This window comes from Enterococcus sp. DIV1682a (genome assembly GCF_051711005.1).
Taxonomy (GTDB): Bacteria; Bacillota; Bacilli; order Lactobacillales; family Enterococcaceae; genus Enterococcus_B; species Enterococcus_B hirae.
Genome location: NZ_JBIOLT010000001.1, coordinates 1744730 through 2206102, shown reverse-complemented (window position 1 = coordinate 2206102; position 461373 = coordinate 1744730). Strand labels below are relative to the sequence as shown.

General features: G+C 36.2%; 432 protein-coding genes, 5 tRNA genes, 1 other RNA gene, 10 pseudogenes, 2 riboswitches and 3 other annotated features (2 of these 453 only partly in view). Of the genes and pseudogenes, 371 read left to right on the top strand and 77 right to left on the bottom strand.

The features are described from left to right. The 4 genes from IGJ23_RS10090 to IGJ23_RS10075 all read left to right on the top strand — a co-directional run. On the top strand, positions 1 to 291 hold the final stretch of the coding sequence (locus IGJ23_RS10090) for an ABC transporter ATP-binding protein (protein WP_010718656.1). 381 nt of this gene lie to the left of the window's left edge; 291 of the gene's 672 nt are visible here — the last part of the coding sequence; its start codon lies off the left edge, out of view; its stop codon occupies positions 289 to 291. A 21-nt stretch (positions 292 to 312) separates the two neighbouring features. Then, complete coding sequence (locus IGJ23_RS10085; protein WP_010738025.1) at positions 313 to 885, top strand: TetR/AcrR family transcriptional regulator; 573 nt, start codon at positions 313 to 315, stop codon at positions 883 to 885. A gap of 281 nt (positions 886 to 1166) precedes the next feature. Then, positions 1167 to 3812 (top strand): hypothetical protein, encoded by a 2646-nt coding sequence (locus IGJ23_RS10080; RefSeq protein ID WP_438774923.1) that lies wholly within the window; start codon positions 1167 to 1169, stop codon positions 3810 to 3812. Between the two features lie 445 nt (positions 3813 to 4257). Next, a complete protein-coding gene (locus tag IGJ23_RS10075) occupies positions 4258 to 6564 on the top strand; it encodes a glycosyl hydrolase family 18 protein (RefSeq protein WP_438774922.1) in 2307 nt (768 codons plus the stop codon). A 266-nt stretch (positions 6565 to 6830) separates the two neighbouring features. Here IGJ23_RS10075 and rnhC read toward each other — a convergent pair whose 3' ends face one another. Beyond that, on the bottom strand, positions 6831 to 7745 hold the full coding sequence (gene rnhC, locus IGJ23_RS10070; RefSeq protein WP_438774921.1) for a ribonuclease HIII: 915 nt from the start codon (positions 7743 to 7745) through the stop codon (positions 6831 to 6833). A 221-nt stretch (positions 7746 to 7966) separates the two neighbouring features. Between rnhC and zapA the strand changes: the two genes are divergently transcribed. The 7 genes from zapA to IGJ23_RS10035 all read left to right on the top strand — a co-directional run bounded on the left by zapA (position 7967) and on the right by IGJ23_RS10035 (position 16329). After that, on the top strand, positions 7967 to 8404 hold the full coding sequence (gene zapA, locus IGJ23_RS10065) for a cell division protein ZapA (protein WP_010718651.1): 438 nt from the start codon (positions 7967 to 7969) through the stop codon (positions 8402 to 8404). 21 nt (positions 8405 to 8425) lie between these two features. Beyond that, on the top strand, positions 8426 to 8974 hold the full coding sequence (locus IGJ23_RS10060; protein WP_010718650.1) for a CvpA family protein: 549 nt from the start codon (positions 8426 to 8428) through the stop codon (positions 8972 to 8974). 129 nt (positions 8975 to 9103) lie between these two features. Next, entirely contained in the window at positions 9104 to 11464 is a 2361-nt protein-coding gene (locus IGJ23_RS10055; protein WP_438774920.1) for an endonuclease MutS2, read from the top strand. 85 nt (positions 11465 to 11549) lie between these two features. Next, positions 11550 to 11864, top strand: a complete 315-nt coding sequence (trxA, locus tag IGJ23_RS10050; RefSeq protein ID WP_010718648.1) for a thioredoxin — start codon at positions 11550 to 11552, stop codon at positions 11862 to 11864. A gap of 195 nt (positions 11865 to 12059) precedes the next feature. Then, the gene (gene uvrC / locus IGJ23_RS10045) at positions 12060 to 13838 is read left to right on the top strand and encodes an excinuclease ABC subunit UvrC (protein ID WP_053765715.1); all 1779 of its coding nucleotides are present in this window, start codon (positions 12060 to 12062) and stop codon (positions 13836 to 13838) included. A 336-nt stretch (positions 13839 to 14174) separates the two neighbouring features. Continuing rightward, a complete protein-coding gene (locus IGJ23_RS10040) occupies positions 14175 to 15074 on the top strand; it encodes an ABC transporter ATP-binding protein (RefSeq protein ID WP_342081862.1) in 900 nt (299 codons plus the stop codon). Then, positions 15067 to 16329, top strand: a complete 1263-nt coding sequence (locus IGJ23_RS10035; protein ID WP_010738019.1) for an ABC transporter permease — start codon at positions 15067 to 15069, stop codon at positions 16327 to 16329. The genes IGJ23_RS10040 and IGJ23_RS10035 overlap by 8 nt, the downstream gene beginning before the upstream one ends. Positions 16330 to 16475: 146 nt before the next feature. On the opposite strand, the gene IGJ23_RS10030 is transcribed toward IGJ23_RS10035, so the two are convergent. Beyond that, a complete protein-coding gene (locus tag IGJ23_RS10030; RefSeq protein WP_438774918.1) occupies positions 16476 to 17195 on the bottom strand; it encodes a gamma-glutamyl-gamma-aminobutyrate hydrolase family protein in 720 nt (239 codons plus the stop codon). A gap of 215 nt (positions 17196 to 17410) precedes the next feature. Further along, positions 17411 to 17459 (top strand) — a sequence feature (sodium ion sensor (DUF1646 type); this cis-regulatory element may regulate processes involved in with the transportation of sodium ions). Between the two features lie 107 nt (positions 17460 to 17566). On the opposite strand from IGJ23_RS10030, the gene IGJ23_RS10025 reads away from it, so the two are divergent. The 10 genes from IGJ23_RS10025 to IGJ23_RS09980 all read left to right on the top strand — a co-directional run bounded on the left by IGJ23_RS10025 (position 17567) and on the right by IGJ23_RS09980 (position 28021). Beyond that, on the top strand, positions 17567 to 17920 hold the full coding sequence (locus tag IGJ23_RS10025) for an ATPase V (RefSeq protein ID WP_205943385.1): 354 nt from the start codon (positions 17567 to 17569) through the stop codon (positions 17918 to 17920). Further along, on the top strand, positions 17907 to 19901 hold the full coding sequence (locus IGJ23_RS10020; RefSeq protein WP_438774917.1) for a V-type ATP synthase subunit I: 1995 nt from the start codon (positions 17907 to 17909) through the stop codon (positions 19899 to 19901). Before IGJ23_RS10025 ends, IGJ23_RS10020 begins: the two co-directional genes overlap by 14 nt. Before the next feature lie 23 nt (positions 19902 to 19924). After that, on the top strand, positions 19925 to 20395 hold the full coding sequence (locus IGJ23_RS10015; protein ID WP_010738015.1) for a V-type ATP synthase subunit K: 471 nt from the start codon (positions 19925 to 19927) through the stop codon (positions 20393 to 20395). Between the two features lie 27 nt (positions 20396 to 20422). Then, on the top strand, positions 20423 to 21007 hold the full coding sequence (gene ntpE / locus IGJ23_RS10010; RefSeq protein ID WP_063627423.1) for a V-type sodium ATPase subunit E: 585 nt from the start codon (positions 20423 to 20425) through the stop codon (positions 21005 to 21007). A 14-nt stretch (positions 21008 to 21021) separates the two neighbouring features. Beyond that, a complete protein-coding gene (locus tag IGJ23_RS10005; protein ID WP_438774916.1) occupies positions 21022 to 22008 on the top strand; it encodes a V-type ATPase subunit in 987 nt (328 codons plus the stop codon). Continuing rightward, on the top strand, positions 21998 to 22309 hold the full coding sequence (locus tag IGJ23_RS10000; protein ID WP_010718638.1) for a V-type ATP synthase subunit F: 312 nt from the start codon (positions 21998 to 22000) through the stop codon (positions 22307 to 22309). The genes IGJ23_RS10005 and IGJ23_RS10000 overlap by 11 nt, the downstream gene beginning before the upstream one ends. A 20-nt stretch (positions 22310 to 22329) precedes the next feature. Further along, complete coding sequence (locus IGJ23_RS09995) at positions 22330 to 24111, top strand: V-type ATP synthase subunit A (RefSeq protein ID WP_010718637.1); 1782 nt, start codon at positions 22330 to 22332, stop codon at positions 24109 to 24111. Beyond that, positions 24104 to 25480 carry a V-type ATP synthase subunit B gene (locus IGJ23_RS09990; RefSeq protein ID WP_010718636.1) on the top strand — a complete coding sequence of 459 codons (1377 nt, stop codon included), beginning with the start codon at positions 24104 to 24106 and terminating at the stop codon, positions 25478 to 25480. The genes IGJ23_RS09995 and IGJ23_RS09990 overlap by 8 nt, the downstream gene beginning before the upstream one ends. Before the next feature lie 7 nt (positions 25481 to 25487). Next, a complete protein-coding gene (locus IGJ23_RS09985; RefSeq protein WP_438774915.1) occupies positions 25488 to 26120 on the top strand; it encodes a V-type ATP synthase subunit D in 633 nt (210 codons plus the stop codon). Positions 26121 to 26674: 554 nt separating this feature from the next. Then, positions 26675 to 28021, top strand: coding sequence for a TrkH family potassium uptake protein (locus tag IGJ23_RS09980; RefSeq protein ID WP_207494910.1), 1347 nt, complete (start codon positions 26675 to 26677; stop codon positions 28019 to 28021). 88 nt (positions 28022 to 28109) lie between these two features. On the opposite strand, the gene gloA is transcribed toward IGJ23_RS09980, so the two are convergent. Then, positions 28110 to 28481 carry a lactoylglutathione lyase gene (gloA, locus tag IGJ23_RS09975; RefSeq protein WP_010718633.1) on the bottom strand — a complete coding sequence of 124 codons (372 nt, stop codon included), beginning with the start codon at positions 28479 to 28481 and terminating at the stop codon, positions 28110 to 28112. A gap of 128 nt (positions 28482 to 28609) precedes the next feature. Here gloA and IGJ23_RS09970 point away from each other — a divergent pair, with 128 nt between their 5' ends. Further along, positions 28610 to 29047, top strand: coding sequence for an NUDIX hydrolase (locus IGJ23_RS09970; protein WP_034699102.1), 438 nt, complete (start codon positions 28610 to 28612; stop codon positions 29045 to 29047). Positions 29048 to 29128: 81 nt separating this feature from the next. Here the strand turns inward: IGJ23_RS09970 and yidA are convergent, their stop codons facing one another. Genes yidA through IGJ23_RS09955 form a run of 3 tightly spaced genes read right to left on the bottom strand, consistent with a single transcriptional unit; the run spans position 29129 to position 32150 of the window. Further along, positions 29129 to 29941, bottom strand: a complete 813-nt coding sequence (yidA, locus tag IGJ23_RS09965) for a sugar-phosphatase (protein ID WP_010718630.1) — start codon at positions 29939 to 29941, stop codon at positions 29129 to 29131. Between the two features lie 24 nt (positions 29942 to 29965). Beyond that, on the bottom strand, positions 29966 to 31336 hold the full coding sequence (locus tag IGJ23_RS09960; protein WP_053765708.1) for an HD domain-containing protein: 1371 nt from the start codon (positions 31334 to 31336) through the stop codon (positions 29966 to 29968). Beyond that, positions 31320 to 32150, bottom strand: a complete 831-nt coding sequence (locus IGJ23_RS09955; RefSeq protein ID WP_438774914.1) for a lipoate--protein ligase family protein — start codon at positions 32148 to 32150, stop codon at positions 31320 to 31322. The genes IGJ23_RS09960 and IGJ23_RS09955 overlap by 17 nt, the downstream gene beginning before the upstream one ends. Positions 32151 to 32520: 370 nt before the next feature. Here IGJ23_RS09955 and IGJ23_RS09950 point away from each other — a divergent pair, with 370 nt between their 5' ends. The 15 genes from IGJ23_RS09950 (at position 32521) to IGJ23_RS09880 (ending at position 52451) form a co-directional block, all read left to right on the top strand. Continuing rightward, positions 32521 to 32958 carry a DUF1934 domain-containing protein gene (locus IGJ23_RS09950; protein ID WP_010718627.1) on the top strand — a complete coding sequence of 146 codons (438 nt, stop codon included), beginning with the start codon at positions 32521 to 32523 and terminating at the stop codon, positions 32956 to 32958. 75 nt (positions 32959 to 33033) lie between these two features. Next, positions 33034 to 33645 carry a DNA-directed RNA polymerase subunit delta gene (gene rpoE / locus IGJ23_RS09945; RefSeq protein ID WP_010718626.1) on the top strand — a complete coding sequence of 204 codons (612 nt, stop codon included), beginning with the start codon at positions 33034 to 33036 and terminating at the stop codon, positions 33643 to 33645. Between the two features lie 134 nt (positions 33646 to 33779). Beyond that, a complete protein-coding gene (locus IGJ23_RS09940) occupies positions 33780 to 34292 on the top strand; it encodes an RNA polymerase sigma factor (RefSeq protein ID WP_438774913.1) in 513 nt (170 codons plus the stop codon). A 27-nt stretch (positions 34293 to 34319) separates the two neighbouring features. Next, positions 34320 to 35213, top strand: a complete 894-nt coding sequence (locus IGJ23_RS09935; RefSeq protein ID WP_438774912.1) for an RsiV family protein — start codon at positions 34320 to 34322, stop codon at positions 35211 to 35213. A 481-nt stretch (positions 35214 to 35694) separates the two neighbouring features. After that, positions 35695 to 36168, top strand: coding sequence for a DUF4352 domain-containing protein (locus tag IGJ23_RS09930; RefSeq protein ID WP_438774910.1), 474 nt, complete (start codon positions 35695 to 35697; stop codon positions 36166 to 36168). 19 nt (positions 36169 to 36187) lie between these two features. Continuing rightward, entirely contained in the window at positions 36188 to 39673 is a 3486-nt protein-coding gene (locus IGJ23_RS09925) for an immunoglobulin-like domain-containing protein (RefSeq protein ID WP_438774909.1), read from the top strand. 225 nt (positions 39674 to 39898) lie between these two features. After that, the gene (locus tag IGJ23_RS09920; RefSeq protein ID WP_438777560.1) at positions 39899 to 44170 is read left to right on the top strand and encodes an immunoglobulin-like domain-containing protein; all 4272 of its coding nucleotides are present in this window, start codon (positions 39899 to 39901) and stop codon (positions 44168 to 44170) included. Between the two features lie 293 nt (positions 44171 to 44463). Beyond that, complete coding sequence (locus IGJ23_RS09915; protein WP_438774907.1) at positions 44464 to 45456, top strand: acyltransferase family protein; 993 nt, start codon at positions 44464 to 44466, stop codon at positions 45454 to 45456. Positions 45457 to 46032: 576 nt separating this feature from the next. After that, a complete protein-coding gene (locus tag IGJ23_RS09910) occupies positions 46033 to 46758 on the top strand; it encodes a GntR family transcriptional regulator, LSA1692 subfamily (RefSeq protein WP_010738003.1) in 726 nt (241 codons plus the stop codon). A 19-nt stretch (positions 46759 to 46777) separates the two neighbouring features. After that, complete coding sequence (locus IGJ23_RS09905; protein ID WP_438775076.1) at positions 46778 to 48061, top strand: Sapep family Mn(2+)-dependent dipeptidase; 1284 nt, start codon at positions 46778 to 46780, stop codon at positions 48059 to 48061. Between the two features lie 144 nt (positions 48062 to 48205). Beyond that, the gene (locus IGJ23_RS09900) at positions 48206 to 49153 is read left to right on the top strand and encodes a N(4)-(beta-N-acetylglucosaminyl)-L-asparaginase (RefSeq protein ID WP_034699124.1); all 948 of its coding nucleotides are present in this window, start codon (positions 48206 to 48208) and stop codon (positions 49151 to 49153) included. Positions 49154 to 49214: 61 nt separating this feature from the next. Then, positions 49215 to 49544, top strand: coding sequence for a PTS sugar transporter subunit IIB (locus IGJ23_RS09895; RefSeq protein WP_010718620.1), 330 nt, complete (start codon positions 49215 to 49217; stop codon positions 49542 to 49544). A 52-nt stretch (positions 49545 to 49596) separates the two neighbouring features. Beyond that, the gene (celB, locus tag IGJ23_RS09890; protein ID WP_010738000.1) at positions 49597 to 50952 is read left to right on the top strand and encodes a PTS cellobiose transporter subunit IIC; all 1356 of its coding nucleotides are present in this window, start codon (positions 49597 to 49599) and stop codon (positions 50950 to 50952) included. 14 nt (positions 50953 to 50966) lie between these two features. After that, the gene (locus tag IGJ23_RS09885) at positions 50967 to 51485 is read left to right on the top strand and encodes a GrdB-related putative oxidoreductase (RefSeq protein WP_010718618.1); all 519 of its coding nucleotides are present in this window, start codon (positions 50967 to 50969) and stop codon (positions 51483 to 51485) included. Between the two features lie 354 nt (positions 51486 to 51839). Continuing rightward, the gene (locus IGJ23_RS09880; protein ID WP_438774906.1) at positions 51840 to 52451 is read left to right on the top strand and encodes a hypothetical protein; all 612 of its coding nucleotides are present in this window, start codon (positions 51840 to 51842) and stop codon (positions 52449 to 52451) included. A gap of 214 nt (positions 52452 to 52665) precedes the next feature. Here IGJ23_RS09880 and IGJ23_RS09875 read toward each other — a convergent pair. Then, a tRNA-Arg gene (locus IGJ23_RS09875) sits at positions 52666 to 52737 on the bottom strand. Between the two features lie 59 nt (positions 52738 to 52796). Between IGJ23_RS09875 and rpoN the strand changes: the two genes are divergently transcribed. The 8 genes from rpoN (at position 52797) to IGJ23_RS09835 (ending at position 62634) form a co-directional block, all read left to right on the top strand. Continuing rightward, entirely contained in the window at positions 52797 to 54128 is a 1332-nt protein-coding gene (rpoN, locus tag IGJ23_RS09870; protein ID WP_438774905.1) for an RNA polymerase factor sigma-54, read from the top strand. Positions 54129 to 54280: 152 nt separating this feature from the next. Beyond that, the gene (locus IGJ23_RS09865; protein ID WP_172595671.1) at positions 54281 to 55372 is read left to right on the top strand and encodes a sugar-binding transcriptional regulator; all 1092 of its coding nucleotides are present in this window, start codon (positions 54281 to 54283) and stop codon (positions 55370 to 55372) included. Between the two features lie 40 nt (positions 55373 to 55412). Then, positions 55413 to 56414, top strand: a complete 1002-nt coding sequence (gap, locus tag IGJ23_RS09860; RefSeq protein ID WP_010718614.1) for a type I glyceraldehyde-3-phosphate dehydrogenase — start codon at positions 55413 to 55415, stop codon at positions 56412 to 56414. 110 nt (positions 56415 to 56524) lie between these two features. Then, complete coding sequence (locus IGJ23_RS09855) at positions 56525 to 57715, top strand: phosphoglycerate kinase (RefSeq protein WP_010718613.1); 1191 nt, start codon at positions 56525 to 56527, stop codon at positions 57713 to 57715. A 155-nt stretch (positions 57716 to 57870) separates the two neighbouring features. Then, the gene (gene tpiA / locus IGJ23_RS09850; protein WP_010718612.1) at positions 57871 to 58626 is read left to right on the top strand and encodes a triose-phosphate isomerase; all 756 of its coding nucleotides are present in this window, start codon (positions 57871 to 57873) and stop codon (positions 58624 to 58626) included. A 115-nt stretch (positions 58627 to 58741) separates the two neighbouring features. Continuing rightward, the gene (gene eno, locus IGJ23_RS09845) at positions 58742 to 60040 is read left to right on the top strand and encodes a phosphopyruvate hydratase (protein ID WP_010718611.1); all 1299 of its coding nucleotides are present in this window, start codon (positions 58742 to 58744) and stop codon (positions 60038 to 60040) included. A gap of 259 nt (positions 60041 to 60299) precedes the next feature. After that, on the top strand, positions 60300 to 61325 hold the full coding sequence (locus IGJ23_RS09840; protein WP_438774904.1) for an alpha/beta hydrolase: 1026 nt from the start codon (positions 60300 to 60302) through the stop codon (positions 61323 to 61325). Between the two features lie 172 nt (positions 61326 to 61497). Then, positions 61498 to 62634, top strand: a complete 1137-nt coding sequence (locus IGJ23_RS09835) for an ArgE/DapE family deacylase (protein ID WP_438774903.1) — start codon at positions 61498 to 61500, stop codon at positions 62632 to 62634. A gap of 155 nt (positions 62635 to 62789) precedes the next feature. On the opposite strand, the gene IGJ23_RS09830 is transcribed toward IGJ23_RS09835, so the two are convergent. Both IGJ23_RS09830 and IGJ23_RS09825 read right to left on the bottom strand, forming a co-directional pair. Next, the gene (locus IGJ23_RS09830; RefSeq protein WP_438774902.1) at positions 62790 to 63356 is read right to left on the bottom strand and encodes an ECF transporter S component; all 567 of its coding nucleotides are present in this window, start codon (positions 63354 to 63356) and stop codon (positions 62790 to 62792) included. A gap of 5 nt (positions 63357 to 63361) precedes the next feature. Further along, positions 63362 to 64336 (bottom strand): nucleoside hydrolase, encoded by a 975-nt coding sequence (locus IGJ23_RS09825; protein WP_438774900.1) that lies wholly within the window; start codon positions 64334 to 64336, stop codon positions 63362 to 63364. Between the two features lie 23 nt (positions 64337 to 64359). Beyond that, positions 64360 to 64404: riboswitch (PreQ1 riboswitch) on the bottom strand. A 222-nt stretch (positions 64405 to 64626) separates the two neighbouring features. Between IGJ23_RS09825 and IGJ23_RS09820 the strand changes: the two genes are divergently transcribed. The 27 genes from IGJ23_RS09820 to IGJ23_RS09690 all read left to right on the top strand — a co-directional run bounded on the left by IGJ23_RS09820 (position 64627) and on the right by IGJ23_RS09690 (position 85948). Continuing rightward, positions 64627 to 65613, top strand: a complete 987-nt coding sequence (locus tag IGJ23_RS09820) for an alpha/beta hydrolase (protein ID WP_218033812.1) — start codon at positions 64627 to 64629, stop codon at positions 65611 to 65613. A gap of 71 nt (positions 65614 to 65684) precedes the next feature. Then, on the top strand, positions 65685 to 65960 hold the full coding sequence (locus IGJ23_RS09815; RefSeq protein ID WP_010718605.1) for a GNAT family N-acetyltransferase: 276 nt from the start codon (positions 65685 to 65687) through the stop codon (positions 65958 to 65960). A gap of 279 nt (positions 65961 to 66239) precedes the next feature. Next, positions 66240 to 66476 (top strand): preprotein translocase subunit SecG, encoded by a 237-nt coding sequence (secG, locus tag IGJ23_RS09810; protein ID WP_010718604.1) that lies wholly within the window; start codon positions 66240 to 66242, stop codon positions 66474 to 66476. 220 nt (positions 66477 to 66696) lie between these two features. Beyond that, the gene (locus IGJ23_RS09805) at positions 66697 to 67446 is read left to right on the top strand and encodes an alpha/beta hydrolase (RefSeq protein ID WP_438774899.1); all 750 of its coding nucleotides are present in this window, start codon (positions 66697 to 66699) and stop codon (positions 67444 to 67446) included. A gap of 2 nt (positions 67447 to 67448) precedes the next feature. Beyond that, on the top strand, positions 67449 to 69815 hold the full coding sequence (gene rnr, locus IGJ23_RS09800; RefSeq protein ID WP_438774898.1) for a ribonuclease R: 2367 nt from the start codon (positions 67449 to 67451) through the stop codon (positions 69813 to 69815). 39 nt (positions 69816 to 69854) lie between these two features. Next, positions 69855 to 70319, top strand: a complete 465-nt coding sequence (gene smpB, locus IGJ23_RS09795) for an SsrA-binding protein SmpB (RefSeq protein WP_010718601.1) — start codon at positions 69855 to 69857, stop codon at positions 70317 to 70319. Positions 70320 to 70619: 300 nt separating this feature from the next. Beyond that, entirely contained in the window at positions 70620 to 71339 is a 720-nt protein-coding gene (atpB, locus tag IGJ23_RS09790; protein WP_010718600.1) for a F0F1 ATP synthase subunit A, read from the top strand. A gap of 50 nt (positions 71340 to 71389) precedes the next feature. Next, the gene (gene atpE, locus IGJ23_RS09785) at positions 71390 to 71605 is read left to right on the top strand and encodes an ATP synthase F0 subunit C (protein WP_010718599.1); all 216 of its coding nucleotides are present in this window, start codon (positions 71390 to 71392) and stop codon (positions 71603 to 71605) included. Positions 71606 to 71814: 209 nt separating this feature from the next. Further along, positions 71815 to 72339, top strand: a complete 525-nt coding sequence (atpF, locus tag IGJ23_RS09780; protein WP_010718598.1) for a F0F1 ATP synthase subunit B — start codon at positions 71815 to 71817, stop codon at positions 72337 to 72339. After that, positions 72326 to 72868, top strand: a complete 543-nt coding sequence (gene atpH / locus IGJ23_RS09775) for an ATP synthase F1 subunit delta (RefSeq protein ID WP_034699144.1) — start codon at positions 72326 to 72328, stop codon at positions 72866 to 72868. The genes atpF and atpH overlap by 14 nt, the downstream gene beginning before the upstream one ends. A gap of 22 nt (positions 72869 to 72890) precedes the next feature. Further along, entirely contained in the window at positions 72891 to 74447 is a 1557-nt protein-coding gene (gene atpA / locus IGJ23_RS09770; protein WP_010718596.1) for a F0F1 ATP synthase subunit alpha, read from the top strand. A gap of 13 nt (positions 74448 to 74460) precedes the next feature. Next, positions 74461 to 75363, top strand: coding sequence for a F0F1 ATP synthase subunit gamma (locus IGJ23_RS09765; protein ID WP_010737986.1), 903 nt, complete (start codon positions 74461 to 74463; stop codon positions 75361 to 75363). A gap of 22 nt (positions 75364 to 75385) precedes the next feature. After that, positions 75386 to 76792: a F0F1 ATP synthase subunit beta gene (atpD, locus tag IGJ23_RS09760; RefSeq protein ID WP_010718594.1), complete on the top strand. Its 1407-nt coding sequence runs from the start codon at positions 75386 to 75388 to the stop codon at positions 76790 to 76792. A gap of 13 nt (positions 76793 to 76805) precedes the next feature. Next, entirely contained in the window at positions 76806 to 77228 is a 423-nt protein-coding gene (locus IGJ23_RS09755; protein ID WP_010718593.1) for a F0F1 ATP synthase subunit epsilon, read from the top strand. Positions 77229 to 77446: 218 nt separating this feature from the next. Further along, positions 77447 to 78955, top strand: coding sequence for a hypothetical protein (locus IGJ23_RS09750; RefSeq protein ID WP_256736321.1), 1509 nt, complete (start codon positions 77447 to 77449; stop codon positions 78953 to 78955). A 144-nt stretch (positions 78956 to 79099) separates the two neighbouring features. Further along, entirely contained in the window at positions 79100 to 79951 is an 852-nt protein-coding gene (locus IGJ23_RS09745; RefSeq protein ID WP_242697129.1) for a hypothetical protein, read from the top strand. Between the two features lie 448 nt (positions 79952 to 80399). Further along, on the top strand, positions 80400 to 80633 hold the full coding sequence (locus IGJ23_RS09740) for a DUF1146 family protein (protein ID WP_010718588.1): 234 nt from the start codon (positions 80400 to 80402) through the stop codon (positions 80631 to 80633). Between the two features lie 104 nt (positions 80634 to 80737). Beyond that, complete coding sequence (gene murA / locus IGJ23_RS09735; RefSeq protein ID WP_010718587.1) at positions 80738 to 82039, top strand: UDP-N-acetylglucosamine 1-carboxyvinyltransferase; 1302 nt, start codon at positions 80738 to 80740, stop codon at positions 82037 to 82039. A 12-nt stretch (positions 82040 to 82051) separates the two neighbouring features. Next, positions 82052 to 82228: a DNA-directed RNA polymerase subunit beta gene (locus IGJ23_RS09730; RefSeq protein WP_010718586.1), complete on the top strand. Its 177-nt coding sequence runs from the start codon at positions 82052 to 82054 to the stop codon at positions 82226 to 82228. Between the two features lie 180 nt (positions 82229 to 82408). Next, positions 82409 to 82678, top strand: coding sequence for a membrane protein insertion efficiency factor YidD (gene yidD / locus IGJ23_RS09725; RefSeq protein WP_010718585.1), 270 nt, complete (start codon positions 82409 to 82411; stop codon positions 82676 to 82678). Then, positions 82665 to 83162: a GNAT family N-acetyltransferase gene (locus tag IGJ23_RS09720; RefSeq protein ID WP_178285810.1), complete on the top strand. Its 498-nt coding sequence runs from the start codon at positions 82665 to 82667 to the stop codon at positions 83160 to 83162. Before yidD ends, IGJ23_RS09720 begins: the two co-directional genes overlap by 14 nt. Positions 83163 to 83242: 80 nt before the next feature. Next, the gene (locus IGJ23_RS09715) at positions 83243 to 84130 is read left to right on the top strand and encodes an ROK family protein (RefSeq protein ID WP_438775075.1); all 888 of its coding nucleotides are present in this window, start codon (positions 83243 to 83245) and stop codon (positions 84128 to 84130) included. 83 nt (positions 84131 to 84213) lie between these two features. Continuing rightward, on the top strand, positions 84214 to 84447 hold the full coding sequence (locus IGJ23_RS09710) for a DUF2969 domain-containing protein (RefSeq protein ID WP_010718582.1): 234 nt from the start codon (positions 84214 to 84216) through the stop codon (positions 84445 to 84447). 87 nt (positions 84448 to 84534) lie between these two features. Further along, positions 84535 to 84615: transfer RNA gene (locus tag IGJ23_RS09705), tRNA-Tyr, on the top strand. A gap of 6 nt (positions 84616 to 84621) precedes the next feature. Next, positions 84622 to 84693 (top strand) — tRNA-Gln (locus IGJ23_RS09700). 120 nt (positions 84694 to 84813) lie between these two features. Next, on the top strand, positions 84814 to 84984 hold the full coding sequence (locus IGJ23_RS09695) for a hypothetical protein (protein WP_010718581.1): 171 nt from the start codon (positions 84814 to 84816) through the stop codon (positions 84982 to 84984). 256 nt (positions 84985 to 85240) lie between these two features. Continuing rightward, positions 85241 to 85948: a GntR family transcriptional regulator gene (locus IGJ23_RS09690; protein ID WP_010718580.1), complete on the top strand. Its 708-nt coding sequence runs from the start codon at positions 85241 to 85243 to the stop codon at positions 85946 to 85948. Between the two features lie 97 nt (positions 85949 to 86045). On the opposite strand, the gene IGJ23_RS09685 is transcribed toward IGJ23_RS09690, so the two are convergent. Further along, on the bottom strand, positions 86046 to 86693 hold the full coding sequence (locus IGJ23_RS09685) for a YigZ family protein (protein ID WP_370566450.1): 648 nt from the start codon (positions 86691 to 86693) through the stop codon (positions 86046 to 86048). 128 nt (positions 86694 to 86821) lie between these two features. On the opposite strand from IGJ23_RS09685, the gene IGJ23_RS09680 reads away from it, so the two are divergent. The 27 genes from IGJ23_RS09680 to IGJ23_RS09550 all read left to right on the top strand — a co-directional run bounded on the left by IGJ23_RS09680 (position 86822) and on the right by IGJ23_RS09550 (position 113284). Then, on the top strand, positions 86822 to 87109 hold the full coding sequence (locus IGJ23_RS09680; RefSeq protein WP_010718578.1) for a DUF7662 domain-containing protein: 288 nt from the start codon (positions 86822 to 86824) through the stop codon (positions 87107 to 87109). Between the two features lie 95 nt (positions 87110 to 87204). Then, on the top strand, positions 87205 to 87528 hold the full coding sequence (locus IGJ23_RS09675; protein WP_010718577.1) for a PTS sugar transporter subunit IIB: 324 nt from the start codon (positions 87205 to 87207) through the stop codon (positions 87526 to 87528). 176 nt (positions 87529 to 87704) lie between these two features. Further along, positions 87705 to 89081 carry a DEAD/DEAH box helicase gene (locus tag IGJ23_RS09670; protein ID WP_438774897.1) on the top strand — a complete coding sequence of 459 codons (1377 nt, stop codon included), beginning with the start codon at positions 87705 to 87707 and terminating at the stop codon, positions 89079 to 89081. After that, positions 89068 to 89757, top strand: coding sequence for a ComF family protein (locus IGJ23_RS09665; RefSeq protein WP_010718573.1), 690 nt, complete (start codon positions 89068 to 89070; stop codon positions 89755 to 89757). Before IGJ23_RS09670 ends, IGJ23_RS09665 begins: the two co-directional genes overlap by 14 nt. A 133-nt stretch (positions 89758 to 89890) precedes the next feature. Beyond that, complete coding sequence (hpf, locus tag IGJ23_RS09660) at positions 89891 to 90451, top strand: ribosome hibernation-promoting factor, HPF/YfiA family (protein ID WP_010718572.1); 561 nt, start codon at positions 89891 to 89893, stop codon at positions 90449 to 90451. 215 nt (positions 90452 to 90666) lie between these two features. Then, positions 90667 to 93201: a preprotein translocase subunit SecA gene (gene secA / locus IGJ23_RS09655; RefSeq protein ID WP_063627396.1), complete on the top strand. Its 2535-nt coding sequence runs from the start codon at positions 90667 to 90669 to the stop codon at positions 93199 to 93201. A 145-nt stretch (positions 93202 to 93346) separates the two neighbouring features. Beyond that, positions 93347 to 94445, top strand: a protein-coding gene (gene prfB / locus IGJ23_RS09650; protein WP_178243920.1) for a peptide chain release factor 2 whose coding sequence is annotated in 2 segments (ribosomal slippage) — positions 93347 to 93418 and positions 93420 to 94445 — 1098 coding nt in all. Because the reading frame shifts where the segments join, the coding sequence is not laid out codon by codon here. Between the two features lie 104 nt (positions 94446 to 94549). After that, entirely contained in the window at positions 94550 to 95236 is a 687-nt protein-coding gene (ftsE, locus tag IGJ23_RS09645; RefSeq protein ID WP_010718569.1) for a cell division ATP-binding protein FtsE, read from the top strand. Then, positions 95229 to 96113, top strand: coding sequence for a permease-like cell division protein FtsX (gene ftsX, locus IGJ23_RS09640; protein ID WP_278250225.1), 885 nt, complete (start codon positions 95229 to 95231; stop codon positions 96111 to 96113). Before ftsE ends, ftsX begins: the two co-directional genes overlap by 8 nt. Before the next feature lie 625 nt (positions 96114 to 96738). Beyond that, positions 96739 to 97584, top strand: coding sequence for an acyltransferase domain-containing protein (locus IGJ23_RS09635; protein WP_438774896.1), 846 nt, complete (start codon positions 96739 to 96741; stop codon positions 97582 to 97584). An 85-nt stretch (positions 97585 to 97669) separates the two neighbouring features. Next, positions 97670 to 99118, top strand: coding sequence for a cardiolipin synthase (gene cls, locus IGJ23_RS09630; protein WP_010718567.1), 1449 nt, complete (start codon positions 97670 to 97672; stop codon positions 99116 to 99118). Positions 99119 to 99467: 349 nt separating this feature from the next. Further along, entirely contained in the window at positions 99468 to 100322 is an 855-nt protein-coding gene (locus IGJ23_RS09625) for a phosphate ABC transporter substrate-binding protein PstS (RefSeq protein ID WP_240274205.1), read from the top strand. A gap of 117 nt (positions 100323 to 100439) precedes the next feature. Continuing rightward, complete coding sequence (pstC, locus tag IGJ23_RS09620) at positions 100440 to 101360, top strand: phosphate ABC transporter permease subunit PstC (RefSeq protein ID WP_010718565.1); 921 nt, start codon at positions 100440 to 100442, stop codon at positions 101358 to 101360. Then, positions 101360 to 102244, top strand: a complete 885-nt coding sequence (pstA, locus tag IGJ23_RS09615; protein ID WP_010718564.1) for a phosphate ABC transporter permease PstA — start codon at positions 101360 to 101362, stop codon at positions 102242 to 102244. Before pstC ends, pstA begins: the two co-directional genes overlap by 1 nt. 14 nt (positions 102245 to 102258) lie before the next feature. Next, entirely contained in the window at positions 102259 to 103065 is an 807-nt protein-coding gene (pstB, locus tag IGJ23_RS09610; protein WP_010718563.1) for a phosphate ABC transporter ATP-binding protein PstB, read from the top strand. Between the two features lie 15 nt (positions 103066 to 103080). Continuing rightward, positions 103081 to 103839 (top strand): phosphate ABC transporter ATP-binding protein PstB, encoded by a 759-nt coding sequence (pstB, locus tag IGJ23_RS09605; RefSeq protein ID WP_010718562.1) that lies wholly within the window; start codon positions 103081 to 103083, stop codon positions 103837 to 103839. A gap of 12 nt (positions 103840 to 103851) precedes the next feature. Further along, positions 103852 to 104529: a phosphate signaling complex protein PhoU gene (gene phoU / locus IGJ23_RS09600; RefSeq protein WP_010718561.1), complete on the top strand. Its 678-nt coding sequence runs from the start codon at positions 103852 to 103854 to the stop codon at positions 104527 to 104529. A gap of 256 nt (positions 104530 to 104785) precedes the next feature. After that, the gene (locus IGJ23_RS09595) at positions 104786 to 105430 is read left to right on the top strand and encodes a hypothetical protein (RefSeq protein ID WP_034699165.1); all 645 of its coding nucleotides are present in this window, start codon (positions 104786 to 104788) and stop codon (positions 105428 to 105430) included. 241 nt (positions 105431 to 105671) lie between these two features. Next, positions 105672 to 107243, top strand: coding sequence for a daptomycin-sensing surface protein LiaX (gene liaX / locus IGJ23_RS09590; protein WP_010737970.1), 1572 nt, complete (start codon positions 105672 to 105674; stop codon positions 107241 to 107243). 216 nt (positions 107244 to 107459) lie between these two features. Then, entirely contained in the window at positions 107460 to 107768 is a 309-nt protein-coding gene (locus tag IGJ23_RS09585; RefSeq protein ID WP_010718558.1) for a PspC domain-containing protein, read from the top strand. Next, complete coding sequence (locus IGJ23_RS09580; protein WP_010737969.1) at positions 107768 to 108118, top strand: phage holin family protein; 351 nt, start codon at positions 107768 to 107770, stop codon at positions 108116 to 108118. The genes IGJ23_RS09585 and IGJ23_RS09580 overlap by 1 nt, the downstream gene beginning before the upstream one ends. A 191-nt stretch (positions 108119 to 108309) precedes the next feature. After that, entirely contained in the window at positions 108310 to 109248 is a 939-nt protein-coding gene (hprK, locus tag IGJ23_RS09575; protein WP_010718556.1) for an HPr(Ser) kinase/phosphatase, read from the top strand. A 14-nt stretch (positions 109249 to 109262) separates the two neighbouring features. After that, complete coding sequence (lgt, locus tag IGJ23_RS09570; protein ID WP_010718555.1) at positions 109263 to 110093, top strand: prolipoprotein diacylglyceryl transferase; 831 nt, start codon at positions 109263 to 109265, stop codon at positions 110091 to 110093. A gap of 43 nt (positions 110094 to 110136) precedes the next feature. After that, positions 110137 to 111162, top strand: coding sequence for an NAD(P)H-dependent glycerol-3-phosphate dehydrogenase (locus IGJ23_RS09565; RefSeq protein ID WP_438774895.1), 1026 nt, complete (start codon positions 110137 to 110139; stop codon positions 111160 to 111162). Between the two features lie 14 nt (positions 111163 to 111176). Continuing rightward, positions 111177 to 112115 (top strand): UTP--glucose-1-phosphate uridylyltransferase GalU, encoded by a 939-nt coding sequence (galU, locus tag IGJ23_RS09560; protein WP_010718553.1) that lies wholly within the window; start codon positions 111177 to 111179, stop codon positions 112113 to 112115. Positions 112116 to 112244: 129 nt separating this feature from the next. Then, on the top strand, positions 112245 to 112685 hold the full coding sequence (locus IGJ23_RS09555; protein ID WP_010718552.1) for a DUF948 domain-containing protein: 441 nt from the start codon (positions 112245 to 112247) through the stop codon (positions 112683 to 112685). A gap of 2 nt (positions 112686 to 112687) precedes the next feature. Beyond that, a complete protein-coding gene (locus tag IGJ23_RS09550; protein WP_438774894.1) occupies positions 112688 to 113284 on the top strand; it encodes a YtxH domain-containing protein in 597 nt (198 codons plus the stop codon). 482 nt (positions 113285 to 113766) lie between these two features. Here IGJ23_RS09550 and IGJ23_RS09545 read toward each other — a convergent pair whose 3' ends face one another. Continuing rightward, entirely contained in the window at positions 113767 to 114870 is a 1104-nt protein-coding gene (locus IGJ23_RS09545) for a M24 family metallopeptidase (RefSeq protein WP_010737965.1), read from the bottom strand. Between the two features lie 207 nt (positions 114871 to 115077). On the opposite strand from IGJ23_RS09545, the gene ccpA reads away from it, so the two are divergent. From ccpA to IGJ23_RS09530, 3 genes are all read left to right on the top strand, one after another. After that, positions 115078 to 116079 carry a catabolite control protein A gene (gene ccpA, locus IGJ23_RS09540; protein WP_010718548.1) on the top strand — a complete coding sequence of 334 codons (1002 nt, stop codon included), beginning with the start codon at positions 115078 to 115080 and terminating at the stop codon, positions 116077 to 116079. 224 nt (positions 116080 to 116303) lie between these two features. After that, positions 116304 to 118706 (top strand): hypothetical protein, encoded by a 2403-nt coding sequence (locus IGJ23_RS09535; RefSeq protein WP_438774893.1) that lies wholly within the window; start codon positions 116304 to 116306, stop codon positions 118704 to 118706. Between the two features lie 554 nt (positions 118707 to 119260). Next, the gene (locus IGJ23_RS09530) at positions 119261 to 121432 is read left to right on the top strand and encodes a hypothetical protein (RefSeq protein ID WP_438774892.1); all 2172 of its coding nucleotides are present in this window, start codon (positions 119261 to 119263) and stop codon (positions 121430 to 121432) included. Positions 121433 to 121732: 300 nt separating this feature from the next. Here the strand turns inward: IGJ23_RS09530 and IGJ23_RS09525 are convergent, their stop codons facing one another. Further along, complete coding sequence (locus IGJ23_RS09525; RefSeq protein ID WP_063627391.1) at positions 121733 to 124078, bottom strand: transglycosylase domain-containing protein; 2346 nt, start codon at positions 124076 to 124078, stop codon at positions 121733 to 121735. Positions 124079 to 124370: 292 nt separating this feature from the next. On the opposite strand from IGJ23_RS09525, the gene IGJ23_RS09520 reads away from it, so the two are divergent. Beyond that, entirely contained in the window at positions 124371 to 125270 is a 900-nt protein-coding gene (locus IGJ23_RS09520; RefSeq protein WP_438774891.1) for a deoxyribonuclease IV, read from the top strand. A 256-nt stretch (positions 125271 to 125526) separates the two neighbouring features. On the opposite strand, the gene IGJ23_RS09515 is transcribed toward IGJ23_RS09520, so the two are convergent. Next, positions 125527 to 127104, bottom strand: a complete 1578-nt coding sequence (locus IGJ23_RS09515; RefSeq protein ID WP_010718543.1) for an Nramp family divalent metal transporter — start codon at positions 127102 to 127104, stop codon at positions 125527 to 125529. 238 nt (positions 127105 to 127342) lie between these two features. Between IGJ23_RS09515 and IGJ23_RS09510 the strand changes: the two genes are divergently transcribed. From IGJ23_RS09510 to IGJ23_RS09495, 4 genes are all read left to right on the top strand, one after another. Continuing rightward, entirely contained in the window at positions 127343 to 127567 is a 225-nt protein-coding gene (locus IGJ23_RS09510) for a YneF family protein (protein WP_063627389.1), read from the top strand. 174 nt (positions 127568 to 127741) lie between these two features. Next, positions 127742 to 129502 (top strand): ABC transporter ATP-binding protein, encoded by a 1761-nt coding sequence (locus IGJ23_RS09505; RefSeq protein WP_438774890.1) that lies wholly within the window; start codon positions 127742 to 127744, stop codon positions 129500 to 129502. Beyond that, complete coding sequence (locus tag IGJ23_RS09500) at positions 129492 to 131270, top strand: ABC transporter ATP-binding protein (protein WP_010718540.1); 1779 nt, start codon at positions 129492 to 129494, stop codon at positions 131268 to 131270. The genes IGJ23_RS09505 and IGJ23_RS09500 overlap by 11 nt, the downstream gene beginning before the upstream one ends. A gap of 232 nt (positions 131271 to 131502) precedes the next feature. Beyond that, complete coding sequence (locus IGJ23_RS09495; protein WP_438774889.1) at positions 131503 to 131712, top strand: hypothetical protein; 210 nt, start codon at positions 131503 to 131505, stop codon at positions 131710 to 131712. A 132-nt stretch (positions 131713 to 131844) separates the two neighbouring features. On the opposite strand, the gene IGJ23_RS09490 is transcribed toward IGJ23_RS09495, so the two are convergent. Beyond that, positions 131845 to 132735 carry a MurR/RpiR family transcriptional regulator gene (locus IGJ23_RS09490; RefSeq protein WP_207427140.1) on the bottom strand — a complete coding sequence of 297 codons (891 nt, stop codon included), beginning with the start codon at positions 132733 to 132735 and terminating at the stop codon, positions 131845 to 131847. 220 nt (positions 132736 to 132955) lie between these two features. Between IGJ23_RS09490 and IGJ23_RS09485 the strand changes: the two genes are divergently transcribed. The 6 genes from IGJ23_RS09485 to IGJ23_RS09460 all read left to right on the top strand — a co-directional run bounded on the left by IGJ23_RS09485 (position 132956) and on the right by IGJ23_RS09460 (position 140423). Beyond that, the gene (locus tag IGJ23_RS09485; RefSeq protein WP_010718538.1) at positions 132956 to 134350 is read left to right on the top strand and encodes a 6-phospho-beta-glucosidase; all 1395 of its coding nucleotides are present in this window, start codon (positions 132956 to 132958) and stop codon (positions 134348 to 134350) included. A gap of 13 nt (positions 134351 to 134363) precedes the next feature. Beyond that, positions 134364 to 135797, top strand: a complete 1434-nt coding sequence (locus IGJ23_RS09480) for a 6-phospho-beta-glucosidase (protein ID WP_438774887.1) — start codon at positions 134364 to 134366, stop codon at positions 135795 to 135797. Between the two features lie 146 nt (positions 135798 to 135943). Continuing rightward, positions 135944 to 136873 (top strand): thioredoxin-disulfide reductase, encoded by a 930-nt coding sequence (gene trxB / locus IGJ23_RS09475; protein ID WP_010737956.1) that lies wholly within the window; start codon positions 135944 to 135946, stop codon positions 136871 to 136873. Between the two features lie 466 nt (positions 136874 to 137339). After that, a complete protein-coding gene (locus IGJ23_RS09470) occupies positions 137340 to 138206 on the top strand; it encodes a hypothetical protein (RefSeq protein ID WP_438774886.1) in 867 nt (288 codons plus the stop codon). 128 nt (positions 138207 to 138334) lie between these two features. Beyond that, positions 138335 to 140062, top strand: coding sequence for a phospho-sugar mutase (locus IGJ23_RS09465; protein ID WP_178285840.1), 1728 nt, complete (start codon positions 138335 to 138337; stop codon positions 140060 to 140062). Between the two features lie 67 nt (positions 140063 to 140129). Further along, the gene (locus IGJ23_RS09460; RefSeq protein WP_010718533.1) at positions 140130 to 140423 is read left to right on the top strand and encodes an ArsR/SmtB family transcription factor; all 294 of its coding nucleotides are present in this window, start codon (positions 140130 to 140132) and stop codon (positions 140421 to 140423) included. 153 nt (positions 140424 to 140576) lie between these two features. Here the strand turns inward: IGJ23_RS09460 and IGJ23_RS09455 are convergent, their stop codons facing one another. After that, positions 140577 to 141434, bottom strand: coding sequence for a pyruvate, water dikinase regulatory protein (locus IGJ23_RS09455; RefSeq protein ID WP_010718532.1), 858 nt, complete (start codon positions 141432 to 141434; stop codon positions 140577 to 140579). 92 nt (positions 141435 to 141526) lie between these two features. Here IGJ23_RS09455 and IGJ23_RS09450 point away from each other — a divergent pair, with 92 nt between their 5' ends. The 21 genes from IGJ23_RS09450 (at position 141527) to IGJ23_RS09350 (ending at position 164003) form a co-directional block, all read left to right on the top strand. Then, positions 141527 to 141955: a Fur family transcriptional regulator gene (locus IGJ23_RS09450; protein WP_010718531.1), complete on the top strand. Its 429-nt coding sequence runs from the start codon at positions 141527 to 141529 to the stop codon at positions 141953 to 141955. Between the two features lie 165 nt (positions 141956 to 142120). Beyond that, complete coding sequence (gene rpsU, locus IGJ23_RS09445; RefSeq protein WP_010718530.1) at positions 142121 to 142318, top strand: 30S ribosomal protein S21; 198 nt, start codon at positions 142121 to 142123, stop codon at positions 142316 to 142318. A 26-nt stretch (positions 142319 to 142344) separates the two neighbouring features. After that, a complete protein-coding gene (locus tag IGJ23_RS09440) occupies positions 142345 to 142791 on the top strand; it encodes a GatB/YqeY domain-containing protein (RefSeq protein WP_010718529.1) in 447 nt (148 codons plus the stop codon). Positions 142792 to 143253: 462 nt separating this feature from the next. After that, the gene (locus IGJ23_RS09435; RefSeq protein ID WP_010718528.1) at positions 143254 to 144225 is read left to right on the top strand and encodes a PhoH family protein; all 972 of its coding nucleotides are present in this window, start codon (positions 143254 to 143256) and stop codon (positions 144223 to 144225) included. Positions 144226 to 144244: 19 nt separating this feature from the next. Beyond that, on the top strand, positions 144245 to 146440 hold the full coding sequence (locus IGJ23_RS09430) for an HD family phosphohydrolase (protein WP_010718527.1): 2196 nt from the start codon (positions 144245 to 144247) through the stop codon (positions 146438 to 146440). A gap of 41 nt (positions 146441 to 146481) precedes the next feature. After that, positions 146482 to 146958 carry an rRNA maturation RNase YbeY gene (ybeY, locus tag IGJ23_RS09425; protein ID WP_025480127.1) on the top strand — a complete coding sequence of 159 codons (477 nt, stop codon included), beginning with the start codon at positions 146482 to 146484 and terminating at the stop codon, positions 146956 to 146958. Next, a complete protein-coding gene (locus IGJ23_RS09420) occupies positions 146936 to 147349 on the top strand; it encodes a diacylglycerol kinase family protein (RefSeq protein ID WP_034700929.1) in 414 nt (137 codons plus the stop codon). The genes ybeY and IGJ23_RS09420 overlap by 23 nt, the downstream gene beginning before the upstream one ends. Positions 147350 to 147361: 12 nt before the next feature. Further along, entirely contained in the window at positions 147362 to 148261 is a 900-nt protein-coding gene (era, locus tag IGJ23_RS09415) for a GTPase Era (protein WP_010718524.1), read from the top strand. 161 nt (positions 148262 to 148422) lie between these two features. Then, entirely contained in the window at positions 148423 to 149235 is an 813-nt protein-coding gene (recO, locus tag IGJ23_RS09410) for a DNA repair protein RecO (protein ID WP_010718523.1), read from the top strand. 355 nt (positions 149236 to 149590) lie between these two features. Beyond that, positions 149591 to 150508, top strand: a complete 918-nt coding sequence (gene glyQ / locus IGJ23_RS09405) for a glycine--tRNA ligase subunit alpha (RefSeq protein ID WP_010718522.1) — start codon at positions 149591 to 149593, stop codon at positions 150506 to 150508. 1 nt (position 150509) lies between these two features. Then, complete coding sequence (gene glyS / locus IGJ23_RS09400; protein WP_438774885.1) at positions 150510 to 152585, top strand: glycine--tRNA ligase subunit beta; 2076 nt, start codon at positions 150510 to 150512, stop codon at positions 152583 to 152585. A gap of 844 nt (positions 152586 to 153429) precedes the next feature. Then, positions 153430 to 154209: a YveK family protein gene (locus tag IGJ23_RS09395; protein ID WP_010737948.1), complete on the top strand. Its 780-nt coding sequence runs from the start codon at positions 153430 to 153432 to the stop codon at positions 154207 to 154209. 10 nt (positions 154210 to 154219) lie between these two features. Beyond that, positions 154220 to 154915, top strand: a complete 696-nt coding sequence (locus tag IGJ23_RS09390; protein WP_367010463.1) for a CpsD/CapB family tyrosine-protein kinase — start codon at positions 154220 to 154222, stop codon at positions 154913 to 154915. Between the two features lie 19 nt (positions 154916 to 154934). Beyond that, the gene (locus tag IGJ23_RS09385) at positions 154935 to 155699 is read left to right on the top strand and encodes a tyrosine-protein phosphatase (protein WP_010737946.1); all 765 of its coding nucleotides are present in this window, start codon (positions 154935 to 154937) and stop codon (positions 155697 to 155699) included. Between the two features lie 11 nt (positions 155700 to 155710). Continuing rightward, positions 155711 to 157528, top strand: a complete 1818-nt coding sequence (locus IGJ23_RS09380) for a polysaccharide biosynthesis protein (RefSeq protein WP_438774884.1) — start codon at positions 155711 to 155713, stop codon at positions 157526 to 157528. A 168-nt stretch (positions 157529 to 157696) separates the two neighbouring features. Then, entirely contained in the window at positions 157697 to 158326 is a 630-nt protein-coding gene (locus IGJ23_RS09375) for an acetyltransferase (RefSeq protein ID WP_010718516.1), read from the top strand. A 1-nt stretch (position 158327) separates the two neighbouring features. Next, positions 158328 to 159446 (top strand): DegT/DnrJ/EryC1/StrS family aminotransferase, encoded by a 1119-nt coding sequence (locus IGJ23_RS09370; protein ID WP_053766592.1) that lies wholly within the window; start codon positions 158328 to 158330, stop codon positions 159444 to 159446. Then, positions 159439 to 160065: a sugar transferase gene (locus IGJ23_RS09365; RefSeq protein WP_160231545.1), complete on the top strand. Its 627-nt coding sequence runs from the start codon at positions 159439 to 159441 to the stop codon at positions 160063 to 160065. Before IGJ23_RS09370 ends, IGJ23_RS09365 begins: the two co-directional genes overlap by 8 nt. An 11-nt stretch (positions 160066 to 160076) precedes the next feature. Further along, a complete protein-coding gene (locus tag IGJ23_RS09360) occupies positions 160077 to 161168 on the top strand; it encodes a glycosyltransferase family 4 protein (RefSeq protein ID WP_438774883.1) in 1092 nt (363 codons plus the stop codon). Between the two features lie 243 nt (positions 161169 to 161411). Next, positions 161412 to 162581 carry a nucleotide sugar dehydrogenase gene (locus IGJ23_RS09355; protein ID WP_094940348.1) on the top strand — a complete coding sequence of 390 codons (1170 nt, stop codon included), beginning with the start codon at positions 161412 to 161414 and terminating at the stop codon, positions 162579 to 162581. Further along, positions 162582 to 164003 (top strand): oligosaccharide flippase family protein, encoded by a 1422-nt coding sequence (locus IGJ23_RS09350; protein ID WP_438774882.1) that lies wholly within the window; start codon positions 162582 to 162584, stop codon positions 164001 to 164003. A 209-nt stretch (positions 164004 to 164212) separates the two neighbouring features. Here IGJ23_RS09350 and yidC read toward each other — a convergent pair whose 3' ends face one another. Together yidC and IGJ23_RS09340 are read right to left on the bottom strand one after the other, a co-directional pair. Beyond that, positions 164213 to 165145 carry a membrane protein insertase YidC gene (yidC, locus tag IGJ23_RS09345; RefSeq protein ID WP_010718510.1) on the bottom strand — a complete coding sequence of 311 codons (933 nt, stop codon included), beginning with the start codon at positions 165143 to 165145 and terminating at the stop codon, positions 164213 to 164215. A gap of 338 nt (positions 165146 to 165483) precedes the next feature. After that, the gene (locus IGJ23_RS09340) at positions 165484 to 165759 is read right to left on the bottom strand and encodes an acylphosphatase (protein WP_010718509.1); all 276 of its coding nucleotides are present in this window, start codon (positions 165757 to 165759) and stop codon (positions 165484 to 165486) included. 107 nt (positions 165760 to 165866) lie between these two features. On the opposite strand from IGJ23_RS09340, the gene IGJ23_RS09335 reads away from it, so the two are divergent. The 4 genes from IGJ23_RS09335 (at position 165867) to IGJ23_RS09320 (ending at position 169607) form a co-directional block, all read left to right on the top strand. Next, the gene (locus IGJ23_RS09335; RefSeq protein WP_034700883.1) at positions 165867 to 166631 is read left to right on the top strand and encodes a TrmH family RNA methyltransferase; all 765 of its coding nucleotides are present in this window, start codon (positions 165867 to 165869) and stop codon (positions 166629 to 166631) included. A 124-nt stretch (positions 166632 to 166755) separates the two neighbouring features. Next, entirely contained in the window at positions 166756 to 167259 is a 504-nt protein-coding gene (locus IGJ23_RS09330) for an HD domain-containing protein (protein ID WP_010737939.1), read from the top strand. Between the two features lie 248 nt (positions 167260 to 167507). Then, positions 167508 to 168155: a FusB/FusC family EF-G-binding protein gene (locus tag IGJ23_RS09325; protein WP_367010450.1), complete on the top strand. Its 648-nt coding sequence runs from the start codon at positions 167508 to 167510 to the stop codon at positions 168153 to 168155. Positions 168156 to 168197: 42 nt separating this feature from the next. Continuing rightward, positions 168198 to 168265: riboswitch (Fluoride riboswitch) on the top strand. Between the two features lie 49 nt (positions 168266 to 168314). Beyond that, positions 168315 to 169607, top strand: coding sequence for a voltage-gated chloride channel family protein (locus IGJ23_RS09320; protein WP_438774881.1), 1293 nt, complete (start codon positions 168315 to 168317; stop codon positions 169605 to 169607). A gap of 62 nt (positions 169608 to 169669) precedes the next feature. Here IGJ23_RS09320 and IGJ23_RS09315 read toward each other — a convergent pair whose 3' ends face one another. The 3 genes from IGJ23_RS09315 to IGJ23_RS09305 form a co-directional block, all read right to left on the bottom strand. Next, positions 169670 to 170869, bottom strand: coding sequence for a YdcF family protein (locus IGJ23_RS09315; RefSeq protein ID WP_010718504.1), 1200 nt, complete (start codon positions 170867 to 170869; stop codon positions 169670 to 169672). 301 nt (positions 170870 to 171170) lie between these two features. Further along, the gene (locus IGJ23_RS09310; RefSeq protein WP_063627372.1) at positions 171171 to 172478 is read right to left on the bottom strand and encodes a serine hydrolase; all 1308 of its coding nucleotides are present in this window, start codon (positions 172476 to 172478) and stop codon (positions 171171 to 171173) included. A gap of 124 nt (positions 172479 to 172602) precedes the next feature. After that, entirely contained in the window at positions 172603 to 172725 is a 123-nt protein-coding gene (locus tag IGJ23_RS09305) for a hypothetical protein (protein WP_010718502.1), read from the bottom strand. A 232-nt stretch (positions 172726 to 172957) separates the two neighbouring features. On the opposite strand from IGJ23_RS09305, the gene IGJ23_RS09300 reads away from it, so the two are divergent. From IGJ23_RS09300 to asnS, 6 genes are all read left to right on the top strand, one after another. Continuing rightward, complete coding sequence (locus IGJ23_RS09300) at positions 172958 to 174064, top strand: baeRF6 domain-containing protein (RefSeq protein ID WP_010737935.1); 1107 nt, start codon at positions 172958 to 172960, stop codon at positions 174062 to 174064. Positions 174065 to 174509: 445 nt separating this feature from the next. Then, positions 174510 to 174710: a cold-shock protein gene (locus IGJ23_RS09295; protein ID WP_005875554.1), complete on the top strand. Its 201-nt coding sequence runs from the start codon at positions 174510 to 174512 to the stop codon at positions 174708 to 174710. 283 nt (positions 174711 to 174993) lie between these two features. Further along, a complete protein-coding gene (locus tag IGJ23_RS09290; RefSeq protein ID WP_197725882.1) occupies positions 174994 to 177774 on the top strand; it encodes a helicase C-terminal domain-containing protein in 2781 nt (926 codons plus the stop codon). Between the two features lie 77 nt (positions 177775 to 177851). Then, the gene (locus IGJ23_RS09285; RefSeq protein ID WP_010718499.1) at positions 177852 to 178373 is read left to right on the top strand and encodes a cell wall elongation regulator TseB-like domain-containing protein; all 522 of its coding nucleotides are present in this window, start codon (positions 177852 to 177854) and stop codon (positions 178371 to 178373) included. A gap of 19 nt (positions 178374 to 178392) precedes the next feature. Next, positions 178393 to 179583, top strand: a complete 1191-nt coding sequence (locus IGJ23_RS09280) for a pyridoxal phosphate-dependent aminotransferase (RefSeq protein WP_034700871.1) — start codon at positions 178393 to 178395, stop codon at positions 179581 to 179583. Between the two features lie 36 nt (positions 179584 to 179619). Next, positions 179620 to 180918 (top strand): asparagine--tRNA ligase, encoded by a 1299-nt coding sequence (gene asnS / locus IGJ23_RS09275; RefSeq protein WP_207413637.1) that lies wholly within the window; start codon positions 179620 to 179622, stop codon positions 180916 to 180918. Positions 180919 to 180999: 81 nt separating this feature from the next. Here the strand turns inward: asnS and IGJ23_RS09270 are convergent, their stop codons facing one another. After that, complete coding sequence (locus tag IGJ23_RS09270) at positions 181000 to 182469, bottom strand: helix-turn-helix domain-containing protein (RefSeq protein ID WP_438774880.1); 1470 nt, start codon at positions 182467 to 182469, stop codon at positions 181000 to 181002. A gap of 315 nt (positions 182470 to 182784) precedes the next feature. Here IGJ23_RS09270 and IGJ23_RS09265 point away from each other — a divergent pair, with 315 nt between their 5' ends. From IGJ23_RS09265 to IGJ23_RS09220, 10 genes are all read left to right on the top strand, one after another. Then, positions 182785 to 183963 (top strand): carbohydrate binding domain-containing protein, encoded by a 1179-nt coding sequence (locus IGJ23_RS09265; RefSeq protein ID WP_207433527.1) that lies wholly within the window; start codon positions 182785 to 182787, stop codon positions 183961 to 183963. A gap of 385 nt (positions 183964 to 184348) precedes the next feature. Continuing rightward, positions 184349 to 186409 (top strand): heavy metal translocating P-type ATPase, encoded by a 2061-nt coding sequence (locus IGJ23_RS09260; protein WP_178285863.1) that lies wholly within the window; start codon positions 184349 to 184351, stop codon positions 186407 to 186409. Positions 186410 to 186940: 531 nt separating this feature from the next. Beyond that, positions 186941 to 188401 (top strand): APC family permease, encoded by a 1461-nt coding sequence (locus tag IGJ23_RS09255; RefSeq protein WP_010718493.1) that lies wholly within the window; start codon positions 186941 to 186943, stop codon positions 188399 to 188401. Between the two features lie 94 nt (positions 188402 to 188495). Further along, positions 188496 to 189035 carry a topology modulation protein gene (locus IGJ23_RS09250; RefSeq protein WP_088745559.1) on the top strand — a complete coding sequence of 180 codons (540 nt, stop codon included), beginning with the start codon at positions 188496 to 188498 and terminating at the stop codon, positions 189033 to 189035. A gap of 73 nt (positions 189036 to 189108) precedes the next feature. After that, positions 189109 to 189546: a CopY/TcrY family copper transport repressor gene (locus tag IGJ23_RS09245; RefSeq protein ID WP_010718491.1), complete on the top strand. Its 438-nt coding sequence runs from the start codon at positions 189109 to 189111 to the stop codon at positions 189544 to 189546. A 16-nt stretch (positions 189547 to 189562) separates the two neighbouring features. Next, positions 189563 to 189772: a copper chaperone CopZ gene (copZ, locus tag IGJ23_RS09240; protein WP_207433525.1), complete on the top strand. Its 210-nt coding sequence runs from the start codon at positions 189563 to 189565 to the stop codon at positions 189770 to 189772. Then, positions 189772 to 191955: a copper-translocating P-type ATPase CopA gene (gene copA / locus IGJ23_RS09235; RefSeq protein ID WP_207433523.1), complete on the top strand. Its 2184-nt coding sequence runs from the start codon at positions 189772 to 189774 to the stop codon at positions 191953 to 191955. The genes copZ and copA overlap by 1 nt, the downstream gene beginning before the upstream one ends. A 28-nt stretch (positions 191956 to 191983) precedes the next feature. After that, positions 191984 to 194227: a copper/silver-translocating P-type ATPase CopB gene (copB, locus tag IGJ23_RS09230; RefSeq protein ID WP_207433521.1), complete on the top strand. Its 2244-nt coding sequence runs from the start codon at positions 191984 to 191986 to the stop codon at positions 194225 to 194227. A 457-nt stretch (positions 194228 to 194684) separates the two neighbouring features. Beyond that, positions 194685 to 195977: a helix-turn-helix domain-containing protein gene (locus IGJ23_RS09225; protein ID WP_010737923.1), complete on the top strand. Its 1293-nt coding sequence runs from the start codon at positions 194685 to 194687 to the stop codon at positions 195975 to 195977. A 59-nt stretch (positions 195978 to 196036) separates the two neighbouring features. Then, positions 196037 to 196615 carry a hypothetical protein gene (locus IGJ23_RS09220; RefSeq protein ID WP_063627365.1) on the top strand — a complete coding sequence of 193 codons (579 nt, stop codon included), beginning with the start codon at positions 196037 to 196039 and terminating at the stop codon, positions 196613 to 196615. Between the two features lie 150 nt (positions 196616 to 196765). Here IGJ23_RS09220 and IGJ23_RS09215 read toward each other — a convergent pair whose 3' ends face one another. Continuing rightward, positions 196766 to 197110, bottom strand: a complete 345-nt coding sequence (locus IGJ23_RS09215) for a hypothetical protein (protein ID WP_014834534.1) — start codon at positions 197108 to 197110, stop codon at positions 196766 to 196768. A gap of 206 nt (positions 197111 to 197316) precedes the next feature. Here IGJ23_RS09215 and IGJ23_RS09210 point away from each other — a divergent pair, with 206 nt between their 5' ends. The 5 genes from IGJ23_RS09210 (at position 197317) to IGJ23_RS09190 (ending at position 202643) form a co-directional block, all read left to right on the top strand. Continuing rightward, positions 197317 to 197793: a hypothetical protein gene (locus IGJ23_RS09210; RefSeq protein ID WP_010718484.1), complete on the top strand. Its 477-nt coding sequence runs from the start codon at positions 197317 to 197319 to the stop codon at positions 197791 to 197793. Between the two features lie 140 nt (positions 197794 to 197933). Beyond that, the gene (locus IGJ23_RS09205; RefSeq protein WP_207433517.1) at positions 197934 to 198098 is read left to right on the top strand and encodes a hypothetical protein; all 165 of its coding nucleotides are present in this window, start codon (positions 197934 to 197936) and stop codon (positions 198096 to 198098) included. A gap of 221 nt (positions 198099 to 198319) precedes the next feature. Beyond that, positions 198320 to 198529: a hypothetical protein gene (locus IGJ23_RS09200; RefSeq protein WP_207433515.1), complete on the top strand. Its 210-nt coding sequence runs from the start codon at positions 198320 to 198322 to the stop codon at positions 198527 to 198529. Between the two features lie 575 nt (positions 198530 to 199104). Further along, positions 199105 to 199995, top strand: a complete 891-nt coding sequence (locus tag IGJ23_RS09195) for a phosphate ABC transporter substrate-binding protein (protein WP_010737921.1) — start codon at positions 199105 to 199107, stop codon at positions 199993 to 199995. 182 nt (positions 199996 to 200177) lie between these two features. Next, the gene (locus tag IGJ23_RS09190) at positions 200178 to 202643 is read left to right on the top strand and encodes a cation-translocating P-type ATPase (protein WP_094940362.1); all 2466 of its coding nucleotides are present in this window, start codon (positions 200178 to 200180) and stop codon (positions 202641 to 202643) included. A gap of 99 nt (positions 202644 to 202742) precedes the next feature. On the opposite strand, the gene IGJ23_RS09185 is transcribed toward IGJ23_RS09190, so the two are convergent. Together IGJ23_RS09185 and IGJ23_RS09180 are read right to left on the bottom strand one after the other, a co-directional pair. Next, a complete protein-coding gene (locus IGJ23_RS09185) occupies positions 202743 to 204476 on the bottom strand; it encodes a sensor histidine kinase (protein WP_034700840.1) in 1734 nt (577 codons plus the stop codon). Then, complete coding sequence (locus tag IGJ23_RS09180) at positions 204473 to 205177, bottom strand: response regulator transcription factor (protein WP_010718479.1); 705 nt, start codon at positions 205175 to 205177, stop codon at positions 204473 to 204475. Before IGJ23_RS09180 ends, IGJ23_RS09185 begins: the two co-directional genes overlap by 4 nt. Positions 205178 to 205372: 195 nt before the next feature. Between IGJ23_RS09180 and IGJ23_RS09175 the strand changes: the two genes are divergently transcribed. The 5 genes from IGJ23_RS09175 to IGJ23_RS09155 all read left to right on the top strand — a co-directional run bounded on the left by IGJ23_RS09175 (position 205373) and on the right by IGJ23_RS09155 (position 208941). Next, a complete protein-coding gene (locus IGJ23_RS09175) occupies positions 205373 to 205876 on the top strand; it encodes a DUF523 domain-containing protein (protein WP_010718478.1) in 504 nt (167 codons plus the stop codon). Beyond that, on the top strand, positions 205836 to 206174 hold the full coding sequence (locus IGJ23_RS09170; protein ID WP_010718477.1) for a putative DNA-binding protein: 339 nt from the start codon (positions 205836 to 205838) through the stop codon (positions 206172 to 206174). The genes IGJ23_RS09175 and IGJ23_RS09170 overlap by 41 nt, the downstream gene beginning before the upstream one ends. 15 nt (positions 206175 to 206189) lie before the next feature. Continuing rightward, the gene (gene ffh, locus IGJ23_RS09165) at positions 206190 to 207608 is read left to right on the top strand and encodes a signal recognition particle protein (protein ID WP_010718476.1); all 1419 of its coding nucleotides are present in this window, start codon (positions 206190 to 206192) and stop codon (positions 207606 to 207608) included. Between the two features lie 215 nt (positions 207609 to 207823). Continuing rightward, positions 207824 to 208405 carry a DNA-3-methyladenine glycosylase I gene (locus IGJ23_RS09160; protein WP_207433511.1) on the top strand — a complete coding sequence of 194 codons (582 nt, stop codon included), beginning with the start codon at positions 207824 to 207826 and terminating at the stop codon, positions 208403 to 208405. Between the two features lie 5 nt (positions 208406 to 208410). Then, a complete protein-coding gene (locus IGJ23_RS09155; RefSeq protein ID WP_207433555.1) occupies positions 208411 to 208941 on the top strand; it encodes a dihydrofolate reductase family protein in 531 nt (176 codons plus the stop codon). Positions 208942 to 209058: 117 nt separating this feature from the next. Here the strand turns inward: IGJ23_RS09155 and IGJ23_RS09150 are convergent, their stop codons facing one another. Next, positions 209059 to 209280, bottom strand: a complete 222-nt coding sequence (locus IGJ23_RS09150) for a helix-turn-helix domain-containing protein (RefSeq protein ID WP_228196763.1) — start codon at positions 209278 to 209280, stop codon at positions 209059 to 209061. Positions 209281 to 209567: 287 nt separating this feature from the next. Between IGJ23_RS09150 and IGJ23_RS09145 the strand changes: the two genes are divergently transcribed. Further along, positions 209568 to 210287 (top strand): thioredoxin family protein, encoded by a 720-nt coding sequence (locus tag IGJ23_RS09145; protein ID WP_053766610.1) that lies wholly within the window; start codon positions 209568 to 209570, stop codon positions 210285 to 210287. Positions 210288 to 210503: 216 nt separating this feature from the next. On the opposite strand, the gene IGJ23_RS09140 is transcribed toward IGJ23_RS09145, so the two are convergent. Then, complete coding sequence (locus IGJ23_RS09140; RefSeq protein ID WP_010718468.1) at positions 210504 to 211058, bottom strand: NADPH-dependent FMN reductase; 555 nt, start codon at positions 211056 to 211058, stop codon at positions 210504 to 210506. Between the two features lie 338 nt (positions 211059 to 211396). On the opposite strand from IGJ23_RS09140, the gene IGJ23_RS09135 reads away from it, so the two are divergent. The 9 genes from IGJ23_RS09135 (at position 211397) to rplS (ending at position 216748) form a co-directional block, all read left to right on the top strand. Beyond that, positions 211397 to 211597 carry a PLDc N-terminal domain-containing protein gene (locus IGJ23_RS09135; RefSeq protein WP_010737914.1) on the top strand — a complete coding sequence of 67 codons (201 nt, stop codon included), beginning with the start codon at positions 211397 to 211399 and terminating at the stop codon, positions 211595 to 211597. After that, a complete protein-coding gene (locus tag IGJ23_RS09130; RefSeq protein ID WP_010737913.1) occupies positions 211597 to 212496 on the top strand; it encodes an ABC transporter ATP-binding protein in 900 nt (299 codons plus the stop codon). Before IGJ23_RS09135 ends, IGJ23_RS09130 begins: the two co-directional genes overlap by 1 nt. Next, positions 212493 to 213263, top strand: a complete 771-nt coding sequence (locus tag IGJ23_RS09125) for an ABC transporter permease subunit (RefSeq protein WP_010718465.1) — start codon at positions 212493 to 212495, stop codon at positions 213261 to 213263. The genes IGJ23_RS09130 and IGJ23_RS09125 overlap by 4 nt, the downstream gene beginning before the upstream one ends. Positions 213264 to 213363: 100 nt before the next feature. Continuing rightward, positions 213364 to 213639: a 30S ribosomal protein S16 gene (gene rpsP, locus IGJ23_RS09120; RefSeq protein WP_010718464.1), complete on the top strand. Its 276-nt coding sequence runs from the start codon at positions 213364 to 213366 to the stop codon at positions 213637 to 213639. A gap of 11 nt (positions 213640 to 213650) precedes the next feature. Continuing rightward, entirely contained in the window at positions 213651 to 213899 is a 249-nt protein-coding gene (locus IGJ23_RS09115; protein WP_010718463.1) for a KH domain-containing protein, read from the top strand. A gap of 107 nt (positions 213900 to 214006) precedes the next feature. After that, positions 214007 to 214849 carry a hypothetical protein gene (locus IGJ23_RS09110; protein WP_010737912.1) on the top strand — a complete coding sequence of 281 codons (843 nt, stop codon included), beginning with the start codon at positions 214007 to 214009 and terminating at the stop codon, positions 214847 to 214849. Positions 214850 to 214999: 150 nt separating this feature from the next. Beyond that, a complete protein-coding gene (rimM, locus tag IGJ23_RS09105; RefSeq protein WP_010718461.1) occupies positions 215000 to 215524 on the top strand; it encodes a ribosome maturation factor RimM in 525 nt (174 codons plus the stop codon). Then, positions 215514 to 216263, top strand: coding sequence for a tRNA (guanosine(37)-N1)-methyltransferase TrmD (gene trmD, locus IGJ23_RS09100; RefSeq protein WP_094940995.1), 750 nt, complete (start codon positions 215514 to 215516; stop codon positions 216261 to 216263). The genes rimM and trmD overlap by 11 nt, the downstream gene beginning before the upstream one ends. A gap of 137 nt (positions 216264 to 216400) precedes the next feature. Then, a complete protein-coding gene (gene rplS / locus IGJ23_RS09095; RefSeq protein ID WP_002286913.1) occupies positions 216401 to 216748 on the top strand; it encodes a 50S ribosomal protein L19 in 348 nt (115 codons plus the stop codon). Between the two features lie 562 nt (positions 216749 to 217310). Here the strand turns inward: rplS and IGJ23_RS09090 are convergent. Together IGJ23_RS09090 and IGJ23_RS09085 are read right to left on the bottom strand one after the other, a co-directional pair. Next, positions 217311 to 218657: a PTS sugar transporter subunit IIC gene (locus IGJ23_RS09090; RefSeq protein WP_207433505.1), complete on the bottom strand. Its 1347-nt coding sequence runs from the start codon at positions 218655 to 218657 to the stop codon at positions 217311 to 217313. Positions 218658 to 218804: 147 nt separating this feature from the next. Further along, complete coding sequence (locus IGJ23_RS09085; protein WP_010718458.1) at positions 218805 to 219518, bottom strand: GntR family transcriptional regulator; 714 nt, start codon at positions 219516 to 219518, stop codon at positions 218805 to 218807. A gap of 194 nt (positions 219519 to 219712) precedes the next feature. Here IGJ23_RS09085 and IGJ23_RS09080 point away from each other — a divergent pair, with 194 nt between their 5' ends. From IGJ23_RS09080 to IGJ23_RS09070, 3 genes are all read left to right on the top strand, one after another. Next, positions 219713 to 221131: a glycoside hydrolase family 1 protein gene (locus IGJ23_RS09080; protein ID WP_034700827.1), complete on the top strand. Its 1419-nt coding sequence runs from the start codon at positions 219713 to 219715 to the stop codon at positions 221129 to 221131. 1452 nt (positions 221132 to 222583) lie between these two features. Then, on the top strand, positions 222584 to 223441 hold the full coding sequence (locus IGJ23_RS09075; RefSeq protein ID WP_034700825.1) for a hypothetical protein: 858 nt from the start codon (positions 222584 to 222586) through the stop codon (positions 223439 to 223441). Continuing rightward, complete coding sequence (locus IGJ23_RS09070) at positions 223442 to 224401, top strand: transketolase family protein (protein ID WP_034700823.1); 960 nt, start codon at positions 223442 to 223444, stop codon at positions 224399 to 224401. 227 nt (positions 224402 to 224628) lie between these two features. Here IGJ23_RS09070 and IGJ23_RS09065 read toward each other — a convergent pair whose 3' ends face one another. Next, the gene (locus IGJ23_RS09065) at positions 224629 to 225387 is read right to left on the bottom strand and encodes a DeoR/GlpR family DNA-binding transcription regulator (protein ID WP_034700821.1); all 759 of its coding nucleotides are present in this window, start codon (positions 225385 to 225387) and stop codon (positions 224629 to 224631) included. A 219-nt stretch (positions 225388 to 225606) separates the two neighbouring features. On the opposite strand from IGJ23_RS09065, the gene IGJ23_RS09060 reads away from it, so the two are divergent. The 11 genes from IGJ23_RS09060 to IGJ23_RS09010 all read left to right on the top strand — a co-directional run bounded on the left by IGJ23_RS09060 (position 225607) and on the right by IGJ23_RS09010 (position 238935). Further along, entirely contained in the window at positions 225607 to 225918 is a 312-nt protein-coding gene (locus IGJ23_RS09060; RefSeq protein ID WP_034700819.1) for a PTS lactose/cellobiose transporter subunit IIA, read from the top strand. A 12-nt stretch (positions 225919 to 225930) separates the two neighbouring features. Then, positions 225931 to 227589, top strand: coding sequence for a PTS transporter subunit EIIC (locus IGJ23_RS09055; RefSeq protein WP_034700817.1), 1659 nt, complete (start codon positions 225931 to 225933; stop codon positions 227587 to 227589). A gap of 13 nt (positions 227590 to 227602) precedes the next feature. Then, the gene (gene lacG, locus IGJ23_RS09050; RefSeq protein ID WP_096710138.1) at positions 227603 to 229036 is read left to right on the top strand and encodes a 6-phospho-beta-galactosidase; all 1434 of its coding nucleotides are present in this window, start codon (positions 227603 to 227605) and stop codon (positions 229034 to 229036) included. 27 nt (positions 229037 to 229063) lie between these two features. Beyond that, entirely contained in the window at positions 229064 to 229492 is a 429-nt protein-coding gene (gene lacA, locus IGJ23_RS09045) for a galactose-6-phosphate isomerase subunit LacA (RefSeq protein ID WP_063627352.1), read from the top strand. 14 nt (positions 229493 to 229506) lie between these two features. Further along, a complete protein-coding gene (gene lacB, locus IGJ23_RS09040; protein WP_063627351.1) occupies positions 229507 to 230022 on the top strand; it encodes a galactose-6-phosphate isomerase subunit LacB in 516 nt (171 codons plus the stop codon). A gap of 33 nt (positions 230023 to 230055) precedes the next feature. Then, entirely contained in the window at positions 230056 to 231009 is a 954-nt protein-coding gene (lacD, locus tag IGJ23_RS09035) for a tagatose-bisphosphate aldolase (RefSeq protein ID WP_438774879.1), read from the top strand. A 298-nt stretch (positions 231010 to 231307) separates the two neighbouring features. Next, positions 231308 to 232984: a potassium-transporting ATPase subunit KdpA gene (gene kdpA, locus IGJ23_RS09030; RefSeq protein WP_438774878.1), complete on the top strand. Its 1677-nt coding sequence runs from the start codon at positions 231308 to 231310 to the stop codon at positions 232982 to 232984. A gap of 9 nt (positions 232985 to 232993) precedes the next feature. Then, a complete protein-coding gene (kdpB, locus tag IGJ23_RS09025; protein ID WP_438774877.1) occupies positions 232994 to 235024 on the top strand; it encodes a potassium-transporting ATPase subunit KdpB in 2031 nt (676 codons plus the stop codon). A gap of 12 nt (positions 235025 to 235036) precedes the next feature. After that, positions 235037 to 235570, top strand: a complete 534-nt coding sequence (locus IGJ23_RS09020) for a potassium-transporting ATPase subunit C (protein ID WP_207427099.1) — start codon at positions 235037 to 235039, stop codon at positions 235568 to 235570. 85 nt (positions 235571 to 235655) lie between these two features. Further along, positions 235656 to 238238, top strand: a complete 2583-nt coding sequence (locus IGJ23_RS09015) for a DUF4118 domain-containing protein (protein WP_438774876.1) — start codon at positions 235656 to 235658, stop codon at positions 238236 to 238238. 10 nt (positions 238239 to 238248) lie between these two features. Continuing rightward, entirely contained in the window at positions 238249 to 238935 is a 687-nt protein-coding gene (locus tag IGJ23_RS09010) for a response regulator transcription factor (protein WP_010718443.1), read from the top strand. Between the two features lie 176 nt (positions 238936 to 239111). Here the strand turns inward: IGJ23_RS09010 and IGJ23_RS09005 are convergent, their stop codons facing one another. Then, entirely contained in the window at positions 239112 to 239669 is a 558-nt protein-coding gene (locus tag IGJ23_RS09005; RefSeq protein ID WP_256736357.1) for a pentapeptide repeat-containing protein, read from the bottom strand. A gap of 260 nt (positions 239670 to 239929) precedes the next feature. On the opposite strand from IGJ23_RS09005, the gene IGJ23_RS09000 reads away from it, so the two are divergent. The 3 genes from IGJ23_RS09000 to IGJ23_RS08990 all read left to right on the top strand — a co-directional run bounded on the left by IGJ23_RS09000 (position 239930) and on the right by IGJ23_RS08990 (position 242734). Further along, positions 239930 to 240691, top strand: coding sequence for a DeoR/GlpR family DNA-binding transcription regulator (locus IGJ23_RS09000; RefSeq protein WP_034700802.1), 762 nt, complete (start codon positions 239930 to 239932; stop codon positions 240689 to 240691). A gap of 10 nt (positions 240692 to 240701) precedes the next feature. Further along, positions 240702 to 242108, top strand: coding sequence for a M24 family metallopeptidase (locus IGJ23_RS08995; RefSeq protein ID WP_438774875.1), 1407 nt, complete (start codon positions 240702 to 240704; stop codon positions 242106 to 242108). A gap of 266 nt (positions 242109 to 242374) precedes the next feature. After that, a complete protein-coding gene (locus IGJ23_RS08990; RefSeq protein ID WP_010718439.1) occupies positions 242375 to 242734 on the top strand; it encodes a MerR family transcriptional regulator in 360 nt (119 codons plus the stop codon). A 237-nt stretch (positions 242735 to 242971) separates the two neighbouring features. Here the strand turns inward: IGJ23_RS08990 and IGJ23_RS08985 are convergent, their stop codons facing one another. Then, a complete protein-coding gene (locus IGJ23_RS08985; RefSeq protein ID WP_034700797.1) occupies positions 242972 to 244111 on the bottom strand; it encodes a trans-sulfuration enzyme family protein in 1140 nt (379 codons plus the stop codon). 265 nt (positions 244112 to 244376) lie between these two features. Here IGJ23_RS08985 and IGJ23_RS08980 point away from each other — a divergent pair, with 265 nt between their 5' ends. The 3 genes from IGJ23_RS08980 to IGJ23_RS08970 are packed head-to-tail and all read left to right on the top strand — an operon-like array spanning position 244377 to position 247509. Next, the gene (locus IGJ23_RS08980) at positions 244377 to 244730 is read left to right on the top strand and encodes a RidA family protein (protein WP_178285898.1); all 354 of its coding nucleotides are present in this window, start codon (positions 244377 to 244379) and stop codon (positions 244728 to 244730) included. A gap of 17 nt (positions 244731 to 244747) precedes the next feature. Continuing rightward, positions 244748 to 246076 (top strand): CoA-disulfide reductase, encoded by a 1329-nt coding sequence (locus IGJ23_RS08975; protein WP_438774873.1) that lies wholly within the window; start codon positions 244748 to 244750, stop codon positions 246074 to 246076. A gap of 14 nt (positions 246077 to 246090) precedes the next feature. Further along, positions 246091 to 247509 (top strand): cation:dicarboxylate symporter family transporter, encoded by a 1419-nt coding sequence (locus tag IGJ23_RS08970; RefSeq protein ID WP_207431889.1) that lies wholly within the window; start codon positions 246091 to 246093, stop codon positions 247507 to 247509. A 255-nt stretch (positions 247510 to 247764) separates the two neighbouring features. On the opposite strand, the gene IGJ23_RS08965 is transcribed toward IGJ23_RS08970, so the two are convergent. Beyond that, complete coding sequence (locus IGJ23_RS08965; RefSeq protein WP_010737898.1) at positions 247765 to 248430, bottom strand: helix-turn-helix transcriptional regulator; 666 nt, start codon at positions 248428 to 248430, stop codon at positions 247765 to 247767. A gap of 203 nt (positions 248431 to 248633) precedes the next feature. On the opposite strand from IGJ23_RS08965, the gene IGJ23_RS08960 reads away from it, so the two are divergent. From IGJ23_RS08960 to IGJ23_RS08875, 18 genes and pseudogenes are all read left to right on the top strand, one after another. Then, positions 248634 to 248747 (top strand): putative metal homeostasis protein, encoded by a 114-nt coding sequence (locus IGJ23_RS08960; RefSeq protein WP_010718433.1) that lies wholly within the window; start codon positions 248634 to 248636, stop codon positions 248745 to 248747. A gap of 116 nt (positions 248748 to 248863) precedes the next feature. Beyond that, on the top strand, positions 248864 to 249358 hold the full coding sequence (locus IGJ23_RS08955) for a GNAT family N-acetyltransferase (RefSeq protein ID WP_367010407.1): 495 nt from the start codon (positions 248864 to 248866) through the stop codon (positions 249356 to 249358). 170 nt (positions 249359 to 249528) lie between these two features. After that, a complete protein-coding gene (gene alsS, locus IGJ23_RS08950; RefSeq protein ID WP_438774872.1) occupies positions 249529 to 251193 on the top strand; it encodes an acetolactate synthase AlsS in 1665 nt (554 codons plus the stop codon). Between the two features lie 12 nt (positions 251194 to 251205). Continuing rightward, positions 251206 to 251916 (top strand): acetolactate decarboxylase, encoded by a 711-nt coding sequence (budA, locus tag IGJ23_RS08945; RefSeq protein WP_438774871.1) that lies wholly within the window; start codon positions 251206 to 251208, stop codon positions 251914 to 251916. A gap of 162 nt (positions 251917 to 252078) precedes the next feature. Beyond that, the gene (locus IGJ23_RS08940) at positions 252079 to 252564 is read left to right on the top strand and encodes a GAF domain-containing protein (RefSeq protein ID WP_025480112.1); all 486 of its coding nucleotides are present in this window, start codon (positions 252079 to 252081) and stop codon (positions 252562 to 252564) included. 158 nt (positions 252565 to 252722) lie between these two features. Further along, positions 252723 to 252986, top strand: a complete 264-nt coding sequence (locus IGJ23_RS08935; protein WP_010737894.1) for a hypothetical protein — start codon at positions 252723 to 252725, stop codon at positions 252984 to 252986. A 150-nt stretch (positions 252987 to 253136) separates the two neighbouring features. After that, positions 253137 to 253676: pseudogene (locus IGJ23_RS08930) on the top strand (DNA cytosine methyltransferase); the annotation flags it as partial. Between the two features lie 108 nt (positions 253677 to 253784). After that, positions 253785 to 253923, top strand: a pseudogene (locus IGJ23_RS08925) (putative holin-like toxin). A gap of 589 nt (positions 253924 to 254512) precedes the next feature. Then, positions 254513 to 255115 carry a recombinase family protein gene (locus IGJ23_RS08920; protein ID WP_438774870.1) on the top strand — a complete coding sequence of 201 codons (603 nt, stop codon included), beginning with the start codon at positions 254513 to 254515 and terminating at the stop codon, positions 255113 to 255115. A gap of 65 nt (positions 255116 to 255180) precedes the next feature. After that, positions 255181 to 255975, top strand: a complete 795-nt coding sequence (locus tag IGJ23_RS08915; protein ID WP_438774869.1) for a DUF5677 domain-containing protein — start codon at positions 255181 to 255183, stop codon at positions 255973 to 255975. 136 nt (positions 255976 to 256111) lie between these two features. Beyond that, a complete protein-coding gene (locus IGJ23_RS08910; RefSeq protein WP_438774868.1) occupies positions 256112 to 256666 on the top strand; it encodes a hypothetical protein in 555 nt (184 codons plus the stop codon). Positions 256667 to 257100: 434 nt separating this feature from the next. Then, a complete protein-coding gene (locus IGJ23_RS08905; protein WP_438774867.1) occupies positions 257101 to 257532 on the top strand; it encodes a helix-turn-helix domain-containing protein in 432 nt (143 codons plus the stop codon). Positions 257533 to 258093: 561 nt separating this feature from the next. Beyond that, positions 258094 to 261579: an immunoglobulin-like domain-containing protein gene (locus IGJ23_RS08900; RefSeq protein ID WP_438774866.1), complete on the top strand. Its 3486-nt coding sequence runs from the start codon at positions 258094 to 258096 to the stop codon at positions 261577 to 261579. Positions 261580 to 261700: 121 nt separating this feature from the next. After that, a pseudogene (locus IGJ23_RS08895) lies at positions 261701 to 261844 on the top strand (WXG100 family type VII secretion target); the annotation flags it as partial. Between the two features lie 199 nt (positions 261845 to 262043). Beyond that, entirely contained in the window at positions 262044 to 262265 is a 222-nt protein-coding gene (locus IGJ23_RS08890) for a hypothetical protein (RefSeq protein WP_438774865.1), read from the top strand. Further along, a pseudogene (locus IGJ23_RS08885) lies at positions 262187 to 263114 on the top strand (hypothetical protein); the annotation flags it as partial. The gene IGJ23_RS08890 and the pseudogene IGJ23_RS08885, both read left to right, overlap by 79 nt. Before the next feature lie 5 nt (positions 263115 to 263119). Beyond that, the gene (locus tag IGJ23_RS08880) at positions 263120 to 263986 is read left to right on the top strand and encodes a DUF4176 domain-containing protein (RefSeq protein ID WP_438774864.1); all 867 of its coding nucleotides are present in this window, start codon (positions 263120 to 263122) and stop codon (positions 263984 to 263986) included. After that, positions 263976 to 264311, top strand: a complete 336-nt coding sequence (locus IGJ23_RS08875; RefSeq protein WP_438774863.1) for a DUF4176 domain-containing protein — start codon at positions 263976 to 263978, stop codon at positions 264309 to 264311. The genes IGJ23_RS08880 and IGJ23_RS08875 overlap by 11 nt, the downstream gene beginning before the upstream one ends. Before the next feature lie 185 nt (positions 264312 to 264496). Here IGJ23_RS08875 and IGJ23_RS08870 read toward each other — a convergent pair. After that, positions 264497 to 265121 (bottom strand): annotated as a pseudogene (locus tag IGJ23_RS08870) (transposase); the annotation flags it as partial. Between the two features lie 440 nt (positions 265122 to 265561). Between IGJ23_RS08870 and IGJ23_RS08865 the strand changes: the two are divergent. The 4 genes from IGJ23_RS08865 (at position 265562) to IGJ23_RS08850 (ending at position 269310) form a co-directional block, all read left to right on the top strand. After that, on the top strand, positions 265562 to 265966 hold the full coding sequence (locus IGJ23_RS08865) for a MarR family winged helix-turn-helix transcriptional regulator (RefSeq protein WP_010737892.1): 405 nt from the start codon (positions 265562 to 265564) through the stop codon (positions 265964 to 265966). Positions 265967 to 265993: 27 nt separating this feature from the next. Then, positions 265994 to 266632 (top strand): nitroreductase family protein, encoded by a 639-nt coding sequence (locus IGJ23_RS08860; protein ID WP_010718426.1) that lies wholly within the window; start codon positions 265994 to 265996, stop codon positions 266630 to 266632. 15 nt (positions 266633 to 266647) lie between these two features. After that, the gene (locus tag IGJ23_RS08855) at positions 266648 to 266935 is read left to right on the top strand and encodes a putative quinol monooxygenase (RefSeq protein ID WP_063627329.1); all 288 of its coding nucleotides are present in this window, start codon (positions 266648 to 266650) and stop codon (positions 266933 to 266935) included. 455 nt (positions 266936 to 267390) lie between these two features. Further along, the gene (locus tag IGJ23_RS08850; RefSeq protein WP_207431897.1) at positions 267391 to 269310 is read left to right on the top strand and encodes a MucBP domain-containing protein; all 1920 of its coding nucleotides are present in this window, start codon (positions 267391 to 267393) and stop codon (positions 269308 to 269310) included. A gap of 346 nt (positions 269311 to 269656) precedes the next feature. Here IGJ23_RS08850 and IGJ23_RS08845 read toward each other — a convergent pair whose 3' ends face one another. Then, positions 269657 to 270145 carry a hypothetical protein gene (locus IGJ23_RS08845; protein ID WP_207431899.1) on the bottom strand — a complete coding sequence of 163 codons (489 nt, stop codon included), beginning with the start codon at positions 270143 to 270145 and terminating at the stop codon, positions 269657 to 269659. Positions 270146 to 270760: 615 nt separating this feature from the next. Here IGJ23_RS08845 and IGJ23_RS08840 point away from each other — a divergent pair. Both IGJ23_RS08840 and IGJ23_RS08835 read left to right on the top strand, forming a co-directional pair. After that, the gene (locus IGJ23_RS08840) at positions 270761 to 270982 is read left to right on the top strand and encodes a hypothetical protein (RefSeq protein ID WP_053766632.1); all 222 of its coding nucleotides are present in this window, start codon (positions 270761 to 270763) and stop codon (positions 270980 to 270982) included. Positions 270983 to 271829: 847 nt separating this feature from the next. Continuing rightward, positions 271830 to 273179 (top strand): DUF3329 domain-containing protein, encoded by a 1350-nt coding sequence (locus IGJ23_RS08835; RefSeq protein WP_034700773.1) that lies wholly within the window; start codon positions 271830 to 271832, stop codon positions 273177 to 273179. A 259-nt stretch (positions 273180 to 273438) separates the two neighbouring features. Here IGJ23_RS08835 and ssrA read toward each other — a convergent pair. Together ssrA and IGJ23_RS08825 are read right to left on the bottom strand one after the other, a co-directional pair. Further along, positions 273439 to 273806, bottom strand: a transfer-messenger RNA (tmRNA) gene (gene ssrA / locus IGJ23_RS08830). A gap of 281 nt (positions 273807 to 274087) precedes the next feature. Further along, positions 274088 to 274861: a Cof-type HAD-IIB family hydrolase gene (locus IGJ23_RS08825; protein WP_010737850.1), complete on the bottom strand. Its 774-nt coding sequence runs from the start codon at positions 274859 to 274861 to the stop codon at positions 274088 to 274090. A 142-nt stretch (positions 274862 to 275003) separates the two neighbouring features. Here IGJ23_RS08825 and IGJ23_RS08820 point away from each other — a divergent pair. The 3 genes and pseudogenes from IGJ23_RS08820 to IGJ23_RS08810 all read left to right on the top strand — a co-directional run bounded on the left by IGJ23_RS08820 (position 275004) and on the right by IGJ23_RS08810 (position 277494). Next, a pseudogene (locus IGJ23_RS08820) lies at positions 275004 to 275361 on the top strand (SdpI family protein). Next, a complete protein-coding gene (locus IGJ23_RS08815) occupies positions 275336 to 276052 on the top strand; it encodes a response regulator transcription factor (protein WP_010718417.1) in 717 nt (238 codons plus the stop codon). The pseudogene IGJ23_RS08820 and the gene IGJ23_RS08815 overlap by 26 nt, the downstream one beginning before the upstream one ends. Beyond that, a complete protein-coding gene (locus IGJ23_RS08810) occupies positions 276052 to 277494 on the top strand; it encodes a sensor histidine kinase (RefSeq protein ID WP_010718416.1) in 1443 nt (480 codons plus the stop codon). Before IGJ23_RS08815 ends, IGJ23_RS08810 begins: the two co-directional genes overlap by 1 nt. 216 nt (positions 277495 to 277710) lie before the next feature. On the opposite strand, the gene IGJ23_RS08805 is transcribed toward IGJ23_RS08810, so the two are convergent. The 3 genes from IGJ23_RS08805 to IGJ23_RS08795 all read right to left on the bottom strand — a co-directional run bounded on the left by IGJ23_RS08805 (position 277711) and on the right by IGJ23_RS08795 (position 281402). Beyond that, the gene (locus IGJ23_RS08805) at positions 277711 to 278217 is read right to left on the bottom strand and encodes a hypothetical protein (RefSeq protein WP_178285912.1); all 507 of its coding nucleotides are present in this window, start codon (positions 278215 to 278217) and stop codon (positions 277711 to 277713) included. Next, positions 278204 to 278932, bottom strand: a complete 729-nt coding sequence (locus tag IGJ23_RS08800) for a hypothetical protein (RefSeq protein ID WP_178285914.1) — start codon at positions 278930 to 278932, stop codon at positions 278204 to 278206. Before IGJ23_RS08800 ends, IGJ23_RS08805 begins: the two co-directional genes overlap by 14 nt. 328 nt (positions 278933 to 279260) lie before the next feature. Next, the gene (locus IGJ23_RS08795; protein WP_010718413.1) at positions 279261 to 281402 is read right to left on the bottom strand and encodes an LTA synthase family protein; all 2142 of its coding nucleotides are present in this window, start codon (positions 281400 to 281402) and stop codon (positions 279261 to 279263) included. 229 nt (positions 281403 to 281631) lie between these two features. On the opposite strand from IGJ23_RS08795, the gene IGJ23_RS08790 reads away from it, so the two are divergent. The 3 genes from IGJ23_RS08790 to ybaK are packed head-to-tail and all read left to right on the top strand — an operon-like array spanning position 281632 to position 284079. Further along, a complete protein-coding gene (locus IGJ23_RS08790) occupies positions 281632 to 282804 on the top strand; it encodes a class I SAM-dependent rRNA methyltransferase (protein ID WP_010737846.1) in 1173 nt (390 codons plus the stop codon). Between the two features lie 13 nt (positions 282805 to 282817). Continuing rightward, a complete protein-coding gene (gene aroD, locus IGJ23_RS08785) occupies positions 282818 to 283567 on the top strand; it encodes a type I 3-dehydroquinate dehydratase (protein WP_053766634.1) in 750 nt (249 codons plus the stop codon). Between the two features lie 26 nt (positions 283568 to 283593). Then, the gene (gene ybaK / locus IGJ23_RS08780) at positions 283594 to 284079 is read left to right on the top strand and encodes a Cys-tRNA(Pro) deacylase (RefSeq protein WP_025480513.1); all 486 of its coding nucleotides are present in this window, start codon (positions 283594 to 283596) and stop codon (positions 284077 to 284079) included. A 99-nt stretch (positions 284080 to 284178) separates the two neighbouring features. Here the strand turns inward: ybaK and IGJ23_RS08775 are convergent, their stop codons facing one another. After that, a complete protein-coding gene (locus IGJ23_RS08775) occupies positions 284179 to 285432 on the bottom strand; it encodes an NAD(P)/FAD-dependent oxidoreductase (RefSeq protein ID WP_207431906.1) in 1254 nt (417 codons plus the stop codon). Positions 285433 to 285545: 113 nt separating this feature from the next. Between IGJ23_RS08775 and gdhA the strand changes: the two genes are divergently transcribed. Together gdhA and IGJ23_RS08765 are read left to right on the top strand one after the other, a co-directional pair. Next, positions 285546 to 286895, top strand: a complete 1350-nt coding sequence (gene gdhA / locus IGJ23_RS08770; protein ID WP_207431908.1) for an NADP-specific glutamate dehydrogenase — start codon at positions 285546 to 285548, stop codon at positions 286893 to 286895. A gap of 113 nt (positions 286896 to 287008) precedes the next feature. Next, positions 287009 to 288355 (top strand): glucose-6-phosphate isomerase, encoded by a 1347-nt coding sequence (locus tag IGJ23_RS08765; RefSeq protein ID WP_010718407.1) that lies wholly within the window; start codon positions 287009 to 287011, stop codon positions 288353 to 288355. 101 nt (positions 288356 to 288456) lie between these two features. Here IGJ23_RS08765 and IGJ23_RS08760 read toward each other — a convergent pair whose 3' ends face one another. The 4 genes from IGJ23_RS08760 to IGJ23_RS08745 form a co-directional block, all read right to left on the bottom strand. Beyond that, the gene (locus tag IGJ23_RS08760; protein ID WP_438743649.1) at positions 288457 to 289680 is read right to left on the bottom strand and encodes a tyrosine-type recombinase/integrase; all 1224 of its coding nucleotides are present in this window, start codon (positions 289678 to 289680) and stop codon (positions 288457 to 288459) included. A gap of 158 nt (positions 289681 to 289838) precedes the next feature. Next, positions 289839 to 290468 carry a hypothetical protein gene (locus IGJ23_RS08755; protein WP_034866873.1) on the bottom strand — a complete coding sequence of 210 codons (630 nt, stop codon included), beginning with the start codon at positions 290466 to 290468 and terminating at the stop codon, positions 289839 to 289841. Positions 290469 to 290530: 62 nt separating this feature from the next. Beyond that, positions 290531 to 290959 (bottom strand): ImmA/IrrE family metallo-endopeptidase, encoded by a 429-nt coding sequence (locus tag IGJ23_RS08750; protein WP_010737839.1) that lies wholly within the window; start codon positions 290957 to 290959, stop codon positions 290531 to 290533. A 6-nt stretch (positions 290960 to 290965) separates the two neighbouring features. Beyond that, a complete protein-coding gene (locus IGJ23_RS08745; protein WP_053766639.1) occupies positions 290966 to 291340 on the bottom strand; it encodes a helix-turn-helix domain-containing protein in 375 nt (124 codons plus the stop codon). Positions 291341 to 291499: 159 nt separating this feature from the next. Between IGJ23_RS08745 and IGJ23_RS08740 the strand changes: the two genes are divergently transcribed. From IGJ23_RS08740 to IGJ23_RS08675, 14 genes and pseudogenes are all read left to right on the top strand, one after another. After that, entirely contained in the window at positions 291500 to 291739 is a 240-nt protein-coding gene (locus IGJ23_RS08740) for a helix-turn-helix domain-containing protein (protein WP_053766640.1), read from the top strand. Between the two features lie 520 nt (positions 291740 to 292259). Continuing rightward, on the top strand, positions 292260 to 292814 hold the full coding sequence (locus IGJ23_RS08735; protein ID WP_063627301.1) for a hypothetical protein: 555 nt from the start codon (positions 292260 to 292262) through the stop codon (positions 292812 to 292814). Next, complete coding sequence (locus IGJ23_RS08730; RefSeq protein ID WP_251850071.1) at positions 292811 to 293041, top strand: DNA-binding protein; 231 nt, start codon at positions 292811 to 292813, stop codon at positions 293039 to 293041. Before IGJ23_RS08735 ends, IGJ23_RS08730 begins: the two co-directional genes overlap by 4 nt. 16 nt (positions 293042 to 293057) lie before the next feature. Continuing rightward, positions 293058 to 293243 carry a hypothetical protein gene (locus IGJ23_RS08725; RefSeq protein WP_010718398.1) on the top strand — a complete coding sequence of 62 codons (186 nt, stop codon included), beginning with the start codon at positions 293058 to 293060 and terminating at the stop codon, positions 293241 to 293243. A gap of 40 nt (positions 293244 to 293283) precedes the next feature. Beyond that, complete coding sequence (locus IGJ23_RS08720; protein ID WP_010718397.1) at positions 293284 to 293529, top strand: hypothetical protein; 246 nt, start codon at positions 293284 to 293286, stop codon at positions 293527 to 293529. Positions 293530 to 293594: 65 nt separating this feature from the next. Further along, on the top strand, positions 293595 to 294542 hold the full coding sequence (locus tag IGJ23_RS08715) for a YqaJ viral recombinase family protein (protein WP_228196783.1): 948 nt from the start codon (positions 293595 to 293597) through the stop codon (positions 294540 to 294542). A gap of 1 nt (position 294543) precedes the next feature. Then, positions 294544 to 295479, top strand: a complete 936-nt coding sequence (locus IGJ23_RS08710) for a recombinase RecT (RefSeq protein ID WP_228196784.1) — start codon at positions 294544 to 294546, stop codon at positions 295477 to 295479. Between the two features lie 39 nt (positions 295480 to 295518). After that, entirely contained in the window at positions 295519 to 296418 is a 900-nt protein-coding gene (locus IGJ23_RS08705; RefSeq protein WP_438774861.1) for a Lin1244/Lin1753 domain-containing protein, read from the top strand. A 15-nt stretch (positions 296419 to 296433) separates the two neighbouring features. Further along, entirely contained in the window at positions 296434 to 296763 is a 330-nt protein-coding gene (locus tag IGJ23_RS08700) for a hypothetical protein (protein WP_228196786.1), read from the top strand. Next, positions 296764 to 296958: a hypothetical protein gene (locus tag IGJ23_RS08695; protein ID WP_438774860.1), complete on the top strand. Its 195-nt coding sequence runs from the start codon at positions 296764 to 296766 to the stop codon at positions 296956 to 296958. Between the two features lie 17 nt (positions 296959 to 296975). Beyond that, positions 296976 to 297263: a hypothetical protein gene (locus IGJ23_RS08690; protein WP_052096345.1), complete on the top strand. Its 288-nt coding sequence runs from the start codon at positions 296976 to 296978 to the stop codon at positions 297261 to 297263. A gap of 92 nt (positions 297264 to 297355) precedes the next feature. After that, positions 297356 to 297556 (top strand): annotated as a pseudogene (locus tag IGJ23_RS08685) (hypothetical protein); the annotation flags it as partial. An 11-nt stretch (positions 297557 to 297567) separates the two neighbouring features. After that, positions 297568 to 297954, top strand: a complete 387-nt coding sequence (locus IGJ23_RS08680) for a YopX family protein (RefSeq protein WP_128435912.1) — start codon at positions 297568 to 297570, stop codon at positions 297952 to 297954. Next, positions 297955 to 298416: an SAM-dependent methyltransferase gene (locus tag IGJ23_RS08675; RefSeq protein ID WP_438774859.1), complete on the top strand. Its 462-nt coding sequence runs from the start codon at positions 297955 to 297957 to the stop codon at positions 298414 to 298416. A 21-nt stretch (positions 298417 to 298437) separates the two neighbouring features. Here IGJ23_RS08675 and IGJ23_RS08670 read toward each other — a convergent pair whose 3' ends face one another. After that, positions 298438 to 298815 carry a hypothetical protein gene (locus IGJ23_RS08670; RefSeq protein WP_010718394.1) on the bottom strand — a complete coding sequence of 126 codons (378 nt, stop codon included), beginning with the start codon at positions 298813 to 298815 and terminating at the stop codon, positions 298438 to 298440. Positions 298816 to 298937: 122 nt separating this feature from the next. On the opposite strand from IGJ23_RS08670, the gene IGJ23_RS08665 reads away from it, so the two are divergent. The 5 genes from IGJ23_RS08665 (at position 298938) to IGJ23_RS08645 (ending at position 301604) form a co-directional block, all read left to right on the top strand. Next, the gene (locus IGJ23_RS08665; RefSeq protein ID WP_240143997.1) at positions 298938 to 299132 is read left to right on the top strand and encodes a hypothetical protein; all 195 of its coding nucleotides are present in this window, start codon (positions 298938 to 298940) and stop codon (positions 299130 to 299132) included. A 355-nt stretch (positions 299133 to 299487) separates the two neighbouring features. Continuing rightward, the gene (locus tag IGJ23_RS08660; protein WP_155237686.1) at positions 299488 to 299625 is read left to right on the top strand and encodes a hypothetical protein; all 138 of its coding nucleotides are present in this window, start codon (positions 299488 to 299490) and stop codon (positions 299623 to 299625) included. Beyond that, positions 299622 to 299888, top strand: a complete 267-nt coding sequence (locus IGJ23_RS08655; RefSeq protein ID WP_010718391.1) for a hypothetical protein — start codon at positions 299622 to 299624, stop codon at positions 299886 to 299888. Before IGJ23_RS08660 ends, IGJ23_RS08655 begins: the two co-directional genes overlap by 4 nt. Positions 299889 to 300162: 274 nt before the next feature. Then, on the top strand, positions 300163 to 300576 hold the full coding sequence (locus IGJ23_RS08650) for an ArpU family phage packaging/lysis transcriptional regulator (protein WP_034866428.1): 414 nt from the start codon (positions 300163 to 300165) through the stop codon (positions 300574 to 300576). Positions 300577 to 301526: 950 nt separating this feature from the next. Then, the gene (locus IGJ23_RS08645) at positions 301527 to 301604 is read left to right on the top strand and encodes a putative holin-like toxin (RefSeq protein WP_223603558.1); all 78 of its coding nucleotides are present in this window, start codon (positions 301527 to 301529) and stop codon (positions 301602 to 301604) included. Between the two features lie 206 nt (positions 301605 to 301810). Here the strand turns inward: IGJ23_RS08645 and IGJ23_RS08640 are convergent, their stop codons facing one another. Further along, entirely contained in the window at positions 301811 to 302113 is a 303-nt protein-coding gene (locus IGJ23_RS08640; RefSeq protein ID WP_010737830.1) for a hypothetical protein, read from the bottom strand. A 107-nt stretch (positions 302114 to 302220) separates the two neighbouring features. On the opposite strand from IGJ23_RS08640, the gene IGJ23_RS08635 reads away from it, so the two are divergent. The 35 genes from IGJ23_RS08635 to IGJ23_RS08465 all read left to right on the top strand — a co-directional run bounded on the left by IGJ23_RS08635 (position 302221) and on the right by IGJ23_RS08465 (position 331650). Beyond that, complete coding sequence (locus tag IGJ23_RS08635) at positions 302221 to 302448, top strand: hypothetical protein (RefSeq protein ID WP_010718386.1); 228 nt, start codon at positions 302221 to 302223, stop codon at positions 302446 to 302448. Then, positions 302445 to 302753 (top strand): hypothetical protein, encoded by a 309-nt coding sequence (locus IGJ23_RS08630; RefSeq protein ID WP_010718385.1) that lies wholly within the window; start codon positions 302445 to 302447, stop codon positions 302751 to 302753. Before IGJ23_RS08635 ends, IGJ23_RS08630 begins: the two co-directional genes overlap by 4 nt. Continuing rightward, a complete protein-coding gene (locus IGJ23_RS08625; RefSeq protein WP_052096372.1) occupies positions 302740 to 303039 on the top strand; it encodes a hypothetical protein in 300 nt (99 codons plus the stop codon). The genes IGJ23_RS08630 and IGJ23_RS08625 overlap by 14 nt, the downstream gene beginning before the upstream one ends. After that, a complete protein-coding gene (locus IGJ23_RS08620) occupies positions 303040 to 303354 on the top strand; it encodes an HNH endonuclease (RefSeq protein ID WP_014834202.1) in 315 nt (104 codons plus the stop codon). A gap of 328 nt (positions 303355 to 303682) precedes the next feature. Further along, positions 303683 to 304204 carry a phage terminase small subunit P27 family gene (locus tag IGJ23_RS08615; RefSeq protein WP_010719498.1) on the top strand — a complete coding sequence of 174 codons (522 nt, stop codon included), beginning with the start codon at positions 303683 to 303685 and terminating at the stop codon, positions 304202 to 304204. Beyond that, positions 304195 to 305982 carry a terminase large subunit gene (locus IGJ23_RS08610; protein ID WP_034867889.1) on the top strand — a complete coding sequence of 596 codons (1788 nt, stop codon included), beginning with the start codon at positions 304195 to 304197 and terminating at the stop codon, positions 305980 to 305982. Before IGJ23_RS08615 ends, IGJ23_RS08610 begins: the two co-directional genes overlap by 10 nt. A gap of 3 nt (positions 305983 to 305985) precedes the next feature. Continuing rightward, positions 305986 to 307221 (top strand): phage portal protein, encoded by a 1236-nt coding sequence (locus IGJ23_RS08605; RefSeq protein WP_088762923.1) that lies wholly within the window; start codon positions 305986 to 305988, stop codon positions 307219 to 307221. Between the two features lie 34 nt (positions 307222 to 307255). Beyond that, on the top strand, positions 307256 to 307981 hold the full coding sequence (locus tag IGJ23_RS08600; RefSeq protein ID WP_034867895.1) for a head maturation protease, ClpP-related: 726 nt from the start codon (positions 307256 to 307258) through the stop codon (positions 307979 to 307981). 2 nt (positions 307982 to 307983) lie between these two features. Beyond that, entirely contained in the window at positions 307984 to 309123 is a 1140-nt protein-coding gene (locus tag IGJ23_RS08595; protein WP_034867897.1) for a phage major capsid protein, read from the top strand. A gap of 59 nt (positions 309124 to 309182) precedes the next feature. After that, a complete protein-coding gene (locus IGJ23_RS08590; protein WP_080292490.1) occupies positions 309183 to 309320 on the top strand; it encodes a HeH/LEM domain-containing protein in 138 nt (45 codons plus the stop codon). 46 nt (positions 309321 to 309366) lie between these two features. Continuing rightward, entirely contained in the window at positions 309367 to 309729 is a 363-nt protein-coding gene (locus IGJ23_RS08585; protein ID WP_010738226.1) for a head-tail connector protein, read from the top strand. Positions 309730 to 309739: 10 nt separating this feature from the next. After that, positions 309740 to 310066: a phage head-tail adapter protein gene (locus IGJ23_RS08580; protein ID WP_371126304.1), complete on the top strand. Its 327-nt coding sequence runs from the start codon at positions 309740 to 309742 to the stop codon at positions 310064 to 310066. Continuing rightward, complete coding sequence (locus IGJ23_RS08575; RefSeq protein ID WP_034867899.1) at positions 310059 to 310463, top strand: hypothetical protein; 405 nt, start codon at positions 310059 to 310061, stop codon at positions 310461 to 310463. Before IGJ23_RS08580 ends, IGJ23_RS08575 begins: the two co-directional genes overlap by 8 nt. Next, on the top strand, positions 310460 to 310870 hold the full coding sequence (locus tag IGJ23_RS08570; RefSeq protein ID WP_034867901.1) for a hypothetical protein: 411 nt from the start codon (positions 310460 to 310462) through the stop codon (positions 310868 to 310870). The genes IGJ23_RS08575 and IGJ23_RS08570 overlap by 4 nt, the downstream gene beginning before the upstream one ends. Positions 310871 to 310929: 59 nt before the next feature. After that, complete coding sequence (locus IGJ23_RS08565) at positions 310930 to 311514, top strand: major tail protein (protein WP_034867903.1); 585 nt, start codon at positions 310930 to 310932, stop codon at positions 311512 to 311514. A gap of 247 nt (positions 311515 to 311761) precedes the next feature. Continuing rightward, entirely contained in the window at positions 311762 to 312082 is a 321-nt protein-coding gene (gpG, locus tag IGJ23_RS08560; RefSeq protein ID WP_010718743.1) for a phage tail assembly chaperone G, read from the top strand. A gap of 193 nt (positions 312083 to 312275) precedes the next feature. Next, the gene (locus IGJ23_RS08555) at positions 312276 to 319109 is read left to right on the top strand and encodes a phage tail tape measure protein (RefSeq protein WP_438718847.1); all 6834 of its coding nucleotides are present in this window, start codon (positions 312276 to 312278) and stop codon (positions 319107 to 319109) included. Positions 319110 to 319112: 3 nt separating this feature from the next. Further along, positions 319113 to 319934 carry a phage tail domain-containing protein gene (locus tag IGJ23_RS08550; protein ID WP_034867907.1) on the top strand — a complete coding sequence of 274 codons (822 nt, stop codon included), beginning with the start codon at positions 319113 to 319115 and terminating at the stop codon, positions 319932 to 319934. A gap of 8 nt (positions 319935 to 319942) precedes the next feature. Next, positions 319943 to 320983, top strand: coding sequence for a phage tail protein (locus tag IGJ23_RS08545; protein WP_010718747.1), 1041 nt, complete (start codon positions 319943 to 319945; stop codon positions 320981 to 320983). Further along, positions 320983 to 322032: a hypothetical protein gene (locus IGJ23_RS08540; RefSeq protein ID WP_010718748.1), complete on the top strand. Its 1050-nt coding sequence runs from the start codon at positions 320983 to 320985 to the stop codon at positions 322030 to 322032. The genes IGJ23_RS08545 and IGJ23_RS08540 overlap by 1 nt, the downstream gene beginning before the upstream one ends. Then, positions 322032 to 324140, top strand: a complete 2109-nt coding sequence (locus IGJ23_RS08535) for a BppU family phage baseplate upper protein (protein WP_080292491.1) — start codon at positions 322032 to 322034, stop codon at positions 324138 to 324140. The genes IGJ23_RS08540 and IGJ23_RS08535 overlap by 1 nt, the downstream gene beginning before the upstream one ends. Before the next feature lie 15 nt (positions 324141 to 324155). Beyond that, positions 324156 to 324479 carry a hypothetical protein gene (locus IGJ23_RS08530; RefSeq protein ID WP_088764506.1) on the top strand — a complete coding sequence of 108 codons (324 nt, stop codon included), beginning with the start codon at positions 324156 to 324158 and terminating at the stop codon, positions 324477 to 324479. A gap of 31 nt (positions 324480 to 324510) precedes the next feature. Continuing rightward, positions 324511 to 324648 carry a CD1375 family protein gene (locus IGJ23_RS08525; protein WP_010720098.1) on the top strand — a complete coding sequence of 46 codons (138 nt, stop codon included), beginning with the start codon at positions 324511 to 324513 and terminating at the stop codon, positions 324646 to 324648. Between the two features lie 17 nt (positions 324649 to 324665). Further along, a complete protein-coding gene (locus tag IGJ23_RS08520; RefSeq protein WP_438718850.1) occupies positions 324666 to 324947 on the top strand; it encodes a hypothetical protein in 282 nt (93 codons plus the stop codon). A gap of 41 nt (positions 324948 to 324988) precedes the next feature. After that, on the top strand, positions 324989 to 325276 hold the full coding sequence (locus tag IGJ23_RS08515; protein WP_010720097.1) for a phage holin family protein: 288 nt from the start codon (positions 324989 to 324991) through the stop codon (positions 325274 to 325276). Further along, a complete protein-coding gene (locus tag IGJ23_RS08510) occupies positions 325260 to 326240 on the top strand; it encodes an N-acetylmuramoyl-L-alanine amidase (RefSeq protein ID WP_438718852.1) in 981 nt (326 codons plus the stop codon). The genes IGJ23_RS08515 and IGJ23_RS08510 overlap by 17 nt, the downstream gene beginning before the upstream one ends. A 214-nt stretch (positions 326241 to 326454) precedes the next feature. Next, a tRNA-Ile gene (locus IGJ23_RS08505) sits at positions 326455 to 326528 on the top strand. A gap of 33 nt (positions 326529 to 326561) precedes the next feature. Continuing rightward, on the top strand, positions 326562 to 326825 hold the full coding sequence (locus IGJ23_RS08500) for a hypothetical protein (RefSeq protein ID WP_010737825.1): 264 nt from the start codon (positions 326562 to 326564) through the stop codon (positions 326823 to 326825). 575 nt (positions 326826 to 327400) lie between these two features. After that, positions 327401 to 327550, top strand: a complete 150-nt coding sequence (locus IGJ23_RS08495; RefSeq protein ID WP_205222260.1) for a hypothetical protein — start codon at positions 327401 to 327403, stop codon at positions 327548 to 327550. A 344-nt stretch (positions 327551 to 327894) separates the two neighbouring features. Continuing rightward, positions 327895 to 328092 (top strand): cold-shock protein, encoded by a 198-nt coding sequence (locus tag IGJ23_RS08490; RefSeq protein ID WP_010718754.1) that lies wholly within the window; start codon positions 327895 to 327897, stop codon positions 328090 to 328092. 582 nt (positions 328093 to 328674) lie between these two features. Beyond that, positions 328675 to 329466: a glycerophosphodiester phosphodiesterase gene (locus tag IGJ23_RS08485; protein WP_174270247.1), complete on the top strand. Its 792-nt coding sequence runs from the start codon at positions 328675 to 328677 to the stop codon at positions 329464 to 329466. A 53-nt stretch (positions 329467 to 329519) separates the two neighbouring features. Continuing rightward, positions 329520 to 329744, top strand: a complete 225-nt coding sequence (locus IGJ23_RS08480) for a hypothetical protein (protein WP_010737823.1) — start codon at positions 329520 to 329522, stop codon at positions 329742 to 329744. A gap of 23 nt (positions 329745 to 329767) precedes the next feature. Next, positions 329768 to 329938, top strand: coding sequence for a phage holin (locus tag IGJ23_RS08475; RefSeq protein ID WP_225429081.1), 171 nt, complete (start codon positions 329768 to 329770; stop codon positions 329936 to 329938). A gap of 10 nt (positions 329939 to 329948) precedes the next feature. After that, positions 329949 to 330968, top strand: a complete 1020-nt coding sequence (locus IGJ23_RS08470; RefSeq protein ID WP_438774858.1) for a peptidoglycan recognition protein family protein — start codon at positions 329949 to 329951, stop codon at positions 330966 to 330968. A gap of 250 nt (positions 330969 to 331218) precedes the next feature. Next, entirely contained in the window at positions 331219 to 331650 is a 432-nt protein-coding gene (locus IGJ23_RS08465) for a DUF4231 domain-containing protein (protein ID WP_002308843.1), read from the top strand. 231 nt (positions 331651 to 331881) lie between these two features. Here IGJ23_RS08465 and IGJ23_RS08460 read toward each other — a convergent pair whose 3' ends face one another. Continuing rightward, positions 331882 to 332139 (bottom strand): hypothetical protein, encoded by a 258-nt coding sequence (locus tag IGJ23_RS08460; RefSeq protein ID WP_002295273.1) that lies wholly within the window; start codon positions 332137 to 332139, stop codon positions 331882 to 331884. Between the two features lie 162 nt (positions 332140 to 332301). On the opposite strand from IGJ23_RS08460, the gene bsh reads away from it, so the two are divergent. After that, positions 332302 to 333276, top strand: a complete 975-nt coding sequence (gene bsh / locus IGJ23_RS08455; protein WP_002287105.1) for a choloylglycine hydrolase — start codon at positions 332302 to 332304, stop codon at positions 333274 to 333276. 553 nt (positions 333277 to 333829) lie between these two features. Here the strand turns inward: bsh and IGJ23_RS08450 are convergent. Further along, a pseudogene (locus tag IGJ23_RS08450) lies at positions 333830 to 334026 on the bottom strand (DUF5960 family protein); the annotation flags it as partial. Positions 334027 to 334117: 91 nt separating this feature from the next. Between IGJ23_RS08450 and IGJ23_RS08445 the strand changes: the two are divergent. The 3 genes from IGJ23_RS08445 to IGJ23_RS08435 all read left to right on the top strand — a co-directional run bounded on the left by IGJ23_RS08445 (position 334118) and on the right by IGJ23_RS08435 (position 337456). After that, the gene (locus tag IGJ23_RS08445) at positions 334118 to 334450 is read left to right on the top strand and encodes a putative quinol monooxygenase (protein WP_317751243.1); all 333 of its coding nucleotides are present in this window, start codon (positions 334118 to 334120) and stop codon (positions 334448 to 334450) included. Positions 334451 to 334866: 416 nt separating this feature from the next. Beyond that, a complete protein-coding gene (locus IGJ23_RS08440; protein ID WP_010718760.1) occupies positions 334867 to 335559 on the top strand; it encodes a hypothetical protein in 693 nt (230 codons plus the stop codon). Positions 335560 to 337042: 1483 nt separating this feature from the next. Then, the gene (locus tag IGJ23_RS08435) at positions 337043 to 337456 is read left to right on the top strand and encodes a DUF4231 domain-containing protein (RefSeq protein ID WP_010718761.1); all 414 of its coding nucleotides are present in this window, start codon (positions 337043 to 337045) and stop codon (positions 337454 to 337456) included. Between the two features lie 213 nt (positions 337457 to 337669). On the opposite strand, the gene IGJ23_RS08430 is transcribed toward IGJ23_RS08435, so the two are convergent. Further along, positions 337670 to 337942, bottom strand: coding sequence for a hypothetical protein (locus IGJ23_RS08430; protein ID WP_010737819.1), 273 nt, complete (start codon positions 337940 to 337942; stop codon positions 337670 to 337672). A gap of 773 nt (positions 337943 to 338715) precedes the next feature. Continuing rightward, entirely contained in the window at positions 338716 to 339567 is an 852-nt protein-coding gene (locus IGJ23_RS08425) for a hypothetical protein (protein ID WP_438774857.1), read from the bottom strand. A 466-nt stretch (positions 339568 to 340033) separates the two neighbouring features. Between IGJ23_RS08425 and IGJ23_RS08420 the strand changes: the two genes are divergently transcribed. Continuing rightward, the gene (locus IGJ23_RS08420) at positions 340034 to 341818 is read left to right on the top strand and encodes a glucosyltransferase (RefSeq protein ID WP_438774856.1); all 1785 of its coding nucleotides are present in this window, start codon (positions 340034 to 340036) and stop codon (positions 341816 to 341818) included. A gap of 91 nt (positions 341819 to 341909) precedes the next feature. Here IGJ23_RS08420 and IGJ23_RS08415 read toward each other — a convergent pair whose 3' ends face one another. Next, a complete protein-coding gene (locus tag IGJ23_RS08415) occupies positions 341910 to 342059 on the bottom strand; it encodes a hypothetical protein (RefSeq protein WP_010718765.1) in 150 nt (49 codons plus the stop codon). Positions 342060 to 342515: 456 nt separating this feature from the next. Here IGJ23_RS08415 and IGJ23_RS08410 point away from each other — a divergent pair, with 456 nt between their 5' ends. Then, positions 342516 to 342734, top strand: coding sequence for a hypothetical protein (locus tag IGJ23_RS08410; RefSeq protein ID WP_010737815.1), 219 nt, complete (start codon positions 342516 to 342518; stop codon positions 342732 to 342734). A 224-nt stretch (positions 342735 to 342958) separates the two neighbouring features. Here IGJ23_RS08410 and IGJ23_RS08405 read toward each other — a convergent pair whose 3' ends face one another. The 4 genes from IGJ23_RS08405 to IGJ23_RS08390 form a co-directional block, all read right to left on the bottom strand. Next, positions 342959 to 344761 carry a glycerophosphoryl diester phosphodiesterase membrane domain-containing protein gene (locus tag IGJ23_RS08405; RefSeq protein ID WP_438774855.1) on the bottom strand — a complete coding sequence of 601 codons (1803 nt, stop codon included), beginning with the start codon at positions 344759 to 344761 and terminating at the stop codon, positions 342959 to 342961. A 92-nt stretch (positions 344762 to 344853) separates the two neighbouring features. Then, positions 344854 to 345450, bottom strand: coding sequence for a TVP38/TMEM64 family protein (locus tag IGJ23_RS08400; RefSeq protein WP_010737813.1), 597 nt, complete (start codon positions 345448 to 345450; stop codon positions 344854 to 344856). A gap of 413 nt (positions 345451 to 345863) precedes the next feature. Then, on the bottom strand, positions 345864 to 346199 hold the full coding sequence (locus IGJ23_RS08395; protein WP_025480148.1) for a hypothetical protein: 336 nt from the start codon (positions 346197 to 346199) through the stop codon (positions 345864 to 345866). Next, positions 346168 to 347496, bottom strand: coding sequence for a DUF1576 domain-containing protein (locus tag IGJ23_RS08390; RefSeq protein WP_438774854.1), 1329 nt, complete (start codon positions 347494 to 347496; stop codon positions 346168 to 346170). Before IGJ23_RS08390 ends, IGJ23_RS08395 begins: the two co-directional genes overlap by 32 nt. Positions 347497 to 347750: 254 nt before the next feature. On the opposite strand from IGJ23_RS08390, the gene IGJ23_RS08385 reads away from it, so the two are divergent. Further along, complete coding sequence (locus tag IGJ23_RS08385; RefSeq protein ID WP_025480149.1) at positions 347751 to 348317, top strand: TetR/AcrR family transcriptional regulator; 567 nt, start codon at positions 347751 to 347753, stop codon at positions 348315 to 348317. 196 nt (positions 348318 to 348513) lie between these two features. Further along, positions 348514 to 348601 (top strand) — tRNA-Ser (locus IGJ23_RS08380). A 96-nt stretch (positions 348602 to 348697) separates the two neighbouring features. On the opposite strand, the gene IGJ23_RS08375 is transcribed toward IGJ23_RS08380, so the two are convergent. The 9 genes and pseudogenes from IGJ23_RS08375 to IGJ23_RS08335 all read right to left on the bottom strand — a co-directional run bounded on the left by IGJ23_RS08375 (position 348698) and on the right by IGJ23_RS08335 (position 353493). Continuing rightward, on the bottom strand, positions 348698 to 349732 hold the full coding sequence (locus tag IGJ23_RS08375; RefSeq protein ID WP_438774853.1) for a site-specific integrase: 1035 nt from the start codon (positions 349730 to 349732) through the stop codon (positions 348698 to 348700). Continuing rightward, positions 349693 to 349857: a hypothetical protein gene (locus tag IGJ23_RS08370; protein WP_438774852.1), complete on the bottom strand. Its 165-nt coding sequence runs from the start codon at positions 349855 to 349857 to the stop codon at positions 349693 to 349695. Before IGJ23_RS08370 ends, IGJ23_RS08375 begins: the two co-directional genes overlap by 40 nt. A 162-nt stretch (positions 349858 to 350019) precedes the next feature. Beyond that, positions 350020 to 350886 (bottom strand): LysM peptidoglycan-binding domain-containing protein, encoded by an 867-nt coding sequence (locus IGJ23_RS08365; protein ID WP_438774851.1) that lies wholly within the window; start codon positions 350884 to 350886, stop codon positions 350020 to 350022. Between the two features lie 15 nt (positions 350887 to 350901). Next, the gene (locus tag IGJ23_RS08360; protein WP_438774850.1) at positions 350902 to 351102 is read right to left on the bottom strand and encodes a hypothetical protein; all 201 of its coding nucleotides are present in this window, start codon (positions 351100 to 351102) and stop codon (positions 350902 to 350904) included. Positions 351103 to 351205: 103 nt separating this feature from the next. Further along, a complete protein-coding gene (locus tag IGJ23_RS08355; protein WP_438774849.1) occupies positions 351206 to 351688 on the bottom strand; it encodes a toxin in 483 nt (160 codons plus the stop codon). A gap of 17 nt (positions 351689 to 351705) precedes the next feature. Next, positions 351706 to 352152 (bottom strand): annotated as a pseudogene (locus tag IGJ23_RS08350) (helix-turn-helix domain-containing protein); the annotation flags it as partial. Positions 352153 to 352221: 69 nt separating this feature from the next. Beyond that, positions 352222 to 352419 (bottom strand): annotated as a pseudogene (locus tag IGJ23_RS08345) (helix-turn-helix domain-containing protein); the annotation flags it as partial. A 108-nt stretch (positions 352420 to 352527) separates the two neighbouring features. Continuing rightward, on the bottom strand, positions 352528 to 352827 hold the full coding sequence (locus IGJ23_RS08340) for a helix-turn-helix domain-containing protein (RefSeq protein ID WP_438774847.1): 300 nt from the start codon (positions 352825 to 352827) through the stop codon (positions 352528 to 352530). A gap of 159 nt (positions 352828 to 352986) precedes the next feature. After that, positions 352987 to 353493, bottom strand: a complete 507-nt coding sequence (locus IGJ23_RS08335; RefSeq protein WP_196763497.1) for a helix-turn-helix domain-containing protein — start codon at positions 353491 to 353493, stop codon at positions 352987 to 352989. Positions 353494 to 353795: 302 nt separating this feature from the next. On the opposite strand from IGJ23_RS08335, the gene IGJ23_RS08330 reads away from it, so the two are divergent. Both IGJ23_RS08330 and IGJ23_RS08325 read left to right on the top strand, forming a co-directional pair. Then, positions 353796 to 353996, top strand: coding sequence for a hypothetical protein (locus IGJ23_RS08330; protein WP_063627263.1), 201 nt, complete (start codon positions 353796 to 353798; stop codon positions 353994 to 353996). Between the two features lie 284 nt (positions 353997 to 354280). Continuing rightward, a complete protein-coding gene (locus IGJ23_RS08325) occupies positions 354281 to 355645 on the top strand; it encodes a DUF6056 family protein (protein WP_178286036.1) in 1365 nt (454 codons plus the stop codon). 78 nt (positions 355646 to 355723) lie between these two features. On the opposite strand, the gene IGJ23_RS08320 is transcribed toward IGJ23_RS08325, so the two are convergent. Beyond that, positions 355724 to 356671 carry a glycosyltransferase family 2 protein gene (locus IGJ23_RS08320; protein ID WP_010718832.1) on the bottom strand — a complete coding sequence of 316 codons (948 nt, stop codon included), beginning with the start codon at positions 356669 to 356671 and terminating at the stop codon, positions 355724 to 355726. 589 nt (positions 356672 to 357260) lie between these two features. Here IGJ23_RS08320 and asnB point away from each other — a divergent pair. Continuing rightward, positions 357261 to 359156 (top strand): asparagine synthase (glutamine-hydrolyzing), encoded by a 1896-nt coding sequence (gene asnB, locus IGJ23_RS08315; RefSeq protein ID WP_053766724.1) that lies wholly within the window; start codon positions 357261 to 357263, stop codon positions 359154 to 359156. Positions 359157 to 359263: 107 nt separating this feature from the next. On the opposite strand, the gene IGJ23_RS08310 is transcribed toward asnB, so the two are convergent. Beyond that, complete coding sequence (locus IGJ23_RS08310) at positions 359264 to 359710, bottom strand: DUF2188 domain-containing protein (RefSeq protein WP_438774846.1); 447 nt, start codon at positions 359708 to 359710, stop codon at positions 359264 to 359266. 206 nt (positions 359711 to 359916) lie between these two features. Between IGJ23_RS08310 and rpmG the strand changes: the two genes are divergently transcribed. Both rpmG and IGJ23_RS08300 read left to right on the top strand, forming a co-directional pair. After that, complete coding sequence (gene rpmG, locus IGJ23_RS08305; RefSeq protein ID WP_002320810.1) at positions 359917 to 360081, top strand: 50S ribosomal protein L33; 165 nt, start codon at positions 359917 to 359919, stop codon at positions 360079 to 360081. 168 nt (positions 360082 to 360249) lie between these two features. Further along, positions 360250 to 360753 carry a dihydrofolate reductase gene (locus IGJ23_RS08300; RefSeq protein ID WP_438774845.1) on the top strand — a complete coding sequence of 168 codons (504 nt, stop codon included), beginning with the start codon at positions 360250 to 360252 and terminating at the stop codon, positions 360751 to 360753. 78 nt (positions 360754 to 360831) lie between these two features. Here the strand turns inward: IGJ23_RS08300 and IGJ23_RS08295 are convergent, their stop codons facing one another. Continuing rightward, on the bottom strand, positions 360832 to 361788 hold the full coding sequence (locus tag IGJ23_RS08295; RefSeq protein ID WP_438774844.1) for an ABC transporter substrate-binding protein: 957 nt from the start codon (positions 361786 to 361788) through the stop codon (positions 360832 to 360834). A gap of 142 nt (positions 361789 to 361930) precedes the next feature. Between IGJ23_RS08295 and IGJ23_RS08290 the strand changes: the two genes are divergently transcribed. The 11 genes from IGJ23_RS08290 to IGJ23_RS08240 all read left to right on the top strand — a co-directional run bounded on the left by IGJ23_RS08290 (position 361931) and on the right by IGJ23_RS08240 (position 371444). Continuing rightward, positions 361931 to 362764: an ABC transporter ATP-binding protein gene (locus IGJ23_RS08290; RefSeq protein WP_201763342.1), complete on the top strand. Its 834-nt coding sequence runs from the start codon at positions 361931 to 361933 to the stop codon at positions 362762 to 362764. Then, positions 362761 to 363750, top strand: a complete 990-nt coding sequence (locus IGJ23_RS08285; protein ID WP_438774843.1) for a FecCD family ABC transporter permease — start codon at positions 362761 to 362763, stop codon at positions 363748 to 363750. Before IGJ23_RS08290 ends, IGJ23_RS08285 begins: the two co-directional genes overlap by 4 nt. Beyond that, positions 363747 to 364742, top strand: coding sequence for a FecCD family ABC transporter permease (locus tag IGJ23_RS08280; protein ID WP_413138374.1), 996 nt, complete (start codon positions 363747 to 363749; stop codon positions 364740 to 364742). Before IGJ23_RS08285 ends, IGJ23_RS08280 begins: the two co-directional genes overlap by 4 nt. A 360-nt stretch (positions 364743 to 365102) precedes the next feature. After that, complete coding sequence (locus tag IGJ23_RS08275) at positions 365103 to 365648, top strand: 5-formyltetrahydrofolate cyclo-ligase (protein WP_010718840.1); 546 nt, start codon at positions 365103 to 365105, stop codon at positions 365646 to 365648. 13 nt (positions 365649 to 365661) lie between these two features. Next, the gene (locus tag IGJ23_RS08270) at positions 365662 to 366360 is read left to right on the top strand and encodes a rhomboid family intramembrane serine protease (protein ID WP_063627259.1); all 699 of its coding nucleotides are present in this window, start codon (positions 365662 to 365664) and stop codon (positions 366358 to 366360) included. Positions 366361 to 366380: 20 nt separating this feature from the next. Further along, complete coding sequence (locus tag IGJ23_RS08265; RefSeq protein WP_010718842.1) at positions 366381 to 366593, top strand: YqgQ family protein; 213 nt, start codon at positions 366381 to 366383, stop codon at positions 366591 to 366593. After that, on the top strand, positions 366593 to 367558 hold the full coding sequence (locus tag IGJ23_RS08260) for an ROK family glucokinase (protein ID WP_010718843.1): 966 nt from the start codon (positions 366593 to 366595) through the stop codon (positions 367556 to 367558). Before IGJ23_RS08265 ends, IGJ23_RS08260 begins: the two co-directional genes overlap by 1 nt. Before the next feature lie 14 nt (positions 367559 to 367572). Continuing rightward, positions 367573 to 367968 (top strand): rhodanese-like domain-containing protein, encoded by a 396-nt coding sequence (locus IGJ23_RS08255; protein ID WP_010737800.1) that lies wholly within the window; start codon positions 367573 to 367575, stop codon positions 367966 to 367968. A 435-nt stretch (positions 367969 to 368403) separates the two neighbouring features. Beyond that, complete coding sequence (locus IGJ23_RS08250; protein ID WP_438774842.1) at positions 368404 to 369114, top strand: hypothetical protein; 711 nt, start codon at positions 368404 to 368406, stop codon at positions 369112 to 369114. A 150-nt stretch (positions 369115 to 369264) separates the two neighbouring features. Continuing rightward, positions 369265 to 369630, top strand: a complete 366-nt coding sequence (locus IGJ23_RS08245) for a DUF488 domain-containing protein (protein WP_010737798.1) — start codon at positions 369265 to 369267, stop codon at positions 369628 to 369630. Next, the gene (locus tag IGJ23_RS08240) at positions 369627 to 371444 is read left to right on the top strand and encodes an FAD/NAD(P)-binding protein (protein WP_438774841.1); all 1818 of its coding nucleotides are present in this window, start codon (positions 369627 to 369629) and stop codon (positions 371442 to 371444) included. The genes IGJ23_RS08245 and IGJ23_RS08240 overlap by 4 nt, the downstream gene beginning before the upstream one ends. A gap of 126 nt (positions 371445 to 371570) precedes the next feature. On the opposite strand, the gene IGJ23_RS08235 is transcribed toward IGJ23_RS08240, so the two are convergent. Then, entirely contained in the window at positions 371571 to 371738 is a 168-nt protein-coding gene (locus tag IGJ23_RS08235; RefSeq protein WP_010718848.1) for a DUF3042 family protein, read from the bottom strand. Positions 371739 to 371971: 233 nt separating this feature from the next. Here IGJ23_RS08235 and galE point away from each other — a divergent pair, with 233 nt between their 5' ends. From galE to IGJ23_RS08160, 15 genes are all read left to right on the top strand, one after another. Further along, on the top strand, positions 371972 to 372961 hold the full coding sequence (galE, locus tag IGJ23_RS08230) for a UDP-glucose 4-epimerase GalE (protein WP_010737796.1): 990 nt from the start codon (positions 371972 to 371974) through the stop codon (positions 372959 to 372961). 7 nt (positions 372962 to 372968) lie between these two features. After that, positions 372969 to 374453 carry a UDP-glucose--hexose-1-phosphate uridylyltransferase gene (gene galT, locus IGJ23_RS08225; RefSeq protein WP_438774840.1) on the top strand — a complete coding sequence of 495 codons (1485 nt, stop codon included), beginning with the start codon at positions 372969 to 372971 and terminating at the stop codon, positions 374451 to 374453. 38 nt (positions 374454 to 374491) lie between these two features. Beyond that, the gene (locus IGJ23_RS08220) at positions 374492 to 375472 is read left to right on the top strand and encodes a LacI family DNA-binding transcriptional regulator (protein ID WP_178286048.1); all 981 of its coding nucleotides are present in this window, start codon (positions 374492 to 374494) and stop codon (positions 375470 to 375472) included. Between the two features lie 131 nt (positions 375473 to 375603). Beyond that, complete coding sequence (gene tsaB, locus IGJ23_RS08215; protein WP_010718852.1) at positions 375604 to 376326, top strand: tRNA (adenosine(37)-N6)-threonylcarbamoyltransferase complex dimerization subunit type 1 TsaB; 723 nt, start codon at positions 375604 to 375606, stop codon at positions 376324 to 376326. Further along, the gene (rimI, locus tag IGJ23_RS08210; RefSeq protein ID WP_010737793.1) at positions 376310 to 376849 is read left to right on the top strand and encodes a ribosomal protein S18-alanine N-acetyltransferase; all 540 of its coding nucleotides are present in this window, start codon (positions 376310 to 376312) and stop codon (positions 376847 to 376849) included. Before tsaB ends, rimI (IGJ23_RS08210) begins: the two co-directional genes overlap by 17 nt. A gap of 9 nt (positions 376850 to 376858) precedes the next feature. Further along, complete coding sequence (gene rimI / locus IGJ23_RS08205; RefSeq protein ID WP_063627253.1) at positions 376859 to 377326, top strand: ribosomal protein S18-alanine N-acetyltransferase; 468 nt, start codon at positions 376859 to 376861, stop codon at positions 377324 to 377326. Continuing rightward, on the top strand, positions 377323 to 378351 hold the full coding sequence (gene tsaD / locus IGJ23_RS08200) for a tRNA (adenosine(37)-N6)-threonylcarbamoyltransferase complex transferase subunit TsaD (protein WP_094940616.1): 1029 nt from the start codon (positions 377323 to 377325) through the stop codon (positions 378349 to 378351). Before rimI (IGJ23_RS08205) ends, tsaD begins: the two co-directional genes overlap by 4 nt. 493 nt (positions 378352 to 378844) lie before the next feature. After that, entirely contained in the window at positions 378845 to 379426 is a 582-nt protein-coding gene (locus IGJ23_RS08195) for a hypothetical protein (protein WP_010718856.1), read from the top strand. A gap of 31 nt (positions 379427 to 379457) precedes the next feature. Beyond that, a complete protein-coding gene (locus IGJ23_RS08190; RefSeq protein ID WP_088744932.1) occupies positions 379458 to 380126 on the top strand; it encodes a class D sortase in 669 nt (222 codons plus the stop codon). Between the two features lie 212 nt (positions 380127 to 380338). Next, positions 380339 to 381193, top strand: coding sequence for a hypothetical protein (locus IGJ23_RS08185; protein WP_051641758.1), 855 nt, complete (start codon positions 380339 to 380341; stop codon positions 381191 to 381193). A gap of 19 nt (positions 381194 to 381212) precedes the next feature. Then, positions 381213 to 382010: a YveK family protein gene (locus tag IGJ23_RS08180; RefSeq protein ID WP_207430114.1), complete on the top strand. Its 798-nt coding sequence runs from the start codon at positions 381213 to 381215 to the stop codon at positions 382008 to 382010. 28 nt (positions 382011 to 382038) lie between these two features. Continuing rightward, positions 382039 to 382707, top strand: coding sequence for a CpsD/CapB family tyrosine-protein kinase (locus IGJ23_RS08175; protein WP_025480509.1), 669 nt, complete (start codon positions 382039 to 382041; stop codon positions 382705 to 382707). 81 nt (positions 382708 to 382788) lie between these two features. After that, entirely contained in the window at positions 382789 to 384618 is a 1830-nt protein-coding gene (locus IGJ23_RS08170) for a polysaccharide biosynthesis protein (protein WP_438774839.1), read from the top strand. 79 nt (positions 384619 to 384697) lie between these two features. Then, positions 384698 to 385978, top strand: coding sequence for an O-antigen ligase family protein (locus IGJ23_RS08165; protein ID WP_088744929.1), 1281 nt, complete (start codon positions 384698 to 384700; stop codon positions 385976 to 385978). Continuing rightward, positions 385971 to 386759: a glycosyltransferase family 2 protein gene (locus IGJ23_RS08160; protein ID WP_010718863.1), complete on the top strand. Its 789-nt coding sequence runs from the start codon at positions 385971 to 385973 to the stop codon at positions 386757 to 386759. The genes IGJ23_RS08165 and IGJ23_RS08160 overlap by 8 nt, the downstream gene beginning before the upstream one ends. A gap of 92 nt (positions 386760 to 386851) precedes the next feature. Here the strand turns inward: IGJ23_RS08160 and IGJ23_RS08155 are convergent, their stop codons facing one another. Beyond that, positions 386852 to 387553 carry a Crp/Fnr family transcriptional regulator gene (locus tag IGJ23_RS08155; RefSeq protein ID WP_010718864.1) on the bottom strand — a complete coding sequence of 234 codons (702 nt, stop codon included), beginning with the start codon at positions 387551 to 387553 and terminating at the stop codon, positions 386852 to 386854. A 474-nt stretch (positions 387554 to 388027) separates the two neighbouring features. Here IGJ23_RS08155 and arcA point away from each other — a divergent pair, with 474 nt between their 5' ends. The 4 genes from arcA to argS all read left to right on the top strand — a co-directional run bounded on the left by arcA (position 388028) and on the right by argS (position 393540). Next, positions 388028 to 389257: an arginine deiminase gene (arcA, locus tag IGJ23_RS08150; protein ID WP_010718865.1), complete on the top strand. Its 1230-nt coding sequence runs from the start codon at positions 388028 to 388030 to the stop codon at positions 389255 to 389257. Between the two features lie 88 nt (positions 389258 to 389345). Continuing rightward, a complete protein-coding gene (gene argF / locus IGJ23_RS08145) occupies positions 389346 to 390365 on the top strand; it encodes an ornithine carbamoyltransferase (protein WP_010718866.1) in 1020 nt (339 codons plus the stop codon). Between the two features lie 116 nt (positions 390366 to 390481). Then, positions 390482 to 391432, top strand: a complete 951-nt coding sequence (gene arcC, locus IGJ23_RS08140) for a carbamate kinase (protein WP_010718867.1) — start codon at positions 390482 to 390484, stop codon at positions 391430 to 391432. Positions 391433 to 391575: 143 nt separating this feature from the next. Next, positions 391576 to 391775: a binding site (T-box leader), on the top strand. Between the two features lie 73 nt (positions 391776 to 391848). Further along, positions 391849 to 393540: an arginine--tRNA ligase gene (gene argS / locus IGJ23_RS08135; RefSeq protein ID WP_034698338.1), complete on the top strand. Its 1692-nt coding sequence runs from the start codon at positions 391849 to 391851 to the stop codon at positions 393538 to 393540. A 150-nt stretch (positions 393541 to 393690) separates the two neighbouring features. Here the strand turns inward: argS and IGJ23_RS08130 are convergent, their stop codons facing one another. After that, positions 393691 to 394170 (bottom strand): arginine repressor, encoded by a 480-nt coding sequence (locus IGJ23_RS08130; protein WP_010718869.1) that lies wholly within the window; start codon positions 394168 to 394170, stop codon positions 393691 to 393693. Between the two features lie 387 nt (positions 394171 to 394557). Between IGJ23_RS08130 and rpsB the strand changes: the two genes are divergently transcribed. The 8 genes from rpsB (at position 394558) to IGJ23_RS08090 (ending at position 403085) form a co-directional block, all read left to right on the top strand. After that, entirely contained in the window at positions 394558 to 395340 is a 783-nt protein-coding gene (gene rpsB / locus IGJ23_RS08125; protein WP_010718870.1) for a 30S ribosomal protein S2, read from the top strand. A 96-nt stretch (positions 395341 to 395436) separates the two neighbouring features. Continuing rightward, complete coding sequence (gene tsf / locus IGJ23_RS08120) at positions 395437 to 396318, top strand: translation elongation factor Ts (protein WP_010718871.1); 882 nt, start codon at positions 395437 to 395439, stop codon at positions 396316 to 396318. A gap of 221 nt (positions 396319 to 396539) precedes the next feature. After that, complete coding sequence (gene pyrH, locus IGJ23_RS08115) at positions 396540 to 397262, top strand: UMP kinase (protein WP_010718872.1); 723 nt, start codon at positions 396540 to 396542, stop codon at positions 397260 to 397262. Positions 397263 to 397265: 3 nt separating this feature from the next. Then, positions 397266 to 397823 (top strand): ribosome recycling factor, encoded by a 558-nt coding sequence (frr, locus tag IGJ23_RS08110; protein ID WP_010718873.1) that lies wholly within the window; start codon positions 397266 to 397268, stop codon positions 397821 to 397823. Positions 397824 to 398052: 229 nt separating this feature from the next. Further along, entirely contained in the window at positions 398053 to 398862 is an 810-nt protein-coding gene (locus IGJ23_RS08105; protein ID WP_010718874.1) for an isoprenyl transferase, read from the top strand. Beyond that, the gene (locus IGJ23_RS08100) at positions 398859 to 399659 is read left to right on the top strand and encodes a phosphatidate cytidylyltransferase (protein ID WP_368016101.1); all 801 of its coding nucleotides are present in this window, start codon (positions 398859 to 398861) and stop codon (positions 399657 to 399659) included. Before IGJ23_RS08105 ends, IGJ23_RS08100 begins: the two co-directional genes overlap by 4 nt. Before the next feature lie 384 nt (positions 399660 to 400043). Continuing rightward, a complete protein-coding gene (gene rseP, locus IGJ23_RS08095; RefSeq protein ID WP_010718876.1) occupies positions 400044 to 401312 on the top strand; it encodes an RIP metalloprotease RseP in 1269 nt (422 codons plus the stop codon). Between the two features lie 69 nt (positions 401313 to 401381). Next, positions 401382 to 403085: a proline--tRNA ligase gene (locus tag IGJ23_RS08090; protein ID WP_010718877.1), complete on the top strand. Its 1704-nt coding sequence runs from the start codon at positions 401382 to 401384 to the stop codon at positions 403083 to 403085. Between the two features lie 196 nt (positions 403086 to 403281). Here the strand turns inward: IGJ23_RS08090 and IGJ23_RS08085 are convergent, their stop codons facing one another. Next, positions 403282 to 404076, bottom strand: a complete 795-nt coding sequence (locus IGJ23_RS08085) for an SDR family NAD(P)-dependent oxidoreductase (RefSeq protein ID WP_438774838.1) — start codon at positions 404074 to 404076, stop codon at positions 403282 to 403284. A gap of 16 nt (positions 404077 to 404092) precedes the next feature. Next, the gene (locus IGJ23_RS08080; RefSeq protein ID WP_438774837.1) at positions 404093 to 404935 is read right to left on the bottom strand and encodes an aldo/keto reductase; all 843 of its coding nucleotides are present in this window, start codon (positions 404933 to 404935) and stop codon (positions 404093 to 404095) included. Positions 404936 to 405066: 131 nt separating this feature from the next. On the opposite strand from IGJ23_RS08080, the gene IGJ23_RS08075 reads away from it, so the two are divergent. The 11 genes from IGJ23_RS08075 (at position 405067) to IGJ23_RS08025 (ending at position 418629) form a co-directional block, all read left to right on the top strand. After that, on the top strand, positions 405067 to 405432 hold the full coding sequence (locus IGJ23_RS08075; RefSeq protein ID WP_010737776.1) for a winged helix-turn-helix transcriptional regulator: 366 nt from the start codon (positions 405067 to 405069) through the stop codon (positions 405430 to 405432). Between the two features lie 150 nt (positions 405433 to 405582). Beyond that, positions 405583 to 409935, top strand: coding sequence for a PolC-type DNA polymerase III (locus tag IGJ23_RS08070; protein ID WP_034698557.1), 4353 nt, complete (start codon positions 405583 to 405585; stop codon positions 409933 to 409935). Positions 409936 to 410078: 143 nt separating this feature from the next. Beyond that, positions 410079 to 410552 (top strand): ribosome maturation factor RimP, encoded by a 474-nt coding sequence (rimP, locus tag IGJ23_RS08065; protein ID WP_010718882.1) that lies wholly within the window; start codon positions 410079 to 410081, stop codon positions 410550 to 410552. Positions 410553 to 410573: 21 nt separating this feature from the next. Then, positions 410574 to 411761 (top strand): transcription termination factor NusA, encoded by a 1188-nt coding sequence (nusA, locus tag IGJ23_RS08060; protein ID WP_096708951.1) that lies wholly within the window; start codon positions 410574 to 410576, stop codon positions 411759 to 411761. A 23-nt stretch (positions 411762 to 411784) separates the two neighbouring features. Further along, positions 411785 to 412078, top strand: a complete 294-nt coding sequence (gene rnpM / locus IGJ23_RS08055; RefSeq protein ID WP_010718884.1) for an RNase P modulator RnpM — start codon at positions 411785 to 411787, stop codon at positions 412076 to 412078. Further along, on the top strand, positions 412075 to 412386 hold the full coding sequence (locus IGJ23_RS08050) for a YlxQ-related RNA-binding protein (RefSeq protein ID WP_010718885.1): 312 nt from the start codon (positions 412075 to 412077) through the stop codon (positions 412384 to 412386). The genes rnpM and IGJ23_RS08050 overlap by 4 nt, the downstream gene beginning before the upstream one ends. A 12-nt stretch (positions 412387 to 412398) precedes the next feature. After that, positions 412399 to 414753 (top strand): translation initiation factor IF-2, encoded by a 2355-nt coding sequence (gene infB, locus IGJ23_RS08045; RefSeq protein ID WP_438774836.1) that lies wholly within the window; start codon positions 412399 to 412401, stop codon positions 414751 to 414753. Between the two features lie 19 nt (positions 414754 to 414772). Beyond that, positions 414773 to 415120, top strand: a complete 348-nt coding sequence (gene rbfA / locus IGJ23_RS08040; protein WP_010718887.1) for a 30S ribosome-binding factor RbfA — start codon at positions 414773 to 414775, stop codon at positions 415118 to 415120. Between the two features lie 662 nt (positions 415121 to 415782). Beyond that, a complete protein-coding gene (truB, locus tag IGJ23_RS08035) occupies positions 415783 to 416706 on the top strand; it encodes a tRNA pseudouridine(55) synthase TruB (RefSeq protein WP_010718888.1) in 924 nt (307 codons plus the stop codon). A gap of 2 nt (positions 416707 to 416708) precedes the next feature. After that, on the top strand, positions 416709 to 417644 hold the full coding sequence (ribF, locus tag IGJ23_RS08030) for a riboflavin biosynthesis protein RibF (protein ID WP_438774835.1): 936 nt from the start codon (positions 416709 to 416711) through the stop codon (positions 417642 to 417644). 199 nt (positions 417645 to 417843) lie between these two features. Beyond that, complete coding sequence (locus tag IGJ23_RS08025) at positions 417844 to 418629, top strand: glucose-1-dehydrogenase (RefSeq protein WP_034698325.1); 786 nt, start codon at positions 417844 to 417846, stop codon at positions 418627 to 418629. A gap of 359 nt (positions 418630 to 418988) precedes the next feature. On the opposite strand, the gene IGJ23_RS08020 is transcribed toward IGJ23_RS08025, so the two are convergent. After that, entirely contained in the window at positions 418989 to 419444 is a 456-nt protein-coding gene (locus IGJ23_RS08020; RefSeq protein WP_010718891.1) for a helix-turn-helix domain-containing protein, read from the bottom strand. 788 nt (positions 419445 to 420232) lie between these two features. Here IGJ23_RS08020 and IGJ23_RS08015 point away from each other — a divergent pair. Both IGJ23_RS08015 and IGJ23_RS08010 read left to right on the top strand, forming a co-directional pair. Next, the gene (locus IGJ23_RS08015) at positions 420233 to 421450 is read left to right on the top strand and encodes a radical SAM protein (RefSeq protein ID WP_438774834.1); all 1218 of its coding nucleotides are present in this window, start codon (positions 420233 to 420235) and stop codon (positions 421448 to 421450) included. 14 nt (positions 421451 to 421464) lie between these two features. Then, entirely contained in the window at positions 421465 to 421740 is a 276-nt protein-coding gene (locus IGJ23_RS08010; protein ID WP_010737768.1) for a hypothetical protein, read from the top strand. A gap of 135 nt (positions 421741 to 421875) precedes the next feature. Here IGJ23_RS08010 and brnQ read toward each other — a convergent pair whose 3' ends face one another. Next, positions 421876 to 423234, bottom strand: coding sequence for a branched-chain amino acid transport system II carrier protein (gene brnQ / locus IGJ23_RS08005; RefSeq protein ID WP_034698322.1), 1359 nt, complete (start codon positions 423232 to 423234; stop codon positions 421876 to 421878). Between the two features lie 133 nt (positions 423235 to 423367). Then, positions 423368 to 423605, bottom strand: a binding site (T-box leader). Between the two features lie 508 nt (positions 423606 to 424113). Here brnQ and IGJ23_RS08000 point away from each other — a divergent pair. The 6 genes from IGJ23_RS08000 (at position 424114) to IGJ23_RS07975 (ending at position 430387) form a co-directional block, all read left to right on the top strand. Further along, positions 424114 to 424455 (top strand): LPXTG cell wall anchor domain-containing protein, encoded by a 342-nt coding sequence (locus tag IGJ23_RS08000; protein ID WP_010737766.1) that lies wholly within the window; start codon positions 424114 to 424116, stop codon positions 424453 to 424455. Beyond that, positions 424421 to 425089 (top strand): WxL domain-containing protein, encoded by a 669-nt coding sequence (locus IGJ23_RS07995; RefSeq protein ID WP_010718897.1) that lies wholly within the window; start codon positions 424421 to 424423, stop codon positions 425087 to 425089. Before IGJ23_RS08000 ends, IGJ23_RS07995 begins: the two co-directional genes overlap by 35 nt. A gap of 17 nt (positions 425090 to 425106) precedes the next feature. Then, positions 425107 to 425817, top strand: a complete 711-nt coding sequence (locus IGJ23_RS07990) for a WxL domain-containing protein (RefSeq protein ID WP_438774833.1) — start codon at positions 425107 to 425109, stop codon at positions 425815 to 425817. After that, entirely contained in the window at positions 425814 to 426854 is a 1041-nt protein-coding gene (locus IGJ23_RS07985) for a DUF916 and DUF3324 domain-containing protein (protein ID WP_438774832.1), read from the top strand. Before IGJ23_RS07990 ends, IGJ23_RS07985 begins: the two co-directional genes overlap by 4 nt. 8 nt (positions 426855 to 426862) lie before the next feature. Continuing rightward, positions 426863 to 428620, top strand: coding sequence for a hypothetical protein (locus tag IGJ23_RS07980; RefSeq protein WP_438774831.1), 1758 nt, complete (start codon positions 426863 to 426865; stop codon positions 428618 to 428620). A gap of 504 nt (positions 428621 to 429124) precedes the next feature. Further along, positions 429125 to 430387: a sensor histidine kinase gene (locus IGJ23_RS07975; RefSeq protein ID WP_438774830.1), complete on the top strand. Its 1263-nt coding sequence runs from the start codon at positions 429125 to 429127 to the stop codon at positions 430385 to 430387. A gap of 58 nt (positions 430388 to 430445) precedes the next feature. Here the strand turns inward: IGJ23_RS07975 and IGJ23_RS07970 are convergent, their stop codons facing one another. Then, positions 430446 to 431210, bottom strand: coding sequence for a LytTR family transcriptional regulator DNA-binding domain-containing protein (locus IGJ23_RS07970; protein WP_438774829.1), 765 nt, complete (start codon positions 431208 to 431210; stop codon positions 430446 to 430448). A 409-nt stretch (positions 431211 to 431619) separates the two neighbouring features. Here IGJ23_RS07970 and IGJ23_RS07965 point away from each other — a divergent pair, with 409 nt between their 5' ends. The 10 genes from IGJ23_RS07965 (at position 431620) to IGJ23_RS07920 (ending at position 446888) form a co-directional block, all read left to right on the top strand. After that, complete coding sequence (locus tag IGJ23_RS07965) at positions 431620 to 432303, top strand: hypothetical protein (protein WP_438774828.1); 684 nt, start codon at positions 431620 to 431622, stop codon at positions 432301 to 432303. Further along, entirely contained in the window at positions 432296 to 434017 is a 1722-nt protein-coding gene (locus tag IGJ23_RS07960) for a sensor histidine kinase (RefSeq protein WP_339087201.1), read from the top strand. Before IGJ23_RS07965 ends, IGJ23_RS07960 begins: the two co-directional genes overlap by 8 nt. Then, the gene (locus IGJ23_RS07955; RefSeq protein WP_438774827.1) at positions 434014 to 435531 is read left to right on the top strand and encodes a response regulator transcription factor; all 1518 of its coding nucleotides are present in this window, start codon (positions 434014 to 434016) and stop codon (positions 435529 to 435531) included. Before IGJ23_RS07960 ends, IGJ23_RS07955 begins: the two co-directional genes overlap by 4 nt. Positions 435532 to 435757: 226 nt before the next feature. Beyond that, positions 435758 to 436726 (top strand): ABC transporter permease, encoded by a 969-nt coding sequence (locus tag IGJ23_RS07950; protein ID WP_010718906.1) that lies wholly within the window; start codon positions 435758 to 435760, stop codon positions 436724 to 436726. A gap of 14 nt (positions 436727 to 436740) precedes the next feature. Continuing rightward, the gene (locus IGJ23_RS07945) at positions 436741 to 437658 is read left to right on the top strand and encodes a carbohydrate ABC transporter permease (protein WP_438774826.1); all 918 of its coding nucleotides are present in this window, start codon (positions 436741 to 436743) and stop codon (positions 437656 to 437658) included. Positions 437659 to 437674: 16 nt separating this feature from the next. Then, the gene (locus IGJ23_RS07940) at positions 437675 to 439114 is read left to right on the top strand and encodes an ABC transporter substrate-binding protein (protein WP_010718908.1); all 1440 of its coding nucleotides are present in this window, start codon (positions 437675 to 437677) and stop codon (positions 439112 to 439114) included. Between the two features lie 72 nt (positions 439115 to 439186). Next, complete coding sequence (locus IGJ23_RS07935; protein WP_438774825.1) at positions 439187 to 442261, top strand: alpha-mannosidase; 3075 nt, start codon at positions 439187 to 439189, stop codon at positions 442259 to 442261. Then, positions 442254 to 444491: a glycoside hydrolase family 3 N-terminal domain-containing protein gene (locus IGJ23_RS07930; RefSeq protein WP_438774824.1), complete on the top strand. Its 2238-nt coding sequence runs from the start codon at positions 442254 to 442256 to the stop codon at positions 444489 to 444491. The genes IGJ23_RS07935 and IGJ23_RS07930 overlap by 8 nt, the downstream gene beginning before the upstream one ends. Next, positions 444460 to 445812, top strand: a complete 1353-nt coding sequence (locus tag IGJ23_RS07925) for an alpha-L-fucosidase (RefSeq protein ID WP_438774823.1) — start codon at positions 444460 to 444462, stop codon at positions 445810 to 445812. The genes IGJ23_RS07930 and IGJ23_RS07925 overlap by 32 nt, the downstream gene beginning before the upstream one ends. A 17-nt stretch (positions 445813 to 445829) precedes the next feature. Beyond that, a complete protein-coding gene (locus tag IGJ23_RS07920) occupies positions 445830 to 446888 on the top strand; it encodes a family 20 glycosylhydrolase (RefSeq protein ID WP_438774822.1) in 1059 nt (352 codons plus the stop codon). A 175-nt stretch (positions 446889 to 447063) separates the two neighbouring features. Here the strand turns inward: IGJ23_RS07920 and IGJ23_RS07915 are convergent, their stop codons facing one another. Beyond that, complete coding sequence (locus tag IGJ23_RS07915) at positions 447064 to 447441, bottom strand: YccF domain-containing protein (RefSeq protein ID WP_438774821.1); 378 nt, start codon at positions 447439 to 447441, stop codon at positions 447064 to 447066. A gap of 274 nt (positions 447442 to 447715) precedes the next feature. Here IGJ23_RS07915 and IGJ23_RS07910 point away from each other — a divergent pair, with 274 nt between their 5' ends. The 5 genes from IGJ23_RS07910 to IGJ23_RS07890 all read left to right on the top strand — a co-directional run bounded on the left by IGJ23_RS07910 (position 447716) and on the right by IGJ23_RS07890 (position 452892). Further along, positions 447716 to 448246 (top strand): PadR family transcriptional regulator, encoded by a 531-nt coding sequence (locus tag IGJ23_RS07910; RefSeq protein WP_010737750.1) that lies wholly within the window; start codon positions 447716 to 447718, stop codon positions 448244 to 448246. A gap of 169 nt (positions 448247 to 448415) precedes the next feature. Beyond that, positions 448416 to 449786: an MFS transporter gene (locus IGJ23_RS07905; protein WP_096709013.1), complete on the top strand. Its 1371-nt coding sequence runs from the start codon at positions 448416 to 448418 to the stop codon at positions 449784 to 449786. 643 nt (positions 449787 to 450429) lie between these two features. Further along, positions 450430 to 451182, top strand: a complete 753-nt coding sequence (locus tag IGJ23_RS07900; RefSeq protein ID WP_010718916.1) for a restriction endonuclease — start codon at positions 450430 to 450432, stop codon at positions 451180 to 451182. 227 nt (positions 451183 to 451409) lie between these two features. Further along, on the top strand, positions 451410 to 452105 hold the full coding sequence (locus IGJ23_RS07895; RefSeq protein ID WP_237558412.1) for a hypothetical protein: 696 nt from the start codon (positions 451410 to 451412) through the stop codon (positions 452103 to 452105). 595 nt (positions 452106 to 452700) lie between these two features. Then, positions 452701 to 452892, top strand: a complete 192-nt coding sequence (locus IGJ23_RS07890; protein WP_010718919.1) for a hypothetical protein — start codon at positions 452701 to 452703, stop codon at positions 452890 to 452892. A gap of 236 nt (positions 452893 to 453128) precedes the next feature. Here IGJ23_RS07890 and IGJ23_RS07885 read toward each other — a convergent pair whose 3' ends face one another. Continuing rightward, positions 453129 to 453275 carry a putative holin-like toxin gene (locus IGJ23_RS07885; RefSeq protein ID WP_438774820.1) on the bottom strand — a complete coding sequence of 49 codons (147 nt, stop codon included), beginning with the start codon at positions 453273 to 453275 and terminating at the stop codon, positions 453129 to 453131. 2129 nt (positions 453276 to 455404) lie between these two features. Here IGJ23_RS07885 and IGJ23_RS07880 point away from each other — a divergent pair. From IGJ23_RS07880 to IGJ23_RS07855, 6 genes are all read left to right on the top strand, one after another. Beyond that, positions 455405 to 456898, top strand: a complete 1494-nt coding sequence (locus tag IGJ23_RS07880; protein WP_438774819.1) for a hypothetical protein — start codon at positions 455405 to 455407, stop codon at positions 456896 to 456898. A gap of 770 nt (positions 456899 to 457668) precedes the next feature. Continuing rightward, positions 457669 to 458196 (top strand): hypothetical protein, encoded by a 528-nt coding sequence (locus tag IGJ23_RS07875; protein ID WP_230471061.1) that lies wholly within the window; start codon positions 457669 to 457671, stop codon positions 458194 to 458196. 244 nt (positions 458197 to 458440) lie between these two features. After that, positions 458441 to 458599, top strand: a complete 159-nt coding sequence (locus IGJ23_RS07870) for a hypothetical protein (protein WP_010718936.1) — start codon at positions 458441 to 458443, stop codon at positions 458597 to 458599. Between the two features lie 168 nt (positions 458600 to 458767). Then, the gene (locus tag IGJ23_RS07865) at positions 458768 to 458902 is read left to right on the top strand and encodes a hypothetical protein (RefSeq protein WP_010718937.1); all 135 of its coding nucleotides are present in this window, start codon (positions 458768 to 458770) and stop codon (positions 458900 to 458902) included. Positions 458903 to 459986: 1084 nt separating this feature from the next. Beyond that, the gene (locus tag IGJ23_RS07860) at positions 459987 to 460757 is read left to right on the top strand and encodes a DUF6414 family protein (protein WP_438774818.1); all 771 of its coding nucleotides are present in this window, start codon (positions 459987 to 459989) and stop codon (positions 460755 to 460757) included. Next, on the top strand, positions 460750 to 461373 hold the 5' portion of the coding sequence (locus tag IGJ23_RS07855; protein WP_438774817.1) for an AAA family ATPase. The gene runs 486 nt beyond the window's last position; only the first 624 of its 1110 coding nucleotides appear in the window; it begins with the start codon at positions 460750 to 460752; its stop codon lies off the right edge, out of view. Before IGJ23_RS07860 ends, IGJ23_RS07855 begins: the two co-directional genes overlap by 8 nt.

The window sequence follows — 461373 nt, the reverse complement described above, 5'->3', positions numbered from 1 at the left end:
TTAGGTGTTGCCGAATTGGTCAATAAATATCCAGAAGAATTATCAGGAGGAGAACGGCAAAGAGTCGCCATTGCTAGAGCGCTTTACAACGATCCGTCCATTATTTTAGCAGATGAACCAACAGCCAGTTTAGATTCAGAAAAAGCAAGAGAAGTCGTAGATATTTTAGCGAAAGAATCGAAAGAAAAAAATAAAGCCATCATTATGGTCACCCATGATACACGCCTGATTGACAAATGTGATAAAGTGTTTATGATGGAAGACGGTGTTTTTCAAGAAAAAACAGAATAAGCATAAAAAGAAGGTGTGTATGTGGTTCATCGCTATAACAAAGACACGCAAAAAAAGATTTTACATGAAGCCAATCATTTGTTTATGTCAAAAGGCTATCTCGGCACGTCTACTCGTGAAATTGCTAAGAACGCCGGGATTACCCAACCCAATCTTTATCATTACTTTAGTGACAAAGAAAAACTTTACCAGGCAGTTCTGGAACAACATTTGAAAACAGTAGGGGACGATTTGAGGAAGATCGCCGCAACGGGTGCCGATGATTTTCAACAAACGTTGACTAAGATGGCTGAATATCTTATCGAAACCCATCTCATTGATTTGTTTATGATGCTGCATGATTTGAAGCTCAATCTTTCAGCTGAAACAAGAAATCATTTGTTTTGTTTATGGAAAAAGAATTATCGGGAACCTTTTGAAAAGATTTTTGCCAATCATCAACAACTATTACGAAAAAACGTCACACAGGAACTGGCAGCGAAACATTTTTTCCTTTTGCTAGCCCCTTATATTACTGAATCTGGTCATTCAGAGGAACAGCCTTTTGATGTGGCGACTTTGATCGATCTATACTTAAATGGGGTTATTGTTTAGCTTGAGACGAATAACGGTTGTGTAAGCTCCGTTCGATTGGATGGATCTGATGCTTTGGAGACACTATTTGCTGTCTCCAAAACATCAGATCCATTTCAAAGAACGAACACTTGCACACCGTTTTTTTGTGTTGATGTTGCGGATGGGATTCATTCGTTAGTTGAAGCGGCTTTTCTATTAGGGGATTTCAATAAATTTTTTTTTTTGAAAAAAAAGGAACATTTCTCCCTATTTTCCACTTTATACTTAAGCTCAATGAATAAACGAGAAGGGAAAGAGAAATGAAAAGAACTTTGTTCTATTTAGATAGGGATAGTTATGTTTGCTATTTATTAGAGAAAATCAAAGAGATAGATGAAAAACGAAGTATCGAACACCATTTATTAGTGGAAGGTGCAAATCGAAAGTCTATAGATACAGTCAGTCAAATCAAGAAGATGGATTTCTTACCAATATTTAAGGATAAAACCCAGCAAGAGATAGTTAACGAAGCCACTCAATACTGTCAATCGCTGCTAAATGTTTTTAATAGTGCGATAGGAAAAAAAGCTATTACAAATTATCTTGTGCTACATGACCTGAGTCCAGAATTGACTAAAGAAATTGTTGAAGGACTAGTTTTTAAGGGAACTGTGAACAAACATGGATTTTTTAAAAAGATAGAAAAGAAAAAACAATTACATAAAAAGTTCAATGAAACATTGGTCAAATATGGCACAAATGAAGGGATAAAAGCAATTGAAAATCAACTCATTTTAAATGAACTTCCTCGATCTGAATACAACAAAATAAGTGCAACAATTGGAGAATTTTTGTTTCCTACATGGGAGAATTCCAGATACTCTAAACAAATTACTTTGACGGCCAAAAGATGTAATGTTTTTTTAGAGGATTTCGGTGAGACAGAAGGATTATTAGCTGTTCAATATTATTTATTGTTGCAAAATACAACAGCAGACAGAGCGAAGGATATACTTAATGAAGTTCAATTACCCAAGACAATCAATCAAAAAGAGTATAAAGACCTTCTCGTTACAACGCTCTATTATAATAATATGGGGGCAACAGAAGTAGAAAATCGGCTAGTTCTACAAGGAGTAGATCGTAAATTTTTCAATCGGATAGGAGAAATTTTAAACATCAATTTATTGCCTTCCTTGAAAGATGAACCTTTATCAAAGGAGGAGAAAATAACTAAAGCAGTCAAATATTGCCAAAGTTTTTTAAATTACTGGTATCCAAACAAAGTAAATGGAGTTAAATCAGTCAATAATTACCTTATGTTGGAAGATTTCCCTCCTGCAATCAATATCGAAGTCATAGAGCGAATAAAAGATTCTATGAATGATGAGGACCGAAAAAATTTCCATTTTTGTTTAACTAGATATATAAAATATAGCCAATTTGTTCGAGAATTAGGATCAGAAATGGGCAGAAAAAAATTCGAGAATTATTTTATTTTAACTTATCCTAGTTTACAACAGCTTCATCAAATGAATGAATACATCGATCAATCAATATTCCCAATGATAGATATGACTAAAAGAGGGGCAATTAGCACATTAGTTGATCGGTGCAATTCTTTTTTAGAAGACTTAGGACCAAAAATAGGCTTTGTAGCGATTCAAAAATACTTATTGTTACAAAATACAGCGCCCAAGTATATTGATAAAATTTTTAGAGATCTAAGGTTTCCTAAAACTATCAATAAATTTTATTTACAGAAACAATTCGAGGAAGTGTACAAGTGCCAATCGATGTTGATAGGATCTGAGGGAACTGTTGGAAAGAAAAAATGTGAGGAATATCTTGTTTTACGAGGAATGAATCGAACGCAGATCGATCAATTGAGTAAGATACTAAATGTCACCTTGCTTCCTTCTTTGAAGATGAAGTCGTCTCAAAAACTCATTGACGAAGTAGTCCAACGTTGTGAACATTTTGAGCCATTGGCAACACGGAATTATCTTGTGCTTCAAGAGCTGCCTCCAGATATTCTTGAGGAAATTTTTACAAAAATCCCTTCAAAAGTAAATGTTGTTCTTGATAATAGTTATTTGACTATCAAAGAAGAAGTAAGACTTGTTAAGGAGTGCCAAGCATCATTTAATAAATTAGGGCTCATTGAGTGGAAAAAATCAAGTGAAAATGCCCTTGCCTTAAGGGGAGCGAATCAAGAATTAGTCACGTTGATCAATAACCATGTAAATGAAGAGTTATTCCCCAAAGCTGGACGTTTATCTGGACAGTTGAATCGTTGTCACTCGTTTTTAAAGGATTTAGGTAATGAAAAAGGAATGAAGGCTATTGTTCATTTTCTATTATTTACAGAGAGACCACTAAAGGAAACACTCCATGTGATTGATGGGTTTGATTTTCCTTTGCCCGTTTCTTCAGAGGAATTAAAGGTGAGCGCTATTGAGAAGTATTGTGATCATATCGTACAAAAAAAGGATGATTGGATCTGGCAAAGGAAAGAAATAGAAAATACATTGATTTCCATAGGTGCAAGTAGAAGAATCAGTAATCGATTAAGTGATCGTTATGAGATTCCATTATTTCAACCGATTTTTGATGGTAAACTCTCAGCAGATGAGATCAACAAAGGGAAAAGGGACATAAGGAAACGTTGTGATGAGTTAATCAAAGAGAACCGATCCAAGGGGGGGCATATACATGCGCTGGTCAATTACTTTTTCTTACAAAAAATGCCAGTCAAAATTGCAAAAGAAACTATCAAAAAGCTAAAATTAGAGACCATCACTAAAGACGAGGTAAAAAGAGTCGTGTTAGCTAATTATTATACTTATCTTGGAGAAAAAAAACCACTAGCTGAACATTTAAAATCGGTTAAACGATACTTACGTATATTAAATTGTTTTAGAGAGCAGGAATCGCAGATTAAATATGATCGTCAATTTCGTTGAAAAAGTTTTCAGTTAAATGTTAATGATGAAACGAAAAGAATCAGGAAGATCCAACTCTAAGAGGATACATTCAAAAATGAACAAATCATACATAAAGAGATTCGCAGCATTTTGTCCAATTTATTTTGGCGAAATGCTTTTTTTGTTCTTTTATAAATATAAAAATAAAAAATAATAGTTATTTTAAATAAAGCAGTAAAAAAAGATGAAAAAGAGAAAAGAGAAAAGAGAATATGGATATTTATTAGTTATTTTAGATAACTATAAATATATAAATGTTAATATGCAATACAAAAATATCAAATCATTTGATGCTTTGATAAGATAATGTTAACCTTGTTTTGTAAGGGTTATCATTTTTTGTTTTTTAGGAGGTTGGTTTATTAAAAATAACTGATAGTTTTATTAGGGGAGTTCGTATAGAAAAAGAGGGGAAGGGTTAAAAATGAAAAAGTTTAAAAAAATTAGTTTGGCAGCGATGTTATTTTCTTCTGTTATTTCTCTGACAACGCCATTATTCAGCCGCAAAGAACATGTGCATGCTGAAGAAGCACAGGAAATTACAAAAAAAGCGTCTTATCGTAATGTGATGTATTATGGTGATTGGTCGATTTGGGGAGGAGAACAAGAATTTTATCCTAAAGATATTGCCGCAGACCAATTGACGCATTTAAATTATGCCTTTTTGGATTTTGATAGTAATGGTGAGTTGAAATTTACAGATAAAGAAGCCGCTGTAGGCGTGCCAGCAGGTGAAGCAGAAGTCGGATGGGGAAATGCTGCTTCTGGTTTGTTGAATGCGCTTCAAAATTTGCGTGGACAAAATAAAAACTTAAAAATTGGCGTGTCATTAGGTGGTTGGTCAAAATCGGGTGATTTTTCTGAAGTTGCAGCTAGTCCTGCGAAACGAAAAAAATTAGTGGAAAACATTACTAAATTCTTAAAATATACCAACATGGATTTCGTTGATATTGATTGGGAATATCCAGCAGATGTTCGTGAGCCTGATCGTGTCGACAACAAAAATGATGAAGGAACACCTAACGCAAAACCAGAGGATAAAGAAAATTATATTTTACTATTAAAAGATATTCGAGCGGCGATCGATAAACAAGGAGTGGAATTAGGTAAGACTTATGAACTTTCCGTAGCATTACCTGCGTCCCAAGGAATGTTGGACAAGGGAATTGACATCAAACAACTATTTGAAGTAGTTGACTTTGCGAATATGATGACTTATGACATGAATGGTGCTTGGAGTGCAACAAGTGGTCATCATACTGCACTTTATGGTAATCCTAACGACCCGAACTATGCAAATGGGTTGTCCGTTGATCAGACCGTTCGCTTTTTGAAAGAACAAGGGGCTCCTTCAGAAAAAATCGTTATCGGCGCAGCTTTCTATACTCGTGGGTGGAATGAAGTAGCTAAAGGGACAGACCCAAATACTCCTGGATTATTCCAACCTGCTGAAAAAAGCAATAAAGATGCAGACCAAACGCCGACATATGGTGCGGACAATGAACATTCTCTGGCACTTGGGGATGGTGGCCGAGCAGGTGGAGTTTGGTCCTACCGAAACATTGATGAATTAAAAACTAAAATCCCGACTCTAAAAGAATATTGGGATGATACAGCCAAAGCACCATTTTTATACAGCGAAGTTTCAAAAGAGTTCTTTACCTATGACAATGTAAAATCAATTAATTACAAAACGCAATATGTGAAAGAGCATGAATTAGGTGGTGTAATCTCTTGGATGCAATCGCAAGATAAGCCAACAACGAGTACGAAAAGAGATGAACTGACCAAAGCAATCAAAAATGGGTTGTTTGGTACAGAAAAACTTCCAGAGTATAAAATTGTATCAAGTGATCTAAATGTCGAGGTAGGGATTTCTACTTATTCTGAAAACAGTTCAAAAGGGTATGAATTAGTCATCAAAAATAAAGAAACACTAAATGAAAATTCGGACGTTTTATCAGCTATTGAATCTTCTCACAAGACAATTAAATTACCACGATACACTTTAGCGTTGAATTCAAATGAAATTCTTAGTAGTGGTGATTACAAAGCAGGCGAGGTTTCAACCTCAAATGGAATGGTGACGATCGATTTAAGTGGGGTTTATGAAGGAAAAGAGCTTAAACCAGGGGAGACATATGTGTTTAGATTAAAATCAAATGCAACTGATGTATCCGTTGATCATATTGCTTCTATAAATCTAGCACAAAGAATTACAAAAGCCGGTATAGATATCTCGCAACAAACGATTTATGGAGAGGATTCAACTAATCCAACGCCAACACCAGATCCAGAAGATAAAGAAGCACCATCTATTCCGACTGATCTGACAGCTTCAAATGTGACAGAGACAAGCGTGACGTTGAACTGGACCGCTTCGACGGATAATAAAGGAGTAGCAGGTTATTATGTTTATCGTGACGGACAACAAGTTGGTCAAACAGCTACTACCAATTATATTGACAAATATTTAATGGCTGGTTCAACGTACATTTATACTGTAAAAGCGTTTGATCATTCTGGTAATGTTTCAGAACACAGTCAACCTTTGAGTGTAACAACACTAGATAGCACATCTTCATCAAAATATGAAGCATGGAGTGCTACAAATATTTACAAAGCTGGTGATAAGGTGTCTCATAAAGGGCAAAACTATCAAGCTAAATGGTGGACAAGCGGGGAAGAACCAGGTACTGAACAATGGGGACCTTGGGAGTTGATTGATTAAATTGCTGGTTATTAATGGGTAAAACATACTAAGTTTTAACGTTTGGGACTAATTAATTGGCTCCCATCGCAGTGGAAAAAAGTTCTATTCTACTGTGATGGGAGTTTTTATGCTATCTAAAAGATCAGGCTATGCTCTTAAGGTCAAATGACCAATTGGATAGCCTGTTTTAAGAGGTCTTATGACCGTTGCTTCAACGCTTCATTCCTATAGAATGATTTCTGAAACAACGTTTATTATCTTTAGAATAAAGCGTTAAAGGGATATCATAAACTCATTTTTTTTGCTTTTTCAGTATTCGCAAAATGTAATTTTGCATAATTTGCTAACAAATCAACGCCACCTTGTTCAATGATTTTTGCAGCTATTCGATCCGACTTTGTTCCAGCGCCAGAAGGTAACTCTAGACCGATCTCTGCTGATTCTTTAGCTAATTCTTCTAGAAAACTTGCTCGGCTGATAATCGATGCCGCAGCTACCGCCAAGTGGTATTGTTCTCCTTTAGTCACAAAATAGAGTTTTTCTTGCACTTGATTTTTTTCCAAACGGACATACTTTTTATAATTGCTTTCTGGTGTAAACTGATCGATCAAGATTGCCTCTGGTTTGACAGGAGCAATTTTTTTCAGCAGTAGATGGATCGCTTGATTATGCAAAGCAACTTTCATACGCACAGCATTGTATTTCGGTTGGATTTCGTTATATTTTTTAGGCTCGAGTACTAAAAGTTGATAAGGGATCGTCTTCTTCAAGATACTAGCCAATTGAATGATTTGAGGATCTTTTAATTCTTTTGAATCACGAACGCCTAGTTTTTTTAGTTGTGTTAGTTGCTCCTTGGCCACGTAAGCAGCACAAACTGTCAATGGACCGAAGTAACTCCCATTTCCCACTTCATCACTTCCTAATACAGATAAAGATTCGATGTTCTTAGGCAAAGATGCAGCTGTTTTTCCAGCTTTGGGTTTTGCTGAAGCTGCTTCGCCCCATTGACTTGCTTCTTTTTGGGCATTTGCACCTTGGAACATGACTTTTCCTGAGGTGTAGGCAGTGATGGTCGTGCCATTTTTTTTAGCGGCAAATACGGTATAAGGAATTTTTTTAGGTAAAAGATAAGAAAGATAAGCTTGTTTCATTTTTTCCATTTGGGCAGTCGTTACTTTGATGATAATATTACTCATTATGTACCTCCAGTTTAGTTAAATTAATAAATTTAGATGCTTGTTAGATGAAAGATCCCTCAATAGTTCCTTGTCGTTCAGTTGGGGACGAGACATAGCATTTTTTCAAAGTTTATCATATAATGATAAGGTAAATATAAGAAAATTTGTGTACAACTGTTAAATCATTAATTTCATGGTACACTAGATAATAATTTTATCAATAGGGGGAAATGATTCGGATGGCGCACGAAAAAACACGCTATAAAGCAGTGATTGCCGACCAAACTTACACGATTATTGGACGTGAAACAAAGCACCATATGGATATCGTGACAAATTTGATCAATGAACAACTAAAAGAATTGAAGGATTTGTCTCCGCAAATCGATAATGAACAAGCAGCGATCTTAATGGCTGTCAATGCGCTCTCGGATCAATTGAAGAAGCAAGAAAGAAATCTCGAACTTGAAAAAGAAGTAGCAGATTTAAAGAAAAAAATGATCAAATTTGTGGAAATGGAAAATCGAATCAAAAGAATTGAAGCGATTGAAAACGAAGCACGAGAAGTGTTGAAAGAAAACGGACAGGCAGATCGAGAAATCAAGAATCATGTGGAAGCCCAACAAATTTTAAATGAAAAAAGAAAAGGTCAAATCAAACAAAAATCTTCAAATTGATGAAAGAGAAAGGAACAAGACATGTTAAGTCTTTTGATTTTATTTATCTTGCTGCTTGCATTTTTTTCAGGTGCGCGACGAGGATTCTCTATGCAGGTCGTTTATACGATCGGTTATATCTTGTCTTTTATGGCAGCACAGCACTTTTATAAGGATCTAGCAAGTCGTCTGGAATTATATATTCCTTATCCTGCGGTAACATCTAATTCCCAAATGGTCTTTTTTGATCAGACATTTTCTTTCAGATTAGATGAAGCTTTTTATGCAGGAGTCGCCTTTTTGCTGATTTTATTTATCGGAGGATTGCTTACTCGTTTTATCGGGATTTTTGTTCATAGCTTGACCTATATTCCGATTCTAAAACAAGTCGATTGGCTTGCGGGAGGCATCTTATCTTTAATCGTTGCCTATGTCACGATATTTTTGCTCTTGAGTTTATTGACTTTTGTGCCAGTAGATATCGTTCAAAAACAATTTAGTGGAAATAGTCTTGCCCGCTTTATCGTAGAGCAGACACCATTTCTAACCAATAAAATCCATGATTTATGGATAACGAATGTGATAAACTAATCAAAAATTTTTTGTAATAGTATAATAGTAAGTAGTGAAAGAAAAAAACGAAGTTGTGACAGGACAGCAAAGACCAATGAGTCAATGCGAAATGTGACAACTTCTTTTAGTGAAAGTTAGGGTGATAACGTGAATAATCGAATCCTAGAAACATTAGAATTTGAAAAAGTGAAACAGCTTATTCGTCAGTTTGTGGTAACCGCGCAAGGAACAGAAGAACTCGCAAAGTTAGTGCCAATCAACCAACAAGAGAAATTAACAGATTGGTTAGCAGAAACAGAAGATGGCTTAAAAGTTCAAAGGTTACGTGGGGGAATCCCTATTCCTAAGTTAGAAAACATTCGGCCGCATATGAAACGAATTGAGATCGGTGCTGATTTAAATGGACTCGAATTAGCGCAAGTTGCACGTGTTTTATCGACTACAAGTGAATTAAAACGATTCTTTGCCGATTTAGCAGATAGCGAAATTGAATTTTTACGTCTTTATTTCTGGGCAGAACAATTGGTGACGATCCCCGAATTGAATCGACGTTTAAAAGAGTCAATCGATGAAGATGGGCGAGTAACAGATGATGCTTCCCCTGAATTAAAAATCATTCGTCAAAATATTCGTCGAAGTGAACAAACGGTGAGAGAACAACTAGATGGCATTGTTCGGGGGAAAAACGCCAAATACTTAAGTGATACGATCATTACCATGCGAAATGATCGCTATGTGATTCCTGTCAAGCAAGAATACCGGGGTGTCTTTGGTGGGGTAGTCCATGATCAAAGTGCTTCTGGGCAAACATTATTTGTTGAACCAAAGCAGATCGTTGAATTAAATAATCGCTTGAGACAGTATCAAATTGCAGAGCGTAATGAGATCCAACGTATTTTAAGTGAACTTTCTGCTGAACTGGTTCCTCATCGACATGAAATCATTCATAACGCATACGTGATCGGTAAACTAGATTTGATGAAAGCCAAAGCACGTTTTGGGAAAGAACTGAAAGCCATCGTTCCTGCAATCAGTGTAGAAAATCATGTCATTTTAAAACAAGCAAGACATCCGTTGATTGATCAAGAAAAAGTGGTGGCTAATGATATCAGTATTGGGAAAGAGTACCAAGCGATCGTGATTACTGGTCCAAATACTGGAGGAAAGACGATCACTTTAAAAACTTTAGGATTGTTACAATTGATGGGGCAATCGGGTTTACCGATCCCTGTAGATGAAGAAAGTCAAATCGGTATTTTTGAGGAAGTATTTGCTGACATTGGTGATGAACAATCCATCGAGCAAAGTCTCTCAACATTTTCTTCCCATATGACAAACACCGTTGATATCTTAGCACATGTGAATGAAAAAAGTTTAGTCTTGTTTGATGAATTAGGTGCAGGAACAGATCCCCAAGAAGGGGCAGCTTTAGCGATTGCTATTTTAGACGATCTTGGGAAAAAATCGGCTTATGTGATGGCTACGACACACTATCCAGAACTAAAAGTTTATGGATACAATCGGGCGAATACAATCAATGCAAGTATGGAATTTGACGTTGATACACTTAGTCCAACGTATCGTCTGTTGATTGGTGTACCAGGGCGAAGTAACGCATTTGAAATCTCTAGCCGCTTAGGATTAGATCAATCAGTCATCAATGAAGCCAAACAATTAATGAATGACGAAAGCCAAGATTTAAATGAAATGATCGCTGATTTAGAAAATCGACGAAAAATGGCTGAAACGGAGTATTTAGAAATGCGCCACTACGTTGATGAAGCACAAGAGTTATATGAAAACTTAAAAGAGGCGTATCGCTATTTCTTTGAAGAACGAGAAAAAGAAATCGAAAAAGCCAAGAAAAAAGCCAATGAATTAGTTTCTGAAGCACAAGAAAATGCGGAAAAAATCATTGCAGATATTCGTAAAATGCAACAACAAGTAGGCCAAGGAAATGTAAAAGAGCACCAATTGATTGATGCGAAAACCAAATTGGCAAACTTACATCAAGAAGAACAACTGAAAAAAAATAAAGTGTTGAAAAAAGCCAAAGAACAAAAAACATTGAAACCAGGCGACGAAGTTTTAGTGACAACTTATGGTCAAAGAGGAACCTTGTTACGTAAAAACGGGGAGCAATGGCAAGTGGAAATCGGGATTTTAAAAATGAATGTTTCTGAAAGTGAATTAACGCCCGTTGCTCCACAAAAGGAACCAAAACAGCGGGTCATTCATGCTGTACGTTCTGAATCAGCTAGTCACGTGTCGAACCAACTAGATCTTCGTGGCAAACGCTATGAAGAAGCGTTGAGTGAGGTTGACCAATACCTTGATTCAGCGATCCTTGCTGGCTATCCCCAAGTAACGATCGTACATGGAAAAGGGACCGGAGCTTTGCGTCAAGGAATCACCGACTACTTGAAAAATCATCGAAGTGTCAAAAGTTTTGAATTTGCTCCTGCTAACCAAGGCGGTAATGGGGCGACGATCGTTAAATTTAAATAAAACTTACTAAATGTAAGCAGAAGGCTCGTCTCGAATCAAGAAAGGTGCTATAATGACTCTAGACTAAAAAATGGAGGTCTTTGATATGTCACAAGTAGTTACAGATACGACATTTAACGAAGAAACAGATAAAGGCTTAGTATTAATCGACTTTTGGGCAACTTGGTGTGGACCTTGTCGCATGCAAGCACCAATTTTAGATCAGCTGTCAGAAGAATACGATGAAGATGAATTCCGAATCGTAAAAATGGATGTAGATGAAAACCCACAAACGCCTCAACAATTTGGGATTATGAGTATTCCAACATTATTGTTGAAAAAAGATGGGCAAGTCGTTGAAAAAGCGGTTGGTGTACACTCGAAAGAGCAATTACGTCAAATGATCGATCAATATTTATAAACATCTGGAATGTTACTGAGATATCAATCAATGGATTGATATCTCGGTTTTTTTGTCCTTAGCATAAATTTCAGTAAAATCTTTCTCTAGTTTATCTAAACCCTCAAACAAGTCTAGGAAACAAATGAGCCGATTACGATTCTTTTTGACAGACATGTTATAATTAATTCAATGAAATTTGAAAGGAAGTATTTCATGAACGAACGTATCAAAAATAAATTAGCCTTACTTCCTGATCAACCTGGCTGCTACTTGATGAAAGATAAAAATGGCACCATCATCTATGTTGGGAAAGCAAAGATTCTCAAAAATAGAGTCCGTTCCTACTTTACAGGTAGTCATAATACCAAAACCGAACGATTAGTTAGTGAGATCGAAGACTTTGAATATATCGTTACAGAATCCAATATCGAAGCTTTACTTTTAGAAATCAATTTGATCAAGAAAAATGATCCCAAATACAATATCATGTTGAAAGATGATAAAACGTATCCTTTTTTGAAAATCACAAACGAAAAGTACCCACGCTTAGTCATTACACGTAAAGTGTTAAAAGACAAAGCAGTTTATTTTGGACCATATCCAGATGTTGGCGCAGCCAACGAGACCAAAAAAATCCTTGATCGGTTGTTTCCGTTACGCAAGTGTAAACCTAGCCAAACGAAAGAACCGTGTTTGTATTATCACTTAGGACAATGCCTTTGTCCTTATTATTTTGATGTTGATCCACAAGTTTACACGAAAATCGTTGATGAAGTTAAAAGCTTTTTAAATGGTGGCTATGAAAAAGTTGAATCAGAAATCCACCAAAAAATGGTTCAAGCTGCTGAAAAGATGGAATTTGAAAAAGCGGCAGAATACCGCGATCAGATACGAGCCATTGAAACGATTATGACTCGTCAAAAAATGACCAATACAGATCTGGTGGATCGAGATGTTTTTGGTTATGCCATTGACAAAGGCTGGATGTGTGTCCAAGTATTCTTTGTCAGACAGGGGAAATTGATTGAACGGGATGTGTCGATGTTTCCTTTTTATAATGAAGCAGAAGAGGATTTTCTGACTTATATCGGGCAGTTTTATCAAGAAAATGAACATTTTATTCCTAAAGAAGTCTTGATTCCTAACACGATCGATCAACCGAGTGTGGAGGCATTGTTGTCCACAAAAGTTTTACAACCCAAACGTGGTGAAAAGAAAAAATTAGTAGAACTTGCGAATAAAAATGCTACGGTTGCATTGAATGAACGATTTGATTTGATTGCTAGAAAGCAAGAACGAACGATTGGGGCAGTGGAACGTTTAGGGAATGCCATGAATATTCCTACACCTGTTCGGATTGAATCCTTCGATAATTCGAATATCATGGGAACCAATCCAGTAGCGGCAATGGTGGTATTCATCGATGGAAAGCCAGCAAAAAAAGAATACCGCAAATATAAAATCAAAACGGTCACAGGACCAGATGATTATGCTTCGATGCGAGAAGTGATTTATCGAAGATATTCTCGTGTCATTCGAGAAGGGCTTCCTTTACCTGATTTGATTTTGATCGATGGTGGGAAAGGGCAAGTGGATGTCGCCAAAGATGTTTTAGAAAATCAACTTGGGATCGACATACCAGTGGCTGGTATGGCTAAAAATGATAAGCATAAAACGAATGAACTCCTTTTTGGAAATGAACTTTCGGTGGTTCCATTGGAAAGAAATTCGCCCGAGTTCTTTTTACTTCAACGGGTCCAAGATGAGGTCCATCGGTTTGCGATCACATTCCATAGACAACTACGAAGTAAAAATAGTTTTGCTTCTAAGCTGGATGAAATTGAAGGATTAGGACCGAAAAGAAAAAAATTACTTCTAAAAGAATTTAAATCGTTGAAAAATGTTACGGCAGCGACGATGGAAGAACTCCAACAAATTGGGCTACCAAAAAATGTTGCTCAAAATGTTTTTGATAAATTGCATGAGAACTAGCATAGGACACTTTACAAACTACGTAAAGTGTCCTATGATTTTTTGTATAACAAATGATGTAGAATTCGTTTTAGTTCGACGAGGCGGGAAGCGCTATGATGACTATTGGAAATGATTATAGCCAACCTAGATTGAATAAATGTCAAAATGGTCGTTGTTTCAATGAAAAAGTGGGAAAGAATGGTTTTCTTTTTAAACTATTCATTTTTCAATAGACTTTGGACCTTTAATTGATAAAGAATCTCTGGACTATTTCATTTTTTGCATTTGTATGCGATTTAAGTTGTCTGAACTATCTGAATATGGTAGAAGAAATGGAGACGAAGGAGTGAGACGATGTTAGAAGTGAAAGATTTGGTTAAGACGTTTGGAGACTATACCGCTGTTGATCATGTGTCTTTTCAAATACCTGATGGAAAGATTATGGGGCTGATCGGACAAAACGGGGCAGGAAAAACCACAACTTTTCGATTGATCTTAGATTTTTTGACACAGGATCAAGGGGAAGTTTTATGGAATGGACAACCTTTGGGAGAAAAAGACTATGACATTATTGGCTATCTTCCTGAAGAACGTGGGTTGTATCCGAAAGTAACGATTCAAGAGCAATTGTTGTATTTTGCTGAATTGAGAGGCAAAAAAAGAAAAGAGATCGAACCAAAAATCGATTTTTGGATGGAAAAGTTCCAAGTAAAAGGAAAGAAAACCGATAAAGTAAAATCATTGTCTAAAGGAAATCAACAAAAAGTCCAATTGATTGCTACGTTGATCCATGAACCTAAATTGATCATATTGGATGAGCCGTTTAGTGGGCTTGACCCAGTCAATGCAGAATTGCTGAAAGACGGGATCATTGAGTTAAAAGAACATGGCTCATGTGTTATTTTCTCCAGTCACAATATGGATAATGTTGAAAAAATCTGTGATCATTTAATTATGTTACGTAATGGAAAAATGGTGTTAAGCGGGAAAGTCCATGAAATCAGAAATTCTTTTGGACGTACAAAGTTATTCTTAGAATCTGGCTTGTCCCAGGAGGAAGTTGCAATGATCGAAGGAGTCGAAAAAGTCGTCACTCATGAAGATCAAACGCTTGAAATCACTTTAAACGATCCTGATGTAGGAAAAGAAATCTTTACCCGAGCAACACAATTTGGCTATATTCCAATGTTCAATCAACAACCGCCTACCTTAGAAGAGATATTCAAAATGAAAGCAGGTGAGATTGATGCGTAAATTTTGGATCATTACAAAAGATGTCTATTTAAAAAATGTCAAATCCATCTCTTTCTTGATTATGATCTTAGTGCCATTCATTATGATAGGAATCGTTTATTTAGCAGGCAATTTTGCTCAGCAAAACAGTGAGATCAATAAAATTGGTGTATTGTCCGAAAATCAACAAGTAACGCAACAGCTTGAACAAGTAAAAACCGATGAGTTCAGCTTTCAAGCGGTTGATTCGCAAACACAAGCTCAAAAAGAATTAGCCGATGAAAAAATTGATGCCTATTTAGTCGTCACGGTCGAAAACGATCAGCTAAAAGGTCAACTTTACAGTGAAAATTCGTTAGGACAAAGTACACAATTGTTGATCCAACAGCAATTAACTGGGTTGCAATCACTATTGCGAGCTAGCCAACTGGGACTTTCCCCTGAAGAAGTAGCTAGTCTTAGTCAACCAGCAAGTTTGACTAGACAAAAAGTAAGTTTTGATAGTAATAACAAAATGAAAGTTGGAGAAGATAATTCTGGCGTACAATATGCGATTAGTTATGCAGCAACCATTATCTTATTTATCATTATCCTGACTTATTCACAAATCATCGCGCAAGAAATTGCTTCTGAAAAGGGAACTCGAATCATGGAAGTCATTTTATCAAGTACGACAGCTCAAAAACATTTTTATGGTAAATTGACTGGTGTCTTGTTAGTTGCTTTAACGCAGATGGCTCTATACGGTGTGATCTTGACTGTGGGATTCCAACAATTTAAACATATGGATTTTGTAAAAAGTATCATAGAGAATATTTCACTAGATAAGATCATCGGACCATTTTTATGGTACGCATTATTGTTTATGTTCTTTGGTATCTTGATCTTCTCCGTTTTAGCGGCATTATGTGGATCATTAGTCAACAAAGCAGAAGATACAGCAAAAGCGATTTTACCAGTTACTTATCTTTCTTTAGGTGGCTATATGCTTGGGTTGATCTTAGGCGCATCTGATCCAAACAATATCGTGATTCGGATCACGTCTTATATTCCGTTCCTTTCTTCTTATATTATGCCGATTCGTTTGGCGAATGAGACAGTTGGAATGACTAGTGTATTGATTTCACTTGTAGTGTTAATCATTGTCACATTCCTGCTAATGTTCTTCTCAGCGAATATGTATAAATCAAATGTTCTTGTTTATAGTGAAGGTGGCTTATGGAGTTCATTGAAACAGTCACTTTCAATTATGAGAAATGAACGTAAGAAATCCTAACCGACTGACTATTAAAAGCAGTATCGGCACAACAAAATGGTAAATGAAAAACTAAATGCTGGCGTTATTTCGGTTGATCTACGAAATAACGCCAGCATTTTTTAGGCTATTCTAAAGGGAAAAATCGTTGTTCAATCCCTTAAGGACTAAAATTCTTGAACAAAAAAATCAAATAATCCTTGATCAGTGGGATTGCTTGAATGTGTCAGCTCTGGATGCCATTGTACACCAAATAATCGAACATCCTTATCGAGACTTTCAATCCCTTCCACTAGACCATCAGGTGAAAAGACTGTGGCTTTTAATGAAGGTGCCAGCTCTTTCAACGCCTGATGATGATAAGAGTTTACCAAATAAGTATCAGGTAGTAGCTGATGTAATAGAGTGTCGGGTAAAATCTCTACTTCATGAGTAGCAAATTGTGGGGCGGTTGGATGCTGTTCATGTTTGACTGACCACTTAGGATAAGTGGTTAAATCTTGATACAAACTACCCCCAAGCACGACATTTAAGAGTTGCATTCCACGACAAACAGCAAAAATTGGTTTGTTTTGTTTGAGTGCCTCACTGATAAGTGCCGCTTCAAAGAGATCTCTTTGAAGGTTGGTTTCTAAAATTTTTGGATGGGGAGGTTCATGATACAGTTGTGGGGAAATATCCTGTCCACCGGCTAAAATCAGTTTATCGATTTGGTCAATATAAGCAGAAGCAGTCTTAGGAGATGAGATCGGTAAAACGATCGGTAAACCATCCGCCTGCTGTACAGCATTGACAAAGCCTTGGGGAGTATAGGTTACTTGATTTCCTTGAAAAGTATCTGTCGCTCGGATCAACTGATTTCCAGCAATTCCAATAATGGGTAACATAAACATTCCTCCAAATCGTCTATTCGTTCTATTCTATCAAGAATAAAAAAATTTTAAAACTATTTGAAATAGGTCTAGTTTGGGAATACATATGAAGAAAAAATTTTTTTCATGAGAATTTCTTATAAAAAAACAGAGTTACCGAGGAAAAATATGGTGTTCTTATTGAATTTTTTCGTCATTTTGGTACAATAGAATTAAATCACGAATAAAATGGTTGGGCATAATGCTTCAAGGATCGCGTTCTTCAAGGGGTGAGAAGAACATATTGAAGGGCTCAGCATCATTAGTCAACTAAAGGGCACATACTTTCAATGTAACGAGAGCATGTGTCCTTTTTTAATCGAAAGGGGGAAGTGATTGTGACAGAAATGGCGCGAATTTTGACAAGAATCAAAGAAGCAGAAGAGAATAATCAGAAAAAAGAAGAGCAGGTCAAAGCAGAACTTGCTCAATATGAACAATTAAAAAATAACGAATTAATCGATTTGAATAAAGAATTCCAAGAACGATTAACCAAGCTGATGAAAGAAAAAAGAAAAAATGAAGAGGAAGTAACTGAAGATGAACAGCACAAACTGGAATTGATTTTAGAACAATTTCGTCAAAAAGTTCTTGAAATAGAAAAAACATATTTAGAAAAAGAAGAAGAGGAAATAGCGAAGAAAAAGAACTTAACAAATGAGATTATTGAAAGGATGAAACAAAACAATGGCTGTCACTAAAATGGAAAAAGTGACTCTCATTTCAGATAAGAAAAATCGTGAAATCTTGTTGCAAGCAGTTCAAGGACTCCATGCAGTAGAAATCCGTGATCTGTTCCAAGAATCTGAAAACAATCAATGGGTAGAGACGTTTTTTCCTGAACCAGAGATGATCGATAAGGACAAGGAACTTGCGAAATTATCCTATAAATTAACGGATATTCGTACAGCTATCCAATTTATCGAACACCATGGCGAAAAAAGTCAGAAAAAACAACACTTAAAAAGGCGTGAACTTTCGTTAGATACCTTGGAAAAAAATTATTCAGAAGAAGTTTTTTCGAAAAAGCTGGAAGAAGTCTTACTTTTGAAAGAACAATGGGAGCAACTGGTAGACGAACGCCAACAATTGGAAGACCAAGAGAATTGGTTGCTCAATTGGCAAAATCTGGATCTGGCACCTAAAGCATTTGATAGTCAAATGACCAAGCTAGTCATTGGAACGGTCAATGCTAAAAATGCTGAATCTTTTAAAGCTGAAGTTGCTGAGATAAACGAAGCCTATTTAGAAGAAATCAACTCTTCACCAACAACGACTTACTTTGCCTACATTGTTTTACGAGCTGACGAGTCACGCATGGAAGAAATCGCCAGTCGTTATGGATTTGTTAAAGAAGACTATCTGTATGAGGGGACACCACAGCAACAGTTAGTTGCTACAAAACAAAGTTTACAGGAAATCAAGGACCAACAAAAGAAACTCTCTTCAGCCATTGGAGCTTGTAGTGGGTATATCAAAGATTTCGAATGGACGGAAGAAATCTTCTTGGCTCGCTCTGAACGAGAAGCAATCAAGGACCGGATCATTCATACTCCTTATCTGATTCTGATTCAAGGCTGGGTGGATCATGAAGAAAAACAAGAATTGATCCACATGCTACAAAATGTCTTAGCAAGTGAAGAAGTCTATTTGACCTTTGACGAGCCAACGGGCAATGAAATTGCTGAAGAAGTACCGACCAAACTAAAGAATCATCCAATCGTTGCTCCTTTTGAGATGTTAACGGAGATGTATAGTTTACCAAAGTATGAAGAAGTTGATCCAACGCCGTGGATGATGCCGTTTTACCTCGTCTTTTTTGGCATGATGGTGGCGGATATCGGGTATGGGTTACTGATGTTTTTAGGGGCATTTTTACTCCAAAAATTAGTGGTATTGCCACGGGGAATGCAACGTTTTGCGAAATTCTTTGAGATTCTAGCGATCCCTTCGATTATCTGGGGATTTATCTACAGCTCATTTTTTGGGGCGGCATTGCCTAAAGAAATTTTTGGTATTCATTTACCATTTCCGATTTTGTCTACTACAGATGATGTCAACACGATCTTGATTTTATCCGTAATTTTTGGGTTGATCCAAATTTTAGTCGGACTATTTATTGCTGCTAAGGAACATATCAAACGAAAAGCATATGTCGATGCCGTGAATGATGGGTTTGCTTGGCAAGGGATCTTGCTTGGTATCATTCTGATTTTATTGGGAACGATGATCCTTAAAAACAACGCCTTTGTTTATTTAGGCGGTGCATTAGCTGTTCTTTCAGCCGTATGTATTTTGATCATTCCTGTTTTCCAATCTTCATCAAAAGCCAAGGGGATCGCCAAAGGTGCGTATAATTTATATGGTCTAACTGGCTATATCGGAGACTTAGTCAGCTATACACGACTAATGGCACTGGGAATCTCTGGAGGAAGTATTGCCGCAGCTTTCAACATGTTAGTTGCTTTTATGCCTCCAGCTGCTCGTTTTAGTGTCGGAATTTTATTGATCATTGTCCTACAGGCTTTGAATATGTTCTTAACACTTTTGAGTGCCTATGTACATGGCGCAAGATTACAATATGTAGAATTTTTTGGAAAGTTTTACACTGGAGGAGGGCGTTCCTTCAAACCACTAAAAACGGTGGAGAAATACGTCAACATCAATCATAAGAAAAAATAGAAATATTGGAGGAATTTGATACAATGATGGATTATTTAATTACTCAAAATGGTGGAATGGTATTTGCAGTATTAGCGATGGCAACAGCAACGATTTTTTCAGGAATCGGGTCTGCTAAAGGCGTTGGAATGACTGGGGAAGCGGCAGCTGCATTGACGACCAGTCAACCAGAAAAATTTGGACAAGCGTTAATTTTACAATTACTTCCAGGTACCCAAGGATTATACGGTTTCGTTATCGCCTTCTTGATTTTTATCAACTTAGGCAGTGATATGTCTGTCGTTCAAGGATTGAACTTCTTAGGAGCTTCCTTACCGATTGCCTTTACTGGTTTATTCTCAGGGATCGCTCAAGGGAAGGTTGCAGCAGCTGGTATTCAAATTCTAGCGAAAAAACCTGAGCATGCAACGAAAGGGATCATTTTTGCTGCGATGGTTGAAACATATGCCATCTTAGGTTTCGTTATTTCTTTCTTACTGGTCTTAAATGCGTAATAGCCTAGCTTATAAGGAGGAATGACGGTGGATGCGATTGATAAAATCATCACTCAAATAAATGAAACAGCACAACTCGAACGTGCATCATTCGAAGAAATGAAGCGCAAAGAAATCGATCAAAAATTTGAAGTGAAAAAGTGGCAGATCGAAGCAGATTTTCAGAAAGAAAAAGCAAGTAAACTGGAAGAAATTGAACGAAGTTATCGCCAGTTGAGAAACAAGCAAAAAATGCAAGTGAAACAAGAAATCTTAAATGTGAAACAAGAAGTTTTACAGCGTTTATTCACGGAAGCAACGCTTCAGTTAGAAAATGAACCAAAAGAAGAACAACTTGCATTGATGAAGCAAATGATCCAAACATTACCGATCAATGGCACAGCTCGCTTGATCCCAGGAGAAAAATCAGCAGATATCTTAACACCTGCGGTCATCGCTGAATGGAATGAAGAACTTCCTTTTGAATTAATCCGGGAAGACTTTACTGAAAAAGCACAAGCAGGGTTGATCATTGATGATGCTGGTATCCAATATAACTTTTTATTTAGTCACTTGATCAAGGAAATTCAAGAGACGATGAGTGCTGAAATTGCCAAAGAATTATTTGACTAAGGAGGGATTGTTAAATGGAGTATCATGAATTAAATCCCTTGATACGTGGTAGAGAATTAGAGTTGATTTCAAAAGACACGTTTGAGCAAATGATCCAAACCGATTCGATCGATTCACTTGGAGAAATCTTACAATCCACGATCTATCAGCCGTATATCTATGACGGCTTTGATAAGGATTTTGAAGCCAATCTCTCTCAGGAACGCAGCAAATTATTCCAGTGGTTGAAAGAATCTGCACCAGAACCAGAAATCGTTTGGATCTATACGATGCGTTACACTTTCCATAATTTAAAAGTATTGACAAAGGCTGAGATCACAGGGCAAAACCTTGATCACCTTTACATCCATGATGGATTTTATTCGCTGGAAGTGTTGAAAGATGCGATTCACACGCAAGTATCGGTGGAATTGCCAGACAGTCTCATGGATTATATTCGAGAAGTTCATGAATACTGCGAAGAATCGACTATTTTACAAGGGATCGATGTGATTTATGACCGTTGTTTTCTAACCGAGCAACGTCGCTTAGGGGAACAGCTTGGTTACCCTGAACTATTAGAAGAGATCATTGCTTTTATCGATTTAACGAATATCACCACGACAGCAAGAGGGATCTTGCAGCATCGTTCTGCAGGTTTTATGACAACAGTTATTTCAAGTTCAGGAAGTATTCCGAAAGACACATTGCTTTCCTTTGTTCGTGGGAAAATGGCATCTTTTACTCAGTTTTTACTGACAACAGATTACAGTGAGCTATTAAAGCAAGTCATCCATGAAGAACAGATTGATTTAGTCAGTTTGGAACAATTGAAAGATGATTATTTAAGTTCTTTTTATCAAGTAGCACAGACACAAGCGTTTGGCCCGTTACCATTACTAGCTTTTTTGAACGCAAAAGAAGTCGAAAGTAAAAATCTGCGCCTTTTGATCATTGGCAAACGAAATCACTTTTCACTGGAACAACTAAAAGAAAGGATGAGACAGGTCTATGACTTATAAAATCGGAGTAGTAGGTGACAAGGATTCTGTCTCGCCTTTTCGATTATTTGGCTTTGATGTACAGCATGGTACGACAAAGACTGAAATAAGAAAAACAATCGATGAGATGGCTAAGAATGAATATGGTGTGATCTATATCACCGAACAATGTGCAAATCTGGTCCCTGAAACGATTGAGCGCTATAAAGGACAATTGACACCTGCGATCATTTTGATTCCTAGTCATCAAGGAACCCTTGGTATCGGTTTAGAAGAGATCCAAAATAGTGTGGAAAAAGCTGTTGGACAAAATATTTTATAATAGGAAAAGGAGATAGTCATTTGCAAATTGGAAAAATCATAAAAGTCTCCGGTCCTCTCGTTATGGCAGAAAATATGTCAGAAGCAAGTATTCAAGACATGTGTTTAGTGGGAGATTTAGGAGTCATCGGCGAAATCATTGAGATGCGTCAAGATGTGGCGTCTATTCAAGTATATGAAGAAACTTCAGGAATTGGTCCCGGAGAACCTGTTCGTTCAACTGGGGAAGCACTATCTGTTGAGCTAGGACCAGGAATCATTTCACAAATGTTTGACGGGATTCAAAGGCCACTGGATACATTTATGGAAGTGACTCAAAGTAACTTCTTAGGACGTGGGGTCCAATTACCAGCTTTAGATCATGAGAAACAATGGTGGTTTGAAGCGACAATCGAAGAAGGAACAGAAGTAAGTGCTGGAGACATCATTGGGTACGTGGATGAAACGAAGATCATTCAGCACAAAATCATGGTCCCTAATGGTATCAAAGGAACTGTACAAAAAATTGAATCTGGATCATTTACGATCGATGATCCGATTTGTGTGATCGAAACGGAACAAGGCTTAAAAGAGCTGACGATGATGCAAAAATGGCCAGTACGTCGTGGTCGACCAATCAAACAAAAATTAAATCCAGATGTACCGATGATCACCGGTCAAAGGGTCATTGACACGTTTTTCCCAGTAACTAAAGGAGGAGCGGCAGCCGTTCCAGGTCCGTTTGGTGCAGGGAAGACAGTTGTGCAACACCAGATTGCTAAGTGGTCGGACGTAGATCTAGTGGTTTACGTTGGTTGTGGGGAACGAGGAAATGAAATGACGGATGTCGTCAATGAATTTCCTGAACTGATCGATCCAAATACGGGCGAGTCTTTGATGGAACGAACTGTGTTGATCGCTAATACATCGAACATGCCAGTAGCTGCTCGAGAAGCTTCTATTTATACGGGAATCACGATTGCCGAGTACTTCCGTGACATGGGGTATGATGTAGCAATCATGGCAGATTCCACTTCTCGTTGGGCAGAAGCACTGCGTGAAATGAGCGGACGTTTAGAAGAAATGCCTGGTGATGAAGGTTATCCCGCCTATCTGGGCTCTCGTTTAGCTGAATACTATGAACGTTCAGGACGTGTCATTGCTCTAGGCTCTGACCAACGTGAGGGCAGTATCACTGCCATCAGTGCGGTTTCTCCTTCTGGTGGAGATATCTCTGAACCAGTGACTCAAAATACTTTACGAGTGGTGAAGGTTTTCTGGGGATTAGATTCTAGTCTTGCTCAAAAAAGACATTTTCCATCGATTAACTGGATCCAAAGTTACTCATTATATTCAACGGAAGTTGGCAGATATATGGATCAAATCTTACAACAGGATTGGTCTGATATGGTAACTGAAGGCATGCGGATCTTGCAAGAAGAAGAACAATTAAATGAAATCGTGCGCTTGGTAGGGATCGATTCGCTTTCTGATAACGATCGCTTGACCCTTGAAGTAGCAAAATCGATTCGAGAAGACTATTTACAACAAAATGCTTTTGATGATGTAGATACGTTTACTTCAAGAGAAAAACAATTCAACATGTTGAAAGTTATTTTGACTTTTGGGAAAGAAGCTCGAAAAGCCTTATCGTTGGGAGCGTACTTCAATGAAATCATGGAAGGTACAGTAGCGGTCAGAGAACGCATTAGTCGGAGCAAGTATATTCCAGAAGAAGAGTTAGCCAAAATTAGTAGTATAAATGAAGAAATCAAAGAAACGATCCAATTGATTGTTTCAGAAGGAGGGATGACCGATGATTAAAGAATATCGTACAATCAAAGAAGTGGTCGGCCCTTTGATGGCAGTCGAAAAAGTTTCGGGAGTCAAATATGAAGAATTGATTGAAGTTCGGATGCAAAACGGCGAGATTCGTCGTGGACAAGTACTAGAAGTCCAAGAAGACAAAGCGATGGTTCAGATCTTTGAAGGAACCAGTGGAATCAATCTAAAAAATTCTTCCGTACGCTTTTTAGGACACCCTTTACAATTAGGAGTATCAGAAGACATGATCGGTCGGGTTTTTGATGGTCTTGGTCGACCAAAAGACAATGGACCTGAAATCTTGCCAGAAAAATATTTAGATATCAATGGCGAAGTAATCAATCCAATTGCCAGAGATTATCCCGATGAATTTATCCAAACAGGGATTTCAGCAATCGATCATTTGAATACATTAGTTCGTGGTCAAAAATTGCCGGTTTTTTCTGGCTCAGGTTTACCACACAAAGAGTTGGCTGCCCAAATTGCTCGCCAAGCAACTGTTTTGGATTCTTCCGATGATTTTGCCGTGGTTTTTGCTGCCATCGGTATTACTTTTGAAGAAGCCGAATTTTTTATGGAAGACTTTAGACAAACAGGTGCGATTGACCGCTCCGTTATGTTTATGAATTTAGCTAATGATCCAGCAATCGAACGAATCGCCACACCAAGAATGGCATTGACGGCCGCCGAATATTTAGCTTATGAAAAAGGCATGCACGTCTTAGTCATCATGACCGATATGACCAACTATGCAGAAGCGCTCAGAGAAATTTCGGCCGCACGTCGAGAAGTTCCTGGCCGTCGTGGTTATCCAGGCTATCTTTACACAAACTTAGCCACCTTATTTGAACGAGCTGGACGGATTAGAGGATTGAAAGGTTCTGTGACTCAAATTCCGATCTTGACGATGCCAGAAGATGATAAGACTCATCCGATTCCCGATTTGACGGGCTATATCACAGAAGGTCAGATCATTTTAACGAGAGAGCTTTATAAGAGTGGGATTCAACCCCCGATCGATGTCTTGCCTTCTCTTTCACGGTTGAAGGACAAAGGAACAGGTGCCGGTAAAACGAGAGAAGACCACGCAGCAACGATGAACCAATTGTTTGCCGCCTATGCGCAAGGAAAACAAGCGAAGGAATTAGCTGTCGTTTTAGGTGAATCTGCCTTGTCAGATATTGATAAAATCTATGCAAAGTTTGCGGAACGATTTGAAAACGAATATGTCAACCAAGGATTTTACACCAATCGGACGATCACAGAAACGCTTGACTTAGGTTGGGAACTGTTGGCGATGCTTCCAAGAACCGAGTTAAAACGAATCAAGGATGATTTACTGGATAAGTATTTGCCAGAAGGGAAGTGAGTTCCTTATGCGATTAAACGTCAATCCTACGAGAATGGAGCTAACTCGTTTAAAGAAACAATTAACGACAGCGACAAGGGGACACAAACTTTTAAAGGATAAACAAGATGAATTGATGCGTCAATTTATTTTACTGATCCGTAAAAATAATGAGTTACGCCAAGCAATAGAAAAAGAAACCCAAACAGCAATGAAAGATTTTGTCTTAGCAAAGTCAACAGTCGAAGAAACTTTTATTGACGAACTTTTGGCATTACCAGCGGAAAACGTCTCACTTTCTGTAGTTGAGAAAAATATTATGAGTGTCAAAGTTCCCCTCATGAATTTTCAATACGATGAAACATTGAATGAGACACCATTAGAGTATGGCTATCTTCATTCTAATGCAGAGTTGGATCGTTCGATCGATGGTTTTACGCAGCTCTTACCAAAGCTTTTGAAGCTGGCAGAAGTTGAAAAAACATGTCAACTTATGGCTGTAGAGATCGAGAAAACCAGAAGAAGGGTCAATGCGTTGGAATATATGACGATCCCTCAATTGGAAGAAACGATTTATTATATTAAAATGAAGTTGGAAGAAAACGAACGAGCAGAAGTAACTCGCCTGATCAAAGTGAAAAATATGGGAACAGAAGAGTAAGGCTGATCCAATTCAGCATTCTAATGGCTTTTTTCATGATCAGAACAAATCGAATTTAGCGTAAGAAGAAAAAGTAGTCATTTATTTTTCTTCTTGCGCTCGTTTGCTTATAATGGAAAGAGGTCGTGAAAGAAGCGGTCAGCTCCGAGTGAATAAGAGAGGATTTTTTAAAATAGCTTCTCCTATTTTAGAAAATCATCGCTTATTGCCGAGTAGTTGCTTCTTGAACGCCGTGAGTAAGGTCGTGAAAAGCATGGTCTGCTTCAAGAATTAAGAACTAAAAATTGAAAATAGCTTTTCATATTTTTGATTTTTTGAGCTTAATTCCGCAGAAGTAATGCTTTGAACACCGTGAGTAAGGTCGTGAAAACATCGGGAGCTCCGATGACAATAAGAAAGAATTTTTTGAAACAGCTTCTCATGTTTTGAAAAATTCAGGCTTATTGCCGAGTAATTGCTTCACGCCAATGATTCATTTTGTATCTATTTATGATCGCAGAACAAAATGTCGTTCTGAGATCTTAGATAAAAATTAAGCATAAGGAATGACTATCATGAAAAAAAGAGTAAGAAAACGATTATCACCTGTCCAGCTAATTGCTGCTGGGTTTTTTATCTTGATCCTGTTTGGAGGTAGCTTACTGACGTTACCATTTTTTAGCCGCAGCGGAGAAAGCACCCATTTTATTGATGCCTTATTCACTGCAACCTCAGCTGTTTGTGTGACTGGTTTGACGACACTGAATACTGCGGAGCATTGGAATAGTGCAGGACAGTTTTTGATCATGACCTTGATTGAAATCGGTGGGTTAGGCTTTATGATGATCCCGATCCTCTTTTTTGCTATTGCGAAGAAAAAAATCAGTTTTAGTATGCGGATTGTGCTAAAGGAAGCCTTAAACCTTGAAGAGATGTCGGGTGTAATTAAGTTAATGATCTATATCTTAAAATTTGCGGTGGTGATCCAAGTAATCGGGGCGGTTGCTTTGAGTGTAGTTTTTATTCCTGAATTTGGTTGGGCTAAAGGAATTTGGTTTAGTATCTTTCATGCCGTTTCTAGTTTTTGTAATGCAGGATTTGATTTATTAGGAGACAGTCTACTCGCGGATCAAACAAATGTTTACTTGATCATGGTCGTTTCAGCGTTGATCATTGCAGGTGGATTAGGTTTTATTGTCTGGCGTGATATTCTAAGTTATCATCGGGTCAAAAAAATCACACTACATTCAAAAGTCGCCTTATCTGTAACTGCACTCTTATTAATTGGTGGATTTATTTTATTTTTCATCACTGAAAGAAATGGACTGACTTTAGTTAAAGGTACGTTTACAGAAAGATTAGCGAATACATTTTTTATGAGTGTGACACCAAGAACAGCAGGCTATTACTCTATTGATTATTTACAGATGAGTCATGCAGGATTGATTTTAACGATGTTTTTGATGTACATCGGAGGAACTTCTGGTTCGACAGCTGGAGGACTGAAAACTACGACATTAGGAATTTTATTGATCCAAATGCATGCCATGTTCAAAGGAAAGACACGAGCAGAAGCCTTCGGTCGAACCATTCGCCAAGCAGCTGTGCTACGTGCATTGACTCTTTTCTTTGTAACTCTCTCTTTATGTGTTGTTGCGATCATGGTCCTATCTGTGACGGAGACGATTCCTAAAACGTCAGGAATCGAATATATTGCGTTTGAAGTCTTTTCCGCTTTTGGGACAGTTGGTTTGACGATGGGGTTGACCCCGGATTTGACATTGATCGGAAAACTAGTCATTATTTCTTTGATGTATATCGGTCGAGTAGGAATCATGACAGTCGTTTTTTCACTACTAGTAAAAGCAAACAGGGCAGAAGCCAATTACAAATACCCAGAAGAAAGCATTATGCTTGGGTAGTTGTGAAGGTATCGGGGAGTTCTGATGATAATAAAAAAGAAACGCTCAAAACAAGAGAAGCTGTTTTGAGCGTTTTTTTTTTACAACCTTATCCCCGAATAACTTCGATTTTATATCCGTCAGGGTCAACAACGAAATAATAAGAAGGAGCTGTTCCTGGAAGTCCTTTTAGGTCTGTCACATTGAATCCTTCTGCTTGGTGTTTTTCGTGAAGTGCTTCTAAATCATCCGCAGCAATAGCAATGTGTCCATAGCCATTCCCTAGATCATAGCCTTCATGATCATAGTTATAAGTTAATTCTAGTTCGTAGTCATCTCCTGGTAAAGTTAAATAAACAAGGGTGAATTTGTTTTCTGGAAAATCACGGCGACGACTTTCTTCAAAGCCAAACGCTTTTTGGTAAAATTCTAATGAAGCGTCAAGATCTTTCACTCGAACGCAAGTATGAGCCATTTTCATAAATAACTACTTCCTTTCCTTTTTTTTCATCATAACAAAAAAAGAAAGAGCAATAGAAGATTTGCGCTTGTTTATGAGAAAACTCTCATGTAAAATAAAAAGTAAATAAGCTTAAGGTGGACAAAATGATGGATAAACCAGTATTTGGTGAAAAAGAAGCAGGGGTCCAGTATTCCCCACGATATGCTGCCTATATTATCGTGGAAGAAAAGAACAAACTAGCTTTGATTGAAGCTCCAAATGGTGCTTATTTTTTACCTGGTGGAGAGATCGAAGCGATGGAAACGAAAGAAGCGGCACTCAAGAGAGAACTCCTTGAGGAAATGGGGATCGTCGCAGAAATTGCGACTTATCTAGGGGAAGCGGATGAGTATTTTTATTCCAATTACCGTCAGACCTATTACTATAACCCAGGCTACTTTTACGTGGCAAACGGCTGGCAACAAGTGGCAGAACCAACTGAAAAGACGAATACTATTTGGTGGGTCACACCACAAGAAGCCATTGAAAAATTAAAACGAGGTAGCCACAAGTGGGCGGTTGAAAAATGGTTATTGAACAATTAAATCAAGAAAAAATCCAAAACCAGCGTACAGTCAGTGACGAACTGGTTTTGGATTTTTATTTAGTAGCAAGTGTTATTTTTATTATGATAAAACATACGTTTTGATCGCTTCTGCCACGCCATGTTCTTCATTTGTTTTAGTGACCACGTTGGCAGCTTCTTTAACTAGCGGAACTGCATTTCCCATCGCAACGCCTAAGCCAGCATATTCAATCATCGATAAGTCATTTTCGTTGTCACCAATCGCCATGATTTCATCCTGATCGATTCCAAGATGTTGCGCTAAGTTCGCAACGGCTGCGCCTTTACTTGCTTCTTTGTTTAATACTTCAAAGTAATAAGGCGCACTTTTCACTGTCGTGTATTTTTCACGGAATGTTTGTGGTAAACGAGCAATCGCAGCATCTAAGATATCAGGTTCGTCGATCATCATCATTTTAACCAAATTGATATCTGGTGTCATTTCTTCAGGTGTGCGATATTTCAACGGCATATGAACTAAGCTGGCTTCATGGATCGTATACGCACTGATATCACGATTAGAGGTGTAAATCGCCTGATCATCAATGGAATGTAGATGACTGCCAACTCGACGAGCCATCACTTCGATTTCTAAATAATCTTCATGTGTCAAACCATGACGTGCGATGATTTTTCCTGATTTTGTTTGTTGGACAAGTGCGCCATTGTAGGTGATCACGTAGTCATTTTCTTGGAATAAATCGAGTTCATTCAACTGTTCCTGTACACCAGGCAACGGTCTGCCGGTACACAAGACGATGGCTACTCCTTTAGCGACAGCCTGAGCAATCGCTTCTTTGACGTCTGCTGTAATTTCTCTTTTCTCATTTAATAAGGTTCCATCGATGTCGATGGCGACTAACTTGATAGACATAATTTCCTCCAGTGATCGTGTGTTTTAGTTTGTTTGGGTAATCAGTGAACCATTGCGGATATGGCTTGCAAATTCTTGATAGGTTTCGTCAAATAGATCGTAGTGATTTCTTAAAGACGGATCAACCATTTCTTTTGGAAAGAAAAATCGTTCATCTCCTTGTTCTTGTCCAGCAAGAGCAGCCACAAGTTGGCTCACCTCTGATAATTCTACCAAAGTTCCATCATTTCGCAAGATTTCGATTTGTGTTCGATGGCGTCCTTCTTCGGGGCGATAAAAATCATAAGGCAAATCATAACTGGAATTGATGGCAGTATAGTAGACAGGATTGTAGCCAACTTTTTCCACAAGAGCAGTCATTTCCTTGATCAAGGAAGAAGAGCGATCCCCAGAAAAAGTTGCCGATTTTAACGGTTTACGGTATAAGAAACGTTTAGCTAAATCACTTAAGATTGGATCAGAAAATTCCGTCCATTGGGTAAAATAAGTTCCTAAAACGCCATCGTCTAATTTTAAATACTCATCCAGTGTAAAGTTTTCGTCAAGAAACGGTAAGAGTAGTTGAGAATGGGATTCAAACACATTGGGATCTTCTCGATACAACTCATGCGCCCGATGTAACAAGTGTTCTAAAATTACTTCCATGCCACGAGACACAGGGTGGAAATAAACTTGAACGTACATTTGATAGCGGCTCACAATATAATCTTCGACTGCGTGCATCCCATTCATCGAAAAGGCGATCCCGCCTTTATAGGGACGAATGACACGTAAAATTCGTGTTAAATCAAACGTACCGTATTCTGTCCCAGTGTAATAGGCATCTCGCAACAAGTAATCCATTCGATCAGCATCGATCTGGCTAGAAATCATTTGGACGACTTGGGGATTAGGATATGTTTTTTGGATCACACTGGCGACTTTTTCTGGAAATCCTTCTTCCACACGATTCAAAATTTGATAAACTTCCGTTTCAGGAGAAGTAATGATTTCTACAGTGATCGCTTCATGATTCGTATGGAAAATATGTTCAAATGTATGAGAATAAGGACCGTGACCAACATCGTGAAGCAATGCTGCGCACAATGTAACCAAACGTTCTCGATCATCCCAGCCGTCAGCGCCAATTTTTTCTTGAGGGAAATTGCGGGAAAAGATATCACAGATCCGTCTTGAAATTTCATAGACCCCTAATGAATGAGTGAACCGACTATGTTCAGCGCCGTGAAAAGTAAAGGAAGAAGTGCCTAACTGTTTGATACGGCGCAATCGTTGGACTTCTTTTGAATTGATCAAGTCTAAAATGACTTGGTGTTGGACATGGATATAGTTATGGACCGGGTCACGAAAGACCTTTTCGATCGGTAATAATTGATATTTATAAGGAATAGTCATCAGCAAGCTCCTTTAATTTATTTCGTTCTTCCATTCGATTGATTTGATCCGTCCACTGTTCAGAAGTGACATGTGCCTCTTTCCAGCAGAGCGCATCAACTGAACGACTCTCTCCATAGAGTTGTGTGAGTGCCAATTGGAATTGTTGTTTTACATCCTCAATGGTTAAAGGCGTTTCAAGTAAATCAGCTAAGGTTGCCATACTTTCAGGAACGACCGCCGGATAACCATTCGTACCGAAATCCTCTTTCAGCGCTTCTTGATAGAATCGTTTCATCGCTTGACCTCTGGTTTGTTGTGCGCCATTGACACTAACATACATCATCACAGAAATCCCGTTTTTTATGCGACGTTGGGCAATCCCCGCAAACTTTTTACCGTTGATACTCAGGTCATACGTACCAGGACAATAAGAATGAGTCACTTCAAAAGCTTCGATTGATACGGTTGGAAAAGCCAGACGAGTCAATGTGAGCATTTTTTCATAGGCAGCATCAATCGATATCTTCTCCTGTTCGTTTTGAGGGAAAATCAATGAGATATTTAAAACCCCTTGATCAGAAATGATCCCTAATCCACCAGCGTTACGAACGATTGGCTGATAGCCTGCTTTTCTTAGCTCCTGAATGCCTTCATGGAAGTAGGGCGTTCGAGTATCTTTCATTCCTAAGATCACTATTTGTTCATATTGCCAAAAATGGAGAAAGTTTTGGTTGTTTTTTTTTGAATACTCGGTTAAGATATCCGTCAGAGCAAAAGGGGTAAAATCATTTTTTTGATAAATTTTTTGATCCAAAATAATTGTTGGATTCATTACATTCGCTCCTTTATATAATTAATCATCGATTGACATTCCAATGATTCACGTTTGTCATCGTTTCATGGGAGTTTCTCTCATTATTATACTATACTCTAACATACTCTAAAAAAAGAATTTATTGAGTCTGGGACAAAACTTGGCTCAGTCTCTTCTGGTAGCTCTAAAAACGAATAAACGGTGTTCAAGCATCAGCTCCTTGAAATAAGCCTGAATTTTTCAAAATATGAGAAGCTATTTTAAAAAATTCTTTCTTATTGTCATCGGAGCTCCCCGATGCTTTCACAACCTCTTCGATGACGAGTTGTTTGACAAATAGACGAAAACTAGGAACAATGTACCTATATGAAGTAAAGGAGAAGGTAAAATGGCACAATCGCAAGGAACACCCATTTCAATCAAATTACGGACGAAAGTCATGCAAAATGGGGAACATCAAGACTTTTTCTTTGATCTGAAAGGTCAAATGGTCAAAATTGGGGATACGTTATACATACGATACCAGGAAATTCAGGAAAATACAGCAGAAGAAATCCCTGTAACGATCAAATTGATGCCCGATGGACAGGTTCAATTGATTCGTGCGGGAGAAACACGGATGCGACTAAAATTCGGGTATCGTGAACGTTTGGAAACAACGTATCGGACACCTTATGGCATGCTTCAAATTGAAACGTATACCAAAGAATTACATGTTAGTCTGAAAGACCGACCAACCGCTGGGAAAGTAATGATTGAATACGACTTGCTAATGGGACCAGAAAAATTAGGGGAATATTATTTAACTTTAGATTTTACTGCTTAAATCGCAAAGAAACGTTTGATTTTTTACGTATGATTTTGTATGATAAGGAGTAGACTGTGAAAGGACGTGTCCTGATTGGAAATTAGTGTATTTGAAGGTGCAAACAAAAACGAATTATCAATGATCGAAGTAGCACATGCGATCTTAGAACAACGTGGCGATGTGATGGATTTTTCTGATTTAGCCAACCAAATCCAAACCTATCTTGGAAAATCAGACAGTGAGATTCGTGATTCACTGGCACAATTTTATACTGACTTAAATATTGATGGTAGCTTTATTTCATTAGGTGACAATCGTTGGGGCTTGCGTTCATGGTATGCGATCGACTCGATCGATGAAGAAGTAAACCATGGAATTGACGAAGAAGATGAAGATACACCTCGTCGACGCAAACGTAAAAAAGTCAATGCCTTTATCAACGATGATGAAGATGCGATCGATTATAATGATGATGACCCAGAAGATACTGACTTGTCTGACGAAGATGACGATGATCTTTTTGAAGATGATGATGACGATGATGAAGAAATCGCTGCTTATAACTCTGACCTGCAAGAAATCGGTGCAGACGACACAAGTGACGATGAAGAAGAATTACCAGGCAACATCGAAGAAGATCTAAGCATCATTGAAGATGACGATGAAGACGAAGACTACGAGGACGAAGAGTTTACCGAAGAATAGACTTTCGGATTCATAGCTGCAGATCCCCCAATAAGGGATCTGCAGTTTTTTTGTATTGATTTTTTACATAAATTAAAAAATAATTGAAACTTTTTGGTTTGTTTGATCGTCATAGTAAGTGAGAGGGAAAGGAGATGGGTCCGATTTTTAATCGTTACAAGAAAAAGAAGCAAATCGAAAAATCCAAGAATTTATTAAGTGAATTGATCCGAGAGGAATATGAGAAAATGTTTCGGATCACAATGAATTATGTTCATAACAAAGAAGAAGCATTAGACGTGATGCAAGACAGTTTTCATAAAGCGTTAGCTGCTATTGAACAAGGGAAAGAGATTGAACAATTTTCAGCTTGGTTTTATCGTATTTTGATACGAACAGCTATCGATGCTTGGCGTAAGCAAAAACGAAATCAATCGGAAACATTGGAAGAAGAAACGATTCAACTCGCTCATACAATGGACGATTCATTGACTGATTTACATGGAATCATTGAAGGAATTGATAGCCCCGAAAAGGAAATTTTGATTTTACATTTTTTTGAAGGCTTTCGTTTAAAAGAAATTGCAGAGATTCTTGATTTGAATGAAAACACCGTCAAAACCAAAATGTATCGTACGTTAAATCAGCTAAGAAAAATCTTACAGTAAAAATCACAATAAAGGAGAGAAAGACGGATGTACTCAGCTCAGAAAGAATTAGAACAACTGAAACAAGTCTATCAACAACAAGAAATCCCTCATGGTATCAAAAATGAGATGATCAAGCGCTACTCACTGGAAGAACAAAGGTTTAACCAGCGAGTGAAACGAAAAAAACAAGTGAAAGGACTTATTCTATCTTTTGCCATTATTGCGATGATGTTCAGTAGTGTTTTTTTTAACAATCAAATACGTAGTTTTGCTGAAGATTTACCCTTGATTGGCCCAGTCGTGAAATTAATTTTAGGGAAAAAACTGTCTGATGAAACAATCGAGATTCGAGTGCCGCAAATCAGTACAAAAGATAAAGAAAATAGTCAGACGATTGCTGGGCTGAACAAAAAGTACTTTCGTGAAGGACAAGAAAACTTTGAAAAAGCAAAAGTACAGTACCAAGACTTTAAAACAAATCATTTTCAAGTTACGGGAGATTATCAGAAACTGTTGGATGATCCGCGTTTTTTAGTGATTGAACGAAAGATGACACAAACTGCCGCAGACAGCTATACGGAAAAGCGTTATGATACGATTGATAAAAAAAGCGGAGTAGTCCTATCTTTACCACTTTTATTCAAAGATGATCAGTATCTTTCCGTTTTGACAAATGAAGTCAAAGAGCAAATGCAAAAAAATAGCAAAGAAAACCCTGATCAGTATTATTGGACAGATGATGATTTTAAAGATGGACTAATCAAAAAAACGCCATTAGTTACTAAAGACACATCTTTTTATATCAATAAAAACCACGAATTAGTCTTAGTCTACGATCAATTTTCGATCGCACCTGGCTATATGGGCACACCAACCTTTGTGATACCTAAAGAAGTGACACGTTCACTTTTAGCTTCTCCAGATTACTTAAATGATTAATTCAACTGAAATAGAGCATAGAGGATAGGAAAACTAAGGTTTGCTATACCCTCATCGTTGTAAAAACGCCTGTAGTTTTCCAAAAAAGACTGACAAATGAACGGATCGAAACAGATTAAGCATAGTGTATAACATCATCCATTGATGTGTTTAACTGCTATGCTTAGTCTGTTTTTTTAGTGAATATACTGAAAGTATAGATGAATAGCCAAGGGAAAACCTTTGAGAAAACGAGTGTCTATCGCTAAATCGGTCAATAAGGATCTGTTGTCCAGGGACAACAATGCTTAACCATATTCACTGAAAAATCACTCTAATTTAGAAGAATTAAAAAAAAACGATCAAAATTTTAAAATAATAAGTGGTTAAATTGAGCGTTTATTAGGGGTTAAAACGAGTAAAATAGCGATACAAGTAAATCAAGTGGATTTGCTTGAATATAAAAATAGTTAGCAACTAGGCAGAAAAAAGGAGGGAAGAAATGAAAAAAACAATTGGACTTTTAGTAGCTGGAATTGCCTGCTTTTGGGGATTGAGCGCTTGTGGTACGACGCATTCGACTACAACGACTTCTACTAGTACTGCTAGCCATACGCAGAAAAAAGCAGAATCATTGATCGTCAATGGGATCGAGATGACGCTTACTGATTTTGGAGAAAAGACATTGCTCGATACGAATCAAAAAAAACAAACCATCTATAGCGTACACGTCAAAGGGAAGAATGTATCTGCTGATATGAAAGGCTTAGGTGCGATTGATTTCTTATTGAAAACAGATAAAGGGGAACAAACCATCAATATGGATTTTGCCAGCTTTGGTGACGAAATGGACAAAGGAGAGACGATTGAAGGAGACCTCTATTTCCAATTGAAAAAAGGCGAAACGCCTAAAGCTATTGAATACAAACCAACAGATAAAGTGATGTATTCATGGAAAATAGATGATCAAAAATAAGAACATGAAGGAGTAAGAAATGAGCAAGAAAAAATTAACAGCAAAACGTAAAAAGCAGTTATTAACGATGTTTGCGGTGGCTGGTGTGATGGGAAATACTGGGATCGCACCAACGATGGCATTAGCGGATACTTTGTCACCAACAGCTGCAACTTCTACTGAACAAACACAGGCGAATGAAGCAAAAGAAGTCATCGATCAAACGATACAAAATGTCACAGATCCGTTAGTAAACCCAACGGATTCAACCACTACAACTAGTGACTCATCAGCACCAACCGATGAAGCAGCTGGTGAAACAACTGATGACACCCAAGAACAAGCAACAGCACCGACTGCCGAAAGTGAAGGGGATGCAACTAATCCAACAGCGGAAGCGCCAAAAGTAGCGCAAAAAGCGAACGTGGCAGCTGCTTCTGAGGTAACTGGCACATGGGGTACCAGCTCGTATACGTTTGATGAAGATACAGGGGTATTGACAATCGGAGCGGGTGAGTTAAGTAGCTATAAAGAATCACCGTGGATGACCAAAAAAGTGTCAGGTGGAAAAATCCATAAAATTGTTTTATCTGGCAAAGTAATTGCTCCAGAAAACTCTACCAACTTATTTGCTGGAGGGGGCACTACACTTCAGGGTCTAACTGAAATCGAAGGGTTAAGTCAACTGGATACCAGTAACGTAACAGATATGTCTTATATGTTTGCTTATCAGACTTTATTAAAAAATTTGGATGTAAGTAGTTTTGATACCAGTAAAGTGACAGACATGAGTCAGATGTTTACTGCTATGTGGAAGTTAGAGAATCTAAATATAAGTGGGTTTGATACTAGTAATGTAACAGATATGAACTCTATGTTTGCTAATGCTCCACTTAAGAAATTAACTCTAGGAGATACATTTAAATTTGTAGAAGCAAACGCAAGTCTTACTTCTGCTTGGAAGCGAGAAGATGGCAAAGGGACGTTTTATTCAGCTGATGATTTCATGAAAAACTATGGCACCGGTGATCTGACTGCTGGCACGTATGTTTCCGTTGAAACAGGCACATGGGGCACTTGTCCGTATACGTTTGATGAAGATACAAGAACATTAACAATCGGAGCTGGTGAGTTAGGTGGCCATGAAGAATCACCATGGATGACCAAAAAAGTGGCAGGTGGAAAAATCCAGAAAATTGTTTTATCTGGCAAAGTAATTGCTCCGGAAAACTCTACCAACTTATTTGCTGGAGGGGCCACTACACTTCAGTCTTTAACTGAAATCGAAGGATTAAGTCAACTGGATACCAGTAACGTAACAGATATGTCTTATATGTTTGCTTTTCAGATTGCATTAAAAAACTTGGATTTAAGTAGTTTTGATACCAGTAACGTGACAAACATGAGTTGGATGTTTAATTCTATGTGGAAGTTAGAGAATCTAGATATAAGTGGATTTGATACTAGTAATGTAACAAAGATGCATACTATGTTTGCTAAGACTCCACTTAAGAAATTAACTCTAGGAGATACATTTAAATTTGTAGAATCAGACAGCGGAAACGCAGGTCTTACTTCTGCTTGGAAGCGAGAAGATGGCAAAGGAAATCTTTATTCAGCTGATGATTTCATGAAAAACTATGGCACCGGTGATTTGACTGCTGGCACGTATGTTTCCGTTGAAACAGGCACATGGGGCACTAGTCCGTATACGTTTGATGAAGATACAGGAACATTAACGATCAGAGCAGGTGAGTTAAGTAGCTATAAAGAATCGCCATGGAACAGCGACAAAGTGGATTATGAAGCCATCAAGAAAATTGTCTTGTCTGGCAAAGTAGTTGCTCCGGAAGACTCTGGATACTTATTTAGTGCGGGTAGCAGTGCTAAGTGTCTTAAGAATGTAACTGAAATCGAAGGGTTGAATCAGCTGGATACCAGTAACGTTACAAATATGGGATCTATGTTTTACGCTATGGGCAGTGTAACAAGTTTAGATGTAAGTAGCTTTGATACCAGTAACGTAAAAGATATGAGTAGTATGTTTTACGGTATGAGTAGCATAACAAGTTTAGATGTAAGTGGGTTTGATACTAGTAATGTAACAGATATGCACTCTATGTTTGCAACTATGCATGGCATAACAAGTCTAGATATAAGTGGCTTTGATACCAGTAACGTAACAAGTATGTTTGCGATGTTTGCAGATATGAGCAATATAACAAGCTTAGATGTAAGTAGCTTTGATACCAGTAAATTAACAGAGATGGAAAATATGTTTTATCAGACTCCACTTAAGAAATTAACACTAGGCGATCACTTTAAGGCGATTGGAGACACTAAGTTATCAGCGCCTGAAGCATTGAACGAAGGGGATCAGCTGACAGGGAATTGGATTCGTGAAGATGGTCAGTCCAAAGGCTATTCACCTGCTGACTTTATGACAAATTACGGAACTGGTGATTTAACGGCAGGAACTTATGTGGCAGAACTAGTGAAAAGTGAGTTGGAACCACAAGAATATCATGTAGGAGATGTCAATATTACTGGAACCTACACAGGGAATATGTCTCTCGGCCGATTAACCGTTAATGGCAAAGTTGTCAGCTGGGGCGGTAGCTTCAAAGATGGTCAATTCAGCTATTATGTCGGTGCTGGCAAATTAAAAGTCGGCGACAAAGTCGTGTTAGATGGCTACAACAAAGAGAAGAAATTGATGGATTCCAAAGAGATTGAAGTGATTTCCGAATCTTCAGGATCAATCGATCAAGTGGATGCGTATCAGTTGGGTGATTCAACCATTACTGGAACTTATACGGGGGATATCCATAAAGGAAAACTAGTAGTGAATGGAGAAGTCGTTAGCTGGGGCGGAACCTATAAAGATGGCAAGTTTAGCTATTATGTGAACTCTCAAGTCATCAAAGCAGGGGATCAAGCAACGATTCAAGGCTATGATAAATTCAATACACCACTAGGGGACCCACAACCGGTAACTATAGGAGAACAACTGGGTCAATTAACAGAAGCCCATCGTGTGGGAATCAGTACAGTGATCGAAGGAAGCTACACAGGCGATGTTTACCAAGGAATCTTGTTGGTCAATGGCGAAAAAGTTAGTCAAGGTGGCAGCTTCAAAGATGGCAAGTTCAGTTATTATGTAGGAAACCTCAAAGTGTCAGAAGATGATCCGGTAGTCTTAATGGGTGCCAACAATCGAGGACAACAAATTCCAGGATCAGAGATTGATGTCACTATTCAAACACCAACAGCTGAAATCAACGAATTGACTTATAAAATCGGCACACAAACGATCAAAGGAGCCTATGGTTCTGATACCCAAGTTCACCAAGGACACTTGTTTGTCAATGGTAAACTGATCAGTAAAGGTGGGAGCTTTAAGGATGGGGCAATCAGTTATTATGTGAAGCCAGACCTAATCAAAGCTGATGATCAAGTAACAATGAATTTCTATGATGGAAGTGGCAACTTATTGGCTGAAAACCAAACAGTTTCTGTTAATTAAGAAAAAAATTCCATATTTAAGATGAACTAAATGGTACTCGCTGATTGCCAGTACCATTTAGTTTTTTAAGTACTTAGTTATCAGAAAGATATCTTTATGAAAAAGCAATGTTCAAAAATAAGAGTAACGAAATGAATAATCAACGAGAAAACAGCTATTAACAATTAGTAATAGAAGAATTTATAAAAAATTATCTTTTATAGATAGGGAGATATTATGAAAAAGATGGCTAAATTAAACGATTTGATCAAAAGATGGGGTTTTTGTTTTTTATTGATGACGATAACTTGGCAGGTTAGTTCGATGGTTGTTCACGCTGACACGAACGAATTAAAGACGCCAACTGTGGATGTTACTGCTATTCCAAGAGGAGATCTCTATACAGATTATGATAAAGAGCGGAGAAATACTACTCACAATAACTTGGAAGTGACAGGGCTATTTTTACCTCGTGGAGAAGAAATTACGGTAGAAGTCAAAGAGAATCCAGAAAATGTTAGCTTAGTAATCGGGCAGTATGGTAAGTACGAGAATCTTAATTCTGCACCAGAAAGCATTGGTTCCAATCCGGTTGATTATCAGTTAACTAAAGGGATCAATCATATTACTAGAGAAGACAGCGATGGCATGGTTTATATTCGTAACCAATCTTATGACCAAACGATTCATGTCACTTTAACAGGTGGTGTCGAGGTTCCCGAATTTCGATTAGGTGGCAAAAATAATCAAGCAACCTTTTTTCAACGATTGAATGATTCAACGACGAATGTTCCTTTTTTTGTCATTGAGGGAAAATATGTGTTTGGAACATTTCAAATGAGTGAACTAAAAAATATAACGCCTCTTTCCGAAGATCGTTTAAATGAATTGGCTAGTTATTGGGATAAAGTATATCAACTGACTGTAGAATGTTATGGGTTTAATAATCAAGCAGGCTATGCTGCTGAGAAGAACATGAATCAAAGAATTCATATTGCCAATCCTGATTCAGGGGCAGGCTATGCTTATGCGACCAATAACTATATCTCTTTTCAAATAGATACGGGCGCTTCTCAGGATATTTTAGGAAGTAAACCGACAGATCAGCAATGGGGATTTTGGCATGAAATGGGGCATACGTTTCAAACCCCTCAATACAAATTTGATGGTATGACAGAAGTAACGGTAAATATCTCTTCTATGTATGTCCAACAAAAATTAGGCTTCCCTTCACGACTTGCAAGCAGCTCAACACAAAAGGTCATTGATGATTACTTTAATATTGATGTCGATAAACGTGAGTTTAGTAGTTTAGGCGATGAGCTATTTGCTCAGTTGGGGATGTTTTGGTCCTTAGAGCGCGTCTTCGGTTTAGATTACTATAAGACTGTTTCTCAACTATATCGAACAATGGAAACAAGAGAACTCCCTTCATCCAATGATGAGGAGATTCAGACAATGGTTAAAGTATTTTCTCAAGCGGCAAATCGTAACTTAGTTCCTTACTTTAATCAATGGGGAATAAAAACAACTGCTGAAACAGAAAAATATTGCCAACAGTTTAAGAAACTAGAAAAAGAAATTTGGAAAGATGTGGACGGTCGTGGGGAGGATTATGCACTCCCAGGAGCTGTTAAGCCTTACACCATTCCGACACTGGATTCCTTTACATTGACTAATCTGCCAATTTTTACCACAGCAGGCCAAGTTTCGTTAGAAAACCTCAAATCTATTCCACTTGCTAGTCCTACGAAGATTTCAAATGTTTACTATCAAGGGATTGGCAACTATTCTGATTATCCAGGGAATACCATTAAGCTAACGAATGAGAATGGCGTTTCTAATGTTTTACCTATTAAAGAGGTAACTGGAGGAGAAGCAGTCAAACTTTTTGGTAATGCTTATGGTTTCCAGATCATTGCACCTAATCCAGAGACTAAAACTTTCTCCATGGTGGGGAGATCAGGTAAACTTCATTTTAGTTGGGGAGATGATGTATATGTAACGATTCACCAGTATGATCATCAGATGAAACAGAAAAAAGCGGTTGAATTGTCAGGTGAAGAAGATAGCGACAAGTTAAGTCAAGTGTTTAAAGATGCTCCTTATGAAATCGGTGATTATGTTCATATCACCCATGAAGAATCAGGTAATCGGATTGAACGTTACCACAACAACAAATTGATTCCTAAGGATGACGAAAAAAGTTATTGGTACCAAATGACAGATAAAGGCTGGAAAGAAGTGGATCTAAAACCAGTAGTTAAATCTCTCACAAAAGAGTTGTTCTTGGGATTACCAGTGGATGCTAAACAATTAGTAGATACAAGCTCAGAAAAAAACATTGTACCAATCACTAAAGTCGAATATGTACAAGAGCCAGATTTTGCAACTGTAGGACAAACCAGCACAGAGATAAAAGTTACTAACAGTGTGGGAGAAACTACAACAGTTTCAAATGATGAGCTGACTGTTCGAGGAGGAGAAGCAGTCAAACTTTTTGGTAATGCTTATGGTTATCAGATTATTGTGCCAAATGTACAGACCAAAACTTTCTCGATGGTTGGAAATTCAGGTAAACTTCATTTTAGTTGGGGAGATGATGTATATGTAACAATCCAACAATACGACCATCAGATGAAACAGAAAAAAGCGGTCGAATTGTCGGGTGAAGAAGATAGCGACAAGTTAAGTCAAATGTTTAAAGATGTTCCTTATGAAATTGGCGATTATGTTCACATCACTCATGAAGAATCAGGTAATCGGATTGAACGTTATCATAATAGTGAATTGATTCCTAAGGATGACGAAAAAAGTTATTGGTACCAAATGACAGATAAAGGCTGGAAAGAGGTTGACCTAAAACCAGTAGTTACATCAATCACAGAAGATTTATTCTTGGGATTACCAGTGGATGCTAAACAATTAGTAGATACAAGCTCAGAAAAAAACATTGTACCAATCACTAAAGTCGAATATGTAAAAGAGCCAGATTTTGCAACTGTAGGACAAACCAGCACAGAGATAAAAGTTACTAACAGTGTGGGAGAAACCACAACAGTTTCAAATGATGAGCTGACTATTCTGGGGGGAGAAGCCGTTAAACTTTTTGGTAATGCTTATGGCTATCAGATTATTGTGCCAAATCCAGAGACCAAAACTTTCTCAATGGTTGGGAAATCAGGTAAACTTCATCAAAGTTGGGGAAATGACGTGTATGTCACGATCCAGCAATATGATCGTTACCTGAAACAGAAAAAAGCAGTTGAATTGTCTGGTGAAGAAGATAGTGACAAGTTAAGTCAAATGTTTAAAGGCGCTCCTTATGAAATCGGCGATTATGTCCATATTACCCATGAAGAATCAGATAACCGGATTGAACGTTATCATAATAGTGAATTGATTCCTAATGATGATGAAAAAAGTTATTGGTATCAAATGACAGATAAAGGTTGGAAATCAATCACTGAAGAGGAACTTCCAGAAGAAACCAAAGGAACGATTCAGGCGGATCAGTATATCCTTGGTAAAACAACAATTACTGGAAAATACTATGGTAATGTGAAAAAGGCTCGATTAACCGTCAATGGAAAAGTGATCAGCTGGGGAGGAACTTTTAATTCAGATGGAACCTTCTCATATTATTGTGGACCTAAAACAATTAGTGCAGGGGATACAGTTGTTTTAGATGCTTTTGATGAAGAGAATAAATTACTGGATACCGCAACTCTAACGATCACTAGTTATTCTGGAGCGATTACGATGGCTGACTATCAATTAGGTGCTTCTGTTATTACCGGAACATATACGGGAGATGTTCGAATGGCTCATTTAACAATCAATGGACAGTCCATTAGCTGGGGTGGGACTTTTAAAGACGGGACATTTACCTACTATGTGAAGCCTTCTCAAATTAAAGACGGGGATAAGGTATCGATCCAAGGATATGATCCAAATCAACATTCGTTAGGAGAAGAACAACCGGTCAATCTAAAAAAAGTAACAGGAAAAATAACTCAAGCAGTGAAGAAACAAGGAAGTACAGTCATTGAAGGGACTTATGAAGGCGACATCTACCAAGGTCGTTTAACTGTCAATGGAAAAGTGATCAGTTGGGGAGGTGCCTTTAAAGATGGTAAATTCACTTACTATATTGGTCAACTGGAACTATCTGAAACGGATACGGTGGTTCTTGAAGGAGTGGATAGAAATAAAAATATCATCGAAAACAGCAAAATTAACGTAACCTATCAAAAAAGTGAGGTAAAAGTAACTGATTTAAGCTATACCTTAGGCACACAAACGATTTCTGGAACCTATCAAGGGGAAGTTAAAAAAGGACAATTGTTTGTTAATGGAAAATCAGTCAGCTGGGGCGGTAGCTTTGCTGAAGGAAACATCGATTACTATGTGAAAGCCAATCAAATAAAATCAGGGGATAAAGTAACAATGAACTTATACGCACCAAATGGCCATCAAATTAGCGAAGGAAATGTTGTGACGATCAAAGAAAAATAACCACTCATTATTTTGATTACGTCCAGCTACTATGTAAAAGTGAAAGCATCCAGAAAGTCATTGATCTCAGTGAGGCACATAATGTTTTTTCAGAAAACTAACACGAATCGAATTGGTATCAATGACTTAATGATGTTTTACTTTTGAAAGTGAAGAAATTCAAAAATGCCCCGCACATTTTTTGCGAAATATTGTTCTTTCCCTAGGAATTAACGTTTACACCAGTTTTTGTCCTTAATTTATCAGAGAGTGTTTATCGTAAAAATTAGTGGCATTTGAATGAGAGGAAAACGATGAGAGACAAACGCATTGATATTTTAAGAGGAGTGGCTATCTTATTCATTATTTTAGCCCATATTTCACCTCCTAATAATCTACTTCAGCTAAGAACTTTTGATGTTCCATTAATAACTATGTTACTAGGGATGAGCTTTAGCTTATCCACAAAAGAAGAAAAATACCGAGTCTATCTTTTTAAAAGATTTCAGCGTTTAATTATTCCTACTTGGAAAGTGTTACTAGGCTATTTTATTCTCTTTGGGGCCATCGCATTATTAAGACATAAGGATTTTCCATATCATTTTGAATATATCATTTCTTCGTTTGCGATGTCTTCTGATAAAGGTATCGGTTATATGTGGATATTAAGGATATTTTTTGAAATAGCCTTATTGAGTCCGATTTTCAAGTGGTTATATTCACTGAAAGAAAAACGGACAGTGATCATCTTGCTATTCATTTTTTGTATGCTGCTATTGGAGTATGCGCAAAATCTGTCATTGGTTTCAACGGGACATTTTTTGATTTTGTTTGCTTTAGAATTAGTTGGCTATTCATTTATCGTATTTATTGGAATCTGTGTTTACAATAATCGTATGATAGATAATCTCAAATTATGTGGTTTGTTTGTTTTTCTATTTTTTGTTTCAATCCTTAAAACAAGAAGCTTTGACATACAGGCTTTCAAATATCCACCGCAATTACAGTATATAAGTTATGGCTTAAGCCTATCTATCCTTTTATTTCTAGTGACTACACTATTGAGTAAAAAGATAGTTCAATATAAACTCGACCCAATCATATGGTTATCAAAAAATTCTATTCAAATTTATTATATCCATATCTTTATCGTACGAGCAGTTGATCGATTACCTGTAGTAAAGAATTGGTGGGAGACAAGATACCTTGTAACAGTAGGCATAAGTAGTATTGCTGTCTATCTATTTGGTAAAATCAAAACTATGACAGTGAGAAAAAGTACGTTCAAACTTTCTAATAGTCAGTAAATTTTAATAAATAGTATTTGTCCAAGAGGTTATTGATTGTTGCATGTATAGAATTATTGACGGTTTGTAAATGATGCAATGAGAATTGTTCCTTATATTGCAATAAAAGTCCGCTGTACCACTCAATGAAAAATAGTAAGTGTAAAACTAAATTATTCGAACGATAGTTGATGGATGTTTTGATCATCGATCCTGATGGAGTATCAGGAATATTTCACTATCGTTCGGATATTTTTGTTCTGTTGCCTGATGCTTTTCGATCTTGCTTAGCAAAATAATCTCTTTTATAAAGGAAAATCAAACAAGAGAAATTGCAAAATGAAAAAACGGTAAGTGGCATTTTTGAAGGGACAATTTTGTGATTCCTTATAAAAAATAGATAGCCTTACTGGGGTTCTTGAAGAGTGTTTGTTTAGGTGCCAACCTTTATATTATTTGGAAAATAAAAATGAGGAATGAAAGTATATCCTTTTTGGTATATACTTAACCCATACTATTTCCTATGGCAAACCATCCTGTTCATTGCTCAAAATGAACGTGTTAACAGGAGCTTGGAAAATATATAGGAGGAATCTCGTGAAAAAACAACCAAAATTTCAAGAAATTGCGAATGAGATTGAGAAGCGAATCATGGAAGGAATTTACGTTTCTAGTCAAAAATTACCTTCAGAATATGATTTAGCAGACGAGTTTCAATGTAGTCGTTTAACTGTTCGTAAAGCAATCGAATTATTGATCAGCCAAAATAAGTTGATCAAAGAAAAAAGTAAAGGCACGTATGTCATGAAACAACCTAAGATCCAAAGTGGCTCTGGAGGATTGCAAAGCTTTACCGAAACTGCTCGAATCCAAGGGAAAAAGACAAAAACGCAAGTCTTAGAATGCGAAGTTACTGAACAACTACCAACGAATGTTAAACAAGCTTTTGGTGAATCGATTTCTGAGCCAATCGTTCATTTGAGACGATTACGTTATTTTGATGACGAACCAATGACGGTTGAAAATCTTTATATTTTAAAACGTTATCTGGGAGAAGTCTCTCAAGAAGAATTAAGTGGGTCACTCTATCAAGTGATCGAAAAAAACGTGGAGATCGCTTATTCTCACCAAGAAATCGAAGCAGTGAAAGCGACGGCTGACGTGGCAAAACTCTTGCAAGTAGCTGTGGATGAACCGATGTTGTTTGTCCATTCAATGACATATTCGCCAGCAGCCAAACCAATCTTATATGACTGCTCGTATTATCGTGCAGATAAATATACATTTAAAAATACGTTGATTCGTCAAAAAAGGAGTGAATAAATTGAAAAAAAGCAAGTCGATGATTGATGAACATTGGGAGGAATTTCTTGAATTTCTTCAAACAGTTATGAAAGTACCAAGTGTGAAAGGGGAGCCGGAAGATCATGCTCCGTTTGGGAAAGCACCTCGAGAAGTGTTGGACCTTGTACTTAAAAAAGGAAAAGAAGTAGGGTTTAAGACCAAAGTGATTGATGATGCGATCGGGTACGTCCAATGGGGAGAAGATGATGAGGACTATATTGGGATCATTGGTCATTTAGATGTGGTTCCAGCAGGATCGGGATGGGATTTCCCACCCTTTGATTTAAGCGAAAAAGATGGACGTTTTTATGGACGAGGGATTCTAGATAATAAAGGGCCGATCATTAGTTGTTTTTATGCTCTGATCCTGTTGAAAAAAATGGGAGCGGTTCCTAAAAAAACGATCCGCATTATTTTTGGGACTGACGAAGAAAGTGGGATGTCTGATGTGGCTCATTATTTACAGGCTGAAGTTCCACCATCATTTGGTTTTACGCCAGATTGTAAATATCCAGTTGTTTACGGAGAAAGAGGAGTAGTCAATCTAACGATTCATTTCCCATTAGTTAAAGAAGAAGTTATTCAAATCAGTGATTTTGCAGGGGATCAATATCGAGATCATGTGCCAGATCAGCTGAGTGTTTCGATTAATGAGAAAAAATTTGATGTGGAAGGAAAACGTTCTCCAAGTAATGCCCCAGAATTAGGAGAGAATGCGATTACGCTGCTTGCCGAAAAAATCAAAGCAGATTCAGCTGTTCCAGAACAAATACGAGCTTATTTTGATTGGATCTGGCAAGCTTTCCACAATAAACATTATGGAGAAGGAATCGAGCTTGCTTTGTCTGATGAAGATTCAGGCAGGTTGATTCTTACACCTGTGAATTTGCAAAAAAACACTAACGGGTTAGATTTAGAAGTTGCTTTTCGTTACCCTGTTTCAGTCACAGAAGAGGAAGTCGTGAGTGGGTTGGCTAAACAGTTGCCCGAGAAAGCGACTTTTACAATCAATCGCAGTATTCCAGGGATCTGTCAGAAAAAAGATTCGCCTGAAATCAAAAAACTATCTCAAATTTATGGCGAGATTACTGGGAACGACCCTACACCAGTGACGACAACGGGTGCTACTTATGCCAGAAAGATTCCTAATGTATTAGCGTTTGGTCCCTCTTTTCCTGGACAGAAAGGGATTGCACATAACAAAAACGAGTATATGGAAGTAACAGATCTGCGCATGAATTTAGAGATATACCTGCGAAGCATTCAAGCATTGATCGAATAAACAGTTATATATTTTTAAAAAAAAGATTATCAGAGACTTCTCTTATAAATCAATTAGATTTTAAGAAAAGTCTCTTTTTAGTATAGACATAATAGTATATACTAAATAAAATAGATGTAAGCGCTATATATAGGAGGAGTAAACATGTGGGGAATTATCGCAACGTGGCGTATGGCACATGATGGTGTGTTAGCTGCCAAAGAATTATTAGAACAGGAAGGAACATGCGGAGATGCTGTGGAAACGTCAATCAAATGTGTAGAAGACTATCCATTTTATAAATCAGTTGGCTATGGTGGCTTGCCAAACGAACGAGGCATTGTAGAAATGGATGCGGCTTTTATGGATGGGGATACGTTCAAAATTGGGGCAGTGGCTGGGATCGTAGATATTGCGAATCCAATATCAGTTGCCAGAAAATTAAGTAATGAAAAATTCAATAGTTTTCGCGTAGGACAAGGAGCCACTGAATATGCAATGCTAGCAGGATTCGAACGGAAAAACATGCTAACGCCAAGAGCTAAAAAAATTTGGCAAAAACGAGTGGCAGAAGTGGCGAAAACGAATCTAAGCCCCTATGACGGACATGATACGGTGGGCGTAGTTTCTTTGGATCAACACACTGGCATGGCTGCAGGAACGTCTAGTTCTGGATTATTTATGAAAAAGCAAGGTCGTGTGGGAGATTCCCCTTTATCTGGTTCTGGTTTTTACGTCGATAGTCAAATCGGTGGTGCGACAGCAACTGGTCTAGGAGAAGATCTAATGAAAGGCTGTCTAGCTTATGAAATTGTTCGCTTGATGGGAGAAGGAGTCACTCCACAAAAAGCCTGTGATCAAGCTGTGTATTCTTTTACTGATTTATTAAAAGAACGGTATGGCAAAGCAGGTGCTTTTTCATTAGTTGCTATGAATAAAGCAGGTGAATGGGGAGTTGCGACCAATGTCGAATTTACGTTTACTGTTGCAACTGAAAAGGAGCAACCAGCTATCTACTTAGCTAATCCAGGAGTTGATCAGACAACGATCATTGAACCAATCACCAAAGAATGGCTGGATGCTTATGAAAAACGCATCAAAGCCCCAGTTTGATCCCAGTATCGAAGTCATTTAGCTGATAATCAGCATATGTATATATAAGGAGGAGAAAAAAATGGCAACAAAAAAAATCTATTTATTCTGTGAAGCAGGTATGTCAACGAGTATTATGGTCAATAAAATGATGGAAGTAGTCACAAAACATCAGATGCCACTAGAAATCCATGCGTTCCCAGCAATCCATGCAGAGGAAAAAGTTGAACAAGAGAAACCGGTAGCCATCTTATTAGGACCACAAGTTCGTCATTTAAGTGACAAAATGAAAAAAACGTTTGAGCCGTTAGGCATTCCTGTAGGCACAATTGCCACAGAAGCATATGGCATGATGGATGGCGAACGTGCGATGAAAGATGTCCTGAAAATGATCAAAGAAAGTAGAAAATGAGTTTTTGTAAACGGAAACAGTCGGAGTCAACAAAAAGATCGGGGGAAAAAAGATGCAAAAATTTTTGAATTGGTTAGAAAAAGTTTTGACACCAATGGCAAAAACGGTTGGAGAAAATAAATATTTGATTGCTATACGAGATGGCTTTTTACTTTCTACACCGTTATTGATCGTGGGGTCATTGTTTCTAGTATTGACCAACTTTCCAATACCAAATTGGAATGAATGGATGGCTGGATTTTTAGGGGAAAATTGGGCAGTCATGTTGAATAAGCCTGCTACCGCCAGTTTTGATATCATGACGATTTTAGCAGTTGGGGGCATCGGTTATAGTTTAGCAAAGCAATTTAAAGTGGATGCGATGCAAGCGGCAATTATTTCTTTAGTTTCATTCTTTATCGTAACGCCTTTTACCACATTATTTACGCCAGAAGGTTCGACTGAAGTATTTGAAGTCGGAAGTCTTCCTTTACGTTGGATGGGATCAAGTGGTTTATTTTTAGGTATGGTAGTCGCTTTAGTAGCGACTCGTATGTTCGTTGCCTTGATTCGTACAGGGTGGACAATCAAAATGCCAGATGGCGTGCCGCCTACTGTTGTTAAATCGTTTGAAGCATTGATTCCAAGTTTCGTCATCTTAACGTTCTTTATGGTGGCAAATTGGGTAGCGAGTTTAACCACATATGGGAATTTGCAAGAAATCCTGTTTAAATTCTTACAAACACCATTGTTAAGTTTAGGGAATACCTTAGGTGCTATGATCATTGCGTACTTATTTTTACATTTTTTCTGGTTTTTCGGAATCAACGGTTCAAGTGTCGTAGGTGCAGTTTTCAATCCAGTTCTTCGTGCTTTATCGATTGAAAATCTAAATGCGTTCAAAGACGGACATGAAATTCCTAATATCATTACAGGTCAATTTCAAGATATGTTTGCAACATTTGGTGGGGGCGGTTCTACCTTATCATTGATTTTGATTATGATTCTTGTATGTAAAAGTCAGCGAGTGAAAAAACTTTCACAATTATCGCTTGTACCAGGAATTTTCGGGATCAATGAACCGATCATCTTTGGTTTACCGATCGTATTAAATCCAATCATTTTGATCCCATTTGCTTTAGTACCGACAATCAATATCATTATTGCTTATTTTTGTATGGACCTAGGGCTAGTTGCTTACACCAATGGGATTCAACTTCCATGGACAACGCCACCGATCATTTCAGGCTTTTTAGTCAGTGGTTGGCAAGCTTCTGTCCTTCAGGGATTACTTATTTTATTAGGAATGGCAGTTTATTATCCATTCATCAAAGTGTTAGACAATCAATATCTGAAAGAAGAGCTTGAGGCAGAAGAATCAACAGCAGAAGAAATCAATTTTGATGACTTTGATTTTGATACCTTATAAAAAGGAGTAGGAGCATGAAAAAAATCATTTTGATCCTCAACCATGTGACCGCAGGTATGGGAAGTGACGAACAAGCACAATTACCTCCAGGTGGAAAAAAAACAGCTCTAGGACCGGGAGAAACATTAGCGCCATTGTTTAAAGAAAAAAAGGCAGAGATTATTGCTACTTTATACTGCGGTGATCGTTATTATTCAAGTCATCCAGAAGAAGTCAAACAAAAATTTATCGGATTCGCCAAAAAGTTTGGAGCAGATGCGATATTATGTGGACCAGCTATGCATTATCCTAATTTTGGAGAGATGGCAGGCGGGTTAGTCGAAGCTTTTAACAAAGAAGGCATTCCTGCTGCCGCTGCAATGTCTGTTGAAAATCCTGCTGTAGCAAAATATCAGCAAGTGATCCCCATCGTTAAAATGCCAAAAAAAGGTGGGATCGGACTAAATCAATCCTATAAAAATATGGCAACAATCGTGACACAGTTAGCGAAAGGGGAAGAACGAACTTCCTCAGAACAAGAAATGATCTTTTGAATCAAAAGTGAATAAACGGAGCATAATGACTTTTCTTAAGTTGAAAAGCTGTTTCGATAGATGACGGAAAAAAGCCAATCATTACGTATGTTTTGATTGGCTTTTTGTGTGAAGAAGGTTGCAAAGAATAGTTTGCCACAAGCAGGATCAGGGGAGATGAGCAACACGTAAGGCTTTGATCAATGTTTGGGTAGAAAGATTCAATCAATTAGCTAACTGAATTTCATCGTTTGCCAACTTGCTCCTTCTCTTTATTAAAAAGTAGAGTGAAAAATAGACTTGAATCTCAATGGATCGTCCAATAAACTATTTATTGTAAGCGATTTATTATTAATTGAAGAAAAGTGGTGATGTATGAACAAAGTAAAGATACTCATGACGTTGTTTGTTAGCTCTATACTCCTATTTTTGATTTCTCATCCCCAAGAAATAGCGGCAACTACAAGCAAGTCTAATGTAGAAACACATGCAACATTTTCCAAAGTAATGACTTATGATCAAATGATTGAGCAACTCACAAACGATCTTCAGCTTTCATCAACAAAAGCAAGGCAAAAACTCGAATCTTCGGACAAAATTGTTCACACAGTTACTCGAAATAGAGCAACCTTTCGAGTACTGTCGCATACTGTGATGGTAAATAAGGCGTACAAGCCAACGATGCGGTTTTATTGTGAAACGAGTGAAAGTGGTCATTTTAGAGCGATTAAACGAATAATAGCAATAAATTTGGTTAGAGAAGACCAGGAAGTGGCAAAAGCTTTTTCCGGAACTGTCTATGTCAACTTAGAAGAAGCCAATCGTATCTATTATACCGTGAATGGTGACTTCTTTAATCAAGGCACGACTTCATGGAAAAACGGATCAACGAGTGGTGTAGACAGTGCGCTAGATCTAAGGTTTACTACAAAGGATGCCGGGAGCCATTACCAATACAGTTATAGTGAACACCGAATCACTTTTTGATTTGCAGGCGGGTAAGGAAGTGGACAGCGATTGCTAACCATTGCTGAATAATAGTGAATGGTTAAAGAAAAGTGATGGGAGAGATATGGGTGGCTCGTAAAACTTAGTTTACACAAAAAATAACGAAAAAAGCTGATCCATACATGCGGATCAGCTTTTTATCTTTTAAATTTAGAAAGCAAAACATTCCCAAATATGCTAAGATAGCAATAGACGCGTCCTGAGGGAATCGAACCCCCGTCTCAAGAACCGGAATCTTACGTGATATCCACTACACTAAGGACGCAAGTACAGACACAATTGTAACGAAACTAAAAAAAAATTACAAGGGGAATGGACAAAAAAATGAAATTTCAACAAAACTTTTCACAAAAACAACAGCAAACACAAAAATTAGCCATGACACAACATCTGCAACAGTCCATCCAGGTATTGCAATATAACAGTGAAGAGCTCTTGGCATTTGTTGAAAATCAAGCATTAGAAAATCCATTGATAGAAGTAGTGGAACCAGAATGGCAATCTGACTATCAGAAGATCAGATCAGCCAATGATAATGAAGAAACCAACTACTTAAATCAAATTCCCGATACCAGTGTTTCCTTATTTGAATCATTGATCGAACAGATCCATTTGAACTATCGGCAGACCTTCTTACGTCAGTTAGTTCTTTATTTAGTCGAGTACATTGATTTAAATGGATTTTTGACGATTGATTTAAAAGAGGCACAAGAACAAACAAATGCTACTTCGATTGAGATCCTTGATGCACTGACACTGGTCCAACAACTTGAGCCAGCAGGTGTGGGGGCACGAAGTTTACAAGAGTGTTTGATGTTACAAACGGAAAGAGATGACTTTGCACCAGAGTTAGCGTATATCGTTTTGGAAGAGTGTTTTGAGTTGCTGGTTGATCGCAAATGGAAAGAGATCGCCCAACGCTTTTCAATCGAACTTAGTGAAGTACAACGAATCTTTGATTACATCCAAACACTTAGTCCAAGCCCTGGTCGAATTTTTGATCGAAGCAGTGAATTATATATCATTCCTGATGTCAAAGTGATGGTTGATAAGGACCAAAAAGTGTCTGTCCTTTCTAGACGAGGAAATCAACCAGACGTTCGTTTCCAAGAACATTATTTTAATCAGATGCTTAAAAGAGCAGACAAAGAAACGCAAGCGTACTTGAAAGAACGGAAACAAGAATTTGACTGGTTGAAAAAAACGATTCTACAACGTGGGGATACGATTTTACGTGTGGCTCAAATCATTGTTTCCCATCAACAAGCCTTTTTCACAAATAAAGAACGACCAATTAAACCGCTGACATTAAAAGAAGTGGCAAAAGAGTTGGAAGTACATGAATCCACTGTCAGCCGTGCCGTCAATGGAAAATACCTGGAAACTGAATTTGGGGTTTTCGAGCTTAAGAAATTCTTTACAAATAGACTACAGCAAAGTGGGACAGATACTGAGACCGATCTCTCAGCTGATACTGCACAAAAGAAAATCCAAGAACTTGTGGATCAAGAAGACAAAATCAAACCACTTTCTGATCAAAAGATCGTAGAATTATTAAAAAAAGATGAAATATTGATTTCAAGAAGGACGGTTGCAAAATATCGTGACCTGCTGGGAATCCCAAGTTCATCGAAAAGAAAACGTTATGATAGATAATGTGAATCTCGACTAGAAAAAAATGAAAAGTTTTTTCTAGTCTTTTTTTATTGAAAAAAACGGGTAAAACTGTTAGACTTACATTCGTGAGGTTGAGATTTTCCTTTTTAATACTTAGTAGTAGGAAAGTCGCTTTTCTTTTTTTATCGTACATGGGTCGTTTTGAGTCTACATTGGACAAATATCGTCCAACTAAGGAGATCGCTATGCTTGATGAATTGAAAATGATTGAATCTGTTGCACCGGATATTATCGAGGTTTTACAGGAAAGATATAAAATTTTACGTAATATTTATTGGATGCAGCCAATAGGTCGTCGTAGTTTATCAGAGAGTATGGGCATCACAGAACGCGTATTACGAACAGAAACAGATCTATTGAAACAGTTAGATTTGATCAACACCTCTAAAAGCGGTATGACTTTGACCAAAAAAGGAGAAGAAGTTTATCAAAGTCTTGAAAACTTCATGGATCAACTTTTAGGAATGCATCAGACAGAAAAAAAACTGGCTGAGTATTTTGGGAATCAACGTTGTATCGTGGTATCAGGAAACAGTGAAGAACAGCCTAAAGTGGCGGATGCTTTTGGTGAAGCATTAAATGAAGCTTTAGATTTGTTACTACCGGAGGGCAATAATATCATTGCTGTAATGGGCGGAACAACGATGGCTGTAGTAGCTGAACAACTGACAAATTTGGAAAACAATCAGCGACATAATCTATTTGTGCCAGCTCGTGGTGGTATCGGAGAGGCTGTGACTGTACAAGCAAATTCCGTAAGTGCTAGAATGGCTACAAAAGCAAGTGGAAATCATCGTGCATTGTATGTTCCAGAACAATTAAGTTTAGCAACGTACAATTCCTTGCTCAATGAACCCTCTATTCAAGAAGTGTTAAACTTGATTAGTCAGGCAAATTGTGTTATTCATAGTATTGGACGCGCACTCCATATGGCAGCACGTCGGAAAATGACTGAAAAGGAATTAGTCATGCTGAAACAGGCGAATGCGGTGGCGGAATCTTTCGGCTATTTTTTCAATGAAAATGGCGAAGTCGTATATAAAGTTCCTCGTATCGGAATCGAATTGAAAGATTTGGCAAATGTACCCATCATTCTTGCGATTGCTGGGGGCAAGTCAAAAGCAAAAGCGATTCGCGCCTATATGAAAAATGCACCAAAACAAACGTGGCTCATCACTGATGAAGCTGCAGCAAAAGAGATTTTAAAAGGGGTATCCCTTTAAAATAAATATTTTTTTGATTTTCATAAGGAGGAAATCTTAAATGACAGTTAAAGTAGGTATTAATGGTTTTGGACGTATCGGACGTCTAGCATTCCGTCGTATCCAAGATGTAGATGGAATCGAAGTAGTAGCAATCAACGACTTAACAGATGCTAAAATGTTAGCACACTTGTTAAAATATGACACAACTCAAGGACGTTTCAACGGAACAGTTGAAGTTCACGAAGGTTCATTCAACGTTAACGGAAAAGAAGTTAAAGTTTTAGCTAACCGTAACCCTGAAGAATTACCTTGGGGCGAACTAGGTGTTGACATCGTTCTAGAATGTACTGGTTTCTTCACTTCAAAAGCAGCTGCTGAAAAACATTTAACAGCTGGTGCTAAACGTGTTGTTATCTCAGCTCCTGGTGGAAATGACGTTCCAACAATCGTTTATAACACAAACCACGAAACATTAACTGGTAAAGAAACAGTTATCTCAGGTGCTTCATGTACTACTAACTGTTTAGCTCCTATGGCTAAAACATTAAACGACAAATTTGGTGTTGTTGAAGGATTAATGACAACTATCCACGCTTACACAGGTGACCAAATGACTCTAGACGGACCTCATCCTAAAGGTGACTTCCGCCGTGCACGCGCTGCTGCTGCAAACATCGTTCCTAACTCAACAGGTGCTGCTAAAGCTATCGGTTTAGTAATCCCTGAATTGAACGGTAAATTAGACGGAGCTGCTCAACGTGTTCCTGTACCAACAGGTTCATTAACTGAATTAGTTACAGTTCTTGAAAAAGAAGTAACTGTTGACGAAATCAATGCAGCAATGAAAGAAGCTTCAAACGAATCTTACGGATACAACACAGACGAAATCGTTTCTTCTGATATCGTTGGTATGACTTTCGGTTCATTATTTGACGCTACACAAACTAAAGTAATGACTGTTGGCGACAAACAATTAGTTAAAACTGTTGCTTGGTATGACAACGAAATGTCTTACACTGCACAATTAGTACGTACTTTAGAATACTTCGCTAACTTATAAGATAGACCAAACGTACAAGTGTAATTTATAAGCATGTACACTTAAAAGCGGGGAAGCAATCGCGCTTCTTCCGCTTTTTTTGATAGTAAGTTTATTTAGGAGGAAATAAAATGGCTAAGAAAACAGTGAAAGATATTGATTTAAAAGATAAAAAAGTTCTTGTCCGTGTTGACTTTAATGTTCCTTTGAAAGATGGCGTGATCACAGATGACACACGTATCAAAGCAGCATTACCAACAATCAACTACGTATTAGAACAAGGCGGAAAAGCAATTCTTTTCTCTCACTTAGGACGTGTAAAAACGGAAGAAGATAAAGAAGGTAAATCTTTAGCTCCCGTTGCAAAACGTTTAGGCGAACTATTAGGAAAAGAAGTAACTTTCGTTCCTGAAACTCGTGGTGCAGAATTAGAAGCAGCAATCAATGGCATGAAAGATGGCGACGTGGTTGTTTTTGAAAACACTCGTTTTGAAGACATTGATGGCAAAAAAGAAAGCAAAAATGATGCAGACCTAGGTAAATACTGGGCTTCATTAGGTGATGTATTTGTCAATGATGCTTTCGGTACAGCTCACCGTGCGCATGCTTCAAACGTCGGAATTGCTTCAACTGGTATCCCAACAGTTGCTGGATTCTTGATGGAAAAAGAAATCAAATTTATCGGTGAAGCCGTTGAAGAACCAAAACGCCCTATGATCGCAATCTTAGGTGGCGCAAAAGTTTCTGATAAAATCGGTGTAATCGAAAACTTGATTCCTAAAGCAGACAAAATCTTGATCGGTGGCGGAATGACTTACACATTCTACGAAGCTAAAGGAATCAAAATCGGTAACTCTTTAGTAGAAGCTGATAAAGTTGAATTAGCAAAAGAATTGATCGAAAAAGCTGGCGACAAATTAGTCTTGCCAATCGATAATGTTTGTGCTCCAGAGTTCTCAAACGATGTTGAAACACAAGTAATCGAAGGCGATATCCCTGAAGGATTGATGGCTTTAGACATCGGCCCTGCATCAGTGAAATTATTTGCTGATACATTACAAGGTGCAAAAACAGTTGTTTGGAACGGACCAATGGGTGTGTTCGAAATGAGTAACTTTGCTAAAGGTACAATCGGTGTTTGTGAAGCAATCGCTAACCTTGAAGATGCAACAACAATCATCGGTGGTGGTGACTCAGCAGCTGCTGCAGAACAATTAGGTTTTGCTGACAAATTCACACATATCTCAACAGGTGGCGGCGCAAGCTTAGAATTACTAGAAGGTAAAGAACTACCTGGTTTAGCTGCAATCAACGATAAATAAGCATCGTTCGTTGTATCTGATTTAGATGAAGACAGCTGCTTTTTGCAACGGTGAATTGATTCAAACTCAAATAAACTTAACCAAAAAGCAGCTTTTTCTTTTTATACGTGGAGGAGAGTTCCACGACTCATAATTTTAAAGGAGTGCATACTGTCATGCGTAAACCAATTATCGCTGGTAACTGGAAAATGAACAAAACTGCATCTGAAGCAAAAGAATTTGCTGAAGCAGTAAAAAACAACATCCCTTCAAATGAAAAAGTTGATTCTGTTATCGGATCACCTGCTTTGTTCTTACAAGAACTAATGGCTTCAGCTGAAGGAACAGAATTAAAAATCTCAGCACAAAACTGCTACTGGGAAAACTCAGGTGCATTCACAGGTGAAACTTCACCAGCTGCTTTAGCAGACTTAGGTGTGGACTATGTGATCATCGGACATTCAGAACGTCGTGAATACTTCCATGAAACAGATGAAGACATCAACAAAAAAGCGAAAGCTATCTTTGCAAACGGCATGATCCCAATTCTTTGCTGTGGTGAATCTTTAGAAACTTACGAAGCTGGAAAAACAGCTGAATGGATCGAAGGACAAATCACTGCTGGTCTTGAAGGATTAACAGATGGCCAAGTAAGCAACATGGTTATTGCTTATGAACCAATCTGGGCAATCGGTACTGGTAAATCAGCTGATGCACAAATTGCTGACGAAATCTGTGGCGTTGTACGTCAAACAGTTGAAAAATTATACGGCAAAGAAGTATCTGATGCAGTACGTATCCAATACGGTGGTTCTGTAAAACCAGAAAACATTGCTGAATATATGGCGAAAGAAAATGTTGACGGAGCATTAGTTGGTGGCGCAAGCTTACAAGCTGATTCATTCTTAGCATTATTAGACGCTGTAAAATAATTAGTGAAAATTTGCGAAAAATGCAAGAAATGTTTGCACTAACGCCTAAAATTAACTAAAATCGTATATGAGGGAAATCCCTTAGGAAAAAACAAACTCAAAGGAGAGACAAAACATGTCAATTATTACTGATGTTTACGCTCGCGAGATCTTAGACTCACGCGGTAACCCAACAATCGAAGTAGAAGTATACACAGAAAGCGGAGCTTTTGGCCGTGGAATGGTTCCTTCAGGTGCTTCAACTGGTGAATACGAAGCCGTTGAATTACGTGATGGAGACAAAGCTCGTTATGGCGGTAAAGGTGTAACTAAAGCTGTTGACAACGTAAACAACATCATTGCTGAAGCAATCATTGGCTACGATGTACGTGACCAAATGGCAATCGATAAAGCTATGATCGCTTTAGACGGAACTCCTAACAAAGGTAAATTAGGTGCGAACGCAATTTTAGGTGTATCTATCGCTGTTGCTCGTGCAGCTGCTGACTACCTAGAAGTACCTTTATACCACTACCTAGGCGGATTCAATACAAAAGTTTTACCAACTCCAATGATGAACATCATCAACGGTGGATCACATGCGGATAACTCAATCGACTTCCAAGAATTCATGATCATGCCTGTTGGCGCTCCAACATTCAAAGAAGCTCTACGTATGGGTGCTGAAGTATTCCACGCATTAGCAGCAATCTTGAAATCTCGTGGATTAGCTACTTCTGTTGGTGACGAAGGTGGATTCGCTCCTAACCTTGGTTCAAACGAAGAAGGTTTTGAAGTAATCATCGAAGCAATCGAAAAAGCTGGCTATGTACCTGGTAAAGACGTTGTTCTTGCTATGGATGCTGCTTCTTCAGAATTCTACGACAAAGAAAAAGGTGTTTACGTATTAGCTGATTCAGGCGAAGGCGAAAAAACAACTGACGAAATGATCAAATTCTACGAAGAATTAGTTTCTAAATATCCAATCATCTCAATCGAAGACGGATTAGACGAAAACGACTGGGACGGATTCAAGAAATTAACTGACGTATTAGGCGACAAAGTTCAATTAGTTGGTGACGACTTGTTCGTAACAAACACTCAAAAATTATCTGAAGGTATTGAAAAAGGAATCGCTAACTCAATCCTAATCAAAGTTAACCAAATCGGTACTTTGACAGAAACTTTTGAAGCAATCGAAATGGCTAAAGAAGCTGGCTACACAGCAGTTGTTTCTCACCGTTCAGGTGAAACAGAAGATTCAACAATCTCTGATATTGCTGTTGCAACAAACGCTGGTCAAATCAAAACTGGTTCTCTATCACGTACTGACCGTATTGCTAAATACAACCAATTACTACGTATCGAAGACCAATTAGGCGAAGTTGCTGAATACAAAGGTTTGAAATCTTTCTACAACTTAAAAAACAAATAATTTTAGGACGATCAAATAAGTACGACGATAGCAGAGCGTCGATTATATAGCTGTGCTGGTCTACTTCATTCTAAAGTTATTAAAAAGTACCTTTCTCTTATCTTGAAGATAGGAGAAAGGTCTTTTTTTGCAGAAAAAATTTAGAGATTATCCTAACAAAAACTGAATTACATAATCGTTTTTTGTCACGTTTACAAACGATTTAATTATTGCTAAGATATTATGATAAAAGGAAAAAAAAGAATAATGAGGAAAGTGTATGAAAGCAAAAATTTTAAAGGGGTTCAAATGGTTCGGTATTTTGCTTCTCAGTACCATTTTATTGGTCGTGATTGCTTTTCAAGTTTCACCGAGACCGGGTGCTTATGTGATCCGACATCTGTTTAGCGATGCTGTAACGATCACAGATAAAGAAACGTATGAACAAGCAAAAGATTCCACCAGTTCGCTCACTGATCGTTCTTATCAATCACAATTCAAAAAAAACAACTACGATATCTATTATCCTAAAGGCAGTGAGGGACCTTTACCCACGTTGATCTGGGTTCACGGTGGAGGCTATGTGAGCGGGGATAAAGCAGGTGTAAAAGAATTTGCAACAAGATTAGCTTCAGATACGCACATCGCAGTTGTTGCTATGAACTATGAACCGGCACCTAGCTCTCAGTATCCCAATCAAGTAGTCCAAGTCAATGAATTAGTCCAACAATTAAAAAAAGAGAACAATCAGAAGTTGGATCTTTCAAAGCTGATTTTTGGTGGCGATAGTGCAGGCGCTCAGATTGCCTTACAGTATGTCACTATCCAAACAAATCAACAGTATGCAAAAGAAATGAAGATGAAACAAATGATTGATCCAACAGCGATCAAAGGGACTATTTCTTACTGTGGACCAGTTGATTTGCAACAAACGGCAAAACAGCAATCGAGTGATCGATTGATGCATTTCTTCGTTAAAACGGTAGCTTGGTCTTTGATTGGAACGAAAAATTGGCAAACAGACGAACGCTTATATCAAGCCAGTTTAGTTGATCAAGTGTCAAAAGACTTTCCGCCTACGTATATCACAGATGGAAATGCGTATTCATTTCAAGATCAAGGGATTGCTTTCGCAAATAAATTAAAAGAGTTAGACGTTCCTGTAGACGAACTATTTTATAAAGACCAGAAAAAAGAAATCAGTCATGAATATCAATTTAATTATTCATTGCCAGAATCAAAAACTTGTTATGAGCAGACGGAGCGGTTCATTGAAAACTGTTTTCGATCTACAACAGCTCAATAACGAATTGCCGAAGCATCCCGAAATAGCTCCTTCTATTTTGGGGTGCTTCGGTGTCTTTAGACATAGGAGTGTCAATGGCTGTTGCTAGCTAATCGACTGAGAATGGATGAATGATTGAAAATGATACACTGTTTCAGTAAAATAGAAAGAAACAGCAGGAGTGTGGGACAGGATGGGAAATGAAGAAAAAATAGCTATTTTACAAGAAATGATCCGAATCAAGTCAGTGAATGGGAAAGAAGGGGAAGTAGCCGCCTACTTAAATCAATTATTGAATCAACATGGAATCCAAGGAGAAATCATTTCTCACACTGAGGGGCGTGATAACTTGGTGGCGACGTATCACAATGGTCAAGGAAGAGTATTAGGTTTGTCTGGTCACATGGATGTTGTGTCTGCAGGAGATGAATCGAATTGGACCTATCCGCCTTTTGCAGCAGAAATAAAAGGTAATCGCTTGTATGGACGTGGTGCTACCGATATGAAAAGTGGGCTAGCCGCTATGGTGATTGCGATGATCGAATTGAAAGAGTCTGGGAAACCGTTTAACGGGACAATCAAATTATTAGCAACAGTAGGGGAAGAAGTCGGAGAATTAGGTAGTGAACAACTGACAAAAGCAGGTTATGTCGATGATTTAGACGGATTGATCATAGGTGAACCAACCAATTACAATTTGATGTATACTCACATGGGTTCAATAAACTATACCGTTGTTTCTCATGGTAAAGAAGCCCACAGCTCAATGCCTCAAGAAGGCTACAATGCGATCAACCATTTAAATGAATTTATTACGCGTGCAAACGAGCAAATGAATGCTTTAGCTCAAACCTTCCAAAATTCAGCGTTAGGAAAAACGATTCATAACGTTACAGTGATCAACGGAGGAAATCAAGTCAACAGTATTCCAAGTCAGGCGCAATTACAAGGGAATATCCGCTCAATCCCTGAATTTCCAAACGATCAAATCATTGCTTTATTACAAAAGATCGTGGATGAATTGAATGAAGGAACGAACTATCACTTAGAATTGACGATCGACTACAATAAGATTCCTGTGAAAGCAAATCCTGATTCTTCGTTGATCCACCATATTCAAAAACAGTTCAAGCAACCATTGCCCCTAGTAGGTGCAGCAGCAACGACAGATGCAGCTGAATTTACTAAATCTGCTCACTCCTTCGATTTTGTGGTATTCGGTCCTGGAGTCGTAAACTTGCCTCATCAAATAGACGAGTATGTAGAAATCGATAATTATTTGGATATGATTGACACATATCAAGCGATCATCTTGTCTTATTTAGCATAACAGCCTATTTTGGTTCAAAGTACAAATGAGAACCTTCAATCAAATCAAAAAACGCAAAACAAATTTTCATGTTTTGCGTTTTTTTGATTGAATGATTGAAGTAACCGACTTCTATTCGCTCGTGTATTTACTCTAGCTCATCACAACTGCGTAGCTCAAATCGCTCTGTTCACGACCCTTTTCGGCAATGCCGAGACGACAAGAGTGACGACGACTACTGAGAGCAGGCGATCAAGGTAATCGGTGCCCGCTTGAACGAGAATCACGCTCATTGTTTGATTGAACCCAATTCCATGGAGGAACTGAACGATCATGCTTGAACCAGAAGAAGTGACTCCCCCAAAGAGTTTTACAGTGATTAGGGAAGAAAGAATGGTCCCAGGCAATGATAAAACAAGTGCCCAGAAAACTAAGGTCCAGCGGTTCTTATTTCGAGTGAATCGTTGATGGAAAATCAATCCAGCGAGTAGCCCTGTTACCATTTGAACAGGTGAATAATACAACGAGAAGATATCGGTGGTAACACCACTTAATACCCCGCTGGCCAAGCCAGTGAGTAACCCAAATACCGGACCTAACAAAGTCCCAGCGAATATGGTACCGATCGAATCAAGATAGATCGGTAATCGTAGCCATAATGCAATGGTTCCGCCGATATAATTGATTCCGATACATAAAGCGACGATCGTAATCGTCTGTGTGGTGATTCTTTTTTTGCGCATGTTTTTCATCCCATCTTTAATCTTTCCAGATCTTTTTTAATCGTTTCTTCTTGTGCATTTAAAAGAACGGTCAAAAACTTCCGAAAAAATAGATGAGTATCAACTTCTGTCAGAATGGTGCTGTTTGGTGCTTTTTGCCAAAAATCAAAGCGATCGACTAGTGTTTGCCCACGGCTGATTCCTTGCGTTTCAACAGCGGTATAACTAGTAAATCCCTGACAAATGCTTTCGTCGATAAAGTAGGCAACGGCCAGAGGATCATTGATGACACACCCTAGGATTCTTTCTTGTTGCCAGTGAAAATCAAAATAAAAACGAGTGATCGCTTTTAGAAATTCTCCTTCCTCAGGATTGAGCTGACAACAATATTCTAATAAGGTAGGTGTCAAAACGATTTCTCTCGTAACATCTAACCCGACCATTTCAATCGTGTTCCCTAAATTTTCAAACACAAAGGCAGCTGCATCAGGATCACACCAATAATTGTACTCAGCAACTGGTGAACAGTTTCCGTGGCTTTTGTAGGTGCCACCCATTGAAATAAAACGCTCGAAATGTTTCCCTAAATGTGGATTTTTCATCAAAGCACGAGCAATATTGGTCAAAGGGCCAAGTGCAATGATCGAGGTGTTTGTTTCTTTAGAAAAGTATTCCGCCAAAAAATCGACTGCTGATTTTTCTTCTATTTGTTTTTCTTGTACTTGAGCCAAGTTTGTCTCGCCTAATCCGTCCATCCCATGAGTGTCTTGTGCGCTAATAAACGGCTGTTTCAACGGTTGTGTTTCCCCTTGATAGACGGGGATGTCTAAGCGTCCGCATCGTTTCAAACATTTGAAAACATTTTGGCTACCGATCGTCACAGGTACATTGCCGCAGACCGTCGTGATCGCAACTACCTCGATTTCGGGGGACTTGATGGCTAACATCAATGCTAAAGTGTCATCGATTCCAGGATCGCAGTCAATAATTACTTTTCGCATTATTTCCAATCTCCTTTCTGTAGAGATACTTAGTTTTTTATTCTGGGAAGTTTCCGAACCAGTCCAAGGATACTCCTTGATTAAAATGCACGGAATCAGTATACTGGCTTTTAAATAAAATGTAAATGTTATCTTATTTTTTATTCCTATTTGATTGGTTTTAAATTTCAATGAAGCCTAGGGTGAAAACTTGAGCAGTTTTTTTAGAAAATGGTACAATGGAATAGAAGGCTATACGGATTGATAATAGAAAAAATATTTATGGAAAGCGGGGAAGATAAGTGATTGTCATGTATCTTATTCTTATAGTTCTCATTTTAGGCGCAGTCATTTATCGTGGACTTTCTTCTTACTATGCGCAAAAATTAATTCAATCGGGTTTACAAAGAGGGTATGATTGGTATGAGAAAACAGGTCATCAGTTGATGGACCCATCGGCTTTTACGATTGTAGAAAAGCAACGGCAACTTGCGGAAACAGAAGCTGAAGGCTTTTGGAATAAAGGCAAAGAAATCGAAGTCAAAAGTCATGATGGGTTAAAACTGTTAGGACGAATCTTTCAAAGTTCCTCTCCCAACAAAAAATGGGTTGTTTGTGTCCATGACTATCGAAGTGATGGGAAAACAGATATGTCTTATATTGGAAAGAAATATGCAGAAGCAGGGTTTAACGTCTTGATTCCTGATTTGCGTGCTCACGGTAAGAGTGAAGGAGAAATCATCGGAATGGGTTGGTTGGATCGTTTAGACTTGATTATCTGGATCAACTATATTTTACAGCTGCAGCCAGATGCTAACATTATTTTACATGGGAGTTCAATGGGTGCCTCTGCTATCATGATGGCTAGTGGGGAAAAACTACCTCCTGCAGTTCGTGGGTTTATCCTGGATAGCGGGTTTGTTTCCGTCTATGCGGAGTTTCGCTACATGTTGAGCAAACTAACATTTCTTCCTAAAAAAATGATCATGCGCCATGCGAATCGCTATGCAAAGAAATATGCTGGTTATTCTTTGAAACAGGCGTCAGCAACTCGTCAGTTGGGCAGTAACCATCTGCCAGTATTGATCATTCATGGGGAAGAGGATCAGTTCGTTCCAGTCAGTGCCGCTTATACGATCCAAAATGCAACAGCTGGTGAAAATGATCTTTTTCTGATCCCAGAAGCCCAACATTTAGAAGCAGCCGTGAAAGATCCCACCAAATATTGGACGGTTGTTTTCTCATTTATCGAACAGCGAATCGATTGGAGAGAATCAGGTTATTCCGAGTATAAATAATTGTTTGCTAAGAACTAGACTGTTAGAATCAAGGAGAACAAATTATTTGGTCAATACGGGGAGTGGCGAAAATGGAAATCAAAGAAGAAAAAAATCGTTTCGTATTATTGAATGATGAAGCAAAAGAAATCGGGGAAATGACTTGGTCTGATGCAGGACCAGACATCATGATCATTGATCATACATTTGTAGAACCAGAGTATCGTGGACAAAAATTAGCAGAAAAATTAGTGCTTAATGGCGTAGAACTAGCTCGAAGAGAAGGTAAAAAAATTATTCCATTGTGTCCATATGCGAAGAAAGAATTTGAAAGAAAACCTGAATATCAAGATGTGCTTCGTAAATAATCGACTCGTTTTCGTACGATCGTCAATGAATGAAATGACAAAAAGTGGATCTATCCGCTAAATGAACTTTTTTTAAATTAGAGAAACCGAAATTGTAGCAACCGGCTATTAACGTTGTTATTCTTTCGGTTTTTTCGTCTTTTCAGTCTTTGCCCATGAATAAGTACTAATACTAAATGTTATCTAAAATTGGAGCCCCATTCGCAAGAGAAGGTTGTCAGAGTTTTTTTTATATGATAAAGTAAAATAGATGATATTTTACGGAAAGGAGGCTGCTTAATGTATAATGTAATTTTAGGAATCGTGATCGTGTTATCGATTGTAATGGTCATTGCAATCATGATGCAACCAAGTAAACAAAACAGTGCAGCAAGTGCATTTACTGGCGGAGCGGATCAATTATTCGGTAAACAAAAAGCACGTGGTTTTGAAGCAGTCATGCAACGTTCGACAGCGGTAATGGGTGCCATTTGGATGATTTTATTATTTGTACTAGCCTTTTTATCTTCTAAATAAAAAGTTGATTTAACGATTAGTCGAAATAATTATGAATCGTTTTTTCGTTCAAAAAATTTCGGCTTAATTTTTTAAGTAGTTGATTTGAATGAGCGAAAAAAGAATTCCTTTCATGCAGAGCAGTGATTGACGTCGCGGCTCTTTTTTATTTGCCAAAAGAGCGGTTTTGTCCTAAGGGATCGCCAATCTATGTTAAAATGAGAAGAACGAGGTGAACCTAATGAAAAGTCTACCAAAACCCCTTTATGCAAAACATAGCAAGAAAGCTGTGCTACTCTTACATGCCTATTCTGGAAGTCCGAATGATGTGCGCATGCTGGCTCGATATTTGGAAAAGTCAGAATATACTGTCTATGCTCCATTATTTACTGGACATGGAACGCTAGCTCCACAAGACATTTTAGCGCAAAAAACGGAAACATGGTGGGAAGATACGAAACAAGCCATCCACTTTTTAAAAGCAGAAGGTTTTTCCCAAGTTGCCGTTTTTGGATTATCAATGGGAGGAATCTTCGCTGTTCGAGCATTAGCAGAACAGCCAGAGATCATTGGTGGCGGATGTTTCTGCTCGCCGATTTCACCAGTTGAAAATCATGTGCCAGAAAATTTTGAGCGATATGAACGTTATGTGCTAAAACTTGCAGGGGAATCTGAACAGGAAATCGAAGAAACTGTCGCTGCGCTTCGACCATATGTTTATCATCAATTAGCAGAGATACAAAACCAAGCAGCAATTACAGAAGGAAAACTTAGTGACATCCAAGCACCTGTTTTTTTAGCCCAAGCCGGTCAAGATGAAATGATTGATCCAGCTGGAGTCTACGAAACAGCAAAAAAATTAGCCGATAAAAGAGTGACCCTTCAATGGTATCCCAACAGCAAACATGTGATCACCGTTGGAGAGTCTAGAAAATTACTGGAAAAAGATGTGTTGGAGTTTCTAGAGAATTTACCTTGGAATGAGGAATGAAAATGACAAAAGAAACATTGAAAGAAAAAATTATTTTTTTTATTGAGAGCGAGCGCAAAAAAAGCTTTTCAATGGAAGAAATCGCCCAAGGATTGGGCTTGCAAAAAAGTGAAGATTTCAAGCTACTCGTTCAGACAATCGCTCAAATGGAACGAGAACAAAGTGTGGTCTTTACCAAAAAAGGAAAAGTGAAGCTACCATTAAAACCAGTATTGATCGAAGGAACGTTTCGGGCCAATGAAAGAGGATTCGGCTTTGTGACGATTGATCCAGAAGAAGATGATATCTATATTCCTAAAGAAGCAACTGGGTATGCCATGGATGGCGATACGGTAGCGATCGATATCATAAAAACGGCGGATACTGCGATGGATCGTGGAGCAGAAGGTAAAGTAGTTGAGATCCGCAAACGAGCAACTACGCAATTAGCTGGGGAATTTGTAGCTTACACAGAGGAAGAGATAAGTGAAACGGATCTTTATGGGGTGGTTATCCCAAAAGACAAAAAATTGAATCAGTTTAAAGTTTATGCAGCAGCTGAAGGGATTCGACCAGTTGATGGGAGTATCGTAATGGTTGAGCTGACCCATTATCCTGAGAAAAACTATGCGACCAGTTTGGAAGGCATTGTCAAACAAGTAATCGGCCATAAAAATGATCCTGGAATGGATATCTTATCGATTGTTGTCTCAAACGGGATTCCGACAAAATTTCCGGATGATGTCTTGGCAGAAGCTGATCAAGTGCCAGATACGATCGATGAAAAAGACCTAGTTGGCCGGAGAGACTTACGTGAACAAGTGATCGTGACGATTGACGGAGAAGATGCCAAAGATTTGGATGATGCCGTTACTGTGAAAAAATTAGCCAACGGTAATTATTTCTTAGGTGTACACATTGCAGATGTTTCCAATTATGTGACTGAAGGAAGCCAGTTAGATCGTGAAGCTTACGAACGAGGAACGAGTGTGTATTTAACCGACCGTGTCATTCCAATGATCCCACAAAGATTATCAAACGGGATTTGTTCATTGAACCCTCACGTACCAAGACTAACAATGAGTTGTGAGATGGAGATTGATCCAAATGGTCAGGTGGTATCTCATGATATTTTCCCAAGTGTCATCCAAACGACGGAACGAATGACCTATACAGCGGTCAATCAGATTTTAGAAGAACAAGATGAGCAGGTAATGGAACGTTATCAGCAATTAGTGCCGATGTTTCAAGAGATGCAAGAGCTACATCAGATTTTAGAAGAAATGCGGATTCGTCGAGGAGCGATTTCTTTTGAAGACCGTGAAGCAAAAATACTCGTAGAACCAGATGGACAACCAACTGATATCTTATTGCGAAGCCGTGGCGTAGGCGAACGGTTGATCGAATCTTTCATGTTGGCGGCAAATGAAACGGTGGCGGAACATTTTAATAAACGCAACTTTCCATTCATTTATCGGATTCACGAGCAACCTAAAGAAGAAAAGATGCAACGTTTCTTTGATTTTGCTTCCGCACTAGGAATCGTCGTTCGTGGAACAAAAGGAACGATCACACCTAAAGATCTTCAAAAAGTCATTGAAAACGTTGAAGACAAGCCGGAATCAGCTGTTATCAATACGATGCTGTTGAGAAGTATGCAACAAGCACGTTATTCAGAAGATAATTTTGGGCACTATGGATTAGCTGCGGAATATTATACGCATTTCACTTCGCCTATCAGACGTTATCCAGATTTGATCGTCCATCGCTTAATTCGCTCGTATGGACAAGACCCAAGTGAAGCAAATCAAACTTATTGGGAAAATGAGCTACCCGAAATTGCGGAGCATAGTTCGAAGATGGAACGTCGTGCGGTCGAGGCAGAGCGTGAAGTAGATGCAATGAAGAAAGCTGAATACATGATGGATAAAGTAGGAGAGGAATTTGAAGGGATCATCAGTTCAGTTGTTAAATTTGGGTTGTTTATCGAATTACCCAATACGATTGAAGGGTTGATCCATATCAATGAGTTGAAACAAGACTATTTCCACTTTATTGAGAATCATTTAGCATTAGTAGGCGAACGAACAGGGTTAACTTTTAAAATCGGTCAAAAAGTGCGGGTAAAAGTCATCAAAGCAGATCCGGAAGAACGTGCAATCGACTTTGAATTGATTGATGCAGAAGAAATCGTTCCATTAGAACGTCCAAAAACGTCAAACAAAAATCGTCCTTCTAATCGTCATCAAAAACGTTCATCAAAATCTCATACTGAACGGAATGGAAAGAAAAATTCCTATTCAAATGAGCGGAAAAAAGGAAAAGGACCATCTAATAAAAAAGGGAAAAAACCTTTTTATAAGGGAATTAAGAAGAAAAAGAAAAAATAAACAATAACCACTATGAATACCAGTTTGGAGGAATGTCATATGCCAAAAGGCGACGGAAAGTTAATCGCCCAAAATAAAAAGGCTCGCCATGATTATTCGATTATCGATACGATGGAAGCAGGAATGGTGCTGCAAGGAACAGAAATCAAATCGATCCGAAACAGCCGAATCAATTTGAAAGATGGATTTGTCCGTATTCGAAACGGTGAAGCATTTTTGCATAATGTTCATATCAGTCCCTATGAACAAGGCAATATTTTTAACCATGATCCGTTACGAACAAGAAAGTTACTATTACACAAAAAACAGATTTCACGGCTAGAGACTGAAACAAAAAATACCGGGGTCACGATCGTACCCTTAAAAGTATATATTCGTGATGGGTATGCCAAAGTTTTGATTGGTCTTGCGAAAGGGAAGAAATCTTATGACAAGCGAGAAGATCTAAAACGAAAAGATGTGGATCGTCAAATTGATCGAACATTAAAAAATTTCTCTAGATAATTTCATTATCCTTTTTCGCATATTCGGTGCTTTTAGGTTTACTTAATGATAAAATTTGTTAGCATTTAATCTGATAAAGCATGATATCACAGGTTTTTTCTTGTAAAACGCCACGATGATTTCTAGGAAAAAGCAAACTTTTTTGACTGAAATAAAAAATTGTCTGATTTTCATGAAAATGTTTTGAATTTTCTGTTTCATGGTGGTATGATACCGTTTGGTTAGAAAACGATTTAGAAAAACCAGATGTACACATGAATTTGATTTTATGTGAAATTCAGGGAAAAGAGGTGAAATGGATTGGATGAACGCTCGCTAACGTTCCATATTGGACCGGTTTGGTTTGATGGTACTGTTTGTATGATGGTGTTATTGACCTGTTTGATTGTCTTCTTCTTAGTTTACTTCTTTACAAGAAATCTTAAGATGAAACCAACGGGGAAACAAAATGCGCTGGAATGGGTCATTGACTTTACCCGAGGGATCGTAACAGATAATCTGCCTAGAAAAGAATTGAATAATTTTCATTTGTTGGCTTTTACATTGTTCTTGTTTGTCTTCGTGGCAAATAATATAGGTTTAATAACGAAAATCGTCTTACCTAGCGAAACAACACTTTGGAAAAGTCCGACAGCAGACCCGTTTGTTACTTTAACTTTGGCATTTATAATGATCACACTTACTCATTTATTCGGGGTGAAAAAGCTTGGATTTAAAGGGTATTTTGTAAATTCGTTCTTGAAACCATATAGTTTCATGTTTCCAATGAAGCTGATCGAAGAATTTACGAACCTATTAACACTTGCTTTGCGTCTTTACGGGAATATCTACGCGGGGGAAGTTTTACTTACCTTGATTGCCAATATGATGAATAATTTAGGTTGGTTCTCATTACCGTTAGCAATTCCTTTAGAGATGGTCTGGATCGCATTCTCATTGTTTATCGGAAGCATCCAAGCATTTGTCTTTGTCACTTTATCGATGGTATATATGAGCCATAAGATTGAAGTAGAAGAGTAACATCGTTTTTAACAAACTACTATTTATCTATATTTAGGAGGAAATAAATTATGAATTATATCGCAGCAGCAATCGCAATCATGGGAGCAGCTATCGGAGCTGGTTATGGTAATGGTCAAGTAATCTCTAAAACAATCGAATCAATGGCACGCCAACCTGAAATGTCTGGTCAATTACGTACAACAATGTTCATCGGGGTAGCCTTAGTTGAAGCTGTTCCTATTCTAGGTGTGGTTATTGCCTTGATTCTAGTCTTTGCTGTTTAATCAATTAACTGTTTGAGGATAGGACTACTGTCACTAATCCTCTTTTAATTGTCAAAAACTGAAAAAAAACAACCTGATTATTTTCAAAATAATTGAGTTGTTTCATCATAATACTAGAACAAAAGGCGTTGAGGAGGCTGTTTCAATCATTGAAGTCAGGATTCCTTCATCATCCATGAGATACACCTTAAAGAAAGGAAGGCTAGCCTATGCTGAATCAATTGGCAATTGCAGAAGTTGGTAATCCGATGTTAGGTAATATCATCGTTGTCAGCGGCTCATTTTTGATACTAATGTTTCTATTGAAACATTTTGCTTGGGGACCAATCAGCGATATTTTGAAAAAACGTGAAGATAAGATCGCCAATGATTTAGATTCTGCCGAAAAATCTCGCATCAATTCAGCAAAAATGGAACAAGAACGCGAACAACAATTGTTAGCGTCTCGCTCTGATGCAGCTGATATCATTAAAAATGCGAAAGAAAGTGGAGAATTAAGCCGTCAAAATATTTTGAAGGAAACGCAAGAAGAAGTTGCACGTCTAAAAAGCAAAGCGCAAACTGATATCATGTTAGAACGTGATACAGCTTTAAACTCTGTAAAAGATGATGTAGCAGATCTTTCTCTTCAAATCGCGGCTAAAATCTTGAACAAAGAATTGTCTCCAGAAATGCATGAATCTTTAATCAATCAATATATCGAAGGTCTAGGTTCTTCAAATGAAACTAGATAAATATACTGTCGGCAGACGCTACGGTAAAGCACTATTTGAACTGGCGATCGATTCAAATAGCGCAGAAGAAATTTACCAAGAATTACTAAGCTTACGCCAAATCTATAGTGAAGTACCTGGATTAGGCAACGTACTTAGTGACGTCCGCTTAGAACCTCACGAAAAACGAATCATTATGGATAAACTTGTCAGTGGGTTTGACGGTATCGTGAAAAACTTTTTAGAAGTGGTCTATAGTTATAATCGGATGTCTGAATTATCGTTTATGATCGATGAATACGAACATCGCTACAACGATTACAAAGGACTACTTTTAGGTAGTGTAAAAACAGCAGTACCACTTTCTGATGAACAATTACAAAAACTAGAAATGAATGTTGCAAAAACAATGGACTATCAAACAGTTGAATTGAAGCAAATCGTTGATTCTTCTATTATTGGTGGGGCAATTGTTGAAGCCAACCATCGAGTGATCGACGGAAGCATTCGCACGCAATTAGAAAAAATGCGTAATCAATTAAATAGATAGTACAAAGAGGTAGGTGAATCGAATGGCTATCAAAGCAGAAGAAATTAGTGCCTTGATCAAAGAACAAATTGAAAATTATCAAAACGTGCTTTCAGTCGAAGAAATCGGTACCGTGACTTATGTCGGTGACGGGATTGCTCGTGCACACGGTTTAGAAAATGCGATGAGTGGTGAGTTGCTTGAATTTTCAAACGGCTCATACGGAATGGCGCAAAACTTAGAATCAAATGATGTAGGTATCATTATCCTTGGTGATTTCGAATCCATTCGTGAAGGAGACAAAGTAAAACGAACAGGTAAAATCATGGAAGTTCCAGTTGGGGACGCCTTAATCGGACGTGTCGTTAATCCGCTAGGTCAACCAATCGATGGGTTAGGAGAAATCGTTACAGATAAAGCTCGTCCAGTCGAAGCAATGGCACCAGGCGTTATGCAACGTAAATCTGTCAATGAACCAATGCAAACAGGTCTAAAAGCCATCGATGCTTTAGTTCCAATCGGACGTGGCCAACGTGAATTAGTTATTGGTGACCGTAAAACGGGTAAAACATCTATCGCAATCGATACGATCCTTAACCAAAAAGGTCAAGATATGATCTGTATCTATGTGGCGATCGGTCAAAAGGATTCTACTGTGCGTACACAAGTAGAAACTTTGAAAAAATATGGAGCAATGGATTACACGATCGTAGTCAATGCGGGTGCATCACAACCTGCGCCATTACTTTATATTGCGCCTTATGCAGGAACTGCAATGGGTGAAGAATTCATGTACAACGGCAAACATGTATTGATTATCTTTGATGACTTATCAAAACAAGCTGTTGCTTATCGTGAACTTTCATTGCTATTACGCCGTCCTCCAGGTCGTGAAGCTTATCCAGGGGATGTTTTCTACTTGCACTCACGTTTACTAGAACGTGCGGCAAAACTAAGTGATGATTTAGGTGGCGGTTCAATGACTGCTTTACCATTTGTTGAAACACAAGCTGGAGATATCTCTGCTTATATTCCAACAAACGTTATTTCAATCACTGACGGACAAATCTTCTTAGAAAGTGACTTGTTCTACGCTGGAACTCGTCCAGCCGTTGATGCTGGGTTATCCGTTTCCCGTGTAGGTGGTTCTGCTCAAATCAAAGCAATGAAAAAAGTGGCAGGAACATTACGTCTTGACTTAGCAAGTTACCGTGAATTAGAAGCATTTACCCAATTTGGTTCTGATTTAGATGCTGCGACTCAAGCGAAATTGAATCGTGGACGTCGTACAGTTGAGATCTTGAAACAAAAACTTCATGCACCACTAGCTGTTGAAAAACAAGTAGTTATCTTATATGCTTTGACACATGGATTCTTAGATAGTATTCCAGTTGACAGCATCTTAGATTTTGAACATGAATTATTTGAATATCTAGATACGAATCATGCAGATATCTTTGAAACGATCCGTACAACGAAAGATCTTCCAGAAGAAGAACGATTGAATCAAGCGATCCAAGAATACAAAGATATTTTCTTAGCGACAAAAGGAAACACTTCTTCAACAGAAGACAAATTGAAATCCATTCAAAATGCATAGTGAGGTGAGATGAATGGGCGCTTCATTAAATGAAATCAAGACTCGGATTGCTTCAACGAAGAAAACGAGTCAAATCACTCGAGCAATGCAAATGGTGTCCGCTTCTAAACTGACAAAATCTGAAGCTTCTTCTCAGAAGTTTCAGATTTATGCAAATAAAGTCAGAGAAATCGTCACTCATTTGACAGCTACTCAACTAAATGATATTGCTTCTGATAATCCTCGTGGAGATATCAATTACAATAGTATGTTAATCAGCCGTCCGGTAAAGAAAACGGGGTATATCGTGATTACCGCTGATGGTGGTTTAGTTGGTGGCTATAACAGTTCGATTTTAAAGCAAACAATGTCTATTTTAGAAGAAGACCATAAATCTCCTGACGATTATGTGATGATCGCAATCGGAGGTACAGGTGCAGATTTCTTCAAAGCTAGAGGAATTAATTTGGCTTACGAATTACGTAATTTATCGGACCAACCAAGTTTTGATGAAGTGCGTAAAATCGTAGGTATGGCAACAACGATGTATCAAAATGAAGTATTTGATGAATTGTACGTATGCTACAATCATCATATCAATTCACTAACTAGCCAATTTCGTGTAGAAAAAATGCTGCCAATTTCAGATTTAGATCCAGAAGAAGCAACTACTTTTGACCAAGAATACATTTTTGAACCTTCAAAAGAAGAAATCTTGGCGCAGTTATTGCCTCAATATGCGGAAAGCTTAATCTATGGTGCAATCGTTGATGCGAAGACAGCAGAACACGCTGCCGGCATGACTGCCATGAAGACAGCAACGGATAATGCTGCAACGATCATTGATGATTTGACGGTATCTTATAACCGTGCAAGACAAGGGGCTATTACCCAAGAAATTACCGAAATTGTTGCCGGAGCTTCGGCGCTAGAATAGTATTGAGATTGGAGGAAAAAAGATGAGTTCAGGCAAGATTGTTCAAGTAATCGGTCCCGTTGTCGACGTGGAATTTTCTTTAGACCAATCCTTACCAGATATCAACAACGCATTAGTTGTTTATAAAAATGATGAGAAAAAATCAAAAGTTGTTCTTGAAACAGCATTAGAATTAGGGGACGGAGTGATCCGTACCATTGCCATGGAATCAACAGATGGTTTACAACGTGGTATGGAAGTTATCGATACTGGTAAAGCCATTTCTGTTCCAGTAGGGAAAGATACACTAGGACGTGTATTCAACGTTTTAGGAGATACGATCGATTTAGGATCATCTTTCCCAGAAGATGCAGAACGTAGTGAGATTCATAAAAAAGCACCAAGCTTTGATGAATTAAGTACTAGTACGGAGATCCTTGAAACTGGGATCAAAGTTATCGATTTGTTAGCACCTTACTTAAAAGGTGGGAAAGTTGGATTATTCGGTGGTGCCGGTGTAGGTAAAACGGTATTGATCCAAGAATTGATCCATAATATTGCCCAAGAACATGGTGGTATTTCTGTATTTACCGGTGTTGGGGAACGTACTCGTGAAGGAAATGACCTTTACTATGAAATGAAAGATTCAGGCGTTATCGAAAAAACAGCGATGGTGTTCGGACAAATGAACGAACCACCAGGTGCTCGGATGCGGGTAGCTTTGACTGGTCTGACGATCGCTGAATACTTCCGTGATGTAGAAGGTCAAGACGTGCTATTGTTTATTGATAATATTTTCCGTTTCACTCAAGCTGGTTCAGAAGTATCTGCCCTTTTAGGTCGTATGCCTTCTGCCGTTGGTTACCAACCAACGTTAGCAACTGAAATGGGTCAATTACAAGAACGTATCACATCAACGAAAAAAGGTTCGATCACTTCGATCCAAGCAATCTATGTACCAGCCGATGACTATACTGACCCAGCGCCAGCAACAGCATTTGCCCACTTAGATGCTACAACAAACTTAGAGCGTAAATTGACAGAACAAGGGATCTATCCAGCCGTGGACCCATTGGCTTCATCTTCAAGTGCTTTGGCACCTGAAATCGTTGGTGAAGAACATTATAAAGTAGCGACTGAAGTCCAACATGTCTTACAACGTTACCGTGAATTACAAGATATCATTGCGATCTTAGGGATGGATGAATTATCTGATCAAGAAAAAGTTTTAGTTTCACGTGCACGTAGAGTGCAATTCTTCTTGTCACAAAACTTTAACGTAGCGGAACAATTTACAGGTCTTCCTGGTTCTTATGTACCAGTTGAAGAAACAGTCAAAGGTTTCCGTGAAATCTTAGAAGGTAAATACGATGATCTTCCTGAAGAAGCATTCCGAAGTGTTGGTAGAATAGAAGACGTCGTAGAAAAAGCGAAAAAGCTAGGCTACTAGAAAGGGGTGCCCCATGGATCAATATTTAACTGTGAATGTGGTGACTCCTGACGGTTTGGTCTATGATCACCATGCAGCGATCGTAGTAGCACGTACTACAGCGGGGGAACTTGGTATTTTACCTAAACATGCGCCGATCATCGTTCCATTAACAATTGATGAAGTCCGTGTGAAGAGAACAGACTCAGATACCCACGTCGATTGGATTGCTGTCAATGGCGGAATCATGGAAGTTCGTGACAATGTTGTTTCAATCGTTGCCGATAGTGCAGAACGTGAAAGAGATATTGACGTTTCTCGGGCAGAAAGAGCCAAACAACGTGCTGAGCGACAAATCGCAGAAGCAAAAGAAAAAGAAGATACGAATGAATTGAAACGTGCGACAGTTGCTTTGCATCGTGCGATCAACCGAATCAAGGTTTCAAAACATTCTTAAAAGCAACGAATGAGGACCTAACAAGTAGGCCTTAAAAAATCCAAGATTCTTAAGGAGATTCCTTAGAATTTTGGATTTTTTTTATCGTTTTTTTATTGGTAGTTATATTCTAAACATAAAAAGTAAAGAACAATTACTTCTTTGTTACATAAAAATATGGAACTTTCATCATTATGATACTATGGTAAACTAATTGCAGTAAAAAAGGAGGTATCATAATGCCGAAAAAGGTTCAACGGTTTTCCACAGAAGACACAAAAGAAGAAACACATACGCAACAAAAATCGCTATCTTACTCAGAAATAGTAGGCAATCTTACGGATGATCAAACAGTTTCGTTACATAAACAATTACAAGAATTTAGGGACTATCTTTTAAAGAAGAGCCTTGAATCAGAAAAACAAGAAAAAGAGGAGTTTCCATCTAACAGACATCATTTTGGTCCACCTCTATCGGAAAATAATACAGGTAATCTTGCTGAGCAACAACACTCGCGATCGGAAACAATTCAAAGAAAGAGAACGTTGCAAAACATTATTAACGAAAATGAACTGAAAATGACACAAAACCAAGATAGTCATGCAGTGTCAGAACAGAATAACAAAGTACAAGTTCCCCCATATAAGAAACAAAAAGTTGCTCCAGAGAACGAACTGGAAAATCATTTGGAGTACTCATTAGATGTCGAACGGTTACTAGAAATAGAAGAAATGTTGGGGATCAGAAACACTTCCCAATCAACAACGCTGTCTACCAAAGCCCAAGAGTCTTTATATGAAACTAAGGAATTTGTACAAGATACAAACGTGCCAATAGAAAGTAATAGCGAGTTCAGGTGTTCAACACAACAACCATTGGAGAATGGGCAGACAAGCACTCAAAGTAAAAAGGAACAAGCCCTTGTTGAATCAGTGAAGTGTTTGTTGGAGCAAAGACATAAACTATTTTTTTTGCAATTAGCTAAAAAACATGAGATGAGTTGTCAAACTGTAAAAAACATTTTAATTGAGAATAATATAGATGTAACTGCTGAGAATAATAAAATAAAAGTAGAGTCTGAAGAAAAAGCACGGCAATTATTAACGGAAGTATTTCACGGAAGGAAAAATTTATCATTTGAAAATATTAGACAAATGGTACGATTGAACAACAATGATATTACAATTTTAGCTAAGAATCACTTAAAAGTTCTCCTAAAACAAGCACACGCATCTCATCTGAATGGTTCTCAGAAGGAAACTTCAATAGATAGGATTCTTTTGACATATTCTGAATGGACTATGCCAATGCAATATAAATTGTCAAGGCTGGATGCTGAATTAAAAGAACAGATAGATAAATACGGCGTAATAAACATAAATGAAATATCAAAGAAAATACCATGTAGCCAAATTGATGTCATCAAGCGAACATGGCAGTTAAATTATCAGCAATATCTCCCACCAATTTATAAGTTTCACCCGCAGCCAAATGAGAAAATCCAAAAGCCATTTTATGATGCAATAATACAAGATAAATCGATTCCTACTGATCAAACAAATCAATTTTTTAATACTAGTACTGATCAAAACATTGCTTATTTGAAGGAACGAATAAAATTAAATCTCGCTAGAAAAGCTGAGTTTGAAACAGCAGAACAAAAAAACAAGACAATTATGGATCAGAGAACTCAGTTAAAAAAACAGCCGATTAGAAACAATCAATCTCCCGCTATGGAAGAACGTTGAGTGTTTTAATTTTCGTAGTATGACTATTTTTTTTGTTAAATCGGACTAGGACAAAAGAAAAAAGTTCAAAGGAGGACGATTATTGCTGCTATTATTTACCTTGAAAACTAAAAATAAATAAACTTATGGGAAGGAAAATGAACGATGAAACAGGAAATAATTCTATTTTATGGCTTATCACTAAAAGCGGAAAACTTACAGAAACAGATTGAAAAAATTAGAAAAAAAGGATTCTATTCAAGTGATACTGAAGGACAAGGTCCCTGTGATATCAGAGAGTACAATAATCATTTTTCATCGATTACATATGATCACCCAAAAAATCCGATGAATCTTGAATACTTAAAAGATTTTTCAATAAATTGGAAAAAATATATTTCACCATTTAAAGATTGGTGGCCTTTATGGTCTTACTATTTTCAACGCACACAAGATACTGAAAAAAATAAAGTAATCAATTTTAATCCTGGGCTACATGAAGCTACGGAAAAAAATATAGAACATCTATGTAAGAAAAATTGCAAATATACAGGACAGCTGATTGTTAGAGGTTGTAAAATTGGATTAGACAGTGCAAGAGATAATGAAAATGTAACCATTTATTATTGTATTGATGGTTTAGATATGAAACGTATTATAGAAAAAAAAGATAAAAAGGCTTTCACTCCTAAAGAAATTCGCTATCTCTTTCGCAATTGGAAAGATTTTGAAGGAAAGGTACATTTTTTTGAAGATGGATATGAAGTGCCTGCACCTTGGAAAACATCTCCAAATGAATGGGAAAGTTATAAACCAAAAAGTTGGCAAACGTTGAATGAACAACCACCCTTTCAAAAGAATCAAGTGAAACCAGAAACAATCAACCAACGAATATGTAGACAAAAGTATCTAAATGAAATAAAAAATAAATTATTTGAGCTAAAAGTAGCAGAACAACCATCCTTTAAAGAAAATCAAGTGAAGCCAGAAACAATCAACCAACGAATATGTAGATAAAAGAATTTAAATGAAACAATAACAAATAACTTAGCTGACCTTAAAGTACAAGCAAAGAAGATGGCAAAAAAAGAAATAGACTTGATTGTACGATCATCAAGAAATTAAACAAAGGATTTTTTGTTCCTACACTATAAGAGAGGGCATATATTTATATTAAATAATCGTTTAATTATCAATGGTAAATTCTATTATAATGATATGAGTACATAAGCAAATAAGGAACAACTTTCATCAAAAAAGCATGTGAAATAGTAGTTAAAATAGTTTATAAAAATAAGGTATTGAAACAGAGTCATCATTTGAATGTAAAGTTCTTGAAAATTCTCGTCTCGTTTAGCCAACAAATTCCATCTTTTTACAACCAATAATTTCTCTATTTTTCCAATTTATGGTATCATCATTTTGTTAGTTATTAAAAAAAGTATAATTTTGAAGGGACGTCACTATGCAAGTATACGGAATTGATGCAATTATTCGAATCGTGAGTCATTTAGCTTTTATTTATCTGGCTTTTTGGTCGTTGCGGTCACTGCGAATTGAGATGTTTTTTAAAAAAATGCATGATACGCAAATTCGAATGGCGATTGTATTCTTCTCTATTTTTTTAGGATATACTGCCAGTAATTTCTTCTTAGAAATTATTGCATTGTGTCGAAATCTTTTCGTTAGCCTGCAGTAAAAAAAAGGTACTATAAAAAAAGGTACTATTTTAATAAAAGAAATGATATAATAGAAAAGATTTTGAGCCTTTATAGCTCATTGGAATTTTTTGGGGGGAACAACATGGAAGAGATCATCGTCAAAGGTGGCAAACAATTGAATGGAACAGTAAAAATCGAAGGAGCTAAAAATGCTGTTCTACCTATTTTAGCTGCTAGTTTGTTGGCTGAAGAAGGAACAACCGTTTTAGACAACGTTCCAATTCTTTCTGACGTCTTCACTATGAATCAAGTGATTCGTCATTTAAACGTAGATGTAGTGTTTGATGAAGACAATAATCAAGTAACGCTTGATGCGTCAAGACAATTAGAAATCGAAGCGCCATATGAATATGTGAGTCAAATGCGTGCTTCTATCGTTGTAATGGGACCATTACTTGCTAGAAATGGTCATGCAAAAGTTGCCATGCCAGGGGGATGTGCGATTGGGAAACGTCCAATTGATTTACATCTTAAAGGATTCCAAGCATTGGGTGCGAAAATCATTCAAAAAAATGGCTACATCGAAGCTATTGCGGATGAATTGATCGGTAACACGATCTATTTAGATTTTCCAAGTGTTGGAGCCACTCAAAATATCATGATGGCAGCAGTAAAAGCTAAAGGAACAACGATCATCGAAAACGTCGCTCGAGAACCTGAAATTGTAGATCTTGCAAATATTTTAAATAAAATGGGCGCAAATATCTATGGTGCTGGTACGGAAACGATGCGTATCGAAGGAGTCGATCATCTGCATGCAGTGAAACACGCAATTGTTCAAGACCGGATCGAAGCAGGTACCTTTATGGTAGCAGCAGCGATGACTGAAGGAAATGTCTTGATCGCAGATGCAATCTCAGAACATAATCGTCCGTTGATTTCTAAATTAATTGAAATGGGTGCAACGATCACTGAAGAAGAAGGCGGCATTCGAGTTGTTGGTCCAAAACATATTTTACCAACTGACGTCAAAACAATGCCTCATCCTGGTTTTCCGACAGACATGCAAGCCCAAATGACTGCTATTCAGTTAGTCGCTGAGGGAACGAGCATGGTGACTGAAACAGTTTTTGAGAATCGCTTCCAACATTTAGAAGAAATGCGCCGTATGAACGCCCATGTGAAGATTGATGGAAACGTAGCGATTATGGACGGGAATCATGAATTACAAGGTGCTGAAGTTTATGCAACAGATTTACGAGCTGCTGCAGCATTAGTACTTGCTGGTTTAAAAGCAAATGGCATAACACGCGTTCGCAATCTTAAATACTTAGATCGTGGTTATTATCAATTCCATATTAAATTGCAAAACTTAGGTGCAGATGTGGAACGTGTGGCAATCGATCAAACGCCCGCTGATAAAACAGCTCAAGTCACTGTTTAAGGACGTGATAAAATGAGTAGCCAACGGTATATTTTAATCACATTGGTGAAGATTTTAGTTGTCATACTATTACTGATTCTTTTATTTATAGCTGGAACAATGATTGGATACGGGGTTATCGGTGGTGGAAATCCGTTTAAGGTTTTTCAACCAAGTTTGTGGCTGCACATCCAAGATTTTTTCAGATAAAGAGTTGTGTGAAAATGATAGTGTAAGCAAACAAAGGATTTCTTAAAACGAATTTTCGCTTTTGAGAAGTCCTTTTTTATTGTGAGTCATTCCACTGTTTGGCAGATTATTGCTCCTTTGAACAGTCGTTTGTCATGAATAGGAGAATGAGGAGCAAAGCTTTAATAATGAGGTGATGAGATGAAAAAAATCTTAGTGGCTATTGTCCGTTTTTATCAACGGTTTATTTCTCCTGCTTTCCCACCTAGCTGTCGGTACTATCCTACTTGTTCAAACTATATGATACGTGCGATTCAAGTACACGGTGCATTTAAAGGAACGCTGATGGGGACAGCACGCATTTTGCGTTGCCATCCATTCGTAAAGGGCGGAATCGATTACGTGCCTTTAAATTGTCAATTGACACGTAATAAGAAAGATAAAGAGATGCCTAATTATGATGAAAAGTAAACAGTCAGGTAAGACCGAGCATTCTGGAGAAAAAAGTATCGTCACACTAGATCAATCAACTTTACCTTGGTCATTATTGTTGGATGCAGATCCTGAAGAGGAAAACGTCCAACGATACATTGATCAAGGGGCTGGTTTTATATGGAAAGCAGAAAACGACATTCAGGGAGTGATCGTTTTTCTCACAAATAAATTAGTGTTTGAAATAATGAATTTAGCTGTAGCTCCAAAAGTTCAAGGTCAAGGAATCGGCTACGCGTTGCTTACCCATACACTAAAAGAAATGAAAAAGTTAAAAACCACTCAACAACAAGTCATTATTCGGACGGGGAGTACGTCATCAGCAGCTTTACAACTGTATAAAAAAATCGGCTTCCTGGAAATTTCTAGAGAAAAAGATTATTTTGTCAAAAATTATAAACAGCCAATCTATGAAAATGGCCAACGTTTACGAGATCAAGTAACTCTAGCAAAGAAAATTTGAACTCATCCATAAAAAGGCTTTCAAAATACTGTGGCTTGACTTAAAATAAAAACAGTATGAGAAAAGGAGACAAATAAATGATGGGTATTTTAGTTTTTGATTTTGGTGGTTCCGCAGTAAAATATGGCTATTGGAATGGACAAGCGCTTGAAGACACCAGCCAATTTCCGACTCCTAAGACATGGGAAGAAATGAAAGCGCATTTAAAACAGGTATTCCAAACGTTTGTAAAACAGAAGGCGATTGAAGGCGTAGCAATCAGCGCACCTGGAGTAGTGAATCAGGAGAAACAGCTGATTGAAGGGATTAGTGCCATTCCTTATATCCACGGATTCAATATTTTTCATGAACTGGAAGAACTCTTCCATTTACCAGTGACGATCGAAAATGATGCTAATTGTGCTGGAATGGCTGAGTATTATGAAGGCGCAGCGAAAGAATATCAACATGTAGCATTTGTTGTACTTGGGACTGGAGTAGGTGGGGCAATCTTTACCCAAGGACAACTAAATAAAGGCGCTCATTTGTACGGGGGAGAATTTGGCTTGATGTTCTTAGAAGGCAATCAAACATTTAGTAAGCTTGGTACAGCAGTTCAAATGGCTTGGCGTTACTGTGACCGTTTGGGAGTTTCACGTACGACTTATAGCGGAAAAGAAGTCTTTGAACGAGCAGAACAAGGGGATGAACTAGCAAAAGAAGAGGTAGATAATTTTTATAATTATTTAACAAAAGGTTTGTTTAGTATCCAATTTTCGATTGATCCTGAAGTCATCGTGATTGGTGGGGGGATCTCTGCAAAAGCAGGGTTATTAACAGAAATCAATCAACGAATGAAACAATTAACTACAGATTTAGAACTAAATGACTTTGATCCTAAAATTTTATTATGTGATTATCGAAATGATGCAAACTTGATTGGAGCAGCTGCCAATTTCACCGCTCAACATGAAGGTTTAGTTCAATGATGCATAGCGTTGAACAAAACTTTTAGACATATGGTAGGCATTCCATGATTGAATATGATAAACTATCATGGAGGTGGAAAAAGATGTCAAAAAAAAATAAAGATATTGAAGTACGTATCGAAGAAGTCAAAAAACAAATCAAAGGAACAACTTATGATGTGACTCAGTTATTTATTGGTAAAAAAATGATTGGGGAAATTTTGGCTTATGGACCAAAAGAATTTGAAATTTTTTTTGGTGAAGAAGATTTTGGGAAAGAAAAGAGTCTTGAAAACGCGATAGAAACAGTTATTCGTCACTGGAATCTACACGAATAAAAAAATATCAAAAAAATTTTCAATAAGGGGTTGCAAAAATCTGGAAAATTAGGTATTATAACTAAGTCAGGTTGATACAAACCTTTCGGAGGAGTAGCGAAGTGGCTAAACGCGACGGACTGTAAATCCGTTCCTTAGGGTTCAGTGGTTCGAATCCACTCTCCTCCATTTCATTGGGGTATAGCCAAGCGGTAAGGCAAGGGACTTTGACTCCCTCATGCGTTGGTTCGAATCCAGCTACCCCAGTAGTACGGAGTGATCTATTAAGATCACTCTTTTTTTGTGTGAAAACAGCTTGTTTCTTGAAGATTATCAAGAAATAGGCTAGAGTGAATAGTAGATAGATCAAAAAAAGGGGGCAGTAAAATGAAGTGGAAAGAAAAAGTAGATGAGACCGCAGAGAAAATCTATGATTTGATTAAGTCGGAAAAGTATCAGGTAGAAGTCCGGTTACCGAAAAAATCAGAAAAAGCGATACAAGTGAAATCAAAGCGTCCAACCAATCACACAAAAAAATGGCTTTCAAAAAACCGTTAAGAATAACACAATCTCTAAAAAACAGTGATTTTGCTGTCTTTTGGAGATTTTGTTATTTTACAAAATGATTTTCAATCCTTCCACTTGGATTAAAGAGGAAGGACACACATTTACTTACATAAACTTTTGGATAAAATAATCGGGTTGGCAAATGATTAATCGACAATTAGTCGAGCAAAAGAAACTTTTTCCTTTTCAGTTGTGAACCAGGTATATACCAGTTATAATAAAGGAAATGAAAGGGCGGATATACGTTATGTCGAATCAACTACCAGTCTATATACAAATCCATGATCAGATCAAAAGTGAAATCGAACAAGGTATTTGGAAAATCGGTGATCGCCTTCCTTCTGAAAGAGAATTGGCAGTGAAATTCAATGTTAGTCGAATGACTTTGCGTCAAGCCATTCAAAACCTGGCTGATGAAGGGATTTTGGAAAGAAAAATTGGCTCAGGTACATATGTAGCAAGAGAAAAAGTCCAAGAAAAGATGTCTGGTGCGACCAGTTTTACTGAAATTATGGAATCACAGAATCGAGTACCCTCTAGTCGGACAATCTCTTATTTTTTAACTTCCCCAAGTTCTAGTGAAATGGAGAAGCTGCAACTGGAAAAAGACGAAACGATTCTTCGTATGGAACGAATTCGTTATGCTGATGATATACCAATCTGTTTTGAAGTAGCCAGTATCCCGCAAAAGATTATTGCAGACTATAGTAAATCTGAAATTACCAATTCTCTTTATCGGGTACTCGAAGAGAAAAGTGGGCATAAGATCGGGGCAGCTAATCAAACAATCACAGCCATTCTTGCTTCAGAAAAAATTGCAGAATATTTAGAAGTAAAAAAAGGAGATGCTGTGTTACGTTTACGCCAAACTTCTTATTTTGATGACGGTACCCCATTTGAATATGTTCGTACGCAATATGTAGGAAATCGTTTTGAATTTTATTTAGAGAAATAAAGAGAGAGACACGAAACAGTCCAAATAAAGAAGAGCCTGAGACAAGTTTTGTCCTAGGCTCTTTCTTTTTTGATTTCGAGATCAGCGGATAGAGTGATTACTGGTTAGCTTCTACCAGTTGTTCATGATAGGAAATTGGACCATCTGTAAATTCCACCTGTCCATTCAATAATTCAACGACTGCTGTTTTAAATGCCGTAACTTCTGTTTCTATAATCAAGCAGTGAACCGTGACTTTGTCTGTGTAGATCGTTTCTTTTATAGGAATATGTTTCAACTCAAGCATATTTTCTAATTTACCTAATTGCGGATAGGTGATATGGACAGCTATTTCTTGCTGTTGTGTTCCTTCAACGATCCCGATTTCAATTAGTGCGTGAGAAACAGCCTGTGTATAGGCACGAATCAAACCACCGGTACCCAATTTTGTCCCACCAAAATAGCGTGTGACGACAGCGACCACATTGATCAATTCATTTTTTTTTAGTACTTCCAGCATTGGGACACCTGCCGTACCACTAGGCTCACCGTCATCACTACTGCGTTGAATTTCATTTTTTTCACCGAGAACGAAAGCACTACAGTTATGGTTTGCTTTCCAATGCTCTTTTTTCATTGCCTGAATAAACGCTTTAGCTTCTGCTTCCGTTTCAATTCGTTTCATAGAGCAAATAAAACGAGATTTTTTGACTTCGATTTCTGCTTGACCGTCTGCTTGGATGGTTCTATAACTATTCAGCGTGATGCTTCCTCCTTACAAGTAGTTGATAATAGTCAAAGTATAATGAATTATTCCTTTAGTTTCAACACTTATAATACTTGAGTAATGAAGAGAGTCTATGGGATAATAGAAGAAAGAAAGGTGAGATGGGGATGAAAGAACGCATAAAAAAATATGACGCCATCACCCAATATTTAAAAAATAACGGGGGATCACAGGTTACTTTAACATTTACACAGATCGACGAACTTCTTTTTCCAAGTTATGGGCTCCCTAAATCAGCTAGACAAAGCACTGATTGGTGGGCAAATGATTATAAGCACCCAGAAAAAGGAGCATATGGCTGGATCAATGCTGGCTACGAGGTTGTGGTGATCAATTTAAAAAAAGAATATGTTGTGTTCAATCAATTAGTTAAATCGAGTTGGCTATTCGACTGATAAGAAAACGTTGACATTATCTTGCTTTTTTGTATAATAATCACACAAGCAAAAAAGAAATCGTTTGCAAAAGTTAAAAGAATGGAGAGAGTAAAATGACTAAAAAAACAATCATGCTCGTATGTTCTGCTGGGATGAGTACCAGTTTACTTGTAACAAAAATGCAAAAAGCTGCTGAAGAACAAGGAATTGATACGGATATTTTTGCCGTATCAGCTTCTGATGCCGATAACCAGCTAGCTTCTAAAGAAGTTGATGTTTTGCTGTTGGGTCCACAAGTCCGCTTCATGAAAGCTGATTTTGAAAAACGTCTAGAGCCAAAAGGAATCCCATTAGATATTATCAATATGGCAGATTATGGGTTGATGAATGGCGAAAAAGTATTACAACAAGCCATCCATTTAATTGAAAACAAATAAAGGACAGAGCATACTAAGATGTTCATATCGGAAACAAGCCGAAAAATCCAGCGAATAGGGCGCCTATTCGCTGGATTTTTTGACTTATTTTTTATACCAACCGTTTCAAATAACCATTTATTCTCAAATTTTTTGAAGAATGGACTGATGTAGCGTATCTTCTTTTAGGGGATTAGATGAAAAAAAGTAGTTTATGCAGTTTATATGGTAGACGATTACTTACGAGAGACTTGTTAGAATGGTTCGATGATCGTTTTGAACAGATTCGCTATCAGAAACTAGCCGCCATTCATTTACAAGGGAATTGGCTAAAATGTAATCGGTGCAACAAGCGAACAAAAATAGGTAAAATAGAGAAAAATCAACCGATCTTCTTTTGTCCTGTTTGTCTTTTTTTAGGTCGTTGTGACAACACACAAGAATTATTTTTATTTGAACAACCTGAGTTGCCGAAAAGAAATGTCTGTTTTACTTGGACAGGAAAGTTAACGCCAACTCAACAAGCGATTTCTACGAACTTGGTCACTGATGTCTCGGGAAAACAGCACATGATTTGGGCTGTGACAGGAGCGGGAAAGACTGAGATGCTTTATGAAAAGGTCATAAAAACGTTAGAAAAAGGTGGACGAGTCGCATTAGTTTCACCTAGGGTTGATGTGTGTAACGAACTTTACCTGCGTTTTTGTGGCGTTTTTCCAGAAGAAGACATTGTCCTGCTTCATGGAAAAAAGAAAGAAGCCTATCGCTTTAGTCCATTCGTGATTGCGACTACGCATCAGCTGTATCGTTTTTATCAGGCGTTTGATCTGTTAGTCGTCGATGAGGTGGATGCGTTCCCTTTTGCAGGAGATCCTGGGTTAGCTTATGCTGTTGAAACTGCAATTAAACCAAAAGGAACATTTATCTATTTAAGTGCGACACCTAATGAGCAGCTACTGAAAAAAATCCGTTCAACCTTTTTGATCCATCAATTGCCACTTCGCTTCCATCAACGGTTATTGCCTGAACCACATTTGTTTTTTTGGAATGACTGGCCGAATAACTGTTTGAAAGAAAAAAAACTTCGACCACTTTTGAAGTGTCTAAACATGCTGCTCCAACAAAATCATGTCTTATTATTTTGTCCGTCGATTGACTTGATGAATCGATTAGCCTCACTGTTAAAGCGTTGTTTACCCATGTACCGTATTACCGATGCATCCGCAAAAGATCCAAACCGTTTAGAAAAAGTTCAGCAAATGAGAAAGCAACAATATGATGTGTTACTTACTACAATGATTTTGGAACGTGGGGTAACATTTGCAAATGTGTCAGTGATCGTCTTAGGCGCTGATCACCGTGTTTTTACTAAATCTTCCCTTGTACAAATCGCTGGTCGAGCCGATCGAAAGGGAGATTTTACCAATAGCCAAGTCTATTTTTTCTATGAAGAACTGACAAAAGCTATCAAATTAGCCTGTCGTGAGATCAAAGAAATGAATCGTCAGGGAAAAAAGCAGCTTGCTATGAAAAATAGTGAGCCTAGAGGAAAAAAAACACATGAATCGTTGTAGTTATTGTCAAAAACAAGTCATCCGAAATTTGAAAATCAGCGAGATTCTTGGGTTGGGAAAGATTCTTCCTCAGATTTGTGAGGACTGTTCAAATTTGTTTCGTCCGATAAATAAACAGCAAAGCTGTCGAACTTGCCAGAAAGAACTGCCTGGTGATATTACGTATTGTGAAGATTGTATTGCCTGGAAAAACGCCTATCCCAATTATGATTTCAGTCATCATGCTTGTTTTTACTATGATTCAGCCTTCAAAGAATGGTTAAAGCGCTATAAATTTATGGGAGATGTCCGACTGGCAGGTACATTTGCTAAACAGTTGCAAATAATACAACAAGAATTTAGCGATTATCAAATCTGTCCAATCCCACTAGCCACTGCACGTTTAAAAGAACGTGGGTTTAATCAGGTCATTGAAATGTTGAGAGTAGCTAAAATACCTTATAGTCAACTGCTGACTCGCTCTGATCATTCACTTCCACAATCCCAAAAAACACGTCAGGAACGTTTAAAAACTACCCAACCTTTCAAATTAGCTGTTGTTCCAACGATCATCAAAGGGAAAAAAGTATTGTTGGTAGACGATGTCTATACGACGGGGCAAACCCTTTTCCATGCTGCTTCTTGTTTATTGCCACATGCTCCTGAAAAAATCCGCACCTTTTCGCTAGCTCGATAAATAAATGAAAAACGAATGTCCTTGATAGCGATTTAGTTTGCAAATGGATTAGAGTTCGATATAATGGTAGTAAGAAGAGGGAAAGAGTGGTCCTTCTCCTTCTTGATTGTGGTAGACGAAAGGGGTAATTTTTATGTTTAGATACAATGTACGCGGTGAAAATATCGAAGTAACTGAAGCGATTCGTGACTACGTTGAGAAAAAAGTAGGAAAACTTGAACGCTATTTCAGTGATGCACCCGATGCTACAGCACATGTAAATTTAAAAGTTTATACTGAAAAAACAGCGAAAGTGGAAGTAACTATTCCATTACCTTATCTTGTATTGCGTGCCGAAGAAACATCACCTGATCTTTATGCAAGTATTGATTTGGTAGTTGACAAATTGGAACGACAAATCCGCAAATTCAAAACAAAAATTAACCGTAAATCTCGCGAAACCGGTATGAACACAGCCGATGCAGCGGTATTATTCAATAACGAAGCTGACGATGCCGATCATGAAAATGATTCTGAATTAGACATTGTCCGTACGAAACGTTTATCACTGAAACCAATGGACAGTGAAGAGGCTGTTCTACAAATGAACATGCTTGGTCATAATTTCTTTATTTTTGAAGATGCAGAAACCAATGGTACAAGTATCGTTTACCGTCGTAAAGATGGCAAATACGGTTTGATTGAAACCGACTGATAAATAACAATTAGAAAAAGTAGTAAAAAGCTTGTGGCAAACCCTTCACGGTTTGCCACAGCTTCTTTTTTGTCTACGTCAGAAATTGTGAATTAATTGTGAATATATTACATTAATTGTGTTAAGATATTTCAATTATCTAGAACTAATGATAAAATAGAAACTAGAATCTACATAATCTGGATAATATATGTAAAAAGGAGATTATACAACGCATGGCCAATTTTATTCGTTCGATTATCGAAAATGATAAAAAAGAACTAAAACGTTTAGATCGTATTGCTAAAAAAGTAGAAGATCATGCTGACGAAATGGCAGCATTAACAGATGAACAATTACAAGCAAAAACAGCTGAGTTTAAAGCTCGCTATCAAAATGGGGAAACTTTAGATCAATTATTACCGGAAGCCTTTGCGGTAGTTCGTGAAGCTGCCAAACGAGTGTTGGGACTTTATCCTTACCATGTACAATTGATGGGGGGGATCGTTCTTCACGATGGAAATATCCCAGAGATGCGTACTGGTGAAGGGAAAACTCTAACAGCGACAATGCCGGTTTATTTGAATGCATTGACGGGAGAAGGCGTTCACGTCGTTACTGTCAATGAATACCTGGCTACTCGTGACTCCTCTGAAATGGGCGAATTATATAACTTTTTAGGTTTAACAGTTGGCTTGAATATCAATTCAAAATCAGCGGACGAAAAACGAGATGCTTACAATTGTGATATTACCTATAGTACCAATAATGAATTAGGCTTCGACTATCTAAGAGACAACATGGTCGTTTATCGTCATCAAATGGTTCAAAGACCATTGAATTATGCGATTGTCGATGAAGTCGATTCGATCTTGATCGATGAAGCAAGAACACCGTTGATTATTTCAGGTCAAGCTGAAAAATCAACAGCTTTATATACAAGAACAGATAATTTTGTGAAACGTTTGAAAGAAGAAGAAGATTATAAAATCGATGTACAATCAAAAACAATCAGCTTGACTGAAGCAGGGATCGAGAAAGCCGAAGAAACATTTGGCTTAGAAAATCTATATGATATCGAAAATACTGCCTTAACCCACCATCTGGATCAAGCATTGCGTGCCAACTATATCATGATCTTGGATATTGATTATGTGGTCCAAGATGGAAAAGTCTTGATCGTTGACCAATTTACTGGTCGTATCATGGATGGACGCCGCTACTCTGATGGATTACATCAGGCGATTGAAGCAAAAGAAGGCGTAGAGATCGAAGACGAAACGAAAACGATGGCGACAATCACGTTCCAGAACTATTTCCGAATGTATAAGAAACTGTCAGGTATGACTGGTACAGCAAAAACAGAAGAAGAAGAGTTTCGGGAAATCTATAATATTCAAGTTTGTCAAATCCCAACAAATCGTCCAGTCATTCGTGACGACCGACCTGATTTGTTATATCCAACATTGACTAGCAAGTTCCAAGCGGTGGTGCAAGACATCAAAGAACGTTACCGCAAAGGACAACCTGTTCTTGTCGGAACGGTAGCAGTAGAAACTTCAGAATTATTGTCTGATATGTTGAATCGTGAACGTATCCCACATGAAGTATTGAATGCAAAAAACCACTTCAAAGAAGCGGAAATCATCATGAATGCTGGTCAAAAAGGTGCGGTGACGATTGCAACGAATATGGCTGGACGTGGTACAGATATCAAGTTGGGACTTGGTGTCAGAGAACTAGGCGGACTAGCTGTTATCGGGACAGAACGTCATGAATCACGTCGTATCGATAACCAATTACGTGGTAGGGCTGGACGTCAAGGAGACCCAGGGATGTCTCAATTCTATCTTTCATTGGAAGATGATCTAATGAAACGATTTGGTTCTGAACGGATAAAAGCATTCTTAGATCGCATGAAAATCGGTGAAGAGGATGCAGTGATCCAAAGTAAGATGCTGACAAAACAAGTGGAATCAGCACAAAAACGTGTCGAAGGAAATAACTACGATACTCGTAAAAATGTCTTACAATACGATGATGTAATGCGAGAACAACGCGAAGTTATCTACAAACAACGTCAAGAAGTCATCATGGAAGAAACAAGTTTGTCTAAACCAATGATGAATATGATCAAACGTACGATCAGTCGGGTAGTAGATGCGCACACACAACTAGAAAAAGACAACTGGAACCTTGAAGGAATCGTTGATTTTGCGGGTAGTACATTAGTCCATGAAGACAGTATCTCGATCGATGATCTTAAAGGGAAAGAACCGCAACAGATCAAAGAATATTTAAATGAGTTAGCACAAGAAGTATTTAATACGAAAGCTAACCAGCTCAACGGACCTGAACAATTACTAGAATTTGAAAAAGTAGTCATTCTACGAGTAGTGGATTCGAAATGGACCGATCATATCGATGCTATGGATCAATTACGCCAATCAATCGGTCTTAGAGCATATGGACAAAACAATCCATTGGTTGAGTATCAAACAGAAGGATACAAGATGTTTGAAGAGATGGTTGGAGCGATCGAATATGAAGTGACTCGTCTCTTTATGAAAGCTGAGATTCGTCAAAATGTTCAACGGGAGCAAGTGCCAACCGGCGAAGCAGTTCAACCAACTACCGGTGATGCAAAAGAAAATAGCAACACAAGTGCCAAAAAACAACCGGTTCACGTGAACAAAGTAGGCAGAAATGATCCTTGTCCATGTGGTAGCGGGAAAAAATATAAAAACTGTCATGGAAAAGATGAGAACTAATTTTTGACAGCTAGCAGATAAGATTGGTGAGATCGGTTCTTTTTGATTAAGAATCGACTCACCTTCTTTCTGTTATGAAGCGTTTCTGTTAAACTAAAGTGGTTGAATAAAACATAAAATAATGTAGATAGAAAGAGGGAAGTTTATGGAGATTTCAGAAATCCGTAACTTATTAGCTGAGATGGAAGAAAAGGTCACAAGTTTCAGGAGGTCTCTTTGACTTAGATCGGTTGGAAGAAGACATCGCTGAAGCTGAAGCCAAAATGGCAGAGCCTGGTTTTTGGGATGATAGCGAAGCAGCACAAAAAGTGATCAATGAAAACAACACAAATAAAGAAACGTATGATCAATTCAATGCGTTAGCTGAAGAATTAGAAGAGTTAGCCCTAATGGTAGAAATGTTGCAAGAAGAACCAGATGCACAAATGCAACAAGAAGCAGAAGATAGAATCCAACTATTAGACGAAAAAATGAAGACTTATGAATTAGCCATGCTTTTAGATGGTCCATATGATCGCAACCATGCAATCGTCGAACTTCATCCTGGAGCAGGGGGTACAGAATCCCAAGACTGGGGAAGTATGTTGTTACGCATGTATACACGTTGGGCAGAACAACATGGCTACCAAGTGGAAACATTGGATTACCAAGCAGGGGATGAAGCAGGAATAAAAAGTGTGACTTTACTGATCAAAGGGCATAATGCATATGGCTATTTAAAATCGGAAAAAGGTGTCCACCGTCTTGTTCGGATCTCCCCATTTGATTCAGCCAAACGGCGCCACACTTCGTTTTGTTCGGTCGATGTGATGCCAGAACTAGATGAAACGATTGATGTTGCGATCAACCCAGATGACTTGAAGATCGATACGTACCGAGCAAGCGGTGCTGGAGGACAACATATCAATAAAACAGAGTCTGCCGTTCGGATCACTCATCTTCCAACAGGAACGGTCGTAGCTAGTCAAGCGCAGCGTTCACAATTAAAAAACCGAGAACAAGCAATGAGCATGTTGAAAGCGAAATTGTATCAACTTGAGGTTGAAAAGAAAGAACAAGAAGCTGCAGCATTGCGTGGGGAGCAAAAAGAAATTGGTTGGGGTTCACAAATTCGTTCCTATGTCTTCCATCCATATTCAATGGTAAAAGATCACCGGACAAACGTAGAAACTGGTAATGTTCAAGCTGTAATGGATGGCGATTTAGACTTATTTATTGACGGATATTTAAAAATGCACCTCTAAATAGTTGACTTTAATTGAAATAAAATTGTAAGATTTTGAAAGCAAGATGAAACATTACCATGCTATAATGGTGAGAGACTGAGAAAAGATATGGAGAGAACGCCATGATTGAAATGAAGGATGTCATGAAAAAGTACTCAAATGGTACGACTGCAATCCGAAATTTATCGGTTGTTATCGATCAAGGAGAGTTCGTTTATGTAGTTGGTCCATCAGGGGCTGGGAAATCTACATTCATCAAATTGATGTATCGAGAAGAAAAAGCGTCAAAAGGAACCTTAAATGTTGCTGGTCATGATTTAATGGCAATCAAAAACAAAGATGTTCCTTACTTACGCAGAGAAATCGGGGTAGTTTTCCAAGACTACAAACTGTTGCCGAGAAAAACAGTTTACGAAAATGTCGCTTATGCGATGCAAGTAATCGGTAGAAAACCACGAGATATCAAAAAACGTGTGATGGAAGTGTTAGATCTTGTTGGATTGAAACATAAAGTGCGTGTTTTTCCAAGTGAGCTATCTGGTGGGGAACAGCAACGGGTATCGATTGCCCGTGCAATCGTAAATACGCCGAAAGTATTGATTGCTGACGAACCTACAGGAAATCTAGATCCGGAGAATTCTTGGGAGATCATGAAGTTATTGGACCGAATCAATGCTCAAGGGACAACGGTCGTTATGGCAACCCATAACAGTACGATCGTGAATACAATTCGTCATCGAGTGATCGCCATCGAAAATGGACGAATCATACGTGACCAAGCGGAAGGGGAATATGGATACGATGATTAGAACCTTTTTCCGACATTTATTAGAGAGTATCAAGAGTTTAAAGCGTAACGGTTGGATGACTGTCGCTTCAGTGAGTGCCGTGACGATCACATTAACATTAGTTGGGGTGTTCATGGCTGTGATCATGAATGCAACGAAACTAGCCGAAGATATCGAAGGCAACGTAGATGTTTCTGTTTTCGTTGATATTGGCACGAATGAAAAAGATATGAAGACTCTTGAAAAACAATTAAAAGAGATTGATCACGTCAAAAGTGTCAAATTCTCAAGTAAAGACCAAGAGTTGAAAAAGATCCAGGATGCTATGGGGAATTCATGGAGTTTATTTGAAGGAGATAACAACCCGTTATATGATGTTTATGTCGTTCAAACGTCAGAACCTTCTTATACGAAACAAGTATCTCAAGAAGCCGGAAAATTAGCGAATGTTTCTCGCGCGGATTACGGTGGAACGTCTTCAGATAAAATTCTTAAGCTTGCAGGAACCGTTCGAACATGGGGCTTAGCTGCAGCAGCATTATTATTGTTTATTGCAATGTTTTTGATTTCAAATACAATCAGAATCACGATCTTATCTCGCCAAAAAGAAATTCAAATCATGCGATTAGTTGGTGCCAAAAACGGCTACATTCGTTGGCCATTCTTTTTAGAAGGTGGCTGGATTGGTTTGATCGGTGCAATTATTCCGGTATTGCTGATTACATTTGGGTACCAAGAAGTATTCCGAATGCTTAACCCTTCATTATTGCGCTCCCACTATTCCTTGATCCAACCACAGGATATCGTGTGGAAAATCAACGCTTTGATGGCTGGGATCGGAATCATTATCGGTTCATTAGGATCAATTATTTCGATGAGAAGATTCTTGAAGTTTTAATTCATTTCCATCGTTTCACCATATGAAAGGATGGAACGAGTTGTTTCAAGAAGATCCAACAACTTTAAAGTTTAAATGGATGATTCAATGAATCAGCAGACAGAAATTCATTTTTCTGTCTGCTTTTTTAGTTGAGATTGGGACAAAACTCGTCTCAGTATCTTCTAGTATCTCTGAAAACGAATAAACGGCGTTCAAGAAGCAACTCCTCAACAATAAGCGAGGAGCTAAACGCTTCTTTCACGACCTCTTGCTAAACGGCGTTCAAACATCAGCTCCTTGAAATAAGCCTGAATTTTTCAAAACATGAGAAGCTGTTTCAAAAAATTCTTTCTTATTGTCATCAGAGCTACCCGATGTTTTCACGACCTCTGATTCACGGTGAGACAAAAGCAGCATCTTCGGAAAATTTGCCGAAATTTACCAAAAATTTGAGAAGCATCAAGTAGGTAACAATCAACATCAAAAACTAGTTTTTGTGTTTCTTGTCAATTTTCGGAAATTCCTTCTTATTTCTTGATGCTAAACACTTTTGTCTCAACCTTTTTGTAAAACGCTATCATTTTTTTGTCTCATAATATAAAATAAAAAAATAATATCAAGTAAATGATCAATAGGAGGAACGATGTTACCATCAATAATAACAGTAGAGAAACTTATGGAAATAATCGAGTTACCAAAGGAAGTGCAACATGAGCTAACACAAGTCATTTCACAATTAGAAGAAAATGAATTAATTACTAGTGGAAAACGGTTATTGGAAGTAACCAAGGCAGAGGATGAAGCCAAACGATTGTCCGAAGTGTATCAAGGAGAGACCATCAAAGAACTAGCTTTTCATCTTTATGCAGCAAGTATGAGTTGGGAACGTGTTTATTTGCCACGTCAAATCCCTTTTGAGATATATCAAGAGACTATGCATGCGTTCACACGTTTTTTAGAAGAATCTAAGAGAATCAATCATTTCTATCAATTTGATCGAGGTTTTTGGACATGGCGCTTTATTTGTGGGTTGGAATTTAGAATCAACCAATTAGAATTTGAGATGGTGACACCTCCTCATAAAAATAAAGTCCCTGAATTAGCAGAGAAAGGCTACATCTCCATTCATATTCCATCGGATGCTGATATGACTTATTCCATCATTGCTAAAAATTATGCAGAAGCAAAAAAATTTATTACGAAGTATTTTCCAGACTATCGCTCAGCGTCTTTTATTACAGATACGTGGTTGTTGTCTCCTAAATTGAAAGATTGGTTAAAGCCAGATGCAAATCTAAATTTATTTGCGAACGATTACCAAATTTTATTGTCAGAACCAAATAAAAACGAAGGTGTATTTTGGATTTTCAATACGATTTCTTCCGATGTTACGAGTTATCCGGAGAAGACTTCCCTTCAAAGAGCAGCAAAAAAAGAAATGTTACAAGGAGGTCATATCGGTTCAGCAGTAGGTATTTTAATTCATTGAGATCATTATCTGTCTGATACTTTCACTTTACTTTAAAAAACATCTCGGCTATTCTTAAGTAGGTGTAAAAGTGAAGAGGTGAGCCATGAGAGTAGTTGTTGATAATTTTTTTACGATCATCTTAATTGCGAATATCTTATTATCAATTGTCATTGTTTTTCGTGAACGAAAAGAAACCGCTCAGACATGGGCATGGTTGTTAGTATTAATGTTTATTCCGATTGTCGGTTTTCTTTTATATATCTTTTTTGGCAGAGGTATTTCACAAGACAAGATCTTTGATTTGAAGATCCAAGGGAAAATCGGGAAGAACTTGGAAATTGAAGAAGACAAACAAGCCTTGATGCGAGGACTTTATCCGCATCCACCAACAGGACAAGTTGATGTCAAGCAACTAATCTATATGCTGACAGTGTTTGAAAGTACATTGTACACAACTGGAAATGAAGTGACTTTATTTACGGATGGACGAGAAAAATTTGATGCATTGATTGAAGACATTAAGCAGGCAAAAGATCATATCCATCTACAATATTATATTTATCGGGGCGATGCTCTGGGTAAGGAAGTGCGTGACGCCCTGACTGAAGCAGCTCAAAGAGGGGTCAAAGTCCGAGTATTATTAGATGCTTGGGGGTCTACCCAAGTAAATGCAAAATTTTTCCACGAATTACAGGTAGCTGGTGGTGAAGTCGCTTTTTTCTTTCCACTATTTGTCCCTTATATCAATCCACGAATCAATTATCGAAACCATCGGAAAATCGTTGTCATTGATGGGAAAATTGGTTATACTGGTGGATTCAATGTAGGAAACGAATATTTAGGAGAAGTTTCAAAGTTTGGTTATTGGCGAGACAATCATTTGCGAATCTATGGGGAAGCAGTTTATACGCTACAAAATCGTTTCTTGATGGATTGGAACTCGCAGCACGTGAAAGAAGTCAGCTATGCACCAAAATTTTTCCCAAAAATTGATTCTGTAGGCACTTTAGCACTTCAAATCGTCACAAGTGGCCCAGATTCTGAGCATGAACAAATCAAATTGACTTATTTAAAAATGATTTCATTAGCAAAAAAAGAAATATTGATTCAAACGCCTTACTATATCCCAGATGAATCCATTCATGAAGCATTGAAATTAGCCTTGCTTTCTGGTGTCAAAGTTCAGATTCAGATTCCCAATAAACCTGATCATCCGTTAGTCTATTGGGCAACTTATTCTTTTGCAGCAGAACTAATCGAATATGGTGCAGTGATCGAAACCTATGAAAATGGGTTTATCCATGCTAAGACCATGATCATTGACAGTGGAATAGTTTCAATTGGTTCAGCAAATATTGATGTCCGTTCATTCAAATTAGACTTTGAAGTGAATGCGTTGATCTATGATGAAGGAATGGCGACTCACGTAAGAAAAGCTTTCTTTGCTGATTCAAGAAAGTCACAACTGTTAACCAAAGAACGCTATGAAAATCGAGGATTTATCATCAAATTAAAAGAAGGTTTGGCACGATTGATCTCGCCATTATTATAATTGCTACTTCCATTTAATCAAAAAGGACATGAGGGAGGCGTCTAAGACGTCAGCTCATGTCCTTTTTCTGTCGGGGCCATTTCTGTAAACTGTCAGAAATGGAGAAAGCGTCTCACAGGAACAAAACTAACTTTGGGGTACTTCTTGTTTTTGGGGAAAGCAAGAAATAAGTTAGATAATGTTTGATAAAGAGACACATTTCAAAGCCAGTATAGCATAGAATAACCTAATGAGATAGTGTTTTTTTATTAATAATCATTATTTTTGTTATTTTATAATTTTAATTCGTTTTCAAGTATTTTGTTAAATGTTAAAATGAACTTACTTTAGGACTGAAGGAGATTTCTAAATGAAAAAATTAAAATTACTTTTACCAATAATAGGATTAACTATTCTTTTATCAGGTTGTTCAAAATGGATCGATCGAGGAGAATCCATTACAGCTGTCGGGTCTTCCGCATTGCAACCATTAGTTGAAACAGTCGCTGAATCTTTTCAGGCTGCAAACCCTGGGAAATTCATCAATGTCCAAGGAGGAGGAAGTGGAACTGGATTATCTCAAGTCCAATCTGGAGCAGTAGATATCGGGAATTCTGATTTATTTGCGGAGGAAAAATCTGGAATCGATGCATCTGCTTTAGTTGATCATCGGGTGGCTGTAGTTGGGATCACACCGATCGTTAACAAGGAAGTGGGCGTTAAAGACATCTCAATGGAAAACTTACGGAAGTTATTTACGGGTGAAATCACCAACTGGAAAGAACTTGGCGGGAAAGACCAACCAGTGGTTATTTTAAATCGTGCATCAGGAAGTGGGACACGTAGTACTTTTGAAAAATGGGTCCTTGATGGAGAAACGGCGATTCGTGCGCAAGAACAAGATTCAAGCGGAATGGTGCGACAAATCGTTGCAGATACTCCAGGAGCAATTAGTTATGTCGCTTTCTCATATGTAACCAACGATGTGGCTACTTTGAGTATTGATGGTGTAGAGCCAACCGATGACAACGTTACGACCAATAAATGGATCATTTGGGCTTATGAACATATGTATACAAAAGATCAACCAAAACAGTTAACGAAAGAGTTTTTAAACTACATGCTATCAGAAGAAGTTCAAAATAATATCGTAGGTGAATTAGGTTATATTCCGGTTTCACGTATGCAAGTAGAACGTGATTGGGAAGGAAATATTGTAAAATAATCATCTTTACACAATCTTTACAAACTTCGCATAAATTTTACATGTTATTAAACTCAAATTGATGTTCGCTTTGTACACTGTATAAGTATGTTAAACCTTACTGGGGGGGAATCATCTGTGGAAGATGTGAAAAAAGTATTATTAACAAAATCAAAACGTTCAAAAATGGAGCAGCGTGGTAAATTCATCAGCTTCTTATGTATCGCCTTGATCGTTCTAGTAGTAGTAGCCATTTTTTATTTTGTTGCAAGTAAAGGATTAGCGACCTTTTTCGTTGATAAGATCAACGTATTTGATTTCTTGTTTGGAACGAATTGGAATCCTGGACAAATTGGTGCGGATGGTAAACCGATGGTCGGGGCATTACCAATGATCGCTGGTTCGTTTATCGTTACTTTTTTATCTGCGATCATCGCGACACCTTTTGCCATCGGTGCAGCGGTCTTCATGACAGAGATATCTCCAAAAAATGGCACAAAAATCTTGCAACCAGTTATTGAACTATTAGTTGGTATTCCATCTGTTGTTTATGGTTTTATTGGATTATCAGTCATCGTACCATTTATCCGAAACATTTTTGGCGGAACTGGTTTTGGTATTTTAGCTGGGACATTTGTTTTGTTTGTCATGATCTTACCAACTGTGACGACTATGACAGTCGATGCCTTAAAAGCTGTGCCGCGTCATTATCGTGAAGCATCATTAGCTTTAGGAGCTACACGTTGGCAAACGATCTATAAAGTCGTTTTACGAGCTGCTGTACCAGGAATCTTGACAGCCGTTGTATTTGGTATGGCACGTGCATTTGGTGAAGCATTAGCGATCCAAATGGTCATCGGGAATGCTGCCTTGATGCCAACAGGATTAACAACTCCTGCTTCAACATTGACATCGATTTTAACAATGGGGATCGGAAATACGATCATGGGAACAATTGAAAACAACGTGTTATGGTCATTAGCTTTGATCTTGCTATTGATGTCATTAATCTTTAATATCGTGATCCGAATGATTGGTAAGAAAGGGGCATTGAAATAATGAACGCAAAACGCTCTGATAAAATCGCAACAGGAGTCCTTTATGCAATATCGGGAATTATTGTATTGATCTTAGCTGCGTTACTTTTATATATTTTAGTTCGAGGAATTCCTCATATCTCTTGGTCATTTTTAACTGAACCATCAAAAGCCTATCAAGTAGGCGGCGGAATCGGTATCCAATTATTTAACTCGATTTATTTATTATTGATCACGATGATCATCAGTTTTCCGCTTTCTTTAGGAGCCGGTATTTACCTTTCGGAATATGCTGGTAAAAACTGGTTGACTGATGTTATCCGTACTTCAATTGAAATATTAAGCTCATTACCATCTGTAGTCGTTGGTTTGTTTGGCTTTTTAGTTTTTGTTATCCAATTCCAGTATGGCTTCTCCATTATCTCTGGGGCACTAGCTTTAACAGTTTTTAACTTACCTCTATTGACGAGAACGGTAGAAGAATCTTTACAAGCGGTGCATTACACACAGCGTGAAGCAGGACTTGCATTAGGTTTGTCACGTTGGGAAACAGTGATTCGTGTAGTTGTACCCGAGGCAACTCCAGGGATTTTAACAGGAGTCATTTTAAGCTCAGGAAGAATTTTTGGGGAAGCAGCAGCTTTGATCTATACAGCTGGGCAAAGCGCGCCTGCACTTGATTTCTCAAACTGGAATCCATTGAGTGTCTCTAGTCCAATCAGTATTTTCCGTCAAGCTGAAACACTAGCTGTTCATATTTGGAAAATCAATACGGAAGGAACGATGCCAGATGGCGTATCAGTATCTGCTGGAGCATCTGCGGTCTTAATTATCGCAGTATTACTATTCAATTTTGGTGCTCGTGCGATTGGTAAACGTTTATACCGGAAAATGACTTCAGCTTAAGGAGAAGAAGTAAGATGAAAGAATATAATTGGAATGAAAGAAATATCATCACAATGGGTCAAGAAAAAGAAATTGCCCTTTATACAGATGATCTTCATGTTTGGTACGGTGACAACGAAGCGATCAAAGGTGTTGATCTGGAATTTGAAAAGAATAAGATCACAGCTTTGATCGGTCCTTCTGGCTGTGGTAAGTCTACTTATTTACGTTCGTTGAATCGGATGAATGATGGGATCGCAAATACTAAGGTGACTGGTAAAATCATGTACAAAGATGTCGATATCAATGCACCACAAATTGATGTCTATGAGATGCGTAAGCGAATCGGAATGGTTTTCCAACGACCAAATCCATTTAGTAAATCAATCTATGAAAATATCACGTTTGCATTGAAGCAACATGGCGAAAAGAACAAGAAGAAATTAGATGAGATCGTTGAGACCAGCTTGAAACAAGCCGCATTATGGGATCAAGTAAAAGATAGCCTGGATAAAAGTGCTTTGGCCTTGTCAGGTGGTCAACAACAACGTTTATGTATTGCACGTGCGATTGCGATGAAACCGGATATCTTGTTATTAGATGAACCAGCCAGCGCACTTGATCCGATTTCTACTGGGACAGTGGAAGAAACATTAGTGAATCTAAAAGATGATTACACGATCATCATTGTGACCCATAACATGCAACAAGCAGCTCGTATCAGTGACTACACTGCCTTTTTCTACTTAGGAAAAGCGATCGAATACGATAAAACGAATAAGATATTTACTAGACCAAAAATTAAAGCGACCGAAGATTATGTATCGGGTCATTTTGGGTAAGACGGAGGATTCGTTATGACAAAAGAAATTATCTCATCAAAAGATCTTCACTTATATTATGGAAAAAAAGAAGCGTTAAAAGGAATCGATCTAAGCTTCAATCAAGGCGAAATCACAGCGATGATTGGTCCTTCTGGCTGTGGTAAATCAACTTATCTACGCTCATTGAATCGAATGAATGATTTGATACCGAGTGTGACGATCACTGGAAGTGTCCTGTATAAAGGAAAAGATATCTATGGCCCTAAAACGGACATTGTTGAATTGCGTAAAGAAATCGGAATGGTCTTCCAACAACCAAATCCTTTTCCCTTTTCGATTTACGAAAATGTAATCTATGGGTTAAAACTAAAAGGCGAAAAAGATAAAAAAGTCCTTGATCAAGTAGTCGAAGAAAGTTTAAAGGCTGCATCTGTGTGGGATGATGTCAAAGACAAACTGCATAAAAGTGCCTTATCCTTATCAGGTGGTCAACAACAACGGGTATGCATTGCAAGAGTGTTAGCCGTCAATCCAGAAATTATTTTGTTAGATGAGCCAACTAGTGCGCTTGATCCTGTTTCTACTGGGAAAATTGAAAGCATGCTCTTGGAATTAAAGGAAAGATATACTATGATTATAGTTACGCATAATATGTCACAAGCTTCACGGATTTCTGATAAAACAGCCTTTTTCTTAGATGGGAATTTAATTGAGTTCAATGATACGAAAAAAATCTTTATGACTCCAGAAAAACAAGAAACGGAAGACTATATCTCAGGGCGATTTGGATAAGGAGGAAACGAAATGTTACGTACACAGTTTGAAGAAGAACTACTTAACCTTCATAATCAATTTTATGAGATGGGGATGATGGTAAGTAGTGCAGTGCATAAATCAGTTCGTTCTTATATCAAACATGATAAAGCACTTGCACAAGAAGTGATCGAAAATGATATTAAAATCAACGACATGGAAACACGTTTAGAGAAAAAAAGTTTTGAAATGATTGCTTTGCAACAACCAGTGACTACAGACTTACGGATGATTATTACCGTGATGAAAGCTAGTTCTGATTTGGAACGAATGGCAGATCATGCGGTTTCAGTTGCCAAATCAACGATCCGTGTGAAAGGTCAAACCAGAATCCCAGAGATCGAAAAAGAAATCTCTGATATGTCTGATTATGTCAAAAAAATGGTGGACAATGTATTGGTTGCTTACGTCAAAACGGATGAAAAAGATGCTCGAACGATCGCAAATATGGATCAACGGGTCAATGATTATTTCAATCGCATCTACAATGCAACGATCAAAAATATGCAGTCTGATCCAGAAACAGTCATCAGTGGGACAGATTATCTAAATGTTGCCAGCTACTTAGAACGGATTGGCGATTATGTAACGAATATTTGTGAATGGATCGTGTATCTAGCTACAGGAAAAATCACCGAATTAAACTCAAATCATAACGAAATTTTCTAACTCTTGAAGATTGGAAAGTAACGATCAACGTGTGAGTTATAAGAAATAAGCCGAAAAATTCCAAAATAGGAAATATCCTAGGAATTCTTCGGTTTTTTTGTAACTTGAAGACTTAGAGTGAATATTGCTGACTTCTCTGAGAGAAAAAGGTCAAGACTAATTGTCATTTGTATAATCGAAATTCAGCGACTAGTCTTTGTTTTTTCAACTCGTTCAATTATAATAAGAGCATAGAGATGAAAAGGAGTGAAAGAAGATGAAATTTGTTGAGCAAGATTTTGCTTATTATGAGCGCACAATCAAAAGAATGTATCAAAGTTATTATTGGAAGCGAATTCTAATCTTAGCATTCGTACTCGTGATTGTTCTGGCTTATACAGGCATCTTTCAGGAACATTTGCTTTATAATGTTTTACTGATGATAATCATTGCTGGGGGAGGTATTTATCTTTATCTGCAAAAACAAAAATTTCCAGAGGTCTATCAAAAATATCTAGAGATAAATCAACCAGAAGCAAAAATCGTTAAGATCCAAGAAGCAGAGTATAGCTATAATGATCTTGAAGACAAGAGTGTCAGGATTAACAAAACTGGTATGCGTAATTTGCCGTCAAGGAATAAACAGTATACATTGATGGTTGGATTCTCCAAGTCCTTTTTTCCGCGTGAACCACTTCAAATTGTTTATTATGATATGCTTGAACTAACCTATGAAGAAAAGTTTCGTTTGAAGCGAAACGGCTATCATTCAATGCCACGTTTTTTGCGTCGGTTTACATTTAGTAATTTAAAAGAAAGCATTGGGAATATGGGACGTTTTATTGTCGGAAATATATTTTTACTAGTTATCCTGTTTCGTGTTATACGCTATTTATGGTCATTTATCCAATTGCTTTTTTAATATCCATAATATTCATACATAATTCATAAAAAATTAGAAAACAATATTTCTTGCCATAAAAAGGGAAAGAAATATTGTTTTTAAAGCATTATTGGCTGGTTCAATGGGAAGTAAATCGTTCAGTAACTCAAGTTGGAGAAAAAGTTACAACTTAAGTCCTATGACTTTTTCTACCATTCCGTGCATAATATGAATGTAAGGAAAAGCTTGCAAACTATATTTGCTTAAGGAGGCAATTTCCATGAAAGAAAGAGAACGTATTTTAGACTTAGTTAAAAAAGGGATCCTTTCCACTGAAGAGGGCTTAGATTTATTAGAAAGCATGGCAACTGAGAAAGATGAAAAGCAAATCGCAAAAGAAGCAGATAAAGTAACTGCTAGTCATAAAGAAAAAGATCAAGCAACTCAATTGATCGATGAATTGGAAAATGGCACATCAGAAGAAATCCATTTTAATGCCGATCCAAAACAAAACGAAAAAGAAGATCAAGAAAATTTGGAACGTATCTTAGATGAGTTAGCAACACAAGCCAATCAAACGTCGGCTCATTTAGACGAAGTGAATGAAAAGTTAGCACAAAATAAAGCGGCACGCAATGACAAACAGGAAACATTGATGCAGCTGAATACCAAAGAAGAATTGGATGAACTAACAGAAGATGAGCTTCTCCAAAGAAAGACTCTTGAATCTGAGATCAAGGAATTAGAAGCTGCGAGTGAACAATTAACAGAAGAACAATTGAAACTAGAAGCAGAATTAAAAGATATTCGCAAAAACCAATGGACAGAAAAGAAAGAAACAATTGCTGATAAATTTGAGTTACCAGATGACTGGAAAGAACAAGCCAACGATACATTGAACCAAGTTGGAGAAAAAATGTCTGAAGCTGGTTCTCAGCTAGGCAAGTTTTTGCGGAAGACATTCCAAACGGTATCGGAAACAGTTAATGAAAACATGGAATGGAAAGATGTCAATCTCCGTGTACCAGGTATCGCAACGACAAAATTTGAACACGAATTTTATTATGAAGCACCTGCAGCAAGTATTCTTGATATCAAAGCTGCAAACGGAAATGTCACATTGAAAACTTGGGAAAGTGAAGATGTGAAAGTTGAAGCTAAAATCAAATTATACGGTAAAATGAATGCAGAACCATTCGAGGCATTCTTAGAACGTAGTCAAATTGAAGTCAATGATGAGCATGTCTCATTCCAAATTCCAAATAAACGTGTACGTGCGGATCTAGTCTTTTATTTACCAAAACGAGTATATGACCATACAGCAATCAAATTGTTAAATGGGAATATTACGATTAACGACTTAGAAGGTAAAGATGTGTACACCAAATCGACAAATGGAAATATCGTCATTCAAAAATTACAAGCAACCATGCTTGAAATTGAAGGCGTTAATGGGAATATCGATGTTCAATCAGGTGCAATCTTAGATTCGATCATCGAAACAGTGAATGGTACGGTCACTGTAGGAACAACCCCTGAAAATCTTTCCGTTTCTCTCGTTAATGGGGATGTACGGTTGACAATGAAAGAAGAACATTTGAAAAAAATTGAAGCAAGTTCAGTCAATGGCAATGTCAAAGTAGCTTTACCAACAGGAATTGGCATGGAAGGTAATGCGAAAACAAGTTTAGGCAGCATCAACAGCCGCCTGACTGATTATGAAGTAATCCGTGAAAAAAAAGAACGGACCAATCAATTACTACAGTTCCGTCGTCTCTCTGAAAATGAAGTAGCTAGAATCCAATTATCGACTACGACTGGTAGTATTTATTTAAAAGATACGGATCAATAAAGTAATCAACCGGTGAGTTAGCTTATTCTAACAATCGAAAGCAGGATTGATAAGTGGGATGTACGTTCACTATTAAACGATGATACTTGGTCATTCGTTCCTTTAACGAGGAAAAGCAAAAATCTTTGGAGAAAAAGTGTAGTGAGAATGAACAGTTTATCTATTGTCACACTCTTTTTCTTCCATTAAAATGAATAGAACAGAGGTGAAAGTAAAATGAAAAGAAAATTGACAAAATCAAATAAAAATATTGTTTTGACTGGTACATTAGCTGGGATTGCAGAATATCTTGGAATTGATCCAACGGTAGTTCGTGTGATCTATGTATTCCTAAGCTTAGTGGCATTTGGAAGTCCAGTTATCTTATATATTTTATTGGCTTTGCTCATCCCTTCTGGACGAAACAAACAGACTCGTTATGGGCATGAAAACCAATATTATCAAAATAATAATTATCATCATGAACAAACAAAAAAACGTAAAGAGGCGGAAAAAGTCAATGATGACGAATGGAGTGACTTCTAATGTCTTATCTTCAGCGCCTCATCGTGAATACGTTGACGTTCATCTCTCTGGCAGTGATTTTTCCGACGATGATTTATGTAGATAGTATTTGGACAGCTATTTTAGCAAGTTTCGTATTGTCCATCTTGAATATGTTCATTAAACCTATTCTAACAATTTTATCACTACCATTCACTTTAGTGACACTGGGCTTGTTCACATTTGTCATCAATGCGGCAATCTTGAAGATGACTTCCTTTTTTGTTGGAGCATCTAATTTTAATTTTGCTTCCTTTGGATCAGCTTTTTTGATTGCTGTGATCATGTCAGTGGTGAATATGATTGTCAGTGAACACAATAGTAGAAGGTAAACGTGAACAATCGATAATGACTAAAAGGGTACATCCATGGGAAATGTTTTAAATTCCCTGGTTGTACCTTTTTGCTTTGTTTTATAAAAAAAGTGAATTTAAAATAAAAACGTTTTTTTTATTTGGTAGTACTTTTTGTCAGACAATGATAAAATGGGAAGGAACACTCTAATAGAAATGAGGTAGCACGAATGGCAGAAGTTGTGAAAGTAAGCCAATTAGTAGAAAAATTATCATTAGAAATAGTGACTGGTGATGAAAAGAGTTTGGAGCGTGTTATCGTAACTGGTGACATCTCAAGACCTGGTTTAGAATTGACCGGTTATTTTAATTATTATTCACATGATCGTTTACAATTGTTTGGGAGCAAAGAGATTAGCTTTGCTGAACGGATGATGCCGGAAGAAAGACTGATGATCATGAGAAGATTGTGCAGTGAGGATATGCCAGCATTCATTATTTCTCGGGGGCTTCCAGCTTCTGAAGAAATGATTCAAGCAGCCAACGAATACGGTATGGCTGTCTTACGTTCACCAATCTCCACATCCCGTTTGCTTGGAGAATTATCTAGTTATTTAGATGGTCGTTTAGCTCCTAGAACGAGCGTTCATGGTGTGCTAGTCGATGTTTATGGGTTAGGTGTACTCATTCAAGGGGATAGCGGAATTGGTAAGAGTGAAACCGCATTAGAATTAATCAAACGTGGTCATCGCCTGATTGCTGATGACCGAGTAGATGTTTATCAACAAGATGAACTGACAGTCATTGGTGAACCACCAAAAATCTTAGAACACTTGATAGAGATCAGAGGGATCGGAATCATTGATGTCATGAACTTGTTTGGAGCAAGTGCTGTCCGTGGTTCAATGCAAGTGCAGTTAGCCGTTTATTTAGAAGCCTGGGCGAAGGACAAAAAATATGATCGACTAGGTTCTGAAGATACTTCTGTGGAAATTGCAGAAGTGGGGATTCCACAAATAAAAATACCTGTCAAAACTGGACGAAACGTGGCCATCATCATCGAAGTGGCAGCAATGAATTTCCGAGCAAAAACGATGGGATTTGATGCAACAAAAACGTTTGAAGAAAGATTAAGTCGTCTGATCGAAGAAAATTCAGGGGCACAATAGCAAGGAGTGGAAACATGATAGCGCAAATCGATCGGGTAGCGTTCAATCTTTTAGGAATACCAATTTATTGGTATGCTTTGATCATTGTATCGGGAATAATTATAGCCATGTGGCTAAGTAGCCGTGAAGCCGTACGAGTTGGCTTAAAATCTGAGGATGTCACTGATTTTATGTTGTGGGGATTGCCACTTTCAATTATTGGCGCACGGTTGTACTATATTTTATTTGATTTACCACAATATATAGCTGATCCTATTCAAATATTCAATATCCGTTCTGGCGGGTTAGCTATTTATGGTGGATTAATCGCAGGTGCCATTACTTTATACTTCTTTACCAAATACCACTTTATTTCCATGTGGACATTTTTAGATATAGCAGCACCAAGTGTCCTACTCGCTCAAGCAATTGGGCGCTGGGGAAATTTTATGAATCATGAAGCTTATGGCCCTGTCACGACGAGAATCTTTTTAGAAAATCTTCATATCCCAAGATTCATAATTGATAATATGTACATTGAAGGTTTTTATCGTCAACCTACCTTTTTATATGAATCCGTTTGGAGTTTGATTGGCTTTATCCTACTCCTATTTTTAAGAAACAAAAAGCATTTACTGAAAAAAGGAGAAGTTTTACTTGTTTATGTGATGTGGTACAGCTTCGGGCGCTTTTTTATCGAAGGATTACGGACAGATAGTTTATACTTCTTAGGTGTTATTCGTATCTCCCAATTGTTGTCAGCCTTTTTATTCGTTGGGACAATTATTCTGTTTATCTGGCGTAGAAAAAAAGGAAATTTACCAGATTACGATCGCACTTTTGGTAAAAATCAAATGATTATCTAATTTACAGAGCTAAAAAAATGAAAAAAATAGCAGGAGTGGTAAAATGAAATATAGGGTGGCAGTCTTAGGAGCTGGCTCATGGGGGACAGCTCTTGCGCAAGTTCTTGCTGAAAATGGACATGATGTTCGCCTATGGGGACATCGTCAATCGCAAATAGACGAGATCAACCAACAACACACCAATCAAAAATATTTACCCGACTATCATTTGTCAACGTCAATCCGTGGTTTTAGTGAGTTGGAACAGGCAGTTCAAGATATTGATGCCTTGTTATTCGTGATTCCGACACGAGCCATTCGCTCTGTAGCACAAGAGGTGGTCACTAAATTGAATACCAAGCCTGTAATCATCCATGCAAGCAAGGGGCTAGAACAGGAAACACACAAACGGATCTCAGAAATTCTTTTAGAAGAGATTCCGAGTGACAAACGTCAATCCATTGCTGTTTTATCTGGTCCGAGTCACGCAGAAGAAGTAGCAAATCATGACATTACTACGATCACAGCTGCTAGCACAGATCAAAAAACAGCTTCCTTTGTCCAAAGGTTATTCATGAATCATTATTTTAGGATTTATACCAACCCTGATGTGATTGGGGTTGAAATGGGGGCTGCATTGAAAAATATTATTGCTCTTGGTGCAGGAGCAATCCACGGATTAGGTTTTGGGGATAATGCAAAAGCTGCTATTATGACTAGAGGTTTAGCTGAAATCAGTCGTTTAGGTGTTGCGATGGGTGCCAACCCATTGACTTTTATTGGTCTTAGTGGTGTGGGTGATTTGATCGTTACTTGTACTAGTATCCATTCGCGAAATTGGCGAGCGGGCAATTTGTTAGGTAAAGGGCATGAACTGTCAGAAGTATTGGAAAATATGGGGATGGTTGTGGAAGGTGTCCATACGACAAAAGCCGCAAAAGAACTTGCTCAGCAAGTAGGTGTAGACATGCCAATCACTCAAACAATTCATGAAGTACTTTATGAAAATAAAAATGTACAAATTGCGGCAAGAGAAATCATGTTGCGAGATGGAAAAAAAGAAAATGAATTTTCACGATTAATTTTTTAGAGGAGAGATGACAAATGAAAGTAAAAAAGGCAGTTATTCCAGCAGCAGGTTTAGGAACAAGATTTTTACCTGCAACAAAAGCGATGGCAAAAGAAATGCTTCCAATCGTTGACAAACCAACGATTCAATTTATCGTAGAAGAAGCACTTAAATCAGGGATCGAAGACATTTTGATCGTCACTGGGAAAGCAAAACGACCAATCGAAGACCATTTTGATTCAAATATCGAGTTAGAAACGAATTTGAGTGAAAAAGGGAAAACAGAATTATTGAAGTTGGTTGAAGAAACAACTGATGTAAATCTACACTTCATTCGTCAATCTCATCCAAAAGGGTTAGGACATGCTGTATTACAAGCCCGTGCTTTTATCGGTAATGAACCTTTTGTTGTGATGTTAGGTGATGATATCATGGAAGATGAAGTACCTTTGACACAACAATTGATTGATGACTATGAGCGGACGCATGCATCAACAATCGCAGTGATGGAAGTGCCACAAAAAGATACGTCTAAATACGGAATTATTAATCCTGGTGAAGAATTAGAAGAAGGATTGTTCAATGTTAAAAACTTCGTTGAAAAACCAGACCCAAGTAAAGCACCAAGTAATTTAGCTATTATTGGACGCTATTTATTAACTCCTGAAATCTTTGATGTTTTGGCAGAACAACAACCAGGTGCTGGGAATGAGATCCAACTGACAGATGCGATTGATACATTGAATAAAACACAACGAGTATTTGCTCGTAACTTTACAGGCAAACGCTATGATGTTGGTGACAAGTTTGGTTTCATGAAAACCAGTATCGAATACGGCTTGACTCATCCAGAAGTCGGCGAACCATTAAAAGAATATATCAAAGAGCTAGGGAAACAATTAGAAGCTGATCAAACGATGGTACCAAAAAAAGACAACAAAAAAATTGAATCAAAAGATGAGCTGAAAAAATAAATTTTTTAGCAATGAAAGCTTCAACTGCTCTTATCCAAAAAAAGTAGTTGAAGCTTTGCTATTTTTTATTTGTTTAAAAAATACGAAAATGCTATGCTTATAGAAAGAGTATCAGAAGGGAGTTCGAGTATGACAGGCGGAGAAATTGCTGGGCTGATTGCGGCCATCGCATTTGCAGTCCTCGTTGTTTTTATCATAAGAGTATTGTTACAATTATCAAAAACATTAGAAAAAGTGGATCAAACAGTGGCAGAAGCAAATACGACGATTGAAGTCGTCACCAAAGATGTCGATCTTTTGTCAAGGCAGGTGGAAGGTTTACTAGTCAAAAGTAATGAATTGCTTTTAGACATCAATGGGAAAGTAGAAACGATTGATCCATTATTTACAGCTATCGCGGATTTAAGTGAAAGCGTGTCAGAATTGAATACATCAAGTAAAAATATCGTAACCAAAGTTGGTGGGATTGGGCGTACAACAGCTAAAGCTACCGTGGCTGGAAAAGTTGGTGGCACAGCTTTAAAGTTTTTCAAAAATAAAAAACATACAGAAAAGACTGGAGGAATTTAATTATGGCAAAAAAAGGTGGATTTTTACTAGGAGCAGTTATTGGTGGGACAGCAGCGGCAGTCGCAGCATTATTATTAGCACCAAAGTCAGGAAAAGAACTACGCGATGAACTTGCTGCACAAGCAGATGATTTACTTGATATGGCTTCAGACTACACGGATATGGCAAAAGAAAAATCAGCGACATTAACAGACATCGCAAAAGAAAAAGCGCAAGATCTATCCCAACAAGCTGGTGACTTAGCTGGTAGCGTGAAAAATAAAGTCAATCATTCTGCAAATGATGTCGAAGATGAGTCTGAAGACATTTTATTAACATTAAAAGAACAATCAGAAGATCTTTCTCATCGCTTCAAGAAATCAGCAGATGAGCTTAAAAAGCCAGTCGGACAAATGAATGAAACAGTTAAAGATGCATCTGAAGATATGATGATCAATGCGAAAGATGCTGCAGGTGCAGCTGGACAAACAGTCAAAGAAGGCATTGCTGAAGCAAAACCAGTCGTAAAAGATGCGCAAGCAATGGCAGATATGGCTAAAGAAGATGTCAAAGCTAAAAAAGAAGATTTAAAAGATACATTTACTGACAATGGAAAATAGGCAATTTCTATTTTTTGTAAATAATCAATAGATGCTATCTCGATTTTGGTTAATCGAACGGAACAAGTGATGAATATCAAAGCTAGCAAAGTTTCCTAGCTTTGATATTTTTTTGTTTGGATAATTACAAGAATAATACATAATGTAAACGTCTAATTTGCGTAATCACTTGATAGCATGCTTATCACCATGAGAGTGAAGACACTATAAAAGAACCAGAATGATCAGAAGAATTCGTAAAATCTATTGGTCACCAGAGCTCTTTGGTATGAATGGGTCAACAACAATTAGTGAGGTTGAAGATAAGAAAAAAATGAGTCTAGGACTAACAGTCGCCCTTAGACTCATTAATAGATGTAGAAGTGATAAACGGCGTTCAAGAAGCAACTCCTTAACAATAAACGATAATTTTCTAAAATATGAGAAGCTATTTTAAAAAATCATCGCTTATTCGTTCGGAGTTAACCGCTTCTTTCACGACCTTACTCAATAACCAATAATTCTTTTGGCGTAGTTGTAAATGGAATACAGCCGTCTTTTGTCACATAGACACAGTCTTCGATTCGAACACCTACTTGATCAGGGATATAGATTCCTGGTTCAAGGGAGAAGCACATGCCTTCTTCGATGACTAAATCATTACCTGCTACAAGGGAAGGAAATTCATGGACAGTGGTTCCGATTCCGTGACCTAGACGATGATTGAAGTATTCGCCATAGCCATAGCTATTGATTACATTTCTTGCAATTTGATCTAGTTCGGCAGCCGTTACGCCGGGACGTACAGCTGCTTGGGCAGCTAATTGTGCCTCAAGTGTGATTTGATAAATTTTTTCCTGAAATTCAGTTGGTTTTTTATAGGCTACAGTTCGAGTAGCATCGCTGCAATAACCATCCCAAACAACACCTAAATCAAACAAAACAAGTTCATTAGGCGAAATTTTTGTGCTGCCTGGAGCACCGTGGGGGCTTGCTGCGTTTTTACCAGCTAAAACAAGCGTGTCAAACGACATTTGCGAAACACCTTGTTTTTTTAGTTGGTATTCGATTTCTGCAATGATTGCTTGCTCAGTAACACCTTCTTTTACTGCCTTAAAGCCGATTTCAAAGGCAACATCTGCCCATTTACCAGCAGCAAGTAATTGGTCTTTTTCTTCCAGTGTTTTGATTAATTGGAGACGTTGAATGATTGCTGTTAAATCAGTAAAGTTGTCAGAACCAGTTAGAACATCTGAAATGGCATCGAAACGATCAACGGTTAACGCATTTTTTTCGATTCCGATATTTCCAGGCTGACCATAACGGTGACGAATTTCTTTCCCAATGATTTCCCAAGGATTTTCGCTGTCTAAATAGCCACGAACATCAAAAGACCATGCACTGTTTTGTGCATCTTCAACTTCTAAAGCCGGAGTGAATAAAAAAGGATCCTGTTCAAGTGGGATAAATAGTGCTAAGACACGTTCATGGGGTTCACTTTCGTATCCTGAAAAATAAGCGATGTGTCCTGGATCACTAATATAGGCAAGATCCACTTGATTTTGAGCCATCCATTTACGTAATTCGTTGATTTTTACGTTATTCATTTTGGCATCCTTCTTTCTAATTTATTGAATTATTAGATAATTGTACCACTTAATGTTTCAAAGACCAACGTATAAAAGTGAAAAAATGAATTATTTTCATGAAAGCGGTAGTAAAACGGTTGCAATTTTGAGTATTATTTGTTATCCTGTTTTAGAAATGTAAAGCGTATTTTCAGAAAACATATAAAAATGAACAGGAGAGCAAGAATGGAAAAGCAAACAATTACTATTTATGATGTAGCGAGAGAGGCAAATGTTTCGATGGCTACTGTTTCACGTGTCGTTAACGGGAATCCGAATGTCAAACCTGCGACTAGAAAAAAAGTATTAGAAGTCATTGATCGATTGGACTATCGTCCGAATGCTGTTGCACGTGGGCTAGCAAGTAAGAAGACAACGACAGTAGGGGTAATCATTCCAGATGTCAGCAATATGTTTTTTGCTTCTTTAGCACGTGGGATCGATGATGTTGCTACAATGTACAAATACAACATCATTTTAGCAAATTCAGACGGCAATGATCAAAAAGAAGTGAATGTATTAAATAACTTGCTAGCAAAACAAGTAGATGGCGTGATCTTCATGGGACATCATATCACTGATGAAATCCGTGGTGAGTTTTCTCGATCTAAGACTCCTGTAGTATTGGCTGGCTCAATTGACCCTGATGAACAAGTTGGAAGTGTGAATATCGATTACACTTCAGCAACTAAGGATGCTGTCAATAAATTAGCTAAGAATGGCAATAAAAAAATTGCCTTTGTCAGTGGGGCATTGATTGATCCAATCAATGGTCAAAATCGCTTGAAAGGATATAAAGAAGCACTTAAAGAAAATAATTTACCTTACAGCGAAGGTTTGATCTTTGAAGCAGAGTATAACTTTAAAGACGGATTAACCCTAGTTGATCGCATTCATAACAGTGGCGCAACAGCTGTTTATGTTTCAGATGATGAATTAGCTATCGGTATTTTAGATGGTCTTTTAGATAAGGGTGTGAAAGTACCAGAAGAATTTGAGATTATTACAAGTAATAACTCATTGTTAACAGAAGTTGCACGTCCACGCCTAACAAGTATCACACAACCATTGTATGATTTAGGTGCCGTTTCAATGCGTCTATTAACAAAAATGATGAATAAAGAAGAAGTTGAAGAAAAAACAATTATCTTACCTTATGGAATTGAAGAAAAAGGATCGACGAAATAATAAGTGATTAACACTCCACTAGATGATGCTAGTGGAGTGTTTTTAACCTCTAAAAAGATTCAGTGATTGAAATAAGTAAACATTCGTTGAAGCTTTTAGCTAGTTAACAAGAACAACTATTTATTTTTTTGTAAAAATTTGGACAAATTTTAGCTTTTTATTCCGTATAATGAAATGGAATCTCTATCAGAAGAGAAAATCTAAAATGCCAGGAGTTACTGTATATGTCAGATTTTTATTTTGTAAAACTACGCCCTGAAGTTTACAATGATTTAATAACTTCAAAGGAAACTAAAAATAGGATATTAAATAAAGAAACAAGAATGTATCTTGCGTTCGAACAAAATGAAAGAAATTGGTATATTCCTTTTAAAGCTCATACAAGTACAAAACATCCAGATTCTGTATTTTTTTTGCCAATATTGGAGGAGGACCCTCATCTTGTTTCTCCGGGATTAGTTTTCTATCAGTCCTTAAATCTTTCCTCTTCAGATGTAATAGAAGTAAAGATAAAAAGTGAAGAGATAGCTGATTTATACCTACCGTTTATAGAAAAAAATTTGGAAAAAATTAAGGACGCTTTTTATCATTATCTAAGAGGATATTATAATCATTGTGTATACGATAAGAAGACCGGAACGCTTGAATTATTTCTAAAAGAAATAGAGGAAATATGCAATCTTAAGTTTAATGAGGGAATAAGTGATAAAAGTATACAAAATTTGAGCAAACGAGGTGATATAAAAGGGATTGAAGCATATCGAGAAAAACAACTTCCAAATTTTCTAGAAGAAGATTATTTTATTAAGTTTTTATCTGTTAAATCTCATCTTCCTTGGCAAGATTCAAGCATAATCCAAATCTTGATCGCCCAAAAACCAGACGTCCAATTGGCTCTTCAGGCTTGGGAATGGAAGAAACTTGAAAAAAAACTAAATCTGTGTCCGGAATCCCTCCTTAGAGCATATACAGGAGAAGTTTTCAAAAAAAAAACAAACTCTAAACCAACAGATTATTTTCAAGTACAGGTTTTTGATGTTAGTGAATTAAAGGAAAATCAAGAAATACCTAGACCTGCTTACTACGTAGGAGATCAAACAGTTGATTCATTTCTCTATAAAATTTTATTCCAAAGTATCAGAGGACTTACAAGTAGGTCAATCGAGATACAATCGGGAATGAATGATAAAGAAAAATTGAGTATCTTATTGCGTTCAGCCATACATAAGAGAAGATGGACTAGTATCGGTGATCAAGACCATTTAGAATATTTTAAATCAGAAGCGGTCGGTTATACCTTAGCAAAACATTTAGGATTATCTACGGAGAGTTATTCTTTTGAATATCTTTCTACTTTGAGGCAGAATAAATTGTCTGAAACTACAATAGATAATATTTTAGAGAGCATTAGTTCAGAAGTAAATAAAACATATAATGACTTTATAGAAAAATTTAATATTATTTTGAATAAAAGTAACGAAAAGAATAAAGTTACCCAACTTAAAAATAATCAATCTATAGAGATATTAGACCCCGTCAATAAAGGGAAAAAAAGACGTGAAGCTTTGATTGAAAATAGTAAAAAAAAGTTTAGCGACAAACGTTTGAAAGTAGGAGAAAAACAGCAGCGTGATCCACAAACTTGGACAGAAGTTAAAACTAAAAAGAGTAAAAGAATCCATCCGAATATATATGAGAGTAAAACACAAAATTCTGAAGGGCAAAATAGCGAAAATAATAGTGAGTATTGGTGGGAAATCGAAAGTAAACACGTGAGGAAAGTCAAAGAAGGGAACCACCAGCTATCAGGCGACTCTAAAGGATTGATTAGACCTGAAGTCAAAATATCTTTGGAAAAAACTGAGGGTGCCAGCATAAAAAAAACTGAACTCTCGATGGATATTAAGGGAAATGAGCAACAGACAGTTCATATTAAAGGATCAAATGGTACTAAGCAACAAGAAGTTAAAGAGAGATCTTGGAAAGAGAACTCAAGCACAGAAAGAAACAATCAGCTAGATAATCTAGAGAAATACAGAGAAGCGAATCAACAATGGTTTGAGAAAGGAACTTTGGAAAAAGACACAAGTAAAGGAAGTAATACAAGTACTTCAGAAAATGTTGTTACCAATGATTTAAAGAGTTCTAAACTTAGAACTTTTGAAGGATCGATTATCCTTAAAGCCAAAGAAGGTGCAAGTCTACCTTTGAGTAAAGCTGAGGATACCAATCGAAATGAATCTGAACATTCGACGACTATTAATAGAATTAACCCGCAGACAGAGCATCAAGAATCTTCTACCCTTAAAACCTTTGCAAGCTTGTTTAACATGAAAGCCAAAGAAGGTGAAAGCCTATCTTTGAAAAAAGCTGAGGATACCAACCGAACTGAATCTAAACTTTCGACGACTATTAATGGAAAAGATCAGCAGACAGATCATCAAGCGGATCAAAGTGAGCCGGAAGAAATGACTTGGGAAACAGTTACAAGAAAAGGAAGTAAAAAAAGCAACAAAAGCACTTTAGAAAAAGTAGATACTAACAGACTAAGTTCATTTACTACAGATAAAAACAGTCCGCAACGGCAAAGGATAGCTCAGGAAAAGGCAACTAAAAATAATCGGTAGAAAAAAATGGAGTATCCGGGCGTAGAACATTGACAAGATAAAAAAGCTCCTTTAAAACCATAACAAGATAAAAACGAGAGTGGGACAATAGTCAGAAAAAAATCTGATTATTTCCCCATTTTTTTGATTTTAAGGTACATAAAAAGCACAACCTTGTATGATTAAAGTGCTTAAACAAAAATCAAAGGAGTGTGCTTTATGTTTAAAAATTATACCATCAGCCAAACAACTTTACCACGAAATGTAGAACATTAACTGTTACCACCTTTATGTGGATGAAAGACGGTTATATGCGAAATGGACAGCGCAAACCAGGTTATAATTTCCAAATCGCCAACGATTGAGAAAGAACTATTGTCCCACTCTCGTTTTAACTTCTAAAAAAGATTTAGTGATTGAAATAAGTAAACATTCGTTGAAGCTTTTAGCTAGTTAACAAGAACAACTATTTATTTTTTTTGTAAAAACTTGGACAAATTTTAGCTTTTTATTCCGTATAATGAAATGGAATCTCTATCAGAAGAGAAAATCTAAATTGTAAGGAGAAGTTATAAATGTCAGATATTTATTTTGTGAAACTGCTTCCTGATGTTTACGATGAGTTAAAAACTTCAAAGTACAAAGAAATAACATTAGAAAATTTAAATAGGACATATCTTGCATTGGAAAGAAATAGGAGAAATTGGTATATTCCTATTAAATCTTTTACAGAGAAAATTTTTACAGAGTTTGTATATCCATTGCCAGTAATGGAAGAGAAGTACAAGAACAATCGTCGCTGTACTCCAGGTTTTGTTTTTAATCATTCCTTGTATCTTGATTCTTCACTGGTAATAGTAACTAAGGATCCGGGAATGGAATTATATCGTCCGTTTATAGAAGAAAATAAAGAAAAGATCATAGAAAAATTTTATTATTTTGTAAGTATGGCACATCATATTAATGAACGTGGTAATAAGTTGGTTAACTCAATTGACTTATTTCCAGAAGGAGTTGAATATATACTAAATCTTAGGTTTAATGAGGGAATAGACGATAAAAGTATACAAAGCTTGAATAAACGGGGGGATAGGGAAGGGATTGAAACGTATCGAAAAAAACAACTTTCAACTTTTCTAGAAGAGGATAATTTTATTAAGTTTTTATCTGTTACAGCGCATCTTCCTTGGCAACACTCAAAAATAACCCAAAACCTGATCGCCCAAAAACCAGATGTCCAATTAGCTCTCGAGGCTCGGGAATGGAAGAAGCTAGAAAAAAAATTAAAACTGGGTCCAGACGCACTTTATAGAGACCATACAGAAGTACGTTTCGACAAAGAAACAAAAAGTAATCTAACAGCCTCTTTTCTAGTACAGGTTTTCGATGTTAGTGAATTAGCGGAAAAGCAAGAAATACCCAGACCAGCATACTATGTAGGGGATCAAACAGTTGATTCATTTCTCTACCAAATTTTGTTCCAAAGTATTAACCAATTTAAAAGTATGCCAATCGAGATTAAGTCAGGGATGAATGATAAACAAACATTGAGTAACTTTATGCGTTCAGCCATACATAAGACAAGAGGGACTAGTACCGATTATCCAGACCAATTAGAATATTTTAAATCAGAAGCGATTGGTTATATCTTAGCAAAACATATAGGTTTACATACGGAGAGTTATTCTTTTGAATATCTTTCTACTTTGAAAAAAAGTGAATTGTCTGACAGTAAAATCGATGCTATTTTAGTTAGCATTAGTAGGAAAGTAAGTCAAATATATGGACGGTTTAGAGACAATTTTAACGATATTTTGAAAAAAAGCATGGAAAATGATACAGTCATCCAATTTCAAAACAATCAATCTATTGAGTTATTAGATCCTGTCAACAAATGGAGAAAAAGACGTGAAGCTTCAAAGGAACGTAATCAAAAAAGGGTTGACAGCATACGTTTGGAAGAAGAGAAACAAAAACAGCATGACCCACAAGTATGGATAGAAGTACAAACTAGCAGTAGTGAAAGAACCAATTGGAATAAAGATGAAAGTAAAATGCAAAGTCCTGAAGAGCCAAATAGAGAAAACAATAGCGATTATTGTAGGGAAATCGAAAGTAAGCAAGTGATGACTGTCAAAGAAGGGGATAACCAGCAATCAGGTGACTTTAAAGGAAAAGACAAAGATGATGCAAGCCTACCTTTAGAAAAAGCTGAGCCCTCGATGAATATCGATGGAAATGACCAACAGTCAGATAACCTAAAGAAATCAAGTGAAACGAACCCGCTGTGGTTTGAAATTGGGGTATGGGAACCAGTCATACATGAAAAAGAAAAAAGCAAACCTGCTACCAATGATCTAAATAGTTTTAACCCTAGCACCTTTAAAAACTTGACTGCTCCTAAATTCAAAGAAGGAACCAGCCTATATTTAGAAAAAGCTGAACCCTCGATGAATATCAATGGAAATGACCAACAGTCAGATAACCTAAAGAAATCAAGTGAAACGAACCCGCTGTGGTTTGAAATTGGGGTATGGGAACCAGTCATACATGAAAAAGAAAAAAGCAAACCTGCTACCAATGATCTAAATAGTTTTAACCCTAGCACCTTTAAAAACTTGACTGCTCCTAAATTCAAAGAAGGAACCAGCCTATATTTAGAAAAAGCTGAACCCTCGATGAATATCAATGGAAATGACCAACAGTCAGATAACCTAAAGAAATCAAGTGAAACGAACCCGCTGTGATTTGAAATTGGGGTATGGGAACCAGTCACATATGAAAAAGAAAAAAGCAAACCTGCTACCAATGATCTAAATCATTCTAAATATTCACCGACTACAGATAAAAATACTCATCAACAGCAAACAGTGGATCAAAAAAGGAATAAAGCAATGAACTTAGTCAAACAGCAAGAAAAAAAGCGTACGGGCGCTACTGAAAAATTAACAAGATAAAAACAGTCGCCATAATTGGCGACTGTTTTTTTAGGTCCTTTGTCAAATAATGTTGGTACGTTTCATCAATATTATTTGACAAAGTCTGAGTTATTCTTTTTCTTTATCATTTTCTTTTTTTGCTGGATGCGCTCGAGCAAAGGATGAAGCAGTTCCCCAATAGTTTTTATAGTTTTCATCCGTTCCACCGACACCAAACTTGAATGTTGATTTTTTTGGACCATTTTTTGCCCAAAGCGATTCAACTGTCTGACTTGGTGTTTCGATGGTTTTCTTATCAACAGTAACTTTACCAGGAAGTTGTCCTGTAAAGGATGCTACTTTTTTCTTGGAGACATCAGAAGATAATTCAAATTTATCCTTTGTCCCGAACATCGCTGGATTTGCTTGGTATACTTGATTAATGAGATTGGCTAAATAGCTAGAAGAACGTAATCGGGCTCTTGAGTCCATTCCAGTGTTGTCATCGTGACCTGCCCAACTACTGATCGTAATAGATGGCGTTGAAACAATCAGCCAAGAATCACGGTAGTCATTTGTTGAACCTGTTTTGCCGATCCAATCCGCTTGTCCCAGTTCATGATTTAAAGCAGTAATATCATCTTTAAAAGGTGTCGTGATTTTCGCAGTGATTACACTACGCATCATATCATTCATAATTGATGCTGTAGCTTCAGAATACACTCTTACAGGTTTTTCCTCATGTTTGTAGATGACTTTTCCTGAGTTATCAGTAATTGAATCAATCAAATAACCTTCTTGATAGACCCCGCCATTAGCTAAAGCTTGGAAGCCATTGGTTTGTTCCAAAGTCGTTACATCAACGGTTCCCAAAGGTGCAGACTCAACGCCCCAATTATCGTTGGTTGGATAATTCATTTTTGCCAAGTAATTTTCATAAGCATATTGTTTAGAACCACCATTTTCTAAAACATCCTGATATAAATGATAGGCAGGGATATTGTTAGACCATTCCAAAGACTCTCGAATCGTTTGGAAGGTATTAGAACCTTCATTCGTTGCATTGACGATTTTTTCTCCTGCGTTACTTCCTTCTTGCCAGGTAGTTGCGTAATCAGAAACACGTGATTCTGATCCTACGAGCCCCATATCGATGGCTGGACCATACACGAGTACTGGTTTAATCGAAGACCCAGCTTGTCTTTGGGTGTCAAAAGCATGATTATTTTGGTTTTGTAGATAATTTCTACCACCAACAAAACCATAGATACGACCAGTTTTATTATCCATCAAGACATTTCCTGTCTCAACTTGTGTGGCTTTGCCATCGTCTAATAGATGACCATAACTTTTTGCTGCTTCTTGCATTGCCGCATAAACATTTTTATCGATCGTTGAATGGATCGTATAACCTTTGTTTTGGATCGTTTGTTGTGCTTTTTGATAGTAGGCATCATAGACTGAACTATCAGATAAATCTGCATCATCTTTTTCAGCTAATTGTTTAGTGATGATCTCTGTGGCTTCACCCATAACGGTATAATATAGAAACTCACGATCACTTTGTTCAGCAATCTGTTGTGGTAAGAAATCTTTCGTGAGATCATAAGCTTTCGCTTCTTCATATTGCTGTTTTGTGATTTTATTTTCACGATACATGCTGAATAGAACCACATCTTTTCGATTCAATCCTGCTGAAAGGTCTTCTTTTAAACTCCCAGTATTTGTATAAGGACTATAAGTGATCGGACTTTGTGGCAAACCTGCGATAAAGGCAGCTTGTGGTAAGTTGACATCTTTGGCATTAACACCAAAGATTCCTTTCGCTGCTTCTTGTACACCAGCGATATTTTGTCCTTTATTGTTTCGACCAAATGGAGAAACATTTAGATACATAGAAATAATTTCATTCTTGGAAAAGTGTTTCTCGACTTGTGCTGCTAATAAAATTTCATTTGCTTTTCGCTTGAATGTTGTTTCATCAGTTAAGATTTGTTGTTTGACTAACTGTTGAGTCAACGTGGAACCACCGGAAGAACCGATACCAGTTGCTTCAGAAAATAAAGCACGCAAAACAGCTTTTGGTACATAGCCGTTATGTCGCTCAAAATACTCATCTTCAGTACTAATGATTGCAGTTTTCAATAAAGGCGAAATTTGATCTGAAGGAACGGCTGTCCGCATTAAATCAGTTTGGATCTTTGATATTTCAGAATTGTCAGCATAAACAAGTTTAGATGTTTCTGTAATGTTGCCAAGCTCTGATTGCAGGGTTGCTTTGGATGGTATTTCGGTATCTTCAACAAGATAGGCAAAATAACCAGCTCCGATACCAACACCAAGGGCTGCCAGTAGCAGAAGAAGGACGACGATAAAAGTAGTCAGTGATTGGAAGACACCAAAAGCGATGTTTAATCCCAACCATTTTTGCTTTTTCCTTCGATGTTGCTTTTTCCGAGTATCTTTACGTGGCAAAAGGGTTCACCTCAACTAATAGTTTTATTTCGCTAATTATAGCAAATAATGGAGCAAAAAAACAGATATGGTGATTTTTATAAGGATTATTTCAACTTTCTTTTTCTGAATGATAGAGTGAACGAGAAACTTAAAGCACTAGACCGGTTTTCGAGTCGTAAACTTTCCTTTCCCTATATGTTCAGTTAAAATAGAAAAAGATTAGCTTATTTAGAGTGATTATCAATGAATGGAATATGGCTTGATAAGGATTTCGATCATTGATTCACTTTTCATGGAGAGGAAGAATTTTATGTTATTAGGGTCACACGTAAGCATGAGTGGGAAAAAAATGCTATTAGGGGCAGCAGAAGAAGCTGCAAGTTACGGTGCTTCAACCTTTATGATTTATACTGGAGCACCGCAAAATACTAGACGTAAAGCAATTGAAGATATGAATATCGAAGCGGGGAAAGCGTATATGAAGGAACATGGATTATCTGATATAGTGGTTCATGCACCTTATATTATTAATTTGGGAAATACGATTAAACCGGAGATGTTTCCTTTTGCGGTTCAATTTTTAAGAGAAGAGATCGTCCGAGCGGAGGCTTTAGGAGCAACCCAGATCACTTTACATCCAGGTGCCCATGTCGGTGCAGGTGCCGCAGCAGGTATTGCCAAAATCATTGAAGGATTGAATGAAGTTTTGACGAAAGAACAGACTGCACAAATTGCTTTAGAGACAATGGCTGGTAAAGGGACGGAAGTCGGTCGGACATTTGAAGAATTAGCGCAGATCATTGATGGCGTGACTTTGAATGAAAAATTGTCTGTGACATTTGATACTTGTCACACGAACGATGCAGGCTATGACGTGTGTCATGATTTTTCAGGTGTCATGACAGAATTTGATAAAGTAATCGGCTTGGATCGATTGAAAGTGTTACACATCAATGACTCGAAGAATCCTCAAGGGTCACATAAGGATCGTCATGCTAATATTGGTTTCGGGACGATCGGTTTTGATGCACTGAAAGAAATCGTACATGAACCGATGTTTTCAGATATTGCCAAAATCTTAGAAACCCCTTATGTAGGGAAAGAGAAAAAAACGGCCTATGCACCATATGGAAAAGAAATTACTATGTTAAAAGAAAAACACTTTGATCCAGAAGCTTTCCCAGAATTATTAGCAGCAGTGAATGAATAAACAAATGAAACCTTAAAGTTTTGATTGTAGGATTTGTGCAAAATCTACTGATATTAGTAGAAAAAAACGTGATTTATCTCTTCACGAAGACATTTCAACAAATGGACATCAAAGCTGTTGAATGTAGTTATACGAATTAAAATAAGCCGAAGAATTTCCCTGAGTAACCATTTCGGGATTCTTTGGCTTATTTTTTAAAATCAGACACATCTGTCTCATCTTTTTTAGTCACATCAATAGAAGCAGGTACTTTTTATTAGTTATTTTCTTGAACGGTTAGTTGTTGCAAACGTTCTGCGTATCTTTTGTTCCCTTTATACAAGTCGACGATCGTCCAACACAATAAGGCTAAGACAGCAAAGATAATCAAGTAGGCCACATTGTCTGCCCACATCAATTCATTGGTAGTTGCTTGATCACCAAAGAAACTTTCGATTTGTCCAGGTAATCCTCGTAAATTCAAGAATGTCAGACTGATTACGGAGATCCAGCCTAAAGATTTAACGAATAGATTATTCTTAAATTGTTTCCCCATCTCTACTTCACTATTTGTCATCATCAATAATGGAATCATTGAAAAAGGAAGCGCAAATGCAAGGAATACTTGAGATTCGTTCATCAAATGATTCAAAGCAGTATGTTCTTCGATCGTTCCTTTCGTGCTGGTAAAGAGGACACAGAGTAAAACAGGGATGACAGACAAGAGACGTGTGACCAAACGACGTAACCAAATCGGCATACGCATGTGGATAAAGCCTTCCATGATCACTTGTCCTGTCAGTGTTCCAGTAATCGTAGAATTTTGTCCAGAAGCTAAAAGGGCAACAGCAAATAATGTAGATAAAATGCCAGATTTTGCTACAGTGGTCAATACGTCATTGCTCATAACAGAAGGATTAGACAATGCTTCGTAAAGCCCAAAAAATGATGGGTCTTGCACAGAACCATTTTTAAATACTGCAACGCCCATGATCAAAAGTAAAGCATTGACTAAAAAAGCCATAGTTAATTGAATATTAGAATCCCAAGTTGTAAAACGAACAGCTCGAGCGATATCGGTTGGGTCTTTCCGATCGATTTCTCTCGTTTGTGAGACTGCAGAATGGAGATACAAATTATGAGGCATGACAGTTGCGCCAATGATTCCTAATGCACCTGTCAATGGTGTCTCACCACCAATCATCGGTGAATCAGCAAACGTTTTGCTATTAGGAACAAAGCCAGCAAATAAATGTTTCCAGTCGGGATTTGACAAAGCCACTTGGTAGACAAAAACGAATAAAATGACAAAGATCAAACAAACGACGATCGCTTCAATTTTACGAAAGCCAATCTTAGTTAACATCAATAAAACAAAAACATCAAAAACAGTAATAAATACGGCAATTACTAATGGAATATCAAAAAGTAAATAAAGGGCAATGGCGGCCCCAATTACTTCTGCAATATCGGTTGCCATGATTGCCAATTCAGTTAACACCCACAAAATCACACCAAGTGTTTTACTTGTACGGGCTCGGATGGCTTGGGCTAAATCCATTTGACTAACGATGCCTAGTTTTGCTGCCATATATTGCAAGAGCATAGCGACTAAGCTGGATAAAAGAATGACTGACATCAGTAAATATTGAAAGTTTTGACCTCCTGTAATAGAAGTCGACCAGTTTCCTGGGTCCATATAACCTACCGCAACGAGTGCGCCAGGACCTGAATAAGCTAATAATGTTTTAAAAAAACTTTTCCCTTTAGGAACTTTGACTGTTCCGTTCACTTCAGCTAAAGATAAGCCGTTGGTGTGTTCAATCAATTTTTGTTTATGGAATTGATTACTCAAAAAAATCACCTCTCATTTTCTTCACGACACCATTCTACACCTGCATCAAAAAAATTGAAAGCAATTTATTCGGTTTGCCTAAAAAAAATATATGGCTAAGCTTCTATTTGGCGAAGTTATAGGAAAGCAGTAAAATAAACTTTTTAGCCAAAACTAAAGAAAACGCCTTTCTTTTTTGGGAAAACTTTAGTAAAATAAGTCATTGAGAGCAATTCGGAAATAGAAAGGAGAGATTTATATGGTAACAACAGGAATAGTCGTACTTATCGCAGTTATTGCTTTATTAATCGGCGCAATCGGTGGATTCTTTTTTGCGCGTAAATATATGAAAGATTATTTAGAAAAAAATCCTCCCGTTAATGAGGACATGTTACGATCAATGATGATGTCAATGGGGCAAAAACCATCTGAAAAGAAAATTCGTCAGATGATGCAACAAATGAAAAACCAAGGGAAAAAATAGGGTTTTCATTGGACAAATCATAGCGGGCTGATTGATTTCAGCTCGCTTTTTTTGTTAGATGGATTTATGGAAGCGATTAAAAACAAGGTTGTGTAGTTAGTGAGAAAAATAAGTAACACTGACTAAATTTTCAAGAGAAAAAGAGGTTGATGGGAGTTAAAAAGGAGGAAAAATATGTCTATTTTTAGGAAGTTGGGTTGGTTTTTTAAACAAGAAAAGAAGCACTATGTGATCGGCGTTTTTTCTTTATTATGTGTTGCCTTGGTTCAGTTAGTTCCGCCTAAAGTAATCGGGATCATCATCGATGAGATTGCAGATAAGAATCTCTCCATGCGATTTATCGTCTTTTGGATCGCTGTATTAATCGGATCTGCCATTTTACAGTATCTCTTTCGTTTCATTTGGCGGGTGAATATTTGGGGAAGTGCAGCGAGGTTAGAGAAGGAATTACGTCAGCGTTTGTTTATCCATTTCACTCGTATGGATAGTATGTTTTACCAAAAATATCGTACAGGTGACTTAATGGCACATGCGACCAATGATTTAAATGCGATTCAAAATGTGGCAGGAGCAGGCATCTTGACATTTGCTGATTCGGTCATTACTGGGGGAACCACAATCATTGCCATGATCCTTTTCATTGACTGGCGCTTGACTTTACTTGCTTTGATCCCTTTGCCGCTATTAGCTGTTACTTCAAGGATATTAGGATCAAAACTACATGATGCTTTTCGAGAATCACAAGAAGCTTTTTCCAGTATCAACGACAAAACGCAAGAAAGTATTACTGGGATTAAAGTAATCAAAACTTTTGGGCAAGAGCAGGAAGATCTGGCAGATTTTCAAGAAAAAATCGAACAGGCAATCACCAAGAATAAACGTGTCAACTTTTTAGATGCTTTGTTTGATCCGTTTATCACGCTGATCATTGGGTTATCTTATGTTTTAACGATCATCTTGGGTGGTAAATATGTGCTAGATGGCACGATCACGATTGGACAAATGGTTTCCTTCATCAGTTACATTGGAATGTTGGTTTGGCCGATGTTTGCTATTGGTCGGTTGTTCAATGTTCTGGAAAGAGGAAATGCTTCTTATGACCGAGTGAATGAACTCTTACATGAGAAGACCCATATCGTCGAACAACTTGGTGCAGTGAAGGCACCCGCAAAAGGAGAATTAAATGTAGAGATCGCGCAATTCCATTATCCCAAAGAAGAATTACCCGCCTTGGAACAAATCAAGTTTGCAATTAAAGAAGGGGATACATTAGGAATTGTTGGTAAAACTGGTGCTGGAAAAACCACGATCATGAAGTTGCTGATGCGTGAATATGATGACTATCAAGGACAAATCAAATTTGGTGGTCGTTCGATCAAAGAATATTCCTTAGATGCTCTTTTACATTCTATTGGCTATGTGCCACAAGATCATTTTTTGTTTTCAATGACGATTCGTGAGAATATCCGTTTTTCTGATCCTAAGTTATCTAACGAAGAAGTGGAAGCTGCTGCTTCGTTAGCATCAATCAACCAAGAGATCAAAGAATTACCGAAGGGGTATGAAACATTAGTTGGTGAGCGGGGTGTTTCCTTATCTGGTGGACAAAAACAGCGGATCTCGATTGCCAGAGCATTGATCCAAAATCCAGAGTTATTGATCCTTGACGATGCGTTGTCGGCAGTGGATGCTAAAACAGAAGAAAGAATTTTGCGGAATTTAAAAGAAATTCGTCAAAGTAAAACCACGATCATTGCCGCTCATCGACTAAGCAGTGTGATGCATGCTGATGAAATCATCGTCATTGACAAAGGACAGATCGTTGAACGTGGCCGTCACGCCGAGCTATTGGCTTTAGGTGGTTGGTACAAACAAATGTGGGAAAAACAACAGTTAGAAGCCAAAATTGAAAGGGGAGAAAATGATGGAAGATAACTATCAATCCGAATGGTCAAAATCCATTCCATTGCGAGAGCAAAAGCAAATCATTAAACGCTTGTTGCATTTTGCTAAACCCTTTAAAGCGACTTTCATCATTGCCATCCTGTTTGCTTTGGGATTGTCAGTAATCAATGTCCTATTACCTCGAATCATTCAAACCTTTATGGATGAATATTTAGCCAAACAATCTGCTACGACACAAGTGATTTTATTTTTTGCAGGCTTGTATTTATTTGGGGTCATCGTCAAAAGTATCATCTGGTTTTTCCAATGGTATTTGTATTCCAATGCTTCGCTTAAAACCTATCAATATATCCGTATAAAATTATTTGAAAAATTGCATACATTGGGAATGAGATATTTTGACCAGACACCAGCCGGCTCGACTGTCTCAAGAGTCACGAATGACACCGAAACGCTTTTTGAATTTTGGTATGTTTTTCTGATGGTATTGACAGGCATTTTCGCAGTAGTTTCCTCCTTTATTGCAATGTTTCAAATCAACGGACGCATTGCTTTATGGCTGTTGCTTTTTTTACCTGTTCTAGGAGTCGTGATCTGGTATTATCAAAAATTTAGTTCTCGGATTTATCGTAATATGCGAGAAAAGTTAAGTCAGTTGAATACTAAACTAAATGAATCCATTTCAGGGATGCGGATCATCCAGCAATTCCGGCAGGAAAAACGGTTAGCAAACGAATTTGAAGCGGTCAATACGGATTATCTCAATACACGATACGCTATGATCAAAACCAATTCGCTGTTATTGAGCCCGATTATCAGCTTTTTATATGCATTAGCCATTGCTTGGGCACTGACGCTTTTTGGTTTAGATGCCTTAAAATCACCAGTGGAAGTTGGACTGATCTATGCTTTCACCACATATGTCCAAGGGTTCTTCAATCCGATGTCCCAAATGATGGATTTCTTAAGTATATTCACTGACGGAATCGTCGCTGGTAGCAGAATCTTAAAAATCATGGACACAGAAGAATACGCACCACAGCAACATGAAGGAGCAAACAAAACCATCACTGAGGGGAAAATTGAATTTCGTAATGTCAGCTTTTCCTATGATGGAAAAAATAAAGTGTTGAACAATATTTCTTTTGTTGCCAATCCTGGTGAAACCGTCGCATTAGTCGGTCATACTGGCAGTGGGAAAAGTTCGATCATTAATGTCTTGATGCGTTTTTATGAATTTTATGAAGGGCAGATTTTAATTGACGGGTGTGATATTCGAGAATATCCGATTGCTGAGCTTCGTAAAAAAATGGGGTTAGTTCTCCAAGATGCTTTTTTATTCTATGGGGATATTGCAGGAAATATACGTATGATGGACCCTGCGATCACGGATGAACAGATACGTGCAGCGGCTGAATTTGTCCAAGCAGATCGCTTTATTAATGAATTACCAAACGGGTATCATTCAAAAGTGATTGAGCGAGGCGCAAGTTATTCTAGTGGGCAACGACAATTGATCACATTCGCACGAACCATTGTTACTGATCCTAAAATCTTGGTTTTAGATGAAGCAACTGCCAATATTGATACCGAGACAGAAGGATTGATCCAAGAAGGATTAGCAAAGATGCGTCAAGGAAGAACCACTATTGCGATTGCGCACCGCTTATCAACGATCAAAGATGCAGAACTCATTCTTGTCTTGGATAAAGGAAAAATCGTTGAACAAGGAACCCACCAGGAGTTGCTAGTAAAAGAAGGACTGTATGCTGATATGTATAAACTTCAAAGTGAATAGTTGTTCCAAATAGAAGTAATCAGACAGAGAAAAAGAGGAAATCATCTTCTTTTTCTCTGTTTTTTTAATAAAGACAATTTTATTGAGTATCAGAAGTAGAGTGCCTTGAAAAATAGCGTTTGGAATAAACAAAACAGATATAAAATAACTATTTAGTGATCATTTATTAGCGGATAAATTTCATCAGTTTCCAGAACTTAATGAAAAACAAAAAGCCGTTTTGGTAGGCTTAATGGCTGACAAAATTGGTTCTCCAACTCTATCCGTAGAAGAACTTAAAAAAACAGTGATTGCCAAAATGAAACACCTCTCACTAACTGAATCAAAACAGTTAGCAAGATTTGATCAGAAAAGAGCAAGTGGGCTAGAAGGCGCTGATAAGCAATTACCAGTTAACTCCAATAAAACTGCTAAAAGCCACGAAACACAACATGAAATTTAAGCAAATAAACCCTAAAAAATATCCATGTTGTCATGGTAAATTTTTTAGGTTTTTCTTTTTGGACACGACTAACTTAACAAGCTAGATGGTGAAAAGAGAAAATGCATAAAAAGCTGAAAAGTGTAAGATAATTTATTCCTTAATTGCAGGAGGCTCTTCCATAATAGAGGAGCTGATTGGGCGATCGTCTACTTTTTGTCCGATTTTGATTAAATGGTTGAGGTTTTTTTGATATTCCTCTGCAAAGATACAGCTGTATAGTACGTCTAGTAAGTAACAAATTGAAGTATTGATCGTAAAATTACTGATTTTGGAATACAATCGTTCTCTGGTAGTGATACGAAGGATTGCTGAGCTGAAAGTAGAAAGAGTGGAATCACCAATACTCGTCAATGTTAAAATCGGCACATTGATTTCTTGCAAAATCTTGGCTGTTCGTAACATCATTTTATTTTCGCCGGTATAAGAAATTAAGATGGCACAAGTATCAGGCGTACAGTTGTAGGCTTCATAGTAGGATTCGCCTGAAGTCGTCACGATCGTTACGTCTCGTTTGATTCGCTTCATTTTCAACATAAAAGCCTGCGAGATCAAAGTATTCGAATTACTAGAAAAAAGGACGATTTTTTTTGCTTTCAATAAAAGCTGTTTTGCTCGTTGTAAGTCATCGTGGTGAAGCAATGAGAGTGTGTCTTCAATCGTCATTCGTTCCAGTGCAGCGACTTTGTTCGCAATAGACATGATTCCATCGTTTTCTAGAAAGGGGAGGTTGGCATCAACTTCTTGAAAATTTCCTTCCAAATACTCGTTTTCCGCCAAAAAAGCTTCCTTAAAGTGGACCCAACCCTTGAACCCAGCCTTTTTGGCAATCCGAATCAACGTAGAAGGATGGACATAACATGCCTTCGCAATTTGTTGAATTGTTGCTTCTTTGAGTTGATGTTCATGGCTTTGAATAAAATGGATCACTTCTGTTTCTGCGGGAGAAAAAGCAATTTTTTTTAGTTTTTCTTTTAATAGCATGACGATCCTCTTTTACATGTTTTTAATTTTTTGTGTAAAAATATTGTAAGCGCTATTTATTGATTCGTCAATCGTTCGTTGTTCTTATACAAGATTTTTACAAAATAATCGGCTATATAATAAATTTTTGTAAATGGAAATGCAAAAGAATAAAGTTAACTTGTTGTTTTCGTTTACAAAAAACATAATATAGTTGTAAAAACAAAAAAGGAGGAAGCTCATGGAACGAAAAGTGAAGATTGCAACAATTGGTGGCGGAAGTAGCTATACCCCTGAATTGATGGAAGGGTTTATTAAACGATATGAAGAATTACCGATTAAAGAAATCTGGTTAGTGGATGTAGCAGAGGGTCAAGAAAAACTAAGAATCGTCAGTGAAATGTCTCAACGAATGTGGGATGCTTCGCCTTATGATGTTAAGATCTATGCGACGTTGGATCGAGAAGAAGCACTGCGGGATGCTGATTTTGTAACAACTCAGTTTCGGGTAGGTCAATTAGATGCCAGAGTGAAAGATGAACGAATCCCTGCATATTATGGCATGCTTGGACAAGAAACCAATGGAGCTGGTGGGATGTTCAAAGCGTTTCGTACCATTCCGGTCATTCTTTCAATCGTAGAAGATATGAAAAGACTATGTCCCGATGCTTGGCTGATCAATTTTGCCAATCCTAGTGGAATGGTTACAGAAGCTGTCGTTCGCTACGGGAAATGGGAAAAGGTAATTGGGCTTTGTAATGTACCAGTTATGGCAATGATGACAGAGCCAGAAATGCTGGGAGAAACCAAAGAAAACTTGATTTATAAATTTGCTGGACTCAATCACTTTCATTGGCATAAAGTAGCAGATTCACATGGAAACGATCGAACGAATGAGCTAATCGACCGACTTTATGCTGAAAATAATGGCTTACCAAAAAATATATTCGATGTGCCGTTTTTCAAGGAACAATTACAACAAATGCAAATGATTCCTTGTGGCTACCATCGCTATTATTATCGTGAAGAAGAAATGTTGAACCATGCTTTAGAAGAATATCAAACAATTGGTACAAGAGCAGAACAAGTTAAAAAAACGGAAGCAGAATTATTTGAGTTGTATCAGGACCCAGAACTAGACCATAAACCAGAACAGTTACAACAACGTGGGGGTGCTTATTATTCAGATGCTGCCTGTGAAACGATCGCTTCGATCTATGCCAATAAAGAAACCCAAATCGTTGTTTCAACAAAAAATGACGGCGCTGTTCCTGATCTGCCTGCTGATTGTGTCGTGGAGGTCACAGCGTATGTCGGGGCACAAGGGGCACGTAACGTTGCTTTCGGTTCTTTGCCACCAGCTGAACGTGGCTGGCTTCAAGTCATGAAAAATATGGAATTATTGACGATCGAAGCGGCAGTGACGGGTAATTATGGCACAGCGCTTCAAGCATTTACGATCAATCCCTTAGTACGGTCGGGTGAAACAGCGAAACGGATCATGGATGAATTGTTTGTTGCTCACGAAGCGTATTTGCCACAATTTAAGGAAACGATCCACCGCTTAAAAGAAGAGGGGATCGAAGTACAAGATGAAATAGCAAACAACCTGACAAAAACTTATCAAAAACAATAATGGAGGAAGTAGGATGGCATTTAGGAAAGACTTTTTATGGGGTGGCGCAACGGCTGCCAATCAATGTGAAGGAGGCTACGCTGAAGGTGGACGTGGTTTAGCTAATGTTGATGTTGTTCCAATCGGTAAAGATCGTTTTTCAGTGATCACTGGGAAACAAAAAATGTTTGACTTTGATGAGGAACATTTTTATCCAGCAAAAACAGCCATTGATATGTACCATCGTTACAAAGAGGATATTGCACTTTTTGTGGAAATGGGATTTAAAACCTATCGCTTATCCATTGGGTGGAGTCGTATTTTTCCAAAAGGTGATGAAAAGGAACCAAATGAAGAAGGGTTGAAGTTCTATGAAGATGTCTTTAAAGAATGTCAAAAATATGGAATCGAACCGTTAGTGACAATCACTCATTTTGATTGTCCGATGCATTTGGTCAAAGAATATGGTGCTTGGCGTTCTCGAAAGTTGATAGAGTTTTATGAAAGACTTTGCCATGTCATTTTTAATCGTTACAAAGGACTAGTGAAATACTGGTTGACCTTCAACGAAATCAATATGATTTTACATGCTCCATTTATGGGCGCTGGATTGTATTTTGAAGAAGGGGACGATGTGGAACAAATCAAATACCAGGCAGCCCATCATGAACTAGTTGCTAGTGCAATCGCTACAAAGATCGCTCATGAAGTGGATCCAGAAAATAAAGTTGGCTGTATGTTAGCAGCTGGCGCAAATTATCCTTACACTTGTAAACCTGAAGATGTCTGGGCGTCAAGAAAGGCGGACCGGGAAAACTATTTCTTTATTGATGTCCAGTCAAGGGGAAGTTATCCCGCCTATGCCTTAAAAGAAATGGCACGTAATGGAATCAAAATCGAGATGGAACCAACTGACTTAGAAATATTAAAAGAACATACCGTTGATTTTATTTCATTCTCCTATTACTCTTCCCGGGTAGCTACTACTGATCCAAAAGTATTAGAGCAAACGGCCGGTAATATTTTTGAATCGGCTAAAAATCCTTATCTTTCAGCCAGTGAATGGGGCTGGCAAATTGATCCATTAGGGTTACGTATCACGATGAATGATCTTTATGATCGTTACCAAAAGCCATTGTTCATCGTCGAAAATGGGTTAGGTGCGATTGATACACCAGATGAAAATGGCTATGTAGAAGACGACTATCGGATCGATTATTTAGCACAACATATCCAAGCAATGAAAGATGCGGTTGAGCTCGATGGCGTGGATCTCCTGGGCTACACGACTTGGGGCTGTATCGATCTTGTCTCTGCTGGGACAGGCGAAATGAAGAAACGCTATGGGTTCATCTACGTTGACCGTGACAATGAAGGAAATGGAACATTGGAACGGACGAAAAAGAAATCGTTCAATTGGTATAAAAAAGTCATTGCAACAAATGGGGAAGATTTAAGTAACAAATAGCGAATCAAATAAAAGTCTATTGTTTTTAAACTGATTTTTCGAGTATAATAAATCTATTCGAGAAAAGAGTAAGCAGAACAATAGACTTTTTTTTCTATAGGCTGTAAAGTAAGCTTACTTGATTTTTATAATGGAGGAATGTACATATGTATGATGTTATCGTGATTGGTGCTGGACCTGCTGGAATGACTGCTGCGTTATATGCGTCACGTTCAAATCTTTCAGTTGCTATGATTGAACAAGGCGCACCGGGTGGACAAATGAATAACACCGCTGAAGTTGAAAATTACCCTGGATTTGATTCCATCATGGGACCTGACCTTGCATATAAAATGTATGAAGGTGTCACTAAATTTGGAACAGAAAATGTCTATGGAATTGTGCAAGACATCAAAGACCATGGAAATTACAAAGAAGTGATCTGTGAAGATCAATCTTATGAAGCCAAAACAGTGATTATCGCAACGGGTTGTATCCATCGTAAGTTAGGTGTTCCTGGAGAAGAAGAATACGCTGGCCGAGGTGTTTCCTATTGTGCCGTATGTGATGGTGCTTTTTTCCGAAACAAACGTTTAGTCGTGATCGGCGGTGGCGATTCTGCGGTAGAAGAAGCCATCTACCTAACGCAATTTGCTTCTGAAGTCGTGATCGTTCATCGAAGAGACGAATTACGTGCGCAAAAAATCATCCAAGATCGCGCATTCGCTAACGAAAAGATTTCATTTGTCTGGGACACTGTCACAGATGAAATCGTTGGTAATGACATGGTGGTCACTGGGGTTAAAGCGCATAATGTGAAAACGAATGAAACCGTTGATTTAGCAGCAGATGGCGTGTTTATTTATGTGGGATTAGATCCATTGACTGAACCATTTAAAAAAGCTGGTTTAACTAATGCAGCTGGCTGGATTCCAACAGATCAAGACATGCGTACGACTATGCCTGGTGTGTTCGCTATTGGGGATGTTCGTGAAAAAGATTTACGACAAATCACGACAGCAGTCGGCGATGGCGGCATTGCTGGTCAACAAGTTTATAAATATTTAGAAGCATTAGAAGAAACAACACAAGCGTAAAGTGATCAAAAGAGGTCGTTAGAAGGGCTGTTTGAATATTATTCATTTTTATACTACTAAAGAGCTGAGGACAAACATTGTCCTCAGCTTTTTTGTGGACAGAATTTATTCATGGAAAGAGGAATTGTTTTTTTACGATCGCTCGTTACTGGCACTTCAATCATTAAGAGAGAACTATTTTTTTTGAAAACAGGATTTTTTGCCATCCGAGTGAAATTAACACGTGATACAATGAACAGGCATTTTGATGGAAATAGGGAAAGAAGAAGGACAAGGAAAAAAGAGTACTCGGTGATGCAATGACTATGGGAATAGAGGCTACTCGTAAACTACATAAAAAGCTAGCCACTTCCAATCAAAGAAAAGAGACACATATTCAAACGATAGAAATGGATCGTTGTACACGTAAATGACTTTCCAGAAAATGACTATCGTTATCAGAAATAAATGAAAAGGAGAGGAAAATGTGACAAAAGAAACTATTTTGATTTATGGCTTAGCTACAGCGCGAAAGGCATATGCGAAAAGTCTGGGGTACTCTGTATTTAATCTAGGTCAGGCGATAGATCTAGCGGAAGAAAAACCAGGCAATTTAGAACAAGCAGAAAAGGAAGCAAAAAAAAATCATGTTCCCATTTTTATTGATGAGTACAATAACGAAATTAGGGGTATATTAAATAGAGAAGAGGATAAATTAAATGTGAAAGAGGATAGTATCTGGTGTTCTGAAGAATCTTTTTCAAAATTTTCCAAAGAATGGTTTAATTATGTGGATGAAGGCAAGAAACACTGGCCATTATGGGGAAATTATTTTCGTGGTACTCAAATGAATCAGAAAAATGAATTAAAAACAATCTATCAAGATGTACTTAAGAATAAAGCTTATCATGACCATTCTTTGCACGTGAATAGAGGCTGTAAAATTGGTTTGGATATAGCGATGGAAAAGCAAGATATGGAACTTTACTATTGCTTAGATGAAATAGATATTGAACTTGTCCTAGACGAAAAAAATCTAGATGATATTAAGGGAAGAAAGTCTATGACCTCTAGCGAACTACGTTATATTTACCGCAATTGGGAAAAATTACGTGGAAAAGTTACTTTTATCTCTCAAGGAAAAAAAGTAAAAGCACCTTGGGAACAGGAACCAGAAGTTTGGCAAGCATATCAGCCGAAGAGTTGGAATAATCTTGGAACTTTGCAAAAGAAAGAAGAGCAAACAAATAAAAAAAGAACATTATTGGATATTTTAAAAAATACAAAATGTCAATCAGATGATCACAACGATTTATTGCAATGTCAAAAGAAAGATGCTGTTTTAATGTTATAAGGATAATCATGATTTTTGTGTAAGAAAAGAAGTCCCCATCTGCGCTTATTTTTCCTTCTGACTTTTCTATCTAAAAAGAGAATGCTATACTGAAAGAGGTAGATATTTTAGAAAGAGGTGTTCGCTTCATGTCTTGGGAACAAGTATACCAACAATGGGCCAATGAAGAAAATTTAGAAGAAAATTTAAAAAAACAATTAACTGATCTTAGTCAGGATTCTGAAAAGCTGGAAGATGCTTTTTATGCTCCTTTAGAATTTGGAACAGCAGGAATGCGGGGAATTTTAGGTCCTGGGATCAATCGAATGAATATTTATACGGTCAGACAAGCAACAGAAGGGCTGGCACGTTTTATGGATACACAAGGAGAAGAAACAAAACGTCGCGGCGTAGCGATTGCTTATGATTCACGCCATCAATCGCCTGAATTTGCGATGGAAGCAGCGAAGACTTTGGCACAACACGATATTCCTTCTTTTGTCTTTGAGAGTCTACGTCCAACACCTGAACTTTCTTTCGCTGTTCGTCATTTGAATACGTTTGCGGGAATCATGGTGACAGCTTCTCATAACCCAGCAGCTTACAATGGCTATAAAGTTTATGGAGAAGATGGCGGACAAATGCCACCCGCTGATGCGGATGCATTGACAAAATATGTACGTGAAGTAAGTAATCCTTTAAAAGTCGCTGTTTTAGCTGATGACGAAGTAGAAACTAGTGGATTGATTACGATCATTGGTGAAGAAGTCGATAAAGCATATTTGGAAGAAATCAAAGCAGTCACGATTGATCAAGAATTAGTCCAAACAATGGGGAAAGACTTAAAATTGGTGTTTACACCCCTTCATGGTACAGGAAAAATGCTAGGAGAAAGAGCATTACAACAAGCTGGTTTCGAACAATTTATGCTTGTACCTGAACAAGCTGTAGCTGATCCTGACTTTACAACGGTTCAATCACCAAACCCTGAAGAACATTCAGCATTTGAGTATGCGATTCGTTTAGGTGAAAAAGAAGGCGCTGATTTATTGATTGCAACTGATCCTGATGCGGATCGCTTAGGAGCAGCAGTTCGCCAACCTGATGGCTCTTATAAAGTTTTGACCGGTAATCAAATCGGTGCATTAATGATTCAATATATTTTAGAAGCACATCAATCACGAGGAACTTTACCTGAAAATGCAGCCGTACTTAAGTCAATCGTATCAAGTGAACTTCCTGCAGCCATCGCTGAAAGCTATGGCGCTACGATGATCAATGTCTTAACGGGCTTTAAATTTATTGCAGAAAAAATCCATCAATTTGAAAAAGATCATTCTCATACATTCATGTTTGGTTTTGAAGAAAGCTATGGTTACTTGGTCAAACCATTTGTACGTGATAAAGATGCAATCCAAGCACTCTTATTGTTAGCCGAAGTGGCTGCTTTTTATAAAAAACAAGGGAAGACACTTTATGACGGCTTACAAATGATTTTTGAAAAATATGGTTATTTTGCTGAAAAAACAATCTCAGTCACGATGAGTGGTCAAGAAGGTTCAGCCAAAATTGCTGCTTTGATGAAGAAATTCCGTGACCATGCCCCATCAGAATTTGCTGGAGCAAAAGTTCTTCAAACAGAAGATTTCAAAGAATTAACGAAAACAGATTCAGCTGGACGAGTGGAAAAATTAACGACACCTCCATCTGACGTATTAAAATATGTATTAGAAGAACATGGTTGGGTAGCGATCCGTCCTTCAGGAACAGAGCCAAAAATCAAATTCTATATCGGTGTAAAAGGCAATTCCGCACAAGAGGCACAAGAAAAGATCGATACCTATGAAGCAATCATCAAATCAATGACAGAAGAATAAAATAATTGAGACTGATGGAAAAAGTGGTAAACTTTAGAAGTCAGTCTTTTTTATGGAGGTGAATCGGTTGACAGACACACCAAAAAGCGAAATAGAAAAAGTGAGTCAATTATTTAAAGTCTTAAGTGATCCTACCCGATTGAAAATATTGATGTATTTAAAAGATGGAGAACAAAATGTGACGGCCATCAGCCAAGCGGTGGAAATGGAACAATCCGCTGTTTCCCACCAACTACGTTTATTAAGGGAAAACCATGTGGTTAAATCGCATCGTGAAGGCAAAGCAATATTGTATAGTTTAGATGATTTTCACGTGTTGGATATCTTGGAACAAACCTTGAAACATGTGGAACATCAGTAAAATAAGAATGAGGCATTTCTAAGGGAATGTGAATAGATTATACTGAATAAAAAAGCCAGCAGACACGTGTCTGCTGGCTTTTTTATTCAACTAGTTATGCGTTTGGTTCTGGTTGTTTGTTATAGCTGCTTACTGGATACAATTATTTGCTCTTTATTTTTCTCCTGAAGTATCCGTGCCATAATAACTGTGGTCCTCTAAATCTAAGGCATTTAGGATCAACGAAGCCGTTTCTTCAATTGAGAGAGAAGCAACATTGATCACAACACAACCTAATTTTTCATACAAATCATTAGCAAAATCTAATTCTGCTCGTATTTTTTCGATATCAGAATAAGCCGTATCAGGATTTAATCCATAGGAACGCATCCGTTCTTTTCGAATATTATTTAAAATATCGGGATTATTGGTTAAACCAACAATTTTTTTAGGATCGATCTCCCAAAGTTGTTTTGGGATATGGGCTTGAGGAATGAGTGGGAGATTCGCCACTTTTAAGTTTTTATTCGCTAAAAAAAGACTTAACGGTGTCTTTGACGTTCTGGAAACTCCTAGCAACACCACGTCTGCTTCTAAGAAGCCTCTTGGATCTTTCCCATCATCGTATTTTACGGCAAATTCCATTGCCTTGATTCGTTTAAAATAATTTTCATTCAATAAATGTAAGGCTCCAGGTTGACGAGTGGGTTGAATTCCTGTTAATCGTTGGATTTCTTCGATCGGTGGAGTCATCACGTCAAAACTAAATAAGTTGTTTTCTTCGCAAAAACTTCGGGTATAATCAATCAGCTCTTGGTTGATCAAGGTATGAAGTACTAGCGCTTTTTCTGCTAACGCATCTTGTAAGGCTTGTTCGAGGGTGTCTTGGTCAGTGACAAACGTTCGACGAAATAAATTAAATTCAACTGTAGGATATTGTGCCATGGTTGCCTGTGCGAGTTTTGTTGCTGTTTCACCAGCTGAATCAGAAATGACAAAAAAAGTAACGATCTCAGTAGAATCAAAAGCCATAAATAAAAAACCTCACTTGCATTTTTTTTATCTTTAGTATACCATACTGTGGAATATGTACTTCGTAATCATTTTGATTTGGAGGGGAAGACTTGAAAAACCAAACATTAATCGAACAATCGTTAGAAATTTTGAAAAATAACGGATTTAAATACACGAAAAAGCGAGAAGCATTATTGACTTATTTGGTCAAAAGAAATCGTTATGTGTCAGCAAAAGAAGTATTTGATTTTATGAATGAGGAATTTAAAGGAGTGAGTTATGATACGATTTATCGTAATCTCCATGATTTCTCTGAGTTAGACTTATTAGAAGAAACCGATTTGAATGGCGAAATGAAGTTTCGCTTTCATTGTTGCCAGGGAGAGATCGGTCACCATCATCATTTTATTTGTACCGTTTGTGGGATGACAAAAGAAATCCATATGTGTCCAATGGACTATTTTGAAAATCAATTATCAGGTTGTACGATCGAAGGGCATCGGTTTGAAATTTTCGGTCGATGTGAAAACTGTCAGTAGTTGTTTTATAATAAAATAACATATCATTATTTTAAAAAATCCAAAGATTCCCTTGACGGTCAAATCAGCATTAGATATAATGTTTTATAGAACAGTCTTGTTTTTTGGATTATAATTTCAATAACAATTACGGTTACTTTTTAAGCTCGGAGGGAGGGAATTAACATGTCAAAAACAGTCATTCGTAAAAACGAATCAATTGACGATGCTCTTCGTCGCTTCAAACGTTCCGTGTCAAAAGCGGGTACTTTACAAGAATCTCGTAAACGTGAATTCTACGAAAAACCAAGCGTAAAACGTAAGAAAAAATCTGAAGCAGCTAGAAAAGCAGCGAAAAAACGCAAAAAAACGCAAAAAAACTAGTTCCTTTATGAATTGGAGTTGGTAGTGTGTCACTACTAAGTAGATTGAACGATGACATGAAAACAGCGATGAAAGCAAAAGATAAAGAATCTTTACAAGTCATACGTATGATTAAGTCATCCATTCAAAACGAGCAAATCAAAGAAGGTCACGACTTGACTGAAGATGAAGAATTAACAGTGTTGTCTCGTGAAATGAAACAACGGCGTGATTCTTTACATGAGTTCGAAGAAGCTGGACGTGACGATTTAGCTGAAAAAGTGAAAAGTGAAATAGTAATTGTTGAAAAATACATGCCAGAACAACTTTCTGAGGATGATATTCGTCAACTTGTTCAAGAAGCGATTACACAAACTGGAGCTTCTTCTGTCAAAGAATTTGGCAAAGTCATGGGTGCGATCATGCCGAAAGTCAAAGGAAAAGCAGATGGGAACCAAGTGAATGCGATTGTGAAAGAGCTATTACAATCTTAAACTTATCATTTAAAGAGTGTGGGACAACCGCCCTCTCTTAAAAAGAAAATAAGCCTGATTTTGATCCACAACGTCAAAATCAGACTTATTTTTTTTTAGATTTTTTTTCATGCATGTCCCAATTTCCTCAAGGTGAGCGCCAAGGCAACATCAATCGGTACGCCTTGTTCCCCATGCAATCATACATATCCTTCTTTTATCTCTCTTCCTCACTCGATAGATCTAGGCTTGGTTAGATTGGTTCTTTGCCTTATCTATTAAGTAAAAGCTGTTTATTGATAGGCAGGAATCTCTCAATCATGGAATAACATAAAGTAAATCATGGAAGTTCAGCAAAGTAATTTTAGGTTAAAATGGATGAAACGAATAAGGAGTGAGACAACCTTTTTTATTTGCTATATAGTTTTTTATGAATATGGTAAAATAGGAAGGAATGAATTGAAGTAAAGGAGATGTCTATTTTTGACAGAAGCATCCAGTTCTTTAGAAATTAGATTAACAGCTGCTGACGATATCAGTATGTTGTTAGGCTCGCATGACAAACATGTAAAATTAATTGAAGAAATGACTGAAACAACGATTCATACGAGAGGCGAAATGATCCAGATTATTGGAGAAGAGCCGGGGCTTTCATTAGCACAATCGGTGATACGTACCTTACAAGAATTGATCAAGCGGGGGATACATGTCAGTACACCTGATGTTGTTACTGCCTTAAAAATGGGGCAAAAAGGGACATTGGATTACTTCATTGAAATGTATGAAGAAGAAATCGTCAAAGACCGCAATGGTAAACCGATTCGAGTGAAAAATAGTGGACAAAAACAATATGTCGAGGCCGTTGCTAAACATGACATCGTATTTGGTGTCGGTCCTGCTGGAACAGGTAAAACATTTCTAGCGGTCGTTTTAGCAATTGCTGCGTTGAAAAAAGGCGAAGTCCAAAAAATCATTTTGACTCGTCCAGCGGTGGAAGCAGGAGAAAATCTTGGTTTCTTACCGGGTGATCTGAAAGAAAAGGTTGATCCTTATTTACGTCCAGTGTATGATGCACTGTATCAAATATTTGGTTTAGATCATACCAATCGTTTGATGGAGCGTGGGATCATCGAAATTGCGCCATTAGCTTATATGCGTGGGCGAACACTTGACGATGCTTTTGTAATACTAGATGAAGCTCAAAATACAACAGTGGCACAGATGAAAATGTTCTTGACTCGTTTGGGGTATCAATCAAAAATGATCGTAAACGGCGATACAAGTCAGATTGACTTACCTAAAGGGACGATGAGTGGTTTGATCCATGCAGAACGTACATTGAAACAAATCAAAAAAATTGCTTTTGTCAATTTTGAAGCAAGTGACGTCGTTCGTCATCCTGTTGTAGCCGAAATCATCAAAGCTTATGAAAAGGCAGATCTTCATCAAGAGTAAGGCTTAGGGGGATAAGCGAATGTTGAATAAAATACTCCAACAACTGCAAGCAAAATTAGGAAAGGCGGCAATGCCTTTCTTATTGCTTTTGTTTTTTGTGATCGTTTGTGGCGTCACGTTTAGTAGCGTCAAGCAAAAAGCCAATGACTTCAGAGAAGGACAAGTGGCAGAAGAAAGTATCCGTGCGAATAAAACGATTGAGAATACAGAAGAAACCGAACAAAAAAGAAAATTAGCAGCGGAAGCTGTTACGCCAGAATATACGTATCAACAAGATTTAGCTAGTGAACAAAGTAGTCGCATCAAGCAGCTTTTTGAATTGATCAATAAAACAAATGATTCGATCAATAAAGCGTATAAAGAAAAAGTAGATAAAGCAAAAGAAGATGAAAATGTTCCTAAGCCAACTATCGACGAACGAATTGCAGCTTTAAAGAAGAGTTTTGAAAATGCCAATGCTGAAAACGTGGCATTTTATCAAAAATTACCGACTAATTTTTACACAAAAATCTTTAGTATGTCAGATAGTCAAATTGCGACAGTCCGAGATGAAAGTCTTCGATTGATCAATGAACAAATGAAAAAACAAGTTCGAGAAAGTGATTTAGAAACCTTCAAGCAACAGGCAGAAGAACAGATCCAATATTTGAACGTGACACCTGACCAACAACAAACGATCCATTATCTTGTCGATCAAGGAATCGTCGTAAATGATGTCTTAAATGAAAAGAAAACAGAGGAATTGAAACAATCAGCAAGAAGTGCGGTTCAACCGGTCATGATCTATCAAGGCGAAATCATTGTTCGTGAAGGAAATCAAATCGATGCAGATGCAATGAAAAAGCTTGAACTATTAGGATTGACCAGTCAAACAACGTCAATTTTTCCTTTAGTAGCAATGATTTTAGCAGTCTTATTGCAAATTGCTGTTTTAGTTTACAACTCAATGCAGTACCATGAAGCCGGAAAACGAACAGAGTATGTTCTCTTTTATGTTACGGCTATGTCTATCAGTGTGTTATTAATGAAATTTTTCCAACTATTCCAAACGGAACAAGCAGCTTTTATCCCGCTGTTTTATCCTGCAGCTTTTGTTCCTTTAGTTTTAAATTTCTTTTTGAACCGGAGGGCAGGAATCATGGCTGCCTTGTTCCAAGCCGTATCTGCATTGTTTATTTTTTATGGCTCGATTGGGACCAACTTTTTGACCGTTATCTTGATGGCTTATCTTTTTTCAGGTTTATTAGCGACGGTTTTAAAACGCCAACGAGTGTCAGAACAATGGTTTTCAGCTATGATGTGGGTCATTATTTTTCCGTTGATGATGGATGTTGTGCTGATCGTTTATCAAGGTATGAGCTTTAGTAATGGAACAACTTGGTTAACACTGATTTGTGGCTTTATGGGGGCTTTGCTGTCGTATCTGTTAACGATGGGATTACATCCGTATATCGAATTGATGGTCAACGATGATAGTGTGATCGTCTTGAATGAGTTAAGTAATCCTAACCATCCATTGTTAAAACAGCTATTGGAAGAAGCACCAGGAACTTATCATCACAGTATGATGGTCGCCAATTTAAGCGCGAACGCAGTGGCTGAGATCAATGGGCGGTCATTATTGACGCGTGTAGCTTGTTACTACCACGATATTGGTAAAATCAAACATGCTAGCTTTTTTGTAGAAAACTTGCCTTCTGGTGCTGAAAATCCACATAATTTCTTATTACCGGAAGATAGTAAACAGATCATTTTTGGTCATGTGACCGATGGAGCGAAAATTTTAGAGGAATATGGCATGCCGCAAATGGTAATCGATATTTGCCGACAGCATCATGGAACAACATTGATGAAGTATTTCTATATCAAGGCAAAAGAAAGAAATCCTGAAGTCACCGAAGAACAATTTCGTTATCCTGGTCCCAAACCACAGACCCGAGAAGCCGGCATCGTGAATATTGCAGATAGTTGTGAAGCGGCAGTACGGGCAATGGATCATCCAACAGGTGAAAAAATCGAAAAATTTGTCCATAATTTGATTGAAGAACGAATCTCTGATGGTCAACTTGATGATAGTGGTTTAACATTAAAAGAAATTCGCAAAGTGGAAAAATCTTTGATCAGTGGGTTAAGTAGTACCTTCCATTCACGGATCAAATATCCTAAAATGAAATCGGAAGCGGAAACGATGAAAGTAGAAAAAGAAAATGGCTAAAATAAAAAATATCAGCAATAAGTAAGAAAGAAGCGATAAATATGGACATCACATTTATGGATGAAACACAGAAAGTTTCAACAGAAAAAATCAAAGAGATCGAGGACCTTCTGCAATTTGCAGCGGCTCATTTGAAATTATCCGAGGAAACAGAAATGTCTGTTACTTTTATGGACAATGCAGCAATCCAAGAAATCAACCGTGTCTACCGTGGCAAAGATGCCCCAACAGATGTGATTAGTTTTGCATTAGAAGACGAAGGGGAAGACGAAATTCCCGTGATTTTTGAAGAAGGCGATAATCCTTTACCACGAGTATTAGGAGATATCATGATCTCAATTGAGCGTGCCCAGGAACAAGCGGAAGAATATGGTCATTCGTATGATCGAGAGTTGGGATTTTTGGCAGTGCATGGCTTTTTGCACATCAATGGTTATGATCACATGACACCCGAAGATGAAGCAGAGATGTTTGGTTTACAGAAAGAGATTTTAGATGCTTATGGACTTAAAAGATAAAGAGTGCGAGAAAAAGGTTGAGAAAAATAAGCACTTCGCTATGTCAGTAGAATTTGCTCTTCAAGGGGTTAAAACAGTCTTTGATGAGGAACGTAATATGAAAAAACATGTAGGTTTTGGGTTGCTGGCGTTTTTTATGGGAGTTGTATTTCAACTGAATCAAATAGAATGGCTGTGGTTAGTTTTAGCAGTTTTTCTGGTGTGGATCGTTGAGATTTTAAATACTGTTTTTGAGAATGTGGTGGATATGTTTACCGATTTTCATTTCCATCCAATTGGGAAAAAAATCAAAGATATGGCGGCAGGAGCAGTGTTAGTCACCGCTTGTTTTGCAGTGATCGTCGGTCTCATTTTATTTGTACCTAAAATCTATCAAATGTTTTTTAATTAAAAGGAGAATAATATGTTAGAACATAAATCAGGTTTTGTCGCTATTGTGGGACGACCAAATGTTGGCAAATCAACATTATTAAATCGAATCGTTGGGCAAAAAATTGCTATCATGAGTGACAAGGCACAAACGACCAGAAATAAGATCCAAGGCGTTTATACGACACCAGAAGCACAGTTGATTTTTATCGACACTCCGGGAATTCATAAACCAAAACATCGTTTGGGTGATTTTATGGTGGAATCAGCCTACAGTGCACTAAGAGAAGTGGATGCTGTCTTATTTATGATCAGTGCGGATCAAAAACGTGGACGTGGGGATGATTTTATTATTGAACGATTAAAAAATGTTCAATCACCTGTTTATTTGATCATCAATAAAATCGATAAAGTTCATCCAGATGAATTATTAGGAATCATCGAAGATTATTCGGCACAAATGCCTTTTGCACAAGTTGTACCGATTTCGGCTACAGAAGGGAACAATGTGGACCGTCTAATGGAAGTGTTGATCGCTGAGATGCCAGAAGGTCCTCAATACTTCCCGGATGATCAAGTAACGGATCATCCAGAATACTTTATCGTTTCGGAATTGATTCGTGAGAAAGTCCTGTTTTTGACTAGAGATGAAGTCCCACATTCAGTGGCTGTTGTTGTTGACTCAATGAAACGCAATGAAAATGATAAAATCCAAATTCAAGCAACCATTATCGTTGAACGTGATAGTCAAAAAGGGATTATCATCGGTAAAGGTGGTAAAATGCTAAAAGAAATTGGGACGAAAGCAAGAAAAGATATTGAAAATTTGCTTGGTGACAAAGTATTTCTAGAACTATGGGTTAAAGTTCAAAAAGATTGGCGCGATAAAAGAGTTTATTTACAAGATTTTGGTTACCGCAAAGAGGAATATTAACTTTAAGTAGATAAAAATGAGTTGAACGTGATTATTCGATAGACGAAACCGCGTGTAAAAGTCAGAAGACAAGAAAATGAGTAGAATAAGTGGGAAAGGAAAATGATTCAGTGAATGATTTTTCTTTTCCTTATTCTTTTTCTAAAAGGGGGGCGAAAGAAATGAGCCAGCTAGCCGAATCAAAAGGGATCATATTGTCCAGTCGAAATTATAAAGAAAAAGACAAATTAGTGAAAATTTTTACTGAGTCTGCGGGGAAACTGATGTTTTATGTCAAAGGAATTCACCGGCAAAACCAACCATTAGCACCTGCACTACTCCCTTTTACTGAAGGAATCTACATTGGTACGTTTAAAAGTGAAGGACTTTCGTTTATAACCAGCGTAAAAGATGTTCACTCCTTTAGAAAAATTCAAGAAGACATTTTTTTAAGTGGTTACGGCACGTATTTGTTAAACTTAGTGGATGCAGCGATCGAAGACCATCAATATGATCCTCACCTTTTTCAATTTACACAAGCAGCGTTGCAACGGATGGATCAGGGTGACGACGCGGAAATCATCACTAACATCTTTGAGGTACAATTATTGCAACGCTTTGGGATTGCACCGATTTGGACACATTGTGTGGTGTGCGGCAAAACGCAAGGTAAATTTGATTATTCTTCCAAATATGGAGGCGTGCTGTGCGAAGAACATTGGTCAATGGATCACCGTCGTTATCATGCAGATCCAAGAGCTGTTTATTTCGTGCGTATGTTCTCTGCTATTTCTTATGATAAGATCACAGGGATCAATTTAAAAGACGAAACTAAAGCAACGATCAGGCAACTGATTGACCAGTTATACGAAGAATACGTAGGGATTCATCTAAAAAGTAAAAAGTTCATTGATCAAATGAAATCATGGGAACATGTCCTAAAAAAGCCTGATCCGGAAGGAGAAAGTGCTTCTGAAAACCAAAAAAATGAGTAGAATGTTCAATCAACATTCAAAACTATTTGACAAAAGCCTAACTATACGTCTATTATGGAACCTAGATAAATGAGAGTTTTGTACAAAAACTTGATTGGCTAAATAAAAGAATAAAGTACGTTGAACAAGATCAGTAAAAAATACGTAGCAAAAGCGAGTTCGGGAGGGTGTGAGCCGAATGCTGTCGGTTTTTGAAGAGGCACTTGGGAGTACTGACAATGAAGCTGCCGAAATTTTCGGAAGTAGGGTGGAACCGCGAAGTTATTCGTCCCTATGTTTGTTTAGACAAGCATAGGGACTTTTTGTTGTTTCAAATTCTCAGCAAACTATTTAGAAGTGGAAGGAGTCATTTTAAATGAGCAAAAAATTATCTGTACAAGACATGATCTTGACGTTACAAAAATTTTGGTCATCAAATGGGTGCATGTTGATGCAAGCCTATGATACAGAAAAGGGGGCAGGTACAATGAGCCCATATACCTTTTTACGAGCAATTGGACCAGAGCCTTGGAATGCAGCATACGTAGAGCCTTCTCGTCGCCCAGCCGATGGTCGTTATGGGGAAAATCCGAACCGTCTGTATCAACATCATCAGTTCCAAGTAGTGATGAAACCATCACCTGAAAATATCCAAGAACTTTATTTAGAAAGTTTACGTTTATTGGGGATCGATCCTTTGGAACACGACATTCGGTTTGTCGAAGATAACTGGGAAAACCCTTCGATGGGCTGTGCTGGTGTTGGTTGGGAAGTTTGGCTCGATGGAATGGAAATTACACAATTCACGTATTTCCAACAAGTCGGCGGTCTGCCATGTAAACCAGTGACATCTGAAATTACTTATGGTTTGGAGCGCTTGGCATCCTACATCCAAGAAGTAGAAAGTGTCTATGATCTTGAATGGTCAGATGGCGTAAAATATGGGGAGATTTTCAAACAGCCTGAATACGAACACTCCAAATATTCATTTGAAGTCAGTGATCAAGAACTATTATTAAGTAATTTTGATCGTTTTGAAAAAGAAGCTAAACGATGCATTGATGAAAATTTAGTTCATCCTGCCTATGATTACATTTTAAAATGCAGCCATACATTCAATCTATTAGATGCTCGTGGGGCAGTTTCTGTCACAGAACGAGCTGGCTATCTGTCACGTATCAGAAATATGGCAAAATCTGTTGCAAAGATTTTTGTGGCAGAGCGTGAAAAATTAGGATTTCCTTTATTGAATAAAAACACAGCAAATCCAGAAACAGTTAAGGAGGCTGAATAACATGGCAAAAGAGTTACTTTTAGAAATCGGGTTGGAAGAAATGCCTGCCCATGTAGTTACACCAAGCATGAAACAACTGGAACAAAAAACAGCAAAGTTTTTAGATGAACACCAATTGTCTTATGATACAATCGAAACTTTTTCAACGCCAAGACGTTTAGCGATCAAAGTAACCAATATCCCAGAACGTCAAGCAGATAGCGAAGAAGAATTAAAGGGTCCGGCTAAAAAAATCGCATTGGATTCAGATGGAAATTGGACGAAAGCCGCAGAAGGGTTTGTACGTGGTCAAGGTTTGACGACTGACGATATTACCTTTAAAGAGCTGAAGGGTGTAGAGTATGTGTACGTAACCAAATATACACATGGACAACCAGCGAAAGAAGTATTGACTGGACTTGTAGATGTCATCAAAAGTTTGACATTTCCTGTTACGATGCATTGGGCAAATTTTGACTTTGAATATATTCGTCCTATTCATTGGATTGTTGCTTTACTAGATGATGAAGTGATTCCTTTCGAGATTTTAGATGTTACAACAGATCGCACATCACGTGGTCATCGTTTCTTAGGAGAAACAGTTCGTTTCGCTCATGCCAATGAGTATGAAGAAAAATTACAAGAACAATTCGTGATAGCTGCGCCACATAAAAGAAAAGAAATGATTGTCCAACAAGCAACAGAATTAGCAGAGAAAAACCATTGGACGATCGATTTAGACGAAAAGTTATTAGAAGAAGTGAATAATTTAGTCGAATATCCCACAGTTTTTGCTGGCGATTTTGAAGAAAAATATCTGTCTGTCCCTGAAGAAGTATTGGTTACTTCAATGAAGGAGCACCAACGTTATTTTGAAGTAAGAAATGACCAAGGATTACTCTTGCCACATTTTATTTCTGCTCGAAATGGGGATCGTGTCAAACTAGAAAACGTGATCCGTGGAAATCAAAAAGTATTGACTGCTCGTTTAGAAGATGCAGAGTTTTTCTACAATGAAGATAAAAAGATTGAAATCGAGACTTTTGTTGATAAATTAAAATCAGTGACTTTCCATGAAAAAATTGGAAGCATCTACGAAAAAATGCAACGAGTACAAGTTATTGCTCGTATTTTAGGTAAATCTGTCGGCTTATCACCAGAAGAGTTAACGGATTTACAACGTGCTGCTGAAATCTATAAATTTGATTTAGTGACCAACATGGTAGGTGAGTTTCCAGAGCTTCAAGGGATCATGGGTGAAAAATATGCGCGATTACACGGCGAAACATCAGCTGTAGCAACAGCTATCAAGGAACACTATCTGCCAATTTCAAGTGAAGGTGACTTACCAGAAACCAAAATTGGTGCAGTATTAGCGATTGCAGACAAATTAGATAGTATCTTTTCTTTCTTTACAGTTGGAATGATCCCAAGTGGGTCAAATGATCCGTATGCTCTTCGTCGTCAAGCGTATGGGATTGTCCGCATCATCGAAGCAAAAAATTGGGCATTTCCATTGGTTCGTTTACAACGTGAAATCGACCAGGCGATCAATGAAGATCAAGAACGTTTTGGCGTCCAGTTATCGGATGGACAACAGGCAGTCATTGATTTTATCAAAGGACGTTTCCGTCAGTTACTAACTACAAAACAAATCCGACACGATGTGATTGATGCAGTTTTAAATGCAAAACAAAGCGATTTGACAAAAGTTTTTGCAGCAGCTCAACTGTTTAAAGAACGTTTAGATGAGGAAGAGTTTAAGCCATCGATGGAAGCATTGACTCGAGTGGTTAATTTAGCGAAGAAAGCGCAAGAAACAACGACAACAGAGATTAATCCTGCGTTATTTGAAAATGAAGCTGAAACAGCACTTTATCAAGCGGTAGCAGAAATGAAAAAACAATTTGGTACACAAACGCTGAAAGAAGATTATGATCAACTTGTTGCTTTACGTCCATTGATCGAAACGTATTTTGACCAAACCATGGTCATGGTAGACGATCCTGCTGTCCGTAACAATCGTTTGGCACAGCTGAAACAAATTGCTGAAATGGCACTATCAATAGCAAGCTTAGATCAGATTATCACTAAATAAATCAGGTAGCCCTTTGCCAACTTGATTTGAAACAAGCGTTATGACAAGTCTAGCTCTGAGATATAAGCCGAAGCATCCGAAAATAGTTTCTTCTATTTTTAAATGCTTCGGCTTATTTTTTAACTGATTAACGAAGTGCAGATCTTTGAACGCCGTCGATAAGATTGTGAAAGTACCAGAGTGGATGCTTTCATAGCAATTACTCATCTTAGTATAAAAAGTAAGCTTAAGGTCTTAATACCTCATACTCTTTTTATGTAGTGTATATCGTTTTTATTCATGCTATCTAGCAATAAGCGACTTTTCTTTCACGAATCAGAACAATATGACATTTTTTGGTAAAAAGAGAACAATCGGTTAGTGCTATTGAGTGAAATGCATAGTTTTTGTTATTTTTAAATCATCCTTTATTTAAAAATGAAAGTTAGGTATAATTAATATAGAAAAATTGTTATTCATAACAAGAAAAGCTTGTTATGAATGGGATAATAGTAAATAGGGTCTCAGGTAGAAATTCTTTACTTGTCTAATAGAATTAGCAAATTTACCGTGATTTGGAAGCGATTAGATAAAGTAACGATTTATTTTTTTTTGGGAATAAAAAGTTTTTAAAACGATGGGATCCAGTATCTTACTCTAGATGATAATAATTATTATCTGAATGATAAACTAAGAAATTTTTTTAGAAATCGATGTCATTTTATTATCTAAGTATGTTCATAGGATGGAAGTCTCACGAAGCTTCACTGAAATGAGTATATTTTATGAGAACAAGTAACATCAGCAGGATGTCATGAGTTAAAAGAAAAATGAATCTAGGAAAGTAACAGGAAAGTGGAGAGAAATGGAAGAGACAATTAGTATAAAAGAGATCATCGGAGTATTTCGTAAGCGTTTGTTGACCTTATTTATTTCAACGTTAGTTGGTTTGGCGGTAGCAAGTTTCGTTACATTCTTTATTTTAACACCCAAGTTTAGTTCACAAGCCCAATTGATTGTCACGTTGCCTCAGTCAAATATTACGAATGTCAATGATGTGAATACGAATTTACAAATGATTAACACCTACAAAGATATGATCATTAGTGACTTAGTTTTAAGTGAAGTGAAAGATCAATTAGAAACGCAAGATCAGCTAGCAATGACGGTTGGAGAAATCAAACAAGCAATCACAGTGAATCAATCCGAAAATTCACAAATGTTTTCTATCCAAGCAATTAGTTCGATTCCAGATAATGCTCAGAAAATTGCGAATACCACAGCTGAGGTGTTTCAAACGAAAGCCAAAGATGTGATGAATGTCGATAAAATATCGATCATTTCTGAAGCGGTTGCGGACGGAACATCGGTGTCACCAAATAAAAAAATAAATATTGCCCTTGGCCTTATTTTAGGTCTGATGATTGGCATGGGGATAGCTCTGTTATTGGAATTGTTCGACCAGACTGTGAAAGATGAAAAATATCTTTCGGAGGTCATAGGGTTTCCAATTTTAGGGACGGTACCAGAAATGACTGCCAAAGATTTCAATAGAAATGACAAAAACAACAACGCACCGGTGACAATAAACGATGAAACTGGTGAACAAGCGAGAGCTTCTCGTAGAGCTCGTTCGAGAGTGTAGGAGGGAAAACATGCGACGTGTCATAAAACAAAAAGAAACACTACTTAAACCGATTCGTTTGATTACTTTAACTAATCCTTCATCAGCAGCGGCTGAGCACTACCGAACGATTCGAACCAATATCCAATTTGTTTCAATCAATGATCAACAAGTCAAAACGATCGTGGTCACGTCATCTGGACCAGGTGAAGGGAAATCGACCACGGCTGCAAATCTGGCTGTTGTCTTTGCAAAAGCTGGTCAGAAAGTGTTATTAGTTGATGCTGACATGCGAAAACCAGTTATTTACAAAGCATTTCAAATAAATAATCATTATGGATTAAGTAATCTACTCAGTTCAACTGAAACGATCAGTAAAGGGATCCAAAAAACGGCAATCAAGGAATTATCGGTATTACCAAGTGGACCGATTCCTCCTAATCCATCAGAGCTGTTAAGCTCGAAAAGAATGGATCAACTAATGGTAGAAGCAAGTCAGCTCTATGATATCGTGATGTTTGATTTGCCTCCGATTGTAACTGTGACAGATGCTCAAATCTTGTCATCAAAGGCAGATGGTACGCTTCTGGTAGTACGTGAAAAGACTTCACGAAAAGAAGCAGTTGTGAAAGCCAAAAAATTATTAGAGATGGCTCAGGCAAAGGTACTGGGAATTGTTTATAACGGAGTCGAACAAAGCAAAGATACAAGTTATTATTATGAATGATAAAGAGGAGGTAAAGGGAATGATCGATTTACATTGTCATCTATTACCAGCAGTTGACGATGGTGCGCAAAACCTGGAAGAAAGCCTAGCAATGGCTGAAAAAGCGGTTGAACAAGGGATTACTCATATTTTATGTACACCGCACCATAATAATGGCAAGTATTGTAATCAAAAGAAAAAAGTCATTCCCCTAGTCGCCACTTTACAAAAAGAGCTGGATAAAAGAAATTTACCGTTGGTGTTATTAGAAGGTCAAGAAGTTCGTATTACTGGAGAATTGCTTGAAGCGCTTCACCGAGATGAACTTCTTTTTACAGATTTAAATGATACTTATCTGTTGATTGAATTTCCTACATTAGAAGTACCGTTATATGCAAAGAACCTTTTTTTTGAACTGTTGAAACTAGGAAAAATACCAGTAATCGTGCATCCTGAGCGTAATACTTATTTTGCAAAAGATCCGAATCGTTTGTTGCCTTATCTAGAAATGGGGTGTTTGACACAGCTGACAGCGCCAAGTTATCTGGGGCGCTTTGGCAAAGAAATCCAAAAAACAGCAAAAAAAATGGTCAAGTACAATCTTGTACAAATGATTGCTTCGGATGCTCACGGTGTTGAGCGACGTTCTTTTTGTTTAAAAGAATGTTATGAACAAATCGCTAAAGACTTCAATAACGAAAAAGTTGAGCAAATGAAACAAGTCGCCAAAGATTTAATCAATGGGGAGCAGATTCATTATCCAACTTATCAAGCGATAAAAAAGAAGAAGTTTGGGTTATTTTAGGGGGAGTAAAGGTGTTTGAAGTCACAAGAAAAAGAAAGATTGCTATTTTGATAGGAGTTGATAGCTTATTGTTGTTTTTGGCAAACATTGCTACAATTAGATTCATGAAGCCATTCGCAGAAGTATCAACGGATTTTATGTTCATCTCTACAGGCGTTTCAATAGGTTTCTATTTGTTTTATGGGAGTTTATTTAAAGTCTTTACAAGGATCAATCGCTATATGAATTTAGAAGAAATCAGGGCGATTTTTGTTTCTTTGTCGATCACTATGATTTCAAATCTTTTTGTCTTGTTTTTTATCAATCATCAGTATATGTTACGTCTAACGATCTTTACCTATATTTTGTCTTTGCTTTTAATCATGGGAAGCCGTCTGGAGTGGCGTCTTTACATTGAGAAAAAGCAGACAAAGCTACAACCTAGAGCCACTGCCAAGAAGACGATCATCGTAGGCGCTGGTGAAGGCGGTAGAATTTTGGCAAATATCTTACTTGGATCAAAAACAGCAAGTGACACCTATGTCATTGGTTTTGTTGATGATGATCCTAATAAGCAAAATACATATCTTTCAGGAAAAAAAGTGATTGGTATGATCAAAGACCTCCCTGCACTAATCAAGAAACATGATGTACAAATCGTTACCATCGCCATTCCTTCCTTATCCAAAACAAAAATCAGGAATATTTTTCAAATGGTAGAATCCTTGCATGTCAAAGTAAACACGATGCCTTCAATGGAAGAAATCGCTTCTGGAAAAGTCAGCGTCACAAAATTAAAAAAAATTGACGTAGTTGATTTACTAGGAAGAGATGAAGTTGAATTGGACATTGAATCGATCAAAGGTCATTTGACAGGGAAAACCATTCTTGTGACTGGTGCGGGTGGCTCGATCGGCTCAGAGATTTGTCGGCAGATTATCCAGTTTTCCCCAGCACAATTATTACTAGTAGGACATGGGGAAAATTCGATTTATTTGATCGATCGGGAACTCCGCATGAATCAGCAAAATCAGCAGACAAAAATCGTCCCGCTCATTGCAGATATTCAAGATCGTGACAAAATTATTGAGATCATGCAAAACTATCGCCCAGATATCGTCTATCATGCTGCAGCACATAAGCATGTTCCTCTCATGGAAGTAAATCCCAAAGAAGCAGTAAAAAATAATATTCTTGGAACGAAAAATGTTGCGGAAGCAGCCAAACAAGCGAAAGTCAAAAATTTTGTGATGGTCTCAACAGATAAAGCGAATCATCCACCTAATGTGATGGGAGCGACAAAGCGGATTGCAGAAATGATTGTAACAGGATTGAACGAAAAAAATGGAACAACATTTTCCGCTGTTCGCTTTGGAAATGTATTAGGTTCACGAGGAAGTGTGATTCCTGTCTTTCGTGAACAAATTGCGCAAGGTGGACCAGTCACGATTACTGATTTTCGGATGACACGTTACTTTATGACAATTCCTGAAGCAAGTCGATTGGTCATTCAATCAGGAGTCTTGGCTAAAGGTGGAGAGATTTTTATTTTAGATATGGGTGAACCAGTCAAAATCGTCAACCTTGCCAAAAATATGATTCGCCTGAGTGGCTATCGTGAAGACGAAATTGAGATTCTTGAAACGGGTATCCGTCCTGGGGAAAAACTATATGAAGAACTACTGTTGGATAAAGAGAGAAACGATGAAGCTGTCTATGAAAAAATTTTTGTCGGAAACATCAAAGGTTATTCAAATCAAAAAGTGATGGATTTTATCCGTCATTTGCCAAAAGATGAGAAACAATTAGCAAGAGAAGTGATTCGTTTTGCCAATGCTTCTAATCAATAGAAACTAGCTGTTTTAAGCTGAACGTACTATTAGTAAAGTAGTAAAATCATTGCTTTATGTGCTGGGTTATACGATTCCTGCGATCAAAAATTGCATAGGGATACGTTATTCAAATCGCATGTAAAAAAACGTTTGACCATCAAAAAAAGAAACGAGAGGAGAAAGCGAGTGGATGCAATAATAGTAGGAGCAGGTGGGTTTGGTAAAGAAATTGCTTTTTTGCTCCAACAACAAAATGAGTATCAGTGGGTCGGTTTTGTCGATGATCGTAAAAGTGAGCAAAGCGATGTTCTAGGAAAACCTGTGATTGGCAAAATTGCTGACTTGCTTCAAGTCAAAACACCAATGGCAGTTTTTCTTGGGATTGCGGCTCCGACGGTCAAAGAAAACATCTATGAACAGTTACGACAAAACCCTCACTTGCTTTTTCCAAATTTGTTTGCCCCTAGCGCATTGATTGGCTTAAATGTTCAACTGGGCATTGGGAACATATTGATGCCTTACACGACCTATACTGCAGATATTTCAATCGGTGACTTCAATATGATCAATATTGGTTCAACAATCGGTCATGACTCCATTATAGGTAGTTACAATGCCATTTTTCCTAATGTCAATATTTCGGGAGCAGTCACTTTAGGAGATAAAAATGAACTGGGTGTCGGTACAAAGATTATTCAAGAACGTTCGATTGGTGATGGCAACATTATTGGGGCTGGCAGTGTTGTCATCAGAGATATCCCTCATCATTCAAAATGGGTGGGGGTACCAGCAAAGATAATTGAAAGGTGGAGTTGATGTGAGAAAAAAGCGAATATTATTAGCTTCGCCCCATATGAGTGAAGCAGGCTATGAACAAGCGTTTGTCAAAGAAGCCTTTGATACGAACTGGATTGCCCCTTTAGGTGCCAATGTCGATGGTTTTGAGCAAGAACTGGCAGATCATGTGGGAGCCAAGCATGTTGCTGCGCTTTCTTCAGGTACGGCAGCGATTCATTTAGCATTAAAGGCAGCAGGTGTCACGAAAGGAGATCAAGTGATTTGTCAATCCTTGACTTTTGCAGCTACGGTCAACCCGATTCTTTATCAAGGAGCCGTCCCAATCTTTGTGGATAGTGATGCCGAAACTTGGAATATGAGTCCTGTTCATTTACGCGCAGCTTTAGAAAAATATCCAAAAGCGAAAGCGGTGATCGTCGTTCACTTATATGGATTAGCTGCAAACTTAGCTGAAATCATGCAGATCTGTCAAGAATATCAAGTGACGTTGATTGAAGATGCTGCCGAATCATTAGGAACGACTTACCAAGGTAAATATACAGGAACGTTTGGAGACTATGGGATTTATTCCTTCAATGGAAATAAGATCATCACAACTTCAGGTGGGGGAGCATTAATCTCTGACGATCAATCAAAAATTGAAAAAGTCAAATTTTGGGCCACTCAATCTCGTGAAAATGAACGTTATTATCAACATTTAGAAATCGGTTACAACTATCGTATGAGCAATATATTAGCAGGAATCGGACGTGGTCAATTAAAAGTATTAAATGAAAGAATCCAAAAGAAGCGTGCCATCTATCAATTTTATCAAGAAGAATTGTCCGAGTTTCCTAATATACAATTTATGCCGGAAAACTCTTGGAACGAACCTAACTATTGGTTGAGTGTCATTCGTTTAGAAGGAATAGATCCATCTTATTTGATTGAAGAATTGGAAAAAGAACAGATCGAAGCACGTCCTGTCTGGAAACCGATGCACTTACAGCCTGTTTTTGACTCTTTTGATTTTATTGGCGGCGAAGTTGCAGAATCGCTTTTTTCTTCTGGAGTTTGTCTTCCCTCAGATACTAAAATGACGGATGAAGAGTTAAATAGAGTCGTTGCAACGATCAAGCGAGTGATGCGTTATGAGTAAACCAACCTTTTATCGACTTTTTGGAAAGCGTGGGTTCGATCTTTTTTTCTCAGGTCTTTTATTGCTTTTGCTTGCACCACTGATGCTCATACTTGCAGGGTGTGTTCGATTTAAACTAGGTTCACCGGTTATTTTTAAGCAAACAAGACCAGGGAAGAATGAACGATTATTTTTTATGTACAAGTTTCGCACGATGACAGACGAGAAAGATCAACATGGCGCGTATCTTCCAGATGAAGTTCGTCTAACAAAATTCGGCAAACTACTTAGAGCGACTAGCCTTGACGAGCTCCCAGAGCTTTGGAATATCTTTAAAGGCGAAATGTCTTTTGTTGGTCCTCGTCCATTATTGGTAGAATATTTGACACTTTATAATGAAGAGCAACGAAAACGCCACAACATTCGCCCAGGTTTGACCGGATTGGCCCAAGTCAGTGGTAGAAATGCGATCAGTTGGGAAGAAAAGTTTACGTATGATTGTTTGTACGTTGAAAGTTATTCGTTTGGCAAAGATGTTTGGATCTTGTTACAAACAGTCCTTAAAGTGTTCAAACAAGAAGGGATTAGCTCAAATTTTGGACCAACAAGTGAAAAATTTGAAGGGAATGAACCATACTGAAAATTTTATATGTGACGACGATCTCCAATACACTCAATGCTTTTTTAATCCCGCATATTGATCAACTAATCAAAAATGGACATGAAGTGAGTGTGGCATGTGCGCTTGAACAACCGTTGGCATCTTATTTTTCTGATAAAAAAATACCTGTGTTTCAAATACCATTCAATAGGAATCCATTAGCTAAAAGCAATCTTTTAGCCTATAAGAAAATCAAACAGCTGATCAAAGAAGAGAATATCGATATCGTACATACGCATACGCCAGTTGCTTCGATGGTGACAAGACTTGCTTGTAAGCGGATCAATATTCCTATCTACTATACGGCACACGGGTTTCACTTTTATCAAGGAGCCCCAATGCTTAATTGGTTCGTCTATTACCCAGTTGAAAAATACTTATCTCGTTATACAAGTAAGCTTATTACCATTAATCAGGAAGATTATTTGCTTGCTTCACAAAAATTTAAAGCAACACAAACTCATTTGATTCAGGGTGTTGGAATCCAAGTCGAAAAGTTCGAGAAAACCTTGGTTGATAAACGGCTAAAAAGTAAGGTACTTTCACTAGCTCAGCCAACAACCAAAGTACTCCTTTCAGTCGGTGAATTGAATAAAAACAAAAACCACGAACTGGTGATTCATGCACTCGCTTCATTTAAAGACCAAGATTTCCACTATTTTATTTGTGGAACGGGGCCTTTGAAACAAACGCTGGAACAAAAAATTAAATTTTTAGGTTTGGAAAAGAAAGTCAGTTTACTCGGATATCGTAAGGATATTATTGAGATCATGAAAATGAGTGATCTATTTCTCTTTCCTTCTTTAAGAGAAGGATTGCCCGTATCGATCATGGAGGCTATGAGCGTTGGTTTACCGGTAGTCGCTTCAAATATACGAGGCAATAAAGATCTGATCTATGATGAGAACACAGGAAAATTGTTTGATGTCAAAGAGTCAGAAGAACTAGTGAATATTCTTCAAGATTTTTTTTCTGGAACGTTACCTGTTACAAAATATTCCGAGAACGCTGCTGCTCATATCCAACAATTCAGCGAAAATGTAATCATCAATCAAGTAGTAGAACTTTATGAAACTTTATAACTAAAGGAATTTCACAAAATAAAAAAAGCACTTAAACAGGGAAAATGAGGTGAAAAGCTCTTAACCTCAAGAATGTTTTGATTATTTGTAAGAGTGACTGACGAAATGAGCCTGGGTTCAAAGGAAAAGTAAATGGCTTTGTTTTTTTAGAAGAATAATAAAGCGAATGAAACGAAGAACTACCAATAACGTTCCAGTTTGTGTTTTTTATGTTAATAAAACTAATTATAGAGGTGAAACCAATTGAACGTATCAATTTTCGGCCTAGGCTATGTAGGGCTAGCCAATGCGTTATTACTTAGCCAGCATGAGAATGTCAAAGCTTATGACATTGTAGCAGAAAAGATCGAACGACTACAAAAGAAGGAGTCACCAATTGAAGACCGTGAAGTACATAATTTTCTTCAAAGAGAAGACCTAGCAATCGAATTTATTAAAGATTTCCGAGAAGCGGTTCTTTTTGGTGATTATTTGATTATTGCCACACCCACTGATTACGATGAAAAGAAAAATTATTTTAATACCTCATCGATTGAGAGCATCATTGAACAAGCTCTCGCCATTCGTCCAGAAGCAAAATTTATCATTAAGTCCACGGTACCAGTAGGGTATACGGCCGAATTAAAGAAAAAATATCAAACAGAAAATATTGTTTTTTCACCAGAATTTTTACGTGAAGGTAAAGCATTGTACGATAATCTTTATCCTTCCCGCATTGTTGTAGGAGAATGTTCAGATAGAGGGACAGAGATTGCGAATATGTTCAAAAAGAATACGCAAGCAGATAATGTCCCAGTTTTATTGACTCATTCAACAGAAGCGGAAGCAATCAAGTTATTCTCAAATACGTATCTGGCGTTGCGTGTGGCTTACTTCAATGAATTGGATAGTTATGCGGAGATACGAGGCTTAAATACGAAACAAATCATTGAAGGCGTCGGACTGGACCCACGTATCGGCTCTCATTACAATAATCCTTCATTTGGTTATGGAGGGTATTGTTTGCCAAAAGATACGAAACAGTTGAAAGCAAATTATACCGATGTGCCTAACAATCTTATCCAAGCGATCGTTGAAGCAAATACAACCAGAAAAGATTTTATTGCAGAACAAATTTTAGCCCAAAAGCCTAAGACTGTGGGAATCTATCGGTTAACGATGAAAGCCGATTCAGACAATTTCCGTTATTCATCGATTCAAGGAGTCATGAAACGAATCCAGGAACAAGGAGTTTCGGTGGTTGTCTATGAGCCAACGTTACCTGTTGAAGAATTTCATCATGCGCCTGTCGTTTCGGATCTTGCGCGATTCAAACAACTATCGGATGTGATCGTCTCCAATCGGATGGACCAGCAACTAAAAGATGTGATCGAAAAAGTCTATACGAGAGATATTTTTAGACGGGATGAATAAATGAAAAATATAGCCAAAAATTTTTTTTATCAGAGCTTGTTTCAACTGACGAAAATCATTCTTCCGATTATTACCATTCCAATCGTTTCTAATGCTTTAGGGCCAAGTGGGATCGGTCTTTATAATTATACGTTTTCAATTGTCCAATATTTTGTTTTGTTTGCGGGGCTAGGGGTAACGATGTACGGGAACCGGGAAATAACTTTGACTTACAACCGTAAGAAAGAAGCGTTATCAGAAGTTTTTTGGGAAATTCTGCTTTTTAAGGCATTAGCGAGCTTAATTGTCATAGTCGCTTACTTTATTGTTGCCTCTTTATTAAATAATCGTTCGTATTTGTTTGTCCAATCCTTGGCGATTTTTGCCGTATTATTTGACGTATCTTGGTTTTTTATGGGAATTGAAGATTTTAAGAAAACTAGTATAGCTAATTTAGTAGTCCAACTAGTCACGTTTTTTCTCATTCTTTTCTTGATTAAAAACGAAGACGACACGTTAAAATATACCTTGATTCAAGGACTAGGTTTAGTTTGTTCACAAGTGAGTGTCTGGTTCTTTATTCCTAAATACATTCATTTGACGAAAGTTGATTTAAAGAAAAGTCTTAGTCATTTAAAGGGCTCTTTTGATTATTTTATTCCTCAAATTGCGATCATGTTGTATACCAATTTGAATAAGACCCTTTTAGGTTTCACATTAGGAAGTGTTGCAGTGGGCTATTTTACCAATTCTCTGCAATTGAATACCGTATTCATCACGATCATAACTACCTTAGACATCGTCTTACTTCCCCATATGACAAGTTTTTTTGCAAAAAAAAATATGGAGAAAATCGTTCGCACGATGGAAAAAACGATTCATTTACAATTGTTTTTTTCGATTCCAATCATGTTTGGGATGTTGACAGTTTATGACAAGCTCGTTCCTTGGTTTTTTGGCGAAAAATTTAACTACATCACTCAAATTATTCCATATTTTACGGTTTTGATTGTGATCGTTCCTTTAGGCATGGCGATTTCTAGACAATATCTAATGCCAATCGGTCAGGTTAAAGAGTATAATCGTTCAGTAATCATTGGAGCTATCATCAATCTTGTGGCAAATCTCATACTATTGCCGTCTATTGGCTTTTTGGGCGTTGTATTTTCAACTATTCTCGCCGAAAGTTTCGTTACAGTTGTAAGAACAAGAGCTTTTCTGAAACAGACGACGTTTACCTTTTCTCTCAGAAAAATCGGGATGTTTATAATTGCTGGATTGATCATGTGTTTGATCACCAGGTTTTTAACAGGTCATTTAACGAGTAATATCCGAACCAATCTGATCCAATTCGTCATTGCTTGTCCGATCTATCTCGCAATCACAACGATAACCAAAGTCAATCCACTAGTTGATTTATTGAGGATCAAAAAGAAAATCTAATGATGACAAACAACAGGTCAAAGACCTTGAAAGTGGTTGCTGCTAGTGAAAAGAAAAATGTTTACACTGATTTTCGTTCAATCCGAACCATTGATTCGGCAATTTAGCGAAGAATGATCAATGATCAGAAGCTAAAATAAAAAAGGAGGAGAGGCGTTCTCTCTTCCTTTTTTATTTTAGCTATTTTGAGAAATAAACGAAATGCTTAGTTATTTCCGTTTTTGTTGTTTTCCAGCGTTACGACCTGTTTGGTTTTTAGGTGCTTTGACTTGTTTCTTCACTGGTTGTTCGCTATCCGCAGGTGTCACGTCTTTACGAGGTGTTACGACTTGCTTCGGTGGATTTTGTTTTAACTCTTCTGCCACTTGAGCTTTTAATTTAGGCTTCATGATGACATTTGTAATGAAGGTTTGCAAACAACTAAAGATACCACCAACTACCCAATAAAGTGTGACTCCAGCTGGCGCACTGATCGACATGAAGACGATCATCGCAGGCGAAACGATAAGCATCGTACGCATTGTTTTCTTTTGTTCTTCAGGGATACCGATTGTTGAAATATATCCTTGAAGTAAATAAGCAGCACCAGCAATCGCAACTAATACAAAACTAGGGTGTCCTAAGTCGATCCCATAGAAAGAGGATTCACGAATGCCTTCTGTATAACGAGCTGTGAAATAAAGGGCTGAAAAGATCGGCATTTGGATCAAGAGAGGCAAGCAGCCAATCCCGCCAGTCATACTTAACCCATTTTCACGATAAACTTGTTGCATTTCAGCTTGTGCAGCCATTTGTTCTTCACGAGTAGTCGCCGTTTTTAGTTTTTGTTGAGCGGCTTCGACTTGCGGCTTCAAAGCTTGCATTTTTTCAGATTGGATCATTGTCTTTTTCGATTGACTAATACCTAATGGCAAAATGATGATACGAACGATGACTGTCATTAAAATAACAGCCCAACCATAGGACCAGTTGAAGTTCTCCACTAAATATGTAATCGCTTGTCCCATTGGATGGACTAATACTCGGTACACGATACCTGATGTGTCAGGGTTACCATTTGAATCCAGACGAACACAACCAGATAAGAAAAGCATGACTGTGACAAGGCCAGAACCCAATACCCAATTTTTCCATTTATTCATAAAATACTTCCTCTTTTATAATTTTTACACAAAATTAACTATACTAAAAAAGCACACACAATTCAATCTACTTTATAGAAAATTCATAGATTCCTACCTATATGGTCTTAAAAAAATAAAAAAGTTATTTGTCAAACCACAAAAAGGAAAGGGAGAAAAGCCATCGGTTAAACAGAAGCAAAAACGATCAAACGAGTGAGGGACGATTAGAAGAGAGAAGGCACGTTGTTTCTTTAAAAAAAGTCCTTTATCGTCAAACTTTCTTAAAGTCATGTGAGCCTTCTCATAGTGTAAATAGAACTACCTTTTGCGTGTTTCGTCCATTCAGAATCAGTAAATTAGCCGATCACATCAAATTTTTTTCGTTCTTCCATCATCGGATTATCTTGCAAGTCAACGTATTGTACGCGACCACTAGGACTTGGAGAATCCTTTACTTCTTCAATGAATCTTTTGATCGTTTCCTCATCGCCACATGCTTCGATTGTTACCGAACCATCTTCTTCGTTTTTAACTGTGCCTGTGATCCCTAATTGATCGGCAACGATTTTTGTCATATAACGAAAGCCAACACCTTGGACACGTCCTTGAACGTTCATCTTGATTTTTTTCATCATATCCACCTTTCTTTCCTTGCTTTTTAAATTAATGATACCGATTTTTTGATGTTGTAACAAGTTCAAGGTTCGAATTCATGCTATAATTAAGTGAGGTGAAAAATGTGAAAGAAATCCAATCAGCAAAAAATCCAAGAATCAAAGAATTGAAAAAACTACATAAGAAAAAATACCGGGAAGAAACAGGAGAGTATCTACTCGAAGGATTCCATTTGGTTGAAGAGGCAGTTGCTTCTCATGCCAAAGTAAAAGAAATCTTAATCACAGAAAAAGGGTTAGAAGAGTGGGAGGAGTGGCTTAAAAACCATTTAGACATCCCTTGTACCTTGGTAACGAATGAAGTCATGGCTGTGGTATCAGATTTGCCAACACCCCAAGGTATCTTAGCCGTTATGCTCTACGAAAAAGTAAACATGCCCGAATTAACTGGAGGATGGTTATTGTTAGATAATGTCCAAGATCCTGGGAATGTTGGAACAATGATTCGTACGGCAGATGCTTTTGGACTATCTGGTGTCGTTTTAGGAAAAGGATCAGCTGACATTTATAGTACAAAAGTGTTAAGAAGTATGCAGGGGAGCAATTACCATCTACCAATACTTCAAACAGACCTTGAGCAAATGATCCCGCTTTTAAAGGAACACAATTTTAATATCTATGGAACTGAATTGAACGAGGATGCTCGTTCATTAGAACAGGTAACTGTTCCTGAGAAGTATGCAATTGTCATGGGGAATGAAGGGCAAGGCGTGCGGCCCGAAATTCTTTCCTTGACGGATAAAAATATCTATATTCCGATTCGCGGAAATGCTGAATCATTAAATGTAGGAGTGGCAGCAGGCATCGTACTTTACCATTTCTCTTTATGATTAAGGAACTATTAAGCTTTCTACATTTTGATGGAACCTCACTAGAATATTCCGAACACTAATGGTATACTAGGATCAATTTCAAAGGAAAATGAAATTCAAAAAAGGTGGCAGATCAATAATTATGACAGAAAAATGGCGTGAAGACGAAGAATATATGTCTTATGTAGAAGATCTATTAGCAACAGATGCAGTGAAGAAATTAGCCAATTATACACAACATGTCCACTCCACTCGATTAGAGCATTCTCTTAGTGTTTCTTATTATAGTTATAAATTAGCCAAAAAATGGGGCGGTAATGCAAAAGCAACCGCACGTGCAGGTCTTTTGCATGATCTTTTCTACTATGATTGGCGTACAACAAAATTTGATGAAGGAACGCATGCTTATATCCATCCAAGGATCGCAGTGAAAAATGCAGAAAAAATTACTGACCTATCCGATTTAGAGCGTGATATCATCTTAAAACATATGTGGGGCGCTACGATCGCACCGCCTAAGTATAAAGAAAGCTATATTGTGACGTTTGTCGACAAATATTGTGCTGTGAAAGAAGCAGCACAGCCGATGACTGCTTCGATGAAACAAAAATGGCAAAGATATTTCGGCAAAGAACAATCGATTTAATACGATGTGATTAAGAATTCTTCCTGAGAAATTTCATAAAATTTCTCAGGTTTTTTTTTATTGACGAACCATGATTTTTACTGTTTACTTTGTATCAAGAATAAGTTGTTGATACAAACTTAAAGGGGGTGATGATAAGATGCCATATGGATCTTATTTAAAAGAGTGGAAAAGCTTTAACTAACGTACTTTGTTGAAGTTCTTTTCTTCAAAGTACATTCACTTGAAAGAAGAAAGGACTCAAAGTCATGGAAAAAACAATTAAACCTTATCAATATTATTTTATTAAAAGAGAAGTCGAACAATTAATATCAGTCTATCATTCAGTAAACGATTCTAAAACGATCGAAACGGTCCAAGCATTAGCTGTGGAGAGAATAGAGGAACTAGTAGAACCCTCACAAAGGATGAACCTTTTCTTAGAAAACATCTTAGATACTTCTTTGACCAAAGAAACTGCTGAACGCTTATTAGAAGAATTAAAAGAATCAGTTCAACCTTTTGAGCAACCTTCGAAAGCTCAAATCGAAAAATTATTCCGAAAAGTGAAAAAGTTAAAACAACCTGATTGGAATCATTTGGATTTAAGAGAACACACCTATATTGGATGGAATGATCCTGGTACCCAGAAAAAATTTCTTGTTTATTATGATGAATCAGGGAAGTTAAATGGTATTCGCGGGACTTTATCCCCGACCATCACGAAAGGGATTTGTACGATTTGTAAAAAAACTTCAAGTGTGTCACTCTTTTTAGCAACAACAAAATCGAATTCAGATGGCACCTATACGAAAAAAGGAAACTATATTTGCCATGATAGTGAGCATTGTAACCACAATTTAGTCCAATTGACTCCTTTTTATAAATTTACTGAGATTGTAAAAAAAGAAGGATAATTTCATTGTATTTTTCATAAATATATGCTATTTTAATTGATGAAGTGAATAGGTGATGGTGTTCGCCTTTAAACGTTAATCTTAAGATAACTAATGACGCCTACTAAGAATCGGGATACCCCTTTTTTTAGTAGGCGTTTTTTTTGAGGAGGAAAAGAGATGGAAAATCGATTACCTGATCCAATTAGGGTCGTCGTATACATGGTCAAGTGGCTATTGATCACATTGTTATTGGGAATCTTTATGGGGAGTTTATCAGCCTTTTTTCTCAATAGTTTAACATGGGTTACTAATATACGCCTTGCTTCACCCTGGTTGTTGTTCCTTTTACCAGTAAGTGGTGGAATTTTTGCTTTTTTATATAGTAAGTACGGAGGAAATTCTGGTAGAGGAAATAACTTAGTGATTGATCAAGGAAATGGTGGGGAAGAAAAAATTCCTTTACGCCTGATTCCTTTAACGTTATTTGGAACGATTACCACCCATTTATTTGGTGGTTCTGTCGGACGAGAAGGAACAGCTGTGCAAATGGGAGGCGCTTTAGCAGAAAATTTAGCTCGTCTCTTTCGGTTAAATAAAGTAGAACGGGAGTTATTGGTGATCAGCGGGATCAGTGCTGGTTTTAGTTCCGTTTTTGGTACGCCTCTGGCTGGAACACTATTTGGGTTAGAAGTTTTAGCAATTGGAAAAGTTAGAACAGAAGCCTTATTTCCAAGTTTTTTTGCAGCACTGTTTGCTAACTTTGTGACTGAAAGCTTTGGGGTGAAACATATCCATTACCCTATGGGGACGATTCCAAGTTGGGATGTATCTCTTTTCTTTAAATTATTCGTTGCAGGCATTGCTTTTGGTCTTATTGGTTGGGTATTTAGTCGTTCGATCGTTTTTTTGAAAACTTGGTATGCCAAAAGAATGGCTAGTCCAGTTCTACGTAATTTTATTGGCGGAGCTGTGGTCGTCATCGCAGCGCTCTTATTGCAAACCCAAAGATATTTGGGGCTCAGTTTGCCTTTGTTAACTGATGCCTTTAATGGTACCGCCCATTTCTATGATTTTCTTGGAAAGCTTGGATTTACTGTCTTTTCTTTAGGTGCTGGTTATCAAGGTGGAGAGGTAACTCCTTTATTTGAAATCGGAGCGACATTAGGTGCTGCTCTAGCACCAATCTTACATGTGTCCATTCCTTTTTTAGCAGCCTTGGGATTCATTGGCGTCTTTTCAGGAGCAACAAATACACCCATTGCTTGTTTTGTTATGGGAATCGAATTGTTCGGTGGACAAGCAGCCAGTTATTTCTTTATGATCTGTCTGGTGAGCTTCATGTGTTCTGGTAATAGTGGAATTTATTCAGCACAAAAAGTAGTAGTGAAAAAGGGAATTCTTTTCCTGCCAATGATGGGAAGTCAGAAACAGTCTGAGCGATCTAAGGGGAGAAAGAAAACACGAAAATAATTGTTGCAAAAGGAAAGATTACAAAAAGTAAAAGGCATTTGGGGGGCACCCAAATGCCTTATTTAAATAAAGATGCTCAAAGCTGCGAATAATACGGTAAATAGCACGATTAAGCCACCAACGATCAAGTGTCTTTTTTTGTGCAGAACCAAGATGGCGATATATTCTCGCAAAAATGCATTCGGCAAGTAGTAAAAGGCAGTTTTCGCTCCGATTCCATCCGCTTTTAAACCAGCTTGCTTTGCATAAAGACCTGCACGGAAGATGTGGTAATTATTAGAAGTGAAAATCGCTCGATATGGCCCACCAGTTTGTTGATCCATGAGTTCTTTAGAAAAACGCATATTTTCTAAAGTTGTCTTTGAATTGGCTTCCACCAAGATATCTCTCTCAGGAATGCCTTTAGCTAAAGCATATTGCTTCATCGCAATTGCTTCCGGCACTTTTTCATCTGATCCTTGACCACCAGACATCAATAGAATAGGCGGGTTCAAGGTTGCTTTACTTTGTGCCCAATAAAAGGCGATCGCTTTGTCGATTCTTTTTGCTAAAAGAGGGGATACCGTTTCGCCATTGAGTAGACCAGCCCCTAAAACGATAATGTAATTTTGGTTGTATCGTGGACGGTTGAACTGATACAAAAAAGAAACGGTTATAAAGTTATAGAAAACCACAAAAAGATAAAACAGAATCAATGGGACAGCCGTGAATAATACATTGAACCATTGTGGGAAATATTGGATAAAGAAGATTTGAAATATAGTATATAACGTCAAAAAGATTGCTAATAATAAAGTTAAGAGATTGGCTAATGAGCGAGATTCTCTTTTTAAAACTAATAACCCGTTCCAAAATAAAAAGACGATCAAAATGTAAACGCCAAATAACAAGATCAACAAAACGGGGATAGCAATTATTGCAAATAAACCACCAATAAAAATATTTTGTGTTTCAAGCAGCAAGGTGACTAAGTAGCCACCAAAACTAATTAAAAAGAAATTGAACAATACCCCGTTCAATAGTTTGCGTTTTTCAGTAAAATAGGAGAATGCAAAAATACTGAAAAAAACAAGTGGGATCAAAAAGTAAAAGGTGGAATAAAAAATTTCCAAAACAATGAAGTAAGTGACCATCATCATAAATGTCCAAGATCCACAATAAAAGAACAGAGCAGGATCACTTTGACGACGGCGCCAATAAAGAATACCGGTAAACCCTAAAACATAGAGAACCAAGAAAGTCAGGTCTCTTGTCAAATTCATAGAATTAACTCCTTTCGTTTAATGAACACGAAATAAAACGTGTTTTGTTTAGGTTGATACCAATTTACGCAAAAACGATTGATTGAAAGATAAAATCAATAAAATTGACACAACCTTTACTATTATAGCTAAAATTAGAAAAAAAAGCTGTTCTGAAAAATTAAAAACTAAAAAAAGGAAAACTTGAGGCATGTAGCAGGGATTGTTAGATAAAAGTACACCTCCTAAGTTAGACAATGACATTCTGACTTAAGAGGTGTACTTAAAATTCTACGTTCTACTTGTTGGTATTTTAGCTGGATTAGAACAAATTACTAAAAAAATCAGTAACATGTCGCCAACCAATCACAAAGATATTTGCTTTTTCAACTGATTTAGCAGTAATAATATCTGTGGTTGGTTCTTTATTGTCTTCCAAATAGCCCAGTGAATCATCGGCTAAGGTAATCGTTGCTGTCCCTACCTTCATACCTTTATTGACGGGGGCTGCTACTTGATCATTCGTTACGACTTTTTTATCAAGGGTAGGAGTAATTTTTAATTTACCAGTATCCATACCATTTCTTACCCAAACTTTTACAGGATTTTTTAAGGCAACTGCTACTGAAGTTTCTTTGCCATCTTTCACTGCTAAGTTTTTTAAATCTGGAATACTTGCATTGGACTTTCCAAGTTCTTTAATTGACCAATTATCATAGCAGTAATCCATTAAACGTCCGGTTTCGTTGAAGCGGGCACTTGGATTTGTAGCATGGTCATCGGCATTTAAAACAACCGTAATGACTCGTCTACCATCTTTATTGATCGTTCCAACAAAACAAGCACCAGCAAATTCAGTTGTACCAGTTTTTAAACCATCTACGCCTTCTTTGTAGTTAACAAACCCAGAAAGCATCCAATTCCAATTCACCATTTCGACAGGTGACTGAGTCCCTTCGCCGAATGTTTCATTAGTAGTATTTGTCACTTTTAATACCTCAGGGAAATCTAAGATCAAGTGTCTGGCAACGATCGCAACATCTTTGGCTGACATTTGGTTTTCTTCTGTTTCCGAGGTACCTTCAGGACGATTCTCACCGAGATAGGAATTATTTAATCCAGAGGCGTTCACAATCGTTGCGTCGTTAATACCCCAATCTTTTAATTGTTTTTTCATCAATTCAAGAAACTTTGTTTCACTGCCAGCTATTTTTTCGGCTAAAGCTACCATTGAGGCGTTAGCAGATTGAATAAAGGCTGAATCAAAAAGTTCTTTGACCGTATAGCTGTTCTCTTTGTGCAACGGTACGTTTGACAAGTCAGGAACAACGCTCAATTTTTCAGCATAATCTGAAATTGGCACTTTTTCATCCCAAGTCAGTTTTCCTTCTTTTACTTGATCAAGAACGATATAAAGACCAATTATTTTGGTGATTGAAGCAATTCCCATTGGTTTTTCTCCATCTTGATCATAAAGGATCTTACCACTCTCTGCATCAACAGCAAAAGCGGCTTTTGCATTGACTTTGAATGATTCGTCAGCGTGAACTGCTGTGATTGGTAAAATCGCAGTGAGGCACAAGATCAAACTTGTTAATAACATGAACAATCGTAATTTTTTTTGAGGCATTTATTTTCTCCTTGTTTTCTAATAGTTTTCCTATAAATTAAAATTTTATCAAAGAGATAGAGTAGTTTCAATATTTCTGATAAAAACATAATAAAAGATATTTATAGAAAAAGGAGAAAAGTGGTTACTTCTCTTGATCTTTGCTACGAATTTTTACCGGTTGCACTTCTGGCTCATTCAATCGAGAAGCAACAAAAATAGTAACAGCAGTTAGGGTTAATAAACTGAAGATCATGAATATGTGCATGTAATCACCTCATTCATTTATTTTCTATTAGTATAGCAAAAAGAATTGAATTTCTTTTTAAGAAATGAAAGGAATGATTGAGTAAAGTATGAAATAATTATGAAATTAATTAAATAAAACAAAAATAGAAATAAGTCGTTTTATTAAAATTCGTTTTATTATCTCGAAAAAATTTGTTGTGGTAGACTTTACTTATAGTAAAGGAATGACTTTTTTTAGGAGGGATACGATTATGACAAAAATGGCGAAAGAATTATTGTCACAGCTGACTTCAGAAGGTGCTACAGGCCCATTCGTCACGATTATGTTGAACACCCATGTCGCACATCAAGATGTAGAAAAAGATCAAATCAAGTTCAAAAATTTTGCGAAAGAAGCAAAAAAACGGTTTGAAAAAAAATATGCTGAACATGACTGGTCCTTGTTCCAAGAAAAAATCACTAGTTTGTTAGAAGATGCTTCATTTTGGCGAAGCGCTACAACAAGCGTGGCTGTCATCTTATCTCCAGAACATACGTATATCCATCGCTTAGGTATTCCTGTAGATGACCAATATTATGTGAGTGATCTGCCATATCTTCTAGCGATTATCAAAAATAGTCACTTTAACTACGCTTATTATCTACTAGGATTGAATCGTGATTCAATGAAGTTGTACGAAGTAAACAATAAGCAGGTAACTGAAGTAAAATTACCGGAAGATGCACCGAAAGATGTAGTAACAGCTTTAGGTTCTGAGTTAACAGGTGGCGGATTAAACTATACTTCAAATGGTAGTGAGGGAGCTACGTTTCATGGTGTCAATCCAAAAGATGAGGAAGTAGAGATCGACTGGGTCAATTATTATCAAGCAGTTGATGATTATCTTAAGGATACCTTTGACAATCCTGAAAAACGCCCAATTTATCTCTTTGCGTTACCGGAAAACCAAACGATGTTCAAAAAAATTGCTAAAAATCCGTACTATTGTTCTGATGTGGCGATCTCTGCCTCACCTGCACAATTATCGTTAAAAGAAATCGAAGCAGGAGCTAAAAAACTTTCTGAGGAATTAGCTGCGAAAGAAGCAGAAGGGTATAATCGTTTGTTAGATAAAAAATTTATCGATCAACTAGTGGATATCGTTCCAGCTGCTAAAGAAGGGAAAATTTCTCACTTGTTTATTGCTACGTCTAACTTAGTGGATGGATTTGGAGAAGATCCAGAAACAGAGTATGACCGCCGTCAAGTTTTAAATGAGTTGGCAGATAATGTCATCATGAACGGAGGACAAGTAGTCATTCTTGAACAAAAAGAGGCGCCAGATGAGAAAAGTTTAGTAGCAATCCTTCGTTACTAATAGAGTGCCATGAGATTTTGCATTTTGAATAAAGAAATGATAGAACAAGACTGGGGAAATTTTTTTTCCTCAGTTTTTTTTATAGTAAAAAAATAAAAAGTAGAAAAAATTAATTCAACTGGTGTTATTTTACTATCAACTATCGTTCTTAAGGGGAATCTTATCAAAAAAAATCGTTAGAGAAAGTCTGAATTATAAGGAAACGATTCCATATTTGTTAGGACGGAATACAGAGATATCACTCTTTTTCTCGTTTTTGTCAGAAAACACCAGATGAAAAGGAAAAAAAGAAGGGAAAATAGTGGCTATTTTGTAACCGATATGATATATTAAGAGTGTAGTTTTTGTTCGGTAATCTGTGGCATGTTTCAAATAAACATCTTCCAGATATACACCATTCAAGTAATTGCAAAATATGTGTTGAAACACAAGGAGGATTTTTATTATGGAAACAGGTACAGTAAAATGGTTTAACTCAGAAAAAGGTTTTGGATTCATTACAGCAGAAAACGGTAACGATGTATTCGTTCATTTCTCAGCTATCCAAGGCGACGGATTCAAAACTCTTGAAGAAGGTCAAACAGTAAACTTTGACGTTGAAGAAGGTCAACGTGGCCCTCAAGCAACTAACGTTGTTAAAGCTTAATTAATTGATTTGAATAAAAGCTCGATAACTACTTTGTAGTTGTCGAGCTTTTTTGTTTTGGATCAATCACAAAGTTAAATACGTTCTTCAGATAAGTGGAGTTGATTCTGTATCAACAGATAGTTGAGTAATCAGCCGGCAGTTAAGGTGATCAGATGATTTAGAAAGTAAAGCAATAATATAAAGGTTTTTTTCATAAATGGAAAGAGAGATTAAGAAATTTTCTGGTGATTGTAGTATAATCGCAAGAGAACATTTAAAGGCAAGAGAAGAGGAAGTAAATTTGAAATCAAAAACTTATGCAGTTGTCGATATTGAAACGACTGGGACAAATCCAAAAGAAGATCGCATTATCCAATTTGGATGTGTCATGATTGAAGGTGGTCGAATCACTTCTCGTTTTTCGATTGATATTAATCCCGGACGCAAGATTTCCAAACAAATCCAACATCTGACAGGAATTACCAATCGTCGTGTCCAACAAGCACCTTATTTTGAAGATGTGGCCGCAACCATCTATAATCTGTTGGCGGATACGATTTTTGTTGCTCATAATATTTATTTTGATTATAACTTTCTTAATCAGGAGCTATTAAGGTGCCAAACACCGGGATTAAAGATTCCTGGCATCGATACTGTTGAATTAGCTCAAATCTTCTTGCCAAGTGAGCCAAGCTTTCGATTGGCTGATCTGTCAGAGAGTCTAGGCTTTATTCATGAAAACCCACACCAAGCTGATAGTGATGCCGAAGTGACTGCCCAACTTCTTCTATTGATTGAAGAACGGATGCGCCGTTTACCGTTAGTCACATTAGAAGCCATTTATGCATTAAGTGGGCAAACTGGAATGGATACAAGTCGATTTATTCAAAGTGTGATGGAAGAGATGAGAGAACAACCTCAGCCGTTAAACGAAGAATTAGAGATAATCGATGGGTTAGCTTTGCAAAAAAAAGAAGTAGATCTTTATACCAGCATTCATTACAACGAGCAAGTTTATCCTAGAAAGAAACAAGCTAAAGAAAAGATATTTGGGAAAACATTGATGTATCGTAAGGAACAAAATCGCTTGATGAATGCAGTATACGACCATTTTACCAAAGATGAGTCCAAAGATTTGATGATTGAAGCCGCTACTGGAATGGGAAAAACGATCGGGTATCTACTCCCCCTCAGCTATTTAGCCACTCCTGAAAAGCCGGCGATCATCAGTACTGTCTCACTGGTACTCCAGCAGCAGATCTTGGAGAAAGATATCCCACTGTTAAATCAATTGTTGGATCAGCCGATTCAAGCAACAGTGATTAAAAGTTATCGCCATTATATCGATTTGCAAAGGTTCAAAGCGACCCTTGAAGCGCCAAAAGAACAAAAACAATATTTACTTTACCAAATGGCAATCCTTGTTTGGTTGACTCAAACGAAAACCGGTGATTTAGACGAATTGCATTTGACCAACTTGAATCATCTTCTCTTTAGTGAGATTGCCCATCGGGGGACTTCATTTTTAGCTAAAAATCAACCGTTTTATGCACAAGATTTTGTTCGTTTTTTAGAGAGAAAGATCCAGCAAAGCAATTTTTTGATTGTGAATCATGCTTTTTTAGTCCAAGAAACCCAAAGAAAGCGACCATTGTTACCAGAGAGTCCATATTTATTGATCGATGAGGCGCATCATTTGCCTGATATTGCAGAGAAAGTCAATGATCGCCGCTTAAGTATTGCGTATTTTTTCAAACAAATCCAACAGTTTAACGAATCGGATCATTTGTTTGACCGGATCAAAGCGTATTTACCAGAAAACCACGAAGTTCAACGTTGGTTAGAGATTTACCAAGAGGAGTTAAACGCACTTAACGAAGCGCAAATTTTTCTGGCAGAAGGACTGAATCAATTTGCGGCAAAGCAAACAAACGGTCAGTATCCAGAAGAAATGATGGTTACTCAAGAAATGCTTTCGCAGTTACCCTTTGAGTCGAGCCTTGCAATTGACCATCTCCATGTGTTTTATCGTGAAATCAAACAACTACAAGACCAAATGCGCTTAAGTTTGACAATCATTCAAGAAAGTTGGACGAAACAAATGCGCATTGATTTAGCCACTCTTTATCAATTATTCGATCAAATGGAAAAGCAAGCAACTTTGATGGAACAGTGGCTGGAAGATTGGCATGAAAATTTGATCCATTGGTTTGTTCCCAATAAAACGGCGCAACAAACGATTTTTCATCTTCACGATTTCAAGGCAGCCTCACTGAAAAGAACAGTTTGGTATCCGCGCTACACGCATATTTTATATATTGGCGGCACGCTTAAAGTGGGACCTAATCGTCAGTATCTTGCGAAACGTTTAGGAATTGAAGGTACACCATTAAAAGTGATCGCATCTCCTTATGATTACGAAAAACAAGCCCGTATCTATGTACCCAAAGAAGCACCGTCAATTAGTCAAGTTGATCAGCAACAATACGTGGACTATTTGTCTCATACGTTGTCTCAATTGATCTTACAAGAAAAGCGGCCAATCTTGGTTTTGTTTACGTCACATGATATTTTACAAAAAGTTTATCAGACGATTCATTTATCCATGTTAGAGCAAGGACGGGAAATCTTAGCCCAAGGGATCGGCGGTAGCCGACAGAAATTGTTGAAACGATTCATGCTGTCTGAAATGAGTGTTTTATTTGGAGCTGATAGTTTTTGGGAAGGTGTGGATTTACCGGGGGATGCTTTACAGATTGTCGTGGTTACCCGCTTACCTTTTGACAATCCGTTACGACCGATGGTAAAGGCAAGGAATACCTATCTTGAATCAGAAGGAATCAACCCATTCTATCAAGAATCGATCCCTAAAGCTGCTTTAAAATTGAGACAAGCCTTAGGAAGATTGATTCGTGGTGAAGAAGATCGAGGCGTTTTATTGATTCTGGATCGTCGATTACTGTCTGCGAAATACAGTAATCGGATCTTGCAGGCCTTACCGAAGAATATTACGATCAAAGAAGAAACATTGGACGATATTTGCAAAGATATCCCAAAATTCTTAAAGAAAAACGAAGAATAAACTTCTTCAGACAATCTATTTTCGCATGAAAAATCTGCTATAATAAAACTTAGCGAATATAAAAGGAGCGACGATCCTTGAAGAAACAATCAAAACAAAAGCAAGAATCTCCGAAAGAAAAAACAATTAATCATGTATTACTAGGGTTGATTATCGCTTTATTAGCGATCATCGTATTTAGTTCGATTTTTTATTTACGTGCGAGCCGCCCAAGGATGCAAGCCAAACAAGAAGCAATTGAGATTGCTAAAAAATACGCAGGACTTGAAGAAGCAGATCACTTTTATTGGTTTACTCGGAATCATACTTACTTTTCTTTGACTGGTAAAAACGATAAAGGGCAAGAAATTGCGGTCATTATTCCTAAATCGGGCGAAAAGGTCAAAGTATTAGCTCAAAAAGATGGGATAACTGAACAAGAAGCAAAAGAAAAAATTGCTCAAGCTCATCCGGAAGTCCAAATCGAAAAAGCTTCACTAGGAATGTACGATAATCAAGCTGTCTGGGAAGTTGTTGGAAAAAATTCAAAGGATCAATTCAATTATTATTTGCTTTCTTTCGAGTCAGGGAAAGAAATAAAAACGATCACTGGAATATAATTTGTAAAGGATGAGTAGGATGAAGCTGTCAAAAAGAGTACAACAATTAGAACCTTCTGTGACACTTGCTGCAGCAGCAAAAGCAAAAGCTTTGAAAGCACAAGGAAAAGATATCTTAAGTCTAACGGTCGGAGAACCTGACTTTGCAACGCCCGAAAATATCCAAGAAGTGGCGGTTCAGGCAATTAGAAACGGCAAAGCAAGTTACTATACGCCGAGCGCAGGGATTCCTGAACTACGCCAAGCAATTGTCGATTATATCAAGGAGTACTATGGGATCACCTATGAACCTTCTCAAACAATTGTAACGGATGGTGCAAAATTTGCGTTATATGCCCTTTTTCAGACGATTTTAGATCCTGAAGATGAAGTGATCATCCCAGTACCTTATTGGGTAAGTTATGGAGAGCAAGTAAAATTAGCAGAAGGTCGACCGGTATTTGTTAAAGGCGAGGAAAACAATGGATTTAAAATAACTGTTTCCCAGCTAGAAGCATCACGAACCCCTAAAACGAAAGCATTGATCATCAATTCTCCTTCGAATCCGACAGGAATGATCTATGATCAAAAAGAGCTGCAAGCAATCGGAGAGTGGGCTGTCAAACATGATATTTTGATAGTTGCAGATGATATTTATGGACGTTTAGTTTATAATGGCAATGAGTTTACTCCAATTGCAACAATCTCTGAAGCTATTCGTAAGCAAACGATCATCATCAATGGGGTCTCAAAAACTTATGCAATGACGGGATGGAGAATCGGCTATGCTTTGGGGAACCAAGAAATCATCGATGGGATGATTGCAATTGCTTCTCAATCAACAAGTAATTCAACAGCAGTCAGTCAATATGCTGCGATTGAAGCGTTGACTGGTGAGCAAGATCCAGTGGAAGAAATGCGCGTGGCATTTGAAGAACGCCTAAATATCTTATATCCACTTGTTTCAAACTTACCTGGAGTGACACTTAATAAACCACAAGGTGCTTTTTATTTGTTTCCGAATGTAAAAGAAACGTTGGCTATGTGCGGTTATGAGAATGTCACGAAGTGGGTAGAAGATCTATTAGAGGAAACGGGTGTTGCTTTAGTAACTGGTGAAGGGTTTGGTGCGCCAGAAAATGTGCGATTAAGTTATGCAACGGATCTTGGAACTTTGGAAGAAGCAGTCCGACGTATTGCGCAATTTATTGAGAGTAAAAGTCAAATATAATCCTAATAATTAAGGTAGAGCGAAGGAGAGTCATAAGTGGAAACAATTCAAATCATTGATTCGAAAAATCATGTAGGAGAAACAGTAAAGATTGGCGCTTGGGTAGCAAATAAACGTTCAAGCGGAAAAATTGCTTTTCTACAACTAAGAGATGGAACGGCTTATTTTCAAGGAGTAGTTGTGAAAAGTGAAGTTCCAGAAGAAGTATTTCAATTAGCGAAAAATCTTCACCAAGAAACATCAATCATCTTGACCGGAGAAATCCGTGAAGATAGCCGTTCAAAATTCGGCTACGAAATCGGGATTAAGACAATCGAAGTTGTCAGTGAAAGTCATGATTATCCCATCACACCTAAAGAACATGGAACTGATTTTTTGATGGATCACCGTCATTTATGGTTACGTTCTTCCAGACAACATGCAATCATGCAAATCAGAAATGAAATTATTCGTGCAACATATGAGTTCTTTAATAACCATAACTTTGTCAAAATCGATCCTCCAATTTTAACTGGTTCTGCACCAGAAGGAACGACTGACTTATTTGAAACGAACTATTTTGACCAAAAAGCGTACTTATCACAAAGTGGTCAATTATATATGGAAGCTGCAGCGATGGCTTTTGGTAAAGTATTCTCCTTTGGTCCAACATTCCGTGCAGAAAAATCAAAAACACGTCGTCATTTGATCGAATTTTGGATGATTGAACCTGAGATGGCATTTACACATCAAGAAGAAAGTCTAGAGGTCCAAGAACAATATGTTGCTTTCTTAGTACAAAATGTATTGGATCACTGTGGTTACGCATTAGATGTCTTGGAACGAGACAAAGAAGTATTGAAAACTTATACGAAGTTACCATTCCCACGTATCTCTTATGATGATGCGATTGAATTATTGAAGAAAAATGGGTTTGATGATATTGAGTGGGGCGATGATTTTGGTTCTCCGCATGAGACATTCATTGCCAATTCATTTGAACAACCCGTATTTATCTTGAATTATCCAAAAGCAATCAAACCTTTCTATATGAAACCACATCCAACTCGTGAAGATGTAGTGATCTGTGCTGATATGATCGCACCAGAAGGATACGGTGAAATCATTGGTGGTAGTGAACGGGCAACGGATTATGAATTCTTATTAGAACAGATCAAAAATCATGGTTTAGACGAAAATGAATATTCTTGGTATCTTGATTTGCGTAAATATGGTTCAGTGCCACATTCTGGATTTGGATTGGGCTTAGAGCGAACAGTTACTTGGATCGCAGGTATCGACCATGTGCGTGAAGCAATTCCATTCCCACGTTTGTTGAACCGTATCTATCCATAAAAATGAAATAGCTGGTTCAACCACAAAAAACTGCAGAAAGTGGCCTCTTAGGAGGTTAACTTTCTGCAGTTTTTTTATAACTTAGTCAGTTTGTAATGGCTCTTTTAAAGCTTCGATTAATGGTTGGATCGTTGATTGCTGAAGAAGCAATTCTAAGGTACGAATCTCTTTTAGCGAAGGATAATTGTCTAAAAGTAGCCAGTTTTTCTGAGGAGCTATTGGAAGATTAGAAATCCAGTAATCGATGGAATCTGCATTTTGATCGTTCATTACAGAATCTTGGATATCAATGATTTCAAAAACTGCGTACTCATTCAATTTCGTTTTAAGAAGCGTAATCAGTAATTCACTATGTACTTGGTCGTAGGTAAAAGCAAGACCAATTTTTTTCTTCTGTTGATTTTTTCTAATAAGTTCCTTTAAGTGTTTATCATAGATAATTGTAAGATAGAGCCATTCATAAAATAAAGGATCATCATTTATATCATTTCTGAAAGTGATCAATTTTTGTAACAGTCGGTTAGCAGTATGGGCAGAAAAGCGCCCATTTTGCTTAAAAAATTCAATCACAAATCGTTTTTTTTGATCATTTAACAAATATTTGATTTTTCCAGACAAAGTTAGTGATTGATCGATCGAATAATGGAGCTCAATTTCTTTATTTTCTCCAAATAGCTGGTAGAGTTCAGTTGTCAACTGAATCAAGGATTGTTTTTTCCCTTGCATTTCTAGTGAAAGCTTTGGTTCTTTCATCATTGACTGAAATGTTAAGAGATTTGATTGGACGACACCCGTATATGAAAGCTTGAATACTTCTTTGAAGTGTGCATAATCAATGACGATTCGTGAATCATCAAATGGTAAAGTTGCTGAGGATATTGCATTTTTATCCGCTGATTTATAATCAGTCGTTGATTTTTGGATATGGACACTAAGCTTAATAATCACCCAGATCCAGCTACTTAATCGTTGTTGTTCTCGAGAAGTAGAGAAGTTGGGCAATTCGGTAAATGCTTGCAACAGTTGATCAAGAATTAATTGTTCTTTCGGAAGAATATATTGAGTATTAGCGTGATATTTTTCTGAAAAAAAGACATAAAAAAACTGATATAGTTTAGATGAATCTCCTGTAAAGTAGAAAGGAGAGTCAGTCAGACAAATATCATGGCAGTTCAAAAAATCAGCTACTTGTTTTTTGATACGGCGAAATTGAGATTTACTGATTTTTAGTTTTTTTAAAATTTCCGAAGTTGTTATAAACGGACAAGAAAAAACCAGAGAAATAAATTGAATCTGTACAGAATCTTGATAAATATAACTGTATACTTCACTATAGCTGATTGGTTTATTTTTTCTCAGCAATAAATGATCTTTTTTCTTTTCCACTTGAAAAAAGCCACGATTTTCCAGCTCATTCAATTGTTTAAGAATCGTTTGCTTGGTTGCTTGGGTTGTTTCTTCTAGTTGTTGAACGGTCACTTGTCCATTTGCTAAATATGTTTCTAAAATAATTAATTGGATATAATGTTTTTTGGATAATATCGCTTTCATCTTGGTTGGAACCTCCTTACTCGTTATAAGGATTGTACTAATGAAATAGCTGCTATCGGCAATGATAATTTCTTTTTTTTGAAAAAAAAATTATGGACAATTCCAAAAAATTAGTAAACATTAGCAGGATTGCTAAATAGAGAGATGAAAAATGGGAATTTGGCGATTTATTTCTTTTTTTGTGTAAAAAAGGATCTTTAAAATAAAATGTTCATGAAAATTCAAGGCAAATAAAAGAGTATCTCCAGAGATAATATAGAATGAGTCTCGTTACCTAATCGTAACAGCAGAAATCAATTAGTGGGGGAAAATAGAATGAAAAATAACATGAAGAAGGTATTTGTCGCAAGTATTGCCTGTCTGTCTTTAGGAACTTCTATAGGCGTACATGCAACAACCATAGGCAAGGAAGCTATTGCTATCAGTGATAACTTGAAAGAAGTGGTTGAGGATTCGATTATCAGTAACGGGGATTTTAACGCTGGTTTAGATCATTGGATCGTGTCAAACCCAGAATCGAACAATCCAACACTGGTAACCGAAAATGGGGTTTCTTATGTGAAAGCAATGTTGGGCGAAAATATCCATCAATATGTGAAATTACAACTCAATACGACCTACACATTTTCTTATGACGCTGCGGGAAGCAAAAATTTTCCGAGTAAAGTCGAGTTTGGTACATTGAATCACGGAGAAGAATTTGTTTCTTTACAAGAATCGGCACATAATAATGAACAATGGGAAAGACATTCGTTTACTTTTACGACACCAGAAAAAGACAATACATATATTATCCGTTTTTCTTCTACGGGAAATGGTTGGGCAACTTTTAAAAATATCGATGTCCAATCAGAAGATGACACATCCCAAAATACTTTGTTATCTGTTGGAGTAGAAAGTCACCAACCATATATCTACTTAAACTTAACGCCAGAACAATTTAATAGCAAACAACGCCTGATGGTTTATTTGGATGGTAACTATTATTTTGAAACGTATAATGGTAAAGCATACTATTCTTATAAAGATATAACAGACGAACTAGTAAAGATACGTCGTGCGTTTGAAGGCAACAAAGGCGAAAAAATTGAAGTTTATTTAGCACCTGGTTCACCTGGTCAAAGCTCTGCAGGTAAAGTATTGTTAGAAACCTATGTAGTCGAGAAAAAATTGGAATCAGCAGCGACTGAATATGATCAGATCGTGAAAGATATTCAAGTAGTTGGAAATAAAGTAGTGATGGATATTGATCGAGAAATATTTGAGCAAGACAATCGAATCGTACTTTATAAAAATGATGCATATATCGCGGAAACTTATAAAGGAAAAGCTTACTATTCATCAGTCAAAAAAATGAATGAGACTGTTCGGGTGACTTACAGTAAAGGCGTGGTTGCTGGCGATATCATTTCAGTTAAATTAGTAGGTAATCGACCAGGAACAAGTACTACGAATAGTTTCCAACAACTACTAGCGACTATAGAAGTGGAATAATCCCAGTAAAATAGATATCGCTTAGGATGAAGAGATACGACAACAATAAAAAAACTCCCTCACTCGTTTGGCTAGTGGGGGAGTTTTAATCAAATAGGAGAAATGCTTATTTTTTTAATTGCTGATAAGATAGCTATTAGGTATGGATTAGTTCGGGTAAGGACAAGTGTAGATTCCGTTGTTCAGTTCTTTTTTATTTGTGACACTCCTGTACTCTTACAATGGATGATATGGTTTTCACTTTATGAGTCGCTTTTTTTATTGTAAAGGTAATGCTTTTTTGATTGATAAAAAATAGAAGAAGTATTAGTTTGACAAATGAGTGACCACTCATATATAATTATACATGAATAAACGTTCATGTTTAAAGTGAGGAGGTCAGAGCATGAAAAGCTATCGATTAGAAGGATTGGATTGCGCAAACTGTGCAATGAAAATCGAAAAAAGAATCAACGAAATCAATGGGGTAAAGCAAGCAAATGTTAACTTTGCTGTAGGTAAATTAACGATTGACGCAGATCAGGATAAGATAGGTGAAATCGAAACTGAAACTAGAAAAGTGATCAAGGAATTAGAACCAGAAGTTGAGGTAAAAGAGATGGAAGAAGTGACTTCAACATTAAATGAAGAAAAAAAGGATCTGATTCGTATTGTCCTATCAGCTATTGGCTTATTAGGCTTGTTTATTTGGGCTCCAGCTGAACCGATTCGTTTTATTGGATTTTTACTTGTCTATTTATTTATTGGTTTTGATGTTATTAAACAAGCTGCATTAAACATTACGAGAGGTCAATTGTTTGATGAAAATTTTTTGATGGCAATCGCAACGATCGGTGCGATGTTGATTGGTGAATATCCAGAGGCAGTAGCGGTCATGTTGTTTTATCAAGTAGGTGAATATTTCCAAGGCTTTGCAGTCAACCAATCAAGAAAATCGATACGTGCATTGATGGAGATTCGACCAGAAGTGGCTCATGTTGAAACAGAAGCTGGATTGGTGACAACCCAGCCAGAAAGAGTAATGATTGGGGAGCATGTTTTTGTCAAACCAGGAGAACGAGTACCATTAGATGGGAAAGTCATCAGTGGGCAGTCATTAGTTGACACTTCTGCATTAACGGGAGAATCGGTTCCAAAAGAAGTTTTTGAAGGAGAGTCAGTATTAAGTGGTTTTATCAATATCAATCAACCATTAGTTGTTGAAGTAGAAAAAAATTATCAAAACTCAACCATTAGTAAATTGCTCGAATTAGTAGAAAATGCAAGTAGTAAAAAGGCACCAGCAGAAAATTTCATCACTAAATTTGCTCGTTACTACACGCCAGTGGTAGTAGTATTAGCTGTTTTATTAGCCATTTTACCACCACTTGTGTTATCAAATACAGGATTTGATGAATGGATTTACCGAGCTTTGACGTTCTTAGTGATTTCGTGTCCTTGTGCTTTAGTAATTTCGGTACCTTTAAGCTTTTTTGGAGGGATTGGTGGAGCTAGTAAAATGGGTGTATTAGTGAAGGGTAGTAATTACCTTGAATTATTAGCTCATACAGACACCATGGTTTTTGACAAAACAGGAACTCTGACAAAAGGTGATTTTTCTGTTCAATCAATTGAAACTACTATGGTTGAACCTTTATTCATGCAATATGTTGCAAGTGTAGAACAATATTCGACACATCCGATTGCACAAGCGATTTTAGCTGATTATGAAGGAGCATTATTACCCACGGATCAAATGGAAGAAGTTTTAGGCGAAGGAATCAAGGCAGTTGTGGATGGGAAAGTAGTCTTAGTAGGAAATCATAAACTTTTCACTCGATACAATATAGCCTTTCCAGTCAATCAAGCAGTTGGTACCTTAGTATATGTGGCAATTGATCAACAGTATGTTGGAAGCATAGTGATTGCAGATTCCATCAAAGAAGATGCAAAAGCAGCTTTACAAAAACTAAAAAAACTTGGAGTTAAACAAACTGTGATGCTTACCGGGGATGCACAAGCAATTGCGACACATATTGGAAATGAATTAGGAATCGACACGGTCTATAGCGAGCTCTTACCGCAAGACAAAGTGGCTAAATTAGAGCAAATCCTCACGAACGCATCGCAAAAGACTGCGTTTGTTGGTGACGGAATCAATGATGCACCTGTGCTAGCTAGAGCTGATGTCGGAATAGCGATGGGAGGTCTTGGAAGTGATGCAGCAATCGAAGCGGCTGATGTAGTGATCATGAATGATGAACCTGGAAAAATCGCAGATGCTATTCGCTTATCAAGAAAAACGTTGAAAATCGTTAAACAAAATATTATCTTTGCGATCGGGATCAAAAGTGTTGTCTTAATTTTAGGCGCATTCGGGATTGCCACAATGGGAGATGCCGTATTTGCTGATGTAGGTGTCACTGTACTAGCAGTCTTAAACGCTATGAGATGTTTAAAACTCTAACGATCGACTGTTGATCTAAACACAAGCATCGTTAAAGTGAACTTTTCTTGCCTACGGAGTAGGATTATCAGAAAATAAGTGAAAATCTTTAACCAAACTATTTATATGCGTGTTTAAAATGAAGTTCTATAGGTGTATTTTGTTTGTTATTGATCAATAGAAAAGAAATTTTCCTTTATTCGTCAGCTTGATGACTGTTCGGATGAAAGGGGAATTTCTTTTTTTTATGTAAAAGCAACGATTTTTGAATTGTACTACCAGTTGTTGTTTTTTGATTAGAAAGTAAGCATATTAAAATAACTATTTGATCTAATTTTTAGAAAATTCTTTTACATCGTTCAGTTTGAAAGGGATTAACTAATTTATACAAGGTGTTATCTTGTGTAAAATGATAAAAAGATGGAAAAATAGTGTGGGAAAATTAAAAATATACACACATAAAATAACGAACTATTGTAAATAGATAAGAATTTGTTTATGATTGTAAATAGATAAATATTTTATTTAAAAAAATTTAAAAGGAGAAAACAGATGAACGATAAACAACTACGTTGGTTTACCGTAGCACTCATTGCTTTCAACATGGTTTGGGGCATGGGGAATGTAGTAAACAACTATGCGCAACAAGGAATTTCAGTTGTTACTTCTTGGCTATTGATTCTTGCTATTTATTTTATCCCTTATGCCTTGATCGTAGGGCAACTTGGTTCCGCATTTAAAGACAGTAAAGGTGGCGTCAGCTCTTGGGTCGAAAATACGACATCAAATAAACGGTTGGCATACTATGCTGCATGGACTTATTGGGTCGTCCACATTCCTTATCTTGCACAAAAACCTCAGGCAATTTTGATTGCTGCTGGATGGGCAGTTCAAGGAAATGGAAATATTGTTAACACAATGACTGTTCAAATGGTAGCAGTGATTTCCTTAGTAATTTTCTTAGCCTTCTTGTATCTTTCTACAAAAGGATTATCCACATTGAAGGTCATTGGTGGATTAGCAGGAACTGCGATGTTTGTCATGTCACTTTTATTTATTTTGATGGCAGTAACAGCTCCATTTATTACTACTGATATGGAATTTGCTACTACAGGAATGAATCAGGTCAAAACATACATCCCGACATTTGACTTTAGCTATTTTACGACCGTTTCGATGCTTGTATTTGCAGTAGGTGGGGCAGAAAAAATCTCTCCTTATGTTAATTCCACAAGAAATCCAGCCAAAGAATTTCCAAAAGGAATGATTTTCTTGGCTGCAATGGTTGGTGTTTGTGCGGTTTTAGGTTCTGTAGCGATGGGAATGTTATTTGCGAGTGACAATATTCCGAAAGACTTAATGGCAAATGGTGCTTACAGTGCTTTCCAAATCCTAGGCAACTATTATGGCATTGGTAATTCGTTGATGATCATCTATGCTTTGACAAATATGGTTGGTCAAATTTCCGCATTAGCCTTCTCAATCGATGCACCACTGAAAATTTTATTAGCAGATGCAGATCCAGAATTTGTTCCTTCATGGTTACGTAAACGAAGCAATAAAGGAACACTCGTCAATGGCTATTTATTGACTGGGATTTTAGTTAGCATCATCATTTTACTACCCATTTTTGGAATCAAAGACATGAACGAATTAGTGAAATGGTTGACTAATCTAAATTCAGTAGTAATGCCTATGCGTTATTTATGGGTATTCTTAGCGTATATGATGTTGAATAAAGCTTACAAGAAATTTACTTCTGAGTATAAATTCGTGAAGAATCCAAAGGTTGGTTTTATTTTCGGTGCTTGGTGTTTTGCCTTTACCGCTTTTGCTTGTATTCTGGGAATGGTTCCCAAAGTCGAGTATGCGGCTGATCCTAAAGCTTGGTGGTTCCAGTTGATCTCAAATGTCGTTACACCAATTATTTTGATCATGTTGGGAATGATCTTACCAGCGATTGCCCGTCGTGATAAAAATAAAAATGTAAAAGAAACATTGATTGAAACATAATGAGTTGAGAGAGAAACGATCGTTTCTCTCTTTTTTTGTGCCTCATGTTATCATAAATAAAAAAAGAAAAAGTTTTGAGTGGAGGAGGAATAAGATGAAGATAGTAATTTTAGGACAAAGTGGCTCTGGAAAATCGACACTGGCAAGAACTATTCAAGAAACGGCAAAGATTCCTCTTTTACCCTTAGATTTTTTATGGCATGGTACAGATTATAGTGAAAAGGCACAAGTTTGGTTTCAACTAGAGCAAGAAAACTTTATGGCTAAACATGAGAACTGGATCATCGAAGGAAACTATCTTGCTACTGCTAGGAAGAGGCTGCAAGAAGCAGATCAAATCATCTTATTACGAGTGCCAACGTATCTTGCAATGGCTCGTGTCATCAAACGAACTTTAAAAAGAAAGCGAGATCGTGCGACCAGACCTGACATGCCTAATGACTTTACTGAAAAGTTGGATAAAGAATACTTGGATTTTTTGTGTTTTGTTTGGCGTTTTAAGCGAAAGAATGAACCTCGAATCTTCCAACTGATTGATACATTGCAAGTAAAAAATAAGTTACTCATTTTAGATAATAAACGTGATCGACAAAAGTATATTAACCAGTTGAAAAAAAATAAGCCTATTGTTTGACAATTTACGATTACAGTTGTAATCTATTATCGAAGTTAAGTTTACAAATGTAATCGATGGAGGTGGAAAACCAATGGAAGAAAAGAGAGTATTAATTAAAATCAGTGATTCTGAATGGGAAGTCATGCGAGTTATCTGGACTTTAGGTCAAGCAAATGCCCAACAAATCACTCAGATATTAGCTGATTCGATGGATTGGAAAGTAGCAACTGTTAAAACCCTTCTAGGGCGTTTGGTGAAAAAAGAAGCGCTTTGGACTGAACAAGAGGGAAAGAAATTTATTTATCATCCAGCTGTTTCCGAGATGGAAACCGTTCGAAGTGCTACTGAAAATCTCTTTTCACATATTTGTGCAAAAAGAGTCGGTGCGACGATTGCTGATTTGGTTGAAGAAGCGACATTGACCCAAGAAGATATTCAGCAGATCATGAAACAACTCAATAAAAAAGAGCCAGTCGAAACGATTGAATGTAATTGTATACCTGGCCAATGTGAATGTAAGAAACAGTAATAAGGAGGAAACAAGAATGAAACAAGAATTTTCAGTTAAAGGGATGAGTTGCAACCATTGTGTGGCTCGGGTTGAAGAAGCGGTCGGAAGAATCAGTGGTGTCAAAAAAGTAAAAGTTCAGCTGAAAAAAGAAAAAGCCGTTGTGAAATTTGATGAAGCAAATGTTCAAGCGACAGAGATTTGTCAAGCAATCAATGAATTAGGCTATCAAGCAGAGGTGATTTGATGGCAACGAATACTAAAATGGAAACATTTGTCATTACTGGAATGACATGTGCGAATTGTTCTGCTCGAATCGAAAAAGAACTAAATGAACAACCTGGTGTCATGTCCGCTACTGTCAATTTAGCCACTGAAAAGGCAAGTGTGAAATATACCGACACTACTACAGAAAGATTGATCAAAAGTGTCGAAAATATCGGCTATGGGGCAATTTTATATGACGAAGCGCATAAACAAAAAATTGCTGAGGAGAAACAAACCTATTTAAGAAAAATGAAGTTTGATCTTATCTTTAGTGCGATCTTGACTTTACCCTTGATGTTAGCAATGATTGCCATGATGCTTGGAAGTCATGGACCAATTGTGTCGTTCTTCCATCTGCCTCTTGTGCAGTTGCTCTTTGCTTTGCCTGTGCAATTTTATGTAGGTTGGCGCTTTTATAAAGGAGCCTATCATGCATTAAAAACTAAAGCGCCGAATATGGATGTCTTAGTTGCGATTGGAACATCTGCAGCCTTCGCATTAAGCATTTATAATGGTTTTTTCCCTAGCCATTCCCATGATCTTTATTTTGAAAGTAGCAGTATGATCATTACCTTGATTTTACTTGGAAAGTATTTAGAACATACAGCAAAAAGTAAAACAGGCGATGCGATCAAACAGTTGATGTCCCTTCAGACAAAAACAGCACAAGTTTTAAGAGATGGCAAAGAAGAGACGATTGCAATTGATGAGGTCATGATCGATGACATCTTAGTGATTCGTCCTGGTGAACAAGTACCTACAGATGGACGGATCATTGCTGGCACTAGTGCATTGGATGAAAGCATGTTGACAGGAGAAAGTGTACCTGTTGAGAAAAAAGAAAAAGATATGGTTTTTGGTGGAACGATCAATACCAATGGATTGATCCAAATACAAGTTTCTCAGATAGGAAAAGATACGGTGTTGGCACAAATCATCCAAATGGTGGAAGATGCTCAAGGAAGTAAAGCACCGATCCAACAAATTGCTGACAAGATTTCAGGGATTTTCGTACCGATCGTTTTGTTTTTAGCATTGGTGACACTATTAGTTACAGGATGGCTCACGAAGGATTGGCAGTTAGCATTACTTCATAGTGTGTCCGTTTTGGTCATTGCTTGCCCCTGTGCGCTTGGTTTAGCAACACCAACCGCCATCATGGTAGGAACAGGAGTCGGTGCTCATAATGGGATATTGATCAAAGGTGGCGAAGCGTTAGAAGGAGCCGCTCATCTAAATAGTATTATTTTGGATAAAACTGGAACGATTACACAAGGCCGACCAGAAGTAACAGATGTCATCGGTCCCAAAGAGATCATTTCCCTTTTCTATTCCCTTGAACATGCTTCTGAACATCCTTTAGGAAAAGCTATTGTTGCTTATGGTGCAAAAGTCGGTGCAAAAACTCAGCCAATCACTGATTTTGTTGCTCATCCTGGTGCAGGAATCAGTGGAACGATCAACGGTGTTCATTATTTTGCTGGGACTAGAAAGAGACTAGCTGAAATGAACCTTTCATTTGATGAATTTCAAGAACAGGCGTTAGAATTAGAACAGGCAGGGAAAACAGTGATGTTTTTAGCCAACGAAGAACAGGTTCTTGGAATGATCGCTGTTGCTGATCAAATCAAAGAAGATGCAAAACAAGCAATCGAGCAACTACAACAAAAAGGTGTAGATGTGTTTATGGTTACGGGAGATAATCAACGAGCCGCTCAAGCAATCGGCAAACAAGTAGGAATTGATTCCGACCATATCTTTGCAGAAGTTTTACCTGAAGAAAAAGCCAACTATGTAGAAAAACTACAGAAAGCTGGAAAGAAAGTTGGCATGGTCGGTGATGGAATCAATGATGCCCCAGCGCTAGCTTTAGCAGATGTTGGGATTGCAATGGGAAGTGGAACCGATATTGCGATGGAAACAGCCGATGTGACATTAATGAATAGTCATTTAACTTCTATCAATCAAATGATTTCTTTGTCAGCTGTCACATTAAAAAAAATCAAACAAAATTTGTTTTGGGCATTCATTTATAATACGATCGGGATTCCTTTTGCTGCCTTTGGTTTTTTAAACCCAATCATTGCTGGTGGCACAATGGCCTTTAGTTCAATCAGTGTATTATTGAATTCTTTAAGCTTAAATCGAAAAACGATCAAATAAATCGTTTCAGAGGAAAGGAAGGAAAAAGATGAATAATGGAATAGATCCTGAGAATGAAACAAATAAAAAGGGCGCTATTGGAAAGAATCCTGAGGAAAAAATAACTGTAGAACAAACGAATACCAAGAATAATTTACAGGAACATGGAAAAATGGAAAATATGGATCAACACCATACGCATGGACACATGAGCGGAATGGATCATAGCCATATGGATCATGAAGATATGAGTGGAATGAATCATAGCCATATGGATCATGAAGATATGAGTGGAATGAATCATAGCCACATGGGTCATGAAAATATGGGTGGAATGGATCATTCTATGCACATGGGGAACTTTAAGCAAAAATTTTGGCTTTCTCTGATTTTAGCGATTCCGATTATTCTTTTTTCACCGATGATGGGGATGTCCTTTCCTTTTCAAGTGACGTTTCCTGGTTCTAATTGGGTGGTGTTGGTTCTGGCAACGATTTTATTTATTTATGGCGGACAACCATTCTTAAGCGGAGCCAAAATGGAATTGAAACAAAAAAGTCCAGCAATGATGACACTGATTGCTATGGGGATTACCGTCGCATATGTTTATAGTGTGTATTCTTTTATAGCCAACCTCATCAACCCCCATACACATGTCATGGATTTTTTCTGGGAATTAGCAACGTTAATCGTAATCATGTTATTGGGACATTGGATCGAAATGAATGCAGTCTCTAATGCCAGCGATGCTTTACAAAAATTAGCAGAATTATTACCTGAATCGGTAAAACGATTGAAAAAAGACGGGACTGAAGAAACCGTCTCTTTAAAAGAAGTCCATGAAGGTGATCGTCTAATTGTTCGTGCTGGAGACAAGATGCCAACGGATGGGACGATCGACAAAGGACATACCATTGTTGATGAATCTGCTGTTACGGGTGAATCCAAAGGGGTTAAAAAGCAAGTGGGCGATTCGGTCATTGGTGGATCAATTAATGGCGACGGAACAATTGAAATTACTGTAACAGGTACTGGCGAAAATGGTTACCTTGCAAAAGTAATGGAGATGGTACGAAAAGCCCAAGGAGAAAAATCTAAATTAGAGTTTCTATCAGATAAAGTAGCAAAATGGTTATTTTATGTGGCTTTAGTAGTTGGGATCATCGCCTTTATTGCTTGGCTCTTCCTAGCAAATCTACCAGATGCACTAGAACGAATGGTCACCGTGTTCATCATTGCTTGTCCGCATGCACTGGGACTTGCAATTCCATTAGTCGTTGCTCGTTCGACTTCGATCGCAGCTAAAAATGGGTTGCTTTTGAAAAATCGGAATGCGATGGAACAAGCCAATGATCTAGATGTGATCATGTTAGATAAAACAGGCACGTTGACCCAAGGGAAATTTACTGTAACTGGTATTGAGATTTTAGATGAAGCTTATCAAGAAGAAGAAATCTTGAAATATATCGGTGCTTTAGAAGCACATGCAAATCATCCTTTAGCGATTGGGATAATGAATTATTTAAAAGAAAAAAAGATTACTCCTTATCAAGCACAGGAACAAAAAAATTTAGCAGGTGTTGGTTTAGAAGCAACTGTGGAAGACAAAGATGTTAAAATTATTAATGAAAAAGAAGCAAAACGTTTAGGACTAAAAATCGACCCTGAACGATTAAAAAACTATGAAGCTCAAGGAAACACTGTCAGCTTTTTAGTAGTTTCAGATAAATTAGTGGCTGTGATTGCTCTAGGAGATGTCATTAAACCAGAAGCAAAAGAGTTTATCCAAGCGATCAAAGAAAAAAATATTATCCCAGTCATGTTGACTGGGGATAACCCCAAAGCAGCCCAAGCAGTAGCGGAATATCTTGGAATCAATGAATATTACGGTGGTCTACTGCCAGATGACAAAGAGGCGATCGTTCAAAGATATCTTGATCAAGGAAAAAAAGTGATCATGGTTGGTGACGGCATCAATGATGCGCCAAGCTTAGCACGGGCAACGATAGGTATGGCAATCGGAGCAGGAACTGATATTGCGATTGATTCTGCAGATGTTGTCTTAACGAACAGTGACCCCAAAGATATCTTGCATTTCTTAGAATTAGCAAAAGAAACAAGAAGAAAAATGATCCAAAATCTTTGGTGGGGCGCTGGTTATAATATTATTGCTATTCCTTTAGCAGCAGGAATCTTAGCACCGATCGGACTTATTTTAAGCCCAGCAGTGGGAGCAGTCTTGATGTCACTAAGTACAGTGGTCGTTGCGCTCAACGCCTTAACTTTAAAATAAGTTGTTAACGTTACTTGATTAACGAGTGAGTGTAAGAATAGAAAAAAGACAATCTTTAAGGACAAACACAAGCAAATTTATTCAAATGAAAACTGGCAAGCAGCTATTTTTCAGCGAATCAATTTTAGCAAAGGTCGTTAAAGATTGTCTTTTTTATTTATGTAGACAAAATGAAAAGAAAAAATGGCAGGAGAAGGGTTGAGAGAGGGATTCAAGAAATAATCAGTAACCATAGTTGTTCCCATTGTACGAAATTTTGCACAGTTCAATGTGTGACGGTAAGAAAAAAATAGCAGTAGTTAACTTTTTCGATCTGTTAAATTAGAATTTAATGAATTTCGTTTGAATTAAAGAAGAAAAAATGTTTTTTTTCGTAATTTATATATAGGGAGATGTATTAATCTATAGTTGATCGTACTCCTGAAACACACAGTAAAAAATAAGTGAGGGAACGCCAATGAAGTGGCAAAGATTATTGTCAAAAAATGTACAAAATCTATTTATATTGATCCATCAAATGAAAGATTTATCGTGGAAAAAAACGGATCTAGCAGAAAAACTATTAGTTGATGTAAAAACGATCGATCGATATTTAAAAAGATTAGAAGAAGGAGATTTTCCGATCCAACTGATTCAACATAAAAAAAGCGTAAAGCTGATTTATAATAAAGGCTACAGTGAGCCCTATTTGTTGTTTGATTTTCTGATCCACTCTTCGTCCTTTTGCTTATTGAAGGATTTGATTTTGAACACGGAGTATCAACAAGAGTATGATCGCTCCTCACAAGAGCGTCTAAGAAAATGGCTGGGTGAATATCATTTGTCTTTTTCTTATCGAAAACAACAACTTTATGGTTCTGAAAGAAAGATACGCTATCTTTTTTTCTGTTTTCTTAAAGATTTTCCCCTCTTTTTTATTGGGGATACAGAACAGTCTTTTTCCGAATTATTTATCCATTTGTTGGAGACACGTGCCCAAAATGCCGAAATCAAAATATTAGACGAACATCGCACGCTTTTTTTTGAACTTTTTCCAGAGTTGTTATTCCGACACGAACAACGTTTATCTGTCCGCGAAAAAAATTACCGCTGTATCGTTCGTTTAAGTTGCAACATCATTATCGAAAAATACTGGAAAAAAATTGAAGAAACGAAAATCTACCGAAAATTAATGACCTTAACAGAGAAATTGGATTCGTTGTTTTGGTTGGCTAGTGAATTTGAAAGTACGAATAAAACAACGATCACGCGAGTTATCTATCAAGAGTGGCTCCGTTACTCAATTGGGCTACACGAAAGAGTAGTCAAAGAGGAATTTCATGAGTATCAGGAAAGCTTGCGTTTGGTGCCGAATGTTAATGAAAAACTTTATCAATACCGGATGGCTTTACAACAAGCACTTACATATCCATCGTATGAATGGGGCCTACTTTTACTTAAAGTTTTGCAAGAAAGAGGATACCTGGAAATCTATCCACCAGAAGTAAAAATCGTCTTTTTTTTTCGTTACGATCATGAGGAAGCGCGCCGCCTAGCTTCTGTTCTGGATAAGACCTTGCGACATCGAAAACGGACCTCCATACATGTTTGTACTCGATCAATCCCTCCAAGTTATGCACAATTGATTATTACGGACCATTTTTTTCCATTAAATAATAGTAAACATCAAAAGACTTATTTCTACCAACCTTCTTTTGGGGTAGATCGTCTACTATCAGATATTGATTATTGGATTGATACGAAAAATTGATTTTTATCATATGAAAAGGGTGTGTTATAATAAAGAAGATGAGTAAAGGAGGATGTCTTTTGGATTTAAAGAAATTAGAAGTTCCTACATCTTCAATCACTGAAGTAAAACGATCACCGATGGATGTATTTGATCAGGCAAGAAAAGCTGAAACCGGTGTATATATATTTAATCGTGAAAAAGTTGCAGGAGTGATGTTGACACAAGAGCAATATGAAACACTGTTACAAGAATTAGCAGATTTACGTCAGAAGGCAAATGAAGAAGTACAGGCACCTATAGAAAGTAATGAACTACTTGGAAACTACACTGACCAAACAGCTGCTGTCGTTTCGACTTCTGATGGTCTAGATGAGTTGGTACAAACACTGAAACGTTATTTGATTACTGGTGTAACGATTTCTGCTAAAAATTTAGATGAACGAATGGTTACACTAGGTTTCATTACGAAAAAGACGGGCTTTGGAGGAGTGGTCGATATGTTAAACGAATTGACCGCAACTGGAAAGATCAATTATCAGTTACGTAGAAAACCAAACAGTCGTACAGTAATTGCTGAGATTATTGGTGAACAAGACAGTCAATCACAATTATTTGATAAAATTATTATAAAAAAAATTTATCTACATGAACTTTAATGAATAGCGTAAATTTTTATTTTTTGCTTCTTTCGGTGCTATGATTTTTCAGACTTTTTTACAAGGATCAATGAGAAATCATAGCTGATTTTCTATAAAAATTGGGTGGTTACCGATCCTTTGCTAGTCATATTTTTTCGATTCACTGATTTAACGAGTGAAAATTCTTGCCCAAAAAGCCCCAAGAATTTGAGGGATCAAATACAAAACCGAAAGCAGTAAAATCAGTTGGGTTGGTTTGAATGGCTGGTAAAAGAAATGCCAATCAGAGTAATAGTGACAAATCAAATAAGAAATGAATGTTGAACTAATATTAATAAAGAAGAGAAAGAGTAACTGTTGCTTTTTCTGGAAGCTAAAGCCAGCGTAAAAAGACAGAAAAATCAAAAAAATCAAGCCAAAAACAGAATGATACCGATAATCTAGTAGTAAAGAGAAGTACACATACGGAATGAAAAGTAAGAGCAAAATTAATTTTTTTCCATGATTTTTCATGGTGTGTTCCCCCAATCAGGTGAATCCGATTTCTTCTACTTTCATTCTAAAATCAACCAGCTAATAATCAAACACTTTTTTGAAATTTGTAGATTAAATGAATAAACTCTCATAGCCTTATCTCTAAAAAAAAAGATTTTCCCCCTAATTTTTTTAGAGAAAACGCTTATAGTAGGTGAAAGAAAAAATCGCGTAGGAGTAAAGTGATGAAAAAGAAAATAAAACTTGAACAATTGTATTTATTTTTTTGGTTTTTTCCAATTCTGCTGTTGCCGTTTACTTGGGTGAATGCCGTTGTTCAGGGAGCAGAAATTTTGGGGCTAATTCATGGTACTGGGATTGTAGTATCGAAAAATTTTCCAATTTTAACACTATTCTATTTTTTAGTGAGTATGAGCTTGATTTTGACAAATAAATTTATGAATAGTTATAATTGGCATTTGATTCATTTTTCTTGTATGTTGGTTTTTACTTCCTTTTTTTCTATTCTGCCACGAATCATTGTTGGACCGAATGGCTTAAGTGAAAGTGGATTGAAAGATACAGGGGAAACTTCGATGTACTTTTTGACCATTAAACCAAGTTTTTATCTAGCGATTCTTTCGTTTTTATTAGCAGTCATTTTTTATTCTATAGCAAAATTAAGAATAGAAGAAAAACTGTCCGGCGAAGTTAATAAATAGGTTCAATAAAGAGGAAACATTGTGAGCAAATGATAGTAGCGAACAGTGTTTTTTTGCTCTTTGTCAAAGATTTTTGATCCCAAAACAGGCGTTGGCAGGATTCGACGTTTTGAAAACACTGTACAAAAATACCTGAAAGGATGGCAGGAAAGCAAGAACAACTTAAGGAAATAGAAGAGAAGTTAGAAATAGCGAAAAAACAGCTTCGTTTCCCACAAAAGGAAGAACTCAAAGAAAAAGTGGTAGAACAAACTAGAATAAACATAGAAATGGAGTATTCACTAAGTAAGAAGTTAGATACGTAATCAATGGATGAAGATATGAATGAAGTAATGTTGCCTGAAGAAGAATACAATGAAGAAAATCAAATCGAAATATAAAAGAACGAATAACTGAATGTATTACATATTTCGCAAAGGAAATATCTCTTTTCGTATAATAATCAACCTATTTAAAAAATTCAAATAGCCTTTTTAGGCAAGCTAAAGATCTTTATTCTATGATATAATATTATTGTAGAAAGTTTGTGGCGGTTTGGCAAATCCAATTGAGGGGGCGTGGTGCCTATGAGCTTATTAGCTTGTTGGACGTACTCTTTAGAAAGGAAATGCCTGATTTTTTCTCATTGGATCAAATCATTGCTATTATCGGAGCAGCAGTAATAATTACTGCAATAGCGAAAGCTAGTGATTCGATTTTAGCATGGTTAAAGTTCAAAAAAGAACAAAAAAAATAGAGCCGTCTCAACTTTTGGCAGAGTAGACAGGCTCTAAACTTGTTAAAAAATGCCATCCGCTTTGAACGGACTACACTGGGCATGTTACAGCATGCCCTTTCATTTTTATTATAACCCATTTATCTAAATTTGAAAAGTAACTTTGTTTGCGAAGTGTTGTTCTGCATGACATTAAATATAGCATATTGCTACTTCTTCAATCATAGTAGAATCATTAATCCCAATTGCTATTCTATTACTTGAATAGGGCTTTTTGTCAAATGACGTTGGTAAAGAGAAAGTCTAGAATCATTTGGCCAGAAAGAAGAAAACTTCTTTCTGTGTTTTTTTTTTGGTTAAAATAGTTTTACGTGACGGATCATGGTTTAAAGGATTTCAGGGGGGCTCTTCTCTCTGTTTTTACATCATAAAAAATTTGTCGGTGAATTTCACCAACATCAAAAAGTACGGAGCCTTTTTATTTGGCTTGGATTTACGATAACTTTACATAAATTAACTGGATATTTACACCTTCAATATGCAGGATTTACAGTGGATTGCTACAATTTACTTGTAAATAAGAAAGGGGTATATCAATGAAAAAAGTATTATTTTCTTTAGGTGTTTTAGGTCTTATGTTAGCTGGCTGTGGTTCCGGTTCTGGTAGCACGGATGGCTCCGCAGCACAAAATAATTCTGCAACTTCTGGCGATCAAGTCAAAATCGTGGCTGTCGGATCTACTGCGCTCCAACCTCTAGTCGATGCAGCACAAGAAAGTTTTGTCCAAAAAAATCCCAACTATCAAATCTCTGTCCAAGGTGGCGGAAGTGGTACTGGGTTAAGTCAGGTCGAGTCTGGGGCAGTGACAATAGGAAACTCCGATGTCTTTGCTGAGGAAAAAGAAGGCGTAGATGCAAGTAAAATAAAGGATCATAAAGTTGCGGTGGTAGGTATGGCGCCAATCGTCAATAAAGACACGAACGTCAAAAATATTACAAAACAGGAATTAATTGATATATTCACTGGAAAAATTACCAATTGGCAAGAACTAGGTGGGAAAGATGAAAAAATCAATGTCATCAATCGGGCAAATGGTAGTGGTACACGAGCTACTTTTGAAAAGTGGGGATTAGATGGTGCTACTCCAGTACAATCACAAGAACAGGATTCATCAGGAACTGTTCGACAAATTGTTAGCCAAACTCCTGGCGCAATCAGCTACCTTGCTTTTTCTTATTTGGATGATAAAACACAGGCTTTAAGTATTGATGGTGTAGAACCAAAAGAAGAAAATGTTGCTGACAACAGTTGGAAAATTTGGTCTTATGAACACATGTATACAAAAGGTGAGCCTTCCCCAGAAGTTCAAAAATTTTTAGATTATATGATGACAGACGAAATCCAACAAGGACCGGTGAAAGAACTCGGTTACTTACCAATTACTGCGATGAAAGTAGAACGTGATGCTGAAGGAAACTTAAAATAAGCAATCATGTACTCAAATCTGCTACCCCTAAAAGTGTGCCTTTAACAGGCATGCTTTTTTTTTAGCTATTTCCTGCAAATGAATATGACAGTAATGAAAGATATTTATTAGTCATTTCATAGGCTTTTTTTTTACAAATGTATTAAGGTAAATATAATACTAATAATCGAGGTAAACGGTAAATGAGAATATTTAGTCATCAAACGGAAGTTGAAAAAGATCAAACTTCAGTTAAAAATATTACAAGGTATGCTCCCGATTATCGAGAGGGGCTAACAGATGAGCAAGTTGCAGAACGAGTGCATGCTCAAGCAACAAATGAAACGATCGACCCATCATTTAAAACGAACAAACAAATCGTTTTGCAAAATATATTTACTTATTTTAATTTGATTTTTATCGTCTTAGCAGTTTTATTATGTCTAGTTAGTTCCTATAAAAATTTGACTTTTTTGCCAGTGATTCTTGCAAACACGGGAATTGCTATCTATCAAGAGATTCGCTCAAAAAAGATATTAGATAATTTGAGTGTACTGAATGCAGCAAAAGTTACAGTCGTAAGAAACGGCGTAGCCAATAAGATCGATATGGAGGAATTAGTTTTAGATGATGTCATCTTGCTCGAAACGGGTCAACAGATTCCTGCAGACGGTTATGTCTTAGACGGTAAATTACAAGTCAACGAAGCACTTTTGACAGGTGAAGCAGATGAGATCGTGAAAGAAGTAGATGATTATTTGATGTCAGGGAGCTTTGTCGTTTCTGGTAAGGCTTATGTACGATTAGACAAGGTTGGCTATGACTCTTACATCTCCCAATTAACAGCAAAAGCAAAAAAAATGGGAGGAGGCGAACAATCAGAAATGATTGCTTCGCTGAATAAATTAATCAAATGGATCGGGATCATTATTATTCCCATCGGCATCACTTTGTTTTCACAAAGTTACTTTTTTAATGGCAACACGATCAAAGAAAGTGTGGTAGCCATGGAAGCAGCTTTAATCGGGATGATACCAGAAGGCTTGTACTTATTGACAACGATCGCTCTAGCAATGAGTGCCGCTCGTTTAGCTAAGCAACGAGTATTATTACATGATATGAAAAGCATAGAGACTTTAGCAAGGGTTAATGTACTATGTGTAGATAAAACAGGAACTATTACTGAAAATCAGATGTCTGTACAAAAACTAGTGATTGCTAAAAATGAGCAGGCGGAGCAACAGGCAACTAGGATTCAAGAACTCATTTCAGATTATGCTAAAGCTATGGCAAATGACAATGCGACGATGCAAGCAATCAAAACGTACTTTAATAAGCCTACAGATCAAGAGCCTTTATCTATCTTGCCTTTTTCGTCGGTACAAAAATTCAGTAGCGTAACATTTGCGGATGGGGTCTATGTATTAGGAGCGCCAGAAATGGTTTTACGTGAACGTTTCGAAACAGTTAAAAATGAATTTAGTCAATATGCTGATCAAGGCTACCGTGTGTTGGTTTTCGGTAGTTACCAAGGAATATTGAGCGAAGCACTTTTAGAAGCAGAAGTGATTCCGCTTGCTTATCTTTTGATTGCCAACCCAATTCGAAAAGAAGCCCCTGACACATTTGCTTATTTTAAGGAACAAGGGGTAGCAATCAAAGTGATTTCAGGGGATAATCCGCAGACCGTTTCAACTGTCGCATTACAGGCGGGCATTGCTAATGCAGACCAATATATTGATGTTTCTCAACTTGCTGAGGAAGATTATCTCTCAGCAGTGGAAAAATACACCGTATTTGGACGGGTTAAGCCTGAACAAAAAATGCAGTTCGTTCAGCTTCTTAAACAAAAAAATACAGTTGCGATGACTGGTGATGGTGTCAATGACATTTTAGCAATGAAAGAAGCTGATTGTAGTATCGCTATGGCTTCTGGCAACGAAGCAACGATCCAAGCTGCGCAAGTTGCCTTATTAGATTCTGATTTTTCTAGAATGCCTGAGATCGTAGCAGAAGGTCGGCGAGTTGTTAATAATATTGAACGATCTGCTAGTTTGTTTTTAGTAAAAAATATTTTTTCTTTCTTACTTTCCGTCTTTTCTGTCTTGTTCGCATTGACTTATCCGTTGGAGCCTTCTCAAATTACCTTGATTAGTCTGTTTACGATTGGTTTGCCATCGTTTTTACTTGCTCTTGAAGAAAACAAAAATCGAATTGAAGGAAAGTTTATTGTGAATGTCTTAGAAAAAGCCATTCCTGGTGGGCTAACAGATATGACTGTCGTGGGGACTTTAGTGGTAGGTGGTGTCATCTTGCATTTGAATAAGACAGATGTTTCCACTGCTTCAACGATGCTACTGACAGCGGTTGGTTTTCTCGTACTCTATAAAATTTGTCACCCATTGAACCAATTCAGAGGGCGGATCATTTTATTTTGTGCAGCAGGTATCTTATTTTCAGTCGTCTTTCTGCATAAATTATTTTCTATCTCCGCTATTTCACCCGTTTCGATTCTGTTGCTTTTGATTCTATTTTTTGCGGCGGACTCGATTTTCCGGCAGTATACGCGAATGATCGAAAATTACAGCCAATTGAAGGATGGAAAGAAAAAACGGTCTGCTTGGTTCTGGCTCAAAGTGCTGTTTTCAGTAGACAATAAACACGATTAACAGATAGACAAAACAAAAATAGGCGGTTATGCCAACCGCCTATTTTTTTCTGTTCCGCTATTTCACTTGTTCATTCATTTTTTGAAGATTTAAAGGTGATCATGCTGGAGGGATGGTGACGGTAAAAGTCGACCCCATTCCTGGATGACTTTCCACTTTGATCGTACCACCCAAGAGATTGACGTAATCTTTCACAATAGCCAGACCTAGACCAGTACCACCTGAGTGTCGACTACGTGCTTTATCCACTCGATAGAAGCGCTCAAAGATCCTTTCTTGATCTTCACGATCAATCCCAATACCAAAGTCTTGGACGGAGAATGTCAATTGGTTGTCAACCTCGTAACGGATGATTATTTTCTCTGATTCTTTAGAATATTGGATTGCATTTTCGATCAGATTTTTGATGATCGGGTATAAGAGTTCAGTTTGAGTTGTAAATGATTGTTCTTTCTGTTGCATTTCCAGGGTTAAGTGTTTCTTTTCGATCATTGGTTGGTAACTTTGAATGATTTGTTCAAAGTAAGTTGCTAAATGGATGGTTTGCGTTTCGTGTGCTGTTTCTTCATCTTTTGATAGCTGAATGATTTCTCGGATCAGCTTATCTAAACGAATCGCATCTTTTTGCATGATCAATAGGAACTCATTCAATATTTTTGGGTCATCTTTGGCTCCATCTAGCAGTGTTTCAGTAAATCCGATCAATGAAGTAACCGGTGTTTTAAGTTCATGAGAAACATTTCCTACGAAGTCTTTTTGCAGTTTTTCTAATCGTCTTACTTTTGTGAGATCATAAGCCACGCCTAGAATCTGCCCAGTCTCTTCAGAACTATTGAAGTAACGTAAGCTGATGTCTAATGTTTGTTGTCCCTCTGAAATAGTAATTTCTTGATGGATCAATGGTTCATTTGGCGTAACTTGGTGAATCAATTGGATTAATTTTGGCTCTTGAATGATCTCAGTATACCGTTGATTAGGCTGATAATCATGTACCCCTAAATGTGCCTGCATTTTTGGATTCAATAACCGCAGATGTGACTCTGAATCGATCAAAAAGACACCAATCATTAATTCATTCAATAGAGTATACAATTGTTCTTCAGTGGTCGTATAGGCACGATAGACTTTACTCATTTGTTCACTCAAAGCATTGATCGTTTGGTAAAGTTCTTCCCATTGATCAGAAGTTTGCATGATGGTCTCGGTTTTATCAGGGTTTTTGACCATTTTCTTTAAGACGGGCAGCACGGTTTTCAAGGGACGGTTACGTTGATAAACCAAATAATAGCTCATACTGGACAAAACAACGAAGAAAACCAAAAAGAAGAAAAAGACCCAACGACGAAAATTTTCTGTTCTTGGCAAAAAGCCATTTGTTGGTTCTGCGATTCGAATAATGGCTTCCAACTGCCCATTCTTCTTGATCGGTAGTGCTACATATAATAGTTCTTCCTTTAACGTACTGCTCATTCTTAAAGAAGTACCTAGTGAGCCGCCATCAAGGACTGCTTTGATTTCTGGACGAGTATTTCGCTGCCCTCGTAGTGAGTGATCGGTCGTATCGAATAGGATTGTACCATTTGGAGCTAATAAGGTTAGTCGTTCATTTGATTGATGAACAAAGTCTGTTAAAACTGCTTGATTATGCTTCGAAGATAAATCATCAATAGTCAATTGCTGGATCAGCAATTGCCCTTTTTTTGAAAGATAGCTTTCTTGTTGCTCGATGATTTGTTGTTTGAAATATTGAGAAATCATTTGCCAGCCACCGAAAAAGAGTCCCACTAAGAGAATGAAAAAGAAGACACGCTCAGAAATTTTTTTCCAATTCATCGTTTTGGTTCCTGAAATTTATAGCCAAAACCGCGAACTGTCACTAAATATTTTGGATGTTTAGGGTCTCTTTCGATTTTTTCTCTTAAGTGACTGACATGGACATCAACGATTCGACTTTGACCTGCAAAATCAAAATTCCAGATGCGATTTAGCAGCGTATCACGATCAATTACACGATCTTTTCGTTTCATAAAATAAACGAGCAGTTCAAATTCTTTTGGCGTTAATTCGATCGGTCGTTCCTCTACGGTTACTTGGAAATTCGTTAAATCTGCTTTGATCTGTCCAATCGTTAGGTAAGCAGGTTCTGCTTCTTCTTGTTGGACATGGCGTGGTTCGATGCGGCGAAAAATAGCTTTCATTCGAGCAAGTACTTCTCTAGGGCTGAAAGGCTTTGTTAAATAATCATCAGCACCAATTTCCAAACCGATGATCCGATCGACCTGGTCATCTTTGGCTGTTAGCATTAAAATTGGAGTATCAATTTTTTCTTGTCTTAACTTTTGGGTGATTGCCATACCATCTATAGAAGGCAGCATCACATCTAAAATCATAAAATCAAAAGGTTCTTCCAGTGCTAATTCCAGTCCTTTTTGTCCGTCTAAAGCACTTGTTACTTGATACCCTTCTTTTTCCAGATTGAATGTCAACAATGTGACGATTGAAGGTTCATCATCTACCACTAATACTTTTTTCATAACTTCTCCCTTTTCTTGCGTTCATTCTTTTTGTTTATTTAAAAACAGCTATCAACTAATGCCTGGTTTTTTTTATTAAGTGTCATGAATAGACATTTCTTATTTTAGCATAGAATCCAGTAGAAGGACTATTTTACCAACTAAATAAATGGTATAATAGGAAGGCACTTTGTTGGATAAAGGAGTGAGTGGCAATTGATCGGAATTAGCGCTTGTTTAGGCGGTGTCTTATGTCGGTATGATGGACAAGAAAAAGCTGTGCCGGAATTAAAGAAACTGGTCGCTGAAGGTAAAGCGATCATGGTTTGTCCTGAAGTAATGGGCGGTCTTTCAACTCCTAGAGCCCCAGCAGAAATCGTTGGTGGCGATGGATTTGACGTTTGGAATGGTCAGGCAAAAGTGATCACTACAAATGGTGAAGACGTCACAAAAGCCTACCAAGAAGGGGCAATCCATGCTTATCAAAAATTAAAAGAGCAAGAAATAGATTTAGTGATATTAAAAGCGAAAAGTCCTTCTTGTGGTTCCTCTCTTATTTATGATGGGAGTTTTTCAGGAACCTTGAAGTCTGGAACTGGTGTGGCAACTGCTTATTTTATCCAACAAAAGATGACCGTACTCTCTGATGAAGAATGGTTGAAATTGCGAGGTGAACAGAATGGAAATCGAGAAAACGAACCGAATGAACGCACTTTTTGAATTTTATTCTACGCTTTTAACCGAAAAACAGATGAATTATATGGAGTTGTATTATGCAGACGATTTTTCATTAGGAGAAATAGCAGAAGAGTATGAAGTAAGTCGCCAAGCAGTATACGATAATATCAAACGAACCAGTAAGATTTTAGAAGATTATGAAAAGAAACTCCATCTTTTCTCTAATTATATTGTTCGGGAACAGTTATTAGAAAAAATGAAAACTTATGTAAAGGAAACTTATCCTAAAGATGAAGTTCTCCTTGATTATGTGAAACAGATCCAAGAAATTGAAGAATAAAGGAATGAAGAAATCATGGCATTTGAAAATTTAACTGAGCGCCTTCAACAGGCAATGAGCAAGTTAAGAAAAAAAGGGAAAGTTTCAGAAGCTGACGTCAAAGAAATGATGCGGGAGATCCGCCTTGCATTACTAGAAGCCGATGTAAACTTACAAGTAGTAAAAGACTTTACGAAGCGTGTTCGAGAACGGGCGATTGGTGTAGAAGTATTAGAAAGTTTAACACCTGCACAACAAATCGTTAAGATCGTTGATGAAGAATTGACGATCACTTTAGGAGCAGAAACTGTTGAATTGAATAAATCACCAAAAATTCCAACAGTCATCATGATGGCAGGTTTGCAAGGGGCAGGTAAGACGACGTTTACTGGTAAACTAGCCAACTATTTAAAGAAAAATGAAAATGCACGTCCTTTACTAATCGCAGGTGACGTGTATCGTCCAGCTGCGATCGATCAATTGAAAGTTCTAGGGCAACAATTAGATGTACCTGTTTTTGATATGGGAACAGATGTTAGTCCAGTTGAGATCGTTCGTCAAGGGATGGAATTAGCAAAAGAAAAGAAAAATGATTATGTTCTGATCGATACGGCGGGGCGTCTGCATATCGATGAAACCCTGATGGATGAATTGAAACAAATCAAAGAATTAACACAACCAAATGAAATCTTGTTGGTTGTCGATGCGATGACCGGTCAAGATGCTGTCAATGTGGCAGATAGTTTTAACCAACAACTAGGGATCACTGGGGTAGTTATTACTAAATTAGATGGTGATACACGTGGTGGTGCAGCACTTTCGATCCGTTCTGTGACTGGCGCACCAATCAAATTCATCGGGTCAGGGGAAAAATTAACAGATCTTGAAGTTTTCCATCCAGACCGTATGGCAAGCCGTATTCTTGGTATGGGCGATATGTTGACGTTGATCGAAAAAGCGCAACAAGACTATGACGAGAAAAAAGCAGAAGAATTAGCGAAAAAAATGCGGGAAAATTCATTTGATTTCAATGATTTCATTGAACAGTTGGATCAAGTGATGGGGATGGGACCGTTAGAGGATCTGATCAAAATGATTCCTGGGATGAACCAAGTACCAGGGATTGAAAATGTCAAAGTAGATCCTAAAGATGTCGAACGTAAAAAAGCAATGGTTTACTCAATGACACCTGCAGAAAGAGAAAACCCTGATTTATTGAATCCAAGTCGTCGCAGAAGGATTGCCGCAGGTTCTGGTAACAGTGTGGTTGAAGTTAACCGCATGATTAAGCAATTTAAAGAATCACGCAAAATGATGCAACAAATGTCTAAGGGAGATATGAATATTCCTGGAATGGACCAAATGTTTGGCACAGGTGTCAAAGGAAAACTTGGAAAAATGGCGATGAATCGCATGATCAAGAAAAACAAAAAGAAAAAGAAAAAACGGAAATAAAGCTTCTATCGTACGTCTATCGTACTTCTATTATAATAGTAGAATTTTGTTTACCGTTTCATCCATCGAAAGAATCGTTGAGTTAGCTTCTGCTGGCTTTGCGATTCTTTTTTTGCATACTAGATAAACCCAATTCAAAAACTACCTGCCATAGCGTTCCTCATTTTAGATAGAGAAACAAAGGAATGGTACAATAAAGCTAAGAGGTGAAGAGAATGAAACGAAGATGTCCTTGGGGTGAGCAAACAGCAAGTATGAAACATTATCATGACACAGTTTGGGGTGTTCCAGAATATGATGATCAATTACTTTTTCGTAAATTGATGTTAGATATCAATCAAGCGGGATTAAGCTGGCAAACGATTTTGAATAAAAGTGCCTCCTTTGATGAAGCTTATGACTTTTTTTCGATCGGTAAAGTAGCCGAATATACAGAAGCAAAAATCATTGAGTTGATGGAAAATAAAGGGATCATTCGTAACCGTCGTAAAATTGAAGCAGCGGTAGCCAATGCTCAGGGTGTCCAAAAAATCCAACATGAATTTGGTAGTTTTGCGGATTATTTGTGGTCATTTTCGGATCATCAAGTGATCAATCACTCGTATAAAGAACAAAATGAGGTACCAACAACGAGCCCGTTATCTGATCAAATCGCCAAAGATCTAAAACAACGCGGATTTAAATTCATCGGAAGCACAACGATATATGCTTTTTTAGAAGCTGTGGGAATTGTCAATGATCATTTAGATCATTGCTTTCGCAAACAAGAAGTCAGCCAGATGGGAAAAGGAGAGTGAATATGATGGGGAAAATCGTCTTTTATGGTGCCATTAGTTTAGATGGCTACTTAGCAACAAAAGAGGATAGTTTACAGTGGTTATTTGACACACCAACTGGAGAAAAAACAACTTACGAGGCTTTTTATCAAACAATTGATCAAACGATTATGGGAAGAAAAACTTATCAGGAAGCCAAAAAATTGTTAGCAACTGAGCATCTGTATCCTGAAAAAAAGAATTTTGTATTTTCTTCTAATAAAGAGCTGATATTAAATGATGCAACAGTTGTTCATGAAGATCCCGTTTCATTCGTGAAAAACATAAAAGAACATTCTAACCAAACAGTCTGGGTCGTTGGTGGTGGGAATTTGTTGAAACCTTTGATCGAAAATCATTTGATCGATGAATGGTGGATCCAAATCGCACCTGTGCTTTTAGGAGAAGGTATTCGATTGTTTCAAGAAGGCACATACGAAGAACGCTTGAAACTAGTTGATACTAATTATTTTGGAGAGTTCATTGAATTGCATTATGTAAGTAATCGTGGAATATGATGGGAAAGATTATGTTGTGATGGCAAGTATTATTGTTTAAAAATAGTTTGATTAAATCAAGAGAGAAGGCGATTAAGACTTAAGTTAGTATGATGTATATTATAACTAACTTAAGTCTTAATCGTCTCTCATGTTAATAAATTGAGCGATTTCTTTATCACTACAACGATAAAGATTAAAAATATTGCGCAAACATTCGTAATTAGGTCTTCCTTTTCCTCTTTCCCAACAAGAAACGGTTTCTCGACTTACATTGAGATAATTTGCAACAAATGTTTGAGTATAATTTGCCTTTAATCTTTTTCGTTTTAACCACCTTGCATAGAAAATACAAATCACCCCTTAATATAAAGCACTTCACCTTGAATTATATAGGTAACATATTGTATTTAAAAGGTGTTGTGTGGGGAAATTTTCCCCTTTACTAAAATAATACAAGGGTATACGATTTACATATATAAAAGTAAACGATTACTTTACTTTCTATAAAATGATAAATTAAGGAGATTTGATTGGATTAATGTTTTTTCAATTTCTATCCATCTCTTTCTGATAGTACTATTATTATTAATCGGTATATTAGTAACTATTTCTATTATTAATTTTAGATGGGAGAAGGAAAGTCTATGAGAAAAATATTCGTTGATCTTTTAAAATGTAGCGGTATATCATTTTTTATTACATTTTTGATGTTAATCATGTCAATTATCCCTATTTGCTTGATCAGTTTTTTTTATGGAACAAATTTTCACGCACCTTATAATTTATTTACTGTCATAGGGAATACGAATGATTTAGGAAACGCAATTGAATTTAATTTTAATCAGAATTTTGGGATACAAATTCTATTATTTTATTTTTGTTTCACTTTTGTAATATTAGGAATCACATATACAAAACGCTATAAGAAAATGATATATTTAATAATTTCATTGTTTGCCATTTTGCTACAAGTTCTCTTAATGAATAGTATTGTATTAAATAAAGAACCGTTTAAGGAAACATCTATAAATGAAATCAAGGAATTAATTAAAAGTAATGAAGATACAGTTATTTATGTGGGAAGAGACAATTGTCCAGAATGTATCATTTTTAAGCCAAAATTAAGTTCATTTTTAAGTAAAGAAGGTCTGAGAATCAATTACCTGAATACTACTGGAAATGAAGAAGAAGTATCTAATTTTAAAAAGTTTTATAATGAACTTGGTGTGGTTAGCGTGCCAGCAGTCATCTTTATGGAAGGTGGTAAAATTGTCAAAGTACTTCATGGAAATAAGGCCTATAATGAGATAGAAAATAGAATGAAACAATTTACTCAGCTCAAAACTGAACAAATAAGTAAATAATTAGATCGCGGGGGCTATGCTAGTATGACAGATTCTAGTAGTGATAGTACTTTGACCATAAATAGGAAAACAAGCCGAAGAATTCCAAAAATAGGAGAAGCTATTTTCGGATTCTTCGGCTTGTTTTTCAGAGCTAGACAGGTCACAACCTTTTTTCGATTGTTTCCTTCATATATGATCTATTTGATTCGACCCATCGCTTATCAAAGCTAATTTTTACTTAGTTAATTTATTTAAAAAATCAAGATAAGCATCTAGAATCGTTTGGAAGAAGCTGAGTGTTCCTTCCACAATATGACCTTCTTCATCAACTAAGTTTGCAATATTGCCAATATAAGCTTCAGGTTGTTGTAAGGTAGGAACATTTAAGAATACAAGTGATTGACGTAGGTGATGGTTCGCGCCAAATCCACCGATACCGCCAGGGGAAGCAGTGACAACTAACCCAGGTTTGCCGTCCCATGCGCTTTGACCGTAAGGGCGAGAGCCTACATCTAGTGCATTTTTAAGTACAGCAGGAACCGAACGATTGTATTCTGGAGAAACAAAAACAACACCTGCTAATTCCTTGACCTCATCACGGAAACGACTCCATTCAGCAGGAGCATTCTCTGGAGTTTCAAGATCTTCGTTATAAAAAGGAAGATCATCGATCTTTACAAAAACACCTTCATATCCTTCAGGTAGCAAGTTAGCGAAAGCCTCTGCTACTTTTCTATTGTACGAATCCTTACGCAAACTACCTACAAAAAATCCAATTTTTTTAGTCATAAAACAATTCCTCCTTCAAACTTTCTATATTTATCTTACAAAAAATAAGTAAACTCAGCAAATAAAAACACTTGAGGAACATAGTGACTAACTTAACTACTTTTTTCGACTACTTATAGTAGTTATTGCGTATATATATTTGCTTCACTTGACATGGATCTTCTATAATTAGTGAATAGAAGTCTTGTCTGAAGGAGTTTGTGTGATTTTTTTAGAAAAGAGTGTAGTACATGAACTTTTGATAAAGAATGTTTCTCATTGAAACATCGGTACACATCATCGCATGACTTGGGGTAACGCAGCATCAAATAAAAAGATGAAATTGGTAGGTGGAACAAATGCATATTAACGAGTTTTTACCATTTTTGATCCCGTTAGTGATCATACAACTTGGGTTATTTTTTTATGCCCTTTATCATATTTTGACTCATACGCATTATCGATTTGGCAGTCGAACACTCTGGATCATCGTAATTCTCATAGGATTTCAATTTGTTGGTCCAATCTTGTATTTCGTGTTCGGTAAGGAGGAGGCATAATGGCGATCCTTGAACTAATCGATGTATCAAAATCTTTTGGTGAAAAAAAAGTGTTGAACCATCTTTCCCTTACCGTAAAGGAAAAGACGATCTTTGGGTTTATTGGAAAAAATGGTGCAGGGAAAACGACAACGATGAAATTGATTTTGGGGTTGCTAAAAAAAGATGCTGGAACAATCAAGGTTAATGATGAAACGGTTCACTATGGTCAAACAAAAACGAATCGCTGGATCGGCTATTTGCCAGATATTCCGATGTTTTATGACTACCTTACCGCCGAAGAGTATTTGCAATTATGCGGGGAAATCACCGAGATGCCTAAACATAAAATCCAACAAAAAACGCAAGAGTTATTAGCGTTAGTCGGATTGGCTCACGAGAAAAAAAGGATTAGGACTTTTTCAAGAGGGATGAAGCAACGTTTGGGGATTGCCCAAGGGTTACTGAACGAACCAAAACTGTTTATTTGTGATGAGCCGACTTCGGCGTTGGATCCATTGGGGCGTAAAGAAATTTTGGATATCTTATTACGTGTCAAAGAGCAAACAACGATCCTTTTTTCCACACATATTCTATCAGACGTGGAACAAATTTGTGATGAAGTGGCTTTCTTAAATAAAGGAGAAATCGTTTTATCAGGCACGGTAGCAGAATTGAAAACCCATCCTAAAAATGAAGGATTTGAAATCCAATTTCCAACTGTGAAACATTCTCAAGAATTTTTATCGCTTTTGCCGGGAGCAATCATGAAAAATGAAACCCTTATTTATCCTGGCAGAACTAACGAAGACTTACTTCGTGCACTATCTTTAATTGTTGATCACAAATTACCGATTCAATCGATTCATCGTTTAGAACCTTCCTTAGAACAAATTTTTATGGAAGTGGTGGACAAATGAAGCAATTACTCGCATTTTCAAAAAAAGAATGGAAGGAAAATTGGCGTACAGGTAGATTATTACTGTTGCTTTCATTAACGATCATTTTTGGGATCATGAATCCACTGATAGCCAAATTAACACCCTACATCGTTCAATCGATGTCAGAAAATTTAGCAGCATCTGGTATGAAAATCGGGGAAGTCAATGTAGATGCGCTGACTTCTTGGGGACAATTTTATAAAAACATGCCTATGTTTCTTTTATTGTTTTTGTTATTGTTTAGCTCGACATTGACGAATGAATATCAAAAAGGAACATTGATTAATCTTTTAACCAAAGGAATGGTTCGCTGGAAAATTTATTTTACTAAATGGATCATGGGACAGTTTTTTTGGGCAGTTGGTTTTTGGGGTTGCTCCTTCATTACTTACTTTTATACTGCTATTTATTGGGATAATGAGCTGGTTGTTCAATTAGGGACAAGAAGTTTTTATTATTATTTATGGGGTGTGTGGTTATATACTTTATTTCTATGGTTGTCCTCCTTTATTTCTTCTGGCTATTTTGTGCTAGCTTGTGGAGGGATTTGTGTGGCTGGCTGTTATCTGTTATCTATGTTTACAAAAGTTGCTGAGTATTCTCCTTTTTATTTAACGACAGTTTCGAACGCATTAGGGGAAAGGATTGATTCGAGTAACTATTCTTTTTCTTTAGTGGTAACAGGTTTGATGATTGCTGCCTTTTTAGTGACAGGAATTCTTTTTTTCAATAAAAAAGAGAGTTGAAAAAATTTTTTATTAGCTGTAAAGAAAAAAAGCTTTACAGGGTAAAAAAAAACTGTTACACTACAACTTGTGAATAAAACAATGGAGGTGGAAATATATAATGGCAGTTAAAATCCGTTTAAAACGTATGGGTTCTAAAAAGAGTCCTTTTTACCGTATCGTCGTAGCTGATTCACGTTCTCCTCGTGATGGACGTTTCATCGAAACTGTAGGTACTTACAATCCTTTGAAAGACCCTGCAGAAGTAGTTTTAAAAGAAGATTTAGTTCTTAACTGGTTATCTAAAGGTGCGCAACCTTCTGATACTGTACGTAACATCCTTTCAAGAGAAGGCGTTATGCAAAAACACCACGAAGCTAAATTCTCAAAGAAATAAGGTGATCGGATATGAAAGATTTAAGCGAATTAGTCTTAACAATCGTTCGTCCGTTAGTCACTTATCCTGAACAAGTCCAGTTAGAAGTCACTGAGTCAAAAGACTTCTATGAATATAACCTAACTGTGGCTCCTGAAGATATTGGTCGTATCATCGGTAAACAAGGGCGTGTTGCGAAAGCAATTCGTACGATCGTTTACGGGGTACGAACAAATGCACCGAAAAAAGTGCGTTTAAATATTATCGATCATAAGGAATAAAAAAAGCTGTTTCGTCTTGACGAGACAGCTTTTTTCTTTTTGAGGGGACTACTTGGCAAATGATTATAGAAAGCGTATCCTTAAAGTATAGAAAGGAGTAGATACCTATGAAAAAAGTTGCATTATTGATACCAGCTCTTTTACTTTTAAGTGCCTGTCAAGGAACAAATAATTCTACTGAAACAACTGATACGGCGACACCAGAGACTCATTCAACGAGTCATAGTAGTTCCAAAGAAACAGATACTCAATCAACAACCAAAAAGAGTGAAAGCTCTGAGATGTCTGGAAATACAACGGAAACGGCGACTACAAAAACAGAAACATCTACACAGAATAAACAAGCACAAACCGCATTTGAAGAACTGAAAGAAAAATACCCAACAACACCGATGCCACAAGAGATACCGATTACAACAGGGAAATTAAACATCGCTGCTGCCGAAACCAAACAGGGCTTTTCAATCTTATACTATGACCTACCCAAAGCCTATGTCTTAAATGCCAAAGAGTTAAATCAAGAAACCCCGATGGCTTCTTATCTTTACCAGTATGGCTTTGCTTCTAGTCAAGAAGCAATTGATGCCTTGCAACCAGTTACGGTTGATACAAACGGCCGACAAGTCGATTTGGGCTACAATATTACTGGCTATCAACAAGGAGCAGCGGGATCTAGTATTCTAGAATGGCAAGAAGGAAATTGGAGTATTCGTGTCCGGGCAAGTAATATTGAAGGACAAGATCCTGTACCGTTAGCCAAAGAAATCGTTGCTTACTTAGAAAAAGCAAGTTTGCCTGCTCCTGAGAAGTACGGGAAAATTACGGTTGAAATGAATGATTCTTCCCAACAAGCTACACAAGTAAGCTGGCAAGAGCCTAAAAATGTTTATACTGTTACCCACAAAGATACTCTTTCCGCATTGAAAATGGCTGTTTCTATGAACCAATAAATGATTGGAAAATGACATCAAAAAGCGAAAAGAAAGTAGAATTGCATATGCACACATGCTAAAATAAGGCAGATACGTCAAAAACACGTTCAGCCATTTAAAAACCATTGTTTGGTTGAAACATGTGTGAAAAGGAAAAGGGGATACAAGTTGACTGAATATTTAAATGTTGGAAAAATCGTAAATACTCAAGGGATCAAAGGAGAAGTGCGCGTCATTTCTACCACAGATTTTCCAGAAGAACGATATAAAAAAGGTGCTGTACTTACCTTGTTTCAAGAGAAGAAAGCGCCAATTGAATTAACCGTCAAAAGTCATCGTAAACATAAAAATTTTGACTTGTTAAGTTTTGAAGGGCATCCTTCAATCAATGATGTTGAAAAATATCGAGACGGTATTTTAAAAGTTTCAAAAGAAGAAACGATCGAGTTGCCAGAAAATGAATTTTATTATCATGAGATCATTGGAGCAAAGGTCGTTGAGGAAAATGGAAATGAATTAGGTAAAATCAAAGAAATTCTTTCACCAGGTGCTAACGATGTTTGGGTAGTCCAACGACCAAAGAAAAAGGATGTTTTGCTTCCTTATATTGACTCAGTGGTTAAAACAGTTGATTTAGAAAATGGGGTCATTTACGTCGAGATTCCAGAAGGATTGATCGATGATGAAAATTGATGTCTTAACACTCTTCCCACGAATGTTTGAAGGACCAATGGGTGAATCGATCATCGGTAAAGCGGTCAATAAAGGATTGTTAGAGATCAATGTTTCTAATTTTAGAGACTATTCCGATAATAAACACCAAACGGTCGATGATTATCCATATGGTGGCGGGGCAGGGATGTTGTTAAAAGTCCAACCTATCTATGACAATATCAAAGCAATTGAACAAGCAAATCCTGAAACAAAAAAACGTGTGATTTTATTGGATCCAGCTGGTAAACGATTTGATCAAGCGATGGCGGAAGAATTTTCGAATGAAGAACATTTAGTATTTATTTGTGGACATTACGAAGGCTATGATGAACGAATCCGTTCGCTAGTTACGGATGAAGTCTCTTTAGGTGATTATGTCTTGACTGGTGGCGAACTTGGCGCAATGGTGATGATTGATGCAACAGTCCGCTTACTACCGGATGTTTTAGGAAATCAAACATCCGCTCAAACAGATTCTTATTCAACGGGATTATTGGAACATCCTCAATATACACGGCCAGCAGAATTTAACGGGATGAAAGTCCCAGAAGTTTTAACAAATGGAAACCATAAATTGATTGAAGAATGGCAACTGAAAGAATCCTTAAGAAGAACCTATCAACGCCGACCTGACTTATTGGAACAATTAACAATGACCTCACAAATGCTGAAATTGTTAGAAGAAGTCAAAAAAGAAGAATCAGACGAAATAGAATAAGAAATATCAATATGACTCTTTACACTAAATTGATAGTGTGATAATATTTTATGGTGAGTGCAAAAGCACTTAACTATTACGATGTTCCGCTGTGAGGGAAAACTCATAAGAATGTTTGGAATAAGGAGAAAAGATCAATGAATCCATTAATCGAAGAATTAACAAAAGAACAATTACGTTCTGACATCCCAGCTTTCCGCCCTGGTGACACTGTACGTGTTCATGCGAAAGTTGTCGAAGGTACACGTGAACGTATCCAGTTATTTGAAGGTGTTGTAATCAAACGCCGCGGAGCTGGAATCAGCGAAACTTATACAGTACGTAAAGTTTCTAACGGAGTAGGCGTTGAACGTACATTCCCATTGCATACACCACGTGTTGCAAAGATCGAAGTCGTTCGCTACGGTAAAGTACGTCGTGCAAAATTGTACTACTTACGTGCATTACACGGAAAAGCTGCTCGTATCAAAGAAATCCGTCGTTAATCTATCGTTATCTGATAGTGGAAGAACCCTTGATTTTCAAGGGTTCTTTTTTTGATTATTTTTATAAGCAGTAAATCTAGATTGTTTGACATTATAGATTTGCAAGAGTGGCAAACAAGGAGCAAAAAGTCGAGTCACTTTGGTATATCTTAAATATACGTCAATCAGATGACACGATGACAGTCCTATTCATACCAAAGGGGCGACAGATCTGGTAGGTGAACGTAATCAGCTTATCAAGTTTATATGTACTACACGCAAACGCTATGCGGATTAAAGAGATCAGAAAAAAATCCTGCTAGAGAGTGTCTAAAAATATAAATTGCGACAGTCCTTGAATAATAAGAACTTTTTTTGAATGTTTTTACTAACAATCGTTTTGTCATTGGCAAGTTAACTGAAAATGAGACTGAAAAATCTGTTCTGATTCATCAGTCTCATAATTTCAACTTATTCAAAATGCAACGATGATCCCAAATGTCGGTTGTTAAGTGAATTGAGGACGTTTTTTTACATATTTACTAAACGAGAAAGGACACTTTTTTAGGAGTGGAGGTGTCAATTATTGATTAGTGATTTCAGCTTCCTTTTGAGCCATTTTTGCCGTTACGTGTTCATCAATTCGTAGGAATGGTAGATAGATAAATACGCTAACCGCAATGATTAGAACTTGCAATACTGCTGCTCGCCAATCCCCACCTGTCGCAAGGAATCCTGAAATAACTGGTGGTGTGGTCCACGGTATCTGAACTACCACATGATTGATTAAGCCGGCTGCAGTCGCAAAGTAGGCAGTTACTAATGAGAAGATTGGTGCTAACACAAACGGAATAATTAGACTCAAGTTAAATACGATCGGTAATCCAAAGATGATCGGCTCACTGATATTAAACATCGCTGGTGTTACCGATAGTTTAGCAAAGTCTTTATAATCTTTTCGACGACTGAAGATGAAAATCGCAATCAATAAGGCGATCGTATTTCCTGAACCACCCATAACAGCAAAAGTATCCTTGAAAGCCATGTTGATAATATGTGGAATGTGTTCATGGTTTGCATAAGCTGCCATATTTTCTTGCATGTTTTGTAATAAGAACGGATCAAGTAAAGAACCTGAAATTACAGCTTGATGAATTCCAAAACCAAAGAATAAATTGGCGATTGATGTGATTAAGATAAAGCCAGGTAAACCAGTTGTGATGTGACTTAAAGGTCCCGTGATCGCTTTAGTGATCAAGCCATTTACGTCCATGTTGAATAACTGATTGACAGCGAAAGATAGAATCGCAAAACCAGTAACAGTAATCATGATCGGGATCAATACATTGAATGACTTCAACACTGCGGGCGGGATATTTCCAGATAGTTTGATTTGCAATTTTTCATTTGTAGATAATTTAATGAATAGCTCAGTAGCTACTAATCCAACAAAGATTCCGACAAACATTCCTGATGCACCTGTATGGGAACCTGGAATAACTCCGGTTACTTCAATCGCTTTTTTTGCATTTTCCGGAGTGAACATCATTTTCATTGGTGTTAAAACGATGAAAGTTGAGATCGAAACTAAAACTGCTGCGATATGATTTGTATAATTTCTGCTAACACACATATGATAAGAAACTGCAGCTACAATTAATAGCGTCGTAATACTCAATGTTCCATTGGCGATCGACATGCCAATTTCTTGAACTTTCATTAATGTTTCGGGTTTAACAATTTTACCCATAAAACCAGTTGGTTCTAAGATAACGTAATTAATCAAAGTCACGAATCCAGCTAACATCATAAATGGCATGAATGTTGCAAATGCATCGCGTAATGTACGCATATGAATTTGATTTCCTAGCTTCGATGCGATCATACCAAATCGTTCAAACACCTGTTCCTTCTTATTTGTTTTCTTCATGGTATATTCTCCTTGTTTTTTATTTGTAAGCACTTACCGTAGTTCAATAATAGAACGGAATTTGATAAAAGTAAATAACTTTTTTTAAAATTATATACTTTAATGAAAAAGGGCAAAAAAAAGAGCTGATTTCCTCAGCTCTTTCAATCATTTTTCAACAAAAACGGCTTCAAAAACAAAATCTTGATATAAATGCCTTGTAATGGAGTATTCAAAAGGAGTCCCGTTTGCCAAAGAAACACTTTTTTCAACTTCGATCATAAAGTCTCCGGCATCAATTCCTAATATATTTGCATCAAACTCGGTTGCCAGTACGCCCTTCATCCAAACGTGAGAAGCATTGATCTCTAACTGCAGTTCATTGCGAATATAGGAATAAACCGATTTTTTCAAGTGTTTAGGTTCCAAACCAGGAATAATTGATAGCGGCATAAAAGTTTGTTCCAATGAATAGGGTTGTTGATCGACAAAACGACTGCGAACAATATTATAAATGTATTCCTTGTCGTTAATCTGTAATCGCTCTGCAATTTTTTTTGACGGTAATTCAATTGAAAACATATGAATTTCAGAGTCTACATGTTCTTCGCCAACTACGCTCATAAAACCTTCGCTTGGACCGAAAACTTTCGAATTATGGATCGGTTTGCGCAAAACTTCGGTTCCAAATCCACTTCGACTATGTAAAACTCCTTCAGAAACTAACATGTCTAATCCTTTTTTTACTGTCAATTTACTCGTATGATATTGTTTTGCCAATTCGGAACCAGTTGGTAATTTTTCACCGATTGCGTAAGTACCGTTTTCAATTTTCTTTTTTACATCAGAATAAACTTCCATATATTTCGCATTCTTCTTCATTTTTTCCCTCCTATAGTTATCGCGTAAAGATATAAATAATTATATACCTTTCTTTAATTTTAGCAATCTTTAAAGGGTAAAACAATTAACATTCATAAAAAGTATATATTTTTTAATAAAAAAATATTCCAATTTTTTGGAAGCGGTGTTATGATGGAGTAGTACTCAAGAGAATGTCATTTTAGGAGGATACAATGAACAAACAACAATTAACATTTCCAGAAAACTTTTGGTGGGGTTCTGCTTGGTCAGCTGAGCAAGCAGAAGGTCGTGGTGAAACTGGAAAAGCCGAAACGGTTTGGGAACGTTGGTACAAAGAACAACCATACCGTTTTTATCAAAGGATTAGTTCAGAAATTACGACAGATCACATTCATCGTTATAAAGAAGACGTTCAACTGATGAAGCAAACCGGACATAATTCCTTTCGGGTCTCGATCTCTTGGGCGCGGATGTTCCCAAATGATGGAGTAGGGGAGGTAAATCCAAAAGCGGTTGAATTTTATCGGGATTTATTTACTGAGATGAATAACAATGGTATTAAAGTATTCGCCAATCTTTATCATTTTGATATGCCAGCAGCCCAACAGGATAAAGGCGGTTGGGAATCACGGGAAGTTGTCGATGCATATGTGCAATTTGCAGTTACTTGTTTCAAGGAGTTTGGCGATCTCGTCTACCACTGGTTCACTTTCAATGAACCGTTGGGGCCGATCTTAGGGTCATATTTGGAAGACTTCCATTATCCAAATTTGATTGATTTCAAACGAGGAGCGCAAGCGGCTCACTTTACTATTTTGGCTCACGCGAAAGCAATTGCGGCACACAAAGAGTTGAATTTGAACAGTAAAATAGGTGTTATCTTGAATTTAAGCCCGACATTTCCAAGGAGTCAAACCCCCGCTGATGTGAAGGCAGCTGAAATTGCGGATCTTTTTTATGTTCGCAGTTTTTTAGATCCAATGGTCAAGGGTGTTTATCCAGAAAAATTAATTAACCTTTTACGTGAATATGATCAATTGCCAACGGATTATACTGAGGAAGACCTGCGTTGTATCAAAGAGAACACGGCACAAATCTTAGGATTGAACTATTATGAACCACGTCGTGTGAAGGCTCGTTTAACTGCAATCAATCAAGAGGGTCCGTTCTTACCGGATTGGTTTTTTGAGAATCATGTGATGCCGGGACGACGGATGAATGAATATCGTGGTTGGGAAATTTATGAAAAAGGTATCCATGATTTATGCATGGATATCAAAGAAAACTATGGGAATATCGAATCCTTTATCTCTGAAAATGGGATGGGCGTAGCAGATGAGGAACGTTTTATGGATGAAAGTGGGCAAGTGATTGATGATTACCGGATCGAATATATCCAAGATCACCTCGCTTATCTTTGGAAAGCAATCAATGACGGCTGTAATATCAAAGGGTATCATCTTTGGACCTTTATTGACTGCTGGTCCTGGATCAATGCATATAAGAACCGTTATGGACTAATTTCTCTTGATCTGCCAACCCAAAAACGGACGATCAAGAAAAGTGGTGAGTTCTACAAACAGTTAAGCAATCAAAATGGGTTTGAGTATGATATTGATCGATTGGTATAGCAAAAAATGAGTGGAAAAACTTGTATTTTTGTTTGAAAATCTTTTATCTAGAAACCATAGAGTTATTCATTCAATGGGATTGTTCAAATAAGCATCGGGACTGGGACAAAAGTTCTCTCAGTCTCTTCTAGTATCTCTAAAAACGAATAAACGGTGTTCAAAGAGCTGACCTTCGGCGATAAGTCAAAAAATCTCAAAACATGAGGAGCTGTTTCGAGATTTTCATTCTTAATGCTCCTGCGATTACTCGTCGCAGTTTTTACTTGGTGAGCGCTCAGGTCAAGACACTCTTTTCACGACCTCAAGAGAAACACAAAAAACGCTTGGTGTTCGTTTATTTGTTCCCATAGATCTACTGGCTATAAATAGCTCATCGCTTTGTTCAAAAAACCAGAAGCCATTTTCAGTATTGTACACGAATTGTTTAACTATCACACATTGATTAGTAACTGGGATAGTAGTTGAGAGCGTAGCGTATTCTTTTGTAAAATGAAAGGTTTGAAACAATCATTAACCTAAAAAGAAAGTAAGCCTGATTTTGATTCATTACGTCAAAGTCAGGCTTATTTTTTCTGTTCTAGGCACGATCTTTCACGAATTTTCTTTAATTAAGTACCATGAGTACGAAGGTGCTTAATTAATGGATCCTGTTTTCCACGTAAATGAAAACGACGGAATGTCAATTAGATACCTGATTGTTTTTCTATGTTTTTACTAATTGTTCAAGCAACGATTGAATGAACATTAGCAAGAAATTTCATTTAGCTATACGAACAACTGCAAATTATTTTGAAAATAGAAGATTCAATGAGTAAACCAACGCACCAGTATGTCCTAGTAAAGCCGGAAATCAAAAAGCCTAAAATAATTAGGAGCAGTGAGATTGAAGAGGGATCGGAATATTCAGATGGGAAATACCGAAAGAGTTTTTATAGGGTGAGTCATTTTCATTTTTAACAAAACAATTTACTCCGGTTTCAGTGAGGTAGTTTGGTAATGGAATAAGAGAAATATTTTTTATCGTTATTTTAAAATAACATTTTTAATAGGAAGGTGTATCTCGTTTATCATATGTATCTTTATTCTTAATGTTGATAATGTAATTTTTTTGTTGTAATATTTTTTTATGATAACAGACTTTTTGTTTTTATTATAACAAATTTATCTTATTAAATATTTTCTATTTTTTTATTTTATAAATGAATATACTGAATATATTATGAGATGTGTACTTATGTTATATATGAAGGGGTAGGGAAGGAAAAGGGGACATAAGGTGACATAAAATGGCTTTACACTCAGTTCAAAAGGAGGGAAGTGTCCAGTGAGGTTGTAGATTAAGGAGTATCATCTTATTTTGATCAGATCATAAAAGAGCAAGTATACATATCATGTGAAAAATCTGTATGGCATCATGAATTATTCTCTAATTCATTTATAGGAGGAATCGTTATGGCTATTGATCATAAACAAGTGACTCAATTGGAAAAATTAGCATTAAACATTCAACTAGATATTTTGATAAGTGTTAAACAAAGAGGAGAAGAATCAATGGATTGTTCTTTTTCTATGATCAAATTGTTAGCTGTTTTATACGGTAAACAGATGAAGATTGACCCGAAAAAACCAGATTGGGGAAATCGTGATCAATTAGTTTTAGCTAAAAGTCATGCGGTATTGGAATTATATAGTACTTTATCTAATCTAGGGTATTTTGATAAGAAGTGGCTATGGACGATGAGTCATCAAGGGGACAGACTCCCTAAAAAGTTAGATCGTTCAAAGACTCCTGGAATCGATGTGACAATCGGGGACTTAAATAACGGTGTTGCAATAGCTGCAGGTCTTGCGATGGGATTAAAAATAGCAAATAAGGAAAATGATGTTTATTTAGTGATGGATGAAGACGAATTAAAAGATGAACGTTGCTGGCAAGTATTTCAGTGTATTGCTCATTTTAAATTAGATCATTGCTTGGTAATTATTGATAGTGGTTATAGAAAACGAGAACAGTTAAGCAAAAGGTATGAGAAATCTTATCTATTGAAAAGAAAAGCAGAGAAGGCTGGGTTTTATACGTTGCTCGTTGATGGGACAAATATCAAAGCAATCAATGAGGCGATTGAAGAGTATAAAATGAGGACGACACAAGCCTTCTGTATTGTTTTAGAAAGTTATCCAGAGCGAGTGCTATCAGACTTAACAATGGACGATCATGAGGATTCAAGTAAAAAAATTCCTAAAACATTCCATCAAGAGATTGAAAAAACGATTTTGAAATTACAAGAAAAGCTTGAAAGGATGAGCTAAATGGTTCAGTTAAGTAACTCGTTATCTGTAAGGAAAGAACTTCGTACTTGCATAGTTGATACATTAAATGAATTAATGAAAAAAAACCACAATATCGTTGCGTTAGAAAATAAGTTTGAATCATTTAGTAACTGGGTTGATTTAAAAAATGAACATCCAAAGAGATATCTCAACATGCCTGTGGATGAAGAGAACATGGTAGGTATTGCAGCGGGGTTAAGTTTAGCTGGCTACCAACCTTTTATCCATCTTTTTGATTCTCATGCGATTCGAAAAATTTTTGATCAATTATTTATTTCCGAAGGATACGGTGGAAATACCATCAATATTTTTGGGGAATATTTCGCTTCTAATCGAAATGGAAAGGAACGCGTCAATGAACTAGGGGAAGATTTAGCGTTGATGACAATGATCCCAAATTCAATTATTTGTGAAGCAACAGATGAGGTACAAATGGCATGGATCATCAAAGAATTTAGCCAATTGAGCGGTATTCACTATGTACGCGGAGAAAATAAAAGGATACCTAATATCTATAAAAAAGAAACGACTTTTCAATTAGGCAAAGGAAACATTGTATGGCATGGAACAGATATTTTAATTATTGTCGCTGGCAGATTAGTTTACGAAGCCCTCAATGTTGCTAAGCGGTTAAAGTCCTGTCAAATTAGTTGCGAAGTCATTGATATGTTTACGATCAAACCAATCGATAAACAGTTGATCCTTAACGAGTTGAAAGGGAAAACACAAGTGGTCACTATCGAAAATTATGCAGTTATTGGTGGCTTGAGCAGTGCGGTGAACAGAGCTCTTACAGAAAATAAAGCAGCTGTTCCGTTGAGAAAGATAGAGATTGTGAAGCTTAGGCAACAAACGGATGTGCCAATCCAGACAGAAGGTTTTGACTTAGTGGTTCAGTTGATTGTTGAAACAATATTAGCGAATGAGCTAGATCGATAACGGAAAAATTGAGCTGGATCATGATAAAGGATAAAATTTCTTGAAAAAAATTAGTGTATCAAAGAAAGCATATGAAATATTGATTCTAATCGAAATACATAAAGAGCCTTGATTGATCAAGGGAATGAAGAAAACGAAAAAGGCAGCGTTTGGATTGGCCCGATGAAAGGGCCATTTGGGCGCTGTCTTCCTTTAATTTTTCGTTTCTTTAACTACTTAAAAGAGTTTTAATCAATTAATAATTGAACATGTTTGCCAAAAGTTTCTTTTTGACTATCGGATATAGCAGAATCGGTAATCAAATAGTCGACTTCTTGGAGTGGATAAAAGCCATAGAAATCTTTTTTATCAAGTTTATGATGATCTGCTACGATATATCGTGTTTCAGCGCTGTTCAATGCGTAACGTTGAGTCAATCCTTCGTCTTCATTTGAAGTGAAAACGGATGTTTTATCTAATCCATTTACCCCGATGAAACTTTTTTTTACATGGATATTTGCAATAAAATCATTGGCGATCGTCCCAACGAAAGCGCCGGTCTTATTTCGATAGGAGCCGCCGATCAGGATGATCTCAAATCGAGGATCACTTTTGAATTTGTTAAACACATGGATCGAATTGGTGATGATTTTAGCATGGTTAATCGTCAAGAAATCATAAGCTAATTCAATCGTTGTTCCAGGTCCTAAAAAGACAGTATCGCCTTCGTGGATATGATTCGCAATGATTGTGGCAATTTCTATTTTTTCTGACAAATGAAGATCCTTTTTTTCCCGATGACTTAGTTCGATCACGGAAGTTTTAGGATTTAATAGTTTGGCACCACCATGAATGCGAATGATTAACCCCTTATCCTCCAATTCCTGCAAATCTCTACGAACAGTCATATCAGCTACTTTCAATTCTTGAACAATATCGGCCACTTTCACGATGCCGTTCTTCTCTAGTTGTGCTAATAAGTATTTTTGTCGTTCTTCTTTTAACATGATATAAACTCCCTGATATTTCGTGGTTCTTATTTTTTTGTTTGAAATAAACATAAAACATTCAGAGAAGGTTGTCAAATATTAAAGATTTGTATAAGAAAATAGATTGACATGTTAAAAACATTCGGTTACTATTTGTTTGTAAAGGACAAAAACGAACACAAACAAACATAAACTGGAACAAATATAATGTTCTTGTAAGAGAATGGAGGAAGAAAAATGGATAAAGAAACAGTAGCAATGATTGGATTTGAAGTGGTAGCTTTTGCTGGTGAAGCAAGATCGAAATTGATCGAAGCGTTAGCTAAAGCAGAGAAGGGGGAATTTGAAGAAGCCAATGGATTAGTTGAAGAAGCAAATCAGAGTTTGGTTGAAGCGCACAATTCTCAAACTAAAATGTTAGCTGCTGAAGCGAGTGGTGAAACAATTGAAGTAGGGTTTATTATGGTTCACGCCCAAGATCATCTAATGACCACGTTGCTATTGAAAGATGTCATTCAACATCTCTTTAATATTTATAAAAAATCATAGAGGAGCCTGGGTATGAATGCAATGATCAAACGTATCGAAAAAATGAAACCGTTTTTTGAGAAAATTTCTAATAATTCCTATTTAAGAGCAATTAGGGATGGTTTTATCAGTCTTATCCCTGTCATTCTTTTTTCAAGCTTTTTTTTATTGGTAGCATATGTTCCCAACGCATTCAATTTTCATTGGGGAGAAGAAATAGAGTCCATTCTAATGAAAGCGTATAACGGGTCCATGGGGATATTAGGGATCTTAATGGCTGCTACAGTGACCAAGAGTTTGACAGAAAACTTTAATACTAAATTGCCAAAAACGAATCAAATCAATAGTACTTCAACCATGATCGCTGCTTTTATTGGTTTCTTGATTGTTGGGGTTGATTCGTTAGAAGGTGGATTTGCTTCTGATTACATGGGGACCAAAGGATTGATGACAGCGTTCATTGTTGGTTTTATTGTTCCCAATATCTATCGATTCTGTGTTAGCAAGAATTTGACAGTGAAAATGCCAGAGGAAGTTCCTGGTAATATCTCACAGACATTTAAGGATTTGATCCCGATTACACTGTCGACCGTCTTTTTTTGGGGATTTGATTTGGGTTTTCGTAACCTTGTCGGTAGTGGGTTTTCAGAAAAATTGATTGAGCTGTTCCAACCAATTTTCTCAGCGGCCGATGGCTATTTTGGGTTAGCACTCATTTTTGGGGCAATGGCGTTTTTCTGGTTTGTCGGTATCCACGGTCCCTCTATTGTTGAGCCAGCTGTTGCTGCCATCTACATAACAAATGTAGAGATGAATTTTCAACTGTATCAAAGTGGTGAACATGCACCGAAAATTTTATCTCAAGGCTTACAATACTTTGTTGCCACACTAGGTGGGACGGGTGCGACATTGGTCATTACGTTGATGTTTGCTTTTCTAGCAAAGTCAAAGCAGTTAAAAACAATGGGACGTGCCTCAGCGATTCCCGTTTTGTTTGGTGTGAATGAACCCATGCTGTTTGGTGCACCAATTGTATTGAATCCTATCTTTTTTATTCCTTTTATTCTTGCACCGATCCTCAATGTCTGGATCTTTAAATTTTTTGTTGAGGTGTTAGATATGAATGGATTCATCTACAATCTGCCATGGACAACTCCTGGACCAGTAGGGTTGATCTTAGGGACAGGTTTTGCTGGACTATCGATCGTTTTGATGATTGTTTTATTAACCGTTGATTTTGCGATTTACTATCCATTTTTCAAAGCCTATGACAATGAATTATTAGTGAAAGAAAAAGAAATAGGGCACGGGGATCAGTTGGAAAGTACAACTGTCAAACCAGCAGTCGTTTCACCGGCATTTGCTAAACAAAAGAATGATCAGACTAATGTTCTTGTACTTTGTGCCAATGGAGCAACTAGTTCGATGTTAGCCAATGCAATTAAAAAGGGTGCGAAGGAATTGAGTATCGGTGTGGATGCGACGGCAATGGCTTATGGGCAACATAAAGATCAGATTGGCGAGTTTGACTTGATTATCTTAGCTCCGCAAATGGCTTCGATGCTTGAGGAACTGAGAGAAAGTGCGAAGGACCATAAAACACAAACTGTTTCTACTACGGGAATCGAGTACGTCAAACTTGCAAAAGCACCTACTGATGCGGTCAACTTTGTTTTTGAAAATCTAACATGATGTGGAGGATGCGATGAATAAATTTCCAGAACATTTTATTTTTGGAGCGGCAACGGCCGCTTATCAAGCTGAGGGTGCCCTTTCAGTAGGAAACCGTGGGAAAAATTATTGGGATGATTACCTTAAAAAGACAGGGACATTTGACCCTAGTCAAGCAAGTGATTTCTATAATCGATATGCAGAAGACTTACAAGCATGTCATCAGTTTGGCATCAATGGCATTCGGATTTCGATTGCCTGGTCTAGGATCTTTCCTAGTGGGAGAGAGAAGGTCGATCCGATCGGTGTCCAATTTTATCATCGTTTGATCGATTCTTGTATCAAAAATGGAGTCACGCCGTTTGTGACTTTGCACCATTTTGATACACCAGAGAAGCAATTTAAAGATGGTGATTGGTTGTCTGCAAATATGGTGGATGATTATGTTGACTTTGCGCAATTTTGTTTCGAAGAATACGGGGACAAAGTGAAACATTGGATCACGATCAATGAACCCTGGTCAGTGGTTGCCGGTCAATACATCATCGGTCATTTTCCGCCGAACAATCAATATGAGCTGGGTAAAGCGATCCAATCAATGCACAACATGATGGTTGCCCACGCTCGCGTAGTCAAAAAATACAAGGAAGCTAATTACCAAGGTGAGATCGGGATCGTTCATATTTTAGAATCAAAGTACGGGATAACTGATCAGAGAGAAGATAGCCTGTCAGCGAAGAAAGAACATATCTTGGCGAATCAATTTCTATTGGATGCGACGTTTAAAGGGGAATACTCAGCAGAAACGATGCGTGTGATCAATGAGATCTTATCTGCAAATGGGGCGCAGCTTGAACTCAAAATTGAAGATTTTGATCATCTAAAAGAAGCAGCAAAAATGATTGATTTTTTAGGAGTCAATTATTATGCGAGTCATTTTTTAAAAGGCTATACAGGAACATCAAAAATCCAACATAACGGAACTGGTGAAAAAGGAAGTAGTATCTTTGCCTTGCAAGGTGTAGGAGAAAGGGTAACAAATCCTGTAATCCCAACGACTGACTGGGATTGGCCGATCTATCCACAAGGGTTGGAAGATATGCTTCTCTTGATCAAACAGAATTATCCGAACTATGGAAAAATCTATGTAACAGAAAATGGTTTAGGGAGTAAGGACCATTTTGAAGCGGGACAAATCAATGATGAGGAGCGGATCGATTATGTCCGTCTTCATCTAGCCGCTATTTTACGGGCGATCGACCAAGGTGTGAGAATTGAGGGATACTTTATTTGGTCGTTGATGGATATGTTTTCTTGGACGAATGGTTACAATAAACGTTATGGATTATTTTACGTAGATTTTGATACGCAGCAACGATTTCCTAAAAAGAGTGCTTATTGGTACCAAAAAATCAGCAAAGAAAAAGTATTGGACCAACCGATTAAAAATGAAACTAGCGAGAAATGAGAAAACTAAACAGGAGGAAAAATGAGTATGCGAGTAGTCATTGGTGCGGATAGCGACGGAATGGAATTAAAAGAATGGTTAAAAGATAAGCTCGTGCAAGAGGGATTTGAAGTAGAAGATAAAAGTATTCGACCAGCAGAAGATTTTATTGCATCTACATTAGCTATCACAACAGATTTAAAAGAACACCCGGAAAGTCTAGGGATCGCTATTGATGGTTATGGTGCAGGGAGCTTTATGGTCGCAACAAAAATAAAAGGAATCGTGGCAGCTGAAGTGTCGGATGAAAGAAGTGCTTATATGACTAGAGATCATAATGATGCCCGAATGATTACCTTAGGTGCAGCGATTGTTGGTAAAGAGCTTGCGTTAAATATCGTTAAGGGATTTTTGACCGCATCTTATAGTGGTGGTCGTCATCAGATTCGTGTAGATATGTTAAATGAAATGGGTTAAGAAAGGAGCAGATAATGAGAATAGCAATTGGATGTGACCACATCGTAACAGATACAAAAATAGCAGTTGCGGATTTTTTGAAATCAAAAGGGCATGAAGTAGTGGATGTAGGGACCTATGATTTTACCCGCACACATTACCCGATATATGGGAAAAAAATTGGAGAAGCAGTAGTTAAAAAAGAAGTTGATTTAGGCGTATGTTTATGTGGAACAGGTGTCGGGATTACCAATGCAGTCAATAAAGTACCTGGAGTAAGAGGTGCGTTGGTTCGTGATATGACCAGTGCCATCTATGCAAAAGAGCAACTAAATGCGAACGTCATTGGTTTTGGTGCCAGAATCACAGGAGAATTTTTGATTTGTGATGTCATCGAAGCCTTTATTCAGGCAGAATATCAAGAAACAGATAAAAACAAACAGTTGATCGAAAAAATCAACCAGTGTGAAAGCACAAATGCTTCGCAAGAGAAGCCGGAATTTTTTGCAAAATTTCTTAAAAAATGGGAAATGGGCGAATACGAAGACTAAAAGGAGCGTGACATAGAAGCAATGGATGGAAAAATGAAACATTTAAAAAAACTCTGGAATAAAGAACAAATCTTTGCCGCTTTAGCAATTGATCAACGAGGTGCATTACGTAAAATGCTTACCAAAGCAAAAGGAGAAGAAGCAAGTGCTAAAGAGCTGGAAGAATTTAAGATGATCGTGTCTTCGCAACTAACAAAAGATGCGTCAGCGATTTTGTTAGACCCAGAGTATGGCTTGCCTGCAGCGAAAGCGAAAGCGCAAGAAGCTGGCTTACTTCTTGCCTATGAAAAAACGGGATATGATAGTACCGTGCCTGGAAGACTTCCTGATCTTTTACCTACTTGTTCAGTTAAGAATCTAAAAGAGGCAGGTGCAGATGCTTGTAAATTCTTACTTTATTATGATGTTGATGAAAGTGACGAAATCAATGAGCGAAAACAGGTATTTATTGAACGGATCGGCTCAGAATGTCAGGCAGAAAATTTACCATTCTTTTTAGAATTAGTTTCATATGATCAAAACATTTCTGATAGTCAATCAAAAGAATATGCGATGAAAAAACCTGGCAAAGTCATAAAAATGATGGAGAAGTTTTCTGAAGAGCGATTCAATGTCGATGTCTTGAAAGTGGAAGTTCCTGTCAACATGCACTATGTAGAAGGATATAGTCAAACGGATTTCGTACATACGAAAGAAGAAGCAGCGAAATTTTTCCAAGAACAAGCTGCTGCTACCCATTTGCCTTATATCTTTTTAAGTGCCGGTGTTGAAGCAGAATTATTTTATGAAACACTACGATTTGCAAAAGCAGCAGGGTCAACCTTCAATGGAGTTCTTTGTGGTCGGGCAACGTGGAGTGCTGGGGTAGAAACTTTTGTCAAACACGGAAAAGAAGCGGCGATGACGTGGATGAACGAAGAAGGAAGTAAAAAAATCCGACAACTCAACCAAGTGCTGCAAGAAACCGCAACACCAGTAACGATATAAAAAAGACTATGAATGCCGCTTGTTCAAAGGCTGTAAAAGCAGCGGTCAGCTTCACAGAATGAAAGCTTTTTTGAAACGCTTCTCCTAATTTTTATAATGGAGAAAAATAGACAAGAATAAATGATCAAGAGATATAAAGATAGTGTAAAGAAACGATTTAAAGTTTCACACTATCTTTATATCTTTTTTTGTATGATCAAATCATAAAGGAGAGAGGAAAAATGATGATTATATTTGGTTTGATCAGTGCTTTATTAATGATTTACCTTTTTTGGTTTTTATTTAAGGGGGAAGAGTTATGAGTAGTATCATTTATCAAGGATTGTTTTTTTTATTTGTGTTACTCATTCTAGCGTTACCTCTTGGATGGTATATTAAACAAATCATGCAAAATAACATACCTAAAGGCGCACGCTTTTTGCAACCCGTTGAAAAACTATTTTATAAAATAATCGGACCAGTCAGTCAGAAAGAAATGACGGCGAAACGCTACATTTTTAGTGTATTGTCATTAAGCCTTTTTTCGCTCATTTTACTGATTGGTCTGTTAATGACACAAGAATGGTTGCCGGGAGGAAGTACAGTTAAAAATCTTTCTTTCCCATTAGCCCTCAATACGGCAGTTAGCTTTGTAACGAATACTAATTGGCAAGCCTATGCTGGGGAAACTACCTTATCGAATTTTTCGCAAATGTTTGGCTTAACAGTTCAAAATTTTGTATCTGCAGGTGTTGGTTTAGCAGTTTTGATTGCCTTATTAAGAGGTTTGACTCAAGTGAAAAATAAACGACTAGGGAATTTTTGGCAAGATTTAACCAGAGGTCTAGTCTATATCTTATTGCCGCTTTCCATCGTTTTAGCCATCTTATTGATCTCTCAAGGAACGATCCAAACGTTGCAATCAGGGCTAGCTTATCAAGGATTAGAAGGAAAAGATTTGTGGTTGTATCTAGGACCAGTAGCAAGCCAAGTAGCTATCAAGCAGTTAGGAACGAACGGTGGTGGTTTTTTTGGAGCAAATTCAGCTTATCCTTTTGAGAATCCAACGATTTTAGCGAATTTTTTGGAAAATATTGCCATTTTGCTCATTCCTGCTGCATTGATTTTTACACTAGGTTTTTGGGTAAAAGAATGGAAACAAGGACGGACGATCTTGATCGTTGCAACCACTTTTGTTCTATTAGCGTTTATCGGGGTAACAGTTAGTGAATATTATGGACCAAACTTTCCTCAAGTGTTAGGTTCGGCCAACATGGAAGGAAAAGAAGTTCGTTTCGGTGTGGGATGGTCAAGTTTATGGGCTGTCAGCACGACTGCTGCTTCTAATGGTTCGGTCAATGCGATGTTAGATAGTTTTACGCCCTTAGGTGGAGCGATCCCACTCTTTTTGATGCAATTAGGAGAGATTATTTTTGGTGGGATTGGTAGTGGACTATACGGCATGCTTGCTTTTCTTTTGTTAGCCGTTTTTATTGCTGGTTTATTAGTTGGTCGTACGCCCGAATATTTAGGGAAAAAAATTGAAGCGTTTGACATCAAGATGGCTAGTTTAGTTATTTTGACTCCTTTAATGTTGACCCTCTTTGGAGCTATGGCCTTGATCAGCCACAGTGAAGTCTTCACTTGGTTAACTAATGAAGGACCTCATGGATTTAGTGAATTATTATATGGTGCAACTTCCTTAGCGAATAATAATGGGAGTTCATTTGGCGGTCTATTAGCAGATACGCCGTTTATTAACTATTTAGGCAGTTTCTTGATGCTGCTTTCCAGATATCTACCGATCGTTGCGATTTTATTCCTAGCAGAAAACATGGGGAATAAGAAAAAAGCAGCGTTGAGTCCAGGGACATTATCAACCGTCAGTCCAACGTTTGTTACGATGTTGATTATTGTCATTTTAGTGATCGGCGCCTTGAGTTTCTTACCAGCATTAGCCTTAGGACCAATTGCTGAGTATTTTACAGTAAAGTGAGTGAGAAAAATGAAAAAAATCTATTTATGGGCTGTGGGTCAATCGTTCAAGAAGTTGGACCCACGACAGCAATTAAGAAATCCAGTCATGTTTGTTGTCTATTTAGGCGCGATTTTGACAACCATTTTGTGTTTTTACCCGATGGATGTACCGTTATGGTTTAGTCTTGCAATTACGGTTTTCTTATGGTTGACTCTATTATTTGCCAATTTTGCTGAAGCCGTTGCTGAAGGTCGTGGGAAGGCACAAGCGGATAGTTTGAAGCAAGCGAAGAAAGAAGTAATGACCTATAAGATCACCTGTTTAGAAGATGTGCAAGAAAAAAACTTTATTGAGATCCGTTCTTCTGATTTGAAAAAAGGCGATCTGGTTTATGTCCAGGCAGGTGAACAAATCCCAGCAGACGGGGACGTTATTGAAGGGGCTGCCTCCGTCGATGAAAGTGCCATTACTGGAGAATCAGCACCAGTCATTCGGGAATCCGGAGGGGATCGAAGCGCTGTGACAGGAGGAACGACAGTCGTCTCTGATTATTTAGTGATACGGGTCACTTCCGAAAACGGGCAATCATTTTTAGATAAAATGATTGCGATGGTGGAAGGCACCCAACGAAAAAAAACACCCAATGAAATCGGACTGCAAATCTTTTTGATCACTTTGACGATCATTTTCTTAACAGTTTCGATTACGCTGATCCCGTTTACTCACTTTAGTAGTCTGCTGGCAGGAAAAGGTGGCTCGCTTTCTTTAATCATTGTGATTGCGTTATTGATTTGTTTAGCACCCACGACAATTGGTGCGTTGATCTCTTCGATCGGTATTGCTGGTATGAGTCGATTGACAAAAGAAAATGTCATTGCCATGAGTGGTCGAGCAATCGAAGCGGCAGGAGACGTCGATGTCTTATTATTGGATAAAACAGGAACGATTACGCTGGGCAATCGACGTGCAAGTGAATTTTTACCAGTTCATCAAGTGAGTGAACGAGAACTGGCGGATGCTGCCCAACTTTCCTCTTTGGCAGATGAAACAGCGGAAGGCAGAAGCATTGTGATTTTAGCCAAAGAACGATTCAATCTACGAGAACGTGAATTTCAGCAATCTGAGGTGAAATTTATTGATTTTAGTGCCAAAACAAGAATGAGCGGGATCGATTATCGCGGGGACGAAATTCGTAAAGGCGCGGCTGACACTATGAAAAAATACGTGGAAGCAAATGGACATACCTATCCTGAAGAATGCGATCAATTAGTGGCTCAAATCGCACGTGCAGGGGGAACCCCATTAGTAGTTGTCAAAAATTACCAAGTTTTAGGTGTCGTTTATCTCAAAGACATTGTAAAAAATGGTGTGAAAGAAAAATTTGCAGATATGCGGAAAATGGGGATCAAAACGATCATGATCACAGGGGATAATCCTTTGACGGCTGCAGCGATTGCGGCAGAAGCGGGCGTTGATGATTTTTTGGCAGAAGCAACACCAGAAAACAAAATGGAATTAATCCGTGAGTACCAAGAAAAAGGTCACCTTGTAGCAATGACGGGTGATGGAACGAATGATGCTCCGGCATTAGCACAAGCTGATGTAGCGATGGCAATGAATACAGGAACCCAGGCTGCCAAAGAAGCAGGGAACATGATCGACTTAGATTCAAGTCCTACGAAACTCCTGCAAGTAGTTCAAATCGGCAAACAACTATTGATGACTCGTGGAGCGTTAACGACCTTTAGTATTGCCAATGATGTTGCTAAATATTTTGCGGTGATCCCAGTCTTGTTCTATAGCATCTATCCACAATTAGATCAATTGAACATCATGGGACTTAGTACGCCTTTAACAGCTATTTTATCTGCGGTCATTTATAACGCGGTGGTGATTGTGGCATTGATCCCGTTAGCGTTGAAAGGTGTTGCTTACCAGGAAAAACCAGCTAGTCAAATCCTGCGACATAATCTACTTGTCTATGGATTAGGAGGTGTCATTGCACCATTTATTTTTATCAAACTGATTGATGTCATTTTATCATTCGTGATTTTGTAAAGGAGAAAAGTGATGCGAAAAACAGTTATAGGAAGTATTCGTTTTTTATTGTTAAGTTTACTTGTTTTCGGAGGGGGGTATACATTACTAGTTACCGGGGTCGGTCAACTATTTTTCAATGAACAAGCTAATGGTAGCCAAGTTACCAATGATGGGAAAGTCATAGGTTCGAAGTTGATTGGGCAACCTTTTGAATCAACTCGCTATTTTTCTGGACGGAATGAAAAAGTTAGCCAACTGTCACCGGTATCCAAGGAACAAGCTTCACGTGTGGAACAGAGAACGAAAAAACAACTTCAAGAAAACCCAGCGCAAAAAGAAGTTCCGGTGGATCTAGTGACTGCTTCGGCAAGTGGTGTAGACCCGGATATCAGTGTGGAAGCAGCCAATTTTCAAGTGTCAAAAATCGCTCAAGAGCGAGGTCTTAAAGAAGCGGATATCTATGCTATAATAGAAAAAAACAGCCATAAGGATTGGTTTTCAGATCGCAAATACGTTAATGTATTACAATTGAATCTTTCGTTAGATCAGATGTCTGATTCATAATCGGTTCTAGCCATTTTCTTGATTGGTTTTAGCCAATCGGAAAATGGCTCAGACTTACATAAAGGATAAGTTGGAGGGGGAAAGGATGTCGTTATCGAGTGTATCAGAAGATTTTATGCAAAGACAGCAAGGGAAGAAGGGCAAACTAAGAGTATTCTTTGGTTTTGCGGCTGGTGTCGGTAAAACGTATGCGATGCTCTTAGAAGCTAGAGAATTATTTGCCTTAGGTAAAGATGTCGTGATTGGCTATATTGAGCCTCATGATCGACCAGAAACGAATCAACTACTCGAAGGTATGCCTCAGATCCCACCCAAAGAAATCAATTACAAATCAATCACTTTATTTGAACCTGATATTGATCGCTTGATCAAGCGAAAGCCCGAAGTAGTTTTGATCGATGAATTAGCACACACCAATGCGCATGGTTCAAGAAATAAGAAACGTTACCAAGACGTGGCAGAGTTACTGAATGCTGGAATCAACGTTTTTACAACGATTAATGTGCAACATATCGAAAGTTTGAATGATGTTGTTGTTAATGTAACAGGTGTGGAAGTAAAAGAAACCGTGCCAGACACTTTCTTTCAACAAGCATCTTTGAAAGTGATCGATGTTGAGCCGGAAGAATTGATCTTACGGTTAGAAGAAGGAAAGATCTATACCAACGAAAATGCAAAACGAGCCTTAAAAAATTTTTTTACCCCACAAAAGTTGAATCATCTGAGAGGTTTAGCGATCCAAAGAGCTTCCGATCATATCAATCAAGTCAGTAGTCAAACCAATCGAATCCAAAGCAAGTTGTTGACTATTGTTAATGACGATTTTCCTAAAATGGCAGAAAAGTGTATTCGTTGGACTGCAAGATTGGCGCAAGGCTTAGGTGCGCAATGGGTCGTGATTCAGATTCGTTCACATGAAGACACGCCGACAAACTTACCACTTGCTGACAAACTTGGTGGAGAAGTGATCAGTATGGAAGAAGAAGGAAGCTTTGAAACGATCGTTGAATACGCTAAAATGACTGGTATCACAGATATCATCATGGGAAAGAATCTACGACAACCATGGTATGAACGATTATTTTTAGAATCGTTTGAAAACCGATTGCTGAAGCGATTGAATGATACAGAGATCCATTTGATCCCATTTCAAGACACTAGACCGTCCTTTTTATTTCATACAAGAAAAATCATTGAAGGCGGCGGGAAAGATCTAGGGTATGCATTAGGTGCTGTTTTTTGTGCCACTTTAATTACTGAGTTGATGCAGTATTTGAACGTCGGTGATCAAAATCTGATGTTGATCTATCTCTTTTTCGTCTTATTAGTCGCTCGGATGACTTCCGGTTATTTTTGGAGCGCTTTAGCATCAATCCTTAGTGTACTATCGTTCAATTGGTTTTTTGTTGAGCCGCTTTATTCATTGACAGTCTATAAACAAGGCTATCCGTTCACTCTTTTGATCATGTTTTTAGTTGCTCTGATGATTAGTAACTTAATGGTGCGGTTAAAAAAACAAGCAGTTTATTCTATGGAAAAAGAGCATCAAATGGAAATTCTTTATGAATTGAATAAACAATATGTGTTGGCACAAGATCAACAACAAATTTTTGATATTACTGCGACGTATCTTTCACGTTTGTTAGATCGAGAAGTGGTTCTCTTTGGTTCTGAAGGACAAGTGAAAAGTGTGCATCGTGTCGATCGGAAAAAATCAAGACTTAACATCAGTGAAGAAATTGCAGTAGCTGTTTGGACAGCAAAAAATCAACAGGAAGCAGGAAATGGAACCGATACCCTCGGAGGAGCAAAAGGATTCTATTTACCGATCCTTACTAATGGAAAAGTCGTAGCTGTTTTAGGAATGGAACGAAGTCATTCCCACGACCTACAAAACGATCAACTAAACTATTTAAAGTTGCTCATTACACAACTGGCAACGATTCTGGAACAAAATCAATTGAAAAATGAGAAAGAGCAAATCGAACTTGAGAATGAACGAGAAAGAGTCCGCAGCAATTTGCTCCGAGCGGTCTCGCATGATTTGCGGACACCATTAACGGCAATTTCAGGGATTGCGGAGACGTTAAACAATGAAAAAAGTGTGTCGAAAGAAACCCAACAAAAATTATTGCGAGATATTCAAGATGAGTCCCAATGGTTGATTCGAATGGTGGAAAATTTATTATCGATTACACGGATCAATATGAATACAATGAAAGTGAATAAATCAGCGGAACCGATTGAAGAAATTATCGAAGCTGTGTATAGTCATTTGAAAAAAGTGTATCCAGATAGCCAATTAGATGTCGTATTACCAGAAAACATGCTATTCATCCAAGCAGATCCTATTTTAATTGAACAAGCTTTGTTCAATTTGATTGAGAATGCTTTGAGACACGGTGAAAAACAGCAACCTGTACGATTGACTGTGAGCCAAAATGGAGAAGAAACGAGGATTGAGATTAGAAATAAGGGTGAGATTCCTATCGAACAATTTCAAAAAATCCAAAATAATCTGACTCAACCAAATGAGGTGCCTGTTGATTCTAAAAACGGATTGGGAATTGGGTTAAGTATTGTCAACACGATCATTCGTGCTCATAACGGACAAATGGAGATGATTGCCGATAATGGGGAAACGATTGTCCGAATCTATTTAAAGTAAGGAGTTTTTTATGAATAAGATGATCTTATTGATTGAAGATGATCCCAATATTACCGATTTCATGGAAGTGGTTTTTGAGCGAGAACAATATAGATTAACGGTAGCAGCAAATGGGATGGAAGCTTTAACTGCTTTACAGGCAGAAACATTTGATGTCATTTTACTTGATCTAGGTTTACCGGATATTGATGGAATGGATCTCTTGAAAATATTGAGGAAACGGATGGATCTTCCGATCGTGGTGATTTCTGCACGAAAGGACGAAAATGAAAAAGTAGCCGCCCTTGATTTAGGAGCAGATGATTACGTCACCAAACCTTTCGGGACTAACGAACTTCTAGCTCGTATAAGAACAGCTTTACGCCATAAGAAAACCAAAGAAGAACAGACGTTGATCGTAGTAAATAATGCATTGAAAATCGATTTTGATAAGCAGTTGGTTTATAAAAATGACCAAGAAATCCATTTAACAAAAAATGAATATCGATTACTTAAATGTTTATTTGAGCAGATTGGTAAAGTAGTCACTTACCAAACATTAATGACCCAAGTATGGGGACCATACAGCGAAGATTCCCAAATTTTGCGAGTCAATATGTCAAATATCCGCAAAAAAATTGAAACAAATACGTTGAAGCCTGAATATATCATTACTGAAATTGGTGTTGGTTATCGTTTACGTGATTACCGCTCGTAAACATAAAGATGAAACAGTGAAGTCTGTTTAATAAGTATTAGATCCAAGAAAGATAGTTCAAAAAGGTCATGAAAGAAACAAATAGCTCCGAACAAACCAGAGCTTACTGTATCTTTCATGACCTTTTTATGGTGTTCATCGTATTACTTCTAGGGAATTAAACCTAGGTTATTCACTTACTCTTTTATAATTAGACCTAACAATGTAGAGAATTTTAAGGCCTGGTAGGTTGAGACCTGGCAACCTTTTAATTCATTGATCGTAATGCTTAATGTTTCAAAATTAGAGGAGCTTAAATCAACGCCTTTTAAAGAGGTTTGCTGAAAATTTGCTTCGTTCAATTCACAATTGTCAAAAACGATTCCTTTGAAGTGACAATGATAAAGATCGGCGTTTTCCAGTGAACAATGGCAAAATTGATTATTCTCCATTTTAGCATAGCCAAAAGCAGCTAGATTGATTAGACAATCTTTAAAAGTAACGTTTTTAATCGTTGATTCTTGAAAGGTTGTCCCAAGTAGTTTGCAATTGATAAATTCTACTCGGTGGATAGAGGCTTTTGTCATATTGACGTTGGAAAGATCACAATTTTTAAAGCGAACATCTACGAACTCGACCTGACTAAAATCGCTATTTGTAAATTGACAGTGATCAAATTCCATATTGTAAAAACGGGGACGATCGAAAAATGCTTCGATTGCTTCGTCATTGGCTACTTTGCACATTTCAAGCATTGGTTCCTCTTCGGAATAGATTGTAGAAAAGGGCTTAAGTGGTAATGTGGGAGAAATTTTTGGAGGAACGATTTTCATAGATTCATCTACTTTCCTATATAAGATTTTTCCATATCAGTAACGGAATCATCGCTGTCTGCTTATTATAGCACAAATCATTTGATTACATTTGGCAATTTTTTTGCGACAAAATGCGATATATTGCAAAATATTGCAAAGAGTTGCAAACTGTAGTAAAGTGACTTAAGGGAGGCGGTTTCATGCTGAGGGAAATTCGTTTGAAAAAAATAATCAAAATCATGAAAGAAAAACAAAATGCTGCGATTGATGACTTAGCAGAACAGCTGGAAGTATCTAAAGACACGATCAGACGTGATTTAATGAAGTTAGAAGAAAAAAATATAGTTCGAAGAACACACGGCGGAGCGATTTTATTAGAAAGAGAAGCAACTATTTTTGATTATGAGCAACGTTCAACTAAATTAAATGGAGTGAAACTTCAGTTAGGAAAAACCGCTGCAGCTATCATTAAAGACAATTCATCGGTTATTTTCGATTCCTCCACTACTGTAGAAAGTGTGATCAATCAAATAGGGATGAAACCTTTGACAGCTATCACTAATTCTTTGACTCATGCGATGCTGTTGGCAAAAAGGTCAGCAACTACGATTACGCTATTGCCGGGAAAATTGCACAAAACACAACTTTTTTTACATGGCGCAGATACTATTGAGAAATTAAAACAATACAGTGTAGACTATACCTTTTTAGGTGTTTTTGCTTTATCGTCTGAAGGAATATTCATTCATACGGAAGAAGAAGGACTTGTCAAACGCCAAATGGTCAAACAGGCAAAAACGGTGGTTGCTTTAGCAGATCATACAAAAATGGATAAAACCGGTTTTTTTAAGGTTTGTGATTTAAAAGAGATTGATTTTCTAGTAACAGATCAACCTCCCAGCAAGCAGTTACAACAAGCTTTGATAAATAATCAGGTGGAATGTCTTATATTAGATCAATAAAGGAGTAAGTATGGAAAAGAAAAATATAATTTTAGATGTGTTGACTGAGCCGAAAACATTTGCAGATGTCTCACCGGTTTTCTTAACAGATGAAACGATTGAGATGAGAAAAAAACGAATGATACAAAGGATGAGAGAAGAAGCGATTGACACACTAATCATTTATGCAGATCGTGAGCATGGTAGCAATTTTGAATATTTTACGGGATTTATTCCACGGTTTGAAGAAGGATTATTTGTTATGGAAAATAGTGGAAAAAGTACCTTGATTTTGGGAAATGAAAATCTGAAACTATGTAAACATGCACGAATCCAATCAGAATTGGTTCATTATCCACCTTTTTCATTGCCGAATCAACCAATGGATCACGAACAACCTTTAGAACAATTATTTACCTCGTTAGGGTTCGTTGAAAAGAAAAAAATCGGGGTAGTTGGTTGGAAAATGTTTACTACACGGAAGAAAGAAGCGACCAAGCTATTCGATGTTCCTCACTTTATTATTGAAGCAATCGAAAAAGCAAAAGGTGAAACGACTGAACTACTAAATGCTAGTTCGCTGTTGATCGGGGAAAAAGGAATACGGAGAACAAATAACGCCAATGAGATCGCTCATTATGAATTTGGTGCCAATCTAGCTTCTAGTTGCATGTTACAAGCACTAAACAAGATTGAAGTAGGTGTAAAAGAGTCTGAAATTGGAGCATTGTTAAATGGAAAAGGACAACCGAACACGGTAGTGACAATTGCTGCGACAGGGCAACGTTTCGAATATGCTAATCTTTACCCAACCGATAAAACAATTAAGCTTGGCGATGCGTTTTCATTAACTACCGGGTTTAAAGGTGGTCTATCTAGCAGAACCGGGTTTGTCATCGAACATGAAAAACAACTTCCGTCAGAGCAAGCGGATTATTTAGAAAAAGTGGCTAAACCTTATTTTCTAGCAATTGTTCATTGGTTAGAAACAATCAAAGTGGGGATGAGAGGCGAAGAAGTTTATCGACTAGTTGAGACTGTTTTACCAAAAAAACAGTTCCATTGGCATTTAAATCCTGGTCACTTGACAGCAGATGAAGAGTGGTTAGCTTCACCTATTTATCAAGAGTCGCAAGAAATACTTGAAAGTGGGATGATTTTTCAACTAGATATCATTCCTTCAGTTCCGGGCTATACAGGTGTTAGTGCGGAAGAATGTGTGGTATTAGCTGATGAGGCACTGCAAGGAAAAATCAAAGAAAAGTATCCAGAATTATGGCAACGCATGATGATTCGTCAAACGTATTTGAAAGAAGTGCTAAACATTGATTTAAGTAAAGACATTTTACCGCTTTCCAATACGGTTGCATACTTACGCCCTTTTTATTTAGCAAAGAATCAAGCATTTCGTGTACAAAGAATAAAATCCACATCTTGATGTACGAGTGAATGATAAGAGAAAATTCGTAGGAGTAACAGGAGCTGTATGGTTCGTTACTTCTCGAATTTTTTAGGTCTGCTAGCTTTTTTGAGAAAAATCCCTTATAGTGAGAGCCGAAAGACTAGATCATTTTTTGTACGTTGTTTCAAATGCGACGATGATCATGCATAAATCTCCATTCGTTTATTGGTTTTGGCCAAGCAGATAAATGTTAGGCTAGTCAATTATGAACGAGATGGAGCAGAAAAAAGGAGATATCAACTATGAACATCAAACAAGTGAGCGAAGCGAAAGGGATCTCGCCCGATACATTGCGTTATTATGAGAAAATTGGTCTCATTCCGCCTGTACATCGCACGAAAGGCGGAATCCGTGATTATACAGAAGAAGACCTCAACTGGGTAGATTTTACAATTTGTATGAGAAATGCTGGTTTATCCATTGAGTCGTTGATCGAATACAATAAATTGTGTAAGCAAGGAGACCAGACAATTGCTGCTAGGAAGCAATTATTGATGACAGAAAGACAGCATTTGATTCAAAAGATCGATGAGATGCAAGAGTGTTTAACACGATTACATAAGAAAATCGAGAATTACGATCGGTATTTATTAGAACAATAAGATATTAGTCCATGTTAGCCAACAGTTGGTTAAGAGAACTTTTATAGCCCAAATACAACAGTTCTGAAATTTTTACCAATGATGAAATAAAAAATTTTGATGAAAAAGAAGGCGTGTCGGAAGTGTCTAACTCTAAGAAATAAGCCGGATAATCCCAAATAGGAGGAACTATTTTGGGACTATCCGGCTTATTTTCGATGATAGAACTCACCCATGAATATCAGATAGTGAGTGAAACTACATAGCATTTAACGCATCATCAAGATCAGCGATCAAATCTTCTACATCTTCGATCCCGCATGAAAGCCGAACTAAAGTTTCAGTGACACCCATCGCTAATCGATCCTTTTCAGGCATACTGGCATGAGACATCGCCCAAGGATAAGAAAGGATGGATTCCACACCTCCGAGACTGACAGCTACGATTGGTACACGACAGTGTGTGAATAAGGTTTCAATTTGCTTAACTGAATCTACTTCAAATGACAAAATAGCACCACAGTCTTCGCATTGTTTTTGATGGATCGAATGTCCAGCATGCTGTTCAAGACCAGGATAATAAACGTTTGTTACTTTCGGATGATTGACGAGAAAGTTAGCTAATTCACTAGCGTTTCGAACTGATTTTTCCATTCTTAACCCCAGCGTTTTAACGCCACGCAATAGTAGCCAAGCATCTTCAGGACCTAAAATCCCGCCCAGTGCTTTTTGATGTTCCTTTAATTGCTGATACAGCTCCTCGTTATTTGTAGCGACCAAACCTGCAACAACGTCACTATGTCCATTGATAAACTTTGTTGCACTATGTATCACGATATCAACACCTAAATCTAAAGGATGTTGTGAAATGGGTGTCATAAATGTATTATCTGCAACTGTTAAGATCTGATACTCGTTAGCCAATTCAGTCACTTTCTTTATATCAGTGATTGTTAATAATGGATTGGAAGGAGTTTCAATGTAAAACATTTTTGTTTCTTTTTTAATCGCTTTTTGCCAAGAATCAATATCTGTTTCATCAACAAAAGTGCAATCGATCCCGAAACGAGCTAAGAAAAGATGGATGCTTTGGAAGGTTCCACCATAAATATTTTTACCTAGTACTAAATGATCTCCTTTGGATAAAAGGAACAGGACAGCGTTAATAGCAGCCATTCCTGATGAAAAGGCTAAACCGAACTGCGCGTTTTCTAATGAAGCAATACATTTTTCCGCCGCTTCGACAGTAGGGTTACCAAAACGAGTGTAACTAAAACCTGTGTGAGTGAAGACATTTTTTTGATGAAACGTGGAAGTTTGATATTTAGGTATCGACGATGCGCCTGTAACTGGGTCGATGACTGGGTAATCGTGTAGAATTTTTGTATTGATATTCATATGGGTTTCCTCCAAACCTACTTCATGTATCTCAAAAATAACACATTCATTTCCGTTATGTCAACGCTTTCTTGATAAAAAATTATCAATGAAATTAATTGCTTGTGTTAGATTTTAAATAACATTAGTTTTTATAAATTTATTTTAAATAAAGAATTTTTGCGGTTTTTAAAAACTCTGAAAGTGGTTGACTGCCTTAAAAATATATGATAATTTTTTAGTGTAATTGCATTCTATGATAAAAAATTATTAAAGGAGGAAAAGAATGAGTAGCAACAAATTACCGTATGAAAAATATCGCGTGGCGGGAGACTTGATCTTTGTTTCTGGACAGTTACCAATCGATCCAACCACTGGTGTAATCGTTTCTGAAGAGATTAAAGCACAAACGAACCAAATCATGATCAATATATCACAAGTGTTGGAGGAGCTAGACTTGACCATGAATCAAGTGGTTAAAACGACTTGTTTTCTAACTGATATGAATCATTTTGAAGCATTTAATCAAGTGTACGCAGAACACTTTGGTGAACGTTTCCCAGCACGATCAGCTTTTCAAGTCGTTGCCTTACCAAAAGATGCTTTAATAGAAATCGAATGGGTTTTATCTAAAGCATAAGAAAAGAGGAAGAAAGAATGAAAATAATAATCATTGGTGGAATTGCTGCAGGAATGAGCGCAGCGGCCAAAGCAAAGAGAGTCAATCCAGATGCAGAAATCATCGTGATTGAACAAGAGGATTATATCTCTTTCGGCGCTTGTGGGCTTCCTTATTATTTAGGTGAAGAATTTAATGATGAACAAGAGATGTTTGCTCGAACGCCTGAACAAATCGAACGTTTAGGAATTAAATTATTGTTGCGCCATCGAGTAGAATCAATCGAATTTGCCACTAAAACGTTAGCTGTAAAAAATTTAAGTACAAATGAAGTAAGTCATGAAACTTATGATCGTCTGATGCTGGCTGTCGGTGCAAAGCCGTTTGTTCCTAACATTGCTGGTATTGATTCTAGTGATGTGTATACGATTACGAAACTTAATGAAGTCAAACGACTACAGCAAAAATTATCAAATTATCAAAATATTGTCATCCTGGGTGGTGGATTTATTGGCATTGAAGTAGCTGATCAGTTAACGAAAGCAGGAAAAAATATTCATTTGATCGAGATGGCTCCTCACTTGATGAATCGTTCATTTGATCCGGAATTTTCTACTAAAATTAAAGAAGCTATTGAAGAAGAAAATGTAAGGGTTTCCTTGGAGGAGTCTGTTCTAGAGATCGAAAAAGATCATGAACGAGTGGTAGCTGTCAAAACGAATAGAGGAAGTTATCAGGCGGATGCGGTGATCGTTGCTGCTGGATTTATTCCTAATACCAGCTTTTTGAATGATCAATTGGAATTGTTGGGAAATGGTGCAATTAAAATCGATACATACGGGAGAACGTCTCAAAAAGATGTATTTGCGGCAGGTGACTGTGCTTCGATTCCCCATCGAATCTTAGGGGATATTTACCTTCCTTTAGCGACTACAGCGAATAAAATGGGACGGATCGTTGGGGTCAATCTTAGCGGTTTACAGATGCAGGAATATTCAGGGACATTAGGCAGTAGTGCGATCAAAGTAGGAGAGTACGAGGCAGCAGCGACTGGTATCACTGAAAAAATGGCAAGAGAAAAAGGATTAGATATCAAAACGACTTGTATTGAGACAATGAATCACTCAAATTATTATGGAACTCAAGAAAAAATCATGATCAAACTGGTTTATGACCGACAAACAAAAGTGTTGTATGGTGCCCAACTATTCGGGAAAAATGAAACAGTTCTTCGTGCGACTGGCTTAGCTGTTGCGATACACGCTCAAATGACGACTGAAGAATTAGGATTTGTTGATTTTGCTTATGCACCACCTTTTTCTTCTACGTGGGAAGCACTAAATGTTGTAGCAAATACTGCAAAATAAAGGGGATGAATAAATTGATCGATGCACCTTTTTTTACTCAATTTCTGAAAGTAAGTAATTATTATACTGCGGGAGGAATCGCTTTGCTGATTCTATCCCTCGGGGTAATGAAGTACCTGAAAGACAAACGGATTAGTTTCTCTAAACGAATGATTTATGCTCTTATTCTTGGTTTGCTTTTAGGGGTTGTCATTGATTTGATTGGTTCCGATAGCGAAATTTATACCGAATTTGCTCGAACGGAAATCAATGCCTGGTATGCCCTAGTTGGTTCAGGATTCTTGAAGATGATCCAGTTGCTAGCTATTCCTGTCGTGTTCTTATCGATTATCAAAGTAGTGATTGATGTCAAAGGAGAACGGTTAAAATATTTGACGGGAAAAACTTTTGCAACATTATTAGGGACTACGGCTATCTCTGCGGCGTTGGGGATTGCGGTTGTCAAACTCTATCGGCTTAACGGTGCAGAGTTTGCTGGAGACTTGGCAGCAGACAAAGCAGAAAGTATTAGTAATATTGCTTCGCAAAGTTTCCCGGAATTTTTCTTGAAACTGATACCTAACAATATAGTTAGTGTGATGGGGGATAATGGGAGTATTGTATCGGTTGTGATCATAGCGGCTATGTTTGCTGGAGCTATTCGCTTCTTACAAGTCAAAAAACCGGATCAAGTGGCACCTTTTGTTACGTTGTTGGACTCATTAAAAGTAACCGTCATTTCCGTTTTAACTAACGTGATAAAGTTGATGCCGTATGGGGTTGTTGCCTTAGTAAGTAATACAATTATTTCTAGAGGGATTCAAGCAATTATGGGAATGATCGGATTTATTGCAGCTCTATATACTGGTGTTCTTTTGATGTTGATCGTTTATGTCATTTTATTACTATTCATGGGTGTGAATCCAATTGTTTTTTACAAAAAAGCATTTACGACACTATTGTTTGCTTTTTCTTCCCGTTCAAGTGTAGGAACTTTACCTTATACTTTGAAAAATCTGGAAGAAGATCTAGGTGTGTCTCAAGAAACGGCAAATTTTGTTGCTACTTTAGGAACTTCGATTGGTATGAATGGATGTGCTGGTGTATTCCCTGCTATGCTTGGTGTTTTAATGGGATCAGCTGTTGGCGCGGAAATGGATCTATCCTTTTATTTCTTGGTGGTCGTTGTCGTTACGGTAGGATCCATCGGAATTGCTGGTGTGCCTGGTACGGCGACTGTTGCGGCGACAGTTACTCTTAATGGCTTAGGGTTTGGACACACGATCACAAGTATTGGAGCGATATTTGGTATCGATCCGATTGTTGATATGGGACGTACCATGTTGAACGTCGCAGGCTCAATGGTTTCTGCGATTATGGTAGATAAGTGGGAAGGAACATTTGATAAACAAGCGTTTTTGGCACCATTGAATAAAAAAAATGAAGAAGAGTAATAGACAATGGGAAAAGTTATGTGTTCAATTAGTGATCAAACGATATCTAGGTAATGAGTTGATACCAACTCGCTGATTGGATCGTTTTTACTATAGCTTTCGCCTGTTTCAAAAGTGAAACAACCAAGAAATAAGACGGCACTCCTTAGTGAAGAGGAGTGCCGTCTTTAGTTTCAAAGCCCATTATGTCTGAGAAGCTGTTAAAAAAATGCTTGCTTATTGTCATTGGAGGTAACCGATGCTTTCGCAATCTCTTTACTTTTCTCCTTCAGCAATCTTCAGGTAACGATAAACGCTGGGATCTGATATGTTGAGAATCTTAGCCACTTGTGAAACAGCGCCTTTGATTTGGAAGATTCCTTTTTCATTTAATTGGCGAATGATTTTAATTTTTAACTCTTTATTTAAAGGAGTCTGTTTGTCCAAGAGATCGGAGGGAACGATAGAGTAGATAATCCCTTCAATGGTTTCTTCCAAGATCTCAACGGATTCGGGGAGGTGATTTGTATCAAACACTGCAAGTGGTTGTTTTTCTGTTGATAAGCCAGCTAATGCGAGTATCTCCTTTGAGAGTGACTGATATTTGCTGATATCTTGATTAATGCAAAGTAATCCGACTATCTTCTGCTGATCATTGCGTATAAAAAAAGTGGCACCTCTTAATTTTTTCCCATTGATTGTTTGTGCATCATAGTTGACTAAATAATCTTGTTTAAGATATTTCTTTGAGCGCACCATTTCTAAAGCGAAACCAGTAACAGGAGAATGGATATCTCGTCCACTTATATGATTGTTTTCAATGGCAGCGATATGAAAATGACCTTCTTCCAGATGATGAAGAACCACTTCATAGTTTTCCCCTAAAGCTTGTCCGAGGAATTTGACCAGGGATATATATAGCGTTAATTGAGTGTTATTCATTTTCTCACCTTGATAATTTTTTGTTACTTTATAATACCATCTTTGTTTGCTGTTTACATTATAAAATAATCGTTATTTCATTTTATTTTTTATTGACAAATTTTTTGGGTGAAGTTATATTGTTTGTATAAATCGTAATCATTACTATTTGAGTTCGTGAACGGTTTATTTGATAAAAATAGACTTGAAAAAGGGAGAAAGCAATGGAAAAACAAGACTTAGCGAGCGCTTATCGTCGGCTAAAGAGCCCCAATATCAAAACGAAAAAAAGAGCGTTAAAAATCATTCATCAATACAAGCGTAATAAAAATAAGTAAAAACTATCATTTGCTAAAAAACGTGTTTGTTTTGATTAGTGATCCTATCAGTAGATTCTTGTCTTAAAAATTTGAACTGGTATAATAGTTTTTAAACAAAAAAAGGTGTGTACTATATGATCCATTATTCTATAGCAGCTAAAGAAGATTTACCTCGCATCGTGGAGATTTACAATCAATCGATTTTAACGAAACAATCAACTGCCGATGTAACGCCCGTAACTATCGAGGATAAATTGGCATGGTTTGAAGCCCATGATCCTAAGAAACGCCCACTATGGATCATGCAAGAAGCAGGAGTAATCATTGGTTGGATCAGTTTGAGCGATTTTTATGGACGACCTGCCTATGATCGAACGGTAGAAATCAGTATTTATATTGATGAGGTCTATCAACATAGAGGTATTGGGCAATACGCTGTGAACTTTGTAGAAAAACAGCTCCCTGGCTTAGGTATTGAGACCGTGCTAGCCTTTATCTTCGATAGTAATCAAGCGAGTCAACGTTTATTTGAAAAAAATGGTTATTGTTTATGGGGGCTACTGCCTGAAGTTGCGCAAATCGATGAGAGATTGCTTGGGTTAGCTATTTGGGGAAAATCGTATCGCTAATCAAATGAGCTGTAGTTTCATGAATTTTTCTGAAACTACAGCTTATTTTTCATATTACTACACAAATGAAAATATTTGTGTTACACTCTTTTTGTGAAACAGTTTGTAAAACTGTACTAATAAAAAGCGTTTTTCGAGAGAATGTTTAATGAAAAGGGAGCAATATTGTAATGGATGATGAAATGAAACAAGGTTCTAAAGCTGTAGTAGAAAGTTTAGCAAATCACCAAGTCGAATATGTTTTTGGGATTCCAGGAGCAAAAATCGATGGGGTGTTTAATGAGTTAGAAGATCAAGGACCAGAATTAATCGTTACGAGACATGAACAAAATGCCGCTTTTATGGCTCAAGCAATTGGACGGATCACAGGCGAGCCAGGTGTCGTCATTGCTACTAGTGGTCCTGGAGCTAGTAATTTAGCAACTGGGCTAGTGACCGCTACGGCTGAAGGTGATCCGGTTCTTGCAATTGCAGGACAAGTCAAACGAAGCGATCTACTTAAATTAACTCATCAAAGCATGGACAATGCTGCTTTATTTCAGCCAATCACTAAATATAGTGCAGAAATTCAAGATCCAGAAACAATTTCAGAAGTGATTGCCAATGCTTATCGAATGGCTAAAAGTTCGAAAAAAGGAGCAAGCTTTATTAGTATCCCACAAGATGTGGTAGATGCGACTGTAAAAAATGAAGTCATCAAACCTCTAAAAGATCCACAATTAGGTTCTGCTTCTGCTGGCGATATCGATTATTTAGCGGAACGTATTCAAGAAGCGAAATTACCTGTTTTATTAATCGGGATGCGAGGTTCAAGTAAAAAAGAAACAGCAGCGATCCGTAGATTAGTAGAAAAAACAGGCTTGCCGGTGGTAGAAACTTTCCAAGCCGCTGGTGTGATTTCTAGAAAATTAGAAAACTATTTTTTTGGCAGAGTCGGTTTGTTTAGAAATCAACCAGGAGATATGTTATTGAAACGAAGTGATCTAGTGATTGCGATTGGGTATGATCCAATCGAATATGAAGCAAGAAACTGGAATGCTGAAAAAGATGCTCGAGTAATCGTTATTGATGAAACACCAGCTGAGATTGATTCTTACATGCAGCCAGAAAGAGAATTAATCGGGGATATCTCTGAAACATTGGATCTGTTGACGGATTCTTTAACACCGCATCAAGTGTCACGTGATGCGAAAGAATACTTAGCCTTTTTGCAAAATAAATTAACTGAGCGTGATATTGTGCCAACAAAAGACCGCGAAGGAATTTTACATCCTCTAGAAGTCATTAATACACTCCAAAATAAAGTGACAGATGAGATGACTGTTACTGTAGATGTAGGTAGTCACTACATTTGGATGGCACGTCATTTTAGAAGTTATGAAGCAAGACATCTATTATTTAGCAATGGGATGCAGACACTAGGCGTTGCTTTGCCATGGGCAATCTCCGCTGCATTAGTACGTCCTAAGACACAAATCATTTCGGTATCTGGTGATGGTGGTTTCTTATTTTCTGCTCAAGATCTAGAAACAGCTGTTCGTAAAAATTTGAAGATCATTCATTTGATTTGGAACGATGGCCGTTACAATATGGTGGAATTTCAAGAGATCATGAAATACCAACGAGCTTCCGGTGTGGATTTTGGCCCGGTTGATTTTGTAAAATATGCAGAAGCTTTTGGTGCTAAGGGGCTTCGTGTGACCTCTGTCGCTGAGTTGGAACAAGCAATAGAAGAAGGATTTAAAACGCAAGGTCCAGTTATCATCGATATTCCAATCGACTACCGTGACAATGAAAAACTTGGTGAAACGATTTTACCAGATCAATTCTATTAAGGAGATGCTAAGATGAGTGAAAGAATACTTTTTCAACATGGAACACTAGGAGCATTGATGGCAGGACTAATGGATGGTACTGAGACGATTGAACAGATACTCAAACACGGGACTTTAGGTTTGGGAACGCTACATGGATTAGATGGGGAAGTCATCTTCCTAGATGGTGAAGCTTATCAAGGACGTTCCGATGGAGTAATTGTTAAGCTGACAGGAAAAGAAACCACTCCTTATGCAGCAATCACCCCATTCATTACAGATGAACGTTTTGAAGTCGAAAATCAAACAAAAGGCGAAGAATTAAAACAATCAATTTTAGCCAGTCAAGCAGGAAACAACTTATTCTTAGCGATAAAAATTACTGGGCTGTTTAAAACAGTCCACACACGTATTATGCCAAAACAAGAAAAGCCTTACCGAAGATTAGCAAAAATATCAGAGTCTCAACCTGAATTTCATGAAACAAATAGTCAAGGAACGTTAGTTGGATTTTATACGCCAGAACTGTTTCAAGGAGTAGCAGCTGCTGGATTTCATTTGCACTATATCGATGAAGCTAAACAATTCGGAGGGCATGTCATTGATTTTGAGCTAACAAAAGGCACTGTCGAAATCAGTAAAATCGAAACACTTGTTCAACATTTTCCCAGCGATGATCCAACGTTTATTGGAACGACAATAGATTATGCAAACTTGGAACAAGAGATCCAGCAAGCAGAATAATTTTCTAATGAGTCCGTGCTAAAAATTAATAATGAAAGTATTTTATATTTGAAGGATGTTCTTTTCCCGTCTTTCTGTCTAGTAAGGTCAGTTTTTTCTCAATGACTAGTCAGCAAATCATTTCTAAGCTATAATTTTTTCATAGAAGGAGTGGTTGAGATGTTGTGGACAGAAAAGCAAAAAGAAGATGCCTATCAAATTTTATTATTACAGCAAAAAGGATTATTAGAGGCGGAAGATCATTGGCTAGCAAATTTAGCGAATTCTTCTGCTCTGTTGAACGAGACATTACCAGAAACAGTTTTTGCAGGTTATTACCTATATAATGGCGAAGAATTGATTTTAGGTCCATTTCAAGGTCGTGTTTCTTGTACTAGGATCACAATGGGAAAAGGGGTTTGTGGTGAGTCAGCACAAACAAAAACTACATTGATCGTTGATGACGTCAAGAAACATGAAAACTATATTTCTTGTGATTCTGCAGCTCAATCTGAAATCGTTGTGCCCATGATCAAAGAAGGACATCTGATTGGCGTTCTAGATATTGATTGTGGTGTAACAGGCGGGTATGATCATATTGATCAAGAATATCTTGAGAAATACGTAGAAATGCTTATTGATATCGTGCCTTTAGATGTTATTTCTTAAAAAATTCAATAACTTTAACAAGTGAAATCAAAAGAACGCTCGAAATAGTCGTTCTTTTGATTTTTTTCTAAAATTATAATGGCTTTTGGTTTTCATAATCTAATTTTAATGTTATTATCATTTTATAAAATGTTAGAACGATTAAAGGTGGATGAGATATGAATAACGAAGAAATCATTTTGGGACAAAAATATGCGTGTAAGCCAATCGGTTTAAAGCATGTAGTAGTAGGTGAAGTCATTAATAAATTAGAAAATTGTATCGTGTTATGTGTGGAAAAATACCAAGAAAGTGATCATGAAGAAATATTAGAAAAATGTGGGAAAGTGGTTGCGAAATATGCGGATGTATATGATTTAACTACTATAGAAGCCATTTTTGAAACTTCTTCAAAAATTTATGAACCAGCGCTTGTCTCATAAATAAAAAATAGTTTAAAAGAGAGGCTCTTTGTCAAATGATGTTGGTAAAGAGAAATCTTAGAATAATTTGGGCAGAAAGAAGAAAAACTTCTTTCTGTTCTTTTTATTTGGTTAAAAAGATGTTGGTGAATTTCACCAACATCAAAAAGTATAGAGCCCTTTTTAGATTTATTTGCAGGTGTGGGTGGATTTCGTTTGGGGTTAGAGAAAGCAGCTCATAAATGTGTCGGGTTTTGCGAAATCGATGCGAAGGCGAGAGAGTTATAAGGCAATTCATAACACTGAAGGAGAGGTGGAAATGGATGACATCACAACAGTATCATATGGTTTATTCGATCAATTGGAAGTGTCGATGTTACCTGTGGAGGATTTCTGCGTCAGGCTTTCTCGATTGCAGGAAAACGGAAAGGCTTCGAAGATACTCGGGGAACTCTCTTCTTTGAAATTGCAAGGTTCGCATCTATTCTCAGAACACGCTATCTATTCCTTGAAAATGTTAAAGGATTGCTCAACCATGAAAGAGGGGCTACGTTCGAGACAATTATATGAACCTTGGATGAATTGGGGTACGATGTGGTATGGCAATTGTTTAACAGCAAAAATTATGTCGCACAAAATAGAGAACGTGTCTTTATTATCGGACATTCTCGAAGACAATGTACCAAAAAAATATTTCCTATCACAGGAAAAGAAAAATCAATTACAGTTTATAATTAGAATGTTTATTACTAAAAGAAGTATGCTATACTATTTTCGTAGTAAGTTTATGACGGTGGCTACTCAGGGGGTGATGCTTATGTGCATTTTCCTACTTCGTAGAAGGGAGTAGCGTTTTTTGTCTGTTGCTGAAGCAATCGGATTAATGGTTCAGTTTGGATCATTTGTCATTGCTTTAGTTGCCTTAATGGTGACAATAAGCAAAAACAACAAAAAGTAAACCCGTCATAATCTTTGGCGAGAGATGACAGGTTTACAAAACTTATATAATCTGAGCCACCGTCTTAAACGGGCTACAACGGAGCTATGTTAGTGCATAGCTCCTTATTTATTTACAGTATAACTTATATGATAGAAAAATGGAAGACTGAGGATTTACATGAAATTAAATTAAGTATCTGTTTTTGATTCAACAAAAAATATTATGTTGAATATCGAGCTATTTGAATTAGTAAAAGTCAATCATAAAGACTTTATTATGATATTTCTAACATTTGTAGATTTAGATTAAATCATTGGATTCAAAGTATCGTGTTATAATTAGCACAACAATTCTTAAAGGAAGTGTAAAATTTGATTGAAATACGTTCTTTAAGTGAATTCATAGAGAAAAATGTGCTTTATGAAAAAAGAACAAAAAATAAATTACTAACTCAGGAAATAGAAATCTGATTTTAAAGCCCAACAGAGTATACCCTGTTGGACTTTTTGTATGTTCATGATATACTTGAGTTTCTAAGAGGTCAACAGAATTGGGCAACAGAATTTTGGAATTATCTAAATTTTTGAATTTTTAAAGGGGTTTTTCTATGGCTAAAATTGGATATGCTCGAGTAAGCAGTATTGATCAAAATTTGGATCGACAGTTAGAATTGTTATCAGAGTGTGATAAAATTTTTACTGATAAGGCAAGTGGAAAAGATACTAATCGTGATGGATTTCAAGAAATGATGAAATTTATTCGTGAAGGTGATATTGTCGTTGTGACAGAATTAAAACGACTTGGACGGAATAATAAAGAATTAACTGAAACAATGAATTTGATTCAACTGAAAAAAGCAACACTAGAGGTTTTGAACTTACCAGCGTTGACAGGTATAACTGATGATAATTTACGTCGTCTACTCAATAATCTAATTATCGAACTGTACAAGTACCAGGCGGAAGAAGAACGTCGATACATTCGTGAAACGCAGCAACAGGGAATTACACTTGCTAAAGCAAAAGGAAAATACAAAGGAGGGAAGCCAAAGTACAGTGAAAATGATCCACGCCTTCAATTAGCATTCAAATTATTTTTAGAGGGATGTACAGATAAAGAAGTCGAGCAGCAGACAGGGATTAACAGAAGGACTTTTAGAAGATATCGTACGAAATATGGTATTACACGTGAATCCCGAAAGAGAGAATGAGACAAAAATAGTAAATATGATAAAAAGAAGAGTGTATATTTTAAAAGTGGAAAGGAACCAATGATATGAATTTTAAAGAAGAAGTTATCCCAATTTACAAAAGTATCTCTTTGCAAGTATTTAATGCAGTTCCAAAGGATAGTAACGAAGTAGACGTTCACGATTTGGTAATAAAATCACTATACGTGGATTTAGTAGATAAAGTTGAAACAATAAATTATTTATATAAAGTTGGAGTAACTGATAATATTGGCATGATTTTTCGTTCGTTTTTAGAAGTTTATATGTATTTAAGCTTTATTCTGGAAAAAAATACTAAAAAAAGAGGGAGAGCGTGTTTTTATTGGCAAAAATATATTACCATAAAAAATTTAAGAAAAACATTTGATCATTCAGATGCCTCCGAAAAGGAAAAACTCAAAAATAAGATAAATGATACATTACAAAAGAATGATAATCCTTCTTACCAGGACTTAGATTCTTATGATTTATATATAAAAGATAAAATAAATAATTGTTTTATAAACAAAATGAAGTTAAGGGAAAGAAAAAACTGGTTTAATGAGGATGGAAAACATCAGAATATTAGAAGTCTTTTTGAGTATATGGGTAAAGTATCAGAATATGATTATTTTTATTCTCGCTATTCGGCGTCCTCTCATGGTCTAAGCGTTTTAGGACAACTCAGCGTTTCTCCTCAAATGCTCGCTATTAGTCCATTTGACGACAAAAGTATAATACTTCCTGTGTTAAATGGGCACATTTTTGAAATTACTAATGAAGTAATTACGTACTATCAATTAAATGAAGCATTAAGTTTATATCTTCAAAAAATTAAAAATATTTTTCAAAATAGCTAATCAAATATATGGATAGTAAAAGAGCTATCGAAGAAAGGCGAAACAAAAGAAACAATTATTGGAATATTGGAAAAATCAATAGTTATCCATTTTCTAAAAGCTAAAAATTAAAGTTGAAAGATAGGGTGAATTATGAATGAGTTGGGACGAGTCAGTAGAGATAAAAACTATCGAAGGAATTGGTATTGCTAAGATTATAACTAGAACCGATGACTGGGATAGATTAGAGCGCTCAGTATCATTAGACAGTGACAGCTACCATATTGAACGGAAATACGTTGGTCGCCATCCTCTAACGACAGTAGCATTCTATGCAGTACCTAATGGTAAGACAATCAATCATTCTCTCAATCTTCCTGAAATTAAAGAACAAAGCTTCCAGGAGGAATTGTGTTACAAGTATACTAAGGAGTCACTAATTGAATTTTTAAGGTTGCTCAATGGTAAGCGAGCAAAATTCGAATATCCGATGAAAAGAAGAAACAAACTGGAATCTATTGCTACAGATTATTACAATCGCTACAAAAAAATAGATAGATTAGATTGTTCTAAAAAAGTACAAGAAGCTATAGAAATATTTGACAATTATCAATACAATTATTTAAAATTTTATGAGTTGAAAAAAGAAGCACAAAGAAAAAAGTATAAACTTGATTCAAAAGTTTTAGAAATGAGTACAGCAATCTATTAATAAACAAATAAAAAGTCTGCTTTTTAGTAGTTCGTCATGAAAATCATAAACCCGAACAACCTTGAAAAAGGAAGTTTGGGTTTTTTGTAGTGAATCAAGTAGCTTTCGTCTGTATTTAGTTGATATATGAAGTGTCATTTTTCTAGATAAATAGCATAAATTTTCAGCGCTGAGTGACAAAAGCAACCAAATTTTTTTGATAGATTTTTAAATATCTCAATCTATCAAAAAAATTCGTGGCTTTTGTTAGCTAATGAATATGACAAATAATTAGAAAAAACTGTGTCAATTAAATATAAAAATTACATCTATATTTTTCAACGACACACTACACTATTGTCTATTTAGGGTACACTCAAATTAAACACTTGTTTTTATACACTATAAAGAATATCATTATTAATAATCTTTATAGTGTATAAAAGGAGAGTAACATGTCGAAAAAGAAATATGATTTACATGACAACGATTTGATGACTGCGACTGAAGCTAGTTTAAGATGGGGATATGATTCAGGATATGTAAGACAAATGAAGAAAAAATATCCTAACAAAATACCTGAAGGGGAAATCAGATTATTTGGAAAAACTTTAGTAATAACTAGAGTGGGGATGGAAGCTTTAACTGGTAGAAAAGAACCCATACAACGCTTTTTTGTTATTGAAGAAGATAATTGGTCTGTTCAATCGCAAAAAGAAGTTGGAACTTTTGAAGAAGGAAAAGAGATACTTAAGCAATGGATACTAAATAATTTAGAACTTGTAAACTTAGATCAAGTCGTACTCAAATATATTGATCCAGCAAAGCAGAAATTCGGACTATCAATTATTCCAGGTAAGAGAATCTATGTAGAATGTAGAAAATAATATAGTATTTAGTGTTCATATAACGATTTTAAGATCATTTTGAGTTAATCAGCCCTATAGTTGGTTAAACAAGGAGAATAAGACAATCTCTAAATTGTCATTTATTACTAAAAATTTTTGCCATTTAAAAAGAAAAGTGACACCTTAGAGTAGTAAAATTAGTTGAGTAAATACAAGTCAGACATTTTTGTCTGACTTTTTTCTTTTACCTATTAACCTTTACATAAAACGTAACATGTAGGTGAAAAATTTCTTCAGATGAAAAGTAGTAGAAGAAGCTTGATTGATTTCCTCGATCAATGAAAGAAATATATACAAAAAAAGTTATGGTAAACGATCAAAATTCAAGAATATTAATTGGGAATATTGAGCGTTTATGCTTAATTAGAACAAGTAAAATAAATGTTGCAGGGGAGATGATCAATACGATTTTGTCAGCTTCGGTAACAAAATGGACATTGGAAAGAGACATCAATTGAAAACAGGGGAAACACCTAAAGCTGATGAAGTGGTATTGACGAGAAAATAATGATCAAAAATAAGAGAAAAAAAGGAGTAAATATGAGTAAGAAAAAATTAACAGCAAAACGTAAAAAACAGCTATTAACGATGTTTGCGGTGGCTGGTGTGATGGGAAATACTGGGATCGCACCAACGATGGCATTAGCGGATACTTTGTCACCAACAGCTGAAACTGCTACTGAACAAACACAGGCGAATGAAGCAAAAGAAGTCATCGATCAAACGATACAAAACGTCACAGATCCGTTAGTAAACCCAACGGATTCAACCACTACAGCTAGTGATTCATTAGCACCAACGGATGAAGCAACGGATGAAACAACGGATGACGCCCAAGAACAAGCAACAGCACCGACTGCCGAAAGTGAAGGGGATGCAACTAATCCAACAGCTGAAGCGCCAAAAGTAGCGCAAAAATCGAACGTGGCAGCAGTTTCTAAGATAACAGGAACATGGGGTACCAGCTCGTATACGTTTGATGAAAACACAGGAGTATTGACAATCGGAGCAGGCGAATTAAGTGGCTATGAAGAATCACCATGGAACAGCGGAACAGTGGATCTTGAAGCAATCAAGAAAATTGTTTTGTCTGGAAAAGTAGTGGCTCCAGAAAATTCAAACTACTTATTTAGTACAAGTACCGGTGGTAAGGATCTTACGAATGTAACTGAAATCGAAGGGTTAAGTCAACTGGATACCAGTAACGTAACAACTATGAGTTATATGTTTTACGGTATGAGTAGCGTAACAAGTCTAGATTTAAGCAACTTTGACACTAGCAAAGTAACATCTATGTATAATATGTGTACTGGTACTCCACTTAAGAAATTAACACTAGGAGACACATTTAAATTTGTTAATGGACAAGGAGGTCTTACTTCTGCTTGGAAGCGAGAAGATGGCAAAGGGACGTTTTATTCAGCAGCAGATTTCATGAAAAACTATGGCACTGGTGATTTGACTGCTGGCACGTACGTTTCTGCTACAGGATGGTGGGGTACCAGTCCGTATAATTTTGATAAAAACACAGGGACATTGACGATCGAAGCAGGCGAATTAAGTGGCTATGAAGAATCACCATGGAACAGCGGAACAGTGGATCTTGAAGCAATCAAGAAAATTGTCTTGTCTGGAAAAGTAGTTGCTCCAGAAAATGCTGATTTATTATTTACTGGAGATAACACTAAAGGTAACCTTACGAATGTAACTGAAATCGAAGGGTTAAGTCAACTGGATACCAGTAAAGTAACAGATATGAGTTATATGTTTTATGGTATGAGCAGTGTAACAAGTCTAGATTTAAGCAACTTTGACACTAGCGAAGTAATAACGATGAATTATATGTTTTATAATACTCCACTTAAGAAATTAACACTAGGAGACACATTTAAATTTGTTAATGGACAAGGAGGTCTTACTTCTGCTTGGAAGCGAGAAGATGGCAAAGGGACGTTTTATTCAGCAAAAGATTTCATGAACAACTATGGCACTGGTGATTTGACTGCGGGCACGTATGTTTCCGTTAAAACAGACACGTGGGGTACTAGTCTGTATATGTTTGATGAAGATACAGGAACGTTAACAATCGGAGCAGGTGAGTTAAGTAGCTCTGCAGAATCACCATGGAACAGCGACAAGGTAGATGTTAAAGCCATCAAGAAAATTGTCTTGGCTGGAAAAGTAGTTGCTCCAGAAGATTCTGCCTACTTATTTAGTAGTGATGTTACCGGAGCTAAGTATCTTAATAATTTAACTGAAATTGAAGGGTTAAATCAACTGGATACTAGTAACGTAATGAACATGCGCGAGATGTTTAAAGAGATGAGTAACTTAACAAGTTTAGATGTAAGTAGCTTTGACACCAGCAAAGTAACAGATATGTCTTATATGTTTTATAGGAACGGCGTAACAAGTTTAGATGTAAGTGGCTTTGATACCAGTAAAGTCACAGCTATGAGTTTGATGTTTTCGGGTATGAAAAACGTAACAAATTTGGATGTAAATGGTTGGAATACTAGTAACGTGACAAATATGTTTGGGATGTTTCTCGGTATGAGTAGCATAACAAGTCTAGATGTAAGTGGTTTTGATACTAGTAACGTAACAACTATGAACAATATGTTTCGAGGTATGAGTAACTTAACAAGTCTAGATTTAAGCAACTTTGATACTAGTAATGTAACAGATATGAGTGTAATGTTTTACGATATGGATAACTTAACTAGTCTAGATGTAAGTAGCTTTGACACTAGCAAAGTAACAACGATGGAAAGTATGTTTAAGAATACACCTCTTGCTAAATTAACACTAGGCGATCACTTTAAAGCGGTTGGAGACACTGGTTTATCAGCACCGAAAGCATTGAACGATGGAGATCAGCTGACAGGAAATTGGATTCGTGAAGATGGTCAGTCCAAAGGCTATTCACCTGCTGACTTTATGACGAATTACGGAACTGGGGATTTAACGGCAGGAACTTATGTGGCAGAATTAGTGAAAAGTGAGTTGAAACCACAAGAATATCATGTAGGAGATGTCAATATTACTGGAACCTACACAGGGGATATGTCTCTCGGACGATTAACCGTTAATGGCAAAGTTGTCAGCTGGGGCGGTAGCTTCAAAGATGGTCAATTCAGTTATTATGTCGGTGTTGGAAAATTAAAAGTCGGCGACAAAGTCGTATTAGATGGCTACAACAAAGAGAAGGAATTGATAGATTCAAAAGAGATTGCAGTGATTTCCGAATCTTCAGGATCAATTGATCAGGTGGACACTTATAAGCTAGGTGATTCAACCATTACTGGAACTTACACGGGGGATATCCATAAAGGAAAACTAGTAGTGAATGGGGAAGTAATCAGCTGGGGCGGAACCTATAAAGATGGCAAGTTTAGCTATTATGTGAACTCTCAAATCATCAAAGCAGGGGATCAAGCAACGATTCAAGGCTATGATAAATTTGATACACCACTAGGGGACCCACAACCAGTGACTATAGGAGAACAACTGGGTCAATTAACAGAAGCCCATCGTGTGGGAATCAGTACAGTGATCGAAGGAAACTACACAGGCGATGTTTACCAAGGAATCTTGTTGGTCAATGGCGAAAAAGTTAGTCAAGGCGGTAGCTTCAAAGATGGCAAGTTCAGTTATTATGTAGGAAACCTTAAAGTGTCAGAAGATGATCAAGTAGTCTTGATGGGTGCCAACAATCGAGGACAGCAAATTCCAGGATCAGAGATTGATGTCACTATTCAAACACCAACAGCTGAAATCAACGAATTGACTTATAAACTTGGCACACAAACGATCAAAGGAGCCTATGGTTCTGATACCCAAGTCCACCAAGGACACTTGTTTGTCAATGGTAAACTGATCAGTAAAGGTGGGAGCTTTAAGGATGGGACAATCAGTTATTATGTGAAGCCAGACCTAATCAAAGCTGATGATCAAGTAACAATGAATTTCTATGATGGAAGTGGTAACTTATTGGCTGAAAACCAAACAGTTTCTGTAAACTAAGGAAAAATAAATTCATGTAAGGCTAGAACTGTTTTATGCTCATTTTTTTGAAAACTCAAAAAAGATTAGAATAAAACACGTAAACTGAATCAAATACATTCGTTATTTATAGTAAAGTTAAGCTTATCTAGAACAATGTAATCAATTAGAAGGTAATGTCAAACAGCTGGAACAATTATTGGAAAGTATTAACCAACAATTGAACAAATATGCAGAGACTGTAGCAGAACGTGACCGTCAAGATGCGGGCTCTTTCGGATTCTAATTAGTAAATAAGAGATCGTTAGTGCAGGAATTGTGCTAACGATCTTTTTTAGGAGAAAAGTTGGATGAAAGTGAAAATTGTGAATATTACTCCATTTATTTTTTAGAAGTGGCAAGTCTGTTTCTGTACCTAAAAATGTTTTGCATAGTTTGAAAGAGGAAACATTGGATAAAATTGTAGTGCCAACAGAGGTGACTAAATGAGTATAGAATTGACAACACCATTTTTACCATTGGGAAGTGTATTAAAATTAAAAGAAACAGAAAACGACTCATTATATTATTTTATCGTTGCTCGAGCAATTTCAAAAAATGACAAGGGAGAAATTTTTTCTCGCTATAAAGTTGCGCCACGCCAAAAGGAGTTGATAAAAGTTGGTTTAGTAAAATCAAACCAAATGCCAAAGAACAAATTGGAATGAGTAGTAATGTTTTTTTTGGAACTATATCAACAAGTAAAAGAATTAAAGGATCCTTTAACAAGTGGAAAAACAGACAATATGAAACGACTAGATAAACTGTTGGCACTATATCCAAAGGCACTTGTAAATAAATTAATGAAAAATGACGAATTTTGGATGCTTGCAGATAAGTTGCCTTCAAAAGCACAAACAAAATTAATCAATGGCTTAGCCAAGTATGAATCATTTGGGCAAGCTGTAGCTCAAGGGAAATGGATTCCTAAAATAGACACTATTGGTAGAGGCTATCAGTGGTTCAACAAAATGACGAATCCGATAAAAACTTATGTCAGTGAAAGTTTGAAAAATTCTCAATTTATACAAGGTGCTAAGAATTGGGGAGTGGTCAAAGGGTTAGGAACAGCTGCACAAGTAGCGACGTATGCCCAATTAGGCGTGACGTTTGTATCTAGTGGATTCAATGAATATGGGAAAACTGGTAGTATTGGAAAAGGTGCTATTGGTGGAGCGATAGATACGATAAAAAGTATTGGGCCATTTGAAGGGATGACGATAGGAGGAGCTGTAGCGGGACCGTTTGGAGCGGTTGTTGGTGGAGCCATGGGGCTAATGAATAAAGGACTCCAGTTTTTATGGCCGAATAAGTATGATGATATTAAAAATGGTGCTTACAAACTCTATGATAAGACTGCAAAAGCAGTGAGGGATGTCTCTAAAAATATAGGAGAATCGGTGGAACAAAGTGTTGGTACGGTTAAAGGTGTGTATGATTCTGTTCAACAGATAGGTAAAATAATTGGAAAGTCGCTATCTTCAGTACAAGTACCGAAGATCAGCTGTAGTTGGTAAATTATATGAAAAAGCTATTCAGTGCAACATTTGAACAAAGTTTGGAGCTATTAGATGATCAGCTAGTTGTGTATATGATAAATAAAGGCGACCCTAAATTACTTCGAAATAAACCATGGATAAATACTTTTTTTTCAGTATTAATATTTGTTTTTTGTTATTTAATTTCTAGATTATATTATCACCAAGATTTCAATAGTCCTGTTGGGGTGGCAAAGATAAATTTATTTCCTTCATGGACAATATATATATTTTTTTTCTTATGGTTATTATGTATTTTTTATGTTAGAAAATTTGTTTATAGAGAGATTAAGCAAGTTGTTTTTCTTTTAAATTCAAATAACTTATTACTAATAATGATAATAAGTTTAAATTTATTCTTTATAACATTCTTCTTAAAACCATTGACGATAATAGGCATGAGCTTGTTACTGAGTATATTAGTAATGATAGGTTATGTAGTATTTAGAACTAAAAAACGATCATTAGAAAATGTCTTATACGAAACAAAGACTAAGAAAGACAAAACAGATAAATTGGTAGAAAAAGTACTAAAACTGGTGATGAGATATGGATGGATAGTTGTAGTTATAGTTATGGTATGGAAATTAATTTTCCCAAGCAGTAATGAGGTACGAACAGACGTTGTTGGATTTATAGGTTTAGTAAGTATGTGGGTTGTATATGATATAGGATTTATTGTGGCAGAAGCCTATTTATTCTTTCCATATCTTTTACATGGGTATTATAAATATAAATATTCAGAGGAATATCGTGAATGGGAAGATAAAACACAATTAGAATGGTATGGAGAAAAATATTTTAATAAACATATTAAAGGAACAGAGAAGGAGAAAAAAGATGAGCAATAAAACAGAAGAATTATTACCCATCGGTAGCATTGTCTTACTGAAAGAGGGGTTGCAAAAATTGATGATTGTAGGACGTGGAACCATTTATACAGATCAAGAGACTGGTAAAGATACGTTTGCAGATTATATGGCTGTATTATATCCAACGGGATTGAATCCAGAAACAACCATTTTCTTTAATCATGAAAACATCGATCAAGTAGTTTTCAGAGGATATTCAGATGAAGAAGAGTTACGCTTTTTAGAAGTCTATGAAGAATGGAAAAAGAACTTAGAGAATTCTTCAAAAAAAGAGCAACAATCAACGGAAACATTCGGTTTTTAGCTATTTATAAGCGAAAGTATATCAACAAATTTTCTAAATGAGAGTGGGACAATAGTCAGAAAAAATGGCTTTTTGTCAATATGGACTTATGAGTGGCTTAAAATAGCTCTTTGTCAAATGATGTTGGTAAAGAGAAATCTTAGAATAATTTGGGCAGAAAGAAGAAAAACTTCTTTCTGTTCTTTTTATTTGGTTAAAATAGTTTTACCGTGTCGAATCATGATCCGACGTTTGAAATGATAAAAATTTCGAAACCCATAAGCATTGCGTTTTAATACTTTAATAGGGTTGTTTAAACATTCTAGTGGTCCGTTTGAATAACTGTAGCGGAGGGCATTTTGGATCTGTGGCAGAAACTTTTTAAATGTTTGCAAAGTTGTCGCATAAGTTTCAGGTAGTTGGCTGACTTCTCTGGATAAACAATCCTCAAATAGGGAAAAATCTCTTTTCTTTACTGCATAAAGAACATCTTGATATAACTGATAGCCTTGTCGTAGATTGGGACAAGTAGCTAACAATCGGTCGACAATCTCACTTTCAGTTAAGTAATCTTTGAAACTGGCACGCCAAACCCGTTTTTCATCGTTCAACTTTGCTTCTTCTTTTTGACTGAGCATTTGGGAAAAGCTTTTTAACCAATGAAACATAAGGCACATACCTATCAATAACAATGAATTCAACAGCTTTTCGAGTCGCTAAGGAAAACCGAGAAAAATAGCGTTCTAAATAAAGCAATCGTCGATTTTCAACAATGTCTAGTAGTTCGTGCCTTTGTCCATCCATCATAATAAAACTCATGGCACTTGCGACACTTCATTGAGTAATCAAATAATCCAGGAAGGGACCACACAAAGACAATGTGGACACTCTTCGGGCGTGTATTGAAGAGTACCTTTGTAAATCAAGCAAATTTGCCCTTTATATCTTTTTTTGGTTAAACAATTTTCCTCCAAATAGATAGTTATTTAGGGAATCTTTGATAAGCTGAGTATAAGACATCTTGAATCCTCCTATGAATTGGTTCGTCAAATTAATTCTAAAGGATTTCAGGGTGTCTTTTCTATGTTTTTAGATCATAAAAAAGATGTTGGTGAATTTCACCAACATCAAAAAGTATAGAGCCAAAAGAGAAAGAGGAATAGCTTTCTCTTTTTTTTTGTTATTCAAACTTTTATGCTTTACAAGTATCACTAAAACATTTATATTGTTGATAAGTCAATAATTGACAAGTCAACGGAAGGGGGATGGAGATGGATTTAAGAAAACTCAGTCAGTTACTCTATAAAATCAAAATTATCAGTCAAGAAGGATCAGCTTTGTTCGAGAAAGAAACTGGATTCAGTTTGACGAGATATGAAATGCTGATGTTTTTATGGGAAAAAGGCAAATGTTTACAAAATCAAATTCAAACAGATCTGAAAATAGACAATGCGGCTATCTCTAGACATTTGAAGATATTGGAAGAAAAAGGCTATGTTTCACGAAAACGCAATCCAGCGAATAATCGTGAAGTATTTGTTCTACTGACGGATACAGCCAAACGAGAACTGGCTAAGTGTGAAAATAATCATCAACAGTCCGCTGACTCTTTGTGCATTTCGTTGACCGATGAAGAAATCACCGAACTAACAAAATTATTGAATAAACTTTATTAACTACATTAGGAGAAAGAAGAGAGAGAAATGAGCAAAGAATTAGTAAACAATGATTTTTCAAGTGTTGTATTTGGAAGAAAATCCGTTCGTGTATATGATGAAACGGTTAAGATTTCTCATGAAGAAATGTTAGAAATGATACAAGAAACAACAACAGCACCATCTTCAGTTAATATGCAACCATGGCGTTTTGTGGTGGCAGAAAGTGAAGAAGCAAAAGCAAAATTGAAACCATTGATCCGTTTTAATACGAGACAAAATGATACTTCATCAGCTATGGTCATGATCTTTGGAGATATGAACTGCTACGAATATGGGGAAGAAATCTATGACCAAGCAGTAGCAGAAGGTAAGATGCCGGCAGAAGTTCGAGACCAACAACTTGCTGCGATCCTTCCTTATTACCAAAACTTTACACGTGAACAAATGAATGACGTTGTGAAAATTGATGCTAGTTTAGCTGCAATGCAATTCATGCTAGTTGCTCGTAGTCACGGCTATGAAACAAATCCAATCGGGGGATTCGAAGCAGACCAATTGGCTGAAGCTTTTGATCTCGACAAAGAACGTTATGTTCCAGTGATGATCTTATCTGTTGGGAAAGCAGTAGAAGAAGGGTATGAATCTGTTCGATTGGCTCCAGAAAAAATTACAACTTTTAAATAAAGCGAGTGTGGAAAAATGATCGTTATCAATGCAAAATTTTCAATCAAGCCAGAAAAAAGAAATGAATTTCTTGCGGAAGTCAGTGAACTTGTTGCAAGTACAAGAAAAGAAGACGGGTGCTTAAGCTATCAATTGTACGAATCAATCGATATTGAAAATGAATTTGTCATGGTTGAAAATTGGCGTGATCAAGCAGCGATTGAAGGACACAATCAAAGTCCGTTACTTCAACAATTATTTAAAAATATGAGTCAGTATAGTAGTAAGAAGACAGAAATAAATGTTTCTCAAACAGTAAACTAATTTTTTGATTAAAGAAGTTATGTGTTAAATCTATTTTATAAAATGTAACTAAATAATTTCCAGTTCGTCATGGTAAAATGATTGATCATTTACCGTGACGGGCTTTTTTTGTTAATCAATCATTTTTACTAAATAAACAGAATCGGATTTTAAATAACGTTTGTGAATTTTTTTAAGAATGTAAAAATCATAATTTTAATTCCTTAACTAGATATTTTTTTATTTTAACACACAGAAAACCTTGGTTTAATAATAAAATAATCTTGCGAATCTTATATGTTACAGGTAACATTAATATGTAGGTTAAACTACTATTGTTTATTTTAAATAACGTTTTTTAAGGAGGTGGATAATCGGATTCAAGTACATAAATAAAAGTAACCAACCTTAGAATAAAGTAAGAAAAAGCTAGGTTAGCCAAATTTCAAATATAACTGGGGGAGCAGATAAATTAAATGACGAAAAGAAAGCAAAATAAAAAAATAAAAAAAATGAAAACAATTATGAACTCAGCATTGTTGATGACTACTGTAGTGGGTTTGTTAGCACCGAATGTATTAGCAGCAACCAATGTCATAAGCGAAATCGAAATGATTGATGAGATGCAACAACCATCACATGATTCAGGAACATTGGACCTATCCATGCCTGAACCGGAAGTAGGACGGGTATATGTCAATGGGATAGATGTAGATACACAAAAAGTACTTTGGTTTTCAGAGGAAGTCAGTTTTGTCGGAAATGATGTATCCTTATTCGCTGAAATTGTAGAAGGGTATGAATTGATCTCTCCAGATAGAGTGACTATTTATATGGAAACGCCAGAGATGTATCACAATTTTTATTATAAAAAAATTGAAGATAGTCCTGAAGAAAGCTTCTCATCAGTCACTGTGCAGTATTTACATAATGAAACTGGTCAACCGATTGCCGAACCTACGGTAATTAATGATTTAGAGATTGGAACAGAATACATAGGAAATGCACTGGTGATTGATGGCTACACGATCGTAGGGCCTGAAACTTATACAATCAATGTTTCCGAGGATCCAAATAGCAATATCATTACTTTCCGTTATGATGAAAATCCAGTGACTAAAGAAAAAGCAGCTGTAACTGTTAAGTATATTAATGAGAAGGGGGAATCGATTGCTGAAGATAAAATAATAAGTGACCTGGAAGTCGGCTCTACACATACAGAAGAAGCGTTACTTATCGAAGGATACGAATTGCTGAGTACCAAAGTCCAAACGATAGAAATACAAAGCGAAGGCAATATCATTACATTTATATATGAAACTAAGGAAACAACGCCGCCAGAAAATGAAAAAGCCGATTTGACTGTGAAATATATTGATGAGCATGGTCAATCGATTGCTAATGATAAAATAATCCAAGACTTAGAGGTTGGCTCTACATATACGGAAGAAGCGTTACTTATCGAAGGATACGAATTGCTGAGTGCCAAAGTCCAAACGATAGAAGTACAAAGTGATGGCAACACCATTACATTTATATATAAAGCCAAAGAAACATCACCGTCAGAAAATGAAAAAGCCGATCTGACTGTCAAATATATCGATGAGCAAGGTCAATCAATTGCGGAGAAAAAAGTAATAACTGATTTAGAGATTGGGAAGCTTCACAAAGAAGAAGCGTTGCTAATCAAAGGATATGAACTAGTTAATCCGAAGTTAGCGATACAAGAAGTCATGATTGAAAAGGGAACAAACACGATCACGTTTATCTATAAGAAAATCAAAACAACAGTAGCGTTAGCAGAAAACGTTGCTTTCATTTATGGTACAGAAGGAAAACAAATGACGGCGGTTATTCCAGGAGGAACAACGATGTACGTTGTTTTGAACGGGGAAATCATCGGAAAAGCCAAACAAGAAAAGGTCAATTCTTCTCGTTTAGTAGATGTAAAAGTAGAAGAACCGACGACGATTTATTTATCTAAAGCTGTAGCAAATGGGGAAACAGTTCAATACTATACAGAAAATGAAGCCGGAGAAAAATCAGTCATCTCAGAAATTACACGCCAAGAAAAGACGGATCAAACAAATAAACCAACTGAGAATGACGACAACAAACAAGATCAAAGTAAAGTGGATACCGCAACAGAAACGAATAAAAATAAAGAAAGTACCGAAAAGAAAGATTCAAATCAAACGTCAACTTCAAAAAATGGTAGCACCACAAAAAATAATTCTACAGGTACGACCAAAACCACCGTATCTGGAAAAGCTACTTTACCAAAAACAGGAGAGCAACAAAATCGCTTATTACGCAGTTTAGGAATGGCACTTTTAGTAACGGTAATGGGGATCAGTTACATATTAAAGAGAAAAAATAGAATAAAACAAGATTAAAAATCATTCAATGAAAAATAATAAAAAAACACAGACCTCCAGAAGTATCTAGATACCTCCGGGGGCCTGTGTTTTTGTTCTCGCTTCCTGTTTACTAGCAGTGATAGCGGACAGGATACTTATTTTTTCGGGATCGGATAAAACCGTTAATTCTTTATTGATCTATGTGAGTAAACTTTGTCATAATGACTGAGAAATAACCAAAATCTAACTAGTTCAAGGTTGCTTATTGTTCAAATTATGCGCTTTATATGTATCAGTCAGCAGGAAATGCTTAGATTCAATCGTTAGTATAGGAAAATGTTCAGAATCATTCAATTTTATAATGAGACTAGATAATAAAATTTTATCTTTCATTACTTGGTATTTTTTTGTAAGGGATAAGCACGAGATTTTTTGTCTCCGTAGTTTCTTCCTCGCTTAAAGGAGTGAGAATAATCGTTTCATTCTTCTTACTGACTTTGTAAGACATGATGTCACTTTTAGACCAAAGTTCCTTCCAAGTCATTATATTTCCTTTAATCGTATAACGAAACTCTTCTTTTATATGCTTACTGAATTGTTTGATAAATTTCTTCATATGTACACTATTGGATTCATCGTCTACAGAGTAATCGATACTTGAAAAATCTAAGTTAAAACTAGCTTTACGGTTAGAAAAGGTAAGGGTCATTTTGGGATCATCAGTAGAGTCCGTCCCTTCAATTACCCACGCATTTGCTTTTAGATCCTTAACTAAACGATTTGCTTGCTCGTCTTTTTTCCTTTGGCATCCACATGCGCTAAGTAACAACAATGTGAATAAAACCAATAAACGAACGCTCTTTTTTTTCACTTGCTTTCCTCCTTTCTATTTTCTTTAGTGTTCAAGAGAAGAAGACTTGCCCTCTAAGCAAATAAAGAGTTGCGAGTGCTTAAATTAGATAAATAATCTCCTGCTTTTTAGATAATTTATAAAAATTGAAAACGTGGGCTCCTTTCGTTCAGGATCAAATTATTCTTCTCTTATCAGAAATAACGCAACCATTCAAAGATGAAACATGTTTCTCGTTGTGAATATCTCTAAGTTAAGTTTAAAGCTTATCTGATTTCATGACAATCAGAAATTGAAGAAAGAGAATTGATTTTGCTCAGTGACCAATCCAAACCAAACTTGAGAAGATAATGTACAGCGTATTTCAATTTCTGAAAACAAAAAAATGATTCATTCAAAGAAATAATTATAAAAAAAGGAAAAAAATTTGTATATTTTTGGTTAAACTATTGGAAAATAAAAAGGTATTAAATGATGTAGTGAGCGCTGAAATGACGTAAACAAGTTTCAAAATATCTTTTAGTTAGAAAGTCGAGGTCTATCGTTGAGGAGTTGGTTTTACACATCGTTGATTTTCTTTGGTAGTAGGCCAGTTCCTATCTTTTATAATCAATTATTAAATGAGGAGGGGTATGTATGTTTCTAATATTTATGTTTATCTTTTTTATTTCCGCATTCTTACTCTTGATGTATGGCGTAATTAAAAGTCGCAAAGTCACTGTTCCATTTTTTCTGCTACTTTTTTTGGGAACTTATTGTTTCTTCAATGTGGCTAAAGATGTACTAGACGAACTGGATTTGGGAAGCAAAACGTCTTTCAATCAATTAGATGATGATATTTTTGAAATTGACGATTGATGAGATAATCATAAAATGCAGTGAAATTTTTAGCGTTACCAACGATATACTATTAGTAGCTATTCCTCAAAAGTGTAGGTGAATCACCAGAGCAATCTTTATACGACTAGCAGTAACGTAATCTTTTTCTGTGCTATGGAAAAAATAGGACTAGTTTTTTCAAGTAATTGAATAAAAAATTGTTGTGTATATGTTTTGATAGCGGTGAATCTTACTAACATCAAAAGTATAGAGTCAACTTTTATCAACAGTTCGAATTCTGGTCAACTTTCTAGAACAATAAAAAAACTTGCTAAATCATTAATCGATTAAGTAAGTTTTTTTATTGAGAGGGTACAAGAGATAGTGCATTTACATTCGCAGCATGTCGTTTATTACTTTATCAAACGACTAGTAAAATTTTTGTAGCAGATATAGTTTTTACTATATCCATTTAAGGAATTGTGTTATTTAAAACGATGAAGGATTGTATGCAATGAAAATATATTGGATGTTGTATTTGCAAATTCTAAACAAATCATTTTGTAGTTCTGTTCATCGGACTGATGATTTGTAATGAGTCAGAACAATGTACAGGAGAAGCATCAAGGTATTATCGACAAATCAATAAATGTTATGAGCGACGTAGAGACAATCAAATGCACTGTAGTAAAAATGAGAAGAGAGTCGGGGAAACAGAACATTTAGCTGTTGAAAGTCATTTGAAGGATAGCGCTACTTGATTTGAGCAGTAGGATAAATGATTGGTTAGGATATTAATTCTGTATCTCTTAATTTGGCACAACCACTATTAAATCTGTGTTATACTAAGTTATATTTCGAGATAAAGAGGAGTTAATTGGGTGGTATGATTAAAAAAATTAAGAGCAACAGACATTTATTTATTGTTTTATTTTGTATTTTTGGTTTTATGCTTCTTTTAAATAGTATGTCTCCTTTGGTACACGACGATTATTACTATTTTGTAAAGACTTCAAGCATAAAAACAATTTTGTTTGATGAGTATCAACAATATATGACTTGGACTGGGAGATCGGTAGTCCATATTATTTTTCGTTTTTTTACTAAACTTCCAAAAATATATTTTAATGTGTATAATTCTTGCATGTTTTCCCTATTGGTTTATCAAATTATTATGTTTTCTTCCATAGTAAAAGAGCGAACTACTAAGAATGTTTATCTAAAAGCGTTTATCATCTTTGCATTAATGTGGACATTTACCCCAGCTTTCAATAATGTTTACTTATGGTTGGCTGGTTCTGTAAATTATCTCACTGCAATGGTGATTATGTTATCTTTTATTCTGGTTTATCATCGATATATAGCAGAATCTGAAGAACAAAATAATAGTCTTTTTAAAACAATAGGCATGCTTCTTTTAGGTATAGTAGCTGGTTGGTGTAACGAAAATACCTCCGGAGGAACGTTGTTCATTGTTATAGCATATACTGTTCTTTCCTATTTTTATAAGAAGAAAAAAATTGAAAAATGGATGATCGCAGGTATTGTTGGAAATATTGTAGGTTTTCTTTTTATGGTTATGGCACCTGGGAACGATATCAGAGCGACTTATTTTCATAGAAGTACGCTTTCAACTGCTTGGAAAATTCTTGATGCAATCCCTGCAATCAGTCATGCGTTACAGGATAATGCCATGTTCCCTCTAACGATAGGATTAGCTTTGCTTGTTTTATCATACTTAAATAGTAGTTTTACACTTAGTAATATTCTAAGTTCGTTATTTTTCGTGGGAGGTATATTGACAATAGGAGTGCTTGCAATTTCTCCAACTGCATTATCTTGGTCTAGATCTTATTTTGGAGGAGTTATTTTTCTTTTCATATCTATAGTAATTAGTCTTTTTGAATTATTAACAAATTTTGATAGAAGCAATAAAGTTGTTTTTTCTATGATTTTCAGTTATTTACTAGTTAGTTTTTTATTATTGTTTTTCAATGGAACTGCAGACATCTATAAAAATTATGTAAGTTATAGTCGCCAAACTGAATCCATTAAAAAGCAAATGAAGAGTGGCGAAATGGATATAGTTGTTCCACCATTAAATTATAAGACACAAACAATTTATCCAGTTCACAATGATGGTGATATTACTATGGATAAGAATAACGAGAGAAATAGAAGCGTTGCTGCATATTGGGGAGTAAACAGTATTCGACTAGAAGAAAAAACAGAATAGTGGATTCAAATATTTTTCATTTCATATATGAATGTTCGGACACGATTTAGGTCGTGTCTTTTTGTTTCCATATAATTTTAGCATGAATCAAAAAATAGTTGAGTGGGACCCAATGAAAAATCAGCGTGAGAGATGAATCTTTCGGACTTGAAAATGAGCTTGAATAAATTTCATTTAACGAAAACTACCGAAAATAAAAAATGCCTAAATCCTTTTAAAATAAGGATTTAAGCATTTAGTGAAATCTACCGAAATCTCACAATGGAGACGGCGGGAGTCGAACCCGCGTCCAAACACATCGCCACTTAAAAATCTACGTTCATAGTCAACTCATTTGTGGTTTCGCTTTACAGCTTGCCGAGTGACAGGCATTCTGTATCGCTAGTCTGATGATCTCTTTAACAACTTACAGACGGAAAGTTGTCACGTATCCCACTAAATTTGAGACCCTTACTCGAGCACATGGGCGATGCCGAGAGGATCTACGCTAACTGTTTTTAGGCAGCTAAAGCGTAAGAGTTGTTTTCGTTTTTAGCAGTTATATTTAACTGTAACGTTTTAACGTAGACGTAACCTACGAAACGCAATTCAAGCTCAAACTGTGCCTGTCGAATCCGTAACGTCCCCGTTATAAACAAGGGTTACGTGTATTTTTCATACAATTAATATTATAGCACAAAATTGAATTTTTTCAATGAGAAACGATCACGGAAAAAGCAAATCGTCCGAAGTATCAAGAGATGATTCTCAATAGCTAATACTGTAAAAAATCATCTCTCAGTTACTCGGAAATATACATCGTATCTAGTTAAAAAGCTTTCAACATTCACCTGATATTGGCTAGATGAATCACCTTTCTACTAGCTAGCATCCTTATCAGCAGAATTTCATCGTTTTTCGATTAAAAATCAAATCAAGTCAAAATGTTTGAGCGCATGAACGATTCCGCCCTCAGTGTTTTTCTTTGTAATAAAAGTGGATAGTTCTTTGAGATCATTATAAGCATTGCCCATCGCGATCTTGTTGTCGCATGCTTCTAACAGTGCAAAGTCATTTGGTCCATCACCAAATCCAAATGTAGGCACATCAACAAGGTTTAATTCTTGTTTTAAACGTTTCACTCCTGCACCTTTCGAGATTCCTTTTTTGACCGTGTCAATCGAGTAAGGACCATTTCGATAAAAAGTTAGATCAGGAAATTGTTCATGATAATATTCATCCCCAGATTGAGAGAGGATAAGTAACATATTGATTGGATGATCCAAATAAGCTTGCGGATTGATTTCTGGTACATTTGAATGGATAAAGTTATAGGCATCAATCATCGTTTGTGTGTGTGCGGTACACCAAATATGTTGATGGTTATAAAATGAGAGCTGGTGCCCTTGTATTTGGACATGTTCGAGCATCTTTTGACAGTCTTCAGTTGCGATTATTTCAGAATGAACTTCTTGACCATCCACGCTGATGTAAGAACCATTCATCGTAACTGCAGAGGAAATACCAGCATCTGACATGATATGTTTGATTTCAGCTTCAGTTCGTCCAGTTGCTATGACTGGCAGGACGTTATTTGCCTGTAGTGCTTGCATTGCTTCGGCCACTTCTGGTGTGATTTTTGATTGAGCATCTAACAGTGTTCCATCAAGATCAAAAAAAGTAATTGCACGATAATTTGACACAAAAAAAACCCCTTTTTTATTCGATTACCCCTATCTTAACAAAGAATGAACAAAAGACAAACCTTTCGTGAAGAATTCCCGAATATATTGGTTCAAGTTGATTTTTAGAGTATACTAGAAAGAGAGATTTAGGAGGGATCATATGATTTTTTTAGTTGTCGGAGTATTTTTGACTATCCTAGGTTGCTTGTTTCTTTTTATCCCTTCTAAAGGGAATCTGCCTTTTTATGGTTACCACTCACCGCGAGCCACAAAATCCGATGTTCACTGGCGGTTAGCACAAAAAACAAGTGGAAAATATTTTTTTATTTTCGGTTTATTGATGGCCTTGATCGGCTATTTACTAAAATTAACTGGACAGACAAACTATTTTATAATCGAGATGTTGGTTTTAGTTTTTCCAATTATGCCGATTTTTATCTTAACTGAAAAAAAATTACAAGAACTCGATGATAGTATTGGAGGAAATAAAAAATGAATATTTTAATGATAGAAGATAATCAATCCGTATCTGAAATGATGCAGATGTTTTTTTTGAATGAAGGATGGGAAGCAACCTTTAAATATGACGGAAAAGAAGGTCTAGATGCTTTTTTAGAAAGACCGAATTACTGGGACATGATCACTTTAGACCTGAACTTGCCAACGATGGATGGTATGCTTGTTGGAAGAGAAATTCGGAAAGTCTCTAGTACAGTTCCGATCATTATGTTAACAGCTCGTGATTCTGAAAGTGACCAGGTTATTGGATTAGAGATGGGTGCAGATGACTATGTGACCAAACCTTTTAGTCCACTAACTTTGATTGCCCGAATGAAAGCTTTACACCGTCGTAGTGAATTGGTAGAGGTAAAAGAAGAAACAAACAACTCGGACGATCACTTCGATATCGAAACAGATCACTTTAAGATGAATACAAAAACACGTGAAGCTTATTTAAATAAAGCACCAATCGAAGGTTTGACACCGAAAGAGTTTGATCTACTATTTACACTAGCTAAAAAACCACGCCAAGTATTTTCTCGGGAACAATTACTGGAATTAGTGTGGGATTATCAATACTTTGGTGATGAACGAACGGTTGATGCGCATATCAAAAAGCTTCGACAAAAAATCGAAAAGGTTGGACCACAAGTCATTCAAACGGTTTGGGGCGTAGGTTATAAATTTGATGATTCTGGTGTGGCCTAATGCGCTATCTTTACCAGCAGTTATTAGCCTTTTGCGGAATGATCGCGATGATCATTTTGATCGTAGGTGTTTCTTTTACGCAACTGACTAAGCAAACCATTGAAGAAAATAATTATCAACAACTTTTTGGCTATGCAGAATCTGTCGAGAAGACAACACAGACATACACAGACACGTTTCCTCAATTAAGCCAAGATCAAGCGTTTCAAAATGCATTATTATTAACGGAACAAGTCTTATCAGAACAAAATGTCAATTTTATTTTTATCGATAAGAACGAACGGGTCATTTATCCTACTGATAATGTGGTATTGAACTTTACGATTAAAGCGGAACAATGGGATAATCTGCGTCATGGAAGACAAGTAAAATTTACCTCCAACAAAAATATACTAGGACAAAATCAAGCGACGTCTTATGCCTTAGTACCTTTTAATTTAAATCATGAATTTTATGGTGGCTTGGTTGTTAGTCAACCGGCTAAAAATATCGATAATAGTGTTCGATCGGTCACATTGAATCTGTTTAAAGGTTTTATTTTTTCAAGTATTGTTGCTATATTAGCGAGTTATGCGTTTGCTGCTTTTCAGGTTAAAAGGATCAATCGTTTACGTAATGCAACGAAAGAAGTCACGAATGGAAATTTTGATGTCCAATTGCCAGTTCATGATAAAGATGAATTTGATGAATTAGCGGATGACTTCAACAAAATGACGAATTCTTTAAAAGAATCTCAGGCTGAAATCGAAGAGCAAGAAAACCGCCGAAGACAATTTATGGCAGATGCTTCTCATGAAATGCGTACGCCGCTAACCACAATCAACGGATTACTTGAAGGTCTAAAATATAATGCAATTCCTGAAGACCAAAGAGAAAATGCGATCAACTTGATGAAAAATGAAACAGAACGACTGATACGCTTAGTTAACGAAAATCTAGACTATGAAAAAATCAGAACCAATCAAATCAGTATGGTTATTAAAAGATTCAATGGTACAGAAACATTGAAAAATATTGTGGCACAGCTTGAAACAAAAGCAGAAGCTGCAGGGAATGTTTTAGTTTTACAAGCAGAAGATGATGTGGAAGTGTATGCAGACTATGACCGATTTGTGCAAATCATGGTGAATATCATCCAAAATGCGATTCAATTTACAGAAAATGGAACGATCACGATCTCTTTAGAAAAAGGTTATCTAGAAACGATTATCCGAATTAAGGATACAGGTATCGGAATGACTGAACAACAAATGAAGAGTATTTGGGACCGTTATTATAAAGTTGATCCCTCAAGAAAGAATACAAAATACGGGGAATCAGGTCTAGGACTTCCAATCGTTCAACAGCTAGTTCGGCTTCATAAAGGAAAACTGGAAGTAGAAAGCGAACTGGGGACAGGAACAACATTTACAGTTAAATTACCAGATGTAGAAATAAAATAAACAAAGAGACTGATCCAAAAATTGGTTCAGTCTCTTTTAGTATCTCTAAAAACGAATAAACGGCGTTCAAGAAGCAATTCCTCAACAATTAAGAGAGGAGCTAAATAGTGTTCAAAGAACTGATCTTCGGCAATAAGGATGAAACTCTCAAAACATAGGAAGCTGTGAATTTCATCCTTATTACATAGGTCAAGTTGCTCTTTCCACGACCTCTTTTTATCGTTCATCATAGATTTGGTCGACATACTGACTATGAGCAATCGTTTCATCATGAGTCAGTAAAAGAATGGCAATTTTTTTGTTTTTGACTAGATAATCAAATAGATCAAGAATTTCTTGTGCTTCAATTACTTTAAGTTCATCCAGCACTTCTTCAATGATGAGTTTGTCTTTTTTAGCAAGTAACGCATGCAACAATTGAAGTTTGATTTTATCAAAAAGAGAGAGTTGATCAGGTTCTCTGTTAAGAAGTGCTGGATCAATCTTGAGCATTTCTTGAAAAGATAAACGTTCTTTTTTATTTTCAGATAAATTCAGTAGTACTTGATCTTTAGTTTTTAAATAAGGGAAGAGAGGCCAATCTTTTTGGACGATAAGTAATTGTTTGGGACTCGATACAATCGCTTGTTCTTTTAGCGCTGTTAATAGTTCTTCTTGTTTTGCTTTTGGGCAAAGAATAACAGCTAATTCTCCTAAAGACATTCTTGGCTTACATGTATTCATGAAAGATCACCTTACCTTTTTTTAAACGTTGATAGAAAATCGTAAATTGTAAGAGACTAATACATAGACTGATGGAGATAAGAAGGCCAACCGTTTGTAGGAAACTCTTAAACGTATCGAAGAAAAAAGCATCGTTTACAAAATCAATTTTAAAAAAAGTTTGTTGATCCATCGGTATGGCTAATGGTCGAGTAGTCGATATAAGTGAATGCGTGTCAGGTAATTCAAATAATCTTAGACTCCAAAAATTAAGATGTTGTAACAGTGCTTGATAAATGTTTTGAAAAAGCACAATTCCAATAAATAAGAGTATGCAACAGATCAGTAATGGTAAGATCATTTGCCAGATGATCAAAAGAAAAATTCTAGTTTTCGATAAACCAGCTAAACGCCAGTTGATCAATTCACGTTGGTCTTGTTTTAATGTTCGCTGAAAGAAAAAGATAAATGCGCCAACAAACAAGAACAGTAACAACAAGATCAGCTCGACATAAAATTGTTTCACTGATAGAAAAGACGGAAAGTGTACTTTTAAGGACGTCGTGTCCAAGAAACTAAGACGATCTTCAATTTGTGCATAAAGTGTTGATTGTAAATGATATAAGTTACACACAAGCATCAATAAAAAAGCAGTGACACTTGTAAATAAGCAACTAAAGAGTGTCTGTTTTTTATAATAACGCATTCTTGCAACTGAATAGCGGAGTATTCTCATCACTTTCACCTCATTTTAAATTATAGAAAATGAATATGAATAAAGTATGAAATTCATATAGTAAAATCAGGAAATCCCTATTTTTTAATAAACGAAAATGACGATAAATCAACTGTTCCGCTATATTTTGTGAATAAAATCCAATGTTCATGGATGGTTCTAATACGTGAGTTTAAGCTCTATTTTCTAGAAAAACGCCAGAGTAACTCAAATTAAAGTGCATGAAAAAAGCTAAGAATTAACGAAAAACAAGAATTGGTTTTCGTCAATCTTAGCTTTTATAATCATTACTTCTATGGGCACGTAATCCTTTTGAAAGAAAGGCTAGCTACTTATCAGATTCAGAAGAAGGAACTGAATCACTCGTCTGTGTCCCATTTATTTGTTGGTAAGTTTTGGTTTCATATAGATCTTTTGTTGATTGGTTATTGTTTTGACTAAAGACACTTGTTGATTTGTCACCTAGTTCTTTTTCTTTTTCAAGCAACTGTTTCATGCCGTTTTTGTAATCAAATTGACTTGCTTCAATTGGGTCTAACCCAGTATCTGTAGAAAAGCGGAGTAAGTCACCATTGTTGATTTGATCAGAAACAGCTAGCTGTTTATTCGCTTTTTCTTTCAATGCATCAATCTCATTTTGAACTTCTTGAGTCGGTTCTGTAATGGCTTGTCCAGTTTTGTTATCGTAAATCGTTCCACCATAATAAGTGTATTTAGGAGTAATAAAATCACCATCACGGAAAGTAACAAGTTGATCATGTTGCTTAGAAAAGAGATCTTGTCCTAGCTGATTGTAATTTTTGGTATCTACTCCTAACAGATGGAGTAGAGTAGGTAATGCATCCACTTGTCCGCCATAGGTATGATTGATTCCACCATTTGTTTGTCCAGGAAGATGGATCATGTAGGGAACTCGTTGCATTTGTGCATTGTCAAAGTTGGTCCATGTATCACTGGTTTTACCCACTAGTTCCGCTAACGATTTATTTCTAGAGTTAGAAATTCCGTAGTGATCACCATAAAGGACGATGACAGAATTATCATAAAGACCACTAGCTTTCAAATAGTTGAAAAATTCTTCAACTGCTGTATCGAGATAATTCGCTGTTGCAAAGTATCCGTTGATCGTTTCATCATTTGTCGTAGCTAGCGGGAAGCCTGCTTCTTCGTTTGTGAACTTAGAATAAGGATAATGATTAGATACCGCAATAAATTTAGAATAAAAAGGTTGTTGTAAATGTTCTAAATATTGTACTGATTGTTGGAAGAACGGCTTATCATGCAATCCATATTGGAATGAATTGTCGTCATTGACATCATAATAAGAAGCATCAAAGAAATAGTTGTAACCTAATTTTTTATAGGTCTCATTACGATTCCAGAATGTACCAGCGTTACCATGGAAGGCGGCACTCGTATAACCTTGTGTCTGACTCAAAATATCAGGAGCAGCTTGGAAGGTATTCTTTCCACCTAATTGAGTGAATAACGATCCTTGATTTAAACCAAATAGTGAATTTTCAAATAAGGTTTCAGCATCACTGGTTTTACCTGCTTTAACTTGATGGAAGAAATTGTCAAAGCTAAATGTACTGTTACTATGATATAAACTATTCAGAAATGGCGTTACTTCATGTTCTACACCATTGGCATCTTTTAGTTTATAGTCGATCAAGAATTGTTGGAAACTTTCTAAATGGATATAAATCACATTTTTTCCTTTAGCAATACCAAATGTTTCATCATTTGGTTCAGCATAGTGATCTTTGATATAACTTTCTACTTCTTTCAGATCATTAGGACTTGCTTCTGCTCGTACTTGGTTCGTTTGGTAAGTCTGGATACCATCATAGACGGTAAACGCATTGATACCTAAATATTTGACTAAATAATCTCTAGAAAAAGTACGAGTCAATAATTCTGGGCGATCGGCTTCTGCTAAAAATAAATTTCCAGAAAAAATCATGACTGACAAAGTCGAGATCGCAAAAGCCATTCGTGCACGAATCGGTTGTGGATCCATTTTGATTTTTTTGGTTATCAATAATGCAGCGACAATGATAAAGTCGATCCAATAAAGGACGTCATATGGTCTAAATAAGCGAATAGCACTTTCTCCAAGCCCGCTAGCTACTTTTCCTGCCCCCAAGATGGTATTGATCGTAATAAAATCCGTAAACTCACGATAATAAGTTACGTTGGAGAACACCAGTAAAGTCAATAGGAAATAAATGACCATCATTGTAATATAAGACGCTTTCGTCCGTCTCACATATAACGCAATCCCCATTAACAACAACGTGGTAGCGATCGGATTGATAAACAGTATAAAGTATTGTATGCCACTTTCGATGCCTAAATTGAAATCAAACAAATAGGCAAAAATTGTTTTTAGCCAAAGTAAAACAGCTAATAAAGAAAAAAATCCGAGCCTTTTATTCAAAAAGGCGGGTGTTTTTATTCGTCTCAATGTAATCTCCCTTTCCCCACTCTTCTCATTTACAGAGTGTTATGAAGTTATGATTGCTCAAACTACATATTCCATCCTATTTTACTAGTACGCAAATCCAGTGTCAATCGAAACCAAACGCTTACACCGGTGATTAAGGATTTCTTATTCTTTTGTGAACGCTAGCACTAAGACAGCCTGCTTAATATTTGGTATACTGATTAATGATAAAGGTAAAGTAGGTGAGTCAATGAAAGTACAAATTAAGAAAAAAGCAGGAAATCGTATCAAGAACGGTTATCCATTGATTCAAAAGGAAGATTTGGTCCAGTCGTACAATGAAACCACGCAGTGGATCGAATTGGTTGATCAACAAGATAATTTCTTAGCTAAGGGCTATTTAGGTAAACAAAACAAAGGAATCGGTTGGGTTTTGAGTCAACAAAATGAAACGTTTGACCAGGCATTTTTTGAGAAAAAGTTTTCTGAAGCTAAAGCAAAAAGACAAGCTTTTTTCATAGATGAACAAACAACAGCATTTCGTTTATTTAACGGAGAAGGGGATGGCATCGGTGGTCTGATCATTGATTATTATGAACACTATGCAGTATTTTCTTGGTATAATGAAACTCTTTATACTTACCGCCATTTGCTCTTCTCAGCGTTTCAACAAGTTTATCCTGAGATAAAGGGTGCTTACGAAAAAATCCGTTTTGAAACAAATGAATTTCCTGAAAGTCAGTATGTTTATGGAGAAACAGCTCCTGAACCTTTAATCATCAAAGAAAATGGCGTCTCTTACGCCACTTATTTGAATGAAGGGCTGATGACAGGCATCTTTTTAGATCAAAAAGAAGTCCGAGGAGCTTTGATCGATGGACTTGGTCTAGGAAAGTCTGTTTTGAATATGTTTAGCTATACTGGGGCTTTTTCAGTTGCGGCAGCAATGGGTGGTGCTTTGGAGACCACGAGTGTTGACTTAGCAAAGCGAAGTTTGAAAAAAACACAGGAACAATTTGAAATCAACGGTTTGGATCTTCAGACACAAAAAATCATTGTGATGGATGTTTTTGCCTATTTTAAATATGCTAAAAGAAAGCAGCTGACTTATGATCTCATTGTGCTTGACCCTCCAAGTTTTGCGAGAAATAAAAAGAAAGTGTTCCGAGTAGCCAAAGATTATGGCGAATTGGTTAAAGATAGCTTGGCTATTTTATCGGACGAGGGAACGCTTATCGCTTCAACGAACGCAGCTAACGTGAGTACCGATCAGTTCAAAAAAATGATCGAAAATGAACTAATGCTAGCCAATGTTGAATATGAAGAAATCACTCGTTTTCGATTACCACAAGATTTCCAAACCATTGAAGCCTTTCCAGAAGGGGATTATTTAAAAGTATTTATCTATCAAATTAGGAAATAAGGGGGGAGGACAGATGGTGCAAGTGAAAGGACTAAACTTAGGAAAAGGACATCCTAAAATTTGTGCGCCAATGATCGGAGACACTCGTGAAGAACTTTTGCGAGAAGCGATTTTAGCCAAAGAAGCTGGTGCTGATTTAGTGGAGTGGCGAATTGATTATTATGAAGATGTCTTTCAATATGAAAAAGTCACAGAAACGTTGGTACTGATCCATGAGATGCTCGACGGGTTACCGGTGCTTTTCACTTTTAGAACAATAGCAGAAGGTGGCAAACGAGATATAACGATCCGAGCATATCACGAGTTGTACCTACAGATGATCCGCTCTGGTTTAGTCGATATGGTTGATTTAGAATTAGACAAAATTGAAAGCCTTGAAAAAGAGTTGTTAGCAGAAATCAAACAGCGCAACATCCCGTTGATTATCAGCAGTCATAATTTTAAAGAGACCCCAGCTGATCCAGTCTTATTGTATCAATTGAATATGATGGAACATCTTGGTGCAGATATCGGTAAAATAGCGGTAATGCCCCATAACGAACGAGATGTGTTACGTTTGATGGAGCTAACGAGACGGGCAGGAGCGTTTGTGTCCATGCCTCTGATTACAATGTCAATGGGACAGCTCGGAATGATTTCGCGCTTATCGGGAAATTTGACTGGTTCGGTCATGACCTTTGGTGCGTTAACCTCTGAAAAAGCATCAGCACCTGGACAAATCACTGTAAAGGAACTAAAATCAATAATCAAATTATTAAATTGAAACAATCTAATTTGAAGGTGAAAATGTTGGCAAAGAAAAAACAAGTGAAAACAAATGCGATCCGCTTAGTAGAACAAAAGAAAATCAAGTATACTGAACATGAGTATGCTTGGGATGAAGCACATTTAAGTGCATCTTCTGTCGCTGAGCAACTTTCTGAAAGTGAACACCGCATTTATAAAACACTCGTAGCGGTTGGAAACAAAACAGGAACGATCGTAGCGGTCATTCCTGGTAATCGAGAGTTAGATCTAAAAAAATTAGCAAGAGTATCTGGAAACAAAAAAGTAGAAATGTTACATCTGAAAGACTTAGAAGCTACCACTGGTTATATTCGTGGCGGCTGCTCGCCAATTGGGATGAAGAAATTATTTCCTACTTATTTAGAACAAACAGCACAATCACAAGAAACGATCATTGTATCAGCAGGAAAAAGAGGTCACCAAATGGAGCTAGCACCTCAAGCCATTTGTGATTTAACTAAAGGGACTTTTGCTGATCTTGTACTGTGATGCAGTCGGCAATTCATCAGTTTATCAACTAAAAAAAGAAAAAACAGTAACGAAAAGAGTCAGACATCTTCTACTCCCTTCGTTACTGTTTTCATTTAATCAGCTAAGAAAAGCGGCATTCATTCCTGCTACATGTCCAGTTGCAAAAGCCGCAGTAATATTGAAACCACCAGTATACCCATTAACATCTAACAGTTCACCAGCAAAAAATAATCCATTGACCAATTTGCTTTCTAATGTTTTCGGATTGATCTCTTTTAGTGAAACGCCACCACCAGTCACAAAAGACTTTTCGATGGCAAAAGTTTTGGTTATTTTGAAAGAAAAATTTTTGCAAAGCTCCGCAAATTGTTGGATCTCTTTTTCTGTCGTTTGACTACCAGTTTGTTCCGTTAATCCACTTTTTTCAAGGAAAAAGAGAAGCAAGCGTTCAGGTAAAAAGCCATGCCAAGCATTACTCAATGTTTTCTTCGATTGGTGGCTTTTAGCAGTCAATTCGTTGATCAATTCTTGAAGCGAACGATTCGGAAAACAGTCTAAGACGACCGTGACAGGTTCTCCAGTCGTTTGCAACTCTTGATTGATGAAACTTGAACATCTCAATGCCGCAGGTCCAGAAATCCCAAAATGAGTGAAAAGCAAGTCCATAACATGTTCGGTGATGACTTTACCTTTCTTGTTTAATACGCTTAAAGAAATATCTTGTAAAGATAATCCTTGCAAGGTTTTATCCTTGATAAAAGTTTCTTCAGAAACCAGTGGAGATTCTGTTGCATACAAGGGAGTGACAGTGTGACCGACTTTTTTAACGATTTTATAGCCATCACCTGTAGAACCAGTCGACGGATAGGTTCGCCCCCCAGTAGTTAATACGACACAAGAGGATTGAAATTCTTCAAATTCCGTTCGTACGCCATAGATTTTTCCGTCGCTATGCACTAATTTTTCGACTCGGGTGCCAAAGAGCATCGTAACATTTAATTCATTTAAACGATGGATCAAAGCTTCGATAATCGTTTTTGACTTATTCGTCACAGGGAACATCCGACCATGATCTTCTTCTTTTAAATGAACACCTTGAGATTCGAAAAATTCCATGATATCAAAATTATTCCATTGGGAAAATGTACTGTATAAAAATTTGCCATTTCCAGGAATATGAGCAATCAAATCATCAACTGGACGGTTATTCGTGACATTACATCTTCCGCCACCTGTCATTAATAATTTTTTTCCAGCTTTTTTATTTTTTTCAATTAAGAGAACCTTTGCGCCATATTCAGCCGCACTAATTGCAGCCATCAAACCACTAGTTCCAGCACCGACTACAATCACATCATAGGTTGTTTCCATTTCCTCACCTCAGAGAAAGTGTAGCATATTTATGAAAAGAAAGCAGGAAATGTTTTGAGCATCTAATAAAAATAGGCTAAAATAAAAGAAGATTATAAAAGGAGTGTGAAACAATGACAAACGCAACAGAATACGTCCAACGAATTCAAAATAATATTCATCAAAAAGACACAGGACAAGTCGAATTTTTACAAGCCATTGATGAATTTATGCCTTCAGCTACTCAATTTTTAGAAAAACATCCTGAATACATCAAACGCAATATTTTAGGATTGTTGTCAGAACCAGAAAGAATCATTCAATTTCGCGTGCCGTGGCAAGATGACGAAGGAAACTGGCAAGTCAATCGTGGATACCGCATTCAGTACAATTCAGCAATCGGCCCTTATAAAGGCGGGTTGAGATTCCACCCGAGTGTGAATTTAAGTATTCTTAAATTCCTAGCTTTTGAACAAATTTTCAAAAATAGTCTAACTGGTCTACCAATCGGTGGAGGAAAAGGCGGAAGTGACTTTGATCCAAAAGGAAAATCAGACGATGAAATCATGCGTTTTTGTCAAAGTTTCATGCTGGAGCTATCCAAGCATATCGGTCCTTCCATCGATGTACCTGCTGGAGATATTGGAGTCGGTGCCAGAGAAATCGGTTATTTGTTTGGAGAATATAAACGATTAAAACAATATGATGCCGGTGTCCTTACTGGAAAACCATTAGATTTTTGGGGAAGTAAGATTCGTACGGAAGCAACTGGATACGGTTTGGTTTATTATGTCAAGCATCTTTTACAAGCAGAAAAAGACTCATTTGAAGGAAAAACAGTTCTGGTATCTGGTAGCGGAAACGTTGCCATCTATGCCATTGAAAAAGTTCAAGAATTAGGTGGGAAAGTCGTCACATGTTCTGATTCCAGTGGGTTTATCTATGATCCAGAAGGAATCGACCTGCCACTATTAAAAGAAGTCAAAGAAGAAAAAAGGGAACGGTTGACCGCTTATGCAGAAAAACGTGATTCTGCTGTCTATCATGCTGGTCAATCTGTCTGGACTTTGAAAGAAACTGCAGATATCGCGCTTCCTTGTGCTACTCAAAACGAGATAGACGAAACGCTTGCTAACAACTTGGTTGAATGTGGCGTGAAAATCATCGCAGAAGGCGCAAACATGCCATGTACTCTTGAAGCTGTCAATGTTTTTGAAAAAGCCAATGTGTGGTATTGTCCTGGGAAAGCAGCTAATGCCGGCGGTGTCGCTGTCTCAGCATTAGAAATGAGTCAAAATGCTCAACGATTGTCTTGGGAAAGTGAACAAGTGGATCGCCAATTAGATGAAATCATGAAAAATATTTATCAAACGTGTCGCCAAACGGCAGCAGCTTATGGCAATGAAAAAAATCTATTGCTAGGAGCAAATGTTGCAGGTTTTGAAAAAGTAGCGAAAGTGATGTATGCGCAAGGATTAGTTTAGTGTTTGAAATTTTCTTGTAAATATTAGCTTCAATTCATTTATTTGCTTGAAAAATTGTAAAAAAAAACGTAAAGTATAAGCTGTATATTGATCTTTTAAAGGAGGAATAAAAAATGGCACATATTCATTTTGATTATTCAAAAGTAGCACCATTTGTTAATGAACATGAGTTAGGTTACATGCAAAGCCAAGTATCAATGGCAGATAAAGTATTACGTGAAGGTACAGGCGCAGGAAGTGATTTCCGTGGTTGGATCGATCTACCTACTAATTACGACAAGGAAGAATTTGCTCGTATCAAAGAAGCAGCGAAAAAAATCCAATCTGATTCTGAAGTTTTAGTAGTTATCGGAATCGGTGGTTCTTACCTAGGCGCTCGTGCAGCAATCGATTTCTTAAACCACACTTTCTTCAATTTATTAGATGGTGAACAACGTAAAGCACCACAAATTTTCTTTGCAGGAAACTCAATCAGCTCAACTTATATCGCTGATTTGATTGAAGTAATCGGAGATCGTGACTTCTCAGTAAACGTGATTTCAAAATCAGGTACAACGACTGAACCAGCTATCGCATTCCGTGTCTTCAAAGAATTGCTTGTTAAAAAATATGGTCAAGAAGAAGCGAATAAACGTATTTATGCAACAACTGATAAAGCAAAAGGTGCAGTTAAAGTAGAAGCCGACGCAGAAGGTTGGGAAACATTCGTGATTCCTGATGACATCGGTGGACGTTTCTCTGTCTTAACAGCAGTAGGATTACTACCAATCGCTGTTAGTGGAGCAGATATCGATGCGTTGATGCAAGGAGCTGCAGATGCAAGCAAAGCTTATTCAAGTGATAAACTAGAAGAAAACGAAGCTTATCAATATGCAGCAATGCGTAACATCCTTTACCGTAAAGGGAAAGTAACTGAATTATTGATCAACTATGAACCAGGAATGCAATATTTCTCTGAATGGTGGAAACAATTATACGGTGAATCAGAAGGTAAAGACCAAAAAGGAATCTACCCTTCAAGTGCGAACTTCTCAACTGACTTACATTCACTAGGTCAATATATTCAAGAAGGACGCCGTAACATCTTTGAAACGATCGTTAAAGTTGAAAAACCACGTAAATCAATTACAATTCCAGAACAAGCTGAAGACCTAGATGGTTTAGGATACTTGGAAGGAAAAGAAGTAGATTTCGTCAATACAAAAGCTTTTGAAGGAACTTTATTGGCTCATACAGATGGCGACGTACCAAACTTATTAGTTAAAATTCCAGAAATGGATGCTTACACATTAGGTTATACAATGTACTTCTTTGAAATTGCTGTAGGTATTTCAGGTTACTTAAATGGAATTAACCCATTTGACCAACCTGGTGTTGAAGCATATAAGAAAAACATGTTCGCACTTCTAGGCAAACCAGGCTTTGAAGACCTTGCCAAAGAATTGAACGAACGTTTGTAATATAAGGTTTTTAGTCAGATTTAAAAAAATAGTGATAGAAACATGTTCGCTTGAAAATAAAACTAGTGATAGCTTTAGTGATAGTGAAAGTAAAAAAGCGCTCAATTTGAGTGCTTTTTTATTTGCTCTTCTATATAGTTTTCTAATTGGTTCATTGATCTTTTTTTCACTTCGGGAGAAATATGGGCATAGACTTGTGTAGTAGAAACATCTTTATGTCCTAAAAAATCTTTGATATCTTCTAAAGGTATTCCTGCTTGTCTCGTTCTAGCTGCAAAAGTATGTCTACCATCATGCACAGTTATGTGGGGGAGATTGGCACGTTTTTCAATTCTATGAGAAGCACCGTTAACGGTTCGATCTCTTATTGGAATACCTTTATTTTTACCGTAAGTATTTATAAAAATAAATGCTTCGTGGTCATCTGTTTCAGGTAAAAAACCAAATTTTTTTATTACTTGATTTCTTAAAGTCAATAAGGCTTTCTTTACTCGTTTTGTCATAGGCAATGATCGTGTACCAGATGGGGTTTTTGTGTCATCTGTAATAATTAAACCTTTGTTAGGTCCTTTTTCAGCAGCCCCAAGTCGTTCACGATTGATATTAAGTGTATTCTGAGAAAAATCAATATCAGCCCATTGTAGCCCTAAAGCTTCTGATTTTCGCAATCCTTGATCAAATATAATAAGAAAAAAGGGATACCATATAAATGATTTCTCTTTTTTGGCAAATTCGAGAAATAGTTCAGATTGATCAAAAGTATAATATTTAACTTTCTTTTTATCAGATAGATTTCTTGGAAACTCAACAAAACTAGTAGGGTTATTCTTTATATATCCTAACTGAATAGCTTTTTTGAAAGCATTGCTAAGAGTGGCATTGATACTTTTGGCTGTTGTTACTGAGAGACCTTCCTTAGTTCTACCTAAACCCTTTTTAGTAAGTAACTGATTGATGAATCTTTGATGATCAGCTCTAGTATATTTATCTAGTTTATATTTTCCAATATATGGATTGATGTACATTTTTATATTTGCCCTATGAACTATTCTTGTTCCTTCTTTAACATTCATTTTATAGTTATTAATCCAATCGTCCATGAATTTTTCTATAGTTAATTTCTTAGGGTTATTTTGTATATATTCTTCAGAAGCTATTTGTCCCTCAATGATTTTTGCGAATTTTTCAGCTTCTTCAAAACTTTTAAATCCTTTTTTATGAATTTTTCTTTGTAACTTTGTCCCGGGATCAATCCCATTTGATACATAGACTTCATAACGGTAATCTTTTGATTTTTTTAAATAGTACTTTTTAATGGAGGCCATTAAAATCAATCCTTTCGTAATTCATGCCCAATAGTAAGATATTTCAAGTTGGGTATATTTATTAAAATGTGTATTTAGATAAGATTCGTACTAATAAAAATAAAATACGAACTTATGTTCTTTTATATCTAAAAAGAAAAGCCCGAAGGCTATTCTTTTTATTGAAGTTTGAAGAATAATTTAGTATTAAAATCATTAAATTCTATTAATGTATCATCACCAGTTGGAACTAATATTCCTACTTTTCCAGTTTGAGTTCCTCCCTCATATAAATCCTTGTAGCCGAATTCTTCACCATCATTTAAAGTAGCATAAGCTTCTTGTGATACTTCTTCACCATTGGAACTTACAGGTGTAAAGTTAGGCATTACATAATAAGGATCGTCTTGACTCCCCTTATTCAATTTCATAACTACGTCAAATATTACCCATTCTTTCCCCGCAGGAGGAGTTTCATTGAATTGATTTGCACTCGTTAGATAGTTCATTGCTTCTTGCCCTCGGATAACGTTTGATACAGTCATCGATACATTTGTTTCAATTTTACTTCCATCTTCAGTATAATATTGAGTATCAAAAGTTGCAGTTGTACCCACCGGTACAGGGTTACTGCGTTTTCCAATTGCTGTTTCAATTTTTTCAGATGAAGCAGTTTCCCTCGTTGAAGAATTAGTGGAAAGTTCTATTGAGCTTGTACTTAAACTAACGGTATCTTCTTTTTTTCCCTCACAAGCTGCTAATAAAATTACTGATGATAAAACAAAACCTAACATAATACTTTTTTTCATTTTTTTCCTCCAAAAATAAAATAATTTACTCCCACTTAATGGCAAGCAGTGATAGCCGCCAATTAAATTAAAAATCTATACACGCTTTCAGGAAGCCCATACAAATTTGTTAATTCCTCGACTTTTCTAGGGTATTTATCGTTGTCTTCTTTATAAAGAGAAACAATGAGATTAGCGGCAAAGCAATTCGCTTCGCTTTCTGATTTGCTTCTGGATGTTCGTGTGGATACATAATAGCTAGATAACCCACGATGAAATATAGCGTGACCAAGTTCGTGAGCGCAAATATAGAACCGTTCTTCAGAATACTTCAGTTCGTGATTTAGAAGAATAATTGAGCGTCCTAATAATTCTTGAAATTGCCCCTTTGGGTTATTCAAAAAGGGAACGTATCTAATTTGAATATCCATTTTTTCACAAATAGTAAAGGGATTAGCAGAATTATATTTTTGTTTTAGTCTGCCGACTAGACTAATTACGTCCATCTCCATAGAAAATCACTTCTCTTTGCTTTTATCTTCTTTTCTAAACTCCCAGAATAAACCAGTCAACACATCTTTCACACGTTGTTTTTCTTCATCTGTTAAAGTTTCGCCACCATAAGCCATGTTAACGTTGGAATCGAGCATTTTATCTAATTCAATTAAATCATTTTCATCGGCCCATTTTGGTGTTTTGTTTCTTCCTAATAGATAGTCAGTAGTGACATTAAAATAATCAGCAAGAGCGGTTAATGTCTCTCTGTCTGGACTTCGTTCTCCACGTTCGTAGCCAGAGATAGAAACCTTAGATACATGAATAATATCGCCTAGTTCTTGTTGTGTTAATTTTTTGCTTTTTCTCAGTTCTTTTAATCTAGTTCCAAAGTCCACGTTAACACCCCGTTTCTAAATACAATTTTATCGTTAACTAGTAGTTAACACAAGTTGTCTAAAAATAGTTAACTAAATAGTAACTTTTCGATTGACAATTAACATCTTGTTAACTATAATCGAATTAACATCAAGTTAACAAAAAAAGGAGGAAAATAAATGGTTCTAAAAAAATTAGAAAAAATTAGAAAAGATAGTGGAAAAACTTTTCAAGATGTAGCAAATCATGCTGGATTAACTAAAGAGTTTTACTGGATGATCGAAAAAGGAAAGAGAAAGCTTTCTTATGAAAATGCAGTAAGAATTGCTTTAGTATTCGGCAAGGAACCAGACGATATTTTTTTAGAGCATGAGTTAACTAAAACGGAATTTTCGTATAGTAAGGAGGTGGACAAATGAAAGAAGATTTTACTAAAGTATTTTGGACTTCAATAATATTATTCTTGCTCTTGATGATCTTTTCTCGTTTGATTTACCACTTTATGTTCTAAACCAAAGAAATTAAGAACAAAGTCTATTAATGAATTTTCGGTTTTAATTTCTTTTGTTCCTTCGGCTTGGATATCAAAAAATCTGAAACTCTCTTTCGGATATTGGGAAACTCTTTTGGCTTTTTTGGAATAAAAGAATTAAACAATGCTACGAAAGAAATAATAGTAGCAAAAGAAGCGAGCGAACAAAAAGAGAACAAGGAGGTATTTTTATAACACACCAAGAAAAAATAAACATCGTACTTGATGCAAGACCTAGACTAGTACACATCATCAAATGTGCTACAGATGTTCAACTTGATCTTTTAGTTGAAGAAGTTCAAAAAGAGCTTGAACGTGAATTAGACGAAACAGCTTTTGTTTGATTCTTTAAATTAATAGTATAAAAAAATTGCTCGTATTGATATATGGGCGAATAAGAAATTGAGGTGTTTAAACTGTTAAAACAATCAGCTGTCATTCGAGAATCATTAATCAAGGTGATAAATAAGAGTGGCAAAACGAAGAAAGAAATAGCAAAGCAAGTTAATGTATCTCAACAGTCATTGAGTGATTGGACAACGCCACATAATACTAAGCCTGTGACGTTAGAAAATGCTCAAGCTTTAACTGATCATTTTCGAGATTCAGATTTTACTCTCCATGTAATCCATAAATTTTTTGGATTATTTAAATCAATTGATGGAGATGTTTATAGAAGAGACCCCTCGTCACTAGATAAGCTTCAAATGATAGAATCCGATGAGCGAAAACAAAAGAAACAAGAAGTTGAGAAAATTCTTCTCAAAAATGAGGATTATTTAACCGCTGAGGATCGTCAGCAAATCATTTCATATGCATATGAGTTTTTAGACGAGATCATGATTGAAGTGACTCTGATCAGTGTACTATGCGAAATTCTTGGAATTGATATTCGTCAACTAAGCGAGCAGCGTTTAACTTATTGGATCAGTCAAGGATACATGAAAGGAGAATTAAAATGAAGATTTCACAAATGGAAAGAGTGGTCTCTTTAGTTCAAAAAAAGCAACCAAAAGAAAGAGTTTGGAAGAAAGCTAAAGATATTGCTGAATATTTCGGTGTCTCATTAGCTACTATTTCTAAATGGACGAATTCAAAAAATGATCCGTTACCTTCTCGAAGGGTTCGAGGTGTTTTGCAGTATGACTTCGAGTTAGTGAAGGAATGGGAAGAACGCAATACTAATTAGAAAGGAATGTGAAGCAATGAGAACGGTTTTTAAAATGACTGTCAAAAGCGCTTTGCTTATGTGTCTTGTAGCAATCATACTGACAAGTATCAACCCGGCATATGCGCTGATTTATTGGGGAACTTTAGTAGTTGTTACTGCTGTAAGAGAAAGTTTCAAAATGCCAACACAAAAAAGACCGACCAGCGATGGCCGTCGCTAATCGGTAACATAAAAAAACATAACTAAGGAGATTTTACCATATGAATCCAAAAATTAAAAATTTAATTGAAGAACTAATACATGAGTGTAACGAAAGTGATGTAGCCATCACTCTTGGGGCGATTGATCCAAGTGTAGATGAAGCAACTGTTGTATTTGGTGGAACATTTGCTTTGCAAACAATTGTACTAACACTAATGAACGATAAGTTTAAAGAAAGTATACGAACTAATGATTGCGATTGTCCTGCATGTAAGGCTACAAAGGAGATGATGTTTAATGAATGACTTTGCCTCATCGTTAGATCAATACCTAAATACTCCAGATTGGGGAAGACCACAAACTGAGGAGGATGAAGATGAGTAAATCAACTTTAGACATGAGCCATCAAGAATGGCTCGAAGACCGCAAAAGAGGTATTGGTGGTTCAGATGTTGCAACCGTACTTGGATTGAATAAACACAAATCCCCTTATCAATTATGGCTTGAGAAAACGGGTCAAATTGAATTAAAAGATTCAGAGAGCGAACCAGCTTATTGGGGCAATGTTTTAGAAGAAGTTGTTGCCAAAGAATTTCAAGAACGAACAGGCAAAAAGGTCCGTAGAAGAAACCAAGTGTTTGAACATCCGTTACATCCATTCTTAAGAGCAAATATCGATCGTGATGTAGTAGGAGAAAATGCCATTCTTGAATGTAAAACAGCGAATCAATTTTTTAGCAAAGAATGGGAAGGAGAAGAAGTGCCACTTAGTTATTTGTGTCAAGTGCAACATTACATGAATGTTTTGAACAAGGATTATTGTTATATCGCTGTGTTGATTGGTGGTCAAAGATTTATATGGAAACGAGTTGAACGAGATCAAGAACTGATTGACATCATCACAGAACGGTTAGTTGATTTTTGGGAAACGAACATTATCGGCGGAGAAGAGCCACTGATCGATGGAAGTAAAGCAACGTCAGATTTTCTAAAAGAGCGTTATTCAGAATTAGATTCAACTGAAATTATGCTTCATGCTGATTATGATGTTCTACTCGATCAAAAAGAAGAGTTACTCAAAAATAAGAAGGAACTAGAGAAGAGTATTCGACAAATCGACAATCAAATTATTCAGGAACTTGGAATAAAGAATGCCTCTACAGGTATCACACCTAATCGGATTATTTGTTTAAAATCAGTCGTTTCTAAACGAAAAGACTTGAAGAAAATAGCAGAGAAATATCCATATGTGATGAAAGATGAGGAAATTTACAGTTTATCAACTTCAAATAGATTAGTGATAAAGGAGATTCAGTGATATGGCAACAAGTAAAGATTTAAAGAATCAACTAACAGAAAAAAACAATCAAGCAGTGGATGTTTCAAAATTAGGTTTTAAAACATTGATGAGTCAGCCAGCTATGAAAAAGAAATTCAATGATATTTTACACGAAAAATCAGATGCTTTTATGGGTTCTCTTTTAACGTTAGTTGGTGGCGATGATTATTTATCTAAAGCAGAGCCGATGACCATCATCGCTTCTGCTTTAAAAGCAGCAACGATGGATTTACCAATAGATAAAAATTTAGGATATGCCTATATTGTTCCATTTAATCGGAAAGAAAAGGTAGGAAAAGATTGGATTACGCATAACGAAGCCCAATTCATCCTAGGATACAAAGGCTATATTCAGTTAGCACAACGTTCTGGACAATACAAAGCACTTAATGCAATAGAAATTTATGAAGGGCAATTAATTGAATGGAATCCTCTGACAGAAGAGTTTCAGTTTGACTACAATGCGAAACAATCTGATCGAGTAATCGGTTATGTTGGATTTTTTGAATTACTAAATGGGTTTAAAAAAACTGTTTATTGGACAAAGCAAGAAGTGGAAGCTCATCGTATTAAACATGCCAAAGGGTTTGATAAAACAAAGCTAACTGGAGCGTGGAAAGAGCATTATGATGCGATGGCGATAAAAAACGTCTTACGTAACATGTTAGCTAAATGGGGGATTTTATCTGTAGAAATGCAAAATGCGGTTACTTCTGATGAAAGAGTTTTTCGATTTGATGAAAATAATGATCTTGTAGAAGAAGTGACTTTAAATGATGCAGAACCAATCGAACCAGAACGTAAAGAAGCAGAAAAAGTGGAAGACGTATCATCAGCGTTTGATGAATACGAAGAAACAGCAAATACAGATGAACAACAGGATTCATTGTTCGATGATATGAATCCACCACTATAGCGAGGGAGTTTCCCCTCGCTTATCTAAGGAGGTGATAAAGTGGCAAGGCCATATAAACAAGGCGTTGACTACTACTCACTAGATGTTGATTTTTTGAAAGATATTAAGTACCGAAAAATTCGTAGGTCGTGTGGATCACAAACTTGTGAAATACTACTTTGCCTGCTCGGCTATATCTATGGAGACATGGGGTATTTCTTGCGGTGGGACGAAGATTCGGCGTTCTTAGTTGCTGACGATGTCGGGGCGAAAGAGGGTCTAGTAGAAGAAGTTGTATCTAAAGCGATTCAAGTAGGATTTTTTAATCGGGAAAAGTATGAAAAATACCAAATTTTAACATCAAATGGAATTCAAAAAAGATATAAATTAATAACAAGAAAACGAAAAGAAGTATCCATAAAAAAAGAGTACCTAGTTAATGACGTCAATAACTTAGTTAATGGAGGTAATAACTCTACTTCAACTGTAGTTAACGGTGTTCGTAATACACAAATAGAAAAAGAAAGTAAAGTAAATGAAATAAAAGATTATGAAGAAGATATGGGCGTGTACGAGTTCATTCAAAAATCTTGGGGAAAACCACCTACTGGCATTTTGCAAGGCGCATTAGGTCCGTGGATTCGCGAATGGGGATCAGAAATGATTTTATTTGCATTTCAATCTGCTTATGAGAATAGCGTAGAAATGCAAGGGTTAAAAAAATACGTGGATAAAATTCTTGCTACGTGGAAGTCAAACAATGTTTCTACGTTACAGGAGGCAGTCCAAGCGAAAGAAGATTGGGAAGCGAAGAAGAGCCAAAGGACTTTCTCTAACTCTCAGCCAAGTCGTAACGTAACACGAAAAGAACCTATCCCGAAATGGCTGGCAGACTATGAAGAACAAGAAAGGCTCAGAAAAGAAAGAGAAGCGCATCGATACGATGATGTCCCTTTCTAAACGTGAGGTGATATTTTGAAAGAATATAACTATCTCAAACTGGTAAAAAAACTGGGGGAATGCAAACAAGGTGATGAACGTCAATGTTTGCAAGCAGTTTATAGCCAGCTAAAAGATTTGACCGAAGACCAAATAAAAAAAGATCGTTCAAGCTGGAGTAAGTTGCGTGTTTATTATGCGCTATACGTAGACCGAACAAAGCTGGAACATATTTTGGTAAAGGAAAAAAAGAAAAAGGAAGAGCTTCATGTACGAAAGATGAAATATTCTCTTTTGTCATTTGAAGAGTGTTATCAAGGGTTACAGAAATATTTAGAAAATCAACCAAAAGGAGTAGTCGTGTAGGTGGGACAGCCAAAGCAAACAGGTGGGACACCTAAGAAAAGACCGAGATTTTCTCTTGATGATGATACTCTAGCACAGCTTGCTTGGTTATATGAACAAGATACCAAGAATACAAGTCATCGAATCTATCCATCGGATACGTTGAAGAAAATCATTAACGAAGCGTATACAGTACGCAGATCATTTAGAAATTAGCTATTGGAGGTTTAAGCGTGGCATACGTTGTAAAAGCAATGTGTTATGTCGATTCAGAAGGATATGGAGTTCCTAACTTAAAAGGAGCTAAACGTTATGAATCAAAGGAAATGGCAGAATTAGCTGCCTATGTGAGTAATGGCGAAGTAGTGGAGGTAAAAGATTATTCTCAAAAAACTAATAAAATCAATCCACTTAAAAGGAAAAATTTGAGAAAAGAAAAACAGTCAAAATTAAATCAGGCTTGGTTGAAACAAGAAATGAGTAAGCATGAGCAGAAAAAAGAAATTCATTCCAGAAGTTAATTAAGAGGTTGAATGCTTTTGGTGTGACTCAGAACATGAGACACCATGGATTTATCTATTTGTATGATATGTAAAGACAGTCTACGACAGATGTTGATACGGAAGATAAAAATAAACTCGTTATTCTAGTTGAAACAGGAAAGAAACAGTACAAAAGACATCTTGTGAACATCACTAGTTGGAACATGTATGTGGTTGAAGATTTAGAAGGCGCGAAGGTCAATGAATACAAATACGAAGTAAATTACATGCCAGAAAGTATTGTGCCGTTTACGGTGACTGAGAAGAAGTAGGAGGACAGCGAATGATACCGAAGTTTCGAGCGTGGCACACACCGTTTAAAGGTAAAAAATTTGGGCAAGAAATGAAATATGGACAAGTAGGAAGGTTGATCACTCATGCTGAAATGTCTCCAGATAAATATATCCTCATGCAATCCACAGGACTGAAAGATAAGAACGGTGTAGAGATTTTTGAGGGGGATATAGTACTTTTCAGTGTAAGTGATGGTTTTAATCACTTAGATCATGAAAAAGCTGTTGTTCAAGCCTCTGGGTGTCATTCTGGCTTAATTTGTAAGCTAGTAGACTTGGACTTAGAATATCGAATTTATTATGATCCAGTATTTCACACTGACTATGAAGTTATCGGGAATATATACGAGAATAAAGAGTTATTAGAGGTAGAGTAATTGACTAAAATATTAGATGCATGTTGTGGTAGTCGAATGTTTTGGTTTGATAAACAGAATCCAAACGTAATTTTTATGGACATTCGGAAACAATACGAAGAACTAAATAGCGGACATGTCGTTGATATCAATCCTAATGTCATTGGAGATTTCAGAAATATGCCATTTGAAGATGAATCATTTTATCATGTAGTATTTGATCCGCCACACTTGCTTAAAGCAGGCGAGAATAGCTGGTTGGTCAAAAAGTATGGAAAATTAAATCCCGAAACTTGGAAAGAAGATTTAGCATTAGGATTCAAAGAATGTTTCAGAGTATTAAAGCCAAATGGAACTCTTGTATTTAAATGGAACGAGGATCAAATCAAGCTATCAGAAATATTGAATGCAATTGATTATGTGCCATTATATGGAAATAAGAGAGCTAAAACACACTGGTTAGTATTTATGAAGAGTATCTAGCTACCTCGTGAAATTGTAGGATCAATTTTGATTAAATATGTAATTTCTGAATTTACCAGATAATGGGAAGGTAAACATGCAAATTAAAAGGATCGTTTGGAAAATTAAAACTATAGTTAATGCTGTAGCGTTGAATTTTAAGTACAAGCTTAAATGTATTCCCCATTCAATCAAATTTAATCCAATTAAATAAAAGTAGTATCTCTTTTTAATCTTACAGTTTTTAAGAAAATAGTAGCTAATATAATAATCTAATAAGACAAGTATAACCAATATATGTTTATCTATAGTGACTATAGTGTCATGTTTTTCTGAGAGTCTATGGAAATACATTAATAATGTTGGTAAAGGAATATATATTGTTAATAATGATATAAAGAAAAAGACTATAAATGGCATTTCGTCACTCCCATATAAATAAAACTATGTAAAAAATATCACAATCTTGTGTTGTGGTCAAATATTTTCATGTTATCTATTTTGTTATTATCGTCAATAAATGAAAAGGAGGAGGTAGAATGATGGGTTTCAAAAAGAGTGACAAAGTAGTGACTAAAATAGGATCAGGCGTGTCATTATACTTCTTGGACAACGAATATTATATAGTTCAAGATGCTTCGATGCCTGGCAGAATCGTTTTGATTGACGACGATAAACAGCGTTTGAGTTGGCCATCTAGTAAATTCGAATTATATGAGGAGGTGGCGGAAGGATGAGTGGATTGATAATAGTCGTTTTAGTCTCTTCAATAACTTCTTTTATTGTTTCTTTTCTCATGTTGAAATGGCACATGAGAATGTTTAATAAATGGATAGAAAATTTTTTTGAGGAGGAAACAAAACAAATAAAAAACTACCTGTCTAAAGACAAGTAGCACAAAAGTTTTTACCAAAAGGAGTCATTTTTACTAAGCCGTTTATAATTTTAGGTTCAGACATTATTGAATTTTTAAGTTCTTTTTTTCTTTTTGAAAAAATATATGAGGTAGCAAGTCAGCAACCACAACTCAACGACAACCAGAAAATCGTGCTGGAGTGGTTGAAAAGTAACAGAAATTCGTTAAAAGTTCCAATGCTTGCAATTTATGAATTAGCAGAATTAGCAGATGAAAATACAAACTTAGCCTACCATCAACTTGACAGTAAACAAGAAATCGAAGTCCTAGCAGCTTTCGCTCAATGGGGATTGGGACAGGAGGAAGAAAGATGAGCTACGAAAATTACAAAAACTGTGTTGAAGAAGTAAAAGATAAAAATGGGAAAGTAATTCAATATCATGATGTCGTTCGTACGTCTGCTGGTGAAATTTTATTAGTAGGATTTGGTGTAAATCATCAACGGAAGTTAAAAGGTTTGAATGCATATAACGATTTTAATGGTGCTCATGACTGGTTAGATGTGTATCCAGACGGCGAGTTAGAAATCTTGGGTAACGTTGATTTTAATGCTGATGAACAGGTGGGAGCGGAATGATCTATCCTTTTATCTTTATTGTGCTTTTCGTTTCTATGTTAGTAATCATCCAAGAAGGGAACAAGAAATAATGGGAAAGACGAAATCGAAAATCAAGAAGAAAAAACGCCGTTTGGAACAAAAGGTGATTCAGAATGGGACGGCTAAGAAAAAATATATGAATAAGAAAAAGAAGAACATAAAAAAGGACAGCCAGTAAATGGCTGTCGCTACATAAAATGGAAATTGTTTGAAAGTTTATCTCATTATACCATAAAAGGAGCGATTTTGCTTGATGAATTTATTACGAGAAGTAGATTTCAAACAAACAAGAGATAATGCCAGAAATGTTTTAAAGAATTTTAGACGTTTAGAGCGCATAGCAGGTCGCTCTTTGATAGATATTAAGTCACCAGTTATAACAGATATGCCTAAAGTTCCTAGTCACGGAAATAAAGCAGAAGATGCCATGATCCAATTAGCAGATGCTGAAGCAGAAAGAGATGCGATTTTGAAGGCTTTGATGGCACTTAGTCTAATTAGTCGTCAGATACTCTACTATAGTTTTTGTGTGCCAGACAGTTTCTCAAACTACAGGATTAGTCGTGAAGTAGGTTATTCAGAAAGAAGCATACAACGAATGAAGTCGGAAGCTCTAATAGAGTTTGCAGAAGCATATAGGCATGGGGAAAAAATTGCTTATAAATAATTTGGCGGTTTTTTGGCGGAATGATGGCGGTTTTTAGCCATTTACCAGTGATATTATGATAGTGTCGAAAGATGAGGAATTCGACAAAATAAGCGAAGGGAGGCAGTCTCCCTTATCGTTGTAATTATGCTTTGATAGACAGCAACTAACCAATCACAAAAATACGAAAAAGGAAGTGAAAACCTCCTTTACTTTCCATTGTTTATCTATATCAACTGGTTGCTGTCTGTTTTGATATAAAAAAATTAGCTATCCTCAAAAGATAGCTAGCAATACAATTATTTTTTACTGCAACAAGAACGACAACAGTATTTGCATCCAGAAACATTTAAATTTGTTTTTTTGATACGAATATATCGGAGCGCTGATGAACATTCTATATAGTATCCAATTTCAATCGAATGATTTTTGTCAGGGGCATATGGACAGTCTATTTCATGTAGTATGTGAGTATTATTTTTTGTAGGTGTTGTATCAATAACATAATTAGGCATATGAAAAACCTCCTTAATTAATTATATAACGACTAAAAATAATTTCGCAATACACTTATGTCGCTGTGGCGGAAATAGAGAGACGCGAAGGTGAAGGTAGGTTTCGTACGGCGGACTACTGGGACCTTGTACAAAACTAGAGAGGAATAGTACATGAGTGGTGCGATCCCATTCCAGCGACTTTGAGATTGAGCAGTAGTGGGGGCAATCTGACCTATATACCATTCTATAGCTACTGCAAGAGGAATGGGCAATCTCAATTATAGCATGCTAGAACTATACCTCATGAGCTGCTCTGAGGTGTAGTTTTTACATAAAAACAAGGATAGCAAACCAGCTAACCTTGTTTTATAATATGTATCGTAGAAAAGTGAAAAGATGGTGGCAATCCATTCTAGGAGGTGATGCTTATGAATGTAAGTATCAAATTTAAGGAAAGGAGAGCCTGAATTGTCAGTGTTTGAGGCGCTACAGCTAATGATTGCTTTTGCGATGTTAGTTTTAGCTATCAAAGATGACAATAACAAAAAATAAACCATCTCTCACTTTGACGAGCTGAGATGGTTTATTTAATCAAACATTAAAGTTTCGTCACCGTCTTTTTAACGGTTCTACACAGGACGTGTTACCAGCACGTCCTTTTTCTATGTCTATTATATCATGTGAAAATACAAAATCAATTGAGAGCACTCGCTGTCTATTAATTTCTAAAGACGGAAGTTATATTTATAGTGCATCGATTAAAGATAGATATAATATGCATCAGCTTCTGAAGTATCAGAATTTACATTATGAAGACCTTCTAGTTTGATGTGAAGTTCTTCAGCAATCTGTTTGATATATTTATTTAATATCCTATTTTCTAATTTTAAATAATTAGCTACCTCAATCGAAATTATTTTATTGCATTCTTTATCTATAAGTCGAACATTAAACTGTTTTATAATGTCGTTTAGATCGGTTTCGTTAGGAATGTTGTTTATCAATGATGTACGCTGTTTTATCGAAATAAGTGTATTTTTTATCATTTTAAATTCATCCATAGCTTCACCTTCTATAATTTTTTTAATTTAAATTTAATTATATATTATACTTTTATTTCTATCCATTTTTTTGCTGAAGAGAAGATGATCGAGGAGGTAAATAATTAATGAGAAACTACTGGTACGTATCACTTTCTAATAGGTATCCACAGCCAAATGATAATGATCCAATTAGAGTGGTCCAGTCAGTCCAAATAAAAAAGAAGTACTCAATCATTGAAATGGCACGAGAAGCGACACCAAAAGAAATCGACAAATATAACCTTCGTTACTGTGGACGTGGGTATTGGAAAGACGAATATATTCAACAAAACATTGAGAGGTACATCAAATGAATGATAACTATGATTACACCAAGTTGATTGAGAAGATAAGAGCAGAGAAAGATATGGATGAACTAGCTACCTTATTCATTAACATCATTAGTTTAGTTGGATTAAAGATGGATGAAGTAGCAGCTCTTAATTATTTTATTGCTGAACAAACAATTAAAGCAGACCACAATGCTAAGTTTATAAAGGAAAAATTAGGCTTGAGTGTAAATAATCTTAGTATTGAAGGAATATTTAAGGTACAAGAAGCCTTAGTGAATGTTTATATAGAGAAATATAGCAAGGAGAATAGTCATGGGGATGTTTAAAAATCTATTTGTTCAAAGCGATAGAAGCGAAATTGAATTGTTCGAAGTAAAAGATGATGCCAATCTATTAGAGATTAAATTAAAAGATACTGACTCAGTACCAGAGATTTATTATAAAGGACAACGATTGGATAAAATACCAAGAGGATTAGTGGATATTTCATATCATTGGCATACAAGAAGTTATGATACAAATGGACAGAATAAAATACATATTGAGTATTATGATAGTCCGAATACAAAGTATCTAGATAAAAGAACGATAGAACATGAGAGAGAAACTTAAATGAGAGAGGTCAGACCTAGAGACGAAATAGATAAACTCTATAAGACAAACAAATGGAGGAAACTTAGAAAGCTAGTCATAGCAAGGGACTTTGGTGTATGCCAAGAGTGTCAACGCCGAGGGATAATAACAAGAGGAGTAGTTGTCCATCACATAATCGAAGCAAGAGAAGATATAACTAAGTTCTGGGACATAGATAACCTAGAGCTTGTTTGCCTTGCTTGCCATAACAAAGAACATCCTGAGAAATCAGGAGGAGAAAAGAAAGTTAAGACGAAGAGAAAGGTAGTGAAGTTCTATGCAACAAGAGAGTAATGTAGCAAATAAACAGATTGAGTCTTTAGAATATCTCACTAAAGAAATTAATGAATTAAAATCAGCTGTTTTGAATGGAACTGTAATTATAGAATCAATCTATGTATCTCGTGAGACGAGACTAATCACCAAGTTTTAGCGACACCTAGATTAGTGTGTGAGAATTTAAGAGTGGAAATAGAACTTAAAAGATACAGAGGTAACTAGCCCCCCTACTTAGAAAAATAGAAACAGGAGGGGCGCCAAGACCGGTGCGCCCCTTCCTTTACACAAATACCGCTTTTCGATTTTTTTAGACGATTAGAAAATAATGAAAGAAGGTGAAATTATGCCAAGACCAGCTAAAAGTGCAAGATTACAATTGCTCCAAAAAAATCCAAACAAAAGAAATACAAAAGAATTGAAAAAGCGAGCAGAAGTTGAAGAAAAATTAAAAATGAATACAGATGAAATCAGGGCTCCTTCGTGGCTAGATAAGCAGGGAAAAGAAGTGTTTGATTTTATTAAAAATGAATTACTATCAGTCGAATTAGTGATGAATCCAGATGTATACTTAATGGCTATGTATAGTGATTGGTACTCTCAATATGTAGAATTAAGAAAGCAATATAGAAAAATGCAAAGAGAGTACAAAAAAGAATACAAACGAAATAAAGAGCTTGCTGAAGCAAGTGGTAAAGAATTCAATGAACCACCAGAGATGTATGGGAATCCATTATCAAAACAAATGGATACATGTTCCAAAAATTTACGTGTTTTTGGTGGAGATTTAGGACTTTCTCCAGCTTCTAGAGCAAAATTAGCTATAAAACTATCTCAAGATGAAGAAGATGATTCAGAATGGAATTGACTTCTTTATCTTATTCTGAGTTAGAAAAATGGTGGGAAAACTACAAGGAGGAACAAGCTTCTTGGGGCGGGATATTATTAGAACCCTATCCAGAATTATTGACTACTTGGTACGCTGAACGTTTGATCGATGAATCTATACCAGCGAGTAAAGAAAATATTCTTGCTGCTAAAAGGCATATATTAGATTTAGAACGACAAGGAACCGAAGAATTTCCGTGGATTTTTGATGAAGAAGTAGGGCATCGTCCAATTCGATTTATTGAAGATAATTGCCGTCCGACTGAAGGAGACTTTGACCGATTTATTTTGCAACCATGGCAACATTTTATCATTGGTTCAATGTTTGGATGGATTCATAAAGAAACAGGAATCCGACGTTTTCGTGAAGCTTTGACATTTGTAGGACGAAAAAATGGTAAAACGTCACTTATCAGCGGATTATCAGCTTATATGTTGGGATATGATAACGAGCAAGGTGCTAATGTCTATGTTTTGGCCAATGCGAAAGATCAAGCATCAATTTTATTTGATAAAACAAAGGAAATGGTAAAGCAATCTCCTAGATTAGACAAAAAGTATAAGCCACAAAGATCATTAATTAAAGACGAAGCAACTTTTTCTAAGATGGAGGCCCGAGCATCGGATAGTAAAAAACTCGATGGATTAAATACTCATTTTGCGATTTTCGATGAAATCCATGAATTTATAAATTTCAAATTGATTAATGTAATAAAAAAATCTCGCGGTACGCGAAGGCAACCACTAATAGTTTATATAACTACAGCAGGTTATGTTCTTGATGGACCACTTATGCAATATTATGATAATGCACTCGATTGTTTAGAACATCTTGAAGATGGTCTGGATGAACGGGTTTTTTATTTTGTAGCAAAACTAGACGATGTTTCAGAAGCGGATGATCCAAGAAACTGGATTAAAGCAAATCCTAACATTGGCTTAATGTCATTTGTTGATTTAGTAACCGACTGGAAAACAGAACGTAACAGTCCTCAAGAGAAAGCTGACTGGCTCACAAAACAGTTTAATTTATTTTCTGACATAGACGAATTATCGTTTTTAGATATGCAAACAATTAATAAGAATAACAAAATAATTGATTGGAAAACGATGGAAGGTGAAGAATGTGTTGGAGGATATGACTTATCAGAAACACAAGACTTTACATCGGCTAATTTGGAATTTCCCATTTATGAAACTGGAGAAATAGCAGTTTTAGAACATAGTTGGATTTCGCAAGAAAGATATAACAACGACAATAATAAACAACGGTTGGATGCTTGGATAAAATCAGGTGATTTAACTGTGACACCAGGAAGTTATGTTGATTATCAGTTTGTTTTTGACTGGTTTGTGGAGCAATCAAAAAAATATAAAGTGTTGAAAGTTAGATATGATCGAAGAAATAGTCTGATTTTAAATCAACAAATGATTGATTTTGGATTTGTCATGGAAGAAGCTATTCAAGGATTCACTACTCTTGGTGGACCAATGAAAGACTTAAAAGAACGATTTTTAGATGGCAAAGTTATTTATAATCAGCAAAAAATTTTTAGATGGTATTTATCAAATGTAAAACTAGTACAAGATAGAAATAATAATTGGATGCCTACGAAACAATCAAAAAATAGAAAAATTGACGGTTTTGCATCAGTGTTAAATAGTCATGTAAGTGTAGTGGAAATGTTTGCTAAAAAATCAAAACAAACAGGAACTGTTGGCTTCATAAGTATAAGAGAAATGATGAGAGGAGGTTAATAAATGAATAAATTCCAAAGGACTATTAACAAAATAACTCCTAAATTTATCAAACAATCAATTATTAAAGGATCCTATGAAAATCAAAATTTTAAATCATGGATTGGAAAGACTTTTTTTGGATTAGAAAACTCAACTCTTGAAACTAACGAAAATATATTTTCAATCATTTCTCGTTTAAGTAATACATTATCCAGTCTACCATTTAAAAAATATTTGAATTGTGAACAGCAATTCGATGAATCGATGGATCGGTTGATGTATTTTCCTAATAAAAATCAAACTTTAGACCAAATAATTAATGTATTGGAAGTTAGTAGAAATACAAACGGAAATGGTTATGCTTTGATTGTTCGAGATATTCGGGGGCAATTAGAATCACTGATCCCGTTCAATCCAAATTATGTTAATCCTATTGTTGAAAGGAGTAGTAAAGAATTATGGTATCAAGTGAATAACGATGGTAAAACATTCTACTTTCATAATTCTGATGTTATTCATGTGCGACACATTGCAGGAAATGGAAATTGGAAGGGAATTAGCCCAATACAAGTATTAAAAAATTCGAATGATTTTGATAAAGCTGTTCGTGAGTTCTCTTTAAAAGAGATGCAATCATTACGAGATTCATTCATTTTAACTTATGACACTAGCGTTGATGAAGAAAAGAAAAAAGCTGTAGTGGAAGATTTCCGACGGTTTTATGAAGAAAATGGCGGTGTACTTTTTCAAGAGCCTGGTATAACTATTGAAGAAATGAACCGTAACTTTGTAGCAACAGACATGAAGATCACTGAGGAAATTACTCGAGATCGTATTGCTAATGTTTTTAACGTTCCTAGTGTTTTTTTGAACTCCGACAGTAGTAGTTTCTCATCAAATGAACAGTTGATGCAACTATTCGTTAATATGACTCTCACTCCTATTGTGAAGCAATATGAAAGAGAATTTAACAAGAAGATACTTCAAAAAAATGAAAGAATAAAAGGCTATTACTTTAAGTTCAATATGATGGGACTCTTGCGTGGGGACAGTGATGCTAGGCAGAAATTTTATCATGGTGGTATTCGTGATGGATGGATGGCGCCAGATGAAGCAAGGATGCTTGAAGAAATGCCACCACGTGGAGGTAAAGCTGCTGATTTATGGATTTCAGGCGATATGTACCCGCAAGAAATGGATCCAACATTAAGGAAATCGCATAAATCTAGTGAAACAGACGTAACTAAAAATAGTTAGGTCTGTTTTATTTTTCCTTGAAAGGAGGGTAGTTATGAAAAAGTTTTGGGAATGTAAACAATCTGTTGATCAAGATGAAGCTGACATCTATATTTTTGGAGAAATTACATCATTCAAATGGGATGAATCAGGTACAACAGCTTCGAGTTTTCAAAAAGATTTAAAAGAGCTTGGAGATGTCAAAAAAATTAATTTACATGTGAATTCTCCTGGTGGTTCTGTTTTTGAAGGAATTGCTATAGGAAATATGTTAAAGCAACATAAAGCATATGTAACAGCTTATGTGGACGCTCTAGCAGCTTCTATTGCCAGTGTAATCGTAGTTAGTTGCGATAAGGTTATTATGCCAGAAAATAGCATGATGATGATTCATAATCCGTGGTCTTTTGCTATAGGTAATGCCAATGAATTAAGAAAACAAGCTGACGATCTTGACAGAATTGCGGAATCATCAGTTGTAACTTATCTTGCTAAAGCTGGTGAGAAATTAACAGAAGAAAAAATCAAACAAATAATGGCTGAAGAAACTTGGTTATCAGCAAAAGAAGCATTTGACTATGGTTTATGTGACATTGTTGAATCTTCGAATCAAATAGCAGCATCTATTAGCGAAAAACTCTTTAGTAATTATCAAAGAGTTCCTGAGAAATTCTTAATGACTAAACAAGAAAATCAAATAGATGATCATGAAAGAAAAAAAATAATCGAACAGGCAAAAAAAGATAAAGAATATATAACTAACGTATTAGGAGGACTTTAAAAATGAAGACACTTTTTGAATTAAAACAAGATATGACAACGGTAGGAAAACAAATACAAAAAACTAAAGATGAAATTTCTCAAAAAGCAGCTGATACTTCAGTAACTGTTGAAGAATTAAATCAATTAAATAAAACTGCAGCAGAGTTACAACAAAGATTTGATATTATCAAGAATCAACATGATCAAATGGAAGTAGAACAAAAAGCAAGCCTTTCGAAAGGTAACTTTACAGAAGCCACAGATCCTAAGCAAAAAATTATTGATGCAAAAGCAGAATTAATTCGAGCAACGATGGCTAATCGTCCTGTGAATTCAGATGTTCTGCAAGTATTAGGAGATAACTCAACTACAAAAGGAAATAAATTCCTGCCTTCTACATTAACAAATGATATTATTGCGGAACCGCTAGTAAAAAATCAGTTGAGAGAAAAAGAAATAGTAACCCAAATTACGAATCTTGTAATTCCTCGTATTTCATTCACAATTGATGACGATGATTTTATTCAAGATGGAGAAGCTGCTAAAGAAATAGAACTAAAAGGAGATTCAGTTAATTTTGGACGATTTCAAACAAAAGTAAAAGCTGGAATTACTGATACAGTATTGATGGGAACGAATACGAACCTGGTTCAAACAGTAGAAAATAATTTACGTGCAGGGCTTGCTGCAAAGGAACGCAAAGTTTCATTTGCTACTTCACCTAAAAGTGGCGAAGAACATATGAGTTTCTATGATAAAACCGAAGTGAATATCAAGGAGGTGGAAGGAAATGATTTATATGAAGCAATCACTAATGCTTTAGCAGACTTGCACGAAGATTTTCGAGAAAATGCAACAATTTATATGCGTTTTTCTGATTATGTAACGATTATTCGAACTTTAGCTAATGGAAGTGCTACATTATACAATGCGCAACCAGAGCAAGTCTTAGGTAAACCAGTAATCTTTACTGATGCGGCTACAACACCTGTTGTTGGTGATTTCTCATATGCACATTTGAACTACGATATTGCAGATGTATTATATGAACAATACAAAGACTATGATAAAGGTATTAATTATTTCATGGTAACAGCGTGGTTTGATCACCAAATTAAATTAGCTTCAGCGTTCCGTCTAGCTACGATAAAAAAAGCGTAACCCCATCAACAGATGGGGATTCTGAACAAATATCTCATAATTCGCGGGATAAATCGAATTTGACAGATAAAAATGATTTTACTTCTTTGAGAGTTTCGGAATTAAAACATCTTTTAGACGAGAAAAATATTTCTTATAAATCTTCTGATAAAAGAGAAGATTTAATTGCTTTATTAGAAGAATCTAAAGAAGAATAATCGTATTATCAATAAAATTCCGTTAATTTAAGTTAGGTGAATGTAAATGATTTTAAATCCAAGGGATGAATTAGATTTACAAGAGATAAAAGAAGCTATCCGAGAAGACTATTCAAATGATGATATAGGTATAATACGAGCTGCTAGATCAGCAATTGCATATATAAAGGGGGCTATCGGAAAAGATAAGCCTTCTTTTTATTTGCAAGATAATGAAACCATAGATTTATTAAATTTAGGTATTTTGCTATTAACAGACCATTATTATCATGCAGGTTCGGCAACTATTGAATCCAGTAGTCAAAATGGTGTACTTAGAGAATATGACTTGGGTTTCAATTCTCTTCTTCTTCAATTAAAAGCGGAATATAAGGTTTTTAAGGAGGAAGAAACAAATGAGGAAAAGTAGGACTGGAAAAATGAATACGATTATTTGCTTTTGGGAATATCAACCTCATAAAGGTCCAGAACCAGGAGATGAAGAAAAAGTAATCCTTTATAAAGCTCGTGCCGAAGTTTATGATCCATCAAAAAAGGATTTGGAAATTCTGAATGGTAAGGAAACTAAAAAAGCTGTAACAGTTGTAATTCGTGATACTCGTGGCTCTTATATTCCGTCAAATAAACATTATGTTGAGATTGAGGATTATAGACTTCAAGGGAAATGGAACATTATAGATGTCAGAAACGATATTTCTGAAAATCGATTTATAACTATTATTTTAGGAATGATTGATGATGTCTGATGTTGAAATTAAAGGTGTTCAAGAAACTTTAAAAAATTTAGAAAAAAAACTAGGTAGTCGAAAAATAAGAGCTATTACTAAAGAAGCGGTAGATGCAGGTGCAAAACAAGTAGAGAAAAGACTACAAAAAGATATGCTTGTTTTTAAAGATAAAGGTTATACCATTGATGAAGTGGTTAAAACAGAAGCTATTTTTAGAAATAATCAGGCCAATGCAAAAATAGGTTGGAATGGTCCACATGAAAGATATAGGATTATCCATTTGAACGAATGGGGATATACTAGAAATGGAAAACAAATTAGACCAAGAGGATTTGGTGTAATTACTAAATCATTGAAAGATTCTGAACCTCTTTATTTCAATACAGTTGCAGAGGAGGTCAAAAAGAATTTATGAATGATATGTTGAATATTATATATGATGCATTGGTTTCAAATGAGTATATTTATTCTATGACCTATAATGAGAAAATGAAAAGTCTAAGAATTAAATTTTACCAACAACCAGAAACAGCTGATAAAACAGGTCCATTTATCACAATAAGACCTGTTGATGTTCCAAATGAGGCTTATCATGGAAGCGACAAAGAATTATCTGTTGAACATTTAATTCAAATAGATGTAGAGTCTGCATATCGAATCACATGTAAACAAATTCAATATGAAATAAAAAATGAATTAAAAAAAATAGGATTTGGCCAAATAAGTGGCCAAGGACTTGATGAATATTTTGCAGAAACAAATAGGTTTGTAGATGCAAGAAGATATCGTGGAAATACAAAAATTTATGATACGAAATATTAAAGAATTAAGATGCAAATTTTTGTGTCTTTTTTTTTATTAAATTTTTAGGAGGAAAAATCATGTCATTTGTAGGATTTAAAAAATTAACTATTGGAGTATTTGATGAAACCGGAAAAGTTCCAGAAAAAAATCAGTTTGTAATTGAAGGGAAACAAGATAAAGGTGCTACGGTTTCGGCTGAAATTACAGGATTAGCAAAAGAATCAACTAAAGTACATGGTTCTGATATTGCTTATTATGTTTCTCAAAAAGGTACTGGGGATGTCAGTATTAATTTTGGATTATTAGATCTACCAGAGGATGTCAATGATAAAATATTAGGTTACAAGGTTAATGATCAAAAAATTAGTTTTATGGGAGAAAATACTGAACCTCCATATTGTGCGGTGCTATTAGAATCTTCTGACCTAAGTGGAGAAACTGCTTTGTTGGCAGCATTTAAAGGTAAATTTAGCCGTGAATCTATGAAATTAAATACATTAACAAATGAAGCTTTTGAACCAGAAGCGGAAGAGTATGTGTTTTCTGCAATTGCAAACTATGCAGAAGGGGATGCTAAAGGTCAAACGGTAGGTAAGTACATTGGATCTGACCAAGAATCAATTAAAGCTCTTAAGGCATTAACATTTCCAGCGGGGGAGTAGTAAGCCCTGATGTTTCTTTGAAAAGTTTGAAAAGTAGGGAGATAGACAGGGCTGAAAAAGAAGATAAACCAAATGAAAAAAATACGGTTGCTGAAATTAAGTCATGGCTAACGGAAAATAATATTAATTTTAATGACATTACATTAAAAAGTGATCTATTAAATTTAGTGAATAATGTGCAAAAAGAGGACTAGTTTTTTAGTTCTCTTTTTGTTTTTTAGATTGAATTAATGAAGGAGAGAAAAAAATGGCAATCAAAAATAAGACTCAATTAGTTTTAAAAGATAAAGATGGAAAAAAAGTTGTTCATGAAAAAAATAATTTAACTGCTGGAGATGTGTTAGATGCTTTAGAATGTCAGGAACGTATGTATGCAGAAAATACTACGGCAGTTAAACAATTTAACGAACTTGTTGAATTTAACATTTCTTTATTTAACAGTGACGAAGTTACTCGTGAGTCTATTTTACAAGGTTTGACAAATGATGAAGCTTTTAGTGCTTTGAACCAACCTATTTTAGATATTTTAGGAATCGATCCTTCATCAGAAGAGAATGAAAAAAAGTAAGTCCTACAGAAGCAAAGAATGATTTATTGAATTTATTTAGACAATTAGTTCAGGCTGGTTGGTCTGTAAATGATATTGAAAATACTAATTTCAATCGTTTGATTCAAATTGTATGTTCTGAAAAAGCCAAAGAAAAACCAAAAGAAATGGACTTGAAAGATTTCTTGAAATCATTATAGGAAGGAGGATAACTATGACTACTGGAAAACCAATCGGTAATATGATTATCAATCTTGACTTGAATAGTTCTAAATTAACTAGGGGACTAACTGGTGCTAGAAATGCTGTTAATTACCAGATGAAAGCAATGAAGGCGCAAATGCAAGTTATGGATGCTTCTGGAAATAAATTAGGTGTACTACAAGCAAAATATACTGGGTTAGGTAATGTACTACAAGCTAATCAAAAACAAATAGAAATATTAACTGATAGATATAAAAAAAGTTATGATGAAAATGGAAAAGCAACATCAGCTACTATCAAATATGCGAATCAATTAAATCAAGCAACAGCTAGACAAGCGAGTTATGAAGCACAGATTAAACAAACAATTGGTGCATATGCAGAATTACAAACAAAAATAACAGGAATAACTGGAGTAATTAATAAGACATCTGATGTTCTGCAAAAAGCTGGAAATTCAGCACAGAATATCGGCACTTCCTTAACACATGGCGTGACTATTCCGATTGCCGGAGCCGTTACTGCAGTTACAACTGCGGCAGTCAAATGGGAAAGTGCATTTGCCGGGGTAAAGAAAACAAATGACGAAATTGTAGATTCCAATGGTAATATAGTTTACTCCTATAGTGATTTGGAAAAAGGGCTTAGAGATTTGGCGAAAGAATTACCAGCAAGTCATGAGGAAATTGCAGGAGTTGCAGAAGCAGCTGGTCAATTAGGGATTCAAACTGACAACGTTGTAAGTTTTACAAAAACAATGATTGATTTAGGAGAATCTACCAATATGTCTGCAGAAACTGCAGCGACGTCTTTTGCTAGATTTGCAAATATCACACAAATGTCTCAAAAAGATTTTGAGCGACTAGGTGCTGTGGTTGTTGATCTTGGGAATAATCTAGCAACTACTGAGTCAGAAATCACAGAAATGGGACTCCGTTTGGCTGGTGCAGGGAAACAGGTTGGAATGAGTCAAGCTGAAATCATGAGTTTTGCAGCGGCATTGTCTTCTGTAGGTATTGAAGCTGAAGCTGGAGGAACTGCTTTTTCTAAAGTAATGGTACAAATGCAGTTAGCAGTTGAAAAAGGTGTTGGAGCTTTAGAACCGCTAAAACAAACGGTAAGCAGATATGGTTATTCTTGGGAACAATTTGTTCATGCTATTACTTGGGGAGGAAAAGAACTAACAGATCTTTCTAAAAAAATAGGTATTTCGTCTAAAGATCTAAAAGAAATGTACAAAAATGCTAGTGAATCAGCAGGGAGCTTATCATCTTTTGCGGATGTAACCGGAAGAACATCAGATGAATTTGCCAAATTATTTAAGAGCAATCCTTCTCAAGCGATTATTGAATTCGTAAAAGGGCTTGGCGAAGCAGAAAAACATGGAACTTCTGCAATTTCTATTCTGAGTGATATGGATATAAAAGAAGTTCGCTTACGGGATAGTTTATTACGTGCAGCTAATGCTAGTGGTGTTTTTGAAGGTGCAATAAAACGAGGAACTCAAGCTTGGGAAGAAAATACTGCTTTAACAGATGAAGCCAACAAACGTTATGAGACCACTGAATCAAAAGTGAAGGCGCTGAAAAATGAAGTTGTTGATATAGCTATCGATATGGGTGGACCATTCGTAGATGCTTTAAGAGATGCTCTAAAAGCTTCAAAACCATTACTTGAAACATTAAGTAAAGCTGCAAAAGCATTCTCAAATACTAGCCCAGAAGTTCAAAAATCTATTGTAAAACTCATCGCGTGGACTACAGCCGCAGGACCAGTTCTAAAAATTGCTGGATCAGGAGCTTCTAAAATTTCAACTTTTGGGCAAGCATTCGTTGATTTAAACGCAAAATTAAATAAACGCTCAGCAATGAAAGCAGCTGAAAAAGGTTTAAATTTTCTTAGCACTGTTTCTATTAATGGAAGTGCTAGTTTGGGCAATTTAGCTAAAAACTTAGGAGAAACTGCAGGTAAAGCAACTGTTCTTGGTAGTGCTACTAGTTCAGCGGCAGGTTCTAGTGGTATTGGAGCAATGACAGCAGCACTTGGAGGATTGAATCCAATTCTTCTTGGAATTGTTGGTGTTGGAGGAACTCTAGCTCTAGGGTACGCAGCTTGGAAAACTTTTGGAGAAGAAGCATGGAACTCTTCTCAACGTGTAAAACAATGGGGCGTTGATGTAGGAAGAGAAGTTGATGGTACGTTAGATGGTGTTCAAGATAAATTGACCGGAGCTAATGGTAAGTTCGAATTATTGAAACAAGGATTTACTGAAGCTGATGCTACTTCAATGGCTGATAACTTTGAAAAAGCGGGTAAGTCATTAGAAACATCATTAACAAATAGAATTTCTGCTATTGATAAATCATTAAAAGGACTTCCTGAAACTGTTCAGCAAGCGATGAAAGAATTTGCTGATTCTGAAAAAGAAACAATGTGTAAATCATTATCTACTATTCAGGAAAACAACGAAAAAATTAAACAAATTCGTCAAAATGCAGCAAATGAAGGAAGAGAACTTACTGCAAATGAATTAAAAATTATTCAAGATTTGAGTACAGAAACTTCAAAATCTTATATTGAAACTTTAGATGTCACTGCTAAAGAACGTAAAAGTATTTTAGCTGCAATGAACGGAGATGTAGAACAAGCAACAGAAGAAGAAGCCAAAACATGGATTCAATCATTGGCAAAACAAAAAGCTGAGACAACTGAAAAGTATAAAGAAATGCTTGAAGAAAAGAAAAAAGCATTGAAAGATGCAGGAGCAAGCAAAGAACTCATTGATGCATTAGAAGATGAAATGGACGATTATATCAAAACAACTAATGATGGATTTGATCGACAAATTTCAGTAATTGCTGAGAAATATCCTAATTTGATTAGTCAAGTAAATTTTTCAAATGGACAATTATTTAGTGCAACAGCTGCAGCCATAGATGAAACAGGGCAATATACTAAAACCTTTATTGCTAATAATGAAAAGATTCTAGAACAAGCTGAGAAAACTTCTAATAAAATTGCAGAAAATGCAAAAAAGACTGCAGAAGAATTAGGAATGTTTGCTGATCAAAGCACTCATGCTGGAAAAGTTTGGAATTCTCTAACTTTAGATCCAAAAACAGGAAAAGTTAAATCAAATGTTCAGGAAGTAATAATTGAAGCAACAAAAGACTTTACAAAATGGAACGAATTAAAACCTGTTATTCATGATGCTAATTTAAAAACTAATGCAAAAGATGTAATTTCTATTGCAGCTGTTGAAAATGGCTATTGGGATTCGATGAAGTGGGATGAAAAGGAACTATTACTTGAAGATGAGTGTTCTAAAAATGTAGTTCAAGCCTTAGAAAACGCTGGAAAGTGGAAAGAATTAGATATTCCTTCAAAAAGAGCAATTTTAACTTCCAATACTCCTGAAGTTATGGGTGAAACTCTCGTGAATTTGGGACTTTGGGATACTTATAAGCTTCAAGTAAAAGATTTAGATTTGAACACTTACAAATTTTATGATGCCATCAATGGATCGGAAGAAAAGTTGAATGCTTGGGCTAGTTTAGATGATCCTACTAAAGAACTACTGCTAGACGATGCGGAATTTGCAACTAAAATCTTCAATTCTGAAAAACTACTTGAGCGTTTCGATCAGTTATCACCTGAGATAAAATATTTATTAGCAGATGATTCAGAGTTCGCTGAAACCATTTTATCATCTGATCGGATGTGGAGTGAATGGTCAAAACTTCCTGATAATGAGAAAAGATTACTTGCAGACAATAAAGAGTTAACTGCTACTGTTTTATCTTCTGAAGAAACATATCGAAGATGGATGGAATTACCAAATTTTCAAAAAGAAATGTTAGCAGATAATACTGATTTGATGAATAAAGTCATGGAATCACAAGAAAGTCTAGAAGCATGGAAGAGATTGCCAGATCCGATAAAAGGAATTTTAGGTAATAATGAAGATTTAAAAACGAAATTAATTGATGGATCAATAAAAATTGATGATTTTAATAAAGTATTACCGGACTTGAAACGACTACTTGGTGATTCATCAAATTTATTTAATGCTACTATGTATGCTAATTCTGCAATAAAATACTTTAACGAGAAAAAAACTGACAAAAAAGAATTAAAAGGTGATTCATCTAATATTCAAAGAGAAGCTTTGATTGGAGAAAATGCATTAAATAATTTTCAAAAGAACAATCCTATACCTAAAACCTTGCAGGCTAAGGATGATGCTAGTGGTCCAGCTGATGCAGCTAAAGAAGCTGTTGAAAAGTTTTCAAAAGGTGACTCAGTAATTACTAAAACATTAAAAGTAGTAGCAGATATTGGTGGTAAGGTTATTAATGGTCTGCACTTTGCTAAAATTTTAGGATTTGAAAAAGGAACGAATTATCATTTAGGTGGTCCAGCAATTGTTAATGATCAAAGGGGACCACTTTATAAAGAGTTAGTTTTACCAAAAGGTGGCGTACCATTTATCCCAGAGGGGAGAAATGTTTTCTTACCTAATTTGCCTAAAGGATCCAAGGTATTAAATGCTAAAGAAACAAGGCAATTTATTCCTAAATATGCAAATGGAATTGGTGAAATTACTACAGTGACTAGTTTTAATTCGCTAATTCAAGCAATTGAAGAATTGATTAATACCTTAAAAAATAATACAGGATCAACATTAGGTAGTAACACTCAATCTTCTGAATCATTACAACAAGTTTCACTAGACAATCTTGTAAGCCAAAATGATCAATATAAATTGATTGGAACTGAATGGATATCTAACATGATTATTGGTTGGAATGAAATGGTTCCACAGTTTACAAGTAATGAAAATATATTTGTTTCAAATTACATGAACCAGTTAAAAGCACAAAATATACCTAATTATAATTTAGGTATTTCGTGGAATCGAAATCTAATGACAGGTTGGAATAGTTTAACTGGGACATTTATTGCTACAATCAATTCGTTTTGTAATCAAGTGATGGTTACGCTCAGAAACTACAATACTCCTATATACAACAACGGTCGATCATGGCAACAAAATAATCTTAATGGTTGGAATTCATTATATGGATCATTCATAGCCCGTGTAAATCAGCTTGGTAACGATTCGATTAATAATCTTCGTTCAAAAAATGGCGGATTTAATGCTGCAGGTTTATTTTTAATGCAATCTTTGATTAATGGAATCAATTCAATGGGAAGCCCTCTATCCTCAACTATGAATAGCGTAGCTAATAGAATGGTAGGAGGAATTGGAAAAGGTGTTAATGGGGTTATTTCTGGCGTTAACTATGTATTAAAAGAAGTTGAATCAAGTAAGACGATTGGTAATTGGGCAATACCACAGTATGCAAAAGGAACAGTAGGACATCCTGGTGGTTTAGCAATGATTAATGATCAAAAAGGTCCAGTTCATGAAGAATATGTACAAATGCCAAACGGAAAAGGCTTCATTGCTAAAGGGCGAGACTTATTGGTTAATTTACCAAAAGGAACACAAGTTTTAAATGCAACACTTACTAAAAAATTGAAAAAATATATAAATATTCCTAGATATGCTAATGGTACTAATAATTTCGATTTAGCTGATTTGTTGGATAATGAAAATGCTGTTCTTAAATTTTTAGATGGAAAAGTTGATTATAGTAATCTTACTAATTTATGGCTAGATATGACCAAATCTGGCGTAAAAGTAATGGCAAAAGCATCGAATAAATTTCTTCAAACAAAATTGAGTGAATTCTTTACACATGGAAATTTTGATGGTGCAGTAAATGCAAATGGTGTTTATCAGTATTTAGTTAATATTGCCCAAAGAGTGATGGCCAAATTCCCAGGTTTAACTGTTACATCGGGATATCGTCCTGGAGATAGATACTATCATGGAAAAAGACAAGCAATTGATTTAGCATATCCTGGTGTTTCTGGTGATAGTCGATATACAGCTGCAGCTAATTATGCATTTGAGAAGTTTCCATCGAAAATTGCTTATGTTATTACGAATGGTCGAGTAAGAGATAGATCCGGTATGTCTGGAACAGGAGCAAGTGGACAATGGACTGCTTGGCCAGATGGTGATCACTTTGATCATATTCATTTAAATGGACTTTTGGGAGTGGGTAATATCTTTAAAGTAGGAAGTTCAACGGGGGTTGAGCGTTGGCGTTCTGTAGCAATAAAAGCACTAAAAATGACTGGTCAATACAATTCAGCAAATTTAAACGCTCTATTGCATCAAATGCAAACTGAATCTAATGGAAATCCTAAAGCAATTAATAATTGGGATAGCAATGCAGCAGCTGGGATACCTTCTAAAGGTTTAATGCAAGTAATTGATACAACATTCCGTTCTTACGCACTTCCTCCCTACAATAAAGATATTTATGATCCACTTTCAAATATTCTTGCTTCGATTCGATATACTTTGAGTAGATATGGGAGTTTATTAAATGGTTGGCGTGGAGTTGGTTATGAAAATGGTGGTTGGATTATGAAGGATGGTCTTTTCCGTGGTGGGGAAGGAAATAAACCTGAAGTAGTTGTTCCGTTAACTAAAAAAACGAGAGCTATTGAATTGGTAGGGGAAGTACTCGCTTTCCTATCAGGCAAATCAAAACAAATAATGCGTATTGGACAAAATGATAATCATTCTGAAGAATTACTTGCTTTAATTAAACAACAGCAACAACAACATAACGAAATGATGGCCATTTTAAAAGCAATCTTAGGAAAAGACTTTATTATTAAATCTTCTGATATTGGTAAATCTGCAAATAGTTACATGGGGGCAGATTTAGCGAAACTCCGATATATAAATGGAGGTATATGATGAATGTTTTATAAATTGATGTTTAATCAAAATGGTCATATATTTGATCCACAAGAGAAAAACAGGATTATTTGTAAAGAAATCAAACGTCAGGCGCCAGTATATGAGGCAAGTTATGAAGAATTTCAAGGGACGAACGGTAGCAGAGAAATAAATGCTAGTTTTCGTCCTTTTGAATTAGTCTTGACTTTAGACATCTTTTATAAGAATAAATATGATAAGGAATTACTCCTTACTGAACTTTATGAAATGATTTTTATAGGATATCAATATTATATTGGTTATGATTTGAGTCCTGGTAAAAGGTTTAAAGTCAATCCTAAAAATTTTGAATTAACTGAAGAAGCAAATGATTATTCTACAATTGAGATTACATTTGATGTTCCATCTGGCTGTTCTGAATCTTTATCAACGACTTTAAATGGTTTTACGTTAGAAAATGATTGGCAGTTTTCTCAGGGGTTAATTTCTGAGGACTATAAATATAAACATAAAACAAGTAATTTTATTATTTATAATGCTGGTAGCTTTGAAATTGATCCACGAGAACATTATTTAAGAATTACATTAGAAGGAGAATCAGAAGGAAATGTGACAATCTTTAATAAAACAACTGGTGATCGATTTATTTACTATCCATCACTTTCGACGAATCTTGGTCAGATGCTAATTTTGGACGGAGTGATTCCCAAATTAAATGGTGTAAGTTGTGGTATTAATACAAATCACGGTTTGATCAATTTAGTAGAGGGGATAAACGAAATCGAAATCCAAAATATTACTCGAGTAAATTCTTCGTGGGATTTTCGTTTTTTGTATAAGTAGGTGATTAAATGGATGATATAATTGTTCGAAATTATGAACAAACCAAAGAAGAAATCCTTGTCAGGTATGACAAGGATTCTTTTTATGAGGACTGGCAACAAAATGAAACTTGGGAAATTGGGCTATCAGTAACAAATTTGATCAATCAAGAAGTGTTTGATTTGATTGAGTATGAATCCTCGATTACTTTTAATGGTCAAGAATTTATTATAAAAAAAATGACTAAAAATGTAGTAGGTGGATTAGTAACCAAACAGATAGTTGCAACACATATTTATTATACAATTCAAGATGGTTATCAATATGAAAAAGTAACAGGTACAAAATCGATTAATCAATTGTTGACACATATTTTTAAAGCTGGTAATCGAGGATTTACATGGGAAGTTATTGATCCAAATAAAAAGTTTTTAACTGTTCAACAAGAGAATTTTGGTGATGGAAATTATTTGAAGCTAATTAATGAGCTTCTTTCAGATTATAATGCAGTGGTTATTCCTAATAATAAGCATCTTATGTTTTATCCGATTAGTGAGTATGGTCAGAAAGTAGAAGAACAAATTCGCTATAAATATAATACTGATGATGTTACGTTTGATATTGATACTTACTCATTGAAAACTCAGATTAAAGGCTATGGAAAATTGAAAGAAGGTATTAACACAGAAAATCCAAAAGATAGTGATTATGTGTTTACACCAATCACGTATACCAGTCCGGAATCAGAAACATGGGGAATTAGGATTCAAGATCCGGTTACTGATGAACGCTATACGATATCGGGAAATATGCTTGAACGTTTAAAAAACGATTTACAAGATTATCCAAGTATTTCTGGATCAGTTACTTTAAAATGGAAAATCAATCCTCAAAAAGGAGATTACGTACCATTTATTTATGAACCACTAAATATTAATACTTATATACAAGTAGTGGGAATAAAAACTTATCCAGCAATTCCTAACAAACCACCAGAAATTACATTAAGTAATACAAAGAAGACAATGACGGCTATTTTAGCGAATATGGTAAAGAAAGGAGTAGTTTGATGTTATTAAAGAAATTAACCACTAATCTTATTACAGGAAAATGGAAAGAAATATTTAATCATAATGTTGATTGTTTAAATGACTTAGAAACCTCCTTAAAAGAAAATGACGATTATTTAAACAATCGAATTGATAATCTTGTACTATCTTCTGGTGGAGATTCGCCAAATGAAGTAGTAGATGGGAGAGTCGATTATAAAGGAGAAACGTATAGCGTTCTTCAAGAACGTTTGATTGCATCTGAACGACTATTTAGAGGAGAAATAGACGAATTGCAGAACAAACAACTAAATATGCAAAAACAAGTGGGACAATTAAATGGGAGTATTGAACAAATCATAGGTGGTTCCGCTGCACAAATTAACATTTACGTTTCAGCAAGCAATGGAAGTGATCAAACTGGAGACGGTTCGGAAGAGAATCCGTTTGCGACTATTCAAATGGCTTTCAACCAAGTACCTTTGATTACTATCCCATCAGTTACAATATGGATTGATTCCGGTGTATATTTGGAAGATGCTGTTCTTAGAAACGTTAACGTGACATCAGTATATGTACGATGCAGAGACAATATAGATAACATTGATGTTTCAACCTCGGATTTGCCAGTTAAAGTTAGAAGTATCGCATTTTATTATGTCCGCGGCTACATTCAGGTCAGTGGATTACAATTTGTTGATACTGCCAATGGTCCTACATACGGAGGTAGTATCTATCAGTTGTTAGCTGATCAAAGTGGTTATATGTCGGTTGTAAAATGTAAATTTGCAAATGATAATCGAAATACTGCGTCCATGGGAATATGTATAAATGGTACTTCACAGTGTCATGTTTACAACGGAACGTATTTTTATAAACAAAACATTGCTATCAGAGCGAAATTCATGGGAACGATTCTTATCAGTGATATTGTCGGCTCACAGAATGTAGTTGGTGCGCAATCTGACGATGGCTTGATACGCCGCGAGCCGCCCACTAGCTTTGCTGATACGCAAACGAAAGTTACTGGTTGTGGTCTATACATTAAGAAAGGACTAGTGTTGGGTTAATGATGTATAAAACTAACGATTCAATCATTTGTATTCAAGCGGAAGCTACGAAACCAATTTATACAAACATTGTTTTTTGGTCGCATGACAGAGGAACAGCCAAACTAAGATTCAAACTGATGAAAGAGAATACTCCGCTTAGTTTAGCGGAAGGGACGACCGTTCCAATTCGATTGAGGTTCAAATCTGAAACAGCAGAAGGCGGATATGGAAAACATGACTATCTTGCCACTATTGAAGATCGTGTGAATGGTATTGTATCTATTGTATTAGAAGATAATATTTTAGGATATGTCGGAAAAGTAGAAGGTAGCGTATATATTGATTTTCCAAACGACCTCTCGTTAGATACAGCTGGTCGTTTTACTTTTTACATCAAACGCAGTCCAATTGATGACAGTATGCCAGAACTAGAAGATTATTATTTCAATGGTTTTAGTCAAAACATTGATAAAATTGAAAAAATTCTAGCTGATAGAAAGTTAGAGATTGATCAAAAAATTGCGGAATCCGAAACTCAGATTGATGGAAAACTAAAAGACACAAACGACAAAATCACGAAAGCTAATCAAGATATCGCAGCTCTCAATACCAATATTGATAAGGCGAATGACTGTATTGATCAAACTAATCAGCAAATAGGCAACCTTGGAAAGCTGAAAAAGATGTACAGTAACAGCATCGACTTCTGGGACTATGATTATAGTGGAAATCCAAATCTATTAAGCACTATAACTAGTGATTATTTTACAACAAAAGATAATGTAACAATCACCAACGAAAATAGGGGTGTAAAATTAACTTTTAGAAATTCTGGATTTGGTGCTGAAACAGGAAATGTCATGCAAATCAAGCCCCAAACAACCTATACGCTTTCTGCTAAGGTAACAGTGAATGAGGATTTTGTAGGAGACTTGTCAAAAGTTCGACTAACTTATAGAAAATTTCCTGGAGGTAACATTCTGCTGGGAACAAACTTAGCTGATACGTTAGTTGGAGAAACAAAAATGATTTCTGTGACTGGTAGTGTATCAGAGATGAAACAAGTAGAGCGTACTTATCTACGTTTAGATAGTAATTCCCAAATAGTGGATGGATCAATCAGTATAGAATATATCAAGTTAGAAGAAGGAGCAATACCTACGCCATATCACCCCAACTTATTTGAAAAACCATGGCAGATATCCAAAATTCCTTTGAATGAAAATCTGGCAAATCAGTCGGTTGTATTTCCAATAAATACATCAACTTATAATTTGTATGCCGCAAAGATGAAAAAGAAGTTGGAAATAGGGAAAACCATGACAATTACACTAAAAGGAACGAAGCCAGTCAATCAGTCTTTTAAACTATTTGGAAATGGTTCGATTGATTACGGCACATTAACCCCTGTGAATGGTTTAGTTGATACATGGCGTTTAACTTTTACACCTAATGAGGTAGCTACTGCTAATCCTAGCAATATCGAACTTTACCAAGTACCAAAAAATACACTTGGAAATTGCACAATTGAGTGGTTAAAAATAGAAGAAGGAGATGTAGCTACTCCGAATATCATAGATTATAAATATTTCGGTGAAGGCTTGAAAGATAGTGTTAATCCAAATGATTACAGCTGGGACATCACACCTGAGTATACAGAAAAGAGTTTTGCGAGAGAAGACTGTGTGGTTCATAATTCAGGAAATGAATCTATTGATGGTTTTAAAGACTTTCGACAAACACCAACAGTGAATGATACACCAGTAGCTTTAGATCGTTTTGTTTCAAAAACAGTAAAAACAACGAATACAACAGATTTTACCAATGAAAGTTCAGTCAGATTTGAACGATGTGGACGAAGTGTAGTGGCTAATTTTGCGATTACAAATAAATCAGCAAATTTTGCTGGATGGAAAGTTTTAATGCCTTTTCCAAGAGGATATAATCCGATTTCGCTAAAGGATTGGGGTGGAACTTTGGCAAATAAAACCAATCGAAATCCTGCATTATCTGTTTACGCAAATGCTTCGGGAATTGTTGTGATGGTTTCTACTACAAATTTACCAGAAAATCAAGAGTGTTCTGGAACCATCAGCTATTTTACAAATGATGCGTGGCCAAATTAATAGGGGGAATAACTAATGAAAACAATGTATGAATATATGTATCCAGTAGGTTGCAAGGTATGGGAAAATATGCCAGATGATTTCCCAGAAGGAGTGCCGTATACCTTGGTACCACCATTACCAGATATTCCGTTAGATCGTCAGTTTTGGAATCCGAGTGAACGGAAATGGGAAGAAGTTGTCACACAAGATTTCTCTAAAAAACTAGAGTTGTTGGAAGAAATCCATCGTAAGACCGAACAACAGCTTGAACAAGTTCAAGAGGAAAATCAAGCGTTTAAAGAAAATAATCAATCATTAAATGAACAAGTTACGAATTTACAAGTGGCAATGACCTAAATTTATGAATATTCATTAGGGAGTGAGTAACATGGAAAACATCTATGCAGACCGAATCAAAAAAGGAAAGAAAACGATTGATGACGTACCTAAAACATTAAAAAAGAAAGTTCAAGCAATTTTGGATAAAAAAGAAGATGAAAAAGTGAAAGAAATTCTCACTGAATAGGAAGAGGGTGAGAAAAAATGAAAGGTATCGATCAGATTTTTAACAAGCTAGTCGCAATCGACGGGCTTATTTTTTTACCATTAACAGTTATATTGATCGGGTTTATTATTTTCGCTTCTTGGCGAATCAATATTTACTATCGAAATGAACTACATGATGAAAGAGAAAGCTCAAAACAGGACCGACGAGACTTTTTGGCTACGTTGAATGAGTTGAATAAAGGATTTGAATTTATACGTTCAGATGTGAAGCGAATCGATGACAAAGTTACTGAAATCGAGAAGGAAGTACGGAAATAATTCTGTGCTTCTTTTTTATGTTTGAAAGGTGGTGAGGTATCGTGGAATCATTCTCAACTGAAATGATACTCGCTATGTGTGGGTTATATGTGGCAGGAAAAGTGTTAAAGGAAATTCCTAAGTTTCCCGACTGGGGAATTCCTTTAGCACTTACGATAATTAGTTGTATTTGTACACCACTATTATTTGGTGGGTATAACGTATTTCACTTTTTTGTAGCTATTGTGGCTGTAGGAATTACAGTGTATGGCGATCAATTATGGAAACAAACGACTTATGGAATCAAAGAATTAGATAAAGGAGACGATGAAAATGAGTTACACAATTAACAAAGAATTTATGTTAGCAGCAAACGAAGGCGATTCAAGAAAAACTCAAAATTGGTACATTATCGCTCATGAAACAGCCAATCCTCGTGCAACTGGGCGGAATGAAGCAAGTTATATGAAAAATAATTGGCGTAATGCTTATACGACTCATGTTGTAGGCGATGGTATCGTTTATTTGATTGGAGAACCAGGCTATGTTTCTTGGGGCGCATTAGATGCCAATTGTTATGCACCAGCGCAAATCGAATTACAACATACGACAGATAAAGCTTTATTTGAAAAAAATTACCGTGTGTATGTGGAATTGATTCGCGACTTATGTAATCAATTCGGTATTCCTAAAACACTTGATGCAGGTGGAAAAGGCATAAAAGGAGTGAAAAGCCATCAATGGGTAACACAAAATTATGGTGGTGACCACACGGATCCATACGGCTATTTAGCAAGTATGGGAATCAGCAAAGAACAGTTTGCACGAGATATAGCGAATGGTTTTGGTTCTAGTTGTAAGACAGTAACTGCACAATCTAAACCAGTTGCAAAACCACAAACACCATCCGACCATGACAAAGCAGTAGCAGCAAGTAAAGCTGTTCATCAAGGTAACGCATGGGCGAAACTAGACAAATTCAATGAAGTAAGTAAAGGAAAAGTTCGAATTGCTGGTTGGCTAGTGCCAGATAAACCAGATGGTCCAATTGGAAAATGTGCTTATATTCTTATTATGAAGCATGGCACAAATAAAGAAATCACTCGTGTGGCTTCCCAAGGGATCAAACGCCCTGATGTGAAGAAAACCTATGGATACAAAGGTGGCGATGCTTTAGGAATGGACGTTACTGTGGATCTAAGTTGGGTGAAAAAAGGAACGAAAATCGATATCATTTTCCGTCGTTGTAATCAAGCAAATGGTGAAGGTGCAGTGAATGATGTGCGTATCAGGGATATTTATTTAACATTATAAAAATGTGGTATTAATTTTAAAAAAAAATTATTGAAGGTAAGTTTGAAGTAATATATTATTGTTATAGAGATTTTGGCTATTAAATTATCTCTCATATACAAGCTAATGAGTCTCTATAACAACTCCCTCTTTTTTTGACATCTGATTATGTAAATCTGGTAGAATGTTCTTTTGTATCTCTTTCATGTCCCCTATCAGATTTGCATGACACCTTGTACTTTTAGCTTAACTGGTCAGATCAGATGGCTTATAACTATCTGATTGTAGGTTTTAATTCTACAGGGTACATAAAAATTTAGTTACCATTAAGGAGGAACTTATATGGATAAAAGACTTAAATTTATCAATATTCTCAGTTTATTAATAGGAATATTAGTAAGTATAGAAATTTTTACAAACTGGTTTGGTATGCTATTTTCTAGTCTCATTCCTGTTTTATTAATGGGAGTAATAGGATTTATACTTTCTATTTGGTCATTAAGTAAAAATAGTAGTCTTATTGAAAAAGTTATCTCAGTATGTGGATTGTTGTTAAATATTATCCCTGTAGGATATTTTATATTATTATTTTTTGCAATAGGTTAATATCTTATGTTTTTTTGACATGTTATATAGGGAAGTTAATCTATAATTTAAATTATTTTTCAAACATATTTGATATGCACTTTATTTCTTTATTTTAATTTATAAGTATAAAAAAATAAAAAACAATAAATTTAATTATGTTAAAATGATAATGTCATCATATTACACAATCTTAACCCCGTTTCCATTTATGGTGACATCTATTCAGAGCTACTTGAAAGAGTAGCTCTTTCTAGTTTCTTTAGATTAATATATTTTATAAAAAATAGATTGTATTTCTATTCTGACGTTTTTGATTAAATATAATGTTTTTCTTATTAGGCGGTATTTTTTATATTAGATATAACAAAAACAAATAAAAAAACTTGATTTCATATATTATAATTATAATGTGCTACAAGATATTCCATGTTGTATTCGCATTATTCAGTTTAAACTACGTAGCACAAAATAAAATTCGTAGTAAACTACGATCAACTTCACAAAGATCTCCTGTGTTTTACTGCGATTTATTATCTATAAGACTACTCATAAGAGTAGTCTTTACATAAAAAACTAATAAAGAAGGTATCACTATGTATTATGTAGAAGTACAAACACGAGGAGTAAAAAACAAACAATATGTCAAAAGTGTAATCAATAATTATCCACTATTAGGATCATGGAAAGAGGCTGAACCATTTTCAAAAGAATGTGCATTGCAAATAAAATCAGTTTTAGAATAAGAACTAATTTGTGGAAAAGCAATTGACAATATTTTAGAAAAGTAAAATTTATTAAAGTTTTAAGTAAACGATGTAATATTATATTAGTAGCGTTAGTCATTTATTTTCAATTTCAATTTTTTCGTCCTTTAATTAATCATTTTAAATGCTTAGTCTAAATTTTTGTAATAAAAAACGTATCAAACAATTATCTTTGTGTTACCATTACTTCCGTGTTATAGTAAATAAGTAATCTAATTTGAAACGTAATCTGAGCGATATATTCACACTATAAAAACTCCTTTTACTAATTAATATTAATTGCAACAAAACACGTATTATATACGTATTAGGAGGAAATATATATGAATAACGGTACAGTAAAATGGTTTAACTCAGATAAAGGTTTTGGATTTATCACTGGTGAAGATGGAAATGACGTATTTGCACACTTCTCAGCTATCCAAGGCGATGGATTCAAAACATTAGATGAAGGTCAAGCTGTTTCTTATGATATTGAAGAAGGACAACGTGGCCCTCAAGCAGTAAATATTGTAAAATAATGTTGAACTTTAACCACCTCAATCGAGGTGGTTTTTATATAATGGCTCATAACCGTCCGATCGTAAGTTCGAGTCCTACAGGGTACATAAACTTTAAAATTAACGTTTTATTCTAGAATAAAATATAAAAATAATTTTTTGTTGCATGCGGATTAGTTTGTTGTTATAATTTTTCTAGAAGATTAAGCCATGATCGTCAGAATGCGGTTATGGCGTTTTTTGTATAGGTGGTAATATGATTAGCAAACCGTTTAAAACATTAGATAATCAGATTGATATTTTGATAAGTAGAGGACTGGTTGTTTCCGACAAAGAGGTAACTAAGTCTATTCTTTTGAGAGAAAATTACTATAATGTTATTAATGGATACAAAGATATCTTTTTGTCCTACAGGGTACATATAGTAAAAGCATTCAACTTGTTAAATGGTTGAATGCTTTTTTGTTATTGAAAAATAAAAAATGTAATCATGTTATTCTCTTTCCGAATATTATTGCCCTAGTCTTTTTTGTATCTTTTTAATTTGATATACTTATTTTTGAGGTGATTCCGAAAGTGAGAAAAATATCAAAGATATTAATTATGTTTTCCATTGTTTTAACTGGATGTGTTTACTCATCCAGTAGCTTATTGAACCATAAAGAAACTTACCTAGTAGCCCATAGAGGTGCACATATAATTGCTCCTGAGAATACAGTTGAAGCTATGAGAGAAGCAAAATCACTTGGCTATAATGCAGTAGAAGTTGATGTAAGAACTAGTAAAGATGGAGTGAATTTCTTGATGCACGATGACACTCTTGATAGGACAACAAACGGAGAAGGACAACCAGAAAGGTTTACAATCAAACAGCTTAAAGAATTGTCGATAGATACTTCAAATTATCCAAAATATAAAGATAAAAAAGTTAATATACCAACTTTTGACGAAGTAATTAAAGAAATAAGTAAAGACAAATTAATTGTTAATGTGGATGGATCAAAGGGAGATTGGAATGACGATAAATTTGTTGGATCAATTGTAAATACATTAAAAAAATACAATGTATATGATCGTTCTTTTTTTGTCCTTACAAATAAAAAAATTAGAGATAAGGTAGTAAAGAATCATCCTGATTGTACGGTTTCATGGTTATATGATTCAAAAAATAACATTGATGATGATATACAACAAGTTAAGCAATACAATAAAGCTTTGCTATCAGTATCAAATGACTTAGCAACAAACCAAGTAATTGAAAAATTAAATAAATCTGGAATTATGTACCAGATTTATGGTGTTAATGATGCTGAAAGGTTTAAAAAGTTAAAATCATTAGAGGTACCTATAGTAGAGACAGATACAATCAATCCGAATAAAATACAGAATAATTAGTATAGAAGTGCACTCCAAAGAGTGCGCTTTTTTTGTTGGAAAGTTGGTGAACTATGAGTATTGATGCGATTATTTCTGCTTTAAGTATTGCAGGAACCTTAGTTGGTACGTTTGCAGGCATTGTTTTTTCAAACAAACTGACCATTTATCGAATTGAGCAATTGGAGAAAAAAGTTGAAAAGCATAACCATATTGTTGAACGTACTTTTCTATTAGAAGGACGGATGAATGAAGCAGAACATGATATTCAGGAAATGAAAGGAGGCGATAAGAAATGATTTTACCTGATAAATATTATTAAATTATTAAATGGACAGTGCTTATAGTACTGCCAGCTTTATCTGCATTAGTAGCCACATTAGGCAAAGCATATGGATGGAATGAAACTGATATGACAGTTCTGACTATCAATGCAGTAGCGACGTTTTTAGGTGTTATCACTGGTGTGTCTGCATATAACTTAAAAAAATAGGAGGAAAAAAATGAAAAAGAAAATTACTATTACTGCGATGAGCCTATTAATGGCTCTTTTTTTATTGCCAATTAATGGGTTTGCCTATACGATTAACAATGAATTTAATTTGGGCCCAAACGAAGGTAGCTCTCAAGTAGCAAATAATAAGTACATTTTACTGCATGAAACGGCTAATGAAACAGCAACAGGACGCAATGAAGCGCAGTATATGCAACGTTCATGGATTAGTGCTTACACTGCTTACATTGTGGGGGACGGCGGAATTGTTTATCAAGTCGGTCAACCTGGTTATGTACAGTACGGTGCTGGTTCGTATGCTAATGCTAACAGTCCTGTGCAGATTGAGTTACAGCACACACATGATAAAGCAACTTTTGAAAAAAACTATAAAGCATACGTTGAATTGGCTAGAGATTCAGCAATGAAATATGGTATTCCATTAACATTGGACACGCCTTATAACCAACCAGGAATCAAATCGCATTTATGGGTAACACAAAATATTTGGGGGGATCATACAGATCCTTACGGTTATCTTTCTGAAATGGGCGTAAGTAAAGAAAAATTAGCATATGATTTAGCTCATGGTTTTACGGATGATAATCCAACTACTTCGGAGGATAAACCAGTCATTGATCCAACTAGAGCAGGCGCAGCAAATCCTACACTGACAGATGGAACAAATTACGCCCACATTGATCAGTTTGGAGAAATCGAAAACGCAAACTTGCATGTAGCTGGATGGCACATTGCTAACTATAAATACGAGTATATCTTCATTATGGATTACAATACTGGGAAAGAATTAGCTCGAGTAAAAGCTGATGGAATATATAGACCAGATGTAAATCAAGCTTATAGTACTTCTGGAAATGTTGGTTATCATGTATCTTTCAATATGCGTAACTTCCCTAATAAAAAAGTTTACGTAATGATGCGTGCGACAAACGATCCAGAAGGAAATACTAAGGGTGGAGCACAAGATTTTCATGACAAGCGTTGGTATTTAAATATTCCACAACGATAAAAAGTTCCCCCCTCTTTGAGGGGCGGTACATAAAAATTTATTATTTAGATTCTATAAACATGTGCAACTTATCTAACAAGAAAGTATATATTCTACAGAAGTAAACAAATAGCTTATATTTTAGGATGTACACAAATTGACAAGTATAATAAAACTTTGATAAAACACAAATGTTTTTTTATTTTTATGTGTGATTAGTTAGAACTTACTTAAATCCTATTATAATATTTTTGTTAATGATTTTAATAAAATGATTGGAGAGAAAATGATGGATCAAAAAGCGTTTATCGAATCTATTGATTCTACAATCGATAGATTAAAAAAAGAAATTCGATTTTATAATAGAGTAATTGGTATCGGAAATATTATAAAAATAGTCTTATCAGCTAGTATCCCAATATTAATTGATCAGGCTTCCGAACACAGGTCTTTACTATTGATTGTTTCAATTGCTTCAGCAATAATTACAATTATACAAAGTGGGATGTCTGCATTTAATTATCAAGATAAAGTACAGACTTCGACAGAGTTATTAATGAAAATTGAAAAAGAAAAGTTGTTATATATAACGAAAACATCCCCATATAATAAAACAGATGAAGAAAATTTCCATTTAATCGTTACAACCCTTCAAACTGAATTAATTGATATTATCTCTGATTTTAATCAAGTTAATAACTAAAAATTTATTTAATTAGAAAGTAGTGCAGATAATACTAATTGTACAATTAAGAAAAGAGATAAGACTTTACATTCCTAAAAAAATGTAAAGTCTTATCTCTTTTCTTAATGCTATAAATTCACAATAACATTATGGACAATAAATTTAAAATTTATTCAGACTGTAGACAAACTCCTAAATTTAGAGTGTTGTTTGCAGTCTGACGACTCAAAAATGAGTCGTATAAATCAATTATAGTAATAAGTCATTGATTTCTTTAAATTCTTTATCAAGTTCTTTTTCATCATATTTTTCATATTTATCAGCTTCATGAAGAACTTTTTTAATTTCATGAATAGCCTTTCGTTCAACTAACCATTTTTTTAGGTTATGTTTTTTTTCTGGATTTTCAGATAATGTATCAAGTTCGTCTAACTCTTTATCCAGTTTATTGACAACAGAAACAATTTTGTTTACAACTTTTTCTTCTTTGTTTTCTAAATTTGACATTTATCTTCACGTCCTTTTTATTTGATAATTTAAGTATAGAACTTTGATATAGTTTATACAAATAGAAACGCTTCTTCGTGTATTCTGTGATTTTCTTTTGAAATGAGGAAAACTTTGGAGTAAAATGAACGTGTACAGAACAATATTTAGGAGGAATAAACTATGTGTACGTCTATTACTTATGTAACAAGTGATCATTATTTTGGAAGGAATTTTGATTATGAAATATCTTACAATGAAGTAGTCACTGTTACTCCAAGAAATTATAAGTTGAATTTTCGAAAGGTAAATGATTTGGATACTCATTATGCAATGATTGGTATTGCCGCTGGTATAGCTGACTACCCTCTTTATTACGATGCGACAAATGAAAAAGGATTGAGTATGGCTGGGCTAAATTTTTCTGGGTATGCTGATTATAAAGAAATACAAGAAGGGAAAGACAATGTATCTCCTTTTGAATTTATTCCTTGGATTTTAGGACAATGCTCAACAGTAGGAGAAGCTAAAAAATTGTTAAAAAATATCAATTTAGCAAATATAAATTATAGTGATGAACTTCCTTTATCCCCTTTACATTGGCTATTAGCTGATAAAGAAAAGTCAATTGTCATTGAAAGTATGAAAGATGGACTTCATATATATGATAACCCTGTGGGCGTTCTTACCAATAATCCTTCATTTGACTATCAATTATTTAATTTAAACAATTATCGTGTCTTATCGAGTGAAACTCCTAAAAATAATTTTTCAAATCAAATAAGTTTGAATGCCTATAGCCGCGGTATGGGAGGGATAGGCTTGCCTGGAGATTTATCCTCAGTATCTCGTTTTGTTAAAGCGACTTTTACGAAGCTGAATTCTGTATCTGGAGATTCAGAGTCAGAAAGTATTAGTCAATTTTTCCATATCTTAGGTTCAGTAGAACAACAAAAAGGTTTGTGTGATGTTGGTGATGGAAAATATGAATATACAATTTATTCTTCTTGTTGCAATGTTGACAAAGGAATCTATTATTATCGAACATATGAAGACAGTCAAATTACTGCAATTGATATGAATAAAGAAGACTTAGATAGTCATAAGTTAATTAGTTATCCAATTATAGAAAAACAACAAATTAAATATATAAATTAGTTAATGTGTTGTGATTGATTATTTAATATAGATATAATACAAAAAGGCAAAGATATTTTCAAAACATTTTTTCTTGATGTGATATCCTTGTCTTTTTTGTAATGTTTTTAACTTATTGCTTTTGCAAAATTTATTTACCTGTTTTCTGGATCAACGATAGTGTATATTATGCTATCCTTGTTTGGATTTTAGGACGTTTAAAGAGGCACTTTTTTACATAACTTAATCCATAGACCTTTTAAGCATGCTGTGAGATAATAATAAAGAAGAGTTTAAAGCGCACCCAAACCACTTCCCTTAAGTGTATTACGCTTTAAACTCTTTTATATTTGAAGCCATTAAAAAGCATACCATATAACTATAAAAAATAATGGGAAAAAGACTTATAATTGGAGTGGTAGTTAATTAGTGACTTATTTTTGGTTTTATAGCACTGATACTATAAAATATAGATATCATCATATTACACAATCTTAATACTAACTTAAAAATATCTCTTTTTATAAGTATGGTGATAAAATCCGTTCCGGGCTACCTTTTTAGGTAGCCTACTTTAATCTTTATACCTTTCTGGATCAACGAAAGTATACTTTATATAGTCATAACGCCGATGACCGCTCCGTGCGTCTGACACATTCGTCACGATATCAAATATACATCTTTCTTCATGCTCGTTTTCGCAGCAGGGATTTTAAAGTAGTTTTTATTGGAATAATAGAGATTAATTAATAAGCTATCTTCTATTGCTAATGGTCAGAGCAGACGGCTCATAACCGTCCTGTCGTAGGTTCGAGTCCTACAGGGTATATAAGGATAGATAAATATACAAGGAGGTAAAGAAATGGCTATTACTGTGAACATTTATTATAGTGGTACAAATGGAAATGCGAAAAAATTTGCAAAAGAGATGGTTTTAACTGGAGTTGTAGAAGATATCCGTGCAGAAAAAGGCAATATTAAATATGAATACTTTTTTTCAATGAATGATGAGGACACAATTCTTCTAATTGATAGTTGGACAGATCAAGATGCACTAGACAAACATCATGAATCTCCGATGATGGCTCATATTACTAAACTTAGAGAAAAATATGATTTGCATATGAAAGTTGAAAGATATGTAACAGATATAAAAAATATTTCCGCAAAAGACTCCGCTTTTATAAGAAAATAAAGTGCTTATTTTATTTGATAGGATAGTTTTTTCTTTAGAGTGAGAAGAACACTTGTAGTAACAGTACTCTTAAGTTAATTTATCTATAACTAAACCATTTTTTTATACACCTTCGGGTGTTTTTTTTATTTCAAAAATATAGAATATATAATCTCTTAAATTGGTAAAATAAATGTGTTAGATGTTTTGGTCTATCCGAAAGAGTAGACTTTTTTATGTGAATTTAATAACTGTATCTAATTTTAAATTAATTAATACAATGTTTTAAAAATAATGTTTGTATGCAGTTACATCTGACTTTATCCGAATTAAGAAAAAGATTTATAAAAATAAAATAAAAAAATATATATTTAAATTGACTGATTGTGAAATCATTAACTATAATTGGTTCAGTTTGTGTTAAGGAGAATGGTGATATGAATAAGAAAATTGTAGTAAGTGGATTAATTATAGGTGGATTAGTGTTAGCAGGGATCGCAGGGAAAAACTTTGCCGATGACATTTTGTTATGGGGTGGAGAAGATAATATTAAACAAATCAATCATAATTTGGAGTCATTAGATAAAGCACTTGAAAATAAAGAGCAAAATATTAGTAGTTTAAATTCACGATTATCTTCAAATAATCAGGAACTTGAGCAAGTAAAGGCTAACGTTGAAGAATATAAACAAAAAGTGTTGACTTTGGAAAATGAGAAAAATCAATTAACTATAGATAAAACAAATTTAGAGAATCAATTATCAGGAAAAAATGCTGAATTGCAAGGTAAACAAAATGAAATCAATGCTAAAATTGATGAAATAAATCAAAAAATAGCTGAAATAAATCAATTAAACACTGATTGGAATAATCGTTTACAAACAGAACAAAATAAATTTAATGATGCTCAAAATACTGTTAATAGTTTAAATCAACAAATTAATCAATTGTCAAATGAAAAAAATACTATTAAAAACCAATTGCAAAGTACTCAACAAAAACTAGAAAAAGAGCAATCAGAAAACAGTAATTTGAATAATTATATTGAAAAACTTGAAAAGGCAAAAAGTGATGTAGAAGACACAGCAAACAGATCACAAGAAATCGTGACTGAACATACAGGAAAATAGATGCATTTTTTAGTTTAAATTTCTTTAACAAAATAGTATTTTGTTGCTAAATAATTTTTATTTGATTATTCTACAAAAATATCTCCTCTCAAAATGGAGGGGAAGTACATATTTATATTTTTGCTGAACGACAGGAAACGGGGAAAGGTCTTTTTGTTTGTACTTCAAAAAGACTAAAACATATTAAAAAAGGTCTTCCACATTTAAATAGATTTGAAATTTTACCAAATAAAGAGACTTCTAGAATTAAATCGCCATTTCGCATGCCAGTTCTGGTGGATTGTGATCGGTTATTTGTCTTAAGTGGTATCTCTATACCATTAACGTTACTTACAAATCGGAGGTATATATGTAGAGAATACCTAGAAAAAATTTTACAAATAAGGAAAAATAATATGAGATGTGAAATTGTGCCTTTAGAGATTAAATCAATGATTTCATTAAATCCTTTGCTAAATTTAAAACCGAAAGACTCAAATCTGACTTTGAGTAGCTAAAGACCTCAACCAATCATTCTTGGCTGAGTTTTTTTCGTTCTTATATTAATTGTTCTAACTCCGGTTTCAATATGCATATAAAAAAGTAAAAATAATAGAAAAACTAGTGATAGTTTTGGTGATAGTGATATTAAAAACCAGAAAAGATGGAAAAAGCAGGAGATAGATAAAATACTGATATTTCGGCGTTTTCTAACGGTACAAAAGAGAAAAAAAGTAATAAATGCACACATGATACAAGAAAAACATGTTTGCACTCCTAGGCAAACCAGGCTTTGAAGACCTTGCCAAAGAATTGAACGAACGTCTTTAAGATAAGGAGTTTTAGGTAATTATTAAAAATAATTATCCAAAACAATTTGCCTTTAAAATGAAAAATGATACTCATTGAGGTATTTATAAAAAAGGATGGCTAATTATAGCCATCCTTTTTTGGTTTGTTGGCAGAGAAATATTTTGTCCAGAAAATTTTCGTTGTTGATTATTGATATAGTCATTGGACTTATCGAAGTTCGTTCAATACTTTAATATGACACTTGATCATATAGTTGAATAATAGAGATATCTTTATGACTTATATCTTCATGCTTCATGCCAACTTTTCGGTTAGGCACTGCTTACACATATCTACCATTATGGACAGTTAGGGGAGAGATGGGCACGTTTGTCAATTCTGTGGGCAATAGTATTCACAGTTTAAATTTTTTAAATCAATCAAGCTTACTTTGCTCGGTTGGTCAGAGATTGTGAGCATACATCAAATGTGATTTTTATGTCGTCTGTAATGATTAAATCTTTGTTCAGATCTTTTCAATAGCTTTTATCCGTGCACGAATACTATCATTGACAAATATATCATTATTTTGATAAAATAATGATTATTATTTAATAGCCGTTTGTTTTGATTTGTAAGTAGCTGAAACATAGGTAAATCCAATTATAATAGTTTTACGACCAAATTTTAATAAAGTGAATGGAGAAATGATATGGATCAAAAAGCGTTTATTGAATCGATTGATTCTACAATTAATAAATTAAAAAAAGATATTCAATCGTATAATAGAATCATTGGCATAGGGAATATTATAAAAATCGTATTATCTGCTGCTATTCCTATTTTAATTCACGAGGCATCTGATCATAAGTCTTTGTTATTAGTCGTTTCGATTGCTTCCGCAATCATAACGATTATTCAAAGTGGGATGTCTGCGTTTAATTATCAAAACAAAGTACAAACCGCAACACAGGTTCTAATGAAAATAGAAAACGAGAAGCTACTTTATGTAACAAAAACATCCCCATATGATAAAACGGATGAAGAAAATTTTCATTTGATTGTTTCGACACTTCAAACGGAGTTGAATGATATCATTTCTGACTTTAATCAAGTAAGCAATTAACCATATCATCCGTTTAAAGATAGAAAGGTACCAAAGAGATAGGAACAACAAGTAATCCTAGAACAGCATTTATATATAAATAAAAAATGAACCTAATTTTGCTGATTTAAAAAGGTATCCAAACCTACTCGCTGAGACAGATGGATACCTTTTTTCTTTTACAAAAAAGTTCTGATTTTTTTAGACGGGAGTTATATACTTCAAAACTAATTTTTATTTTTTACCAATAAATTCTTTCTTGATTTTTTTAAAATCAATCAGTATTTTCGTGGGACCGAGCACATGATATTCTTTGACGACCAATTGGTTTCTTTGATTATAATAGCCACTGATTACTAATTTCATTCCTTCATCTACTTCAGCAAGAAAGTTTAAACCATGACCAGCGATTAAACAGTTCGTATCATTCAAGCTAAATCTTATCAAGGGACGAGCCCCAATTTGTAGTATTTTTATTTTTGTTACTGTGCCATATTTCTTAATCATTGTGGACTCTCCCTTATGAGCGATTTCGAGGATGCCAATCCGTAAATATTCTTTAATAGCATTATACGAACAAACGTTCTTTTTGTAAAGGAGAAACGCAAAAAAATTTATGGTATTTAAGCTAATATCCGACTATTAATATCAGAGGAATGGCTGTAAAAATTTTCTGTTTTTTTGTATGACCATGCTTAAGTAAAGTTAGGAGAGACCGGACACCGGAAATGTTCACAATAAAAAATAAATTAGGGAGACAAATCTTACATTGTGCTTTGAAAATGGATAAACGGTGTTCAAAGAGCTGACCTTCGGCGATAAGTCAAAAAATCTCAAAACATGGAGAGCTGTTTCGAGGTTTTCATCCTTAACGCTCAGGTCAAAACGCTCTTTTCACAACCTCTGATTCACGGTGTTCAAGCATCAACTCCTTGAAATAAGCCTAAATTTTTCAAAATATGAGAAACTATTTCAAAAAATTTTTTCTTATTGTCATCAGAGCTCCCCGATGTTTTCACAACCTCTTGCTCTAAACGGTGTTCAAAGAGCTGACCTTCGGCGATAAGTCAAAAAATCTCAAAACATGGAGAGCTGTTTCGAGGTTTTCATCCTTAACGCTCAGGTCAAAACGCTCTTTTCACAACCTCTGATTGATGGGGTAAAGCGCCATCCACTTGAACTAAGCCGGAGAGTCCAAAATAGTAGAGACTATTTTCGGATTCTCCGGCTTAGTTATCAGAGCTAGACATTGCTGTCACAGTTCATTTTATTATTTTAGCTTAACCTCGCTTACACAACGTATATCCACGTGCTTGGGCCTCTTGCAGCGAGATAGCTACGACAGAATTTGCATTGTTAAGTCCCGAACAGTTCGGATTTAAATGATATTTTGTACCATGATCTGGAGCAATATAAACCGTTTGTTCGTTGTTTTGTTGCGGTGTTTGTGCTGCTGCAACTTGATTGGCTTGTTCTTGTGCGGCCGCAGCTTGCCGTTGTCGTTCTGCTTCAGCTGCTTCATTGGCTTTGATCGTTGCATCTACTGTAGCTAGTCGAGCAGACAAGTGTTGATTGCCGTTTGGAATAGCCTGGATTAAAGTAGCTGCTGAGTTATAGTTTTCTCTAGTTGGATGAGCTTCAGCTTGTGATAGTGCTGTTGTTGCTTCATTTTCAGCTTGTTTTTGACGTTCTTCTTGTGCTTTACGCTCAGCTTCAATTTTCTGTTTTTCTTCTTCTTGTTTTTTGCGCTCAGCCTCAAGTTTCTGTCTTTCTTCTTCTTGTTTTTTGCGCTCAGCCTCAAGTTTCTGTCTTTCTTCTTCTTGTTTCTTACGCTCAGCTTCAAGTTTTTGTTTTTCTTTTTCTTTACGTTCAGCTTTTTGTTTCAGCTGCTCTTCACTAGAATTACTTGATGTTCTTTTTGTTTCGATCTTTTTTTCAGATTGTGTGCTTGCTTTTGAACTATCGGAATGACTGGTAGGAGAGATAGACGCTCCGAAAATCATAAGAATAAATGCTGTGCCTATAATAATAAAGTTTCGTTTTTTATTCCCTTTTTTGAAAAATGATCGAATTAGTCCTACTAACCCCCAACAAATACCAATTAAACCTACTAACACTAAAAAAGTTCCCATTTTTTTCCTCCAAAAATAAAAATATTTTCCTTCCATGTAGGAATGAAAGGAATAAACCTCCTAATAAAAAAATATATCATTCTGTAATACTTGTCTAAAGATATACAAAGTTGTTTTTTATCTAAAAATTAAATTACAAAATAAAAAATGTGAATTTTTAATCACCCATTGATAAAAATAGATATATAAAGGAAATGATTTGCACAACAGCAGATTACGATAGTTACAAAGTGGAAAAGATCAGTCATTAAGTTAGTACAGTATAATTCTTGTTTTTAACGCTTAGAACCTGCTAAAAAAGCAATCAAACAAGTTAATAAGAATCTTTTAAGGTTAATATCAATGAAATGAATTTTTGCTATACTTATTAGAGGCTTATTGAATAAGGAGTTGAGTGAATTGGTTAAAAATAAATTATCAAATATGATTAGTATCAAGAAGAAAGGCGGAGGAAAGGTTAGGGTACATGGATAGAGTAAAGGAAATGCTTCAGTATGTTAGGCAAAAACAACTTTATTTTATTTGTGGTATCGCTCTAATTCTTACACTAATACGTCTTTATCTCTATTACAAAGCGACTTACAGCATCGATATGACAGCTAACTATGATGACCAGCTTTTTATTCATTATGCCCGTAACTTAGTGGACGGGCAGTGGTTAGGAGAGTACAATGCTAAAACTTTATCAAAAGGTATTTCTTATAGCTTATTTTTAGCTTTTGCCAATAAAATTCAGCTACCATACTCGCTATTATTAGGTGGGTTTAATATTTTAGCTAGCGTGCTGATTACACTGAGTGTAAAGCCGATCGTTAAAAAGAATAGTATCTTGTTTTTTATCTATGTCTTTTTTTTATTTTCACCAATCGGTTTTACCCATGAATATTCGACACGTATTTATCGAAACGCCATTGTAATTCCATCTGTCGTAATTATCGTTGCTTGTTTATTAGCTATTTATTATCGTAAATATCGTGCAACAAAAACTATTTTACCTTGGTTTTTCTTGTTGTCTCTAATCTTTCCATTTTACTGGTATATTCGCGAAGATTCACTCTGGTTGTTGCCGTTTGTTCTGGCAGCCTTAATCATTAGTTTTGTTCAGATTTTATTAGGAGTGGATTTTAGACCAACGAAAACTGTTGAAAAGTTTTTTTCACAAATTACCTTTGATCGAAGAAAACTGATCAAGCTCAGTTTGTTTTTTCTTCCTATGATCAGCTTTATCGTGACAAACCAAATGATTAAGCATAAAAATGAAGAAGTCTATCATCTTGCAGTAGTCAATGATCGTACGAGCGGAGAGTTTGCTCAATTGATGAAGAACTTGATTCGAATAGATGATGGAACGAACATAAACAAAGAGAACAGTAGGATTTGGGTTTCTCATGAAGCGTTAAATAAAGCATTAGCTGTGTCACCTGCTTTTGCTAAAGAAGCTGCTAGAATCAAAGAATTATATACGACACATGCTTGGACTCAGGCAGGAAAAGTAAAGGAATTAAAGGGAGACATTATTTTTTGGGCACTGCGAGATGTGTTGAATGAGTCTGGCTACTATCAAAATAACGCAAAAGAAACCAATGAATTTTGGAAACAAGTCAATCAAGAGTTAAGGGCTGCTTATCGTAAGGGAGATTTGAAGAAGAAACGTGAAGTCTACTTAATGAGTACAGGAGATGGGAAGATTGCCGAGGATATTCCAGTACTCTTAGATTTTTTTAGGACAGCTTATAGTGACAATTTATTTTACAAAGATTTTCATCAAGGAGGGAATTACAGTTTTGGAACCCATGCGGATGTAGAAGCAGCGCAAAACTTTTTGCGGGTTCCTTTATTGAATAATTGGATTAATAGTGAAGATCCACAACCGCCAATTTTAGTTTTATCAAAAACAGCGAAAATCTCTAATATTATGATTGCGATTTATCAAAAGACAAGTGGTGTTGTTCTATGTTTAGCGATTTTAGGATTTTTATTTTTGATCTTAGGTTCAATCTATGCTAAAAAAGATCGTGGTTTTTATTGTTCTGCACTAGTCATTACTAGTGGTTTGATATTGACCCAGTTTTTATTTTTATTTGGGGTTTCATGGTTTTGTTCCTACTCGCCAGAGCAAAAAGATTATTTTCTAAGTGTGTATACGGGGGCAGGAGTACCAATCATGCAAATTGCGATGGTTCTAATCTTTCTGGGAATCAGCAAAATTTCATGGGGGAAAATAAAGCACAAACTCAAATTGAATAAATAATAAAAGACGTTTGCTAACTGTATTAGTTGCAAACGTCTTTATTCTTTTTTCGATCCCGAGTTGTTTTCGGTCATTAGAAATGATTCACTCCTTATTTGGATTCATTTAATGCACGGACAGCTTGTTCAATCGTGATACCAAATGCTACGTTGTTTTCATTTGTAGCATCAATTGCCATAAATTGATTGGATACAGTATCAAATGCAACTCGGTATTCAATATTTGTTTTAGTAAATGTCATGTAAGTCACCTCTTTTTTTATTAATGTAAATTGTGGTTGGAATTTTCTGTTAAATTTTCCTTCCTGTAATCAGTGTAGCACCCTTATTTTTTTTTCGCAATTAATTGCTATGTCAACAAGGGATTCTTAATTTTCTGTGAGTCCAATAAGCAATCCAATCAATAACAGGATAAATACAGTAGCTTGAATAACAATCATGAAATTCCCTCCTCACAGAATAGTTTAGATGCTTTTTCGGAGGTTTACACGAACAAAAGGCTAACAGTTTCAAACAAATCTGTCACTTATAAATTACAATTATATCTTGGTATTAGTTATGTGAGAAAAAGGGGAAACTAGATTGAAATCGTGTAATTCTAAGAAAAAATATAAAAAAATTCAATAAATCGTTTTCAAATCTTCTTTTTTTTGTTATTATAAATTAAAGATTAACAAAATAAAGGAGGGAATTGAGAAATGTTAAAATTAGAAATAGGCAAGTCATACATATGCAAACCGATTGGAGTGAACTATGAAGTGATTGGTTGCGTGGAACGTACATATACTAATACGGCTGTTATTTTTGTAGAAAGCTATGATCAGAGAGATCGGTTGGCTGTTTACGATAGTAAGTTTCGTCTACTAGTTAAACTGGACGAAATTTATACAGTAGCAGAATCTGCTTTGGTTTCATAAACACTTTTTTTGAGAAATATCGTAAACTTCTCTATAATTAGAGGAGAGAGAAGGGAGCGAAAAAACATGCAAAAAAGAAAGAGTTCAGGTAAAATGGGCATTATCTTAGCAGTTATTTCTGCTATTCCGGCAATCTTAGCGGTGGTTCGTGCGGTGAAAAGCGTGAGAGAAAGATAAAGTAATTGAAAAAGAACCCCATGGATTCAATCCATGGGGCTCTTTTTTTAACCAACACCTAAAACGAAATTCAATAATTTATCTGAATAGGTGATCTCTTCATCCATTGCTTTGATATTTTCATTTAAGATAGTCATTTGATCAGTAATGATCCCATCAACACCATAAAACATCATACGACTGATTCCATCTGAGTCGTTAACCGTCCAGACATACACTTTTTTACCATCTTGATGAGCTGAATCAATAAAATTCCGATTGATCGTACTATACTCCATCGTCAAAAAGTCGGCCGGAGTAACTGGTGGTCCAACAATATTGAATGGTAGGATGTAGCCTACATAAAAATTAGGGTTGGCATTTTTCAGATCAGATACCGTCTGATACGTAAGACTTTGTAGAATATGCTGATGAGTTAAAATGTTTTCTTCATATTTTTTGACAAAGCGATCAACGATATCTTTAGAATCATTTTTTGAATTTTTGATTTCGATTAAAAGTTTTTGATTTAATTCATTGGCTCTCTTTAAATAAGTATCAAAGGAAACGACAGGTTCTTTCGCACCGTTTTCAGTTACTTTTAACTTTTCTAATTCTTTTAAGGTTAGATCTTGTGGTGCTTTATTTATCCCTGTTAATTTTTTTAAGTTAAAATCATGCATGACAACGAATTGACCATCTTTGGTTTCTTGTACATCCATCTCCACATAATCAGGATGGTAGGTACGACTTGTTTTTTCTAAAGCAGCTAAAGTATTTTGGGCACTGTTACCTCCACTGACACCACGATGAGAAATCGTTACAGGTTTCGTTTGAGAAGCAGAAGTCAAATAATCCATATTGTAGAGACAAACACCTACACCAAAAAATACAGCAAATAAAACTAAGCTTGTATTTTTAAGAACAGAAAAACGTTTGTTAGGAGATTCTAAACGAAACCAGTTAGGAGTCTCAGGAAGAAAACCTTCATCATCCATGAAATCAATAATAATGTAAAAAATTCCGACTGTTGACATAACGATGTTGAATAAAAGGATAGCTTGAAGAATCGTCATTGCAAAAACAGCGCTAATCAATGAATAATTAGGGAAAAATTGTTCTACAATTATTTGTGCGAGGAGCACAATTAAATAGCCGGTAAATGAAATGAGTAAAATACTACCACCAATAATGATGAACTGTCCAAGGATTGCAAAAAAACGTGATTTGGTTAAATACCAACTTTCTTTAACCGCTTGTTTAAATGGTCGATCACGTAGAATCATTTCTGGTAAGGCAAAAATGAGACGGATACCAATGTAAGCTAAAAAGATATAAAACAGAATGAAGCTGCTAACCACGATCCAACGATTAGTAAAAATAAAATCCATGATAAAAGCTGGGATTTTAACTTTAGATAGTAAATCAGAATTAAAACTTAACCCACTAATCGGTAAAATAAGTACGAAATAAGCTAAGAAAAAAAGAAAAGTCAAAGGGCGTATTTTTTTTAATTGACGAAACGTTGCTTGAAGTAACTGTTTCAACGAGATAGGTGTTTGTTTCTTAATAAAGTAAACACTCATCAATAAAAAAGTAAACTCAAAATAAACTAGGAGTAAGATAGTTAGTAAGACAGCAGTCAAAGACAATAAGACGCCTGGGTGCTGTGAAAGGATCGTAGAGATATTATCACTAGATATATAATCAATGGCTCCTCGATTCAAGATGAATCTGGTCGTACTATTCAATAAGGGTAAACAAATAAATAAAATAAATAAATGCATAATCAAAACATCACGAAAATATGCTTGAGTTCCTTTAAGAAAGTCCCAAGCATTTCCTAAACTTCTTTTTAAATAAATTAACATTCAATCACCTACCATAAATATTATAACGTAAAAATAAAAATAAGTGGACAGATTGCGCAAATACTTAACGCAGTACGCCCACTTATCATAAACTATCCTAGTAATCCACTTAAGAAATGTCCACCATAAATCAAAGCCATGCTGTATAAGAAAATCGAGAGGGGTTTCGCCAATAAAATGATCCAAGTATATTTTTTTACAGAAATATTTGTTAGACCAGCCATTAAACAAAGCGCATCATCAGGGGCCACTGGTAGAAAAATTGCTAAAGCAAATAACTTTTCAAAGCGATTCTGGTTATCGAGCCAACCAACATACTTGTTATACGTCTTGTCACTGACCATAGATAAAATAAATGGTTTACCATACCGTCGACCAAGTAAAAAGATGATGATCGAACCGATACAAATCCCTACATAATTATAAATAAAACCAGCATAAGGTCCAAAAATTAATACACCGGCTGCTGTACTTATCCCTCCAGGAATGATTGGAATAACAACTTGCAGGATTTGGATTAAGATGAAAATGATAGGACCTAAGATAATTGAATCTCCAACTAATCCTCTTAAAGAATTTAAATCTTTAAATACACCCAAATTGATAAAATAAATCGTTAAGCCTATCGAAATTACTAATCCAATGATAGATATAAAATTGATCAATTTCCGTGATGCCGCAATGTTCAACGTCTATCAACTCCTTTGATACGTTTTCTTATATTACTAATGTACTTTATTAGTGACTCTTTGTGCCACTATTTTAAATGACAGTTATCAAACAATTTTGTAAGTTGTAATAAGTATAATTTAAAAACGATTCAAAAACATCCAACTAAAGATGTATTTGAAGTATTATTTTTGTGCCTGTAGTTTTAGGAAAAATATCCTCTATTAAATGAAAAATCGGCGTTCAAGTATTAAAGCTTTAAAATAAGCTGAGGAAACTAAAAGAAGAAGTTTTTGCTTTACCTCTTATGCGTTTCTAGCTTACTTACGTGGATAGAATACTCTGAACGCCATAACTATATGAAAGCTAAAGGGAATATCTCAGGGGAGTGAAAATCAGTGTCTCATTTTGTCTTTTCACTAAGCCTGTTGAATCAAAGGATTCGTCTAAATACTTTTATATTTAAGATGGGAAGTTCGTACATAAGTTCCACATCATCAATCAGACTTCCAAGTAATCGGAAATCTGATTGATCCAGAAAAACATTTCCAAGCTCTTGGTAATATAGATCCATAGTAGGATTTCTTGGTTCATTGAGCATTTCCGCTAACTCATGCAAATCAGAAGGAGGAGAATAACAAGTTCCTTGAATTTCAATATATAATCCTTCGGGTGTTGATTCTAGCCCAATCCTTATTTCAGTGATCTCGTGAGAATAAAGATAGGTTAAAAATTCACTAATGATTCTTTTTGATAATTCTTTTTCCAATGCCATCCTTTTCCTTTCTGTCAACAGTCAGGCTGTCCAAGATCGGTACAAGAAAACCTGCAACGAATCCAGTTGAGAATCCACTATTATATAGGCTTAATCCGCCATGTAATGCACTGACGTTATGGACTAAGACAATATGCAAAAATCCAGCCAAAATACCAAAAATACTACCATAAAAACCACTAATAGGAGCAAGTGCAGTACCAAATATCGCTGCTACGATCATTGTTGTTTGAGAGGCATCATGGATAGTAGCCAGATATGAAGCAAGATAAATCCCTATAAGTATGGGGAAACTGTTCTTTAGATGACAACCAAAGGCACTGAATCCAACTGAAGATAGGATTGCACCAATAATCGGGCCGTTGAATTCACCACCAATAAGAAGAACATAGATGGAAAGCATCAGCCCTACTAACCCCATGTTTAGTAAGGTGGCACCGATACTTGAGATCGCCATAAAATCAGTAGTTACTTTTCCTGAAGTTTGAAAAATGTCATGTAAACCAGTGAGCTTCCATGAATTAATAAAAAGACCAAATAGCGTAGTTAAACTAAAAAAAAGAAAAATGACTAATGTAAGTTCTTGATGGTAGCCTGTTGAAACGAACGATTGAACTTCAATTGGAAAATCAAATAACCGAAGGATACCAGCCACGACCATGGCGATCAATCCAGAAGTAAAACCAATATTATATAAATTGAATCCACGATGAAAAATAAGGGTATGCGATGCCAAAGGAGGGAGTAAAAAACCAACGAGTATACCAGTCAGATTACCAAATAAAATACCTAAGCCCAATGGTAAGTTCATACCGAAAGTGATATAACTAACTACAGGTGACAAGGCACTAGCAAATAAGCCAACCATAATATACTGTGAAAATGGTTTATGTAAAAAACGTGCATAGAGATAGACACCCAAAATAATGGAAAGAGAGTTATACAGATTTTTTCCAAAAAAAGAAAAGCCTGTGACGGTTAATACAGAAGCAAAGATTAGTCCATTTAGATAGACTTTATGATGATAGCAAAGAAGTACGGACAACAAAGTCAGGACACCAACATTGATAAATACGCTTCCAAAACCACCTATTGCCAAATAATCGGTCATCAGATTACTAGGAGAAGTAAGGATATTGTTGAGCCCCTCAATAGTTTCAACCGGATGTCCAGAAACAAGCCCGATTATTAGAAAAAACAAGCCAGTAAATGTTAAATAAAAATACTTATTTTTTTGAGATGGCTTTTTTTTGATGGGGTGAATATAAATAACGTCGTTTTTATTAACCATTACATACCTTCTTTGTCGTTTTCTTTAACTATAACGTGAAAGAAATCTTTTGGTCAACTAACAGTTACAGAAAAATCAATTTTTGTAAGGGGAAACAGTATTTTTGTTTATTCTTAAATAATATTGTATCATTGTTAAAAATAAATAAGAAAAAAACTTAAAATATAACGTTTTGAGTAAATTATTTGCCAAAAACTGTGTATATCGGTTACAATAAAACAACATATACTGCAGTAAGAAGTGGGGGAGTTTTAATGAGAAGAAAAGTCTATACTAAAGATCAAATTCTGAAAGCTGCTTATGATGTTGTTGCAAAGGAAGGTTTTAAAGGGTTTACTGCGAGAAATATTGCTAAAAAAATGGGTATATCCACACAACCTATTTATTTAGAGTTCAAAAACATGGAGGATCTAAAAAATACTTTATTAGACTCAATTTTTGAACAACTCAAAGAAAATGTTTTTCCAGTTGAACGTACTGGAGATAAAATTATTGACCTAGGATTAAACTATATCTACTTTGCAAAAAAACATCATAGTCTTTACATGGCATTATATATCGACGAACATGGCGATGGACAAAAAATGCATGATTTTTCTTATAACTATTTCCGTGAAATCGTCAAACAAGATCATCGATACAGCCAGTTGTCAGATGAATACGTTGATGCATTACACACTGGAACTTGGGTTGCAGTTACCGGAATCGCATCTTTAATGTCTTCAAACATCATGCACCCAACTGAAGAACAAATTATTTCGTTCATCAAGCGAACGATTGATTCTATTCTTTCTTTAGAAAATCCTGAAACAATTAGTTAGATCTACTTATGAAGTGTGATAACACAAGGTTCATTCCAATACTCTTTCTTACTTCACATTGGGCACTATTTAAGAAGGAGCAGAAAATGATTCTTGTGTTTTTTTGTCTTCTCATAAAATAAATATGCCGGTTTTTGATTTCTATCGGGAAATAGGCTTGACTTTTTACTAAAAAAAGTTTAAAAATAATAGGTATGGAAGGTTGGCAGAGTGGTAATGCACCGGACTCGAAATCCGGCGAACCGGCTAATACCGGCGCGCAGGTTCAAATCCTGTACCTTCCTTTATACCAACGTTTCTGAGCTATCTGGCGTTTGCTGGATAGCTCTCTTTTTAAAAAAGAGTACCCCTTTTAGTACCCCTTTTTGACTTTATTCCAATCATCCTTTCATATAATTTGAAAAGTTAGAAATAGTGGTCTTATTTTTGTTTTCTGTAACGTGCGTGTAGATATTCGCTGTTGTTTGTATGTCTGCATGTCCTAATATTGCTTGAGCATCTTTTAGAGAAGCACCAGATTCAAAAAGTAAACTTGCGTGTGTATGTCGAAATCCATGAGCGGAAATTCGTTTCAGATTTTCGTTTTTCTTATAAATTTGTTTTAACCAAAACCGTGTAATTGTTGGATTATACAATTCTCCATTATTGGCAAAAACTAAATTTTCACGGTCGAAAATATGAGTAAGTTTAGTACTGCTTTTTTTATATTTTTTTAGAGTACTTGATAACTCATGATCTAAATATATAGTTCTAACTCCATTTTTCGTTTTTGGTTCATTTACAATTAAACGCCCATTTTTGCCCCTTGTGATAGTTTTATTGACGGTTAGTGTATTTGTATTAAAATTAATATCCGACCATGTCAAAGCGAACGCTTCTCCTTTACGTAAGCCAGTATAAGCTAATAAGTAGAAAAAAATATAAATCGTGTCTTTTTCTTGCTTAGCAGCTCTCAAGAATTCTAGTAACTCATTTTTAGTGTAGAATTCAATATCCTTTTTTTCTATGCTTAGGATTTCACCTTTTGGCACTGTGACAATTTTCATAGGATTGCTTTCTGTTTCCTGAATTGAAACAGCATAGTCAAAAACATTGGAAGTATAGTTTTTATATTTTTTGAATGTTTTTGGATATTGTTCAGACCATTCATTCACAGCTTTCTGGCAAAAAAATACGTCTATTTTGTTTATAAAGTTTTCTCCAAAGATGGGTAGAATATGAAGTCTGAAAATTTCTTCGGTAGATGCCCAAGTACTTTCTTTTACAGTTTTTTTATAATTTTCGAACCATAAATTATATATTTCTAAGAATTTTTTACTTTGTTTTACTTTTACTGAGTCAGCACCTTCATTTTTTACTTGAGTTTCAATTCTTCTTAAAGCTCGATCTGCTTCAAACGCACTTTTAAATCCCATTTTTTTACTCTTCTTTTCTTGCCAGTCATAGAATCTACACCAGCGTAAATGTAGAACATGTATTTTGTTTCCTCTTTTTTTGTTACATAGCTTTTAATTCGATGATCAATTTCTCGTTTAGCCATCTTTTTATTTCCTTTCGTACGTTTGTTCGGTTGTACAGCGGATTTCGAGATGGTAAAATAGGGTACAATAAATAGACCTACTTTACCGTAGTTCTTAAACTAGAACACGCTCTCGCTTTGGTCGGTGGGGCGTGTTTTTTATCAATAAGAATATTTCTTAACCTATTTAACTCTTAGCTTTTGTCCCGGATAAAGCATATAATTGTTTGGATCTAAGCCATTCAGCGCAAATAATTGGTCAGTAGTGATTCCTGCGCGGTCGGCTAATTGTTTTGGACCTTCACCGGGTAGCAAAGTCAAAACATCTGGAGTTTCTGGTTGAGGTGGGGTTTCTGGCTGAGGTTGCTCAGAGGGAATATAATCTTGTGGAACTGGTTGCTCTGATGAGCTAGTAGCTTCCGCAGTTTGAACTACGCTAGAACTTGGTACTTCAGAATAACTTTCTGTGCTTTCGTACGATTGCGTAGAGCTATTAGCGATTGCAACTGATGATTCCGTTGAGCTTTCTGTTGTTGAGGAAGAAATTTCCTCACTGGTTGTTGAAGTATCTTCAGCAGAGGTGGAAACAGAAGAATGCGATTCTTTTAATTTTTGTTTTTGAGGTTTTAAAATCAACTCTTCTTTATTATCTGAATCATTAGATTTATCAGGTGTTAATTTGATATTATTAGCATCCTTACTTACGGTATATTTAGCATCTTTATTCTCATCTGTTTTCCACGTCATTACGTTTTCGTTCAATGTATATTCAAATTTGTAATCCATTTGATTAAACATATTTTTTGCAAATTCTTCGCCCATAGCTTCCCATTCGTCACTAGCAGATGATTTCATACTAGAAGTATCTACTTTTATCGTCACAACGTGATCAGAAAACGAAAGAATCATATCAGCATCATCATCTTTAGCAGCTTCTATAACCCAATCATTTGCCTTTAAATCATCAACAGTTACGTTATTACTGCAAGCACCAAATACTATTAATGAAATAATCGCAAAAAAAGCACCCACACATTTTTTCATTTTCATTCCTCATTTCTCCTTTTATTTGAATAAATCCCAAAAGCTAAACGTAGTCTTTCTATAAACCTTGTTGTAAGCTGCTTTCTTTGGATCCTTAATCCAACCTGTTCCTTTTTTACCATACCCAGGAATCAACGCCTTTTTTAATTTCCTTTTAGCTTTCCCTTTAGTTCGAGCGCTAATCGATTTCTTTACACTTGGTTTCCTCATTCCAAATTTCATCGTTTCACTTCCTTTTTATTCCTAAAATTTCATTTAATTTCTTATATTGTTATGGTTATTAACAAAATAAAAAAATAAAAAAATGATTATTTCATAATTATTCCTATTTATAATTATTATCGTTTGTAGGAATAATCACAAGTGAATCTAAATCAAATACATAAAGATGGTCCTTATGTATGTAGAATGAACCATACTTAGCAAAGTAGTGCCTAAGCGTATCAGCGAAGAATGGTTCTGTTACTTCAAGAAATTCTGCGCATTCGTATTTTGAGCGACATCCACACTTATAACACTCAAACAGATCATCAAGAGAAACAAGCCGTTCGATCGAATCTCGACGTGCTTGGATCTCTTGTTTTCTGTTTCTGGGGTGGGTGTAGTCGATGATGTTGCCGACGCTTGTTCTATAATGAGAGAATTCTTCTGATAGATGTATCCTCTTATGAATAGTGCTTAAATTTTTATCTAAGTAAATATAATTATTTTCGTAAATTGCTTTTTCTCCGATATCTCGCAGTAATTCAACTTCTAAAACAGGCAACTCTTGTACAACTTTACTTAATAACGTTTCATAGCTGTTCACATCTCAACACCACACGATTACTTTTTGTTTTTATCTTCGTATTTCTTTCTATATTTAGCTAAAACAGACTGGATATGTTCAATATCTTCTTCGGAGTATTCTCTATTCGGATCAGGAGAGTGGGCTGCCAAAGTATAGATTTCTTCGTCATTAGTTTTGCTAATCGAGGTTATACGCTCGTTCGTTTGAATTTCTAATTGTTTCTGTGCAAAATCATAGACTTTTTGCTTTTTCTCATCATCGATTTTTTTCATTGTAGATAAAGTTTTTTCTATCAATAAATTTTTTTCTTCCGACTTATTTTCGACTAAATCCGACTTAGATATATTAAAATAATTCGCAAGCATTTCAATTTTGTCGATGCGTGGATAAGTTTTACCTTTTATCCAATCTGTCAAAGTTGTATAGCTAATGCCTAAATCGCTAGAAAGTTTCTTTCTATCAATTCCATACTTTTTCATATAATGATTAATATTATTAGCCATCACTTCTTTATTTTCTAAATCCTTAAACGATGTGTTAGATTTAGGTATTTCCTGTTCATTCATACCCAATATCTCCAGAGGGGAAATATCCAATGCTTTTGATAGAGACACAATCTTATCCCTTCCCATATTTTCAATCATGCCATTTTCCCATTTTCTTACTGTGGACTTTCCAACACCGACTAACTTGCCGACATCTTCTAATGTCATATTTTTTTCTAGGCGCTTTTCCTTTAAAACGTCCATATTCTCACCACCGACAAATTTTATTATACGCCCGTGTCTATCTTTAAACGGAGTTTTAATAACGACTAACTCGCCGCTAAGCTTCATTCACAAGGGTTTCATACCAAGCTAACCACGTTGACTACTTTTACCAATCGACGTTACACGCTCATTCTTTTGCTCTTTTAATTGTTTATGTGCGAAATCATAGACTTTTAGTTTTTTTTCATCATCGATTTTTTTCATTGTAGTTACAGTTTTTTCTATCAATATATCTTCTTCAAATCCTAGTATATACTCAGGAGATACACCTAGCGCCCTTGCAAAATCTTCTACTCTGCTCAAAGGGAATTCTCTGATTTTGTTAAAGTACCTAGACAAAGCTGACTTAGACATGTTTACTCTTCGGGCAAGTTCGCTAACGGACAATCCCTGTTCCGTTCGTAACGAATCTACGATCTCAACTATTTCGCAATGTTTTTACCTCCAATTATTCTAAAGGATATTATAATATCGTTCCTGAGAAGGGATGGAACACGTCTTGACGACAGGAGGCGTTGCGCTGCGTTCATTCGCAAAAGTTTCATATCAATCTGACTGCTTTCGACACTTATCTCGCTTAGCTTGTTTCTTGTCATACTCTTTATCCAACTCGTCTAAATACGACTCTAACTCAGCGACTTCTTCATCTGTGAATCGATGATTAGGATCGGATGCATGAGCTGCAAGTGTGTAAATTTCTTTCTCACTACTTTCTTTACGAAGTGGTGTGGGTGAATTTTCTTGTTTTTGCTCTTCTAGTTGATTTATTGCAAACTCAGCCACTTTTTCTTGTCTATTCTCGCTTAATTTGTTGTAGATAGTTTCTATAAAAGAGGCAGAAGTGATTGATTCGTTGTTTTCTCCCACGAAAATTTTCGGATCAACATTGAATACCGATGCGATTTCTGGGAGCTTCTCTATTTTCGGACTTCTTTCACCAGACCGCCATCTTGAAACTGTGGTCCTATTAACATTAACCACCGAAGCAAGGTCTTCATCTGACATGTCTCTATTTCGCATTAATTTCGATAATTCATCGGAAAAAACACTCATTTCGGATACTTCCTTCATTAGTTTTTATTTAATATTATGCCTATTGTTCCAAAAATGCAATGTTAAATAAAAAAGAGTCATTTCGACCAAATTAAACTTTTTTTGAAAAAATGCGGAAAAAGAGAGAGGTGGGTTATGTCCATCGGGCTGGATGAAGCTGCGAAATTTTCGGAAAAGCTAAATAAACCAATTTCTGAGTTTTTTCCTGATTATTTTTTTACGGTATCTGTTCTAAAAATGCACAAAGGGGTTTAAATAAAGAACTGGTTAGGGGGAAACGTCTAATTTAAAGGAGGGGGAAAATGGCAAAGCTGGGCATAGACGAATTAGACTTGTCAATCGCATTGATTGAGGAAATAAGACGTATAGCTAGTGAAGAGAGCGAACGAAGAGCATCTCGTTTTCTCGATGAATACAAAGAGAAGATGCTCCTACCGAATTTCCGTCAGATGCCTATCGATAGTTATTGTAACTTTTGTCTCTTCATGAACGATATCATTTAGAATGGAGAATTTATGAATGTTTCAAAAATTATGCGGTGTTATTTGTTTGGAGTACTTATTTTTCTTGTAAAGTTTTATTAACAAGTAATGAATACTTTTTTAGCCGAATATGGTTGATCAAACGCTTTGGAAAACCAATGAATGAAACCTGTTAATTGTTATGTTTATTTTTGATAAAGTGACCAGTTTGTTCATTATTTAAAAATAAAAGGATGAAAAAAATATAGGAAACAGAAGCCTCTGTGTTATAATTGCTGGGATAAATTATAAAAAGGAGTTTAATAATGTACTGGAATAAAAAAAGAATTAATAAAGAATTATTTTTTTTGCTTTTAGTTATTTGGCTTGGTTTTTTATTTTTCAATCTATATATGCCATCATTTAGAGCAGATGATTTAGTTTACTCAAATAGATTAGACCAACTGGGGTATTTAGGAGCTTCGATCGAACATTATAAAACTTGGAGTTCGAGAATTATCATAGAGCTGTTTATGATGTTTTTTTCTAAACATTTTCTGCTGTGGAAATTTGTCAATTCAATCATCATGTTGGGCACGGTTCTGATGATTTGTAAGTATGTTTTTGAAAAATTGGATGGTAAGAACGTGTTGCTAGTTACATCTGTCTACTGCTTAGTCCCACTTACCGTGATGGGGGAAACAGGCTGGGAGTCGACAACTTTGAATTATCAATGGTCCGTTTCATTTTGCTTATTCGCTTTTTTCCCATTCTTCCAACGCTTAAAAGGAAGAGCTATCACTCCTAGTATTTATTGGTTTAGTTTGCCTTTCCTGATATTTGCTGCTAACCAAGAACAAGTGAATGCGTGCTTTTTTACTTTAACGGCCATTATAACTGGCTATTTATTATATAAAAGAGCATATCATCGCTTATTGATTCTCCCATTGCTCATAAGTTTTATTGAGTTACTATTTTCGTTGACAACACCGGGGAATGCCATCAGGACATCTCAAGAAATTAGTAAGTGGTTTCCTCAATATGATCAATTTGGGTTTATTACTAAATTGGATTTGGGTATTTCTTCTTTTGGAAAGCCTTTTTTTCTAGATACAAATGTATTGTTCTTAATTTTGTTCTTATTTGTTTTTTTACTTTCTTATAACAAGTGCAAAAATTATTATGGCCGCTTATTATCTGCTATACCTTTTTTCTTGAATCTGATTATCTACCTAGGGAATACGATGGGTGAAAGTTTTATACACATTCGTGGCAATAGTCGTGCACAAATATGGGATAGCAGTCACTTAACAAAGCTATTTACCGATACTGGAACGAATCTGTCACTTACTCGTCCTGGATCATGGCTAGCGACTTTACTTGTTTTAGGTTTATTGGCTTGTTTGCTTCTAGGGATTTACTTAAGTTTTGAAAATAAAAAAACAGCATCTTTTCTTATGTTGTTAATGATGATGGGCGCTTGTTCAAGAATAATTATGGGATTTTCTCCTACGATCTGGGCTTCAGGAATGAGAACTTATTATATTTTATATATTGTTGTAGGAATTTTAGTGTTAATGCTGGTAAAAGAATTGTTGAAAACCTGGAATCCGCAAAAAGCAGAACTCGTACAATTTAGTTTGACTATGCTGGGGATTGGGACCATTGTTTTGACCATCATAAATAGATGAAAATAAAAAAAGACTCAAGTTGTAGGAAATCCAACAGTTAGATCACTAACTATTGAGATCGTTACAACTTGAGTTTTTTTATTTCTCGCTTTGATAGTTTTTTGGATTAATTTTTTCAGTCTCTCTGATAATATACACTGGACGTTGTTTGGTTTCTAAAAAGATTTTTCCAATGTATTTGCCAATTATTCCAAGACACAATAATTGGATACCTCCGATAAACAAGAAAATAGAGACCATGGAAGGCCAACCAGCTGTAGGATCACCATACAACAGGGCACGTAAAATAATAAATAAAATAGCAAGACCTGAACCAATACATGATAATGCCCCCACGAATGAAGCAATTGTTAATGGTGCATCTGAAAAGTTGACGATTCCATCAATAGAGTAATTAAATAATTTCCAAAAAGACCAAGAGGTTTCACCAGCTACTCGTTCACGGTTTTCAAAGGAAATATACTTGGTTTTAAAACCAACCCAACTGAACAAGCCTTTCGAAAAGCGGTTGTATTCAGTTAATTCCAAGATAGCATCAACCATTTGGCGAGTCATTAAACGGAAATCTCTCGCTCCGTCAACCATTTCAGTATCACTGATTTTATTGATTAGCTGATAAAATTTCTTAGCAAAAAAACTACGGATCGGTGGTTCACCGTCACGAGTCGAACGACGAGTACCGACGCAATCAATATCAGATTGCATAATTGTTTCAATCATTTCTGGTAATAGATCAGGTGGATCTTGTAAATCAACATCCATTACAGAGACAAGGTCGCCAGTAGAAGCTTGTAAACCGGCATATAAAGCAGCTTCTTTCCCAAAATTTCGAGAAAAGGAAATAAAGCGTACATATTCATGGTCATTAGCTAATGCTTTGATTGCTTGTAATGTATTATCTCTTGAACCATCATCAATAAACAAATATTCAAATTCATGTATTCCCTTAAATTTTTCGACCTCGTTAAAAAAAAGAGGAACTGTTTTTTCTTCGTTATAGCATGGAACCACAATTGATACTTTCATAACATTACCCTTTCCAATAAAGATCCTTCATAATAATAACATGAATGAATCAAAAAAAATATAGTTTTAGAGATAAGTAAACGAACAAAGTCTTCTTAGCTATGTTCGAAGAAATAGAAATGAAAATATAAACCAGATACTAGGCGAGATGAGGTCAGATCTAGTTAGGTTTATTTGTAAGTGGAAAATATATTCTTGTTTTTAAAAGAGATTGTTCCAACGGAATTTCTTTCACGACAAGAAGGTTTAAGAGTAAAATCAAACAAGTCTTATTGGAAATCGCTCGTAACTTAATTAGAGCGGATTATTTAGTAAGGACTATCTTTTGATTGGTTAAATGATAGAGATGATTAAATAATAATGAATATTTTTCAAGTCTTTGCTAAACAAAATAGCTTCCTTAGTCAAAACATGTTAAATTAATTAATAGGACTACTTTTTTTATAGTAGAACTCAAAAATATTCACTGTTATTTCATGTGACGAAACTGTAAGAGAGCTATTATTTCAAGATTTAATAGCCTCTATGATAAGATGCTTATGGATGAAACAAAGTAATAGTAATTATTATCTAGGATGTGAAAAATAAAATGTGTGGAATTGTAGGATTTATTAACGACAAAGACAATAAAAAAGCAATCGTAAACGACATGATGGATCGAATCGTTCATCGGGGACCGAATAGTTCGGGTGATTATATTGACCAGCATGTTGCTTTAGGATTTAGAAGATTAAGTATTATCGACTTAGAGGGTGGAAAACAACCTATCTATAATGAAGATCGAACAAAAGTCATCATTTTTAATGGGGAAATCTATAATTACCAACCTCTTAGAGAAGAGCTGATTGCAGCTGGACATATTTTTCAAACACATGCGGATACAGAAGTATTGTTGCATGGTTATGAAGAATGGGGAACTGATCTATTACAAAAGGTTCGGGGGATGTTTGCCTTTGCAATCTGGGACAATAAACGCAATGAATTATTTGGTGCTCGGGATCATTTTGGAATCAAACCATATTATTATGCGGAAATGAACGGCACATTTATGTTCGGATCAGAAATCAAAAGCTTTTTACCACATCCAGATTTTCATAAAGAATTGAATAAAGAAGCCTTGAAACCTTATATGACATTTCAATATTCACCATTAAATGGAGAAACCTTTTTTAAAGGGGTTCACCGTTTGCCAGAGGGTCATTATTTCACTTACAAAGATAATAAGTTAGCGATTCATCAATATTGGGATGCTAATTTTGAAGAAAAACAAAACTATTCACGGAAAGAATGGATCGATAAGATTGATGAAACAGTTGAAGCATCGATTAAAGCACATACGATCAGCGATGTAGAAGTTGGCTCATTCTTATCTAGTGGGGTAGATTCAAGCTATGTGACTTCTGTATTAAAACCTGATCATTCTTTTTCAATTGGGTTTGATGATAAAACATATAATGAAGCTATTGAAGCTAGAAAGTTAACAGAACTTTTGGACTTAGATAATACAGCAGCTGTCATCGATGGAGATATGTCATTTAAAGCTTTTCCTTTGATTCAATACCATTTAGATGAGCCAGATTCGAATCCTTCATGTGTCCCACTTTATTTCTTAGCAAACTTGGCTTCGCAAAGTGTTCGAGTTGTCCAATCAGGTGAAGGGGCAGATGAACTATTTGCGGGATACCAAACTTATGGGTTCCATACGAATTCAAAAGTTATTCGTGTCATTGCTCAAGGGTTGAAGAAACTACCAAAAGGAACACGTTATAACTTGGGACGAAAAATTGGCAAGATGAAAAACTTCCACGGTAGAATCCATTTATATGAGTCTTTAGCTCCTGCGAAAGAATATTTTATTGGTCATGCCCGAGTGTTTGAAGAAAACGAAGCGTCAGATATTTTAACACAAGAATACCAAAAGGCTCCTTCCGTTCAGGAGATTATGGCAGTCCATTATGCTAAAACTGAAAAAATCGAAGATGAAGTGAACAAAATGCAATACGTTGACCTTCATCAATGGATGCCAAAAGATATTTTATTAAAAGCGGATAAATTATCAATGGCTAGCTCACTTGAAGTACGTGTACCGTTACTTGACATCGAAGTGATGAGATTGGCAGAACAGATCCCAAGTAAGTATCTGTTAAATCAAAATAATACCAAAGATATTTTCCGACAAGCAGCAAATAAACATTTGCCAGAAGAATGGTCTAACCGTGTAAAACTTGGTTTCCCAGTACCAATCAAAGCTTGGTTGAAAGAAGACCATGGCTATCAACAAGTCAAAGAATTATTTGAGGCTGATTTTGCCAAAGAATTCTTTGATCAAGAAAAAATCATGAAGTTGTTAAATGACCATCATGAAGGGCGTCATGAGGAACAACGAAAAATTTGGACGATTTTCAGCTTTTTAACTTGGTATAAAGTTTTCTTCGTTGACGAAGAAATCCCTAAGGCTGAAGCAATCGATTATGTAACAGTCTAAACGTGATCAGTTAGCGAAGCAAAAGAACATCCCGCTTCGAGCGGATTGATTTTATTCCTTTTTAACAGTGAACAACTCCTCCTTTATTGTGGAGGAGTTGTTTTTTATTAATAGTTTATTTCTCTTTCTTTCGTTCCGTCTTTTTTGTAGATAATTAATGATGTGTTTTTGTTTTGAGCAATTTCTTTCCCTTTTTCAATCGCTTTTTCTTTCGTATCAAAATGATTACTTGCTTTTTTAGCTCCTTCTGATTGGACAATCCACTTATCTTCTTCAAATTTTACGATCACTTTGGCTGTCAATAATTTAGAAGCTCTTGGATTTGGGTCGTGAGAATCATGCTTTGTTGGATTTTTTTCTTGAGAAAACTCTTTTTTTTCAGTAGAAGTAGCATCTTCTGACCATTCTTTGGCTTGTTTGATAGCAATCGGAATAGCACGATCATCAGGATAGCCTTCTGCAAGCAAGGCGTTACCGATATCGATTGCTTTCTTTCGTGTTAACTCTTCTAAATTTTTCATTGCAGGCGGATAATCTTTCATATTCCAAGGCATAAAATCTTCCTCCTCAAAAATTATTTATATTTCAAGTGTAAGCGCAATAGTTGGAAAAGGAAAAGATTTTGTTTAACAAGTAGTTATTTAGATAACTTTCGTCAAGTAGTTTTACTTAACAAATTTTGTAAAAAGGCTAGCAATCTAGTGGAAATCATGGTAAGATAATCAAGTCTGAGAGTCATCTTAGAGGATTCTAGTAAAAAATGGGAGGGAAAAACATGCGCGTAAACATTACTTTAGAGTGTACTTCTTGTAAAGAACGTAACTACCTAACAAGCAAAAACAAACGTAACAACCCTGATCGTTTGGAAAAACAAAAATATTGCCCACGCGAACGTAAAGTTACTTTACACCGTGAAACTAAATAATTAGTTCAGCGTAAGTCTAGAATCCTTTTTAGGAAGCTAGACTTTTTTTAATAGTGAAGGTTGAATGAAACCATAAACCTGACAAGCGACTCTTTTTCTTGTAACAGGGTCGTTTTTCTTGTATGATTGAAATCGTTTGTTCAAATTCAGTTTGAGAGGATGAAACACATGTTTATTTCAATGTGGGCACAAGACAAGAATGGTTTGATTGGAAAAGATGGTCTGCTTCCTTGGAGGTTACCAAACGATATGCGTTTTTTTCGGGAACATACGATGGATAAAATATTAGTGATGGGAAGAAAGACATATGAAGGCATGGGCAAATTGTCTCTTCCTTATCGGCATATCATTGTGTTAACTACTCAAAAAGATTTTAAAGTAGAAAAAAATGCGGAAGTCCTTCATTCGATTGATGAACTTTTGACATATGCCAAGGATATACCTGAAGATATCTATGTGTCAGGAGGAAGTCGAATTTTTCAAGCTTTGTTACCAGAAACAAAAATCATCTGGCGAACATTAATTGATGCAGAGTTTGAGGGGGATACATTTATTGGAGAAATCGATTTTACAAGTTTTGAATTAGTGGAAGAACATGAAGGAATTGTCAACCAAGAAAATCAATACCCTCATCGATTTCAGAAATGGCAAAAAATGAGCAAAGTGGTTTAGCACATAGTTAAATAAAAAAAGACGTTCACTCCAATTTGTAAAGAAAGGAAGGTGAACGTCTATTCTTGTTCAGGTGATTTATTTCAAATTATTTTTGATATCATTGACCATATTTTGACTAGCTATTGGACCATTATAGAGCCAACTAGATTCAGGACCAAATTCTAAGACATGATTTTCTTTGACCGCTTTTAAATTTTGCCAAGTTGCTTCATTAAACATCGCAGCTTTTTCATCACTGTTGACTAAGATGAGATAGTCTGCATCTAACTCTGCTAATTTTTCTGCAGAGACAGCTGACCAATCTGAAGTTGCACTTTTAGAGATTTCAGTAACTAGATTTGGCACACCAAATTTTAGATCACCGTAAATGATTCTTCCACTTGAACGTGTTTCACTAACCATAAATGCTGAGTTATTCGTCACCCATAAAACAGCAGCCGTTTTGCCGTTGATTTTATCTGCGAGTTTTTGTCTAGTGGCTTTCACCTTTTTTTGGTAATCAGTAATGATTTTTTCTGCTGCTTGTGCTTTATTTAATGCTTTTCCGATATCTTTTAGTTGGGTTTCCCAAGTGACATCATTCCCATTTTTTACGACATAGGTTGGCGCAATTTTGCTGTATTGCTCGTATTTACCTCCTTCAACTGTAGCCGAAGAAGAGATCAATAAAAGATCGGGTTCATAACTTAAGACTTTTTCATACGGAAGATCATAAGAGATCGTGGGAACATCTTTTAATTCTTTTTGTAAATAATGTTGAATCGATCCACTACCAACTGTCCATTGAGCAACAGGTTTTTCACCTAAAGCGATAAGATAGTCTTCGAGGTAACTCCCGATGATTCGTTTTGGTTGATTAGGGATCTCGACTTTATGACCCAAGGTATCAGTCACTAGGTGAGTTTTTGCAGTTGTTTCATTACCTGCTGTGTCAGTTGAATTGGATGAATTATTTGAAGAAGAGCAGGCGCTAAGTAAACTAAGCAGCAACACTGTGGCCCCAATGGTAAAGATATTCTTTTTTAGTTTCATTTTTTCCTCCTGAAGGGATTTTCATTGATAATCATTCTCAATTGATATTATTCCTGACAATAGTGGTCATGTCAACTATTTTCGAGAATGAGCCATTTAGAGTAAAACTTGACGAATTTGTGAAGGAGCTTCATAATTGAGAATGATTTTCAGGGAAAGGATGAAAAATTTGACGACGATTGAAGCTGTTGATATTACAACGGGTTACTTAAATAAACAAGTGATTGAAAAAATGTCTATCAAGATACCAGAAGGAAAAGTGACAAGTTTGATTGGTCCTAATGGCAGTGGTAAATCAACTTTATTAAAAAGTTTTACTCGACTGTTACCTGTCAAAGAAGGAAAGATTATCGTAGATGGATCTGAAATTTCTACATATAGTCCTAAGATGTTAGCGCAAAAAATTGCACTGTTAGCCCAAAGTAGTGAACACCCTTTAGGCATGACTGTCGAAGAGGTGGTCTCTTATGGTCGTTATCCTTATCAAAAATTTTTTAGTGGATTAAATGAAGAAGATCTACATGCTATCCAATGGGCGTTGGAAGCGACACAACTAACTAAGTTGAAAGAAAGAGAGCTTTCGAGTCTATCAGGTGGACAAGCTCAACGAGTTTGGATTGCGATGGCTTTAGCCCAAGAAGCGGATATTTTGATTTTAGATGAGCCAACCACTTTTTTAGATCCTGCGCATCAATTGGAAATCTTACATTTACTGAAAGAGATCAATCGTATCAAACAGACAACCATTTTAATGTCGATCCATGACATCAATCACGCTTCTCGCTTTTCTGACTATTTAATTGGGATGAAAGCAGGACAAATAGTGGTTCAAGGCACACCTGATGAAGTAATCACAACGTCATGGATGAGGGAAATCTATGAAATTGAAGCGCAGATCATCGAATTGCCTGAAACGAATAAACCCGTTGTTTTGTCTTACGATTTAATCAATGATCGTAAGGAGGATGAACAATGAAGACAAAGAGGAAACGAATGATTCTTTCCCTATTGTTGCTAGGAGTAGTTAGTATATTTGTCTTTGCGTTAGCCAATGGAGCGGCGGTTGTCGACTTTTCTAATTTGTGGCAAGCGATTTTTAAATTTGACGACTCAGTTCAATCGCAGTTGATTATCCGAACGATTCGGTTGCCTCGAGTGCTGGGGGCTTTCTTAGTCGGAAGCTGTTTTGCTCTTAGTGGCGCATTGATGCAAGGGGTGACGCGGAATCCTTTAGCTGATTCAGGGTTATTAGGAATTAATGCAGGAGCATCACTTGCAATGGCTCTTTGTTTTGCGTTTTGGCCACAAGCTTCTGCTTTTTCTGTTTTTTTACTGTCATTACTTGGTTCGTTGGTAGTTACGTTATTTGTCTTTGGTTTCTTACGTTTTTCAAAAATGAGGATGAATCCACTTCAATTGATTTTAGCAGGTGTTGCGATCAGTACTTTTTTTACAGCTATTAGTCAAGCGCTGACACAACTATTCAATTTGCAACAAGACTTGGCGTTTTGGTTCGTGGGAGGTGCTGCGAATGTCACTTGGCATCAATTGGAAATTTTGGCTCCGATTTACCTGTTGACAGTTAGTGGCTCTTTTTTGCTAGGTCGCTCCATCTCGTTGGTCAACTTAAGTGAGTCACATGCCTTGGCATTAGGAGGCAACCCTGGACGGATCAGATTTTTTGCATTTGTATTAGTGGCGGGGTTAGCTGCAATGGCGGTGTCATTAGTTGGACCAGTTTCATTTATTGGATTGATGGTTCCACCAATCGTCCGAGGAATCATTGGTTCCGATTATCGGTATGTTTTACCAGCCTCTTTTTTAGTAGGTGGAGGATTAGTGATGTTGGCGGATTATGTTGCACGAATGATCAATCCGCCATTTGAAACGCCATTCGGCTTAATTATTTCCTTGATCGGTGTACCGTTTTTACTACTCCAAGTAAGGAGGGAACAAGGATGAAAAGAAGTTACCGATCACTAGTTGTTTTATTTGTTTTATTAGTTGTTAGTATAGTTGCAAGTTTAATGATTGGCACACCATTTATTCCATTTGATCAATTAGCTGAGGTGTTTCAAGGGAAGGGTTCGGCAATCCAAGAGTTGATTGTTTATGAATTTCGTGCCCCTCGTCTATTAATCAGTCTTCTTGCTGGTATGTGTTTAGGTATTTCAGGCTTTATCTTGCAGGGAGTTACCAGAAATAGACTAGCTGATGCTGGCATATTGGGCATTAACGCTGGAGCAGGTTTTTTCGTTATGATTTATTTGGGCTTTTATGCCAACCAAACTTTTCCGTTTTTACTATTGATCGTGGCTTTTTTAGGCGGCTTGCTTGCAGCTTTACTTGTATACTTGTTTGCTTATACGAGAAATAGTTTTTTAGGGATGAACCGGCTTTTACTATCAGGAATTGCAGTCAATGCTGGATTGTCTGCATTGATGCTTTTATTTACGATTAAATTGTCGAAAGAAAACTATGGTTTTGTTAATTCCTGGTTAGCAGGTTCACTTTGGGGAGCTAGTTGGCCATATGTTTTCTCATTGTTACCTTGGGCAGTCATTTTGCTTCCTTTCGTGTTGATTTACAGTCGACGAATTGGTTTATTATCTTTTGGTCAAGAAAGAGCGCAAAGTCTAGGATTAGACGTGCAGAAAAGTCAAAAAATCCTATTAATACTCGCTGTTGCTTTAGCGTGCGGAAGCGTTGCGGTAGCTGGCAGCTTATCTTTTGTCGGTTTGTTAGCTCCTCATTTGGCTAAATTTGTCGTCAGAAGAGAAAATCAACTGTCCTTGATCTTGAGTGGATTATTTGGGGCATTTTTTGTAACGATTGCAGATGTTCTTACACGAGTGATTCTACCAAGTGGTGAGATTCCTACTGGGATTTTAATTGCGGTCCTAGGAGCTCCATATTTCTTATATTTATTATTTTCCAAACAAACGATTGCTTAGAAAATAAATACGGGGAAGAAACGATTGTGTTGAGTAAGCAGTGTTTCCCAAAGTAGTTTCTCGTTATTTTGAGACTACGATTATTCTGTCTATTCAAATGAAAAGAGTGAATCAGAGGTCGTGAAGGCATCGGAAAGCTCCAATGACAATAAGAAAGAATTTTTTTAACAGCTTCTCATGTTTTGAAAAATTCAGGCTTATTTCAAGGAGCTGATGCGTGAACACCGTTTACTCGTTTTTAGAATAAAGAGTGAGAGTGATGTCTTAAATTCTGTTTATAAAACTCTTTTTATTTAAAAAGTTAAATTGCTATTTTTACTATTTTCCGCTACCATTTTAACGAGAGGTGGGTTGATACGTTTGAGTCATATTAAAGAAAAACTTAGAAAAATTGGCATTGAAAATTTACAAAAGATTGCTAGAAGTGAACAGAAGCAGCAAAAAGAGCAAAAAATTTACCAACAACTCTTTCAAAGTAATGAATGGCAGCAAGCAAAAGTGGTTGGTTTGACGATGGCAAATGAGATAGAAGTGGCTACGACCCCAATTATTGAAAAGGCATGGGAAGAGGGTAAAACCATACTTGTTCCTAAGACATTGCCTGAACGTCAAATGTGTTTTTTTAAAATTGATCCGGATACCCGATTTGAACGCACCGCTTTTGGCGTACTGGAGCCATTATCTGATCATTCTTTTTCACCGGACGCTATCGATTTGCTGATCGTTCCAGGGGTTGTTTATCATCAAAATGGTTATCGGATTGGTTTTGGTGGAGGCTACTATGATCGCTATCTAGCCAATTATCCGAACCAGACATGTAGTCTGGTTTTTCAAGAACAAATAAACAATCAATGGGTACCAGAAAGTTTTGATAAAAAAGTGCAACACTTGTTTATCGATAAATAATAAGGAGGGTTACATGAATTATCAACAGAAATTAAAATTAAACGCTTGGCTAAGAAGACCAATTTTGACTTATTTGTTTTTAGCGATACAAACCATCGTGTTTGCAATGATGGAGTTCTTTCCATTTTTAAATATTCCAGCATATTTAGGCATGTTTGGGCCGTCTATTGTAGTTGGAAATGAATGGTGGCGGTTTATTACACCGATTTTCATTCACTTTGGACTGGTGCATTTTGTCATGAATTCTTTGATTTTATATTTTATGGGAGACCAAATTGAAACACTCTACGGTCATTGGCGTTTTTTCTTGATCTACTTGTTTAGTGGTATCCTTGGGAATGCAGCGAGTTTTGCATTCAACGATCTTGGCGTTCTATCTGGTGGAGCAAGTACTTCTTTGTTTGGTTTGTTTGGTGCGTTATTCATTCTTGGATTTCATTTCAAAAATAACTCTCAGGTTCGCCAATTGATTCGTCATTACATGTTGTTTATTGTTATCAGTTTTGTATTTGGTTTGACGGATACCTCAGTCGATATCTGGGGGCATCTCGGTGGGATTGTTGGTGGCTTGCTTATAGGAAATATCATCGGCCTACCACAGAAAGTGACCAATTACTCGATTCATCAAAAAATCCTATCTACGCTTGTTTTTGGATTTCTTTTGATAATATGTGTTTTATTGGGTTTAAAAAACTACGGATTACTTGTATAATGTGAAGGAAGTGCTTTGAGATGGAGAGCTTATATGACGTGCAACAACTGCTCAAACGATTTGGCATCTTTGTCTATGTTGGGTCACGTATCTATGATATTGAATTAATGACGATTGAATTGAAGAATCTTCATGACAGTCGTTTGATCGATCATGATACATACATGACAGCGTGGCGCATACTAAAACGAGAGCACCGAGTGGAAGAAAGCCGAAAGAAAGGAAACTTGTAATGGACAAAAAAATTATTGGGATTGATTTAGGTGGAACAACAGCAAAATTTGCAATTCTAACACCAGAAGGAGAGATTCAACAAAAATGGAGCATCGATACCAATATATTGGATGACGGTAAACATATTATTCCGGAAATTATCGAGTCAGTAAATCATCGTATCAAATTATATAACATGAATGCTGAAAATTTCATCGGAATCGGTATGGGAACACCAGGAAGTGTCGATAGTGAAGCAGGTACAGTGATTGGAGCCTACAATTTAAATTGGACTGAACTTCAATACGTAAAAAAACAAATTGAAGAAGGAACTGGAATCAAATTTGCTATTGATAACGATGCGAACGTTGCTGCTTTAGGTGAGCGCTGGAAAGGTGCAGGGGAAAATGATCCTGACGTTATTTTTGTTACCTTAGGAACGGGTGTCGGTGGCGGAATCGTTGCTGCTGGGAACTTGATCCACGGCGTTGCTGGTGCAGGTGGCGAGATTGGACACATTACAGTGGACCCAGAAGGTTTTGAATGTACATGCGGTAAAAGAGGGTGCTTAGAAACAGTTTCAAGTGCAACAGGTGTAGTTCGCTTAGCACGTTTCTTAGCAGAAGAGTATGCCGGAGATTCAAAATTAAAAGCAATGCTTGATAATGGAGAAGAAGTAACAAGTAAAGATATTTTTGAAATGGCACAAGCAGACGATCCATTTGGTCTGATGGTCGTTGATCGTGTTTGTTTCTACTTAGGATTAGCTTGCGGTAATCTAGGGAACACTATGAACCCATCAAGTATTGTTTTAGGCGGCGGAGTATCTGCTGCCGGGGAATTTTTACGTAGTCGTGTTGAAAAATATTTCAACCAATTTACGTTCCCTCAAGTACAACAATCAACAAAAATCAAATTAGCAGAATTAGGAAATGAAGCTGGCGTGATCGGTGCTGCTTCATTAGCCTTGAAATTTGCGGAATAACGTGGAGGAATGACATGGTTTTATGGGTAATTAACATCATTTTGCTATTGATTATTCTTGCTATTGTGTTTTGGGAAGTTTATCTACGAGTAATGGCAAAACGTTCTGCAAAAACACTGGAAGAAGAAGAATTTCGTGATGGGATGCGTAAGGCACAAGTCATTGATGTTCGTGAAAAAGACGTGTTTGATGCAGGACATATTTTAGGGGCAAGAAATATCCCTTATACTGTTTTAAAAGATTCATTAGGATCTATCCGAAAAGATCAACCGGTGTATATCTACGACCAAAAGAAAAGCTTAAGTATTCGTACAGCGAATAAGTTAAGAAAAGCTGGCTACCAAGATATTTATATCTTAAAAGGTGGATATGATGGCTGGTCTGGCAAGATTAAAAGTAAAAAAGTATAGAACGTCATGACGTCAAATTATCGGTCAATCCTGATGAGTCGTGTAAAGTCAAATCTGGGTCAGAATGAACCTCATTCTGTCTCAGATTTTTTGTTATTTCATTTGGAAGGAAAATGGGGCTGAAGGATCAACTTTGATTCTGTAGTAACCACCAGAAGTTAGATTTTGGTCTTACTTTTTGGGATTGATACATTCACCAGTTCCACAAATGATAGAGCCAATTTATCAGAAGTTTTTGTATATAAAGTAACAGATACTTTTTAGAAAATTGCATGACTGATTATTCGATTAGGCAACGGGAATAAAAAGAATTCATTAGATCGCACAAGATAAAATACTAAATTTTATTCTTTCCAGAAATAAAAGTTCTATCTCCATTGCGTACGTCATGTATGATGATTCAATGATAAATCAAACAATGGGGGAGAAAAGACAATGCCAGAAATATCTAATGAAACTTTCGCTGAGCAACAACCTGCAGAAATAGTAAAAAAAGTAGAAATAACAGAAAAAAGAAAAAAGGAACTTGATAAACTTGTTGGAACGATTGAGGTTTCACTAGCTGGTAAATTAAAAGGAAAGACATATGAGGATATCGTTGAATCGGTTGTGTCTAAGATTATAAATAAGAAGGTAGAGCAATCTGAACTTGGGAGAGTATTATACTCACTAGATCTTTCTGCCCAATTATATCAGCAGGTCGTAAAGGACTATAACATAAAACGCTTAATCAGCCATGATGGTCCAAGCCAAAGTAGAGTTTCTATAACCAATTCTGTGGTTATAGAAAATATAGAGAGCGCATTAGATTCTCCACAAATAATAACAGAAGATCAATCGGTCGAACAAAAAGATAGTTCAAAACCAGAAAACATTCAAGAACAAAAAACAAGTAAGTTGACAACTGAAAAGCTAACGTTCAGGAAAAGGATTAAGAAGTGGGGTCAATCGTTAAACATTTTCAGAAAGAGTAACACAGATAAACCAGAGAATATAACAAATCGTCAAGGACTTGAAATGGATAAGAGGAGAGTACCTTTAAAAAAAATATTGAGACGAAAACCGAGCAAAACTAATGATGCTTGTCATAATAATAACCAACGCCAACACCTTATCCCTCTAGAAAAGGGAGATAGGAATCACTAGCAAGTATCCATAGATCGTGCAAAATTGAAATTTAGCATTTAGGGAGTACTAACAGAAATCAAGCCACGGTTTTTTGCTATGACATAATCAAAGGAGAATCTAATCATTTATGCTATGATCAATGTATAAGCAATGAAAGAAGTGGAGAAAATGATCAAACTGAAAAGAGTGTACAGTGCGCGCGAAAAGGGTGATGGCTTTAGAATTTTAGTTGATCGAATATGGCCAAGAGGGATATCAAAGGAAAAAGCACAGATTGATCTATGGTTAAAGGAGATTGCACCAAGTACTGAGTTGAGAAAATTCTTTGGACATCTTCCTGAGCGTTTTCCTGTTTTTGAAGAAAAATACCTAGAAGAGTTAATGACAGATCAAGAAAAGCAATTAGCAGTCAAGCAGTTAGCTGAACTCTGTCAAAACTATCCAATCGTGACCTTAGTTTATGGTGCAAAGAATGAACAGCAAAATCAAGCCGTGGTGCTAAAAGCGTTGATGGAAAGGAAGCTGAATCGATGATTATTGGCATTGTTGGGGCAGGCCCCAGAGGACTAAGCATGGTAGAACGATTGATCCGAAACAATCGGAAAAACCAACATATCCAGATCTGTTTATTCGATCCTGATGGGCCTGGTGGCCGAGTCTGGCGGCTCGATCAACCAACAGAGTTATTGATGAACTCAGTCTCTCAGCAAGTTACGCTTTTTACAGATGAAACATTAACAAGTGGCGGAGAGATTTCACCGGGGCCTAATTTATATCAATGGAGCCAAACAGAGGCGAAAAAGTATATCGAAAAGCAACAGTTTGTGAATAAAGAATTTTTTTTGGCAGAAGCCGAGCGCTTACGTGCCAATGAACCAGCCACCAGATGTTTTTATGGCTTGTACCAGCAGTGGTTTTATGAACAATTAAAAAAATTAGCACCGCATTCATTCACTATCGTTCGATCCTTAGTGAAAGAGATTGATAAGATAAAGACAGGTTTTTACTTGAAAACAAACGAACAGCATTTAGTAGTAGATCAGTTAGTGATTACTACGGGACATTGGGAAAATAAAGTATCCAAAGACGAGAAAAGGTTTTATGACTATGCTGAAAAAGAGCAATTGTTCTACCAACCGCCAGCAAATCCAGCTGATGTTCCCGTAGAAACTATTCCGCCAAAAGCCACAGTGATTCTTAGAGGATTAGGTCTAAGTTTTTTTGATTATGTAGGTTTACTTACCGAGAATAGAGGAGGTAAGTTTGAAAAACAAGGAGAGAAATTGGTATATTTGCCGTCTGGACGTGAGCCGATCGTATACTGCGGGTCTAGAAAAGGGTTACCCTATTTTCCTCGAGGAAAAAATGAAAAACGGGGAGGAGCAATGGCTGTTCCTAAATTGATCATCAAAGAAAATTTAGCAAAGCTTTATCAAAATCAACAATTAACTGGGAAACTGTTTTTCGACTTGCTAAAAAAAGATGTCGAACTTTTTTATTATAAGAAATTAATTGAGGAAAAACATCTAGCTATTTCACCAGTATTATTTGAACAAATCTTTTTAACACGTGATCAAAGTGATTGGCAAAAACAATTTCCTGAATTACAGCCTTATCAATGGGAGTGGGATTTTTTTGAAACGCCTATCTATCATGAGAAGCATGACTTTCAAAAAGAAAGTCGAAGGTTTATTGATTATCAAATCAATGAATCAATGAAAGGAAATTGTACTGGGGCGCTTGCTTCAGCTTTTGATGCGTTAAAAGATTGGCGTGATCCTGTCCATCTGGTCATTGAATGGGGCATCTTCACTGCCAAAGAATACAGAGAAGTATTATGGGGTTGGTTTACTAAGCTCAATGCTTTTCTCACGATCGGTCCGCCAGTTGTTCGGACAAGAGAATTAGCCGCTCTGATTGATGCGGGTATTTTCACAATCGTTTCCCCGCCGCTGGAAATCAAAACAGAGGCCGGTTTCTTTATCGTAGAAAACGAGGGACAACGGATTGAAAGTCGCTACTTGATTGAAGCCCGACTCCCGCAGACGGATTTGACACAAACAAAGAACCCAGCATTAAATAGCTTGAAAAAACATCAGCTGATTCGTCCTTTTACTTATCAGGACCCGACTGGCGTGTATGAAACTGGTGCAATTGATATCAAACTAAGCACCAATCAAGTCTGGAACAAACAGGGAGAGCTAGAAGAAAATTTATATTGTTTAGGGATTCCGGTCGAAGGTGTGGATTGGCTGACAGCTACAGTCTCACGACCATATACCGATGCTTGGAATTTGAGGCAAATCGATAAAGTGGCACAGCTGATTCTTGGAAGGACAACCAATTGAAGCAAAAAACACAACCGACTCTAAAGGCTAGATCATTCATCTAACTTTTAAGATCGGTTGTGTTTTACTAATTAATAATGATTCTTTGGGTTATAAAAGGGATGATTTTCTTGAATCGTTTAAAGATTAGCGAGCTACACGTTTACGCATCGCTTTTTTACGATTTTCTTCGATCATTGTTTCTTTTTCATCAATGGGATCGATTACTGTTTTTTTAACTGAAGCTACCAATCCAGCAACAGCTGCCGCTGTTGCAAGACTACCGACTAAAATTCCAGATACAAATTTTTTCATTAAATCCACCTCGTTTATTAGTTGTTGCTTCTATTATGTAACAAATTGAAAAAAAAGGCTAGTCTGACGTCTATTTATTGGAAACCTTTACAAATTTCCCTTGAAAATATTTACTAAATGTTTTATTATAAATTTACTAAATAAATAGCAAAGGCAACAAAAACAAAAGAGTCATAGTTTCAAACGATTCAAAACGTACTTTTTGCTGCTTTTGTAAAAAAAGGAGTGTTTTCATGGCAATCTTGGTATTGGGTGGCGCAGGTTATATCGGTTCACATGCTGTTGATCGGTTGATCAATCAAAACTATCAAGTGGTAGTAGTGGATAATTTATTAACGGGGCATCAAGCAGCAATTCATCCTAAAGCACAATTTTACAAAGGTGACATTCGGGATAAATCTTTTTTACAGTCTGTTTTTGAAAAAGAAACGATCGAAGGAGTCCTTCATTTTGCAGCTAGTTCATTAGTGGGAGAGTCTGTTGAGAAACCATTGAAGTATTTTAATAACAATGTCTATGGTATGCAAATATTGTTAGAAGTGATGCATGAATATCATGTGAAGAATATTGTCTTTTCATCTACAGCAGCCACTTATGGTGAACCTACAGAATCACCAATTACCGAAGCAACTCCTACGAATCCAAAAAATCCGTACGGTGAAAGCAAACTGATGATGGAAAAAATGATGAAATGGTGTGACCAAGCCTATGGCATGCGATATGTAGCATTGCGTTATTTCAATGTAGCAGGTGCAAAAGCAGATGCATCGATTGGGGAAGATCACACACCAGAAACGCATTTAGTTCCTATTATTCTCCAAGTAGCTCTAGGTCAACGTGATTCTTTGGCGATTTACGGTGATGATTACGATACACCCGATGGAACATGCATCCGAGATTATGTTCAAGTGGAAGATTTGGCTGATGCCCATATCTTAGCTTTAGAATATTTAAGAGCGGGGAATGAAAGTAACTTCTTTAATCTAGGGAGCAATCAAGGCTACTCCGTCAAAGAAATGCTTGAAGCGGCTAGAGAAGTAACAAATCGAGAAATTCCAGCTAAGGTGGCACCACGTAGAGCCGGAGATCCAAGCCGGTTGGTCGCTTCCAGTGCTAAAGCTGAAGAAATCTTAGGTTGGCGACCAGCTTACACAGATGTAAAAGAAATCATTAAAACAGCCTGGGATTGGCATGTGAGTCATCCCCATGGTTATGAGGAGTAGAGAGAAGATGGCAATCAGTCAAACGATTTGTGATTTTACGACACTGGCAATTGAAGCTGGTGGCTGGATGGAAATGGATCGAATTTATTTACAAAATCGAATTTTGGGAATGATCGGCGAAGAGGCTTTGGAAAACACTGAAGTGCGCCCTGTTTCAGAAGAATCGGTGGTGTTACTTGATCGGTTAGTCGAACAAGCCAAAAAAAATGAAGTGGTTACTGATTTACCAGCTGAAATCGAAATCTTTGAAGCACAATTAATGGATTTTTTAACACCACCACCATCAGTAGTCAATGCGTTTTTTGCACAACATTACGCAACAAATCCAGAAGAAGCAACAGACTACTTTTATCAATTGAGTAAAAGAAATGATTATATCAAAACCAGAGCGATTGCGAAAAATATCAGGTATACGTATCCTTCAGAATATGGCGAATTAGAGATTACGATCAACTTATCCAAACCTGAAAAAGATCCTAAGCAAATTGCTGCCGAAAAACATGCCAAAAAAGTTGATTATCCTGAGTGTATGCTTTGTATGAACAATGAAGGCTATAAAGGACGTTTAAATTATCCAGCTCGCACCAATCATCGAATCATCAGAATGAATCTTGATGGGGAAAGTTGGGGATTTCAGTATTCTCCATATGCTTATTACAATGAACATTCGATCATCTTGTCAGAAGAGCATCGTCCTATGAAGATTACGAAAGAAACATTTTCACGTTTATTAAAAATCACAGAGGTTTTACCACACTACTTTGTTGGTTCAAATGCAGATCTGCCAATTGTTGGAGGATCGATTCTGTCACATGATCATTACCAAGCAGGGCGCCATGAATTTCCAATGGCTAAAGCTCCAATCGAACGATTAATCAAATTATCGGATTATCCTCAAGTAATCGCAGGTGTTGTCAAATGGCCAATGTCTGTCATTCGTCTGCAAGCGACGGGGAAAGAAATCCTAGTAGAAGCTGCTAATAGTATTTTAGAAAAATGGCAACAATATTCAGATCCCGCGGTAGCAGTGACGGCATTTTCTAAAGATGGTACGCCCCATCATACGATTACACCAATTGCTAGAAAACGCGAAAATTATTTTGAACTCGATTTAGTGTTACGAGATAACAATGTCTCTGACGAACATCCAGAAGGGATTTTCCATCCTCACCGAGATATTCAGCATATTAAAAAAGAAAATATCGGTTTGATCGAAGTCATGGGATTAGCTGTTTTACCACCTCGTTTAAAATCAGAAATGGCAGAAGTAGAAAAGTATTTGCTTGGACAAGAAAATAAGATAGCTGAGTATCACATGGAATGGGCGAAGGGCTTGAAAGCCGACCATCCAAATGTGACAACTGAAACAGTAACCGAGATCGTTCAGCAAGCTATTGGTAAAGTTTTTGCTCGTGTGTTGGAAGATTCAGGGGTATTCAAACGCGATATAAAAGGTCAAGAAGCTTTCCAACGCTTTACTGCAACGCTTTAAGAAGAATGCCCGAGTGGAATAGATAGGAGGAGAAACAAGTGGCAACGATTAAAGATATTGCAAAGTTGGCAGGGGTTTCTCCTGCTACTGTGTCAAGAGTCTTAAATGATGATCAGGAGTTATCAGTTAGCCTAGCAACGAAAAGAAAAATTTTTGAGGCTGCTGAAGAGCTGAATTACACGAAGCATCATAGAAACACATCGTTGAATCAAAAGTCGTTGCGTTTGATCCAATGGTACAATGATCAAGAAGAATTAGAGGATCTCTATTATCTTGCTATTCGTTTGGGAATAGAGAAAAAGGCAGAGGAATCAAATGTGACTTTGCTAAAGGAAACGTGGGACGCTATCAGTGATAGACCGACAAATGGAACGATTGCTCTAGGAAAATTCGATGATCAGCAGTTGATTGAATTGAAGCAGACACAAAGCAATCTGTTATTAGTTGATTTTGATGGAACACCCTATAACATTAATTCATTAATCGTTGATTTTCAAACAAGTATCCAAAAAGTGATCGATTATTTTTTTAACCAGGATAAAAAAGCGATTGCAATGCTTGCTGGTAGGGAATACACCAAAAAAGGACATCAACGGATTGATGACCCAAGGATTGCCGCCTACCAACAAATCATGGCTGGTAAAGGATTGACTACAACGATCATTGAAGCAGATTTTTCAGTTGAATCTGGCTATCGGAAAGTCAAAGAATACTTAGATAGTGGACAGTATTCGTTTGAGGCGCTGTTTGCAGCAAATGACACACTAGCGATCGGTGCATTGAAGGCAATTAACGAAAAAGGTCTGAAAGTACCTGAGGATATCTCATTGATCGGATTCAATGACATTAGTGTAGCAAAATATGTTTCCCCAGCTCTTTCGACAGTCAAAGTTCACACGGAATGGATGGGGGAACTGGCGGTAGAGACCGTGTTACAAATGATGAATGAAAAAGCACCTGTTTCGAGAAAAATCATTGTAGAAACGGATCTTATCTTGCGTGAGTCTACAAAAAACTAAAGAACAAATCAAGAGAAAGTTGCGAATGATTGCAACTTTTTTTCTTTTTTTCTGAAATGAATTGTCTTTTTCTTAGCAAGAAGTATGCTACAATATAAAACGATAGAAGTTAGTAGAAAGGATGCATCAAAATGATTACATTAGGGATAGACACCGCTAATCAAACTTTAGCGATCGGCGTGATTGAAGATGATACTGTCTTAGGGCAAATCCAAATCAATAAACAGAAAAATCATAGCGTTAGTTTGATGCCGGCTATCGATCAATTATTCTCAGCACTCGGATTAGCACCAACCGCTATCGATCGAATTGCTGTTTCCGATGGACCAGGTTCATACACCGGTCTAAGAATCGGTGTAACTACTGCAAAAACACTTGCATATACATTGGGTAAAGAACTTGTGGGGATTTCAAGTTTACAAGCAATTGCTGCTAATTGCCGGAACGTAAATGGGTTGATCGTGCCTTTATTTGATGCAAGAAGAAAAAATGTTTATGCTGGTGTGTACCGAAGACAAAATGGAAAATTAGAAACAGTTCTTGAAGATGTACATATTTCAATTGAAGAACTGCTTAAGCAACTGTCTCAGTTCGATGAACCTATCTTATTTGTCGGAACAGATACGCAAAAATTTACGAATGAAATAAAGGAAGTATTACATGAAGCAGAAATAAATAAGGTGCTTGAATGGGATCTTCCTAATGGCTGTACGATTGCAACATTAGGGGCCAATCGTGAACCAGTAAGAGATTTAACCAATTTTGTACCACGTTATTTGAAAAAAGTAGAAGCAGAGGAAAAGTGGTTGGAAACCCACACTCCTGGAGACGAAAGATATGTTGAAAAAATTTAAAGCATATGCTAGAAGTTTATTCTATGAAAAAAAAGAATTTGCTACTAAGATAATTGAAAATCAAGGGAAAAGCTATCGAATAAAAGAGCTGATACCTCGAGATATCAAAGATTTATTATCGATTGAACGCCAGGTATACAATGGCGAATTACCATGGACAAAAAGTGCCTTCCTTTCTGAATTAAATTCACCTTTTCAAAATTTATATTTAGGAATACTAGACGGTGAACAGTTAATTGGATTTATAGGTGCGAGAATTTTTGGCTTGGATTGCCATATTACAAATATTGCGGTTATTCCTGTGTACCAACGAAGAAATATCGGTACATTGTTAATTGACGAAATTGAAAAATTTGCTATAATGAATCGCTGTGACACACTCTCTTTAGAGGTGAGAATGAGTAATCAAGATGCCCAAAGACTCTATCGGAAATTAGGATTTCAATCGAACAAAGTAAAAAAAGGGTATTATACCCAAACAAATGAAGATGGATTAGAAATGATCAAATATTTAGAAAAATGAGAGGTACAATTGATTTATACTAAGAATGACTTTGAAGATGAACAGTTAGCGTCTTGTTTATGGGCGCTTTGTGAGGAAGCATATGAACATGGTTCTCCTTGGACCAAAGACCAATTTTTAATGGATATCCAACAACCACATACGCAATATTACTTATTGGTGGAAAATTCGCTACTCCAAGGATTCATTGGCTATTCGAAAGTTATCGATGAGACGGAGATCACGAATATTGCTGTGGCAAAAAAATTGCAAAAAAAAGGGTATGCACGTCAGTTATTACGCTTTTTATTAGACCGAGAAAAACAAGCAGGAACATATAATGTTTATTTAGAAGTACGAACGTCTAACCTAGCAGCTCGTCATCTTTACCAATCAGAGAAATTTAGAGAACTAGGGAAACGAAAATCTTATTATCATGATCCAGTAGAAGATGCGATCATTATGAGTACAAAGTTAAAAACGGAGACGATGAAATGAAAGAAGAATTGATTCTGGCAATTGAATCAAGTTGCGATGAAACGAGTGTCGCAGTTGTGAAAAATGGTGATGAGATTTTAGCCAATGTCATTGCTTCACAGATTAACAGCCATAAAAGATTTGGCGGTGTTGTTCCAGAGGTAGCAAGTCGCCATCATGTAGAGCAAATCACCTTATGTATCGAAGATGCTTTGGCGGAGGCAGGCACTTCTGTTGAACAACTGAGTGCTGTAGCGGTTACTTATGGTCCTGGTTTAGTTGGTTCGTTACTGATTGGGATTTCTGCCGCTAAAGCTTTTGCTTGGGCGAACAATTTGCCTTTGATACCTGTGAACCATATGGCAGGTCATATTTACGCTGCACGCTTTCAAAAGCCTTTTGAATTTCCGCTACTAGCATTGCTTGTCAGTGGTGGACATACAGAGTTAGTCTATATGAAGGAAGACGGAAACTATCAAATCATCGGTGAAACGAGAGACGATGCCGCTGGAGAAGCTTATGACAAAGTTGGTCGTGTCTTAGGTTTGAGTTATCCAAGCGGAAAAGAAATCGATCAGTTAGCGCATCGTGGTGAAGATACCTACCATTTTCCAAGAGCCATGATCCATGAAAGTAATTATGATTTTAGCTTTAGTGGTTTAAAAAGCGCCTTTATCAATTTAGTACACAACGCCCAACAACGTGGAGAAACTCTTGATACAAATAATTTAGCTGCTAGTTTTCAAGCGAGCGTTGTGGACGTTTTAGTAAATAAAACCCTTCGTGCTTGTAACGAATACCCAGTCAAACAATTGATTGTAGCAGGTGGAGTTGCAGCCAATCAAGGATTGCGTGAAACGCTCGAAGAGGCATTGAAAAAAGAACATCCAGAAATTGAACTGCTGATCCCTCCATTAAAACTTTGTGGTGATAATGCAGCAATGATTGGAGCAGCTGCGCATGTAGAGTTGAAACAAGCCAATTTCGCTGATCTTCGTTTAAATGCGAAACCTAGTTTGGTATTGAATCAAGGAGGAAATGAGTAAAATTCACCTTATTTTCGTATACATGGCAAGAGCGGTTGAGAAAAACTTACTTTGTAGTAAGTGAAATCGATTGATTAATGAAATATGAAAGTTAGAATATCATTTTTATTTTTACATCTATTAAAGAGTTTGGGACAATCTTTTATTTGTTCCAAGCTTTTTTTGACTTAAAATTTCTAAATTTGGAAATTTTTGTTCTATTGTTCAAATCGTTATATTAATAAGAGATCTCGCGATAATATGGATTAGAGATTAAGAATACAAATGACGTAAATACTATGTTCTCAGTAAAATCGCTTATTATAATAACTATTTCTAAATAGTAATTGTTATTTTGCGAGTAGTGATTTTATTACAATGGTTATTTGTTTTGAAGGCGTTTATTTAATTGTCTTAAGAAATAACATATGATAATATGGATGGTAGAAATGCTTTTATGTGTTATTTTTTAATGGTTGTTTAATTATTTTGATAGGAAAAGGAGAGTTAGAAGATGAAATATGTGTTACAGAGTATGGTTTTAATTTTATGTAGTTTCTTTTTTACGTCTTATGTTGATGCTGCCGGGGCGATTTCGCAAGATGAGCAAATGATCATCCAAGAATTGACTCAACCTATTTTAATTCAAGGCAAAGAATTTCAAATGCCTCAAACATATATTACACAAACTGAAAATTATTTAAAACAAAATGATTTATCCAAGTCACAAGTGGATACAGCAGTAAAAAATATCCAAAATGTGAAGCAAAAACTGACTAATTTAGACATTGATTTGTCATCGGTCCATACGATAAATGATTTAATAAAAATTATCCCTAGGGAAACAATTTTGGAAATTCAGCAATTGATTTCATCAACAGCGGATGCTTTAGGATTAGTCGTTTTAAGTTGGAATAAAGGGTATGTTGAGCTAGGCACACAAAACTCTGATGGCTCGATTTCAGCAGTGTTCAACTCGAAACAACCGATTAAACAAACGGGAACATTCCCTATCTCAAGCATTCTTGCAATTGGATGTTTAATGATGACTGCGACAGGTGCATTCATCGTAGGAAAGAAAGTCAAACTTGCATAAAAAAAAGAAAAAAATAAAAAGAATAGGCGGAATGATTTTTACCCCTATCTTTTTTTTGATCATGGGTTATTCGCTAATGTATATTATTGGGCGACCTGTCATTCAGTTTACGACTTCTTCCTTGCGATTGTTTCTGCTTTCGGATATTCCAAAATATGAAAAAAAGACACAACCATCAGCTAAAGGTATGTCAACTAGTGAGTTAGAAGAAAAACGGAAAACAATTGAGTTGGAAGGAGAGAACATTCCCTCCAGTAAAATCGATTATCCAAGAAGCGGGTATCAATATGGACAGGTTGATGTTGCTTCTGTAAATTTGAATGTGCCCTTATATTATGGAGACTCAGATGATATTTTACGAGAGGGTGCTGGACAATACATGGGGTCTGTGTATCCAGGTGAACATGGGACTACATTGATTGGTGGGCATAATAGTAGTGAATTTGGAAAATTAAGTGCTGTCAAAATTACGGATAAGATTAACATTTCCACTAGTTATGGTGAATATGTTTACCAAGTATACGAAACAAAGATTTTAGATAAAAATGCGAAATTGATTAGTCAACTTCTAATTCAAAAACAGCAAGGAAAACTGATTTTGTATACTTGTTATCCAGTCGATAGTATTGGAATGACGGATCAAAGATTATTTATTCTAGGCGATCTCATTAAGGGGCCAATGATCCAACCAGATAAATAATGAATTGAAAAATTGCGCTACTCATGTGTTAAGCAAAACGCTTTGAAAAGAGGTGGATTTACCAAAAAAGAATCAAATGATCAATCGAATAATCGCTTGTTTGGCTCACTAAAAATGAAGTTAGTGGATAAAAAATTTCGAAGTGGGGCAATTTAAGCTGCAATGAGTTTGTGAAATTTTATGGTCTTTTCTTACATTTGGTAAAAATAGTTATGAAAAAAAGAAAACAATGGCGAAAAGTGCCAAAAATGATTCTTGCTTTTATCTGTTCGCTTAGTTTATTTGCAATTTTTGTCTTGGGCATTCTTAAGATTACTTTATTCAATCAAAATTTTATGATCCGTGCAGTGGAATCCTCACATTATGGGGAAACGATCACTAAAGAGATCAATCACACAATTGCTGATGTAGGAAGAGGTGCCAATATCTCCCAAAAATGGTTGAATCAGACAGTTTCAGAAAGCTTAGTAAATGATAATATCAAACAATATATTCATAGTATCTATGCTGGCTCAACCTTTCAATTAGAAGGGGAGAAGCAAATAGAAGAGACAGTCCAAAGCCAATTAGAAAGTTATGGAAAAGAAAAGAATTACCCAAGAAATGCAGAATTTGAAACCACAGTAAATAAACTAAAAAAAGTGAGTATTGAAACAGTTCGGCGTGATATCGAAATCCCTTATTTTGCGTTATACGGCAAAAAAATAATGGCTTATACATCTACCCTTAACCTGTTGCTCATTTTTGCAGTCGCTTTTTTTGGAATCTTATTTTCCGCAATCATTTCGCTTAACAAACCTTTCTTTCATTTAATTATCCGTTACCTTGCTTATGTGATCGGTGGAGCTGGATTAATGGTAGGGGCTTTACCGACCTATTTGTATGTAACTCGATTGATTGAACGATTGGGTATTCATTCTGAAGCTCTATACTTATTTTTAACGACTTATTTGAAAAATTTTCTCTTTATGTTTATGAAATTTGGTCTTTTCAGTATCCTGTTGAGCTTGTTCCTATTTGGCGTAAGTGAGTTTTTCAGAAAGAAAATAGTTCGACGTGAAAAATAGAATAGAAAGGGGCGAAAAGATGGAAGCGGTTATTAATTTGAATGAGATACTAAGCTGGTTAAAAAAGCGGATACTGTTGATCATTTGTTCATTGATCGGCGGTTTCGCCGTTGCGACTGGAATAACTTATTTTGTTATCACACCAACATACAGTTCATCGGCTGAATTGATCGTTCAATCGAAAAACGAAATCGTCAACCATAATTTACAATCAGAAGTACATGCAAATGTACTCTTGATTAATACATATAAAGACATGATTTTAGGAGATATCGTACTTAATGAAGCAACCGAATACTTAGAAAATAAATTTGCTTATTACTTAACGAAAGATCAATTGAGAAAGAATATTCAGATTATTCAATCTTCAGATTCACAAATGTTCCATATCAAGGTGATGTCAGATGAAGCTGAAAAAGCTGCGAATATAGCAAATGTTCTTGCTTATACTTTTGAAGAAAAAGTAAAAGAAGTTTTAGACGTAAATAAAGTAACGATCACATCAATTGCGCAAGCAAATCAGCTACCGGTTTCACCCAATAAACGGTTGAATCTTTTTCTTGGTGCATTTTTAGGTTTACTTCTAGGGATCGGGATGGCTGTCTTGTTAGAAATATTGGATAAAACAGTAAAGGATGAGTATTTTCTCGCAACGATGGGGTATCCAGTCTTAGGGATAATTAGTGAAATGAGTAATAAGGAAATTGAAAATGGGCAATCGATTCAACTCACAACATACTCTCGACAAGGAACTCATACACATAGACAACGAGCGCGTACACATCTAAGCAGAGAAAATCGGTTCACACGAAAATAGATGAGGAGACTAATACGTGAAAAATAATATGAAAAAAAAGGGTGTTCCTCTGATTAGTGCTAGTAAACAATCGTCCATGATCTCTGAACAGTATCGAACGGTTCGATCAAATATCCAATTTAGCTCATTTGATCAGGATATAAAGACAATCGTCGTTACTTCAGCAGGTCCAGAGGAAGGGAAGTCAACTGTTTCAGCGAATCTAGCGATTGTTTTTGCAAATAGCGGGAAGAAAACACTCCTAATTGATGCAGATTTAAGAAAGCCAAGTGTAGAAAGTACATTTCGTTCAACCTCGAACAGTGACGGACTAACTAACCTGTTAAAAAAAAGAAATGAATCAGCTTTCGTATTCATTCATGAAACAAATATTGCACATTTGTGGACGATGACCAGTGGACCAAAACCTCCCAATCCTTCTGAATTACTCGAGTCAAGCCGAATGAATGAAATCATTGACGAATTAAGCGTAAATTTTGATTTGATCATTTTTGATTTACCGCCTGTTGTGCCTGTGACGGATGCACAGATACTAGCTTCAAAAACAGATGGTACAATCATTGTCGTGAGAGAACGAAAAACGCTAAAGCAAGAATTGTTCAAAGCAAAGGAACTATTGACGATCGCTCAGGCAAATATCTTAGGGATTGTCTATAATGGAGTAAAGAAGTCGAAAGATATCAACTACTATTATTGAGGTAGGAGATGGTGTGTTAAAATGATTGAAAGAAAATGTTGATCAAGATCGTGCATATCAAGTACTAAAGAAGGTGATTTATTGATTAAACCAAATAGAAAAATCAAAGCGATTAGTTTGGTGCTACTCGATAGTTTTCTGATCATACTTGCTAATTACATCAGTTTTATATTTATGGTTCCATTTGTTATCATCAATAGAGATTATTTGGCAATAACACTCATTTCATCAGTTGTTTGTTATCTGTTCTATGGTGGGATCTTTAAAGTATTTACAAGAATCAATCGTTATACGAATCTTAATGAGTTGTTAGGGATCTTTGCGGCACTCACTTTTATGTTATTTTCAATTTTTCCTTTGTTTTACTTGTTTAACCAGGAGCTCATGTACCAGATTAGTTTGCGATTAGTTGTTTTTTCTTACATAATGGCACTTTTATTGATTGCTAGTAGTCGGTTAGGCTGGCGGGTCTGGGTTGAATTGAAAAATAAAAATGGTCGTTCGAATGAAAAAAAAGTACGAATCTTGATCATTGGTGCTGGAGAGGGTGGACAATTACTGTATCAAAGTTTTTTAGGTTCTCAAATTGTGAATAATATTGAAGTTGTGGGCTTTGTCGATGATGATTGTAACAAATGGGGAACTTATCTTTTAGGTAAAAAAGTACTGGGAAATACCCGTGAAATAAATCAATTGATCCAGACATTCCGTATCAATATGGTTACGATAGCGATTCCTTCGTTACCAAAAAAGAAGATCCAACAGCTTGTTCAATCCATTGAAAATAAGAATATCAAGGTAAATATGGTTCCCTCTTTTGAAGAAGTAGCTACCGGAAAAATCAATGTTTCGCAATTAAAAGAAGTAGATGTGATCGATCTATTAGGAAGAGAGGAAGTTTCCCTTGACCTAGAAAGTATCAGCTATCAATTAAAAGGACAAACGATTTTAGTAACTGGGGCTGGGGGCTCGATTGGTTCAGAGATTTGTCGGCAAGTTTTGGCATTTGAACCAGCAAAGTTGATTTTACTTGGACATGGAGAAAATTCGATTTATTCGATTCATCGAGAACTAACTACATTAGATCCTCAGAGGAAAGTAGAGATTTTACCAATCATTGCTGATATTCAAGATAGAGAACGCATCTTTTATTTGATGGAAAAATACCATCCCACGATTGTTTATCATGCAGCCGCACATAAGCACGTTCCGCTGATGGAATATAATCCCACAGAAGCAATTAAGAATAATATTAACGGAACAAAAAATGTGGCGGAAGCAGCTAAAAAAAATCATGTTAAGAACTTTGTGATGATTTCTTCTGATAAAGCAAATCGCCCGCCAAATGTGATGGGAGCAACAAAAAGAATCGCAGAAATGTTAATCACAAGTCTGAACCAATCTGGTGAGACCAAGTTTTCGGCTGTCCGTTTCGGGAATGTACTTGGGTCTAGAGGTAGTGTTATTCCACTGTTTAAAGAACAGATTTTAAGAGGGGGACCTATCACTGTCACCGATTTTCGGATGACCCGCTACTTCATGACGATCCCTGAAGCGAGCAGATTAGTTATTCAATCAGGTGCATTGGCTAAGGGAGGAGAAATTTTTGTTTTGGATATGGATAAGCCGATCAAGATCGTGGATCTAGCTAAGAATATGATCCATTTGAGTGGTTATACAGAAGAAGAAATCGAGATTGTTGAAACAGGGATACGTCCTGGGGAAAAATTATATGAAGAATTGCTATTAGAAAAAGAAAAGAAAGAAACGCAAATTTTTGAGAAGATTTTTGTTGGGGACATTAAAGGCTTTTCTTTAAAAGAAGTCACCCAGCTAATTGAACAGTTACCAGAAGATGAAAGCGAAGCAGCCAAGAAAGTTATAGCGTTTGCAAATGCTTCTAATGAATGAAGGAAAGATAGAAATGATGATTGGAAAAATAAATCAATCAGTGAATTTTTGCTGTTAAAGGCGCACGGGGAGATAGAAAATGAAAACAATTGAAGCACATGGGTACTCATCAATTGATGAATTAACGAAAAGCAACCAAAAAATTTTAGGAAGGTTATTTTACCTATTGGGATTTACACTCTGTATTTCGCGTGTTTTTTTCGGGATCAATATGTCAATAAGTGATGTATTTATGGTGCTATTAGTTGGCTACCTTCTACTAATGAAAAAAGTGGTGTTCAGTAAACAATTAGTACTATTTTTTATTGGGGTTATTTGTTGGAGATTATTGTCCACGATATTGTTAAGTTCATGGGTGGATACTTCTGTTTCGCTTTTTTCAGTCATCATGACGGGACAAAAATTTTTCGTCAATCTCCTTTATTTGATTCTAACGATCTCGATCCTTCATATAAATCCAGAGTTGAAAAAAGATTTTTTATCTGGGGCAAAAGTCGGAACACTTTTTTTTGGCTGTCTTAGTATGTTCATTTTTCTAGTAGCTCCAGCAAGTTTGAAATCATTTGTTTTGTTCGGTGATCTACGTTTGAAAGGATTCATGAATGATCCTAACTATTTTGCTTATCTTCAAACATGTGGCTACTGTATCTGGTACTTAAGACCATTTAAAGGTAAGTGGAAGAACCTGATTGCATTCATGGGTTATACATCCTGTATTTTGTTATCTGCTTCCAAAACAGGGGTTGTAGCATTTTTAGTAATCAATTTGTTATTTCTAATTCAAAAATTATTTAGGAAAAATATCAACGTCAAACATCTTGTAATGACAATCATGACAGCGAGTGTATTGATTATCGGTACGCATTTTCTTTTTGCTGATTATGTAAGTAATTTAATTGCACGTTTTCTTTCCATTCCGCAATTTGTCCGATTTGAGGGAGTCTTCACTAATTTTTATGGCGCAATCGTTGCTGGAGGTTCCGGTAGAACAGAAGCTTGGAAAACAGCACAACTTTTGTTAACGCGGACTCATTTCATGGGTATCGGTTTCGTTGACTACTCTTCAGTTGCTTTATCAGTTAGTGGAAGCCCGACGATTGCTCATAATACTTTTTTACAAATAGCTGTTGAATGGGGAATAGTCCCAGCAATGATGGGAATGTTGTTGGTATTTGGTCAGTTTGTCAGAAAATTATTGCTGAAAAAATGGTTGCTGTGTCTCTTAATATTAGCGAATATTATTTTTTCTTTTAGTATTTCTTTACAAAATTCACGATTACTATGGATCTTAGTAGGTTTACTCGTTGTGAAAGAACAGGGATCTCTAGTAAATGGAAAAAAGGAGCAGTCAAATGATTAGTGTGATTATCCCTACTTTCAATGCAGAAAAATCGATTGAGCGAGCAGTCAATTCTGTACTAAGACAAAGCTATCAAGATTTTGAAATCATTATTGTCGATGATCGATCAACAGATCATACTTGGGAACTTTTAACGAAATTAAAAAAACAAGATCAACGTATCAGAATCTATCAAAACGCTAGAAATTCTAAAAGTGCTTATACTCGCAACCAGGCAATCAAACATGCACGGGGGAACTACATTATGCAACTAGATGACGATGATTATTGTCACGTGGAACGTATGGCAAAGCAAGTAGCGTTTTTGGAGGCTCATCCAGAATTTGGTTTTGTTGGCAGTAATGCCTATTTATGGGACCAAGAGGGTGTCTATGGTGAACGGGTGGTCAAAGAACGACCTGAAATAAAAGATCTCTTGAAAACGAGTCCGTTCATCAATCCATCGGCTATGTTTAGAAAACACATCTTAGAATCTGTAGCGGGTTATCGAGTTTCAAAAGATACTGTTAGAGGACAAGATTATGACCTATATATGCGGTTATATGCGAAGGGACACAAAGGTTATAATTTACAAGAAAACTTAGTTTATTACTATCAAGATAAAGAGTATTATAAAAAAATTTCCTGGAAAAATCGCCTTGGGGAAAGTCGGTTGAAATATCGTAATTTCAAAGAATTACAGGTTGCTAAAGTTCATTATCTGTATGTCTTGAAACCACTAATAGCGATAATGATTCCTAGACACCTCCTATTTTGGCATCAGCACCGCAAACAAGGATGAAAAGGTTTCTTTGTTTCCTTTACAAATAAATCAGGCTTAGACAAAAAATAAAACATACTAAGATAAGGGCAGCCTCATCTTAGTATGTTTTTTTATTCTCTTAAAGCAGGCGTCACAGCAGTTTTACAAAAAGTAAACCGTTTCTTTTGGTAATCTAATAAACCAGAATCTTTTAACTGTTTGATTACTTGTCCAGCAGTCTCTCTCGTTGTCCCACTATTAACCGCTAATTCTTTTAGTGTGATAGGGTATGGAATTTCGACATGGCCATCTGTGGTTGGTATGCCAAGCTCTTCTTTTAAAATGAATAAGTTTTGTTTCACTCGATCAAAAGCGCTAGAAGTTAAACCGATCTGTATCCGCAGTTCGTGCATCGCTACTACTTTTGAGATTTTATGGATCATATAGAGTAATTGTTTTGGATTGTTTTTCGCAATTTTTTCATAACAAGATACTGGGAAAGAGAAAGTTTCGATGTCTGTCATTGCTTGAGCAGTGTATGAATAAATTCCTTCTTCAAAAATACCAGACATTGGGAAAAGGTTATTTGGATTGACATAATCATAATAATAATAAGTAGCACTTTCATCATATCGTTCTAGACGAACCAATCCTGATGTTAAAATGTAGAGACGTTGTCGTTCATCTCCTTCATCAAATAAAATTTGTCCTTTTTTATAAGAACGAAGGATCGTATGCTCTTTAATGAGCTCAAATTCCTCGTCAGTAAAGTTTTCAAAATCAGGTTGATAGCGTAACTTTGAAAAATGATAATCAATTCTATTTATACGCATAAAACTCCCACTCCTTACTTTCAGCTACATACTATATTGTGACTGGTTTTGGCTTAAATGTAAAGTTTTAACCTAGAAGAAAAATCATGGTTAAAAAAGCAATTTTATTCTTTGTGATCAGTCTTTTTTGTTATTATGAATAATTTATACAGATAGATTGCATAATTCTTTTTAATGATTGGTATTTTTGTATAAAAAACACAATTATTACATAAAGCAAGCGCTATCAACCTTGTGAAATATCGAAAAAGAAAATATTCAAAAATAATTTTTTAATGAATAAATATTTTTTTGAGAGAGTTTTCAGTATAAAAAAAGTGATAAAAGTTAATAAAAAATGTAAAAACGTGTATTTATTTAATTGTCTTCTAATAATGTGAAATTGCTCTCGTTTTAGATGAGAAGAAATTATGAAAGTGGTTACAAAAAGGCGGTATTCTATGTATGTAATCAAAACGAAGGAGGCAACACAACATGGATAAACCTATTCACGTTTTCTCTGAGATAGGGAAGTTAAAGACAGTTTTATTGAAACGACCTGGACAAGAAGTGGAAAATTTAACACCAGATATTATGGACCGTCTGTTGTTTGATGATATTCCATATCTGCCAATCGCACAAGAAGAGCATGACTATTTTGCAAAGACATTGCAAGATGAAGGCGTCGAAACTTTATATCTAGAAAAATTAGCTGCAGAAGCAATTGATGCCGGCAATGTCAAAGAACAATTTTTAAATAAAATGTTAGACGAATCCCACATTGCATCTTCTGCTGTAAGAGATGGTCTTCATGAGTTCCTTCTATCAATGGAAACCCAAGAAATGGTAGATAAAATTATGGCGGGTGTCCGCACGAAAGATATTTCAGTTCGTTCAAACAGTCTGTATGATCTTTCTTCAGATGACGACTATCCATTCTATATGGACCCAATGCCAAACCTTTACTTTACACGTGATCCTTCCGCATCAATGGGAAATGGGATGACTGTTAACATGATGACATTTGAAGCACGTCGTCGTGAATCAATGTTTACTGAATACATCTTGAAACATCACCCACGTTTTGCGAACAAAGGGGTTGAAGTATGGTTAGATCGTGAAAACCCTGATCACATCGAAGGTGGAGATGAATTAATCCTAAGTGACAAAGTCGTCGCTGTAGGTATCTCACAACGAACAAGCGCTAAAGCAATCGAAAAATTAGCACGTAATTTATTTGCTAAACATGCAGGCTTTGAAAAAGTCCTAGCAATCAAGATTCCTAACAATCGAGCAATGATGCATTTAGATACTGTGTTTACCATGGTTGATCATGATAAATTCACGATCCATCCAGCAATCCAAAGTAAAGAAGGAAAAATGGATGTCTTTACGATCGAACAAGCAGGCGATGACATCAAGATCGCTCATTCTGATGACTTACAAGCGTCATTAAAAGCTGCGTTAGGTTTAGATGATTTAGTCTTGATCCCAACTGGTAATGGTGATGCGATCGTTGCTCCTCGTGAACAATGGAATGATGGTTCTAATACTCTGGCAATCGCACCAGGTGTTGTCGTAACGTACAACCGTAACTATGTATCCAATGAATTATTACGTAGCTATGGCATCAAAGTATTGGAAATCAATTCAAGTGAGTTGTCACGCGGTCGTGGTGGTCCACGCTGCATGAGCCAACCATTAGTACGTGAAGATTTAAAATAATATGAATGCTAGTGGCAGTCTAACTGTCAGCTGCCACTAGATTTCCTCTTTAAAACAAAAACAAACAACCTAAAGGAGAATTTTAGTTATGAAAGAGTCAGTATTTCAAGGAAGAAGTTTATTAGCAGAAAAAGATTTTACAAAAGAAGAATTACAATATCTAATCGATTTTTCTGAGCACTTAAAAGATTTGAAAAAACGTGGCATTCCACATCACTACTTAGAAGGTAAAAACATTGCACTTTTATTTGAAAAAACGTCTACTCGTACACGTGCAGCTTTTACAACTGCAGCAATCGATTTAGGTGCGCATCCTGAATATCTAGGTGCCAATGATATCCAATTAGGTAAAAAAGAATCAACAGAAGATACAGCTAAAGTATTAGGTCGAATGTTTGACGGAATTGAGTTCCGCGGCTTTAGCCAAAAAATGGTGGAAGAACTAGCAGAATTTTCTGGTGTTCCAGTATGGAATGGTTTAACAGACGAATGGCATCCAACACAAATGATCGCAGATTTCTTAACAATCCAAGAAAACTTTGGAACAGTTGAAGGAATCACAGTGGCATATTGTGGTGACGGACGTAACAACATGGCGAACTCTTTACTTGTGACTGGGGCTATTTTAGGTGCAAACATGCGTATCGTAGCACCAAAAGAATTACAACCAGAAGAAGAAATCGTCAAAATGGCAGAAGAATTTGCTGCTAAATCTGGTGCACAATTAATGATCACTGATGACGTGGACAAAGGTGTTGACGGTGCTGACGTACTTTATTCAGATGTTTGGGTATCAATGGGTGAAGAAGATAAATTTGAAGAACGAATCAAATTGTTGAAACCTTACCAAATCAACATGGAAATGATCGAAAAAACGCACAATACTGACCGTTTGATTTTCTTACATTGCTTACCAGCGTTCCATGATACAAACACAATCTATGGTGAACAAATGAAAGAACGCTTCGGCATTACTGAGATGGAAGTTACTGATGAAGTCTTCCGCAGTAAATATGCACGTCAATTCGACCAAGCAGAAAACCGCATGCACTCAATCAAAGCGATCATGGCAGCAACACTTGGTAACTTGTTTATTCCTCGTGTGTAACGGTTAATCACATTCATCTCAAGAACAAAACGAGTCAGCTTTAATGGACCTCATCATGGGCTGGCTTGTTTTGTCATTGAGAAAATTCAGAACTCTCTGGAGAAAGGAAGACAAATATGGCAAATCGTAAAGTAGTTGTCGCATTAGGTGGTAATGCGATTTTATCAACAGATGCAAGTGCAAAAGCACAACAAGAGGCATTGATGGAAACAGCAAAATACTTAGTAAAATTCATTGAACAAGGGGATGAGTTGATCATTTCTCACGGGAATGGACCACAAGTAGGGAATTTGCTGATCCAACAACAAGCAGCTGACTCAGAAAAGACACCAGCGATGCCTTTAGATACTTGTGTTGCAATGACAGAAGGATCAATTGGGTATTGGTTACAAAATGCAATGGGTGAAGTATTGAAAGAAAAAGGCATCGATAAAGATGTGGTTTCACTTGTTACGCAAGTCATCGTTGATGAAAACGATCCATCATTTAAAAACCCAAGCAAACCAGTAGGACCATTCTATACCGAAGAAGAAGCCAATGAACAAATGAAAGCTGATTCAACAGTAACCTTTAAAGAAGATGCTGGTCGTGGCTGGCGTAAAGTAGTGGCTTCTCCTAAACCAATTTCAATTAAAGAAGCACGAGTGATTGAAACGCTAGTAGAACAAGGCGTGATTACAGTCTCTGTTGGTGGTGGCGGAATTCCTGTTGTGGAAACGGCAACTGGCTTAGAAGGTAGAGAAGCGGTTATCGATAAAGATTTTGCTTCTGAAAAATTAGCGGAAATCATCGATGCAGATCTATTGATCGTTTTAACTGGAGTAGATAATGTTTATGTAAATTATCAAAAACCAGATCAAAAGAAACTAGAAACTGTTTCAGTTTCAGAAATGAAGCAATACATTGATGAAAATCAATTTGCACCAGGAAGTATGCTGCCAAAAGTCGAAGCGGCAATTGCCTTTGTTGAGGCAAAACCAAAAGCTAAAGCGATTATTACTTCTTTAGAAAATATCGAGAACCTTCTCGCATCTGAAGAAGGAACGATCATCGTAGCGGATAACTAAGAATTCTTTTTCTTAGGAAATGAACTATGTTAAAAAGTGTCCAGTTGGTATTTCTTCTCCTTTAGACCTTCTGGACATTTTTTATAAGAAATCCCTAGCCAGCAGTTTTTTTTTCTGCTATAATTCAATTAATATAATAATTTCATAGTTTGTTGAACAAGAGAGTAATTGTATTTACTTGATCAAAGCGAGTTTGGGTGTGGTGAAAGCCAAACGAGAGGATACAATGAAGCGCACTTGGAGAACTCTGTCTAAGACAGACGGCTATCAACCGATATCAGATGAAGCTGGTCCTAGCAAATAGGACAACTGGAGTGGTACCGCGGGATATCTCGTCTCTAGTGATCGTAGTTATCTATGATCACTAGAGATTTTTTTGTTTTCAGCAAACAAAAGTATTTATAGGAGGAATGTAAATGAATAACAAAGATATTGTATCAAAAGCGATCTATGACGTTGTCAAAGACGATCTTACAATGGAACAAGTAGAAAAACTATTAGAAAATCCAAAATCTGCAGACCATGGGGATGTAGCCTTTCCTGCCTTTTCATTAGCGAAAATCTATCGAAAAGCCCCTCAACAAATTGCAGCTGACCTAGCAGAAAAAATCGATTCAACAAACTTTGAAAAAATCGAAGTGGTTGGTCCTTACTTAAACTTCTTTATGAATAAAGCGATGATCAGTAAAGAAGTTTTGGCTTCTGTCGTGAAAGAAAAAGAACATTATGGCGACAGCTCCATCGGAAATAACGGAAACGTACCAATCGATATGTCTTCTCCTAATATTGCAAAGCCGATTTCAATGGGGCATTTGCGTTCTACAGTTATCGGGAACTCCATCGGATTTATCATGGAAAAATTAGGCTACAACCCGATTCGTATCAATCATTTAGGAGATTGGGGCACACAGTTTGGGAAACTGATTGTGGCTTATAAAAAATGGGGTTCAGAAGAAGCAGTACGTTCTGAACCAATCAATGAATTGTTGCGTCTGTATGTTCAATTCCATGAAGTGGCTGAAACAGAACCAGAATTGAATGATGAAGCACGTTCATGGTTTAAACGTTTGGAAGAAGGCGACAAAGAAGCCATTGAATTATGGCAATGGTTCCGCGACGAATCTATGAAAGAGTTCAATAAAATCTACGATCTATTAGAAGTTCGTTTTGATTCTTTAAATGGTGAAGCTTTCTATAACGATAAAATGGATGAAATCGTAGAACTTTTAGAAGAAAAACATTTATTGCAAGCAGATAAAGGTGCTGAAATCGTTGACTTATCAGCTTATGATTTGAACCCAGCGTTGATCAAGAAATCAGATGGTGCAACACTTTATATCACTCGTGATTTAGCAGCAGCTCTTTACCGCAAACGCACCTATGATTTTAAACAATCATTGTATGTTGTCGGAAACGAACAAAGTTATCACTTCAAACAATTGAAAGCTGTTCTTAAAGAATTAGGCTTTGATTGGTCAGATGATATGCATCACATCCCATTCGGATTGATTACTCAAGGTGGTAAAAAACTATCAACACGTAAAGGGAAAATTGTTTTACTTGAAGAAGTGCTAAATGAAGCCATTGACTCTGCTAAAGAACAGATCAGTGAGAAAAATCCTGATTTAGAAAATAAAGATGTGGTAGCTAAACAAGTCGGTGTTGGCGCAGTTATCTTCCATGATTTAAAAAACGATCGCCTAAATACATTTGACTTTAATTTAGAAGAAGTTGTCCGTTTCGAAGGTGAAACAGGACCTTATGTACAATATACACATGCTCGTGCTGTCAGCTTGTTAGCAAAAGCCGACTTTACGCCATCGACAGATCAAGAATACGCCTTGAATGATGAAAACAGCTGGGAAGTTGTAAAATTGATTCAAAAATACCCAGAAACTGTTTTACAAGCAGGTGAAAAATACGAACCTTCTATTATTGCGAAACATGCAATCAAGTTAGCTCAAGCATTTAATAAATATTATGCACATACTAAAATTTTAGTTGAAGATGACCAAAAAGAAGCGCGTTTAGCATTAGTTTATGCTGTAACAGTCTTGTTAAAAGAAGATTTACGTTTGCTTGGCTTACACGCACCAGATAAAATGTAAGAAAAGTAACGTACACAAATAAACCGTCCCTTACGAAAGGCTTACTTATAATAGTAGCTTTCGTGAGGGGCGGTTTATTTTATATAGAAGTGATTGGGACAGATATCATCCATTCATTGATTCATGCTGCGTTGATTAAATTTAGTTGGCTTAAAAAAGTGTTGTTTCTTTGGGAGCATGTAAGAAGGCTTCCACCAATTTTGCTTCTTCTTCATCTTTGGAAATGATAATGGTTGTATCGAACCCGGCAATCGTACTGACGATATGAGGTGGTTTGATATCGTCTAAAACGGCAGCGAAAAGATGTGCGTTGTCTGGTAAGGTATGGACGACCGTCAGAAAATGGACCCGTTCCACTTTTAACACGATGTCTTCGATCATTTGGACTAACCGTTTTTCATCATCTGTTTTTGCTTCGAGTCCTTTTTTTCCTTGAAAAAGAACAAAATGGGAAACGCCATTTTCATCTGGTACTTTTACGATTTTTAAGTCACGAATATCTCTGGAAATCGTAGCTTGTGTCGCTGTCACACCATAATCCTCCAGTTTGGCCAAGAGTTCTTCTTGTGTACGGATCGTAAATTCCCCGATCACTTGTTTAATAAGTAAATGTCGCTCAGATTTACGCATATTCTTTCTCCTTTACGAAAGATTTCACATGTATCATATCAAAAAAAAATCGAGTTGCCCAATATTATTCTGATTTATGAGATAACTCTAGGAATTATGATCATTTGTTAATGAGAGAGTAAAGCATAAAAGATGAGAATAAATGCAGAGGCAACTAGAGATTTCTCTTGATATTTACTAGCAAGTCAGGTAAAATATTGAATGTTGAGCAAGAATGTCTCTTTAGCTATTGCTATACAGGTAGGTTACTTGTATAATGTTTAAAGATGCTTTTTGCATCAACAAATCCACATTCCTGTTGGATCGTTGATAGGTGCTTGAAAAAGTTTGTCAGCGAGGTGAAAGACAGGGAGAGGAAAAATAAAAACCAAATCGGAGGAAACAAAAATGGCAGTAATTTCAATGAAACAATTACTAGAAGCCGGCGTACATTTTGGTCACCAAACTCGTCGCTGGAACCCAAAAATGAAGAAATATATCTTCACAGAAAGAAACGGAATCTACATCATCGACTTACAAAAAACTGTTAAGTTAGTAGATGCAGCTTATGACTACATGAAGAGCGTTGCAGAAGAAGGCGGCGTAGCTTTATTCGTAGGTACGAAAAAACAAGCACAAGAAGCAATCAAAGATGAAGCAACACGTGCTGGACAATACTTTGTAAACCATCGTTGGTTAGGTGGAACATTGACTAACTGGGATACAATCCAAAAACGTATCAGCCGTTTGAAACAAATCAATGCAATGGAAGAAGATGGAACTTTTGAAGTTCTACCTAAAAAAGAAGTTGCTGGTTTGAACAAACAACGTGAACGTCTTGAAAAATTCTTGGGTGGTATCGCTGATATGCCAAGAATTCCAGATGTAATGTACATCGTTGACCCACGTAAAGAGCGCATTGCTGTTCAAGAAGCGCATAAATTAAATATCCCAATCGTAGCTATGGTTGATACAAACTGCGACCCAGACGAAATCGACGTAGTTATCCCTTCAAATGACGATGCAATCCGTGCCGTTAAATTGATTACTTCAAAAATGGCTGATGCATTTATCGAAGGTAACCAAGGGGAAGACCAAGTAGTTGAAGAAGACTTTGTAGTAGAAAACAATGCTACTTCAATCGAAGAAATCGTTGACGTTGTAGAAGGCGACAACACTTCAGCAGAATAATTTTTAAATGATGGAGCTGTTTCAAAGGCTAGGCGACAAGCCTCACTCTCCTTTGAAACAGCTTTTTTTAAAAAGAAACTATAGGAGGATACAATAATGGCAGACGTAACAGCTAAAATGGTAAAAGAACTACGCGAAATGACAGGCGTAGGTATGATGGATGCGAAAAAAGCATTAGTTGAAGTAGAAGGCGATATGGAAAAAGCAGTAGATCTTTTACGTGAAAAAGGAATGGCTAAAGCAGCTAAGAAAAATGATCGTATTGCAGCTGAAGGATTAGCTTCAGTAGCAATCAAAGGAAATACTGCAGCAATCGTTGAAGTTAACTCAGAAACAGACTTTGTTTCTAAAAACGAAATGTTCCAAGATCTAGTGAAAGAAATCGCTGAACTTGTTGCAGAAAACAAACCTGCAGACATGGAAGCTGCAATGAAGATCAAAACAGAAAAAGGTACGATCGAATCTGACTTGATCGAAGCAACACAAGTAATCGGAGAAAAAATCAGCTTCCGTCGTTTTGAAGTAGTTGAAAAAGAAGATAACGCTGCTTTCGGTGGTTACTTACACATGGGCGGACGTATCGCTGTATTGACTGTTTTAGATGGAACAACTGATGAATCTGTAGCAAGAGACGTTGCTATGCACGTAGCTGCAATCAATCCTCGCTATGTAAACGAAACTCAAATTCCTGAAGCTGAATTAGAACATGAAAAAACTGTTCTTACAGAACAAGCTTTAAACGAAGGTAAGCCTGCTAATATCGTTGAAAAAATGGTAGAAGGACGCTTGAAGAAATTTAAAGCAGAAATCGCTTTGGTTGACCAACCATTCGTTAAAGATCCTGATATGACTGTTGAAAAATATGTTGCTTCTAAAGGTGCTACAGTGAAAACTTTTGTACGCTTTGAAGTTGGCGAAGGAATCGAAAAACGCGAAGACAACTTTGTTGAAGAAGTTATGAACCAAGTGAAAAAATAATTCTGAAAATTGAGTATATGTTATCTAATGTTGATTCATTTTGCGAGTCACTTTTTAAATGTTGGATCAACATTAGATAGTATGCTTATTTGGAATTAAAAAGGAGCAGCGACGTATGTCACAGCTCTTTTTTTTAGGCATAGGTACAAATAGTTAGACTTTTAGTGGCTAAATTACCTGAATATGGTAAAATAGCAATAGAAAATATTGGAGGAATGAACATGGTCACACCGAAATATCAGCGTGTTGTCTTAAAATTAAGTGGAGAAGCTTTAGCTGGGAATGAAGGCTTTGGAATCAAACCGCCTGTTATTAAAGAAATCATCCAAGAAATCAAAGAAGTACACGAATTAGGCGTTGAAATGGCAATCGTGGTAGGCGGCGGCAATATTTGGCGCGGACAAATCGGTGCTCAGATGGGAATGGAACGTGCTCAAGCTGATTACATGGGGATGCTGGCAACTGTAATGAATGCTTTAGCGTTGCAAGATACTTTGGAAAATGTTGGTGTGCCAACACGTGTCCAAACATCAATCGAAATGCGACAAATTGCTGAACCATATATTCGCAGAAAAGCAGAACGTCATTTAGAAAAAGGCCGAATCGTGATTTTTGCAGGTGGAACTGGGAATCCATACTTTTCAACAGACACTACTGCAGCATTACGCGCAGCTGAGATTGGCGCTGATGTTATTTTAATGGCTAAAAACAATGTTGATGGTGTTTATTCAGCTGATCCAAAATTAGATTCAAATGCTGTGAAATTTGAAGAATTGACTCATTTAGAAGTGATTGCAAAAGGGTTGCAAGTAATGGACTCTACCGCTAGCTCACTAAGCATGGACAATGACATCCCATTGCTTGTCTTTAATTTAAATGAACATGGAAATATCCGTCGTGCAATCTTAGGCGAAAATATCGGAACAACTGTAAGGGGGAAATAAAAAATGGCAGATGCAATTATGACAGAAGCAAAAGAAAAGATGCAAAAAGCAGCACAAAATTTACAACGTGAGCTTGGACAAATTCGTGCAGGACGTGCCAATGCAAGTTTACTTGATCGAATCACAGTTAATTATTATGGTGCACCAACACCTTTGAACCAAATGGCTTCAATCCAAATCCCGGAAGCACGTGTTTTAATGATCACTCCATTTGATAAGAGCATTTTACAAGATGTTGAAAAAGCAATTATGGCAAGTGATATTGGAATCAGTCCAACCAATGATGGGAATGTCATTCGTTTAATTATTCCTCAATTAACTGAAGAACGTCGTAAAGAATTAGCAAAAGATGTAAAAAAAGAAGCAGAAAATGCAAAAATCGCTGTTCGTAACATTCGTCGTGATGCAATTGATGAATACAAAAAACAACAAAAAAATGGCGATATCACAGAAGATGATCTACGTGGATTAGAAAAAGAAGTACAAAAACTAACCGATGAAAGCATCAAAGAAGTAGATAAAATTGCTAGTGACAAAGAACAAGAATTACTGGAAGTTTAATCATAAAGCTTGGTAGAATCAGTCTTTTATCAATGCCGTTTATGTATTTTTACACCTACTAAAAAGCCTTGGACGATTTCTTGTCCAAGGCTTTTTTTATAGCAAAAGTTAAAAAATAAGAAAAAAGTCGTAGAAATAACTAAAAAAAGTAATCCAGCATAGGAAATCACGTGATAAATTGATATAATACTAAAGATAGTGGTAACTTTTAAGTATAGGAGGAAAAAGAATGTTACGTTTTTTTCCGCAAAAAAACAAGTATATTCAAGAAAAAAGTGATTTTCATTTTGCGGCTGAAGGTCCCATTCCTCAGCATATCGCAATCATTATGGACGGAAATGGTCGTTGGGCCCAAAATCGACGTTTACCTCGAGTTGCTGGACATAAAGAAGGGATGGAGACAGTTAAAAAAGTAACCAAACAAGCTTCTCGTTTAGGTGTGAAAGTTTTAACCCTCTATGCTTTTTCAACAGAAAATTGGAAACGACCAAAAGATGAAGTCCGTTTTTTGATGCAACTTCCAGTGGATTTTTTTGATACATTTGTTCCAGAATTGATCAAAGAAAACGTTCAGGTTCGTGTCATGGGCTATGAAGAAGTATTACCTGAACATACACAAGATGCTGTTCGTCGAGCAATTGAGCAAACAAAAGATAATACTGGAATGATCCTTAACTTTGCTTTGAATTATGGAAGCAGAGCAGAGATTGTGACAGCAGTCAAAAAAATTGCTGAAGAAGTCAAAAATGAAGAAACTGCGATTGAAGCTATTGACGAAGAACTGATTGCAGATCATCTCATGACTGGTTTTTTGCCAACCGAATGGCGGGATCCTGAATTGGTTATTCGAACAAGTGGGGAAGAAAGAATTAGTAACTTCTTGCTTTGGCAACTTGCATACAGCGAATTGTATTTCACAAAAGCTTTGTGGCCTGATTTTGATGGGGCGCATCTAGAAGAAGCAATCGCAGCATTTCAAAACAGAGACCGTCGTTTCGGTGGCGTGAAGAAAACAGAGAAAGAAGGAGATCAGTCATGAAGCAACGAGTGATCACAGCTGCTATTGCCCTGGTCCTATTTATACCAATTATATGGATCGGTGGAATCACAATCGAATTTGTAGCAGCTTTGTTAGCAGTCGTCGGTGTCTATGAGTTATTCCGTATGAAGGGCTTGACGTTGTTAAGTTTTGAAGGAATATTATCAGCGATTGGAGCAGTCATTTTAGTTCTACCAAAAGAACGTTGGTTTTTCTTTTTATCGGAGAAGACAAGCACGTTTATGCTCTTTTACTTGATCGTCATGATCTTGTTAGGGACATCAGTTATTTCAAAGAATACCTATACGATTGATGAAGCGGGATTCCCGGTAATTACTAGTTTATATGTAGGTATTGGATTTCAAAATTTCGTCAATGCAAGAACAGAAGGTTTGGCAGTCTTGCTCTTTGGATTATTTGTCGTTTGGGCAACTGATATCGGTGCTTATATGGTTGGAAGACAATACGGAAAACATAAGTTAAGTCCAGATGTTTCACCGAATAAAACAATCGAAGGAGCATTAGGTGGTATTGCTAGTGCATTAGTCGTTGCTTTGTTGTACTTCTTGTTCTATCCAGCCAAAGAATTATTTGGACATGGGCTGTTCTTCATGCTCCTTGTAACGATGCTCTTATCGATCGTGGGACAATTTGGTGATCTCGTTGAATCTTCAATCAAACGTCACTACGATGTCAAAGATTCTGGGAATATCTTACCAGGGCATGGCGGGATACTAGATCGTTTTGATAGTTTGCTTTTTGTCTTTCCAATCATGCATTTATTTGGATTGATTTAGTGATCATCAAAGACTTGAATGAGCACTTGCCTAATCGTCTACTCATTTATAAATAACAATAGTTTAATAGGATGCCAATGAGTTGTTAACTAAATATGGGTATGGGAATGAAGCATTATCTTTTTTCAAATCAATATGCGAGCTTTATGTTCACATCTTACTCAAAAAAGAATACGTGGTGTCTTAGAAGTTGTTCGTTCAGAAAATAAGCCGAATAATCCAGAAGAAAAATAGTTTTGGATTATTCGGCTTATTTCTAAAAATTGATTATTTCCAGCGCCACCTCTTTTCTTTAAAAAAACTAGGGCTATTGGTGAATAGCTATTAATATGGTAAAATTAAGATGTTTTATTTAACCTAAAAAAAAGTAAAGGAGAATGTAAAATGAAAACAATTATTACATTTATTATTGTTTTTGGCATTTTGGTCATTGTTCATGAATTTGGACACTTCTTCTTTGCGAAACGATCAGGAATTCTCGTTCGAGAGTTTGCAATTGGTATGGGACCCAAAATTTATGGGCATCAAGCTAAGGACGGAACTACCTATACACTACGTTTATTGCCAATCGGAGGTTATGTGAGGATGGCAGGAAACGGGGACGATGAAACAGAGATGGCTCCGGGAATGCCGTTATCTCTTTTATTAAATTCTGATGGTATCGTAGAGAAAATCAATTTAAGTAAAAAAGTACAGCTTACAAATAGTATCCCCATGGAATTGATTCGTTATGATCTTGAAGAAGAATTAACGATTACTGGCTATGTCAATGGCGAGGAAGAACAAGAAGTGACTTATTCTGTCGCGCATGATGCTTCGATCATTGAAGCCGATGGCACAGAACTTCGAATCGCTCCAAAAGACGTGCAGTTCCAATCAGCCAAATTATGGCAACGGATGTTGACGAATTTCGCAGGACCAATGAATAATTTCTTGTTAGCTATTTTGTTATTTATTCTGCTTGCTTTTATGCATGGCGGAGTTCAAGTCACTAACACGAATCAAATTGGCGAAGTCTTACCTAATGGTGCAGCACAAACTGCTGGTTTAAAAGAAAATGATAAAATCTTGGAGATCAATGGTAATGCCATTCATTCTTGGGGAGATCTAACGGCTACGATCACCGAGAATCCTGGGAAAAAACTCAATGTTGAAGTCGAGCGCAATGGTCAGAAACAAACCCTTTCAGTAACACCAGGCGTGGTAGAATCGAATGGAAAAAAATATGGGCAATTAGGAATCAAAGCACCAATGAAAACGGGATTTTTTGACAAAATCATTGGAGGAACACAACAAGCTTTCAGTAGTTCATTAGAAATTTTTAAAGCACTAGGCTCATTATTTACAAACTTTAGTTTAAATAAATTGGGCGGTCCTGTAATGATGTTCCAATTATCTTCAGAAGCTGCAGATCAAGGAATATTAACGGTCATTAGCTTGATGGCCATTCTTTCGATGAATTTGGGAATCGTTAACTTATTACCAATTCCAGCGCTTGACGGAGGAAAGCTTGTCTTGAACGTCGTGGAAGGGATTCGTGGAAAACCAATCAGCCAAGAAAAAGAAGGCTTTATCACATTAGCAGGCTTCGGTTTATTGATGCTTTTAATGGTATTAGTCACATGGAATGATATCCAACGATTCTTTTTCTAGAAAAAGTTTATAAATAGGGTATAATTACAAACGATAAATGATTATATGAGAAATGAAGGAGTATATAGAATGAGACAATCAAAAATGTTGATTCCAACATTACGAGAAGTTCCAAATGATGCAGAAGTACTAAGTCATCAAATTTTATTAAGAGCAGGGTATATTCGCCAAGTTTCAGCTGGTATTTATTCTTATTTGCCTCTTGCTAATCGTGTATTGGAAAAATTAAAAACGATCATGCGTGAAGAATTTGAAAAGATTGGCGCTGTCGAAATGTTGATGCCAGCTCTCTTACCTGCGGAATTGTGGGAAGAATCTGGTCGTTATGAAACTTACGGCCCAAATTTATATCGTCTCAATGATCGTAATGATCGCAAAATGATCTTAGGTCCAACTCATGAAGAAACATTTACTGAATTGATTCGCAATGAAGTCAATTCCTATAAAAAATTGCCGTTGAACCTTTACCAAATCCAGACAAAATATCGTGATGAAAAACGTCCACGGTTTGGGTTATTACGTGGCAGAGAATTTATTATGAAAGATGCTTACTCTTTCCATTCATCAGAAGAAAGTTTAGATGAAGCGTATAAAGATTATGAAAAAGCATATACTGAGATTTTCAAACGTTGTGGGTTAGATTTCCGAGCAATCATTGGTGATGGTGGCGCAATGGGTGGTAAAGATTCAAAAGAATTCATGGCGATCTCAGAAATCGGTGAAGATACGATCTGTTACTCAACAGAAAGCGATTATGCCGCTAACTTAGAAATGGCGACAAGTTATTATGTCCCTAAAAAATCACATGAAACACAACTTGAATTAGAAAAAATTGCGACACCAGATGTAAAAACGATTGAAGAAGTAGCGAACTTCTTTGAAACTGAGCCACAAAAAATCATCAAATCTGTTTTATTTATGGCTGACGAAAACCCAGTATTGGTATTAGTACGTGGGGACCACGATGTCAATGATGTGAAACTGAAAAACTTTTTAGCGGTTGATTTCTTAGAAGAAGCAACAGAAGAAGATGCTCAAAAATACCTAGGAGCAGATTTCGGCTCTGTTGGTCCAATCGGTGTAGCAGAAGAAGTAAAAGTCTACGCTGATCGTCATGTCCAAGACTTAGCGAACGCTATTACTGGAGCGAATGAAACTGGGTTCCATTATGTGAATGTCAACCCAGAACGAGATTTTGAAGTGATCTCATATGAAGATCTTCGCTTTGTTCAAGAAGGAGATCCATCACCTGATAATAATGGTGTATTGGCATTTACACGTGGAATCGAAATCGGACATATCTTTAAATTAGGCACACGCTATAGTGAATCAATGGGCGCAACCGTATTAGATGAAAATGGACGTGAAAAATTTGTCATTATGGGTTGTTACGGAATTGGCGTAAGTCGTCTGCTTTCAGCAATCGTTGAACAAAATTCAGATGAAAATGGCATTAACTGGCCTAAAGGAATCGCGCCTTTTGATTTACATGTTGTTCAAATGAATCTAAAAGACGAAAACCAAACGAACTTAACCGAAGAAGTCGAACAAACGATGTTAGCTGCTGGTTATCAAGTACTCGTTGACGATCGTAATGAGCGTGCAGGTGTGAAATTTGCAGATTCTGACTTAATTGGCTGTCCAATTAGAATTACAGTAGGTAAAAAAGCGGTGGATGGTATCGTTGAAGTCAAAATTAAGAAAACTGGGGAAATGGTTGAAGTTCGCAAAGAAGAGCTAGCAAATACGTTACCCATTCTTTTAAATCAATAAAATACAGTCAAGAAAGAAAATTCTTGCTTGAAATGAAAGACAAGCCTAACAAATAGTTGGGCTTGTCTTTTTTCTAATGAGACTGAGGCAAGTTTTGGCTCGGTATCCTTCGTTTTTTGTTTCTCACATTTGTTCGAATGAAAAATCATACTGGCTCTTTAGTAAGAAGAAATTGATTTGTGTTACAAAATCGTTCTTAATAAATCGTTGGCACCAATCCTCCATCAAGTCGCAAGGCAGCGCCAGAAAAAGAAGTTGCATAGGGGCTAGAAACAAAGGCAACAAAACGCCCGATTTCTTCTGGTCGGATCAAGCGTTGGATCTGTGAGAGTGGACGATGATTTTTCATAAAATCTTGTTCCCATTCAGATTCAGGTAATTGGCTGTCTGCGTACATTGTTGTTAACATTTCTTGAACGCCCTCTGTCAAGGTGGAGCCAGGCACGATCGTGTTGACGGTCACTTGAGAGCCAACAGTCAATTTGGATAAACTTTTTGCTAAAGAAAGATTCATCGTTTTGGTCATACTGTATTGAGCCATTTCACCTGAAGGCATCACTGCTTCTTCACTCGCAATAAAAAGGATACGACCAAAATCTTGCTTCAACATTTTAGGTAAATAATTTTTGGCTAATGCATTTCCAGCAAGAACATTGACTTGGAAAAAATGTTCCCAAATATCATCTGTGATAGCTAAATAATCCATCGGTTCAAAAATCCCCATATTATTGATCAAAATATCTACTGTAGGAAATTGCGTAAACAGTTCTTGCCGTGCTTCTGGATCTGCTAAATCAAATGGCGCACGCTGAGGGTTAGTTTGGGGGAATTTTTCTTTTAATTCAGTGACCACTTGATCAACAAGCGGTGCGTGACGACCATTGATGATGACATCTGCACCTTCTTTTGCCAATTCGATCGCAATGGCCTTTCCGATGCCTTTCGTTGAGCCAGTGACTAACGCAACCTTATGAGATAAACCTAGTTCCATCTTACATCTTCCTCCTTTATTTAAAATCGAATGTATCAGGATTTGGTCCTACCCGAAAATGATCGTTCAGTGCATTCAAAACCGTCATTTCATCTTCAGAAAGAACGAAATCAAAAATGTCAGCATTACTTTTCATTCGTTCGGGCTTAACTGACTTGACCACTAATAAGATGTCTTGCTGGACATCCCAACGTAAGATTACTTGGGCTGGAGTAATATGATGCGCTTCAGCAATCTCTACTATAGTTGGGTGATTCAATAGTTTCCCTTGCATCAAAGGGGACCACGCTTGGATCTTTATTGCATGTTTTGCGCAGAAATTGCGTAGTTCAATTTGAGATAACTTTGGATGTAGTTCCACTTGGTTGAGAACGGGAATGACATTCGCATGTGTCAATAATTTATCTAAATGAGTGATTTGAAAATTGCTAACACCAATCGCTTTGATTTTCCCCGCTTGATATAATTTTTCCAAAGCACGCCATGACTCTAAAAATGCATCTTCGCCAGGCCAATGGATTAAATAAAGATCTAGATAGTCTAGTCCTAGACGTGCTAAACTGGTTTCAAAAGCTTGGATCGTTTCGTCATAGGTTAAATGATCGTTCCAGACTTTGGAGGTTACGAATAGTTCTTCTCGAGAAATTCCAGCAGCTTTCAGCCCTTCTTTGATTCCGATTCCTGTACCAATTTCATTATCATATATTTGAGCAGTATCAATCAACCGATAGCCCTTTACAATGCCTTCTTTGACTACTTCAGCAGTTTGGGTATCAGGGATTTGAAAGACACCAAGTCCTATCCCTGGAATTTCTATTTGGTTATTTAACATGATTCGATCATTCAATGAATGGATCATCTATACTCCTCCTTTAATTTTCAATAGATATAATGTATACTAGATAGGCTCTAATAGATAGTACCTACTTTATTGTGCTATAGTGTCTAAAAAGTAACTATTGGATAGTAAAAGGATTTTAGGAGGGAAATATGATTGAAAAAACGTATAATATTGGTGTAGAAGCCACGATGGATGTTATCGGTGGGAAATGGAAACCGATTATTTTATGCAACTTGCGTCACAGTCCGCTTCGTCCCAGCGACTTAAAACGAAAAATTCCTAATCTTAGCCAAAAGATGTTGACTCAACAATTGCGTGAATTAGAAGCAGACGGTATTGTTGTACGAACCTCATATCATCAGGTTCCACCAAAAGTTGTTTATTCCTTAAGTGAATATGGTCAAACATTAAGTAGTGTGTTAGATGCGTTATGTGATTGGGGCGAACTGCATGTTACTACGTTGCAAGAGCAAGGAGTACCAATCAGCTTACGTTGTGAGGATTCATTTAGCTAAGTAATCAACGATTTAGAACGAGAAAGAAAATTCTTTGTCGTTTTTTTAATGTAAATCCATGTAAAAACGGGTATACTAAATAGTACTGAAAGAAGAAGAGGTTCAAATGAAATAGCATTGATTTGTCCTCGTCAGAAAGGGCGTATGGTTTTGTCAGAAAAACGAGAGTTATTTGAAAAATTGTTGGAACAAATCCAACTAGAAGAAGTGGAAAAAAATCATCCACTAATCTCTGCTGGCGAAATGGAGCGTGTAGTGGTTCACCGCAAATCAAGATTGTGGGAGTTTACCCTACACTTTACTCAAATTTTACCGATCATGCTTTATCGATCATTGCTCCAAAATTTGACACTGGCATTTAAAGATATTGCACAGATCAGATTAACTATCAAAGCTGATGATCAGCAGTTTGATGAAAAATTATTACAAGATTATTGGGCACAAGCTTTAGAAAGCCAACAATGCGATACGCCGTTGGCTCAACAAGTTTTAAAAACACAAGTCCCTATATTGAAGGAAAAGAAAATTGTCTTGCCAGTCGATAGTAATGGCGCGATTAATTATTTAAAGCAACAATATCTACCTTTAGTTGAAACGCTGTTTGTCAGCTACGGGTTCCCTAAATTTCGTATCGAACCTGAAATTGATGAAGAACAAGCAGAACGTGTGCTAAAACTGTTTGAAGAGCGGAAGCAAGAACAAGCAGAAGCGTTCATGAAGCAAGCTGCGGAAAGTTTGATTGTCCATGAACAAAAGAAAAAAGAAAGAAAAGAGCAACTTCCTGTACTAGATGGACCGATCCAGTTAGGTCGTAATATTCCAGCAGATGAACCGACAATACCAATGATCAATATCGTTGAAGAAGAACGTCGTGTGACCTTGGAAGGCTATGTATTTGATAAAGAAGTGCGTGAGCTACGTTCAAAACGTAAAATCCTAACGTTAAAAATCACCGATTATACTTCTTCTTTTATTGTTAAGAAATTTTCAAATAATGAAAAAGATGAACAAATCTTTGATGCAATCAGCGTAGGAAGCTGGTTAAAAGTTAGAGGAAGTATCCAAGAAGATACATTTGTGCGAGACCTGGTGATGAATGCACAAGATATCATTGAGGTGAAGCATGCACCTCGTAAAGACTATGCTCCTGACGATGAGAAACGAGTGGAATTACATGTTCATAGTAATATGAGTACGATGGATGCAACCAATAGTATCTCTGACCTTGTGGCTCAAGCTGGAAAATGGGGACACAAAGCGATTGCGATCACGGATCATGGAGGGGCACAAGCATTTCCTGAAGCGCATAGTGCCGGTAAAAAAGCAGGCGTAAAAATTCTTTATGGGGTTGAAGCCAATGTTGTAGATGATGGTGTGCCGATTGCTTACAATGATGAACATGTTTCTTTGAATGAAGGAACATATGTCGTATTTGACGTGGAAACCACTGGACTATCTGCTGTTTATGATACGATCATCGAATTAGCTGCGGTCAAGATGTATAAAGGGAATGTCATTGAAAGCTTTGATGAATTTATTGATCCCGGACACCCACTTTCCCGCACAACAATTGATCTAACTGGGATCACAGATGAAATGGTACGAGGATCTAAATCAGAAGAAGAAGTCCTACGTCTGTTTCTCGAGTTTTCAAAAGATTCGATTCTGGTCGCCCATAATGCCGCGTTTGATATGGGATTCTTGAATACAAGTTATGCAAAATATGGAATTCCAGAGGCGACGAATCCAGTCATCGATACGCTGGAATTAGCCAGATATCTGTATCCTCAATTTAAACGATTTGGTCTAGGTGTGTTATCTAAAAAATTTGGTGTCAGTCTTGAACAGCATCACCGAGCGATTTACGATGCTGAAGCGACAGGTCATTTAGCATGGATTTTCGTTAAAGAAGCAATGGAAAACCATGAGATGCTCTACCATGATCAACTCAATGCTCATGTGGGAGAAGGCGATTCGTATAAACGAGCAAGGCCATTTCATGTGACGATCTTAGCGAAAAATCAAGCTGGATTAAAAGATTTATTCAAATTAATCTCGATGTCGAATGTGGAATATTTTGAACGTGTCCCACGTATTCCTCGTTCACAACTGAAGAAATTACGTGAGAATCTTTTCATTGGCTCTGCTTGTGATAAAGGTGAGATTTTCGAAGCAATGATGCAAAAAGGAATTGAAGAAGCTAGAAATCGAGCAAAATTTTATGATTATATTGAAGTGATGCCAAAAGCGGTCTATGCACCATTGCTTGAGCAAGAACTAGTCAAAAATGAACATGATTTAGAAGAAATCATCAAAAATCTAGTTGAAATCGGAAAGTCATTGGACAAAATCGTCGTTGCTACTGGGAATGTTCATTACCTTAATGAAGAAGATGCAATCTATCGGAAGATTTTGATTAATTCAATGGGTGGGGCTAATCCGTTGAACCGACATAGTTTGCCTGATGTGCATTTTAGAACAACAGATGAGATGTTGACTGCTTTTAACTTTTTAGGAAAAGACCTAGCGAAAGAAATCGTCGTGGACAATACGAATAAGATTGCTGACCTTTGTGAAGAGGTCATTCCGGTGAAAGATGATTTGTATACGCCAAAAATTCCTGGATCTGAAGAAGAGATTTCTGATTTGAGTTATACCAGAGCTAAACAGTTGTACGGTGATCCATTACCAGAAATCATTGAAAAACGATTAGAAAAAGAATTGAATTCGATCAACGGGAATGGGTTTTCTGTGATCTATTTGATTGCGCAAAAACTGGTGCATAAAAGTAACGAAGATGGTTATTTAGTTGGTTCACGTGGGTCAGTTGGTTCTAGTTTTGTTGCAACGATGACTGGGATCACTGAAGTAAATCCATTAGCCCCTCACTATTATTGTCCTGATTGCCAGTATTCAGAATTCTTTGAAGATGGTACTTACGGTTCGGGGTTTGATATGCCTGAAAAAAAATGTCCGAAATGTGGCGCACGATTAAATAAAGATGGCCATGATATTCCTTTTGAAACGTTCTTAGGGTTCCATGGAGACAAAGTACCAGATATCGATTTGAACTTTTCAGGTGATTACCAAGCAGAAGCGCACAACTATACGAAAGTTTTGTTTGGGGAAGAATATGTTTATCGAGCAGGAACAATCGGTACAGTTGCCGATAAAACAGCTTATGGCTTTGTTAAAGGTTATGAGCGAGATCATAATTTACAATTTCGCAGTGCTGAAGTTGATCGATTAGCCAAAGGTGCGACTGGCGTGAAGCGAACGACTGGACAACATCCAGGGGGGATCATCGTTATTCCCGATTACATGGACGTATATGATTTTACACCGATCCAATATCCAGCAGATGATCAAAATTCAGAATGGAAAACAACGCATTTTGATTTCCATTCTATCCATGATAATGTACTGAAGCTTGATATTCTGGGACATGATGATCCGACAGTAATCCGTATGTTGCAGGATTTATCGGGAATCGATCCACAAACGATCCCAACTGACGATCCAGAAGTAATGAGAATTTTTGCCGGTCCAGATGTCTTGAACGTTACCAGTGAACAGATTTATTCTAAAACAGGGACACTAGGTATCCCAGAGTTTGGGACACGCTTTGTTCGGGGAATGTTGGAAGAAACACATCCAACGACTTTTGCTGAACTCTTACAGATTTCCGGATTATCACATGGGACCGATGTGTGGTTAGGCAATGCAGAAGAATTGATCAAACGTGGGGATGCAACTTTGGCTGAAGTAATTGGTTGTCGGGATGATATCATGGTTTACTTGATCCATGCTGGATTAGATAGTGGGATGGCTTTTAAGATTATGGAAACCGTTCGTAAAGGGCTATGGAACAAGATCCCTGATGAATTACGAGAAACCTATCTATCCGCCATGAAAGAAAACAATGTTCCAGATTGGTACATTGATTCTTGTTCTAAAATCAAATATATGTTCCCAAAAGCCCATGCAGCGGCTTATGTTTTGATGGCCTTACGTGTAGCTTATTTTAAAGTCTATTTCCCTATTTTATACTATTGTGCCTATTTCTCAGTTCGAGCGGATGATTTTAATCTTGTGGCTATGTGTAAAGGGAAAGATGCGGTAAAACAAGCGATGAAAGAAATCACAGATAAAGGTTTGGATGCCTCAGTCAAAGAGAAAAATCAGTTGACCGTCCTTGAATTAGCGAATGAAATGTTGGAAAGAGGCTTCCATTTTGGCATGATCGATCTATATAAATCAGATGCCGTGAACTTCGTGATCGAAGGAGACACATTGATCGCACCATTTAGAGCTGTCCCAAGTTTAGGAACAAACGTTGCAAAACAAATCGTTGAAGCACGAAAAGATGGACCATTCTTATCAAAAGAAGATCTTGCTACACGAGGAAAAGTTTCTAAAACGTTGATTGAGTATATGAACGACAACGGGGTATTGAAAGACCTTCCAGATGAAAACCAACTTTCCTTGTTTGATATGTTCTAATCAAGGGTTAGCGTGGAAGCTTGTCATTTTAAATGAAATATGGTATAGTTATTTATAGGTAATGATACTAACTGTGAGTGAGCGGAATTTTCGCTCACTCTTTTTAATGGAATTACGGAAGCAATTTTAAGGAGGCGAACTTTTTGAGTAGCGTCGTTGAAACAGTCACAGCAATGGTGACTCCGATTTTAGAGGAACAAAATTTTGAACTTGTCGAAGTAGAATTTGTGAAGGAAGGCAAAAGTTGGTTCTTACGAGTATTCATTGACAAAGATGGCGGAATCGATATCGAAGAATGTGCATGGGTTAGCGAAAAACTTAGCGAAAAACTTGATGCAGCAGATCCAGATCCTATCCCACAAGCTTATTTTCTAGAGGTATCATCTCCAGGGGCAGAACGCCCATTAAAAAAAGAGAAAGATTACGAAAAAGCGCTTGGAGAATATATCCATGTTTCTCTTTATCAACCAGTTGATGGAGAAAAACAATATGAAGGATTTCTCCAATCAGTTGATGCTGAACAGCTGATATTGAAAATACGCATAAAAACACGGGAAAAAGAATTAATTCTTGACCGAAAAAATATTGCCAAAGCTCGCTTAGCGATCCAATTTTAATCACGGAGAGGAAACAGAAAAATGAGTAAAGAAATGCTAAACGCATTAGATGCATTAGAAGCTGAAAAAGGGATTTCAAAAGAAATCGTGATCGACGCTTTAGAAGCTGCTTTAGTTTCTGCATACAAACGCCATTATGGTCAAGCTCAAAATGTTGAAGTTGAATTTGATCAAAAGAAAGGGAAAATTCACGTCTATGCTGTGAAAGAAGTTACTGAAGAAGTAATGGATTCACAATTAGAAGTATCATTAAAAGATGCGCTTTTGATTAATCCGGCATATGAGATTGGTGATACCATCCGTTTTGAAGTGACACCAAAAGACTTTGGACGAATTGCTGCACAAACAGCAAAACAAGTTATTTTACAACGTGTCAGAGAAGCAGAAAGAACCATCATTTACAATGAGTTCAGCGCGTATGAAAAAGACATTATGCAAGGTATCGTTGAACGTCAAGATAAACGATATATCTATGTAAATCTTGGAAAGATCGAAGCAGTTTTATCGAAACAAGATCAAATGCCTAATGAATTTTATCAACCGCATGATCGTATCAAAGTGTACGTTTCTCGTGTAGAAAATACGTCAAAAGGTCCACAAGTCTTCGTTAGCCGTAGCCATCCAGATCTATTACGCCGTTTATTCGAACAAGAAGTGCCAGAAGTTTACGATGGGATCGTTGAAATCGTAAGCATTGCTAGAGAAGCGGGCGATCGCTCAAAAGTAGCCGTTCGTTCAAATGATGAAAATATTGATGCAGTTGGAACTTGTGTTGGACCAAAAGGCCAGCGTGTGCAAGCGATCGTGAATGAATTAAAGGGCGAAAACATGGATATCGTTGAGTGGAACGAAGATCCAGCGGTATTTATCACGAATGCTCTGAATCCAGCGCAAGTGATCGATGTGATTTTTGATGAAGAAAATCCTAAAGCTTGTACCGTTGTCGTTCCAGATTACCAATTATCCTTAGCGATTGGTAAACGTGGACAAAATGCACGTTTGGCTGCCAAACTAACAAATCACAAAATCGATATCAAGTCAGAATCAGATATGGCTGAATATTATGAAAAACAAGCGCAAGATCAAGAAGAAGCTTCTGAAGAAGTCGCTCATGATGAAGCGATCGTTCAATCTGATTATACAGATGATGAATATGAAACGATTGCTTTCAACGATGAAACAGTTGAAAATACGGATCAAGATGCTTAACAATTAGCTTAGGAGGCGAAGAGATGAAACAAAGGAAGATTCCTTTACGCAAATCTGTGGTTTCAGGTGAAATGAAACCCAAAAAAGAGATGATTCGAATTACCCGTTCCAAAGAAGGGGAAGTATCGATTGATCCCACTGGGAAAATGCCAGGCCGTGGTGCGTATGTCTCACTTGAGCCAGCTGAAGTACAACAAGCTTGGGATAAGAAGATTCTTGATCGGGCGTTAGAAACGACTTTGACAGATGAATTCTACCAAGAGTTACTCGATTATGTAACCCATCAAAAAGCACGAAAAGAGCTATTCGGTAAATGAATGAAGGAAATCGGCAAAAAGCCATGAATCTCATTGGGTTAGCGATGCGCGCTGGTAAGTTGATTACCGGCGAGGAGTTGACCATTGCAGACATTCGTAAACAGAAAGCAAAGATCGTGTTTGTAGCAAATGATGCGAGTGAGAATACGAAGAAAAAAGTGAAAGATAAGAGTTCATATTATGAAGTTCCTTGCTTTGAACTATTTTCCGAAGCTGAAATCACGCAGATGATTGGGAAGCCTCGCAAAGTATTTGGAATCGTAGATAACGGTTTTGCGAAGAAAACCAAGGAGCTAATTGAAGGTTAGGAAGGTGATTGCATGAGCAACAAACGAATTTATGAACTAGCAAAAGAATTAAATCAGCCTAGTAAAGACGTTGTGGAAAAGGCGCAGCAACTTGGGATTAATGTGAAGAATCACATGGGAGCAATCACAACTGGTGATGAAAAGAAGTTGCAACAAGCGTTCAAAAAACCACAGACGAATAAAAAACCAGCACAGCAAGCCAGCCAAAAGCCAGCCACAAACCAGCCGAATGAACAAAAGAAACAAGAAACAAAAACGAAACAACAAAAAAATAACCGCAACTATCAAGATCGCGGTCAAGGGAGCGGTCAAGTGAATCAAGGAAAAAACCAATCAACAAACCAAAACCGAAGTAATAATGGAGGCGGAAATAACCAAAACCGTCAAGGAGCAACACAAAGTGGCAATCAAAACCGCCAAGGATCAACACAAGGCGGAAACCAAAATCGCCAAGGATCAAACCAAGGTGGTAACCAAAACCGTAACAACAATAATAATCGTGGTAAATTTAACAATAACAACCGCAATCGTTTTAACAAAAAAGGGAAAAAAGGAAAACAACAAACTTCCAATAAACCTGCTGTACCACCACGTAAATTCCGTGAGTTACCAGAAGTATTAGAGTATACTGAAGGCATGAACGTTGCGGATATTGCGAAGAAAATCCATCGTGAACCAGCAGAGATCATCAAAAAATTATTTATGCTTGGCGTAATGGTCAACCAAAACCAAGCACTAGATAAAGATACGATTGAACTCTTATCAACAGATTATGGGATGGAACCACAAGAAAAAATCCAAGTAGATATCGCAGATATCGACAAATTCTTTGAACCAGAAGAATTAAATCCTGATACATTGGTTTCTCGTCCACCAGTTGTAACAATCATGGGACACGTCGACCACGGGAAAACAACATTACTTGATACATTACGTCATTCACGAGTAACAAGTGGCGAAGCTGGTGGGATTACACAACATATCGGTGCCTACCAAATCGATATCGATGGCAAACCAATCACATTCTTAGACACACCTGGGCATGCTGCATTTACAAGTATGCGTGCGCGAGGAGCAAGTATCACTGATATCACGATCTTAGTTGTAGCAGCAGATGACGGTGTTATGCCACAAACAGTCGAAGCAATCAACCATGCGAAAGCAGCTGGCGTACCAATTATCGTTGCTGTTAATAAGATTGATAAACCAGGGGCAAATCCTCAACACGTGATGCAAGAATTAAGTGAATATGAATTGATTCCAGAAGCTTGGGGTGGAGAAACGATTTTCGTTGAAATCTCTGCTAAATTTGGTCAAAATATTGACGAATTGCTAGAAATGATCTTGCTGGTTGCGGAAGTAGAGGATCTAAAAGCAGATCCTAAACAACGAGCAATTGGTACAGTAATTGAAGCACGTCTAGACAAAGGAAAAGGACCTGTTACAACATTACTTGTTCAACAAGGGACTTTAAACGTAGGTGACCCAATTGTAGTAGGAAATACCTATGGACGTGTGCGTGTGATGGTCAACGACTTAGGTCGTCGTGAAAAATCTGCTGGACCAGCAACACCAGTTGAGATCACTGGGTTAAACGATGTGCCACAAGCAGGTGACCGCTTTGTTGTCTTTGAAGATGAAAAAACTGCTCGTGCAGCCGGTGAAGAACGTGCCAAACGTGCGTTGTTAGAACATCGTGCGATCACTAGTCGGGTAACATTGGACAACTTGTTTGAAAGCTTAAAAGAAGGCGAATTAAAAGAAGTAAATGTTATCATTAAAGCTGATGTACAAGGTTCTGCAGAAGCATTGGCTGCTTCATTGCAAAAGATCGATGTAGAAGGCGTACGTGTGAAAATCGTCCATTCTGCAGTTGGTGCCATCAATGAAAGTGATGTAACCCTTGCAGCAGCAAGTAATGCGATCATCATTGGGTTCAATGTTCGTCCTACACCACAAGCTAAAATTCAAGCGGATAATGAAGAAGTGGACATTCGTTTACACCGAATCATTTATAAAGCAATCGAAGAAATCGAAACGGCGATGAAAGGGATGCTAGATCCAGAGTTTGAAGAAAAAATCACTGGTCAAATGATCGTTCGAGAAACATTCAAAGTATCAAAAGTTGGAACGATCGCTGGGGCTTATGTCACAGAAGGATACATTCGACGTGATAGTGGCGTTCGCGTGATCCGTGATGGTATCGTCATTTACGAAGGACAACTAGCTAGCTTGAAACGTTTCAAAGACGATGTAAAAGAAGTTAAAATGGGTTATGAATGTGGTGCAATGATCGAAAAATTCAATGACATCAAAGTCGATGACGTCATCGAAGGCTTCATTATGGAAGAAATCAAAACAAATTAATTTTAGGAGGCCGCTCAATATGGCAAACTATCGAGACCGCCGAGTCGGTCAAGAAATTTTAAAAGAAGTAAATGATATTTTACGCAAAAAAGTTCGTGATCCTCGTGTAGAAAACGTGACAATCACTGATGTCCACGTTACGGGAGATCTACAACAAGCAACCATCTATTATAGTATTTTATCTGACTTAGCTTCAGATAAGAAAAAAGCACAGGAAGGCCTAGCAAAAGCAAGTGGACTGATTCGCCGTGAATTAGGACACAACTTAAGCATCTATAAAACGCCTGAATTAACTTTTGAATTAGATGAGTCAGTGGGGTATGGTAACCACATTGATGAGTTGCTTCGTAATTTAAATAAAGATTAAAACAAAAAGAGCTATAAACCTTAAGAAGTGGGGTTATAGCTCTTTTTTAGTAGTTTTTTTAGTTTTAGCTTTTTATAAAGCAGAGATACCGCAGTTACACCATCATCCAATTTTTTAGAAAAAAAGTTCAAACTACACAATGCAAGTAGTTTAAAATGACAAACGCACAGTACCGTAATTTTACTGTACAGAATACATGAGAAAAAAATGAGCAATTTGTACGTGTCTCGAACAGGTTGTGAAAGAAGCGGTCAACTCCGAACGAATAAGAGAGAATCTTTTAAAATAGCTTTTCTTATTTTGAAAAATTCTCTCTTATTTTTAAGAAGTGGCTTCTTGGACACCGTTTATTAAGAGTTAGATTTATACTTCAGACTCTTTTCGAGATTCGTATATGATCCTCAGTTTTTTGTTTTGGGGAAGACTAGGATCATTTATTCCTTAAAAGCTGCGACTCGTTTTAATCAAAGGCTGCAAATGAAGGATTCAAGCTTGCCTTTGTCTAAGAGAATAACATGAATTGTATTTACAGGTTTGTGAAGTTTTATTACAAGTTTGTTGCCAAATAATAAAAACGTAGCGAAAAAAGGTAAAATCGTCACATTATTGTGGGATGTGTTATAATGACAAAGTTGATATTTTATTGGATAGGGAGAAAAAACATGGACGGATTATTACCTTTGTGGAAAGAACGTGGCATGACAAGTCATGATTGTGTATTTAAATTAAGAAAAATCTTACATATGAAAAAAATTGGTCATGGTGGTACGTTAGACCCTGATGTTGATGGTGTGTTACCGATTTGCCTTGGAAAAGCGACTAAAGTTATCGAATATTTAAGCGATGCAGGAAAAGTATACCAAGGAGAGATTACATTAGGATTTAGTACAACGACAGAAGACAAATCTGGTGAGGTCGTCGAAAGTAAAACAGTTGATCGATTAATCAGTGATGAAGAAATTGATGAAACGATGAAAAGTTTTATCGGGGAAATCACTCAGATACCACCGATGTATTCAGCTGTCAAAGTGAACGGCAAACGTCTTTATGAGTATGCCAGAAACAATGAAACAGTTACACGTCCCGTGCGTAAAGCGCAGATTGAACGTTTTGAAAGAACAAGTGACGTGCATTGGGACCAAGAGAAGGGGTTGCTATCTTGGCGTTTTGAGGTAGTGTGCGGAAAAGGGACTTATGTACGAACGCTTGCTGTTGATACTGGGAAAAAATTAGGCTATCCTGCTCACATGTCCGATCTAACTCGAACAGCTAGTGGAGGAATGAAGAAGGAGCAAGCAATCACTTTACAGCAAGTAGCAGATTATATGCTTGCAGGAACCTTTGAAGAACATTTATTGCCACTAGAAGCTGGTGTCGCTCGTTTTAAGAGAGTAGACATTAGTGATCGTGTTTGGGAAAAAGTTAAAAATGGTATGCGCTTAGATTATCAGGTATTTAACTTAGCAGAAATGCCGACAGAAGAGATCGCACTTTTTTACCAAGACAAAGTAGTAAGTATTTACCAGCCAAATCCAAAAGAAAAAAATAAATTAAAACCAAGCAAAGTGTTGAGGAATGAGGTATAAAAATGAAAATTATCAAAATTAGACATCCTTATCAAGCAGATCAGATCCCACCAGAAGACGTTGTACTTGTTTTAGGCTTTTTTGACGGGGTACATCTAGGCCATCAACGTGTTATCAATCGGGGAAAAGAAATTGCCAAAAAAGAAGGATTGAAATTAGCTTTGATGACTTTCAACCAACATCCTTCAATCGTCTTCAAAAAAATAAATCCAAGTCAAGTAAAATATTTGACTACTCTGGAACAAAAAGAAGAAAAAATGGCCCTATTAGGTGTTGATTATTTATACGAAATCGATTTTACGTCATCGTTTGCTCATTTAGCTCCACAAGAATTTGTCGATCAATATATCGTAGGACTTCATGCAAAATATGCTGTTTCTGGTTTTGACTATACTTACGGACCTAAAGAAATTGCAGATGTAGCGCACTTACCAAATTATGCAAAAAATCGATTTGAAATCATCACTGTACCAAAAGAAGAAGACAGTGGCGAGAAGATTAGTTCGACACGGATACGTGAATTATTAAACGCAGGAGAAATAAATGAAGTAACACGTTTATTGGGGGCTGCTTACGTGGTCGAAGGGGTGGTAGTCCATGGCGATGCTCGTGGTCGCCTGCTAGGATTCCCAACAGCTAACATCAAAGTTAAAAGTACTGTTCATCTTCCAAAAGAAGGTGTCTATGTTTCAGAGATCAAAGTTGGTGAAACGTGGTATCAAGCAATGGGATCAATCGGTCATAATGATACCTTTGGTGATGATCGTGAACTTACCGTTGAATTATATATTTTAAATTTTGCTCAAGATATCTATGGAGAGCATGTAAAAGTCCGTTGGCATCATTTTTTGAGAAACCAAGTGAAATTTCCAAACGTTGAATCATTGATTGAACAACTGAAAGCAGATGAAAAAGCGACAGCGGACTATTTTAAATAAAAGTATTGAATTTAACTGAAGACAATAAAAAAGCCTTTTTTGGTGAAATCATTCGAGTCAGCAAGTAGCTTGCTGACTCTTTTATTATAGAAAAAAGTAAATCGATCGAATAAGCGTATCGTTTGCCTAAAAGACAGGGTGCTATTGTACACTTGATATAGGAAGTATGCAGTAGGTGAAAAAGAAGGGTGGAAAGTATATGTATAAAGATCTAACAAATAAGGTGGCAGTAGTAACTGGAGGATCAAAAGGGATCGGTAAAGCAATCTGTGAACGCTTTGGTAAAGAAAAAATGTGTGTGGTTGTCAACTATCATTCGGATGAAGAAGGGGCACAAGAAGCAGTAGCCGAGATCGAAAAAAATGGTGGCAAAGCAGTAGCTGTCGAAGCGGATGTCAGTACAGAAGAAGGGATGGATCGTCTGCTCAAAGCAGCAATCGAAACGTTCGGAAGTTTAGATATCTGGGTCAATAATGCTGGTATGGAAACGCAAAAACCAACCCATGAGCTGGAATTAGAAGATTGGGAGAAAGTGTTAAAGGTGAACCTAACAGGCGTATTTTTAGGGACAAAAACAGCGTTGAATTATTTTAAAACTCATCAGATCAAAGGTAATATTATCAATATGTCCTCCGTTCACGAACAAATCCCTTGGCCGACATTTGCTCATTACGCAGCATCAAAAGGCGGTGTCAAGCTGTTTACAGAAACAGTAGCCATGGAGTATGCACCAGAAAATATTCGAATCAACAGTATTGGACCAGGGGCGATCAAAACTCCGATTAATGCAGAAAAATTTGAAGATCCAAAAGAAAAAGAAATTCTAGAAAGCATGATACCAATGGAACGAGTGGGTAAACCCGAGGAAGTCGCCGCTGCTGCTGCTTGGCTCGCTTCTAATGAATCCAGTTATGTGACAGGAATTACTTTATTTGTAGATGGTGGCATGAAACTATATCCATCCTTTCAAGGTGGTAAGGGTTAAAGCTACTTACCATTATTATAGAAACAAGAAATAGGAAAAAAATAAATTTAGAATCTAAAAAAACAGTAAACGACATTCAAAGAGCTGACCTTCGGCAATAAGACAAAAATCCACAAAACAGGGGGAGCTGTTTCGAGATTTTTATCTTGTTTGCTCCAACGATTACTCGTCGTAGTTTTTACTTGGCGAGTAATCAGGTCAAACGCTCTTTTCGCAATCTCTTATGCACGGTGCTTATGCATCCAGTTCTTGAAATAAGCCTGAATTTTTTGAAACATGGGAAGCTGTTTCAAAAAATTCAGGCTTATTGTCATCAGAGCAGATCGTTTCTTTCACAGTCTCTCTTTCAAAATAAAAAACTAATTCTTTTTTAGTGAAATGGATGTTTGTTTTTGTAGTTGTTCATAGATCCATGACCCGAAATTAGTGACATAATTAAAGTTACCACCAATTAAGATATCATATTCATTTTCTTTGAAATGCGTGTATTGGATCAATCGATCATTTTTATTAGCATAAACCTCTGAATGATAGTTAAAAAGTTGCTCTTTAAAGGCATCCATTTCGTGAAAATCATCTGTTACAAGAGATAATTTTAATGTGACAGGGACATCAAGCGTCACTTGATAATCTTTTTGGATCATTAGATTTTCCTTGTCACCGTAAAGGAAATCAAACAAATTTTGTTCAGAAAACTTCCATTTTCCTCCAACTTTTGTTCCCTTTAATTTTCCTTCGTGCAGATAGTTTCGAATTGAACGAGTTGTCACACCAAGTTGGTCGGCTAATTCTTGTACTGAATAATAACCTTTCAATATATCCCTCCTAAAAATTAAACCACTATTTAAACACCGTGGTATCGAATTAAAATAAAGTCCTTATGACCCAAAAGTTAGTTTCAGATTGATGAGGAATTAAATATACTTTATAGATTGTAATTATACTAAAATTCTTATAAAAAAAATAGATTTGTTCGTTAAATAATCGTTATGTTTAGAATAAAATAAACAGATAAAGCAGTGTTTTTCAAATTTAAACTTAAAAAATCGTTATTTAAAATAACTTAATAAAAATTTATGATCACTATGGAAATTTGAGGTGATGAAATAAAATAAAAACAAATTTACTTATAGATAGTAATGAATCCAATCAAATAAGTCAGAAGAACAAATCAACATGTCTTAGAAATTTTAGCGTTATATAAAAGAAACGCATAAATTGTTTAATTTTTTTTATTTTATAACTAAGGTTTTAATAATTTTTCTCTCGAACCGTCATTGACAATATTTTCATTCAAAGTTTATACTATATTTAGGAAAAAAAATGAATATTATCGTGCTTTTTCCTAAAAGTTCAGAAAGGAGACTTGTTATGTTTACGAAACCTGTACTAAAAAAAATCTCTGGCAATGTTTTGTCCCCATGTTCTTGTGGGTTATTGATTGGTAACGGTTCTTAATCTAGTCTTCCGATGTCCATTTTTAATTGGAAAATAAAGTTGCCCTACAAAACTCCCCTGTTAAAAAGGCGACTTTATTTTCCTATTTAATATAGTCAAAATGTTATTATTCGTTTGTGATGCTAATAAAAGAGGTGAGTGATCTATGAAAATCAAGGAAAATTTATACGCGTATCCTTTTCTTGATGAAATGATTCTCCATAATGTTCTAAGAAGCAGCTGGCTAGTGATTTCTAAAGAAGAGTTAGAGTTGGTGAAGCTACGAAAGTATTCAGCATTATCCGAGTCTACGCAAAAAAAACTAAAAATCTTTCAGCTTCTATTAGACGAGCCATTAAAAGTAAAAAAAAATGAAGTCACCATTCCTGAAACCGCTTATTTGGCGTTGACACATCAATGTAATTTAAAATGTGTGTATTGTTACGCAGAAGCAGATATGACCAAGAACTATCCGGATCAATTGTCTTTAATTGAATGGTTCCAACTATTAGATCAATTAAAAGACTGTGGTGTAAAAAAAGTCATTTTTACTGGTGGAGAAATAGGACTGAATCATGATTCTTTAAAATATATCGATTATGCTTATCAACTAGGCTTATCGGTTGGTTTGATCACTAATGGAACCTTGATTGGAAAAAAAAGGAATGCACAATTCTTGGCAGATCGATGCGAATCAATGACCATCAGCTTGGATTCGATTGATAAAGAAGAAAATGACAAGAACCGTGGTAGAGGTTGTTATGAAATAGCAATGAGAGGTATCCGTAATCTTTTAGATATCGGTTTCCATAATATTTACGTTAATGCAACCGTTACCAACTATAACTTAAAATCAGTTGATCAAACGATTGAGTTTTTTAAAGAGAATGGAATCTCCTATAAATTAGGTGGATTTAGCGAATTAGGAAGAGGTAGTATGGCAGATATTTCATTATCTTTTGAAGAAAGAAAAGAAATCGAGTGCAAAAAAAAAAGTGCTCAACGATCTGCATTTTTAAAGCCATTTACAATTAAAGAATCTTGTGGTTTGGGTTTGGGAGAGTTCGTTATCAATCCAGTTGGGGATATTTTTGCATGTAAATTATTGGAGACAGATGACTATAAATTAGGTAATATCAGAAAAAACAAATTAGCTGATATTTATAACCATAAAGAGATAGAATTGCTTAAATCTCAAAATATCCATCATTTATCTGGTTGTCAAACTTGTTCTTTTCGCTATTTATGCGGTGGTGGTTGTCGTGCGCAACATTATTATCATACCAATGATATTCATGGAGTGGATCGCTCTGAATGTCAATTATTGCAAGAGTTAATAAAAAATCAAATGTATCGTATCTGGAAACAGACAGAAATGACCTGAAGGAGCGTGATTAGGTGAGACTGAACGGCGAATTGGCCTATGAGAAATTAGGGAATGACCTCTATCTTTCCTTGAATGATGAAATCTATCTTTTAGATAATGAAGTATCGATCTATATATTTGAATTATTAAAAACAAATGTAGCACTTAGTCATGTAAAAGAAAAAGTATTAATACGATTTGCTGATTCTGGTGACTATTCTAATGAAGAAAAAGAAAAATATATCACAGAGTTTATCTCAGATCTGATCAACAATCAAATTCTCTTACAAGATCAGGTCAATCAATGAAAACTAGCAAAAGAACAATGCGTTTATCAAAAGATAATCAACATTGTTCTTTTTTGCTTCTTTCTTCTGGCTTCACTCAAATTATCAAATGAAGCGTCATATTTCGGTAAAACTTCTCTTTGTCCGTTACAAGACTCAATTAGATAGAGAAGGGTCTAACTCAGTTCTTTGTTTAAAAATTAAACAATACAGTACGCCTATGATAAAGCCACTGATTGCTGGCAGGATAAAACCAACACCACTGGAAGCAAATGGAATCGTATGAACATACCAATTGGTTAAATTTGTTGTCAAATGATTTTGAATAGGTAATGCTTTGATACCATCAAATAAAGCAGGTATGGCTGTAAAGATTGTCGTCAATTGATAAACGATTCTGCGATTTTGGAAAAAGGCAGAGCAAAGTGCTGGGATGATCATTGCCATGGAAAGAGGATAAAGAATCATTAAAAATGGCATGGTCCAAGCAATAATGGTGTCAAGTCCAAAGTTTGCGGTAATAAAAGAAAGTAATGTAGTGATTCGAAGCCATCCTTTATAGCCGATCTTAGGGAAGCGGACAGAGAAATCTTGGGCAAATGAGGCAATCAATCCCATCGCAGAAGTGAAAACTGCTAATAGCGTCATCAAGGCCATAAAAATCAATCCCACTTTACCAAAATAGGATTGAACGATTTGAGTTAATGCAATCCCTCCGTTTTCGGAGATACCAAAGCGATTTAAAGACATCGTACCTAATGCAATAATCCCCAAATAGATACCACCACATAAAACCATCGTTAATAGACCAGATTTTACAGTATTTTTAGCAATCTGGTCTTCATCATGAATCCCCATTCCTTGAAGCGCACGAATGATCGTAATTCCAAAAGCTAATGAGGCTAATGCGTCCATTGTATTATATCCTTCGATAAAGCCGTTGGTAGTTGCTGCTTGTTGGTAATCCAGTACAGGCTTGGCATCCAATGGACCTAAGGGAAGAATCAAAGCGACGATAAACACAGCGAATAGTAAAATTAAGAATAATGGGTTTAAATATTTTCCAATGATTTTTAATAAATTTGATTCACGAGTTGATAAATAATAGGCTAAGCCAAAGAAAATAACCGAAAAGATAAATAAGCCAATCGTTGTATACTTTTCTGGTAAAATCATTCCTAAACTAAATTGATATCCTAATGCAGCAGTTCTGGGAGTGGCGAATAAAGGTCCTAAGGCCATATGGTTCATAATAAGAAATAAGGTACCATACCACGCAGCCACTGGTTTAGCAAAATCGTACAACCCGCTTGAGCGTGTTTTACTTAAGGCAATCAGTGCAGCTAAAGGTAATAAAGTAGAGGAGATCAAAAAACCAATCCCAGCAGATAACCAATGACTACCTGCAAGTTGACCTAAATGAGCAGGGAAAATAAGGTTACCTGCTCCAAAAAGCATTCCGAAAATGAGTGAAGCTAATAAAAATAATTTCTTTGTTGATAATTTTTCCATCATAAATAACTCCTTAATCGTTTAGTTAACATAAATGAAATGAAGCTAAACGTCTGACTCGTCTTTGTCTAAAAATTTGCATAAATCTTTTCCTTTCTTTGGTGAAAAACACAAAAAGCCCGTTGGAATAATTATTCCAACGGGCAATTGACATTGCGGTACCACCGTTTTTTTTGTTTATGAATAAACAATCTCTTAGCGACTCACTAATAGTGAAGCGCATTATCCGATAACGGGGATCGCCGGCACAAACTTCTAACGTCACTTGTGCATCTCCAGAGTTACTTTCACAAATAATAGACCTACGATTTTCCACCAACCAATCGCTCTCTAAAATGCTTATTATTCGTTACTCTCTCTATCAATGATTTTTGTTCATTATAGAAGCAATGATGGACAGTGTCAAGACAAAAAAAGTAAAAAATTGAATTTTCTGTCAATAGATTTGAGTGAAACGTTCACCATTGATTTTTTTCTTTCTTCTTAATTACGGTCAATTTTTATTGCTGTAAGAGTCTTCGTTAAGGACAGAAGCGTAGTTAAGTGTCTACATAATAAATAGTGAAACGAATATTTAATGGCTTGAAAAATGTGGTGGAATATTCTTTGAGATTGTTAGAAACAGCCAACTATTGTTAGCAAAGTATTTATTTGACTGTCTCTACAACAATTTTGAAATTTGATCTATCACACCAATTTGTTATCAGTCAGTCGTTCGATTCATCTTTTAAGGCAAAAAAAGCAAAAATTGCAAGGTTAAACGGTTTCAAACGCCTTTTTTTAGAATGAATATAAGTAAAATAGGATTTACCCAATTGAGCGAAGATTAAAAAAAGGAGGTTTTGTTACATTTGCTGTAAAGAGAAAGGTGAGGGTAAGTGGATGAGAAAGATGACGATTGTTTTCTTTTTGTTCCTTATTTTTTTGACCATTGAGGCATATACGCGAACAATGATTGTCTACGCTGAATCTGTACAAAGCACAGCGGGGATCCGCTTTGTACCAAATCCTTCAAATGCATCATCAGAAGATCTGGCAAAAGAGAAAGACGGGCAGACAAAAAGAATGATGCAAAGAAAGCTCCCAAAAACAATTGATCAGCAGAGTAGTTCTTTGATGATCTGTGGTGGACTCATTGTAACAGCAGCAGGAGGTTTCCTCTTACTGAGAAAAGGAAAGAAGGAAAAAAATGAAAAAAGTAGTTTTAACAATCGCACTATTTAGCACATTCGTTATTAGTGCGAAAGCAACAACCGTTTATGCAGAAATAGCCGATGATACTCATGGCACAAGTATCGCTAAAGTTGGGTTAGAGAAACAAGATGAAACGGATGAACCAACGGATCCAATTGATCCACCAGATGTACCAGGTACGTATATTCCAACAGGAAACACCGGTGCTTTACGTATTGACTATATCTCAAATATTGACTTCGGTACACAAAAAATCGCTAGTGAAACAAAAAACTATACAGCTGGGAATTCAGATGAATTTGTTGAAACACAAATATCTGATCTACGAGGAAATGGTGCAGGTTGGAACTTACAAGTTAGCTATGATAGTGAAAAAGCAGGATTTTATACTGAAAATGGTGTTGCGTTAGCTGGGGCTGAACTAAGCTTGCCAGCAGGGACAGCAAAAACGGTGACAGAGAATCAGTCTCCGGCAGCTGAAACGGCAACGGTAACAGTAAATAAAGATGCGCAAAATATTATGTTTGCTGCCGCAACAACCGGTCTAGGGACTTGGGAAGATCAGATGTCAGCAGAAGCTGTTTCATTAAAAGTACCTTCTGGTAACTTGGCAGGAACTTATTCTGCCACACTTGTTTGGACATTAACAGACGCACCAGCTTAATCTAAAGGAGAAGAAACATGAAAAAAAATATTCTAGCAACTACATTATTAAGTGTGTTAGCCATTAATACCATGAGTATGACCATCTATGCAGAAGAAATGAGTGATTCAGCAACTTCAACAGCAAAGATCACATTCGAAGGGAATGATACCCATTCCAACAAACCAGTGAATCCAGATAATCCAGATGATTTAATCGACAAACCAGACGAAGTAGATCCAGATGATCCTAACAATCATGGAACTGGCGATCAAGGACCACTTTCAATTGACTATGTGTCCAATATCAGTTTTGGTACACAAGAAATTTCACAAAATAAAAAAGTCTATGTCGCAGCAAATGCAAAACCATTTGTTCAAATCACAGATAAACGAGGAGTATCTGGTGGGTGGTCACTAACTGCGACTGCTTCAAAATTTTCAGCAGCTGACAGCACTGAATTAAAAGGAGCAATCCTATCATTTGCGAATGGAGATACTCGAACGACTTCTGATAACATCAGCGGCAAACCTGATGCTTTTGATTTCACTTTTAACAATCATGAAGCTCAACCAGTTATGACGGCAAAAAGTCTGAATGGTCAGGGAACTTGGTTAGATGTATTTGAAGGAGAAGAAGGAAACAATACAAATGTTCAATTGACTGTTCCTGCTGGTTCTGCTCAAGCAAAAGAGTATACCGCAACGATTACTTGGACCCTTACTGCAGGTCCAACTGATGCACAATGATGAATAAACGTCATCATCGTTTTATTTGTTTAGTCACAGGTATCATCGGATTTTGGGGAATCCTTGGTGTCAATTCGCTTACCTCATATGCAGATTCAGCTGAATCTGCATATAGTGTAAGTGCAAATATACCTGAAGAACAAACAAATAAAGATGTATCTTATTTTGATTTAACTGAAGCACCAAATGAAACGCGCGACCTATCCATTCATTTATCCAATGTCGGAGAAAAAGAAAGTGTCTTTGAAATAGAGATCAACAATGCAGCGACCAACACAAACGGTGTGATCGATTATAATCAACGAACAGTTAAAAAGGATGCCTCTGCCAAATACCAAGTCAGTGATTGCTTAACCACTGATGCAAAGGAAGTAACAATTCCAGCTGGAGAAGCAAAAGACGTGCACTTTCAATTGAAAATGCCAAAAGAATCATTTGACGGGATTCTTTTAGGAGGTATCCATGTAACGAAAAAAGAGAACCAAAGTGAAAAAGTTTCTGGAACAGCGATTCGAAATAAGTATGCTTATGTTATTGGGGTTGAGCTTAGGAACAACAGTAAACCTGTCTCACCAGATTTGAAATTGATTTCTGTAAGAACTGGGTTACAAAATTCGTATGCAACGATTTTTGCACATTTACAAAATCCTACATCAACGATCATCAGTCAAGTTCATACGGAAGCGACGATCACTAAAAAAGGCTCATCAAAAGTGTTGTATACAGCAAAAAAAGATCATATGTCGATCGCACCCAATACGAACTTTGATTTTCCGATCAGTGTCAACAAGAAGAAAATCGATCCGGGAACTTATATGTTAACAGTAGATGCGACAACAGAAAATAATCAAAAGAAATGGCATTTAGCAAAAACATTTACGATCAAACCAGAAAATGCCAAAAAAATCAATGATGAAGCAATTACAGAAGAAAAAGCAGAAGTATCTTATCTGCCGATGATCATTGGGATAGGCGGCTTACTATTAGGGATCATTGTGTTCTTAAGTTACAAACTGTTCCAACAAAAAGGTAGGTGAGGAAGGAAATGAAAAAGCAAAAAGTGAATAAAAAATTAGTATTTCTAGTCGCCTATTTTGCTTTGTTCAGTCTCTTTCAGCTAGCCTTCTCTACTAAGTCAGTTGTTGCGGATTCATGGCCTGATGGACAATCAGAAGCTGACATCTATGGTGGACATATCCATGCTAAAATCACCTATGTAAAAGATGGGAATCCAAATTATACAGCGATTGGGGATACGATAACAGTTACAACAGTTTTAGAAAAAAAAGATGATACAAACCTTGAAGAAGAGTATAAGCAATCAACGTTAGTGACGGTTTTTCCTGATAAAGAGCAAGGGTTGGAATTAATAGGAGAACCCGAACTTGTTTATAAACATGGTGGTGTAACAGGTAACGGAAATTTGATGGCTCCATCTAAGGAAGTTGCCTATGACATCATAACGGCTTATAACTTTTATGGACATACAGAATTTGGAGATTCCAAGTCCTATGATGGGCGGATTACAGAAATATTGCCGCTCGCTTCAGACGGTATCTCTGATGGTCCTTATAGTGACAATTACTCGGTTTATCGATTATTGGAAAAAACGGGTGATTCAATGACGATCACCTATCGTGCCAAAGTCACAGAAAAAGCAGTCACTAAGGATAAATTTGTCTTGCGTGCATCTGTTTGGGATAGTATGAAAAAAGATATTGGATTTACTCATTTTTTATCTGCTGAAATGCCAAGCTTTCAATCAGAAAAGTTAGCCTTATCTTTTGATGATACGAGCAAAAATCTAGAATTAGATTCCGAGCAGATCACGCTAACAGGTAAATGGAGTGGTCCTTTGGACGATCTCACAGCTTACTTAACAATCAATGGGATGATAATGAACACTGATGAACTATTGTCTTGCTTCAAGAGTGATGGCACATTTCGTGTACCTGTTGACCTGAGTCAGCTACCATCAGTTTCAGAAGTGAATAATGTGACTTTGATGATTCAAAAAAGTAATGGTGAGTCAGCACAAGATTCAACGGTCTTAAGAATGACCAAACCTGCTTCACCTCCTACGATTGAACTGGCAAATAATCTTGCTAATCAAACGCTCGTTCTTTACCCGGGGGATCAAGGGTTTACCTTGAGTGGCAAGTGGAAAGCCGATAGTGGTTCGTGGATCAATATTTACTATAAGTTAAATGGTGTTGAAAAAAAGCTGAATGATTCAGATTCGATTGCGAATACACAACCTGGAAATATGGTTGATTTTTCAAAGAATTTCACACTTGCAGACTTAGCAGCAGGAGAAAATCAATTTGAAGTTTATGTTAAAAATGAAAAACAACAACAATCAAATATTGAAACATTTAAGGTGATCAAAGAAGCGGGAGTTGTGAGATTTGTAAACGTACCAGATCTTCTGACTTTCATGGCAATCCCCGTTGCTAGTCATACGATTCAAACAAATTTGACACAGGCAGCCAATCTTTTAGTAGAAGATACAACTGGAAAACCGATTAATTGGAAACTTAATGTATCACAAACTGAAGAGTTTAAAGATGGTAAACAAGTATTACCAGCCACTCTTTTTTATCAAAATGGTGATACGGCACAAGTCATCGAAAAAGAACATCCGATCACACTTCCTATGACTGAAGTAACAACTAATAATGATGTCCGGAATTACAGCATTCTACAAAATTCAGAAAACTATTTTTATCTAAATGTTCAACCCGGTGGATATGCTGGGGAATATTCATCACAGGTGGAATGGACAATTGTCAATGCCCCTTAGTTCCTTTTATTGATAAAATATAGTGGAGCTGGTTAACAGGGATATTCAAATGATTGAAATCCAGATTTTTAATATTGAAATTAGCAAAATAAGCCAAAGATAGCCAAAAATACTTTTTGTATTTAAGCTATCTTTGGCTTATTTTTTTGTATTGTTTTATTAAGGATGGTGCAAATGCTGAACAAAGAAGACTGTTCATTGATTGAAATAGTTTGGATAGTTCTATGCTACTAAAAAAAGATGAATAAATGAAACTTGGATTTCCATCTAATCGAGAAGGTTAAGGTAACGTGAGATTCAGTTTTACAGTTAAGCTCTAAGGTGGTTAAATAAAAATTAAATTTTTCAAATATTCTAAATATGCTTGCGATTTTTCTAGTATTTTTTATTATTCATGTTATCTTATAACAGTAATGTTATTGGTTGTCAAAAGGGGAGGCACCAATTAATGAAAAAGTGGTATGTTTGAAAATGATAAACTGGTTTGCTTAGGGGGATGGGTTAATGGAAGTGATTATTTATATTATAGTGGTTCATCTTAATTTTGCACTGATAGGTCTCATTTTATTTGCAAAAAAAAGGATTTTTATGGATTGCTTCATTCGTTTGGGATTAACGCTACTTAATATATGGCTGATTGAATGGACACCAGTATTTTTGGTTTTACTTTATTTTTATAATGGAAAATATATTTTTCAGGAAACAAGAAATCTATTTATTGTTTTTTTATTAAATACTTTTTGTGTAAATTTTATCGGTATTTCTGTTTTCTTGACAATTGAAGTACCACGATTTTTAGAAAATTATGACTTGTTAGCGAATGCGATCCTAGAAATTTTGCTTTTAGTGGCAATCCTAATTGTAATGAAAGAATTAGATAAAAAGTTTCGAATTAGTAATTATCTATACGCATATAAAAAAAATCGTCTGTTTTCGACATTTTTGATTATATGTATGTTCATGTCACTTTTGTGGTATCATTTGCTTTTTTCGATGGATTCATTGGATTTCCTTTTAACCTCTTTTATTTTAGTTGCTAGTAATTCCTTTTATGGACTACTTATGCTTTTGATTTTATTGAATGAAAAAAAGGAAGAATACTATCAGATCTATTTAGAAAGCATGAAAAAAAATGAAGAATATTATCAAAAGCTAGAAGAATTTCGTCATGATTATAAAAATTATGTTGGTGTGATGGAAGATCTTGTACAGAATAAACAAATTCATAACGAATTAGAAGCCATCGTAGGGGAAGAAAAAGAGTTTTTTGAAACGCAACTCAATGATGCTTTACACATGAAGTTACAAAAAATTTATGATCCACTGTTGCAAGGAATCTTTGTCAAATTTGTTAAGCGGGCAGAAGAGCTTCGGATACCTTATAAAATCCAAGTCAATCATATCATACCCAAGCTTTCAATGAATTCCTATGACATGATTCGCTTATTTACAAATATTATCGAAAATGCTTTTGTTCATTATGATCAAACGATGGCGAAAGAAAAAAAAGAAATCACGATCATCGTTGAACATTTGTGGGATTGTTTTTATTTTGAATTTAGTAATCCCAGCAAAAACACTGGAAAAAATCTAACTGAATTGTTTCAAAAAGGAACAACCAGTCAGAAAAGTAGTAAGGGAATTGGGTTATACAGTGTCAAAAAAATCGTAGAAGAGAATGAGAATCTTGCATTGAATTTAAAGTATGACAAACAAGAGCAACGTTTTTACTGTATCTTAACTTTGAAAAAAGAAACAGTCCATTAAAAAAAGCCACTCGCCTATTTACTGAATAGGCAAGTGGCTTTTTGTTGTACGTATAGAACTAATGAACCAAATGATTTTCATTTTTCAGATGTTCCATAAAATCCACTAATTTTTTTATACTTCTTCGGCTAAGGATCAAGGCATCATCGTTTTTAAACACAATTTCATTGTTCTTTTTATCTACTAATTTGATATTAGCTGGATTGATGGAGTAACTCTTCAAATCATTGAAAAAATGAAAGTTTTGAAACGTTTGTTTTAGTTCTTCAATTTTTCCATGAATCAAAAAAAATTCTGTTTGACAGAAAAATTCAATAGTCGAACGAGAACCTGTGATCTTACTTAAGTAATTGACTTCTTTAGGGTCGATTAAATAGATTTTAGAAAGTGATTCGATTTTAATGAGTTTACTTTGTCCTTGTGGCAAATTCGAATGGTTGAACAATAATTCTTCCAAGCCATTTACAGCTTCCGTGATGTCTTTTTTACTATAGTATTTATCTGCTCGAATATTTTGATTGATAATCTCCATTCCTTTAGTTGTGTCATTCGTCAAAAACAGGATGTAACAAGAATGATTTCTTTGACGAATTTTTTTGCTAAAATCAATCCCAGAATGAAAACGGTTCAATTCTATATCAACAATAAAAATATCTGAGTCTTGGATAGGCATAAAATCAAGGTCAGCATAGAATTTTTCTAATTGAGAAGGCAAGGGGATGGTTAACGAAATTGCTGCTAAATTAGCACTACGATTATATTGTTTACGAAATTCTTCTTGATGGAATACATTATCTTCAATATAGTACACTTTCACACACATCACCTCCAACTTTCAATCGTTCTTAGTATAGCAAGAATCAATGTGTGGATAAAGAGAATAAAAGAATAAATTATTAGACTTTTTTTATTTAATATTTAAATAATTGAAAGGAAATATGGATGTTGAAGTAAAATTTGAACGAAAGAGTCAGAGAGAAAACGGTTATTTTAGAAGTCTAAAAATCATCTGGAAATAGTCTACAGACAAAAGCTGGGATACCTTTTTTAAAAGTTAAACCAATGCGTACGGTTTTGTTCGTAAAAAGAAAGAACATCCTATATTAGTTGGTCATATGAAGAAAAGCAAGAATGAGAAAAGAGAAAAATTAATTGAAATAGCCGTTACAAGAAAACGCTTTTATGTTAAGGTAGATACGTAAAATAGTACATTGGTTAGGGAGGGTATTCAATTGACAAGGGAAGAAAAAATATATGATGTAGCATCACAGATCATTTATGTAGTCATAAACAATCTTTTTTTTATTGTTGTAAATTTACCGCTGTTTAGTTACCTTTATTTGATGATTTATCAAGGAGTTACTTTATATCTAATCTTAATGGGTCTCTTTATGATTCTGTTTGCTATTTCATTGATCGCACTATTTGAATCGCTGTATCAGTTTATTATTAAGAAACAGGAAAGCAATCTCCGATTTTTTTGGCGGAGCATCGCTAAGGCATGTTCTTGGGATAGTTTACCTGTCTATTTGCTCATCAGTTTGATTGCTTCAATAGGATTTCTCTTTTTTATGGTTGAACTTTCTCCAATTTTTTCTATATTTGTCATTATTTATGCTATTTTAGCGGTCTACGGGATGTTGATCCTTCCTTTTGCTATCATGGAAACGATCCTTTTCCAAAACACCTTTTTAAAAACGTTGTTGAATGCGATGATTTTATCTTTCCAGAAATGGCAATTACAGCTTTTTACGATTGCCTATCTGTTATTTGTTCTTTTATTGTTTCCACGCTCGCCAGCTATCTTCTTTTTTGTCGGTTTTAGTGGCTACTGCTACTTGTTTTTAACTTTTTATGCACCATTTTTACAAACTCGGATAGCGAGTATTATGGGATTGGATCAAAGAAATGACTAAAAGCATGACGAGGATTAAACATAACCTTTTGAAACACGCTTTTTATCGTTACATGTTGTGGATGAGTGTTAGTTTATTAGTGTTATTCTTTATTATTTATCTCATCACAGTTTCTTTCCATCAAAAAAGAGATGAAAATCTAAAGGAAATCAACTTAAATTTTTATACAGAAATTATGATGATGAAAAATGCAACAGATAATATGTTGGCGCTTTTGTATGCGGAACAACCTGATTTAGAAGATTTGAGGCAAATTACTAATTTATCACTCGCAGAATACTACGAATACAAAACGACTACTTACATGAAACATGCCGGTTCAAAGTATAATGGAACCCAAAATTTTGTTAATCAGTCCTTTAAAATGAATGATTATTTGTCAACTGTAGTTATTTATCATGCGCAGACGAAACGTAGCGTAGTCTTCCAAAAAGATCAGACAACCACGATGAAAAAAGTGGATGAATTTCATTTGGCAGACCCAAACGATATCGAAAAAACAAAAAAGCAAATTTTTAAGATAAATAAGAATAGAAATCTTATTGGATTTCACAAAGAATTACATAAAGAAACAGATTTAAGTTACGCAGCAGATGTCTATTTTTATTATGATATTTCTCCATTATTTGAAAAGATTCATTATCAAGTGTTAAGAAACAACGGCAATATTCAAGTTTTCTACAAAAACAACCCTATTCCACCGGAGATAAAACCAAAATATGTTCTAGACCAACGTCAAGCAGAACATTACGTGGTTACAGCCACGACAAAGTATGCCAATGTTTTTACAGAATATTCTTTGATCTATACTGTCTACTCTTTTTTTGCCATCCTTGTGTTTTTAGGTTTTTTCCCATTTCTATTTCAGTATTTGCAAAAAATAGAGGGAAGACTCTCTCAACTAACTCAAAAAATTACCAAAGTAAAAACAGGGAATTTTGACCCTGAAAAGTTCGCTCAATCAGACGACTATAAAAGTGATGATGCGATTTCTTTGATCTCTTCTAGTATTGATGAATTAGCATATCAGTTAAATGACCAGATTCATCAAGTTTATAAAAGTAAGATTAAACAAAAGGATTATCAGATCCAAAGTATTCGGGCCCAGATCAATCCACACTTTCTTTACAATACGTTAGAAGCAATTCGAATGAAAGCAGAACTAAATGAAGATCACGCAGTGGCAGGAATGCTCTTAAATGCTGCAACATTATACCGTAAATTGATCAAGGGGAAAGATGTCATTTGTTTAGCGGAAGAATTGGAATATTGTGATGCTTATCTTAGTCTTTTTGAAATACGTTTTGAAGATGCACTATTTTATGATATCGTTTGTGATCCAAGTCTTGAATCTTTGCTGATTGAGAAATTTACGCTCCAACCAATCATCGAAAATTTTATTCATCACGGGATTGATTCGCAACGCCAAGATAACTTCATCGAGATCCATTGTTTTGAAAAGGATGATCGGTTGTACATTGAAGTAGTAAATAACGGAAAGCCAATTCCAAAAGTAGAAAAACAAAGAATCCAAAAACAACTTGCTCAAAACAGCCATGATCTGGAGATGACTGCCCCTACTGGCTTATTTGGGGTAGATTATCGAATCAAACAACGCTTTGGACATCAGTATGGCGTAACATTTACTACGCAAGAAGATTATGTGAAATTTCAAATCACCATGCCTAAAAAAAGAGGAGGGGAGATCGTGTGAATGTTTTACTAGTTGATGATGAACCGTTAATCACAGAAGGAATTGAGAAACTGCTAAAAAAAACAACCGGTAACACAAAAAATTTCACGACATTTAAAACAACTTCCGGTATTGAAGCATTGAAAATCCTAAATGAGGTAGCTATTGATATTTTATTAACAGATATCAGAATGCCTGATATTGATGGATTGGCACTTGCTAAAAAGGCACGTTGTGTACAAAAACAAATAAAAATCATCTTTATCAGTAGTTATGATGATTTTAGTTATCTGAAACAAGCCATTCTCATTGGAAGCAGTGATTATCTTTTAAAACCAGTCGACCCTATTGAGTTAGCCACTACTTTTGGGAAGTTGACAAGAGAAATAAAAGAAGTAAAACTCTTTCAGCATTTGAAGAACAATCAACAGATTGATGTGTTTCGTGTCAATTTGTTGCGGAAATTGCTGCATCAAGAAATTTCGTCAACGGAATTAGCAAAATGGCAGGACATCCTTGAACCAATCACGGATTGGCAAAATTATACCATCACTTACCTAGAAGGTGCTTTTTATAATGATAAACTTTTTGAACGTGTTTCTGAGCAGTTATCGGTATTATTCGTCCAACCTTATAGCCTTTTATTGGAACCGAATAAACTTCTTTTGTTTTTTTCTCCTAAAGAAGAACAACATTATCGGTTAAGTATTCAATATTTATGTGAGACATTTGATTTATTTGCGGTCATCGGTAGTGGCTGCCATTCATTAATTGAGATCACGCATTCTTATCGAAGTATTGAACCATTTATGGAAAGTAAAAATATCTTGGAAAACCCATTAGTCATTGATCTATTTCCTAAAACTACATTGATCAACGAATACCAACTAACGCAGAAAATTTATTTTAAAAGTTTAGCTTATCTTGAAAACCAATCGATTGAAGCATTCCAACAATTAGCTATTGCCAATATTGATCAATGGAAAGACCATCCGATTCAGTCGTTAGTATGTCATTACTTGCTGATCGCACTTCACAAAGGGATTGCTACTCTGGAAAAACAAGAACAAGCTTATCAAGAGTTACAACCATTGCTCTACGCATTAAAGACAGCAGACAAATCAGTTTTTAAGAAAAAGATAGGTACGATCTGTTCAAAACTGACTGAAATAAGTTGTACCACAAAAAGTCATTCTCCAGTGATTGACCAAATCTTATATCTAGTCAATCAGGATTTCACGAAACGCTACTCTTTAAAATCATTAGCTGAGCGATTTCATATGAATCCAGCCTATCTTGGACAGCTTTTTTTAAAAGAATTGAATATGAGTTTTAGTGAATATGATAAAAAAATTCGTATGAGAGAAGCCAATCAGCGAATCAAAGAGAGTACGGAAAGAATTACTGTGATCGCAAAAGCCTTAGGATATGATGATATCAGTTTATTTTATCGTCATTATAAAAAAGAATACGGAATAACCCCCAATAAAGCACGCAAGTTCGAAAATGAAAGAGAGCCGTTGAACCTAAAATGAAAAATCATTCTTTTATCATTTTTTATGACTAAGAAAGGCGTAGTAAAACCAATAATGAAATCATGAATCATTTTTCGAGAAGAGTGATATTTCAGACTCTTCTTTTTTGTGTCTTTATTACATACAAAAAATATTGTCTATAATTTTGCCAATAAATCTATAAAATCGCAAATTGAGAAAGCGCTTTATTTACTTTATGATAAACATAGATAAGGAGTTGAACAGGATGGAAGAAAAATTAGCAGCAACATTTGTCAAAAAGAAGCAGGAAAATCGTGTGTTAAAAACATTTAAAAAAAACCGACCTTTATTTTTCCTTTCTTTACCAGGAATTATTTGGTTTGCGATATTTTCCTATTTTCCACTTTTTGCGATTTTAGTGGCGTTTAAAGATTTTCGATTAAGTGGTAATTTTTTTGAGAGTTTTATGAAGAGTGATTGGGTCGCTTTTAAAAACTTTGAATTTATTTTTAAAAGTGGGAATGCTAGCCTGATTATTCGCAACACGGTTGGTTATAATGTGCTGTTCATTGTTATGGGAATCATCGTGCCATTGATCCTTGCATTATTGTTAAATGAAATTTTCAGTAAGCGACTATCAAAATTGTATCAAAGTGTCATGTTTATTCCTTACTTTCTTTCGATGGTCGTTGTCAGTTATATCGTATTTGCATTTTTGGACCCGACAAATGGGTTTATCAATCAGTTTTTGATAAGTATTGGGAAAGAGCCGATCCAATTTTATATGCAAGCAAAGTATTGGCCTTATATTTTAGTCGTTGTACAAATGTGGAAAACGATGGGCTACAATATGATTATTTTTTTAGCCGCAATATGCGGGTTTGATAAATCTTATTACGAAGCAGCTAATCTTGATGGAGCAACAAAATTCCAACAAATCTGGTATGTCACGATTCCTATGTTGAAACCGGTGATCATTATGTTGACGATTTTAGCAGTAGGGGGGATCTTTCGGACAGACTTCGGATTGTTTTATCAAGTGCCAAAAGATTCAGGGGCGCTTATCAATGTGACACAAACCATTGACACTTATATCTATCGCGGATTGTCGTCTATGGGAGATATCGGTTTATCGGCTGCTGGTGGACTGTTGCAGTCAGTAGTTGGCTTCTTTTTAGTGTTAGGAACCAACATGATCGTCAAAAAAATCGATAAAACACAAGGAATCTTTTAAGGGAGGAAAAAAGAGTGGAAGCAAAAAAAACACTAGGTGAATCTTTGAACCGATTTGGACGAATCAGTAAAAAAAATAACCTTTTGATTAGTCTGGGTTTAGGGATATTGACCTTTTTAACTGCTGTTCCTTTTATTTTAGTTTGTATTATCGCCTTTACTGATTCAGAATCGATCCAACGAAACGGGTACCGACTGCTACCTGAAAAATGGAGCCTAGCAGCTTTTCAAGCAATTTTTGAAGAAGGAGCGATTTTTTCCGCTTTCGGTACAACGATTTTCATTACGATCATTGGGACCGTCATCGGTGTGTTTTTAATGTCGACCTTTGCGTATACCCTTTCTCGAAAGACTTACGCTTATCGAGGGTTTTTATCAAGGTATTCTTTGATACCCATGTTGTTTAGCGGTGGGATGATTGGTAATTACATTGTGATTGTGAATGTTTTAGGGTTGAGGAACTCTATCTGGGCATTGATTTTACCTTTGTGTATGTCCACGTTTTCAATCATGGTTTTGAAAACGTTTTATCAAATGTCTGTCCCAGAAGCATTGATTGAATCAGCATATATCGATGGTGCCAGTGAGTGGTTGATTTATTTTAAAATCGTACTTCCGTTATCGTTACCAGGTATCGCAACCATTGCCTTATTCTTAACCTTAGGCTATTGGAATGATTGGTTTTCAGCATTACTTTATACCGATAATAATCAATTGGTACCGTTACAGTATTTGTTGATGAAGATGGAGAATAATATTGAATTTATTGCAAACAATGCTGGAAAAATGGGGATGACCCAAACCGGTACTTTACCCACTGAAACGATCAAAATGGCGGTGGTAGTAGTAGCTACTTTACCGATCTTGATTGCATATCCTTTTTTTCAAAAATATTTTATTGGTGGTTTAACTGTTGGCGCAGTGAAAGAATAGTATAGGAGGAAAAATAATGAAAAAATTTGTATTGCTAGGAGCTGCATTATTAGCAGGAGGTCTTTTAACAGGATGTTCAAGTAACAAAACCAGTAATGCGAGTGAGTCTGATACGGTGGATCTTACTTGGTACATAACGGGTATTCCACAAAAAGATGTGGCAAAAGTGAATGAGGCGGTCAATAAGTATACAAAGGACAAATATAATGTCACAGTGTCTCTTAATCAAATTGACTGGGGTGAATATGACCAAAAGATGAGCGCACTGGTCAATGCCGGAGAAAGCTTTGATCTCGCATTTACTGCTTCTTGGCTAGGAGGATTTAATTATTTAACCAATGCTCGAAAGGGCGCATTGTACGATATCACAGAATTACTTGATAATGAAAACCAAGGATTAAAAGCTGAAATCTACGAGAATTTTTGGAAAGGTTCCACCATTGATGGAAAAATATATGGGGTACCAGCGCAAAAAGAAATCGCTGCTACGGAATATTTTGTCTTCAATAAAGAACTAGTTGATAAATATGATGTTCCGTACGAATCAATCAAAACCTATGATGAACTTGAACCATGGCTCAAAACGATCAAGGAAAAAGAAGGAATCAATCCTTGGTACATGTCTGAAGGTTACCGAAACCCTTATAAATTCGATGAATTATCAACATCCGTTGGGATCAACCTTGAAGGAGATGAAGGGAAGATCGTCAATTATTATTTTGAGAAACCATACGTTGAACGGGTTGAAAAAGTGAGAGATTTTATGAAAAAAGGCTATGTCAATAAAGATGCAGCACTGGCAAAACAAACCGATATTGTTGGGAAAGAATGGTTTGTTACTTCAACCGTGATGGGACCACTTGATACAGCAACAGTCAAAGACCAAGTGAAAAAAGATGTAGTGGTAACGCCTATGGTAGATTCAATTGTGACGAATGCTTCAGCAATGGGTGGCGGTACGGTGATCAGTGCGAACTCGAAACATCCAAAAGAAGCGATGAAGCTATTAGAAGCTGTAAATACCGACGAAAAATTGATGAATCTCTTATCCTATGGTATTGAAGGAACACATTATGAAAAAACTGGGGAGAAGACAATCAAATGGTTAGATGCTCATAGCAATTATACGATGCCATTTTATATGTTTGGGAATTACTTCAATCTTTATCACCAAGAAGGTGCACCAACAGACGAATGGGAAGTGTTGAAATCTTATAATGAGCAAGCAGAAGCATCCCCAGCACTTGGATTCAACTTTGACACGAAAGCTGTGACAACGCAACTTGCTGCTTTGAATAACGTACAAGAAGAATTTAAAGCATTGATCAACACTGGCTCAGTTGAAACACAAGAGAATTTGAATAATATGAAGAAAAAAATGAATGCGGCTGGACTAGATGAAATTATCACGGAAATGCAAACACAATATGATAGTTGGAAAAAAGAACAAAAATAATACAGATAGTACAAGCCAGGAGCTCAATTTTTTTAGTTGTTTCCTGGCTTTTCACTAGAAAAGAGGAATAGTGTGAAAAAATTACTAGAATTTGAACGTGTGCAACGAATCATCATAGAGTTAAAAAAGAACATGATCAAAACTGCGATACCTGTTGAGAATTTAGTTTTTCATTCTGAAACGGGGACAAAAGAATTTGAAAGAGGTGCTTATTTTGGCGAAAAAAATCAGTACTATACAATTGCAGGAGAACTCTGTTTACCAAATGAATTTCAAAATCAAACAGTCGATTTAGCAATCTTTTCTTCACTAACTGAATGGGATTCAACGACAAACCCACAAATAAAAGTGTATTTTGATGATCAGCTGATCCAAGGATTAGATGTTAACCATACGACTTTGCGGTTACCCAAAGAATATGCTTCAAGAGATCGGATTCCATTGCAAATCGAGGTTTTTTCAGGTCGGGAGGAAAAAAAATATCCTTTGACGGTTGAGCTAAGGTTGATCGATCCTTTGACTTATGAACTCTATTACGATTTGTTCGTGATATTGGATAGTTGGCGATCGCTAAACGAGCATGACTCGAATTATATCTATTATGAAAGAGAATTAGGACAAGTAGTTGATCAATTGAATTTTTATAAACCTTATAGCTCAGAATATTATCAAGGATTAATGAAAGCAAAAGAACACTTAGAACGTGCATTTTATCAAACAGGCTTAGTAAAAAATGCTCCTCGTGCCTTGGTTGTTGGTCATACACATATCGATTTGGCTTGGTTATGGACAGTGATGCAGGCGGTTGAAAAGGGAGAACGTAGTTTTTCGACTGTATTGAAATTAATGGAGGAATATGATGAACTGACTTTCATTCAGAGTCAACCACAAATGTATCAATTGATCAAAGATACCTATCCGCAACTATATGAGAAAATCAAAGAAAAAATTGTTGCAGGCAAGTGGATTCCAGAAGGGGCTATGTGGGTAGAAGCAGATTGTAATCTTGCTTCAGGTGAATCATTGGTCCGTCAATTTCTTTATGGGAAACAATTTATACGCGAAGAGTTTGGTCAAGAAAGTCAAATTTTGTGGTTGCCAGATGTTTTTGGCTATTCTGCAGCTTTACCGCAAATTTTGAAAAAAACAAACACGCCCTATTTCATGACAACAAAACTTTCTTGGAATCAATTCAATCAGATCCCTTATGACAGCTTTTTTTGGCAAGGAATCGATGGTAGTCGAGCGCTAACTCATTTTATTACGACAATCAGTGACGGTTATAGCCCGACACCTTATTATACGACTTACAATGGACTACTCGATCCTTATACGGTGAAAGGAAGTTGGGAACGCTACTTAGATAAGGATGTCAATGACAGTATTCTGATCGCTTACGGTTATGGAGACGGTGGCGGAGGACCAACACGAGACATGTTGGAAACGTTGAAACGCATGAAAAAAGGTTTGCCAAGTATGCCCCAAGTCATTGAAAGCACAGCAATTGATTTTTTTGAAGAACTCTCAGAAAAAATGACCAAACATCAGGAAAAAGAGTGGCTCGGAGAACTGTATTTTGAATACCATCGGGGAACGTATACCTCCATCGGGAAAAACAAGCGCAACAATCGATTTGGTGAAACGTTATTACAGACAGTTGAAAAATTATATAGTATCTTTGCCCGAGAAAAATATCCAGCTGAAATGTTGGAAAAATCATGGAAACAATTATTGTTAAATCAATTCCATGATATTCTTCCAGGAAGCGGAATCAAAGAAGTTTATGATCAGACAGATATTGATTATCACGAACTTTTCACTGAAATGAACCAATTAATTGACACAGTGTTGCCAAGTCACGATGCAGGACAGTTTCTTTATCTGTTCAACCCTAGCGGAGTAAGTGAACAAGTCATCGTTCCATTACCACTGGAATCAGGAGAATGTCTGGAACATCAAGGTCAGTCGATTGTCAGCCAAAAAACGTATGATGGACAATTCTTAGGACGATTCGATCATTTACCTGCTCTCGGTGGGAGTTATTACACTATTGTAAAATTAGATCGTGAAGTCACGACTAAAACGGAAACCACTCCTTTAATTAAGCAATACGAGACACAAGACTTTAGTCTTTTATTCGACGAACACTATCGTATGATCAGTGCATTCGATAAAAAGAACCAACGAGAAATCGCTGGTAAGAAAGCAGTGAACGAACTACTGGTTTACGAAGATCTGCCTTTAAATTATGATGCATGGGACATTGACTTTTACTATAAAAATAAACCAACAATCATTACCGATATTCAAGAAGCATTGATTGTTGATCAAGGTCCGATTCGGGATACGTTGAAAATCGTTAGAAAATTTTATGATTCGACTATTACGCAATACATCCATTTGATTCACGGAAAAGCACGAATCGATTTTGAAACGAAGGTTGATTGGCAGCAAAATCATAGTCTCCTTCGAGCGGAGTTTCCAGTGCCTGTTAATGCCTATCAAGCGACTTATGATATCCAGTTTGGCAATCTACAACGACCGGCGCATAAAAATACTTCGTGGGACAAAGCAAAGTTTGAAGTATGTGGACATAAATGGGTCGATCTATCCGATGATGGCTATGGGATTTCATTATTGACAGATTCAAAGTATGGCTTTGATGCTCAATACCAACATTTAGGAGTCTCATTGATCAAATCCGCCACAGATCCTTATGAAACAGCAGATCAAGGCAATCATCAGTTCACCTACTCGCTTTATTGCCATGCTCAAACGTGGAAGGAAGCGAAGACCCAAGAAGAAGCTCGTCAATTAAATATCCCTTGTTTGGCTGTTCGTCAAGAACAGAAAACTTTACCAGAAGGTTCGTGGGTGAACTGTCAAGAACGAAACATTTGTCTGGAAACCTTAAAGAAAGCTGAAACGGATGGATCCATCATTATGCGGGCTTATGAATTTGAAAATCGCCAAACAACAACGGTCTTAAAATTTTCTCAGCCAATTCAACATGTACAGATTTGCGATCTATTAGAAAATCCAATTGAAACGGTCGCTTTAGATAATGATCATGAAGTTACTGTGGTGTTCAAACCTTACGAGATCCATACCTTCAAAATCCAATTAAAGGAGCAGAACGATGGGTGATTTGCAAAAATTGTTGCAAAAAATGACACTAAAAGAAAAAGTTGGACAATTGAATCAACGATTGTATGGCTGGCAAGTCTACGAAAAAAAAGACGGAAAGCTTTTTTTGACGGACTATTTCAAAAATGAAGTGAAAAAATATGGCACAGTCGGTGTCATTTATGGGGTATTTCGTGCCGATCCTTGGTCTGAAAGAAATGAGCTGACTGGATTAACAACCAGTGAGGCACAAGAAGTCAGTCAGATGATCCAACAATACATGAAAAAAGAGACCCGTTTAAAAATACCGGTCTTATTATCCGAAGAATGTCCCCATGGGCATCAAGCCTTAGAAGCCACCACTTTGCCAACGAATTTTTCAGTGGGATGTAGTTGGAATCCAGAACTTTACCAACAATTGCAGGAAGTCGTGGCTGCGGAGTTACAAGAAAAAGGAGCTCATCTTGGACTGATTTCGACTTTAGATCTATTAAGAGATCCACGCTGGGGCAGAACAGAAGAATGTTTTAGTGAAGATCCGTATCTAACAGCAGCCTTTACCCAAGCAGCTGTAACTGGTTTACAAAAAGAACAAAAAATTAAAGCTGTGTTAAAACATTTGGCTGGTCAAGGAAACGTCATGGGAGGACATAATTCTGGTCCAGTGGCAATCGGAGAGCGTGAGTTAAGGGAAATCCATTTACCCGCCATTCGAGCAGGAATTAAAGCTGGCGCAAAAGGCTGTATGGCAGCGTATAACGATATTGATGGTGTATTTTGTCACACGAATCCCCATTTGTTACAAGAAATTTTACGAGAAGAATATGGGTTTTCTGGAATCGTCATGGCCGATGGTTGTGCATTAGATCGAGTGGCAGAAACTTGTGGCGATCCATCAATGGCTGCAGCCAAAGCCATCTCTAGTGGAGTTGATCTTAGCTTATGGGACGAGGTGTTTCCTTATCTAGAACAAGCAGTGGCTATTGGGCTGGTAAATGAAGAAGTGATTGATCGTTCTGTTTTAAGAATTCTTGAGTTGAAAAGCGAATTAGGTCTTTTCTCTAGCCAAAGTTCATCGAAAGTTTCTTTTACTTCGGCACAAAAAGAAACGTTGTGTACAGCTTTGGCAGAAGACAGTCTAGTATTGTTGAAAAATGACAATATATTACCTTTGAAAAAAGAGAAATTAAATCAAATTGGAGTTGTAGGACCTCATGCGAATAATATCTATCATCTATTAGGTGATTACACGCCTTTTAAAAAAATAGCATCATGTTACAATCTATTGCAGGGGATCGAAGAGCACACGGCAAATTCAACTACCCAATTGGCTTTTGCTCAAGGCTGTCAGATCACAACTGATCTACCTCAAGGACTAGACGAAGCAAATCAAGTAGCTGAAAATGCAGATGTCATTGTCGTGACTTTAGGTGGGTCCAGTGCCAGAGATTTTTCAACGGCTTTTGCTAAAAATGGCGCTGCATTACAGGGATCACAAGAAATGACTAGTGGGGAAAATATTGACCTAGCCTCGATCGAACTACCGGAATGCCAAATTAAACTAGTCAAGGAATTAGCAAAACATGGAAAACCAGTCATTGCCGTTTTGATTGAAGGCCGACCTCATAGTATCTCAGCGATTGAACCACATGTTTCAGCGATTCTTTTCGCTGGCTATCCAGGACAATACGGAGGAAAAGCGATCGCGAATGTTCTTTTTGGAAAAAATCCGAATGGTAGATTAGCGTTTACGATTCCCGAGCATTCAGGTCAATTACCCGTTTATTATAACTATCGAAATACTCAATTTAAAGAAACGTATACCGATTATCCTGAAAAGCCAATCTATCGTTTTGGCTATGGCTTAAGCTATACATCGTTTGAATTGACCGATGTACTCTTTACCGCTCATCAAGATCATTCGATTAAGGTTTCTTGTCGATTGAAAAACACAGGTAATCATAGTGGAGCAGAGACGATTCAAATTTACGGGAAAAAACAACAAGGTTTTATTCCCCCACGAGAAAAAGAATTGCTCGCATTTAAAAAAGTACATCTAACCCCATTGGAAGAACGAATGATTGAAATTATCCTAACAAAAGAACAGTTATACTATTTAGATGAAACGTTTAAAGAAGTATTGCCAAGAGAAGTTCATTTGACAGTTGAAACAGTTACCTTTAAACAAAGTATTCAATTATTTAGAAAGGTTGATGATCATGAAAAAAGCACATGGTGTATCCGCAGTTGAACAGGAAAACGAAGACCGTAAGCTGCGAAAAGACATTGTCGAAAACCATCAAAGCGAAACAGATCATTACCAGGAGTTACCCGCTAATATCCAAAAAAAACTCGATTGGTTTCAAGATCAAAAACTGGGAGTGATCTTTCATTGGGGGCTGTATAGTATTCCCGGTATTGTAGAGTCTTGGCAATTGTCACAAGAAGACAGCTGGGCAAGAAAAATACCTTGGCGCACGAACATGGTCGAATTACGAGAAGATTATTGGGGGTTGATCCATAGTTTCAATCCTTATAAGTTTGAACCAACTAAGTGGGCAAAGCTGTGCCGACAAGCTGGTTTTCGCTACATGATTTTTACAACAAAACATCATGACGGCTTTACAATGTATGATACAAAGTATTCGGATTATAAAGTAACTGCAGCGATATGTCCCTACCATAAAGCGCCTCAAGCAGACATTTTTAAGGCAGTTGTCACCGCTTTTAGAAAGGAAGGACTAGCGACAGGTGCTTATTATTCAAAACCAGATTGGCATAGCTCTTATTATTGGTTGCCAGAAAGAGAAGCGACTGGGCGATACGCAAATTATGACCCAAAAGAGTTGCCTGAAGTCTGGCAGAAATATGATCGGTTTGTTACGAATCAACTCACTGAAATTAGCCAAAATTATGGCCCACTTGATATCTTATGGTTAGATGGAGGCTGGGTGAATCAGGGCAATGAACAACTCGATATGGAAAGAATAGCGAGTGAAGTTCGGCATTCTCAGCCAGATCTCTTGATTGTCGATCGAACCATTGGCGGGGCCTATGAGAACTATGTGACACCAGAAAGAAAAATACCTGAACAACCACCAGTCAAAGTATGGGAAAGCAATATCCCATTAACCAAAAATTGGGGCTATTGGCCAAATGATGAATATAAAGAAGTAGCAGAAGTTATTCTATCATTCGTCCAGATCGTTGCAAAAGGAGGAAATCTACTACTAGGAATCGGACCTAAACCAAATGGAGAGTTACCTACAGAAGCGGTAGCGATTTTAGAAAGACTAGGCGATTGGTTGGAAAAATATGGTGAAGGAATCTATGAGACAAGAGCAGTATCGTTTGATTCCCCTGAAGGCTGGTATGTGACCCAGAAAAATGGCGATTATTACTTTTTTTATAAAGAAAACGCTTCATCTTTATTGCTGTCTGAGGTAGGATTGGATTATAGAAACTTTACCATTCAAGAACTGTCTGAAAAAAATCAGGTAATGGGATCAGAAACTTTAGTACCAGGAAAAACGATAGAGGGCATTGGTTGTTGGCAACTAATGGCAGAATAAGGAGTGGATGCTACTTGATGAATGAATCAAACAAGCCAATATCTGTTACAAAAGCACCTTCTTTAAAAGAGCGTGGCGTGATTTTAGATATTGGACGTAAATTTTATTCAATGGATTTTCTGAAAAAACTTGTAGACTACATGGCTTCATTGAAAATGAATGCTTTGCAACTTCACTTTTCTGATAATGAAGGATTTCGGTTGGAATGCGAAACAATTCCAGAAATCACATCAGAGAAATTTTTGACGAAACAGGAAATGACGGATTTGATTGATTATGCGGAGCAAAAGGGGATTTCTGTGATTCCAGAGTTTGATAGTCCTGGTCATTTGCAACGGTTGTTGGCAATCTATCCACAATGGCAAATGGAGCGAAAAGGCGAGGATTCTTTGATTTTTCCCACTAATCGAGCCCTTGATATCACCAAAAAAGATGCGGTCGCCATGATCAAAAAGATGATAAAAGAATATGCAGAGTTATTTCATCGTTCCGACTATTTCCATTTAGGGGCAGATGAATACATTGAATTTTCAGAGTTGGATAAATATCCTGCATTAAAAGCACAAGCAATCGCTGAATACCACGACCCAACTCGTCAGTATGATGTTTTCATCGACTACATCAATGAGTTAGCAGACTATGTCGAAACATTAGGTAAAAAAGCTAGAATTTGGAATGATGGTGTCTATAAAAAAGGACTGCTCATGAAAAGTAAATTAAAACCTTCTATTCAAATTACGTATTGGACGAAACATCAAGCAACAATGGCGACTGCGGGGGAATTTCTCACTCGTGACCATCAATTGATCAATGTCAACGATCAATTTTTCTATTTTGTTTTAGGAGAAGGTGCCAGTTATAAATATCCTACAGCTCAAAAGATTCAAGACCACTGGACGATTGATCAATTTCCTGAAAACCAACGATTAACAAACGAACAAATGAAAAAAGTACAAGGTGCCTATTTTGCTATCTGGAGTGACTACCCTGATGCTTTGACTGAAAAGGAAGTCTTAACAATGATTAAAGAACCATTAGCTGCACAACAGCAAATCATCTGGCACGAAACAATATGAACAATCAGTGATCAAAGAGGTGAATCTATAGTTGATGTTGTCTTCAATAATTGATCCTGGTGTTTCTTAAAAGTTGTCCAAACAAAAAAGCCGAAGATTCCAAAAATTGTTTCTTTTTTGACATTCTTCGGCTTTTTTAGATCTAGAAATTGTTACCAGGTTCTTAACTATCTAATCAATAATAAGTTCTGGTTAGAACGATTCTCGTACCAAAAGGCATCAACGCTAATTTAGCTAATTTAAACGACTGTTTACCAAATGGAATACCAATGATCGTAATATAGAGTATAAGACCACTAATCACGTGGGCAATCGCTAATGGGAGTCCACTGATAATCAACCAGATGATATTGATAATTAAAGAAGTCCCACTATCGCTATAAATGACTTCTTTACCAAATGGGAAAAAGCTAAGAGTTGCCAGCTTAAAACATTGTAACCCGATTGGAATACCAATGATCGTTATACACCAAATGACTCCTGCTAAAAACCAACCAATCCCACCGATACAGCCTCCAAAAATAAACCAAATCAAGTTTCCTAACATTCTCATTTTAACACCTACTAAATTTTTTCCCATTATACCATGTAATGGTTCTTAGATTTCCTTTATTAAAGTTATTTAATTATGTGTTTGTTGTTTTGAATAAATATTTTTTAATATTAATTATATATATAAATAGTTATTTAATGGTGAACTAAGAACAGAAAGAATGTGAATGGCAAAGTGGGTTTGCTTAATTACCTTAATAAAGAAAAGTGATTGACTTATGCATCTTTTAGATATATCATTCTTGTATCTAAAAGATAGATAAGGAGGAAGAAACATGATGAATGAACTGTTTGTTCTAGGAGAATTGATGGAATCACCACAAAATGGTTATCACTTAAGAAATGCAATGCAGGCTTCTTTAGGCAAAAATCGCAAAGTCAGTTTTGGTGTTTTATACCCATTGTTAGACAAGTTGGCAAAAAATGGCTTAATCACTATTACTGTTAATGAAGAAGGCCGTACACAAAAGACTGCCAGTATTACTGATAAAGGACGTCAACGATTTTTTGAATTAATGAAACAAGATGTTCCCAGTGGCGCTCATACAGAAGAAATTTATTTAATCAAACTCGATTCGATGCAACATCTCTCATTAGACGAACAAAAAGAATTATTAATGGTCTACATACGTGAAAAACAAATCACGGTTGACGAAATCAAGGGCTATTTAAAAAAATTAGACGAAGTAAAAAAAATTGATCATTGGTATGCGACTAAAAAATTAGAATTATTACTTGGAAAAGCCCAGTTAGCAATCCAGTGGGCAGAAGATTTTCTATCAGAACTGCCTTATGTGGAAGAATAAGCATGATCATGGTGTAGAACAAAACGTGACAGTTCTTAACATCAGGTCGATTTTAAAACGTCATAAAAAAGCAACGATACTGTAACTTTTTATTAGTTACAGTCTCTTTTATATAAAAAAATATATATATCTAAAAGATATATTAAGGACGATGGATGGAGGAATGAGCATGTCTCAACAAATCAAAATTGCCTTAGTAATGGCAATGAGTTTATTTATGGAAATATTAGATGGTACGATTGTTACAACAGCTTTACCCAAAATGGCGACCACTTTTTCAACAAGTATGTCACAAATCTCACTTTTAATCAGTGCGTATTTAGTCACAGTGGCGATTTTTATCCCAATGAGTGGCTGGTTAGCCAATTATTTTGGTAAGAAAAAAATCTGGCTTCTGGCTGTTTTCCTATTTACCATTAGTTCATTAGGGAGCGCCCTTGCGCCTAGTTTTGGGGTTCTTTTAGGAATGCGAATGTTGCAAGGTTTCTCTGGAGCGTTGATGACACCTACTGCACGATTGATCGTTTTTGAAAAAACGCCAGTCGACCAACTATTAAAAATGACGAGTTATCTTGTTTGGCCAGCATTAATCGCACCTGCGATCGCTCCTATAATGGGTGGAGCAATCATTACCTATTTAAGTTGGCATTGGATTTTTTTGATCAATTTGCCAATCGGTATGTCGATCTTGATTCTAGGATATTCATTGATTCCGTCAGACCATGACCTGATCAAAAATAAATTTGATTGGCTCGGTTTTGTGGAAATGGCAACGGCATCCACCTTACTGGTAGTCGGTGCAGAATTATCTTCACGAGACGGTCTTTCATTTGAGATAGCAGGAATTGTGTGTATCGTGAGTGGAATAATATTTCTTTTGTTCACATATCAACATTTAAATAAAGTCGAACACCCCTTATTTTCATTAAAGGCTCTTTCAAAGACTTCTTTTAGAATTGGCCAAACCAGTGGGGCAATCCTATGGTTATCTGTCGGAGCGATGCCATACTTGTTGACGATCTATTTACAAAATATTTTTCATTGGTCAGCAGTCGTTGCAGGAAGTTATGTTATTTTCATTTTTATTGGAAATATTGGGATCAAACCCTTCACGACATCGATTATTCGCTCACTTAACTACAAAGGGGCATTGATTGCGTCATTCCTCATGATTTTGAGTAGTTCTTTCTGTTTAGTTTTCATTGAATCAACCACGTTTCCAGCGATTATTATGTTACTAGCTTTTGCCTCAGGAATCGGACGCTCGCTCGCACTCACAGCGTTTATGGGATTAAGTTTATCAGAAATTCCACCACAAGAACGCAATAGCGCCAATACATTGAATACAGTTGTCCAATCTTTAGCTCAAGGATTAGGGGTATCATTTATTACGTTGGTGATTCATTTATTGGAAATCCAATTGTCGATCCCACTGGCTTATAGCCTAGGTTTTGCTGTTTTAGGGGCGCTAATGCTTCTGCCAATCATTGAAATCCTAAAAATCCCACAAACAATGGGCATAGCGACAATGAAGAAATAAATCTAAATATAGTAGACAGGTAGATTTATTGAAGAAAGATTTGTACTAAGGGTACTTTACAATCAAAAATCTACTAAAAAACTAGTCCTTCGCTGACTTGATTGAGCGAGGGGCTAGTTTATGTAGCGTTTTATCGAAAAGCCACATTGGTAGTAAGTTGAATAACGACACTTCGATTCAAACAAACGCCAACTCTATTACCAATAAGCAAATCAAGGATCATAGATTAGCGAGTCAGTACAAGCAATTGTTTTAAGTAATTGGCTAAAAACTCTGAATGACTATTCTGATTTTTTGATCAACACAAGAACAAGTAACAATCCAATCTTTCCAAATAGGAAAAATCCTTTGTGTGACTCGGACACAAGTTAGCTTTCCTTAAAATATAATCGAGCCTTTTTGATAAAGTTTCTTTGAGTATAGGAGAGGAATGTCACCCAGTAAACGATAATTCAAACCAATGATAATCAACGAGAACGCCTAAAAAAATCTGTAATCTTCACAATAGTTCTAATAAGCGAAGTATCAACGAATTGATTCTTTTAATAAAAATTATTTAAAAATTTTTATTATATAACAAATTAATACTCTTGTTATTGATTTACAATGTAATTGTCAGAACGATAAGCGAGAGGAGAAAATAATGGTTTTTAAATTCTTACAAAAATTCAAAGAAGCCAATCAACTGGAAAGCAGCGCTCAAGAAGTGGTTTCCAAACAATACTTAGAAATAAGAAAAACGTCTTTTGTGCAAAAGAAAGATGAGAAGATCGTAATCGACTTTTTAAGTGACATGGATAAAGATTTCGGTAGTAGCCAAGATGATCGAGTGAGGCAAGGAGAACATTTTGAGCAATTTTTAGCAGCAGCTTTCCGATTAGCAGGATACGGGGTTGAGATAACGAAGAAAAGTTATGTCAAAGATCATCGTAAGTATGTGGGAGATGGGGGTGTCGATTTAATTTTGACGAAAGAAAAAAAGCGGATCGCGGTACAAGCAAAATCCAATCGCTTAAACGCAAAACCCACACCGACACTGATTGGACGTAAAGATATCACTAATTTTTCAGGAATTTCAAATAAAAATTGGGATAAAAAAATGTTTATCACCACTTCATTTTTTTATCAACAGGTCTATGAAGAAATTGAACAAAATGAAAAAGCAAAAGAAATCGAGTGGTATGATCGCTACGGGTTATTACAATTATTAAATCAAATCATACCAGATACGATGCTAAAATTTCAGCTTTTAAATTCTTTGCCAATGGGTATAAAAATATGCCCCAAATGTAGCGAAGGAATCATAATTAATTGTCGGAATGGAAAAACCGGCCATCTATTTAAAGCATGTTCCTTACATTGTGGTCATACAGAAAAGTTCAACACAACGGAATGATTGCATTAGTCAGCGATTCTTTTTCCAAAATCTCTACATATACTAATACAGTGATACTTCGATTGAATGCTAGCCAATACTATGGACGCTAAGACAGCGTTATAGTTTAAAAAATCCACAAAAAATATGTGATGCAGCCATACTTGGGAATAATTCCCCGTCAATTTTTCAATAGAAAGAATAAACAGTTCAAACAAGTGATTAAGAAAGGACTCTAGAATGGATAAATGACAAAAATACTCAAAGTAAAGCAAATTGAAGCAATGAAATTTTATACGGATATCTATCGAGAAGCAAGTTCATTCAGAAACATGTGGGTAATCAAACCCTTTTATCTGTTTTTATATGTTCTTAGCCTATGGATTAATACGTTATTTATTCTAGTTATTTTGGGTAGTAGTTTTTTATATTTAACTGGGAAGCCTCATGTTTATAATAATATTGAAACAATCTTTTACCAATTCATCGTGGCGACTGCGTTTCTGTTATTCTGTTACTATAAAAGATATCGAACAAAGCATGGTCGTCCTAAAAAATACCATAATTATTTATATAAACGAAAAGCTGAAAGAATGCTCGACGAACGAAGTATCAATCAATTGATTTTTGATGTGGAATACTTGATCAAAAAGAAAGAAAACCACGGAACCAGTATGTTAAGTATTTACCAAAACTTTATCGTAGCTTTGTGTTTTCCTATCACGATCTATCTTATCCAAAATTTTTTTGAGAAAGGCAGTATAAATTTTAGTACTTTTCTAATCAGTCTTTTTCCACTGACATTCATTTTTGGGATTTTTAAATCGAATAATTTATTTATATTAGTAAAAAGCCTTTATGTTGAAGATTATTATATGCTTGTTCATGTAAAAAAAGAATTAGAATATATGAAGACAATCAAAATAAATAAGACCAAACGTTGAAAATCGGTATTTATGTGTCTCACTCAATCAATAGAAAAATAAACAGCACCTAATCTGTTCCAAAATAGTAAAACCGTCATTTTAGAGATAGGTTATATTCAATCTAAAGCTCAAACTCATCCTCACAATGATATGGGGTCAACTTATTAGTAAATATCTGGAATACGACTAAGGCTAGAGTGCGCGGAATAAATTCATAAAGAGAGGAATATTAGATGAAGTATATCACTAAAAGTTGGTCATTTATTTCTATTTTAATCTTATTAATCATTTTTGAATTAGTTAACACATATCTTATTTATCAGTTTCCTATTTATTTACGAATAGGCATACTTATGCTCATTGGGTGGGGATATGAAATAATCATAAGACGTTTTTTAAAACATTAACTATAAAAAACTATGGTAGAACATCATGAAAAAATACTATAAGATTATCTCTGATTTACGTTGAGCAACTTTAGAATCAGCGCTTAATACAGCATTTTCAAGAAAATAAGATAGAATTAAAAAAGGTTAGGCTGGTTTCCTACGAGAACTAGCTATAATGATGCTGGAATAGCTATAGCCGGAATAATATAGAGGAGTGAGTTTTCTTGTATAAAAACTGGAAAAAGTATACGAAAAACCATCCATACGCTAGTATTATCATTGTGGCGTTAGTAGCCAGTTTAATAGGTATTTTTATCGAATATTTACTGAATCGAGACTTTCTAAGAAGCGGCTTTGGAGTAACGTTGATTTTGATTATCGGGCAGATAGTTGTTGTAAAGAAAAATAAGAAATAATTTACTGAAATAAAGTGTCGGGGTAAGAAGCGTTTTTGTAGTGTGAAAAATGATGAGTTTATGAAAGATTAAATGATGAATAATGAAACAATTGAACAAAAGAGAAAGGGTATGCTATAATAAACATGAAAAAAGGAACTGCGTCAACAGTTCCCTTTTGACAGCACCGCTAAAGACGGTGGCAAGTTATATAGTTATCTCAAAAAGGAGTAACCAATCTCTCGCTAAAGTGACGGTTACTTCTTTTTGTCGTTTTTGTGGGCTAAGGTTAGCATGCCAAAAATCAGTGTTGCGATCAAAGATCCAAAACTGATCATTAGCCCTAACGCTGCTTCCACAGACAAAAGGCGTCTCCTTTCTCTAAAGTTTGAGATTATGTGCATAAGCACCACCTCACTTTCAGATTGGATAGCCACCGTCATTAAATTTTACTGTCACAACTGATTATAGCATATAGGATTTGTTATTATTACCTTGAAAATAAAAAACAACTGTTCTTTTGTTTTGGAAATTGAATAGAAGAATAAGCGTATGCTATAATGAAGATGAAAAAAGGAACTGCGCGAACAGTTCCCTTTTGACAGCACCGTTTAAGACGGTGGCTCAGTTTAATTATAGTTACAAAAAATAACCGTTCAAACTGCCTAAGTGTAAATTGCGGTTATTTTTTGTCGTTTTTGTGATTGCTAGTTGTCAGAGCTAAAGTTGCAAAAGCTATTAGAAACATTAGCGCTTCAAAAACAGACAAGCTTATCCTTTCTAGGGAGCAAGTTACAAATCAACATAGGCCTCACCCCATTTCTATTGGGATTAGCCACCACATAAACTGTGCTGTCTCAACTATATATAGCATATAGACCTAGTTATTTTCTTGAAATTTCAAGTATAATTAGGTCTATTTTTTTGCTTAAAAATAAGAAACAAAGAGGGATTGTGAACTGAAAAAAGATCAAGAAAAAGGAGAAAAACAAAAACTTTTTATCCGTGAAAACGTAAGTATATTAGAATCGATGGAAGTTAAAGTTATTTAGTCAAATAAGAAAAATTAAAGTTGCTTTATAACATAAGAAAGAAACAAAATAAAATAAGATTCAGGGGAACAAAAATCAATGAAACAACCAATCCCGCAGAACAAAAGGTTTCTGCGTATATCCATATCCCGTTTTGTGAGCATATCTGCCATTACTGTAACTGGCTGACTAAAATTAGTTCTTTTATTTAAAAAATTCAAACAGTTATGACTTTAAAAACGCTTTTTATGATGAGGTAAACTAATAACATCGTTATTAGTTTACAGTTGTATCGTCATATAAGACAAATAAAATAATTGGGAGGATACATATTTTTAAATGAAAATTAGTATTACTTACATCTGATTTGGTTGTCTCTATTACTCCATCAATCTCGATAGGATCAAATGTATTTGCTAATGAAAATACAGAAATTTCGTTGAATCAATCAATAGACAGAACTATTACTGAATAAAAGCTTACTGAAGGATTCAGGCAATTATTTAATTTAAATATTGATGATTTAATCACTATTTTGAAACAATAAGGAATTGATCCATATACAATTTTTACTGCTAGCGAAATAGCATTACAAAGAAGAAAAGAGCTACTTAGGGCTAGGGTAAATAAAGTATTTAATTTCAATAACGAAACAAAAGATATTTATTTGAACTCTTATGTTGCGACTACTGCAAAAACTGTTGGGCTTGCAGTGATTGTACATTATGTAGGTTTAGGATAGCTCAAGCTATTACTGGTTCTATCGGAACTACGATTCATACAAGTAAAAGAATGATTATTCGTGTAAATAAACAACCAGGATGAAAAGGGGTTCGAATATTGATTGTTGAGTAATCATAAGTGTACGCTGCCAATAAAGTAAAGAAATCTTGATTGGCTGGTGTTTTATATGAATTATTTATCTAAAATATGGCTATTTGTTCAATATTTAATATTACTAGTGATTTTTGAATTGATTAACATATTTATTATTTATCGTTTTCCTATTTATGTGAGAATTGTAATACTTGTTCTCAATGCTTGGGGATATGAAATAATCGTAAGCCATTAAAAAAAACATCGTTATAATCATAAGCAATAAAGAAATTGTTACATAAAATCATGAAAAAAAGACAACAGAATTATCGCTGATTGGTTAAACAATTGTTGGCCAAAAAACAAAAGAAATGATGAAGTACATAGTTAATGGGATAAGCAGTAAATAATAAAAATTAGTTAATGTGGATAAAAATGGTTTGAACAAGGTCATATCTTAAACGTAGATATGACTGTGACTATTAAAATGTGTTAAAGATAATGTCTCACATCCAAATGAAACTTTTTATGGCATTAAATTGTCGTTGTGGTACTCTACATTTGCGACGACTAGAAAGCATTTTCTTTGTTTGGCATAGATTTTATAGTTGTTGTGTTTTTTGTCTAGCTTTTTACTTTCTATAGGATAAGTAAAAAGCATTAAATGAAAAGGAGATGGATACTATATGAAAATAGGTAAACTGATTACTGCTGCTCTTGGTGTGGCGAGCATAGCAAATGAAGCACGTAGTTTAGGACACCAAAATCAAGGAAGGGAATTAGAACGAAATCCGTATGTAGAAAACTTGGGTAGAATTAATTTTTTACCTGATGACATTCATCCACACGAAGTTCAACACTCGAAACACAACAATGGGATGAACGCTGACCAAACCTCAAGACTACTAGACGAAATGCAAAGAGATGATCCAAGACACCCCTATTCAGCTCAAATATATAAAAAAAAATCTAAAAAATCTAAAAAAAATGATGACATTCATCCACACAAAGTTCGACACTCGAAACACAATAATGTGATGAACACTGACCAAACCTCAAGACTATTAGACGAAATGCAAGTCGATGATCCAAACCCCTATTCAGCTCAAAAATCTAAACAATCAAAAGAAATTGATGTAGAATTTTCAAAGCATCTCGAGGATCAAAAAGCTCATGACGGAGCAATTTATCAACTAGTGGAAAAAGAGTCAGAATTTATCAAACTCTTAAACGGATATATTACTGAAAAACCTGCAGAAATTAATCTATTAAAATCATACCGTGAGCAGTCTGAAGAATTATGCAAAGAATTGCGTCTTGTGAGGAATGATTTAAAAACTTTTGTGAATAAGACAGAACAGAAGTTGGAATCGCTTGAAAAATATTTAAAAAATGATGGAATAGAGAATAGAACAGAAGTAGAAGAATATGAGTTTCGTTACATAATGGACTTAGACAATCTAAAAAACAAAAAAAGGGAGGCCAATAGTTTTTTAGCGAATTGTAGAAAGCTAACAAGATTCCTAAAAAATGAGATAAACTACCTGAGAACCCCTGCTGTGCATTCTCTTGAAACAGAAAGTCCTACTATTTTTTCACAAGAGTCTACAAAATCAAAAGGAACCCATTTGGGTAGCACTTATAAAACAACGATAAGTATGCCTGAAATAACGAATAAACCTACAACAGCGCTACCTACTCTTTCTCCACAAGAAGAATCTATAGCAATAAGATTTGAAGATCTTTCAAACAATTTCAACATGGCAACTAAAAATATAAAATATATACGTGAACAAATTAATGAGTTCCATTTACAGTTACGCTCGAATAAGAAAATGTCTCCTAGTGATATTCAGCAGACAGAAAAAAATCTTAATATTTTTGAGAATATCATCCTTCCAACATTAAAGTGTGAAAAAACGAATATTCAATATGCAATAATTAATGAGAAAAATTGTATAGAGTTGCTTGTAAAAGAAGGGAAATTAAGCCCCTCGTTAGCAACAAAGTATACTGATGAATACAATAAACTCATTAATAACTTTGAACAATCTAATAACAGAAGAAATAAAAGAGACCAGTCAATGAAACCTACTCTTTCAGAAAAACTAACAAATACTGCTATAAAAAATAACAAAGAATTTTCAAGAACTAAACGAGAGTCAACTTTTGAAAGGTAGTCTATAAAAAAGTGTGTAAACCCCCAGAGGTTGTATCAAGTGATGCAGAGTTTTTCAAATGGATAAACCTAAAGAAAAGAATGATTAAAAGAATTAGATTTAAAACGTACATACAACATAAAAGACAGAATGAAATAGCTAAGAAGTTCAGCAATTGAGGAGATAGTTGTTGAATTACCATTTTTTAGGTCTTTTTTGATTAGCTACTGTATAGACCTTACTGTCTTTACCATTACACTCATATCTCTTTATTGGCAGAAGCAGGCGTTCCGATTAAAGCGATCATGGAGCGAGTGGGTCATTCCAACATGAAAACAACTTTAGAAATTTATAACCAAGTAACCAATACAACCAAAGAAAAACTAGTCCAAGAAGTCGATTCTTGGATTTTTTAGTGGATTTGTTTGGAAAATACAGTTAGTATGCTTTTATAAGAGTGGTCGAAAACAGGTACGACTTTTCGACGTAAGGAGAATTTAGTTTAATGAATGAAACAACCAATCCCGCAGAACAAAAGGTTTCTGCGTATATCCATATCCCGTTTTGTGAGCATATCTGTTATTACTGTGACTGAAATGATAGTGTGGCTAAAAAGTTATTACATTCGTTTTTTTATAAAATATAAAAGTAGCTACGATTATGAACCTAAAACAACTTTTTAAGATACTATAAAATAATAACTTTGTTATTAATTTATAGTTATGTTGTCTTTATAAGGCAAAAATGATTTTGGAGGATTCATAATGAAAAAGAAATATCTAGGTTTGAAAATGTGGGTTAGTGTTATAACAGTAACTGTTGTTCTGTCTGTATCAGCACTGAGCGGTACGACTGCTTGGGCAGCTGAACAGAATGCAGACGAGTTAGAAACGAGTAAGAATGATTTACAAATCAGTGATGAGTCAGTCACACTTTACTCAGAAGGAGATATAGTTGTTCAGCAAAATGCTTCTGGAGAACTCCTTGTAACTAAAATGGAAACCAAAACACGCGCAAGTGTATCGCGTTGGGGAGCCTGGCAATATACTAATATTGCTGTAAGTACAGGAGTGGCCGCAAATGCAATTAATGCTGCTTTTTATGCAGGAGCAGGTGCATCAATTGCAATGTTCGGGATTCCAGGGTGGGCAATAGGAGGATTGTTGACAGGTGCAAGTTGGACAAATTTAGGTTCAGCACCTGGTGTAGCGGTTGCAAGAAAATGGGATAGAAATAAAAATGGTTGGGTTGGGTTCCACAAGCGAACTGGTTATGATGGCGCTGGAAGAGCTGTAGCAACTCAATATAAAACGGAATAATATAGAGAGGTGAGTTCTCTTGTATAAAAATTGGATACAGTACACAAAAAAACATCCATACGCTAGTATTATCATTGTAACGTTAGTAGCCAGTTTAATAGGTATTTTTATCGAGTATTTAATGAATCAAGATTTTGTGAGTAACGGATTTTGGATAACGTTATTTTTGGTTATTGGACAGATAATCATTGTTAGCAGAAAAAAGTAAGTGCTTTTAATAAAAAAAATGATTGGAGGATAAGAAGTGCGATTTCATTTTAGCATAACAGGAGCATACTTGGATGCGAAAAAAACAGAAGAAAAAATCAATCGTTTGATCAATTTAGGTATATTCTGCTCAATTATCATGGCTATTTTATCGGTCATTTTACTTCTTCAAGAAAGATATCTTGGGCATTTTTGAGTATGATTGGAATGATTGTCGGTATTGCTTCATTTTGGAATTTAAAAAATGAAATCGATTGAAGAAGCTGATTTTTATAATAAATGAGTGCTTCATTAAGTGAGATATTGAGCATTTTATAGTTAGAGGTTCTTGGTTGTATAAATAAGAAAAAACTGGTGGGGTTACTTGAAGAAGAAAGAACAAGTACAAAAAATCGTAAAAAAGTATAATAAAAGTATCGTTGATCTATCAGAAAATGCCCCAGCTAAAGAATTTAAAACAGTGATGAAGTATGCAGCAGATGAAGCCAATCGTAAATAACGGAAATTAGTTGGGTTGGATAAATAATTTTTGAGTAGTGAAGTCATTTCTGAAACGTAGATATGGCTTTTTACTTGTCGATTTTTACTGATAGCTTATAAAATAAAAACTTTTTATCCATAAAAACGTATATATGTTAGAATCAATGTACGTTAAAATTATTTAGTGAAATAAGAAAAATATTAGTAAAGGTGCTTTATCATATAAGGAGAACAAAAATCAATGAATGGAACAACCAATTCCGCAGAACAAAAGGTTTCTGCGTATATCCATATCCCGTTTTGTGAGCATATCTGTTATTACTGTGACTAAAAGTTTTAAATAATACAATTTTATTAATTGTTAAAGTTGACTTGATTTCATTTTCATATCTATATAAAAAAACATAGTACATCGAAAGTGTGCATTGATGTACTATATCCATTCTTTTGATTTAAATAAATTTTTTACTCGTGCTAAAGTTTATAGAAAATCTGAGCTTAGGATAATGCACATTATGTAAACTGAATAAATCGTGCAATGAATGTCCAAGTATAGTATTTTAGCACCAATATCTTTTATTCTTTTATAACAAATAAGTGTTTAGTCAGTGACTTTTTGGAATGAAATAAACTTTATGTTATGCTGGTTCCACTCATTGATAATGTTTACAGAGATTAGCATTTTCCTAGTTCGATTACTTTAGCGATCTTAGTTCGATTGTTGTTATTTTCCAAGCTTTTTTCTTGGAAATATTATCACATGTCTTCATTATTTCTTTCTAGAATTCAAAAGTTAACTTTTTTCGGTCATCTAAGTTACTAATTCATTTATATCCTATCTTAATCTTGTCTAGTTCCTTTAACTTCTTGGTTATTTACCTACACTAAAAACTTCCTGTATATATTTCTATTCTACCTAGGTAACAAGGCCTAATAAAGTAGGAAGGAAAAAGATTATAACGGTTACAGTTCTAAATTTTTATGATTAAATCTACCTATATTCTTTAGTTTCTTATGATTATATTATTAAACACTAAGAGTGTAAAAAATTTTTATATAGTATAATGAATAGTAATGGAATGTAATCAAAGGGGGGCTTATAAATGGCAACATCTAAGCAGGTAAAACAGAAAAAAATTATTAAAGTAGTTTATTTTGATGAAGGTTCAGCCTCAGACTATATCACGATTCACCATGGTGGTCAAATTGATTGGTCTACTGAAGATAATAAAGAAAAATTAGCAAAGATTGTAGCAGAAATAGATGCACAAGCAAAAGGTGGTTTTAACTTTTTTTCCGCAATAAAAACTTCAGTTTCAGGACGTACAAGTGCGAGCATTGATGCAAATACATCTAAGTTAATTAATAGTACTTTAACAAATAGCTTGTTAACCGACTATATTGAGATCGCTGACAATGATAAGAATATAAAACAAATTCATAACGATAGCGTATACGCACCAAAAGAATCAGTGTCAATATATAAAATGTACAGTTCCTATTTAGATATTGTTCCGAAAAGTGAGCTCCCATTTGACGTACAAGGATTAAATAATGCCTTGTTAAATGAGCGAGGATACTATCAAATGTTACTAATGAGCGAGGAAGACCCGACATGTGTATTACGATTTAATATAAATGCTTTTAAAAATAATTATAGTTTAGCTGATCTTTCTAAAATGAGTCTGAGCTATTTTGGGGTAAATGTAGGAAAATGTACATTGGAGCAACTTTCAATTAAAAATGAATTTGAGGTTTTTAAAGAAAAAACAAAACCTAGCGCTCAAGCTATTGTTGAAGGCATCCAGGAAGAGAATGTGGAAAATTTATTAGATGTGTATGACATAGTATTAGCAGGTGTCAGAAGTGAGTAATATAATAATTTTTTACGGATCCAAGGAGAAATTTAATGAGAAATTACCAGATGATTATGAAAATTTGACTGAGATAGTCTATGAAACAGATAAAGACAGCAAACAATTCACTTTAGTTGTTCCAACAAATAATGGAGAAAATGTTGAGGAAAAAGAAGAAAAAAGATTTGTTGAAAATCTTGTAGTTAGCTCAGATGAATATGCTGGAGTGAGAGAACACGTGATAATTAACTTTGCTAATTTTTTGGCAAAGTTAGATGTTAGAAATATATACCTACAAAATCCTCCTATTCATATAAGTCAACAAATTCAGCGCTTATATGAACATGTAGATGTTCAACACCAAAAATACACTGACATTAGCATCGATCATTTAAAAGATATCAAAAAGAATTATACTAGTACAGTAATTGGGCAAGAAAATGTTAGGACAGAGATTATTCAATCACTTTTTCCTCTAACATTGACGACGAGGGAAAAACCCGTAGTACTAATGTTTTATGGTAAATCAGGAATTGGAAAAACTGAGACTGCAAAATATCTAGCCGATGTTGTAAAAGAGTCTTTGTTTAGAAAACAATTTTCCATGTTCCAAAATAATCAATTCTCTACGTAT

What these genes read in the sequence shown, in the direction of transcription:
- IGJ23_RS08130 (WP_010718869.1), bottom strand. Translation starts at nt 394,170, where the DNA reads ATGCGTAAATCTGAGCGACATTTACTTATTAAACAAGTGATCGGGGAA.
- IGJ23_RS07885 (WP_438774820.1), bottom strand. Translation starts at nt 453,275, where the DNA reads ATGCACATAATCTCAAACTTTAGAGAAAGGAGACGCCTTTTGTCTGTG.
- IGJ23_RS08490 (WP_010718754.1), top strand. Translation starts at nt 327,895, where the DNA reads ATGAATAACGGTACAGTAAAATGGTTTAACTCAGATAAAGGTTTTGGA.
- IGJ23_RS10075 (WP_438774922.1), top strand. Translation starts at nt 4,258, where the DNA reads ATGAAAAAGTTTAAAAAAATTAGTTTGGCAGCGATGTTATTTTCTTCT.
- IGJ23_RS09245 (WP_010718491.1), top strand. Translation starts at nt 189,109, where the DNA reads ATGGAAGAAAAGAGAGTATTAATTAAAATCAGTGATTCTGAATGGGAA.
- IGJ23_RS08890 (WP_438774865.1), top strand. Translation starts at nt 262,044, where the DNA reads ATGAGTATAGAATTGACAACACCATTTTTACCATTGGGAAGTGTATTA.
- IGJ23_RS08260 (WP_010718843.1), top strand. Translation starts at nt 366,593, where the DNA reads ATGGACAAAAAAATTATTGGGATTGATTTAGGTGGAACAACAGCAAAA.
- IGJ23_RS09840 (WP_438774904.1), top strand. Translation starts at nt 60,300, where the DNA reads ATGAAAGCAAAAATTTTAAAGGGGTTCAAATGGTTCGGTATTTTGCTT.
- IGJ23_RS08460 (WP_002295273.1), bottom strand. Translation starts at nt 332,139, where the DNA reads ATGTCAAATTTAGAAAACAAAGAAGAAAAAGTTGTAAACAAAATTGTT.
- IGJ23_RS09580 (WP_010737969.1), top strand. Translation starts at nt 107,768, where the DNA reads ATGTCTTATCTTCAGCGCCTCATCGTGAATACGTTGACGTTCATCTCT.
- IGJ23_RS09255 (WP_010718493.1), top strand. Translation starts at nt 186,941, where the DNA reads ATGAACGATAAACAACTACGTTGGTTTACCGTAGCACTCATTGCTTTC.
- pstA (WP_010718564.1), top strand. Translation starts at nt 101,360, where the DNA reads ATGAACGCAAAACGCTCTGATAAAATCGCAACAGGAGTCCTTTATGCA.
- IGJ23_RS08680 (WP_128435912.1), top strand. Translation starts at nt 297,568, where the DNA reads ATGATACCGAAGTTTCGAGCGTGGCACACACCGTTTAAAGGTAAAAAA.
- IGJ23_RS07895 (WP_237558412.1), top strand. Translation starts at nt 451,410, where the DNA reads ATGACAAAAATACTCAAAGTAAAGCAAATTGAAGCAATGAAATTTTAT.
- IGJ23_RS08740 (WP_053766640.1), top strand. Translation starts at nt 291,500, where the DNA reads ATGGTTCTAAAAAAATTAGAAAAAATTAGAAAAGATAGTGGAAAAACT.
- IGJ23_RS08660 (WP_155237686.1), top strand. Translation starts at nt 299,488, where the DNA reads ATGCTTGCAATTTATGAATTAGCAGAATTAGCAGATGAAAATACAAAC.
- IGJ23_RS08525 (WP_010720098.1), top strand. Translation starts at nt 324,511, where the DNA reads ATGGAAAACATCTATGCAGACCGAATCAAAAAAGGAAAGAAAACGATT.
- pyrH (WP_010718872.1), top strand. Translation starts at nt 396,540, where the DNA reads ATGGTCACACCGAAATATCAGCGTGTTGTCTTAAAATTAAGTGGAGAA.
- IGJ23_RS08440 (WP_010718760.1), top strand. Translation starts at nt 334,867, where the DNA reads ATGAATAAGAAAATTGTAGTAAGTGGATTAATTATAGGTGGATTAGTG.
- secA (WP_063627396.1), top strand. Translation starts at nt 90,667, where the DNA reads ATGGCCAATTTTATTCGTTCGATTATCGAAAATGATAAAAAAGAACTA.
- IGJ23_RS09160 (WP_207433511.1), top strand. Translation starts at nt 207,824, where the DNA reads ATGAAACGAAGATGTCCTTGGGGTGAGCAAACAGCAAGTATGAAACAT.
- zapA (WP_010718651.1), top strand. Translation starts at nt 7,967, where the DNA reads ATGGCGCACGAAAAAACACGCTATAAAGCAGTGATTGCCGACCAAACT.
- atpA (WP_010718596.1), top strand. Translation starts at nt 72,891, where the DNA reads ATGGCTATCAAAGCAGAAGAAATTAGTGCCTTGATCAAAGAACAAATT.
- phoU (WP_010718561.1), top strand. Translation starts at nt 103,852, where the DNA reads ATGTTACGTACACAGTTTGAAGAAGAACTACTTAACCTTCATAATCAA.
- IGJ23_RS08180 (WP_207430114.1), top strand. Translation starts at nt 381,213, where the DNA reads ATGGAAGCGGTTATTAATTTGAATGAGATACTAAGCTGGTTAAAAAAG.
- IGJ23_RS09905 (WP_438775076.1), top strand. Translation starts at nt 46,778, where the DNA reads ATGATTGATGAACATTGGGAGGAATTTCTTGAATTTCTTCAAACAGTT.
- IGJ23_RS09140 (WP_010718468.1), bottom strand. Translation starts at nt 211,058, where the DNA reads ATGACTAAAAAAATTGGATTTTTTGTAGGTAGTTTGCGTAAGGATTCG.
- gdhA (WP_207431908.1), top strand. Translation starts at nt 285,546, where the DNA reads ATGACAAACGCAACAGAATACGTCCAACGAATTCAAAATAATATTCAT.
- IGJ23_RS08075 (WP_010737776.1), top strand. Translation starts at nt 405,067, where the DNA reads ATGATTGAAAAAACGTATAATATTGGTGTAGAAGCCACGATGGATGTT.
- IGJ23_RS08325 (WP_178286036.1), top strand. Translation starts at nt 354,281, where the DNA reads ATGTACTGGAATAAAAAAAGAATTAATAAAGAATTATTTTTTTTGCTT.
- rpsB (WP_010718870.1), top strand. Translation starts at nt 394,558, where the DNA reads ATGGCAGTAATTTCAATGAAACAATTACTAGAAGCCGGCGTACATTTT.
- IGJ23_RS08915 (WP_438774869.1), top strand. Translation starts at nt 255,181, where the DNA reads ATGAATTTTAAAGAAGAAGTTATCCCAATTTACAAAAGTATCTCTTTG.
- eno (WP_010718611.1), top strand. Translation starts at nt 58,742, where the DNA reads ATGTCAATTATTACTGATGTTTACGCTCGCGAGATCTTAGACTCACGC.
- IGJ23_RS07985 (WP_438774832.1), top strand. Translation starts at nt 425,814, where the DNA reads ATGATGAATAAACGTCATCATCGTTTTATTTGTTTAGTCACAGGTATC.
- era (WP_010718524.1), top strand. Translation starts at nt 147,362, where the DNA reads ATGTTAGAACATAAATCAGGTTTTGTCGCTATTGTGGGACGACCAAAT.
- IGJ23_RS09310 (WP_063627372.1), bottom strand. Translation starts at nt 172,478, where the DNA reads ATGCCTCAAAAAAAATTACGATTGTTCATGTTATTAACAAGTTTGATC.
- celB (WP_010738000.1), top strand. Translation starts at nt 49,597, where the DNA reads ATGCAAAAATTTTTGAATTGGTTAGAAAAAGTTTTGACACCAATGGCA.
- galT (WP_438774840.1), top strand. Translation starts at nt 372,969, where the DNA reads ATGGCAATCAGTCAAACGATTTGTGATTTTACGACACTGGCAATTGAA.
- IGJ23_RS08575 (WP_034867899.1), top strand. Translation starts at nt 310,059, where the DNA reads ATGTCTGATGTTGAAATTAAAGGTGTTCAAGAAACTTTAAAAAATTTA.
- ftsE (WP_010718569.1), top strand. Translation starts at nt 94,550, where the DNA reads ATGATTGAAATGAAGGATGTCATGAAAAAGTACTCAAATGGTACGACT.
- IGJ23_RS08265 (WP_010718842.1), top strand. Translation starts at nt 366,381, where the DNA reads ATGGAGAGCTTATATGACGTGCAACAACTGCTCAAACGATTTGGCATC.
- IGJ23_RS10035 (WP_010738019.1), top strand. Translation starts at nt 15,067, where the DNA reads ATGCGTAAATTTTGGATCATTACAAAAGATGTCTATTTAAAAAATGTC.
- IGJ23_RS10025 (WP_205943385.1), top strand. Translation starts at nt 17,567, where the DNA reads ATGGCGCGAATTTTGACAAGAATCAAAGAAGCAGAAGAGAATAATCAG.
- IGJ23_RS08430 (WP_010737819.1), bottom strand. Translation starts at nt 337,942, where the DNA reads ATGATTAAGAAATATGGCACAGTAACAAAAATAAAAATACTACAAATT.
- IGJ23_RS10000 (WP_010718638.1), top strand. Translation starts at nt 21,998, where the DNA reads ATGACTTATAAAATCGGAGTAGTAGGTGACAAGGATTCTGTCTCGCCT.
- IGJ23_RS09545 (WP_010737965.1), bottom strand. Translation starts at nt 114,870, where the DNA reads ATGAATAACGTAAAAATCAACGAATTACGTAAATGGATGGCTCAAAAT.
- IGJ23_RS08375 (WP_438774853.1), bottom strand. Translation starts at nt 349,732, where the DNA reads ATGGGATTTAAAAGTGCGTTTGAAGCAGATCGAGCTTTAAGAAGAATT.
- IGJ23_RS08755 (WP_034866873.1), bottom strand. Translation starts at nt 290,468, where the DNA reads ATGAAAAAAAGTATTATGTTAGGTTTTGTTTTATCATCAGTAATTTTA.
- rseP (WP_010718876.1), top strand. Translation starts at nt 400,044, where the DNA reads ATGAAAACAATTATTACATTTATTATTGTTTTTGGCATTTTGGTCATT.
- argF (WP_010718866.1), top strand. Translation starts at nt 389,346, where the DNA reads ATGAAAGAGTCAGTATTTCAAGGAAGAAGTTTATTAGCAGAAAAAGAT.
- IGJ23_RS09740 (WP_010718588.1), top strand. Translation starts at nt 80,400, where the DNA reads ATGCAAGTATACGGAATTGATGCAATTATTCGAATCGTGAGTCATTTA.
- IGJ23_RS09315 (WP_010718504.1), bottom strand. Translation starts at nt 170,869, where the DNA reads ATGAATTTGACAAGAGACCTGACTTTCTTGGTTCTCTATGTTTTAGGG.
- IGJ23_RS10015 (WP_010738015.1), top strand. Translation starts at nt 19,925, where the DNA reads ATGATGGATTATTTAATTACTCAAAATGGTGGAATGGTATTTGCAGTA.
- IGJ23_RS08015 (WP_438774834.1), top strand. Translation starts at nt 420,233, where the DNA reads ATGAAAATCAAGGAAAATTTATACGCGTATCCTTTTCTTGATGAAATG.
- IGJ23_RS09715 (WP_438775075.1), top strand. Translation starts at nt 83,243, where the DNA reads ATGGGTATTTTAGTTTTTGATTTTGGTGGTTCCGCAGTAAAATATGGC.
- IGJ23_RS08635 (WP_010718386.1), top strand. Translation starts at nt 302,221, where the DNA reads ATGAGAAACTACTGGTACGTATCACTTTCTAATAGGTATCCACAGCCA.
- IGJ23_RS09270 (WP_438774880.1), bottom strand. Translation starts at nt 182,469, where the DNA reads ATGAAAGCGATATTATCCAAAAAACATTATATCCAATTAATTATTTTA.
- secG (WP_010718604.1), top strand. Translation starts at nt 66,240, where the DNA reads ATGTATAATGTAATTTTAGGAATCGTGATCGTGTTATCGATTGTAATG.
- IGJ23_RS09565 (WP_438774895.1), top strand. Translation starts at nt 110,137, where the DNA reads ATGAAATATAGGGTGGCAGTCTTAGGAGCTGGCTCATGGGGGACAGCT.
- IGJ23_RS09155 (WP_207433555.1), top strand. Translation starts at nt 208,411, where the DNA reads ATGGGGAAAATCGTCTTTTATGGTGCCATTAGTTTAGATGGCTACTTA.
- IGJ23_RS09185 (WP_034700840.1), bottom strand. Translation starts at nt 204,476, where the DNA reads ATGAATTGGAAAAAAATTTCTGAGCGTGTCTTCTTTTTCATTCTCTTA.
- IGJ23_RS08920 (WP_438774870.1), top strand. Translation starts at nt 254,513, where the DNA reads ATGGCTAAAATTGGATATGCTCGAGTAAGCAGTATTGATCAAAATTTG.
- lacB (WP_063627351.1), top strand. Translation starts at nt 229,507, where the DNA reads ATGAGAATAGCAATTGGATGTGACCACATCGTAACAGATACAAAAATA.
- IGJ23_RS09000 (WP_034700802.1), top strand. Translation starts at nt 239,930, where the DNA reads ATGCTGAGGGAAATTCGTTTGAAAAAAATAATCAAAATCATGAAAGAA.
- IGJ23_RS08105 (WP_010718874.1), top strand. Translation starts at nt 398,053, where the DNA reads ATGTTACGTTTTTTTCCGCAAAAAAACAAGTATATTCAAGAAAAAAGT.
- IGJ23_RS08495 (WP_205222260.1), top strand. Translation starts at nt 327,401, where the DNA reads ATGTATTATGTAGAAGTACAAACACGAGGAGTAAAAAACAAACAATAT.
- IGJ23_RS09020 (WP_207427099.1), top strand. Translation starts at nt 235,037, where the DNA reads ATGCGAAAAACAGTTATAGGAAGTATTCGTTTTTTATTGTTAAGTTTA.
- IGJ23_RS09070 (WP_034700823.1), top strand. Translation starts at nt 223,442, where the DNA reads ATGGTTCAGTTAAGTAACTCGTTATCTGTAAGGAAAGAACTTCGTACT.
- rnhC (WP_438774921.1), bottom strand. Translation starts at nt 7,745, where the DNA reads ATGAGTAATATTATCATCAAAGTAACGACTGCCCAAATGGAAAAAATG.
- IGJ23_RS09210 (WP_010718484.1), top strand. Translation starts at nt 197,317, where the DNA reads ATGAAAAAGAAAATAAAACTTGAACAATTGTATTTATTTTTTTGGTTT.
- IGJ23_RS09855 (WP_010718613.1), top strand. Translation starts at nt 56,525, where the DNA reads ATGGCTAAGAAAACAGTGAAAGATATTGATTTAAAAGATAAAAAAGTT.
- IGJ23_RS08295 (WP_438774844.1), bottom strand. Translation starts at nt 361,788, where the DNA reads ATGAAACTAAAAAAGAATATCTTTACCATTGGGGCCACAGTGTTGCTG.
- IGJ23_RS09325 (WP_367010450.1), top strand. Translation starts at nt 167,508, where the DNA reads ATGGAAAAAACAATTAAACCTTATCAATATTATTTTATTAAAAGAGAA.
- bsh (WP_002287105.1), top strand. Translation starts at nt 332,302, where the DNA reads ATGTGTACGTCTATTACTTATGTAACAAGTGATCATTATTTTGGAAGG.
- IGJ23_RS07925 (WP_438774823.1), top strand. Translation starts at nt 444,460, where the DNA reads ATGAAAAAAGCACATGGTGTATCCGCAGTTGAACAGGAAAACGAAGAC.
- IGJ23_RS09510 (WP_063627389.1), top strand. Translation starts at nt 127,343, where the DNA reads ATGGTAACAACAGGAATAGTCGTACTTATCGCAGTTATTGCTTTATTA.
- IGJ23_RS09125 (WP_010718465.1), top strand. Translation starts at nt 212,493, where the DNA reads ATGAAGCAATTACTCGCATTTTCAAAAAAAGAATGGAAGGAAAATTGG.
- rpsU (WP_010718530.1), top strand. Translation starts at nt 142,121, where the DNA reads ATGTCAAAAACAGTCATTCGTAAAAACGAATCAATTGACGATGCTCTT.
- IGJ23_RS08805 (WP_178285912.1), bottom strand. Translation starts at nt 278,217, where the DNA reads ATGAATACATGTAAGCCAAGAATGTCTTTAGGAGAATTAGCTGTTATT.
- IGJ23_RS09180 (WP_010718479.1), bottom strand. Translation starts at nt 205,177, where the DNA reads ATGAAAAAAGTATTAGTGGTAGATGATGAACCTTCAATCGTCACATTG.
- IGJ23_RS09500 (WP_010718540.1), top strand. Translation starts at nt 129,492, where the DNA reads ATGGAAGATAACTATCAATCCGAATGGTCAAAATCCATTCCATTGCGA.
- hpf (WP_010718572.1), top strand. Translation starts at nt 89,891, where the DNA reads ATGTTTAGATACAATGTACGCGGTGAAAATATCGAAGTAACTGAAGCG.
- IGJ23_RS09145 (WP_053766610.1), top strand. Translation starts at nt 209,568, where the DNA reads ATGAGAAAAATATTCGTTGATCTTTTAAAATGTAGCGGTATATCATTT.
- rpoN (WP_438774905.1), top strand. Translation starts at nt 52,797, where the DNA reads ATGAAATTTCAACAAAACTTTTCACAAAAACAACAGCAAACACAAAAA.
- IGJ23_RS08750 (WP_010737839.1), bottom strand. Translation starts at nt 290,959, where the DNA reads ATGGAGATGGACGTAATTAGTCTAGTCGGCAGACTAAAACAAAAATAT.
- IGJ23_RS08955 (WP_367010407.1), top strand. Translation starts at nt 248,864, where the DNA reads ATGATCCATTATTCTATAGCAGCTAAAGAAGATTTACCTCGCATCGTG.
- IGJ23_RS08960 (WP_010718433.1), top strand. Translation starts at nt 248,634, where the DNA reads ATGGAAAAACAAGACTTAGCGAGCGCTTATCGTCGGCTAAAGAGCCCC.
- IGJ23_RS09420 (WP_034700929.1), top strand. Translation starts at nt 146,936, where the DNA reads ATGCTTATGGACTTAAAAGATAAAGAGTGCGAGAAAAAGGTTGAGAAA.
- IGJ23_RS09720 (WP_178285810.1), top strand. Translation starts at nt 82,665, where the DNA reads ATGATGAAAAGTAAACAGTCAGGTAAGACCGAGCATTCTGGAGAAAAA.
- IGJ23_RS08860 (WP_010718426.1), top strand. Translation starts at nt 265,994, where the DNA reads ATGAGCAAAGAATTAGTAAACAATGATTTTTCAAGTGTTGTATTTGGA.
- IGJ23_RS08330 (WP_063627263.1), top strand. Translation starts at nt 353,796, where the DNA reads ATGGCAAAGCTGGGCATAGACGAATTAGACTTGTCAATCGCATTGATT.
- IGJ23_RS08385 (WP_025480149.1), top strand. Translation starts at nt 347,751, where the DNA reads ATGAGAAGAAAAGTCTATACTAAAGATCAAATTCTGAAAGCTGCTTAT.
- IGJ23_RS09980 (WP_207494910.1), top strand. Translation starts at nt 26,675, where the DNA reads ATGAAAAAAAGAGTAAGAAAACGATTATCACCTGTCCAGCTAATTGCT.
- IGJ23_RS08300 (WP_438774845.1), top strand. Translation starts at nt 360,250, where the DNA reads ATGTTTATTTCAATGTGGGCACAAGACAAGAATGGTTTGATTGGAAAA.
- IGJ23_RS09520 (WP_438774891.1), top strand. Translation starts at nt 124,371, where the DNA reads ATGTTATTAGGGTCACACGTAAGCATGAGTGGGAAAAAAATGCTATTA.
- IGJ23_RS08815 (WP_010718417.1), top strand. Translation starts at nt 275,336, where the DNA reads ATGAATATTTTAATGATAGAAGATAATCAATCCGTATCTGAAATGATG.
- lacG (WP_096710138.1), top strand. Translation starts at nt 227,603, where the DNA reads ATGAATAAATTTCCAGAACATTTTATTTTTGGAGCGGCAACGGCCGCT.
- trxB (WP_010737956.1), top strand. Translation starts at nt 135,944, where the DNA reads ATGTATGATGTTATCGTGATTGGTGCTGGACCTGCTGGAATGACTGCT.
- IGJ23_RS08175 (WP_025480509.1), top strand. Translation starts at nt 382,039, where the DNA reads ATGAAAAAAAAGGGTGTTCCTCTGATTAGTGCTAGTAAACAATCGTCC.
- IGJ23_RS08360 (WP_438774850.1), bottom strand. Translation starts at nt 351,102, where the DNA reads ATGAAATTTGGAATGAGGAAACCAAGTGTAAAGAAATCGATTAGCGCT.
- IGJ23_RS09960 (WP_053765708.1), bottom strand. Translation starts at nt 31,336, where the DNA reads ATGACTATTCCTTATAAATATCAATTATTACCGATCGAAAAGGTCTTT.
- IGJ23_RS08725 (WP_010718398.1), top strand. Translation starts at nt 293,058, where the DNA reads ATGAGAACGGTTTTTAAAATGACTGTCAAAAGCGCTTTGCTTATGTGT.
- brnQ (WP_034698322.1), bottom strand. Translation starts at nt 423,234, where the DNA reads ATGATGGAAAAATTATCAACAAAGAAATTATTTTTATTAGCTTCACTC.
- IGJ23_RS08535 (WP_080292491.1), top strand. Translation starts at nt 322,032, where the DNA reads ATGATGTATAAAACTAACGATTCAATCATTTGTATTCAAGCGGAAGCT.
- ybeY (WP_025480127.1), top strand. Translation starts at nt 146,482, where the DNA reads ATGGACATCACATTTATGGATGAAACACAGAAAGTTTCAACAGAAAAA.
- IGJ23_RS08555 (WP_438718847.1), top strand. Translation starts at nt 312,276, where the DNA reads ATGACTACTGGAAAACCAATCGGTAATATGATTATCAATCTTGACTTG.
- IGJ23_RS08465 (WP_002308843.1), top strand. Translation starts at nt 331,219, where the DNA reads ATGATTGGAGAGAAAATGATGGATCAAAAAGCGTTTATCGAATCTATT.
- IGJ23_RS08665 (WP_240143997.1), top strand. Translation starts at nt 298,938, where the DNA reads ATGGGTTTCAAAAAGAGTGACAAAGTAGTGACTAAAATAGGATCAGGC.
- IGJ23_RS09365 (WP_160231545.1), top strand. Translation starts at nt 159,439, where the DNA reads ATGAGTAAACCAACCTTTTATCGACTTTTTGGAAAGCGTGGGTTCGAT.
- IGJ23_RS08880 (WP_438774864.1), top strand. Translation starts at nt 263,120, where the DNA reads ATGAAAAAGCTATTCAGTGCAACATTTGAACAAAGTTTGGAGCTATTA.
- tsaB (WP_010718852.1), top strand. Translation starts at nt 375,604, where the DNA reads ATGATTACATTAGGGATAGACACCGCTAATCAAACTTTAGCGATCGGC.
- IGJ23_RS09750 (WP_256736321.1), top strand. Translation starts at nt 77,447, where the DNA reads ATGCCGAAAAAGGTTCAACGGTTTTCCACAGAAGACACAAAAGAAGAA.
- IGJ23_RS08100 (WP_368016101.1), top strand. Translation starts at nt 398,859, where the DNA reads ATGAAGCAACGAGTGATCACAGCTGCTATTGCCCTGGTCCTATTTATA.
- ffh (WP_010718476.1), top strand. Translation starts at nt 206,190, where the DNA reads ATGGCATTTGAAAATTTAACTGAGCGCCTTCAACAGGCAATGAGCAAG.
- IGJ23_RS08195 (WP_010718856.1), top strand. Translation starts at nt 378,845, where the DNA reads ATGAAATATGTGTTACAGAGTATGGTTTTAATTTTATGTAGTTTCTTT.
- IGJ23_RS09815 (WP_010718605.1), top strand. Translation starts at nt 65,685, where the DNA reads ATGGAAATCAAAGAAGAAAAAAATCGTTTCGTATTATTGAATGATGAA.
- IGJ23_RS08335 (WP_196763497.1), bottom strand. Translation starts at nt 353,493, where the DNA reads ATGAGTGTTTTTTCCGATGAATTATCGAAATTAATGCGAAATAGAGAC.
- IGJ23_RS09950 (WP_010718627.1), top strand. Translation starts at nt 32,521, where the DNA reads ATGGCACAATCGCAAGGAACACCCATTTCAATCAAATTACGGACGAAA.
- IGJ23_RS08840 (WP_053766632.1), top strand. Translation starts at nt 270,761, where the DNA reads ATGTTTCTAATATTTATGTTTATCTTTTTTATTTCCGCATTCTTACTC.
- IGJ23_RS09170 (WP_010718477.1), top strand. Translation starts at nt 205,836, where the DNA reads ATGGAAATCGAGAAAACGAACCGAATGAACGCACTTTTTGAATTTTAT.
- galU (WP_010718553.1), top strand. Translation starts at nt 111,177, where the DNA reads ATGAAAGTAAAAAAGGCAGTTATTCCAGCAGCAGGTTTAGGAACAAGA.
- IGJ23_RS08255 (WP_010737800.1), top strand. Translation starts at nt 367,573, where the DNA reads ATGGTTTTATGGGTAATTAACATCATTTTGCTATTGATTATTCTTGCT.
- IGJ23_RS09065 (WP_034700821.1), bottom strand. Translation starts at nt 225,387, where the DNA reads ATGTTAAAAGAAGAACGACAAAAATACTTATTAGCACAACTAGAGAAG.
- IGJ23_RS08615 (WP_010719498.1), top strand. Translation starts at nt 303,683, where the DNA reads ATGCCAAGACCAGCTAAAAGTGCAAGATTACAATTGCTCCAAAAAAAT.
- IGJ23_RS08585 (WP_010738226.1), top strand. Translation starts at nt 309,367, where the DNA reads ATGATTTTAAATCCAAGGGATGAATTAGATTTACAAGAGATAAAAGAA.
- IGJ23_RS08365 (WP_438774851.1), bottom strand. Translation starts at nt 350,886, where the DNA reads ATGAAAATGAAAAAATGTGTGGGTGCTTTTTTTGCGATTATTTCATTA.
- IGJ23_RS07905 (WP_096709013.1), top strand. Translation starts at nt 448,416, where the DNA reads ATGTCTCAACAAATCAAAATTGCCTTAGTAATGGCAATGAGTTTATTT.
- IGJ23_RS09695 (WP_010718581.1), top strand. Translation starts at nt 84,814, where the DNA reads ATGAAGTGGAAAGAAAAAGTAGATGAGACCGCAGAGAAAATCTATGAT.
- IGJ23_RS08565 (WP_034867903.1), top strand. Translation starts at nt 310,930, where the DNA reads ATGTCATTTGTAGGATTTAAAAAATTAACTATTGGAGTATTTGATGAA.
- IGJ23_RS09250 (WP_088745559.1), top strand. Translation starts at nt 188,496, where the DNA reads ATGAAGATAGTAATTTTAGGACAAAGTGGCTCTGGAAAATCGACACTG.
- IGJ23_RS08855 (WP_063627329.1), top strand. Translation starts at nt 266,648, where the DNA reads ATGATCGTTATCAATGCAAAATTTTCAATCAAGCCAGAAAAAAGAAAT.
- glyQ (WP_010718522.1), top strand. Translation starts at nt 149,591, where the DNA reads ATGAGCAAAAAATTATCTGTACAAGACATGATCTTGACGTTACAAAAA.
- IGJ23_RS09205 (WP_207433517.1), top strand. Translation starts at nt 197,934, where the DNA reads ATGGCAGGAAAGCAAGAACAACTTAAGGAAATAGAAGAGAAGTTAGAA.
- IGJ23_RS08000 (WP_010737766.1), top strand. Translation starts at nt 424,114, where the DNA reads ATGAGAAAGATGACGATTGTTTTCTTTTTGTTCCTTATTTTTTTGACC.
- IGJ23_RS09010 (WP_010718443.1), top strand. Translation starts at nt 238,249, where the DNA reads ATGAATAAGATGATCTTATTGATTGAAGATGATCCCAATATTACCGAT.
- rnr (WP_438774898.1), top strand. Translation starts at nt 67,449, where the DNA reads ATGACAAAAGAAACATTGAAAGAAAAAATTATTTTTTTTATTGAGAGC.
- tsf (WP_010718871.1), top strand. Translation starts at nt 395,437, where the DNA reads ATGGCAGACGTAACAGCTAAAATGGTAAAAGAACTACGCGAAATGACA.
- IGJ23_RS09495 (WP_438774889.1), top strand. Translation starts at nt 131,503, where the DNA reads ATGGCTGACAAAATTGGTTCTCCAACTCTATCCGTAGAAGAACTTAAA.
- IGJ23_RS10020 (WP_438774917.1), top strand. Translation starts at nt 17,907, where the DNA reads ATGGCTGTCACTAAAATGGAAAAAGTGACTCTCATTTCAGATAAGAAA.
- IGJ23_RS08650 (WP_034866428.1), top strand. Translation starts at nt 300,163, where the DNA reads ATGAATTTATTACGAGAAGTAGATTTCAAACAAACAAGAGATAATGCC.
- IGJ23_RS08580 (WP_371126304.1), top strand. Translation starts at nt 309,740, where the DNA reads ATGAATACGATTATTTGCTTTTGGGAATATCAACCTCATAAAGGTCCA.
- tsaD (WP_094940616.1), top strand. Translation starts at nt 377,323, where the DNA reads ATGAAAGAAGAATTGATTCTGGCAATTGAATCAAGTTGCGATGAAACG.
- IGJ23_RS09085 (WP_010718458.1), bottom strand. Translation starts at nt 219,518, where the DNA reads ATGAAGAAGAATGCGAAATATATGGAAGTTTATTCTGATGTAAAAAAG.
- IGJ23_RS08600 (WP_034867895.1), top strand. Translation starts at nt 307,256, where the DNA reads ATGAAAAAGTTTTGGGAATGTAAACAATCTGTTGATCAAGATGAAGCT.
- budA (WP_438774871.1), top strand. Translation starts at nt 251,206, where the DNA reads ATGAGTGAAAGAATACTTTTTCAACATGGAACACTAGGAGCATTGATG.
- pstB (WP_010718562.1), top strand. Translation starts at nt 103,081, where the DNA reads ATGACAAAAGAAATTATCTCATCAAAAGATCTTCACTTATATTATGGA.
- IGJ23_RS07930 (WP_438774824.1), top strand. Translation starts at nt 442,254, where the DNA reads ATGGGTGATTTGCAAAAATTGTTGCAAAAAATGACACTAAAAGAAAAA.
- IGJ23_RS09280 (WP_034700871.1), top strand. Translation starts at nt 178,393, where the DNA reads ATGAAGCTGTCAAAAAGAGTACAACAATTAGAACCTTCTGTGACACTT.
- rnpM (WP_010718884.1), top strand. Translation starts at nt 411,785, where the DNA reads ATGAAACAAAGGAAGATTCCTTTACGCAAATCTGTGGTTTCAGGTGAA.
- IGJ23_RS09675 (WP_010718577.1), top strand. Translation starts at nt 87,205, where the DNA reads ATGACTAAAAAAACAATCATGCTCGTATGTTCTGCTGGGATGAGTACC.
- ribF (WP_438774835.1), top strand. Translation starts at nt 416,709, where the DNA reads ATGAAAATTATCAAAATTAGACATCCTTATCAAGCAGATCAGATCCCA.
- IGJ23_RS09710 (WP_010718582.1), top strand. Translation starts at nt 84,214, where the DNA reads ATGTCAAAAAAAAATAAAGATATTGAAGTACGTATCGAAGAAGTCAAA.
- atpF (WP_010718598.1), top strand. Translation starts at nt 71,815, where the DNA reads ATGCTGAATCAATTGGCAATTGCAGAAGTTGGTAATCCGATGTTAGGT.
- IGJ23_RS09295 (WP_005875554.1), top strand. Translation starts at nt 174,510, where the DNA reads ATGGAAACAGGTACAGTAAAATGGTTTAACTCAGAAAAAGGTTTTGGA.
- IGJ23_RS08470 (WP_438774858.1), top strand. Translation starts at nt 329,949, where the DNA reads ATGAAAAAGAAAATTACTATTACTGCGATGAGCCTATTAATGGCTCTT.
- argS (WP_034698338.1), top strand. Translation starts at nt 391,849, where the DNA reads ATGAATAACAAAGATATTGTATCAAAAGCGATCTATGACGTTGTCAAA.
- IGJ23_RS08850 (WP_207431897.1), top strand. Translation starts at nt 267,391, where the DNA reads ATGACGAAAAGAAAGCAAAATAAAAAAATAAAAAAAATGAAAACAATT.
- copZ (WP_207433525.1), top strand. Translation starts at nt 189,563, where the DNA reads ATGAAACAAGAATTTTCAGTTAAAGGGATGAGTTGCAACCATTGTGTG.
- IGJ23_RS08715 (WP_228196783.1), top strand. Translation starts at nt 293,595, where the DNA reads ATGAAGATGAGTAAATCAACTTTAGACATGAGCCATCAAGAATGGCTC.
- IGJ23_RS09835 (WP_438774903.1), top strand. Translation starts at nt 61,498, where the DNA reads ATGGGAAATGAAGAAAAAATAGCTATTTTACAAGAAATGATCCGAATC.
- glyS (WP_438774885.1), top strand. Translation starts at nt 150,510, where the DNA reads ATGGCAAAAGAGTTACTTTTAGAAATCGGGTTGGAAGAAATGCCTGCC.
- IGJ23_RS08410 (WP_010737815.1), top strand. Translation starts at nt 342,516, where the DNA reads ATGTTAAAATTAGAAATAGGCAAGTCATACATATGCAAACCGATTGGA.
- IGJ23_RS08235 (WP_010718848.1), bottom strand. Translation starts at nt 371,738, where the DNA reads ATGAAAAAATTTGTATCTGGAATTTTAGTCGGTAGTCTTGCAACAGCG.
- IGJ23_RS08810 (WP_010718416.1), top strand. Translation starts at nt 276,052, where the DNA reads ATGCGCTATCTTTACCAGCAGTTATTAGCCTTTTGCGGAATGATCGCG.
- IGJ23_RS08985 (WP_034700797.1), bottom strand. Translation starts at nt 244,111, where the DNA reads ATGAATATCAATACAAAAATTCTACACGATTACCCAGTCATCGACCCA.
- IGJ23_RS10080 (WP_438774923.1), top strand. Translation starts at nt 1,167, where the DNA reads ATGAAAAGAACTTTGTTCTATTTAGATAGGGATAGTTATGTTTGCTAT.
- atpD (WP_010718594.1), top strand. Translation starts at nt 75,386, where the DNA reads ATGAGTTCAGGCAAGATTGTTCAAGTAATCGGTCCCGTTGTCGACGTG.
- IGJ23_RS08415 (WP_010718765.1), bottom strand. Translation starts at nt 342,059, where the DNA reads ATGACATTTACTAAAACAAATATTGAATACCGAGTTGCATTTGATACT.
- IGJ23_RS09755 (WP_010718593.1), top strand. Translation starts at nt 76,806, where the DNA reads ATGGATCAATATTTAACTGTGAATGTGGTGACTCCTGACGGTTTGGTC.
- yidC (WP_010718510.1), bottom strand. Translation starts at nt 165,145, where the DNA reads ATGAATAAATGGAAAAATTGGGTATTGGGTTCTGGCCTTGTCACAGTC.
- IGJ23_RS08420 (WP_438774856.1), top strand. Translation starts at nt 340,034, where the DNA reads ATGGATAGAGTAAAGGAAATGCTTCAGTATGTTAGGCAAAAACAACTT.
- IGJ23_RS07980 (WP_438774831.1), top strand. Translation starts at nt 426,863, where the DNA reads ATGAAAAAGCAAAAAGTGAATAAAAAATTAGTATTTCTAGTCGCCTAT.
- IGJ23_RS09080 (WP_034700827.1), top strand. Translation starts at nt 219,713, where the DNA reads ATGAACAAACAACAATTAACATTTCCAGAAAACTTTTGGTGGGGTTCT.
- IGJ23_RS09990 (WP_010718636.1), top strand. Translation starts at nt 24,104, where the DNA reads ATGATTAAAGAATATCGTACAATCAAAGAAGTGGTCGGCCCTTTGATG.
- IGJ23_RS09005 (WP_256736357.1), bottom strand. Translation starts at nt 239,669, where the DNA reads ATGCTTGAAATGTGCAAAGTAGCCAATGACGAAGCAATCGAAGCATTT.
- IGJ23_RS08545 (WP_010718747.1), top strand. Translation starts at nt 319,943, where the DNA reads ATGGATGATATAATTGTTCGAAATTATGAACAAACCAAAGAAGAAATC.
- IGJ23_RS07990 (WP_438774833.1), top strand. Translation starts at nt 425,107, where the DNA reads ATGAAAAAAAATATTCTAGCAACTACATTATTAAGTGTGTTAGCCATT.
- IGJ23_RS08405 (WP_438774855.1), bottom strand. Translation starts at nt 344,761, where the DNA reads ATGTTAATTTATTTAAAAAGAAGTTTAGGAAATGCTTGGGACTTTCTT.
- IGJ23_RS09115 (WP_010718463.1), top strand. Translation starts at nt 213,651, where the DNA reads ATGAAAGATTTAAGCGAATTAGTCTTAACAATCGTTCGTCCGTTAGTC.
- IGJ23_RS08710 (WP_228196784.1), top strand. Translation starts at nt 294,544, where the DNA reads ATGGCAACAAGTAAAGATTTAAAGAATCAACTAACAGAAAAAAACAAT.
- nusA (WP_096708951.1), top strand. Translation starts at nt 410,574, where the DNA reads ATGAGTAAAGAAATGCTAAACGCATTAGATGCATTAGAAGCTGAAAAA.
- IGJ23_RS09395 (WP_010737948.1), top strand. Translation starts at nt 153,430, where the DNA reads ATGGAAGAGACAATTAGTATAAAAGAGATCATCGGAGTATTTCGTAAG.
- IGJ23_RS08025 (WP_034698325.1), top strand. Translation starts at nt 417,844, where the DNA reads ATGTATAAAGATCTAACAAATAAGGTGGCAGTAGTAACTGGAGGATCA.
- IGJ23_RS09060 (WP_034700819.1), top strand. Translation starts at nt 225,607, where the DNA reads ATGGATAAAGAAACAGTAGCAATGATTGGATTTGAAGTGGTAGCTTTT.
- IGJ23_RS07900 (WP_010718916.1), top strand. Translation starts at nt 450,430, where the DNA reads ATGGTTTTTAAATTCTTACAAAAATTCAAAGAAGCCAATCAACTGGAA.
- IGJ23_RS09190 (WP_094940362.1), top strand. Translation starts at nt 200,178, where the DNA reads ATGAGAATATTTAGTCATCAAACGGAAGTTGAAAAAGATCAAACTTCA.
- trmD (WP_094940995.1), top strand. Translation starts at nt 215,514, where the DNA reads ATGAAAATTGATGTCTTAACACTCTTCCCACGAATGTTTGAAGGACCA.
- IGJ23_RS09215 (WP_014834534.1), bottom strand. Translation starts at nt 197,110, where the DNA reads ATGAAAAATCATGGAAAAAAATTAATTTTGCTCTTACTTTTCATTCCG.
- IGJ23_RS09505 (WP_438774890.1), top strand. Translation starts at nt 127,742, where the DNA reads ATGTCTATTTTTAGGAAGTTGGGTTGGTTTTTTAAACAAGAAAAGAAG.
- IGJ23_RS08485 (WP_174270247.1), top strand. Translation starts at nt 328,675, where the DNA reads ATGTTTTCCATTGTTTTAACTGGATGTGTTTACTCATCCAGTAGCTTA.
- IGJ23_RS09555 (WP_010718552.1), top strand. Translation starts at nt 112,245, where the DNA reads ATGACAGGCGGAGAAATTGCTGGGCTGATTGCGGCCATCGCATTTGCA.
- truB (WP_010718888.1), top strand. Translation starts at nt 415,783, where the DNA reads ATGGACGGATTATTACCTTTGTGGAAAGAACGTGGCATGACAAGTCAT.
- IGJ23_RS07920 (WP_438774822.1), top strand. Translation starts at nt 445,830, where the DNA reads ATGAATGAATCAAACAAGCCAATATCTGTTACAAAAGCACCTTCTTTA.
- IGJ23_RS07995 (WP_010718897.1), top strand. Translation starts at nt 424,421, where the DNA reads ATGAAAAAAGTAGTTTTAACAATCGCACTATTTAGCACATTCGTTATT.
- rplS (WP_002286913.1), top strand. Translation starts at nt 216,401, where the DNA reads ATGAATCCATTAATCGAAGAATTAACAAAAGAACAATTACGTTCTGAC.
- IGJ23_RS08875 (WP_438774863.1), top strand. Translation starts at nt 263,976, where the DNA reads ATGAGCAATAAAACAGAAGAATTATTACCCATCGGTAGCATTGTCTTA.
- IGJ23_RS08320 (WP_010718832.1), bottom strand. Translation starts at nt 356,671, where the DNA reads ATGAAAGTATCAATTGTGGTTCCATGCTATAACGAAGAAAAAACAGTT.
- IGJ23_RS09665 (WP_010718573.1), top strand. Translation starts at nt 89,068, where the DNA reads ATGAATCGTTGTAGTTATTGTCAAAAACAAGTCATCCGAAATTTGAAA.
- IGJ23_RS09340 (WP_010718509.1), bottom strand. Translation starts at nt 165,759, where the DNA reads ATGAAAAAAATCAAGATGAACGTTCAAGGACGTGTCCAAGGTGTTGGC.
- IGJ23_RS08540 (WP_010718748.1), top strand. Translation starts at nt 320,983, where the DNA reads ATGTTATTAAAGAAATTAACCACTAATCTTATTACAGGAAAATGGAAA.
- IGJ23_RS08500 (WP_010737825.1), top strand. Translation starts at nt 326,562, where the DNA reads ATGGATAAAAGACTTAAATTTATCAATATTCTCAGTTTATTAATAGGA.
- arcC (WP_010718867.1), top strand. Translation starts at nt 390,482, where the DNA reads ATGGCAAATCGTAAAGTAGTTGTCGCATTAGGTGGTAATGCGATTTTA.
- IGJ23_RS08480 (WP_010737823.1), top strand. Translation starts at nt 329,520, where the DNA reads ATGAGTATTGATGCGATTATTTCTGCTTTAAGTATTGCAGGAACCTTA.
- IGJ23_RS09865 (WP_172595671.1), top strand. Translation starts at nt 54,281, where the DNA reads ATGGGTCGTTTTGAGTCTACATTGGACAAATATCGTCCAACTAAGGAG.
- IGJ23_RS08610 (WP_034867889.1), top strand. Translation starts at nt 304,195, where the DNA reads ATGGAATTGACTTCTTTATCTTATTCTGAGTTAGAAAAATGGTGGGAA.
- gloA (WP_010718633.1), bottom strand. Translation starts at nt 28,481, where the DNA reads ATGAAAATGGCTCATACTTGCGTTCGAGTGAAAGATCTTGACGCTTCA.
- IGJ23_RS09830 (WP_438774902.1), bottom strand. Translation starts at nt 63,356, where the DNA reads ATGCGCAAAAAAAGAATCACCACACAGACGATTACGATCGTCGCTTTA.
- IGJ23_RS08550 (WP_034867907.1), top strand. Translation starts at nt 319,113, where the DNA reads ATGTTTTATAAATTGATGTTTAATCAAAATGGTCATATATTTGATCCA.
- IGJ23_RS08730 (WP_251850071.1), top strand. Translation starts at nt 292,811, where the DNA reads ATGAAGATTTCACAAATGGAAAGAGTGGTCTCTTTAGTTCAAAAAAAG.
- IGJ23_RS08080 (WP_438774837.1), bottom strand. Translation starts at nt 404,935, where the DNA reads ATGATCCATTCATTGAATGATCGAATCATGTTAAATAACCAAATAGAA.
- IGJ23_RS08865 (WP_010737892.1), top strand. Translation starts at nt 265,562, where the DNA reads ATGGATTTAAGAAAACTCAGTCAGTTACTCTATAAAATCAAAATTATC.
- gap (WP_010718614.1), top strand. Translation starts at nt 55,413, where the DNA reads ATGACAGTTAAAGTAGGTATTAATGGTTTTGGACGTATCGGACGTCTA.
- IGJ23_RS08655 (WP_010718391.1), top strand. Translation starts at nt 299,622, where the DNA reads ATGAGCTACGAAAATTACAAAAACTGTGTTGAAGAAGTAAAAGATAAA.
- IGJ23_RS09895 (WP_010718620.1), top strand. Translation starts at nt 49,215, where the DNA reads ATGGCAACAAAAAAAATCTATTTATTCTGTGAAGCAGGTATGTCAACG.
- IGJ23_RS09090 (WP_207433505.1), bottom strand. Translation starts at nt 218,657, where the DNA reads ATGAAGAAAACAAATAAGAAGGAACAGGTGTTTGAACGATTTGGTATG.
- IGJ23_RS09305 (WP_010718502.1), bottom strand. Translation starts at nt 172,725, where the DNA reads ATGCACATATTCATGATCTTCAGTTTATTAACCCTAACTGCTGTTACT.
- IGJ23_RS09225 (WP_010737923.1), top strand. Translation starts at nt 194,685, where the DNA reads ATGAAGTGGCAAAGATTATTGTCAAAAAATGTACAAAATCTATTTATA.
- IGJ23_RS09350 (WP_438774882.1), top strand. Translation starts at nt 162,582, where the DNA reads ATGAAAAATATAGCCAAAAATTTTTTTTATCAGAGCTTGTTTCAACTG.
- IGJ23_RS09730 (WP_010718586.1), top strand. Translation starts at nt 82,052, where the DNA reads ATGAGTAGCCAACGGTATATTTTAATCACATTGGTGAAGATTTTAGTT.
- yidA (WP_010718630.1), bottom strand. Translation starts at nt 29,941, where the DNA reads ATGTCTATCAAGTTAGTCGCCATCGACATCGATGGAACCTTATTAAAT.
- IGJ23_RS09015 (WP_438774876.1), top strand. Translation starts at nt 235,656, where the DNA reads ATGTCGTTATCGAGTGTATCAGAAGATTTTATGCAAAGACAGCAAGGG.
- IGJ23_RS08670 (WP_010718394.1), bottom strand. Translation starts at nt 298,815, where the DNA reads ATGCCATTTATAGTCTTTTTCTTTATATCATTATTAACAATATATATT.
- IGJ23_RS08160 (WP_010718863.1), top strand. Translation starts at nt 385,971, where the DNA reads ATGATTAGTGTGATTATCCCTACTTTCAATGCAGAAAAATCGATTGAG.
- IGJ23_RS09635 (WP_438774896.1), top strand. Translation starts at nt 96,739, where the DNA reads ATGTTACCATCAATAATAACAGTAGAGAAACTTATGGAAATAATCGAG.
- lacD (WP_438774879.1), top strand. Translation starts at nt 230,056, where the DNA reads ATGAAACATTTAAAAAAACTCTGGAATAAAGAACAAATCTTTGCCGCT.
- IGJ23_RS09055 (WP_034700817.1), top strand. Translation starts at nt 225,931, where the DNA reads ATGAATGCAATGATCAAACGTATCGAAAAAATGAAACCGTTTTTTGAG.
- IGJ23_RS09670 (WP_438774897.1), top strand. Translation starts at nt 87,705, where the DNA reads ATGAAAAAAAGTAGTTTATGCAGTTTATATGGTAGACGATTACTTACG.
- IGJ23_RS09985 (WP_438774915.1), top strand. Translation starts at nt 25,488, where the DNA reads ATGCGATTAAACGTCAATCCTACGAGAATGGAGCTAACTCGTTTAAAG.
- rpsP (WP_010718464.1), top strand. Translation starts at nt 213,364, where the DNA reads ATGGCAGTTAAAATCCGTTTAAAACGTATGGGTTCTAAAAAGAGTCCT.
- IGJ23_RS08835 (WP_034700773.1), top strand. Translation starts at nt 271,830, where the DNA reads ATGATTAAAAAAATTAAGAGCAACAGACATTTATTTATTGTTTTATTT.
- IGJ23_RS08165 (WP_088744929.1), top strand. Translation starts at nt 384,698, where the DNA reads ATGAAAACAATTGAAGCACATGGGTACTCATCAATTGATGAATTAACG.
- IGJ23_RS08185 (WP_051641758.1), top strand. Translation starts at nt 380,339, where the DNA reads ATGAAAAAAAGAAAACAATGGCGAAAAGTGCCAAAAATGATTCTTGCT.
- IGJ23_RS09480 (WP_438774887.1), top strand. Translation starts at nt 134,364, where the DNA reads ATGGCATTTAGGAAAGACTTTTTATGGGGTGGCGCAACGGCTGCCAAT.
- IGJ23_RS09195 (WP_010737921.1), top strand. Translation starts at nt 199,105, where the DNA reads ATGAAAAAAGTATTATTTTCTTTAGGTGTTTTAGGTCTTATGTTAGCT.
- rimI (WP_010737793.1), top strand. Translation starts at nt 376,310, where the DNA reads ATGTTGAAAAAATTTAAAGCATATGCTAGAAGTTTATTCTATGAAAAA.
- IGJ23_RS09135 (WP_010737914.1), top strand. Translation starts at nt 211,397, where the DNA reads ATGCATATTAACGAGTTTTTACCATTTTTGATCCCGTTAGTGATCATA.
- IGJ23_RS09745 (WP_242697129.1), top strand. Translation starts at nt 79,100, where the DNA reads ATGAAACAGGAAATAATTCTATTTTATGGCTTATCACTAAAAGCGGAA.
- copB (WP_207433521.1), top strand. Translation starts at nt 191,984, where the DNA reads ATGAATAATGGAATAGATCCTGAGAATGAAACAAATAAAAAGGGCGCT.
- IGJ23_RS09390 (WP_367010463.1), top strand. Translation starts at nt 154,220, where the DNA reads ATGCGACGTGTCATAAAACAAAAAGAAACACTACTTAAACCGATTCGT.
- IGJ23_RS09915 (WP_438774907.1), top strand. Translation starts at nt 44,464, where the DNA reads ATGAGAGACAAACGCATTGATATTTTAAGAGGAGTGGCTATCTTATTC.
- IGJ23_RS07910 (WP_010737750.1), top strand. Translation starts at nt 447,716, where the DNA reads ATGATGAATGAACTGTTTGTTCTAGGAGAATTGATGGAATCACCACAA.
- IGJ23_RS07860 (WP_438774818.1), top strand. Translation starts at nt 459,987, where the DNA reads ATGGCAACATCTAAGCAGGTAAAACAGAAAAAAATTATTAAAGTAGTT.
- IGJ23_RS09300 (WP_010737935.1), top strand. Translation starts at nt 172,958, where the DNA reads ATGACAAAAATGGCGAAAGAATTATTGTCACAGCTGACTTCAGAAGGT.
- IGJ23_RS08975 (WP_438774873.1), top strand. Translation starts at nt 244,748, where the DNA reads ATGAAAATAATAATCATTGGTGGAATTGCTGCAGGAATGAGCGCAGCG.
- atpE (WP_010718599.1), top strand. Translation starts at nt 71,390, where the DNA reads ATGAATTATATCGCAGCAGCAATCGCAATCATGGGAGCAGCTATCGGA.
- IGJ23_RS09385 (WP_010737946.1), top strand. Translation starts at nt 154,935, where the DNA reads ATGATCGATTTACATTGTCATCTATTACCAGCAGTTGACGATGGTGCG.
- IGJ23_RS07950 (WP_010718906.1), top strand. Translation starts at nt 435,758, where the DNA reads ATGGAAGAAAAATTAGCAGCAACATTTGTCAAAAAGAAGCAGGAAAAT.
- pstB (WP_010718563.1), top strand. Translation starts at nt 102,259, where the DNA reads ATGAAAGAATATAATTGGAATGAAAGAAATATCATCACAATGGGTCAA.
- IGJ23_RS09320 (WP_438774881.1), top strand. Translation starts at nt 168,315, where the DNA reads ATGGAAAATCGATTACCTGATCCAATTAGGGTCGTCGTATACATGGTC.
- IGJ23_RS09110 (WP_010737912.1), top strand. Translation starts at nt 214,007, where the DNA reads ATGAAAAAAGTTGCATTATTGATACCAGCTCTTTTACTTTTAAGTGCC.
- IGJ23_RS07970 (WP_438774829.1), bottom strand. Translation starts at nt 431,210, where the DNA reads ATGTGTGTGAAAGTGTACTATATTGAAGATAATGTATTCCATCAAGAA.
- frr (WP_010718873.1), top strand. Translation starts at nt 397,266, where the DNA reads ATGGCAGATGCAATTATGACAGAAGCAAAAGAAAAGATGCAAAAAGCA.
- IGJ23_RS08435 (WP_010718761.1), top strand. Translation starts at nt 337,043, where the DNA reads ATGGATCAAAAAGCGTTTATTGAATCGATTGATTCTACAATTAATAAA.
- IGJ23_RS09900 (WP_034699124.1), top strand. Translation starts at nt 48,206, where the DNA reads ATGTGGGGAATTATCGCAACGTGGCGTATGGCACATGATGGTGTGTTA.
- tpiA (WP_010718612.1), top strand. Translation starts at nt 57,871, where the DNA reads ATGCGTAAACCAATTATCGCTGGTAACTGGAAAATGAACAAAACTGCA.
- IGJ23_RS10040 (WP_342081862.1), top strand. Translation starts at nt 14,175, where the DNA reads ATGTTAGAAGTGAAAGATTTGGTTAAGACGTTTGGAGACTATACCGCT.
- copA (WP_207433523.1), top strand. Translation starts at nt 189,772, where the DNA reads ATGGCAACGAATACTAAAATGGAAACATTTGTCATTACTGGAATGACA.
- IGJ23_RS08935 (WP_010737894.1), top strand. Translation starts at nt 252,723, where the DNA reads ATGAATAACGAAGAAATCATTTTGGGACAAAAATATGCGTGTAAGCCA.
- IGJ23_RS08510 (WP_438718852.1), top strand. Translation starts at nt 325,260, where the DNA reads ATGAGTTACACAATTAACAAAGAATTTATGTTAGCAGCAAACGAAGGC.
- asnB (WP_053766724.1), top strand. Translation starts at nt 357,261, where the DNA reads ATGTGTGGAATTGTAGGATTTATTAACGACAAAGACAATAAAAAAGCA.
- IGJ23_RS08085 (WP_438774838.1), bottom strand. Translation starts at nt 404,076, where the DNA reads ATGGAACTAGGTTTATCTCATAAGGTTGCGTTAGTCACTGGCTCAACG.
- IGJ23_RS08270 (WP_063627259.1), top strand. Translation starts at nt 365,662, where the DNA reads ATGAATTATCAACAGAAATTAAAATTAAACGCTTGGCTAAGAAGACCA.
- IGJ23_RS07975 (WP_438774830.1), top strand. Translation starts at nt 429,125, where the DNA reads ATGGAAGTGATTATTTATATTATAGTGGTTCATCTTAATTTTGCACTG.
- IGJ23_RS10030 (WP_438774918.1), bottom strand. Translation starts at nt 17,195, where the DNA reads ATGTTACCCATTATTGGAATTGCTGGAAATCAGTTGATCCGAGCGACA.
- IGJ23_RS08290 (WP_201763342.1), top strand. Translation starts at nt 361,931, where the DNA reads ATGATTTTCAGGGAAAGGATGAAAAATTTGACGACGATTGAAGCTGTT.
- IGJ23_RS08250 (WP_438774842.1), top strand. Translation starts at nt 368,404, where the DNA reads ATGCCAGAAATATCTAATGAAACTTTCGCTGAGCAACAACCTGCAGAA.
- liaX (WP_010737970.1), top strand. Translation starts at nt 105,672, where the DNA reads ATGAAAGAAAGAGAACGTATTTTAGACTTAGTTAAAAAAGGGATCCTT.
- rpmG (WP_002320810.1), top strand. Translation starts at nt 359,917, where the DNA reads ATGGGAGGGAAAAACATGCGCGTAAACATTACTTTAGAGTGTACTTCT.
- trxA (WP_010718648.1), top strand. Translation starts at nt 11,550, where the DNA reads ATGTCACAAGTAGTTACAGATACGACATTTAACGAAGAAACAGATAAA.
- IGJ23_RS09805 (WP_438774899.1), top strand. Translation starts at nt 66,697, where the DNA reads ATGAAAAGTCTACCAAAACCCCTTTATGCAAAACATAGCAAGAAAGCT.
- IGJ23_RS08280 (WP_413138374.1), top strand. Translation starts at nt 363,747, where the DNA reads ATGAAAAGAAGTTACCGATCACTAGTTGTTTTATTTGTTTTATTAGTT.
- IGJ23_RS09595 (WP_034699165.1), top strand. Translation starts at nt 104,786, where the DNA reads ATGAAATTTGTTGAGCAAGATTTTGCTTATTATGAGCGCACAATCAAA.
- IGJ23_RS09465 (WP_178285840.1), top strand. Translation starts at nt 138,335, where the DNA reads ATGTCTTGGGAACAAGTATACCAACAATGGGCCAATGAAGAAAATTTA.
- IGJ23_RS08445 (WP_317751243.1), top strand. Translation starts at nt 334,118, where the DNA reads ATGGCTATTACTGTGAACATTTATTATAGTGGTACAAATGGAAATGCG.
- IGJ23_RS09075 (WP_034700825.1), top strand. Translation starts at nt 222,584, where the DNA reads ATGGCTATTGATCATAAACAAGTGACTCAATTGGAAAAATTAGCATTA.
- IGJ23_RS08425 (WP_438774857.1), bottom strand. Translation starts at nt 339,567, where the DNA reads ATGGGAACTTTTTTAGTGTTAGTAGGTTTAATTGGTATTTGTTGGGGG.
- IGJ23_RS08990 (WP_010718439.1), top strand. Translation starts at nt 242,375, where the DNA reads ATGAACATCAAACAAGTGAGCGAAGCGAAAGGGATCTCGCCCGATACA.
- IGJ23_RS09430 (WP_010718527.1), top strand. Translation starts at nt 144,245, where the DNA reads ATGTTGAATAAAATACTCCAACAACTGCAAGCAAAATTAGGAAAGGCG.
- IGJ23_RS08800 (WP_178285914.1), bottom strand. Translation starts at nt 278,932, where the DNA reads ATGAGAATACTCCGCTATTCAGTTGCAAGAATGCGTTATTATAAAAAA.
- IGJ23_RS08530 (WP_088764506.1), top strand. Translation starts at nt 324,156, where the DNA reads ATGAAAACAATGTATGAATATATGTATCCAGTAGGTTGCAAGGTATGG.
- IGJ23_RS08050 (WP_010718885.1), top strand. Translation starts at nt 412,075, where the DNA reads ATGAATGAAGGAAATCGGCAAAAAGCCATGAATCTCATTGGGTTAGCG.
- kdpB (WP_438774877.1), top strand. Translation starts at nt 232,994, where the DNA reads ATGAAAAAAATCTATTTATGGGCTGTGGGTCAATCGTTCAAGAAGTTG.
- IGJ23_RS10005 (WP_438774916.1), top strand. Translation starts at nt 21,022, where the DNA reads ATGGAGTATCATGAATTAAATCCCTTGATACGTGGTAGAGAATTAGAG.
- IGJ23_RS09825 (WP_438774900.1), bottom strand. Translation starts at nt 64,336, where the DNA reads ATGCGAAAAGTAATTATTGACTGCGATCCTGGAATCGATGACACTTTA.
- IGJ23_RS08190 (WP_088744932.1), top strand. Translation starts at nt 379,458, where the DNA reads ATGATTTTTACCCCTATCTTTTTTTTGATCATGGGTTATTCGCTAATG.
- IGJ23_RS08630 (WP_010718385.1), top strand. Translation starts at nt 302,445, where the DNA reads ATGAATGATAACTATGATTACACCAAGTTGATTGAGAAGATAAGAGCA.
- IGJ23_RS08245 (WP_010737798.1), top strand. Translation starts at nt 369,265, where the DNA reads ATGATCAAACTGAAAAGAGTGTACAGTGCGCGCGAAAAGGGTGATGGC.
- IGJ23_RS09920 (WP_438777560.1), top strand. Translation starts at nt 39,899, where the DNA reads ATGGCTAAATTAAACGATTTGATCAAAAGATGGGGTTTTTGTTTTTTA.
- IGJ23_RS09885 (WP_010718618.1), top strand. Translation starts at nt 50,967, where the DNA reads ATGAAAAAAATCATTTTGATCCTCAACCATGTGACCGCAGGTATGGGA.
- galE (WP_010737796.1), top strand. Translation starts at nt 371,972, where the DNA reads ATGGCAATCTTGGTATTGGGTGGCGCAGGTTATATCGGTTCACATGCT.
- IGJ23_RS08520 (WP_438718850.1), top strand. Translation starts at nt 324,666, where the DNA reads ATGAAAGGTATCGATCAGATTTTTAACAAGCTAGTCGCAATCGACGGG.
- IGJ23_RS08790 (WP_010737846.1), top strand. Translation starts at nt 281,632, where the DNA reads ATGAAAGTACAAATTAAGAAAAAAGCAGGAAATCGTATCAAGAACGGT.
- IGJ23_RS09130 (WP_010737913.1), top strand. Translation starts at nt 211,597, where the DNA reads ATGGCGATCCTTGAACTAATCGATGTATCAAAATCTTTTGGTGAAAAA.
- IGJ23_RS07880 (WP_438774819.1), top strand. Translation starts at nt 455,405, where the DNA reads ATGAAAATAGGTAAACTGATTACTGCTGCTCTTGGTGTGGCGAGCATA.
- kdpA (WP_438774878.1), top strand. Translation starts at nt 231,308, where the DNA reads ATGAGTAGTATCATTTATCAAGGATTGTTTTTTTTATTTGTGTTACTC.
- IGJ23_RS08605 (WP_088762923.1), top strand. Translation starts at nt 305,986, where the DNA reads ATGAATAAATTCCAAAGGACTATTAACAAAATAACTCCTAAATTTATC.
- IGJ23_RS09970 (WP_034699102.1), top strand. Translation starts at nt 28,610, where the DNA reads ATGGATAAACCAGTATTTGGTGAAAAAGAAGCAGGGGTCCAGTATTCC.
- IGJ23_RS07940 (WP_010718908.1), top strand. Translation starts at nt 437,675, where the DNA reads ATGAAAAAATTTGTATTGCTAGGAGCTGCATTATTAGCAGGAGGTCTT.
- uvrC (WP_053765715.1), top strand. Translation starts at nt 12,060, where the DNA reads ATGAACGAACGTATCAAAAATAAATTAGCCTTACTTCCTGATCAACCT.
- IGJ23_RS08370 (WP_438774852.1), bottom strand. Translation starts at nt 349,857, where the DNA reads ATGGCTAAACGAGAAATTGATCATCGAATTAAAAGCTATGTAACAAAA.
- IGJ23_RS08595 (WP_034867897.1), top strand. Translation starts at nt 307,984, where the DNA reads ATGAAGACACTTTTTGAATTAAAACAAGATATGACAACGGTAGGAAAA.
- IGJ23_RS08285 (WP_438774843.1), top strand. Translation starts at nt 362,761, where the DNA reads ATGAAGACAAAGAGGAAACGAATGATTCTTTCCCTATTGTTGCTAGGA.
- IGJ23_RS09535 (WP_438774893.1), top strand. Translation starts at nt 116,304, where the DNA reads ATGTCAGATTTTTATTTTGTAAAACTACGCCCTGAAGTTTACAATGAT.
- IGJ23_RS09585 (WP_010718558.1), top strand. Translation starts at nt 107,460, where the DNA reads ATGAAAAGAAAATTGACAAAATCAAATAAAAATATTGTTTTGACTGGT.
- IGJ23_RS07875 (WP_230471061.1), top strand. Translation starts at nt 457,669, where the DNA reads ATGTGGGTTAGTGTTATAACAGTAACTGTTGTTCTGTCTGTATCAGCA.
- IGJ23_RS08995 (WP_438774875.1), top strand. Translation starts at nt 240,702, where the DNA reads ATGGAAAAGAAAAATATAATTTTAGATGTGTTGACTGAGCCGAAAACA.
- IGJ23_RS10060 (WP_010718650.1), top strand. Translation starts at nt 8,426, where the DNA reads ATGTTAAGTCTTTTGATTTTATTTATCTTGCTGCTTGCATTTTTTTCA.
- IGJ23_RS09625 (WP_240274205.1), top strand. Translation starts at nt 99,468, where the DNA reads ATGAAAAAATTAAAATTACTTTTACCAATAATAGGATTAACTATTCTT.
- IGJ23_RS08905 (WP_438774867.1), top strand. Translation starts at nt 257,101, where the DNA reads ATGTCGAAAAAGAAATATGATTTACATGACAACGATTTGATGACTGCG.
- IGJ23_RS08965 (WP_010737898.1), bottom strand. Translation starts at nt 248,430, where the DNA reads ATGAATAACACTCAATTAACGCTATATATATCCCTGGTCAAATTCCTC.
- IGJ23_RS09935 (WP_438774912.1), top strand. Translation starts at nt 34,320, where the DNA reads ATGTACTCAGCTCAGAAAGAATTAGAACAACTGAAACAAGTCTATCAA.
- yidD (WP_010718585.1), top strand. Translation starts at nt 82,409, where the DNA reads ATGAAAAAAATCTTAGTGGCTATTGTCCGTTTTTATCAACGGTTTATT.
- IGJ23_RS09530 (WP_438774892.1), top strand. Translation starts at nt 119,261, where the DNA reads ATGTCAGATATTTATTTTGTGAAACTGCTTCCTGATGTTTACGATGAG.
- IGJ23_RS08090 (WP_010718877.1), top strand. Translation starts at nt 401,382, where the DNA reads ATGAGACAATCAAAAATGTTGATTCCAACATTACGAGAAGTTCCAAAT.
- ftsX (WP_278250225.1), top strand. Translation starts at nt 95,229, where the DNA reads ATGATTAGAACCTTTTTCCGACATTTATTAGAGAGTATCAAGAGTTTA.
- ccpA (WP_010718548.1), top strand. Translation starts at nt 115,078, where the DNA reads ATGGAAAAGCAAACAATTACTATTTATGATGTAGCGAGAGAGGCAAAT.
- murA (WP_010718587.1), top strand. Translation starts at nt 80,738, where the DNA reads ATGGAAGAGATCATCGTCAAAGGTGGCAAACAATTGAATGGAACAGTA.
- lacA (WP_063627352.1), top strand. Translation starts at nt 229,064, where the DNA reads ATGCGAGTAGTCATTGGTGCGGATAGCGACGGAATGGAATTAAAAGAA.
- IGJ23_RS08155 (WP_010718864.1), bottom strand. Translation starts at nt 387,553, where the DNA reads ATGCGTATAAATAGAATTGATTATCATTTTTCAAAGTTACGCTATCAA.
- IGJ23_RS08720 (WP_010718397.1), top strand. Translation starts at nt 293,284, where the DNA reads ATGAATCCAAAAATTAAAAATTTAATTGAAGAACTAATACATGAGTGT.
- IGJ23_RS08640 (WP_010737830.1), bottom strand. Translation starts at nt 302,113, where the DNA reads ATGGATGAATTTAAAATGATAAAAAATACACTTATTTCGATAAAACAG.
- arcA (WP_010718865.1), top strand. Translation starts at nt 388,028, where the DNA reads ATGGATAAACCTATTCACGTTTTCTCTGAGATAGGGAAGTTAAAGACA.
- IGJ23_RS08900 (WP_438774866.1), top strand. Translation starts at nt 258,094, where the DNA reads ATGAGTAAGAAAAAATTAACAGCAAAACGTAAAAAACAGCTATTAACG.
- IGJ23_RS09265 (WP_207433527.1), top strand. Translation starts at nt 182,785, where the DNA reads ATGAAAAATAACATGAAGAAGGTATTTGTCGCAAGTATTGCCTGTCTG.
- alsS (WP_438774872.1), top strand. Translation starts at nt 249,529, where the DNA reads ATGGATGATGAAATGAAACAAGGTTCTAAAGCTGTAGTAGAAAGTTTA.
- hprK (WP_010718556.1), top strand. Translation starts at nt 108,310, where the DNA reads ATGGCAGAAGTTGTGAAAGTAAGCCAATTAGTAGAAAAATTATCATTA.
- IGJ23_RS09485 (WP_010718538.1), top strand. Translation starts at nt 132,956, where the DNA reads ATGGAACGAAAAGTGAAGATTGCAACAATTGGTGGCGGAAGTAGCTAT.
- rbfA (WP_010718887.1), top strand. Translation starts at nt 414,773, where the DNA reads ATGGCAAACTATCGAGACCGCCGAGTCGGTCAAGAAATTTTAAAAGAA.
- IGJ23_RS08765 (WP_010718407.1), top strand. Translation starts at nt 287,009, where the DNA reads ATGGCACATATTCATTTTGATTATTCAAAAGTAGCACCATTTGTTAAT.
- IGJ23_RS09820 (WP_218033812.1), top strand. Translation starts at nt 64,627, where the DNA reads ATGTATCTTATTCTTATAGTTCTCATTTTAGGCGCAGTCATTTATCGT.
- IGJ23_RS08390 (WP_438774854.1), bottom strand. Translation starts at nt 347,496, where the DNA reads ATGGTTAATAAAAACGACGTTATTTATATTCACCCCATCAAAAAAAAG.
- IGJ23_RS08240 (WP_438774841.1), top strand. Translation starts at nt 369,627, where the DNA reads ATGATTATTGGCATTGTTGGGGCAGGCCCCAGAGGACTAAGCATGGTA.
- IGJ23_RS09260 (WP_178285863.1), top strand. Translation starts at nt 184,349, where the DNA reads ATGAAAAGCTATCGATTAGAAGGATTGGATTGCGCAAACTGTGCAATG.
- IGJ23_RS09940 (WP_438774913.1), top strand. Translation starts at nt 33,780, where the DNA reads ATGGGTCCGATTTTTAATCGTTACAAGAAAAAGAAGCAAATCGAAAAA.
- IGJ23_RS08910 (WP_438774868.1), top strand. Translation starts at nt 256,112, where the DNA reads ATGAGTTGGGACGAGTCAGTAGAGATAAAAACTATCGAAGGAATTGGT.
- IGJ23_RS08620 (WP_014834202.1), top strand. Translation starts at nt 303,040, where the DNA reads ATGAGAGAGGTCAGACCTAGAGACGAAATAGATAAACTCTATAAGACA.
- IGJ23_RS08570 (WP_034867901.1), top strand. Translation starts at nt 310,460, where the DNA reads ATGAATGATATGTTGAATATTATATATGATGCATTGGTTTCAAATGAG.
- IGJ23_RS09765 (WP_010737986.1), top strand. Translation starts at nt 74,461, where the DNA reads ATGGGCGCTTCATTAAATGAAATCAAGACTCGGATTGCTTCAACGAAG.
- gpG (WP_010718743.1), top strand. Translation starts at nt 311,762, where the DNA reads ATGGCAATCAAAAATAAGACTCAATTAGTTTTAAAAGATAAAGATGGA.
- IGJ23_RS08760 (WP_438743649.1), bottom strand. Translation starts at nt 289,680, where the DNA reads ATGGCCTCCATTAAAAAGTACTATTTAAAAAAATCAAAAGATTACCGT.
- IGJ23_RS09490 (WP_207427140.1), bottom strand. Translation starts at nt 132,735, where the DNA reads ATGCTATTAAAAGAAAAACTAAAAAAAATTGCTTTTTCTCCCGCAGAA.
- lgt (WP_010718555.1), top strand. Translation starts at nt 109,263, where the DNA reads ATGATAGCGCAAATCGATCGGGTAGCGTTCAATCTTTTAGGAATACCA.
- IGJ23_RS07915 (WP_438774821.1), bottom strand. Translation starts at nt 447,441, where the DNA reads ATGAGAATGTTAGGAAACTTGATTTGGTTTATTTTTGGAGGCTGTATC.
- IGJ23_RS09330 (WP_010737939.1), top strand. Translation starts at nt 166,756, where the DNA reads ATGACAGAAAAATGGCGTGAAGACGAAGAATATATGTCTTATGTAGAA.
- recO (WP_010718523.1), top strand. Translation starts at nt 148,423, where the DNA reads ATGAGCCAGCTAGCCGAATCAAAAGGGATCATATTGTCCAGTCGAAAT.
- IGJ23_RS08310 (WP_438774846.1), bottom strand. Translation starts at nt 359,710, where the DNA reads ATGCCTTGGAATATGAAAGATTATCCGCCTGCAATGAAAAATTTAGAA.
- aroD (WP_053766634.1), top strand. Translation starts at nt 282,818, where the DNA reads ATGGTGCAAGTGAAAGGACTAAACTTAGGAAAAGGACATCCTAAAATT.
- cls (WP_010718567.1), top strand. Translation starts at nt 97,670, where the DNA reads ATGAGAGTAGTTGTTGATAATTTTTTTACGATCATCTTAATTGCGAAT.
- IGJ23_RS09690 (WP_010718580.1), top strand. Translation starts at nt 85,241, where the DNA reads ATGTCGAATCAACTACCAGTCTATATACAAATCCATGATCAGATCAAA.
- IGJ23_RS09925 (WP_438774909.1), top strand. Translation starts at nt 36,188, where the DNA reads ATGAGCAAGAAAAAATTAACAGCAAAACGTAAAAAGCAGTTATTAACG.
- IGJ23_RS08980 (WP_178285898.1), top strand. Translation starts at nt 244,377, where the DNA reads ATGAGTAGCAACAAATTACCGTATGAAAAATATCGCGTGGCGGGAGAC.
- smpB (WP_010718601.1), top strand. Translation starts at nt 69,855, where the DNA reads ATGCCAAAAGGCGACGGAAAGTTAATCGCCCAAAATAAAAAGGCTCGC.
- IGJ23_RS07960 (WP_339087201.1), top strand. Translation starts at nt 432,296, where the DNA reads ATGACTAAAAGCATGACGAGGATTAAACATAACCTTTTGAAACACGCT.
- infB (WP_438774836.1), top strand. Translation starts at nt 412,399, where the DNA reads ATGAGCAACAAACGAATTTATGAACTAGCAAAAGAATTAAATCAGCCT.
- IGJ23_RS09550 (WP_438774894.1), top strand. Translation starts at nt 112,688, where the DNA reads ATGGCAAAAAAAGGTGGATTTTTACTAGGAGCAGTTATTGGTGGGACA.
- IGJ23_RS09455 (WP_010718532.1), bottom strand. Translation starts at nt 141,434, where the DNA reads ATGGCTTTTGATTCTACTGAGATCGTTACTTTTTTTGTCATTTCTGAT.
- IGJ23_RS09880 (WP_438774906.1), top strand. Translation starts at nt 51,840, where the DNA reads ATGAACAAAGTAAAGATACTCATGACGTTGTTTGTTAGCTCTATACTC.
- IGJ23_RS08625 (WP_052096372.1), top strand. Translation starts at nt 302,740, where the DNA reads ATGGGGATGTTTAAAAATCTATTTGTTCAAAGCGATAGAAGCGAAATT.
- IGJ23_RS09955 (WP_438774914.1), bottom strand. Translation starts at nt 32,150, where the DNA reads ATGAATCCAACAATTATTTTGGATCAAAAAATTTATCAAAAAAATGAT.
- IGJ23_RS08775 (WP_207431906.1), bottom strand. Translation starts at nt 285,432, where the DNA reads ATGGAAACAACCTATGATGTGATTGTAGTCGGTGCTGGAACTAGTGGT.
- IGJ23_RS09680 (WP_010718578.1), top strand. Translation starts at nt 86,822, where the DNA reads ATGAAAGAACGCATAAAAAAATATGACGCCATCACCCAATATTTAAAA.
- atpH (WP_034699144.1), top strand. Translation starts at nt 72,326, where the DNA reads ATGAAACTAGATAAATATACTGTCGGCAGACGCTACGGTAAAGCACTA.
- IGJ23_RS09930 (WP_438774910.1), top strand. Translation starts at nt 35,695, where the DNA reads ATGAAAAAAACAATTGGACTTTTAGTAGCTGGAATTGCCTGCTTTTGG.